This window comes from Stenotrophomonas sp. G4 (genome assembly GCF_003428825.1).
GTDB classification, from domain to species: domain Bacteria; phylum Pseudomonadota; class Gammaproteobacteria; order Xanthomonadales; family Xanthomonadaceae; genus Stenotrophomonas; species Stenotrophomonas indicatrix.
The window spans coordinates 2339311-2797784 of sequence record NZ_CP031741.1; the positions used below are offsets into that span (position 1 = coordinate 2339311).

A 458474-nucleotide genomic window follows, 5' to 3' on the forward strand; every position below is an offset into this window, starting at 1 on the left:
CTGGCAACCGCGCTGATCGGACAGCTGCTGGCGTGGCGCCGCAGCCGTGCAACGGCTTCGAGCTCATATGGAAGGACACCTTGATTGTTGACGCTGCGTCCACGCCGGCTTGATGCGGGTACTCACGCGTTCATGTTTACCGTTGTCGTGCCCCCCGCACGATGCGCTCCAATCAGTGAGGAAACGTCATGCAGCGCGATCAGAAAGACCTGCCCCATCCGGATGACGACACGGCTGCGGTGCCTGCTGCCAGCGCTGGACAGGCCAAGGCGCACAACAGTGCCAATCATGATCAGGCGTTGACGGAGACGTTCCCGGCCAGCGATCCGATCTCTCCCTTCGTCGCCGCCGCCACGCCGGATGAGCAGGCGCAACGGCTTGGCAAGCGCGTGACGCCCGCTCGGCAGGACAAGGGTGAGGGGGACGACGGAGCTGGCCAGTGATCGGGCCTGCGCTCCCGCCGAGGGGGTCGGGCAGCCCGCGCCCGTCAGGCGGCTCCGGCGCGCTGGTGCGTGGTGCCGAAGACGAACAGGCAGTGGAGGCCTGACACCTCGGAGCCCGCCATGGAACAGCCCACCGCCCTGCTCATCATCGATCTTTTCAGCCTGTTCGACTTTCCACAGGGGCGGCAACTGGCTCCGTACGCCGTACGTGCAGCCCAGCGCACCGCCCGCCTGCGTGCTGCATTCGACGCGCACCGCTGCCCGGTGATCTACGCCAATGACAATTTCGGCAACTGGCAGCGCGACTTCCCGCAGCTGGTCGAAGCCTGCCGGCAGAAGGGCGGCGCCTCGGCGCGGATCGTCGAGTACCTTGCCCCCAGCAAGGAACACTACTTCATCCTCAAGCCGAAGCACTCCGCCTTCCTCGCCACGCCACTGCCGGTGCTGCTGGCCAAGCTCGGCACCCGGCGGTTGGTGCTGGCCGGCATGGCACTGGACGCGTGCGTGCTGGCCACTGCCATCGATGCCAACTCGCGCGAGTACGCGACGGTGGTCGCCCGGGAAGCGGTCGCCGCCCTGCCGGAACGCCGCCAGCCGGCCCTGCAGACCCTACAGCGATCGGGCGCCGTCGAAGTACTCAGCAACCGCCAGATCATCGCTTCGCTGTCATCCACGCCCTCATGTCAACGCACGGGCCTGGCACCACCGCGCTGAACCGGGCCTCTCGCCAGCGTGCGCTTCTTCGCCGGCGGCCGCGGCGTCCCAGCGCGATAATCGACCTGGCATACCGGGCAGAAGAAGGTGCGCCGATGCGTGGTGCCCATGTAGACCTTGCTGACCGGACCACCACAACAGGGACAAGTCCGCCGGGTGTGCACCTGCCAGTGCTTCTTCAGCTCGAACCCGCGCTTCCACCTCAGGAAGTCGAAACTGTATTCGCGGGCCTGCTTGACCAGTTCGGCAAGCTTCCGCGGCGGCAGATCACCAACAGGGTTGGCCGGATGGACCCGGATGCGGAACAGCACCTCGTTCTTGATGATGTTGCCCACGCCGGAGAACAGCGTCTGGTCCAGCAGGGCATCGCAGACCAGGACATCGGGCATCGACTTCAGGCGACGGCGGGCAAGCCGGGGGTCCCACAGATCGCTCATCACGTCGGCGCGCCAGTCGTAGACCTCGTCCAACGGCTGATCGATCAGCTTCACCGAGCAGGTGTAGAAGTTCAGTTCGCCGTTGTCAAAGCGCAGCGATACCCGCGCTGGCGTCTCCTTGCGTTCGTCGATGCGCCAGCTGCCGAACATCATCAGGTGGATGCGCAGACTGACGTGGCTGAACTCCAGCAGGAAATGCTTGCCCCAGCTGCGCACGGCCCGCACCCGGCGTCCCTCCAGGCAGGCCAGGTCGAGCGTGCTGTTGCCACTGACGCCACGGACGGTCTTTCCCTTGAACCTGGCGGCGGCCTCGCGCAGCAGCACGATGGAAGGACCTTCAGGCATTGGCGTGCTCCAGCATCGACTGCAGTTGCAGTGCATTGGGCACAGCGTGGCCGTGCGCCGTGTTGTCAAGGATGATCCACGCCTCCCCCGCCTGGGCGGCCTCTACTGCGGCCGCCACCAGACTGCAGAGCTGCGGTTGCTGGTAGGCGCTGTAGTACATGCGCGGCTGCCCGTGCCACCGCCAGTAGCTCCAGTGTCTGGCTCCGCCCGGCTGATCAGCCCCTGCAACCCGGGCGGGATCGGCCGCGACCCGGGCAATGCCGTGGTCATCCAGCAGCGCGTCGGCCTTGTCGTCGAACCAACTCGGGTGGCGTGGTTCGCAGGCGACCCGCACGGCGCTGCGCCGGCGCAGCGCCCGGAAGAAGGCCGAGGCCGTGCGGCCATCGTAGGCCAGGCTCGGCGGCAGCTGCAGCAAGAGGGCGCCCAGCCGATCACCCAGATGCGCCGCCGCGTGCAGGAACGTGTCGAGCAACGGCGCAGCACCGCGCAGGCGCGCGTCATGGGAAATGGCCCGCGGCATCTTCACCGAGAAACGGAAACCGTGGGGCACGCTGGCCGCCCAGCGCGCATACGTGGCGGGCTGATGTGGCCTGTAGAACGACGAATTGATCTCCACGATCGGAAAGCGCGATGCATAGCGCTGCAGCGCACTGTCTCCCGCCGCGAACGCGTGGGCGATGTCCGTGGGCAGCGACCACCCTGCGCAGCCCACGGCGACCGGGTGGCCCGGTCGCGGATGACGGAGTTCACGTGCCATGGCGCTACGGTGGCGACAGGCCCGTAGCAACATGGTGAACGCACGTTGGCTGCAGCGTGAAGCCTGTGCCGCCGGGCGTGGCCGGCCTGCAGCCGGCCGGTTGCCGTGTATCGGCCATCGCTGCTCAGAGGCTGGCGTTGACCATGGCGCCTGCCCGTTGCTGTGGCATCGGCATGGAATGCCCGTCGCGCGGTGCAACGCGTTCGTGGGTGGCGGCCAGGACCTGGTTCACCCGATGGAGCATGCCACGGCCACCGGGCTCGATACCGATGATGTAGACGAAGCGGCCGTCACAGCGCGACTGCGCCGATTCAAGCCCCTCGGTTTCAGAAATCACGCGCTTCAGTGCCTTCTCCCAGGCCCTGCCGGGGGGCGATGCCAGTTCCACCACCACCGCGGTTTCCCCGCAGTCCAGCGGCATCACTTCCACGCGCAGAATGCGCGGCGCCCTGCTGGTCTCGGTGCTACCCATTTTCAGTCCTCCTCGGCCAATGACGGCGGAAGTATCCACGTCCGGCGCCAAGGCGCCGTCAAGAATGGATGGCCGTTGCGTGCAGGCACGGCGGGAGCCCCGGTGGCACGCCGTCCGGACCGGCGCGCCCCCTTGGCGGCAGGTACGAAACACGCCGCCGCAATCATGGGGTCAGCACGATCTTCCTGCATTCATCATCCTTCGCATCGAACATCGCATAGCCCTGTGCCGCGTCCGCCAGGCGCATCCGGTGGGAGATGATGTTGCCCGGGTCCAGCCTGCCCTCGACGATCGCGGTCAGCAGCTCCGGCATCAGCCCCTGGACGTGGGTCTGGCCCATCTTGAAGGTCAGGCCCTTGTCGAAAGCATCGCCCAGCAGGAAACCGTGGATGAAACCCGCATAGACGCCGGGAATGCTGACCACACCACCTCGGCGGGCGGCGGCGATGCACTGACGGATCGCGACCCCGCTGCTGCCTTCCAGTTTGACAGCGGTCAGCGCACTTTCCAGTGCGCTGCCTTCCGCTTCAAAGCCGACCGCTTCGATGCAGGCGTCCACGCCGCGGCCGCTGGTCTGACCGACGATGTAGTCGGCCGGATCATCCACCTTGCTGAAATCGATCGGTGTCACGCCGTAGGTGCGCTGAGCGAAGTCCAGGCGATAGGCAAGATGATCGACCATGAAGATCGTCCGGGCGCCCAGCAGGCGGCAGCACGCCGCGCTCATCAGGCCTACCGGGCCTGCGCCGAAGATCGCAACGGTCGAGCCAGGCTTCACCCCGGCATTGAGCGCCGCCTGGTAACCGGTTGGCAGGATGTCGGACAGGAACAGGACCTGCTCGTCGGCGACGCCATCGGGGATGCGCAGCGGGCCGACGTTGGCCTTGGGCACGCGCACGAACTCGGCCTGGCCACCGGCCACACCGCCGTACAGGTGGCTGTAGCCGAACAGCGCTGCCGGCGGCAGCATGCCCTTGGCGTTCATGGCCGCGCCTTTTCCAGGGTTGGTGGTCTCGCAGGCTGCGTACTCCGCCAGGCGGCAGTGGAAGCAGTCGCCACAGGCGATCACGAACGGGATGACCACCCTGTCGCCGGGGCGAACCTGGGTGACACCCGCGCCCACCTCTTCCACCACGCCCATGAACTCATGGCCGAGCACGTCTCCGCTGTGCAGGTCAGGGATCTTGCCTCGGTACAGATGCAGATCCGATCCACAGATGGCCGTGGCGGTCACCCGCAGAATGAGGTCGTCGTCGGCGGCGAGCACGGGGTCGGGAACGGTTTCCACGCGGACGTCCTTGCGGCCGTGATAGGTCAGTGCCTGCATCTTCTGTCTCCTGCCGTTGCGGAGCGTCCAGACTCACACGCGCCGCGCTCGCAGGCGGTGACTGTCCGGTGTGCGTCCTGTCCATATCAATGCAACACCACGTCAAGCGCCGGGCTCCTCACATCCATCAGGCAGATCGTTCACAGTCGTTTCGACGTCTTCCGCGCAGGCTCTCACGCGGCATGTAGGCAAGCGGAGCAAGGGCATGTGGAAACGCAATGGTCTGTCACTGGTGTTGCTGGCGCTCATGCTGCTGTTCCTGGGGGGACAGGTGGCTGCGGGACTGCAGGTCCACAACGAGGAACTGCAGCAGCATGGCAGGACGCCGCTGGATCTGTGGCAGTACCTGCACAGCGGTCACTTCATGAGCGCCACGTTCGAGAACTGGGAAAGCGAATTCCTGCAGATGGGCATGTACGTGCTGTTGACCGTCTCCCTGCGTCAACGGGGCTCTGCCGAGTCGCGCCCGTTTGACCCGGCACAGGAACAGGCGCGCGTGGAAGACGGCCCTACGCCCTGGCCGGTGCGACGTGGCGGAGTGTGGAAGGCGCTGTACGGCCACTCATTGGCCATCGCATTCGGGCTGATGTTCCTGCTCAGCTTCATCCTGCACGCCATCGGCAGCTGGCGCTCGCAGTGCGTTGAGCAGCAATTGCAGGGGCTGCCGGCACCGGGCTTCCTTGAGCATGTGCTGGGCAGCACGTTCTGGTTCGAGTCGATGCAGAACTGGCAGAGTGAATTCCTGGCCGTGCTGTCGCTGGTGGTACTGACCATCTTCCTGCGGCAGAAGGACTCGCCGCAGTCGAAACCGGTGCAGGCCCCGCACGCGCAGACCGGCGACTGAGCCGCGCGCAGGCAGCGATCAGCCGGTGCCGGTCAGCTGACAGACGGCAGGGGCGCTCTGCTGTTCCAGCGTCAGCCCGGCAAGATAGTCGGCGAAACCGCCGCGCGCCCGTCCCAGCAGGCGGGCGCTGGTGGTCACGACCGGGGCCCCGGCCCAGCGCACGCTGGCGCCCGCCGCCGACAGCCGACGTACCAGGTCCACGTCTTCGCCACAGCCCAGCGCGGCGAAACCGCCGACAGCACGGTAGGCCTGCGCCGAAACGCCCAGGTTGGCGCCGTGCACCCGCCCATGGCCATCGCCCCAGCGCTCGCTGCGCCGGAACAGCCTGCGCAGATGGCGGCTGCGGCGGCCGCTGGCGGCCACGTCCACTACGCCACAGAACGCATCACTGCGGGCATCCAGCTGCGCCGCAAGCCACTGCGGCGGCACGGTGCCGTCGGCATCGGTGCTTGCCAGCCACCGCGCTCCCTGCTGCAGCAGCCGCGCAGCTGCAGCAGCGCGGGCAGCGCCGACACAACGCGCCTGCAGCTCGATGGTTTCCACCTGCAGCTCCCTGCAGATGGCCGCCGTCGAATCACTGCAGGCATCCAGTGCCACTACGATGCGTACCTCGCATCCGTTCAGGCCAGGGTGCCGGGCCGCCTTCTGCAGTGAGCGCAGGCAGCGGCCGATCGTGGCGGCCTCGTCATGCGCGGGCACCAGCACGCCGATCATCGCAGCGCCTCTTCCCGGGCCAGCGACAGCGGCCGGCGCATCCAGCCCTGCAATACGAAATCAGCATCGCGATAGCAGAACGCTTCCTGCAGCCCCTGCCCAAGGTGCTGGTGAACCAGTGCCGTGGCGCTGGAGCGTCCGGGGAAGGCAGGCAGCCAGTGGCACGCAACAAGCAGGCCCTCATCCTTCAGCGCCGCGTGGATGCCGCTGCGCAGCGCGGGCAGTGCCTCCGGTGCAAGGTAATAGCCCATTTCACCGCAGACGATCAGGTCGAAGCGCCCAGCGGGCCATTGTTGCGGATGGCTGGCGCAGTGCACCTGGACATGCGGCAGGTGGGCCAGGTTGCGGCGCGCCTGGAACGTGGCACGGGGGCTGATGTCGGTGGCGAGCAGGCGTTCACAGCGAGGCGCCAGCGCCTCGGTCAGCACCCCGTTGGAGCAGCCCAGCTCCCAGCCGCGGTTGAACCTGGCACGCGGCAGGCTGGCAAGCAGCAACGCGCGTTTGCGTTCTTCGTACCACCGGCTGCGGTAGCCGAAGGGATCTTCAGCGGCATGCAGCTGGTCGAAATAGGGTTGCGCACTCATGCCAGGAATACCTCGTTTTTCCGGGAGAATCGGGCAAGGATGTGGGCTGGCAGGATCGGCTCCGCGCGCAGGCGGGGGACGCTCCCGATCTGGGTGCGGAAGCGGGCGATGGCCCGTGCCTTGCGATCAATGGCGTTGGAGATGTCCAGCACTTTCGGCGCCTCCCACGCCATGTGAGCATGCGCAGGCTCCAGCCAATGCCAGCCCCATACGGGATATTCCAGGCGCGCGCAGCCTGCCGCGTGAGCCGCACGACATGCGGCCCGGCCAGCGGCCTCGTGATCGGGGTGGCCATCGAACCGCCACGGCGCAAGCACCAGATCGTCGTCGCGCAGAGTGCGCTGCAACCAGCCTTCCAGTTCCTGTTCGTGTGCGCTTACGGCGCCATCGTCGATGCCGAGATGGCAGATCGCATCGGCGCCGATCGCCAGCTCGGCCAACGCCGCGCGCAGCTCTTCGCGGCGCGCGTTGCGAAGACGTTGGGGCGTCCACCAGCGCTCGTCCGGATAACAGGCCTCGCCATCGGTCACGGCAACGACCTGCACGGCCACACCACGCTCGACGGCACCACACAGCAGCCCCCCACACCCGAGGATCTCGTCGTCGGGATGGGGCGACACCACGACAATCCGGGCCGCATCCCCGCACAGGTCCGCCAGGCCGATGCTGGGCTGCTTCCACAGCCAGTCGCACTGCTGCCATGCGTGCTCGTCCGACCCGGTGCCGTGGATAGTGGCTACAGGCTCCACGGTCCCTCCTGGAGCGCCCGTTGTGCGCCCAGCCAGGCCCAGTCCTTGTCTGCATGGCTCTGCCGCAGGAAGACGGTCAGATCCGCCCATCGCTGCGCGTGCGTGGCCTCCATGCACATGGGCGCCGGGCCCAATGCACGGCCTGCAAGGTCAAGCACCTCGCTGGCGGCACGTTCCACGACGCTGCGGACACGGACGACGTCCTCGCGATGTGGCAGATCAGGTGCCTGGTCGATCTTCACTGCCAACTCGCGCAGCAGCGCCGCCGCCGGCGCCAATGCCAGGTCCACCTTGCCCAGCAGCCGCGCACGCAGGCCCTCGGCGCAGGCAGGTTGCATGCGTTCGGCCAATGCGGTTGCAGCCCCGAACCAGACGGCCGCGATGCCTGCACCACCATGCCAGAAGCCGGGCCGCTGCAGATAGGCATCGCGCCCCCCCACCGCCTGCGCCAGCGCAGTATTGAAACGGACGGTGGTGGAGCGGATTCCGGCCATGCCTGCTGCTGGCCACGGATCGTCGTCCAGCGACTGCCAGTCCGCAGCGGCAACGCTGTACAGCTGCGCTGCATCGGGCGAGCGAACCGTCACCAGGGCGGCATCGACGAACATGCTGCCCGAACACCACGGCTTGTCGCCATGCAGGCGGTTGAACGCATCGGCGCGCACGGTGCAGGCAGGGCCCTCGGCCGCCCACACCGCCCATAGCGTGCCGTCGGCCGGTGCCGGTGCACCCAGGTCGTGCAGGATGGCGGCGGCATCGTAGTGGGCTTCGAGAACCTTGGCCAGGCACAGATCCTCAGCGCCCAGCCGGGCCAGCGCGCGCCATCGCTGCAACGTGTTGCCGCCGCCGGGCTGTGGCAGCGCAGGTTGCATCAGCAGCGCGTGGCGCGCCCGGTCGGCGAGTGGAGGGGTGGAAACGGTATCGAGCATGTCAGGCCGAACGGAGGGGGCCTGCAGAACGTAGAGCGGAGGCGGTCACGTTGCTGTCTTCGGTGCGTGGCGAGCGCATGAAGCCGCTGCCCCTCCCCCACCGCCTTCTGTCATGCATATACAAAAAGGGCCGGTCGAGGCCTATTAAGTGCGGGGTGGATAAGGTCGTCAGCCTGATTCACCATTCTTGTATTCGACGCTTGTCGTCCGCACCCCCGGGAACATCCATGAAATCACTGCTTGTCGCCGCCACCCTCGCAGCCTCCACCCTTGCCTCGGGATGCAGCACCAGCGGATGGATCAGTGCCGCAGGCGAAGCAATGCAGGCAAGGGATGCCTATGACCGCCAGGCCCGGAACGAGCGCCTGAAACGCGCCAACGCGGCAGCGGCCCGCGTGCGCGACAACTGATGCGGGGACGGAACATGTCACGCTTCCCGTTTGACGCTGTCCTGTTCGACTGTGACGGCGTCCTGGTCGATTCCGAACCTCTGACCTCCCGCGTACTCGCGGAGATGCTGACCGAGCGCGGCTGGCCACTGACGGCCCGCCAGGCCGGTGCAGTGTTCCTCGGCAAGTCCGTGGCTGCCCAGGCCGACCTGATCGAGGCGCGCACGGGAAAGCCGTTTACGCCGGCGTGGCTGGATGAGTTCCGCGCACGCCGCAATATCGCGCTGGAGCGCGATCTGACTGCAATTCCTGGCGCGCCTGCAGCGGTGCGCGACATCCACGCTGCCACTGATGGGCGCATTGCGTGCGCATCCGGCGCGGACCTGCTGAAGGTGGAACTGCAACTGCGCAGGATCGGCCTGCATGAGGTCTTCGCAGGACGCATGTTCAGCGGCCAGGATCTACCGCAGACCAAGCCACACCCGGGTGTGTATCTGGCCGCCGCAGCGTCGCTGGGCGTTGATCCCACACGCTGTGCAGTCATCGAGGACACGGTGACCGGCACCACCGCAGGCGTTGCCGCCGGGGCCACCGTCTTCGGCTTCAGCCCGGGTGGGCCTTTCCACAGCTCGCCAGAGGCACTGCGCGCCGCTGGCGCCCAGGTGATCTTCGAATCCATGCAGCTGCTTCCCGCTCTGCTGGCGGGCCACAGCCCCCACGCCTTCGCTTGATGTGCCAGCGCGCCCCGCGTCAGGGTGCGACGCCGGCGCGAGCGGCATCCGGCCTGCGGCGGTAATGCAACGCAAACAGATACAACCCGGTGAACAGCTGCAGGAACAACGGCGGCAGCGGCGAGTAGGTCAGCCAGTCCGCTGGTTCGCCCTGCCCCATCCAGCGCGCCACGAAGTTGGCGATCACTGTCAGGGTGAAGACGATAGACGTCCAGCGGTGCACCGGACGCGTCCAGCTGCCGACCCTCACTGCCGCGTCCTCGCGGCAGTCTTCGCCGGGCGCTCGATCATCTTCCAGCCATTGCCGGACGGATCACGGAATCCGGCATCCACTGCACCATAGCGCTCCACCGGCTCCTGGGTGAATTCCACCCCACGTGCCAGCAGCCGTTCGTAGCTGGCGCGGCAATCGTCCACCGCCAGCACCAGCGGCGGCATCGCACCCTTGGCCACCATCTGCTGCAGGGTCAGCGCAGTGGCCGCATCGTGTACCGGCGGCCCCGGTTTGAACAGGCCGAGCTGGAAACCGCCCTCGCCGCCCGAATGCACCGTGAGCCAGCGATAGTCGCCGTTGCCGACATCGGTATGCACCTGGAAGCCGAGCGTGTTGACGTAGAAATCGAGTGCCACATCCTGGTCGTGCACATACAGGCCGACCACATTCACCATGCCAGTCATAGGATCCTCCCTCAGGTGCGATCTACGCTAACAAGGCCGGTGCGGCGGCGCTTCTCCAAAACTGCGATCTTCAGGTCCGGGCGCCGTGCGGCACGCGCATGGCACTCCGGCACCGGGCCCTGTGCCGGGGCATCGGTCCGCTCGCGGTCGCGGAGGGCACCGGGGCTGTCGCCGGTGATGTCACGAAAGATGCGGCCAAAGGTGCCGAGGCTGGTCCAGCCGGTCTGCAGTGCGATCTCGGTGATCGGCAGGTCGGTATCGCGCAGCAGGGCGACAGCGCGCTCGATGCGGCGGCTGAGCAGATAGCGGTGCGGCGGCACCCCGAAGGCGTCCTTGAAGGAGCGCGCGAAATGGGCCGCGGAAACCGCACTGATCCCGGCCAGCCGCGCCACTGGCCAGTCTTCATGGCTGGCCCGGTCCATGTGGTCTTTTGCCCGCAGCAGGCGGCGCAGCAGTTCCGGGCTCTGGGTCATGGCGTGGCCACCCTGCGCAGCAAGGGTCGTGCAGCATGCCGGGCCGCCGCTGCCTCGGTGCACAGCCACTCACGGAAGTGCGCGACTTTCGGGGCGTTGCTGCGTCCTGCCGGGCTGGCAAACCAGAAGCTGCGGCCATCGCTGGCCACGCCTTCGTGGGCTTGCACCAGGCGCCCCGCATCCAGCTCGGCCTTGAACAGGATCGGCGAGCCGATGGCAATGCCTTGGCCGGCGATCGCTGCGGCTACGTCCAGATGCTCGGCGGCGAAGTTGGTGGCGAAGCGCTCCGCCCCGGGTGCCGGTGTCTGCGCGAATGCCTGGAACCATAGCGCCCACCAGTCCGGACGCCCCAGCAATGGCACATCCGGCAGCCGCGCACCGCCCAGGCCGGTGGCGGCTTCAAGAAGCGCGGGCGCGCACAGTGGCGTGAACACGCTGGGGAACAGCTCCACCGCGTGCAGCCCCGGCCAGTCGCCGTGACCGTTGCGGATGGCCGCATCGAAGCGCCCGCCTGCCAGGTCCTGCGGCTCCGCCGACAGATCAAGCTCCAGCGCCTGTTGCGGATGACGGGCGCGGAAGCCACCCAGCCGCGGCGTCAGCCAACTGGTGCCCAACGTAGGCAGTGCGGTCAGGCGCAGGCGGGTGGCATCCATGTCGGCGGCACGCATGAAGCTGGCACGCAGGGCATCGAAGGCGCGGGTAGCCTCCTTTGCGACGCTGGCACCGGCCTCGGTCAGTTCGACGTGCTGGGCGTGGCGCAGGAACAGCCGTGCACCGGTCTGCTCTTCCAGGCGCCGGACGTGATAGCTGACCGATGCCGCCGTGGTGTCCAGTTCTTCCGCGGCCCGCGCAAAGCTGCCCAGCCGCGCCGCGGCCTCGAAGGCACGGATGGCAACGAGCGACGGCAGGTGGCGGTGGGCGACCATAAGTGTGGCTTAGCCTGAGCCTCGATATCCGCGTGGTCAATCCCCCGTGCGGCACCGAAGATGAGATCTCGGACAACGGGGATAAGACATGCAGCGACGTGGATTTCTGGGCGGCCTTGCCGCGTTGTACGGTGCCGGCGCCTTCGGGCTGTGCCTGCCGCTGGGCGCCAGCCCTGCCCATGCCGGCAGAGACCATGCCAATGACTGGCGTTGGCTGCAGGGCAACTGGAACGTGCGTCACCGCCGGCTGCAGGAACGCCTGGTGGCCGACCAGCGTTGGGTGGATTTCACTGGCACCAGTGCGGTCTGGCTGACCCTGGGCGGGCTGGGCACGATCGATGACAACCTGATGCAGCTGCCCGGTGGCGCCTACCGCGGCCTGGGTGTACGTGCCTTCGATCCGGCCTCCGCCACCTGGGCAATCTGGTGGCTGGATGGCCGCGCTCCCAGCCGCTTCGAAGCACCGGTGCGTGGCGGCTTCAGCGGTACAGGCGGCAGCTTCCGTGGCGCGGATTCCTTCAAGGGCCAGCCCATCCAGGTCTGGTTCCGCTGGCACGACATCCACGCTGCGCAGCCGTGGTGGGAGCAGGCCTTCTCCGCGGACAACGGCGTGCACTGGGAAGTGAACTGGCGCAACTGGTTCACCCGCACGGCAGCGATACCCTCGCCGTTGCCGCTGCAGTCGGATGCACCCCGCGACTTCGACTTCCTGGTCGGCCGTTGGAGCGTGCAGCATCAGCGACTGCGCGAACGCCTGTCTGGCAGCAACCGCTGGGACCACTTCGATGGCACGCTGCATAACTGGCCGGTGCTGGGCGGCTTCGGCAACGTTGGCGACAACGTCATGAACTTCCCCGCTGCGACCGTACGCGGCATGGGCATCCGCGCATGGGATGCCAGCAGTGGCCAGTGGTCGAGCTGGTGGTTGGATGGCCGCGATCCCACGCGGATCGGCGCACCGGTCCGCGGCGGTTTCGTCGATGGCGTCGGCACGTTCATGGGAGACGACCAGCTGCGGGGACAACCGATCAGAACGCGGGTGATCTGGTCGCGGATCACCCCGCGTTCCGCACGCTGGGAACAGGCGGCATCCGCAGACGGCGGAGCGACCTGGGAGACCAACTGGATCAGCGATTTCGAGCGGCAGGCATGAACGCGCTTGCCTCACTGGTCGCGCTTGCGGTCGCGGTCGCTGGACTGCCGGGGGGTGATGCCAGCCGGGAGGCGTTGGCACTGGACCCTCACGCAGAGCGTTTCGCACCAGGCATCGTGTCGACCCGATACAGCAAAATCCGCCTGACGCTGAGCCCCGATGGACGCACAGCGCTCTGGTTCAGCCGTGACCGGCCTGGCGGCGAAGGTGGCCATGACATCTGGGTTTCGCATCTGCAGCACGGCCAGTGGAGTCCCGCGCGCCCGGTTCCGTTCAACACACCCGGCCGCGATTTCGACCCTGCGTTCACCGCCGATGGCCGCTTCGTGCTGTTCTGCTCCGATCGCCCCGGTGGCCTGGGCGGCGATGACCTGTACAGGGTGCCCGTGCAGGGCCTGCAGTTCGGAGCCGTTGAGCATCTCGGGTCTGCCGTCAACAGTCCCGCCAACGAGTTTGCGCCGATGCTCGCACCCGACGGTGGCACCCTGCTGTTCTCCAGCGACCGAGCAGGTGGCGCCGGTGGCCACGATCTGTATGTCGCGCGGGTGGACGATGACCAACTGCAACCTGCGCGGCCGGTGGCAGGCGCGGTCAACACGGCCGCGCAGGAGTTCGACGCCACCTTCCTGGGCGATGGCCGGACCCTCGTTTTCGCACGTGCACAGGACTTCGGCAGTTCGCGGGTCGAGCAGTTCGCGGCACGCGCGTTCGGCGGCCGCTACGCGCCCGGCATGCGACTGCCCGCACCCGTCAACGACGGTGCGAGCGACAGCTATGGGGCCATGCTCGACTGGTCCCGCCCTGGCACGCTCACCTATTCAGCGCGTCGCGGCGATGGCGCCAGCCTGGACCTGTACCGGGTGAGCTATCGGCTGCCACCGTCCCTGTCGATTCCGGGGCCCCCGGTTCGTCGATAGAAAAAGAGCCCCCGAAGAGAGCATCCACATGCCTTCCGCACAACAGGTTGCCTGCCGCTGTGGCGAAGTGACGTTGAACCTGACCGGCACACCCATCGCCTGCGTCGACTGCTGCTGCAACAGCTGCCGCGCCGCAGGCCTGCGCCTGCAGCGCCTGCCCGGCGCCCAGCGGCTGCTCGGACCGCATGGGACTACCCGGTTCGTCATGTATCGCAAGGACCGGGTGGAGTTCCTGGCAGGAGTGGAGCGCCTGGCCGCGTTCCGCCTCTCTGCCGATGCCGGCACCCGTCGCGTGCTGGCCACCTGCTGCAGCACGCCACTGTTTCTTGAACTGACCGGCGGCCACTGGCTTAGCCTGTATGGCGGGCTGTGGCCGGAGGATGCCCGGCCGCCGCTGCAGATGCGCACCATGGTGGGCGATCTGCCCGATCCCTCCGTGCTGCCCGCCGATGTACCCAACCTCAAGCAACACTCGCTGCGCTTCTATGCCCGGTTGATGAAGGCCTGGATTGCGATGGGCCTGCGCAGCCCGGATATCCGCATTGAAGGAGAGGTCCATGGCTGAGCCAGACAAGATCGAGATCGAGAGCATCACCTCGCCGGGCAGGACCCAGAGGTAGGCCGGCGCCTGTCCAGGCCGGAGCAAGAACCAGCATGGCAGGACCTGCTTTGGCAAAGACACGCTCATTACAGGCGCGGCCCGCGCAGCACGTTCACATCGCGCCGCAGCCGCATCTACGATAGTGATGGCCATCCCATTCCACGCCGAGGGTCCATGCCCCACTCCCTCGCCCGCCCGCAGCGATGGCGCCGTCACGGCCGCAAGCTGCTGCCGTACCTGCTGGGCCTGTATCTGCTGTACCTGTTGGCGGGCAATGTTTTCCTCAATACGCCGCTGTTCGACCAGGTCACCAATCGCAAGCCGCACAAGTTCGTGATGACCACTGGCCCGGCGATCACGCTGCTGCCGGGGCATGTCATCGCCTGGAATGTGCAGATGCGCGGCCACGTCAATCACACGGTGTATGTGCTGCGCGCGGACCGCGCCAGTGCACGCTTGGCATTGCTGCCGCTGTTCCAGCGCGAGGTGCGCGTGCCGTCGCTGCACGCGACCGGGGTGGCCGCCGAGATCGCGCGCGTGGAGGAGGCCATTCCCTCGCCCCCGCGCGGCGATCGCGGCTGGACGTTGCGGTTCGATGCCATTCATAGCGAAACCATCCGCAGCGTCCGCGTGGGCAAGCTGCTGATCGTTGGCCAGGGCAGCGGCACGGTCGGTTTCGTGAAGCAGCTGCGTGGTGGCCCTTCCGAACTGCTGGACTCGGAGGTGGCGTTCGCTGATGCCGACGTCAGCCTTGACGGCACCCAGCTGCTCGGCGACATGCAGTTGAAGACGCAGTTCTCCTACCCACGGCATTACCGCGACCAGGCACCCGGGCTGGCAAAGCTGGGGCTGCTGCATGCCTTGCTGGAGGTGCAGGCACGCAGCCAGGGCCTGCGCCTGGATACGGACACGCAACGTCCTTCCATCGCCAGCGCCGCAGTGCCGGGGCAGCTGCAGGCCGCGATCACCCTGGACCAGGGCGCGCTTCAGCCCGGCAGCCATGCGGTCTGGCGGGTTCCCCTGCAGATGGGAGCTGGCGCCCCCGATCGCGGAACGCTGGCAGTGCAGCTGGACGCCGCCCGCGATATCCGCCTGCAGGCGCGGTTGCCGCAGCGCGAGGGCACAGGCGCTGCGCTGGACGCGGATCTGACCATCACCGGGCGGCACATTCCATTCGCCGAACCCAGCGAGATGCTGGGCCGTACCTCCGGAACGGTCAAGGGCGAATGGACCTTCACCTCGCTCAACTGGATTCCCGCACTGTTCGTGCAGAAACCCTGGTTCCAGCTGCAGGGCGGTGGCGTGCTGCGCGCCGACCTGCGCCTGCAGAACGGCGAGCTGGCCGCTGGCAGCAGCGTCGACATTCCTGCAGCGCGGGCGGTGGCCGAAGTGGCCGGCGTGCACATGCAGGGAACGGCCAGCGCCCATGGCCAACTGCAGGCCGGGACGCCGACGCACGCCGTACTGGCAGTGAAGCTTCCCACGTTCAATGCGCGTGCAGGCGGCGCCAAGGGTGCCACGCTGTTCGATGGGCGCGACCTGGCACTGACGCTCACCGGTGACGGTCGCCTGCGCGAGCTGCGCAAGGGTGTGCGCGCGCAGCTGCGCTTCGATGACGCAAGCATTCCAGACCTCACCGCCTACAACCGCTACCTGGGCAACGGCCAGGTGCGGCTGCTGGGAGGCGCTGGCCAGGTGAGCGGCGACGTTGAACTGGATACACAGGGCCGGGTTGGCAATGGCAGTGTCCGCCTGCGCAGCCAACGCGCACGCCTGCAGGTGGCCGGGCTTGGCCTGCAGGGCGACGCCCGCGTTGATGGCAGGCTGCGGCGTGGCGATTTCAGCCAGCGCCGCTTCGATCTGGGCGGTAGCGTGATCGAACTGCGCAACGTGCAGGTGGGTGAGCAGCAGCGTTCACAGCCGTGGTGGGGCCGGGTCACCATCGCCCGCGGTGACATCGATGCGCAGTCACCCTTCCAGGTGGACGCACGCGCGGATCTTGCCATGCGCGACGCGGGCCCGCTGCTGGCGCTGTTTGCCGAGCGCAGCGATTACCCGCGCTGGGCATTGTCGCTGCTCGACTCCGGCCAGGTGGATGCGCATACCCGCCTGCGCTGGCGCGCCGGGCATCTGGTACTGGATGGACTGCAGGCGGAGAACGAGCGCCTTTCGCTGCGTGCGCGGCTGGATCTGCTGGACCAGCGCAAGCGTGGCGACCTCTACCTTCGCTGGGGCCTGCTGGGTGCCGGCATCGAGCTGGATGGGCAGCGCCGGCAATGGCACCTGGCCGGCGCGCGGGAATGGTTTGACGGTCGGCCCGCTCTGCTGCCGGCCCCGGCACAGGCTGGCGTCGGCGGAACGGCCGACTGAGCCGCAGGTTGCATCCAGTTGCGACGCCTTTACGTACAACGCACTACCGCAGTTGGCGATAGTGCAGGAGGAAAGACACCGTGAATGTCCGCAGGCAAGCAGTTGGCCTTCTGGGCTGGGCCATCGTCACTTTTCTGGCGGCCGCACTGGGCGCGCGTGCCTCGATCTCGGCAGCGGATTTCTACGCCAGCCTGGCGCTGCCGGCATGGGCACCGCCGGCCAGCGTGTTCGGTCCGGTGTGGACGGTGCTGTACGCATTGATGGCGCTGGCGGCGTGGCTGGTGTGGCGCCAGGGCGGATGGCGCGCGGCCGCGCCTGCGCTGGCACTCTTTCTGCTGCAGCTGGCCCTCAACGTGCTGTGGAGCTGGCTGTTCTTCGGCTGGAAACAGGGTGCGTTGGCGTTCGCTGACATCGCACTGTTGCTGGCGCTGATCGTGGCCACGATCATCGCCTTCCATCGCGTGCGTCCGGCGGCGACATGGCTGCTGCTGCCTTACCTGGCATGGGTGACGTTCGCCTGCGCGCTCAACTACGCAGTGTGGCAGGCCAATCCGGCCGTGCTTTAGCCGGGCAATGCCTGAGGGCCTTGCGCTGCGGGCCGCCACTGGCGCAGCGCGCTGCCCCTGAAGGCCTGCTCACCGCAGCCGGTCGGGCAGCGCAGTACACGCGCGGCAGACGTGCTGACAAGCCCATCGCCCTCCTGCGCCTTGAATACGACCTCGCAGCACAGGCAACGCGCCACCAGCGAATACAGATGGACGATGCGGCCGCTGCCGGGATCCTGCAGTGCGTTGACATCCAGCAGGTCGAAACGGCCGTTTTCAGGCGCTGGGCGCGATGGGCGAAGCAGGGAAGACGATGGCTGCAGGTTCACGTCGATGCGTCACAGAAGGATGAGCGACGACTGTAGTAGGCGCGATGTGCAGCAAATGTGCACCGCACCCATCAGGTTGCAGCAGCGCCACCCAGCCGGTTGATCTGCGCACATTCCAGCACCGGCGGCGGCTCCGGCATCGTCGCCAGCACGATCATCGCGCGGCCGATGGCTTCGTTGCTGGTCACCAGTGAGGGCAGGACGCGGCCCGCCGCCGCCATCAGGGGACCGCCAAAGCGATACAGCGGCTTCAACGACGCATGACGGGTGCCGGTCCCCGCCACTGGGCGCACCCCGGCGGGACGCAGCATGACGGTGCGCACCGCGAGGTGCGCCAACGCGGCCTCGGTCTCGCCCTTGATGCGCAGGGGCATGATCCGGCTGTGGGCATTGGCATGGGCGCCGGAGACATACAGGAACCGGCCGTCCGGATTCGCCTCGGCCCATGCTGCAGCCACGGCGAGGGTGGCATCGAGCGTCACCTTCCGATACTCGTCCTCGGCGGTGCCGACCGGCGGTGCTCCGGCACAATAGAAACACGCATCGAATCCGGCCAGCTGCGGGCCCACACCACGGGCATGCTGGAAATCAGCCAGCACGATCTGCTCGATACGCGCGTCAAGGGGGGCCTTGCCGCGGACCAGGGCAGCGGTGCGTGCCACCTGCGGCGAAGCGAGGCAGGCACGGGCAACGCCCTGCCCGACCAGTCCGGTCGCGCCGGTCAGCAGAATCCGCAGCGGGCGTGCTTCGTACATGCGTTGACCTTGAAGAAGCTTAGAGTTTCACGAAGCGCTGGATCCGGCGGGCCAGCCAACCACTGAATACCAGCGGCGCATCCAGCGCGGAAACGCAGATGCAGGGTACGCCCGGCGCCGTTACCGGCTGGTGCTCGACCTCCTCGTCCAGGTCGGCAACATCGCCGGGCGCGAACAGACCCAGCGCATCATTGTAGGAACCCCGCAGGATCTGTGTCAGTTCGCTGCGTCCATGGCTGTGCATCGGCAGGCATTTGCCCGGCGCGATCTTCAGCATGATCAGCGACGGCATCTGCTCGGCACGGATGCAATGCACTCCCGGCGCCATCCAGCGCCAGTGCAGCCGGCCCAGCGAATCGCCGAAGTACGGATGCAGCGACGTCGGCAGATGGTCCGGATCCGCCTCGGGGCGTTCGCGCGGCATCGACCGTAGCGGGCCTGGCACCGCGTCGGCCTGGACCTCGACGAGCTGGGCAAGCATCGCTTCGCGCAGGCCCGCCCGCCGCGCCTCGTCCGCCACGGGCTGGGTCTGCTCCAGCAGTGCGGCTCCGATGGCCTCCGCTTCGCGCAGCCGCTGGCGGCAGTGCGGGCACTGCTCCAGATGGGTGCCGGCGACGATGCTCAACGGTGCCGGCAGAGCACCGGCGGCGTAGCTCATCAGCGTCGACTCATGCAGGTGGTGGTGCGGATTCATGGTGCACCCCCGACCTTGGACTGCAACTGCAGGAACGCTCGTCGCAGGTGTGATTTGACCGTGCCCAGCGGCATGCCCAGCGCCTGCGCGATCTCGCTGTGGCTCTTGGCCTCGAAGTAGGACATGCGAACCAGGCGCGCCTGCGTGGCCGGCAGTTCATTGATGCGCTGGCGCAGGCGGGCATGGTCGGCAAACTGCTCGGCGCTGCTGCGCTCGCCGACGTCGGCGGCAGCGGCGTCTTCCACCGCTTCCTGCACCTGCATCCAGCTGCGTTCGCGACGCACGCGGTCGATGTGCAGGTTGCGGCCGATGCGATACAACCAGGTGCTCAGCGCACCTTGGGCAGGATCGAACTCGGCCGCGCGCAGCCACAGGCGCAGCAGGCATTCCTGGGCCAGCTCCTCGGCCACCGCTGCGGGTGCCCCAAGGCCACGCAGATAAATGCACAGGCGCGGCATGAAATGGTCGTAGATGCGCATGAAGCAGTCACGATCGCGCAGCCGGGCGACGCCATCCATCTCGCCGTTCCAGTTCGTTGGCTCGTTGCTGGGCTGCTGTGAACTGGACACGATCCGCACGGTGTCGAAGGGATGGGAGGGACTGGCGGGAGGACGGTACATCGGCGGGGGCTGCCGTTGGGTGAAGAGGAGTCCTTCCCTCTACGCGCGACGGCGCCCGTTGGATGCACCCGGGATGGGTGCCAACGTGCATCCAGCCGGCGCCGTCGCGCGTACAGGCCCGCAAGCCTCCCATGGATCGCCCCGATGCGTCTTGCCTGGTTGCTGCTCTGCATGCCCTGCGCCGCTTCGGCCGCCCCTCTTCTGCGTTCGGAGGGCGTGGCCACCCTGGCCAACGGAGTCATTGCCTACCGCGAAGTGCATTGGCAGCGCGGCGCCGGCGATGGCAGCGAACGCTGGGTGGAATACCTTTGCCCTGCGGGCCAACCTTTCGCCCGCAAGCAGATGCCCGCCGCCACCCGGCCGCAGATGCGGGGCTATGTGCTGCAGGACGCCCGCAGCGGCCAAGCGGCCGATGTGAGGGTCGGCCCCGGCGTGGTCCGGGTCGACTGGAAGGAGGACACGTCCACGCCTTCCCGAACCAGGCAGCTGCCGCTGCCCCCGGATGCCGTGATCGACGCCGGCTTCGATGCCGCCGTGCGGGCCCACTGGCGCACGCTGCAGGGTGGAGCGTCGGTCAGCCTGCCTTTTCTGGTGCCCGGCCGGCAACGCTTCTACCCCGTGCAGGTGCAGTACCAGGGCCCGGTGCGCTGGCAGGGGCTTTCCGCCCATGCGGTGAATGTCCGCCTTGATACCTGGTTCGGCGCGGTGGCCCCACGTCTGTCGCTGGTCTACGCCGATGCTGATCGCCGCCTGCTCGAGTTCCGTGGTACCAGCAACCTGCGCGATGCACGTGGCGATTATCCGCAGGTGACCGTGCGCTTCGCCGCGCCCGCAACCGAGCAGCCGGAGCAGCGCTGGCGCACTGAGCTGCAGCGACCGCTGGTAGCGCGCTGTGGTGTTACGACCAGGTGAACATTCAGCCCGTTGCAATCCACTGCATCCAACCTGCACTGCAACGCGTAGAGGTAGGCAATCGACTCCCTCGGGCTTCCGTCCATGGCATCCGCAGCGCCTCCACTCCGCAGACGTTCGCGCCTGTTGCGCACCTTCCAGCGCTGGTTCGACACCGATGCCGGAAGCGAAGCGGCGATCGACGGCAGCCAGGGTGACCGCATCGACTGGCTGCGCGCCCTGCCCTTCGCGCTGCTGCACGTGGCCTGCCTCGGGGTGATCTGGGTGGGCGTGTCCTGGACAGCGGTTGCCGTCGCCGTGTTCCTGTACGCGATCAGGATGTTCGCCATCACCGCGTTCTATCACCGCTACTTCTCGCACCGGACGTTCGAGGCATCGCGCACCGTGCAGTTCGTGTTCGCGGTCATCGGCGCCGCCAGCGTGCAGCGTGGCCCGCTCTGGTGGGCAGCGCACCACCGCCACCACCACCGCCACGCCGATCAACCGCAGGACCCGCATTCCCCGCGCCAGGGCGGGTTCTGGCGCAGCCATATGGGTTGGTTCCTCACCCGTAGCGCCTTTGCCACCGATCTGCAGCGCATTCCCGATCTGGCCCGCTACCCCGAGCTGCGCTGGCTGGACCGGTTTGACACCGTGGTTCCGGTGTTGCTGGCCGCTGCGCTGTATGGTGTGGGTGCGGTGCTCGAGCGTGTGGCGCCAGGCCTGCATACCTCCGGCCCGCAGCTGCTGGTCTGGGGCTTCTTCATCTCCACCGTGGTGTTGTTCCACGCCACGGTCACCATCAACTCGCTGGCGCACCGATTCGGCCGGCGCCGCTTCGAGACCCGTGATGACAGCCGCAACAACCTCTGGCTGGCGCTGCTGACCTTCGGCGAAGGCTGGCACAACAACCATCACTTCTTTCCCGGCACCGCCCGCCAGGGCTTCCGCTGGTGGGAGATCGACATCAGCTGGTATGGCCTGCGCGCAATGGCTGCGCTCGGCCTGGTGAAGGGCCTCAAGCCGATCCCGGCCTGGGTACTGGCCAAGGCGAGGCACTGACATGCGTATCGCAGTCATCGGTTCCGGCATCGCGGGTCTGGCCAGCGCGTGGTGGCTGGACGGCGAGCATGACGTCACCCTGTTCGAGGCCAACGACTACCTGGGCGGCCACACCCACACCCACGAGGTGACGGTGGACGGCCGCAGGATGGCGGTCGACACCGGGTTCATCGTCTTCAATCCGCAGCATTACCCGCTGCTGTCGGCGTTGTTCGACGAACTTGGCGTGGACTCGCAGCCCACCACGATGAGTTTCTCGATGCACAGCGAGCGCAGCGGCGTGGAGTACAACGCCACATCGCTGGATGGCCTGTTCTGCCAGCGCCGCAACCTGCTCTCACCGCGTTTCTGGGGAATGCTGGCCGACCTGCGGCGCTTCTATCGCGACGCGCCCCTGCTGCTGGGCGAGGAGCACGGCCCCACGCTGGGCCAGTACCTGCACAGCCAGCGCTATGGCGAAGCGTTCGTGCAGGAGCATCTGCTTCCGATGGCCTCGGCGTTGTGGTCCTCGCCGACCGCGCAGGTGCTCGACTTCCCGGCGCGTTACCTGGTGCAGTTCATGGCCAACCACCAGATGCTGCAGATGACCGGGCGCGCGCCCTGGCGCGTGGTCAAGGGCGGCTCGGCGCGCTACGTGGACGCCCTGCGTGCGCGCTGGCGGGTGCATGAGCGGCTGGAATGCCCGGTGCATGCGGTCGAGCGCATGCCCTGGGGCGCACGCGTACACACCGCAACCGGCATTGAAGGCTTCGATGAAGTGATCCTGGCCTGCCATAGCGACCAGGCCCTTGCCCTGCTGGCCGACGCCGATCCGATCGAGCATGCGGTGCTCGGCGCGATCCGCTACCAGCCCAACGAGGCCGTGCTGCACACCGACGCCTCCGTGCTGCCCGCCAACCGCAAGGCGTGGGCGGCCTGGAACGCGCATGTACCGCGCGATCCCACCGCACCCTGCACGGTCAGCTACTGCATGAACCTGTTGCAGGGGCTGCCCGGTGAGACGCCGCTGGTGGTGACCCTCAACCGCAGCGAGGCCATCGATCCGGCCAAGGTGCTGCGCCGTCTGCATTACGCGCATCCGGTGCATGATCCGGCTGCGGTGGACGCGCAGCGGCGCTGGGCCGAACTGCAGGGCCGAAGGCACACCTGGTTTGCGGGTGCCTATTGGGGCTGGGGCTTCCATGAAGATGGAATCCGCAGTGCCCGCCGCGTAGTGGATGCGCTGCAGCTGCGCAATGCCGGCGCGCCGCCTCCCCTGCAGGTGGAGGTGGCCGCATGAGCGCCAGCGCCCTCTACTTCGGGCAGGTGGTGCACCGCCGGCACCATCCACATCCGCATGCCTTCCGCTACCCCATCGCGCAGCTGCTGCTGGACCTGGACGAGTTGGACCAGGTCTTTGCCGGGCGCTGGCTGTGGTCGGTCGGGCGCCGCAACCTGGCAGAGTTCCGCCGCAGCGACTATCTCGGCGATCCCAAGAAATCGCTTGCAGACGCCGTGCGTGACCATGCCGCGACCGTGCTGGGGCGGCGCCCGGACGGCCCGGTGCGGCTGTTGGCGCACCTGCGCTTCGGTGGCCACGTGTTCAATCCGGTCAGCTTCTATTACTGCTATCGGGCCGACGGCAGTACCCTGGACTGCATCGTCGCCGACATCACCAACACACCCTGGAAGGAACGGCACGCCTATGTGCTGCCTGTTGAAAGTGCACAGCCACAGGGGCGCGCCCTGCGCTGGCAGTTCGACAAAGCCTTCCACGTTTCCCCCTTCATGCCGATGGATTGCCGCTACGACTGGCGCTTCACCGCGCCCGGCGATGACCTGCGCGTACATATGCAGGTCTGGCGCGACGGTGTCCGACAGTTCGATGCCACCCAGGCCATGCAGCGACGCCCGCTCGATGGCCGCGGCCTGGCCCGGGTACTGGCGTTCTACCCGTTGATGACCGTGCAGGTGGTCGCCGCCATCCACTGGCAGGCACTGCGCCTATGGCTGAAGCGCAATCCCGTGCATGACCACCCCGCTCTTGCCGAGAAACCGCGATGAACGAGCTGAATCCTTCCGTTGCCCTGCCCCGCCCCGGCGCGGTGGACGTATTCCTGCGCCGGAGGCTGCTGGCGGTACTGGCGCCGCTGCGCGAAGGCGGGCTGCGGGTACGCGATCCCTTGGGCGAGGTCATCCTCGGTGATCATGCCGGCGCACTGCAGGCCACGGTGACCATCAGCGATATGGCGTTCTACCGCAAGGTGGCCGCGCAGGGCAGCGTCGGCGCGGGTGAGAGCTACATCCACGGCGATTGGCACTGCGATGACCTGGTGGCCCTGGTGCGGCTGCTGGTACGCAACCGCGACCTGCTGGATGGTATGGAACGCGGGCCGGCGCGGATCGGTGGCTGGCTGCTGCGCGGCTGGAACCGCCTGCGGCGCAACAGCCGCGAAGGCAGTCGCCGCAACATCGCCGCCCACTACGATCTGGGCAATGATTTCTTCGCGCTGTTCCTTTCGCCGGACCTGATGTACTCCTCGGCAGTGTTCAGCGCTGCCGGCGACTCGCTGGAAACCGCCTCGCGCCGCAAGCTGGACCGCATCTGCCAGCAGCTGCAGCTGCAGCCCGGTGATCGCGTCGTCGAGATCGGCACCGGCTGGGGCGGGTTCGCCCTGCATGCCGCTCAGCACTACGGCTGCCATGTGACCACCACCACCATCTCCGCCGAACAGCACGCGCTTGCCGCCCAGCGTGTGGCCGAGGCGGGCCTGCAGGAGCGCGTGACCCTGCTGATGCAGGACTACCGTGATCTGCAGGGCCAGTTCGACAAGCTGGTGTCGATCGAGATGATCGAGGCCATCGGTGCCGAGTATCTGGACACCTACATGGCCACCCTGCAGCGGCTGCTGAAGCCCGATGGCGTGGCCCTGCTGCAGGCCATCACCATCGAGGACCAGCGCTACGAGCAGGCGCGTCGCAGCGTGGACTACATCAAGCGCTTCGTGTTTCCCGGCAGCTTCATTCCCTCGATCAACGCCATCCTGGCCGCCAAGACCCGGGCCTGCGACCTGCAGCTGATCGCCCAGCAGGATTTCGGCCACTCCTATGCCCTCACCCTGCGCGCCTGGCGGCAGCGCTTCCTGGCGCAGTTGCCGGCGGTACGTGCGCAGGGTTTCGATGACCGCTTCTGCAGGCTGTGGGAGTTCTATCTGGCCTACTGCGAGGGTGGCTTCCTGGAGCGCTCGATCGGCGTGTCCCATCTGCTGCTGGCACGGCCGGGCTACCGTCCCGAAACGGACGTCCATGGCCAACGGGACGGCTGACATGCGCCGCACCTGGGTCAACGTGATCGGCAACCAGCTGGTATGGCTGTGCGCCGTTGCCGGTGCCGGCCGCGGCTGGCAATGGCCGGCCCTGCTGTCGGCCACGCTGTATGTAGGGAGCCAGTTGCTTGCCTCACCTCGGCCACGCCTGGAGCTGCGCCTGCTGTTGCTCGCGCTGGGGTGTGCCTGGCTGGTGGATGGCAGCGCTGCAGCCAGCGGTGCTGTGCAGTACGCCGCCGCACCGCTTGGATGGGTGCCGCCACCGTGGATTTTCGCCCTGTGGGCGGCCTTTGCGATGACGCTGACGGCGTCGATGGCGTTCCTGCAGCGGCACTGGCTGCTGCCGGTGGCCCTGGGCCTGCTGGCGCCGCTGGCGTATCTGTCCGCGGCGCGGGGTTTCCAGGCCGTACATTTCACCGCCCCGGCCTGGCTGGGCGTGGCAACGCTGGCGCTGGGCTGGTGCGTGGCGCTGTCGCTGCTGTGCGCCGTCGCCCGTCGCGGAACGCCCAGCAATCGTGACACCCCATTGATCGGAGCCGCCTGATGAACATTCTGTGGTGGGTACTGCTGTACGCCGTGCTGATCATGGCCTGGGGCTGGGCCTGGCAGCGCAGGCACCGCAACATCGGCATCGTCGATGTGCTGTGGGCAAAGGGCGTGGCGGCAGGCGCGCTGCTGCTTGCATGGCTGGGCGATGGCGCGCTGCAGCCACGCATCGCACTGGCGGTACTGGGTGGCCTGTGGGGAAGTCGTCTCGCCCTGCATCTATGGCGCCGCGTACGCAGCGAGGAAGAAGACGGTCGCTACCGCTATCTGCGCGAACACTGGCGCGGCCACCAGGGCAGGATCTTCGGCTTCTTCATGGCACAGGCGCTGCTGGTGGTGCTGTTTGCGCTGCCGTTCACGGCCGTGGCTGGCAATCCCCACAGCGACATGCCTGGCTGGATCGCAGCGGCGGTCGTCGTGTGGCTGCTCAGCGTGGGCGGCGAAGCACTGGCCGACCGTCAACTGGCGCGCTTCCGTGCCGACCCGGCGAACAGGGGCCGGACCTGCCGCCAAGGACTGTGGCGGTACACGCGCCATCCCAATTACTTCTTCGAGTGGCTGCACTGGTTCACCTATGTACTGCTGGCAGCCGGCTCACCCTTGTGGTGGCTGGCCTGGTCCGGGCCGGTGCTGATGTACGTGTTCCTGCGCTACCTCAGTGGCGTTCCCTTCACCGAGAAACAGGCGCTGCGCAGTCGAGGCGATGACTATCGCGACTACCAGCGCAGTACCCCGATGTTCTTCCCCTGGTTTCCGCGCAGCCCCAAGGAGTGATCCCGATGAACAGCACCCCGTCCCTTGCTCCGGTTGCCGATACGGAAGCCGGCCTTACCGGTTGGGCCGAGCGTGGCTGGCTGCCCGATGCGGCGCTGCGCGCGGGCATACGCCGCCTGTGTGCGCAACGCCTGGCCGAGGAGTCGAGCGGCAGCATGGAGGAGCAGGCGCAGCGCTTCAGCCGCCGTATCGCCGAGCTCGCTGGCAGCCCACTGGCACTGCACGTGGATGCGGCCAACCGCCAGCATTACGAGGTGCCTGCCGCCTTCTTCCAGGGCTGCCTGGGGCATCGCCTGAAGTACAGCAGCTGCTACTACCGCACCGGCAGCGAGACGCTGGACCAGGCCGAGGATGCGATGCTGGAGCTGTACGGGCAGCGCGCCGGATTGGCCGACGGCCAGGGCATTCTTGAGCTGGGCTGCGGCTGGGGCTCGCTGACGCTGTGGATGGCCGAGCGCTACCCGAACGCGCGCATCACCGCCGTGTCCAACTCGCACAGCCAGCGCAGCCATATCCTGGCGCAGTGCGAGGCGCGCGGGCTCGGCAACGTCGAGGTACTCACCCGGGACGTCAACCAGCTGGACCTGCCTGCCGCTGCATTTGATCGCTGCGTGTCGGTGGAGATGTTCGAGCACGTCCGCAACTACGACCGCCTGCTGGGCCGCATTGCCCGTTGGCTGAAGCCGGACGGTGCGCTGTTCGTGCACATTTTCGCCCATCGCACGCTGATGTATCCGTTCGAGACCGAGGGCGACGACAACTGGATGGGCCGGCATTTCTTCACCGGCGGCCTGATGCCGGCAGCGGACACGCTGCTGCACTTCCAGCGCGACCTGGTGCTGGACCAGCGCTGGCTGCTGGACGGCACGCACTACCAGCGCACGGCCAACCATTGGCTGGCCAACCAGGATGCCGCCCGTGAACAGCTGCTGCCGGTGCTGGCACAGACCTATGGCGACGAAGCGGCGGCACGCATCTGGTGGCAGCGCTGGCGCATGTTCTGGATGGCATGCGCCGAATTGTTCGGCTACGACGACGGCCAGCAATGGCTGGTCGCCCACTACCTGTTCCGCCCGCGTTGAAGGAGACCGCCCTCATGCGTATCGCATCGCTGTTCCCGCTGCTGGCCGTTGCCCTGTTCGGCGCAGGCTGCAGCAGCCACGACACCCGCCCCATCCCGCTGCCTCCGAAGGTGGACGTGCCGCGCTTCATGGGCGACTGGTACGTCATCGCCCATATTCCGTCCCGGCCCGAGCGCGAGGCCTTCGACGCGGTGGAAAGCTACGCGCTGCAGGCCGATGGCCGCATCCAGACCACTTTCACCTATCGCAAGGGCAGCTTCCAGTCGCCACAGAAGTCGATGCACCCGGTGGGCCGTGTGGAAAAACACGGCAATGGTGCGGTCTGGGGAATGCAGTTCATCTGGCCCATCCAGGCCGAATACCTGATTGCCTGGCTGGATGAGGGCTACACCCAGACCATCGTGGCTCGCAGCAAGCGTGACTACGTGTGGTACATGGCGCGCACGCCGCAGGTGAGCGAGGCGGACTACCAGCAGGCGGTCGCCCGCATCCAGGCAATGGGATACGACACCGGCAAGCTGCGCCGTGTGCCGCAGTCGGTGCGCTGACCCTGCGCGAAGCGATGCTGCAGAACAGAATGATGCAAGCGCCGAATCGGCCGTTGCCCCATGAATGGGGGAATATAGGGCTGCCCGCCCTTTCACGGATTATCAATCCTGCTTTATGTGATTAATATCACTTAAAGACATTTACTCCCATGCAATAAAGGCGGCGAAGATTCACCGGCCTCCGGCCACAGGGAGCATGCCATGCAGGATGTCTCGCCGCATCAGTGCAAGGTTGTATCCGAACGGAAATGGTCGCTCAGCACGTTCATGGAGTTCTATGAGCGCGTACTGAGCCAGCGCATTTTCGGTCCCTACGGAAAGCTGCTGGCCGAGGAGATCGCTGGCGACATCCGGGCCGGTTTCAACGCGTCCGACGTCCTGGAGGTCGCCTGCGGCACCGGGGTCATCACCGCAAACCTTTACCAGCACCTGAGCAGGCCGCTCGGCCTACGGCTGGTCGCCACCGATCTGTCGGCGATCGCTGTGAACGTGGCACGCAGCGTGCTGAGCGATGAGGTGCAGCGCAACGTGCCCCTCCTTGCCGATGTGGACATGGCGGAGCTGCCCTTCGCCGACGCCAGCTTCGACGTCATCGTCTGCGGGTTCGGCCTGATGTTCCCGCCGGACAAGGCGCGCGTCGCCCGTGAGTTCAGGCGTGTGCTCCGCCCTGGCGGACGGGTCTACGCCACGGCATTCCACTACAACCAGCTGTTCGAGCTGGCCCGCGAGCAGTCACGGCAGCACTTCGGCATGCCCTCGCGGCTGATGGATGCAGCCCTGAGCCTGACCGACCCGTCGCCCATCACACGCGCGTTCGCGATCGAAGGACTTTCCCCGCGCGAGGGCGAGATGGCTGAACTGCGGCCCCTCGCGTTTGCCATGGGCGACGCCGATGTGCGCGAGTTCCTGTTCAACGCCTGCATCCTTCTGGAGGAGTTCAACCAGTGCGACGCCCCCAGCAGGGAGCGCTATCTGGACGCGATGCTGGACGCCGTCCATGCAGCAGTGCCAGACCGGCGTTACCAGGTGGAAGCCTGGTTGTTGCGCGGCTGTGTCGATGCTGCACACACCCCTGCGCAGGCCGCCCTCCGGGCGCCGGATTTCTCACCCCTGCTGGCGTTCCACCTGCCGCTGCAGCAGGATGCGCGCGCGATGCGCGGCTTCGAAAGCGCTCGTGCACAGTTCCTCGCAGACCACCCCGATTATCCCCATGATCAGGTCGAGGCCATGCGCCAGCAGGAATATGCGCGGCTGGATGAGCAACAGGTGACCTATCTGGATCACGTGGGCGGAACATTGCCACCCGACAGCCTGCTTGAGCAGGATTACCAGGCACTCAAGCGGACGATTCTCGGCAATCCGCACAGCGGATCGAAAGCATCCCAGGACGCACTTCATGGGGCGTGTGGGCAGATCCACGCCTTCTTCGGAACCACGCCGGAGGAGTACGAGATACTGTTCACCGCCAATGCCAGCAGCGCAATCCGGTTGGTGGCCGAGTCATTCCCGTTCCAGGCCGGGTCGCAGGCACTGCTGACCAAGGACAATCACACCTCGGTACACGGCTTGCGCGAGTACGCCACGGCGAAGGGCGCACAGGTGAAGTACATTCCGCTGGATGACGAGCTGCTGTTGCATGAAGGGCTGATGTGGCGCGCGTTGCAGCGGCTGCAGCCCGGCGCGCCGCATCTGCTCGCTTTTCCCGCGCAATCCAATGCGACCGGCGCCCGGCACGATCTGGCCTGGATCGAGCGGGCCCAGGCGCATGGCGCGACGGTGCTGTGTGACGCGGCGGCCCTGGTGCCGCAATACCGGCTTGACTGCGGCCGTCATCACCCCGATTTTGTGGTGGCGTCGTTCTACAAGATCTTCGGTTATCCCACCGGCGCCGGTTGCCTGCTCGCCCGGCGGGCCGCACTCGACCTGCTGAAACCGCCGTCGTTTGCCGGTGGTGGCGTGTGCTACTACTCCGGGCCATGGTCACCCACCGATCGTCTGTTGTACCGCGATGCGGGCCAGCGATTCGAAGTCGGCACGCCCAACTACGCCGCCTTCCCCGCCATCGCCAGAGGCTTCGAATTCGTGGCCGCACTGGGCGGAGTGGAAGCGGTCGCGTTGCGCTCGCGTGCGTTGGCCGAGTGGCTGCAGGCGCAGCTGTCATCGCTTCGCCACCACATCGGCGGCGCGTTGCCGCTGTGCCAGATCTATGGCCCGCCCGCTGCGCAGCGGGGCGCGACGCTGATGCTGAACTTCTTCGACTGCTATGGCTCCATCCTGCCGCACGCCCGCATCAAGCGCGCCGCAGACCGGTTCGGCATCACCCTGCGCAATGGCTGCTTCTGCAACCTGGGCGCCGTCCAGCAGGCGACCTACGCTACCGCAGGCGCCGAGCACTGTGAACTGGACAAGACCGGGAAGATTCTCGACTGCACCACATTCGACGAGAAGATCCTGGAGAAGGGTGATTGCGGTGCGGTCAGGATTTCGTTCGGGCTGGGATCGAATTTCACCGATGCCTATCGCTTCCTGCTGTTCGCCACCTGCCTGCTGGACACAGATGCTTCAGGCCTGGAATGTGTGATGGAGCAATCATCGGCACCGGCTCCGGAACCCCGGGTTGCCAGCACTGTGCAGGCTTGAGTCGCTGCGGGGCCGTGCCCAGGCCGGACTGTCGCCGGCGCGGTGCCGACAGTCCAGCCACGGCCTGATCAACCGCACCTGGCCTGTGACGCGAGATGAATGGGGATCTGCCCGTCCGCTAGCCGCATGCAGGCTGCCTCCTCTATAGTCAGCCGAGCACGACAGGCGTGGTGCCTGTCCGGCAACTACAGGGAGTGGGTTCATGGGTCTGGTACAAGCGGTGAAGGGTGCAGTCGGCGGTGTGCTGGCCGACCAGTGGAAGGACTTCTACACCGTGCCGACCGGCCTGCCGTCCACGGCAGCCCTGTTCGCGGCGGTGCCGCAGGGCACCAATGCCGGGCGCGGTTCGAACACCAGCGGCTCCTCCAACATCATCAGCAACGGTTCGAAGATCGTCGTGCCCGAGGGCTACGGCCTGCTGCTGTTGCAGGATGGCGCGATCACTGCCTTCGTGGCCGAGCCGGGTGGCTACGAGTGGCGCTCGGACGATCTGAACTCGCAGTCGATCTTCGCCGGCGACGGCCTGGTCAGCACCTTCATCAAGCAGAGCTGGGAGCGCTTCAAGTTCGGCGGCCAGCCGGGCTCGCAGCAGGCCGCCTTCTTTGTTTCGCTGAAGGAACTGCCGGACAACCGCTTCGGCACCCAGTCGGAGATCTACTGGGACGACGGTTTCCTCAACACCCAGGTCGGCGCGGTCACCCGTGGTTCGTACACGCTGAAGATCGTCGACCCGATCCTGTTCGTGAAGAACTTCGTGCCGGCCAGCTACCTGCGGCCGGGCCAGGTGTTCGACTTCACCGACCTGGACAATGCCGCTGCCAGCCAGCTGTTCAATGAAGTGGTGGGTTCGCTGGCACCGGCGTTCAGCCTGTACACCAACGATCCGGGCAAGGGCAACCGCATCACCAAGCTGCAGCAGGATTCGCTGGGCTTTGCGCAGAGCCTGTCGGCCGCCGTCGAACAGGGCTACCAGTGGAAGTCCGATCGTGGCCTGGCCATCGTCAAGACCGCCATCGTCTCGATCGAATACGACGCCAACACCCGCGAGCTGCTGAAGACCGTGCAGCGCGCCGATGCGCTGTCCGGCTCGCGTGGCAATTCCAACCTGCAGGCCAGCGTCGCCCAGGGCATCCAGTCCGCCGGTGAGAACGGCGGTGCCGCCGGGCTTGTCGGCGTGGGCATGGCATCGGGCATGTTCGGCGCGGGCAACCTGCAGCAGCCGGCAACCCCGGCCGCCCCTGCCGCCGACGACCCGGTGGCCAAGCTGAAGAAGGCCAAGGAAATGCTCGACCTGGGCCTGATCACCCAGACCGACTACGACGCGCTGAAGGCCAAGGCGCTGGGACTGTAAGAAGACGCAGGACGCGCAACCACCATGTCCGATCCCAGAAACACGCCTCCGCCGCTGCCCGGTTCCGCTTCAGCACCCCCGCCCCTGCCGGCGGCGGTGCTGGACGGCCCCGGTTCGCCGCAGGATGTTCCTCCCCTGCCCGGCAGCTTCCCGCTGGATACCTCCAAGCTGCCTGAGGCCATCCGCAACGAAGTCGAGGCGCCCGACCCGGTCGCCATCGATACCGCTGCGGCCGAACTGAAAGACGGCCTCAACCGCTGCCCCAAGTGCGGCGCCACCGACATACGGCCCAAGCTGGGCACCGACATCCTGGTCTGCCTGTACTGCCGTCACCAATGGCATGGCGCGCGCGTGGAGGAGGAATTCGGGCTGGGCGAAGCCATCGACCAGCTGCGTGGCACCGTCATCGCATCGGGCGCACGCGATATCGACGCCGACACCTCGGCACTGATGACCTTCAAGTGCACCGGTTGCGGCGCCGAAGTCACGGTCAACACCGAAAGCACGATGACCGCACGCTGCCACTGGTGCCGGCATGTGTTCGGCGTGAACGAACAGATCGCCAACGGCGCGGTGCCCGACGCCGTGCTGCCGTTCCATATCAAGAAGGAGGATGCAGTCGCGCGCATCCGCCAGTTCGTCGACAAGCGCCGGATGTTCGCGCTCAAGGCGTTCAAGGAACAGTTCACCCCGGAGAACGTGGTGGGCGTGTACCTGCCCTACATGATCGTCGACGGCAATGTCAGCGCAGCGGTGGCTGGCAAGGGTGAGATCAAGACCCGCGAGTACACCCGTGGCACCGAGAAGAACAAGCAGACCTACTACGACGCGGACATCTACCAGGTGGAACGCCAGGTCGATTTCACCGTGGACGACCTGCCGCTGGAATCCTCTGCCGAGCGCGGCAACCTGGACACGAGCGCCAACACCAACAACATCATCAACACGATTCTGCCGTTCGACACCAAGAACGCGGTGAAGTGGAACGCCTCCTACCTGGCCGGGTTCACTTCGGAAAAGCGCAACCTGGACGTCGAGAAGCTGCGGCCGCGCCTGGAAGACCAGCTGCTGTCGATCGCCCGCGCGCAGGTGGAAGGCACGGTGCGCCGTTACGACCGTGGCGTGCGCTGGGAACAGGAGCAACTGGAAGTGCACGGCACCCGCTGGGTGGCCATGTACCTGCCGGTGTGGCTGTATTCGTACCACCAGCCCGGCAGGAACGGCGGCATGCTGCACTACATCGCGGTGAACGGCCGGACCGGTGAAACCATGGGCAGCGTGCCGGTGCAGCAGTGGAAGATGCTGCTGGCGGCGCTGACCGCAGGTACGATCATCGAAGCCCTCGCAATTGCCTTCCTGGTGGCCAGCACATGAGTGATGACAGTGGTCTTTGGTTGTTGGCCGCAGGCCCGGCCGGCGCAACTGCGCTGTACTGGGCGCTGTACCGCTTCTACCGCAATACCGACAAATCGCATTCGTTCGAGCACGAGACCGAGATCGATGCCAAGCCGGTGACCGGCTCGGATCGCCGGATCGATTCGATCTCGGGCACGCAGGAAAAGCGGATCCGCGGCGACAACGTGTATGAGTATCGAAAGCGGGTGGCGCGGGTGAGCAGCGGAGACGATTGAACGCTCCGCCAGCGCTTCGGGGCTGGGACCATCCCAGCCTTCGAAGCAGACCGGAACGTCAGGTGGCCGTACGTCCCGATGCCCCTGGATTCAGTCCGGCGCCAGCTCTCCGTTGATCTGCTGCATCACTGAGCGCTTGCCGTCACTGGCAGGCATCGCCCGCACCAGGTTGCGCAGCAGCCGCAGGTCCTGCTGCCGGCCAAGCTCGTCGCTGAGGCGATGCAGCGCCTTGTAACGATGCCCCGAGGCATGCAGCGACCTGCTGTGCGGCACGTGCAGCTGCAGGTCGCAGGCGATATCCAGTTGCATGCGCAGCCTGCGCACGCGTCGTCGCCAGCGGTGGACCGCCGCGGCACCGCCGTCGCGTTTCGCCCGTGCGGCAGCCTTGTCCACGCGGCGCCAGCTACGCTCGAGATTCTGGCGCAGCGGGCCACGCCGCAGCTGATGCCAGGATTGGACCGCCAACTGCTGCTGCACCGCTGCCAGGACACGCAGGCGGCGTGCAAACCCCGGGTCACGCTGCAGGGTCGCCTGCAGCAGCCCCTCACGACGCAGGACCAGCATCCGGATGACGCCGCTCCATCGAGGATCGGCAACCCGCTCCTGCAGTTGCCGGGCGACCTCGACCACCACATGCGCATCACGGAGGCGGGACAGGCCATCACCCAGGCGCTTCAATCCCAGGTCGGCAGCCTCGACGTCCAGCGCCGCGTGCTCCAGCAGCGCCAACAGGGACCGCAATCGGCGGATGGCCTTGCGCGCGGAATGGATGGCCGGGTGCGGGTCGGATGCCGACGACAGCGCCGCAGCGATCGCGGCACACTCATGCAGCGCTCTCTGGCGAAAGGCCTCGCCGGCTTCTGCTGCGGACATCGATGTTCCCTGCCGGGATGGGAGCCGCAGTGTAGCCTGCTCCCCGTCGGGAACCGGCACCACGCAGCCGTGACGCGGCGCTGCCTAGACTTGCGCCCCTTCGCCCGTGCTGATCCTGCCACGCTGGCGCAGCACCCCTCCTCCCGCTCGAGATCAACGTGACGTCCCTGCCCTCATTTGCCACCCGCGACAGCCGGGCCACCGACAGCGTCAACATGGCACTGGCCGCCGGGGCCATCGTCGGCACCTGGTTCTGGGACGTCCAGGCCGACCAGCTCACGGTCGATGAAGCCCTGGCCCGCGCCTTCGGCCTGGACCCGGCCATGGCACAGCGGAAGCTGCACCTGCAGGACGTGCTGGGCGCCGTGCATCCCGAAGACCTGCCTGCGCTGTCGGCGGCGATTGAGCAGACCGTGCAGACGGGCGGGCGCTTTGCCCACCAGTACCGCGCGCGCGCCACCGATGGCAGCTACCACTGGCTGGAGAGCATCGGCAGGGTCGATCTGGATGGGCAGGGCCGTGCGCTGGGTTTCCCGGGTGTGCTGATCGACATCGATGAACGCCTGCGCGTCGAGGCCGAGCGCGACCAGGCACAGGCGCTGCTGCGCTCGTTCGTGGAGGCGGCACCGGGCGTGATGTATGCCAAGGACCGGCAAGGCCGGCTGCTGATCGGCAACCACGGCACCACCGAGCTGATCGGCCTGCCGCCGGGGGAATATATCGGGCGCACCGATGCCGAGCTGTTGGGCGACCCCGCGCAGGCGGCGTCGGTGATGGCGACCGACGAGCGCATCATGTCCAGCGGCAACAGCGAGCAGCTGGAGGAGGAAGTGAGCTTCCCCGATGGTCGCCGGGCCTGGTGGCTGTCGACCAAATCGCCGCTGCGCGACGCCGATGGCGCCGTGATCGGCCTGGTCGGTACGTCGCTGGACATCACCGACCGCAAGGCCGCCGAAGCCGAGCGTCGTGATATCGAAGAACGTTACCGGCTGGCCGCACAGGCCACCAACGATGCCATCTGGGATTGGCGCATCGCCGATGGCCAGGTGATCTGGAACGAAGCGCTGGCCAGCCTGTTCGGCCACACGGAAAAGAACACGACCGCGCAATGGTGGCTGCAGCACATCCACCCCGATGACCGCGCGCGTATCGATCACGGCATCCACGCCGTGATTGACGGCCACGGCAGCGGCTGGACGGACGAGTACCGCTTCCAGCGTGCGGATGGCAGTTATGCGTCGGTGCTGGATCGCGGAACGGTCCTGCGCGACGCCGATGGCGCCCCGCTGCGGATGATCGGGGCCATGCTGGATCTCTCCGGTCGGAAGGCCGCCGAAGCGGCGCTGGCCGACAGCGAAGAACGCCTGCGGCTGGCCACCGAAGCAGGCGAGCAAGGGTTCTGGGACGTGGACATGGTGCAGGACGTGCTGATCTGGCCGGCGCGCACCAAGGCCATGTTCGGCATCTCCGCCGGTGCGCCGGTGACCATGGACGACTTCCGTGCCGGACTGCACCCGGACGATCGCGCGGCAACCCTGGCCGCGTTCGCCGCCGCCTGCGATCCCGAGCAACGCAAGACCTATGACGTGGAATACCGCACTGTCGGCAAGGAGGATGGCATCGTCCGCTGGGTCGCCGCCAAGGGCCGCGGCATCTTCGAGTTCGGCAGGTGCGTGCGCGTGCTGGGCGTGGCCATCGACATCACCGCAAGGAAGGCCGCCGATGCGCGCCTGCAGGAGCTGAACGGGCAGCTGGAGGCACGTGTGCGGGCCGAGGTCGCCGAGCGCCTGCGGGTGGAAGAGGCGCTTCGGCAGAGCCGCAAGATGGAGGCGGTCGGCCAGCTGACCGGTGGTATCGCCCATGACTTCAACAACATGCTGGCGACGGTGATCGGGCCGCTCGACCTGCTGGCGCTGCGCCTCGGCGACAGCGACGCGCGCGCCAGCCGCTACATTGAAATGGCCCTTGATGGCGCGCAGCGCGCCGCCCAGCTGACCCAGCGCCTGCTTGCGTTCTCGCGCCAGCAACCGCTGCAGCCGGTGGCGATGGATGCCAACCGCCTGGTGGCCGGCATGACCGACCTGCTGGGGCATTCCCTTGGCAGCAGCATCATCCTGGAAACCGCACTCGGCGCGGGCCTGTGGTGGACCCATGCCGACGCCAACCAGCTGGAGAACGTGGTCCTGAACCTGGCGGTCAACGCGCGCGATGCGATGCCCTCCGGCGGCCGATTGAAGATCGAGACCCGCAACCAGCGCGTCGACCTCGACACCGCATCGGCGCATGCGGGCGTGCCTGCAGGCGACTACGTCGTGATCGCGGTGACCGACGACGGCAACGGGATGACGCCGGAGGTGATGGCGCGCGCGTTCGATCCGTTCTTCACCACCAAGCAGGTCGGCCAGGGCACCGGGCTCGGGCTGTCGCAGGTGTATGGCTTCGTCCAGCAATCGGCCGGGCATGTGAAACTCGATTCCGCGCCCGGCAAAGGGACGCGGGTACAGGTCTACCTGCCGCGGCTGCTGGCCGACGTCGACATGCCCGCTGCCGCATCGGATGACGATGCGCCGGCCCTGCACGGTGGGCGCGAGCACATTCTCGTCGTGGACGATGATGCGGCCGTCCGCGCGTTCTCAGTCGATGCCCTCACTGAACTCGGCTATCGGGTACTGGCCGCAGATGGCGCCGCCAGCGCCTTGGCGCTGCTGCAGGCCCATCCAGAGGTCGCGCTGTTGTTTACCGACGTGGTGATGCCCGAGGTCAATGGACGGCAGCTGGCCGAGCAGGCACGCGCGCGCCATCCGCAGCTGAAGGTGCTGTTCGCCACCGGCAACAGCCGCAACGCGCTGGTCGACAACAACGTGCTGGATGCGCAGGTTCACCTGATCGGCAAACCGTTCACCATCGGCGAACTGGCCTCGCGGGTAAGGATCGCGCTGGCCGGCGATGGCTGAAGGCCGCCACGCAGGTTGCGCCGCAGCCGGCAGCGGATGAATGCGCGACCGGGTCATGCTTCACCGCACGCCTACCGCGGCACCGCCATGCTGTCCCGGCATTGAATCCGCCAGCCAGCCTGCCGCAGCCAGCGAGGAGCCACGATGAGCCCACCGTCACACCTTCCCCTTTCGCGCCGGGAACTGCTGAAGTTGAGCGCGGGGTCGGCCACCACCATGGCCCTGCCTGCTGTGGTCGCTGCGGCGGAGCCGGACCGGACAGGTGCACGGGCACCGGAACTGATGCAGGTGGACTTCGAGGTCAACGGAACAGCGCGATCGCTGCGGCTGGACACCCGCGTCACCCTGCTCGACGCCCTGCGTGAGCACCTGCATCTGACCGGCAGCAAGAAGGGCTGCGACCACGGCCAGTGCGGTGCCTGCACGGTGCTGGTGGACGGCCGGCGCATCAATGCATGCCTGACCCTGGCGGTGATGCACCAGGGCGCGAAGATCACCACCATCGAAGGCCTCGGCACGCCAGACCGGCTGCACGCGATGCAGGCGGCCTTCGTCAAGCATGACGGTTTCCAGTGCGGCTACTGCACCCCGGGGCAGATCTGCTCGGCCGTCGCCGTGCTGCAGGAAATCAAGGCCGGCATACCGAGCCACGTCAGCGCCGCGTTGGACGCGCCCAGCGCCTTCACCGCCGAAGAACTGCGCGAGCGCATGAGCGGCAACATCTGCCGGTGTGGCGCCTATTCCAACATCATCGAGGCCATCCAGGACGTCGGGGAGGCCAGCGCATGAGAGCTTTCAGCTACGAGCGCGCCCGCTCTCCCGCCGAGGCGGCAGCGGCAGCGGCGCGTACCCAGGGCGCTCGGTTCATTGCCGGCGGCACCAACCTGCTGGACCTGATGAAACTGGAGATCGAGACGCCCGCCCACCTGATCGACGTCAACGGGCTGGATCTGGACACCATCGAGCCCACCAGCGAGGGTGGCCTGCGCGTCGGCGCGCTGGTACGCAATACCGATCTGGCGGCCGACCGGCGCATCCGGCGCGACTATGCGGTGCTGACCCGCGCACTGGTGTCCGGCGCATCGGGTCAACTGCGCAACAAGGCCACCACCGCCGGCAACCTGCTGCAACGCACCCGCTGCCCCTATTTCTACGACACCGCACAGCCCTGCAACAAGCGGCTGCCCGGCAGTGGCTGCGGCGCGCGCGAAGGTTTCAGCCGGCAATTGGCCGTGATCGGCGCCAGCGAGCACTGCATCGCCACCCATCCCAGCGACATGGCGGTGGCGATGATGGCGCTGGATGCATCGGTGGAGACCGTCCGCGCCGACGGATCGCGCCGGAACATCGCGCTGGACGCCCTGTATCGCGCTCCTGGCCGTACGCCGCATATCGACACCGTGCTGGACAAGGGCGAGCTGATCGCCGCCGTGGTCCTGCCGCCGCCCCCGGGTGGCGTGCACGTGTACCGCAAGGTGCGCGACCGCGCATCGTATGCGTTCGCCCTGGTGTCGGTGGCGGCGATCCTGCGGCCCGATGGCAGCGGCCGGATCGCCCTTGGCGGTGTCGCGCACAAGCCGTGGCACAGCGCTGCGGCCGATGCGGCCCTGCCGCAGGGCGCCGCCGCCGTGATGTCGGTGCTGCTGCAGGGTGCTGCGCCCACCGCACAGAACGCCTTCAAACTGGCGCTGGCCGAACGCACATTGGCTTCCATCCTGCAGGACGTGAGGGCCGAGGCATGAAATTCGACACCCCCGCAAGCCGCAATCCGATCGATGCGCAGACCGTCATCGGCAAGCCGCACGATCGCATCGACGGCCCGTTGAAGGTCACCGGCAAGGCCACCTACGCACACGAATGGCATGACGCCACGCCTTCCGCCCCCGCCTATGGCGTCGTGGTCGGCGCGGGCATTGCCACCGGCACCGTGACCCGCATGGAGCTGGAGGCGGCGCGGCGCTCGCCCGGCGTTCTGGCCATCGTCACCGCCGACACCGCCGGGCCGCTGCATCCGGTCAAGCGCAACGCCGCGCCGCTGCTGGGTGGTCCGAAGGTGCACCACTATCACCAGGCGCTGGCGGTGGTGGTGGCCGAAACGTTCGAACAGGCCCGCGCTGCGGCCGGACAGATCCGCATCCGCTATGCCCCGCAGCGCGGTCACTTCGATCTGGCCGACGCCAAGCAGGCAGGCGCTTCCCTGCAGACGCCGGAGCCCGATGCGCGCGTCGGCGATTTCGAGAAGGCCTTCAGCCAGGCGGCGGTTACGCTCGATGCGACCTACCACACCCCGGACCAGTCGCACGCAATGATGGAGCCGCACGCGACGATGGCCGCCTGGGAAGGCGACCAGCTGACGGTGTGGACCTCCAACCAGATGATCGACTGGGGCCGCACCGATCTGGCCCGCACCCTGGGCATCGCCAAGGACAAGGTGCGGCTGGTGTCGCCCTACATCGGCGGCGGCTTTGGCGGAAAGCTGTTCCTGCGCTCCGATGCACTGCTGGCCGCGCTCGCCGCACGCGCTGCCAAGCGGCCGGTGAAAGTGGCCCTGCAGCGGCCGCTGATCGCCAACAACACCACGCACCGCCCGGCCACGCTGCAGCGCATCCGGCTGGGCGCAACGCCGGAAGGAAGCCTGACCGCCATCGGCCACGAATCATGGTCGGGCAACCTGCCAGGCGGCTCGCCGGAGGAAGCGGTGCAGCAGACGCGCTTGCTGTATGCGGGGCCCAACCGCTTGGCCGCATTGCGCCTGGCCACCCTCGACCTGCCCGAAGGCAATGCCATGCGCGCGCCGGGCGAAACGCCGGGATTGATGGCGCTGGAAATCGCCATGGACGAAATGGCGATCAAGCTCGGCCTGGATCCGATCGAATTCCGTATCCGCAACGACACCCAGGTCGACCCGTCCAATCCCGAGCGCCCCTTTTCACAGCGGCAGCTGGTGCAGTGCCTGCGCACGGGCGCCGAACGGTTCGGCTGGCAGCGGCGCAGCGCCACCCCGGGCGCCGTGCGCGATGGACGCTGGCTGGTCGGCATGGGCGTGGCCGCAGGCTTCCGCAACAACCTGGTGATGAAATCCGGCGCACGCGTCCGCCTGGCCGCTGATGGCCAGGTCACCGTGGAAACCGACATGACCGACATCGGCACCGGCAGCTACACCATCATCGGCCAGACGGCCGCGGAAATGCTCGGCGTTCCGTTGCAGCAGGTCACGGTCAAGCTGGGCGATTCCCGTTATCCCGTGGCTGCCGGCTCCGGTGGCCAATGGGGCGCCAACAGCTCCACCGCAGGCGTCTACGCCGCATGCATGGCGCTGCGTACGAAGGTCGCGCAGGCGCTGGGAATGGACCCGGCGGCAGCGCAGTTCGAAGCCGGCAAGGTGACGGCAGGGGGCCGCAGCCGCGCCCTTGCCGATGCCGCTCAGGCCGGCGAGCTGGTGGCCGAAGACAGCATCGAGTTCGACACGCTGCAGGAGAAGTACCAGCAGTCCACCTTCGCCGCGCATTTCGTCGAGGTGGGCGTGGATGTGGCCTCGGGCGAAAGCCGGATCCGCCGCATGCTGGCCGTGTGCGCAGCCGGCCGCATCCTCAACCCGAAGACCGCGCGCAGCCAGGTGATCGGCGCGATGACGATGGGCATCGGCGCAGCGCTGTCGGAGGAACTGGTGGTGGATCGGCGGCTGGGGTTCTTCGTCAATCATGACCTGGCCGGCTACGAAGTACCCGTACATGCGGACGTGCCGCACCAGGAAGTGGTGTTCCTCGATGAAAGCGATGCTGTGTCCTCGCCGATGAAGGCCAAGGGCGTTGGCGAACTGGGCCTGTGCGGCGTAAGCGCGGCAGTGGCCAATGCGGTGTACAACGCGACCGGAATCCGCGTGCGCGACTATCCACTGACCCTGGACAAGCTGCTCGCCGGCCTGCCGGACATCGCATGACCCGTGCGCTCCACCCTGCCCCGTTGGATCTGGACGGCGGCAACCCGCGCCCGGTGCTGCAGGCCGCCGCCGACGCGGCGCGTACCGGTCGCGCGGCTGCGTTGGCAGTGGTGCTGCAGACGGAAGGGTCCAGCTACAGCCGCGCGGGCACCTGTGCGCTGTTCGAACCGGGTCGACAGGTGGGCTGGCTGAGTGGCGGCTGTCTGGAACCGGAGCTGGCGCGACAGGCCGCCAACGCGGTGGATGCCGGGCGCATCGCATGGATGGAGATCGACAACCGCGACGACGCTGCGCTGTTCTCCGGCAATGCCACCGGATGCCGGGGTCGCCAGTGGCTGGCACTGCTTCCATTGCCGCAGCTCGGCGGCATCGAACAGCTTCTCGATGCCTGGCTGCAAGGGCCGCACACGCTGCACCTGGCACTGCAGGCTGATGGCCGGCTGGACGCCCGCTGCGCCGGCTTCACCTTCACCCGCACGGTGCCCCCGGCCGCCCCGCAGCCGCCGGACGGCAGCCACCGCTGGCGGCTGCAGTGGCACCGTTCGCCTGTCGTGCACGTGCACGGAGCAGGACCGGAGGCCGCGCTTCTGCTACCCCTGCTGGACCATCTGGGCTGGTGCGCGCATGTTGAAGAACCGCGACCGCGCTGGCGCGCGCAGCTGCCCCTTGCCGCCGGTTCGTACTGTTCTTCCGCTGCCGCCGGCGTGGCCGATGCCGCACTCGTGATGCATCACAATTTCGAGCTCGACCGTGACGCGCTCGAACGGCTGGCAGGCTCGCGCGTGCCTTTCATCGGGCTGTTGGGGCCACGTCGTCGCAGGGACGACCTTTTCAGCGTGCTGGATACCCACACGCGCCGCGCGCTGGAACCGCGCCTGCGCTCACCGATCGGCCTGCCACTGGGCGGTCGTGGTCCCGAAGCGATTGCCTTGAGCATCGCCGCGCAGCTGCAGGCATGGCGGCACGGAACGCCGCTGGCCACGCCATGACCGGACATGCGGCCGTGGTGCTCGCAGCCGGGCGCAGCCAGCGCCTGGGGCAGCCCAAGCAGCTGCTGCGCGCGGGCGGAGAGACGCTGTTGCGACGCAGCGTGCGGCTGGCACTGGAAACATCGCCGGACACGCTGGTGGTGGTACTGCCCCAGCACCCCCACTTCGAAGAAGAACTGCACGGTCTGCCGGCACAGCGGCTGCGCAATCCCCACCCTGGGTTGGGCATCGGCGGCAGTCTGTCGCTGGCCGCTACCCACGTGCACAGCGCCGCCAGGGTGCTGGTGATGATCTGCGATCAACCGACGCTGCGCGTGGAGCACCTGCGCGCGCTGCTGTGCGCGGCAGCCGCTGCACCATCCGGCTGCGCGGCCACGGTACTGGGCGACACCATCGGCGTGCCGGCGGTGGTGCCGGGCAGCTGGTTTGCCGGCACAGGACTGCAACCTGCAGACGGGGGATTTGGCCGGCGGCTGCGGCAGACCGAAGGCATTGCGCGCTGCTCCGGCGCCGGGCTGGAGTCCGATATCGATACCCCCGAGGACCTGCGCCGCGCGCGCGCGCTCGGCTGGCTGGATCCTGCGTCCGCCTGAGGGCGGTGGCGACAGTTGAACTGGCCCGACCGCGCTGCGCGGGCGCTCGGCATACACGCTGCGCGGACGCTCCGCCGCGCAGGATGGAGCGCCCGCTACCTGCCAGCATTCCCGCACATGGCCGCACCCTCAGGCTCCCGCCTTGTCATCTACGCCGCGCTGGCCGGCAACCTCGCCATCGCCGTTGCCAAGTTCATCGCCGCCGGCTTGTCCGGCAGTTCGGCGATGCTCAGCGAAGGCGTGCATTCGCTGGTCGATACCCTCAACGAGGTGCTGCTGTTGTACGGCCTGCGCCGTGCCGAAAAGGCCCCCGACACCCTGCACCCGTTCGGCTACGGCCGCGAGCTGTACTTCTGGAGCTTCATCGTCGCCCTGCTAGTCTTTGCCGCCGGCGCCGGGGTGTCGGCCTATGAGGGCATCCAGCACATCCGCCAGCCGGAACCGGCCACCAACCACGCCATCAGCTACAGCGTGCTGGGTATCTCCATCGTATTCGAAGGCGCCTCCTGGTGGGTTGCGCTGCGCGAGTTCCGGCGCAGCAAGGGCACCCTGGGCTATTTCGAGGCGTTCCGCCGCAGCAAGGACCCCTCCACCTTCACCGTGTTGCTGGAGGACAGTGCCGCCCTGCTCGGCCTCGGCTTTGCCCTGGTCGGGTTGCTGGCCGCGCAGCTGCTGGAAATGCCGGTACTGGATGGGGTCGCCTCGTTGTGCATTGCCGGGGTGCTGGCGCTGACCGCATTCCTGCTGGCGCGGGAAACCAAGGGCCTGCTGGTGGGCGAACCTGCGCACCCGGCCGTTGCCCAACGCATCATGGCGGTGGCCGTGACCGATCCGGACCTGCGCCGTGCCAATGGCGTGACCACCATGCAGATGGGCCCGGAACAGGTGGTGGCCATGCTCAGCGCCGAATTCGAGGACGACCGCACCACCCCGCAGATCGAAGCCTGCATCACCCGCATCGAGGGTGCGGTGAAGCAGGAGTTCCCGGAACTGGTGGCGCTGTTCGTGAAGCCACAGACGCCGGAAGTCTTCGCCAGGCGGCGCGCGGCGCTGGCTGACCCGGAGTGAATCGATGGCGGCGGCTTCACCCGCTGCACGCCACACTGAAGCAGGCTTGGGAAGCGAGCACTGCCGCAACATGATGGATTGGCTGCCGGATACCTGGATACCGATACCCCGCACCTTCTACCGGCGCCCGTCGACGGTGGTAGCACCGGACCTGCTCAACAAGCTGCTGGTGCGCAGCGACGGCCGTGCAGCGCGTATCGTCGAAGTCGAAGCCTACGCCGGCAGTGAGGATCCGGCTGCGCATTCGTATCGCGGCAGGACCGCACGCAACGCCAGCATGTTTGGCGAGGCCGGGCACCTGTATGTGTATTTCACCTACGGCATGCACTGGGGCAGCAATGTGGTCTGCGGCGAGGTCGGCGAGGGTGTTGCGGTACTGCTGCGCGCGGCAGAGCCAGTGGCCGGACAGGAACGGATGTACCCGCTGCGGCCAGCTGCCCGCCACGATCACGACCTCGCCAGCGGTCCCGGCAAACTGTCGCAGGCGTTCGGCCTGGACCGGCGCGTTGATGGCGCCGATCTGGTCACCGCCAGCCACGGCATCACCCTCGTCGATGACGGCACGCGGCCACCCGACGATCCGGTGGTGGGCCCACGCATCGGCATCACCCGGGCAGTGGATTTCCCTTGGCGCTGGCATGTTCGCGATCATCGTCACGTTTCAGTGCGCCCTGCCCGCGCCTCAACGCGAAGGAGCCCCCGATGACACCTCTCGACAAACCGCTGCGCCGTGAACTGACCATCGCCGGCCAGGCCTATACGCTGACCTTGGACCCGAGCGGACTGAAGCTGGTCGAGAAGGGACGGCGGAAGGGCCTGGAACTGCGCTGGGAAGACCTCGTCTCCGGTGACGCCGCGTTGGCCAGCGCCCTGCAGGCGTCCCTGCAACAGCCATGAGCCGGCGCATCACGACGGCATCACTCCCGTACGCAGGGCGCTAACAGACCGGGTATTAGCGTGGGCAGCCATGGATGAGGCCACCCGACTTCGCGAAATCGAACGGCTGGACGTGCTGGATACGCCGCCCGAGCCGGTGTTCGATGCCATCGTCGCCGCCGCGCGCGCCGCCACCGGCATGCCCATCGGCCTGGTCTCCATCGTTGCCGAGCACCGGCAATGGTTCAAATCCAGCATCGGCCTGGGCGATGCCAGCGAAACGCCGCGCTCCATCTCGTTCTGTACCTACGCCATCGAACAGGACGCGCTGCTGGAGATTCCGGATGCGCGGCAGGATCCGCGCTTCGCCCACAATCCGCTGGTCACCGCCGGGCCCAGGGTGCGCCACTATGCCGGCATCCCTCTGGCCACTGCCCATGGCGCGCGCATCGGCACGCTGTGCCTGCTCGACACCCTGCCTGGCGTGCTGTCACCGTCGCAACGTGAGCTGATGGTCCATCTTGGCCGGGTTACTACACAGGTGCTGGAGCAGCGCAGTGCGCTGTTGCGGCAGATCGAACAGGCACAGGCGCTGCATCGCGATCTCAAGCGCAGCGAGGACTTCCTGGAACGTACCAACACCGCCGCCAAGGTCGGCGGCTGGGAGCTGGAGCTGGCTACCCGCGAAGTACGCTGGACGCGCGAGACCAAGCAGATCCACGGCGTGCGTTCCAGCTACCAGCCGACATTCGAATCGGCCTTGTCGTTCTATCGTCCGGACAGCCGCAGCATCATCCAGGCGGCGGTGCAGCGCTGCACCGAACAGGGCACGCCGTGGGAAGTGCAGCTGCCGATGACCACCGCCGATGGCCGCAGCATCTGGACCCGCGTGGTGGGCACCCGGCAACAGGTGGAGGGCCTGCCACGGCTGGTCGGTGCCATCCAGGACATTACCGAAGAACGCGCGGTGGTGGACGCGCTGGAAGCCAGCGAAGTGCGTTATCGCCGCCTCTTCCACTACAGCCTGGGCCTGATCTGCACGCACACGCTGGATGGCACCGTGACATCGGTGAATCCGGCAGCCGTGCAGTCGCTGGGCTACCCGGAAAGCGAGATGGTTGGCCGCAGCCTGTGCGACCTGATGCCGCCGGAAAAGCGCGAGGCGTTCAAGGCCTACCTGCGGCGCATCGAAGCCAACCATACCGACGCAGGCGTGATCGAGCTGCTCGCCGCCGATGGCACCCGCCGCTACTGGGCCTACAACAACGTACTGGACACCGAGACCGATCCCCCGTTCGTGCTCGGCCACGCCCAGGACGTGACCGCGCTGCGCCTGCAGGAAGAGCGCCTGCGCGAACTGTCGCTGAAGGATCCGCTGACCCAGTGCCACAACCGCCGGTACCTGCATCGGCTCGACGAGGCCGCTTCACGGTCGTGGGCCTGCCTGGTGTTCGACCTGGATCACTTCAAACAGGTCAACGACACCCTGGGGCACCGTCGTGGCGACACGGTGCTGGTCGAGTTCGCCGACTTCCTGCGCGCGCCGCTGCAGGCCGATGAGGCGGCAGTGCGGTTGGGCGGCGACGAGTTCCTGGTGGCGCTGATCGAACCGGCGGCCGGGCGGCTGGCTGCGCTGGAAGCCTGGTACGCGGGCAACGCCGCGCGTGCTCCCACCGCGTTCTCGATGGGCGCCGCCGTCAACGTCCCCGGCGAACCCGTGGCGGAAACCATCCACAAGGCCGACAGCCGGCTGTATCGCACCCGGGCCCGGGTACGTCGCGAGATGCGTCCGCAGGGCAGCGCCGACTAGCGGGTAACGGTGACCCACGCAGGCGCATGATCGCTGGCCTTCTCCTGCAGCCGCACCCAACGATCGACACCGGCATCCTGAAGCCCTTTGGCAAGCACCGGGTTCAGCAGCAGATGATCGATGCGCAGGCCGCGATCGCGTTCGGCGTGCTGGCGGAAATAGTCCCAGAAGGTGTAGATGCGCTGGTCGCCGTGCACCGTGCGCAGGGCGTCGGTCCACCCTTGGGCCAGCAGCCGCTGGAAGGCATCGCGGACCTCCGGCTGCATGAGCGCATCGCGCCGCCACGAGGCCGGGTCGTACACATCCTCATCGTCTGGAATGACATTGAAATCCCCCAGCAGCAGTGCCGGGTGCGGAAGATCGACCAGGGTGCGCGCATGGCGGATCAACCGCTGCATCCATCGCAGCTTGTAGTCGAACTTCGGCCCCGGCTGGGGATTGCCGTTGGGCAGGTACAGCGCCGCAACCACAACGCCATGCACGGCAGCTTCCAGGTACCGGCTCTGCGTATCGGCCGGTTCGCCGGGCAGGCGGCGCCGGCTTTCGATCGGCATGGCATCGCGGGCCAGTATCGCCACCCCGTTCCAGCGCGCCTCACCCAGCCACAGTGCGCCATACCCTGCCCGCTCCAGCGCGTCGACCGGAAAAGCGGCATCGACCGCCTTCAGCTCCTGCAGTGCCACCACGTCGGGCGCTTCACGCTGCAACCAGGACAGCAGATGCGGCAAGCGCGTGCCGATGCCATTGACGTTGAACGTGGCAATGCGCAGTGTCTTGCGGCGAGCCATTGCGGAAGTACCCGAGCGGCGGGCCTGCAGTATCGGCGAGGCGGCATGCAGGCAGCGTGGAGGACGCCGCACGCACGATCACGGCGTTGCCGGGCCCGTCCCTGGCAGGAAGTTCGCCATCCGCTGCAGCTCGTCCTCCAGCGCATTGCTGAATGCCACGCCCCTTGGTGCCCTGCCGTCGACATAACCGAAGCTGGGCTGCAGCTGCCCATCCTTCGCCGCGACATTGGCCCAGCCGATCACCTGGTCGCGCCACAACAGCGGCAGCGCGTAGTAGCCGAAGCGACGCTTGGCCGCCGGGGTGTAGGCCTCGAACCGGTACACCCAGCCCCAGAGCAGTTCGAACCGTCGCCGATCCCAGGCCACCGGATCGAACGGCGCGAGCAGCCGCACCTGTTCATCGGTCTGGTAGCGCCGCGAACGGGGGTTCTCGTCGGCCGGCCAGTACCAGGTGGTTCCATCGATACTGCAGCCCGCCAGCTGCTCGCGCGCCAACCGCAGTGCCTGCTGGATCTCCACCGCCAGATGCGGTGCGCCATAGCCCAGCAGCCGCGCCAGATAGGTGAGGCTCGCCGAAGGCAGCGGCGCATACTTGCGTACCACCAGATCGATCAGTGCGGTGGCGCGCTGCAGGCGTGCAGCCTTGCCGCCATCGGCCGGTGCATGTGCCGCAACAGCATAGATTCGGGTACCGCTGTCACGACGATGGATGCGCAGCATGCCGCGATAGTGCATGCCATCCAGCAGGTGGGTGCTGGCATTGCTGGTGCCGCCCCAGTAGTTGGTCACCCGGCCATGCGCGAACGCCTGGTCGACTTCGCGCGGATGCACCGCACCCCGCTCCTGCACGAATGCCAGCACCTCGGCCGCCTTGCGCCGCGTGCTCGCGTCCCATGGCCTCCGGGACACCCGGGGATGCATCAGGGAGAGGTGTTCGCGCGGCAGGAAGCCGTAGTTGACGAGGAAGTCTTCCTCGATCGGCAGTCGGCTGTAGCGGCGCTCCAGATCCCCGGCCCGGTAGCCCTTCACCCGGTGCCGCAGGGTCAGGTCCTGGGCGCGTGCGGGCGCACGGATGGGGTCGGCCTGCACGAAGCCCAGCCGACGGATCGCCGTCAGCAGCGTGGTAGGCGTGAACAGCGTGCGGGCTACGGCGTAGCGGCGCAGATCATCGAGGGTCGGCGAGGTCGGCATGGGTCGATTGTAGGACTGCCGGCCGCCCCGCTGCAGGACGTCATCCGCGCAAGGCGCACCGGATCCGCCGGCCCGCCGCTTACAATCTCCCCAGCAGGCCACAGCCAAGGGAATCGCGTGCCACCGTTCAACCTGTTCCAGCGCCTGTCGCAGGCGCCGACCAACCCGCGCACCGACACTGCGCCGCGCACGTTCGACGTGGCCGAGCTGTACGAAGGGCCGGTGCGCCTGCAGGACGACGCAATCGCAGCGCCCGTGCGGCTGGACGAGAAACTGCGCCAGGCCTACTTCTGGATCGTCAACAACGCGATCATCAGCCCGCACTACGACATCGAGTACCACGAAGGCCCCTCCGCCTCGTTCGCGGTAGGTGACACACGGCGGCCGCTGACCCTGCCTTCGGCGCAGAGCTATTCCAGTTACGTGCTGCTGCCGCTGCTGACCTTCGCCACCCGCCGCAAATGCCTGTTCGTGGGTGGGCCGGGGCGCGGCAAGACCGCCAGCGCGATCCTGATGGGCGTCCTGGCCGGCTATCCGGTCCGCGAGGTGCGCCGGGCGATGCAGCACGGGCACCCGCAGATGACCATCGCCGATCTGCTCGGCAACCCCCTGCCCGCCGACCTGGTGGCCGCGCAGGACATGGCGGACATCCGCATTGCCTGGCGGTCGTGGCTGGGCATGCGGGTGAAGATCATCGACGAATACAACCGCATTCCCACCCGCACCCAGAGCGCGCTGCTGACGGTGATGGGCGACAACTACGCCGAGATCCTCAACCACGTCTACGAATGCCCGGAATCGGCGTGGTACCTGACCGCCAACGATGATCGCGGCGGCGGTACCTACCAGGTGATCGAAGCCCTGCGCGACCGCATCGACGTGGTGGTGCAGGCACTGGCATTCAACCCGCGGTTCCTGGAAGAGATGCTGCTGCGCATCGAGCAGGACATCCGCCCGGAAGAGGTCGTGCCGCGTGACATCATCTTCAGCGAGGCCGAGGGCGACCAGCTGCTGCAGGAGATCCGCGCGGTCGACGTACCGCAGGACGTGCGCCGCCGCATCGAATTCTTCAGCAGCCAGTTCGAGCTGATGGAAACCGCCGGCGCCCAGTTCGAGTACCTGACCAAGGACACCGTGCGCCTGGCCGGCACCGAATGGGCGCAGGCAACCGCTGCCGACAGCGGCCGCGATCGCATGAAGGACCTGGGTTGCCAGACCCGCAACGGCCTGTCGGTGCGCAACCTGATGACCCTGCTGATGTTCGCCAAGGCCATGGCGTACTTCCGCGGCAGCCCTGCCGTTGCCCTGGAGGATGTGCGCCAGGTACTGCCCTTCGTGCTGAACGACAAGCTGCAACCGGACCTTGATGCTCCCTTCTTCGCCCTGCCGGAGAATGCGCCCTATCGCAGCGATCGGCTCAGCTGGCTGCGCTGGCTGCTCGATGCCTCCAATGCCGAATATGACCGGCTGGATCTGGATCGCGACGATCCGGTGGGCGAGCTGTCGGCACAGTTCCAGCGGGGCCTGGATGGGATGACCGAGACGGAAACGCGCAAGCGCCTGACCCGCATCGAGCGTCTGGTGGAGGAACGGGTGAAGGGACGCAAGCTGTACGGCCATCTGTACGACGACCTGCTGAAGCTGAAGTACCTGCACCAGCGCTACACCAACTACCTGCATTGGCTGCGGGCACGCTGATCGTGGTTTCCGCCGTTCTCGCCGAGCTGCTGGCCGCGCGCCGTTCCGTGCTGAACCAGGCCGTGGCCGATGCCCGCCACCGCTGGCCCGGCCTGGACATGGCCGCCTTCAGCGCGTTCGTCACCCAGACCATCGACCCCCTCTGCCAGGCCATCCAGCGCCACCACCCGTCGGCAACGCAGAGCACGTGCGAGGCCGCCTTCGAGATCGGTCTGGAGCTGGTGGCGCAGGGCCATGCCGGCCCGAAGGCGCGTCTCCCGTGGGTCGAGCAGGCCTGGCGCTCGCTGGCCCCGGCCCTCGCCCCGTTGCTGGCCGACGCTCCGCGCGAGACCCTCGGCACCATCAGCAATGCGGTAGTGCGGCTGGGCGCCAGTCCGGACATTCGCGTCGCGCAATGGATCGATGCGATGGCCGCGCATGCAGGCGGGTGCACATCCTTGCCGGAACTGCGCGACATCGGGGCGCTCTGTGCCTGGCAGGCGGGGATGGTGCAGCTGCGCCGCCCTGCCCTTGCCCGTATCGATGCCCTGCCCGCGAATACGGTGGCCGCCGTGCTGGGCATCGATGCGGGTGATCTGGCCTCGGTCCGGGTCCAGCTTGAGCAGGACCGCTGGTGGAATCCGCGGCAGGGCAGCGTCGACCTGCGCGGGCATCGTGTCGGCGGCTTCAGCGGCCTGGACGGCGCGTTTCCGGCACCGCCACAGGTCCGTGCAGCGGCCGAGGGCTTCGTGGTCGAAAGCGCTGGCGGGTACTTCCTGCTGCTCGCCGATGCCTTCGGTGCCGTCCTGCTGCCTGCCAGCGCCGCCGAGTACGCAGCAGGCAGCAGCAGCGGACCGGCACCGGATGTGACCGCCCGCTTGGGCGTGCAGTGGATGGCGCCGGCGTTGTCCAAGGACGACCTGTGTGCGGTCTCCGGCGCGTCGGGCATCGCCCTGTTCTCGCCGTGGTCGCACCATGTGCACGTGTTGCCACCCCAATGACTGCCACGGTCGCTGATCCGCTGCAGCCCTGGCGCGAGGCCTGGCCACAGGCACTGGCCACATGGAGCCGTTTCACCCGGCTGCAGGACCCGAAGCTGTGCCATTCGCGCATGCAGGCGGCTGCCGAGGGCCTGACCGGCAGCTTCGCCGCCATCCGCCTCGCCGACCAGCGCATCGTCATCGACCTGGAAGAAGTACAGCGCCTGCAGCTGCAACCCTACGCGCTGGAGGTCCTTGCCCACGAGATCGGCCACCACGTGCTGGCGCCTGCCACCGCAAGCGACCATGCACGGCTGCTGGCGCGCATCCGCCGTGCGCTGCCGACGCTGGAAGCGCATGCACCGATGGTCGCCAACCTCTACACCGACCTGCTCATCAACGATCGCCTGCAGCGCCAGAGCGGGCTGCGCATGGATGCGATCTATCGACGCCTGGCCGCACAACCGGCGCAGGCCAGCTCGCCGGTCTGGCAGCTGTACATGGGCATCTACGAGGAACTGTGGCAGCAGCCGCGCGGCACGCTGGGCGGCTCGACCGACGACAGCGCACTGCAGGGCGATGCCTGGCTCGGTGCACGCGTCGTGCGCGTCTACGCCAGCGACTGGATGATCGGCGCTGGCCGCTTCGCCACGCTGCTGCTGCCCTGGCTGCTGGAATCACAGCAGGATGCGCGGGTGGATGCCCTGATGGATACCCGGCACGCCGGCCAGGGAAGCCAACCGGTCGGCCTTGGGCAACTGGAGGACGACGAGCTCGCGCCGGCGCCGCACCCCGCATCCGACCCACGCATCACCGGCGATGAGCGCGGCGGAGACCCACAGCAGAAGAGCGATCTGCCTGCGGATGCGCTCGCTGCGGACCCCGCGCACCCGCCGGGACAGATGCGGGAGCCGTTCGAGTACGGGCAGATCCTGCGCGCGGCCGGCCTGGACCTGGATGACCATCAGATCGCCGTGCGTTACTACCGCGAGCGCGCGCTGCCACACCTGATCCGCTACCCGTCGCGGCCGCAGCCGCAGGCCCTGGAGCCGCTGCCGGAGGGGCTGCAGCCCTGGGAAGCCGGCGATGCACTGGACGCAGTGGACTGGCTGCAATCGGTGCTGCAGTCCCCCCATGTGATTCCCGGGCTGACGACGGTACAGCGTGTACACGGGCTGGCACCCGGCCGTGAACCCGCTGCCGAACCGGTGGACCTGGATCTGTACGTTGACAGTTCCGGTTCGATGCCCAACCCGCAGGCATGGACCTCGTTCCTGACGCTGGCCGGCGCCATCATCGCGCTGTCGGCGCTGCGCGTGGGTGCACGCGTGCAGGCCACGCTGTGGAGCGGCACCGGGCAGCACCTGCACACCGACGGCTTCGTGCGTTCGGAAGACGACATCCTCAAGGTGCTTACCGGCTATTTCGGTGGCGCCACCGCGTTTCCGATCCACCGGTTGCGTGACACCTATGCCGAGCGTCCGCCGCATGCACGGGCGGTGCATATCCTGCACATCTCCGACGACGGCATCACCACGATGTTCGACAAGGATGAGCGCGGCAACAGCGGCTGGGACGTGGCCGCCAAAGCGCTGCGCGTGGCGGGCGGTGGCGGCACCATGGCGCTGAACCTGTTCAGCCCGCTGCCGTCCCGCATCGCCGATGCCGGCAACGCGGGATGGACCGGCGATCTGCTGCGCGCACGCGACGCGGGATGGAACATCCATGTGGTGCGCGACATGGCCGACCTGCTGCAGTTCGCGCGCGCCTTCAGCCAGCAGCACTACGGCCCTGGCGACATGCGGGTGCAGCGATGATCGTGCTCTGCCTTGCGCCCGCGCGCCTCAGACGATTGCCCTTCCACCCAGGTATTTGCCAAGTCTGGAACCTGACCATGCTCTCCGGCCCCTCCCTTGACGTTCTGCTGCGGCGCCTGCTGGACATGCCGCCCGATTTCCTCGAGCCACCGCGCCGCGCCGGCAGCGGTCGGCTCCATGTCGCGGCGGTGGTGGGCGATGTGTTTGCCGCACGCTCGCTGCACCTGCCCCCTGCACTGCGGGCAACGCTGTCGGGTGATCTGGCCGGCGTGGATGCAAACCAGCTCTCGCTTTCAGCGGTGACCGCATGGCTGATGGCAGATGCGTACTGGAATGCACTGGATATCGCCCCGGAGGCGTGGATGCCCCTGTTCGCCGAAGCAGTGCCGGCGCTGGCGGCCAGTACCAGCGCAGACCGGTTCGTGTTCGATCCAGAGCGCCGCGAAGAACTGGTGCGCACCGTGGTGGCCCGGCTGGGCCTGCTGCCGCAGGGTGAAACAGCGGCCCAGGCGACCGATCGCCTGGCCCGGGTCAGCGGCGTGGAACGGCAGCGCCTGCTCGATGCCAGCCGCGCCGCTGAAGCGCGCGCGCGTGCCATCCGCGAGGCCTTGGCGCGCAAGGCGGCCGAAGAGTCTGCGGACAAGTGGACCCGCGAGTGAGTCGCGAGCCGACCGATGCCGATCGCTATCCCACGCTGAGCGCGGCGGGCCTGGCGATGCTGCAGCAGATGCGCGAGCATCCGGCGGCGCCGATCTTCCGCAATGCCAGCGGCAACCGCCTGCTTGCCGATGAGGTGACGGCATTGCGTGGCTACGAACGGGAGATCGCCTGCGCGCGCTTCGAGTGGACGCCAGGTCAACCGCCACCGTGGCTGCAGGCGCATGTGACCGAGGTGTTTGCGCAGGTGCCGTATTACCGCGCGCAGGCGATGCCAGCCGCCTTCACCGACATTGCACCGGTCCACCGTGGCGACCTCGCAGCGGACATCGCCCGTTTCGTGCCGGACCCGGTACCGCTGGAGCGGATGATCAATTTCCGCACCACCGGCACCACCGGCCATCCACTGGTACTGCCATCGCACCCGGTGGTGGCGGCACGCTATCTGGCCCATCACAAGCGCGCCTTGCAGCGCTTCGGCATCACCCTGGCGCACGGCCGCGGCCAGATGGGGGTGATGCTGCTGGGCATGCAGCAGCGGTGCTTCACCTATGTTTCGGTGACACCGACGATGGACGAATCCGGCCTGGCCAAGATCAACCTGCATCCCGATGACTGGCGCCATCCTGAGGACCGCGCTCGCTACATCGACCAGATGCAGCCGGAGGTGATCGCCGGCGATCCGATTTCCTTCGCAGCGCTGCTGGAACTGCCCGTACGACACCGGCCGCAGGCGCTGCTGTCGGTATCGATGGCACTGTCTCCGGGCCTGCGCCAGGCCCTGGCCGCGCGCTTTGGCTGCGCGGTGCTCGATCTGTATTCGATGAACGAAGCGGGCCCGCTGGCCGTGCATGACGATGCTGCCGGCGGCCACGTACTGCTGCAGCCGCGCATGTATGTGGAAATTCTCGGGCCCGACGGGACGCCGTTGCCGCCCGGGGAGACCGGTGAGATCACGCTCAGCGGCGGATTCAACTTCTGCCTGCCGCTGCTGCGCTACCGCACCGGCGACCGCGGCGCGCTGGCCATGGCCGGCGATACGCCGATGATCGTCGGCCTGCAGGGGCGACGCCCGGTACGCTATCTGACCGCCGACCAGCAGTGGATCAACAACATCGACCTGACCCATGCGCTGGCTGCGCTGCCGTTGTCACGATACGTGGTGCATCAGCACAGCGATGGCCGCGTTGCATTGTCGTTGCCACCTGCAGAGCTGGGCTACTCCACCGAGGCGATCCGCTGCCTGCGCGCGGTGTTGCGAGGACAGCCGGTGGATGTCATTGCACTGCAGCGCGAAGACAAGGTCCTGCAGTACTCCAGCGACGTCGACGGGAGCACTTCGCCGCCCCCGTGATCGCCGTCGCTGCTGCGCATCTGCGAGCACACTTCGATCCCCGTGCACGTCAGCGTATCTGCCAAGCAGTCCGTGCGGGCGTATGCTGGCAGGCCCCGCCTGTGAGCGAGCTGTCATGCGTAGCCTGTACCCACCCGTCGAGCCCTACCTTGAGCACACCCTGCCGGTGAGCGAACTGCACACCCTGCATGTCGAGGAGTGCGGCACACCTGATGGCATTCCGGTGGTGTACCTGCATGGCGGCCCGGGCGCTGGCATCTCGCCTACCCACCGCCGCTTCTTCGATCCCCGGCGCTACCGCATCGTGCTGATCGATCAGCGCGGCAGCGGCCGCTCCACGCCCTTCGGCGAGCTTCGCGACAACACCACGCAGCATCTGGTGGCCGACATCGAGCAGGTCCGCCAACACCTGGGCATCGAGCGCTGGCTGGTCTACGGCGGCTCCTGGGGTTCGACCCTGTCGCTGGCCTATGCACAGGCGCATCCCGACCGCGCCACCGGGCTGATCGTGCGCGGCGTGTTCCTGGGGCGCGAGGAAGAGAACCGCTGGTTCGCCGAGCTCAACGGCGGTGCGCGCTGGATCTTCCCGGAGCGCTGGGATCGCTACCAGGCGCACATTCCGGAAAGCGAGCGCGGCAACATGCTCGACGCGTACTGGAAACGCCTGGACCACGCCGACGAAGCCATCCGCATCGCCGCGGCACAGGCGTGGCTGGGCTGGGAAGACAATGCCGCCACGCTGCTGCACGACGTCGATGCGGTGTCCGCTACCGATCCGCTCGATACACTGGCCAAGGCACGCATCGAGGCCCACTACTTCCGCCACAACACTTTCCTCGAGCACGGCCAGCTGCTGCGCCACATCGATCGCATCCGCCATCTGCCGGGGGTCATCGTGCAGGGGCGCTACGACATCATCTGTCCGCCGCGCAGTGCCTGGGACCTGGCACAGGCGTGGCCGGAAGCCCGGCTGGAGATGGTCATCGCCGGCCACAGTGCCAACGAAGCGGCCACGACCGATGCCCTGGTGCGGGCCACCGACGCTTTCGCGGACCGCAGCTGAACAAAAGGGGCCAACGGCCCCTTTTTCTATACCAAGGTATAGCCGGGCTAACCCACGGGCCTCTAGGCCTGCTGAATACGAGCGCGGACAATAGCGCCACTGGCCAGTGACTGGCCGCCCCACGCGGAGACGCAGATGGATCCCGACCCTGCCGGGCGCAACGCGCGCCCCTGCCTGCCTGCTTGTTCACTGCTGGCGACTGACGGCCGGTTCCTGTCCGTGTAAGCGATGGGAGCCCCGGGCAGCGCCTGCCCGGAGGAATCCCATGTCCTACAAGATTCTCTACATCACCGTCCGCCGCCTGATCGGCGAGCGCGATGTTTCCGGCCTGCGCAGCCTGCTGCTGCAGCACGGCCCTGTCCTGTTCGCCCGTTCGCTGGCCCTCGGCTCGCCACGGGTGGTGGCCGACGCACTGTCGCTGCTGCCGATCAGCGAGCGCATCAACGTGCTGCGCCACCTGCCCTACCCGCTGCGCGATGCGATGAAGCCGCTGTGCATCGGCGGCAGCCAACGCTTGCGCATGCAGCCCTGGTCGCCATCGGTGCTGGCCATGCGCCACGCCTGATACCCCCCCTTCCGCTCCACGCGCCGGCTGCGCCCGGCGCCGCTCCAAGAGGACCTTCCCATGAGCCTGCTCAACGCCTGGTTCAACGCCTTCCTGCGCAGCCGTCGCGCGGGCAACCTGTTCGGTCGTCGCGCGATGCCCGAAGCCGGGTACGGCCGTGGCAGCGCACAGGCCGCGCCCACCGCGCTCACTGCTGGACTGCTCGCGCTTGCACAGGGCAGCGAAGCCGATGCGCTGGCCACCCTGCAGTCACATGTCGACGGTCTCAGCCCGCACGAGGCCGAAGAGCGCCTGCTGCGCTTCGGCCCCAACGAGGTCGATCACGAGAAGCCGCTGCCGTGGTGGCGCCATCTGTGGCAGTGCTATCGCAACCCGTTCAACCTGCTGCTGACGGTGCTGGCGGCCGTGTCCTGGCTGACCGAAGACGCCAAGGCGACGGTGGTGATCGGTGCGATGGTGGTGCTGTCCACCCTGATCCGCTTCGTGCAGGAGGGGCGTTCCAACCGCGCTGCCGAACGGCTGAAGGCGCTGGTAAGCAACACCGCCCGCGTGCTGCGCCGCGCTGCAGGCACCGAGGCGGCGGAGGTGGCCGACCAGTATTTCGGCGCACAGCTGCACAGCCGTCGGCCGGCACGGCTGCTGGACCTGCCGATCCGCGCTCTGGTACCGGGTGACCATATCGTGCTGTCGGCCGGCGACATGATCCCGGCCGACTGCCGCGTGCTCGCCGCCAAGGACCTGTTTGTCGCACAGGCGGCGATGACCGGCGAATCGCTGCCGGTGGAGAAGTTCGTGCAGCCGGGCTCCGCCGACGCCGGCCTGATGGAACAGGCCAACCTGTTGTTCATGGGTACCAATGTGGTGTCCGGCACGGCAACAGCACTGGTGCTGGCCACCGGCAACGCCAGCTACTTCGGCACCCTCGCCCAGCGCAGCAGTGCCAGCGACCGCGCGCCGACAGCGTTCCAGGCCGGGGTCAACAGTGTCAGCTGGCTGCTGATCCGCTTTGCCCTGGTGATGGTGCCGTTCGTGCTGCTGGTCAATGGCTGGACCAAAGGCGACTGGACCGAAGCATTCCTGTTCGCGCTGTCGGTGGCGGTCGGCCTGACCCCGGAAATGCTGCCGATGATCGTCACCTCCACCCTGGCCAAGGGCGCGGTGCTGCTGTCGCGGCGCAAGGTGATCGTCAAGCGCCTGGACGCGATCCAGAACTTCGGTGCGATGGAAGTGCTGTGCACCGACAAGACCGGCACCCTCACCCAGGACAAGATCGCGCTGGAGCGGCACACCGATGTGTTCGGGCAGGATTCGGAGGATGTGCTGGCCTTCGCCTACCTCAACAGCCACTTCCAGACGGGCCTGATCAACCTGCTGGATCGTGCGGTGCTGGAGCATGTGGAGCTGCAGAGCTCGCTGCGCCTGTCACAGGACTACCGCAAGGTCGATGAGATTCCCTTCGACTTCGAGCGCCGTCGGATGTCGGTGGTGGTCTCCGAGCGCGAGGACCATCACGAATTGATCTGCAAGGGCGCGGTGGAGGAGATGCTCGCGGTGTGCAGCACCGTGCGCGAGAACGGCCGGGACATGCCGCTGGACGGGCAGCGCCTGGACCGGGTGCGGCAGACCACCGAGGAACTGAACGAACAGGGCCTGCGCGTGGTGGCGGTGGCGATGAAAGAAACCGCTGCCAACCAGACGGTCTACTCGCAGGCCGACGAGCGGGATCTGACCCTGGTCGGCTATGTGGCCTTCCTCGATCCGCCGAAGGAATCCGCTGCTCACGCACTGCAGGCACTGGCCGCGCATGGTGTGGAAGTGAAGGTGTTCACCGGCGACAACGAACTGGTCACCGCGCGGATCTGCGCCCAGGTCGGCCTGGACGCCGACACGATCGTGACCGGCCCGCAGATCGAGCGCATGGACGACGCTGCCGTGGCGCGTGCACTGCAGGAGCATCGCGTGTTCGCCCGCCTCACGCCCCTGCACAAGGAACGGCTGGTGCGCGCGCTGCGGGCGCAGGGCAAGGTGGTCGGCTTTCTCGGCGATGGCATCAACGATGCTCCCGCACTGCGCGCCGCCGATATCGGCATCAGCGTGGACAGCGCGGTGGACATCGCCAAGGAGGCCGCCGACATCATCCTGCTGGAGAAGAACCTGATGGTGCTGGAGGAAGGTGTCATCCAGGGGCGTCGCACCTTCAGCAACATGCTCAAGTACATCCGCATGACGGCCAGCTCCAACTTCGGCAACGTGTTCTCGGTGCTGGTAGCCTCGGCGTTCCTGCCTTTCCTGCCGATGCTGCCGCTGCAGCTGCTGGTGCAGAACCTGCTGTATGACATCTCGCAGATCGCCATTCCTTTCGACAACGTGGATGAGGAGCTGGTGCGCACGCCGCTGAGGTGGAACCCGACCGACATCGGCCGTTTCATGGTGTTCTTCGGGCCGATCAGCTCGATCTTCGACCTCAGCTGCTTCGCCCTGATGTGGTACGTTTTCGATGCGCGCACGCCGACCGACCAGGGCCTGTTCCAGTCCGGTTGGTTCGTGGTCGGGCTGCTGACCCAGACCCTGATCGTGCACATGATCCGCACGCCGAAGGTGCCGTTCCTGCAGAGCATCGCCGCGCCGCCGCTGTTGCTGATGACCGGGGCGATCATGGCCATCGGCGTGATCCTGCCGATGAGCCCGCTGGCCGGCTACTTCAAGCTGCAGGCACTGCCTGCCGGTTACTGGCCGTTCCTGGTGGCGATCCTGTTCGGCTATGCGGTGCTGACCACCGCGCTGAAGAAGCTCTACATCCGCCGCTACGGCTGGCAGTAAGCGCGCCGCCGCAGGGAGACGCATCATGGACTTCAACCCACACCTGCCCGCGTTCAACGCGGGCGCCACCCTCAGCTCGCTGATCAGCCTGTCCGTCGCCTTCGTGCTGGGTGCGCTGATCGGCCTGGAGCGGCAGTTCCGCCAGCGCACTGCCGGCCTGCGCACCAATACGCTGGTAGCGGTGGGTGCAGCGGTGTTCGTCGACCTGGCCGTGCGCTTCCACGACCTGTACGGCGGGCCGCCGTCGCCACTGCACGTGGTGGCCTACGTGATCTCCGGCGTCGGCTTCCTCGGTGCCGGCGCGATCATGAAGGATGGCGCCCAGGTGTCGGGCCTGAACACCGCCGCCACGCTGTGGGGTTCGGCGGCGGTCGGCGCCTGCGCCGGCATCAAGCTGCTGCCTGAAGCGGTACTGGCTGCAGTGTTCGTGCTGGCTGCCAATACCCTGCTGCGGCCGGTGGTGAACCGCATCCAGCGGCAACCGCTGCCGGAAGCCTTCAGCGAAGCCACCTACGCCATCAACGTGGTCTGCCAGCGTGAGCAGCAGGCCGAGGTGCTGGACCGGCTGCTGCTGTTGCTGGAGCAGGCGCAGTACCCGGTACGCGCGGTCGACCAGCGGCCGTTCGGCGAGCGCGATGTCGAGATCGAAGCGGTGCTGTACGCCACCACGGTCGATGGCGCAGAACTGGATGCGGTGCTGGCAACGCTGGCCGCCACCCCGGGCGTCCTGCAGGGATTCTGGAACGCCAGCCTGGAAGAGTAGTGCCGGCCGCTGGCCGGCAACCTCATGAACTCCGGACCCATCCTGCAGATGCCGGCCAGCGGCCGGCACTACCGTGCATCGCTCTGCGGCCTGCCGACCTTGCCCGGCGTCCACCGAGGGCGGCTTTGCTATCCTTTCCACCCACGCCAGGGAGCCATCCCGATGCCATCATTGTCGCCCCGCCGCCCACTGGTCGTGCTGGCCCTGATCATCGTGATGGCGGCCATCTTCCTGGTCGATACGGTTACCGACTACGCCGTTGCTGCCGCCTGCTTCTACGCGGCGGTGATCCTGGCAGCGTCGCGGCGGCTGCCCGCACGCGGGCTCATCGCCCTTGCGGCAGTCTGCATCGGCCTGACCGGCCTCAGCTTCTTCCTGACCCGCTTCGGCACCTACCGTATCGGCCTGGTCAATTCAGCGATCGGCATGCTGGTGATCGGCATCACCACCTACCTGGTATTGAAGATGGAAGCGGCCAAGGCCGCGGTGCAGGATGCACAGGCGCGACTGCTGCGGGTGGCCCGCGCCTCCACCGTCGGCGAGCTGACCACCTCCATCGCACATGAAGTGAACCAGCCGCTGGCGGCCATCGCCAGCAGCGCCGAAGCCAGCCAGCGCTGGTTGGCCCAGGAACCGCCGAACCTGGACAAGGCGCGCCAGACCATCGCCCGCATCGTCGCCGACGCCCATCGCGCCAGTGACGTGATTGCCCGCATCCGCGGCCTGACCCAAGGCGCCGCGCCAGAGCGCCAGGCCTTCGACCTCAACCTGGCCACCGAGGAAATGCTGGCACTCTCGCGCAGCGAACTGGAGCAGCATGATGTGACCGTGGCGCTGGTGCTGGGCAGCGACCTGCCACCCGCCCACGCCGATCGCGTGCAGGTGCAGCAGGTGATCGGCAACCTCATCCTCAACGCCGTCGATGCGATGTCGGACACGCCCGTAAGCGAGCGCAGGCTGTCCCTGCTGACAGCCTACGATGGCCGCGGCCACGTCAGCCTGAGCGTGCGTGATCGCGGTGTCGGCCTGCCCTCGGAGCACTCTGACCGCGTGTTCGATGCATTCTGGACCACCAAGGCGAACGGCCTCGGCCTGGGCCTCAGCCTGAGCCGCTCGATGATCGAGGCCAACGGCGGCCATATCCGCGCCGAACGACCGGCCGGTGGCGGCGCCTGCTTCATTTTCGAGCTGCCCACGGCCACGGAGGCTGCGCATGCGTAAACCCACCACAACACCTGTGGAACCGGCACCGATCGTCTACGTGATCGACGACGACGCCTCGGTGCGCGCCGCGCTGGAGGACCTGCTGGCCTCGATGGGCCTGCAGGTGCGGGCCTTCGCCTCCACCAGGGAATTTCTTGCCCACCCGAGGGACGATGCTCCCTCGTGTCTGGTGCTGGACGTGCGCATGCCCGGGCAGAGCGGGCTGGATTTCCATCGCAGCATGGCCAGCCACGATCTGCACCTGCCGGTGGTGTTCATCACCGGCCACGGCGACATCGCCATGGGCGTCAATGCGATCAAGGACGGCGCCATCGAATTCCTGACCAAGCCGTTCCGCGACCAGGAACTGCTGGACGCGATCCACAGGGGCATCGGGATCGATCGCCTGCAACGCCGCGAGGGTGACCTGCTGGCCGCATTGCAACAGCGCTGGGGCACGTTGAGCGCCGGCGAGCGCGAGGTGGTTGCCGGCGTGGTGCGCGGTCGCCTGAACAAGCAGATCGCCGCCGACCTGGGGGTCAGCGAGATCACCGTGAAGGTGCGACGCGCGCAGGTCATGCGCAAGATGAAAGCACGCACGCTGGTCGATCTGGTGCGCATGTACGACCGGCTGCAGGCCGCTGCGCCATGACCGCCTGTGTGGCCCTGCTGCGCGCGGTCAATGTCAGCGGCGCTGGCGCGAGCTGTTCATCCATTGCGGCGATGGCATGGCCGATTCACACCTGCGCGCACACGGTGGGCAAGCTGGCGATGATGGCCGCTGCCCTTCACTGAGCCGGGGCCGTTACCCGCGCGCCGCTGCGATGTTCCGTTTCAGCCGTGTATCGGCCAACCCCACCGCCAACAGCACGATGCTGGTCAGCCACCCTGCCGCCAGCAGGTGCATCCATGGCAGCGCGAAGCCGAGCACGACCAGAACCCCTGCCCCCACCAGGTGCGAGCGCGGCACGCGGCCGTAGACCGCCCGCTTGTACAGTGCGCTGCCCAGCAGGTAGATCAACGGCCCCGCTGCCAGCATCGCGGCATACGCCAGGGTCACCCTCGCCTCCGGTTCGTCCATCACCAGGTCGTTGCCGACGGCGGTGGCGATGATGCCGGCGATCAGCAGCGCGTGAACGTAGTGGAAGTAGGCGCCGATGCGGCCCGGGTCGTCGGAACGGGTGATGGTGTCGGTGGCGTCGCGGCTGGAGATGCCGAAGTACAGCCACCACATCGCGATCGTACCGGCAAAGGTCGCCAGCACCGCCGACACCACCGCGCCACTCCAGTGCTCCACCTCGCTCAGCACGCCGCCGGTTGCCAGCAACGTCTCACCCAATGCGACGATCACGAACAACTGGCAGCGCTCGGCCAGGTGCCCGCCTTCGATGGTCCACTCGCGGGTACGCGAACGGCCAAGGCCCGGAAACGCGAAGCCGAACATCGGCGAGATGTACTCGCAGGCGACCGCCACCGCCCACAGTGCCAGCCGCGCATTGCCCTCGACCGCCGCACCGGCCAGCCAGAAACAGGCCGAAACGCTGACCCAGGCCAGCATGCGCCTGAAGTTGGCGGCCAGCGGGTGCGAGCGCCCCACTTCCAGCAGGACAAACAGCGTCCGCCCTACCTGCATCGTGGCGTAGGCACCGGCGAACATCCAGGCGCGACCGGCAAAGGCTTCCGGGATGGACGAAGACATCAGCAACGCCAGCAGCATCGTGACGAACAACAGGCCACGGATACGCGGCGCCTCCGGGTCGAACCAGTTGCTGACCCAGCACGCGTACTGCCAGCCAAGCCAGACCGCAAACCACAGCACCAGCGTCTGCAGCACGCCCAGCAGGCCCAGGTGGTGCAGCAGGTGGTGGCTGAGCTGGGTGACCGCGAACACATAGACCAGGTCGAAGAACAGTTCTTCGTAGGTCACCCGTGCATGATGGCCGTCGCGACGACGCAGGGCAGGAAGACGGGGCATTGCCGGCATCACGGATCCTCGGTTCAGCGGCCCAGCCGCCAGAAGATGACACCGGCCACCAGCGCCGGCACGGCAAACACCAGCAGCAGGATCGGCAACTCCTCGCGCACCGTATAGCCTGCCCGGCTGACCCCCACCCACATGTTGGCCACCGATACCAGAAGCCAGGTGCCGATGAAGGCCAGCAGCGCCGTTGGCAGCTGCGAACCACCTGTGCTCCAGAGCCTGCCGAACAGCGCGAAGACACCCAGCAGCAGGAACCCGCCGACGATCACCAGAAGCACGTGCATGGTCACTCTCCCCGATGGCTGCCATGCAGCCTATCTGCGGCCAAGTGTGCGCTGCAGAGGGTGATCGTGGATTCACCTTCCGGGGACCGCGAACAATCCCGTCGTCGCTCATCCGATAGCAAATGCGAACAATTCCCATTACTATTGAATTCGGCACCGAGGGTGGGATACGGCCCTGCCCATACGGCTGCTGCATGAACCCCTCTGAAGGACCCCGCATGACCCGCATTGCCCTGCCCGCCGCCCTGCGCCTCCTGACACCTGCCCTACTTGCCGTCAGCCTGTGCGCCGTCCTTCCGGCGGCGGCGCAGCCCACCCCCACGGCGGTGGACGTCCATCTTCCGGTCGCCCCGCTGCAACAGTCACTCAATGCGGTGGCCAGGCAGAGCGGCATCCAGCTGCTGTTCGCTGCGGACAGCGTTGCCGGCCGCCAGGCGCCCGCCTTGGACGGCCGCTATGCCCCGCGCGAGGCACTGCAACGGCTGATTGCCGGCCAGGGCCTGAGCGTTGAGGAACGCTCGCCGGGCGTGTTCGTGATCCGCAGCGCGCTCGCTACGGCAGCTGCGGCGGCAAACACGGACCGCCCGCGCACTGCGCCAGCGCCGGCGCCGGCGCCGGCAGCCGCAACCTCGCTTGGCAGAGTGACTGTGTCGGCGTCCACCGCCCGCATGCCGCAGGGCGAGACCGCCATGCCAAACACCATCACCGTGCTCACCCGTGAGGACGTCCAGCAGCAGCTGGCATTGGGCTCGGATGTGTCACGCGTGCTGTCCTCGCAGATCCCGGCCTTCGCTCCGGCACGCGAGAAGATGTCCAACTATGGCGAAAGCATGCGCGGGCGCGGCATCCTGTACATGGTCGACGGCGTGCCGCAGTCAACCCCGTTGCGCGACGGCTCGCGTGATTCGCATACCATCGATGCGGCGATGATCGAACGCATCGAAGTGATCCACGGTGCCAACGCGTTGCAGGGCATCGGCGGCACCGGCGGCATCGTCAACATCATCACCCGCAGTGCGCCGAGCGAACCGGGTGCTTTCCTGCTGGACAGCAGCCTTTCGCTCACCGCCGCCTCGCCGCGCCGGCGCGATGATGACGGCCAGCGCGCTTCGGCACTGGTGGGCATCCGCGGCGAACAGTTCGACCTCGTGGCCGGACTTGCCCATGAACGGCAGGGCCTGTACTACGACGGCGATGGCCGTGCGATCGGCACCAACGCGCAGGGCGAACTGATGGATTCGACCTCGACCAACATCTTCGCCAAGCTTGGCTGGAACATCGCCGAAGGCCAGCGCGTGCAGTTGATGGCCAATCGCTACGAACTGCGTGGGCTGGACAATTACCTGCCTGTGGATGGCAACTTCCGCACCGGTCGTCCGGCCACGTCGGTGCCCGGCGATACGCCGCTCGATCCGCCGATGAACCGCTCGCGCTCGCTGACCCTGGACTACAGCAATGCCGATCTGTTCGGTGGCCAGTTCCTGGCGCAGGCCTTCGCGGTCGATTTCGAAGGGCGTTACGGCGCCAGCCAGTGGGACCCATGGGGCAACACGGGTGCCAACGCCGCCTGGGACCAGTCCCAGAATGAATCAGACAAACGCGGCTTCAAACTGACCCAGAGCTGGCGTCGCATCGGCGACACCTCGCTGGACGTGACCCTGGGCCTGGATGGCCTGCGCGACCGCACTCATCAGGTGCTGCTGGCCAGCGGCCTGAACTGGGTGCCGCTGACCACCTATCAAAGCCTGTCGCCGCTGTTGCAACTGCAGTGGTGGCCCACCGACCACGTCATGCTGTCCGCAGGCCTGCGTTACGAAAAGGGCGAGCTGGAGGTGGGCGACTACACCACCCTGCCCCGCTACGGCGCACGCAAGGTGGCCGGCGGCAAACCGACGATGAGCGAGACGCTGCCGAACTTCGGCGCGGTCTGGTACATCAATGACCGTCTCAATGCCTACGCGTCGTATTCGGAAGGCTACACCGTGGCCGATGTTGGCCGCGTGTTGCGCGCGATCAATCGCGATGGCCAGCGCGTGGACAACCTGGTGGACCTGTCGCCGGTGGTGACGGACAACCGCGAGATCGGGCTGGAGTATGACGACGGCCGCTTCAGCGGCGATATCGCGTACTACACCTCCGAATCCAAGCTGGGTTCGGTACTGGTCTATGACGCCGGCATCGATGCCTACAATGTGCAGCGCCAGGCCACGCGGGTGGAAGGCTTCGAGACCAACCTGCGCCTGCGCCTGGGTGACAGCCGCCTCGGCATGGGCTATGCCCGCGCCAATGGCCGCTATGACGCCGACCTGGATGGTCGTCTGGAAAGCGATCTGGCAGGCGTCAACATCGCCCCGAACCGTCTGACCGCGTTCTGGGAACAGGGCTGGACGTCGCAGCTCAGCACCCGTCTGCAGGCCAGCCATGCCTTCGATCGCGACTTCGACCTGCGCGGCGTGCCGGTGGCCAGCTTCAAGGGCTACACCACGGTCGACCTGGTCGCCCGCTATGCGCTGGGCAAGAGCAGTTTCACCCTGGGCGTGCAGAACCTCGCCAACAAGCAGTACATCACCTACTACTCGCAGACCACGCCATCCAACCCGAGCTATTTCGCCGGGCGTGGGCGAGTGCTTACGCTGGGATGGCAGTACCGCTACTGAGCTGCGGCGCCCTTATGGGTGCCATGAATTCTATGCGTGACGCGACGAAGGAGGCCCATGCTAGTTTCTGGGCCTCCTTCATCGGTGCCCTCCCATGCGCTTGCAGACCCTCGCCATCACGCTCGCTGCCCTGCTTCCCGCTGCGGCCTCTGCCGCCGGACCAGCGCTGCCGCAACTGCGTGCCTACACCGTTGATGCCTCCTGGCTGCAGCCGATGGCGCCGCTGCAGATTGCCGACCACACCTGGCAGATAGGCACCGAAGACCTGACCGCACTGCTGGTGCAGACGCCGCAGGGCGCGGTGCTGCTCGATGGCGGCATGCCGCAGATGGCCGACCACCTGCTGCGCAACATGAAAGCGCGCGGCGTTGCGCCGCAGGATCTGCGCCTGATCCTGCTCAGCCATGCCCACGCCGATCACGCCGGCCCGGTTGCTGCGCTCAAGCGCAGTACCGCTGCGCAGATCGTCGCAAATGCCGAATCTGCGGTGCTGCTGGCACGTGGCGGCAGCAACGACCTGCACTTCGGCGATGACATCACCTATCCGCCGGCAACGGCGGACAGGATCATCATGGATGGCGAGGTGGTCTCGCTCGGTGGCGTCGACTTCACCGCGCACTTCGTGCCCGGCCATACCCCGGGCAGCACCGCCTGGACCTGGACCGACACCCGGGGCGGCAAACCGGTGCGCATGGTCTACGCCGACAGTTTGAGTGCGCCGGGCTATCAGCTGCAGGCCAACCCGCGCTACCCGCACCTGATCGAGGACTATCGCCGCAGCTTCGCCACGGTGCGCGCCCTGCCCTGCGACGTCCTGCTGACCCCGCATCCCGGCGCCAGCGGCTGGAACTACGCAGCGGGCACATCGGCAGGAGCCAAGGCAATGACCTGCCAGGACTACGCCGACACGGCCGAACGCAATTTCGACGCGCAGTTGAAGAAGCAACGCTAAAAGCAGCGCTGATCAGGCGCGGCGGCGATCCGCCGCCGCGCCCGCTACACCTTGTCAGCCACCCTGCCCGTGCTGTGCGAAGGGCTGGGTGCTGCCATCGGCCAGCACCAGCTCCACGGTATACGGCTGCACATGGCCATCAGGCATTTCCATGCCCGGTGATCCAGCCGGCATTCCCGGCAGCACCAGGCCACGAGCCGTCGGCCTTTCCTTCAGCAGGCGCTTGATGTCGCTGGCCGGAATATGGCCTTCCACCACATAGCCACCGATCTCGGCGGTATGGCAGGACGCCTTGCCGGCCGGTACGCCGAGCCGTTGCTTGACCGGATGCATGTCATCGGTATCGCGTATCTCAACCGCAAAGCCGGCAGCCTTCAGGTGGTCGGCCCACACGCCACAGCAACCGCAACTGGCCGTCTTGTGCACGATGGCCAACGGAAACTCCCGGTCGATCGTCGCCCGGGCCGTCGCCTCGACCGCCGAGGCGGTTGCGGTTGCGGTTGCGGGCGAGGACACGGCCTCTTCGGAGGCACGCGCGCAGGCGGTGGCCAGCAGAACGGGGGTGAGCAACAGGCTCAGGGAAAGAATGCGGTTCATGGATCAGGATTTCCTTTGCAATCGCAGGCGCGAGCGCCTGCCATCCACGCGACGGATGCGCGTGGGTCAAGTAGATGAGGGGTACTGCAGGACGGCAGGTACGCAACCTGCGCGCAATCAGGCGATCGGTGGACGGATCAGGTGCGGCGGCGCCGGCGCTGGATGAGCCGTCTGCAGCGCGCCGCCGGGCGCTGCACGCAGTGGCCATGCAGCGAGGCTTGCCGCTGTCGGCAGCATGGCCACACTCGCCGGCACACACTCGCAACCCTCGCTGCTGCACGCGGCTGCGTTCCGTTCATCGCAGCAAGCGGGCGTGACAGAGATCGCAGCGTCGGCGATCTCGTGTGGGCCATCGCAATGACCATCGCCGGCCTGACCGTTGATGCCGCCCGAGGCAAGCGCCAGCGCCGGTGCATTGAGCACCAGGGTCAGGAGCAGCATCAGTCGCAGCAGCAGGCCGGATATATCCACGGGCTGATGATAGCCGACGCACGACGCGCCCGTCGCCGCTGCCTGGTGTCATCATGCATGACGTTCATTGGAGCCTTTCCATGCCTGCCCGCTTCGCCCCTGCAGCCCTCCTGCTGTCCGCGTTGCTTAGCCTTCCGGCCATGGCAGGCGAACGCCAATGGACCATGCAGTCCAGCGCCGATGATGACGACACCCATGAGCGCTGGAAGGTAAGCGGGACGCGGCTGCGAACGCTTCCCGCCTTCGACCGGCGTCAGCCTCGACTACAACGCCAAGGGCTGGACCCAGATGGTAACGGTGCTGCTGGATGGCAGCATCGTGCTGAACGACAACGGGCAATTGCAGGAACGGGGTTTCATGCGGACACGTCGACCTGCGCGCGCATCCGTACCGGAATGGATTTCGCTGCTGGTGTACCGCTGATCCGATCGTAGTAGTCCAGCGGCAGCAGGGGGTTCAGCTCCGGGTAGTAGCCCGCCAGCGCCCCGCGCGGCATTGGGTAGTCAAGCACGGTCAGGCCTTCGATTCGCCGCGTCACGCCGTCGTCGCTGATGGTTTCGAGGCTTACCAGGGCTTCCTTGCCGAGCCCGCGCGCCAGACGGTCCTCGATGTTCATGAACACCACCATGCGGTCGTTGTACACGCCCCGGTAGCGGTCGTTGTAGCTGTAGATGGTGGTGTTGTACTGGTCGTGCGAGCGCACCGTGGCCAGACGCAGCATCTCCGGGTCATCGACTACCGTGTTCACTTCCAGGCCCGGCATGACGAGGATGTTGGCCTTGCCGTTCGGCGTCGGCCACACGCGCCTGCGCGGCGGAATATCCAGGTGGAAACCGTGCAGTGCCTGGATGCGCTCGTTGAAGCCGGCATAGATGTCCGGGTAGACGGCGGCGATCAGGTCGCGGATCGGGCCGTAATCGTGCATGTACGCGGCCCAGTCCACCTTGCTGTCCGGCAAAGTTGCCATCGCCATCCGGCAGACGATCTCCACCTCCGGCAGCACGTGGTCGCTGGCCGGCTGCAGCACGCCGCGCGACGCCGTCACGTTGGACATCGCATCTTCGATGGTGACGAACTGCTCGCCCTTCGGCGTGCGGATCCACTCCGAGCGCGCCACCACCGGCAGGATCAGCGCGTCGCGACCGTGCACAAGATGCCCCCGGTTGAGCTTGGTGGCGATGCCCACAGTCAGTTCCAGTCTGCGCATGGCCTGGTAGGCCCGCTCGGTATCGGGCACGGCATGGATGAAGTTGCCGCCCATGCCGATGAACACCTTGGCGCTGCCATCGAGCATCGCCGCGATCGACTCGACCACATGGTGGCCGTGCTCGCGCGGCGGATCGAAACCAAACACCTGCTGCACGCGATCCAGGTAGCGCGCCGTCGGCTTCTCGTCGATGCCGACGGTGCGGTCGCCCTGCACGTTGGAATGGCCACGGATCGGACCGATACCCGCGCCCGGCTTGCCGAAATTACCGCGCAGCAACAACAGGTTGGCCACCTGCTGCAGCAGCCGCGACCCCTGCTGGTGCTGGGTCAGGCCCATGCCATAGCAGATGACCGTCGCCCGCGAGCGGATGTAGATCTCCGCGCAGCGCCGGATCTGTTCCCGCGCGATGCCCGACACCCGCACGATCTCGTCCCAGTCCTGCGCCAGCACGTCCTCGCGCAGCGCCTCCAGGCCAACGGTGTGTTCGGCCAGGAAGGCATGATCCAGCACCTGCTCACCCTGGGCCTCGCGCTCGAACATCACCTTCATCATGCCCTTGATCAGCGCAAGGTCGCCGCCGATGCGGACGTGCACGAACTCGCTGGTGATCTCGGTGGAACCGAACGTGGCCATCTGCACCACGTCCTGCGGTTCGGTGAAGCGGATCAGGGCACGCTCCGGCATCGGGTTGACCGCCACGATCGGCACACCGCGCTTGCGCGCTTCCACCAGGTTGCTCATCATCCGCGGCGAGTTGGTGCCGGTGTTCTGGCCCATCACGAAGATCGCCTCGGCGTGTTCGAAGTCGTCCAGCACGATGGTGCCCTTGCCCACGCCGATCGCCGGCGGCAAGCCGCGGCTGGTCGGCTCGTGGCACATGTTCGAGCAGTCCGGGAAGTTGTTGGTCCCGAACTCGCGCACGAAGATCGAATACAGGAACGCCGCCTCGTTGGGCGTGCGGCCGGAGGTGTAGAACTCGGCCTGGTCGGGGTTGTCCAGCGCCTGCAGATGACGACCGATGAGTGCAAACGCCTCGTCCCATTCGCAGGGCGCGTAGTGATCGGTGGCGGCGTCGTAGCGCATCGGCTCGGTCAGCCGGCCCTGCTGCTCCAACCAGTAATCGGTCTGCGCCATCAGCTCGGTGACGGTGTGCTGGGCGAACAGCTCACGGGTCACCCGGTGCTGGGTCGCTTCCCAGGCCAGGGCCTTGGCACCGTTCTCGCAGAATTCCAGCTTCTTGCGGTGGTCGGCATCGGGGAAGGCGCAGCTGGGGCATTTGAATCCGCCCGGCTGGTTCATCGCCAGCAGCGCCTTGGATCCTTTGCCGATCACGCTCTGCTGCAGCAGCACCTTGGCGGTCGCACCGGCGGCCCCCCAGCCGCCTGCCGGTTGGTTGTAAGGCTTGTAACGCGGCGGCTTCTGTTCGGACATGGTCGGGAACCTGCGTTGGTGGAGTGCCTGCCAGCAGAGCCGGGCCCGCGCCCGGCTGCCGTGGCCAGTCAAGCACACCGGCAACCCCAACGCCATGGCCCAGCCCGGGTACAGCAGGCTGCCATGGCAACGGTTACCCCCGCGTCTTCACTGGATGGCTGCGCTATCCTCCGGGCGTAGCCTGCCCTTCTGCTTTACCCAGGATGTGCCGCATGCCCGGATCCACGTTGCCTTCGCCCCCGCCCGCCGGCACGGCCCTGCGCACGCTGCAGCGCTGGCGCAGCACGGGGCAGGAGCAACGGGTCGATACGATCGCCGAAGAAGTACCGGTGGCGATGCGTTACAACGGCGCGGCCTTCGCGGTGATGATGGCCACGCCATGCGACCTGGAGGATTTCGCGCTGGGCTTCTCGCTCAGCGAAGGGTTGATCGAGCGTCCTGATCAGTTGCTGTCCCTCCAGGTGCAGCCACAACTGGAGGGCATCGAGCTGAATATGAGCGTGTCCACCGACGCCCCCGCCGCCGCACTGGATCCTGACAACGGGCGCCTGCTGCCGGGTCGCGGCGGCTGTGGGTTGTGCGGTGCACGCCAGCTGGAGGACGTGCTGCGTCCGCTGCCTCCGGTAAAGGACCGCCGCACGCATCAGACGGCTGCACTGCAGCGGGCATTGGCTGGGCTGGCCCTACGCCAGCCGATGAATGCAGCCAGTGGTTCGACCCATGCCGCGGCCTGGGCCGATGCCAGTGGCCGCATCGGCTGGGTGCGCGAAGACGTCGGCCGCCACAATGCGCTGGACAAGCTGATCGGTGCACTGCACCACAACGAACACAGCATCGATGGCGGCCTGCTGGTGGTATCCAGCCGTGCCAGCTACGAAATGGTCAGCAAGGCAGCGCGCGCCGGTGCCAGCGTACTGGCCGCCGTCTCGGCCCCCACTGCGCTGGCCATCGACCTGGCCCGCAGTGCCGGCCTGTGCCTGGTGGGCTTCGCCCGTGAAGAAGGCTTCAACGTGTATACCCACCCGGAGCGGCTGCAGGGGGATGGCCTGCACGGGCATCCGCCCGCCTGACGGGTGCCCTCAGCGTTCAGCACCGCCGCCGGCCAGCGCCGCCATCGACGCGCCCTGCCGCTGTGCGTGGCCCTGGCAGGCGCGATCCTGTTGCTGTCCGCCTCGCTGTACCTGCCGTTGAAGGAATCGCTGCTCTGGCACGGCGCTGCCACCGCCTGTGGTGGGGTGATGCTGGCCACCGCACATCTGCGCAACCGGCGGGCGCTGGGGGCTAGCCGCTCAGCTCGAACACAGCCGCCACCCAGTCGATGAACACCCGCAGCCGCGGCGATGGCGTGCGGTTGCGCAGATAGACCAGGCTGACCGGGCTCGGTGTGGGTGGCATCCCGGGCAACAGCTCCAGCAACTGCCCGCGCGCGATGTAAGGATCCATCCGGTAACGCGGTGCCTGGATGATGCCCAACCCGGCCAGCGCGGCACCGAGGAAGGCGTCGGCACCGGACACCCGCACGCGTGCCGGCAGCGGCACGTGGCGAACCTGCCCGCCCTGCTGGAACTCCAGCGGAATCAGCTGGCCGGTGGCGCTGGAACGGTAGCCGACCATCTGGTGTCCCGCCGCCAGCGACGCGATGCTTTCCGGCCGCCCGTGTGCCTGTACGTAAGCGGGCGACGCCACCGTGACCTCGCGCAGCAACGCCAGGCGCCGCGCGGCCAGATCGCTGTCGGCCAGTGTGCCCACGCGGATGGCCCCGTCCACCCCCTCGCGCAGCAGGTCGACATAGCGGTCGCCCTCGCTGACCTCCAGTTCGATGTCCGGGTACCACTGCAGGAAATCCGGCAGATGCGGAAACAACAGGTGGCGCCCCAGCGTACCGTGCACCTCGATGCGCAGCGGCCCGCGTGGCGGCACGTCACGGAACGCGGCTTCGGCATCGTCCATGTCCGCGATCAGGCGCAGACAGCGGCCGTAGAAGGCCTCGCCTTCCAGCGTCGGCACCACCACGCGCGTGGTCCGGTGCAGCAGACGCACACCCAGACGCTGCTCCAGTGCTTTGATCGCGTCGGTCACCGTGGCCCGCGGCAGCCCCAGGTCTTCGGCGGCACGGCTGAAGCTGCGGCGCTCGACGATCCGCACGAACGCACGCAGGGCGGTGAATCTGTCCATTGTTCGGGCAGCCGGATGATGTTTCCGGATTATCCATGATTATCCGCGACGGCGGAGAGACGAAGATGGCCGTGCGCCATGCCGGCGCGCCCTTCTGGAATCTGCCATGACCTCCTCTGCTTCCCGCTCTGTCGCCCTGGTCACCGGGGGCTCCCGTGGCATCGGCGCGGCCATCTCGCGCCGTCTGGCCGCCGACGGCCATGCCGTGGTGATCAACTATGCCGGGCGCCGTGATGAGGCCGAAGCACTGGCTGCCGAATTGACCGCCAGCGGAGGGCACGCCATCGCCCTGCAGGCCGATGTCGCCGACCCGCAGGCCGTGCACGCGCTGTTCGACGCCATCGAAGCACGCTTCGGTGGCATCGATGTGGTGGTCAACAGTGCCGGCGTGCTGCAATTGGCCGCCCTGGCCGACAGCGATGATGCCCTGTTCGACCGCGTGATCGGCATCAACCTCAAGGGTGCATTCAATGTGCTGCGCGAGGCCGCGCAGCGCGTCCGCGATGGTGGTCGCATCGTCACCCTGTCCACCAGCGTGGTTGGCATCAAGCTGGAAAACTACAGCGTGTATGCCGCCAGCAAGGCCGCGGTGGAGACCATGGGCGCGATTCTCAGCAAGGAACTGCGTGGGCGCGGCATCACCGTGAACGCGGTGGCGCCCGGGCCGACCGCCACCGATCTGTTCCTGGACGGGAAGTCGCCGGAACTGATCGATCGGCTGGCGAAGATGAATCCGTTGGAGCGGCTGGGTACGCCGGAAGACATCGCCGGCGCGGTGGCATTCCTGGCCGGTGCCGATGGCGGGTGGATCAATGGCCAGGTGCTGCGGGCCAATGGTGGGATGGTGTAGCAGCGTGCCAACCAAGGTTGGCATCTACCAGATCACGCCACATCGGTAGTCGCCCACCTTGGTGGGCGCGCGGCATGCCAACCAAGGTTGGCATCTACCAAGGGCGCTTCAATGCGGTGTGCACGGTTCCGGTAGAGACCAACCTTGGTTGGCGCCGCCCCTCAATCGCCGGGCATGGCCCGGCGCTACCGTGGGTGTCACCGGCTCATCGAATACGGTGCCTGCGCGCCCTGCCCCGGCCAGTCCTTGTTCGGTTCGGCCTGCATGGTGAAGTGCAGCTCGCCACCGGCCAGGATCTCATCATGGCGCAGGAACGTGCGCTGCAACGGCGTGCCGTTGAGGGTCACGCTGCCGACATAGGTGTGCTTGTCGTCCAGCCCTTCGGCCACGATGGTGAAGGTCTTGCCGTTGGGCAGCCGCATTGCGGTCTTCGGCAGGAACGGGCGGCCGAGGATGTACTCGCCCGAGCCCGGCGCTACCGGGTAGAAACCCAGCGCGGTGAACACGTACCACGCCGACATCTGGCCCACGTCATCATTGCCGGCCAGGCCATCGGGCCGATCGGCATACTGCGTGTCCATGATCTGCTTCAGGCGTGCCTGCGTGCGCCACGGCTGGCCGGCATGCGAGTACAGGTAGGCCACGTGGTGGCTGGGCTCGTTGCCATGCGCATACCAGCCGATCAGGCCGGTGATGTCTTCCATGTGCTCGAAGATGGCCGGATCGACCTTGGCGTTGAACACTTCATCCAGGCGCGCCAGCAGTCTGTCACTGCCACCATGCGCTGCGGCAAGGCCGGCCACATCCTGCGGCACGTACCATGAGTACTGCCACGCATTGCCTTCGGTGTAGTCGGTGCCGTAGCCACTGGCGCTGGGGTCGAATGGCGTACGGAAGCTGCCATCGCGCTTGCGCGCACGCATGAAGCCGGTGTCCTTGTCGAAGGCGTTGCGCCAGTTGCCCGCGCGCTTGTCGAAGGTTGCGGCCACATCGGTCTTGCCCATCGCCTGCGCCATGCGCGCGATGGTCCAGTCATCGAACGCGTATTCCAGCGTCTTGCTGGCTGCTTCGCCTTCCTCGTCGATCGGCACGTAGCCCAGCTCACGGTACTGGGCGATGCCATCGTAGGGGCCGTAGTTGGCGGTCTGCACCATCGCCTTCAGCGCCTTGTCCGCGTCGAAGCCGCGAATACCCTTCACGTAGGCATCGGCGATTACCGGCACCGCGTGGTAGCCGATCATGCACCAGTCTTCCAGGCCGTGGAACGACCACACAGGCAGCATGCCGTAAGGGCTGTGCTCGTGATGGGCCAGCATGGAATTGACGAAATCGCTGTTGCGCTTCTCCGGCTGCACCAGTGTCAGCAGCGGATGCAGCGCCCGGTAGGTATCCCACAGCGAGAACGTTGAATAATTCATGTAGCCCTTGGCCTGGTGCACGGCGTTGTCCGCACCGCGGTACTGGCCGTCGGCATCCATGAACAGCGTCGGCCCCAGCAGCGTGTGGTACAGCGCGGTGTATGCGCTGCGACGCGCGTGTTCCGGTGCATCGATATCCAGCACCGACAGCGCCTGCGTCCATTCCTGCCGCGCCTGCGCGCGCACACGGTCGAAATCGAAGTCGGCCACTTCCGCATCGAGGTTGGCGATGGCGCCCGCCTCGCTGACCGGCGAAATGGCCACCTTCACCACCAGCGGTGCATCCAGCTTGCCGAAGTCGAAGGTGCCCACCAGCTGCCGCCCCTCGATCTGCGCGCGCTGCGCCGGGTCCTTCTCGCCCGGGGGGGCGAAGCCCTTGTAGACGATGTCCTGTTCGGTGTTGTGCAGCGCGTGGCTGGCCAACGGTCGCGAGAAGCGCATCGCGAAATACAGCTGGCGGCCGGCGGCCCAGCCACGCGTCTCGCGGAAGCCGGTGATGGTGCCATCGCCACGCACGCGTACCCGCGACCACAGGATCTTGCCCGGGTAGTCATACATGCTGGTACGCATGTCCAGCAGCACCTTGGCTTCGCTGCCCTTCGGGAACGCATAGCGATGCACGCCCACGCGGGCGCTGGTGGTCAGCTCGGCGCGCACCTTGTAGTCGTCCAGGGTGACCGCGTAATAGCCCGGTTCGGCCTTCTCGTCATCGTGGCGGAAACGCGAGGCGTAACCGCTGCGTGGCTTTTCGGGGTCGCCGCGCTCCAGGCCAGGGTTGCCGGTGAACGGCATCAGCAGGATATCGCCCAGGTCGGAATGACCGGTGCCGGAAAAGTGCGTGTGCGAGAAACCGACGATGCTGCTGTCGTCGTAACGGTAGCCCGCCGCCCAGCCGTAGGCCTTCTCGCGCGGCTGGATGCGCGTGTCCGGGCTGAGCTGGACCATGCCGAACGGCACCGTCGCACCGGGGTAGGTGTGCCCCTCGCCGCCGGTGCCGATGAACGGATCGACCGAGGCATAGGCCTTCTCAGCGGCGGTCTTGGCCGGGGCGGCCACGGCCAGGCCGGAGGCGAACATCGCCGTAGCGGCGACAGCGATCAGGAGACGACGGTCCAGCGTGGGCATCGGCATTTGGATCGATTCAGGTGGTGGTCAGATCCTAGCACCGGGGTGGTGGTGTCGCATGCTGCAGTGCGGATGCCGCCTTCAACCCAGCATCTGCAGCGCTATGGATGGATCGACGCTGGCGTTGAAGGGATCCTGCCAAGGCTGGCAGTCCCATTTCGATGCAAACGCGCCAGCGGTTGTCGCACATGGGCACTACTGAACAAAATCTGCCCGTAACTGGAGACTTCCAGAGGCAGTGCCTGGTGGAACAGACCGGGGTTACGTGTGCAGCATGGCCACGCAGCGGGATGATCGCCGCCGGGATTGGAACCCCGCATCGCCCACCGCGTTGCCGGTGGCCACGTCCCTGAAGGAGGCATCGCATGCTGCATGACCCGCCCATCCTGACCCCGGAAATGGAATCCCTGCTCTTCCGCATCGAGCACGCACTGAACACCGCCGAGTGCCTGGCGGCAATGATCAGCGGGAACGCACCGGCCGAACCACAGGCCCATCCGCACACGGGCTACACCGTGCAGAAGATCACCGTCGCCATGATGGCGCTGAGCCAACATGGTCGACGACTGCTGCACGAACTGCGCGGGCCGCATGCGCCGGTGACGCTGCATTGATGAGGGCAGAGCCGAGCATCGGCTCGGCTCTGCAGCAACCGGTCAATCGGGCAGCGCGCTCTGTAATGTTGCAAGATCTGCAGCGTCAACCGGCCGCACCACGCGTGCCACTTCCTTACCGTCGCGCAACAGGATCACCGTTGGCCACAGCTTCACCTGGAACGAGCGACCTAGCGGCTTGCCCTTGCCGTCTTCGATCTTCCAGTGCGGCAGATCATGTGCCTCGACGAAGGCCTCCAGCGCCGGTTGCGCGGCCTGGCAGTGGCCGCACCACGGCGCACCGAATTCCAGCAACAGCCAACCGGCCTGCGCCTCGGCCTCCGCGCGGGCTGGCTCGGCTGCCACATGGTCACGCATGAAGGGCATGCCGGTTACGCCTGCAGCGTGCGCTGGATGTCTTCCAGCGGCGCGTTGGTAAGATCCTTGGCGATATCGGCCAGCAAGCGCGCCTGCGTCTCCTTATGCAGCAACGGACGGATGCGGCCCAGCGTGGTGGGATCGGCAATCAGCACCAGATGCGCGTAACGGCTGTTGAGCGCGTCTTCATTGAGCTGCTCGGCCACCTGCTTGGCGAAGGTCGCCTCGTTGAGCTGCGAGATCGACATGTCCTTGGGCACCGCGCCGGATGGCCCCTGACCGGACACACCCTGCTCGCTGATGTCCTGCAGGCGCAGCTCGCCTTCCTGTTTCAGGGTGAGCTTGTGCTCGTTGCCGACGTTGGTGAACACGCGGGCCGAGCCACCATCGGCGACGATAACCAGGGTGCCTTCGGGAATGCGACGGGTCATGCGTTACTCCTTGCGTTGGTTCGTGACCACCGTAAAAGCCGTGGCGTGAGCGAGGCGAGCACAACATGTTCATTCGATGTGCGTGGGTCATGTCATGAACAGGCGCCATGGAACACTGCGTTCGTATGGGCGCGATTCTCGGCACGCTCACACTGTAATCGTTATCATGAAGGCATGATCGACACGACCCACTGCACGTCAGCCGCTGTTGCTGGCCTGCGGGAAGCACTGCCGACCGGCGTTTCGCTTTCCATCATTGCCTCTCCCTCGCCTTTCCATCGCCTCGCGCTGGATCCCGGCGGATGACGCCAGCGGGCCCTGCCCCGCCTGTTGCCTGCGGCTGCCTCTACCGCGCGTGCACTGACACGTAATCGGACCCATTCAAGTGTTCTGCGTTCTGGCAGCGGGCAATGCGTGTTGCGTGCGCGGCGTTTCATCGCACACGCCTTTCGCCCCTTCCGGGCCTTCCATCCGATGCCCCTGCGCCTGCTGCGCCAGCATCGCCGTTTCCGACTTCCGGGACTTCCGTAGCGCCCATCCACATTTCTTTCCTACCAAGGAGTCCCCATGCAGGACAACTCCGATGCCCATGCCCATTTCGGCTGGTTCAAACGCCGCCGCCACCTGAAGGTCGACGAGATCACCGTTGTCGACAAGCCCATGCTCAAGCGCGCCGTAGGCGCCGCTGCACTGGGCAATGCGATGGAATGGTTCGACTTCGGTGTCTATGGCTATCTTGCCGTCACCATCGGCCAGGTATTCTTCCCGTCCAGCAACCCCACCGCGCAGGTGATTGCAGCGTTCGCCACGTTCACCGTGGCCTTCCTGGTACGCCCGCTGGGCGGCATGGTCTTCGGGCCCCTGGGCGACCGCTACGGGCGCCAGAAGGTACTGGCCTTCACCATGATCATGATGGCACTGGGTACGTTCGCCATCGGCCTGATTCCCTCCTACGAACGCATCGGCATCTGGGCGCCGGTGCTGTTGCTGCTCGCACGCGTGGTGCAGGGCTTTTCCACCGGCGGCGAGTACGGCGGCGCGGCGACGTTCATCGCCGAGTACTCCACCGACCGCAATCGCGGCCTGATGGGCAGCTGGCTGGAGTTCGGCACGCTGGGCGGCTATATCGCCGGTGCCGGTACGGTGACCGCACTGCACATGCTGTTGAGCAGCGGGCAGATGCTGGACTGGGGCTGGCGCATTCCGTTCCTGGTGGCCGGTCCACTCGGCCTGCTGGGCCTGTACATGCGCATGCGGCTGGAGGAAACGCCAGCGTTCCGCGCGTTCGCCGAAGAGGCCGAGAAGCGCGACCATGAGCGCCCCGGCCTGGTCGACCTGTTCCGCGTGCACGGCCGCCAGCTGATCGTCTGCATGGGCCTGGTGCTGGTGTTCAACGTGACCGACTACATGCTGCTGACCTACATGCCCAGCTACCTGAGCGTGACCATGGGATATGCCGAGAGCAAGGGCCTGCTGCTGATCATCATCGTGATGCTGGTGATGATGCCGTTGAACATCGTCGGCGGCCTTTTCAGCGACAAGCTGGGCCGGCGGCCGATGATCATCGGTGCCTGCATCGCGCTGCTGGTGCTGGCCGTGCCGAGCCTGCTGCTGGTGGGCAGCGGCAACGACGGACTGATCTTCCTTGGCCTGATGCTGCTGGGCCTGGCGCTGGTGTGCTTCACCAGTTCGATGCCGTCCACGCTGCCGGCGCTGTTCTATACGCCGGTGCGCTACAGCGCGCTGTCCATTGCGTTCAACGTGTCGGTGTCGCTGTTTGGTGGCACCACGCCGCTGGTGACCGCCTGGCTGGTGGAGCGTACCGGTGATCCGCTGGTGCCCGCGTACTACCTGATGGGCGCCGCTGTGATCGGCCTGATCACGATGATCTTCGTGAAGGAGACCGCCGGCCTGCCGCTGCGCGGTTCGCCGCCGGCCGTGGGCTGCGACAAGGAGGCGGCTGCGCTGTTGAAGAGTGATGCACCGGTCACGGTGGACCGCGCCCTGCCTCCGTTGCCCGACGTGGCGGAGCCGGAACCGGTGACCCCGGCCTGAGTCGGCTGAGGCAGCGCCAGCCATTGCCTGGCGCTGCCGTCTGCACGGTCCAACGCAGCGCGGAGGTTACCCAACGCAGTCGAGCATTGTTCGTCGCTGCGGCCAGGGCGGCGTGGTGGCGACGTGCACCCTGGCGTCATCGGCGCAGATCAACGCGCGGGTTTCCCGGCCAACGGCGTGCTGTCGGCATGCAGCTCGATCGCACACATGACGATCGGCTTTGCCCAGTCCGGCGTGTGCAGCAGCTCCACCACCGACACCGGATACTGCAGGCCGTGACGGTCAAGCGCCAGCACCGGCAAGGGCGCAACACGTCCGTGGCGATCGGCCGGCGCGCTGTTGTCGTAGACATGCAGTTCGGCCAGGTGCGGCATCAATGCCAACAGGTTTTCGCGCGCGGAATCGAAGCGTGCGCGGATCTTGTCCTGCGGGATGTCGTGGCCTCCAGCGGCAACACGGGCCGCTACGCGCGCCACGTGCAGTTCGACCGTGGCCAGCCCGCAGAACCAGATCGCCACGTGGTGCTGGTTGCAGGCCTCGCGCAACAAGCGCGGGATGGTATTGCCGCCCAGGGTGGTTTCAAAGGCGAAGTCGTTGCCGTCCGCGATCGCCTGGCGCAGCCGGCGCGCGCCTTCCTGCCAGGCTTCAGCGTTGGCCTCGGCAAGCGGCCAGCCGGCCTCCACCAGGCACCGGGTGAAACTGTCCGGGTTGTACCAGCTCAGTCCATCGGCCTCCAGCCAGGTACCGAGCAGCGAACTCTTGCCAGCGCCGTTGACGCCGGCCAACGCCAGGATCCGCCCCATGGTTCAGAGCGGGCGGCCGAGCGCGACCTTGTGGCCGCGGCGGATCGGCTTGCCCATCACCTTGCCCAGCCCTTGGCCCTGCTGCAACCCGGCCAGAGCCTGGTCGAACTCGCTGCGCAGGCGCGAGAGCACGTCGCTGCGCTCCTCGCTGTCGCTGCCGCTGGCCTTGGCCAACAGCTCCTGGTAGGTCTTGATGTCCACGATCACCGCCTCGGGGTGATTGTGGTTGGTGATGACCAGCGCCTGCTTCTCGCGCACGGTGCGCATCAGGCTGGGCCAGCCACGGGTCTTGACCGAGGACGCCGGGGCCTTGTCGAGGCCGGGCAGATCGAGCGGGAGGGTCATGGCAGGGCTCCAGCGGAAGGATATGGGCCCACTATACCCAATTTGGCCAAATTGGGGATAAATGCACTGTCTGCCGTACACCCCCGTTCTCGCGGATGCCGATCTACGGCTCTTCCAGCGCCTCGAAACGCTCGGCCAGGTAGTCGATCAACGCGCGTACCGCCGGCAGCAGGCCGCGCCGCGACGGGAACACGGCATGCACGATGCCATGCCTGGGCTGCCACTGCGGCAGGATCGGCACCAGCGCGCCGCTGGCCAGTTCGTCGGTGATCATCATCCGCGGCAGCATCAGCACCCCTACACCGGCCACTGCCGCGCTGCGCAGGGCGATCATGTCATCGCTGACCAGCCGCGGACGGTGGTGCACGCTGGCCTGCACCTGCTCCGGCCCGGCGTATTCCCAGGCATGCACCTGGGCGGGCGATGCCAGGTCCACGGTCGGCATCATCGCCAGATCAGCCGGCACTTTCGGCGTACCCATGCGCTTGAGCAAGGCCGGGCTGGCAGCAGTACACCAGATGCGGCGGGCCAGCACGCGCACCACCAGATCGCTGTCCTCCAGCGGTGGCGGGCGCACGCGGATGGCCACATCCACGCCCTCGCCCACCACGTCCACGCGCCGGTTGGTGGCATCCAGCTGCAGGGTCACCTGCGGATGCAGGGCCAGGAAGTCAGCCAGCATGGCGCCAACGCGCGCGTGCAGCAGTGCGATCGGACAGGCCAGCCGCAGGGTGCCGCGTGGCTCGGCACGCGACAGCGCGATGGCCTCCTCGGCCGCTTCGGCCTCCACCAGCATCGCCTTGCAGTGCCGGTAGTAGTCCTGGCCGATCTCGGTAACCGAGAAGCGGCGGGTGGAACGTTGGATCAGGCGGACACCCAGCCGTTCCTCCAGCAGGGCGATGCGGCGGCTGAGCTTGGACTTGGGCATCGCCAGTGCGCGCCCGGCCTGCGAGAAGCCGCCATGCTCGACCACCATGGCGAAGTAGAACAGGTCGTTCAGATCGCATCGGCGGATGTCGGCGATGAACACGGGACGATCTCCTGCGGCCCTTGCTGGGCCCGCATCGTTCACGAAACAGGACTATGACGGCAAATTCTGCCGACTACCGGGCCCATTGTCACGCCGATATCGTCTCCGCAACGAAAAACAGCGACCGGTTGCCCCGGTCAGGAGATCGCCATGAAGCGTGTCACCGGTACCTACAGCGCCCCCCGCCCGCACTGGGTGGGCGACGGCTTCCCCGCCCGCTCGATGTTTTCCTACAACACCCACGGCCAACACCTGAGCCCGTTCCTGCTGCTGGACTACGCCGGGCCGTACAGTTTTCCGCCCAGCGAGACCCCGCGCGGGGTCGGCCAGCATCCGCATCGCGGCTTCGAGACGGTCACCATCGTCTACGAAGGCGAAGTGGCCCATCGCGACTCGACGGGTGCCGGCGGCACCATCGGCCCGGGTGACGTGCAGTGGATGACCGCTGCCTCCGGCATCCTCCATGAGGAATTCCACACGCCGGAATTCAGCAAGCGCGGCGGCACCCTGGACATGGTGCAGCTGTGGGTCAACCTGCCGGCCAAGGACAAGATGGGCGCACCGGGCTACCAGACCCTGCTCGATGCGCAGATTCCTTCAGTGGCCTTGGCCGACGGTGCCGGCCGCGTACGCGTCATCGCCGGGACATTCGATGGCCATGCCGGCCCGGCCCGCACGCATACCCCGATGGACGTGTGGGACATCCGCCTGCTGCAGGGCCAGCACGCCGAGCTGCCGGTGGCCGACGGCCGCACCCTGGCGCTGGTGGTGTTGAAGGGCACGGTGCGGATCAACGGTGGCCAGGCAGTCGGCGAAGCACAGCTGGTGACCTTCGACCGCAGCGGCGAAGACGTGTTCATCGACGCCGACAGCGACGCCACGGTGCTGCTGCTCAGCGGCGAACCGATCGACGAGCCGGTGGTGGGCTATGGCCCGTTCGTGATGAACACCCAGGCCGAGATCAGCAAGGCCGTCAACGATTTCAACGGCGGCCGCTTCGGCCAGATCGCGCACTGATCCACTGCATTGCGGCGGGCAACCGCCCGCCGCATTCCGGGCCTTCGCCCCCCTCCCCAGGAGACTGACCATGAGTACCCCCGCCAACTTCAACGGCGCCCGCCCGGTGATCGACCCGGACAACGCCGCGATGCTGCTGATCGACCACCAGAGTGGCCTGTTCCAGACCATCGGTGACATGCCGTTCACTTCGGTACGCGCGCACGCCACCGCCCTGGCGAAGATGGCCACGCTGGCGAAGATGCCGGTGATCACCACCGCGTCGGTACCGCAGGGACCGAACGGCCCGCTGATCCCGGAGATCCATGACGCCGCACCGCATGCGCAATACGTAGCGCGCCGCGGCGAGATCAACGCCTGGGACAACCCCGAATTCGTCGCCGCGGTGAAGGCCACCGGCCGCAGCCAGCTGATCATTGCCGGCACCATCACCAGCGTCTGCATGGCCTTCCCTTCCATTGCCGCCGTCGCCGACGGCTACCAGGTGTTCGCGGTGGTCGATGCCTCCGGCACCTATTCGAAGATGGCCGAGGAAATCACCCTGGCGCGCGTGGTGCAGGCCGGTGTGGTGCCGATGGATACCGCTGCGGTCGCCTCGGAAATCCAGCGCACCTGGAACCGCGAGGACGCCCAGCAGTGGGCCGCGATCTACACGCAGATCTTCCCCAACTACCAGCTGCTGATCGAGAGCTACCAGAAAGCGCAGGACGTGCAGAAAAACCACGAGCAGCTGGATTCGCAGCGTAACTGAGCCGCTGCATCCGCGGCGATTTCCGACTGCCGGCACGCCGCCGGCACCACCGCAAGCCAACCCCGACCAGGACACCCCCCATGGCCAGTGAACCGATCCGTGACCCCGTCAGCGACCACCTGCTGACCCCGCAGAATTCCGCCTTCATCATCATCGACTACCAGCCGGTACAGGTGAACTCCATCGCCTCGATGGACCGCCAGCTGCTGGTCAACAACATCGTCGGCACTGCCAAGGCGGCGGTCGCCTACGGCCTGCCGATCGTGCATTCGACCGTGAACGTGCAGACCGGCCTGAACAAGCCGCCGATCGCGCAGCTGCGCAGGGTGCTGGGCGACTACCCGACCTACGACCGCACCACCATCAACTCCTGGGAAGATGTCGAGTTCCGCAAGGCGGTGGAGGCCACCGGCCGCAGGAAACTGATCATGACCGCGCTGTGGACCGAAGCCTGCCTGACCTTCCCCGCGCTGGATGCACTGAAGGAAGGCCATGAGGTCTACGTGGTGGTCGATGCAGTAGGCGGCACGTCGCTGGCCGCGCATGATGCCGCGCTGCGCCGCATCGAACAGGCCGGCGGCCAGTTGATCAGCGTGACGCAGCTGTTCTGCGAACTGCAGCGCGACTGGGTACGGGCGGAGACCGTGCCGGCCTTCATGAATCTCTTCATCGAAACCGGTGGCACGGCCGGCATCCAGTTCTCGTACGATCGTACCGAGTGATTCCTTGGCGGCTCCGGCTCCGGCTGGCGCCGCCTTTTCCTGCAACCGAGCATGGCTCGGCCCTACCACCGGGGATTCCCATGGCCTACGCACGCATTGTTTCGACCGCCGACAACTACCTGCACCACATCAGCAACGGCCACTTCGATGTCGCGGCCGATGAACCCGCTTCGCTCGGTGGCCAGGGCAAGGGTTTCGCCCCGTTCGACCTGTACCTGGCCTCGCTGGCCGCGTGTACCGCCATCACCCTGCGCATGTACGCCCAGCGCAAGGGCTGGGAGCTGGGCGAGTTCCACGCCGAGCTGCGTTCCGAACGTGATGCGGATGGACGCTTCCATGTACACCGCGTGCTGCATGCCACCGCCGAGCTGAGTGATGCGCAGTGGCAGCGGTTGCTGGACGTGGTGGAAAAGACCCCGGTGACACTGGTGATGCGCGAAGGTGCACGGATCACCAGCGAGCGCGGGGCTACTGCCTGATCGCCGCGTATGGCCCGGCGCTACCGGAGGAGCCTGGCGCCATCAGGTAACGCCGGGCCATGCCCGGCGGCCCTGGTTTCAACGCCGCGAATGCAGCACGGTGCGCTGGCGCATGGCGTTGAATTCCTGTTCGACCTGCTGGATGTCTTCGATCTGGAAGCCGGCGGCACCGAGCAGCTGATCGGCCGCGGCGGCAGCCAGCGGATCATCCTCGCGCTGGCGCCAGCAGCGTGCCGGCAGGAAATAGCCGACCTCGCTGCGCCCGCGCATGATGACCACCGGCCGCCCTGCATACAGCAGGAATTCGGCCAGATGCTGGCGCAACCCCTCCACCGAGACATAGGCCGGCCCGATGCCCAGTGCCTGCGCGGCGGGCTCGGAACTCTCGAACAGTTTGCGACGGCTCATCCACTCCTCCTTTGTGCAACGCGTGGTCTCCTTTCCTAGACGGGCGCATTGCCGCGCCCCCGCCACACGTGTCGTGACTGTGGTCACGCTGTCCGATCAGAAACCGGTATTGAACTCCAGCTGGAACACGTCGATCGACAACGGCGGGCCCGACACTTCCTTGGCCGCCATCCACTTGCCGCTGATCCAGCTGCGCGCGTCCAGCGCATAGGCGCCGCCGACGTAGTAACCGCGCGCATTGGTGCCGCCCAGGTGGAAGTTCGGATCGTTGTAGGCATCGGGCAGTGCATCGGCCTCGATCCGCTTGTAGCCCAGCAGGGCCTGCCACTGGCCCTTCTCCTTCAGCTCGGTGGCGCCGAAGGTGGCTTGCAGCATCCAGGCGGTGTCGCCGCTGCGGAAGGTGTCGATGCTGGCACTGCCACCGGCACCGTAGTTGTTGACGATGCCGTTGTTGGCCCGCGCGAACATGGCCTGCTTGTCATAGGCCAGGTTGCGGATGTAGTCCGCATCCAGGCGCATGCCGATCTCCTGCGCCAGCTGTGCATCCCAGCGCAGGTTGAAGGTCGCCAGGCGGAAGGCGGAAGCCAGGCCCACATACTGCGGCGTGGGCGTGTTGGCCGGATCCAACGGGTTGCGGGCGATGTCGCGGATCAGCATCAGGGTGTTGCCCTTCTGCATGAACGCCGGCCGCGACCAGTCGGTATCGCAACCGACCGCGCCGGCGTACAGCGCGCATGGAGACGACAGGTGACCACTGATGTTCTTGAAATCGTAGTAGCCCAGCGCCGCACGCAGGCTGTTGTCATCGTTGAAGCGCCAGCTCACCCCCACCTGCGCACCGGACAGCCACTTGTTCTCGTTGGGCGTCTTCACCCGGCTCTGGCTGGGCGCGCTGTCGGAGGTGTACTCCAACGGCACCACCGCCAGGTTGCCGAACAGGCCAACGTCCTCGGCGAGGTCGTAGCTGAGATTGGCCGCCAGGCCGTCGAAGTTCAGGTCGTTGGAGAACAGCGTGTCACTGGTCCAGAACGGATTGCCGAAGCGTCCGCCGCGCACCGTCACCCAGTCGGCCGGGCTGTAGGCCAGCCATGCCTGGTCCAGCCACACGTCCTTCTTGCCCAGGCCACCGCCAAGCTGTTCGGTGGTGGACACCGGCCCGTTGCTGCTGCCGCTGGCCAGGCGCACGCCTGCGGTGGTGTGCTGGCCGATCGTCGCTTCGATGCCCAGCCGTGCGCGGATGCGCCACAGATTGCGGCGATCCTGGCGGGTGTTGAGCAGCGGCGGCAGCTGCAGGTTGGTGTTGTTGTTGGTATCGAAGCCGTTGCCGGCGTTCACCGAGGCCCAGTTGGTCTCGATGTCGCTGTTGCGCTCGGAGTAGAAGCGCGATTCGCTGCGCACACGCATGTCACCGCTGACCTTGATGCGCTTGGTCCACTCGGCCACCTCGTTCGGCGCGGCCCAGCCCTCGGCTTTGGCCTGCACCATCACGTCCTGGCGTACCTCATCACGGATGCCATCGCGCACGCTCTGCGGCACGTACGGCACACGCACATCACCGGCTTCCAGCGCCACGCCGCCGCTGCTGGCTGTGCTGACCGCGGTGCCGCGTTGCGCAGCCGCCGCTTCTGCTTCGGCCTGCACCAGCAGGGCCTGGCCGTCTTCGGGCTTGAGCGCGCCGCTGGCGATCAGCCCCTTGATCAACTTGACCATGGTGGTTTCGGCAGCCATCGCACCGGCCGGCGCGGCCAGGCTGAGCAGTACGGCGCAGCACAGCAACGCCCGTCGGGCCGGCCGTGGGCGGCGGGATGCGGTTCGAGCGCGGTCGTGGTCGTTCATCACGGTTCTCATCGGAAGAAGGGAAATCACGGAAGTCATCGGTCACGCGCCGGGACGGCGCCCCTGGATCAGCACGCGCGCGGGAAAATCCAGCGACGCCGGTGGAATCTGGTCGACCTTGCCGATCTGTCGCAGTGCTTCAAGCACGGCCACGTCGGCCTCTTCGTTGCCGCTGCCGCGCACCAGCTCGACCTTCTCCAGCCGGCCATCGGGCGCCAGCCAGACATTCACCTGCAGCTGGAACGCCAGGCGCTTGACCCGCGCATCGCGCGAAATCGCTTGCTGCATCAGATAGCCCAGGTAGCGGCCATAGCTCGCGTTGCCGGCACCACCGCGGCCGACGCCGGACGAACCACCGCCGCTGCCCGACTGGATGCCGAAGTTGTCACCACCGGCCTGTGCATCGGCGTCCATGGTCACCGGGTCGGCGTTGTCCGGCGTCGGCGTCGGTTCTTCGGCCGGCGTTGGCTGCTCCAGCGGTTCCGGCTCGGTCACGGTCTCTTCCGGCGGCGTCTCCGGCTCAGGCGGCTTTTCCGGCGGTGGTGGTGGTGGTGGCGGCGGTGGCAACGCCAGCATGGGCGGTTGCGCCACCGGCCGGCGGGTGCTGGCGGTGTCCTTGAACAGCAGCCACCACACGGCAACACCCAGTACCAGCAGCGCCGCCAGCACCAGCGCGATCGTCACCAGCAACTGGCGTCCGCGCGTACCGGGCTCCTGCAGGGGTGGTCGATGACCGGCCATGCCTCAGCCCTGCGCCTTGCCGGTGACCAGGCCGACCTGGGCCAGCTCCAGCCGGCGCAGCAGATCCAGCACCTCGACCACGCGCGCGTACTGCACCTGCGCATCACCGCGCACGATCACCGGGAAATCCGGCGAGGTTGCCCGTTCGGTACGCAGGCGGTCCTCCAGCTCGGTCATCGTCACCGGGTAGGCATCCAGGAACACCTGGCCACTGGGGTCGATGGTGATCGCCTTGGTCTTGGGCTTCTCCAGTGCGGTGCTGTTGCTGGCCTTCGGCAGATTGACCTCGATGCCGGGAATGGAGGCGTTGCTGGTCAGGATGAAGATCACCAGCACCACCAGCAGCACGTCGACGAAGGGCGTCACGTTGATGCCCTTCTCGCGCTTCTTGATGCCGAACTTCGCCTTGTAGCCCATGGCCGGCCCCTCAGCCCTGGACCACGGCCGGGCCGCGCCCGTCCTGCTCTTCGGCCAGGCGGGCGGCGAACTCGTCGATGAACACCGCCATGTCGGCGCCGATCGCTTCGGCGCGTGCCCCCAGCCAGTTGTAGCCGAACAGCGCAGGAATCGCGACGCCCAGGCCGGCGGCGGTACACAGCAGCGCTGCCGCCATGCCCGGGGCCACCGAGTTGATGTCCACCGCACCGGCCATCGCCGCCACCACGAACACCAGCATGATGCCGATCACGGTGCCGAACAGACCGACATACGGTGCGCCCTCGATGGTGGTCGACAGCCAGTTCATGCGCCTCGCCATCGCTTCCTGTTCGCGCACCATCACCGCATCCATCGACGCGCGGATGGCGGCGATGGTGGCCGCACTCAGGTAGCCGGAGTTGCCATCGCGCTGATGACGCTGCTGCATCTCATCGATGGCCACCTGGTAGATGCGCCACAGCGAGCCGTCGTGCATCGCCGTCGGCACCTTGCCCTGCCGGTCCATCTCGGACAACGTGCGCAGCGGCACGCCGGAGAGCTTGCTGAAGCTCTCGGTGAATACCGCATTGGCCTTGCTGGTGCGGCCGAAATGACGGCTCTTGGCGATCATGATCGCCCAGGACAACAGCATCATCAGGCCGAGGATGGCGACCACCACCCAGGCGTCGAACGGCATCGCCTTGAGGATGAAGGCGAAGTGGCTCTGCCCGGCCGACTGCTCGTCGGCGCCGTAGCTGATCAGGCGCGAATCGGCGCCCTGCGCGGTGGCATCGGCCAGCAGCAGCGCCGCCGGGCGTGCTACGCGGGAGATGCGCAGTTCATCCAGCGCGCCATCGAAGTTGGCCAGCGGTTGCGCCGCACCCGGCGCATCGGCCCCCACCACCGCTGCGGTGGTCAGTGCCGGCACCTCACCACTGAGCTGGGCCACCACGCGACCGTTCAGATACAGCTGCAGCGACCCCTTCTCGGCGGTAAGCGCAACATGCGCCCACTGCCCTTCCGGAATCGGCTGCGCCGGCGTGCTGCGTTGACCGTTGAGCTGCACGAACGGCACCCGGTTGTCGATCCCCACCACCAGCTCGGCGCTGCCGTCGCGGCGCGCATAGATCGCCTGCGCGGTGGTCAGCGCGCCAGGTTTGATCCAGGCAGAAACGGTAAGCGGCGCACCCGCTTCCTGTGCCAGCGAAGCACTGGCCGGCAGCGGCAGTGGACCAGCGCCCAGCTGCACGCCACGCCCGATCACCGTGCTTTCCGCCGCAGGCACTACCGCACCGGCCGTGTTGCCGTAGGCCGTGGTATCACGCGCCGGCGCATTGGCTTCGGCAAAGTGGTAGACCAGCGTGTAGTCCGGATCGAACACCTGCTGGCCATTGCCGCTGGCCGGTGCCTTCGCATTGCCGTAGTACATCCAGATCGTCTGCGGCGCGCTGGCGGTCAGTGCCGGAACGTCCACCCAGACCAGGGCCAGGCCCAGGTTCGGGTCGAACTGCTCGATCTGATGGGCCAGCACGGTGCGACCGTCGGCAGAAACGAAACGCAGGTCGTTGCCACCCTCCTGGATGCCATCAAAACCGAAGTTGCCGGTATGCAGGCGCAGCAGCAGCGGCGTACGCCCGGGGGTGCCGGCCAACCCCTCGCCCTGTGGGCCGGCGTCGACGGTGATCGGCTTGCGGTACTTCCATTCGGCCTGCGACCAGTTGGCATCGGCCGCGGCCGCGGGCAGCGCGATCAGCGCAGCCAACAGCAGCAACATTCGGGAAAGCAGACGGTCCATGCAAAAGGTCTCCGGAGAACGCATCTCAAGGGAAGGGTCAGTAGCTGGTGCTGATGTTGAAATGCAGGCGCGGGTCGTCCTTGCGCGTGACCGGGCCATCGGCGTAGGGCCAGGCGTAGTCCAGGCGCACCTGCAGGTGTTCGCCCAGGCGCAGCTGCGCGCCCAGCCCGACCGACGCCAGGTTGTACTTGTCGCGCTGTTCCGGCAGCGGCTGACGCAGGCGCAGGTAGGCCGCGTCGGCGAAGCTGTACAGCCGCAGGTCGGTACCGCTCCACAGCGACCACGCCGGGGTGCGCCATTCCAGGTTGGCCAGGCCACCGTAGTCGCCGATCGCTTCGGCCGACAGGTAGCCGCGTACGGTGTACATGCCGCCGGCGGCGAACTGTTCGGCCGAGACCAGCGGCGCATCGGTCGCCTGCAGCGAGCCACGCGCATACCACTGCCACTCGTTGCCGAAGATGTGCGTGTTGGAGACATCGGCCTTGAACGCCACGAAACTCGGATCGGCCCAGTAGCGCTTCTGACCGAAATCGGTGGCGTTGCTGCCGTAACCGAACAGACGCCGGGTTCCCGCCACCAGCTGCGTGTTGATGCTCAGCTGATCGTGCTCGCCCTGGCGCACGCCGACGAAGGCCAGCGTGACCGGTGCGTACTTCAAGGGCGTCTTCAGGCTGTCCTTGCCCATCTGCGTGTCTTCTTCGGTGTCCTTGAAGTCCACGCCGAGGCTGAGCTGGCGCCACCAAGCGCTGCTGCCCGGCAGGCGGTAGTTGAGCTTGAGACCAATGGAATAACCGTTGCCGATCACGTTGGTGCCGGTGCCCGCGCCTGCGCCGCCTTGCCCTCCGGCATTGAGTACGCGGCTGTCGGACGTGTAGCCCGATGCTTCCAGGCTCCACGGCGTGCCCTCGAAGGGGACCGTGTAGGACGCGGAGAACACCTTGGCCTGGTCGGTGTCTTCCGGCGCGATGAACACGCCGATGCTCGCGCTGTGGCCGCGCCGCCACAGGTTGTCGTGGGCCAGCGAGGCACTCAGGCGCAGCTTCTCGGTATCGGCGCTGTGGTCGTTGTTGAGCGCCGCACTGGCACGCCAGGGCGACTTCTCTTCCACCCGCAGGTCCACATCCATGGTGCCCGGCACCTGGCCTTCGCGCACCAATGGCATCACCTGGCGGCGGCCCCCTTCGTTCAGCGCCGTCAGTTCCCTCTGTGCCTGGTCGAAATCGGGCACGCGCCCTTCAGCCAACGACGGCACCCGCTCGCGGATGCGCTCGGGTGAGTCATGGCGGGCACCGACCACGCGCAGCTGGCCAATGGGCGTCTGCTGCACCCTCAGCAGCACCACGCCCGCGTTTACCTGCTGCTCGGGCAGCTCCACATAGACCGATTGGTAGCCGGCCTGCTGGTACAGCGCGTTGACTGCATCGCGCGCCTTCTCGACATCGGCGAGCGTTTTGCCGGGGCCAAGGAATGGTTCGACCGCGCGTTCGATCTGGCGCGCATCGAGCACGGTGTTGCCGCGCACGATGTACTCGTTGATGTTCACCGTGGGCGCTGGCGCGGTGTCCTGCGCGAACGCTGGAGACGGCAGCGACGCCAGGGCCAGCAGCAAGGGATGCAGGCGCAGCGGAAGGCGAACGGCACGGCACGGAACGGGAGTCATCGAAGGCATCGCGTCGTATCGAAGGGAATGGCCAGGGAGCGGCGCGTGGGTCTACCAACAGGACGTGCAGGCCGCGTCAAAACCGCCAACAGTTTTGTGACACCTCTGTCATCTGTGGACGATGCCGAAGCACGCGCGGGCGGATACTTCGCCTGGCACACGTCTTCATTGCAAAGCGCTTGCTGCCCCGGGAGATTCAGGATGCACGCCACTCTGCTTACGCCAAGCCGCCCCGCCCTCTGCCTGACGTTGGTTCTGGCTCTGGCTTCGCCCTGGGCGCGGGCCGACCAGGCTGCCAAACAGGCAGATGCAGCGCCATGCATCGAAGTACAGGTCAATGGCGAGCGCATTCCCGCCTGGGACTGCCTGCAACGCAAGCTGGCGCCGGCAGCAGGCACGGCCACCCGCCCCAGCCTTTCCGAGGCCGAACGCCTGATGCGCAAGCCCGGCAACCAATTGCTGCAGTACAACCTGGAAGGCACGCGGCAACGCATGGGCGATGCGTTCGGGCGTTCGGTGGTGCCACAGCGCCTAGCGCACTGAGCCGTGTTCAGTGCCGCCCCACGGCGGCGGGAACGATGCCATCGGTAGGCATGGGCGGCAGTTCGGGCACGGGCAGCGAGCGCGGCTGTCCTGCCTGTTGCAGTTCAACCGCGTTCGCGCTGATTGCTGCCAGTACCGTGGATGGGCCGAGACGCTGGCCCGGTGCATAGGCCTGGGCAGGCGCCCCATCTACCGACAGCAGTGCCAACGGTGCCTGCTGCCCAGCCATTACACCCAGCACGGTCACGTCGGTCTGCACCGCACCGGGCGAGAGCAGCCGCACCAGCGGTACGCTCGCCCCGTCGTCGAACGCCGGGGCAGCGGGTACGGCGACCGGCACCGGGGCGGCGGCGACGCGAGCCGGCGCCATGAACAGGGCCATGCTCCAGTATCCCGCCACGGTCAGCAGCAGCACGGCCGCCAGCAGGGTCAACGTGCGATTGCGATCCCAACGCCTGCCGTCCATGTTCCGCACCTTCGCCAGGTTCCTGTGCGGCCACGCTAGCAGCTGACGCTGACGCTTTTGTTTCATCATCCGCGCCTACGCTGGCAGGTATCGGCAAGGACGGGAGGCGATGTCCGATGCAACGCAGGCCACGCGGTTTCACGCTGATCGAACTGATGGTGGTGCTGGTCATCATCGGCATCTGCACGGCCGGTATCGGCCTCGGTCTGGGTAGCCTGTTCGACCCTGCGCGGCAGCTACGGCAGGAATCGGAGCGGCTGGCGCAGCGCCTTCAGGTCGCTCGCGATGAAGCACGCATCGATGGTCGGCCGATCCGCTGGCAGGCCACTGCGGAGGGTTACCGTTTCAGCCGCCGCGACAGCCAGGGCTGGGTCGAGCTGCGGCGCGACGACCTGCTGCGGCCCCAGCAGTGGCAGACCCGTGGCATCACCGTGCAACCCACGGCTGCCATCGAGCTGAGCCCCGAATGGATTGGTGTGCCGTGGGAGCTGGCGTTGTCGCTGGACGGTCGTCGACTGCGTCTTCGTGATGATGGCAGTGGACAATTGCAGGTGCTGCAGTGAAGCGGACGCAACACGGATTCACGCTGATCGAGGTGCTGATCGCATTGGCCATCGTGGCCGTCGCATTGGCGGCGGTGATGCGCTCGGTGGCGGTGGCGACCGATGACCAGTCGCGCCTGCGGGACCGTCGGCTGGCCCTGTTGTGCGCGCAGGACCGCTGGCAGGAGCTGCGTCTGTCCGCACAGCCACCCCGCGATGCTCGCCTGCTGTGCCTGCAGGGGCGCACCCGCTTCCTGGTGCAGCAGCACCTGGGCACTGGCACCGACGGACAACCACAGCTGGAGTTGAGCGTGGTGGCCGAAGATGCGCCGAAACAATCGCTGGCGCGCCTGCAGCTGCCGTGGACGGCGGCGCCATGAAACGCGCGGCGGGTGGCTTCACCCTGATCGAGGTGATGATCGCCATCACCATCATGGGCGTGCTGGCGGTGATCTGCTGGCGCGCCCTGGACAGCGTGGCCAACACTGACCAGCGCCTGCGCCAGGCCGATGCCGAGACCAGCACGGCGATACAGGTACTGCAGCAGTTCCAGCGCGATATCGAGATGCGCGCTGACGATGCGCTGATGAACGGCGCGGTGCGACCGGCCGATCAACCCGCGCGGCTGCTGCCGCCGTCGTTGACCAGTGAGCGTCACCCCGATGGTGGCTTCACGCTGGAGATCACCCGCAGCGTCGGCAGTGATGGGCTGCAGTGGCAGCGCGTTCGCTGGTGGCGGCAGGGCAGCACGTTGTGGCGCGCCAGCGGTACGCCGTCGGATCGCTATCCGCTGCCGGCGCCCGAGCCGACCCGCGGGCTGCTGGTGGCGCGTGATGTGCAGCGCGTCGAGGTGCGGGCGTGGCAGCCGGGGGTGGGTTGGGCGATGCTGCCAGGCCAGGGGGAGGTTTTGCCGGCGACCGGTCTGGAGTTGCGGTTGGGATTGCGTGATGCGCGCGGGCCGTTGAGTTACCGGCGGGTGCTGGCGCTCTGAGGGGCATTCACGCATGGCGTGGATCTACCGCCGGGCCTGCTTCTGCTGCCAAGCCTGCTCTGGTGGGTGCCGACCGTTGGTCGGCACTGAAGCTGACCCAGCCATCCACGCATGGCGTGGATCTACTGAGAGGCATCCACGCGTGGCGTGGATCTACTGGACGACATTCACGCATGGCGTGGATCTACTGAGATGCGTCCACGCATGCCGTGGATCTATGGCCCGCCTGCCGCCGGGCGCTGTCCCGCGCCCGGCGGCGCCGTGTAGGTGGTCCTCACCGCTGATGGCTGCTCCCTGCCCTCGGTGCCGTCCTGGCTGGGGCCGCCACCGCTCCCTGGCAGCTGGCCCGATCCTGTGTGCTGCGCCCCGTGGGTGCGGACCTTGGTCCGCACCGTCCCTGCATCCACGCATGCCGTGGATCTACTGCACCTGCTGCTTGCCCGCGTCTGCGCGCGCCTGCGGAAACTGGAAGGCGCTGTTGACGTCGTAGCCCGTGGCGGCGGCCGTGTTTCCGCGCGTTGGTGGATCGATGCTGCTGCTGGCACTGCCGAAGCCCAGGATCTGCACGCTGATCACCGACGGCTGGTTGCGCCGCGCATCGTCCTGGCTCTTGCGCATCACGTCCTGTGCGGCCTGGCTGGCGCTGTTGGCCGCAGCGCTTGCCGACGCCAGCGCGTTGACGTTCACCGATGCCAGTACCGGCAGGCCCTTGCTGTCGCCCTGCACTTGGATATTGGCGGCGTTGAGCACCTGCAATGCCGCCAGGTTGATGTTGCCTGACACGCGGATACCCGCCTCGCCTGCATCAATGGTGCCCAGCGGCGCGATCAGGTCGACATCGCCCGGCGCCACTTCGGCGATCGGGTTCAGCGTTGCGATGCCGGCGCCGCTGGCCGGTGCCTGCGGCGACAGGATCACGTTGCCCCAGGTGTCATAGACCCGGCGCGGCGGGGTGTACAGCAGCGTGGTCTGCGAACCACGACCGGCATTGATGTCACCTTGCTCCGACCACGCCAGGATGTCACCGCCAAAGGTGGTCATCACCCGCGACAGGCCCAGCAGCACGCTGTCCTGGCTGAACAGACGGATGTCACCCTGCCCCTGGGTGACCAGGCCCGCACTTGCGGGAGGCACCACGCCCTGCACGCCGACCACGATCTGTCCGCCCGGTGCCATCAGTTCGATGTTGCCACCCGCTTCGGTGCGCACGCCGGAACTGCCGTACATCACGATATCGCCAGTGCGGTTGATGGTTGCGCCAGTCCCATCCTTGTCCGGCATCAGCGTGGCGATCGCCTCGCGCCCGCGCAGGTAGGAGCCGAAGCGTGGCCCTTCCGCATCGGTGTACTCACGTCCACCTTCGCGCAGCTCGGCGTAATAGATCTGGCGCAGGAAGATGCGCTGCTGCTCCTTCGGCAATGCGTCGAACACGGCCAGCGCCTCGGCGCCATCGGCAGCCAGAGCGAAGCGCTGCTGCAGCCACTGCTTCAGTTCCTTGTCATAGATCTTCACCGCCTTGCCGGGCTGCGATGCAAGCGATTGCGCGGAATCGGCAAGGTTGACTGGGTCCAGATAGCGGGCACGCAGGGCTGCGAAATCGATCTCCTGGTTGCCGGCCGTCAGCGCGATGCTGGCGCCGGGCCGGGTGTCACCCTGCACGATACCGCCGAGGCTGACGATGCTGCCCGCATCCTCCTGGCGCAGCTGGCGGCCGGCACTGATCTCGGTGTTGCCGGGGCCGGCGATGGTCGCGTCCAGATGCACGATGTCGCGGCCCGCCGCCGCCACCGTGATGTCGGTGGGCGCGGTGTTCAACGCGGTCATCGACACCCCGAGGATATCCCGGCCTGCCCGCAGTTGCACGGCGCCGGCGGCCTCGAACCAGTTCAGCTGCGTGCGCTGCCCCCCGTTGGGATTCAGCGTGCGCCGGGCGCCGGTGGCCAGACCGATGATGTCGCCCTGCACCGCGTAGAAACGGCTCGGCGCCAGGGCCGCAGACACGGTGGACAGCGGAGTATTCGGACCGAACGCGAACAGCGGAAGCGACGCGTCCGGCGATGCAATGTTGCCGTCGACCGACAGGTTGTGCCGCGAGCGGGTCACATTGCCGCTGGAATCCCGCTGCTCGGCCATGAATGCCGGATCGAAGGGTCCCGGCAGGCGCGCGTCGCTGGCGGAGCGCGCGATCTGGGTCGCACCACGCTGGGCGAAGACGCCGCCACCGGCCAGGACGTCCAGCCGTCCTGTCGCCGAGGGTGCCAGCAGGATCACATCCTGCGTCCCCAGCGTGGCGCTGATCCGGTCCAGCTTGATGTCGCCCTGCGCAGCAACGGCACTGAAGCGCGAAGGATAGAGCCAGTAATTCAGCAGATCATCGCCACCGCGCACAACAAGCTGGACCTGTTCGCGCCACAGATTGCTGCCCGTCACGTTTTCCGGCCCGGCGAGGCCCGGCGCGAGGTCACCACCGGCACTGAACAGATCCACGGCCGTGTTGGCGGTCCACAGGGAGAACCACGTGCTGCCTGCAGCGCGCGCGCCATCATCCTGCAACACCGCGCTGTAGTTGGCCAGCGGAACCCGGCCAGCATCGGCGACGCCGCCGAGCACCACATCGCCCCGTGCCTGCAGCTGCGCGGCGGCGTCGCCCAGCACCAGCACCGGCCCGCCCATCGCGCGGGCGGCGTCGGGCGCAAACAGGTCTGCCGCGCGCTGCTGACCCAGCGTCGCGTAGCTTTCCAGGGTGACGCCCATTGCACCGATGCGCCCCGCGTCGAGCTGCAGGCTGCCGCGCAGATTGCTGAAGGTACCGTTGAGGTCGAGATTCTGTCCCGCCCTGGAGGCATTGAGGCTGGAGAACGTCGCCCGCAGATTCGGATTCAGTGCGCCACCGATACGCAGTTGCAGGTCGCCGCCGCCGGTCAGGTGCAGCTGGCCATCGCTGACCCGGCCGGTCGATCCCACCGCCGCGATGATCGCACCCGAGCGCGGTGCGATCATCGAGCCCAGCGCATCACCTATCGCATCGCGCACGCCGGCGTCACGCCCGGCCTCCAGCGTCAGGTTGCCGCCACCCAATGTACCGAAGCCGGTGAAGCCGACCATCCGCGGAGAGGCGCCAGCGGCAGCGGACACGTTGGTGTAGGCGCCAAAGTTCACCCACCAGCTGGTCGGCACCGGCTCCACGCCGGTGGTGCTGCCGGTTCCCTGCCGCCACAGCCAATTGCCGACCGCGGCGCTGGAGTACAGCGCCCAGTCGCGCTCGCTGGTGCCCGACTCTGCGCGCCCGGTCCAGACGTCACCGACGATATCGCGCCCGGCTTCGACGCGCAGGTTGCCGCCATGATCGGGATACCAGGCCTGGTAGCCGGCCAACGCGGCATCATAGCTGCCCGGCACCAGGTTCGGACCCAGCAGTGCCGTGTTCCTGGGGGCTGCTGCGCGGGGCGAATTGAAGGCAGCGTCGCGGCCCTCGCCCAGCGTGGTGGGAGTGCCCGCCGTGTATACACCGAAGCCGGACTTCATCACGACATCATTGGCAGCGAGCAGTTCCAGGTCACCCTTGCCGGTGCGCAGCACGCTCCAGGCCGGCGTGCCCGCGCGCTTGCCGTAGGTGGTCACTTCGGTCTGCGTGCCACCGCCGGCGCAGTAGGTGGGTGCGGTGCTGCAGAACTCGTCTTCGGTCATGCCGAACATCGCCGCGAAGTCCTTCGCAGGGGTGCCCACGTAGGACTCGTCGCCCCAGTAGTCCAGCGAGCCCTGTGCGGCCACCTGGCGGGGTGCCGGGCCGCAGTAGTCGGCCGACATCGCGCAGAACTCGTCTTCGGTGAAGCCGAACATGTCGGCCAGCTCCGCGATCGGACGGCCCGCATAGGAGGTGTCGCCGATCCAGTCCAGCGATGCCTGCTCGGTCAACGCGCGATCGCCCACCCAGATGATTTCGGTCTTGACCGTACCGATCGAGCCCTGGTGGGTATCGGCCAGCACCACGCTGCCTTCGCTGCCCCAGCGTCGGCTGCGTGGATCGGCGGCACCGGCATCGGCACCGGCAACAACGGTCAGGTCCCAGGAGGTGGTGCCCTCGGCCAGCATCGGCGCCAGCGCCCAGTTGCGTCCCTGGTTGCCGTTGGCGTCGGCCGGCCGCAGATTCACCGGCGCGTCGCCGGCCAGCTCCACCTTGGTCAACGATGGGATGTACGCGCCCACCTTGAGCTCGACTTCCCGCGCCAGCCGCAGCGCAACCGGCAGCACCGCGCCGGCGGGCCACTCCTGTGCCGCCATCTGGACCGCGCTGCGCAGGCGGAAGCCGGCGCCCAGCCGCGCACCGGCCGCCAGCACCAGCGGCTCCTGCAGCACGGTGCCCGCCGCCAGCGTCTGCCCGGCGTCGGTGGTCACCGCCGCACCCAGCACCGTGCCCGCGGGCAGGCTCAGGGTCTGCGAGATCACCATCGGCGCGGGCAGCACGGTGCCGACCGGAAGCGTTGCCGATTCGACCGGCACGTCATAGTTCAGGCGGGTGCCGGCCTGGAACTCGGTGCCCGGCTGCAGCTTCACCCCGTCCACCGGCACCACCAGGCCGCCACCGAAGGGGGTGTGCCCCGCGCTGCCATTGCGACCCTCATACAGCTGCCAACCGCCCTCGTCCGGCGTGGACGGCGGCGGTGCGAAACCATCGTTGATGCTGCCATAGACGTTGATGTTGCCTTCGGCGCGCAGCACCAGCGAGGCCGACTCGCCGAAGCCACGCCGCGATGGATCGGCGCGGTTGGCATCGGGCCCGTAACGGTAGCCGGACAGATCGATGTCGCCGGCAATGGTCAGGTCGCCCTCCGGGTTGGCGTCGCTGCGACGCGCCACCACCTGTACGCCGGGACGAAGGCGGACATCGCCCAGCGCGGCCGTGCGCTGCTGCAGGTCCGGATTGGCCAGCGCGCCATCGATCCAGGCCACGCTGTGCGGATCGACCACCTGGTCCAGCCACTGCTGGGTGACCAGCTGCGAGCGGTTGCCGCGCACATCAGCAGTGGTGGCCAGGGGCGCATCGTCGTAGCGGCGGACACCATTGAGCTGGATGTTGGCCGCACCGTCGATGCGCAGGCCGTTGGCTGCGGCAATCGCCGCGTCGTTGCTGCCCAGCCGCGGCACATCGATCTTCAGCGTGCCGCGCGGCGTGCCATCGTTCTGGCCTTGACCATCACCGACGGCAACGTCGCTGCCGGTACGCAGGTCCAGCTGCGCCGCGCTGCCCAGGCCGACGGCACCTTCGGCGCTGCCCAGCGTGATCGTAGCCCGGTTGGGACTGTCGATGATCTTGCCATGGCTGTCCACGCGCAGGCCGGTGCCGTGCGCGTCCAGCGTGCCGTCCACCTGCAGCTGATCGCGGGCATACAGGCGGATGCTGCCGACCTGCTCGCCGCTGGCATCGATGCGGCCAGCCACGGTCAGGCTGCCCGCATCGACACTGATGTCGACCCGGCGCGCCTTCACTTCGTCGCCGATCCGCAGATCGCCTTCACCGATCCGGAAGCTGCGACCGCCGACGACGCCGCCGGCGGTCAATCGCTGGTTGAGGCCGGTGAAGTCCTGCAGCTGGCGTGCCCGCACCACCAGTTCGCCACCGTCGTAGGGCACCAGCGTGCCACCGGCATCGTAGCGACCACTGGCGGCACCCTGCAGAACACCGGCCAGATCGGCTTGACCGGCCATTGCGGTGACCGTCAGGCGCCCGCCGCGGTTGTTGCGGGCGGAAACATCGATGCGTGAGGCAGCATCGGCGCGGATGTCACCCGTGTAGGTGGACAGCAGGACATCGCCGCCCCAGCTGAACTTGTCCACGTCGTACAGCGAGACCTTGCGCCCGGCCAGATCCAGCGCGGCCCGGCTGCCAAGCGTGATGCCCTCGCGTGCGTTCGCCGACAGCCGTCCGGACGCCAGCGCGATCGTGCTGTCCAGCGTGATCCGGTTGGCGTCGATGCTCAGCTCACTGCCCAGTGCATCGCCACCCGCCTTGCCGACGCCCCCCTGCAGGCGGAAGTCGCCGCCGGTGTGCACGCGCAGCTGCGCGGAGGGATCGGCGGTCAACAGCGGTGTATCGATACCCAGGCTGCCTCCGCTGTACTGCCAGCCCTTGTCGGCCAGATAGTGGCCGCGCTGCTGGAACACGTCCAGCGTGCCCTGCGCGGAGAACGACAGCTGCTCGGAAGCACTCAGGTTCAGCGCACTGAATCCGAGTACCTGCCGGTTCGCAGGTACTTCAGAGCTGGGACGGCTGAATGGCGCCCGCCCCAGCTGCAGCTGACGGGTGAAGATGTCCAGCTGCCCGGCGCCGAGCCGGTCCACCATCGGATCGGCCGGCGGCACCGACGCGTCGCTGCCCGGCGCCTGGCTCGCCGCCAATGAGCCGTCCCAGACCAGCGTGTCCACCAGGATGCGCGCACGGTCGGTCGCCGCACCGTAGCCGCGGATGGCCTGCGCACCGAGGACAAGCGTCTGCAGGCCACTGCGGCCGGTGGCACTGTCGCGCGCGTCCAGCTCGACGTTGCCGAACACGTTGACAGAATCCCGCGCGACCAGGCTCAGCGTGTCCAGCGCCGGCGCGCCGGAGGCATCATTGCCGCGCAGAAGTTGCTGCAGCACGGACTGGTTCATGGTCATGCCACTGGGCAGCGCCTCTGCCGCAGCGGCCTGGGCGATCGCTTCGGCACTGCCGAGGTTCAGCGCCGCCATGCTCAGGCCCAGCTGGCGGGTGCCATAGCTGGCCGAGTCGCGCATCTGCAGCGTGCCATCGGTCGCTACCGCGATGCTGCCATCGGAAACCAGCAGCGTCTGGCCATCGCACGCCGTCTGGCACCCCCCGATGTCGATCGCTACCGGGCCGGCTTCCACGCCGGTGGTACCGGTGATCAGGTTCAGACGCTGGTTGGACACCGCCAGCAGGCCGCCGGAGACCTGGTAAGGCAGGGTCGCGCTGGCATTCGCGTTGGCGGATGCGAAGGGCAGTGTATCGAGGGTCGCACCGGCCTCGACCAGGACGCCGCTGCCACCGGAGGCCGCTGCCACCAGCACTTCCGGTGCGTTCAAGGTGACGCCGGAACGGATCGCCACGCTGCGCGCCTGGCCGGTCACCGCCACCTGCGAGGCCTCCTGGTTGAACTGCCCGCCGATCATCATCCGCGCCGGCAGGAAGGCATTGAGCGCGTCGTCGCTGAAGGTGGCACCGCGATCATGCGCCTGCGATTGCGCGCCGCCATCAACGATCTCCAGCGAACCGATCGCCGGGCTGGCCAACGTGGCTGACAACGTGCCGCCGCGCCCCTTGTCGGCGGCGGCGCCGAACCGCGCGGTGCCGGCGAAGCGGATGGCAGGCGTTGCTGCACGACCTGCGCCTTCACCCAGCGCAAGGGTCAACCCGAGCGCATCGATGGTCTGCCAGCCACGCGACTCGCCCCGTCGGTCGGCCACCGATTGCGCGAAGCTGTTGTAGGAAGTTTCGTTGTAGCCCGAGTGCCGGCGTACCACTGCGGCGGGGGTCAGCAGGATGTCGGTGAGCAACGGCGAGATTGCCGCGCCGAGCGCCGTTCGCTGCTGCCCGGACACACGCCAGGTGCCGGTGCCGGTCGCGATGGGTTGCACGATGCCCGAGGTGCCGGTGGCGCCCAGCTCCACCCGGAATGCACCGGGCTGCAGCGCATAGCTGGCCGGCATCAGCGTGTAGGTGCCTGCCGCCAGGCCAGGCACGCCCGCCGGCACGGTGATCTGCTGGCCCACCGCCGGTGTGGCGAATCCTTCCTCGCCGCTGGGGGCGAACGTCCCGGCGCGTCCCGGCACGATCGCGTACACCGGGTTGCCCGACGCACTGAATTCATAGCGCGGATTGGCGTCGGCCAACGCCGCGCGCAGCACGTCTACAGAGCCACTGCGCCCCGACACGAAGGCCGCACCAGTCAACTCACCACCGCCGGACATGTCCAGCAGTGCCCCCGGCGCCACCTCGATCTCGTTCGCCTTCAGGGTCACCCCCATCGAGGAGATGCCGGCCGGCGTCAGCGAACTCACGCTGCGCGTGCCGACCCGCCAGTCAACACCATCGACGGTGCCACCGTAGGGCAGCGACAGGCCGGCACCGCTGGTGGAGGTAACGCTCCCCGGCAGCAGTTCCACCCGGCTGCCGACGGTTCCGTTCTGGATCAGGCCGCCCAGCTGCAGCGAGCCCATCGGCGCCTGCACATTACCGCCCTGCTGCACTGTGGCGGCCACCAGGCGAAGCCTGCCCAGCGCCGATTCCGGCACCGGCTGCGTGCCTCCACCGATGCCGTGGATGCGCAGCACGGCGCCCGGATCGGCCCAGTTATCAGCGCTATCCACGGTCTGCGCCGAAGCGCCGGCCACCAGCGTGCCGACCGCCCCCGTGGTGGGGTACAGGCGGGCAGCGGTCACGTCCATCGAACCGGCCGTGATCAACGCGCTGGTGTTGCCACTGCTGGCAATGCCGTTGGTCAGGCGCACATCACTGCGGCTTTCCAGCGCCACGTGTTCGAACCCGGGCAGCCAGGTGACGTCGCGGATGTCGATCAGCTCGGCCTGCACCGCCAGCGCACGCTGGTCCGGCGCTGCCGAGGCACCTTCGGCCGTGACCAGCAGGTTCTCGCCCGGTATCTGGCGCCAGCGTGCCTGCGCCAGGCGGACGTAGGGCGCACCCAGTCGCAGCCCCGAGGACGGCCCGGCATCCACGGCCATGCCCAGGCTCGAAGTACCCTGGCCGTGGATGCGCAGGCTCTGGGCCAGGCGCAGGTCGACATCGCCGACCGCGCGGATGTCACCGAACACCGACAGGTTGTCGAAGCCGCCGGCCTGCAGCTGCTCGACCGACAACGCCGCGTGGCCATACTCCAATGCGGCCGGCAGTGGCTGCGCCGGTGCGTTGTGCTGGCTGAGGCTGATCGCACGCGCCCGCAGTACCTCCTCGCTGGCGCCACGTGCGTGAATGCTGCCGCCAAAGGCCAGGCCAAGCGTGCCACCGCGTGCGCCGGCACCACCGGCGGCCGCGTCCATCCCGCCGTCCAGGTACAGCGCATTGGCCGAGCGCAGCACGATCTGCCCGCCGTCGCTGTCCACGCGCACACGGCCCTGACCGTCGATGTCCAGTTCGGCCGACGCGCCCCGCGCCTGCAGGCGCGCACCGCGTTCGACCACCACGAAGGCTTCCGGTGGTCGATTGTCGACGAATGCTGTGGTCTCCCAGTCCAGCGCCCCGCCAATCTCGATGCGTCCACCCGCGCGCACCTGCCCGCGCAGGTGGCCGCCGGCATCGGGCAGCGAAATCACGTCTGCATCGGCATCCAGCAGCGCGCCTTCGGCGAAACGCCAGGTGCGTTCGGTGCGCTGCCCGGCGTACAGAGCGTTTTCCGGTCGCACATCGTCGATCAGGATGCGGCCGCCCTTGGCGCGCAGCGTGCCTTCAACATCGATGTTGCCTGCCCCAAGCAGCGAGATCGTCTGCCCTGGATCGACCGCCACCAGCGCATCCGTGCCGACCCGCAGGTCACCGCCCACGCTGTTGCGGTCCGAACGCAGGCTGATGCTCGCGCCCGCGCGCTGGCTGACGCGCCCACTCGACGGATCGGCGCTGTACAGCGGCGCATCCCACGCCGCCAGTGCGGACGCCCGATCGGTTGCCATCCGCGCGCCCTGGGTCAAGCGCAGGCCCGGCAGGACCGCGACCAGCCGGGCGCCATCGGCCACCTCCACGCCCTGGTGGCCATTGATGTCGTACTGCGCAAAGCCACTGCCGAACAGGCCGGGGTCCAGTCGCAGCGACGTGCCCGCCGGGTCCGGATCGCCCACCCGAACGTGGCCACCGGTTCCCAGCGAGAAGGAACCACTGCCCTGTCCTCGGCCACTGAACCGGCTCCCCTCGCCCAGCTGCACCCGGCCACTGCCGTCGGTCGCAACCGTGCTGCTGTTCGCCTGCAGGCTGACGCCACCCCCTTTGCCGATGCGGCCCTTGCCGCGCAGGTCCAACGCGGCGCCGGCCTCGACGTCAACCGTTGCCTCGGCGCCCACGACCACGTCATGACTGTTGCTCAGGCTCAGGCGGCCGCCATCCGTCCAGGCACCGCTGGCGTCGAGCGGCATCTCCAGTGACTCATTGCTCCATTCACCGGAGAGATCGATCCGCGTGCCGTCGGCAATGGCGGTGCGGGCGCGGCCATCGTGCAGCAGCGCCGTCGGCCGGCCCTGGACATCCAGCAGGTTGCCCGCCGACAGCTGGCCGCCGGCAATGCCGATGTCGCCTGCCAATTCCACCTCGCTGCCGGTCAGGTTGAGCTGTCCGCCTGCCTGCAGCCGAAGGCTGCCGTCGACGCGGATGCCATCGGCGGTCGCCAGGTCGATCCGTCCCCACTGCTGGGCACTCAGCGCTGCGATATCCAGCCACACCGTGTCACGCCGCTCCTCGTCGACCGGCGCCAGCAGCGACCACGCCGCCTTCGTCGGAGCCTTGTCATCCAGCCGCACCTCCGAGCCGAACACACCGCTGCGGCCCTGGCCGTCGTAGCGCCCCAGGTACAGCTGCGCATTACGCGCGGCCGCCGTCTGCGCCTGCGCATAACCCTCCAGCGCGGAATCCGGCCTGCGGTTCTGCTGCGCGCCCTGGAAGGCGGCAGTCTCAACCTGCCCATCCAGCACCGCGGTCGGTGCGGAGACGATCAGGCGGCCTGCGTCGCGGCCGACCGTATACCCGTTATCGACACGCTGCGCCGCGAATACGATCGGATCACGGAAGGTCTCGGTGACGCCCCAGCGCTCCTGCTTCACTTCATGGCCGCTGTACAGCCCATCGAACAGCATCTCCGCCGGCGCATCATCAAGGCGGTAGACCTGGCCATCGACGCCGCGCACCCAGCTCTGCCGGATCACGCCGCTCTGCACATCCAGACTGCCACCGGCAAGGTTGATGCGTGAGCCGCCATGCGTGACCACTTCCCTGCCGCCCAGCAGGACAGTGCCTCCCTGCGCGGCCCATTCGCCGATCGAGTGCCCTGGTTGTCGAGGTATCCGCCCACTTCCAGCAGGCCACCCGCCGCGTACCAGCGCTCCCCCTCGTAGCCCCCGGGACCGGCCGGAACGTGGACCAGCCTGCGGCGGTCGATCCAGACCTCGCTGCTGGTCAGCTTGCCGCTATCGCGGTTGTCCAGGGCATCGCGCAGTTCGTTGCCCTGCACCTTGACCTGGACATTGTTGCTCTCCATCGACACCTGTACGCCCACTGCGCCGGACACGTCCAAGCGTGCCGCGTCGTCTACGTAGCTGCGGGCTGCCGCATCGGCGATGATCTGGCCGCCCGTGGCAACCGTCAGCGAATCCGCACTGAAATGGATGTTGCCACCGGAGACGATCTCCACCCGCGACTGGTCCCGGCGATCATTGTGCTGGGACAGATTGTCGAAGGTTGCCGAGCGCGCACCGGCGCGGATCGCGTCCTGCTCCGCCGATTCCTTGATGAGGCTGTCGCGCTGCGTATCAAGCACCTTGGCCTTGCCGTCGTCCTCGATCAGCACCGCCGTAGTGGCTCCATCGGCAAGCGTGACGCTGCTGCCGGCATCACTGGCCGAAGCCAGAAGATGCACGGTGCCGCGCTGTGCAAGCGTGGTGCTGGCCACGGCCACGCCGGCCTGCTCGACGCTGCGCCCGGCCAGGGTCACGTCACCCTCGCGGGCGCGCAGCAGGCCGGTGTTGCGCACGCTGCCAGCCGTGCTGCCAGCGATGAAGCGCGGCGCGGTTTCATTGCCGCGGGTGGTGGAGCTGGTATTGGTCGCCGTACCCACGCCGCGCCGGATCACGAAACTGTCGCCGGCAGCGAGCTGCACCTGCCCTTGGCGCGCCTCGATCTGGCCGGCGTTCTCCACGCTGTGCCCGGCCAGCAGCACGTAGCCACCGCCGCGCGTCGCACTGGTCGGCTCATGGGTCGCGATGCGGGCGCCCTGCTCCACCATCACCTTGCCGAACGCATCGCTGAGCGCGCTGCTGCTGGCGTCGGGGCTGTACAGGCCGTTGTCGCGGAACTGCGCATCGCTGATCCGTGTTGCGGCCGCCAGCAGGTTGCGTACATTGACCTGGCTGTTGTTACCGAACACCACCCCGTTGCGGTTGGCCACGAACACCGTGCCGTTGGCGTTGAGCTGCCCCAGGATCTGGCTGGGCCGCGCAGCCGGGTCATTGACCCGGTTCAACACGGCCCAGTCCGGGTTCTGCAGGAAGTTCAGCGTGGTGTTGCCGCCGATGTTGAAGGTCTCCCAGTTCAGGATCGCCTTGTCCGCAGTCTGCTCGACCGTGACCTGTACCCGCCCGTCGCTGCCCTGCGACTGGATCGCCTCGCGCGCATTGAGCCAGCCACGGGTCAGCGGATTCTGGTCGACGCTCAGGCCATCCTTGCCGAGGCCATCGGCAACGATGAAGCCAGCCTCGCGGCGCGCCTGCCGCGCCTGCTCCTGCAGGCGCTGCTGCAGCGTGATCGCCTGCGCCGCGGTGCCGAGATTGTCGATCGACTGCTGCAGCTTCTGCCGTGCTGCGTCCTGCTGCTGGGCCGGCAACTGGAACTGGATCGGCACGCCGTTGGGCATGCGGCCACTCTGTGCCGCGCTGCCCTGGGCCGCGCCGCGGTCGGCGAACCAGCCCGGGCTGAAGGCCTGCTGCGCCTGGCTGGCCGGGGCCACCATGCTGCCCAGGGCGACCGCGATGGCCCACGCCATCGGATGATTGCGGCGCATCGACGCGGCCGGATGAACAGCGGACGGGAGCGGGTGCGACATCGGAACCTCATCAACCTGGTGGGCCGCGGCTGCGGCGACGATCGGGGAGGCACGCGCAACGCATGCCCTGCCCCTGATAGACGGTTCACGTGACACGAAGCCGACAGCGAGACACTGCGGCGGCAGCACCGTCGCGGAAATGGCGACGCCGGCCCAGCGGCCGGCGTCGGGTCAAACAGGATTCAACCGGTGCTGCGGATTACAGCGGACGGCCGATGCCAGCGCAGGTGCTGGGGTTGTTCAGGCCGGCAGTGCTGCTGGCCAGCACGAAACGGTTGCGGATCGCATCGCGCCAGGCCTTGGTCAGCGGGATGAAGCCGTGGTCGGTGATCGACTTCTCATACGCGACGGTGTAGGTCGCCGGATAGTGGCGGGCCAGGAAGCCGCGCAGGCTGGTGGCGACGCTCGAATCCTTGTAGCACTGGCCGATCACCAGGTTGGTGTAGCCGGCGATCGGATAGCCGGCCGACGGGTTGCCGAACACCGGCACCCAGTTGGCGGGGTTCTCGGCATCGGCGCCGGTCGGCGGAGCGACGGTGTCCAGGGTGGCCTGCACGCTCACCTGGTCCGGCGAGAAGCCCTTGACCTTTGCAACCTTGGTGGCATCGGTCAGGCTCGGGATCACGTCCGGACCCACATAGCCGATGCGGCCGGCCTGCGCGTACACGGCGTTGTACAGCGAGGTGCCACCGGTGGCCGGGGCGGCCACCAGGAATGCCGGCAGGTTGCCGTTGGCATCGCGCTTGTACAGGTCGGCGAAGGTCGACTTGATGGCGAACTTGCCGCCCACCAGGTTCGAGGTGGCAGCGTTCTCAGCCGCACAGGCCGCAGTCAGGAAGCGGCTGAACATTTCGCTGGTGCCGCTGCTTTCCGGGCGGTAGACCACCTGGATCGGGCCGCTGCGGTTGGCATCGATGGCCGACCAGTCGCTGATCGCACCCGAGAACACGCCGCATATCTGCGCCACGCTCAGGTCCACCGCCGAACCGGCCTTGTTGAACGGGATGGTGACCGAGGTGGCCACCGACGGCACCTGGATCAGCGCGCCGTAGCGGTTGGCATTGGTCGGCTGGTTGAAATTGGTGGTGTAGGTGTTCAGTTCGGTGCTGCTCAGCACCGAATCGCTGCCGGCGAAATGCACGGTGCCGGTGGTCGAGAACAGCGCCGAGTTGTTCTCCAGGAACGCCTTCTTGCCGGTGCCCGAACCGGTCACGGCGTAGCTGAAGTTGGCCGGCAGGATGCTGTCGGTCTGACCCTTATAGAGGTCGGCCGGCAGCGAAGCGCCACCACCGGTAACGGTCTGCGCCGAAGCGGCACCGGCAGTGGCGAGCAGCGCGGCAGCAACCAGCGCGGCCAGGGTCTTGTACTTGGTCATGATCTTCTCCTGAAGGGTTTACTGCGAAGGTGAAACACCAAGGGAGGAACGGTCACTACACGCCTGCTGCCGCCGAGGGCCTCCCAGCCCACTCTGCGGCGACAGGGACATGCTGGTCGCCGCCGATGACAGGCCGCTTAAGAAACCTGTGGAAGATCGAGAAAAGGTGTGGAGGATTGTGTGGAGAATCGAAGGCCTGCCGCGCTGCGCGCTCGCCGGGCATGGCCCGTCGCTACCCGTGATGCGCTTCGCGCATCACTGCACCAGCTGATTCATTTCCATGATCGGCATCAGCACGGCCAGCACGATGGTCAGCACCACGCCGCCCATCACCAGGATCATTGTTGGCTCCAGCAATGCGGTGAGTGCCATTGCACGGCGTTCAATCTCGCGCGAGATGGTCTGTGCAGCGCGGTCAAGCAACGGTGCCAATGATCCGGTCTTCTCGCCACTGGCCACCAGATGCACCAGGATCGGCGGATACACTTTCTGCACCTTCAGCGCAGCGCCAAGCGAAGTCCCTTCGCGCACGCGTGCGGCCACATCATCGGCACAGCGCGCCAGCAGCGCATTGCCCAGTGTCTGTCGTGCGGCGTCCAGTGCGCGCAGCAAGGGCACACCGGCATCAAGCAGGATCGCCAGTGTCGATGCGAAGCGTGCGCTGTTCACGCCCAGCACGAAGCGCCCCACCATCGGTACGCGCAGCAGCAGGGTGTCCCAGCGCAGGCGCAGCTCCGGCCGCCGCAGGGCCAGCCGCCAGCCCACCATCAGCGCGCCGATGCCCAATCCCGTCCATATGCCCCACGCGCGTACGAACGCGCTGGCCGCCAGCATCACCTGGGTCAGCATCGGCAGCGTCTGCCGCGCCTGCACGAACGCAGTCACTACCTGGGGAACCACGTAGCTGAGCAGGAAGATCACGATCGCCACCGACACCTGGCTGATCGCCGCCGGGTAGATGAACGCCGTCAGCACCTTCGCCTGCAGCGCGTTGCGCTCTTCGATGTAGTCGGCCAGGCGCTCCATCACCCGCGCCAGATCGCCGGAATCCTCGCCCGCGCCCACCAGGGCACGATAGATCGCGGGAAAGTCGCGCGGCCGCGCCGCCAGCGCCACGGTCAACCGTTGGCCGGCGCGCACATCGCCACGCACCGCAGTGAGTGCCTGTGCAACGTGCGGGCGTTCGGCCTGTTCGATCACCGCGCTCAACGCGCTTTCCAGCGGCAGGCTGGCGGCCAGCAGGCTGGCAAGTTGCCGCGTGGCCCAGGCCAGTTCGCTGGCCGATAGTCTGCGCATGCCCCAGCCACTGCCGGAATTTCGCGCGGCTGATACCTGTACCGGTGTCAGCCCACGCCCGCGCAGTTGCTGGCGCACGCCGCGCGCGTTGTCGGCGTCCAGCTGTCCCTTCTCGATGCGCCCCTGTGCGTTGGCGGCCTGGTAGTCGAACAGTGCCATGCGCGCCTCAGTCGTCGCCGGTCACGCGCAGGATCTCCTCCAGCGTGGTCATCCCGCTGTCGACCCAGCGCTGCCCGTCCTGGCGCAGGGTGCGCATGCCGGCGCGCCGCGCGGCCTCGCGCAGCGCGGGCTCGCCCTGCCCTTCATGGATCAGTGCCCGCACACGCTCATCCACCACGAACAGTTCGTGGATACCGGTGCGCCCACGGTAGCCGCTGTTCGCACAGGCGGGGCAGCCTACGGCCCGCCACACGGTGCGGCCCTCGGCATCCACTTCGGCACGCCGGCACTGCAGGCACAGCCTGCGCACCAGCCGCTGCGCCAGCACGCCACGCAACGATGAGGCCAGCAGGAAAGGTTCCACGCCCATGTCCGCCAGTCGGGTCACCGCCGAAATCGCATCGTTGGTATGCAGCGATGCCAGCACGCCGTGACCGGTCAGCGACGACTGCACCGCGATCTGCGCCGTTTCCAGGTCACGGATCTCACCGATCATGATGGTGTCCGGATCCTGGCGCAGGATCGCGCGCAATGCGGTGCCGAAACTCATGCCGATGCGCGCGTTGACCTGGATCTGGCCGATACCGGCAAAGTCGTATTCCACCGGGTCTTCCACCGTGAGGATGTTGCTGGTGCTGCTGTCGAGGTGCCCCAGTGCCGCATACAGCGATGTGGTCTTGCCACTGCCGGTGGGCCCAGTCACCAGCACGATGCCATGCGGCTGGCGGATCAACCCGGTGAAGGTGGCCAGCGTATCGTCGGCCATGCCGAGGCGTTGCAGCTGCAACCGCCCGGCATCCTTTTCCAGCAGGCGCAGCACCGCCCGTTCGCCGTGCCCGGTCGGCACGGTGGAGACGCGGATATCCAGCGGCCGGCCACCCACGCGGATCGCAATGCGCCCATCCTGCGGCAGGCGCTTCTCGGCGATATCCAGGTGGGCCATGATCTTGATGCGCGAGACCAGCGCCGCGTGCAACGCACGTCGTGGCTGCACCATGTCACGCAGGGTGCCATCGACGCGGTAGCGCACCACCGAATGGGTTTCGAAAGGTTCGATGTGCAGATCGCTTGCACCGTCACGCGCGGCCTGTGCCAGCAGGGCGTTGATCATGCGGATCACCGGCGCGTCGTCCTGTGCATCCAGCAGATCGGTCACCTCGGGCATGTCCTGCATCAGCCGGTCGAGATCGACTTCACTTTCGGCCGCGCCGACCAGTGCAGCGGCGTCGCCACCGTCACGATACTGCTCGCCCAACCGCTGCTGCCAGGCCGCCGCATCCAGCACCTGGAACGGCAGCGGCCCGTGCCGGCGGCGCAGTTCGGCCACCGCCCAGGCGGCGGTCTCGGCAGTTCCCAGCAGGACCGGCGCGCCGCCTGCTTCGGCCAGCATCACGCCGTGGCTGCGCACCCAGGCATACGGCAGCGCTGGCGGTGGCGTGGCCACGCTCATGGGCCGATGACCAGTTCCGGGGTGTAGCCCAGCCCGCGCAGCTGCTGCAGCGCCGGGTCGAGCGTGGCCGGGTCGCGTGCCACCCGCACCCGCAGTCGCTGTCCGGTTTCGCCCGGCGTGGTTTCGGCATAGGCCTGCAGGCCAAGCGCGCGCACCTGTGTCACGGCCTGCGTGGCACGCGCTGCATCCAGCCCCTGCGCGAACTGCACCACCTGCACAGTGCCCTCGCTGGCCGGATACAACGCCGCAAGGCTGCCGTTCTGCAGCGGCTGGCCCTGGCCATCACGTGCATTGCCCTGGCCCAGCACCGACAGATCCTGCGGCGGCAGCTGCGGTGCCGACAGTGCCGGCAACGCCCAGCTCTGTACCGGCTGTGCAGCGGCCTGGGCGTTGCGCATGTAGTCGTAGCGGTCGCGGGTCAGGCGCTGTCCGGCGGCCGGGTCGCGCACCACGTGCGGGCGCAGGAACACCATCAGGTTGGTCTTGGCCCGCTTGCGCGTGTCGCTGCGGAACAGCGCGCCCAGCAGAGGGATCTTTCCCAGCCCCGGAACAGCATCGCGGCCATGGCTGACGCTGTCTTCCAGCAGGCCGCCCAGCACCATGATCTGGCCGTCATCGAGCAGCACGCTGGTGTCAAGCGCCCGCTTGTTGGTGATGATGCCGGCGCTGCCCGAGCTCTGCGCATCGATGCTGCTGACTTCCTGGTAGATGTCCAGCTTCACCGTGCCGCCCTCGGAAATCTGCGGGCGCACCCGCAGCTTCAGGCCCACGTCCTCGCGTTCGATGGTCTGGAACGGGTTGTTGCTGCCACCACCACCATCGGTGACATAGCGGCCACTGACGAAGGGCACGGTCTGCCCGACCATGATGCTGGCCGCCTCGTTGTCCAGCGTCATCAGGTTCGGCGTGGAGAGGATGTTCGCGCCGCCTTTGCTCTGCAGGGCATTGGCCAGCGCCTTCATGTTTAGGATCTGGCCCACGCCCGGCAGGTTGATCGTGCCGTCGATCACGCCGATGTTCAGTCCGTCTTTCGGCAGCACGTCGAGCGTGGTGCGCACAGTGGTGTTCAGCCCACTGCCGCCGGTGGTGCCGCCGAAGTGGGTGCCACCGAAGGTGCGGCCGTTGCCCAGCATCCATTGCACGCCCAGTTCGGCGGCGTCGGTCTGGTTGACCTCCACGATCAGGCTCTCCACCAGCACCTGCGCGCGACGATGGTCCAGCTGGTCGATCACCCGCCGCAGGTTGCGGTACACCGGCTCCGGGGCAGAGATCAGCAAGGTGTTGGTGGCGATGTCGGCCTGCACCGAGATGCCGTTCTGGCTGAAGCCGGTGCTGCCGGCATCGATCGGATCACGACGGCCCGGGTCAAGCCGTGGCGATTCCAGCGCATTGCCCTTGCTCTTGCCCTGCGCAGGCTGCGCCGGGGTGCTGGCATTGCGGCTGGTTTCGCCCGGCAATGCAGTGATGCCGTCGCTGCTGCCCATTGCCGGCGCATCGCTCTGCCCTGCTACCACGCCCCGCAGCACCCCGGCCAGCTGGGTGGCCTGGGCATTGCGCAGGTACACCACATGCAGGTTGCCGGACTCGTCCTGGGCCTTGTCCAGCTTCTCCACCAGCTGCCGCGCCAGGCGCGTGCGGCCCGGGCTGCTGGAACGCAGCAGCACGCTGTTGCTGCGCGGGTCGGCCATCACCACTACCTTCTGCGCCGGCTCCTCGCCCTGCGCGTCCAGCAGCGGTGCGACCATCGCCGCCACGTCCACGGCAATGCCCTGCTGCAGCTTCACCACGTCGGTGTCCATGCCGGCCGGTGTATCCACGCTGGCGATGACCCGCGCGATGCGCTCCAGGTTGTCGGCGTAGTCGGTGATGACCAGCGTGTTGTTGCCGGGGTTGGCGGTGATCGGATTGTCCGCGGTGATCATCGGCCGCAGCACCGCCACCAGCGCCGCGGCACTCTCGTAGCGCAGGGCAAACGTGCGCGTGGCTATTTCGCCGCCCGCGCCACCGGCACCAACGCGGCCGCCCAGCAGCTTGGCATCGGCCTGCGGCACCACCCGGCTGACGCCCCCGCTTTCGACCACGGCAAAACCGCGCATGCGCAATGCACCCAGCAGCAGCTGGTAAGCCTGCACGCGGCTGACCGGCCCATCGGAGACCACGGTCATCTTGCCGCTCACCCGGGGGTCGACCAGGAACTGGCGGCCGGTGAAGCGTGCCGCCATGCGCAGCACCCCACCGATGTCGGTGTCCACCAGGTTCAGCTGCACCGGTTCGCCATTGGCGTCCTGCGCCTGCACCGGCGCCGGAAGATGGGCCAGGCCCACCACCAGTGCCAGTGCCGCGCTGCAGCCCAGGCTGCGCATCGACTTCATGGATGGCCACCGCCCTGGGCGGCCATCACGATGTTTCCGGAAATCCGTGCCGCCGGCATGTTCGCGTCCCCTGTGCGTTGCAGTTGCAGTTGCTGCAGTTCGATGGCCGGATCGGCCAGCAGCGGCAGCAGCCAGTTCCAGAGCGCATCGGCGGGCACACTGCGTACCTGCAGGTGCCAGCGCCCGTCGCGCGTTTCGATATGCAGGCTGCCGGCCAGGCCGGCAGCGGTGATCTGTTGGCGCAGGCCTGCAAGTGTCGGCCGCCGGCCTTGCGCCTGCTGCTGCTGTTCACGGGCGCGCAGCAGCGGTGCAAGTGCTGCCGCTTGCGCCTGCAGCCGTGGAAGCTCAGCCTGCCAATGGCTGCGCTGCTTGAGCAGCGGCTGCAGCCAGCCCAGCCACAGTGCGGACGCCGCTATCGCCGCAGCCATCAACAGCAGCATCGCGCGCTCGCGCGCCGCCAGCCGCTGCCAATGCTGCGCCAGTCCGCGCACGAAGCCCCCCGGCCGTAGTTCCGCTGTGGTCACGGCGCAGTCCCGCTGCTGATCCGCAAACGGCCACCGGCTTCGTGCGCAAGCTGCAGCCCTTGTGCCTGCATTGCCTGCTGCCAGCGCTCCAGCCGTTGCGCGTCCTCGGCCAAGGCCTGCGCGTCGGCGTCCAGTTCCATGTCCAGCTGGCCCGGTTGATAGCGCAGGCTGCGAACCTGACCAGCCAACTCAGGTATGGCCTGCAGCACGCCGGCTACCTGCTGCTGCACGGCAGGAAGTGCCCGCGGCGCTGCCGGCACCGCCAGTGCCCGCCGTGCCTGCACCACCGGATCGACCACATCGTGGATCTCGGGGAAGTGCGTGCTGAACTGCCGCGCCATGTCATGCTGCAGGGCTTCACCCTCGCTGTGCCAGCGCGACACCTGCAGTTGCAGGCCCAGCGCAGCCAGCACCGCGGCCGCCAGCGCAAGACCGATGGCCAGGCGTGGCGCACCTGCACCGGTAGCCGGCAACGGCAGTGACCAGCCAGGCAGCGGACCGCTGCACTGCACCGCCTGCGTCATCACGCTCGCCGGCAGATGCTCGGCCCACGCGGGCGGCACGGCATCGATCCACTGCACTGCCTGCACCCCGGCCTGCTGCAATCGCACGGCCAGCATCTGCATCACCGAGGCCAGGTCACGCCCACCGCACCACTGCACGAAGCCACGATCGCGGCCACAGCGGACCAGCACCTGCTCACCACACAGCTGCAGGGTGGCCTGGCCCACCGCCCACGGCAGCAGCAGCGGCGTTGGGTGCAGCGCCTGCAACTGCAGCCCGCACTCGTGCAACTGCTGCTGTACGCGCGCAATCGCCTGCAGGCCAAGCCACGCCACCGCCACCGTGCCATCGCCCGCCTGCGTGCCATGGCCCAGCGCCACCTCCTGCAGATCATCCAGCAGCATCGCTTCCACTTCACCCTGCAGGGCCGCCTGCAGGCGTCGCCCGGGCAGCGGCGGCAGCTGCAGCTCAAGCAGGATCAGGTCCTGCGGGTCAAGGCCCGCATGCACCCTCGCCTGCGCAAAGCGCTGGCCCAGCGTCGACAGAGGGTCGCTGCCCGTGGCCAGCACGCGGTCCTTGTGCAGCTGCGCCCACTCAACCGCGCTGTCACCATCCAATCGTTCCAACGCCGGCAGGCGCACTCTCAGCTGCAGGCTCATGCACCGATCCTTGTCCATACCCGTTGCACACGCACGCTGTCGTCGCGGTATTCGCGCCAGATCAATGCGCGGAAATCCACCGATGCACCGTCTGCCTGTACCTGGCCTACCGCCAGGAACCACTCGCTGTGGATACCCAGCGGCATCAGCGCCATCTGTTCGTTGCTCAGCTGCAGCCGGTTGGCGATGTCACCGCGGTTGAGCAGCCAGTGGCCACGATCGCGCTCGCCCAGCAGCGCCTGCAGGCGCCCGGCATCCACCCCCGGTGCAACCGCCTGCAGTACGGCGATGTCACCTGTATTGACGTTGACCAGGGTCTGCGCTGGCAGCACCACCGTACGCCGCGCCAGTGCCTGTATCGCCACCGGATCGGCGCCTGCCAGCACCTGCTCGATCAGCGACTCACGCGGCAACGGTGCACGCGCCTGCCGATCGCCATCGCGCAGGCGCGACTGGACCTGCGTTGCGGCGCTGGCACAGGCCGCGCGGGGCAGCCCCTGCCCCACACACAGCGAAGTGAACGCACGCAGTGCCTCTGCGGCAGGTTGGCCGTCAGCCAGCAGCGTGCGCAGGTTGAACCTCGACTGCGCGTCCACCAACTGCAGGTGCACCGGCAGTGGCGCCTGCAGCTGCACCGGCCGCGCCCAGCGCCCGTTGCCAACGGTAGTCAACTGCTCGCGCGCGTCGTCACGCAACTGCTGCGCCGCGCGTTCCAGCGTGGCGTCCACCGCCATGCGTACCTGCATGCGCAGCTGGTCGCTGCGTACCGCACGCAGCTGTGCCGACTGGCGGGACAGCAGCGCAGTGGCGATCACCGCCACCAGTGCCACCACCAGCATCGCCACGATCACCGCCATGCCCTGCTGGCGGGCAAACGCACCTGGAATGTTCCGGCGTGCCATTGTCCGGCCTCACAACTGCCAGGAGCCGATGTCCGCGTTGCCGGCCTCACCGCCGGGCTTGCTGTCTGCACCCAGCGAGAACACGTCGATATCGCCGTGGGTTCCGGGGTTCTGGTACTGGTAGGGGTGCCCCCACGGATCATCCGGCAGGCGGTCGAGGTACGGCGTGACCGGCATCGCGCCGCTGCCCTGCGGCGGTTTCAGCAGCGCCTGCAGCCCCTGCCCGGCACTGGGGTAACGCCCATTGTCCAGCCGGTACAGCTTCATGGCCTGCATCAGTGCGGCGATGTCCTGGCGTGCCGCCACCACGCGGGCCTGGTCGGGGCGATCCATCAACCGGGGCACGATCAGTGCAGCCAGAATGCCGATGATGACCACCACCACCATGATCTCGATCAGGCTGAAGCCCTGCTGCCGAGCCCTGCGACCACCCATCTGCGTTGCCATTGTTCCGCCCTCATCATCCTGGAAGAGACCGCCGCCCCATGGTCAGCGGCGCATGTGTCAGTACGATAAACATCCTGCGGAAATCGGCCGTTCCTGCAGCCGATCACCCACACCGCGCGTATTCCCCACGCAGGCAGCATCCAGCAGCGACGACGGAACGCGCGCAAGCGTTTCCTCAACGCAGTGCTGCAGCAGTGGCGCGGCACACGCCTGCAGCAGGCGCATGCACTGCAGGGGAGACCAGGCCATGCCATGATCGAAGCCGATGAATTGCCGGTACACCTGGTGATAGCGAAGATCGTCGTGCAGGCGCTGCACGCTGCCAGGGGCGCACAGCGCGATCAGCAGCACCGCACGTTGCACCATGCGCACCTCCGCGTTCTCCTGCGCAAGCGTGGCCAAGGCCGCTTCAGGCCACGGCTGCAGGCATGCGTCCAGCGCCTGCCGCAGCAGCATCAACGGATGGCCGCTGACATCCAGCGCTGACCACCTTGCCGCATCGGCCCAGGCATCGCTGGACAGCATCCACACCCACGGCTGCCCATAGCGCTGCACATTCACTGGGGCATGCCGCGCCTGCTCCAGCGACTGGCTCAGGTGGCGATCCAGCTCCAGCATGCTGATCCTGCGACTGTCGTTCATCGGCGTCGCCTGCGCTCCGCGACGCGGGAGCGTCGTACTCTGCAGAAGACGTCAGCAAGGCAACCGAAGCGACAGCACGAATGCGATGTTGAGCAGTGCGTGGCAGCATCGCGGGAATGTCACCGCAACGTCATCCGCCTGCAGGCTTGCAGGTCCAGGCGCGGCGCCTCTCCGCCACACCGCCGGGCCAGCACGGCAACGTCGCTGCGCTGCGCGAATGCCGCCAGCGCGTGCATCGCGTCCGCGTCATCCAGCAGCGCCGCCGTCGCCGCCTGCAGCAGTGGCAGCTGCCATCCCTCCATCTGTGCATCGCTGGCGGCCACGAACCAGTGCCACAACCGGTGGTAGCGCACGTGATCGTGAAGTGCCGCCAGACCCTCGATGCCGTGCATGGCCTTCAGCAACAAGGCACGTGCCAGTGCAGCGGCAGGCAGCATTCCCGATTCCGAAAGTGGCAGCGCCTGCCGCTGCAACCGCAGCAGCATCGCCAACGGATGGTCCTGTGGCTCGAACTCCAGCAGCACCGCCTGCTGCCGCCACTGCGGGTCGGACACCACGCATACCCACGGCGCGCCATAGCGGTGCACCATCAGCGGCCGCCGTTGGGTGGTTTCCAGCAGCGCCGACAGATTGCGGCGCAGATCCAACACACCGATGGTCTCGTTGCGCATCCTTGGCCTCTCCATGCATGCAGCGGGCGTGCGCGTCGCGCGCAGCCAGGGTCTTACCCCAAGACGGTAATTCCACCGGGAAAGCGACGCAGGCCGAGTGACAGCGTCTGCCCGAGCTGCTCCAGTGCGGCATCCGGATCATCAATGCGGAAGCGACCACTGACCGGCGCCCGCGCCAATGCGGATTCGCCCAGCAGCACCTTGCCGAGCCGGTAGCGGTTGATTTCGGTCACCACCTCACGCAGTGGCGCGCGGCGGAACACCAGCATGCCTTCGGTCCAGGCGCTGACTTCGGCCGCCACGGCTTCGGCCACCACGCCACTGAGGCGCTCGTCATACACCGTCTGCTGGCCGGCCTGCAGCTGCAGGCGACCTTGCGGATGCTCGATGCGCACGCTGCCGCGCAGGCAGGTCACGCGCACCTGGCCGTCGGTGTTGCGCACATCCAGGCGTGCTGCGCCCTCGTCGGCCACCAGGCAACCCGGCCCGGCGAACAGCGCCAGGCGCGCTCCCGCAGCGGCCTCGATCGCCGCCTGTCCCTGCACCAGCTCGAAGCCTTCACCCTGGGCATCACTGCGCCGGCGCAGGCTGCTCTGCGTATCCAGCTCGATCTTCAGGTGCGGCGTCGGCGCAATCTGCAGCCGCTCGCCGGTACCGGTATGGAAATCGGCGGTCATCGCCGTCACCGAAGGCCACAGGCCCAGTGGCGGGTGCAGCGCAGCCACCACGGCCAGGCCCGCCGGCGCTGCCACGGCCGCACCCAGGAATGCACGCCGGCTCCAGCGTTGTGCCGGGGTTGCAGGCTGCGGCTGGCGCGCAGCGGCAGGCAGCTGCTCACCGGCCAGGCGTACCTGTTCCCATTGCCGCTTCGCGCGCGCAAAGGCGTGCCGATGGCCGGGATCGGCCTCGCACCATTGGCGGAATTTCCTGGCATCGGCCGCAGTGGCTTCGCCCGAGGTCAACCGTACCACCCACGCGTGGGCCTGGCGCTCCACGGCGTCGAGCGGGCGGTGCGGTTGGTCGTCAGCGTCCATGAGGGCTCTTGCCGTCCTCGCACGTTGCGGGGTTCTGCTCGGCGTCAAAGTGTAGACGGATGCCGTGCCTCAGAACCGCACCTGCCGTCCCTGCCCGCTGCGTTCGGCCAGGTAATCCTGTGCGGCTTTCAGCTCACGCTGCACCAGCCGCAACGACACGCCCAGGTGCTCGGCCACATCGCGCTGCTGCAGGCCGTCCACGCGGATCGCCAGCAGTATCCGGCGGCGGCGCTCGGGCATCCGCTGCAGCAGGCCGACCATGTCTTCCAGCGCCATCTCCTGCTCGGCCGCCTGTGCCGGCCCCGGGCCGGGATCGGCCATGTCCATCAATGTATCCACTTCTTCCAGGCTCAGCAGGCGATGGTCGGCGCGCTGGCGGTCGATCACGGTGTTCATCGCCATGCGCAGCAGGTACGCCGCGGGGTTCTGTACCGGGTCCAGGCGATCGCGACGCGTGCTCAGGCGCATCCAGGTGTCCTGCAGCGCGTCGCCGGCCAGCTCTTCCGAGCCCAGCTTGCGCACCAGGCGGCGCTTCAGTTCGTCGTACGCGCCCAGCAGATGGTCCATCAGGTCCACCGCCCCAGCCGTGCTGTTGCTCATGTTCGATTCCTTGACGTCATGGTTGGGGCGGGCGCCGACCACAGTCGTGGCCCGCGCTGGAAGGACGAATCTGCAGGGTCACCGGCTGCGGCAGCGCGGCAGCATCGGCGTCCACCCGCAGCGACTGCATCGCCTGCAGAAGACGCGCATCGCGGCGGGGGCTGCCGCTGCCGGCAAGCAGTTCGGGTTCCTGCACCTGGCCGTCGTTGGCAATGCGGAAGCGCAGCGTCGCCGCATAGGCGCCCGGTGCAAGGTCAGGGTCGCCACAGAACGCAGTGCGCAGCCGTTGCTGCAGGTCGCCGAAGCGGCGACGCTGCCCGAGGTCGTTGGCCACACCGGTCGCAGAGGCCTCGGCAGCGGCGTGTGCGGCGCGGCGCAGGACCACGCGCTGCGCGCCGATCAGCTCGGCCTCGACACCCGTATCCTGCAGCACCACCTGCAGCGCCTGCAGTGGCGGCAGGCTGGCCTGCAGCGGATGGCTGCTGCGGCCCGTGCCGAGATCGCCGGGATACATCACCGACCAGCCACTGACGACGCTGAAGCGCTCGACCGCCTGTTCCAGCGGCTGCGCGGGAATGTCATAGGCGCGGATGTCGTCCTGTGCGGCGGCAGCGAAGGCGAACAGCAACCCGGCGGCGGCCGCCACCCTCCAACGTCTGATCGCATGCTGTCCATTCAGCCCCCTGACGTAGAACACATGACCCTCGGCAGCGACATCAGCTGCAGCGGCGAAGCGCGGTGCGACCAGGCGGGTCGACCTGCGCACGGCCGGCAAGCGGGTCAAACCGTAGCGGCGTCACGTGTCATTGCGATGACGGCGGCGCGCAGGGGACGCGCCGGGCCGTTCAGACCGGCAGTTCAGTGGTCTGCTTGATCCGCTGCATGGGGATTTCGGTCTTGGTGTTCTGCACCCCGGCGATCCGGTTGAGATGCTGTATCTGGAACTGCCGGTACGCATCAAGGTCGGCCACCGCCACCCGCAGCAGGAAGTCGCAGTCGCCCGCCATCAGATGGCATTCAAGCACTTCCGGGAAGGACTTGATGCTGTTGATGAAGTGGTTGGTGGTGTCTTCATCCTGGCCGCGCAGCCATACGCGGACGAACACCGTGAACCCACGCCCGATCCTCGCCGCGTTGAGCAGGGCCACGTAGCGATCGATGTAGCCGCCCTCTTCCAGCAGGCGGACCCGGCGCAGGCAGGCGGACGGCGACAGCCCCACCTGTCGCGAAAGCTCCAGGTTCTGCAGGCGACCATCGCGCTGCAGGGCGTCGAGGATGCGGCGATCCAGGTTGTCGAGCTGGTACTGCATGAAATTTCACCCATCAGGCCTATGGCCGCATGATATTCCACATTTCGTCGACTCAATGGCATCAACGCAACCCGATTTCGTGATCGGACCGTTAGCATGGGCCACCCCCACCCGTTGTTGATCCATGGACGCCCGAACCACCCTGCCCCTGCCTGATCCCGCGTGCGACACCGCACCGCGCGCCGAATTCCTGCGCGGCCTGCGCGCCGCCGTGCCGGTGATGATCGGCTTCATTCCTTTCGCCCTGGTGCTCGGTGCCCAGGCCGCCCAGAAGGGCCTGTCGGCGCTGGAAGTGCCGCTGATGACCGGCCTCAACTTTGCCGGTGGGTCTGAATTCGCCGCGGTCGAACTGTGGACTTCGCCGCCACACATCGCGCTGATCGTAGCGATCACCGCGCTGATCAACAGCCGCCACCTGTTGATGGGTGCCAGCCTGGCGCCGCTGCTGCAGCACCTGCCGCGCCGTCGCGTGCTGCCGGCGCTGTTCTTCATGTGCGATGAAAGCTGGGCACTGGGCGTGGCCGATGCGCGCCGTCGCGCACTGGGCTTCAGCCTGTCCTACTACCTCGGCGTGTCGGCCGGCCTGTACACCGTGTGGGTGCTGTGCACCGCACTGGGCGCGATCGTCGGCCCACTGCTCGGTGACATCCACGCCTACGGCTTCGACATGGCCTTCCCCGCCGTCTTCCTGGTGCTTCTGCGCGGCATGTGGCAAGGCATGCGCGCCGCGCGGCCATGGCTGGTCAGCCTGGTGGTGGCAGCGGGCACCTACCTGCTGGTGCCCGGCGCCTGGTACGTCGCCAGCGGCGCGCTGGCCGGTCTGGCCGCTGCGTGGCTGCTGGCCGAGGACGCCGCATGATCTTCAACGGCCTGATCCACTGGACCTCGGTGCTGACCATCATCCTGATGGCCGCCGCCACCTATCTCACCCGCATCATCGGTTTCCTCGCGCTGCGCAACCGCACCCTGAGCAAGCGCGCGGTGACGGTGATGGAAGCCGCCCCGGGCTGCGTGCTGATCTCGGTGATCGCCCCGGATTTCGTGGCCGACAAGCCGGCCGATCTGGCCGCACTGGCGATCACCTTGCTTGCGGCCACGCGGCTGTCGATGCTGCCGACGGTGCTGATCGGTGTGGTATCGGCGGGCGTGCTGCGGTATGTGATGGGGTGAGCGCCAGAGGACATTCGTCGTCTGTTTGCAATGGAGTCGTGGACGAAGCACACACCCGCTCAAATTGCGCGATTTGTTGTGCAGGTATCGCAACTCTAGGAGTTTGCAACGATTCCGATTGCCCAACTCTACGCGTGTCGCTATCGATGAGTGGCCGATGCAGGAGCTTGAGCTGGTCGGCCCCTTCAAATAGATATGCGGAGAATACCGATGCAGAATCTGCGAATGATCATGGCAGCGGTTGGAATTGCATTTGGCACAGCTGGATGCGGCCCAGTCGATTGGCAAGTCAGTGCATCCTGCGAAGAAACGAAGAAGTGTCGCATTGAGGGAAAGATCGGTGGAAAGATCGGAGGCGGCGAGCGCTCAGGCGTTCCATGGCACGAGCGTGTTCTGAGATTCTCTAGTTCCGAGATTCCCGATGCAGCACAATTCGATATTGACGTATCAGGCTCATCTGTCGCCTTTCCGGCCAATGGGCTAGTCACTCTTCTGCTGTTTGATAGTCGACTAGGCGCCGCTACCGCAGCCCGACAGTTCCACTGGCAAAGAAGTGGGAACTCACTGAGGTTGAGCAATCCCGATGAAGTGAATGCTTGGGCGGCCAGTGCAGCCGGGACGGCAGACGAGCTGAGATACGACCTTGCAACTTTCGACGTTGGCGCTGTTCCCGGGCCCAACACAATCGCAGCTTCATCACGATATCAGGGAGCAACCAAGGCGGCCTCGGTCTCCGACTTCCAAGTCTGTACAAAGTATCCCTCTCCCTATCAATGCGGAATGACTCCCTGATGCAAAAGCGCTGGCCTGGCTTCACCGCTGCCCGTCGGATGCTATCCGGTGGAGCCGGGCCGGCCGCTCTGGCTCTTTCAATCAGCGCCTGCCAGTCCGTCCACCTGCCGCAACGTGATCTCATAAGCGCAGATGGTGCCTTTGCAACTGTCCTATCGGGCAGAGGACATGGCTTGCAGGTCGGTACGCTATCGGTATTGCCGGGCTCGGAAAGCACAGCAAAAGTGGCGCGATCGTTGGATTGCGCGAACGGGCCGGTAGAAACCCATATAGGTTGGGTTGGGCAGGACCCCGTTTCAGATCAGCTTGCACGGATATGCACTGATGCTACACATGCCGTCCGGCTCGCACTTCAAACAGTGAGGCTGAACGATACACCGGTCCGCTACCAGGTCACGATCGTCAGCGACGGCGGCGGCATCTGGCAACAACCTGCCAGGCCAGTCCGACCAGAACTGGTGGTGGCGTTCTGGTTTCCCGCTGGCGACGACGCTGCTGCACTGCGTGCGCGCGTAATCTCCACCACCGCGCACGAGTTCCACCATATCGCCACCGCGATGGCAGGCCAGCGTCGATGGGGCGCGCACCGGGAACCGGAGGCCTACCTCGCCGGAGCATGTGCGCTGCTGGCGATTGAAGGTGAGCTTCGGCGCGAGCAGCTACCTGGCCGCCATGATCCCCGCGCTGACAGCCTGCTGCCGGCGGCTGCACAGCGCTCTGGAAATGCCGGCAACGCGATGGGCCAGTCGTTGCAGGCATTCTTCCGCGGGGATCGTATCCAACGCGATGACGAAGAAGGGCGCGCACTGCTACGGCACTGCCACCACACCATCGGGTTCCCCGCCATCGCCCACTAGCGCCGCCCCTCCCTGCGACAGCCGGTCGCAGCCCCCTCCGGGCACACGCTTGACCTATATCAATCCGCTCCACGCCACGGGCGCGTATCTCTATGCAGGAACCCAATACGCCGGCGTCTCCGGCATCCAAAGGACCTGCGATGAGCTACACCCCCGACAACGCCCAGCTGCTCAACGCCATGCAGAACGTGATGGTGATTTCCACCACCGACCTGCAGGGCAACATCACCTATGCCAACGACCTGTTCTGCACGCTCACCGGGTTCGCGCGCGAGGAACTGATCGGCCAGCCGCACAGCATCGTCCGCCATCCGGACGTACCCAAGGCCGTCTACAAGGACATGTGGGACACCATCAAGGCCGGCAAGACCTGGACCGGCATCGTGCCCAACCTTGGCAAGGGCGGCGTGCTCTACGTGGTCGACACCACCGTGCAGCCACTGTTCGACGCCGATGGCAACATCACCTCGTACATCAGCATCCGCCGCGTGGTGAACGACCTGATGCAGAACTACGACCTGGTCGAGTTCAGCAAGGAAAAGTTCGACGGCTTCTACGAGGCTGCGTGAACGCCATCCCCACACGCTGGCCCATCAGCCGGCTGCTGGTGGGTTTCGCCTCCGAGTCGGGCAACGCCCGCGCCCTGGCCCAACGCCTGGGTGCGGACCCGGAACTGCAGCCGCATGGACCGCAGGTCCTGCCGTTCAATGACATCGATGTGGCCGGCCTCGGCCACGGCGATGTGCTGCTGGCCATCTCCAGCTCGTTCGGCGACGGCGAGCCACCGGCCAATGGCGAGCGCTTCTTCGAGTCGCTGCGACAGGCGCCCGCCCTGCCCGGACTGCGCTACGCGGTGTTCGGCCTGGGGGATACCGGCTACCCCAGCTTCTGCGGTTTCACCAAGGCGCTGGATGCAGCGTTGAGTGATCGTCAGGCGCAGCCACTACTGCACCGTGTCGACGCCGACCTCGGCTACGAACAGTTCTTCCAGCAGTGGCGGCCGGTGCTGGGCCAGGTACTGGGCGGTGATACGAGCGCGGGCCGGGATCTGCGCCTGCAGGTGACGGCCTACGGCGAAGACAACGCGTTCGCCGCCCGCATTGTCGAACGGCGCAGACTGAATCACAGCACCCCCGCCGCCTGGCACCTGCAGCTGGACATCGCGGGCAGCGGCATGGCCTACCGGGCTGGCGACACCCTGCATCTGGTTCCGGAAAACGATCCTGCGTTGCTGCAGGCCCTGGCCAGCTGGTATGGCGATTCCAGCGCCGTCGACGCGCTGCGCGACCGCGAACTGCGCCTGCTCAGCAAGGGCGTACTGCGCGAACTGTCCAGGCTGGGGGGTAGCGACGCACTGAAAAGCCTGCTGAAGATCAGCCAGAAACGCGAACTGGACACCTACCTGCATGGCCTGGACCTGCTGGACGTGCTGCAGGACCACGCCACCCCGCAGTCGGTTCCGCTGGCGCGATTGCGCGAGCTGCTCTCACCCTGCCTGCCGCGCGCCTACTCGATTGCCTCGCATCCGCGCGATGACCAGCTGAGCCTGTGCGTGCGCGAAGTGCGCTACACCCTGCGTGGCCGCGAACGCTTCGGCACCGCCACCGGCAGCCTGCTGCACGGCGGCGACACGGCGCGTGTGTACTGCCGCTCCAATCCGGGCTTCCACCTGCCCGAAGGCGGCAACGCACCTCTGCTGCTGGTGGGCACCGGTACCGGCATCGCGCCGCTGATGGGCCTGATGCAGGAACTGCAGGCCACCGGCGATGCGCGGGAGGTCCATCTGGTGTTCGGCGAGAAGCACCGCGAGCATGACTTCCTGTACCGCGAGCAGTTGCAGGACTGGCAGGCGCGTGGCGTACTGGCCAGCCTGCACACCGCGTTCTCGCGCGATGCTGCGCAGAAGGTCTATGTGCAGCATGTGCTGAAGCAGCAGGCCACGCAGATGCGGGATGTGCTGGCCCGTGGCGGCCACATCTACCTGTGTGGCAACAAGAGCCACCTGGAAAGTGCGATGCGCGAAGCCATCGACGCGATCGGCGGCGAAGGCCATTGGGATGCCCTGCGCGGTGAGGGCCGCACCCACTGCGAGCTGTATTGAACCGTCCCTCGGGTAGAGCCGGCCGCTGGCCGGCTGCTGTTGGCGCTACGACGCTGCCGGCCAGCGGCCGGCACTACCCGCGTGGATACACGGCGCGCCAGGATATGGCCGGGCACGACCGCCGCGCGTCATCCGCCGACGATGCGCCCGTCCACTACACGCGCCACCTGCTGGCCGAACACTGCCACATCCTGATTTGAACCGTCCTTGGGTAGAGCCGGCCGCTGGCCGGCTGCTGTTGGCGCTACGACGCTGCCGGCCAGCGGCCGGCACTACCCGCGTGGATACACGGCGCGCCAGGATATGGCCCGGCACAAACGCCGCGCGTCATCCGCCGACGATGCGCCCGTCCACCACCCGCGCTATCTGCTGGCCGAACACCGCCACATCCCGATTTGAACCGTCCCTCGGGTAGAGCCGGCCGCTGGCCGGCTGCTGTTGGCGCTACGACGCTGCCGGCCAGTGGCCGGCACTACCCACGTGGATGCACAGCGTGCAAGTGTCCGCCGGGCATGGCCCGGCATGACCGCCACGCGTCATCCGCCGACGACGCGCCCATCCACCACGCGCGCCACCTGCTGGCCGAACACTGCCACATCCTGATTTGAACCGTCCTTGGGGTAGAGCCGGCCGCTGGCCGGCTGCTGTTGGCGCTACGACGCTGCCGGCCAGCGGCCGACACTACCCGCGTGGATGCACAGCGCGCCAGGATATGGCCGGGCACGACCGCCGCGCGTCATCCGCCGTCGATGCGCCCGTCCACCACGCGCGCTACCTGCTGGCCGAACACTGCCACATCCTGATTTGAACCGTCCTTGGGGTAGAGCCGGCCGCTGGCCGGCTGCTGTTGGCGCTACGACGCTGCCGGCCAGCGGCCGGCACTACCCACGTGGATGCACAGCGTGCAAGTGTCCGCCGGGCATGGCCCGGCACGACCGCCGCGCGTCATCCGCCGACGATGCGCCCGTCCACCACGCGCGCTACCTGCTGGCCGAACACCGCCACATCCTGCGGGTCGTGGCTGATCAGCAGCAGCGGAATACCGGTTTCATCCAGCACGGTTTCCAGTTCCTGGCGCAGGTGCTGGCGCAGGTCGTGGTCGAGCGCTGCGAACGGTTCGTCCAGCAGCAACGCCTGCGGCCGGGTCACCAGTGCACGCGCCAACGCCGTGCGCTGGCGCTGTCCGCCCGATACCTGCGACGGCAGCAGATCCGCCACGTGCTCGATCCGGAATGCCTGCAGCCACTGCTCCACTGCCTCGATACGGGTGCCGCGCGGTGGATTCAACCAGCCCCGCTGCAGCCCGAACGCCACGTTCTGGCGCACGCTCAGGTGCGGAAACAGCGCGTAGTCCTGGAACACGTAACCCAGGCGACGACGCTGCGGTGGCAGATCGACCCCCGCTCCCGCATCGAACAGTGTCTGCCCGTGCAGGCGCACATGCCCATGCTCCGGGCGCAGCAGACCGGCCACCGCTTTCAGCGTCAGGCTCTTGCCGGCACCGGAAGGCCCGAACAGCACCACCTGCCGCTGCGTGCACTGCAGTGCAACGTCCAGCTCGAACGTCTGGCCGGACGCCTGCAATCGCCGCCGCACCTGCAGGTCAAGCCACATCGCGCAGCTCCCGACGGCGCCCACCCACCAGCCGCGCGGCCAGCAGCAGGATCACGATGCACACCACCGACGTCAGGATCACCAGCGCATTGGCCTTGCCATCCTGCCCCGCCTGCACCGCTTCATAGATGGCGATCGACAAAGTCTGCGTGCGGCCCGGAATGCTGCCGGCCACCATCAGCGTGGCGCCGAACTCACCCATCGCCCGTGCGAACGCCAGCAGCAGGCCCGCCAGAATCCCGCGCCATGCCAGCGGCAGGGTGATGCGGAAGAACACCGCCGCTTCGGACACGCCCAGCGTGCGCGCGGCCTGCTCCAACTGACCGTCCACTTCCTCGAATGCAGCGCGTGCTGGCTTGAACACCAGCGGAAACGACGCCACCGCAGCAGCGATCACCGCCGCCTGCCAGGTAAACACCAGGTTGATGCCGAACCACGACTGCAACCAGGCGCCGATCGGGCCATTGCGCCCGATCAGCACCAGCAGGTAATAGCCCAGCACCGTCGGCGGCAGCACCATCGGCAGGGTCAGTATCGAATCCAGCAGTTCCCGACCGGGAAAGCGCCGTCGCGCCAGCAGCGCGCCAAGTGCCACGCCGGCAACAAGATTGATCGCCGTGGCCCAGCCGGCCACCTTCAACGACAATCCCAGTGCGCTCCAGTCCAGGTCCATCCGTCAGGGCTTGCCGAACCCGTGCTTGCGCAGGATCGCCTGGCCCTGCGCCGAGCGCACGAACGCCGCGAAGCGCCTGGCTTCCACCGGCTGCGTGCTGGCCTGCACCACCGCCAGCGGATAGGCGATGCGTCCGGCAACCGGAACCTCGAACGCGCGCCGCACGCGATCAGGCATTGCCTGCGCGTCGGTGGCGTAGACAAAGCCCGCATCCACCTCGCCCCGCGCAACGTAATCCAGCGACTGCCGCACGTTCTGCGTACTGATCACCTTGCCCTGGACGGCCGGCCACAGCTTGGCGGCCCGCAGCGCGCCCTGCGCGTAGCGGCCCACCGGCACGCTGTCCGGGTTGCCCACTGCGATGCGCTGCACGCCGGCACCCGCCAGATCGGCCAGTGCGCGCGGCGGCGCCTTCGCCTGCGGTGGCACGACCACCCACAACGCGTTCACCGCGAAGACCTCGCGCGTACCGGCCGCCAGCAGCTTCTGCTGCGCAGCCTGGTCCATCGTTGCTTCATCGGCCGAAGCGAACACATCCACCGGCGCGCCGCGCGCGATCTGCTGCAGCAGTACGCCGGAAGCGGCAAAGTTGAAATCGACCCTGCTGCCCGGGTTCGCCTTCTCATAGGCTGCGCCCAGCTCGCGGAAGCTCTCGGTAAGGCTGGATGCCGCCGACACGGTGAGGTTGCCAGCCCACGCAGGCAACGTGGCCAGCAGACCCAGAAACACCATTGCCCATCGCTTCATCGTCGGCTCCCTGGCCAGGTTCAATCGGGCTCGTTTTCATCGGCCACGGCCAGTGCCGCCAGCCGGTCGGGTTGCAGCAGCAGGATTTCGCGCTGCTTCACCGCAATCACGCCATCATCGCTCAACCGCCGCAGCACGCGACTGGCCGTCTCCGGCGCCATCCGCAGATAATTGGCGATCTCGGTGCGGGCCATGGTCAGGTTGAAGCGGGTCGCGGAAAAACCACGCCGCGCGTAACGCGCCGACATATCCAGCAGGAACGCTGCCATCCGCTCCTCGGTGCGGTGATTGGCCGCCAGCGTGGCGACCTTGCCGATCTCCGCGCTGAGCAGGCTGAACAGCTTGGCCTGCAGCCCTGGCATGCGGGTGGCCAGCAGGCTCAGCTTGGGAAACGAAATGCGGCACAGGTGCACCGTATCCAGTGCCACCGCATTGCAGGGGAAGCGCGAACCGTGAATCGCATTGAGCCCGATCACCTCGCCCGGCAGAGCAAAGCCCAGCACCTGCTCGTTGCCCTGGCTGTCGTCGACGAAGGTCTTGACCATGCCTGCGCGCACAGCGGCGATGGAATCGAAGGCCTCACCCGCACGGAAGATGTAATCACCCGCATGGAACGGCCCCACGTGGTCGACCAGCACATGCAGTTCGCCCAGCGCCGTCTTGTCATAGCCCTGCGACATGCATGCATCGGAGAAGGCACAGGTGCTGCAGAAATGCAGCGCGTCGCCATCATCGGCGGCGGCAGGATTCGGCGTGGTCCGGCCGGGCCGGGCCTGTGAGGGCGGAGTTGAAGACATCGGGACAGCACTCAAGCGATGGCGGCCGCCGGCCGGAAACATGCGGCCATCATACGCCACAGCAACCGCCCTTCCTCGGCCAGGCGAAGCACGCGGCCGTCCCAGCGCGCCCAGCCCCGCGCGAGCAGCGGTGCGAGTGCAGGCAGGGTCTCGGCAAAGCATTCATCGAACGGAACATCATTGCGCCATTCGAAGGCAGCAGCATCCAGCGCATGATCGCAGGCGATGCTCTGCGCGACCTCCGCAGCCAGCCGCTCCTCCTCCGACAGGATCAGGCCAGCGGCCACGCCCACATGCCCTGCCCGCAGGCGTGCCTGCCAGCGCTCCAGGTCATCCTCCGTCCGGCAGAACACCTCGCCAATCTGGCTGCACGCCGCCAGGCCGATGCCGATGAAATCGCTGCGATCGCGGCGGGGCACGCCTGCCAGATCGCAATGACGCTGGCCGTCACCCGGGCCGTTCGGGTCCGGCAGGTCCCCGCGTTGGTAATGGTCGCCGCCGATACCCACATAGCCTGCCTCGCGCAGCAATCGCCATGCCTGCAGCCAGCGTTCCGATGAGGGATGCTCTGGCAGCGCACACGGCGCCGGCAACAGCACGCGTTCGGGCGCATCTGCCAGCACGGTCTGCAGGCGCCCGATGAATCCGGCATCCTCCGCAGCGGGCACACGCAGCTGGTAGTAGCGGGCAGTGAAGCCGACGTCGCGCGCCTGCGCCAGCACTGCCGGGCCAGGCGCATCGGCGCGGTCGATCACGTTCAGTCGCGTGCAACCCACTGCACGTAGTTGTGCAGGCGACAAGCCGCTGCCGGCATCCAGCCGTGCCTCCACCTGCGGCCGGGCCACGGTGCGCAGGTACTGCGGCACCGCATCCAGCAGCTGCCCCAGCAGAACCGGCGGCAGTGCCTCGGCCAGACCCAGCTGCAGCACCATCGCCACTACCTCGCGGTCCTCGGCCAAGGCATCTGCCTGCAGGCGCAACGCGGCCAGCAATGTGTCGAGATAGCGTTCGGCCGGCACATCGGTCCCCATGCGCCCGGTCTGGAAGCCCAGCGTCAGGCCACGTGGAATCAGGTGCTCGTTGCTGGCCTGCACGGCAGTACGCCAGCCGCTTTCACCGAAGCCGGCACTGAAATGGCCGGCCGGTGGAAACAGCACATGGCGCGGCTGCCGCAGCAATGCGGCCTGCAGCGCTGTGTCCTCGCTCGCATCAACGTGGAAGCTCATGGCTGTCATCCTCGCGCGATCCTCTTCGCGTAGCCCTGATTGAAATCAAGCGTGACGTATTGCGCTGAGGTGCCGGCCAGCGGCCGGCACTGCCATTCACGTGCCGCGTGCCCGTTCCGCGGCAGCCGCATCGATGGCCTCCGGCAGATCGGTCTCCCGATCGATCTGCGGGAAGTGTCGACGCTCCATCCGGCGGATCGCGAAGTGCATCCACGCCAGGGCAGCGGACACCACCACGAACAGCAACATGAAGCAGCTGCTCCAGATGCCCAGGACATCGTTCAGCGCACCGAACACGATCGGCAGGATGAAGCCACCCAGGCCGCCAATCATGCCCACCACACCGCCCACCGCACCCACGTGCCTGGGGTAATACACCGGGATGTGCTTGTAGACCGCAGCCTTGCCCAGCGACATGAAGAAGCCCAGTACGAACACCAGCACGGTGAACATCACCACGCCGATGGCCAGGTGGAAGTGGATCGGGCCATGGATGCCCTTCACCACGTACTCGGTATCGGGGTAGGCCAGCAGGAAGGTGCAGATGGCCGACACACTGAATGTCCAGTACATCACCCGGCGAGCCCCCATCCTGTCGGACATCCAACCGCCCACCACGCGGAACAGGCTGGCCGGAATCGAATAGCAGGCTGCCAGCATGCCGGCGGTGCCGACGTCCATGCCGTACGCCCCCACCAGGTAATGCGGCAGCCACAACGCCAGTGCCACAAAACCACCAAACACGAAGAAGTAGTACAACGAGAACCGCCACACCTGCAGGTTCCTCAGCGGAGCCATCTGCTCGGAGAACGGCACCGGCTTCACCCCGTCACGGCGGCGCTGTTCCAGCGACGGGTCTTCCTTGCTGAACAGGAAGAACAGCACGGCGGTGACCGCCAGCGCGACCGCCCACACCTTGGCCACCATGGTCCAGCCCGCGGCCACCATCACCAAAGGCGCCAGCAGCTTGGTCACCGCCGAGCCGATGTTGCCGGCGCCGAAGATGCCCAGGGCGGTGCCCTGCCTGCTGGCCGGGAAGAACCTGGACACATAGGCCACGCCCACCGAAAAGTTGCCACCGGCAATACCCACGCACAGCGCGGCGAACAGGAACTGGGGGTAGGTGTGGGCATAGGTCAGCATCCAGGTAGCCACTGCGCCGCACAGCATCACCAGCACCATCACCTTGCGGCCGCCGAACTGGTCGGACCATATGCCGAGGAACACGCGGCTGACCGAGCCGGTCAGCACCGGGGTGGCGATCAGCAGGCCGAACTGGGTGTCGGTCAATCCCAGCTGCTCGCTGATCTGGATACCGATGATGGAAAAGATCATCCACACCGCAAAGCACACGGTGAAGGCGAATGTGCTCAGCCACAGCGCACGCTGCTGCTGCCCGGCACTGGCGGGGGCAAGGGCCTGGTTCATGCAATCTCCTTCCTCAAGAGTGGGTCAGCCGACCTCGGCTTCAGCTTCGATCTCATCCAGTCCGCGCACCGGGTAGCGCTCCTGCAGCTGCAGCAGGTACGCCTGCACCTCGCGTTGGCGCACCTGCAGCTCCAGGTAGTCCCGGATCTGTGGCAGCACTGCTGCAAACGGCAGCGGCTGCCCCTCCTCGCGCCCATCGATGCTGACCACGTGGTAGCCCCAGCGTGATTCCACCGGGAAGCCAGCCAGGCCCTCGCGCAGGCGGAACACCTGGCGATCGAACTCCGGCGTGGTCTGCCCACGCTGCAGCCAGCCCAGGTCACCGCCGTCACTGCTGGACGGGCAGCGCGAATGACGCAGGGCGAAGTCGGCGAACAGGTGCGGCGCTGCTTTCAGTTCATTGGCCAGACGCTCGCCCTCGGTGCGTGCGGCCAGCCGCCCGGCCACATCATCGGCCGGCGCGGCCAGCAGGATATGGCGCAGCCGTACCCGATCCGGTGAGCGGAATCGCTCCGGGTTCTGCTCGAAGTAGCGTTGGCAGTCCTCGTCGGTCGGCACGCGGTCTTCGATCGCGTCTTCCAGCAGTTGCTGGATCAGCACTTCCTCATCGCTGACCCGGCCGCCTGCCGGCGCCAGCAGGCCCAGGCGCTGCGCTTCCAACCGCAGCAGTTCACGCACCACCAGTGCGCGCGCCGCCTCGGCGCGCGACTGTTCCGGGCGCAGTGCCCGATGGTGCTGCATCTCGCGGGCGATGTCGGCCTCGCTTATCGCCGTGTCCTCCACGAACAACCGGCACGGTGCCGGTTGCCCGAGCGAGCGCGGCCCCTCCCCTGCCCCGTCATGCTGGTGCTGGTGGGCCTCGGCCGGGACCGTCTGGGCGGAATCGATCACGGTGATCGGCAGGAACTTCGGCAGGTTGCCCATGGCTTACTCCCGCGGTCCGTAGCGCAGCGCCGCCTGGCGACGGCGCACCACCTGGTACGGCCGCCACAGATAGCTGACCGGAATGCTCCACACATGCACCAGCCGGGTGAAGGGCGCGATCAGGAACAGGGTCAGGCCCAGGAAGATATGCATCTTGTAGACCCAGCTGACGCCCTCGATGTAGTCAGCAGCACCGGCACGGAAGGTCACGATGTGCTGCGCCCATTCGGCCAGCTGCACCATCACCCCACCGTCCAGATGCCCGGACGATATGCGGATGCTGTACAGGCCAAGACAGAGCTGGGCGAACAGCAGCACCAGCACCAGGGTGTCACCGAAGCTGCCGGTGGCGCGCACGCGGGCATTGGTCAGGCGACGCACCAGCAGGATGCTGATGCCGATGAAGCACAGCGCACCGAACACGCCGCCCACCACCATCGCCAGCATCTGCTTCTGCGAGGAGGTGATGAAGTGCTCATACACCGCGTGCGGGGTCAGCAGGCCGACCAGATGGCCGCCAAGGATGGCCAGGATACCGATGTGGAAGCAGTTGCTGCCGATCCGCATGCCCTTGTCCGACAGCATCTGGCTGGAACCGGTGCGCCAGGTGTACATGGCCTTGTCATAGCGCGCCCAGCTGCCGATCAGCAGCACCGCCACGGCAATGTACGGGTAGTACTGGAAGGCGAATTGATGCAGGTAGTAGTTCATGGCTGGACCTCACGATGCACAGGACGGGCCGGCGAGCGCGTCGGTGGCTTGCAGTCTTCAGCGGGCGCTTCGGCACCGAAACGCACCGCTTCCTCTTCCCACAACCGGTCCATCGCCTCGGCCGTATCGTCGCGGGGTTCCTCACTGGCGCGTTGCCGCAGCGCCTCCAGGTTGACCTTGCCGTCACCAGCTTCCACCAGGATCTCCAGCAGCGGCACGTGCGGCAGCTCACGCTCGGTGGCGCGCGCGGCCAGCATCCCGGCGATGTGGCCGATATGGTGCAGCCACTCGCGCGCTTCGGTCTCCGGCTGGTGGGCCAGGAACTCCAGCAGCAGCGGCAGGTAGTCCGGCAGCTCACGGGCATCCAGTTCGAAGCCGTTGCGGCGGTAGGTCTCCACCAGGTCCACCATGGCCTGGCCACGGTCACGCGATTCGCCGTGGATGTGTTCAAACAGCAGCAGGCTCATCGAGCGGCCGCGGTCGAAGGTCGCCAGCCAGGCGGCCTGCGCATCCAACGGATCGCTGTCCAGCAACTGCTGTACGAAACCACGCAACTGCCTGCGCCGCGCCGGTGTCAGTGCCGCCTCATCGCACGCCGCCAGCAGTTCCTCGCCGTGCTGCCACAGTTCGTCGCGGGGGTAGTCCAGCAGCACCCCCACCAGCTTCAGTACGCTCATCACACCACCTCCTTGCGGCGGTGGTTCGGGCCGTTGTTCACCACGAAGCTGGTGCTCTTGCGCTGCCCGAACAGGTCGGCCGGGCTGTCGCCGTTGCAGCCGTTGCCGAATGTGAAACCGCAGCCGCCGCGCTCGCCGAAGGCATCGTTGGCGTACTCGCGGTGTGCGGTCGGAATCACGAAACGGTCCTCGTAGTTGGCAATGGCCAGGTAGCGGTACATCTCTTCAACCTGGGCCACGGTCAGCCCGGTCTGGTCCAGCACCGCCGTGTCTTCCACGCCGTCCACGTTCTTGGCCCGGCGCCAGGCGCGCATCGCCATCAGGCGTTCCAGCGCACGCACCACCGGCGCCTCGTCACCGGCTGTCAGCATGTTGGCCAGGTAGCGCACCGGAATGCGCAGCGAGGCCACGTCCGGCAGCTCGCCACTCATGCCGATGCGGCCCCGCTCGGCCGCCGACTGGATCGGCGACAGCGGCGGTACGTACCAGACCATCGGCAGCGTGCGGTACTCCGGGTGCAGCGGCAGCGCCAGCTTCCAGTCGATCGCCAGCTTGTACACCGGCGACTGCTTGGCCGATTCCAGCCAGCTGTCCGGAATGCCTTCGGCGCGCGCAGCAGCAATCACCGCCGGATCATGCGGGTCCAGGAAAATATCCAGGTGGGCCTGGTACAGATCCTTTTCGGCAGCTACCGACGCGGCCTCGGCAATGCGGTCGGCGTCGTACAGCATCACGCCCAGGTAGCGGATGCGGCCGACACAGGTTTCCGAACATACCGTCGGCTCGCCCATCTCGATGCGCGGGTAGCAGAAGATGCACTTCTCCGACTTGCCGCTCTTCCAGTTGTAATAGATCTTCTTGTATGGGCACGCCGACACGCACATGCGCCAGCCGCGGCACTTGTCCTGGTCGATCAGCACGATGCCATCTTCCTCGCGCTTGTAGATCGCGCCCGACGGGCACGCCGACACGCACGCCGGGTTCAGGCAGTGCTCGCACAGGCGCGGCAGGTACATCATGAAGGTCTTTTCGAAGGCGCCGTAGATCTCCTTCTGCACTTCATTGAAGTTGTAGTCGCGCGAGCGCTTGCTGAATTCCGAGCCCAGGATCTCCTCCCAGTTCGGGCCCCATTCGATCTTCTGCATGCGCTCGCCACTGACCAGCGAGCGCGGCCTTGCGGTCGGCTGGTGCTGGCTGTCCTTGGCGGTGTGCAGGTTCTGGTAGTCGAAATCGAACGGCTCGTAGTAGTCGTCGATCTGCGGCAGGTCCGGGTTGGCGAAGATCTTGGCCAGCATCCGCCAGCGACCACCGGCGCGCGGCACCAGCTTGCCGCTGCCGGTGCGCACCCAGCCACCATTCCACTTCTCCTGGTTTTCCCATTCCTTCGGGTAGCCGATGCCCGGCTTGGTTTCCACGTTGTTGAACCAGGCGTACTCGACGCCCTCGCGCGAGGTCCACACGTTCTTGCAGGTGATCGAGCAGGTGTGGCAGCCGATGCACTTGTCCAGGTTCAATACCATCGCGATCTGTGCACGGACCTTCATCACACCACCTCCTTGCTGGCCGATGCCGAGGCACCAGCGGGCTGTTCATCGTCCAGCCAATCCACCTTGTCCATCTTGCGCACGATCACGAACTCGTCGCGATTGGTGCCGCAGGTGCCGTAGTAGTTGAAACCGTAGGCAAGCTGCGCGTAGCCACCGATCATGTGGGTCGGCTTGAGCACGATGCGGGTCACCGAGTTGTGGATGCCGCCGCGGGTGCCGGAAATCTCCGAACCCGGCACGTTGATGATGCGTTCCTGGGCGTGGTACATCATTGCCATGCCCGGCATCACCCGCTGGCTGACCACCGCTCGCGCGGCGATCGCACCGTTGACGTTGAACAGCTCGATCCAGTCGTTGTCGACGATGCCGGCACTGCGCGCATCGTCCTCGCTGAGCCACACGATCGGGCCACCGCGCGACAGCGTCTGCATGATCAGGTTGTCGCTGTAGGTGCTGTGGATGCCCCACTTCTGGTGCGGGGTGATCCAGTTCAGCACGATCTCCTTGTTGCCGTTCGAACGCTGGTTGAGCAGCGGCTCGATGGTGCGGGTATTGACCGGTGGCCGGTAGCTCATGAAGGCCTCGCCGAAGTCGATCATCCACTCGTGGTCCTGGTAGAACTGCTGGCGGCCGGTCACTGTGCGCCACGGAATCAACTCGTGCACATTGGTGTAACCCGCGTTGTAGCTGACGTTGTCGTCTTCCAGCCCGGACCAGATCGGCGAAGAGATGATCTTGCGCGGCTGCGCCTGGATGTCACGGAAGCGGATCGCCTCGTGCTCCTTGCCCACCGCAAGATGGGTGTGCTCGCGGCCGGTGAAGCCGCCCAGCGACTCCCACGCCTTCACTGCCACATGGCCATTGGTTTCCGGGGCTAGGTGCAGGATCACTTCGGCCGCATCGATCGCCGTCGAGATGGCCGGCCGGCCCTGGCTGACCCCCTCCTCGCGCACGGTATGGTTCAGCTTGCCGAGGAATTCCACCTCATGCTTCGTATCCCAGTTCATGCCCTTGCCGCCATTGCCGTGCTTGTCCAGCAACGGGCCCAGCGAGGTGAACTTGCGATACAGGTTCGGGTAATCGCGCTCCACCACCGTCATCGACGGCATGGTCTGGCCGGGGATGGCCTCACACTCGCCCTTCTTCCAGTCGGCCACGCCGAACGGCATGCCCAGCTCGTTGGGGGTGTCGTGCAGGGTCGGCACCAGCACCAGGTCCTTCTCCACGCCCAGCACGCCGGGCGCCATCTCGCTCACGGTGCGCGCCACCTCCTTGAAGATGTCCCAGTCACTGCGCGATTCCCACGCCGGGTCCACCGCCTTCGACAGCGGGTGGATGAACGGGTGCATGTCCGAGGTGTTGAGATCGTCCTTCTCGTACCAGGTGGCGGTGGGCAGCACGATGTCCGAGTACAGCGCGGTGGTGCACATGCGGAAGTCCAGCGTCACCAGCAGATCCAGCTTGCCTTCCGGCGCCTCGTCGCGCCACTTCACCTCCTCCGGCTTCACTGCGCCCATCTCGCCCAGGTCCTTGCCCTGCAGGCCGTGGCGGGTTCCCAGCAGGTGCCGCAGCATGTACTCATGGCCCTTGCCCGAAGAGCCCAGCAGGTTCGAGCGCCAGATGAACATCATCCGTGGGTGGTTCTGGCTGGCATCCGGGTCGGCGAAGGCGAAGTCCAGCGAACCGTCCTTGAACTTGCCCAGTGCGTAGTCGGCAGGTGCCACGCCCGCCGCTTCGGCTTCGCGCACCAGCTGCAGTGGGTTGCGGTCCAGCTGCGGCGCACTTGGCAGCCAGCCCATGCGCACCGCGCGCAGGTTCAGGTCGGCCAGGCTGCCGCTGTACTTGCTGGCGTCGGCCAGCGGTGACAGCAGTTCGTCCACCTGCAGCTTCTCGTAACGCCACTGCCCGGTGTTGAAATAGAAGAACGACGTACCGTTCATATGGCGTGGCGGCTTGCTCCAGTCCAGGCCGAACGCCAGCGGCTGCCAGCCGGTCTGCGGGCGCAGCTTTTCCTGGCCCACGTAGTGCGCCCAGCCGCCGCCGGTCTGGCCCACGCAACCGCACATGATCAGCATGTTGATCAGGCCGCGGTAGTTCATGTCATTGTGGAACCAGTGGTTCATGCCGGCACCGACGATGATCATCGAGCGGCCATGGGTCTTGTCGGCGGTACGCGCGAACTCGCGGGCGATCTCGATCACTTCCCCGCGCGACACGCCGGTGATGCGTTCCTGCCAGGCGGGCGTGCCCGGCACGTTCTCATCGAAGCTCCTGGCGACATTGGCGCCGCCGAAACCGCGGTCCACGCCGTACTGCGCAAGCAGCAGGTCATACACCGTCGCCACCAGCGTCTGGCTGCCATCATCCAGCGCCAGGCGGCGTACCGGAATGTTGCGATCCAGTACTTCCTCGGCCGGGGCGGCGGTCCAGCCGTCACTCTCGATGCCACCGAAATACGGGAAGCTGACCGCCTCGATGCCATCGTTGGCCTCGGACAGGCTCAGGCGCAGGCGCGTCTCCGCACCGTTGCTGGCCTTCTCCTCGATGTTCCAGCGCCCCTTCTCGCCCCAGCGGAAACCGATCGAACCGTTCGGCACCACGATCTGGCCACTGGTCTCGTCGTAAGCGAGGGTCTTCCAGTCCGGGTTGTTGGCTTCGCCCAACCCTCCCAGCTCACTGGCACGCAGGAAACGGCCGGCCACCAGGCGGCCATCGGCGCGGCGCTCCAGGCGCACCAGCATCGGCATGTCCGAGTACTGGCGGCAGTAGTCCTGGAAGTACTGCGACGGCGAATCCACATGGAACTCGCGCAGGATCACGTGGCCGAAGGCGAACGCCAACGCGGCGTCGGTGCCCTGCTTGGGGTGCAGCCAATGATCGGTCAGCTTGGCCAGCTCGGAATAGTCCGGGCAGATCGAGACCGTCTTGGTACCGTTGTAGCGGGCCTCGGTGAAGAAGTGCGCATCCGGCGTGCGCGTCTGCGGTACGTTCGAGCCCCAGGCGATGATGTAGCGGCTGTTGTACCAGTCGGCCGATTCGGGAACGTCGGTCTGCTCGCCCCAGATCTGCGGCGAGGCCGGCGGCAGATCGCAGTACCAGTCGTAGAAGGACAGGCAGGCGCCGCCCAGCAGCGACAGATAACGCGCGCCGGCGGCGTAGGACACCATCGACATCGCCGGAATCGGCGAGAAACCGACCACGCGGTCCGGCCCATACTGCTTCACCGTGTACAGATTGGAAGCTGCGATGATCTCGTTGGCTTCTTCCCAGTTCAGCCGCACGAAACCGCCCATGCCGCGCCGGGTCTTGTACGAGCGCGCCTTTTCCTTGTCCTCCACGATGCTGGCCCAGGCATCCACCGGCCCCTGGGTCCTGCGTGCTTCGCGCCACAGGCGCAGCAGCGTGCCGCGGATCAGCGGATACTTCAGGCGGTTGGCGCTGTACAGGTACCAGGAATAGCTGGCGCCACGCGGGCAGCCACGCGGCTCGTGGTTGGGCAGGTCCGGGCGCGTGCGCGGGTAGTCGGTCTGCTGGGTTTCCCAGGTAACCAATCCGTTCTTGACGTAGATCTTCCAGCTGCACGAACCGGTGCAGTTCACCCCGTGGGTGGAGCGCACGATCTTGTCGTACTGCCAGCGCTGCCGGTAGCTGTTCTCCCAGTCACGGCCTTCGCTCTTGGCAAACCCATGGCCATCGGCAAAGGGCTGGGGGTCACGCTTGAAGAACTGCAAGCGATCAAGAAAATAACTCATCGAGGGTCTCCCTTTGCGGACATCTGCATCGTGGCTGTGTGTGTCATCTGGCTGCGGTGCGTTTTCATGTCAGCAGGGCGTCTCAGCGCCGCGCCGGTAGTACCACCACCAGGTCACGGCCAGACAGGTGACGTAGAAAACGACGAACCCGTACAGCGCCATATCGGGGCTGCCGGTCAACGTGATCGAAGAGCCATAGCTCTTGGGAATGAAGAAGCCGCCGTAGGCACCGATCGCACCAGAGAAGCCCACCACCGCAGCCGACTCGATGCTGGCCTGGTGCGCCGACGCGGCCTTGCCTTCAGCGTTGGCCCCTGCCGACAGGCGCTCATGCAGCGTGCGGAAGATCACCGGGATCATGCGGAAGGTGGTGCCGTTGCCGATGCCACTGAGCACGAACAGCGCCATGAAGCTGAAGAGGAAGCCGTAGAAGTTGCCGCCCTGGCCGTCGCTGGGCAGGAAATGCAGCACGCCGAACACCGCTGCGATCATCAGCGCGAACACCCAGAACGTCAGCCGCGCACCACCCCAGCGGTCGGCCATGCTGCCGCCCACCGAGCGCATCAGCGCACCCAGCAACGGGCCGATGAAGGCGTAGGCCAGGGGGTTCACGGCGGGGAACTGGCTCTTCACCAGCATCGGGAAGCCAGCAGAGAAGCCGATGTAGGAACCGAAGGTGCCGATGTACAACCAGCACATCAGCCAGTTGTGCTTGCGGCGGAAGATCACCGCCTGCTCGGCGAACGAGGAGCGCGCGCTGGTCAGGTCATTCATGCCGAACCAGGCCGCCACGGCGCAGATCGCAATGGCCGGTACCCAGATGAAGCCGGCATTCTGCAGGTACAGCGGTGCACCGCCCTCCACCACCGGCTGCGGCGCACCACCGAGGGCACCGAATACGCCCACCGTGATCACCAGCGGAATCACCGCCTGGGCCACCGACACCCCGACATTGCCCAGGCCGGCATTCAGGCCCAGCGCCAGGCCCTGCTTCTGCTTGGGATAGAAGAAGGAGATGTTGGACATCGACGAGGAGAAGTTCGCCCCACCAAAGCCGCACAGGATCGCGATCACCACGAACACCCAGTACGGCGTGGCCGGGTTCTGCACCGCAAAGCCCAGCCAGACCGTCGGAGCCAGCAGCGACGCAGTGGACAGCGCCGTCCAGCGGCGACCGCCAAAGATCGGAATCACGAACGAATAGAAGATGCGCAGCGTCGCGCCGGACAGGCTGGGCAGTGCCACCAGCCAGAACAACTGATCGGTGCTGAAGCCGAAGCCGATCTTCGGCAGGCTGATGGTCACCGCCGAGAACAGTACCCAGACCGAGAAGGCCAGCAGCAGCGAGGGAATGGAGATGACCAGGTTGCGGGTGGCGACCCGCTTGCCGGTGCGCTCCCAATAGCCGGGATCTTCCGGCGTCCAGTCGCTGATGACGCGACCGGGACTGGCAGAGCTGCGGACAACAGGATCGCTACCGACGGTCATACATGGCTCCAAGGCTGTGGAATGACGTGGGTACTGCTTTCAAGTTGTAACCCGTCGTCATGCAGCCATTAGGCCGTGCAGCAGCAACGACGGGGTTGATCTGGATCAATCAGGGGCGGGTTTTCAGCCTGCCCCTGACAAATGTCAAACCGGTGACGCGGAACCGCGGCGGGTCACGCCACGCTGGCGCACGCTGTCGCGCACATCCACATCGAACTGCAGTTGCAGCGTGGTGCCGTCGTCCAGATACAGCGCAAAGGCCAGGCCATCGCGGCATGGCAGGCGCCCGGCCAGGTCCTCCACGGAAGACCGGGGCAATACCAGGCGGCAATCGGTGCCGCTGTCGAGCAGCACGGCCGATTCGCCACCATGCAGCGAAACGGCGGTACCCCAACCACCACTGCCGCCGAACCGGGTCAGGTTCTCCACCGTTTCACCGGCCAGCAGCCGGGCCAATTCGGCCTCGTCCAGGCGCAGACGCATTGTCTGTTGTTGCAACTGCACCTTCATGAGGCAACGTCCTCCCATTGGGTGGGGGTATTGCAGTTGATCAGGGCGCTTTCATCAGCGTGGGCCAGGCGCAGCGTCTGCGCGTCCAGCCGGTGTTGCAAGGCCTGCAGGGAACGCGGGCCGAGGGGATCGTGGATCATGTTTTCGAGGATCGTGCGACTTTCATTGTCCACATTAAACAGCATCGGAAGCGGATGCCCGTCAAAGATCGTGCAAGCGCTGCGATGCCCGTCACGCAATTGCTGCAGCAGATCCGGGGTCAAGCGGGGCGTATCCACCGGTACTACCCAAGCCGGGCCATCGGGCATCTGCATCGCCACGCTGAACAGGCCTCCGAGCGGCCCGCAACGCGTGATCTGGTCGGGTATGCCGCCGAAGGCAGGGTAGCGCCCGCTCACCCAGACCCGGTCTGCCCCGGCCAGCCGCAAGGTGCCGCGCATGTGCTCCAGCAGGGTGCGCCCCTGCCAGGGCAGCAATGCCTTGTCGCGGCCCATCCGGCTGGACAGGCCGCCGGCCAGAACGATGCCGGCAATGGGCGTTGTCACGCGGGAAACCCGACCACGCCATACGTGGCCGCTCCTGTCGGGCGCGAGGGGAAGGCGCCATCCACGCATGGAGCAACCGTGCAGGTACGCCTCAGTAGAGCCACGCCATGCGTGGCTGCTTCTGCCAAGCGCGAGGGGAAGGCGCCATCCACGCATGGCGTGGATCTACTGCCGTCAGTGGTGATCATGCGCCGGTTCACCGTCGGCGTGGCACAGCGTGCAGCCTTCGCTCCACTCGCTGTCGCCGTCCTCGTAATGTTCCTGCTTCCAGATCGGGCACTGGTGTTTCACCGCCTCGATCAACTGCCGGCACGCGCGGAACGCTTCATCACGGTGCGGGCTGCCCGCAGCCACCACCACCGCCACATCGCCAATGCCCAAGCGGCCCTTGGCATGCGCCACATACAGCTTCAGCTTCGGCCCGAACGTCGCCTCGATCTCCGCCGCCAAGCGCTGGATCTCGTTCAGCACCAGCGGTTCGAACAGGTCATAGGTGATGCCGGTCACCGGCCGCCCCACATTGAAGTCGCGCACCTTGCCGATGAACACATCGATGCCGCCGAATGCCGGGTCGGACACTGCCGCGATGCCTTCGACCGGGTCGATGGCGCGCTGCGCACGGTCCACCACCTTTGCCGTCACGTTGCTGCTCATGGCTCAGCCCCCGCTCACCGGCGGCAGGATCGCCACCTTGCCATCGGCAGGCAGCGCCTCGTGGTCACGCAGCACGCGCTGCTGGTCGGCAAAGGCCGAATAGTCCAGCAACCCGGCGCGGAAACCGGGAAAGCGCACCGGCAACAGCTCTCGTAGCGCCTGGCGCAGGTCGGCCACGGTGCCACCGGCCACCTCCAGCGCAATCTCGCGGCTGTCATCCAGATCGGAAAACGCACCGAACAACTGCAGATTCACCTGTTTCATCATGACTCCTGGGTTGCCAGCTGCAGCGGGTCCTGGTGGCCCCAGCCCTGCACGCGCACCGGTGTGCCGGCCGCGACGAGGTCCCCCTCGCCCTCCAGCACCACCCAGGCGTTGGCCTGCAGCATGGATTTCAAACGGAACGATTCCTGCCCGGACAGCACGCGCGCGCTCAAGCGCCCCTGCGCGTCCACGTCCACCCGCGCACGCGCGTGGAAGCGCAGGCCCGGCGGTTTGCGCACATCGGCCTGCAACGGCAGCTGCAGCAGCGGCTCTGCGGCCAGGCCCAGCAGGCGACGCAGCACCGGTTCAACGAAGAAACGCTGCCCCACCGCCGCCGACACCGGGTTGCCCGGCAGGCCGAAATACAGCGCGCCATCGGGCAGCACTGCAAACAGCAGCGGCTTGCCCGGGCGGATCGCCACCTTGTGGAACACGATGCGGGCGCCGCGGGCGCGCAGCGCATCGGGAATGAAGTCGTAGCGGCCGGCCGACACCGCGCCGGTGCTGATCAGCACCTTCGCACCCGCAGCCAGCGCGTCGTCCAGCACCGCATCGAAGGCAGCCACGTCATCGCCTACCGTGCCCTGCCACACCACCTCGGCACCGGCGGCCTGCAGGCGGCCGATCAGGTAGGGCCGGTTGCTGTCACGGATCTGTCCGGAGTCCAGCGCCTGCGCCGCTTCGGTCACCAGCTCCTTGCCAGTGGCAATGACCGCGACCTTCGGCCGTGCCACCACCGCCACCTCGGCCACGCCGATGGCGTGCAGCAGAGTGCGTGCATTGATGTCCAAGGCCTGCCCGGCCTGCAGCACGCGCTCGCCTTCTTCCACGTCCTGTCCGCGCAGGCGCACGTTCTGGCCAGGTTTCACCCCGCTCTTCAACGCAATGCGGGTCGGGCGACCCTGCTCGCTGGCAAGGATCTCCACGTTCTCGATCGGCACCACCGTATCCAGCCCAAACGGCATGCGCGCGCCAGTCATGATTTCCCAGGCGCCGTCGCCGCCCTCGGCACCGGCGTCGCCCGCCGCCTGCCAGCCCTGCACCACAAATTCGGTATCGCTTTCGAACGGCGTGCCATTGGCGCGCAGCGCGAAGCCGTCCATCGCCGAGTTGTCGAACGGCGGCAACGATTGCCCGCTGATGATGTCCGTGGCCAGGATGCGACCCGCAGCCTCATGCAATGCCAGCCGCTCGGCCGGCAGCGGTGCAGCCGCTTCCATCAGGTGCTGCAGCGCTTCGCTGTAGGCAATCATGCGTGGCCACCGCCATCGACCATCGCCAATGCGTGGCCCAGCACCGGCGCCAGAATGTCCAGGCACTGCGCGGCCGCACGCGGGCTGCCCGGCAGCGCAAACACCAGCATGTCATCCAGCTGCACCACCTCGGCCCGGCTCAGCCAGGCCATCGGCGTGTGCTGCGCACTCAACGCGCGCACCATCTGCGCCAAGCCGTGCACCGGTCGCGCATTCAACGAACGCAGCGCCTCCGGGGTCAGGTCACGCGGGCCAAGCCCGGTCCCGCCGGTACACAGGCACAGGTGTACGCCCTCGCCCGCCAGCGCACGCAGCCGGCCCGCCAGCGGCTCGATGCCATCGGGCAATACCTCGGCAGCCACCACCTCGCCACCGAGCGCCTGCAGCCCGCTCACCAGCTTCGGGCCGGACTCGTCGGCATAGCTACCCTCGCTGGCGCGATCACTCAGGGTGATCACCGCGCAGGCCGCGCCGTTCAGACCCTTCGGCGGGCGCGGCCTGAAGCGCGCGCGCTCGCCCTCGTCCATGCCGTCGGGATGCAGCCACAGGCCACGCTTGCCGCCCTCCTTGAACAACAGGCGGATGCCCTCGATGCGCAGCGCCGGCTCCACTGGCTTGCTCAGGTCGTACAGGGTCAGCAGTGCGGCGTTGACGCCGGCCAGTGCTTCCATCTCCACACCGGTGCGGGCCTCGCTGGCGCACTCGCACCACACGCGTATCGCCTGCCGCTCCGGCACCGGCGCGCAGTACACCTGCACCAGTTCCAGCGGCAACGGGTGGCACAGCGGCATCAGCATCGAGGCCATCTTGGCGCCCTGCAGCCCGGCAATCTCGGCCATCACCAGCGCATCGCCCTTGGGCAACCGGCGCTCGACAATCAGCGGGTAGGCCACTGGCCCGGCATGCAGCTCGCCCACCGCTACCGCGCGGCGGCGGGTAATACGCTTGTCGCGCACATCGGCCATGTGGAAGGCCGCAGTCAATTCACCACTCATCGTGTTCCTCATCCTCCAATCGAAGCCAGATGCGGGGTCAACCCGGTCTGGCCCTGGTGCAATCCGTGCCCGGCCGCTTTCAGGCCAAGCTGTGTGGTGATGCGTGCCAGCAGCGCGTCCTGGTCGTCGTCGCTCTGCAACAGCGGGCGCAGCGGCACGCCGAATTCGCCGAACAGGCACAGCCGCAGGTCACCCTTGGCGGTCACCCGCAGGCGGTTGCAGCCCTTGCAGAAGTCACGCGAGTACGGGGCGATGATGCCCACCGTGCCGCGATGCTGCGGGTGGCTGAACTCGCGTGCCGGGCCGGCATCGGCCGCGCGCGGGCGCTCGTGCCAGCCAGCGGCCAGCAGCTGCTCGATCACCACGTCGGCGCGCAGATGGTGGCGCTGGAAATAAGCTTCGTTGTCGCCGGTACGCATCAGTTCGATGAAGCGCACGCTGAAGGGACGGTCGCGCAGGAAGTCCATCCACTGCGGCAGCTCGTCGTCGTTCAGGCCGCGCAGCAGCACCGCGTTGAGCTTGATGGCCGGCAGGCCAAGTGCCTGCGCCATCTCCAGCCCCTGCTGGATTTCCGGCAGGCGGTCGTGGCCGGTGATGGTCCTGAAGCGCTCGCGCTGCAGGCTGTCCATGCTTACGTTCAGCGCGGTCAGGCCGGCGCGGTGCCAGCCCGGCAGGCGACGCGGCAGCAGCGTGCCGTTGGTAGTGATGGCCACCTTGCGGATGCCCGGCACGGCCGCCACCGTGGCGATGATCTCGTCCAGGTCCTTGCGCAGACTGGGCTCGCCACCGGTCAGGCGGATCTTGGTCATCCCCAGCATGGCAAAGGCGCGCACCAGGCGCGCGATCTCGTCCACCGCCAGGAAGCGCGGGCGGCCGTCGGCCCGGTAGCCATCGGGCAGGCAGTAGCTGCAACGGAAGTTGCAGGCCTCGGTCAACGACAGGCGCAGGTAAGGAAAGCTGCGCCCGAATCCGTCGGTGAGTTGGCTCATGGCTGGTCCACCTTGTTGTTCCACCGTCTTGCCTGTGCCCGGAACGGCCCGGATACCCTCGCCTGCTGAGACTGACGCCAGCCTACGCGGCAGGCATTGGCAGCGGGATGACTTAAATCAATCGCCGCCGGCCACGCCGCCCGGACGTTATGGCAGCATGCGGCTTTCCGTGCAGCGTGCGTGTGACAGCCATCATGATGATGAATGATTTCCAGCAATTGCTGCAGGCCGCCAGCGAACAGGCCGAACCGCAACGCCTGCTGTTCGTATTCGCCCGCGCCGACCTGCCCGAATCGCCCACCGACGACCAGCGCGACCGGCATGACCGGCGTGAGGGCGGCACCCTGTCGCCTGTGCTGTGCGTGGACAAGCTGCCGGCCGAGGTGCCGAGCTTCCAGGCACTGGCCAGCGAGTCCACCACCACCGGCGTGGAGTGGGACATGGTGTTCGTGGCGGCGATGGATGGGCGTGCAGGCTTCGCCCCCAGCACCGACGAGGCCACCCGCCCGCTGCGGCTGATGGTCAACGCCATCAACGACGGCCAGATCGGCCGCTTCGCCGCCTTCGACCGCAGCGGAGAGCCGATCCAGTTCTATTGAGCCACCAGCTGCAGGGTCAGGAAGAAGATCACCAGCACGGTGTTCAGCCCCCAGGCGACGGTCAGGCCGCGCGCGGCAACGCCCAGGTTCGGGGTGCGCGCGGTGGGCGCCGCGCGCCAGACTGCGGGGATGATCCAACCGGTATAGAGCAGCAGCACGGCGAACATCGCCAGCACCAGTGTGGTGCGCTGGTTGGCGAGGGCCCAGAGGGCAACGGCCCAGAGCATGTTGCTGGGGATGACCCCTTGCAGCCAGAAGACGTTCCAGAGGCGTGAACGGCCTTGGGTGTCGGGCGTGGGATGCAGAGACGCGGTAGCTGTCATAAGTCTCCTTTGTGTTTAGGAAACGTGCTGGGCAAGCCTGCGCTTGGTGGCGGGGAACGTCAAGGCGCGACGGAAACGGTAGCGCCGGGCCATGCCCGGAGGAGTGCATCAGAGCACCACACCACGTTGCTCGCCGGGCATGGTCCAGCGCTACCCATGGCTTGTCGCCATCAACCCGCTCACACATCCCGCGCATCCCCTACAACCACGACCCCTGTCGCAGATTGCCTGGTCGCGGTGGATCATCGCGGCAGCCAGCAGTGCCGGCACCTAACAGCGTGGTTCAATGCCGAAAGCGTCTCCAATCGTGAGCTGTTTGCAACTCTTCTGATTGGCATTGCACAGCGACGCGGGCTCAGATGGCGTGCCACCGAAAACGGGTGGCCGGGTTTCGAATCCCGTGTTGACCTTGAGTGATTGCGCTTGCCAGCCGGCGTCCACATTCCGTGGCGCCGGCTGGCAATCCGTCTGCCGGCTATGGCGGGCGGTGCGTGGGGGCGTTCGCGCCCGCCGGCTTGAGGTCAACCCGGATTCGAACCACGTACCGTCCGCCACCTCTGTGTGGCGGCTACCGATTGCCCCGCACGGAGCCTCGCCATGAACGGATCTGACCTTCCCCACCTGCACGCCTACCGTGACCCGGCCAATGCCGATGACCTGGCAGAGGCTGTGCCCTGCGCGGATGCGCATACCCTGATTGCCAACCTGAAGCGCATCGGCAAAGGCGCCGCCGCCGACGGGCAGCCCTGGCCGGAGCGGCACCAGTTGCCGGGGCGCTGCATGGCGCTGGCCGACGCCGATTGCGCATTGGCTGGCTTGCGGGTGGTTCAGGAGGTGCTGCTGGCAGCGGAGCGGACCCGGCAGAACGGCGAGCTCGAGGACTATGTGGGGGACCGGGTGATGGAAGGGCTGATGCTGGCGTGCCTGGCGTTGAGTGCGCAGGCTGTGGGGCGGTTGCAGGTGAGCGATCAGTAGCCGCTGAGAGCTGGGCCAGACACCACATTGGCGCCACACCCACCGCGCACCCGTTCCATTGCTCCGACTGCTGGCATGGCAGAAGATGCGTGCCGTGTGGGGCTGCGCGAAGGGGTGTTCAGCGCCTTCGCGCCGCCGCCCGGACGCTGGAGTTCCCCCCCTTCAACCAGGCACTACAGATGCACACTCCACGAACGGTCGTCACCACCCTCGCCCTTTGCCTGTTGCCCAGCCTTCCGGCTTGCGCAGAGCAAAGCACGCCCGCCGATGTGAAGGCGATCGAACAGGTGATCGAGTCCTTCCGCACCTCGCTGTTCAACAAGGACAAACCGACCTACATGAGCTTGTTCTTCTCGGACAGGCCTGAAGACATCGGCTGGCAGTTCGTGTCCGAGGACCGGCGATTGGCAGACATCCGCAGGGTCAAGCCCGATGCAATCAAGGCACGCAATATTCCGTCGAACAACTTCATCTCGCTCATCGATGAGGCAGTGGCCACGGCAGAGCCACGGGAGGAGAAGTTCTTCAACACCAAAATCGATACAGATGGCGATGTGGCATCGGTGTCGTTCGACTACAGCTTCCATGCCAACGGCGTGAAGGCAAACTGGGGCCGGGAAATGTGGCAGCTGGTCCGCACCGAGCGGGGCTGGAAGATCTTTTCAGTAATCTATTCGATACGTGACAAACGCAGTCCCGCAGAGAGCTGATGCTCCGCTTCAGCCAAGCAACGTCAGCCAGCCACCATCAACCACCACGCATAGCTGAATCCTGTCCACGCAACCGCGCCGCAAAATACCGCGTAGGCGATTGCCCCAGCGCTTTCTTGAACATCGTGATGAACGCCGTAACCGATTCATAGCCCAGGGTTTCAGAAACCCGCTGCACCGCCGCGCCGCCTGCAAGCTCGCGAATGGCAACCAGCAGATGCAGCTGCTGCCGCCAGCGCCCGAACGACAGTCCGGTTTCCCGATCAATCAGCCGCGTCAACGTACGCTCACCCAACGCCAGGCGTTTGGCCCATTCACTGATGGTGCTGCGATCGGCCGGATTGGCCGACAGCGCCGCAGCCAGCGCACGGATCTTGGGGTGGTCACTCACCGGCAGGTACAACCGCTCGGCCGGCATCTGCACCAGTTCGTCCAGCAGCACACGCGCCAGTCGATCGGTGTGCCCGCCGCGCTGGTAGTCCTGCGGTGCATCGGCCAGGTGCAGGATCATCTCGCGCACCATCGGCGAGATCGACAGCGTCACGCAATGCAGTGGCAGGTCGACAACGCCCGGCTCGACGAACAGATAGCACAGGCGGGCGTTGGCGGTGGCCCGGTTGCTGTGCGGCATGCTGCCGGGAATCCACACGCCGCACTGTGGCGGCACGATCCACAGCGCATTGGCCACTTCGCAGGTCACCGCGCCATGAAGTGCCAGGATCAGCTGTCCCTTGCGGTGGTCATGCACTGGAATCTCGGCATCGTGGTCGGCCACCTGCAGGCGGCTGGCCACTGCCGGCCGATCCGTCGCGTCCGGATCCAGATCAAAGCCAGGCAGTGAAATGCGAGTCATTCTCGATGACCGGATTCAGCGATAGGCTGACATTCTAGCGAAATTCGGCGACGGGGCTCGCTGAATACGATGGCGGCATGCAGATCCTCACCCCCACCCGCTCTTGGCTTTCGCTCCCCATCGAGTTGTTGACGTCGCCCGCATGGAAGGTCGACCGCGAAGCGATGCTGTTCTCGCTCAAATGCCTGCTCGCCGCGATCCTCGGGCTGTATGTCTCGCTACGCATCGGCCTGACCCGCCCGTTCTGGGTGATCGGCACCGTGTATCTGGTGTCGCAGCCGATGTCCGGCGCGACGCTCAGCCGTGGCCTGTTCCGGCTGTTGGGAACGGTCGGCGGTGCGGTTGCTACGGTGCTGCTGGTGCCCCGGTTCGCCAACGCGCCGCTGGTGTTGAGCGTGGTGCTGGCGGCCTGGATGGGCCTGTGCCTGTATTTGGCCATGCTCGACCGCACACCGCGTGCGTACGCCTTCCTGCTGGCCGGGTACACCACCAGCCTGATTGGTTTCCCGGCGGTGATGGCGCCCGATGACGTCTTCACCATCGCCGTCACCCGCGTGCAGGAAATCTCCATCGGCATTCTTGCGGCGACGCTGGTCCATGGCCTGCTGTGGCCACGCCGGGTCTCGCCGCGTGTGCACGCGCGCGTGGCATCGATCCTCGCCGATGCGGAGCGCTGGACGCGGGACATGCGCGCTGGCGCAAACGAAACGGTACTGGCTGCGGATCGCTCCAAGGTAGCCGCGGACCTCCTCGACCTGCACACGCTGTCCATCCACCTGCCGTTCGACAGTGTGCACGGCGTCGCCCAGGTGCAGATCCTGCGCGCACTGCATGACCGGATGCTCGATGTGCTGATGCTGTCCAGCGCCGTGGACGAATCACTGGCCCAGTTGCGCGCGCAGCCCGCTGGCACGGCGCACACCACATGGCAGGAATTGATGCGTGCAGATCTCTGCGCACGTCAGGCCGAACTCGATGCTGCGCATCACGACTGCCGGCTGCTGGAAGCGCAGCTGCACGCCGCCCGCCCGGACTGGCGCCGGCATGTGCCCGCGCACCTTGCCAGGAAGGCGAACGGTCATGTGCTGCATCGCGACCACCGGATCGCCCTGCGCAGCGCCTTGGGCGCCTTCGTCGGCATCCTACTGGCCTGCGCGCTGTGGATCGCTACTGCGTGGTCCGACGGTGCAACCGCCGTCTCCATCATCGGCACGGCCTGCGTGTTGTTCGGGACCACCGAGGCACCTGCCGGGCATGTCATGCGCTATCTGATCGGGTCGACCATCGGCGTGGTCATCGGGTTGTTCTACGCGCTGGTTATCTTTCCGGGTCTGTCCGATTTCGTCGGCCTGGCCATGGCACTGGCGCCGGCACTGCTGGTGTGTGGCTCGTTCCTCTCCCGCCCGCCGTTCATCATGGGCGCATTGGGGGTAGTGCTCACCTTCCCCCTCATCGCCGGGTTGGGCGCCACCAATGCCACCCACATCGCGGGCGCGCTCAACAGCAGCTTGGCGCTGTTCGTGGGCACGGCGGCGGCGCTGTGCAGCATGTCGCTGTTGCAGACGCTGGACAGCAATCGCAGCCGCGCGCGCCTGCAGGATGTCATCCGGCGGGACATCGCACGCCGCGCCGCCGGGCAGGTACGAAATGCCAGCGACTGGACAAGCCGCATGGTGGATCGGCTTGCGCTGCTTGCCCCTCGCCTGCGCGGCCATCCGGATGCAGCCCCCACGTTGCGGACGCTGTTTGCGGACATGCGCGCGGCCAGTGCCGTGGCCGAACTGCGCGTAATTGGCGGGGCGTTGAATGATCGCCGCAGCCACGACCGCCTGGCCCAGTTGCGTCACAGCGCGTCCGCCCACTTCCGTATCCGTACCTCCACATGCCGCACAGTGGATACGCCGCTGCTGGAATCACTCGAGCGCACACGCGAGGTGATCATCGCTGGCAACAACGGCGCATCCGAACGTGTTCTTCCGCTGCTCTGCGGCCTGCGCCGCGACCTGATTGCTCCGTTGATCGTACATGGGGACTGAGTCGATGTTCTCCGATATCTCCATTGACGGCGTCTTCGTTCCCGGCCTGCTGGCGGTGGCACTCATCGCGCTGGCGCTGTCGATGATGGCCTCGCGGCTGCTGGCAAGCCTCGGCCTGTACCGGCTGTTCGCCTATCGCCCGCTGGTGGGCCTTTCGCTGTTCGTGATCCTGGCGGAGCTGCTGATCCAGCTCGCGCCCCTGCTTGAGAAACTGAAATGAAGCACCTGTTGAGTGTCATTGGCCGCTGGAGCGCAACGCTCTGCCTGTTCGTCGTTGCCGTGATCGCGGCGCTGTCCCTGTGGAACCGCTACGAAGCGCAGCCGTGGACGCGCGACGGCCGCGTGCGCGCCGATGTGATCCGCGTGGCGTCGGACATGGGCGGGCTGGTCACCCAGGTGCTGGTGCAGGATAACCAGCGGGTGAAAGCCGGGCAGCTGTTGCTGGTGCTGGACCAGCCGCGCTACGCCGCCGCGCTGGACAAGGCCGATGCCGCAGTGAACAGCGCGCAGGCCACGCTTGCCCTTGCCCGCCGTGAATCGAAGCGGGACATCGCGCTGGGCAACCTGGTGGCTTCGGAAACGCGGGAGCGCAATGCCGCCAAGGTCGATACCGAAGTGGCCAGCCTTGCACAGGCCCGAGCGGAGCGGCGGGTGGCGCTGCTGAACGTGCAGCGCACCGAAGTGCGCGCCAGCGCCGACGGCATCGTCACCAACCTCGACCTGCACCCGGGCGATTTCCTGCAACCGGGTGCCCAGGCGCTGGCGCTGATCGACAGCGCCAGCCTCAGGGTCGAAGGCTATTTCGAAGAAACCAAGCTCAACTGCATCAACGAAGGCGATGCCGCTGTCGCCCGCCTGATGGGCGATGGCCGCGGCGTGCATGGGCATGTGGAGAGCATCGCCGCCGGCATTGCCGACGATCAGCGCGCGAGCACCCACAACCTGCTGCCATCGGTTGCGTCAACGTATACCTGGGTGCGGCTGGCGCAGCGGATACCGGTGCGCATCCACTTGGACGACGTGGCACCGGATACGCGCCTGATCGTCGGCAGAACCGCCAGCGTGACCATCACTCCGCGCACGCAGGGAGCCTGCAAGTGATCGGCACCGCATCACGCGTGGGTCTGCTCGCCTGTGCGCTGTCGCTGGCCGGCTGCGTGTCCGGCCCGGACTACACGCTACCGGCCAACGCGGTTGCCGCCGCGCCGGCAGCCCGCCGCGCATTCGTATCGAGCCACCAGGCGGCCTACGCACAGGCCGAGCTGCCGGACCGCTGGTGGCAGCTGTACGACGATCCACGACTCGATGCCTACGTCAGCGAAGCACTGCGGGCCAACACCGATCTGCGCGCGGCTGATGCCAACCTGCGCCGCGCCACGGCGATGGTGCTGCAGTACCGGGCTGAGGGCTCGGCAAGCACCGACGCAGATGCATCGGCCACGCTGGCCCATGCCGGGGGATATACCTCGCCCACCTCGCCACCGCAGGTGTATGCGCTCGGCATCCACCTGTCCTACCCACTGGATCTGGCAGGTGGCATCCGCCGCGGTATCGAAGCTGCCAGCGCCGATGCAGAGGCTGTCGCTGCAGCACGTGACCAGGTGCGGGTGGTGGTCGCCGCCGCTGTCACCCGCGCTTATGTCGGCATCTGTTCGAACAACCTCACCCTGGCGGCGACGCAGCGGGTGCTCGCTACGCAGCGCGCTACGTTGGACGCCACCACGCGCTTGGCGGCCGGCGGACGCGGAACCGAATTCGACGTCAGCCGGGCGCGCGCGGCGGCCAACCGCAGTGCGGCGGCGGTGCCGCATCTGGTTGCCGAACGGCAGGCGGCCCTGTTCGCGCTGGCGGCGCTGATGGGACGCGTACCAGCCGACTATCCGCAGGACGTCGCCAACTGCCAACAACCGCCGCGCCTGCAGCAACCGGTTCCGGTCGGCGACGGTGGCCAGCTGATCCAGCGCCGCCCGGATGTCCGCGCGGCCGAGCGCAGCCTGGCGGCGGCCACCGCGATGATCGGCGTGGAAACGGCAGCCCTGTACCCACAGGTGAGCATCGGCGCGTCCACCGGCACGGCAGGGTCATTCAAGCAGCTGCTGAGCAGCGACAGCCTCGGCGCGTCCTTCGGACCGCTGCTGTCGTGGTGCTGGCCGAACCGTCGCGCAACCCGGGCGCGGATCGATGCGGCCGGCGCCAACGCCGATGCCACGCTGGCATCGTTCGATGGCCTGGTGCTGGACGCGCTGCGGCAGACCGAAACCGTGCTGTCGGCCTACACACAGGAGATCGATCGCGAGCACAGCCTTTCCCTCGCCCGCGACGACGCGGCACATGCCAGCGATCAGGCTGGGCAGTTGTACCGGTTCGGCAGGATCGACTTCATCGACGTGCTGTCTGCCGAGGCCGCGCTGGCCGATGCAGAGTCCGCGCTGGCAGCATCGCGCGCGCAGCTGGGGGATCGTCAGGTGGATCTGTTCCTGGCGCTGGGTGGGGGCTGGGCGGCAGGCACAACGCCCGACGCGCTTGATCGCTGAACCGCGCTCAATCGTGAGCGGCTGGCCTGTGAAACCAGCCGCTCCCGCACTGCCATCGATGTTGCGGCCCTGGGCCTACTTCGGCATCAGCACCGAATCGACCACATGCACCACGCCGTTGGACTGCCTTACGTCGGCCGTGGTCACCGCAGACTTGCCACCTTTGGCGTCGACCACCCAGACCTTGCCATCTTGCAGCTTCACCGTCAGCGCTTCACCCTGCACCGTTTTCAGCGTGCTGCTGCCACCGTGGCTGCGCGCTGCTGCGGTCAGCTGGGTGGAGGTGTAGGTGCCCGGCACCACGTGATAAGTCAGGACCTGGGTCAGCTTGGCCTTGTTTTCCGGCTTCAGCAGCGTTTCCACGGTGCCTGCGGGCAGCTTGGCGAACGCCTGGTTGTCCGGAGCAAATACGGTGAACGGACCCTTGCCGCTGAGCGTGTCAACGAGCCCGGCCGCCTTCACCGCAGTCACCAAGGTGCTCAGGTTCTGGGCGGTGGAGGCGTTTTCGACAATGGTCTTGTTCGCGTACATCGGCACGCCACCCACCATCGGGTTGTCGGCGGCAAAGGCGGCCGGGGCAGTTGCGCAGGCAACCGCGACGGTGGCGGCAAGGGTCAGGCGCTGGATCTGGGTACGCATGTTCGTGTCCTCGTTGATAGCCCAACCGGGCTGGGAAATGCGCAGCGTTCGCTGCCGTCACTGCACCACCTTGCAGCCATGCGGGAATGCAGGGCATCCGTAGCAGCAGGGAAGAAGCGTTGCGTGCATGAGGGCATACGCCGCAAGCCGATGGCCGGATGCATCGCCTGGCGCTGGGGCAGTGAACGGTTCAACAAGGTGCGTGCCACGTCGCGAGGATGTTCACGGGATCGTGATGCGCTGAAGGGCGGAGAGTTGCCGCGATCAGGCCTCCAGGCGGAGGGCGGCGCTTCAGCTTTCGCCGCTGGCCCTGAGCTGGGCACTCAACAAACGCGTCAGGGTCCTGCGTGCCAACCAGCCCTGCAGCTGTTTGGCCTTGATGGTCTTGGCCATGAGGCAGGGCGCGCCTTCCACGGTGTGGTCGATGTGGTAGCACCGCGAGGCGCCACAGAGCTCGGCCTGGCTGGCGGTCACGATGACCACGGTCACCTCCAGGCTGGTGAAGGCGATATCCGCCTTGATGTCCGGGTTCTCAGTGCCGGCACGGTCGATGAGCGTGCGGAAGCGACCCAGGTCGCGTTCTCCGCCGCTGCTGAGGGGCCCCACGTTGGTGGCGCGCCGGATGTCCTCCTCCTCTCCGGGGACAGCGTTGTTCCAATGTTCGGTGCGCTCGGGAATGACCGCGCGGACGACCTTGCCTCCGGGCTCGATCAGATCGATGACCACATCCAGCAGATACACCGGCTCCAACCCAAGGTTGGTCACAAAACAGTGCGCATCCAGATGCTTGCCCGCACCGGAGGTGATCAGAATGGATGGCCGTTGCTGGCGGCGGTAGCTGCGCAGGAACACGCTCAGATAGACCACCCAGATCAGCGCCGTTACGCAGGTCATGGCAGCGGTGATCAGAGGTGCAAGGTGAAGCAGATTCTGGAGCATTCCCGATGGTGTCTCACGCAGCTTCGCTGGAGAGAACATCATCGCGATTGCATCGCTCGCGGGCCGTGAAGCCTGCCGTGGCGAAGACCGCACCTCTGCGCGGGCTTGGTCGACGCGTCCAACAGTCGTCGTCAGCGGGCAGAAGGACCTGACCGGCCCGGCTGCGCACCGCAGCGGCCGAGCAAAGGCCCGGCGCCGCAATGCGGTACTCGATCAGTTGGCCAGAGCGAAATCCAACCCCGCGCACACCGCCGCCACCTGGGCGTCGTTGCATTCCTGCGGATTGGTGCGCGGGCTGTCCGGGTACACCTCGGTGGTGGTGGCATACAGCGCATCGGTGAAGCCGGCACATGCACCAATGGAACGCGACTCACCCCACACCACGCCCAGCGACTGCAGCGGCATGCCCACCAGATTGCCTTCGGCGTCGGCCGGGGCAATGTGGGTGATCGGCGCCACGGCGGCGATCAGCGCCTTCTGGAATTCGTGCTGCGGGTCTTCGCTGTTGCCGATCACATAGAAGCCATCGGGAATGGTGTCGCGCTGGAAGGGCTTGCCATCGCGGGCGCAGCGGGCCGGGTCGAACTCGTGCAGATCGCTGTCGGTGGTCTCGTGCAGGTCCAGGTGCACCCGGATGTTGGCCTTGCGTTCGGCCACCCAGCGCATCAGCGAGGCGGCTTCCTCGATCAGGCCGGCGTCACGGAAGCTGCGGTTGGGATCGATGGCATTGGGGTTCCAGCGCTGGATGCGCTCGTAGCCCCACGGGCTGATGCACGGGGCCACGATCAGGTTGAAGCGGCCCAGGTAACGCTCGGCGTGCTGCTCCAGGAACTGCAGGGCGCCATGCACGCCGCTGGTTTCGTAGCCATGCACGCCGCCGGTGACCAGCGCGGTCGGCAGGGCCGGGTTCCAGTCGTGGTTCACCACCGCAAACAGCGGGTAGTGGTCCGGGGCGTAGTCCAGCTGGCCGTACTGCACCACGTCGAAGCGCTCGTCCAGCCGCTCCAGCGCGGTCACCACGTCTTCGTGGTAGCTGCGCTGCCGCTGCTGGCGGGCCCGCCATTGCGCGCGTTCGGCGTCGCCCCAGGGCTGTCCGGGGGTGCCGATCGGGTAAAACTGCGCAACGGTCATCTCAAGCTCCAGAAGTCGGGGTGCGGTGGTACAGCCGACCATTTTAAGCCTTGTGGCCCGATCGGTGCTGCCCCTCGCCCCCGCCTTCATACGGCCGGCCTCATCTGGTTGTAAAATCAACGGTTTTTGGCCCCCACCCCCTTGATGGCGAACGCAGCGCAGCCGGTCGTGGATGGACCGGACTTCCTCCGTCTGCTCGCCCGTCTCAGCGACGGCGCGATGCCGGCCTCCAGTCCCGCCCTGACCGATCGCCTCGGCCAGTGGGTGGACTGGAGCCGTGCCGTGGCCCTTGCCGGGGCGCTGGATGGCCGCCTGGCTGAACCGGCCGAGGCCGCCGAAGCGCTGGATGACCTGCTCGCCGATTGCGCCCAGACCGAAGCGAGCCTGTTGGCTTCGCTGAGCGAGGATGCCGAGGCCGAGCGCCTGCTGGACCTGGCCGAGGCCGCCGCCGCGCCGAACTTCGCTTCGTTGCGGCAGCGCTACCGGGTGCTGCAGCAGGCCATCCAGACCGCTACCGGCCGCCTGCGCGGCCGCCTGCGCGACCAGCTGGTGCATGCTTCACCGGAGCTGGCGCGGCTGGCCGAGGTCGATGCGGTGATGGAGCAGACCTTGAGCCCGCGCGAGCACAGCCTGCTTGCCACCGCCCCGGCGGTGCTGGGTGCCCGATTCGAACGCGTGCACGGCCAGCCCGGCTGGCGCGCGTCCTTCCGCCACGACATGCGCACGCTGCTGCTCGCCGAGCTGCAACTGCGCTTCCACCCGATCCAGGGGCTGCTTGCCGCCCTGCGCTCACACTGACCGGAACACCATGTCCAGAACTGTTTTCCACGTCCTTGTCTTCCTTGCTGGCCTGCTGGCCGTGTGCTGGATCGGCGTCGGCTATGTCTCGGTGCACCCGCTGGGTGCAGCCGTGGCAGCGATCATCGCAGCCTGCTACATCGCCGGTGGCGTGGAGCTGTACCGCTACCGGCAGGCCAGCAATGGCCTGCGCGCCGCACTGGCTGACCTTTCGCTGGCCAAGGAAAGCCTGGCACCGTGGCTGGAGCGTGTGCCGCTGGGCCTGCGCAATGCCGTGCGCCTGCGCGTGGAAGGCGAACGCACCGCCCTGCCCTCGCCGGTGCTGACGCCCTATCTGGTAGGCCTGCTGGTGCTGCTGGGCATGCTCGGCACGCTGCTGGGCATGATGGACACCCTGCGCGGCACCGGCCTGGCGCTGCAGAGCGCCACCGACATGGCGGCCATCCGCGGCTCGCTGGCCTCGCCGGTGCAGGGGCTGGCGGTGGCCTTCGGCACGTCCATCGCCGGCGTGGCCAGTTCGGCCATGCTGGGCCTGCTGTCGGCACTGCTGCGCCGCGACCGCCTGCAGGTGGTGCAGCAGCTGGACCGCGCCATCGCCACTGACCTGCATCCGTATTCGCAAGCCTGGCAGCGTGCCGAGTCGCTGCGCCTGCTGCAGTCGCAGTCTGCGGCGCTGCCTGCGCTGATCGATCGCCTGCAGGCGATGACCAGCACCTTCGAACAGCACAGCGCGGCCGCCAATGAGCGCCTGCTGGCCGGTCAGTCCGAGTTCCTGACGCAGAGCCAGGCGTTGCAGGAACGCCTGGCCACCTCGCTGCAGCAGTCGCTGCGCGAGGGGGCCGAAGCCAGTGCTGCGGCCATTGGTGGCGCGCTGCAACCGATGGCCGAAACCACCCTGGCCGGCCTGGCCAGCCACGGCCAGGCGCTGCATTCGCGTGTCGAACAGGCCGTGCAGCAGCAGTTGAATGGTCTGGCCGAGGGCTTCGAGCGCAGCCGCGTGGCGACCGAAGCGAGCTGGGCCAAGGTAGTGGCCGAACAGACCGGCGCGCAGCAGGCGCTGGTTGCCGAACTGCGCCAGCATCTGCAGTCCTTCAGCGAAGGCCAGAGCACGCAGGGTGAAGCCCTGGTGGCACGCATCGGCGAGCGCCTGCAGGCCGATGCCAGCAGCAACGCCGAGGCCTGGCGCGCTGCTGCCGAACAGCAGCATGCATTGAACAGTGAACTGGTCGAGCGCCAGCAGCAGGCGCTGCAGCGTGCCAGCAGCCACCTGGATGACCGTGCGCAGGCGCTGCTGCAGGCACTGGATGAGCGCCACGCCGCCGGCCAGTCGCTGCTGCAGGAACACGAGCAGCAGCGCCTGCAGGATTGGCAGGCCGCACAGGCCGCCACCGCCACGGCACATGCCGAACTGCAGGCGGGCCTGGATGCGCGCGAACAGCAGCGCCAGCTGCGTTGGGACGCGGTAAGTACCGAGCTGCAGCAGGCGCACGCGGCGTTGCAGGCCCAGCTGCTGGCAGGCGACGAGCAGCGCCTGCAGCGCTGGAGCGATGCGTTGCAGCGCGTTTCGACCGATCTGGCCGAGCGCCTGCAGGCCAATGGCCAGCGCCTTGCCGAACAGCAGCAGCAGGTCTGCGACACGTTGGCACAGACCGCGCAGCAGATCGGCGAGAACGGCCGTGCCCAGGCCAGCGCCACGCTGGCCGAAGTGTCCACCCTGCTGCAGACTGCGGCCGCAGCACCGAAGGCCGCCGCCGAGGTCATCAACGAACTGCGCAGCACCCTGTCCGAAAGCCTGGTGCGCGACAACAAGATGCTGGAAGAACGCGGCCACCTGCTGGCCACCGTGCAGACCCTGCTGGACGCGATCAACCACGCCTCGCACGAGCAGCGCACCGCTGTCGATGCACTGGTCGGAGGCTCGGCCGAACTGCTGGAACGCGTCGGTAACCGTTTCAGCGACCATATCGCGGCCGAGACCGGCAAGCTCGATGGCATCGCCACGTTGCTCAATGGCAGTGCCGGTGAAGTGGGCCAGCTGGCCGGCACCTTCGGGGCTGCCGTCGAGCAGTTCGGCACCGCGTCGGCAGAGCTCTCCGGGCGCCTGGAGCAGATTGGCGGTGCGCTGGACGCCTCGCTGGCGCGCAGCGATGAGCAGTTGGCGTACTACGTGGCGCAGGCGCGCGAGGTGGTCGACCTCAGCCTGCTGTCGCAGAAGCAGGTGATGGAAGAACTGCAGCAGCTGGCCGCGCGCCGCGGCAAGGCCGGCAGCGCATGAGCGACGAGCTGGAGGTCGACGGCGGCTCACACGCCCCGATCTGGGCGGCATTCGGCGATCTGATGTCGGTGCTGCTGGGCGCGTTCGTGCTGATCCTGGTCGGCGTGGTCGCCGTGCAGCTGGAGTTGTCGCAGCGCCTGGACCAGGAGGTCAAGCAGCGCCAGGCCGAAGCCAAGCGCTTGCAGACGCTGGAGCAGGCGCTGGCGGGCCCGCTCGCCGCCGGCCGGGTGACGCTGGTGAATGGCCGCATCGGCATCAGCGGCAGCGTGCTGTTCGCGCTGAACTCGGACCAGCTGCAGCCGGAAGGCCAGGAACTGCTGCGCAGCCTGGCCGCGCCGCTGGCGGCCTATCTCGGCACGCGCGAAGAGATCCTGATGGTCAGCGGTTTCACCGATGACGCACCGGTGCGGGAAGGCAACCGCCGCTTCACCGACAACTGGGAGCTGTCCGCACAGCGGTCGCTGACGGTGACCCGTACCCTGATCGCCGACGGCGTACCGGCCGATGCGGTGTTCGCCGCGGCATTCGGCAGCGAGCAGCCGGTCAGCTCCAATGCCAACGAAGATGGCCGCGCGCGCAACCGCCGCGTTGAGATCGCGCCGATTCCCAAGCCCAAGGCTGCTGCGCCGGGCGAGAAGAACGGCAATGGCAGCTGAGTCCTCGCCTTTGGAGGGATTGCGTGCCCTGGTGCGCGACCTCGACACCGGGTCGCGATCGCTGCTGCACTACCCGCAGGTGCCGATGCTGGACGACGTGCGCCGCGAGTGGTCCGAGCTGCGCAGCGAACTGCAGGTGCGCCGCTCGCTGCGCACCGAAGCCCCGGCGGATGGTGGCCCGCTGAACTCGGCGGTGCTGGTGCAGCGCATGCTGGACACGATGCAGGCGACCAGCCCCGGGTATCTGCGCCACTTCATCGACTATGTCGATACGCTGTCGTGGCTGCAGGCGTTGCAGGATGGTGCCGCCAGCGGCGGTGATGCAGCAAAACCCAAACGCACACGCAAGCCGCGCAACGCAGGTTGACGGATAACGGTAGTGCCGGCCGCTGGCCGGCAGCCTCATGAGCCCTCCGCGGCATCCCGCAGTTGCCGGCCAGCGGCCGCCACTACCCGCCCGTATGTCCGCAGATGAAGCTGCGGGCATTGCAGGATGCGACGCTAAAGTGCACACGCAGCAACGCGGGTTGACCGATACCGGTAGTGCCGGCCGCTGGCCGGCAGCCTCACGAACCCTCCGCAGCATCCCGCAGTTGCCGGCCAGCGGCCGGCACTACCCGCGCGTGATGTCCGCAGATGACCATGTCACCAGACAGTCATCTGTCCAGTGCACCCTATTCACGTTGATCGCGCGGCGCCCAAGGCGCCCGAGACCGCATCGCATGTCTGCCCTTTCATCTGCTCGAGCAGCTGCTGGCCACCGAAATCACCTGGCGCGACAACGGCTGGGCCAGCCTGCACGGCAAGTACACCGGCGAACGCTTCCAGGCCTGTACCGACCACAGGGGTTTTGGGGCTACACCGTGTTCGACCTGGCCGGTGGCTACGATCTGGGTCAGGTTGGCTTCGCCAGCAAGCTGGACTCGAGCGTGTTGGCACCCAGCGACCCACCGGGCAAGCTGCATGTGTTCCATGCGTCGGCACCCCGCCAGGTGTTCGGTACCATCGACGTCCGCTTCTGATCGCCGGCCGAGGAGTCCATTGATGTCCGTTACTGCCCTGCTGTTGGCTGCGCTTGCTGTCAGCGGCTACAACGCACCGCATGAAGCCACCGGCGCACCACCCCGCATCGTGCAGGTGGCCGGCTTTACCTACGTGGACAAGGGATTGGTCGCCGCCGGTCGTTTGCCGGCCGGCACCGTAGACTTCCTCGGCGATACGCTGGGTTCGTTCTCGTCATTGGCGGTGCAGCCGGGCACGTGGCGGCGTACCGCGCATGGCTATGAAGGGGTGGTGTGGACCCTGCCCGACCGCGGGCGCAACGATCCGGAAGCCGGCCTGTTCTACGACTACGCTGGCCGCCTGGAGCGCATGCAGCTGCGCATCGACTGGCCCGCGGACAAGCCAGAGAGCTTCGGCACGCTGACGATGAAGCCGGAAAAGGGGCTGGTGCTGAAGGACTACAACGGCCAGCCATTCACCGGTGCCGACCCAGGTGATCACACCATCATCCAGCGTGACGTGGTGCTGCCCTCACCCGCCGTGGGCGCGGGGGCCGGCAAGGTCGCACTTGATGCCGAATCGCTGCAGTTCGCGGCGGACGGCCACTTCTACATCGGCGACGAGTACACCGCCAACGTCTATTACTTCAACGCACAGGGCCAGCTGCAGGGCGTGATCGTGCCGCCGCAGGCGATCCAGCCACAACGTGATGGCAAGCCTGCCTTTGGATCGTTGGCCCCGCCGCAGACCGGGCGCCGCAACAACCAGGGCGTGGAAGGCATGGGCCTGTCGCCCGACGGCACACGGCTGTTCGTTGCCCTGCAGAGCGCGCTGATGCAGGACAGCGCGGCAGGCAATGCCGCCGGCCGCATCAACACCCGCGTGCTGGTCTACGACGTGTCCAGCAACCCGACGCCGACGCAACCGGTGGGCCACCATGTGATGATCCTGCCTGCCTACGCCCACGACGGCAAAGGCAAGCTCGACCGTACCGCTGCGCAGAGCGAACTGCGTGCACTGGACAACGAGCGTTTCCTGATGCTGGCGCGCGATGGCAATGGACTGGGCAAGGAGGGCAACGACCCGATCGTCTATAAGTCGGTGCTGCTGGTGAACGTTGGGCAGGCCTCCAATCTGGTGGACACGGCCTATGAGACCGGCACGGCATCGGTGCTGGCCGATCCGGCTGACGCCATGTTGAAAGCCGGCATCGTGCCCGCCAACGTCAAAGAGGTGCTGAATCTGCTCGACCGGCCGCAGCTGGCCCGGGCCGGGCTGGACCTGGACACAGGGCGTGGCCCTCACCCGGGATTGCTGTCGGAGAAGTGGGAAGCAATGGACGTGTTGCCGGCGCTTGATCCAGAGCACCCGAACGACGTACTGCTGCTGATCGGCAACGACAACGACTTCACCGCCCGCAACTGCCGCATGCAGGGCGAGCACTGCGACAGTGCGTACGACAACGACAACCGGGTGCTGGTGTATCGGCTCACCCTGCCGTAGTGCCGGCCGCTGGCCGGCAACCTCACAAACCCCGACCGGTGGTAGTGCCGGCCGCTGGCCGGCAACTTCATGAACCTCCGGACGCACCGCCTGGTTGCCGGCCAGCGGCCGGCACTACCAGATCGACCACGCATAGGGATACTGGCCAATCTCCTTGGCCAGGCCCGCCCGAATGGGATTTCCCAGGATATACAGGGCCTGGCGATGCAACGATTCCTCTGCCCTGACCGCATGATCGAAGTACCCGGACTGCCAGACCACGCCGCGACGACCGACCAGCCGATTCAAGGCCAACGCGCTGGATGACTTGAACCGACGGGCGATGCCCGACAGCTCCGACGCACGCAGTTGCAACATCCAATGCACATGATCCGGCATCACCACCCATGCCAGTGACTGGACCAGGCCTTGTCGCTCGAGGTCCTGAAACTGGCTGGATACACAGCCTGCGGTGGCGTCACATTCAAAGCGTCGGCGGCGCTGGCATGTTGTCGTGGTCAGCACATAGACCTGTCCGATGATGGAGCGCCGCCCGTGGCGCAGGAGATCGCTGCTCATGGCCCATCGTGGATCAGGCAGACATCGCTGGCTGTCGGGGAACAGCGCGAGATTCCATGAGGATGTTGCTGACAGTCTGCTGGGGTTGCCGGCCAGCGGCCGGCACTACCGGACAAGGAACTCCCCATGGTAGTGCCGGCCGCTGGCCGGCAACCCATGAACCCCGCCCGGCGGTGTGCCCGGCCCCGTCACCCGCGCAGCGTGGCGCCACCGTCCACATACAGGTCACTCATCGCCACGTGCCCGGCCTGCTCGGACAGCAGGAACATCACCGCCTGCGCGATGTCCTCCGGCGTGGCCAGCTTGCGCAAGGGGATGCCCGCCTTGTAGGTGGCCGGATTGCCGGCAATCACCCGTGCCGCGCCCTGCTCGTCTTCCCACATGCCGGTCTGCATCGGGGTCAGCGTGGAGCCCGGCGCAACGATGTTGCAGCGGATGCCCAGCGGCGCCAGCTCCAGGCCCAGGCAGCGGGTGAACATCGTCGCCGCCGCCTTCGAGGCGGCATAGGCGGCCATGCCATGCCGTGGCACGCCCGCCGCGTTGGAACTGACGGTCACGATGGCACCTTGCCGGCGCGGCGACATCACCCGTGCCAGTGCGCGGCCGACATGGAACACACCATCGGCATTGACCGCGAACACCCTGCGCCAATCCTCGTCACGGGTGTCCACGACCTCGCCGACATGCAGCACGCCCGCCACGCTGGCCGCCAACATGATCGGTCCCACCGTGGCTTCCACCTGGTTTACCAGCGCGTCCACGGCTGCGCCGTCGGTGACATCCAGTGCGAAAGCCTGCACGCGCCCATCGTCGGTCACCAGCGCAGGTCGCTCGCGATCGGTTGCCACGACCCGGCACCCTGCGTCCAGCAGTTGCCCGACCAGCGCCGCACCGATACCGCCCGCTGCGCCGGTCACCAGCGCCACATTTCCTTCAAAACCCGTCAGCTGCATGTTGCACTCTCCTGTTGCCTGTCCCACTGCTGCAGCCGCGCCGACAACCACGGTGCCAGCTGCGCCACCGCATCGCGCCCGGTCAGTTCGGCGTGCAGGAACGGCAGCTCGATGGCATCCACCTGCAGCGCATGTGCCTTCCACAGCGCGGACTGCAACTGCGGCCGTGCCTGATGATCGCGTCCGGCCCGCACATGCGCCAGCGTTCCGACGAAGGGTCGGTGCTGGTGTTCGCGGATCAGTCGATTGGTCCCGGTCACCGCCCGTACCACGCCGTCGAGCACCACCTCGGGCAGGCTGCCCAGCGCGCTGCCGCCGCGCCGCAGGAAGGCGAGGATGCGCTCGCGATCGTCCAGTTCCGGATGCGCGTCCGGGTCATGCCCGGCGATGGCCAACAGCGCCCGCAGCGCCGCGATCGGGTCGGGCTCCGGTTCGGCACGCCAGCATTCGCTGGGATAGGCATCGAGCAGCACCAGTTCGCCGACCTCGCGGCCGATGTCATGCAGGCGCACGGCCATCGCCTGCGCGAGGATGCCCCCCACCGACCAGCCGAGCAGATGGATCGGCCCCTGTGGCTGCAGCGTGATCACCCGCTGCACATAGTCATTGGCCATGGCCTCGATGCTGCCTGGCAGCGGTTGCGTGGCATCGAGCGCGGGTGACTGAAGCCCGTACACCGCGCGCGTTGGCTGCAGCGCCCGGGCCAGTGCGCGATAGTTCCAGGCAATGCCGCCTGCCGGGTGCAGCACGAACAGGGGGGCTGCGGTTGCCTCGTCGGATGCCGACAGCGCAATCACCGGCCCCAGCGCGTGATCGGCGCGTGCGGGCGGCTCGGCGATGCGTGCCGCCAGCGCGGCTACGGTCGGCTGCGCGAACAGCGCGCCCAGGCCCAGCTCGCAACGCCAGCGCTGCTCGATGGCCAACAGCAGGTGCACGGCAGACAGGGAGTCGCCACCGATGCTGAAGAAATCCACGTCGACGGCCACCGGCGATTCGCGCCCCAGCGCCTGCGCGAACAGCCCGGCCAGTTCCTGCTCCAGCGGCGTGCGCGGCGCCCGCCCCACAACGTCCTGCTGCGGCGGTTTCGGCAGCGCAGACCGGTCCAGCTTGCCATTGGCGGTCACCGGCCACTGATCCACGCCCACGAACGCAGACGGCACCATGTAGTCCGGCACCCGCGTCAGCAGATGGCTGCGCAGCGCCGCTGCATCGAGCAGCGCCGTCGGCACATAGGCGACCAGCCGCGCCTCGCCGGGTAGATCATCGCGCAACAGTACTTCCACCCGGTCCATTCCAGTCAGCTCGCGCAACGCTGCTTCAATCTCGCCAAGTTCGATGCGCAGGCCGCGCAGCTTTACCTGATGGTCGCTGCGCCCCAGGTACTCGACAGCACCGTCGCCCCGCCAGCGTGCCACGTCGCCGGTGCGGTAGATGCGCTCACCCGGCAGGAACGGATCCGCCAGGAAGCGCTCGGCCGTCAGGTCGTCGCGGCCGAGATAGCCGCGCGCCAACTGCACACCGCCGAGGTACAGGTCACCGGCCACGCCCACCGGCACGGGCTGCATCCGTGCGTCCAGCACATACAGGCGGGTGTTCCAGACCGGGAAACCGATCGGCACCGGGCGCGAGCGGTCATCGGCCGAGGCTGGCCACCAGCTCACATCCACTGCCGCTTCGGTCGGCCCATACAGGTTGTGCAGTTCGGCATGCACCTGCGCATGGAAGCGGTCGCGCAGCGCGGCATCCAGCGCCTCGCCACTGGTGAACACGCGCCGCAGCCGCAGGTCCTGTGAGGCCGGTGCAGCCAGGAACGCATCCAGCATCGACGGTACGAAATGTGCGGTGGTGACACCATGGACGCGGATCAACCGCGCCAGCTCGGTCGGGTCGCGGTGTGCGTCCGGCCCCGCCAACACCAGCGTCGCGCCACACAGCAGTGGCAGGAAGAATTCCCAGACCGATACGTCGAACGTTGCCGGGGTCTTCTGCAGAATCCGGTCGTCGGCACCCATGCCATAGTGCTCGCGCATCCACAGCAGGCGATTGACGATGGCGCGGTGTTCGATCACCACGCCCTTGGGCTCACCGGTCGAACCGGAGGTATAGATCACATAGGCCGCATCGCCACCCATCGGGCCCGGCCAGGGTGCGGCAAAGCTTACGTCGGTCCACTGCTCCGGTGGCAGCACCGGCACATCTGAAAGACGGGATTGCACGCTGGCCTCTGCCAGCACACAGACCGGCTGCGCCGACGCCAGGATGCGCGCCAGGCGCTCCGCGGGATGGGCAAGGTCCAGTGGCAGGTACGCGCCGCCTGCACGCAGTACCGCCAGCAACGCAATCACCAGTTCCAGCGAACGCGGCAGCGCCACGGCAACGACCGTGCCCGGGCCCACGCCCAGCGAGCGCAGCTGCGCGGCCAGGGCGAAGCTGCGGGCCTCCAGCGCAGCATGGTCCAGCGTCGTATCGCCGAACACCAGCGCCGCTGCCGACGGATCGCGGTCCATGCCCTGCTGCAGCAGTTCGACCAGGGTGGTGTCAGGCAGCGCATGCGTGGTGGCATTGAAACCATGCACGACCTGCTTCGATTCTTCCGGCGTGGCCAGTGGCACCGTCGCGATGTCTTCGGCCAGCAGCGCGGCCGACACGAAATGCAGCAGCCGCCGGGCATGCGCCTTCATGTCATCCAGCCCATACAGGGCCGGGTTTGCTTCAATCTCCAGATCCAGCAGGGTCTGTCCATCGCCACGGAAGCCCAGTGTCAGGTCGTCAACCGGGCCGGTGCTCAGCACTTCCAGTGAGGCCTGCACACCTGGCAGCGCCAGCGGCTTGTAGAACGGCTGTACGTTGATCAACGGCCCATGCAGACGGTGCTGTGCACCGACCAGGCCAAGGTCACGACGCAGCTGTTCGCCACGGTAGCGCCCATGCTTGCGGCTCTGGCTGAGCTGGCGCCCGATGCGCCGGCAGAATTCCTCGACGCCGCCCTCGCCGCCCGCTACCCGCAGCGGCAGCACGTTCATCACCATCGCAGGTACCCGCGCCGCCGCGTTGCCCAGCCGCGCCATGTACGGCACGCCGAGCACGACTTCCTCGGACGCGCTCATGCGACGCACATACTCGGCGGCCAACGCGGCAAGCACATCCGGCCACGGCTGCAGCCACGATGCCGAGACCTGCAGCAGGCGCTCGCGCAAGGCGGGGTCCACCGGCTGCACCCAGCGCAGTGCATCGTCACTGGCCGCGGCGGTGCCGGCCAGGCCGGTGGAGGCCGGGGCGCCCTGCAATGCCTGCAACCACCACTGCCGGTCGACGTCGCGGCGCGCATCACTGCGGTAGCTGGCATCATCGGCCAGCACGCCCGCCAACCCTGGCAGCGCACTACCGGTGCGGCCCGCATACAGGGCGCAGACGCGGTCAGTGAACAGCGCCATGCCATAGCCATCGGTGGCCAGGTGATGCACGCGCAGGTACCAGGCCCAGCGCTGGCCACCCAGGTCGAACAGCACCTGCTGGCTCAGCCGGTCGCGGGTCGGGTCGACCGCGCTGCAGCGGTCAGCCAGCATCGCCGCGCGCGCCATCTGCTGCGGATCATCGGCCGCGGCGACATCGCGCAGCTGCAGCAATGGCACCCGCGCGGACTCGTGCCATTGCACGGGCTGGCCGTCCTCGGCCTCGGCGAAACGCAACGCCAGCGCCTCGGCCTCGGCGGCGGCCTGATTGGCGGCAGCGATGAACGCCACCACATCCAGCGGACCCTCGATCCACACCGCGTGCGCGGTATTGAATGCAGGATTCTGCGGTGCCAGCCGCTGGGCAAACCACAGCCCTGCCTGCGCCTCGGTCAGCGGCAGCGGCGATCCGCTCATGCCGTCTGCGCGGCCTGCAGCTGCTGCACCACCGCCCACCACTGGCGCAGCGTGGTGTGCTCAGCCAGCTGCGCGAACTCCAGTGGCAGCCCGGTGTTGCCCCAGGCCAGCACCAGCCCCAGCATGCGCATCGAATCCAGATCCAGATCGATCAGGTTGTCATCATCGCCGACGTCCGCCGCGTGGCAGTCCAGCACGCGGGCGACGTCGGCGCGCATGCGCTCCAGGGTCAGGGCTTCGGTCGTCGCGCTCATCACATTGCCTCCAGCAGCTGGTCGGTGGTCATCGGTACGCCGCAGGTGCGGGCGATCCAGTGCAGCGCCTGGTCATGGTCGGCACGCGTGAAATCGGCCACGGCATCGGCAGCGATGAACGTCTCGATATCACGCTGGAACGCCTCCACCGCCGTCGCGGTGCATCCGATATGCGCGTAGACGCCGGTGATCAGCAGCTGGTCGCGGCCGCGCACGCGCATCAGTGTTTCCAGATTGCTGCGCTGGAACGCGCTGTAGCGGTGCTTGACCAGCACATGCTCGCCCGGCTGCGGCGCGAGTGCGTCGATGATCGGCTCGTGGTCGGCACGCCGGCCCATGCCCGGGCCCCACAGGTCTGCCTGCAGGCCGCGGTCGCGGCGGTCCTGGTCGCCGTGCTGGGCGGTGTAGAACACCGGAATGCCGTGCGTACGGCAATGTCCCAGCAGGCGCGCGATGTTGTCCACCGCCGGCTGCAGCGGCGCGTTGCCGGCGTCGAATGCGGCGAGGAAATAGCGCTGCATGTCGTGTACCAGCAAGGCAACACGATCACGCTGGGGGCGCCAGGCGCCTCGCGCCTGCGGCAGTTCCGCAGCGGTCGGCAGGGAGTACGGGGTAATGCGGGGCAGCGCCATCAGCGCGTTCCTCCTGTCTGTTGCAGATGACGCGCGCGCAGCTGCGCGCGCAGTTCGCGGCGGCTGATCTTGCCAACCGCCGTGGTGTCGAAACTGTCCACGAAAACAATCTGATCGGGCACCTTGAACGCGGCCAGGCCACGCCCGCGCATCCACGCCTTCAGCGCCGGCGCCTTGATGGCCTCGCCCTGCTGGATCACGAAGGCACAGCTGCGCTCGCCCAGGTAGTCGTCAGGAATGGAGACCACGGCGGCGTCGAATACGCTAGGATGGGCCAGCAGATGGTCTTCGATCTCCTCGGCGGAGATCTTCTCGCCCGCCCGGTTGATGTGGTCGCCGGCACGGCCCTGCACCACCAGATAGCCGCCGGGCAGCTGCTGCACGCGGTCGCCGGTGCGGTAGAAGCCGTCGTCGGTGAACGAACGCGCGTTGGCCGCCGCGTCATTGTGGTAACTGCGGATGGTGTACGGACCGCGCGTGAGCAGATGACCAACCTCGCCTTCGGCAACGGGCTGGTCGTGGTCGTCGACCACGCGCACTTCATCATCCTCGCTGATCGGCCTGCCCTGGCAAGCGACAATCAGCTCCTGCGGGTCATCCAGCCGGGTGTAGTTGACCAGGCCTTCGGCCATGCCGAACACCTGCTGCAACGTACAACCGAGGCCATCGATGACCCGCCGCGCGGCTTCCGGCACCAGCTTCGCTCCCCCGACCTGCAGCACCCGCAGGCTGGACAGATCGTGCCTGCTGGTCGCCGCCGCCTGCGCCCACAGCAGCGCCAAGGGCGGCACCAGACCACAGCAGGTCACCTTCTCGCGCGCGATCAACGGAAATGCCGCATCCGGGCCGGGGCCCGGGCTGAGTACCACGCGGGCGCCGGCGTACAGCGCACCGAAGAAACCCGGCGAACTCATCGGGAAATTGTGTGCTGCCGGCAGCGCAACCAGGTACACGCTGTCGCGGTCGATGCCACAGATTTCGTTGCTGGCGCGGAACGAGTAGATGTAATCGTCGTGCGTGCGCGGAATGAGCTTTGACAGCCCGGTGCTGCCGCCGGAGATCTGCAGGAACGCCACCGACTGCGGATCAGGATCGGCCGGCAGCTGGCTGCGATCACCCTGCAGCGATTCCAGCGCGACGAACTCGGCCGCATCGCCGTCGATCAGTACGTGGCGTACCGCCGGCACTTCCGCCTGCAGCGCGCGCGCCAGGCCACGATGGTCGAAGCCTTCATGGACATCGGTACTGATGTAGGCACTGGCCTCGGCCTTGCGCGCAAAGTGGGCCAGCTCGGTGATGCGATGTGCCGGCAGCGCGTACACCGGCACCAGCCCGGCGCGGAACAGGCCACAGATCGTTGCGATGAAACCGGCCGTATTGCCCAGCTGCACCAGCACGCGCTCGCCGGGTTGCAGGCCCAGCGCCAGCAGCCCGGCGCCGATGCGCCCGGCCTCATGCCAGAGCTGCGCATAGCTCAGGCGCACATCGCCAGCCACCACCGCGATGTCATCGGCATGGCGCTCGGCGCGTTCGCGCAGGAAACCCGGGAAGGTTTCGCCACGCCAATGACCTGCGGCCCGATAGCGCGCGACCAGCGCTTCAGGCCATTGCTGCTGCAGCGGCAGGCGCGAATCAACGGTGGACGGCGTCATGCGGATACCTCGATCAGGGACAGCGGGTCCTGCACACCCAATGCGTTGAGCAGGGCAGCAAACTTGGCGGCGGTTTCGGCCACTTCGGCCTCGGGCTGCGAGTCGGCGACGATGCCGGCGCCGGCATACAGGCGCAGCTGGGTGCCCTGCAGGCGCGCGCAGCGGATCGCCACATACCAGTCGCCGTCCCCCTGTGCATCCAGCCAGCCCACCGCGCCGGCATAGAAGCCGCGCGGCACCGGTTCCAGCGCACGGATGCGCTGCAGTGCCTGCAGCCGCGGGGTACCGCAGACGGCCGGGGTGGGATGCAGCTCGGCCAGCAGGGTCGCCGCCGACGTAGCAGCGTCCTTCAGCGTGGCGTGGATGCGCGTACCCAGATGCCACATGCTGGCGGTGGCGTGCAGCACCGGGCGCGGCTGCGCTTCGATGTGGCTGCACCAGGGCGAGAGGCCATCGACAATGGCGTCGACAACATGCCGGTGTTCGTCATGATCCTTCGCCGATGCCAGCAACGCCTGCGCGGCGCGCTCGTCCGCAACCGGATCGGCACTGCGCCTGGCCGAACCGGCCAGCGGATGCGACAGCACCTGCGCCCCGCGTTTGCGCAGCAGCAGCTCCGGTGTCGCCCCCACCAGCCATGCCGGCGCCTGGCCAACGTCCATCGGCAGCGGCACGGCGTAGGTCGCCACCGAAGGATCGGTGCCGAGGCGTGCCAGCAGCATTTCCGGTGACAGCGCCTGCTGCGTGTGCGCCAACAGGCTGCGCGCCAGTACCACCTTGTGCAGCTCCGGGTCCGGCGCGCGCATCGCGCTGACCGCGTCGGCCACGGCCGCTGCATACGCCTGCGCCGAGGGCTCGGCAGTCAGCGCTCCGGACAGCGCCGGCGCCGCCTGCGACTGCACGGGCAACGCCGGCAGCAGGCGCTCGGGCTGGTACAACGCATCATCGGCGCGCGGCTCGAACGGCACCGCGCCGACCAGCAGGCCCGGCCCACCGCGCTGCTGCGCGAAGAACGTCGCCACGCGCTCGGCCAGCGTGGCCAGCACACCGGTCGGCAAGGGGGCGCGGCAGCCGCGCGCGTGCATCTGCTGATCGGCCTGCCGCAGCAGGAACAGCGACGCTTCGGCGGTGGGCTCGGGCAGCATCGACGCAGCCTCCGGCCACGCGCCCTGCATCAGGGAATCGTTCATGGGGTCTCCTTCATCCGATACGCTGCTGCCAGCACGCACAGCACCAGCAGCAGCACGCCGACCAGCAGGTAAGGCAGGCTGGCGCCGCCGCGATACGACAGGGTGCCGAGCATCGGCCCGGCCACCATGCCCAGCCCCTGCGCCGCCGCGACGGTGCCGGCCGCCGCCCCCTGTTCGTGCGCCTGCACCGCATCGGCGGCCAACGCCTGGAACGAGGGGAACACGAAGCCCATGCCGAACGCTGCAAGCGCGTAGGCCGCCGGCAACTGCCAGGTCTGCTGCACCGCCGCCACCGACGCAAAGCCGATGCCTGCGATCAGTGCGCCGAGGATGATCCAGCGCCGGGGATGCACGTCCAGTTTCATCACCAGCCCCTGCGCGAGGATCAGGCCCACGCCGACTGCGGTCAGTGCGATGCCGGCCATGCGTGCACCTTCGGCTGCATCCAGGCCGAAGCGATCGATGGCGAAGAAGCCGACCGTGACCTGGGCGATGGTCACCGACACCATCGCCACGAACGCGGCCATCTGTGGCAGACGCAGCCGCCGGTCGAGGCGCGACAGCGGTACGCGGTTGCGGCTGTGTGCGGCTGCCACCGGCGGCGTGGCCGGCAGGCGCCAGGCCAGCAGGCCCAGCGCGAGCAGCGGCAACAGCGCAGCCACGTACAGCGCCAGCGGCAGGTTCTTGTAGGCAAGCCATCCGGCAGCAGCCGGACCCAGCACCATTCCCAGCGCGTTGGCGCTGCCAAGGCGGGCGAGGAATTTCGCACGTTGGCCGGTGGGTGCCTTGTCGGCGATCAGCGCGGCAGCGGTTGGCGGCACAGCCGCGTAGAACAGGCCGATCAGGCCCCGCGCACCGACCAGCACCAGCACCGAGACCAGCACCGGCGGTATTGTCTGCAGCGCGACATCGATGAACACCGCCAGCGCGATGTAGACCACGGTGTAGGCACTCATCGCCAGCATCAGCACGCGTTTGCGGCCGATGCGGTCGCTGAGCTGGCCCCAGGGGCGCGCGGCCAGCATCCACAACACACCCGCGGCCGTGACCGATAGACCGGCATGCCATTCGGACAGGCCCAGCAGGCGGACCACCGGGCCGATGACGGCGACGAAGGACATCATCGCCATGGTGCCGATCAGGGCAGCCAACACCAGCGCCGGCAAGCCGGGAACCACGGGACGTGCATGCATGGAACACCAACCGTAACCAAGGAGGGAACGCCGGGCGCATCCGCACCCCGCGCGACGTCGCCCTGTCAGGCGGCGACGCCATCCTTAAATGATAACGGCTCGCATTTGCATTTGATACCCATTCGCTTAACGGGCACGCACCTGCGGGTGCATCACTGCCCTGCGCGCACCGACAGCAGGCCGCGACGCTTGAACCACCACTCCAGCGGCAGGGTCACCAGCGGCGGAATCGCAGCCAGCAAGGCCAGCCCCGTTGCCCACCATGGCCAGCGCAGGCGCAGCGCCGCAAACAGAGTCACCGCCACGTAGACCAGGAACGCCACGCCATGCAGCGGCCCGAACAGCTTCACCAGCGCGACGTTGGCCTGCGGGCCGTACTTGAGCCACATGCCGGCCAGCAGACCGGCCCAGGTGATGGCCTCGATGAAGGCGACGACGGCGAAAAGGCGCCCGGTCGGGTGCAGCGGGTTACGGTGGGTCACGCAGGGCTCCAGCGCTGGATATCAAATGCGAATGATACGCAGATGCGAACATGCCGGATACCTGCGGCGTGTCCACCAAGGTGGACGCCTACCGAAGCATATCGGGCAGGACGTGCTCGCCGATCTCGCCCAGTACGTCGTCCACCGGCCGGCCGTTGTCCACCAGGTTGAACATCACATGCGCCACACCCTGCGCGTGTACGCGTTGCAGGTACGCGCGCAGGCCATCGCGGCCCACCTTCAGGCCCAGCGGCAGCGGCTCCGCCGGCGCAGTTGGATCGGCCTGCAGGTCCAGCAGCATCGACTGCACGAATGGCTTGGGCGCGCCGCCGCTCTGGGCCAGCGCCTGCTGCCACAGACCGATGCGCCCTTCCTGCGCGGTCTCTTCGCGGTGATAGGTCGCCCACCCTTCGGCCTCGCGTGCGATCCACTGCAGGCTCTGCCGCGCAGTACCGACCACCAGCATCGGAATGCGCCTTGCCGGCTTAGGAAGTACGTCGTATCCACCGGTTGCCTGCAACACCGGCGCGCGCTCGGAGGGTTCGGGGGACAGCGCCGCACGCAGCAGCGACCAGCGCTCGCGGAAGGTGCCCGCCCTGCCCTGCAGGTCCTCGCCGAAGGCCGCGAACTCTTCTGGTCGATCACCCGAGCCCAGCCCCAGCACGAAGCGTCCACCGCTGATCCGGTCCAGCGTCAGCGCCGATTTCGCCACCTGCAGCGGTTGCCGCAACGGCAGCACGATGGCCGCAGTGCCGATCACGATGCGTTCGGTCGCCGCGGCCAGCATGCCCAACCACAGGAACGGATCATCCAGCGCACTGGCGGTGGCATCCGGCCCCTGCGGCACCATCAGCGGCACATCGCGGGTCCACAACGCGGCAAAACCCAGATCGTCGGCCAGCCGCGCGACGCGGCACGCCTCCAGTGGATCGGCCAGGCCGCGTGCGGCCACCGGCGTCATCAGGCCAAGGCTCAAGCCCTGCTCTGGAAACAGACGTGCATGGGCAGGATTGAAATCAGTCATGCCGCCAGCTTAGCGTGGGGCATTGACGCCGTCCCACAACAGGAAGTACAGCGCATGCCCAGGATCCGTCCCGCCCACGTCGATGACCTGCCCGCGATCAGCGCGGTGTGCATGGCCGCCTTCACTGCAGCCGTTGCGCCCATCCTTACCGCCGAGGGCATCGCCACCTTCGGCAACGTGGCCGCAGCCAGCGCGTTCGCCGAGCGCCTGCAGGGTGACAACCACATCCTGGTGGCCGAACAGGAGGGCCGTGTGGCCGGCGTGGTGGAACTGAAGGCGGGCCAGCACCTGGCGATGCTGTTCGTCGCGCCGGAGCTGCAGGGGCAAGGCATCGGTCGTGCCCTGCTGCAGGCGGTGCTGCCGCAGGTACGCGGCCCGCAGATGACCGTGCGCGCCTCGCTCAACGCGGTGGCGGCCTACGAACACTATGGGTTCGTGCTGGATGGCGAGGTCGGCGAGTACCACGGCCTGATCTACCAGCCGCTGGTGCTGGCGGTGCCCGCTGCGGTGGCTGCGCCCCTTGGTCCGCACTGATACCCCGCCCACATGCCGCGCTGCGCGTGCGACATAAGCAAACTGCATCAGCCAGCACCCCGACCGTTCCTACAATGGCCCACCACCCTGTCCTTCGAGATGCTGCCGATGCGCGTCGCGCTTTCCCTGCTGCTGTTGGCCTCGGCCCTGAGCGCCTGCTCCCCCGCGTCCGCGCCGGTACCGACGGCGAAGGCGGCATCGACCGCCCCGGCCTCCGCCATCGCCTGGCGCCAGGGCGATGTGGATGATGCGTTCAACGAAGCCGCCGAGAGTGGCAAGCCGGTGCTGCTGTACTGGGGTGCGGTGTGGTGCCCGCCGTGCAACCAGCTCAAGGCGGGGCTGTTCAAGGATCCGGCCTTCATCGCACTGACCGGCAAATTCGTGCCGGTCTACCTCGACGGCGACGAAGAAGGCGCGCAGGCATGGGGCGAACGCTTCGGTGTGCGCGGCTATCCGACCCTGATCGTGCTCGACCCGCAACGCAACGAAATCACCCGCGTGGCCGGCGGCAACGACGCGGCCGAACTGACCCGGGCCCTGACCGTCGCCGCCAGCCGCCGCAGCGCTGTCGCCGAAACACTTGCGACCGCGCTGGCGACGCCTGCCACGCTCGGCGCCGAAGACTGGCAGGTACTGGGCGATTACGGCTGGGAGGTGGATGCCAACCGCCTGGCTGGCAAGCGCAGCGCCCAGGACGTGCTGCAGCAGCTGGCCAAGGCCGCACCCGAGCCTGCGCTGCAGCGTCGCTTCGCGCTGCTCGCGTTGGCTACCGCCGGGAAACCGACGGCAGCGCCCACCCAGGTACGCGAACTGTTGCAGGCGGTGCTGGCACAACCGGCGGAGGTACGTCGCAACCGCGAGCTGCTGGGGTATGCCGGCGCCGGGCTGGTCAAGCAGGCCAGCGCTGGTCCGGCCAGCAGCAATGCCCTCGGCCAGCAGTTGCTGGTCGCGCTGGAACGTGCCGACGCCGCGCGTGGTGATCGCGCAGACGATGCCTTGTCACGTGCGTTGACCGAGTTGGCGCTGGCGCGCCAGCAGCAGCCCGAAGGCGCGCTGCCGGCAGCACTGGTGCAGCGCGTGAAGCAGCGCGTGGCCGCCGCCGATGCCGCGGCTACCGATGCACACGCGCGCCAGGCCACCATCAGCAGCGCCGTCTACGCGCTGCGTCAGGTCGATGACGATGCGGGCGCCGAGGCCTTGCTGCTGGCAGAGCTGAAGCGCAGCGAGCAGCCTTATTACTACATGCCGGAACTGGCCGAGCTGGCCGAGCAGCGTGGTGATACCGCCGGCGCCCTGGAATGGCTGAAGCGTGCCTATGAAGGCGCGCAGGGCCCTGCCACGCGCGTGCAGTGGGGCGTGCTGTACGTGGAAGGCCTGCTACGGCTGGCGCCCGATGATGCACCGCGTATCGAGCAGGCCACCGAGGCCTTGATCGCCGAGCTGGACAAGCAGCCGTCCGGCTACCACCAGCGCACGCGCCAGCGCTTCGAACGGCTGGCCGGGCAACTGCAGGCGTGGAGCGCCAAGCACAAGGGTGCGGACACGCTGGCGCGGCTGCAGCAGCGGATGCAGGCGGCCTGTGGTGAGCAGGTTGATAGCGGTTGCAGGGAATGGTTGAGCTGACGCCAGACGCAGGATTCGACGGATACAGGTAGTGCCGGCCGCTGGCCGGCAGCCCCGACCATCACCCGCTGCCGGCCAGCGGCCGGCACTACCCTGCTGCTTCTGCTCTCGCCTTTGACGTCGCCTCCGCGCCGGCGCGTGGACCTGTCCTGCGTGGGCGGACCTGCATGGGCCCATCCGCCCACGCGATCCCGGGACAGTCAACGCGCCGACAGCGCCCTCTTTTCAACCACCCCGCTTGACCTCAACCAATGTTGAGGTGCGATAACAGTCTCCCCACGGCCATACCCCTGGCCTTCCCCACGGAGACTGTCTCGATGCCGTACTCGCTTCCCGCCCTCCCCTATGCCTACGACGCCCTCGAGCCGCACTTCGATGCGCGCACGATGGAGATCCATCACAGCAAGCATCACCAGGCCTACATCAACAACCTCAATGCCGCGCTGGAACAGGCGGCCCTGCCGGCACAGCCGGTGGAAATCCTGATCGCCGACCTCGACGCCCTGCCCGAATCGATCCGCGGTGCAGTGCGCAACAACGGCGGCGGCCACGCCAACCACAGCCTGTTCTGGACCGTGCTCAGCGCCAATGGCGGCACCGCCGATGACGAGCTTGCCGCGGCCATCGATCGCGACCTCGGTAGCTACGATGCCTTCAAGGAGGCGTTCAGCAAAGCGGCGCAGACCCGTTTCGGCAGCGGCTGGGCGTGGCTCACCGTCGATCACCAGGGCCGCCTGCAGGTCGAGAGCAGCGCCAACCAGGACAGCCCGCTGATGGGCGCGGCGGTGGGCGCCTCCGGCAACACCCCGATCCTTGCCCTGGATGTCTGGGAGCACGCCTACTACCTGCATTACCAGAACCGTCGCCCGGACTACATCGGCGCGTTCTTCAACCTCATCAACTGGGCCGAGGTCGGCCGACGCTACCGCCAGGCCAGGGCCGCATGAACGCGGACTCCGGTGCATACGCCGGGCCGTGGGCGGGGGTGTTCCCCGCTCCGGCACCGGTGCCATCGGTCAGTCTGCCGCCGCGTGCGCTGCGGCGGTTGCTCGGCCATTTCCCTACCGGCGTGGCGATCGTCTGCGCCCGCGACGCACAGGGAAAACCGCAGGGCCTGACCATCAACTCGTTCGTGCCGATCTCGCTGCAGCCGCCACTGGTGCTGTGGAACCTCGCCCTGCATGCGCAGAGCCTGTCCACGTTCCAGCGCGCCACCCGCTTTGCGATCAGCGTGCTCGGCGCTGGCCAGGAAGCCCTGGCGCGCCGGTTCGCCGATCCGCAGGTGCGCCATCGATTCACCGATGTGCCCTTGCTGGACGACGGCGAAGACACGCCACCGCGTATCGGCGGTGCCGTGATCCATCTCACCTGCACCCGCCACGCGCAGTGGCCGGTCGGCGATCACCTGTTGCTGGCCGGGCGCATTGTCGATGTGCAGGAAGCAGGCGGTGCACCACTGCTGTTCCATCGCGGCCGCTTCCAGGAGGGACCGGTCGAAACCCTGCTGGAGGTGCGCTGATGGACATCGAAACGCTGGAGAGGATGCTTGCCGCCGGCAAGGACAGCGCACTGCTGCGCTTCGGCCTCGGCAAGAGCTGGCTGGATGCCGGCGATCCGGTGCGCGCAGCCACCCATCTGGGCCGCTGCGTGGTGCTGGACCCGGACTATTCGGCGGCGTGGAAGCTGCTGGGCAAGGCCTGGCTGGCTGGTGGCCAGCCGCAGGCGGCGCGCGAAGCGTGGCAGCGCGGGCTCAGCGTAGCCGGCAGCAAGGGCGACCAGCAGGCCCGCAAGGAAATGCAGGTGTTCCTGCGCAGGCTCGATCGCGATTCACCTGCGCTGTTGGCGAAGGCCGGCTGAAGACTCAGCCGGCGTTGGCCGACGCCGGTGCCGGCATGATGTCCGGCATCGGCAGGCGGCGCGGCTTGCTCGGGAACGCGTGGCGCAGGATGCGCCAGACCACCTGGGTGAACTGCCGCGGCAGCGAGCCGTTGTTGTAGTGCTGGCCGTAGCGCCGGCAGATTTCCTTCACTTCCTTGGCGATGGCCGCATAGCGGTTGGCCGGAAGGTCCGGGTAGAAGTGGTGCTCGATCTGGTGGCTGAGGTTGCCCGACAGCACGTTGATCACGAAACCGCCGCTGATGTTGGACGAACCGCGCAGCTGGCGCAGGTACCAGTGGCCACGCGATTCATTGCGCAGGCATTCCTTCGGGAAGGTTTCCGATTCGGCGGTGAAGTGGCCGCAGAAGATGATCACGTAGGTCCAGATGTTGCGCAGGCCGTTGGCCACCATGTTGCCCAGCATCACCGGCAGGAAGAACGGACCGGCCAGCAGCGGGAAGAACACGTAGTCCTTCAGCACCTGGCGGATCATCTTGCGGGCCACCGGACGGGTCTGCAGCCACATCGCACGGCTGCTGATGCGGCCCTTGAACCAGCGCCCAAGGCGCAGGTCCTGCGCCGCCACGCCCCACTGGAACAGCAGCGCGAAGATCGGTGCGATGATCGGCTGCAGCAGGTAGAACGGCTTCCAGCGCTGTTCCGGGAAGATGCGCAGCAGGCCATAGCCGATGTCATCGTCCATGCCACGCACGTTGGTGTAGGTGTGGTGGCGGAAATTATGGGTCTTGCGCCAGTTGTCGGCGGTGGCAACGATGTCCCATTCGTAGGTGTTGCCGTTGAGCTTGGGATCGCCGGTCCAGTCGTACTGGCCGTGCATCACGTTGTGGCCCAGTTCCATGTTTTCCAGGATCTTGGCCAGCGCCAGCAGCAGCGTGCCGGCGATGCAGGCCGGCCACAGCAGCGGCGCCCAGAACAACGGAGAGAACGCGCCCAGGAACAGCAGGCTGCGGCCGAGCACGCCGGACCAGCGCACAGCCGCTGCGACGCGGCGGATGTAACGGGTGTCGGAGGCGCCGAGGCTGCCGATCACACGGTCGCGGATCGCATCGAGTTCCTCACCAAACGTCTGCATCTCGGCAGGGCTCAGGGCACGGTCGGTAGCGCGGGTCATGGCAGCGGAGTCCTCAGAGATCCAGGGTCAGGTCGGTGGTCGGCGCGCTCACGCAGATCCGCACCGGCACGGCCGTTTCGGACTGGGTATCGCCGGTGCGCAGGTGGCGGGTGGTGCCACTGACGCGTTCACAGGTACAGCTGTTGCAGATGCCCATGCGGCAGCCGTGCTTGGGCGCGATGCCCTGCGCCTCCAGGCTTTCCAGCAGCGAGCGGCCACGCGGCACGATCAGCCGCCGGCCGCTGCGGGCCAGGGTCAAGGCGACCTCACCCAGGCTGTCGGCATCACTGAGTGCCGCAGGCGGCGTAAAGGCTTCAGCCTGGAATCCGGCCACCTGCTGCGCCAGCCGCGTGCGCGCAGCGGCAACGAAGCCATCCGGGCCACAGGCCAGCACATGGCGTTGCGCCAGCGGGGTGTCGTCACCGGCAACGGCGAACGTGTGGCTGTCGATGCGCGCGGCCGGCACCTCGCCTTCGCGGGTGGTCAGCAGATGCACGCGCAGGTTCGGGTCCGCTGCGGCCAGCGCCTGCAGCTCATCACGGAACTGGAACGCCGCGGCGCTGCGCTCCCAGTAGAACAGGTCGACCGGCGCAGCCAGCGGGCGCTGGCAGGCGTCGCGCAGCAGGCTGCGCATGGGCGTGATGCCGCTGCCGGCGGCCAGTAGAAGCACCGGCGCTGCGGCGGGCATGTGGAAATCACCGAAGGCCGCATCCAGCCGGAACAGGTCGCCCGGCTTGGCATGCGCGACCAGATGCTGGCTGACCTTGCCGCCTTCCACCGCCTTGACGGTAATGGCCAGCTCACGACGGCCCAGGCGGGTCGGGCTGTAGCTGCGGCGCAATACACGCCCCTCAAGCTCGACGCCCAGGGTGACGTGCTGGCCGGCGCGCATCCCGGCCCAGTGCCGGTTGCAGCGCAGGACCAGCGTAGCGGCGCCCTCGCCGGCCGGCTCGCGCCGTACCAGGCGGGCCATCGGCTCACGCAGGGTCCACAACGGATTCAGCTGGCCCGCCCAGAAGTCGAACAGCGACGGCGACAGCCAGCGGTACGGGGAAAACAGGGAAGGACGGACGACAGCGCTCATGGATGCACTATACGGCCGCACACACAGCTGTGTATACATGTGTATATTGCACCGGATTGGGTATGATTCAGCCTTGCCCCTCCGGAAGTACCATGGCCGCCGCCACCGTTCTGTCTCCGCCTGAAGATGCCAGCAGCCCGGCCCGCCGTACGGTGAGCCGCGAAGATCTGCTGGCCGCCGCGTTGAAACTGATCGGCCCGCATCGCAGCCTCTCCACCCTCAGCCTGCGCGAAGTCGCACGCGAGGCGGGCATCGCACCCAACAGCTTCTACCGCCAGTTCCGCGACATGGACGAACTGGCCGTCGCCTTGATCGACGTGGCTGGGCGTTCGCTGCGCACCATCATCGGTGAAGCCCGCCAGCGCGCTACGTCCAGCGCCACCAGCGTGGTACGCGTGTCGGTGGAAACCTTCATGGAACAGCTGCGTGCCGACGACAAGCTGCTGCACGTACTGCTGCGCGAAGGCGCGGTCGGCTCGGACGATTTCAAGCACGCGGTCGAACGCGAACTGCACTACTTCGAAGAAGAACTGCAGCATGACCTGGTGCGCCTGGCCGCACTGGATGGCGCGGTGCTGTACAAGCCGGAACTGGTATCGATGGCGATCACCCGGCTGGTGTTTGCGATGGGCGCTTCGGCCATGGACCAGCCCCCTGAGAACGATCCGGAACTGGTCGAACAGATCTCCACGATGATCCGCATGATCATCGTCGGCGCGCGCACTCCCGCCGCCTTCCGCCGCGGCTGACCCCTTCCGGTGCATGACCACCGGCACAGTTGCGTGCGCATTGTGTAATGTTATAACACGTATGTTCGAGTAAAGGCCACGGTTCACGCACGCGCCGAGACCCTGATATAGCAATTGCTATGTTGATGACCATCTGCTTTCATGTGCGCCAGCCAGGTCGCCCTCGCCGCCCTCCCTCTCCAAGGACGACGCCCTCATGCGCATTGCTGCCTCCCTTCTCCGCCGGCTGCCGCTGGCTGCCGGTATTGCCGCCGCCCTGCCGGTGACCGCATTCGCCGCACCGCCTTCGCCTACCGAGCTGGACCGCGTGCAGGTGAAAGTCAGCACAGCCACCCGCAGCGAACGCCTGCTGTCGGACGTGCCGATCCGCACCGAGGTACTGCGCAAGGAGGACATCGCCCTGCGCGCGGCCACCGACTTCTCCCGCGCGGTCGAGCTGATCAACGGCCTGCGGGTGGAGAGCAACTGCCAGAACTGCAACACCAGCGAAGTGCAGCTGCTGGGCCTTCCCGGTGCCTACAACCAGCTGCTGTTCGATGGCATTCCACTGTTGTCCACGCTGGGCAGTGTGTATGGGCTGGAACAGATTCCCGCCGGCTTCGTCGACCGCATCGAAGTGGTCAAGGGTGGTGGTTCGTCGCTGTACGGGCCGGGCGCTGTAGCCGGTGTCATCAATCTGGTTCCGCCGCTGCCGGCGCGCAGCGGCGGCCATGTGCAGGCCGGCGTGGATGTTCTGAAGGGCACGCCGCAGAAGAACGCCGACGTGCGCCTGGATCTGGTCGCCAGCGAGGCCGACGCGGGACTGTCGGTGATCGCCCAGCGCAACTGGAACAGCGGCATCGACTACAACGGCGACGGCTATACCGAGATCACCCGCAAGAACCTCAAGGTCGGTGGCCTGCAGGCCTGGTATGCGCCCACTCCGGGCACGCGCCTGCGGTTGGACCTGCAGGTGACCGATGAGAGCCGTCGCGGTGGCAACCGCCTGGACCAGCCCGAACACCTGGCCAACATCGCCGAATCGCTGGACACGAACTACCGCCGCGGCAGCCTGTCATGGGACCAGGAGGTGAGCGGCGACGTCGACTTCCGCCTGGCCTATGCCTTCGCCGACATCGACCGCGACAGCTTCTATGGCGGACTCGGCGACATGGTCACCGATCCGTCCGCACCGGGCTACGATCCTTCGCAACTGGACCCGAACGTACCGGGCAGCGCCGCATCACGCTCATGGCGCCAGTACGGGCGCACCCACAACCCGCTGCACTACATCGACAGCCAGTTGAACTGGCGGCTGGGTGCACACACGCTGGCGTTCGGCGTTCAGTACAAGCATGAGGGCCTGCGTGATGACAATCGCGATGGTGCCGGCCAGCGCCTGGCCGTGCTCGAGGATGCAACCTTCCACAACCTCGGCGCGTTCGTGCAGGACGAATGGAGCGTGCGCGAGGACGTCGACCTGGTGCTGGGCGCGCGCGTGGACAAGAGTTCGGAACTGGACAGCGCCGTGTTCTCACCGCGTATCGCCCTGGCCTGGCAGGCCACGCCACGGCTGAAATGGCGAGCCGGCATCGCCACCGGCTTCCGTGCGCCGGAAATCTTCGTCGAGGATGTCCACGTCGATACCCTCGGCGGCGAGCAGGTGCGCGTGCGCAACACCCGTGGCCTGAAGGAGGAGCGCGCGCTGACCACCCTGTTCGGGTTCGACTGGCGCTCCGACCCGGCCGACCCGGTATGGACCTGGGATGCCACCGCGTCCTACGCACGCATCCGCGATACCTTCGCGCTGGGTGAGATCCAGCGCGGCGATGATGGCCAGCTGACGCAGCTGCGCTACAACGCCTCCGGCTCGAACGTGCTGGGCGTGGAAACCAACCTCGGCTGGCAGCCCTCCCCGCAGTGGCGGCTGACTGCCGGCGCATCGTGGTACCGCTCGCAGTTCCGCGAGCCACAGCGCATCTTCGATGACACCGCCGACGGCGGCGACACCGTCATCGACAGCCGCGACTATCTGAAAACCCCGCGCTGGACCGGCCTGGCCCAACTCAGCTGGATGCCGGCCGAGCCCTGGGAGACGTTCCTGGCGCTGCGCCACACCGGATCGATGCCGGTGCTCAACAACCGGCTGGGCGTGCTGCATCGCACCCGCGCCTTCCTGGTCACCGACCTCGGCGCGCGCTGGCATCGCCATCTGGGTGCCCAGGCACAGCAGGAAGTGTCGGTGGCGGCGGGGGTCAAGAACGTGTTCGACCAGCGGCAGAAGGATCTGGAAAGCGGCGCGCTGCGCGACAGCGATTACGTGTACGGTCCTCGCTTCGCCCGCTCGTGGTACGTCAACCTGCGCTATGCGTTCTAGCTGGCTGCCCGCGCTGCTGCTGGCACTGGCATGGCCGGCAGTGGCTGCCGACCTGCATGCGCAGGTCTCCGCCTCGCTGATGCGGCCTGAGCCACGTGCCCTGCGCCCGATGCAGTGGTCGCCACCGCCAACGCTGATCGCGCTGTACTTCGGCGCCGACTGGTGCGCGCCCTGCCACGCTTTCGTGCCGACCCTGCGCGGCGTGCGCGACGCGCTGCGCGAGGCCGGCGCCGATACCGAAGTGGTGTATGTCAGCCTGGATGAAAGCGAGGCGGCGTTGCGGCGCTACATGCACCTGCAGCAGATGCCGTGGCCGGTGCTTGACCCGCGTCGTGCGCAGCGCATGCCAGCGCTGCAGGCATTGGCGGGCCCGGCCCCGCCCAACCTGGTGCTGATCGATGCGCAGGGCACGGTGCTGGCCAATGGTTGGCAGGGGCGCCATTACCGCGGGCTGCAACCGGTACTGCAGGAATGGTGGAAGCGGGCATGTGCGCAACAGCAGGCGCACTGCCCCGATGACGGCGTTCAACTCCGGTAGCGCAGCGCCGGGCCATGCCCGGCGAATTGCGTGAAGCGGCAACGCGCCCGCCGCGCATGGCCCGGCGCTACCGTTCGGCGGAACCGCCCTCGGCCTTGCGCACGAATGCGTCGAACAGTGCCAGCGTCTGTTCGCTGACGTGGTGCTCGATGCCCTCGGCATCACGTCGCGCGGTATCCGGGTCCACGCCCAGCGCCAGCAGGAAGCGCTCCACGGTCTGGTGGCGCTGGCGGCTGGCATGGGCCAGCGCCTCGCCCTCCGGGGTCAGGAACACGCCGCGGTACGGGCGCTGCACCACCCAGCCATCGCGGGCCAGCCGGCGCAGCATCTTCGCCACGGTCGGCTGGGCCACACCGAGGCGGGTGGCGATGTCGACCTGGCGGGCCTCGCCGCCGTCGGCCAGCAGGTCGGAGATCAGCTCGACATAATCCTCCACCAGCTCCATCCGGTGTGCTTCGCGCACTTGCCGGAAGCTCTCGACCTGGCGCTCGGCCTCGATCAAGGGGGTGCTTTTCAGCGATGTCGAATCGTCCGTCTTGCCCACGCGTGTGCCTGTCCTGCAGTTGTCATCCGGGTGCGAACCTGAATTCTGGACCAGTGACGCAGTAAAGACGATTGTTTCACATTGCTATGCGATATAGCAGTGGCTATATTGGCAGCCATGAACACTGTCGCGCCCACCGACTCTCCGGCCTCCACCGCGGCCAGCCTGGGTGCGCTCAACGCGTCGATCGCCGTACCCGAAAAGGGCCACTGGTGGTTCCGGCTGCTGGCCTTCCTGGGCCCCGGCTACATGGTGTCGGTGGGTTACATGGATCCGGGCAACTGGGCGACCGATCTCGCAGGTGGCTCACGCTTCGGCTATCTGCTGCTGTCGGTCATCCTGATCTCCAACCTGATGGCGGTGATCCTGCAGGCGCTGTCGGCACGGCTGGGCATCGCCACCGGCATGGACCTGGCGCAGGCCTGCCGTGCGCGCTACCCCAAGCCGGTGAACCTGGCGCTGTGGGCGTTGTGCGAAGCGGCGATCATCGCCTGCGACCTGGCCGAAGTGATCGGCACGGCCATCGCGCTGAAACTGTTGTTCGATCTGCCGCTGCTGTGGGGCGCGGTGATCACCGCGCTGGACACGCTGCTGGTGCTGCTGTTGATGAACCGCGGTTTCCGCGCGCTGGAAGCCTTCGTGATCGCACTGCTGCTGGTGATCTTCGGCTGCTTCATGGTGCAGATCGCGCTGGCCGCGCCGCCGGTGATGCAGGTGCTGGGCGGTTTCATTCCGCGCGCGCAGGTGGTCACTGATCCGCACGCGCTGTACATCGCCATCGGCATCATCGGTGCCACGGTGATGCCGCACAACCTGTACCTGCATTCTTCCATCGTGCAGACCCGTGCCTATCCACGCACCGATGAAGGCCGTCGCAGCGCGCTGCGCTGGGCGGTGACCGACAGCACCTTTGCCTTGACCCTGGCGCTGTTCATCAATGCCAGCATCCTGATCCTGGCGGCGGCGGTATTCCATGCCAACGGCCGCTTCGACGTGGAAGACATCGAGCAGGCGCACCAGTTGCTGGCACCGATGCTGGGCGTCGGCCTGGCCTCGACATTGTTCGCAGTGGCACTGCTCGCCTCCGGCCTGAACTCCACCGTGACCGCGACACTGGCCGGGCAGATCGTGATGGAAGGGTTCCTGCGCCTGCGCCTGCCACCGTGGCTGCGGCGGCTGATCACCCGCGCGCTGGCGATCATTCCGGTGGTGGTGGTCATCATGCTGTTCGGCGACCAGGGCGCGGTGAAGCTGCTGGTGCTGAGCCAGGTGGTGCTGTCCATGCAGCTGCCGTTCGCGATCATCCCGCTGGTACGCATCGTGACCGACAAAGTGACGATGGGCGCGCTGGTGGCACCGCGCTGGCTGGGCGGCATTGCCTGGGTGATCGCGCTGGTGATCGTGGTGCTGAACGTGAAGCTGCTGGTGGATACGTTCGCAGCCGGTTGATCCGCGCGGAGGGAATCCGCCGGGCATGGCCCGGCGCTGCCGCTGGCGACCTGCAGTAGATCCACGCCATGCCTGGATGTGGCATTACGGCGCTACAGGAACTCCGCGATGGCCGCTTCGATCTGCTGCGGCGACTGGAAACCCGGCATGCGCATGCGCTCGTCACCGTCCAGGAACAGCGACAACGTGGGGGTCTGCCGCAGGCCCAGCTCGCGGAAGAACGCATCGCCCACCACCTCCAGCTGCACCCGCAGCAGGGTCGTGCCCTGCCCTGCAGTGCCGCTGGCCACCCGCTGCAGCGACATGTCCAGCATCCGGCAGCCCGGGCACTGGTCCTTGTGGAAGTCCACCAGCACGCGTGGATGGTCGGCCAGCAACTGCTGGAACTGCTCAGGCGTGGTGGCGTCGATGATCTGCATCGGTGGTACTCCAGTAGTGATCCAGGACCGCATCGGTCCAGGTATCGATGGCCGCGGCATGCCGCCGGCCATGTGGCATCTGTTCGATCTCCAGCGGCGGGTAGCCACTGTGGAAATAGCGGATCAGCCGGTGCACCGCACCGCAGTAGTACTCCTGCCCCCACTGCGTTTCACCGGTGCCGAACACCGCCACCTGCCGCGGCCGCTGGCCGCGCTCGGCGATGCCTGCCACCCAGGCCTTCATCTCCGATGGCGTGCGCCCGGCGTTGTCGGTCCAGCAGCCCAGCAGCACCAGGTCGGCCTCATCCACCGGCAACGGCGGGCCCTGGCGCAGGTCGTCGGCCTCCTGCCAGTGCACGGTGTGGCCTGCGGCCCGGCAACGCGCGGCGATGTGGCGGCCGAGCTCACGGGTGTTGCCGCTGAGCGACGCCACCACGATCAGGATGCGCAGCGCCGGGCCGCGCTCAGAGATCGTCGAAGCCGTTGTCGACGTTGGTCTTCTTGTAGCTTGCATTGCGCATCTCGAAGAAGTCGGTCTTGGTCTCGGTGAAGTTGTCGGCGTAGGCCTTGATCCACGGCATCACGTTGTCGGTGGTGTCGCTGTACAGGCGCTCGATGCCGAGCATGCCGGCCATCTTGTTGGCGCGGTACTTCACGTAGCGCACCATCTCGTCCACGTCGATGCCATCGATGCCATCGAGCACCTCCGCCGACCACTGGGTTTCCAGTTCAATGGCGTGTTCGAACGACTGGTGCACGTAGGCGGTCAGCTCGTTGGTCTGCAGTTCCGGGTTCTCGCCGATGATGGCGCGGATCAGCTCGCTGATGAACTTGGTGTGGGCCAGCTCATCACGGTTGATGAAGCTGATGATCTTGCCGGTGCCGTTCATGCGGTTCTGCCGCACCATGTTGTAGAAGTACGCGAAACCGGAATAGAAGTTGATGCCTTCCAGGATCGAGGACTGGATCAGCGACTTCAGCAGGGTTTCGGCGGTCTTCTCGCGCATGAAATCGTCATAGGCCCCCATGATCGGCGCGTTGCGCGTGATGATGGTGGGATGGGTGCGGGCGATCTCGAAGATGCGGTTCTGGTTGGGCAGGTCGGTGATCGAGGCCAGCACGTAGCTGTAGCTCTCGTTGTGGATCACCTCCTGCTGGCCGATGATCGCCGCGTTGGCGTGCGCGGCCGGATCGGTGATGTACTCGGCAACGTTGTAGATGAAGCGCGTCTGCGGCGAATCCAGCGTGGCCAGCAGGCCGATGATGGAATCGTAGGCGTTCTTCTCGCGCGCGTTGAGCTCGCCGTACTGGCGTGCATCCACCTTCATGTCCACTTCGTCGGGGATCCAGAAGTTGGTCGACAGCTCCTTGTAGGCGCGATAGAACGACGGGTACGGAATGTCGTTCCAGTTCAGGATGCCGCTGGTGCGGCCGTTGATGATGCCGGTGCTGCGGTTGGGGTGGCGCGGTTCGAGGATCTTGATGCGGTCCAGGGGTGTTGCCATGGTCTTCTGCCTTCGTTCTGCTGCTGACGGGTTGCCGGCCAGCGGCCGGCACTACCACCGAGGGGTCGGGCTGGTCAACTCGAGCACCACTCGCACTCGCTGATGTCGATGTCGTTGGAGCGCACGTAGTAGGTGGTCTTCAACCCTTCCCGCCAGGCGCTCAGGTGCAGCTCCAGCAGGGTGCTGGCGCGGATCGTGCTGGGCACGTACAGGTTGAAGCTGATCGACTGGTCCACATGGCGCTGGCGGCGTGCGTTCTGCCGCACGCTGGCGAACTGGTCGACCTTGTAGGCACCCTTCTCGTAATACGGCCAGGTGTCCAGCGACAGGCCAGGCGCGGCCACCGGCCGCCGGAAGTCCTTCTTTTCCTCGTAGTAGAACGCGCTGTAGATCGGATCGATCGACGCGGTGGAGCCGGCGATCTGCGCGGTGCTCATGTTCGGCGCCACCGCCAGCAGCCAGCCGTTGCGCAGGCCGTTGCTCGCTACCTCGCGCGCAAGACTGTCCCAGGCCGCGCCGCTGTAATCGCGGTCACGGAAATAGTTGCCGTTGTGCCAGTCGCTGCCGGCGAACATCGGATAGCTGCCCTTCTCCTTGGCCAGCTGCGCGCTGGCCTGGATGGTCAGGAAGTTGATGCGCTCGAACAGGCGATCGGACAGTTCCTCGGCCTCGGGCGATTCCCAATGGATCGCCTGCTGTGCCAGCAGGTGGTGCCAGCCGAACGTGCCCAGGCCGATGGCGCGGTACTTGCGGTTGGTGATGGTGGCCTGCGGCACCGGCAGCGCATTGAGATCGATCACGTTGTCGAGCATGCGTACCTGGATCGGAATCAACCGTTCCAGCACATCCTTGGCCAGCAGATCCTCGGGGGCGGTGATGGCACGGCCGAGGTTGATCGACGACAGGTTGCAGACCACGAAGTCGCCCGCGCGGCGGGTAGTGACGATCTGGTCGCCGCTGACGATCTCCTGGATCATCCGCGTCGGGCTCATGTTCTGCAGGATCTCGGTGCACAGGTTGCTGGAATAGACCATGCCCGCATGCTTGTTCGGGTTCTTCCGGTTCACTTCGTCGCGGTAGAACAGGAACGGGTTGCCGGTTTCCAGCTGGCTGAGCATGATCCGCTTGAACAGGTCGATCGCCTTCACCGTGCGACGGCTGATGCGTTCGTCGGCCACCAGCTCGGCGTAGCGGTCACGGAAGCTGCCCTGCCCTCGCTTCTCGTCGTAGAAGTCCTGCAGGTACCAGCCCTTGGCCTGCTTCACCTCGTGCGGATCGAACAGGTACCAGTCGGCACGGCGCTCGACGGCCTCCATGAACAGGTCCGGCACGCAGATGGCGGTGAACACATCATGCGCACGCAGGCGCTGGTCGCCGTTGTTCAGGCGCAGGTCCATGAACGCCTCGATGTCGCGGTGCCAGATGTCCAGGTAGACCGCCACTGCACCCTTGCGCTGGCCGAGCTGGTCGACCGACACCGCCGTGTTGTTGAGCTGCTTGATCCACGGCACCACGCCGCCGGACGAGTTGGGCACGCCGCGGATCGGCGCGCCACTGCTGCGCACGTACCCCAGGTACGCACCCACGCCCCCACCGTGCTTGGATACGCGGGCGATATCGGTGTTGGAGTCATAGATGCCCTGCAGGCTGTCGTCCACCGTGTCGATGAAGCAGCTCGACAGCTGGCCGCCGACCTTGCCGGCATTGGCCAGCGTCGGCGTGGCCACGGTCATGTACAGGTTGGACAACGCCCAGTACGCCTCGCCCACCAGCTGCATGCGGCGCACGCGGCCGCTCTCACCAGCCCCGCCCTCGTTCTGCATCAGGTACAGGGCAATGGTCAGCCAACGTTCCTGCGGCAGCTCATACACCTCGCGGCTGCGATCGGTAGCCAGATAGCGCGTGGCCAGCAGGTACAGCCCGTTGTAGGCGAACAGACGATCGCGCTCGGGGTCGATCATCTCGCCGGCCTGCTGCAGCTCTTCCTTCGAATAGCAGCGCAGGATGTCGTTGCTGTAGATGCCGCGGTCGGCCAGGCTTTCCTGCAGGCCCACGTAGGAACCGTACTTCAGGCTGACATCGTAGAAGCGGTTGCGGCTGGCGCGCTTGTACAGCCGGCGCAGGTACAGGCGTGCAGCGAACTGTTCCCACTGCGGCGCGACAAGGTCGACGCGTGATTCCGCTTCGCGGATCAGCAGGTCCACCAGATCATCGGCACTGATGCTGGGCTTGCGTTCGACCATCGCCAGCACCACGCGGCGATAGTCGGCCACATCCAGCTGCGGCAGCTCGGCGTGGATGGTATCGATGCTGCACAGCAGGCGCGCCGCATCGAACGGCAGGCGACGATTGCCGGCTTCCTTGGTGATCCAGGTCGGCACGCGCTCGCCGCTGGCGCGCATGGCGTCGCCGGCGCCGGCCAGGTCGGCCACGCGGAAGGTACTGTCGGTCATGGTGGTGGAACTCCAGGCTCGTGCGCGCGTCGGCGCCCGATGCCATGGCGGCCCTGCACGCGATACCGGCGCACGGGGCGAACGGGTGAAGTGCCAAGGGGCGGGAACACAGGTCGTCGGCATCTGCCTGCGCCTGCGGCCGGTATCCGGGCCGTGGGGGCGACCTGCGTCCGCACGGTGGCGGCCGCGTCGACACGGCAAGCCTTCAGGGGCGGGCCGCGGGACGTTTGCTGCATGTCCGGCGGCGGCGGCTGACCGGGAGTGACAGCCACAACATAGTGGGGATATTCCGAGCCGTCAACACAAGATGCGGTGATCGCGCGCCAACGCGACCATCGGTCGCAGGATGCCGTGTTGCACGTGCGCGGCCTTGTCGACGCCGGGCGCATCCCCAGTTCGGTACAACGTCAACTTTCATTGGAACACCGCCCATGCGCGCTGCCCTGTACTCCTCCTTCGGCGATCCAGCCCAGGTCCTCGCCATTGCCGATGCCCCCCTGCCCGAACCCGGTCCCGGCGAAGTACGCATCCGCACCGTGCTGGCCTCGATCCACAACCACGATCTGCTGACCGTGCGTGGCCTGTATGGCTACAAGCCGACGCTGCCGGCGATCGGCGGCAGCGAAGCACTGGGCGTGGTCGATGCGCTCGGCGAAGGCGTCGACGGCCTGCAGATCGGCCAGCGGGTTGCCGCCGCCTCGGTGCACGGCACCTGGGCCGAAGCGTTCATCGCACCGGCGCGGATGGTGATCCCGATGCCGGACGCGATCGCCGATGAAATGGCCGCACAGCTGATCGCCATGCCGCTGAGCGCGTTGATGCTGCTGGAATTCCTGCACGTCGAGCAGGGCCAGTGGATCGTGCAGAACACCGCCAACGGTGCCGTCGGCAAATCGCTGGCGATGCTCGCAAAGGCGCGCGGCGTGCACGTGGCCAACCTGGTGCGCAATGCCGAGGCCGTGGCGCAACTGCAGGCACTGGGCATCGATCACGTGTTCGATACCTCGGTGGACGGCTGGAAGGACCGCGTGCGCGAAGCCACCGGGCAAGCGCAGGCCGCTGCTGCAGTCGATTCCATCGGTGGCGACGCCAGCGGCGACCTGGTCGACCTGCTCGGCCACCACGGCACCCTGGTCTCTTTCGGTGTGATGAGCGGCGAACCAATGCGCATTCCCGCCGGCGGCCTGATCTACAAAGAAGCCACGGTGAAGGGCTTCTGGGGCAGCAAGGTCAGCCAGGCAATGGCGGTGGAAGACAAGCGGCGGTTGGTGGGTGAACTGCTGAAGCGTGCGGCCGGGGGTGAACTGACCCTGCCGGTGGCGCAGATCTTCGCATTGGACGACATCGCCCAGGCGGCAGAAGCCGGCGCCGGTTCGGGCCGCAATGGCAAGGTGCTGCTGCGCGCCTGAAGCGGTAGCGATGGAGTCTGCTGTGCTCTCACCGGCAGCAGCCAGTACATCCTGCGCGGGGCAGTTCGTTTCGCTGGGCGCGCGTTACCGGTTCTGATTGATCAGCAGGGGCGGCGGTGATGCGCCACCCCGCTCGCGTTGCCGGCCAGCGGCCGGCACTACAGGAGTGTGCGGACCAACGGTCCGCACCACCAATGGCAAGGGCCATGCCCGGCGTGGCTGCATCAACGGCTCAGGTGCAGGAACTGCAGGTGCCGTTCGTACTGGCTGATGATGTCGTTGATGATCTGCTTGCGGCTGTAGCCGACCAGGTCATAGTCCTGGCTGCCCTCGTACAGATGCACTTCGGCGCGGTAGTAGCGCTGGTTGCGCAGCTGCTGCGCGGCGAAGGACGGGGTCAGGTAGCCACTGAGGATCACCCGGTACTGGAAGTCCTGCTGCTCGCCGTGGTTGACCGACAGCTCCATGTCGCCTGCTTCGAACCGCGTCTGCACGTCCCAGCCCTGCTCGCGCAGCTGCTCGGCCACCGCCTCCATCGCCGGCTTCACCGTGTCATCCATGAAGCGGTACACCTGGTCGCGTACCGGGAAGTGCATGGCCTGGGTCAGGCGCTGGCGCCAGCCCTGGTGGTGGCGGTCATCGCCGATCAGCGGCGATGGCCTGAACTGCTGCGCGCGCTTGCGGTGCGACTCGTCACTGAAGGCGCGGGTCAGGCCCCACATCATCAACAGCAGCACCGCCGAGAACGGCAACGAGGCCAGCACCACCGCTGATTTCAGCGCATCGATGCTGCCGGCCAGCAGCAGGCCGGCGGTCAGCACCGCGATCACCGTGCCCCAGAACACGCGCAGCCAGCGCGGGCCATCGTCCTCCGGCGCACCACCATGCGAGGACAGCGTGGACAGCACCACCGCCCCGGAATCGGCCGACGTCACGAAGAAGATGAAGCTGACCAGCACGGTCACCCCGATCACCGCCTTGCTCCACGGGTAGCCATCCAGCAACGCATACAGCACCGTCGGTGGGTCATCCACCGCCAGCTGCGCCAACTGCTGCTGGCCATGGTGCAGCACCTGGTCCAGCGCACTGTTGCCGAAGATCGACAGCCACGCCAGGGTGAAGCCGAGCGGGATCAGCAATACGCCGAACACGAACTCGCGGATGGTGCGGCCGCGAGAGATGCGCGCGATGAACAGGCCGACGAACGGCGCCCAGCCGATCCACCAGGCCCAGTAGAACACCGTCCAGCCGCCCAGCCATTCCGGCCGGCCGCCATAGGCGTATACGTCGAAACTCTTGCCCACCACGCTGCCCAGGTAGTCACCCAGGTTCTGCATCAGCGTGCTGAGCAGGTACTGCGTGGGACCGGCGCACAGCATGAACAGCACCAGCGCAATCGCCAGCAGCATGTTGATGTTGGCCATCCAGCGCACGCCCTTCTCCACGCCGGACACGGCCACTGCGACCGCCGCGCCCATCATCGCCACCACCAGCAGGATCTGCACCATGTTCGAGTGCGGCACGTTGAACAGGTGCGACAGCCCAGCGTTGAGGTGCAGCACGCCGAAGCCCATGTCCGCACCGATGCCGAACACGGTGGCAACGATGCCCAGGGCATCGACGGTGTAGCCGATGGGGCCATTGATGCGCTTGCCGATCAGCGGATACAGCGCAGAGCGCAATGCCAAAGGCAGGTTGTGCCGGTAGGCGAAGTAGGCCATCGCCATCGCCGCCAGCGCGAATACGCCCCAGCCATGCAGGCCCCAGTGCAGGAACAGCAGCTGCATTGCCTGGCGCGCACCGGCCTCGCCCGCTGCGCCATCACCCTGTGGCGGCTGCAGGTAGTGGGTCAGTGGTTCGGAAACGCAGAAGAAGAACAGGGTTATGCTGATGCCTGCAGCGAACAGCATGCCGGCCCAGGAGAGGTAGCTGAACTCCGGTTCGTCATGGTCGGCACCGAGCTTGATGCCGCCGTACTTGGACAACGCCACGCCGACCACGAACACCAGGTACAGGGTCATCGCCAGCAGGTAGTACCAGCCGACATTGAGCGCAGCCCAGTCCTGCGCCTTGACCAGCAGGCGACCGGCGCCGAGCGGAAACAGGCTGACGAACAGTGCGAAGGCAACGACGACGATCGCCGCGAAGGCGAAGACGGGCCGCAGGGTTCGCACCGGCTGATGTTGAGGCTCCAGTGCTTCCATGGGCAGCCATCTCCGGATCGATCAAAGAGTAAGCCGACCGATTCTGGCTGAATCGCAGTGGACACAGGATGAAGTCGTGGCATCGCGCAAGCACGATCGGCTGGATTTCCGTGCTACGCGCGCGCCTGCAGACCTGCGGGCGTGCCGGGCGGCGTTGTCACTTTGGTCCGATCACGACGCGCCGCGTCCAGCGCCGACGATTCAACCCATCACATGCACGGCGCACAGCTTGTTGCCGTCGGGATCACGCAGGTAGGCCAGGTACAACTGGCGCCCGGCCTTCTGCCGCACGCCGGCCGGGTCTTCCACCGCGGTACCGCCGTGGGCGACCCCCGCTTCCTGCCAGGCATGCACCGCCTGCGGGTCTGCCAGCGCAAAGCCGATGGTGCCGCCGTTGGCGTGGCACGCCGCCTCGCCATCGATGGGCGGGATGACCATGAACATCCGTCCATCCTTGATATAGACCAGCTTGCCCTCGTCATCGAACACGCCTGCGCGACCGCCGATGGCAGTGAACAAGGCATCGTAGAAGCGGCGGGAAGCCGCCATGTCGTTGGTTCCGACGGTGACGTGACTGAACATGCGGGCACTGCGTTGCGGGAAAGCCCAAGTGTCGGCCACCCCACTGATCGCCGCAATCAAGCCGGGATCACGCCGTGCTGAGCAGCAGCACGGCCGCCGTGACCAGGACGATGCCGATCCAACCGATCGGGCGCAGGCGGTTGCCGAACAGCAGGCGACCGCAGGTGGCCGTACCGATCACGCCGATCGCGCCCCACATCGCATAGGCGGTGGCCAGGTCCATGTAGCGCACGGCCTGGCCCAGCAGGGCGAAGGCGATCCACACCAGCACCACCGCGCCGGCACCCCAACGCCAACGACGGAAGCCATCGGACTTGGCCACCATCATGTTGGCGGCCACATCGATCAGCGCCGAGCAGATCACGAAAAACAGGGCCATCATGTTCATCAGTGCGCCTCCCCGAGGGTGACACAGACGATGCCGACCACCGCCAGCACCAGGCCGGCCAGCTGCTGCAGCGACAGGCTCTCACCGAACACGCTGATGCCGACCACGGTCAGCAGGGTCAGGCCGAGGCCTTCCCACACCGCATAGGCCACGCCGACGGCGATGCAGCGCACCGACAGCGCCAGGAAGTAATAGGAAAGCGCCAGCGCGGCGGCCATCACCACATAGCCGGTCCAGCCGCCATCGCGGGCGGCATGGGCCATGAAGGACGTGCCGACCACTTCGGCGACGATCGCCACGGTCAGGCAGGCCCAGGCGACGTAGGCGCCACGGGCGGGAACAGGTCGGGACATGTGAAGCTCCTTGCGCAACGGGTACCGCGCCCCGTCGTCAGTAGATCCACGCCGTGCGTGGATGATCCGGAACGCCCCCGCAGACAGGGACGACGGCGGCCAGTATCATCGTCTTTTACGGTGGTATCAAAATGGATTCCATCGACATGAGCGATGGATCAATGCCCTATTCTCCCGAATCCCTGCAGGCCTTCGTCGAGGCCGCCGCGCTGGGCTCGTTCTCGGCGGCCGCCCGCCGGCTGCGCAAGACCCAGTCCACGGTCAGCACTGCCATTGCCCATCTGGAAGCGGACCTGGGCATGGTTCTGTTCGACCGCAGCGGCCGCTATCCGCAGCTGACCGACGCCGGCCGGCAGGTGCTGGGCCACGCGCAGGAAATCCTTGCCGCCGACGCGCGCCTGCAGCAACTGAGCGTGCGCCTGGCCGCACCCGTGGAGCCACGCCTGACCGTGGTGTTCTCCGATGTCTACCAGCTCGATCCGGCGCAACGTGTGCTGCAGCGGTTTGCCGAGGCATTTCCCGAGATCGAGCTGGAATGGCTGGATGCCGAGGGGCGCGACGTGCTGGAACTGGTGGATGCTGGCCGCGCCGGGCTGGGCCTGCTGCCGCGCCAGGCGCAGTACCCCGATGCGCTGGTGGCCCAGCCCCTGGCCCACCACAGCGAACTGGCGGTGTACGTGGCCAGCGATCATCCGCTTGCACAGGCGGGCGTGCGCGCAGCGGCGCAACTGGCCCGGCATCGGCAGGTGCGGCTGAGCGCGCTGGTCGACCACGCACCGCCGATCAGCGGGCCGGCATGGACCGCGTCGGACTACCTGATGGTGATGGAGATGGCCGAGGACGGCATCGGCTGGGCCGAGCTGCCGCGTGCGCTGGTGCAGCGCTACGACCGGGGCCGCCTGCTGGAACTGCGCGTGCCGGGCTGGCCGAGGCGCATCCACAGCGACCTGGTGTGGCGCCGCGATACGCCACCGGGGCCGGCAGCGCTGTGGTGGGCCGAGGCGTTGGGGTGAGCTAGTGCCGGCCGCTGGCCGGCATCCCCTTGCCCCGTGGTTGCCGGCCAGCGGCCGGCACTACCGATCAACGATGGGCGAGCGCGTAATCGAGCGCCGAGCACACCGCCGCCACCTGCGCGTCGTTGCACTGCTGCGGCGTCGCGCGGGGCTGTCCGGGTAGACCTCGGTGGTGGTGGTGTACTTCGCCCCGGTGATGCCGGCGCACAGGCCCAGCTGCACCAGCGCGTACTCGATCACACCATGCGCGACCACCGGCGAACCGATGATCTCGCCCTTGTCGTCGGCCGGTGCGATATGGGTCACCTTCTCCACTTCGGCGACCACGGCCTGCTGGAAGGCTGGCTGCGGATTGCCGCTGTCGTCCACCAGGTAGAAGCCATCGGGAATCAGGCCCGGTTCGAACGGCTTGCCATCGCGCGCGGCGAGTGCGGGACGGAACTCGCTCTCGTCGCTGTCGGTGGTTTCGTGCAGGTCGATGTGCAGCACGAACTGGCCCTTCAACGGTGCGATCAGTTCGATCAGCGCCGTCGATTCACGGGCCGGGCCGTCCGCGCGGAAATTGCGGTTCGGGTCGATCGCATCGAAGTTCCAACGGTTGATGCGCTCGAAGCCCCACGGATTCACGCACGGCGCGACCAGAAGGTTGGCCTTGCCGGCGTAGTGGGCGGCATGTTTTTCGAGGAACTCCAGCGCGCCCATTACGCCACTGGTCTCGTAGCCATGCACGCCGCCGGTCACCAGCGCGGCCGGCAACGCCGGGTTCCAGTCGTGGCTGCGCAGGGCGAACAGCGTGTAGGTCTCGCCTGCATAGTCGAGCTGGCCGTAGGCCACCTTGTCGAAGTGCCCGGCCAGTGCATCGATGCGCGGCAGCACCTCCTCGTCGTAACGGCGCAGGCGCTGCTGGCGCGCACGCCACTGCTCCCTTTCCGCAACGCCCCACGGCTGGCCAGGGGTACCGACGGGATAGAAAGCAGCAGTGGACATGGCAGTTCTCAGCGGGTCAGGAGGCAATCGGCCACTTTACCACCGGGCCAAAGCGCTGAACGGCGGACCGATTCCAATGGCGAATGGAATCAGCAATAATTCTCATTTACGACCTTCCGCGCCCTGCACCGATGCCCATTCCTGCCCCGCAACCGGCCCGCCTGCCCCTGGCTGCCGCCCTCGCCCTGTGCATGTTTCCAGCCGCCAGCGCGCTCGCGCAGGACAACGCCACCACGCTCGACAGCATCCAGGTGTCGGGCAGCTGGTTGGGCACCGGCCTGCACGACAGCGTCAAGAGCTTCGCTGGCGCGCGTACCGTGGTCGATCGCCAGCGCATCGAGGCCAGCGGCGCCGCCAGCCTGGGCGATGCCATGCGCCGCATTCCCGGCGTGCAGGTCACCGACAACTCCGGCACCGCTGGCAGCTCGGTCTCGCTCAACATCGGCGTGCGTGGCCTGACCGGTCGCTACTCCCCGCGCTCGACCGTCCTGCTGGACGGGGTACCGCTGGCGGTTGCGCCGTACGGCCAGCCACAGCTCTCCTTCGCCCCGGCCAGCCTGGCCAACATCGAGTCGATCGACGTGGTACGCGGCGGCGGTGCGGTGCGCTACGGGCCGCAGAATGTCGGCGGCATCATCAACTTCAGTACCCGCGCGATTCCGACCGAGGCTGGCCTGCATGGTGAGGCCGGCGTGCGCTACAGCGCTTACGACCACGGCGGCGGCGACAGCACCCAGTACAACGCGTTCCTCGGCGGCACCGCCGACAACGGCCTGGGCATGGCCCTGTTGTATTCGGGGCAGGACGGCCGCGGCTGGCGCCAGGGCAGCGATGACCGCTTCGATGATCTGGCGCTGAAGTTCGCCTATGCCATCGACGCACAGCAGGAACTGCGCGCCAAGCTGTCGTACTACGACGTGCGCTCCCTGACTCCGGGCGGCCTGACCCGTGCCCAGTACCAGGCCGATCCGTTCCAGAACACCCGCCCGTCCGACTTCTGGAAGGGCCATCGCACCGGCATCGACCTGGGCTACACCAACACGCTGTCGGAGAACAGCGAGTTCGAGGTGCTGGCGTATTACAACGAAAGCAACCGGGCCAGTTCGCTGATCAACGCGGCCAACACACAGATCACGGTGCAGCCGCGCGACTACCGTGTGCTCGGCATCGAGCCACGCTACACCCAGCGCCTGCACTGGGGCAGCAGCGTGCACGACATCACCGCCGGCTACCGCTTCCTGCGCGAGCGCGGCAACGACCGCAGCTACACCGTTACCCGCCGTACCGGTGCGACCGGCGCGGCCACCCGCTTCGACAACGCCACCGATGCGCACTCGTTCTACCTTGATGACCGCATCGCCATCGGTCGGTGGCGGATCACGCCCGGCGTGCGCATGGAGTGGATCGACATGGACCGCCGCCAGGCCAGCGGCGGCGCGACCTTCAGCAGCCGCAACGACAAGGCCCTGCCCTCGCTCAACGTCGCCTACCTGTTGACCCCGCAGCTGACCGTGTTCGGCAACTACACCACCTCGTTCGGGCCGGTGCAGAACATCCAGTTGAACTCGCAGAGCGCGACCAATCCGCTGAACCCGGAAATCGCCAGGACCACCGAGCTGGGCGCGCGTTGGCAGGATGGCGCGCTGCGTGCGGAAGTGACCGTGTTCAAGATGCGCTTCGACAACCAGATCCTGCAGGTGCCGGGCATCACCCCGCCCACCTTCCAGAACATCGGCGCCACCGACCACAAGGGCGTGGAAAGCGCGATCGAGTACCGCTTTGCCGAAAGCAGCGCGCTGGCCGGGCTGGAACTGTACGCGAACTACACCTGGACCAAGGCCATCCAGCAGTCCGGCGACAACCGCGGCCTGGATGTGCCGTTCTATGCGCGCGATACCGACAGCGTCGGCGCCCGTTATGCGCTGGCCGGCTGGACCTTCAACGTGTCCAGCACCCACCAGAGCGGCCAGTTCTCCGATGCCGCCAACACCTGGGAAGAAGCCGCCGATGCGCGCGTAGGCCGTGTACCCGGCGTACGCCTGTGGAACGCGCAGGCCGCCTGGCAGCTGCCCTGGCTGGCCGACAGCGAGGTCGCGGTGGGCGTGAACAACCTGGCCGACAAGCGCTGGTACACCCGCAACGTGGATGGCAACGCCGGGCGCATGGTGGCCGCGCCGCGCACGTTCTACGTGCAGGGCCGCTACCGCTTCTGAGCATGGCAACCGCCTGATGCGGTGACGGTAGCGCTCACGGTGGCGGCGTATCATGCCGCCACCATGTCCTCCACCGCTTCGCCATCGCGCCTGCATCTGGCCTTTCAGGGCCTGCGCCTGCGCCTGCGCGGCAGCGACCTGTGGTTCATCGCCCTGGCGCTGGTGGTCGGGCTGATCGCCGGCGGCCTGACCCTGTTGCAGGCTGGGCTGGCACGCACCCTGCAGACGGCGTTGTATGGGCTGGACGAGGGCATGCGCCTGAGCTCGCTGCCCGCTTTGACCTGGACTGCCCTGCTGGTGCTGCCGCTGGGTGGCCTGGTGGTGGGCCTGGTCAGCCTGGCTGCCACGCGCCTGAAACGCCCCCTGCTGGATGCCGTGGAAGCCAATGCACTGCATGGCGGCCGCATGTCGATGCGCGACAACCTGATCGTGTTGACCCAGACCCTGGTCTCCAATGGCTGCGGTGCTTCGGTCGGACTGGAGGCGTCGTATACGCAGATGGGCGCCGGCAGCGGTTCGCAGCTGGGGCGGGTGATGCGCCTGCGCCGCAACGACGTGCGCATCCTGGTCGGTGCTGGTGCCGCCGGTGCGATCGCCGCGGCCTTCGGTGCACCGCTGGCCGGGGCGTTCTACGCCTTCGAGATCGTCATCGGTGCCTATACGCCGGCGGCACTGGCGCCGGTTGCGGTGGCCGCGCTGGCCGGCGCCTTCGTTGCCGACCAGGCCGGCGTGGAGGCCTATCTGTTGCCGGCGGCATCGACCATCGACGTGCGCGCCGCCGACTATGCGATCTACGGCCTGCTCGGCTGCTGCTGTGCGATGGTCGGCATCGTGGTGATGCGCATGATCGCCTCCATCGAAGGCACGGTCAAGCGCAGCCCGCTGCCGTTGTGGGGGCGCCCGGTGGTGGGCGGCCTGCTGCTGATCCCGCTGGCCCTGGCCAGCCCGCAGGTACTGTCGTCCGGCCACGGAGCGCTGCACCTGGACCTGACCACCCATCTGCCGCTGATCTGGATCGGCGGGCTGCTGACGCTGAAATGCCTGGCCTCCGGCATTTCGCTGGGCTTCGGTTTCCGCGGCGGCCTGTTCTTCGCCTCGCTGTTCATGGGCACCCTGGTCGGCACGCTGTTTGCCGGGCTGCTGGCGATGGCCACCGGCGTCCCGGTGGTCGACGCCACCTCGGCAGCGCTGGCAGGCATGGCTGCACTGGCCGCGGCGGTGGTTGGCGCACCGATGACCATGGCCATGCTGGTGCTGGAAGGCACCCACGACTTCCTGCTGACCAGCGTGGTGATGAGCGCCGTGCTGGTGTCCAGCACCCTGGTGCGGCAGTGGTTCGGCTATTCCTTCTCGACCTGGCGCATGCACCTGCGCGGGGAAACCATCAAGAGCGCGCGTGACATCGGCTGGGTGCACAACCTCAATGCCGGGCGGATGATGCGCAAGGGCGTGGCCACCGCCCCGGCCGACCTCGATGCCGCCGCCTTCCGCCAGCGCTTCCCGCTGGGCTCGGGCAGCCGGGTGATCCTGATCGACAGTGAAGGCCACTACGCCGGCATCGTGCAAATTCCGCGCCTGTTCGGCGACGGCGTGAAGCCCGAGGACGTCGTGGGTACGTTCGCCGAGAACCGCGACGTGGCCCTTGCCGCCAGCGCGGACGTGGTGAGCGTGATGCAGCGGTTCGACCAGACCCAGGCCGACGAGCTGGCGGTGGTGGCCGATGATGGCCAGGTGCTGGGCGTGGTGTCTGAAGCATTCGTGCGCAAGCGCTATGCGGAGGAGCTGGACAAGCGCCAGCGCGAAATGATGGGCGAGCGCGTCGACGAGTAGATCCACGCCATGCATGGATGATGCCCCCTGCCCCTCCACGCGTGGCGTGGATCTGCTGTCACCTGCGGGAGGTAGACTGCGGCCATGCGCTTCATTGAAACCTTCCAGCCCGGGCCGTTCGCCGACACCGTGGTCAGCCTGCTGGCGGCGTTCGTGCTCGGCACCCTGATCGGTGCCGAACGCCAGTACCGGCAACGCACCGCTGGCCTGCGCACCAACGTGCTGGTGGCGGTCGGCGCTGCCGCCTTCGTTGACCTGGGCATGCGCATCGCCGGCAGCGCCGAGGCCGTGCGGGTCATCTCCTACGTCGTCTCGGGCGTCGGCTTCCTCGGCGCCGGCGTGATCATGAAGGAAGGCATGAACGTGCGCGGCCTGAACACCGCCGCGACGCTGTGGTGCTCGGCTGCCGTGGGCAGCTGCACCGGCGCGGACATGCTGGCCGAAGGCGTGCTGCTGACCGTACTGATCATCGCCGGCAACACCCTGCTGCGGCCACTGGTGAACGCGATCAACCGCATCCCGATCAACGAAGCCGCCAGCGAAGCGACCTACGAAGTGCGCCTGAGCGTGGATGCCGACGCGGTGCCGCGCGTGCGCGAGCGCCTGGTCGATGCGCTGGAAGCCGCGCAGTACCCCGTTGGCGACGTGCAACTGGTGGAGCACGCCGATGCCCCCACTGATGTGATCGCAGTGCTGGTCAGCACCGCGGTCAGCGCCGACGAACTGGACGTGGTGCTGGCGCGGATGGAACAGGTGCCGGGCGTGCTGCATGCCACCTGGGAAGTCAGCACCCGCGATTGAGCGGGTGTCGGCAGTTCATCCGCGCGCTACGCGCTGCTGCGCTCGCAGCAACCTGCGGAACGACACGCAGCGCCGAGCATCCTCGGCGTGTGGACAGGCGGCAGCCCGCCGCAGCCGATCCTGCGCCCGCTGCAATCTGCGGATCTGCTGCTGCAGCGCATCGGCCCGGGCCAGCAATGCCGTGCGATCCAGTGCAAGCCCTGCCCCCTGCGGCATCGCTGCGCCGATCTGCTGCAGCGACAGGCCTGCCGATTGCCCCAGGCCGATCAGTGCCAGCCGTTCCAGCACCTGCTCGTGGTACTGCCGGCGCAGGCCGCGACGCCCCAGCACCTGCAACAGGCCGAGCTGCTCGTAGTAGCGCAGCGTCGAGGCCGGTACGCCACTGCGGCGGACCACCTCACCGATATCCAGTTCCTGCATCGCGCTTGACCTCAAGTGGGCTTCAAGCGCCACCATGGTCGCACTCCCCGCGCAAGGCAAGCCCATGGACGATTCACTCCCGCTCGATCAGAACACGCTCTGGAACGGCGCCGCCGGCGAGAACTGGGTCGCGCAGCAGACCCTGCTGGACGGCCTGTTCCAACCGATGGCCGATGCCCTGCGCGACGAGCTGCCGGTTACCGTCACGGAACTGCTGGACGTGGGCTGCGGCACCGGCGCCAGTACGCTGAGCGCCGCCGCAGCACGCCCTGACGCCCATTGCACGGGCGTGGACATCTCCGCACCGATGCTTGACCTGGCCCGCCAGCGCGCCGCCGCGATCGGGCGCGGGATCGACTTCATCGTTGCCGATGCCCAGCGCCATCCCTTCGCAACGGCGCGCTACGATTGGATCCAGTCGCGCTTCGGGGTGATGTTCTTCGAGGGCACGCAGGCCGCCTTCGCCAACCTGCACCGTGCCGTCCGAACGGGCGCGGGCCTGCGCTGCATCGCCTGGCGCAGCGCGCAGGAGAATCCGTTCATGACCACCGCCGAGCGCGCCCTTGCAGACCAGCTGGTGCTGCCGGCGCGGGTACCCGGTGCACCGGGGCAGTTCGCTTTCGCCGATGGCGAACGGGTGCGCCGGCTGCTGCAGCGTGCCGGATGGCAGGACGTGGACATCGCGCCGCTGGACCTGACCTGTTTCCTCAGCCGTGATGCGCTGGCCAGCTACGTCGGCCAGCTCGGACCTGTGGGTCTGGCCCTGCGTGCGTTGCCGGCCGCACGCGCCGAAGCGCTGCTGCAGCAGGCGCTGACCGCGTTCGCACCGTTCATCGACGGTGACCGTGTGCGGGTGGAAACCGCCTGCTGGATGATCCGCGCCCGCGCATAGCAACAGAAGAGGGGACGGAGGGGATCAAGTCGTTCATGCCCCGGTTGCGCGGGAAACGACCTGATCCCCTCCGTCCCCTGTTTCTCTACAAGGCCTCGCCGGCATCGGCCAAGCGCGATTCGATGAGCGCGCACCACTGCTCGAGCATGTCGACCAGCATGTCCAGCTCGGCGTCGGCACGCTGCGCGCGGCCGCTGCGCAGGCACGCCTGTGCTTCCTGCAGCTGGGTGAGGAAGCCGGCAACGGTGTCGGCCTGCAGGATGAGGCCCGGCAGCCGGCGCCCGGGAATGCGCACGACCGCATGGTTGCCGAGCTGGCCATACACGCTGAGAGTGGCTTCCGTCTTCATGGACAGGGGCAGGAATCGGGCATTCATCAGGTGCACCAGGGAACAGACCTGCCCACCGGCAGGCGTGGAAAACGGGGGAGACGTTTCCACGTCCTGCCGGCAGAACAGGGGGGACTCGGGATGCCGGGGCACGCCCCGGCGCGGGGATTCAGTGTGATCGGGCCACGCCCGCGATCTGCACCCGGCGGTTGGGCGCCAGGCAGGCGATCAGCTCGCGGCGGTTGCGCTGGTCGCATTGCACCAGCGGTTCGGCCGCGCCCCGCCCTTCAGCGCTGATGCTCGCTGCGGATACGCCGCCCTGTACCAGCGCCATGCGCACCGCCTCGGCACGTCGCTGCGACAGCGTCTGGTTGTAGGCGGCGCTGCCGATGCGGTCGGTGTAGCCGACCACCTGGATCGACTGCACCTGGCTGGCCTCACGCACCTGCGCCAGTACACCCTGTACGGCCTGCTGGCCGCTGGCACTGAGCACGGCACTGTCGAAGCCGAACAGTGCATCGGCAGCCAGCCGCAGCGGCTGCTCGGGCAAGGGCGCCGGCGCCGGCGGTGGCGGCGGACGCGGCGGGTCGAGTACCGCAGCGCAGGATTCAGGCTTCCAGTACCCGCCCTGGGCGATGCCCTTGTTGTCGAAGCGCACCTGGAACTGGCAGGTGAAGTACTCCGCGCCCTGTGCGGTGCGGAAGTTGAACAGGTAGTTCCACTCGCGCACGCCCCACATGCCTTCATTGAAGTGCGGGGTGCCGAGCAGCGTGTACAGCTGGCGCTTGCTCATGCCCGGTGCGAACCGGCGCAGGTCGGCGATATCCGGATAGATGCCTTCCTTCAGCGATGCCTTGCTGGCCTCCGGGAAGGTGACGGCGGTGCTGTCGGCGGGGCCGTCGGCGGCCGGTGCGTGGCTGCGGCAGGCAACCAGCTGCCCCGCCACCAGGATCAGGCCCAGCGTGGCGGCGACGCGGCCAACGTGAGCGATGCGATGCGATTTCATGTCATTCCCCCTGTAGACGTTGCCCGCTGCACCGGGCCGCGAATGCGACCCGGCACGGGTGATCACCACTGGATGCCGGCACCGACGGCCACACCGGCCTCGCCGCGGCTGTTGGTGGAACCACTGAACTTGTAGATCCAGCGACCGCCCTCGGAGACACCGGAGATGCCCAGGGCCACGCCGGATTCGCCGTTGTAGCTGCCGGCGGCGATCGAGGCCATGTTGCGGCCAGCCTCGCTGGGCTGCGGCAGCGATGCGGTTGCCATCGCCGAGGCGATACCGGCCGAGGCGCGGTTGTCGGTCTTGCGCAGGTCGCGTTCGAAGCCGCCCATGCGCTCATCGGTGTAGGCCTTGGACCAGTCCAGGGTCTGCGCCATGCCCGACTTCAGCTGGTCGACGTTGACCGCGTCGGTACCGGCGGTGCCGGCAGCGACGTTGCGCACCGTGGTCGGGCCGCTGCTGGTGCTGCCCAGGGTCACGCTGTTGTAGTTGGTGGTGCCGTTGGTGGTGGTGTCATAGCGGATCGTGCCCTGCTGCGAGGCCTGCAGCTGGCGCACGTTGACCGCATCGGTCGCCTGCGAACCATCGGCCACGTTGACCACCTGGCGTTCGGCACCCGCTGCACCCACCGACACCGTATTGGCGCGGTTGGCGACCGAGCCCGCACCCAGCGCCACCGAGTTGTCTGCCTGCGCCTGCGCGCCGTTGCCCAATGCGGTCGAGTTGGCCCCGGCCGCAGTGGAGCCGGCACCGCCTGCGGCGGAGTTGGCGCCGGTGGCGGCCGGATCGGCCAGGTTGTTGCTGTTGTTGGCGCGGAAGCTGCCGGCAACGTTGGTGATGTTCTGGATCTTCTGGTCGGTGTAGGCCTTGGACTGGTCGATGGCGTAGTTCACGCCGTTCTTCAGCTGGCCGACGTTGGTCGCATCATGGTCATCGGAACCATCGGCCACGTGGGTGATCTTGCGCTCGCTGCCACTGCTGCCCACCGCCACCTCACCGGACGAGTTGCTGGCGCCGGCCTGGCCATAGGCACCGGTATAGCCGGTCTGCGCACCGACGCTGGCCACCGAACCGGCACCCAGCGCAACACTGTTGCCCGCGCTGGCAGTGGCACCGTTGCCGACCGCTACGCTGCCCGCACCGGCTGCACTGGCCTGCGGGCCGACCGCCAGTGCTTCGGCACCGGTGGCCGTGGCTGCGGCAGCCGTGGAGTTGACCGCCAGGTACGGGCTGCCGCCACCGTTGCTGATGCGCTGGTTGAGCACCCGCAGCGAACCGTCCACTGCAGAGAACGCAGCGGTGACGTTGCTGTAGTCGTTGCCGGTGATGGTGCCATCGGTGGCGATGGTGGAGATGTTGAAGGTCGGCGCGGTCCACAGCCCGGTGCTGCCGTTGTACACGGTGCTGCCACCGAAGTAGCTGGCCACCGTCTGGTGCGTGCTGAACAGCTGGTCGCCGGTGATGGCATCGCTGCTGCCCGCCAGAATGCTGCCGGCGGCCACGTTGGTGACTTTCACCGGTGCACCGCCGGTGCCGCTGAGGGTCACGGTATCGACCACGTTGCCACTCCCGTCCACGTCGTACTTCACGGCGCGTGCGTCCAGGTCATCGGTCTGCTCGGCCACATTGGCCAGCGAATTGCTGACCGCATCGAAAGCCGTGCCGACGTCGTTGTAGCTGCCCTGGCTGACCGTGCCATTGGCGGCGACGTTGTTGAGCGTGTAGGTCGGCGCGGTGACCACGCCACTGGCATCCACTGCAGCGCCGCCGCCGAGGTGGGTGGCCACCGTCTGGTTGGCCGCGAACAACTGTGCACCGTTGATCGCTTCGCTGCTGGCCGCGCTGATCTGGCCCGGGCCGAGGTTGCGCAGCGTGGTGGCGGTGCCGGCCTGGCCGAGCGTCGCACTTGCGTAGTTGACGCTGCCGTCGCCGTTGAGGTCGTAGCGCAGCGCGCCCTCTTCGGAGGCCTGCAGCTGACCCAGGTTGACCGCATCGGTGCTGGAGGTGCCGGCGGCGACGTTGGTGACCTGGCGTTCGGCGCCCGCGGCACCGATCGACACGCTGTTGGCACGGTCAGCCAGACTGCCGGCGCCGACCGCGATGCTGTTGGCGGCGGTTGCGCTGGCACCGGCACCGACGGCGATCGCTTCGGCGCCGCTGGCCACGGCGTCGGCACCGGTCGAATTCACCCGCAGGTACCGGGTGCCGGTGTTGCGGATGTCGTTGATCTGGGTGTTGAGGTTGACCAGCGAACCATCCACCGCATCGAAGGCGTCGGTGACGTTGTCATACAGCCCCGGGGCCACGGCGCCACCGGTGGAGATGGTGCTGATCTCGAACAGCGGTGCGGTGAACGTGCTGGTGAGCGGATCGAACGCTGCGCGTCCGCCGAAGAACTTTGCCATCGTGTCGTTGCTGGCGAACAGCTGCGCACCATTGACCGCCTCGCTGCTGGTGGCGTTGACCGCGCCGGCGGCCAGGTTGCCGATGGTGGTGGTGCCGGTGCCATTGCCGAGGGTCACACGGCGATAGTCGGGGTCGCCTGCACCATCCAGGTCATAGGTGACCGCCGCCGCGCCGACCGCGTCGATCTGGCTGATCGCACCCTTCAGCTGGGCCACGTTGACTGCATCGGTGTTGGCGCTGCCGGCCGCCAGGTTGGTGATCTGCCGTTCGCCACCGCCTGCGGTGCCCACCGACACTTCGCCCGCCGACACCTGTGCGGTGGTCAGGCCGTAAGCGCTGTAGCTGGCCTGTGCGCCGCGCAGTGCGGCCGAGCGATAGCCCAGCGCCACCGAGTTGGCCTGGTTGGAGGTGCTCTCTGCGCCGAGCAGGGTCTGCCCGTTGGCAGTGCCGCTGGCACTGTCGCCGACCACCACCGAGTGCCCCATGCGTGCTGCATAGTCGGCGGTGGGAACACCGGTCGGATCGCTCGGATCATTGGCACCCGCGCCGGGGAAGGCGACGTTGGCATCGACCTTCGGCAGCTCATGGCGGGCGTTGGCACCGATCACCACCTCCTTGGAGCCGTTGGCATAGGCGCCATCGCCCATCAGCACCTGGTAGTCCTGCGCTGCGTTTACCGCCCAGCAGGAGATGTCCGCCAGCGCGATGTCCAGGCACTTGGCCGCCCAGGCCGGCGAGTCCGTCGGCAGCAGCAGGCCGAGCAGGCCACCGGGATTGCCGTTGTTGATGTTGTAGATGTAGCTGTCGGAGGTGACGCCACCGATCAGGGTCAGGTGCGAGCTGCCACCGGTGACCGCGCCACCCAGTCCGTTGAGCGTGGTGCCGACCGGCGTTGCATTGACCACCGGCAGGCCGAGCACGTTGACCGTGGAATAGGTCTGCATGACGTTGGCGGTGCTGAGCTTGAGGTTGCCGTTGGACAGGTAGCCGGTGCCGCCGAACAGGCTGGCGGTGGTCGGGCCGAGCAGTTCGGTGACACCGCCCACCAGGCCACCGGTACCGATCACCAGGCCCGCGTTCGGGTCGGCAGCGGCGGGCGCCTTCGGGCTGGTCGGCGGAATGGCCGACGGCGAGGTCAGCCCGAGGCTGCCCAGGGTATTGCCGACCAGGCCACCGACGGCGCCGGTCAGGTTGCCGACGGTGCCGTTGAGGTCACCATTGAGCAGGCTGCCGACCGCGCTGCCAACGCCGTTGAGCGCAGTGCCGACGCCGTTGAGCAGGCCGCCCAGGCCAAGCGCGCTGTTCTGCGCGGCGACGGTTGCGGTGCTGGCCAGCTTGAGATTGCGATCGGCGACGATTTCCTCGCCGTCCTTGCCCTGCACCCGTACCTTGCCTGCCACGCCGGTATCGAACGCTGCGGTGATCGCGCGGTCATCGGTGTCACCCGGCAGCTCTTCCTTGGCCGGTAGTGTGACCGCTGCGGTGGCCCCGGCCTGGCCTTGGCCTTCAATGTGATTGCCGGCCACGACCAGCTGCGCATCGACCTTGCCATCCACGGCCGCCTTCAAGCCGGACGGCGTTACACCCGCTGCCGCGGCAACCTGGGTGCCGGCGTCAACGCTGGCAACCGGCTTGCCGGCGATGCCGGCATCGGCCTTTGCTGCCGCGTTGGCGGCCAGACCCAACGGCGCCTGTGCGGCCGGTGCGACGTTCGCCGCAAGCGCGGCATCGACACGGGTAGCGGCTGCAGTGCCAACACCTATGTTGGCGCGCACGTCTGCGCCCAGCGCCGGTGCAGGCACCTGGCGCGGCGCGGCGCCGGCCGCCAGCTTGACCTGCACGGTGGCCGGCAGCACGTCTCGCACCACCGGCAATGACGTTGTGCTCAGCTGCAGGCCGACGCGTGCGTTGGCACTGATCGCCGGGTTCGCCTGGGCCTGTCGTGCAGCTGCGGCCAGCGCCACTTCAGCATCGACCTTCACCGGCATCGGCTGGGTGTACTTGGCCGCCAGCGCCTGCAGGTCGCGCAGCGATTGATTGGCCTCTGTCGCCGCCGCAGGTCCGCTGGCCAGCACGCACAGCAGTGCCATGGCCAGGGTGCTGGGCACCAGAAGGCTGGCACGACGGTCGCGCGGTGCGGTACCACCGCCATCGCCGGTGGCCAGTTCCGAGGCCACAACCAGAGCATTGAGCTGGCGGTTCCATACACGCCGGTAGATGCGGTTCATGAGCATTTCCCCCGTAGGCGGACAACTTGAATGTCAGTGGACTTGCCGTTAGGCAGGTGACTGACATTTCGCGCCTTTCAGCGAGGGCTGCGCACTTCATTCCGGCAGGGCAATCGCGCATTCCGGCAAATCCACGGCCGGATTCGGCAGCCACATATGCAAATCCGGCAGGGAGGGCTGGCCGGGCTGCCGCCCGGCACCCGCAGAGGCAACGGCAACGGCAACAGCCGAAAGCAAAAGCGGGTTTCCTGCGGGATGGCGGGGTGGGTCCGGTTGCGGGGGACGCCGTAAACCCATCCTTGGGGGCTTGGCCGCGGCATCCATGCCGCGGACACCCCCGCAACCGGACCCACCCCGCCTTCGACAGTTTCCCGCGCACTTTAGATGTAGCGCCCGGCCAGGCCCGACCGGGGAAAGTCGGATCATCAATTTCGATTTAGATCGAAATAATCACTGAAAATCGAAGTTTCACTACGCTCAGGGTGAATGCATGACGCCCAATCCCACCGCCCTCGGGAAACTGTCAGGGGTGGGGCGGTGTGGGCTTGCAGGACCGTTGGCGCCATGGATGGCGCCATCGAGCCCCCATGGACGGGTTTACGGCGTGTCCTGCAAGCCCACACCGCCCCGCCAACCCACAGAAAACCCAGAGCCGGCTTTGGCTTTGGCTTTGGCTTTGGCTTCGGCGGGTGCCGGGCGGCAGCCCGGCCGATACCCCTCAGGCTGGCTGGCCGAGCTGTGCCGGTGCGCGCATCAACGTGTCACGCGGCAGTTCGCCGAACACTTTCCGGTAGTTGTCGGCAAAGCGGGAAAGATCCCACAGCCCGCAACTGAGGGCGATGGCCTTGACCGAGCGCCGGTTGGAATCGGCCATCGACAGGCTGCGGCAGGCCGCGCACAGCCGCAGCATCGACAGATAACGATTGGGCGAGGTGCCGAACAGATCCTCGAACGCATAGCGCAGGCCACGCTCGCTGACGCCGGCGGCGTCGCAGATTTCAGTCATGTAGATGTTGCGGCGCAGATTGAGGCGCATGAAGTTCTCCGCCCGCTGCGCGATCAGGTAATGCGTGCGGCGGGCGCGGCTGCAGCCGGGCCGGTCAGCGGGGCCGGCGCCGAGCAGCGCCTGGACATGCTCGTGCAGCAGGCGCTCGGTCTCTTCCGGCTGCAACCCACCCCCCTGCCCCAGCTGCGCGTGGAGTTGCCGGTAGTGGCGTACCAGCGGCACCGCACCATCGCCAAGGTTGAACAGTGAAAGCGCCTGCCCCGCCGGGGGCGTGCTGCGCAGGCTCAGCTCGATCAACTTGCGCTGCACGCGCGCAACCGGCACCAGCATCAACGTCATCTGGGTACCAGGGCTGAGGGTGAATTCACTGATGCCTTCAGGCATCACGGTCAAGGCCATGCCCGGCGTCAGCGGCACGCCATGGCACCAGCTCAATGCATCATCGGTGGTGTGCAGATAGCCGAGCATTGCCCAGTCGGGCGGCAGCATGAATCGGCCGCGGCAATGGAAACCACAGCTGATGCTGCAGAACAGGGCTTCCTCGTGAACGCGCGAAGCGAATGCCGCGCGCGGACCATTGCCATCCAACAACAACAGTTCCACGTCGCACACGCGGAGCACGCCGCTCAGCGTGGCCAGGTCGATCGACCTGAGATCGCCGTCGTCGCTGTCTTCCACCCCACCATCGACCATGACAGTGTCGTCCCCCGTTTGGTCTGCCACACGACCCCGCCCCCACTGCCTGACAAGGCGCACGCCGCTTCCAAGAGCATCGTCCATTGCCGTGATGGCCGCTGCAAAGCACGCGCCCACCCCTGAATTGCAAAACCTTGAATGCGAGTATGCCCGATAATCTTCAGTCGTAAACAGGACGTTTCGACGCTGTCGAATTATCAACCGCGTGAAGAAAGTGTTCGCATGAATGGCACGGTTTTCGCATGCGCGCAGAACGATCTCACATTATCTGCACGACCATGAATCGTTTTGTGCAGGAACGGATTTTGGTCACAGATCAGCATTGGAATATTCAGGAATTGATCGAATCTGCCGAATTTGCATATAGGTTCCGGTTGCAGGGAACCGCCATTCAGGCAAAGTCGGGATACGCGGTGATCGGGCGCGCAGGTGGCGGCCACACCCCAGGGGGACAGCATGAGCATGCACGTACGGGATACCGTTTCGGCCACCGGCATGGCGCCAAGTGGTCGTGGTTGCGCGGCCTCTGCCCTGCCCGGGAATGATCACCCTGCTTGAGCGCAGCGGGATTGCCCGCCGTGCCTCCTCCGCCAGGATGGCGGGGGCCTACGGACGGTCCCGGCGGAGCCGGGCCACCGGCCATGCAGGTTTACTGCAGCAACTGACAGGTACAGGGAGACAACCGTCATGAACGCATCGATCCGCAAGTTCCTGAAAGAAGAAGATGGCGTGACCGCGCTCGAATACGGGCTGCTGGCCGCCGTGATCGCCGGCATCCTGATCGTGGTGGGCAGAACCCAGATCACCGCGTTCTTCACCACGTTGTTCACCCGCCTGCAGGCCATTGCCACCGACGCCACCACCACCTAGGCAGCGCCCAGGGTGCAGCACCTGCGGTCGCTTCGATGGCGGCCGCGGTGGCTGATGAGGGGTTCTGCAACTGTCCAGTGACGGACAACGAGGGTGTGCGATGACACTGCTGGGATTGCTGGCCATGGGAGTGTGCCTGCGGATTGCGATCAGCGATCTGTATGCCCGCCGCGTGCCCAACACCTGGCTGCTGGCCGCGTGCGCGATCGCCGTGCCCCTGATCATCGCCGGCCAGTTCAATGCCACGCGCACGGCCTGGGCGCCACACCTGCTGGGCGCAGTCGTTGGCCTGCTGGCATTGCTGCCGTTCTATGCGGTGCGCTGGATGGGCGCCGGCGATGTGAAGTTCTTCGCCGTGCTCGGCCTGCTGCTGGGCTGGAAGGCATTGCTGCCGGTCTGGGTGCTGGCCAGCCTGGCCGCAGGCGCCCACGCCGTGCTGGTGCTGGCCGGTCGGCAGTTGGCCGGTCACCTGCCGCTGCGCCTGCAGATGCAGGTAAACCGCGCCAGCACGCACTTGAATGGCCACGCTGCCCTGCGCGAACTGCATGCCGCGCGCGAGGGGCGACAGGGCATTCCCTACGCAGCCTACCTGGCCTTCGCGGCGATCGGCTGGGTGTTGGCAACCACCTATGGAGGCGTCGCATGAAAGCGTTCGCGCGCCAACGCCAACGCGGCGTGGCCAGCATCGAATTCGCGTTGATGCTGCTGCTCGGCTTGGTACCGCTGCTGCTGCTCACCTTTTCCGGCGTGCTGATCATGGCCGCGCAGCAGACGCTGGCGACGGCGTCGGCCGAGGGCGCGCGTGCTTCGCTGCGCTTTGGCAACGCCGGCGAGCGGCGCACCGCCGCCTGCCTGGCGGCCCGCCGCTCCATGCAATGGCTGTTGCAGTTTTCCGGGCAGAACCCGGACTGCAGCGGCGGCGGCACCGGCGCCATCGTGGTCTCACCGCAGGCGCCCTGCGCCGGCCTGGCGACGGTGCAATGCATGACCGTGACGGTGAGCTACGACTATGCGTCCCATCCCTTCCTGCCCGGCACCGCTACGCTCTATGGCTGGGTGATGCAGGCCCCCATCCGCAGCGTCGCGGTCGCCCAGCTGGACCTCGGCAGCAACTGACGATCGGTACAGGAGACGATTTTCATGCTCAAGTTGACCCGCATCGCCGCCATCGCACTGATCGCGCTCGCCGTGCTGCTGGCCGTGGTCGCCTTCGTGATCGGGCGAAAGCCTGCGGCCTCGGCGGACAACCCGAGCACGATCGTGAAGGCCGATGCGCAGACCTTCAGTGTCGTTGAAGCCACCGCGCGGCTACCCGCCGGCGAGCCGATCAGCGCCAATGGCGTGCGGCTGACACAACGCACCGCAGAAGTGCCGGGGGCCGTTGCCGACCTGGCAGCGGCGGTCGGCAAGGTGCCGGTGCAGGACATCAGCGAAGGCAGCGCGATTGCTGCCAGCCTGCTGGCACAGGGCTTCTCGCTGCAGCTGCGGCCGGGTGAACGGGCATTGGCGGTGCCGGTCGATGAGCTGGTCGCGGCAGGCAACCGCATCCTGCCCGGTGATTTCGTCGACGTCTTCCTCAACCTGCGCAGCGCCGCTACCAGCTACAACGGCCAGCAGGACATCGCACAGACGCGGTTGCTGCTGTCACGCCTGCGCGTGCTCAGCTACGGACAGCAGGACATCGCGGCAGCCCCGACGAGCAGCCAGGGCCAGGCCCCGGCCACGGCAGGCAACGACTCACGTGCAGCCGATATCACCAGCGGTTCCAGCAGCGCCCCCAGCAACGCAAACGGTAGCGATGCCACGCAGCCGGCGCGCACCGCGGTGCTGGCGGTGCCGGTGGCCGACGCCAACCGCCTGCTGCTCGGCGCACAGCAGGGCAAGCTGTTCCTCGCCCTGCGCAATCCCGCCGATACCGGCCTGCCGGATGTGGCGCTGTTCCCACAGGCGCGCGGCGTGCTGGACCCGGTGCGCGGCCTGGACAACGAGCAGCAGCAGGCCCTGCAGCGACCGGAGAACAACGCCTACGCCGGCCTGGATGGCGATGCGCTGGCTGGCCGCGGCAGCAGCGTGCAGCGCAGCGTCCACGAAACGCCGGCGCGTGCACCGGTGCAGCGTCGCGCGACGCCGCGACCGGCGGGCATCGAAATCATCCGCGGCGACACTGCTGCCCCCCGTGGCTCCCTTTGACCCTTGCCGAGAGCGCACATGACTGAACGTCGCTACTGCCTACGCCCCACTGTCCGCCAGCGCTGGCTGGCCCTGCTGCTGGTGCTGCTGGCACCGGGTGCGAGCGTGGCTGCCGACGATCTGCTGCTGCAGACCCGCGAACAGCGGCCATGGACGCTGCCGGCCGACCTGGAACGGGTTGCCATCGCCGACCCCGGCGTAGCTGACATCGTGATGCTGCGCGGCGCGCGCCAGGCGCTGCTGGTAGGCAAGGCCCCCGGCACCACCACCCTGCTGCTGTGGCATCGCAAGCTGAGCGAGCCGCAACGCGTGCAGGTACGGGTGCAGAGTGCCGTGCAGGGCGCCGCCGATGCCGGCTCCAGCGGACTGGTGTTCACCCAGCAGGACCATCAGGGGCTGCTGCAGGGAAGCAGCGACAGCGTGCTGGCGCACATGCAGGCGCAGAAGACCGCGGTGATGGCGCTCGGCAAGGACGGCAGCCTGGCCGATGCCTCCACCATCAGCAGCGGTGGCGTGGTGCAGGTCGAGGTCAAGGTGGTCGAGTTCAACAAGACCGCGCTGAAGCAGATCGGCATCAGCTTCCAGAACCGAAACGGTGGTTTCGCCTATGGATTCGCGCGGCCGGGCGGGCAGCTGCCAGGCAACACCGGCATTCTGCCCGGCATGAAGGAAGGCGAGTCGAGCAACGAAAGCGAGTCACCGATCTCCTCGGCGTTCAGGCTGGTGTTCGGTTCGACCAAGGGCCTGTGGAACGCCGATGTCGACCTGCTGCAGGCCAACGGCATGGCGCGCGTGCTGGCCGAGCCCACCCTCGTTGCGCTGTCGGGGCAGAGTGCCAGCTTCCTGGCCGGTGGCGAACTGCCGATCCTGGAACCGCAGGGGCTTGGCACGACCACCGTCACCTACAAGCCCTTCGGCATCGGCCTCACCGTTACCCCCACCGTGCTCTCTCCGAACCGCATTGCGTTGAAGGTTGCCCCGGAAGCCAGCGATCTGGACTACACCAATTCAGTCGCGCTCAACGGCGTGCAGATCCCTTCGATCACCACCCGCCGCGCCGACACCACCGTCGAGCTTGGCGATGGTGAGAGTTTCGTCATCGGCGGCCTGGTCAGTTCCACCGTGGCCTCGACGGTCAACAAGATTCCGTTGCTCGGCGACCTGCCGATCATCGGTACGTTCTTCCGCAACTTCGACTACAAGCGCCAGGACAAGGAACTGGTGATCATCGTCACCCCGCGGTTGGTACAGCCGATTGCCCGCAACACCGAACTGCCGCTGCCCGGCGATCGTGAAGCCAAGCCGAACCTGCCCGAATGGGGCGCGTGGCTGCTTGGCCCGATCAGCCGCGACCCGGTGCCCGGTTTCTCGCGCTGACCCACATGACGTCTCCGGTACCACGCCAATGCCCTACGCCACTGCCCAGCCACTGCACCCGCAAGGACCACCGATGAACCTGGTCCTGTACGGGATCGACCGCGAACTGCTGCCGCGCCTGGCCGCCAAGCTGCCACCGGGCACGGCACTGCACTGGCAGGACAGTGGCGAACCGACCTCAGCGCAGGACCTGCAGCGTGGCCCGCAGAACCTGGTCCTGCTCGACTTCCGTCCAGAGCATGCTTCGGCATCGACAGTACTGGCCCTGCAGCTGCAGCAGACCCAACCCGAATTGACCCTGGTGGCGGTGGGCGCCACCAGCGCCGGCCAGGTGGAAGGCGTAGTGATGGCGCTGCGCGCCGGCCTGCGCGATGTCCTGGACCTGGACAGTGACAACACCGGCATCGAAGCCGCCCTGCGTCGCGCCCTCTCACCGCGCCCGGCCGCAAGCGCACAGCAGGCGCACAAGGCGCGCCTGATCGTGCTGCTGGGCGTGCGCGCTGGCGTGGGCACCAGCACGATGGCCGCGCATCTGTCGGTGCTCGCACAACAGACCCATGCCCTGGCCCAAGGCGATGCGGCTGTGCGCGATGGGCTGCTGATGGAGCTGGCGCAGCCGGCCGGCGACCTCGCCCTGTACCTCAACCTGGACAGCCGCTTCCACTACGAAGACGCGCTGCGCAATGCCAGCCGCATCGATGCCACCCTGGCCCGCACGGCGATGGCCCGGCACACCAGCGGGCTGGTCCTGCTCGACCGTGCCAGCGGCAGCGACGCCCTGCCGCCGTCCGATCCTGGTGCGCTGCTGCAACGACTGCGCGGCGTGTTTTCCAGCGTACTGTGCGATGCCGGTGGCTGCCCGCTGCGGCAGCTGCCGCCGCTGCTGCTGGACCAGGCTGATGAAATCTGGCTGGTGGCCGACGCATCGATCGCCACCCTGGTGTCGCTGGACCACGCCCTGAAGCACCTTTCCGGCCAGCGCGACCGCGAGAAGCGACTGCAGCTGGTGATCAACCGCCACGACGACAACAGTGGCATGAGCCCCGAACAGATCGCGCGCCGCTTCGAGCTGCCGCTGCTGGCCACCCTGCCCGAGCGGTCGCGGGTACGCGCCTCCGCCAGCCATGGCCATCTGCTGCTGCAGGATGCGCCGCGCGACCCGTACCTGCGTGCCCTCGCCCCGCTGGTGCAACGCCTGGATCCGGCTGCCTGCCCGGTCCAGGCGCACGGCCTGCGGGAAAGACTTGCCCTTGCCCTGGGTGGATCGCAATGGAAGACAAAGTGACCCCGTTCCCGCACGTTGTCGCCCGCAGCACGGTGCCGGAGCATGCACCGGGCAGCCTGCCGTTCGCACAGACCGAGCAGTACCAGAAGGTGCTGTCGGCCGCGCACGAGCATCTGCTCAACAGCATCGAAGACGAGCGCATCGACATCGATTCCTGGGCCCCCGACACCATCGCCCGCTGGGTGGAAGTGCAGACGGTCAGTTTTATCCAGGAATGGCGCATCCCCATCAACGAAGAAGAAATGCAGGTTGTGGCCGAAGGCCTGGTCAAGGAGCTGACCGGGTTCGGCCCGCTCGATGACCTGCTGCATGACCCCACCATCGAAGACATCCTGATCAATGGCTTCAAGGATGTGCATGTCTCCCAGGGCGGGCAGCTCAAACGCGCACCTCAGCGCTTCACTGATGACACCCACCTGCTGCGCATCCTGCGCCGCATCATCGCCCCGCTCGGCCGCCGCCTGGATGATTCCAATCCGATGGTCGATGCACGCCTGCCCAATGGTGGCCGCCTCAACGCGATCATCTCGCCACTGGCGGTGGACGGGCCGATGGTGTCCATCCGCAAGTTCCGCAAGGATCCGTTCACGCCCGACGAACTGCTGGCCAAGGGCACCTTCGATGCGCCGATGCAGGCGCTGCTGAAGGCGATGGTGCTGGGCCGCTGCAACATCCTGGTGTCAGGTGGCACCAGCTCGGGCAAGACCTCGCTGCTCAATGCGCTGGCCAGCTACGTGCCGGCCAACGAACGCGTCATCACCGTGGAAGACACCGCCGAGCTCTCGCTCAACCACCCGCATGTGGTGCGCCTGGAGAGCCGCATCGGTGGCGCCGAAGGCCAGGGCGCGGTCAGCATCCGCGACCTGGTGCGCAACAGCCTGCGCATGCGCCCGGACCGCATCGTGGTCGGCGAAGTGCGTGGCGCCGAGGTGCTGGAGATGCTGCAGGCGATGAACACCGGACATGACGGATCGATGGCCACCATCCACGCCAATTCGCCGCGCGACTGCCTGTACCGCATCGAGATGCTGGCCGGCTTCGCCGGCTTCCAGGGCAGCGAAGACAGCCTGCGCCGGCAGATCGCCAGTGCCATCGACTTCATCGTGCAGATCTCGCGCCTGGGCAGCGGCCGCCGGGTGCTGGTGTCCATCACTGAAATCACCGGCGTCAGCGACAACCTGATCACCACCCAGGAGATGTTCCGCCACGAAGTGCAGATCGATGGCAGCGGCAAGGAAATCGACCGTTGGATCGGCCTCGGCTTCCAGCCACATTCGCACAAGCTGGAGCCGTTCCGGCAGTTGCTGCGCGAATCCCTGTACGGAGACTTCTGAGCATGGGTACCGGCCTGCTGCTGGGTGTGCTGAGCATCGTGTCGGTGCTGCTGGCGCTGGCGGTGTGGCTGTGGGGGACGGCCGGCAGCCGAGAACAGCGCCAAGCTTCGCTGCAGCATGCCGAGCAGCAGCTGGCACGCGGCACCGGCGCTGCCGCCACGCCGGCCGATACGGCACGGCAGGCGCCGCTGCCTGCGCCAGATCGCCGCACCCTGCCCTGGAACGGGCTGCTGCAGCGTGCCGGCCTGGCACCGGGCTGGAAGCTGCCGCTGCTGATGCTGATGCCGGGAATCGCCCTGTCCGCGTTCGCGGTGTTGCGCCTGGGCACCTTCTGGATGTTCCCGTTGACCCTGCTGCTGTACGTGCTGGGCTGCTGGCTGTGGCTTATGCGCCGTATCGCCAAGCTGCAGGCGCAGCTGCTGCACCAGCTGCCGGACTTCCTCGACAACCTGGTGCGCCTTACCGCGCTCGGCAACAGCCTGCAGGCCGCCTTCCAGGTCGCGTCGACGCAGACCAACGCGCCGCTGCGCGGCCTGCTCGACACCACGGTGCGCTATGCACGTGGCGGCATGGACCTTGACCGTGCGCTCAACCTGGCCGCACAGCCCTACCGCATGGAGGTGCTGAAGGTGCTGGCGGTGGTGATGGGCGTGAGCGTGCGCATCGGTGGCCGTGCCGACCAGATCCTGCAGCGCATGGGCGACTTCATGCGTGACCTGGAACAGGCGCAGCAGGAACTGGCCGCAACCACTTCTGAAACCCGCATGTCGGCGTGGGTACTGGGCCTTCTGCCACCGGCCAGCGCCGTGCTGATGGCGATCTCCAGCCCCGAATTCTTCCAGCCGGTGCTGCACGACCCACTGGGCCACAAGATCCTGCTGATCGCGCTGGCGCTGGAGTTGACCGGCGCCTTCCTGCTGTACCGCCTGGCCAAATCACTATGAACATCCCCGTCCACGCAGGAGGCATCCAATGAGCGCCAGCATCTGGTTCGTGGCTGCCCTGCTGGTGTTGGCCGCCGGCGTGGCCCTGCTGGGACTTGGCAGCTGGGTGCGCAGCCATCGCGAGGATCGCAGCGAGGCCACGTTGAAAACAGCGCTACGTCCGCGCGAAAGCGAAGACACAGCGGCCGACGCACGCAAGGACTCACTCGGCTGGCTGGAGCAGTTCGGCCGCGGACTGAGTGGCGGACGCCTGGAAGCGGCGCTGCTGGCCGGTGAGGATCGCCTGCTGCTGGACCTGGCCGGCTGGAACACCCGCCGCGGCACCTCCATCTACCTCGGCCTGCGGCTGCTGCTGGCGGTGCTGGTACTGGGTATGGCGCTGACGCTGAGTGACGTCACGGGGTTGTCGAGGATCATGGTGGTGATCGGCGCGCTGGCTGCTGGCCTGCTGCTGCCGAAGTTCGCGCTCAGTGCGTGGGTCAAGCGGCGGCGACGCGCGGTGAACAATGAGCTGCCGCTGCTGATCGACCTGCTGCGCCTGCTGCAGGGCGTGGGCTACAGCATGGATCAGAGCCTGCAGACACTGGGCGACAAGCTGCGCGACGCACTGCCGGTGCTGGGTGGGGAAATCCAGGAAGCGAATGTGTCCTACACCCATGGGCGCACGCGCGCGCAGTCGCTGCGGCGGCTGAGCGATGTGTACGGAGATGACGATCTGTCCAGCCTTGTGCAGTTGATCCTGCAGGTGCACGCCCACGGCGGTGCCGTGCAGGAACCGCTGCGCCAGTTCAGCGTCCGCCTGCGCGAGCAGCGCCGCAACGCGCTGAAGGAAAAGGTCGGCAAGCTCTCGGTGAAGATGACCGTGGTGATGATGCTGACCCTGCTGCCGGCACTGATGCTGGTGCTGGCCGGACCGGCGCTGGTCGCGCTGGCCACTACCTTGTCGAAAATGGGATGACCTTCATGCCTGTCCTGCGCCCTGCCTGCCTGTTGCTTGCCCTGGTTGCCGCCGCTGCCGGCTGCAGCTCCACCACGCCGAAGTACCTGCGTGCGCCGAGCCTGGCCGAGCCGACGCCGGCCCCGCAGGACAGCCGCAACGCCTACCTGGAACTGATCCAGCGGATGCAGCAGCAGGGCGCCTGGTACGCGTCGCTGGCGCACGTGGATGCGTTCCGCCAACGCTACGGCGATACCCCGGCACTGCGCCTGCTGCAGGCCGACGCACTGCGCCATACCGGCCAGATCGATGCGGCGCTGGCGCTGTACCGCGAACTCGGCAATGGCCCGCAGGCCGCGGCCGCCGCACACGGCATGGGCCTGATCGCTGCCCTCCGCGACGACGACCAGGGCGGCGAACAGGCGCTGGCACGTGCCACCCAGCTGAGCCCGCTGAACACCGATTACCTCGGCGACCTGGGCTATGCACGGCTTCGTGCCGGCCGCTTCGAACAGGCACGAGAGCCACTGGCCAAGGCGCTGGAACTGTCGCCGGGCAATGCCAAGGCCACCGCCAATCTTGCCCTGTGGGCGCTGTTGCGTGGCGACACTGCCACCGTCGAACGGCTGGCCCAGCAGGCCAGCTTCAGCGAGGAGACCCGCCGCAGCGTGGAACAGCAGGCGCAGCAGATCCGCGCGCGGCTGCAGCAACGCCAGGCCGCTGCCACTGCTGCAGCGGCGGCAGCGGCACGGCCAGTTGCTTCGGTAGCTGCCACCCCCGCCAACGCAGGCCCACGCTTGGCCGCCGAACCGCGCCGCGATGGCCGCGACCAACGCGACCCACCACGACTGCCGCCCTCGATGCTGGAACGCTTCGGCTCCACCGACCATCCCACCGGGAACACGCCATGACCTCGACGCCGCTGATCCGCTGCCTGCTGCCGGTGCTTGCCGGCTTGTCTTTCGCTGCGGTTGTGCAGGCGCAGACGCCGCAGCAACCGTTGACCGGGCAGATGCTGGGTGGTGCCGCGCCCGCGCCGGCAGCCGCTCCCCTGCACAGCGGGCCGTTGGCTACCGTGGACGTATCGCCGCCACCAGCCGCAGCGCCCATCGCAGCCCCCGCAGCCCCCGCAGCCCCTGAAACCAGGCCTGATTTCGGCGGCACGCAGTTACAGCCCAACACCTCGCAGATCGGTGACACCACCCGCAGCCTGTTCCGCCTGCAAGCGTCCGGCGAGGTGGCCGGTGTTCGCCTGCCGATCCTCGGCGACCAGGCCACATCCAGCTACGCGCGTTACCTGAAGAGCTTCCAGTACGACATTCCGCAATTCTTCGAAACCGACGTCGCCAAGTCCGCAGGATCCTCCCGATCCGGACGCTGAGGCCCGCCATGAACCGAGCACGCCACATCAGCTTCAGTCGCCCGCGCGGCGGTATGTCGGTCACCATGATGCTGGTGATGATCGCGCTGCTGGCCATGCTCGGCCTGATCGAGATCGGCTTCCTGTTCTGGGCCAAGCGCGATGCGCAGAAGGTGGTCGATCTGGCTGCGCTGGCAGGCGCACAACGGCTGGACCTGTGCCGGCCCGACAACGCCGACAACAGCGCGGCCCGGCAGAACGCGCTCGCACAGAACACCTTCCCTGGGCAGGTGCAGATCCAGTGCGGCAACTGGAATGCCACCCGCGGAACGGCTGACCACTTCAGCCCAAGCGTGGACGCAGGCAATCCACGCAACGCGGTGCGGGTCATTGCCGAACGCGGCGTGCTGCCGTTCTTCGGCCAGAACAGCGGGCTGCCCACGTTGCGCGTGCAGGCGGTGGCCAAGCGTTCGGAACCCACCGCCGTGTTTGCAGTGGGTTCGCAGCTGCTGCGCACCAATGGCAACTCCCCCTTGATGGCGACCCTTCGGCTGGTCGGCCTGGACGTCACCAACGCAACAATTCTGTCCTACGACGGCCTGGCACAGGCCACCGTCACCCCGTCGGGGCTGCTGGCGGCACTGGGCATCCCGGTCACCGCCGACCTCAGCGTGGCCGACTTCAACCGGCTGCTGTCGGTCAACCGCATATCACTGGCACAGCTGGTCAATGCCACTGCCACGGTGGTGGGCCGCGAGACCGCCGTCGGCGTACAGCTGCAGGCGCTGTCCAACCTGGTCGGCACCCGGCTGGACATCAACCAGCTGAACATTCTGCTGGGCAGCCAGAACGGCGGCGGCGGCCTGTTCGCGCAGGTGATCTCACCGGACGGCACCATCGGCAGCGCGCTGGAATCGAAGGTTAACGTGCTGGATCTTGTCACCGCCGCGATCTCCATCGCCAACGATGGCAATGGCGTGCAGGTGCAGGGCCTGAACCTGCTGGGCATCGACGTCAAGGCCGGCGTGGTGGAACCGCCCTCGATCGCCATCGGTGGCGTCGGCGCACGCGCATACAACGCGCAGGTGCGGCTGATGGTGGACGTCGACAGCGACCGCCTGTTCGCGATTGGTCCGCTGCTGAACCTGCTCGGCACCCGCCTGCATCTGCCGCTCCACGTGGATGTGGCCAATGCGATGGGGACACTGACCAGCATCCAGTGCGGTGCGGCGCCGCCGACGGCCACCGTCCAGGTCGATTCCTCGGTACTGCGCGCCTGCGTCGGCAAGGTCAACGCGGCTGATCGCTTCTCCAAGAGCAACGTCTGCGACGCGACCCTGCAGAACGAGCAGTTGTTGAGGCTGCTGGGGCAGCCCCTGATCAACGACAAGGTCACCCTGCCGGCGCTGACCAGCACGCAGAGCCTGACCCTGGCCGCAGGCGAGACCGGCTCGACCCGGATCAACCCGTTGGCCGTCGGCACCGCCGTGTCGGACCTGGTCAACGAACTGCTGCGGGTGCTGTCAGGCATGCTCAGTTCACCCAAGCAGGGCATGAGCGCCAATGACACCGCCAAAGCTCTGGCAGACCGTTACCTGCAGGCGGCCTTCCCCAGCGGCGGGCGTTACAACGTGGACCAGGTGATTCCATTGCTGCGCGATGGCGATCCGTCACGCAACCTCGCACCGCTGGGCAACTGGACCGTTACCAAAGGCGTACCCAAGCCCTGCCTGCTTGGCCTGACCACCTGCTGGGAAGATGGCTCGGTGTGGACGGGCTATCGCACCACCGTGACCGGCCAGGGCCTGGGCCTGCTCGATGGCCTGCTCGGCTCGCTGGTCGGCGGCCTGCTGATCAACCGCTGCGACAGCCTGCTGGGCAACCTGATCGACTACAACGGCTGCGTGCGCAACAACCTGGCCTCCTACATCCAGACCGCCCCGGACGGATTCCTTGATGGCCAGAACGGCGGCGGCGTGACCACCCCCGGCAGCAACGTCACCTGCAGCGGGCTGCTGTGTGCGCTGCTGGACCCGGTGCTGGCGGCGCTCAAGCCCGTGCTCAACAGCGTCGGCACCCTGCTGACCAACACCCTGGCCAGCCTTCTCGGGCTGGAACTGGGCCGCACCGATGTCAGCATGCAGTCGATCCAGTGCAGCTCGGCGCAGCTGGTATTCTGACCCGCGCGGGCGCCGCTTGGCGGCGTCCGTGCCCATGCTAGACTCGCGGCGGGGAACCACTTTCAACTCAACCCACACTACATCCGTGGATGGTCTAGACATGCGAGAAACTTCAGGGGGCACCGTCTTCGCCCGGTATCGCCGCGGCGCAGCATTGCTGGCCGTGGCCATGATGGCGGTGGCGCCGTCGGCGCTGGCCGCACGTGGTGATCGCACTGCCGCGGTCGAACCGGCCAAGGGCGCACCGGTGGTACGCAACACCGTCGACGAACTCAAGCAGTTGATGGATGCGCAGCAGCTCACCGAGCTGCGTACCACTTACAACGGCAACTACGGTGCCAGCCTGCTGTTCAATGCCAATACCCTGACCTACTACGTGGCGCTGTTCCAGGAGAAGAACTTCTGGCGGGTGATCAAGACCGATGCCGTCGACAACGCCGAGCGTGTCTACCGCACCTTCGCCCAGCAGTCCGAACAGCTGGCGCAGGTCTACATCGACACCACCCGGCTGGAAGCCGGCAAGCGCTACACCGAGCGCCTGGTGGCCTACAACGAAGAACGCCTGCGCACCCTGCAGCAGGAAATGGAACAGCAGCAGGCGCAGTCGGTGCAGGTCAGCGCAGCGCTGCAGCAGGCACAGCAGCAGGCGGTCAGTCTGAGCACCGATGTGCAGAGCACCAACAGCCAGCTCGATGCGCTGCAGCGACGGATCCAGATCCTGCAGGCCGAACAGGGCAACCCGGAGCTGAGCCTGCCCAAGCCGGATGCGGCGACGGCACCGGCCGCCGCCAGCGACGGCCGCTGAGGTCTTCCGGGCCTGTAGACCAGAACGGCACCTTCGGGTGCCGTTTTTCGTTGTGCTCAACGACAGGCCTCGCGTACCGCGTCATCCAGCTGCCTGCGCTGCAGGTAGTCGAGCCTGCGCGGCCTGGCCAGCGTTGCCACCTGCCGCCGGCGCGCCCGCTCGCAGCCACGCGGGTCAGCCGTGATCGATATCAGCGCGCCCTGTGCGCGCCCGCGCCGTGGCGTCCGCCTGCTACCGCTGCGGGCAGGCTGCACGACTGCAGGTGTGGGCCCGCGTGCCTTCGACTCGGCACCGGGCACTTCCCAGCGCCACTCCGCGCGCCCCTGGCAGGGCGTCTGCTGGTAGACCGGATGCTCACCTCCGGTGCACTTGTACACGTTGGTCTGTGCCATCGCTACAGCAGCCAACAACAGTGTAGGCAGCACTCCCCATCCCGGCATCTTCATGACTGGCCCTCACGCGTCCGATGGCCATGGTTGCCATCAGCACCGGCCTGCCGCCAGAGCGAGTCGCGTCAGCGCGACGACCACGCCAATCCGGCACAGCCGTGCAATGCACATCGCCCATCGTGCGCTGTACTGCCGCAGGCGCCGGCCAACCCGCAGGCGTCTTCCCTCCCTTTCGCCAAGGAACCTGCAATGAGCAATTTCGTGACCGTCAATGATGGCGCCCGCATCTTCTACAAGGACTGGGGCACCGGCCAGCCTGTCGTATTCGCCCATGGCTGGCCACTGTCGTCCGATGCCTGGGACCCGCAGATGCTGTTCATGGGGCAGAACGGCTACCGCGTGATCGCCCATGATCGCCGCAGCCATGGCCGCTCCAGCCAGACCTGGGACGGCAACAACATGGACACCTACGCCGATGACCTTGCTGCCGTTCTGGATGCGCTGGACGTGAAGGACGCGATCCTGGTCGGCCATTCCACCGGCGGTGGCGAAGTGGCGCACTACATCGGCCGCCATGGCAGCAAGCGCGTGGCCAAGGTGGTGCTGGTCGGCGCGGTGCCGCCGCTGATGCTGAAGACCGAAGACAATCCGGCCGGCACCCCGCTGGAAGTGTTCGACGGCATCCGCAAGGGCACCGGTGGCGATCGTTCGCAGTTCTTCAAGGATCTGGCCACGCCGTTCTTCGGCGCCAATCGTGATGGCAACAGCGTCACCGAAGGCATGCGTGATTCGTTCTGGCTGCAGGGCATGCTGGGCGGCGTGAAAGGCCAGTACGACTGCATCCACGAATTCTCGGAGGTGGACTACACCGACGACCTGAAGAAGATCGACGTGCCGGCTCTGGTGGTGCATGGCGATGACGACCAGATCGTGCCCTTCGATGCTTCGGCCAAGCTGTCCTCGCAGATCATCCGCAACGCAGAACTGAAGGTGTACGCCGGTGCACCGCACGGCCTCACCCTGACCCATGCCGATCAGTTCAACGCCGACCTGCTGGCATTCGCACGCAGATGACGTATCGCGGCGGCGCCCGTGCGCCGCCGCTCCTGCCTTGGAGCCGGCCAGCGGCCAGCTTCCATCACGGGTCCATCAGATATCGCTGTGGTGATGTGGCGCCGCCGCCGGCAATGGATCATGGCCGCCAACGAAGTGACGCACCACCGGCGCGCGCTCGCCGCGATGCAGCGCGCGCAGCGCCTCCTGGATCGCCTTGTCGTCGGCGGTGATGCGTTCATGCTGGCGCAGGTGCTCCAACCACGATGCTGCGACGAAATACTCCAGATGGATGCCCGGGGTCGCCACATCCTCGACCACGCCCCAGACCACGGCGCCATCGCGTCGACGGATCGTTCCCAGCGTGCGCATCTGCGCCTGGAACGCGGCGCGGTCGGCGGCATCGATGCGATATTCGATGGTCACCAGCACCGGTCCGCGATCATTCGACACCGGCACCGACAGTTCCGGTGCGGGCCAGTGCCCGGCCGGGCTCAGGTTCAGATCTTCGGCGCCTGCAATGCGTACCCGCCACACCAGCAGGCCGCCGATGACCGCACCTGCAGCAGCCACCAGCAGTGCCAGCTCGGGCGATGTGCGCTGCGCCAGTGCACCCCAGCTCAGGCCACCGGCCGCCATGCCGGCAGAGAACACCATGATGTACAGGGCAAGCGCACGCGCCCTCACCCAGGCCGGCACCGCCGTCTGTGCTGCAATCTGCAGCGAAGACAGTACGGTGATCCAGGCAAAGCCATTGACCAGCATCACCAGCGGCAACACGTACCAGCTGCGGGTCAGCGCCAGGCCGGCCAGGCTTGCTGCCAGCGACAGGGTGGCCAGCAGCACCAGCAGGTCGCGATCAAGCCTGGCCCGCAGCTTCGGCAGCAGCAACGCACCACCTACCGCACCGATGCCGATGCAACCCAGCAGCACGCCGTACTGCCCCGCTCCGCCCTGCATCTGCCCGCGCACCACCACCGGCAGCATCGCGTTCATCGCCGCGGCGAAGAAGAAGAAGCCGGCCGATTTGATCAGTACCGCCTGCAGGCGACCGGCACGGCTGGCATAGCGCAGACCCGCCTTCAGGCCAGCGCCGAACCCTTCGGGCGGCAGGCTGGACGCCTTCGGATCACGCTTCCAGCCCCACACCACGAACAGCATGGCGGCAAAGGTGATGGCGTTGAACCCGAAGGCCCACACCGCACCCAGCTGGGCCACGATCACCCCGCCGATGGCCGGCCCGATGGAACGGGCAATGTTGATGCCGATGGAGTTGAGTGCCACGGCCGAGGCCAGCATCGGCTGCGGAACCAGCTCGGAGACGATCGCGGCCTGTGCCGGCATCGCCATCGCCGCACCGCAGCCCATGCAGAAGGTCAGCAGTACCAGCAGCTGCGGGGTCAGCAGGTCCAATGCCGTGAGCACGGCGGTCGCTGCCGCCACCAGCAGCATCCAGCCCTGGGTGAACAGCAGGTATTTGCGGCGGTCGACGATGTCGGCGAGGGTGCCGGCCGCCAGCGCCAGCAGCACGATCGGCACGGTGGTGGCCGACTGCACCAGCGCCACCATCAACGCCGAACCGGTGCGTTCGGCCATCACCCAGGCCGCAGCCACGTCGTTGACCCAGGTACCGATGTTGCTGGCCAGGATCGCCAGCCAGATCGAGCGGAACATGCGGATCTTCAGGGGGGACCAGGCACCTGCGGCCTGGGATGCGTGCTGTGACGCGGATGCGTTCACCATTGCCATGCTCCAACGATCGAGGCGAAAAACGTGTCCTGGCCGCCAGCCTGCTTCAGTGCAGGACCCGCGTCGACCCAGGCCAGCTGCAGCTGCCATTGCCAGTGGTCATTGACCTGCCAGCGGGTTTCGGATTTGTACTGGGTACCGATGCGGCGTGCGCCTCCGGCACTGCCGGGCAACGCTGCCAACGGTGCCGGCGTGGTATAGACCGCATCGGCGCGCCGATGCTTCCACGCCAGTTGCACACCCAGCTCGGTCGTCACCGCCTGATGCAGGCGCAGTGCCAGTGTCGGTTGCAGATCCATCAGGTTGGCCGGTGCCAACAGGCTGGCTTCGCTGAAATAGGCGGACTTGGGAAACAACGCATTGAACGTACCCAGCCGACCATCACCTGGTTCTGCGTCGCCGCTGGCAATGTCGGCCTTCAGGCCAAGCCGCGGTTGCAGCGGCAGCGCACTCCAGCGCCAACCGGTATCGGTGGCGAGGGTCCAGGCGCGGATGTCCAGATCGCCGGTCACAGCCCGCAGTTCACCGCCCTGCGCCACCATTTCGGTATTCCAGTCCAGCGCACCCGACTGGCCGAACCAGCGCGCGCCCAGGGTCTGCCGCCGCTCGGTGCCGCTGCCCGCGGCGAAGCGCGCGCCCTCGCGACGATAGTCGAGCAGGTAAAGGTCCCACTGGCTGATGCCCGCGCCCTTGGCCGTGGTCGCATACGCGCCGAGCAGGTGTGCACCGCGCTCACCGCGGTCATCGAAAGCACCCGGGCGGTTCTCGACCGGGCGCAGCGCCATCAGGTCCAGTGCGCCCAGCCTGCCCTGCCACCCCACCCGCGCACCATCGAAGGCCAAGCGGATGTTCGGCCCGTCGCGCACCGACAACAGGCGCGAGCTGCCATAGCCCGCTTCCTGCCGGCCCAGCTGCACGTGCATGCCAGCGCCGGCCCAGCGCCAGTACGCCTGCTGCACGTCCAGCGCGCCGCGATCGGTACGACCTGGGCCACCGGCCTTGCCGCGCTCGGCATGCGTACCCAGCTGCAGCTTCGCCTGCCAGTCACCTTGCGCGAAGGAGGCAGAAGCCAGCGCACGCAGCAGGCCGTAGCCATCGTCGCCAGCACCGACGCCAAACCGGGTCGGTGCGTAGTACATGCCACGCAGGCGCAGCGATGCATCCCACTGCAACTGGCCGTCGCCGACCGTGGTACAGGCGCCACCGTCGCAGGCCAGCGCCAACGACGGCAACACCAGCGATGCCAAGGTCAGAACGCGAAGCACGAACACCCCATCGCGCCCCAGAACGCGGTCAGGTCATCGGTTGGCGCCGGATGACGGACTGCGTGGCCATGCGCACCGTGGGTGCTGCAGGCCACACCATGGTGGTGATGACGGTGCGCCGCAGCCAATCCGGTCGCCGCTCCTCCGACGTGGTAACCACCGAAGCGGTTCACCGGCGACCAGTCCGGCATCGCCGGAGGCAGCTGCGGCGCCAACCCGGCGTAGTCGCCGTCGCCATGCACGATGCGGCCACCCACCACGGTCAGCAGGCTGGTGATGTCGGCGATCTGCTGCTCATCGACACGGAAGAAGTCGGCCGACAGCAGGATGAAGTCGGCCAGCTGGCCCACCTTCAGCGTGCCCTTCACCGCTTCGTCGCCGGAGAACCAGGCGCTGCCCTGTGTCCACAGGCGCAGGGCCTGCTCGCGCTCCAGCAGGTTCTCATCACCGTACAGGGCCAGGCCGCCGACGGTGCGTCCCGTCACCAGCCACGACAGCGCCACCCACGGGTTGTAGCTGGCCACGCGGGTAGCATCGGTGCCGGCGCCGACCGGCACGCCCTCGGCCAGCATCCGCTTCACCGGTGGCGTGTGCCGCGCCGCCTGCACGCCATAGCGCTGCACGAATGCCTCGCCCTGGTAGGCCATGCGGTGCTGCACGGCGATGCCGCCGTTGAGTGCGCGGATACGCTCGATGTTGCGCGGGATGATGGTCTCGGCATGGTCGATGAACCAGTGCAGGCCATCGAACGGCACCTCACGGTTGACCTGCTCGTAGACGTCGAGGATGCGGCTGATGCTTTCGTCGTAGGTCGCATGGATGCGGAACGGCCAGCGCTTCTCCACCAGCAGCTTCACCACATCGTGCAGCTCCGGCTCGAGTTCCGGTGGCAGTTCCGGGCGCGGCTCGTTGAACAGTTCAAAGTCGGCTGCAGAGAACACCAGCATCTCGCCGGCACCATTGTGGCGCAGCAGGTCATCGCCCTGGCGCGGTTGCAGCATCTCGCTCCAGCCGCGGAAATCGCTGACCTCGCTGCCCTTGTTCTGGGTGAACAGGTTGTAGGCAATGCGCACGGTCAGCTGATCATCGCGATGCAGCTGCTCGATGACCTGGTAGTCCTCGGGGTAGTTCTGGAAACCGCCTCCGGCGTCGATCACCGAGGTGATGCCCAGGCGGTTCAGCTCGCGCATGAAATGGCGGGTTGAATTGGCCTGGTACTCGACCGGCAGCTTCGGCCCCTTGGCCAGGGTCGCATACAGGATCAATGCATTCGGCTTGGCCAGCAGCAGGCCGGTCGGGTTGCCCAGCGAATCGCGCACGATCTGTCCGCCGGGCGGGTCCGGCGTTTCCTTGGTATAGCCACAGGCACGCAGCGCGGCGCGATTGAGCAGCGCGCGGTCGTACAGGTGCAGCAGGAACACCGGCGTATCCGGAGCGATGTCGTTCAGCTCCTGCAGGCTCGGCAGGCGCTTTTCGGTGAACTGGGTCGCGGTGAATCCACCGACCACACGCACCCACTGCGGCGCGGGCGTGCGGTCAACCTGCGCCTTCAGCATGGCCATCGCATCGGCCAGTGAACGCAGGCCATCCCAGCGCAGTTCCAGGTTGTAGTTCAGGCCACCGCGGATCAGGTGGGTGTGGCTGTCGTTGAGTCCGGGCACGATGCGCCGCCCCTGCGCATCGACGATCGTGGCTTCGCTGCCCCAACCGCGCATGATGTCCTCGTCGCTTCCCACGGCAACGATACGGCCGTTCTGCACGGCCAGTGCCTGCGCATGCGGCTGCTGCGGATCAAGCGTGGTGATGCGTGCGTTGCGGATGACCAGTGTGCTCATGCGACGCTCCTTGGAAGGGGATTGGATGGCCGCGGCGGTACCGCCAGCCAGGCCCAGCGCCAGCGCGGCACCGGTGGCCAGCACCACATTGCGGCGGCCAGGATCGAGAGGTTCGTTGTTCACGCGATGTCTCCAGAAAGAAGCAGACCATCCACCGCCCATGCACCGGGCCCGGCCAGGGCGATGGCCAGCAGTGCCAGCGTCCACAACAACGGATACTCGGCACCGCCGCGCATCCAGAACCACCCGTTGCGCAGCGCAAGCAGGGCGGTGAAGGCGATGAAGGCGGCGGCGACAAGCGCGGCGATCCGGGCCTGCCAGCCCAGCATCACAGCGCTACCGGCCACCACCTGCAGCAGCGCCAGCAGCAGTGGCAGCGGCGCCGACGACGGCAGACCGAAGCCACGCAGTTCGCCGGCAAAACCTGCCAGGCCCGGCCCGTTGAACCAGCCGAACAACTTGCCCAGCGCATGCGGCAGCAGGAATCCTCCCGCCGCCACACGCAGGATCAACAAGGCCAGGTCGAGACCATGGCCATCGCGCACGCTCAGTGCCCGCCTTCCTGCGCGCCGAACATGGTCTTGGCGTACTGGATGCCGACGCCATAGCCACCCGCATGGTCACGGGCGATGCCGGTGGTCAGGTCGTAGGTTTCAGAACGCGCCCAGTCGCGCTGCAGTTCCAGCAGGTACTGCACGCTGGTGATCGGCACGGCACCGGCCTGCACCATGCGGGCGATCGCACGTTCGTGCGCCTCTTCGCTCACATCGCCGCAGGCATCGGTGATCACGTAGACCTCAAACCCCTGCTCCAGCGCCGACAGCGCCGGGCCGACGATGCACACACTGGTCCACAAGCCGGCGAGCACCAGCCGACGCTTGCCGATGCGGTTCACCTCATCGATCACCGGCTGGTCTTCCCAGGTGTTCATCGACGTGCGATCGAACACCGCCTGGCCGGGGAAGATCACCGGCAGCTCCGGGAACATCGGGCCGGAGAACGACTTCTCGGCCACCGTGGTCAGCAGCACCGGCACCTTGAAGCCTTTGGCACCCTTGCTGATCAACGACACGTTGTTGCGCAGCGCGGAGATGTCGATGGTGTGGGTGGCAAATGCCATCTGCGACTGGTAGTCGATCAGTATCAGAGCGTGGTCGGCCGGTGACAGCAGTGCTTTGGCGGGGGTGGCGGTGGCGAGGCTCATGGGTGGACTCCGGTGGAGGAAACAACAGGGGGCTGGGAACGGGCCGCGCCATCGGCCAGATACTGGCCGGGACTGCAGCCGGTCTCGGCGCGGAAGCTGCGGACGAAGTGGCTCTGGTCGAAGAAGCCAAGATGCTGGGCTAGGCAGGTCATCGACTGCGCGGCCGTCGGCAGCAGCTGCGTGGCGCGTTCGATGCGCCGACGGCGCACGTAGCGCAGCGGGCTGGCGCCGGTGCCCATGCGGAACAACCGCACCAGATGGAATCGGCTTACGCAGGCAACGGCAGCCAGCTCTGTCACCCGCAGCGGTTGCGACAGGTGCTCGTCGATGTAGCGCAGCGCACGCTGCAGGGCAGCCGACTGGTGCGGTGCCAAGGTGGTTGCGGACAGGGCAGGAGGCTGGACGGTAGCCATGAAGGAGCGCCGCGACGGGAGCACCCATGGTGTGCCGCCGGCTGCGATCGCCCTACCCCCGTCGGTCGAGGCCGGCGCTCACCCATTCGGGGGAGGCCGGCGCTGCAGCAGGCGGCGGCCGAACAACCGCGCATCCAGCGAATACGCGCCCGGCCCCAGCATGAGCAGGGCCAACGGCAGCAGCAGCCAGGGCAGCGCCGCGCCCTGCCCGTACAACCCCGGCACCGCCAGCAGCACCGCCAGCGGGGTCAGCAGCCCGGGCAGCAGCAGGCCGATCGCCGCCAGGCACATCAGTCCCGGCGCACCGGCCGGGCTTCCGCCCGCCAACAGACCCCCTGCCACGCACAGGCGCAGCCACAGCAGTCCCAGTCCGGGGCCGCGGTCAGGGAACATCACATACAAGCGCTGCATCGCCGGGCTCCGTCATCCATCACGGCGTGATAGCGGACACCGAAGCGGTACGCCTACCCGAACGGGTCACCCCGGCCTGCCCCGCACCTGCCAGAATGACCGCATGCGTGGCCGCCCTTCCCCTTCCTGCGTCGCCTGCCGGCGCTGCTGTCGTGCCTGCTGTTGTTGACTGCCCTGCCCGCCTTCGCCGTGCAGCAACCCGCAGTGAGCGATGGCATGCCCGGCTATCAGCACACCGCCTGGCGCGTCGGCCAGGGCGCCCCGGGGGATATCTGGGATATCGTCCAGGACCACCAGGGCATGTTGTGGCTGGCGACGGGTTCGGGCTTGTACCGCTTCGACGGCCGGCGTTTCGAGCGACAGGCCGCACCGGCAGGCACCCGTTTTCCCTCCACCAACATGGTTACCCTCGGCCTCGATGGCGGCGATGGTGGCCTGTGGATCGGCTACTTCCAGGCAGGCATCAGCCAGTTCACGCAGGAACGCCTGCGCAGCTTCGGCCGCCCGCAGGGCGTGCCGGTGGGTGTGGTCCCGCGCTTCGCGCATGACCGCAACGGCCGCCTGTGGGCTGCCGTCAATGGCGGCCTGCGCTGGTTCGATGGACATCGCTGGCAGGAGCCGCCGGCTTCCTTCGGCCTGCCGCAGAGACGCGTGCAATGGGTGCTGCAGGACGGCCACGGCACATTCTGGGTGCTGGCGGACCTGCAGATATGGCGTCGCCCTCCTGGCGCGGCCCGCTTCGAAGCCACCGGCATCGCGGTCTCGCAGATGGCTTCGCTGGTGGAGAGCCCGCGCGGCGAAATCTGGCTGGCCGACCGCGTGCGCGGCACGTCGCCGCTGGCCAACGCGCATGGCCTGTTGCCCGCCGAGGAACGTGAAGCACGGCGGCTGCCCGGGCTGGTCGCCTCGCGCCTGCAGTTCACGGCCGACGGGGCCCTGTGGGCCACGCTCAGCCCGCACGGTGGCGTGGCCCGGGTCACCTTCGACGGCCAACAGGCTGTGCGCATGGAGCGCTTCGATGCCGCGCAGGGCCTGACCGCGACGTCGGCAGTGCCGGTCCTTGCCGATCGCGAAGGCAACATCTGGGTAGGCACCAACCTCGGCCTCAACCGCTTCCGCGCGCACAGTGTGCAGACCTTGGCCGTGGGCCCTACCGATCCGTACCGGTCATTGGTACGCGCCAGTGATGGCCGGGTGTATGGCTATGGCGAAGACCTGAAGCTTTTCGACCTGCGGCGTCCGCTGCTGGGCGGCAGCGCTGCGCAGCTGCAGGCCGCGGCACGGCAGGCACCCACTCCGGTGTGGCAGTTCGACTGGATCAATCTGGCGCGTACCGTCAGCGGCCACACCACCCTCATACCGCTGCCGGCACCGTTCACCGGGCAGCCACTGCACGCCCTGCTGTTTGCCGATGCGGACCAGGCCTGGGCCTGCGCCGGCGAGCGCGCGGTGCTGCACTACACGGACAACCGCTGGCGACGCGAAACCCGGCTTCCCGAGCAGGCCTGTTCGTCGCTGGCGCTTACCGATGACGGTGCGCTGCTGCTGGGCTACGCCGATGGCACCCTGCGCCGCCTGCACGGCGGCACGGTCAACACCTTCGGCGCCGCCGAAGGACTGTCGGTAGGCCCGGTAACCGCGTTGCTGCAGCACAAGGACCTGCTGCTGGTCGCCGGCGAGGCCGGCCTGGCCGCGCGTTCCGGCAACGGCCGCTTCCTGCCGGTGCGCACCGACATGGCCGGCGTACTGGAAGGCATCACCGGCATGGTCGCCGATGCGAACGGGCTGCTCTGGCTCAATGGCAGCCGCGGCCTGGTGCGGTTGCAGGTTGCCACCCTGCGCAGCGCGCTGCGCAACGACCAGGCGATAGCCCCCCGCCTGTTCGACGCGGTTGACGGCATGCCGGGCATCGCCCTGCAGAGCGGCCCCATCCCCACTGCGGTACTGGCGGCTGATGGCCTGCTGTGGCTTGCCACCAATCAAGGCCTGGCGTGGCTGGACACGCGGCAGTCGCACATCAACACCATGGCGCCTGGCGTGCGCATCGGTGACGTGCTGTATGGCAGTACCCAGGCCCCGTTGCAGGAGGGACTGCGCCTTCCGGCCGGCACTACCCAGCTGCAGATCGACTATGTCGCGCTGTCGCTGGCGCGGCCGGAGCGCAACCGCTACCGCTATCGACTGTCCGGCGTGGACGACGCTTGGCAGGAGGCCGGCGCGAGCACGCGCGCCTATTACACCAACCTCGCACCGGGCCATTACCGCTTCGAGGTGGAAGCAGCCAACGAAGATGGCATCTGGAGCAGCACGCCAGCCAGCCGCAGCTTCCACATCGCACCGACGTTCCTGCAGACCGCCTGGTTCAAACTGTTGTGCGCCTGCTTGGTGATGGCTGCGCTGGCGCTGGCCGTACGGGTGCGCAGCCGGCAGCTGGCGGCATTGTTCCGCGCCCGCCTGCAGGAACGCAACGGCGAGCGCGAGCGCATTGCGCGCGATCTGCACGACACCCTGCTGCAGGGCAGCCAGGGACTCATCCTGCGCCTGCACGCCATCAGCCAATCGGCACAGACACCAGAGCCGGTACGCACCCAGCTGGAGTCGGCGATGCTGCTGGCCGAGCGCAATCTGGCCGAAGGCCGTGAACGGGTCAACGCGCTGCGCGACGCACCGTTTGCCGGCCGCGATCTCGCCTCTGCGCTGGCCGACGTGCATGCCGAATATGCAGGCCAAGGCACCAATCCACTGCGCTTGACCATGGAAGGCACACCGCCGCCGCTGCAGGCCGAAGCCGCCGAGGAAGTGTTCCTGATCGGGCGTGAAGCGATCCGCAATGCGCTGCGGCATGCGCAGGCCAGTGCCATCGAAGTGGAGCTGTCCTACGGTGCCCGCGGCTTCCTGCTGCATGTGCGCGACGATGGCGTCGGCATCGCCAATGACAACGCCGGCGGCGGACACTGGGGCATGCAGGGCATGCGCGAGCGCGCACACCGGCTGGGTGCGGAGCTGCAGGTGTGGACTCGCCCCGGCCTGGGTACCGAAGTCGCGCTGTCCGTGCCGGCCCGTCGCTTGTATCACCGACATCCACCGCGCTGGCGCTGGCCCTGGAGCAGAACCGCCCATGACTGAATCCCTTCCTCCCATCGGCGTGCTGGTGGTTGATGACCATCCGCTGTTGCGCGATGGCCTGGCCGCACTGCTCGGCGCACATGCCGACCTGCGCCTGCTCGGCGAAGCCGCCGACGGCGAGGAAGCCCTTGCCCGCTACCAGCAGCTGCGCCCGGATGTGGTGCTGATGGACCTGCAGATGCCGCGCATGGATGGCGTGGAAGCAATCGTGCGGATCCGTGCGCTCGATCCCCGCGCGCGCATCATCGTGCTGACGACCTACCGCGGCGACGTACGCGCCGTGCGCGCACTGCAGGCCGGTGCCAGCGCCTACCTGCTGAAGGACATGCTGCGCCACGAACTGGTGGCCACCATCCGCACCGTGGCCAGTGGCCGCCGCGCACCGATACCGGCGGAAGTGGCGGCCAGCATCGCCGCGCACGTGGTGGAAGACCGGCTGTCGCCACGCGAAACCGAAGTGCTGCGCCACGTGGCTGGCGGCCTGTCGAACAAGCGCATCGGCGAACGCATGCAGATTTCCGAGCAGACGGTGAAGGCACACATGAAGAGCCTGATGGAAAAACTGGGCGTTGGCGACCGGACGCACGCGGTGACCCAGGCACTGCGTCGCGGAATCATCAGTCTGGATGACACCGGTCAGGAGTGAAGGGGTTTTGGCCGGGCTGCGCCCGGCACCCGCAGAGGCCGAAGCAACTGCAACAGCCGAAGCAACTGCAACAGCAAAAGCCTGCATTCCTTGGGATGGCGGGGAGGGGACAGATGGCGGGGGACGCTGCAAGTACGTCCATGTAAGCTCGGTCGCGCCATCCATGGCGCTCACGCCCCCGCCACCTGCCCCCTCCCCGCCTCCGACAATTTCCCGCGATCTGTCGGAATGTCATGGCCTGCTCTTGGTGGGTGTCGACCTTGGTCGACACCTAGATCCACGCCATGCGTGGATGCTCTTCAATTCAACGTCGAAATATCGGATTTACATCAATCTGGGGTCAGATCCGTTTTTCTGCGGAAAACGGATCCGACCCCATGAACCGTCCCGACAGATCGCGGAGACCTGTCGAAGGCGGGGCGGTGTCGGATCGCGGGCATCCGCGCCATGGATGGCGCGGCTGAGCCTACAAGGACGTACTTGCGGCGTCCCCGCAATCCGACACCGCCCCGCCCTCCCGCGGATGCCAGCTTCTGCTGTTGCTGCTGAGGTTGCCGGCCAGCGGCCGGCACTACCGCAGGTGCAGGGCGCAGCCCTGCCGAACCACCCTCAACGCAGACGGATCAGCAGGCTGCCACCGGCACAGATCGTCGCCAGCCACGCCACGCCGTGCCACCCCACTGCGCCAGCGCCATACTGCCCAAGGCACCGCCGCCGGCCATGCCGATGAACATGCCGGTGAACAGCAGTGCATTGAGGCGGCTGCGCGCCGGCGGCACCAGGCCGTAGACCAGCGTCTGGTGCGCAACCAGCGCCGATTGGAAACCGAAGTCGAACAGCAGTGCGCTGATCACCAGCAGCGGAAGCAGCGCCACGGCCGGCAGCCACGAATCGACCAGCAACAGCAACAGCAACAGCAACAGCAAAAGCCCGCATTCCTTGGGATGGCGGGGAGGGGACAGATGGCGGGGACGCTGCAAGTACGTCCATGTAAGCTCGGTCGCGCCATCCATGGCGCTCACGCCCCCGCCATCTGCCCCCTCCCCGCCTCCGACAATTTCCCGCGATCTGTCGGAATGTCATGGCCTGCTCTTGGTGGGTGTCGACCTTGGTCGACACGTAGATCCACGCCATGCGTGGATGCTCTTCGATCAATTGTCGAAATATTCGATTTCGATTGGATTTGATCCAAGCGAAGCACAGATGGACCAACAGACACCGGACAACTGTCGAAGGCGGGGCGGTGTCGGATTGCGGGGCATCCGCGCCATGGATGGCGCGGCTGAGCCTACAAGGACGTACTTGCGGCGTCCCCGCAATCCGACACCGCCCCGCCCCCACGGAATACCCGCTGTTGCTGTTGCTGTTGCGGTTGCCGGCCAGCGGCCGGCACTACAGCAGGTGCAGGGCACAGCCCTGCCGAACCACCCTCAACGCAGACGGATCAGCAGGCTGCCACCGGCACAGATCGTCGCCAGCCACGCCACGCCGTGCCACCCCCACTGCGCCAGCGCCATACTGCCCAAGGCACCGCCGCCGGCCATGCCGATGAACATGCCGGTGAACAGCAGTGCATTGAGGCGGCTGCGCGCCGGCGGCACCAGGCCGTAGACCAGCGTCTGGTGCGCAACCAGCGCCGATTGGAAACCGAAGTCGAACAGCAGTGCGCTGATCACCAGCAGCGGAAGCAGCGCCACGGCCGGCAGCCACGAATCGACCAGCAACAGCGCAAAGCCAACCAGAGCGACAGCAATCGCCAACCGCGCGACCGCAGGGCTGCCCAACCGGTCTGCAAAACGACCGGCAACCGGTGCCGCCAATGCACCCGCAGCACCGGCAATACCGAACGCACCTGCGACGGCACTGCCCAGGCCCAGCCGGGCGTGCAGCATCAGCGCCAGGGTCGACCAGAACGCACTGAAGCCCACCGCCAGCAGCGACTGGCTGGCCACGGCCCGGCGCAGCTGCGGCTGCTCGCGCCAGAGCGCCAGCAACGAACCCAGCAGCGCCGGATAACGCAGCGTACTGGTCGCAGCGAAGTGCGGCAGTGCGCGTGCCATCACCGCCCCCATCGCCAGCACCGAAAGCGCTGCCAGGCCGAACTGCACGCGCCAGCCCCAGGCTTCGGCCACCACGCCGCTGACCACGCGCGACAGCAGGATGCCCAGCAGCAGGCCGGTCATCACCCTGCCCACTACTTGCCCACGCTGCGCATCCGGTGCCAGCACCGCGGCGGCCGGCACGATGTCCTGCGCCAGCGTGGCCATCAGCCCCACCAGCAGGCTTGCAACAAGAAGCCCCGGCAACTGGCCGGCCAAGGCGGCCGCCCCGAGGGCCAACGCCAGCAGCACCGACTTCAGCAGGATCAGGTTGCGCCGGTCGAAGCGGTCGCCCAGTGGAGCCAGCAGCAGGATGCCCAGTGCATAACCCAGCTGGGTCAGGGTCGGCACCAGGCCCACGGCACGCTCGCCCGTAGCCAGATCCTGCGCGATCAGGCCCAGCATCGGCTGGCTGTAATAGAGCGAGGCCACCGAAAAGCCCGCGCCAGCGGCCATGGCCAGCACCAGGGATGGGGCCGGCGCAGCGCTGGGGGTAGAGACGATGGTTGAGAGCGAGGGAGTGGGCATGGGGGGTACCAGGGAGGGAATTGAAGCGTAGCGTGCCCGCATTCGCCAGACGTCTGTAGTAGGCTCAACCACATACTTTACATACGCCATTCGCATGAACGATCCTGCCTCGGGCGGCGACCGCCTGGACCTGCTGCGTACCTTCCTGCGCATCGTCGACAGCGGCAGCCTTTCTGCTGCCGCCGTGCAACTGGGCACGACCCAGCCCACCGTCAGCCGTCGGCTTCAAGCCCTGGAACGGCAGCTGGGCCTGCGCCTGCTGCAGCGGTCTACCCACGGCCTGCTGCTGACCGAGGAGGGCCAGCGCTGCCAACGACATGCGCAGCGGGTGGTGGACGAATGGGAAGCGTTGCAGGCCGAGTTGCATGGGCAGACACAGAGGCTCAGCGGCCGCCTGCGGGTGATGGTGCCGCATGCGTTCGGCCAGGCGCAGCTGCTGCCCACCATGCTCGACTTCTTGGCCCAGCATCCACAACTGAGCCTGGAGTGGATCCTCGAGGACCGCCGCCCGGACTTCATCGCCGAAGGCATCGACTGCGCGGTGCGGGTCGGCCCGGTCGATGAACCGCGCGTGGTCGCCCTGCCGCTGGCCGAAGTGCCGCGCATTGTAGTGGCCGCACCGTCACTGGCCCATGCGGAGTCGGTCACCACGCCCGAGCAGGCGCAGGCATTGCCGTGGATCTCGCTGGTCACCTACTACCGCGAACGTCTGCTGCTGCACGACGCGCGGGGCCGTGCGCACACGCTGTCGATCACGCCACGCCTGCTGAGCGACAACCTGTTCGTGGTGCAGCAGGCCGCACGTGCGGGATTGGGGGCCGCAGTGGTGTCGGCCTGGCTGGTAGCCGAGGACCTGGCCGAAGGTCGGTTGGTGCAGCTTTTGCCGGACTGGCAGGCACCACCACTGCCGGTGCATCTGGTGTTCCCGGCTGCGCGCCAGCAACCGTTGCGCCTGCGCGCCTTCATCGACGCGATGAAAACCACGCTGCCGCAGCTGCATGGGATGCGGCCGGCAGCAAAGTGACAGCCTGCCGGCGCATGAAGCTGCCGCCTAGTTCAGCCTTGCCTTGATCAGCGGTCGCAGCAGGTAGTTCAGCACACTGCGCTTGCCGGTCAGGATATCCACGTCGGCCACCATGCCGGGGATGATCGGCAGGACCTCGCCATGCCGCCGCAACTGGCTGCCGTCGGTGCGGATGAGCACCTGGTAGAAGGACTCCTTGCCGCGTGGCGTGTCCTCCTCGATCGTATCGGCGCTGATCTGCTCGACAGTGCCACTGAGCTCGCCATAGATGGTGTAGTCGTAGGCGGTGATCTTGACCTTCGCCTGCATGCCCGGGACCAGGAAGGCCACATCGCGCGGCTTGATGCGCGCCTCCACCAACAGCCGCTCCTCCACCGGAATCACCTCCATGATGGGCTCTCCCGGCGGGATGACGCCTCCGCGGGTGTTGATCAGCACCGTATTAACCCGCCCACGCACCGGGGACAGGATCTCGGTGCGCCGCAACTGGTCCTGGCGCTGGTGCACGATGGGCTCCAGCGACGACAGCTCCGCTTTCAGCTTGGACCTTTCGGTATAAGCATCCTGGAAGTAGGTGTTGCGCAGCTCACTGAGCTTGCCGGTGAGCGTAGCAATCTCCTGCGCAAGCTTGAGTTCCTCCATCTGGCTGACCGCGTTGCGTGCAACCAGCGGACGGACGATGCGTAGCTGGTCGCGGGCAATGGCCAGCTGCTGGCCGATGGCGGCCGAGCTCTGTTGCAGCGTGGCGCGACGCGACTGGAACAGCTCCTGTTCGGATCTTGCAAGCGCGCTGTCGCCTGGGATGTCAGCCGGAAACGCGATGGTCCCCTTGCCCAGCACCTCGGCCTCAAGGCGGGCGATGGCCGCGCGCAGCACCTGCGACTGATTGGCCGACTCTTCGTAATTGGTGCGGAAGTGGGTTTCTTCCAGCCGCACCAGCGGTTGTCCCACCACCACCAGATCGCCTTCCTTCACCAGCAAGCGATCGAGGATGCCGCCCTCAAGGCTCTGGATCTTCTGCATGCGGCTGAACGGCACGATACGTCCTTCGCCACGGGTGACCTGGTCCAGCTGGGCCAGCGCCGCCCACAGCACGGCGATCGCCACGGTCGCCAGCAGCACCCACAGCAGTGGCCGATACACCGGATGGGTGGCCGCCAGCAGCGGGTCGGCAAGGTCACGGCGCAGCCGTTGCGCGTTCTTCCCGTGATCAGCCATGGTGTCCTCCCGCGACGGCGGCGATCGGCTGAACCTGGTTGCCCTGCACTACCTGGTCCAACGGCCCGTCCATGACGATCCTGCCATCACGCATCACCACTGCCCGTTCCACCAGCGCCAGCATGCTGCGCTTGTGCGTGGTCAGCACCAGCGTGCGCTGACCAAGCCAGCGCTGCAGGAACTGCACGACGTGCGTTTCGCTTTGCTGGTCGAACGCGGCGGTGGGTTCGTCGAGCAACACGATGGGAGGGTCCTGCAGGATCACCCGGGCCAGGCCGATCGCCTGGCGCTGGCCGCCGGAGAGGCTGCCGTTGCCCAGCACCATCTGGTCAAGGCCCAACGGGTTGCCGCGCACGAACGGCCCGATGCCAACCGCGTCCAGCGCCTCGAGCAGCTCTTCGTCGCGCCAGGCAGCCCCCTCCAGATTGAGGTTTTCGCGCAACGTGCCATGGAACAGCGCCACATCCTGCGGCAGGTAGCCGATGTTGCGTGCACGGTCGCCCGGATCGATCTGAGACAACGCCACGTCATCGAGCAGCATCCGCCCCTGCTGCGGCGTGACCAGGCCCGACAACAGACGCAACAGGCTGGACTTGCCGGCGCCGTTTCCGCCGAGCAACGCCACCCGCTGCCCCGGCGCGATGGAGAGCCCGTGAACGTCCACCACCCAGGCCCCCTCGCCGAACGCCAGTCGCACCTCGTGCAACTGGTAGGCCCCCTGCAACCTTGGCTTGTGCACGAAGCGGGCACCCTGTGGCCGTTCCTGTTCAGCGCCCATCAACTGGTCCAGCCCCTCCATGGCCACCTTGGTGTGCTGCCAGCGGCCGAGCACGGCCGCCACCTGCGACAGCGGCGCGATGGCGCGCGAAGCCAGGATCGAGCATGCCACCAGTGCACCCACCGTCATCGCACCGTCGTTGATGCGGTATACGCCGAAGGCAACCACGCCCACATAGCACAGCTGCTGCACCACCGCAGCGCCATGACTGATGCTGGCCGTGAGCGTGCTGGACTTCAGCGCCGTACCGGCCAACTGTGCGGTGAGGGATTCCCAGTGCTTCAGGCTGCGGCCTTCCGCCCGCGTGGCCTTGACCGTCTCCAGGTGCTCGAAGGCCTCCAGCAGCACGCTGTTCTTCATCGCGCCCTCGCGCAGGTTCTGCCGGGAAAGTTCGCCAAGCCGCCGCTGCGCCAGCAAACCCGGCAACACCATCAGCACGCAGGCCACGATCGGCACCCAGACCACGTGGCCGCCGATCAGGGCGATCAGCAGCAGGAACACGAACACGAACGGCAGATCGCTCAGCAAGGCCGCCGTGGACGAGGTGAAGAAGTCGCGCACGCCCTCGAACTCGCGCACCTGGGTGCTGAACGCACCCATCGAAGCGGGCTTGGCAGCCACACGGGTACCCAGAACGCGGGCAAACAACAGCGTGCCCAGTTGCAGGTCCATGCGTTTGCCCAGCACATGCAGCAACTGGCCGCGCAGTACCCGCAGCACGCCTTCGATCACCACGGCCACGGCAACGCCACTGGCCAGCACCCACAGCGTGTCGAATGCTGCCACGGGTACCACGCGGTCGTAGACCTGCATGGCGAAAATGGCCGTGGCGATGGCCAGCAGGTTGGCGACGAACGCGGCAGCACCCACTTCCGCATAGGAGCGCCACAACTGCCGCAACGGGCCATAGAACCAGTGCTGGTCATCACCGGCGGCAAAACCGCCGACCCGTCCGTCGGAGCGGAAGCGCGGCTTGGCGAACACGGCCGTACCGCTGTAGAGCGATTGCAGCGCGGGCATTGCCATTGCCTGCGCACCGCCGTCGGCCTGTGGTACCTCCACTCGCGCCTGGCCGCCTTCCAGCGCAGTCAGCAGCACGGTGTTGCCGTTGTTCAACAGCAGCAGTGCCGGCAGCAGGTAATCGTCAATGTCGGCCAGGTCGAACGCCTCGACGCGGGCATTCAGATCGGCGCGACGCAGCGCACGCGGCACCCGCGGCAGCGGCAGGCGCCCCTGTTCCAGGGCAATGCCATCGACCAGTTCTGCGGCCGCCAGCGGTCGTCCGAGCCGCGCGCACAGCAGCAACAGGCCATCCTGTAGCGGGTCGCGTGGCAGGTTGCTGCTGCCACCAGCCACCTCAATGCGCGGCGTCTGCATGGGTCCTCCCTCCTAGCAGTTCGCCCAGCTGCCCGACCTGGGCCGCCGCGCGGTAATCGATGCGGACGCGCTCCATGCGCAGTGTGGCCAGCTGGCGTTCGGCTTCCATCCGCTCACGCTGCACGCTGAGCAGATCGATGATGTCGCGACGCCCGACCTGGAATTGATCGTGGTAAAGGGTTCCAACACGGCTGGACTCGTCCACCTGCTGCTGCAGTGCCTGCTCACGCAGCCCCAGCGCATCTGCGTTGTCGAACAACGTGCGCATCTTGCGGCGAAGGTCGCGACGGGTGGCATCGGCCGACCAGCGCGCCGCTTCCAGGCGCTGCCGCGCCGCCGCCGGCCGCTGGAAATTGCTGAATCCTCTCACCACGTCCATCCGCAGCCGCAGCGAGACCACCGAGTCGTTCTCCATCTGGCCGCCGATCTCCCTGCGCAGCGCCGACGCCTCGACGTTCAACTGCGGCTTCAGCGCGGCGCGCGATTCTGCCAGTTCCGCCTCGGCCGCGGCGGCGTCCTCGCTGGACTCGCGCAGCAGTGGCGCCGCATCGATCGCCGCTTCCAGTTCCTGCTGCCAGGGGCGAGCGCCTGCCGGCAGCACCGGCACCTGCAGCTGCCCCGGGGGCTGACCCAGCAGCAACGCCAGCTGGTTGTCGGCATCGCGCAGTGCGCCCTCTTCCAGCGCGAGCTGGTCCTGGCCACGCGCGAATTCCAGCTGGGCCCTGTCCAGCTCGGTGCGGTCAGCATAGCCGCTGCCGCTGCGATCCCGGGCCATGCCACGCACGCCCTCGATGCGCTGCAGGAAACCGCGCACCGCCGCTACCCGTTCACGTGCGACCAGGACGTCCAGATACGTTTCTATGATGTCCAGCGCCGCGTCGTCGCGGGCAACCTCCAGCGCCGCCAGATGGCGCCGCTCGGTGGCCGAAGCTGCAGCAACCTGGCTGCGGGTGCGTCCCCAATCGAACAGCATCTGCGACAGCGTCACGTCATACACCATTTCCGACATGTGCCCGGCCTGCGGGCCGCCCGACACCTGCAGGGCGGGAAAATAGCCGCCACGCGCGATCTTGACATCGGTCCCGGCACGCTCGGCCTCGCTCAGCGCTGCGCGAACCCTGGGATGGATCGCCAGCCCCACCTGTACTGCCTGCTCCACGCTCATTGCACAGGTTCCTGCGGGAACCCCCGCCAGCAGGAGGAGCGCGAACGCTCCTCCCACCCACCGCCTCCCACACCGGCGTTGCTGCATCAGGCCACCACCTGCACCGTGTTGTCTTCAACCAGCAGCGTCGTGCTGCCAAAGGTGTACACGTCGTAGGTAATGCCGTTGATGAGCTGTGTGGTACCGGTGTCCACTGCGCCGGCCACGTTCAGGGTGTCATTGCTCTCGCCGGTGATCTGCAGGGTGTTGTTGCCGTCGGTAATGGCGTCCACCTCTGCAGCCGTCAGGGTCAGCACGCTGCCCGGATCGCCCGTGCCCAGATCGATGCGCTCGATGTTGCTGAGCGTGCCGACGCCGACCGCGTTGTAGTCCAGGTCGATGCCGTTGGCCAGCAGCAGCGTATCGAACCCGTCGCCGCCGTCGATGCTGACGAAGTTGGTCGCGGTGATCTGGACCGTGTCATTGCCCGTGCCCGCCACTACCTGGTCACCGGTACCCACGTTGAAGACCAGGTCACTGCCGGCGCCGCCATTGATCTGCTCCGAACTGCCGTCCGCACCGGACAGCACATCGTCGCCGGAGGTGCCATTGACGTCGATTTCGCCGATGTTCAACGACAGCCCGTTCGGGCTCAGGGTGATGCCATAGGCGGCACTGTCGTTGCCATTGGTATCGGTGGACACCAGATTGAACGAAATCTGCGAGCCGAGGTTGAGGATGTCGGTGATGTTCAACCCAAGCTGGGTCAGCACGGTCGGGCTGAGCAGGTTCAACGAGAAGTTCCCGCTCGCGTCGGCCTGGATCGGCAGCAGCTCCACATTCAACGCTGGCGTGATCACGCGGATCACCACGCTGGAGTTGGGTTCGGTGGTTCCGCTGAAGCCGAACCGCGGGTTGAGCGGGTTGAGGCTGACATCAACACCGAAGTTGCCGATCGTGACCGGCTGCTCGATGCTGGTACCCACGCCGATGCTGGCGACATTGCTCGGGTTGCCGGCCGGATCGCGGCCAACCACGCCGACCTGGGCATTGAGCAGCTGGTCCCAACCGAAGTCGATGTCCAGGTCGGTGAGCAGATTGAGCGACGCCAATCCGCTGTTGTCGGCGGTGACCGTGGCGGTTGCGGTCACCCCGCCCACGTTCACGGTGACGGTCAGCTCGGTACCGGGCTCTGCGGAGATGGTCAGCAGGTTGCCCACCAGCGACAGCACCGGCGTGGCCGGCGGCACGGTGTCGATGGTGAACGCCACCGGCGTGGCGTCGGCACCGCCATTGATATCGGCGGTGATCGTCGATGCCCCTTGCGGGAACGGCCCTTGCCCGCCGGGCGGGGTCAGGGTCAGGGTCACCGTCCCGGCCGCGATATCACCGGCGGTCAGGGTGTGACTGACCTCGGCCTCGTAGCCGTTCTGGCCAGCGAACCTGACCGTCACGACCTGCCCGGCCTGCATCGTCGGGCGCACCGTGACATCCACCTGGATACCGTCGCCGATTTCAGCGGCGTTGATCCAGGTGTCGACGGACTCGGGCACGCTGATGACCGGCGGTGCGAGGTCCGGGGCATTGAGGGTTGCCGGACCACTGATGTTGCCGGCAGCATCCACCGCGACACCGACGATCAATTCGCCGGTGACCAGCGCTGGCGTGAACGGCAGGGTGAAGTTGCCGCTGCCGTCGACGTTCACCGTAACCGCGTTGGCAGTGTCGCCATTCACAACGATGCGTACCTGGCTGTTGGGTTCGGCGGTGCCGGTCAGCAGTGCGCCATCGGCACTGATGCTCAACAGCGGTGCCGTTGGCGCCACCGTGTCGACCGTGGTGCTGACCGGGCCGCTGGTATTACCGGCCGGATCCTGGGCCACTGCGTTGATCACCGTGCCATCGGCCAGCGGCGTGCCTGGCGTGAAGCTCCAGTTGCCACTGCCATCGGCAGTTGCCTGGCCGATCGGGTTGCCGCTGCCATCGGTGAGCAGCACCGTCGCACCGGCTTCAGCGGTACCACTGATGACCACGCCATTGCTGGGATTGATGGTCGGTGCCGCAGGTGCGAGCGCGTCAACGGTGACGCTGGCCGGGCCGCTGGTGTTGCCGGCCGGGTCTTGGGCCACCGCGTTGATCACCGTGCCATCGGCCAACGGCGTACCCGGCGTGAAGCTCCAGTTGCCCGTGCCATCGGCGACGGCCTGGCCGATCGGGTTGCCGCCGCCGTCGGTGAGGATCACGGTGGCACCCGCTTCAGCGGTACCGCTGATCACTGTGCCGTTGCTCGGGTCGATCACCGGCGTAGCGGGTGCCAGCGCGTCGACCGTGGTGCTGACCGGGCCGCTGGTATTACCAGCCGGATCCTGGGCCACCGCGTTGATCACCGTGCCATCGGCCAGCGGCGTGCCTGGGCTGAAGCTCCAGTTGCCGCTGCCGTCGGCCGTCACCTGGCCGATCGGGTTGCCGCCGCCGTCGGTCAGGATCACGGTGGCACCCGCTTCGGCGGTACCGCTGATCACCGCGCCGTTGCTCGGGTCGATCACCGGCGCGGCCGGCGCAACCGAATCCACCGTGGTGCTGACCGGGCCGCTGGTATTACCGGCCGGATCCTGGGCCACTGCGTTGATCACCGTGCCATCGGCCAGCGGTGCGCCTGGCGTGAAGCTCCAGTTGCCACTGCCATCGGCAGTTGCCTGGCCGATCGGGTTGCCGCTGCCATCGGTGAGCAGCACCGTCGCACCGGCTTCAGCGGTACCACTGATGACCACGCCATTGCTGGGATTGATGGTCGGTGCCGCAGGTGCGAGCGCGTCAACGGTGACGCTGGCCGGGCCGCTGGTGTTGCCGGCCGGGTCTTGGGCCACCGCGTTGATCACCGTGCCATCGGCCAACGGCGTACCCGGCGTGAAGCTCCAGTTGCCCGTGCCATCGGCGACGGCCTGGCCGATCGGGTTGCCGCCGCCGTCGGTCAGGATCACGGTGGCACCCGCTTCAGCGGTACCGCTGATCACTGTGCCGTTGCTCGGGTCGATCACCGGCGTAGCGGGTGCCAGCGCGTCGACCGTGGTGCTGACCGGGCCGCTGGTATTACCAGCCGGATCCTGGGCCACCGCGTTGATCACCGTGCCATCGGCCAGCGGTACTCCCGGGGTGAACGACCAGTTGCCGCTGCCGTCGGCCGTCACCTGGCCGATCGGGTTGCCGCCGCCGTCGGTCAGGATCACGGTGGCACCCGCTTCGGCGGTACCGCTGATCACCGCGCCGTTGCTCGGGTCGATCACCGGCGCGGCCGGCGCAACCGAATCCACCGTAGTGCTGACCGGGCCGCTGGTATTACCGGCCGGATCCTGGGCCACTGCGTTGATCACCGTGCCATCGGCCAGCGGTGCGCCTGGCGTGAAGCTCCAGTTGCCACTGCCATCGGCAGTTGCCTGGCCGATCGGGTTGCCGCTGCCATCGGTGAGCAGCACCGTCGCACCGGCTTCAGCGGTACCACTGATGACCACGCCATTGCTGGGATTGATGGTCGGTGCCGCAGGTGCGAGCGCGTCAACGGTGACGCTGGCCGGGCCGCTGGTGTTGCCGGCCGGGTCCTGGGCCACCGCGTTGATCACCGTGCCATCGGCCAACGGCGTACCCGGCGTGAAGCTCCAGTTGCCCGTGCCATCGGCGACGGCCTGGCCGATCGGGTTGCCGCCGCCGTCGGTGAGGATCACTGTGGCACCCGCTTCAGCGGTGCCGCTGATCTCCGCGCCGTTGCTCGGGTCGATCACCGGCGCGGCCGGAGCCAGACCATCGACCGTGATCACCGCCGGCGCACTGTCAGTGCCGCCGGGGCTGCGCGCCACCACGTTGACCACCGTGCCGTCCGGCAGCGGTACTCCCGGGGTGAACGACCAGTTGCCGCTGCCATCGGCGGTAACCTGCCCGATCGGATTGCCACCGCCATCAGTGATGATGATCGTATTGCCGGCGTCGGCCGTGCCACTGATGACCGCGCCATTGCTCGGATCGACCTGCGGGATCGACGGCAACGAAGCATCGACCGTAGTGCTGCCGGGAGGGCTGGTGTTGCCGGCTGCGTCGGTCGCGGTGGCGTTGACCACCGTGCCGTCGGCCAGCTGCGTGCCCGGCGTGAAACTCCAGTTGCCACTGCCGTCAGCGATGACCTGGCCGATCGGGTTGCCGCTGCCGTCGGTCAAGGTGACGCTGCTGTTCGCCTCCGCAGTGCCGGTGAGCACATTGCCGTTGGTCGGGTTGACCACCGGCGCGGCGGGCGGAAGGGAATCCACTGTAGCGCTGCCCGGCCCGCTGGTATTGCCGGCCGCATCGGTCGCGGTGGCGTTGACCACCGTGCCGTCGGCCAGCGGCGTGCCCGGCGTGAAACTCCAGTTGCCACTGCCATCGGCGGTGACCTGGCCAATCGGGTTGCCGCCGCCGTCTGTCAGGGTCACGGTTGCGCCGGCTTCGGCCGTACCGCTGATGGTCACGCCGTTGCTCGGATCAACCACCGGCGCGGCGGGTGCCAGCGCGTCCACCGTGGTGGCAGCCTGAGGGCCGGTATTGCCGGTGGGGTCGGTGGCCGTGGCGACGACCACGGTGCCATTGGCCAGCGGCGTGCCCGGCGCGAAGCTCCAGTTGCCGCTGCCGTCGGCCGTCACCTGGCCGATCGGATTGCCGCTGCCGTCGGTCAGGGTCACGGTACTGCCCGCTTCGGCAGTGCCGCTGATCGTAGTGCCATTGCTCGCGTTGAGCACCGGTGCCGCCGGCGCGCTGGCGTCGACCGTCACGGTTGCTGGCGGGCTGGTGTTGCCGGCCGCATCCTCGGCCACCACGTTCACCACGGTGCCATCGGCCAAGGGTGTGGAGGGGTGAACGACCAGTTGCCGCTGCCATCAGCGGTCACCTGCCCGATCGGGTTGCCGCTGCCGTCGGTCAGGGTCACGGTGCTGCCCGGTTCGGCGGTACCGCTCAGGCTGCTGCCGTTGCTCAGGTTGACGGTCGGCAAGGTCGGCGCCACCGCATCCACGGTAGCGCTGCCCGGCCCGCTGGTATTGCCAGCCGCATCGGTCGCGGTGGCGTTGACCACCGTGCCGTCGGCCAGCGGCGTGCCCGGCGTGAAACTCCAGTTGCCACTGCCATCGGCGGTGACCTGGCCAATCGGGTTGCCGCCGCCGTCTGTCAGGGTCACGGTTGCGCCGGCTTCGGCCGTACCGCTGATGGTCACGCCGTTGCTCGGATCAACCACCGGCGCGGCGGGTGCCAGCGCGTCCACCGTGGTGGCAGCCTGAGGGCCGGTATTGCCGGTGGGGTCGGTGGCCGTGGCGACGACCACGGTGCCATTGGCCAGCGGCGTGCCCGGCGCGAAGCTCCAGTTGCCGCTGCCGTCGGCCGTCACCTGGCCGATCGGATTGCCGCTGCCGTCGGTCAGGGTCACGGTACTGCCCGCTTCGGCAGTGCCGCTGATCGTAGTGCCATTGCTCGCGTTGAGCACCGGTGCCGCCGGCGCGCTGGCGTCGACCGTCACGGTTGCTGGCGGGCTGGTGTTGCCGGCCGCATCCTCGGCCACCACGTTCACCACGGTGCCATCGGCCAAGGGTGTGGAGGGGGTGAACGACCAGTTGCCGCTGCCATCAGCGGTCACCTGCCCGATCGGGTTGCCGCTGCCGTCGGTCAGGGTCACGGTGCTGCCCGGTTCGGCGGTACCGCTCAGGCTGCTGCCGTTGCTCAGGTTGACGGTCGGCAAGGTCGGCGCCACCGCATCCACGGTAGCGCTGCCCGGCCCGCTGGTATTGCCAGCCGCATCGGTCGCGGTGGCGTTGACCACCGTGCCGTCGGCCAGCGGCGTGCCCGGCGTGAAACTCCAGTTGCCACTGCCATCGGCGGTGACCTGGCCAATCGGGTTGCCGCCGCCGTCTGTCAGGGTCACGGTTGCGCCGGCTTCGGCCGTACCGCTGATGGTCACGCCGTTGCTCGGATCAACCACCGGCGCGGCGGGTGCCAGCGCGTCCACCGTGGTGGCAGCCTGAGGGCCGGTATTGCCGGTGGGGTCGGTGGCCGTGGCGACGACCACGGTGCCATTGGCCAGCGGCGTGCCCGGCGCGAAGCTCCAGTTGCCGCTGCCGTCGGCCGTCACCTGGCCGATCGGATTGCCGCTGCCGTCGGTCAGGGTCACGGTACTGCCCGCTTCGGCAGTGCCGCTGATCGTAGTGCCATTGCTCGCGTTGAGCACCGGTGCCGCCGGCGCGCTGGCGTCGACCGTCACGGTTGCTGGCGGGCTGGTGTTGCCGGCCGCATCCTCGGCCACCACGTTCACCACCGTGCCATCGGCCAACGGTGTGGAGGGGGTGAACGACCAGTTGCCGCTGCCATCAGCGGTCACCTGCCCGATCGGGTTGCCGCTGCCGTCGGTCAGGGTCACGGTGCTGCCCGGTTCGGCGGTACCGCTCAGACTGCTGCCGTTGCTCAGGTTGACGGTCGGCAAGGTCGGCGCCACCGCATCCACGGTAGCGCTGCCCGGCCCGCTGGTATTGCCGGCCGCATCGGTCGCGGTGGCGTTGACCACCGTGCCGTCGGCCAGCGGCGTGCCCGGCGTGAAGCTCCAGTTGCCATCGGCGTCGGCGATCGCCTCACCAATGGGATTGCCACTGCCGTCGGTCAGGGTCACGGTGCTGCCTGCCTCGGCAGTGCCACTGAGCTCGCTGCCATTGCTCGGGTCGACCACCGGCGCAGCGGGCGCCACGGCGTCCACGGTGATCGAGGCCACCGGACTGCTGTTGCCTGCGCTGTCCTGTGCAACCGCGTTCACAACCGTGCCATCGGCCAGCGGCGTGGACGGCGTGAAGCTCCAGTCGCCATTGGCATCGGCCACGGCCTGACCGATCGGATTTCCATCGCCGTCGGTCAGCACGATGGTCAGCCCGGCGCCGGCCGTACCGGAAATGACGCTGCCGTTGCTGGCGTCCAGCAGCGGGGCGTCCGGGTAGTCCGGCGCCTGCACCGAAACCGGCGGACTGCTGTTGCCGGCCGGGTCGGTAACCACCACGCTGACGGTTTCACCATTGGTCAGCGGTGGGTCCAGCGGAAGCGCGAACTGACCATCGCTGCCCACCACACCGGTGATGTCCGGTTGGCCATCGCCGTTGGTATCCACACCCACAGTCGCGCCGGGCTCGCCATTGCCACTGACGCTGCTGCCGTCGTCGGACACCACCACGTTGGTGGCAGCCGCAGGCGGCGTGGTATCCGGTGCGGTCACCTGCCCGGGTCCGCTCACGTTGCCAGCCGCATCGGCCAGGGTCACGGTGATCTGCTCGCCGTTGGTCAGCGGCGGCGATAGCGTGATGCTGAAGCGGCCATCGGCACCTACGGTGCCGGTCGTATCCGGTCGTCCGTCGCCGTTGCTGTCCACACGCACGGTGGTGCCCGCCTCACCGCGCCCGGTCAAGGTGCGGCCATCCGCACTGACTGCCAGTGCGGTCGGTGCCGAAGGTGCAGTGGTGTCCGGCGGCGGTGGCGCGGGCGGAGGAGGTGATGTTTCGCCGCCACCGCCGCCATCGCCGCCGCTGCTGGCCAGAGCGACCGCCGCACCCACCGCCGCAAGCCCGCCCAGGATCATCGCGCCACTGACACCGCCGCCCGTCGTGGCAGCGCCAGCAGCGGTCATCGAATCGAATCCGGCAAGGGTGTCCTGCGGCAGGTAGCTCGCGGCCAGCGGGCCGTCACTGGCTGCTGCTGGAAGGTCAACGGCGACGAGCTTTTCCTTGTCGACCAGGAACAGTTGGCTCGGGGCCTGGCCATCGACATAGAAATTTGCGATGCGCACGTTGTCGCCGTTCTTGAGCTGGACCACCAGATCCTGGCCATCCTTCACGTAGCCGGCCACCTGGTCCGGGTCGATGTCCAGTGCGACGTCACTGCTCTGTTGCAACACCACCACGTTGTTGGCAACAGTGGTGGCCGGGGTGGTGGCGGTGATGGTTTCACTGACCGGAACAACCTTGACGCGGATAGCCATGGGACGGTCCTCTGATCGATGGGGCCCCGCCATGCGCAGAACAACGACACGCACAGCGATGGCGCTGACACGGCAGTTCGATGAATGTCTGGACGAAGCCGCCCGCAGCCTGCGCAGAGCGCGACTGGTCGAACGGAACTTCAGGAAAGGCTGGGGTCCGGAGGCAGCAACGTGCGCGCCCGGCGAGGCCCCCAAGGTGGATTACGGTCTGGGCGCGTGGTCGAAATGCATGTACGACAATCCTCTTGTCTGGAATCACCGAAGCGCGTGTGTAAACGCGGTCAGGGCTGTCGGACGTCGACCATCATTTCCCCCGCCCGATGAAGTCGATTTACATGGGTGACAGGTGAACGCCGCATGGAAATTCCGTGTAAAGCGCGTGTATCCAGAGCACTTCACATCAGTTGTGTGAATTGCGTCACGCCTTGACTGAGCCCGCCAACGCAAGGTTGCTGCGCGGCCCGGTCGAAATTGCGCAGTGCACAAAAGAGGCGGGCATGCGCGCGTGCCTACACGCCGCATCCCGCCCCCACTGGAGTGCTGCCGGAAACCGGTTATGGCGCGGACGTGGCCGCTGATTCGGCGTTCCATGCAGCGACCCTGGCCTTGGTGTCGGCCAGCATCCTGTCCAGCGCTGCGCGATCGTACACATCACCGTGCAGGATCACGCTGTCGATCTTTTCGGTGGCAGCGATGTCCTGCAAAGGATTGGCCGTCAGCAGCACCAGATCGGCCGCCTTGCCCTTGGTGACGCCACCATAGCGCTGCATCTGGCCGAACCAGGCCGGGCCGGAGCGGGTGGCGGCCGACAGCGCCTGCGCTGCGCTCAGGCCCTCCTTCACGAACAGCTGCAGCTCCTGGTGCAGGCCGATGCCCGGGTAGTTGAACGAATTGAGGAAGCCGGCATCGGTACCGGCAATGATCGTCACTCCCGCTTCCTGCAGCAGCGGCAGCACCGCAGCCACCTGGTGGTACTGCGCATGGCGCGCCTCGATCTGGGCCGGGGTGGCCTTGGCCGCGCGCTCGATGCGCCAGGTATAGGTCGCGCGCAGGCCCGGGCCGATATAGGCCAGATACGGATCATCGGCGTGGTCGTTCTGGTCGAGGAAGTCGAGGATGCGGCCACCGTTGAGGGTCGGCGTCACGAATACGCCACGCTTGGCGAAATCACGGTAGGCATGCAGCGCGGTTTCGCGATCGAAGCTGGCGTCGAGCCGGCGGTTGGCTTCGGCTCGATCGATGCGCCCGGCGCCGAAATCGGCCGCGATCTGCGCCTCGTCCTTGCTGCCAGCCTTGAAGGCATAGTCCAGATGCTCGATCGAGGCCAGGCCCGCATCCACGGCCTGCTCCACCGTCAACGCCATCGGAATGTGGCCCGAGGCCTTGAGACCCGCCTTGCGCGCCGCGCTGGCCGAGTACAGGAACAGCTCCGGCGTCAGCGTGCTGTCGGTGATCTTCACGAAGTCGACCTTGTCGTGCTGCAGGCGCTCGATCGCCTTGTCCGCATCGGCCTTGCTGCCCACTTCGATGGTGCCCTTCCAGACCGGCTTGATGCCTTCGATTTTCGCACCGGAGGTCAGCAGGCGCGGACCGAACAGCGTGCCGTTGGCGATGTCGCCGCGCCACTGCAGTACCTGCTGCGGAAGATCACCTGAGCAATCGCGGATCGTGGTGATGCCATGAGCGATGTACAGCGGCAGCAGCGCCTTGTTCTCTTCCACCAGCGCCGGACCACCACCGAAGTGCACGTGCATGTCCCACAGGCCTGGAATCAGGTACTTGCCCTTGGCGTCGATCTGCCGGCTGGCGCTCCACTGGCTGCGTAGCTGCGCATCGGGACCGACCGCGACGATGTCCTCGCCACGGATGACCACGCTCTGCCCGGGCACGCTGCGTGCGTGCTCGACATCGACCACCGTGGCGTTGCGGATCAGCAGATCGGCGCGTTCGGCCGCAGAGGCCGACAGCGGTGCAACGGCAAGAAGGACGGCAAGGGACAACGGATGGGAACGGAACATGGACGGCATCCTGGTGGGCACGGCAGCTTGCGGGTGGAAGGGGCGGGTGTCAGCGCGTCGCGCCATGCTGGCGCAGCAGGGTTTCGATGTTGGTGTAGCCGCGTTGCTTGGCATGCGCCAGCGGCGTTACGCCGTCGCCATCGGCAAGCTCGGGGTTGGCGCCGGCGTCCAGCAGCAGCTGTACGATCTGCACGTGGCGCGGGCCGCCATCGCCAAGCAGGATCGCCTCCAGCAGTGCAGTCCAGTGCAGGCGGTTGACATGATCCACGGCCACGCCGGCGCGCAGCAGCGTACGCACGGTGGCGACGTGGCCGCGTTCGGCGGCAGGAATCAGCGCGGTACCGCCATAGCGGTTGGTGCTGCGCAGGTCTGCACCGTGGGCGAGCGTCAGCGCCAGGATCTCATCCAGGCCGCGCGCGCCGGCATACAGGTACGCGCTGTCCTGCAACGCGTCCTTGGCATTGACGTCGGCACCGGCCTCGATCAGTTCGCGCGCCACATCCACGTTGTTGCCGTGGGTGGCCAGCAGCAGGGCCGTGCGGCCCTGGCCGTCACGCGCCTCCAGATCGGCACCCGCATCCAGTGCCTCGCGCACGGCGCGGGCATCACCGCGGCTGGCGGCATCGCGCAGCTGCGCATCGGCGTCGCTTCGGGAAGTCGCCGTACACGCCGGGATGACCATGGCCAGCAGGCACAGCAGCAGCATGCGGGCCAATGACGAACGGCGCTGCCGGGAGCGAGGGTGGTGCATCGTGACTCTCCTCATGCGCAATGGCGCCGGCCATTGCCGGCCCCTACCCTGCATGGTAGAAGTCGGCACGGGTATCCAGAAGTGAAATGTTCAAATGCAAGACAGTGCCAAATCGAATAGGACAGTGTTCGAACTGGACCTGCTGCGGGCCCTGGTGATGGTCGCCGACTGTGGCAGCTTCACCACCGCGGCCACCCGCCTGCATTCAACCCAGTCCACGGTCAGCCAGAAGATCCGCCGCCTGGAGGAACTGGCCGGCCACCGCCTGCTTGAACGCGGCCACCGCGACGTGCATCCCACCGACGCCGGGCACACCCTGCTGGGCTATGCCCGGCGCATGCTGGATCTGAACGAGGAACTGGCCCAGGCCTTGGCCGGCGCCACCGTGGAGACCGCGGTGCGCATCGGTGTGCCGGAGGACTTCGTGAACCCGCAGACCACGCGCATGCTGGCCGCCTTCAGTCGCCGCCACCCGCAGGTCAAGCTGGAAATCAGCAGCGGCCTCAGCCGTGATCTGGCCCATGGCTTCGACCATGGCGAGCTGGACCTGGTGCTGGTCAAGCAGCGTCGCAACACCCGCCAGGCCGTGCACTGCCGGCGCGAACCGATGCATTGGATCGACAGCCTGCGCAGCAGCAGCCTGCAGCAGGACCCGCTGCCACTGGTCACCTTCCCGCCGCGCGGGCTGTACCGCGACGAGATGATCCAGGCCGTCGAGGCCTTGGGCCTGCGCTGGCGCATCGCGTTCACCAGTTCCTCGCTGAGCGGCATCCAGGGCGCGGTGGCCGACGGCATCGGCATCAGCCTGCTGCCACGGCGCGCGGTCAACCGCGAACACCGCATCATCGATGGGCAGCGCGACCTGCCCCTTGTCGACAACTACGAGATCGGCCTGCTGCATCGCGCCGATGCCGATGATGCGGTGCGTGCGCTGGCCAGCGAGTTGTGGCGCCAGGTGCAGCGCGAGCCGGAATAGTCGGCAGGGCTGCGCCCTGCACCGCATTGGTAGTGCCGGCCGCTGGCCGGCAACCTCAACGGCAGCAGCAACAGCAACAGCAGAAGCTGGCATTCCGTGGGACGGCGCTCTGTGATGCTGTTGGTAGGTGTCGACCTTGGTCGACAGGTGGATCCACGCCACGCGTGGATGCTTTTCGAGATATTCGATTTCCAATGGAGATTCATCCACGCATGGCGTGGATCTACTGGTTTCCGGGAAAACTGTCGAAGGCGGGGCGGTGTCGGATTGCGGGGCATCCGCGCCATGGATGGCGCGGCTGAGCCTTATCTGATTGGAATCTGGCAACGTAGGTGTCGAGAGCCGGCGTGGGCCGCCGTGTAAGCCTGGATCTCGACGATCGCCATGTAGCTTGGCGCCCACGCCGGAATCTCCCTTGATCCGCCCGAACAGTTGCTGGAGCTGACACTCGCAGTGATAAGACTGGGCAAGCGGGGGAGCTCTCGACCCTTCCAGACTATACGGAGTCCGGTGATGAACGGGATCGGGATTGATGTCAGCAAGCGCCGGCTCGACGTTGGCACGACAGACGGAAAGACCCTGCAGGTCAGCAATAGCCGCTCCGGCTTTGCTGAATTGGACCTCTGGCTGAGGAAACGCCCAGCCGTCCAGATCGTGCTGGAGGCCACTGGTGGCTACGAACAGCCTGTGCTGGACTTCCTGCACAACGCTGGTCATCCGGTGGTCCGCGCCAACGCGCTGCGGGCCCGAAGGCTGGCCCAGGGGATGGGGCAGATGGCCAAGACCGACCGCCTGGATGCCTATGCATTGGCGCAGATGGCGGCCTTGGTGAAACTGCCGTCCTATCAGCCATTGGAACCTTGGCAGCGGAAGATGCGGGAATTTGTGCGGGCACGTCGACAGGCGATGCACGCGCTGACCGTAGCGCGGCAGCAGCAGCAAATGGTGACTGATCGTGCATTGCGCCGACTGCTGCAGGCCAATATCACCCACCTGCAGACGATGGTTGAATGCTTGGGAAAACAGATTGCCGAGCAGGTTGCCCAGCAACCTCAACTGGCTGTCCTGAAGTCGATGAAAGGTGTTGGCCCGGGCCTGCAGGCCGTGTTGGCCAGCTATCTTCCCGAGCTGGGCAAGATCAGTGGCAAGGCCGTGGCCAGCCTGGTCGGTGTGGCACCCATGTCCCACGACAGCGGGACCATGCGTGGCAAACGAAGCATCCATGGCGGCAGGGCTGAGATCCGTCAGGTGCTCTACATGGCCAGCATGTCGGCCATGCGGCATGAACCTCGCCTGCGGGACTTTTACCAGTCGCTGCGAGCGCGGGGCAAGGAAGGCAAAGTGGCCATCGTGGCGGTGATGCGGAAGATGCTGGTGATTCTCAACGCCCGTATGCGTGACGCTCAAGGCGGACCGATCCCCGCCTGAGCGCACCAGAGGGCGTTGCTCCTGAGGCTGCCGGCCAGCGGCCGGCACTACCGTGCCCGTCTGCAGGAGGGGCCCAGGCTCCTCCTGCAACACAGTTGCTACAGGGGTGAGGGCGCTTTGCTTGCGAAGCACTGCTTCGCAAGCGCCCGAACGCACAGCCGCCAGCGGCTGGGCCGGGCCCCGGAGGGGTACTTGCGGCGTCCCCGCAATCCGACACCGCACCGCCCTACCTCAGAATGCCCCTGTTGCTTCGGCTGTTGCTGTTGAAGTAGCCGGCCAGCGGCCGGCACTACCAGGTGCTACCGGGCACGGCCCGGCCGCTACAGCCAACGGCCGTCGACCACCACGCGTCGCTCGGCCGGCACTGCGGCCACCGCCGCCGGGCCATGGTCGGCACGCACCGCCACGAAGGTAGCCGGACGACCTTCTGCAATGCCGTACTGCGGCAACCCGATCACCTCCGCCGCATGGGTGGTGACCATGTCCAGCGCCAGCATCAGGTCCCCATCGGTGTAGAAGCCCGACCGATAGCCCAGCAGCATCGCCCGCTGCAGCAGGTCGCCATTGCCATAGGGCCACCAGCAGTCGCGGATGTTGTCGTTGCCGGCAAACACGCGCACACCAGCGTCGTGCAGAGCACGCAGCGGCGGGAACGGATGGTCGCCCGGCGCATTGCTCATGATCGCTACGCCTGCGGCAGCCAAGGCCTCACCCACCTGCAGCGCCCGCGCCAACGGCACCTCGCCCAGCGCATAGGCGTGACTGACCGCCACCCTGCCCTGCAGGCCCGCCGCGCGTGTGCGCGCGGCGATCCGCAGCAGCTGCGCCAGCCCGGTCTCGCCCGGCTCGTGCAGATGGATGTCCAGACGCACGCCATAGCGCTCGGCCAGCCCGAACAACAGCGCAAGCTGGCCTTCGGCATCCCCGTCCAGCGTGCTCGGGTCGATGCCTCCAAGCACCTCCACCCCGGCAGCGATCGCCTGTTCCAGAATGGCCGCCGTACCCGGGCACGACATCACGCCGGCCTGTGGGAATGCCACCCACTGGATGCGCATGATGTCAGCACAACGCAGCGCCGCTTCACGCACCGCCTCCAGGTGACGCAGGCCGGTGCTGCCATCGATGTCGACGTGGCACCGCATCGCCACCGTACCGAATCCGCTGCACTGGCGGATCAGGGCCTCGGCACGATCGGCCATGGGTGCGGCGGTGGCAATCGCGGCCTTTTCCACCGCCAGACGCTCGCGCAGGCTGTTCACCGGCTGATGCGGATGCCAGCGGTCGCCGACGAAACTCTTGTCCAGGTGGATATGGCCGTCGACCAGTCCAGGCAGCACGGTAAAGCCGGTCAGATCGACGCTTTCGGCTCCCTGTACGGCTGCATCGTCGCCATTGATGCCGACAAACCGCCCATCACGGATGTGGAAATGCAGCGGGGCACCGTCGCGATCGACGCCACCATGGACGAACTGCAGGGTCATCAGGTTCTCCCGGAAAGCCAACACTGGCGCCATCCTGCCCGCCGCCGCGTCCATCGGCCAACGAAATATCTGCATGCCATGCATTCACCGGCACGATGAATCCCGTCCGCGCCCATGCACCGCAGGGACGCCGGATACACGCCTGAACGGGTAACATGGGCGCCTGTTTCCGCTGTGATGCCGCATGGGCCCGTCCGACCGCCACGATCGTCTTCGCCGCTGGCAGGCCGCGTCCCTGCTGGCCGCTGCCCCGATCGCCAGCCTGTCCGCCACCGATGCCAGCGCCAGCGCGCCCCTGCAGGCGCCGCCGGGCCAGCAGCGGATTGCCTCCGCCGCGCTGGTGGAGGTACTGCACCAGCGCGTGCTGGCCGGCCAGAGCGCCACCGCCACCCTGGAAAGCTGGTGCGCCGAGCACGGCCTGGCCGAGCAGGCCCGGGTCCGTGCCGTGCGTGTGCACGGCCAGGACAAGACCGCGCCGGCCGACGTGCTGCAGGCCCTGGGCGCCACTGCCTCCACGCCCCTGCGTTACCGGCGCGTGCAGCTGGCCTGCGGCAGCCGCGTGCTGTCCGAGGCCGACAACTGGTACCTGCCCGACCATCTCAGCCCGGCCATGAACCAGGTCCTGGACACGACCGACGAGCCGTTCGGCCGCGTGGTCGGTCCGCTCGGCTTCCAGCGCCAGACCGTGACCGACCAGACGTTCTGGCCGCCGCGCGGCGAGGGCGACCATGGTGTAATCCTGGAAGTGCGCGCGCTGCTGCGCGACCGCCAGCAGCAGCCTTTCAGCTATGTCATCGAGTCGTACTTGGTGCAGGCGCTGCCGTAACGTTTCATCCGCCCGGCATGTCCCGACCTACTGGGTGGTGATGCCGTTGGCAGCCGGATCTGTGGAGAATACGAAGCGTCCCGAATGCAGGTTCCGGCCCAGGGTGTACTCGGCCGTTGCGAATGCATAGACGGGAGGCGTGTTGCCCTTCCCGAAGGAGCGCGCCCAGCTGCTGAAACCGTCTTCGGTCCGGCTGCGGATCTCGCCCAGGCACAAGCTGTAGCCGCATGCGAACGAGACCACGTCCGTATTCCCGTCCAGCGCCGCAGTCACCGCTGACCTGTATAGCCCGGTCAGATCCTGTGCTTCCGGTTGGCGTGCGGCATCCTGCTCGAATTGGCTGACCGCCTGTGCGAATGACCTGTTGGAACCGACCACCGCATGGAATCTTTCAACGGACATCGCCCCCTCACTCAACAGGCTGCGCTCGCCGGTGAGGAACGTTCCTTCCGCTGGCTTGGCCGCCGCAGCAATGACTGCAGACCTGGGCGGAGCGGAAGCGGTGTGCAGGGATGTTGCAGCGGCGCGTATCGGTGTTGCTGCCTCGCCCCGGTCGGCAGGTGCCATCGTGGCGTCCTGGGCAGTGGCTTCCGGTGCTTCTTCCTTGCTGCTGCAGCCCGCAACTGCGAGCGCCACAACCATCAGATGACGAACGTCCATGCGTTGTTTCCTCCCTGCTGATTGGGGGAGCATGCCATTGCTTGGCACCGGAAGCGAAGTGCCACACAAAGACAGGCCCGGCAATGCCGGGCCTTTGCGCATTCCACCGGATCAACGGAACCGGTAATCCAGCTGCACCCAGAACTGACGGCCATACGGGTCGTAGTTGCCGACCGGATAGAACGGCCAACCGCCACCGTTCTTGTCTGCCGGCGGGCGGCTGTCGCGCAGGTTGTTGACGATCACGCCCACCGACAGGTTTTCGCCGAACTGGCGAAACACGCTGGCGTTGTAGGTCATGTACGGTGCGATGCGGCCACTGCCATCGGTCTTGGGCAGGGAGCCGAAACGGTTGCCATACAGCGTCGTGGTCCAGTCGCCCTGGTTCCAGGTGATGCTGCCATTGGCCTTGCTGCGCCACTGGTAGTCATCCAGCGAATTGCGGATGTCGCGCACTTCGTCATCGGCGAACTGCTTGTACTCATGCTCCAGCACCAGGGTGTAGGCCAGGCGCGTGGTGAAGCGGCCATAGCGGCCCGCATCGAAGCGCCAGTTGCCCTTCAGGTCGATGCCGCGCACCGACTCCGATGCCGCATTGATCGGGTTGATCAGTACGCGGGTTACCTGGTCCGGCTGCACGCTGGCAGTGGAGGGGTTGCGGATCACCCGCGACAGCGCGTCCTGGCACAGCGACGAGCTGATGTCGCGCGCTTCGCCGCCGAGGGTGCGGCCCAGCCGGCAATCGGCCTCATCACGCAGGATGCGGCTGGTGTCGAGGCTGGTCACTTCATTGTCGATGTGGATGTCGTAGTAGTCGGCGCTGAAATCCAGCCCGGACAGTGGCGACCAGACCACGCCGAAGCCATACGACTTGGCCGACTCCGGCTGCAGCTGCGGGTTGGCGCGGTTGCTGTAGTCGATCGACAGGCCGTTGTAGTCGCAGTTGTCATACGACTGGCCGGCGGTACGGCAGCGCCAGTAGTCGGTCATGCCGGGGTTGTAGCCTCGGGTCTCGGTGGCGAACACATAGTTCATGTCCGGCGCACGGAAGCTGGTGGCCGCGGTGCCGCGGATCAGCAGACTTTCGATCGGACGGAATTCGACACCGAAGCTCCAGGTCGCCTTGCCGATATGCTCGCCGCCGGCGCGGTACTGGTCGTAGCGACCTGCCAGGGTGGTGGTCAGCGACTGCAGCAACGGCAGCTGCAGTTCAACACCGGCCGCGTAGCGGTCACGTTCGCCACCGGCACCGATGCCGGCGCTGGTGTTCCAGAATTCGCCGGTGCCCAAGCGCGGGTCCGGGCGGTTGCGGTAGCCCTGGCTGCCCGCCTCGACCACTGCGGCCAATGCGGCATCGCCACCTGGCAACGCGAACAGGCGGCCATTGACCGTCGCGCTGAAGGTCTGCAGCCACGCGGCATTGCGGCTCTCCTGGTAGTCGGACAGGCGGCCGTACTCATCGGGCGTCAACGGCTGGAACAGGCGCGCAGGGTCTGGTGCATAGACCTCCACACCGTTGCGCACGCCCAGCTGCGGGCCCAGCAGGTACTCGTTGATGCCGGCCAGCAGCACCGGGCGGCGCGTGCGGTTCTCGTAGCGCGAGCGGCTGTAGACGGCCTCGTAGTCCCAGCCGCTGTCGCCGATCTGGCCCCGCGCACCGACGTTGAACGACCACGAGCTCTCCAGGAAGCGGTTGGCATTGCGCGGCAGGCCGCCGATTTCCTCCGGCGCGAAGCGGCGGTACCAGCTCTCCAGGTTGCCCGTGTTCTGGTTGTAGAAGTAGTTGCGTGACGAGGTCCAGGTGGGCGCACGGGTATTGTTGTTGATCCGTGCGCTGCCCAGCGCGACATCCGCAAACAGGTCGGTGGTGTCGTTGACGTGGAAGGTCAGCAGGCCGTAACCGTTGAGGTTGCGCTTCTCGGTCTGCACGGTCCAGTAACTGGCAGCGGCTTCGTTGCTGCCGCAGTACCAGCCCTGGCGCGGGTTGTTGGCGCGCAGCACGCTGCCACCGTAGATGGACGAAGCCGCATCGCAGCCGGCGGTGCCCGGATCGATGTTGCGACCGGTGGCTGCATTGCGACGATAGGCGACGGCCGTCGGCTGCGGCGCCTTGCCGGTGGGGTCATCGTCCAGCGAATCCATGAAATCGCGCTGGCGCGCGTGGATCGCCTTGCGCACGTCCAGTTCGAAGCCGAACAGGCCTTCCCAGCGTTCGCCCGAGCTGCCTCCCACAACCTGCACGCGCTGGTTGTCACCACCGCCCTGCTGGGTGCCGCCGGCACGCACGTTGACGTCCACGCCGTCGAAGCGGTCCTTGAGGATGATGTTGACCACACCGGCGATGGCGTCGGAGCCATACACCGCAGATGCCCCTGCGGCCAGCACCTCGATGCGCTCGATCAGCGCACTGGGGATGTTGGCCAGGTTGACCACGTTCACCGAGCCTTCGTAGGCCAGCGGATAGTCGGCCTGGCGGCGGCCGTTGACCAGCACCAGCGTACGGTTCGGGCCCAGGCCACGCAGGTTGATGGTGTTCGCCGCCGGGGTGAAGGTATTGCCGAAGTCCTCGCCCTGCACGTTGCCGGTGTTCTCGGTGAGCGCGCTCAACGCATCGAATGCATTGCGGTAGCCCTGCGCATCGATCTGCTCGCGGCTGATCACCGTAACCGGCGACGGTCCCTCGACGCTGGCACGCGGGATGCGCGAGCCGGTGACCTTCACTTCCTGCAATGAGGTGGGTGCGCTTTCCTGCGCGAAGGCCGGCGACGAGGCCAGCATCAGGGACGACAAGGCAAGCACCAGCGGACGCGGGCGCAGCGCCAGGTAAAAGGCGGACATGGGGTTCCTGGGGGAGTTGAACGGGTGGTCCGGGGCGAGGGCGACGGTGCGCGCATAACGATCCCGTAACGAAAGTGTCCTGAACGGATGGTTGCAACGGAAATGACCAGGCTTGATGGCGTTATGCCTGAACCGAATCAGACCGCAGACAGCGGCCGCATCACCTTTGCAACTTCTTTTATTGTTCCACTTCGCCGGCGTGGGTCATCGTCCTCCCCATGCACCTGTACTCCCCGACTCCCCTGCCTCCGCTGCGGCCCGTGCTGCGCCGCCATCTCCTGCTTCTCCAGCACGGCCCCGTCGTGCTCCGCCCTCTGCAGCGGTCGGACCTCGCGCTCTGGCGGCGCCACTATCAGCGGATCGAGCGCGCCTGCAACCTGCCTGCGCATTTCGATGCCGAAGCCAGCTTCCTCTGCGCGGTGCAGCGATCGCAGCTGCAGCACGACAACGATCGTCTGCTGCTGGGCAGCTTCGATGCCGCCGGTGAACTGCTGGACCAGGTGAGCCTGCACCTGCGCTGTTCGCATGCCCGCAGCGTTGAACTGCACTGGCTGCATGCAGCGGGCTGCCCCGAGCAGCGGCTGCTGCGCCCTGCGTTGCAGGCGCTGGGCACGTTCCTCTTCGAACAGGTGGGGATCCGTCGCCTGTACGTTCTGCTGCCGTGCGATGCAGGCAGCGGACTTGTCGCTACGCTGCAGTCGGTCGGCTTCGAGCACGAAGGTCTGCTGCGCGATCACCATCTGGATGTCGAGGGCTGGCAGGATCGCCAGCTCTACGCACTGACAGCCCCTGTCTGGCGGCAGCGGCAGCCAGCGCAGAACTAGCGCACGCGCTCCAGCGAAGCGTCCGCGCCGGTCAACACGCTGCAGGCATGGTCCTGCAGCTCCTCGGCGCTGGCATCGTTGTCGCTGCCGGGATCCAGCTGCGTGGCCAGCAGGATGAATCCCGGCGCGCCCTGCACGTCCGCCCGGCCTGCCACCAACAGGCTCCATTGGCCGACCGCCGCCACGCCACTGAGGTCGTAGGCAAGCAGATTGAGCGGATTGGCGGTCAGTTCTGCACCCGGCAGCACGCGCGCCTGGTAACGATGCCCCCGCAACAGTACCGGCAGCGGCGCCCACCTCTGGCCAAGCCCTGCAGTGTTCGCATCCAGCGCCTCCAGCACGTCCGCGCGCAGGCAGTCGACATGGATATGCAGCTGGTGCTGGGAGCGGCCGTGGGGTGAATTGAGCGCCAGGCTGGCGACCTCGCGCGGTAGCGTCTGGCCCAAGGCCTGCTCGGTAAGGCGGCGCGCCTTCCACGCCGCGGCGAAGTAGTTCGGTGCGCCGCGCCGGTACAGACCGGGGTTCTCGATGCCGCTCACCTTGTCGATCGGCATCAGCAGGAACTGGTAGTGGCCGTGCGCGTCCTTGACCAGTACATTGCGCCGGTCCGCCGCCGTCTCCACCTGCAGGCAGGCGCCGCGCGGAGCATCGGGGCCACGGCAGTCACGTTCGATCAACCGCCACAGCGCATCGGAGCGCGCAGGCGGCGCACTGGCGCAGCCGGCCAGAACAGACAGGGACAGTGAAAGACAGAACAACGGCAACAGGCGGGGCACGGTACTCACTTCGATGGCACGGCCAACGGCCGCGCCGCGCAGTGTAGCCTGCCCGCTCAGCCAGGCACCGCCTCCAGCGCTCCGGCCTCTGCCTTGTCCTCCACTTTGCCCGGCGTGTACTTGGTCGCGCCGAAGTACAACACGCGCCACTGGCTCAGGTTGCCGATGAACCAGTGCGCCACCGAGTCATGCCCGTAGCCATCAAAGAAGGTCTCCACTTCCGGCGGCAACAGCGTGGTGTTGTCCCAGGACTCCAGGGTCACCCGCTCGGCCATCGTCAGCGTCGCCCCCCGCTCGCGGCGCCGGCGCAGGCTCACGATCTTGCCGAGCATCGTATCGTTCTCCTTCTCCAGCCCGCGGCGCTGCTTGCGCACGGCCGAGAGCTCGTCGTCACGGGCCTTCAGCTCATCGGAAACCCGGTTCCATTCGGCAGTCTTGTCCGCATTGCCCTGGTCAGCCAGATGCAGGTTGTCATTGTCCCACGGCGACGGCAGCTGCGACTGGCGGCGTCGCAGGGTCCGCACCTGCTCGCGCAGCGCGTCTTCGCGTGCGGCCAGGCGCTGCATCGAGGGCAGCCTGTCGCCGCGCGCAACGCGTACGCGCATCCAGCGATACAGCAGTTCCATATGCGAAGCCTGCACGTCTTCCATGCGCCCGCGCTTGACGCGCACCGCCTGCAGGTAGGCGTTGAACACTGCCTGCAGCTCCGGATCCTGCTTGTCGAACTCGGCCTTCACCTGATCTTCCAGGCTGCTGACCGGGTTGAGCAGCACGCCACCGGCCTGCGCCATGTCGTACATCTCGTTCAGGGCAAAGCGCGCGATGCTGTTCCGGCGCCCCTGATGCTGGGGGTCATAGCCTCCCCCCACGTCCGAGTGCACCCCTGGGAACCAGATCTCCACCGTGTTGGCGGGGTACTGGGCGTGCTCGCGGGTTGAATCCAGGGGGAACTGACCGCGCAACTCGTGTGCAGCGGTCATGTGCACCGACTGTTCCACGATCTCCGGCACAGTCATCCCTTCGGCCCAGCCGGTATGCCCATTGCGGTAGTTCACTGCTGCCGCTGCCAGGCTGGGCCACACCGAGCACACCGTATCGAACACCCCCATGAACCCAATACGTAACGGGATGCGTTCCCGGTACAGCCAGGTGCCATCGGCCTGCCGCCGGCAGCGCGCGGCCAGATCACGGGCGAACCCGCGTGCAGAGGCCGCGCCGCGCGAAAAGCCCAGCACCGACACGCTGACCACCAGGATGCGCATCGGCTCGGGCTGGGTATCGATCAGCTCGTCCAGCGCCTGCAGTGCGAAGTCGATGCGCTCGCGCCCGCCCTTGCCGATCGACAGCCCGAGCAGGCCACCGCTGTCACCGACCTCCGGGCACGGCGTTCCCACGCCGGACAGATACTGGCGCTTGCTGTTGCGACGATCCCTTACATGCGCGTCGTACAGCCGGGCGATGTTGGAAAGCGCCCGCTCCCCTTCGCTCTTGGCCAGCTCCTCTTGGCGATTGTTGCCGGTGCCATCGAAGAACACGCTCAGGTGCAGACTTTGCGTACAGCCCGTGGTAGCCGCTTCCTTGTCCGGGACGGTCTTGCACATCGCCTCCTGGCGGCGGCGACGCTCGGCATCACTCAACGGACGCGTGCCCCGTGCCAACCGCGCCGTGCGTGCGGTGCCCTCGGCCCGGGCGATCGGATCGGGGGTGCCCGGTTCGAGATCGACCTGTCCGGGAATCGCGGTCGGATCAGTACTGGTCATGGTCCTTGTGCTCCTTCGGTACCGGCATGCGCCGCACATCCCACTTGTTCACTCCCTTGTCCAGCAGCTCGGCCTCGACGTGACCGTCTGGATAGAAGTGCAGCAGCAAGGTGGCCGGATTGGGCGGATAGGGCGTCTTCAGCGATACCACGGCTTCGCGCGGCACCCGGTGGCCTTCGCTCAGATAACGGTTGGTCGCCAGGTCATAGCGGTTGGCCTCGATCCAGCGCACGCGCACGCTGTCCGGTCCCTTGCCGCGCGGCGCGCGCGGCCCCATTCCGGAGCCACCGTTGGTGTACCCGTCCAGCCCGCCCAGAAACTGCTCATCGACCCGCACATCGGCGAGGTAGTACGGGCTGTAGTTGAACGCGAACAACGACAGGATCGGCGTCTTGCCTCGCGCCAGCGCCCGGCTGCAGCCGACGCCCGTCACCAGCAGCGCGATCACCGCCAGCGCGATCCACCAGAGGTACTTGTTGCTCATCATCACCGCCTCGCTCCGTTCAATCCCAGCTTTCTTCCAATGGCCAGACCTCGTCGCCGATGTCCGCCGCGCTGCGCCTCCCGCTGGCGAACTCCTGCAGGCGCAGTCGCCATGCCGGATCCTCGCCGAGATCCACACCGGCCAGCAGCGACCAGGTTGCCACCATCACCACACGACGGCTGTCTTCAATGCCGGCCGCAGCGGCCGTCGCCACCACGCGCCGGAAGAAGGTGTACCAGCGCGCGCGCGGCAATCGCGCCAACAATTCGGGGTCGGTCAGCTGGAAGTGGTCGATCAGGGTGTAGGGATAGCTGGCGTCGATCAGTCCGCGCCGCTGTGGCGCCGCCAGCACCCAGGGCGGGTCGTGCGGATCCAGCGCGGTGTCCTCAAGCTCCAGGTGCGCCCATTGCAGGTCATGCCGCAGGTACCACCAGCGCTCTCCCAGCGCCAGGAAGGAACGGCACTGTGGCGCATCGAGGACCTGCACCCACCAGGGCAGGACCCGGGCATCGAAGAAGCGCGCCAGGAACTCCTTGCCATTGGGGTAGCTGGCGTCCAGGCGCCGCTGCAGGCGCTGCAGCAGCGCGTCCGCGCTCAATGTCGTGTCGATCAGGCTCAGCAGGCCCGGCGAGCGTGCGTGCGCCGCCGCCCGCTGCAGGAAACGGTCGATATCCGTGTCACGCGGCAGCCGCGCAAGGAACACGCTGGCGTCGTCCGTGCCGTCGCCCAGCAGGCCATCAAACAAACGTAGCGGCGCCCACGGCAGCGTGCGCAGCAACTGCAATGGCTGATCGCACTGCGCACCATCCAGCAACACAAAACGGCCCATGTCCGCTTCCAGTGGCGGCAGCGCGAGGGGAGGAAAATCCCAGTCCCGGATCACGCCGGGCCGCCCTTCGGCGTCAACGGCGCCGCGCGTTGCGCCGCCAGCAGCAGGCACTCCTTGCACACCGACTGCGGGAACACCGGCAGCGGATAGCGGCTGCCACCGCCGGGCAGGAACGATTTTCGCCCTGCGTGCACGGTAATGCGTCCGGGTGCATTGAAGACGATGTTGCCGCCACTGATGGTGACGCTGGATCCCTCCGAGGTCGCCACATGGACAGTGCGGCCCGCCCCCAGTTCAACGCCGGCCTGGGCACTGGCGGCGCGCAGCGATTGCCGCGCCTGCAGGCTTGCCTGATCCTGCTGGGCCTGGATATCCAGCGCCTGCGTTGCGCTGGCCAGCGTCAACGTCGCCGTCGCGGTGTCCGTACCGGTCATGCTCGCAGCAAGCACACCGATCGCCTGCCGGCCGTGCCAGCGTGCGTGCCCCATCACCGTCGCATCGCTGTGCTGTCCGCTGCCCAGCAGCAACGTTTCACCCTGCGCCCAGTGCAGCCCCTGCCCGGCCACCAGCAGGGCGCCTGCAGGTGCGGAAAGTCCGAGCACTGCATCACCGCTATGCGGCACGCGTCGCTCGCCAGCCTCAGGGCTGCGTCGTGCCGCGTCGGCTTTGGCCTCCTCAGCGCCGCCGCCTGGCACCGTGCTGCGCAGGCTTGCCAACAACACCGGCAGTGGCGCATGCGCGCCGTCCAGCCGCGAGCGCTGCGGCGACTGCACGCCCAGCTGCGCAGCCGGCCCCACGGTCTGGTGGATTCCCGCTGCCCGGGCCTGGCCTTCGGCCAGCGTCACCAGCTGCTGCAGCAACGCCACCGATTGCGGCGCCGCACCCGCAGGCTCTTCATTGCGATGGGCGTAGGCATCCATCCACAGCCCGCGCTGCCCTCGGACACTGCCCCAGGCGTCGCTGCGCAGCTCGAAACCGATGCCGCGCAGACTGCCGCGATAGTTGTCCGCGCGGTGGCGCAGGTGACCGAGCGCCAAGGCGGTAGCCTGCTGGCTGCTGGCCAGCTGTGCACCCAGCTGCCGGTCGCTGTCGTCGAACATCAGCCGGTTCCAGCCCTCGCCCTGCCACTCGCGCGACTGCACGCCCCACAGCGCCCCGGCGTTCCGATGCGCCGCTTCGCCAGGCGCCGCCGCGTGCCAGGCAGGCGCTTGGCCGCCGCCCAGGTTGGCCTGCGCGCTGCCGCCGCCGTCCCGCGCCTGTGCATAGGCCGACGTGTCCTGTTCAGCGCCGGCTCCGGCCGGCGTTGGTGCGATCCCGGCCTCCCCGCGCCCGTTGTACAGCGCACCCATCACCAGCGGGCGATCAATATCGCCCTCGAGAAATCCGACCAGCACTTCCTGGCCGATGCGCGGAAGGAACTGACTGCCGACGCCGGGCCCGGCATAGCGCTGCGCCACGCGCAACCACGCGCTGCCGGTATCGCCCTGCTCGCCCTGGAAGTGGAAGCGCACCCGGACCCGCCCCAGCGCGTCGGCATGCAGATCGCCGCCGCTGCTCCGTTCACCCGCCACCACCACCGCGGTCTGATAGCCCGGTGCAAGCGGTCGCGGATTGCGTCGTGCACCGGTGCCATCGTCGAGAATCGGCCGCCACCGGCGGTTCCGCTCGAGGGCAATGAAATCCTGCGCGTACCCCTGCTTACGTGCCTGGTCAAGCAAGGTGCCGGACGCATCGAGCGCTGCGTCATCGGTTGCCAACCCGTGGCGCAGGTCCACCGGTAGATTGTTCACCCCCGCATGCTCGACCGCCACCAGCAGCAGCTCCTTCGGCAATGCTCCCGGGATGCCGGTCAGCACCCATGCCTGCCCCGCGTCGGCGCTGCGGACACTGCCGCGCCCGCGCCACTGCCGCGCCTGCCCCTCCAGCGCTTCCACCACCAGCCGTGCGTGGTGCTGCAGCTCGGCGGCATCGGCGAAGGCGTGTGCGCCCACCGGATCGTAGTCCTCCCTGCCGCCCTGCGAGGCGTCCTGTACCGGCAGCTGGCCGGCGAGCGAGCGTACGCTTCGGTAGTCGCTGCTGTGCAGCTGCACATGCGTACTCTGCAGGCGCAGCAGCTGCCCCAGCTGCTGCACGCCATCACGGCGCTCGGCGGCATCGGCGCGATGGAAGCGGACACCGCCTGCTTCCTGGGACGCAGCAGCTTCCGGCAACAGGGTGGAATCGGCGAACAGCAGCACGCCATGCCCTGCTGTTGCCTCCTCCGCCTCCTGCACGCACCAGCCCAGCCCTTCCTCGGCCAGCAACCGCTGCACGAAGGCCAGATCGGTTTCACGGTACTGCACGCAGTAGCTGCGGGGTCGTGAACCGGCGAGCATCCCGTCCACCTCATCGCTCCAGCGCCAATGGGCATGCTGCGGGTACATCTGGAACACCGCATCCACGATCTCGCGCACGCTCTGTTCCTGGAACACGCGGCTGCGTCGCGCCTGGCCAAGCCACCACGTCCAGTCACGCAGAGTTACCCGATAGCGCACCAGCCCGCCATCACTGCCTGCACACTGCGCGTCGGCAATGACGCCGTGGCGCATCCAGTCCTGGCCATCATCGAGCCGCGCATGCAGACAGGCAGGCTGGCCCGGCCACTCAGCCAGGGGCAGCGACGCATCCAGCGCGAGCACATCGATCTGCAGCTCCCGCCCTTGCGACAGGGCATCATGTCCCTGCCAATGGTCGACAACGACCGCCGGCATGCCGGGCAGGTCCAACCGATACAGGCGGCTGCCGGCATCAAGGCCTGCGGCGTGAACCAAGAGGTTGCGGATTGCTTCCATGGCGTTCCTACCGTTGCTGCCCCCCTGGCCGGAGAGCAGGTCCTTCCCCTGTAGGGCGACGGTAGCAGATGCAAAACCGCGGCGCACGCCCGCGCCGTCACACCGGATTAACTTCCCGGATCAATAGGTTCCGTAGGAGACTTCCACCACTGCGGGCTTGCCCTCGCCCTGTACCGGCTGCAGGATGAAGCGGTCCAGCGCGCTGCTGTCGTCGCCCAGCGACGTGCTGCGGAACTGCAGCCGATAGGTTGCCCCGGCCTGGACGCTGCCATCGGGCAGCAGCCGCGCATCAGCCGGCAGCAGCAGACCGCCCAGATCGCTGTAAGCCTCGGGAGCATCACTGAAACCGTAGTCGATGAGCTCATCGGTGCGACGCATTTCATAGACCCGCGTCTGCCACGGGCGCGCCGCGCTGCGGCCATTGCGCAGATCGGTCACCCACTGCTCCGGCAGCTGGTAGACCTTGCGCAGCGCCGTGTCGTCGAGCTCGGCACTGACCACCTGCAGGCAACACACCAGGCGCTTGCTCTCGCGGTCGTAGATCGAGAAGCGCGCGTCGCGGGCTGCGGGCGTTGGCAACAATGCGAACGGGACATCACGCAACGCTGGCTCGGCCCCATCACGGGAGCCCAGATTACGCCAGCCGCCGAAGGTCGGTTCGGCGGCCTGCGCGCCCGGCACAGCGAGGCACGCCGCCAGGGCCACGCTCCGGGCCGCGCGTCCGATCCAGTTCTGCATCTCGTTCATCCGTCAGTGGCGTCAGGCCAATCAGTTTTGTGAGAATGCCATGAAGGTGACACGGTTGCCATGCATCCCGCTGCCAAGGCCAATCCGGCTGATTCGTCTGCGCCAGCACAGCGGTGAACGCTTCACTGCCCTTCTTCGGCTGCCATGTAGGCAGTCTGGTGCCCAGTGAAGCGCACACCATCGAATCCGAAGCAGAACCGCCCCTCTTCGAACGCCCGGTACACCAGCAATGCACCGCTGACGCAGAACGTATCGCTTTCCGCCGACGTCTCCACCCTGCCGTACGTGCGCGCCTCATTCCTGTCCTCCAAGGGACCGGAGAACGCGTCGATCGGCAATGGATACACCGTCCCGTCGCGGCTGTCGATCAGAACGATGGAGCGCTGGAAGTACTCTTTGCGCTCATCCAGCTGGGCCAGGATGAAGTGCTTGTTGAAGTTCGGCGCCTGGGTGCGGATCGCCTGATCGATCTGCGCGCGATGCCCGGCGTCACAGAAGTCCACGGGGCTGTACTGGTAAGCGCATCCGGAGTGTGGGTAGCTCATCACAACGCCGGCATAGGGTGCATTACCGGCAGTTGCAGTTGCCGTGGCGGCTGATGCTGCGGCGGGAACCGGCGCAGCAGTTCCAACGGTCGGTGCAGCCGCTTCAGCAACGGCGCTGGCTGAGCCGGAGCCGGTACACGCTGCCAACAGGCTCATCATGCCCGCGCAGACGGCCATATGCACGTTCCAGACCATGTTCGGACGGCTCACTTCCGGCTCTCCGCAATTTCCATCAATAGCTCCCTCAACCCACGCGTCGAACCTGCATTGGCGCTGTTGGCGGCACCCTCATGGTAGGACAGGTTGCCATCGGACACGTTGTCCTTCTTGGTCTTGTAACCCTTGGGTGCAGCGATCGACGCCCATTCCTTTGCCGCCGCGTACTGTGCATCGTCCACGGTCCCGACTCCATCGCGCACGAAGCTCGCAAGAGCACCGCCACCGGCCTTCTCCAGCAGGTACTCGGCAAACACCCGCTCCTGCAGTTCCTCATCATATTTTTCAGCGCCGGTCAGGCCCATCGCGTCCTTGGCCGCGCGCAGCGTCTTGATGATGGTCTGGTACTTGCCGGTCGCGAACATGCGGTTCCGATCGGTACCATCCAACGCATCGGTCGCGAGGATCTGGTCGATGGTCTTGCCGGTCACCGTGCCCGCAGGAGCACGCACGAAGCTGAAACCAACCTTGTCACCCGGTACGTTCTTGGTACCGGTGTTGTACGACTCGTAGCCACCTTCACCGTGGGCAATGATGTCGCCAAGCCGGCGAATGAAGCCGCCGCCACTGACCTTGGTGCCCAGCCCCATGAAATTGCTGATCATCGCCAGTGGATGGAAATGGAACACCTCAAGCGAGGACGGGAAGTCCTTGACTCCCTTGAGTGCGTCCCACCATTGCAGGTTCCGGATGCGCACCTTTTCGCCGGCCCATTCATTGCCCTGCGCGCGCAGCATCAGGGTATCGAGCTCATCCCACTTCTGCATGCCGCCGCCCCACTCGCTCTCATAGCGCGCGATCAGCCTCTGCAGGTAACGGGCCAGCAATGGGTTCTGCTGCGCCTGCTTCAGCTCGGCCGGGGTCAGGTCGCCATCGTTGTTGGAGTCCAGCAGCTGGTAGATCTTGCGATGAAGCGAACTGCCCCTTACCCGGTCGGCACGCATCCTGTGCTCGGCCCGCTCGGCAGGCTGCGACCGGGCCATCTGGAACAACTTCCAGGCCATCAGATCCATCGGGGTCAGCTGTCCCTCTTCGACATACTCAAAACAAGGCCATGCCCAGGGAGACTCCCATCGAGTCGACGGGTGGTCCTTCTGACAGACCCAGCCGCTCGCCTGGTCGGTGGACACCCACCACCATCGGTTGCCCTTGCTGTCGGTGGCCACCGATTTGCCTTCCAGCGCGTCCAGCTCGACCCGAGCCATTACACGGGGCAGCTTGCTTGCAGCGGTCGTCAGATTGTCGGTCCGCAGGGGATAGGCATTCCACGCGGGCACATCGGCAGGCAGTGCGGTTCCCGCCGCGACCGTGGCCAGGCGCGCGCGCTCGACCCACAACTCGTCGGCAAGCTGGACCAGCACTTCACGATCAGGCCAGCCACCCCCCGTCTTCGCATCCTGCGTGCGCTCGCCTTTGCTGCTGATGTACCACCCGGTGAACTGTTCGCCTCCGGCGTATCGCCGGGTCTTCTCGTTGAACTTTCCCAGTGCCTTGCGTGACGCTTGTTTTGCGATGCACTTGTGCACCTTCACCCATGGCCCCTTCGGGCTGTCAGCGGCAATCACCACCATCGAGCCTGCCGCGAGCGTGGCATCGCTTGCCACCGGCGTGGCCAGCTTCACGCCGGCCTCCAGCACCAGCATGTTGCGTTCGTTCTCAGGCCGGGTGGCTGCATATGCACGGCAGCGTCCGATGAAACCGGGCACATCGCCGCCGCTGAACATCTCCAGGTGCAGCATGCTGCGCATTCCTGGCGAGGGCGATGCCCGCGCCACGCCAAAGGTCTGGTACTCGCCGATCTGGCCGATGATATCGCCAGCCTTCACCGGGAACGGCTTGTCCAGCACCACCACCTGATCCACCGGATCGGGCTTGTCGAATACAGCCTCCATGCGCGACAGGTAAACCCAGCCAGTCTCCGCCCCGGGCTTGACCTGCCCATCTACGGCTTCGGCAGCAATGATCTCGCCTTCGAGCAGCTCACCGATGTGGCCCCACACGCCCCTGCCCACCGCCTTCGTTTCGGTGAAGCGCACGCGTGCGCCCTGGGCCAGCATGCCGAGCAGTTTTCCGTTCGGCTCGGAACGGATGTTCAAACCCCTGCGTCCCTTGATGGCGGGTGCGACCGGCACGCTTGCCGCCGTCGACTTGGCATCATCGGAGGCCGGCACCGTCGCTGGCATCGATGCACCCGGTGTCGGCAGGCTACCGTAAGGTACCCGCTGTGGCGTGGCCTGCTCTGCGGCCGCCTCCAGCCCGAAACCACGTTGCTCGATGCTGGCCTGATCGCCCGCGCGCCCCTGGCCCCAACCGCCTCCCAGCGGCGACTCGCCCAGGCCGAAGCCGCGATCACTGGAGAACGGAGAACGCGGCAACGCGAACGGGTCAGCCGCCGGCTCCTCCGGCGGTGGCGGTGGCGGTGGTGGCGGTACCTTCTGCGTATCCTCGGCGGCAGAGGCGGTCACACGATAAGTGCTGTCGCCCTTCCAGTACTTCGCACGGGGAATCTTCTCGTCCTGTCGATACCCTCGCCAATCCATCAGATGCATGTACAGGCTGAAAAGGACCAGCGTTTCCGGCTTGCTCTCGGTCCGCTCCGGCGTGGGCTCGGCTTTGGGAACCTCGATCTTCGTGCCCTTCTTCGCGTTCTTGGCCGCCTCGGCCGCTGCTGCCTTCTGCGCCTCCTTGGCATCTGCTGCAGCCTTCCTGTCTTCGGCCTGCATCTTCACCGCGATCGTCGAACGCATCTGCGCTGCGCGGGTCTGCTCTTCAAGATCCGCCGCTTCACTCTCTGGCTGACACGCCTTGAGCTGGGTGCTCTCCGGCAGCACAAGTGTATGTCGCACCAGCGTGAAACCGGTGGAATACAGGGCCTTGAGCTGCTTTTCGCGGAACTGCACCGCTGGATAGGTTGAGTCAAGCTTGTAGGCCACCACTTCGCCGTCAGCAATACAGCGCACACCACTCTTCTCGCCGAGCTGCGTTGGCCCCTGCGCCAGCTCGCTCGCCGTCCCATCGCCGAAATGGATGCCACCGTGCCAGAGGCTGTTGCCACCCACCGGATAGAACCCGTCCTCCGCACCGCGCATCGCGTGCATGTACGCCGCGACACTCCGCGCCGCTTCGCCGTCCTTCAGCAGGAACGGATATCCGAACGCACCGGAAACGGCCTCGCTGCCGGGGAAATCGAAGGTCGATGGATCAACGGTCTTGTGCAGGCCAAGCTTCCCCGACTGGGCGAACGGGTGCACCTCGAAATGCAGGTGATTGCCCGAGCTCACGCCGCCCGTCATCCCGACCGGCCCCAACGGATCACCCTTCTTGACCTTGTCCCCCACCTTCAGCGGCGAAGCAGCCGACATGTGTGCATACATCGTGTGCACCACCTGTCCGCGGATCATGTGCTCGACGGCGATCGTGTTGCCGTAGCCATTCATCCAACCGGCATAGATCACATGTCCGTCGGCGGCGGCTGGAATCGGCGTGCCCGCAGGCGCGGCCCAGTCCTGTCCTTCGTGGCGCTTCACCGTGCCCAGCGTCGGATGCTTGCGGGCCTGCGACCAGTTGCTGCTTACGCGGAACGGCGGGCCAGGGTTATACGTCGGCATCGTGCTTCTCTATCCTTGATCAAGCCCAATCGGGCGTGCATATCAGCTGCGACTTCTGCGCGTTGTCACCCTGTGGGCCGAGCGTCGGCCTTGCGCCGCCCTGGCTGTGCCCATCATCGGGAAAATCGGACCCCAGCGACTTGCGTGCGCGTGCGCGCGCCTGGTCAAGCGGCAGATCGATCAGGATGCCGATGGGCGTGGGCGCGGTTCCCAGATGGGCGACCACCCTCTCCACCGGCAAGCCATGGAAATCAGCCTTGACGCAGAAGTACGCGATCCCGAACTCCTCATCGCGTTCGCATGGCTCCGGAGCGTGCCGGGCCAGGTAAGGATTGGCGGGCCGACCGGATTCAGCGCTGAGGTACCAGCCTTTCGGCTGGCAGTCGAGCAATCCGTCGAAGAGCGTTTCGGTGCTGTCCGGGTCACCCGGCAGGGACGCCTGCCCCTGCGCGGCGCGCGCGTCGGCCGCGACCTGCGCGTTGACGGCGGCCTGCGCCGAACGCGGGGCGTTCTCCTGCACGGCATCCTGAGGCGTCACGTTCCCGCACGCAGACAGTGGCAACAGCAGCGTCGCCAGCAGCAGTGGATGCAGCGCGACGTGCGGGTGACGGTAGAGCGGCTTGCTCTGATTCATGGTTCGATGCCTTGTCGAAGAATCCCAGGAGTGATATGGGGCACGCGCTGGATCACCCCGAGAATCCGGTCAGTCTCCAGCTCGATGTATCGCTCTGGCTCCAGTTCGGCAGTTCGGTCTTGAACTGGGCCGGACCCAGGAAGGATTTCGTTCCTGCGTGCACGGTGATCACGCCGGGGCATGCGAACGTGATGTTGCCGCCTTCAAGAGTGATGCTGGCGCCACCACTGGTTGCGACATGCACCACCTTGCCCGCCTCGACCTCGACCACACCCTGAGCACTGGCAGCCTGCAGCGCTTGCCGGGCCTGAACATGGATTGCATCGGCCTGCGCCTGCACATCCAGCTCGCCCACACCGGCAACGGCGGCCAGCGCGGTACCATCCGCGCCCGCCCCGGTAGAGGCGGTGGCCAGCATGCCCAGCGCCTGCGACGCATGAAGGCGCGCCTGCCCCATCACGGTCATGTCACTGTGGCCGCCACTGGACAACAGCAGCCCTTCGCCGCTGGACCACTGCAACGATTGTCCGGCGACCTGCACGACGCCATCCGGCGCGGCCATGCCCAGCAGGGGGTCCCCACTGTGCGGCACGCGCGTCTCACCGGGCGCGGGATCACGCTTGCTGGCTTGTTCCGTTGCCGGGTCGAATGCCTCGCCGGTCAAGGCCGTGCGGACGCTCTTGAGAATACCCGGCAGAGGAGACTGGTCGGTCATCAATGCCGAGCGCTGCTTGGCCTTGGCCCCCTCCTGCATCGCCAGCGGGCTGGTCACATGCGTACGCGCCGCCTGGGTGAAGCGCTCGCCCAGCGTCTGCAGCTGGGCCAGCAGCGCTGAAGGCTGCACCGCTTCGCCCGCAGGTGCGGAGGATTGATGTCCATAGGCGGTGAACCACGCGCCCGCCGCCGCGCGTACCGCGCCCCACGCATCGCTGCGCAGTTCGAAGCCGGTGCCACGCACGCTGCCGACGTAGTTGTCGGCCTGGTGCCGCAGATGGCCCAACGTCAGCTGTGACACCTGTTGGCTGCTGGCCAGCTGCGCGCGCAGCTGCTGGTCGGAATCATCGAACAGCAGCTGGTTGCTGCCTTCACCGCCATCCCATTCGCGCGAGCGGATACCCCATAGTGCACCGCCCTGCCGATGGGCCTGCTCCCCCGCGCCAGCGGCGTGCCACGCTGGCGCCTGGCCACCACTGAGATTGGCCTGCGCGCTGTTGCGTGCATCGCCGGCCTGGCCGTAGGCAGACACGTCGCCCTCGCTGCTGGCGCCGGCGGGCGTCGGCGCTACGCCGGCCTCGCCACGCCCGTTGTACAGCGTCCCCAGCACCAGCGGCCGATCGATGTCGCCGTCCAGGAACCCGACCAGCACCTCCTGACCGATGCGCGGCAGGAACTGGCTGCCGACGCCCGGGCCCGCGTAGCGCTGTGCCACGCGCAGCCAGGCACTGTCATTGGCACCCTCGCCCTGTCCCTGCTGGAAATGGAAGCGCACGCGCACGCGGCCGTGGCTGTCGGCATGCAGGTCCTTGCTGGCGCCGCCCTGCCCGGCCACCACCACTGCCGTCTGATAGCCCGGCACGGTCGGGCGGGGATTCAGGCGGGCGCCGGTGCCATCCAGCAGCTGCGGCCGCCATGGCGTGCTGCGCTCCACCGCTTCGAACCGGTTGCCATAGCCGACCGCGTCGGCCTGCTGCCACAGTGTCGCGTCCTCGCTTCCGCCAGGCGCGATGCCGAACGCATCCTCAAGGCTGCGCCGCAGATCGGTAGGCAGGTTGTTGATGCCAGCGTGGTCCACCGAAACCAGCAGCAGCTCCGGCGGAGTCGCCCCCGGAGCCTGCTGCAGCCGCAGCCAGCACCCTGATCGCAGGCCGCGCACGGTGCCGTGGCCGCGCCAGCGTCGGCTATGTGCTTCGCGCGCCTGCGCCAGCAGCCGGGCGTGGCGCGAAGCGGCGGCACCATCGCTGAAGGCATAGGCACCGACGGGGTCGAAATCCTCGCGCGCCGAGCCGCTGCCACCGCCGTCCATCGGCGACTGACCGGCCAGCGCACGGACCTGGCGATAGTCATCACTCTGCAGGCTGACCGCAGTACTGGAAAGGCTCCGGCACATGCCGATGGCCTGCACGCTGTCGCTGGCTTCGGTGGCATCGCTGCGATGGAAGCGCACGCCGGTGCCGGCACTGGTTGCATCCTCGGGCAGCGCAACGCTGTCGGCGAAGATCTCCATGACATTGCCGCAGGGCGCCTCTTCGTCGGCGTAAAGCCGCCAGCCCAGCCCCTCTTCGGCGAGCAGGCGCTGCAGGAAGTCCAGATCGCTTTCGCGATACTGCACGCAGTAACTGCGCACGCGCCCGCCAAGGAAGTCGTCGACGCCCTCGCCCCAGCGCCAGCGCGCGATGTCGCTGTGTGCCGCCAGGACTGCGTCGACGATGGCGCGGATGTTCTGCTCCTGGAACACACGGCTGTGGCGCGCATGCTGCAGCCACCAGGTCCACGACACCAGGTGCAGACGGTAGCGCACCAGCCCGCCATCACCCCCGATCCGCGCGGCATCGGCCACCAGGCCACTGCGCTGCGATTGGCCACCGTCAGCGAGCTGCGTGATCAGCGTTGCGCGTGTTGCAGGCACTGCGTCCAGTGCAGCGCCTGCGTCGGTGGAAAGCACGTCCACTTCGGTCCACGCGTGCTCGCCCAGGGCATCGCGTCCACGCCAGCGCTCCACGGTGCATGCCGCGAATGCCTCGGACTGCAAGCGATACAGACGCTGGGCATCGCCGAGGCCAGCGAGCTGCGTCATCAGGTTGTTCAGCTGATCCATGCCATATCCAGAGTGAAAGACGCCCAATTCACAGGCACCTTGCGTCGGTTTCCAGCCGCCAAATCTACCAGATCGGGATGTTCGTCAAAATGACGGCGCGACATGCGGCAATGAACTGTGGCATTTGTCACACAATCGGCGCCATATCGTATTCAGCCAGAGCGGGTGGTCATGATCCAGTAACTGCATTCACGTTCAACGGCTAGAATCGACCTCCAGTCCCCAACGAGACCTGCCATGCTGGATCAGGAAGCCCTGCTGGCCCCGATTTCGGACCACGCCCCGACCGGTGAAGACCTGTCGTTCTCGGCCGAGTTCGATCGGATCATTGAAAACCGTCGTGCCGACGACCCGACCCTGGACCAGGGTGCCTGGCAGACCGACATCAAGTACGCCGACTGGACCAGTGTGCTGCGTGATGCCACCGACCTGCTGCAGGCCCGCACCAAGGACCTGCGCCTGGCCGGCTGGCTCAGCGAAGCCGCCACCCAGCTGGAGGGATTCCAGGGCCTGGCGGCGGGCTACCGGGTCACCGCCGGCCTGTGCGACCGGTTCTGGGACGACGTCCACCCGCAGGCGCCGGACGGCGACTTCGAGGAGCGTATCGGCAACCTCAGCTGGCTGCTGACCAATTCACTGCAGTGGCTGCGCGCAGTACCGATCGTCGCCGCGCCGCAGGGCCGCTTCAGCCTGGCCGACTTCGAGCACGCCCATGCCCGCGCCAACAGTGGCGAGGATGATGACGGCCGGCCGGGCCTGGATATCCTCAATGCCGCCCGCCGCGATACCCAGCACGGGTTCTATCGCCAGTTGGCCGACGACCTGCCGGACTGCAGCCAGGCCCTGGCCGAGCTGCAGGCGGCGGTCGACAACCGGCTCGGCCTGGACGGCCCCAGCTTCAGCGCGGTTCGCGAGCAGCTCGAGCATCTGCAGCGTACCGTGCTGCGCTTCGCGCGCGAGGCAGGGGTACTGCTCGATGGTGAGACCGGGCCGGCAGAGGACACGCTCAGCGGCGCCGGCTTCGCCGAGGACGCACCCGCTTTCGATACCGCCCCGGCCACGTCCGTCCCCCGTGGTGCATCCGGTGCGCCAGGCTCGCGCAAGGCGGCCCTGCAGCAGCTGCGCCAGGTAGCGGAGTTCTTCCGTCGCACCGAGCCGCACAGCCCGGTGGCCTACCTGGCCGAAAAGGCCGCGCGCTGGGGCGAGATGCCGCTGCACGTCTGGCTCAAGCGGGTCATCAAGGACCACGGCACGCTGGAGCAGATGGAAGAGATGCTGGACGTCAATCCGGAAGACTGAGCATTTCCGGGCGCAGGACGGAGAGCGGGCATCGCCCGCTCTCCGCCGTACTTACTGGATCTTGAACTCGATACGACGGTTGCGTGCACGACCATCGTTGCTGGTGTTGTCCGCCACCGGCTCGTCAGGCCCCTTGCCCAGCACATCCATGTGGCTGCCCGGGATCCCCTTGGACATCATGTAGTTCTTCACCGCCAGCGCGCGCGCATGGCTCAGGGTCAGATTGGATTCGCGCTGACCGACATTGTCGGTATGGCCGATGATCAGGAAGCGGCTGTCCGGCATCTGCGCCATCTTGGCCACCATCTCATCAAGGATGCTCATGCCGAACGGCGTGAGGCGGGCGCTGCCACTCTGGAACTCGATGATGCGGTTGGCCAGGGTCTGGTCCAGCACGTTCTGCTGCGAACCCACCTTCAGTGCGTTGGTGACCGTATAGCTGGTGTTGCTGGCAAGGCTCAGGTCACTGGCGACCTGCTGGCGCAGGGCCTCGTTGCCGACCTCACCACTGATCTTCACTGCCTGGCCGTTCACTTCCAGCTTGCCCGGTGATACCCGTTTCAGGCCGGGATTGATCATGCCGGACACGTAATCGCCCCAGTTCGGCGGGGTGGCGATGGTCTCGACCTGGACGCGGTCTACCACACGGTCGGCACCGTAGACCGCGCGCAGGTTGTTGAGCAGCTTGGCCTTGGTCGCCTGGTCAGGCACCACGCCTTCGATCACCACCGGGCGTTCCGCGGTCGCCTGGGCTGCTGCCGGCGTGTTCTGCGCCGACAGGGGCGCGGCAGCCAGCAGCAGCGGCAGCACGAGAGAGAGAGAATTGCACAGGCGCATCGTCAGGTTCCCAGGAAAGTCTCGCCGAACAGCTTGCGTGCGGTGGCCAGGGCCAGGTCGTCACGATCAAGGAAGCTGCCGAAGCGGTTGAGGTTGTAGTCGCCGCGCATGTAGTCATCCACCCATTCGGAGTGCTGGATGCGGATCAGGAAGTCACCGGCCTCGGCCGGATCCAGCACCGCGCGCAGCACCTGGCGGTCGGCGCCGTTGAAGCCGACGATCATGCTCGGCGCGGCGTCATTGCGGATCAGCACGGCCAGTTCGAAGTCGCCGCGGGCGACGAAACTGGACAGCAGGTCGAGCCAGAACGCCGCCACCAGCGGGCGATAGGCCGGATCGCGCACCAGCGGGAACACCAGTGCCTTGTCGATGTTGACGTCACCGCCACTGAGCACCGGCTGCAACAGCAGGCCCAGTGCCGGCAGCACTTGGCGCAGTGCTACATCGCCGTGGCCGGAATCGCGCAGGCGCTGTTCGAGATCGGCCACCGTGGTGCTTTCCAGGAAATCCTGGAAGCTGCCGTTGTAATCACCGGGGTCGGTGCTGATGCTGAAACGGGCATCGGCCAGCTGCGCCAGTGCCTGTGCGGCGTCACTGTCCTGGTAGGCCTGGCGGGCCAGACGCGCCAGGCCTGACCATGCGTTGGACATCGCCAGCGGACTGCGCCCGATGAAGGGCAGCGGCTCCGGCGCATCCAGGCGCAGCGCCGACAACAGCGGGAAGCGTCGCTCGGACGCGTCGCGACTGGCCAGGAAGTGACCGCACAGCACCATCTTGCTGCGCGAACCGAGGAACGCGTAGTGGATTTCCGGCGCTTCGTCATAGCGCTGTTTCCAGTCAGGGCTCTGGCTCAGCAGTTCCAGACTCTCGCCGGCCCAGCGGTCCAGCCAGCCGAGCAACTGGTGGTTTTCGGCCGCGCGGACGAAATCGCCACGCGACGGCACCTTGCCGAAGTAAGACACCCCGGCGCTGACGACTCGGCTCATCGGGCACCTCCAGTGACCGGTGCCGGTGCCGGTGCCGGTGCTGCAGGCGCGGCTGCCGGTGCCGGAGCGACCGGCGTACCACCGGCCACACGTTCGGGCAGCTGCAGCCCCCGCTGCCAGTCGCCGCCGCCTTCGGCACCACCGCTGCCTGCACGGCGCACGATGCGCATTTCCACCGTCACCCCCACGCCATTGCCGTTCCAGGTGATGCGGCTGGAGTCGTCCAGGCGCTCGTACTCGCCTTCAGCCATCAAGCGGTTGAAGCCGTTGGCGCCAGGTGCACTGAACACCTCCACCGTGCGGCCATCGCCGGTCACCGCGGTGATTTTCACACCCGGTACCTGGCCGGCATTGGGGTACTGCATGGTGGTCCACTGCGGCGGCGTATTGCGGTAGCGCAGGACCTGGCCATCAATCTCGATGGTGTACTCCAGCGCTCCGGCCGCCGGCGCCGGCAGGATCTCGAAGATGGTGGTGTCCTGCGCCGCACCGGCCGCCGAACCACTCACCCAGTTGCCGTAATTTGCCACCAGTTCGGCCGACAGGTTCACCCCCTGCCCGGCCCAGCGGCGGGTCTCCAGCAACGGACCGCGCTGGATCACCAGGGTGCCCAACGCCTCCTTGTTGAAGGCGGCGATGCTGCCGTTGGCGCCGAAGATGCCGGCGATGTCGCTCGGTGCGGCGTCGACATCGGAGTTGAGGTTGAACGGGTACTGCTGGCCGATGCGCGCCTTGAACGGATCGTAGACCTGCGCCTTCCAGGTCTTGTTCACCTCGTCCTCGGTCGGTGCGATCAGCGTGCTGAAGGTCTGGGTCAGCGGCCGCAGCAGCAGCGGACGCAGTGCCTCGCGCTGCTTCTCGTCCAGCCCGGTCAGCACCTGCTCGTCCACCAGTGCAAGGCCTACGCTCAGTTCCGAACCCTCGTTGCTGAAGGTGTCCTGCATCAGCTTGCGGGTACCAACGCCGATTTCGCCCTGGCTCTTGATCGCGTTCAGGCGCGCACGCAGCTTGGCCAGTGTTTCGAAGTAAGCGGTGATGACCGCAGGCTGGTCACCGCGTTCGCTGGTCAGCCGCGCGATCCCCTCGAAGGCCTTGCCGATCGGGCCGACCGGCTGCGCCGCTGCCGCTGCTGCCGGGTCCTTGCGCAGGATGGTGCGCTGGAACCAGGCCACAAAACCCTTGCGCGCCTTGCTGGAGCGCGCCAGCGCCTGCGGGTTGTCCCACACGGTCTCCTCGTTGATGCGCTCCAGCAGCACGCGCAGCGGCGAGTTGCTGGCGTCGCCCAGCTTGTTGATGCGGCCGACAGCCTCATCGAAGGTACTGAACTCGGCCACGCTCAGGCCCTGCAGGAACTTGGTCCACTCGCGGGCGTAGTCGTTCTTGTACATGTTCACCAGCTCGCGCGAGACATGCTCCGGGCTGCCGGCCAGCGACAGGTCGCTCTGCTCGGTCGTACCCAGCACCCAGTCGGTGGTGCTCAGCTGGGTATTGGCGGCCTCCTTGATCGCATCCTGCACGTACTCTTCCCACGCCTTGCGCGAGAAGGCGCCGGAGATGGCGTAGTTGCCGTTGATCATCCGGCCATTGCGCTCGACACCGATCAGGTTGTCGACCGTAGTGGTGGTGAAGCGCGCACCGGCACGGGCCTTGATCTGCGCATACACGCGTTCCATCGCAGGCTGGCCCTTCATCACCTGGCCCAACGCCTGGCGCGTGTCGGAGACCAGGGTCACCTTGTTCTGTACCTGCGGCCAGCTCGGCTTGCCCGCCTGCGCCACGTAGAACGTCATCAGCTTCTCGGCCGCGCGGACCATTTCCTCGCGGCTCATCTGGCCGCGGTTGGCCTCCAGCCATGTACGCCAGAACAGGGTCAGCTGCTGTGACAGGTGCGCGCCTTCCACGTACTTGGGATTGCCCAGCATCAGGTAGGTCTTGAGCGCGTTGTAGGCATCGTTGGTGCTGGTCGGCGAGGCATTCTGGTACAGCACTTCGCTCTCGGCGGCAGTACTGTTGCCCTGCCCCAGCTTGTCGCGCTCGGCAACCACCTGGCCCAGGTAGTTCTCCAGGTTCGACACGGTGGGCGCCAGCATCACCTGCTGCATGCCGTGGTTGTACTCACGCAGCAGCTTCTCGCGGATCGCCGTGCCCTGGTAGAGGCCAAGATGGGTGGTGATGCCGCCTTCGCTCCCGTACCGGTCCAGCTGCTCCATGCGATCCTGCAGCAGCAGGAGCGCGTCGATGCGCGACTTCAGGTCCATGCGATCCTTCTGTACGCGCACGGCCTGGTCCAGGTCCTTGGTCGCATTGGCCACCAGCTGCGCATTGGTCGTATACGACCAGGTCCACAGGCCCAGCGCCAACGCCAGCACGCCCACGGCGCCGAGGAACACGCCATAGCGCAGGCGGTTCTGGTGGGGGCTGGAGTACTGCCGCACCAGTTCCTTGTCGGCAAAGATCACCTTGCGGAACAGGTCCTTGAGGAAGAACGCGGTATGGCCGGTCGGCGCCTCATCGACATTGGAGCCGCGCTCCAGGCTGAACTGGCGGCCGACGCGCTCGGAAGCATGGTGTACCGAGCGTCCTTCCTGCAGCGCGCTGGAGAAGTAGAAGCCGCGGAACACCGGCTTGAACTGGTACGGATTGTCTTCAAAGAGCGTGGCGATGAACGTGCGCAGCGCCGGCTTGATGCCGACGAACTCCAGCGGCAATGACAGCAGGCCCGGCGACACTTCACGGCCGCGCTGCATTGCCATGTGAGTCAGGCTCATCTCCTTGATGCCTTCGGCCAGCTCGTCGAAGTGGCTGTCGAAGGCAGCCAGCGCATCGCCCTGCTGCTGCACGTCGAACGGCAACGTCGCCCCCCACACATGCTCGCGTTCGCCCGGGTCGAGGTTGCGGAAGAACTCGCTGAAACCGGCAATCAGGTCGGCTTTGGTGAACAGCACGTACACCGGCGCGAACACTTCCAGGCGCTCGGTGATCTCCTGCACGCGCTGGCGCAGGTTCTTGGCCAGCTCGATCGCGAACTCCGGCTTGCTGCCCGAGAGCTCGGCCAGGCTGGCGGCGATGATCACGCCGTTGATCGGCGCGCGTGGGCGGTTCTTCTTCAGCAGACCGAGGAAGGTCAGCCATTCCATGCGGTCATCGACACTCACCGAGTAACGGCCGGCGGTATCGAGCACGATGCCGTTGGTGGTGAAGTACCAGTCACAGTTGCGGGTGCCGCCGATGCCCTGCACCACGTTGCCGCGGTTGTCCTCGAAAGGGAACTGCAGCCCGGAGTTGAGGATGGCCGTGCTCTTGCCCGCCGCGGGATTACCGATGATCACGTACCACGGCAGTTCGTAGAGCGCCGCGTTGCCTTTCAGCATGCCCATCCGGGAAGACTTGATCTGCTTGACCGCATCCAGCATGCGGGTCCGCAGCGCCTCGGTGTCGGCCCGCTGCGCCGGCTGCGACGAGGCCACCGCCTTGTCTGCCTCGTCCTTGACCATCGCCTCCACGCGCTTGGCCGCGCGACGGGCGAGAATCCGCTTGATGCCCCAGACCAGCAGCGCCAGCAGCAACAGGCCCGCCAGCACCACGGCCACCCAGATGCCTATCTGCCGCGCCTCGGCTTCACCGTAGTGGGCCAGCGCCGCGGCACCGACCAGGCCGATCACCATCCACAGACGGTAATCGCGCAGGTAGTAGCTGAAATTGCTCAAACTCATGCAGGGATCCAGGGGTCAGGTGGCCGACGGCACGTCGGCCGGCAGCGTCGGGGAAGGAAGAGGGTCGACCAGGCCGAACAAGCGCTGCTGGTTGTCGGCGACGCCGAGCAGCAATACCGGCTCGGCCTGGCGTTGAAGTTGTGCGTGGGCCAATGCCAGCTGGGCAACCGGGAGCACCGGCCCCAGTTCGCCGGCACTGACGGCCAGCGCCAGGCTCTGCGGACTGAAATCGAGATCGGGCGCCAATGTCGCGGCGATGGCTGCGGCATCGACCATCAGATCGCCGCGGTGATCGGCATCGTGCAGCACGAACTGCGGCTGCACCGGGTCCTGGCAAAGCGACGCGTGCCAATTCGTGGCCAACGACGCCAACTGACGGCGCTGCTCAGCCGGACGCTGGCCTTCGATCTGCTCGGCACGCACCAGCTGCGGGCGCCACAGGCGGCCAGCGCCCTCATGCGCCAGCGCCGGGCTGGACAACAGCACGCCGGCAGCGCCCTCACCCGGCACCCGGCCATCGGGATTCTGCGAAGTGGCCAGCACCCCGGACGCCTGCCAGGCCGCGACAACGGCGGAATCGATGGAGGATGAGGCCGCCAGTACCAGATGCCAGCGCGGCTGGTCCGTCGCCAGCGCATCGATCATCCGCTGCAGATGCGGCCATACCTCGCGCGCGCCATCGAGCATGGTGATGCGTACATCGAAGCGGCGTGCATCCAGGCCCGACCGGCGCGCCTGGTCCAGCAGCCATTCCTGCGCCCAGTGGCGCAACGGATCGGACCAGCTGCCGGACACCAGCAGTTCGATGGTGAGCACGTTCTCCACGCGCTGTTCGTCGCGACGACGCAGGCCGGCCACCACCACTTCTTCAGAGGCCACCACTTCCGGCAGCGTGGTGAACACCGTTTCCAGCAGTTCTTCCAGCACGGGGCGCAGAAGCGCCAGCGCGCGCCGCTCATGCGCCGCCGTATCGATGCCATCCTGCCGCACCTGCACCACCTCGAACTCATCCAGGTCCTTGGCCGCGCTCATCCGTACCGGCAGGTTGTAGTTGTCACGGAAGCGCCCATCCAGCGATGGGCGCGGCGGCACGGCAGCCATGGCCAGCAGTGACGGGGCATCCAGGTCGATGCCCAACCGCAGGGTGCCGGCGAGCAGCGCGACCGAAGGTGGGGCCACGGACGCCGGAATGCCCGCCTCATGGTTTGCACTTCCTGCCCTGCCGTCATCAGACGCGGCCCTGTCCAGCGCAGACGCTGCGCCACGTTGCAGCGCACCGCGCAGCATGAAACCGGCGCTGCTCAGCCCAACAGGCAGCAGGCCCAGGTAGGCCAGCATCTGCATGCCGGTCGGTACCGTGCCGCTGTTGCGCCAGTAGAGAATCGTTGCGCCCCAGGTAGCGATGAACACCATCACCACCGACGCTGCCTTGCCCAGCCATCCTGCCATCAGTTGCCCTGCTCCATGCCCTGCTCCCGTCGACCGCGCCGCTCAGCGCAGGCCGGTAGCGGCCTGCGACGCCACCAGTGTCGCACCGCAACCGGTGCGATCGCCGTCACGCGCCACCGGCTGGCCGTCGATCAAGACGGTCGCATCGCCGCTGACGATCATGGTCGCCCCATGCAGAGCGCACACCGCGCGGTCACCGACGCGCGCCACCGGCTTGCCATTGATGTCGGTCTCGCCGGTACCTGCCACCACGCTGCCACCGTGGCTGAGCTTGTCACCGACGACAATAAATGGTCGTGCCATCCATCATGCTCCTTGATCCTGTTTGACCTGGCGCTCCATCGCCTCCTGCTCCCCGGCGACCCAGTTCATCGCCCTAACGATACCAGTACCGCCCTGTGGTTATCACCCTTGGCGTGACAGCTCCTCGCGCTTGGCAGCACGCGCTGCGCGGCAGCGCGATGTCATTTCCACGTGAACGTAGTCCTTGATGCTGCGCCAGTTGCCGCCCCAGTCCAGCCCCGCCTGTTGGGCCAGCTCGCCGTACAGGAAGTAGCCCCGCTTGGTCCATTCGTCATTCATGTCCCACTGCAGCTTGCCATCACGGATCGGGGCGCTGTCCACGCCCAGGCCATACTGGTGGCAGCTCTGCCACGCACCGGCGCGGGTGGCCTTGCCGCCGGCCATCAACTCAGCCTGCCGCTCCGGACTGCGATAGCCCTCGATCAACACCATTTCGTACCCGTACTGGCGCCGCATCACCTCGTAAATGGCCAGCACACGCTGCTGCAGATCGGGATCGATCTGGTTCCACTTGCGGTCCGCCGTCACAATTTCAGGCCGCAGACGGCGCACCTCAGCGGTGGTGAATACCTCCGGCGGCGGCGGCGGTGGCGGCGCCAGGCGTTCGCCCCGCAACAACTGCGCCACCATCGAACTGGATTCGGCCAGATCATCGCCGCGAAAATCCTCCAGCACCACCGTCTGGCGTGTGACCAATATCACAGTTGGAGGAATCAGCAGGACGGCTGCAGCAATCGCCAGGATCGGCCAATGGCGTCGGATCGCGCCATGCGCCGCACCCGCCTCTTCACGAACCCCACTCCGCACCCGGGTAACGCCGTGACCGACCTTGTCGCCCATCCGCCCCGCCTTGCGGCGGAATCCGCCCAGCCGGCGCGCCAACGCCTGGCGCAACGCCTCGACCGTCTCGGGGAACAACAACACCCAGCACACAAGTGCCACAAGCAGCACGATGGCAATGGCGGCAACCACGATTGGCAACACTGGTCCTCCCTGACACGCGATCTGGTTGACGCCCCCCACCGCTTTCACTAAGAATGCGGAAATTCGCTTCGGCAGTGGTTGCCGACTCAAACCAAGGGCTGGAAGCACTTGAATAATGGCGGAATCAACCGGCCAAGTCTGCTCTCAGGGGGAGCGCAGAACAAAGGCCAGGCCCCCAATGCGGGCCGTATTCTGGCAGACATGGAGGGCCGGCAGGCAACCGCCTCACCCCGTGCTGCGCGCGTATCGTCTGGCGGCACCCGTCGCCTCGGGCTGTGGCTGGGCATCGGTGCCGCCGTGGTCGCCATTGCCGGGCTTGCGGCGTGGGGCCTGTCCGGCAGTGCCGGTTATCCCGAGCCCAGCGAGTATTCGCTGACCCCCGATCCGGATCCGGCTCAGGCAACAGGACACCCGGATGTTCCCGCCACGTCGTCGCGCGACGGTGCGGCCATGATCGTGGATGCGCCGCCTGCGGTGGGCGAGCCTGCGCTGCCTGCACCTGCAGAGAACGCAGCGCCCGCTCCGGCTGATGCAGCCGCCGCAACCGCAGCACCCGCCGCAGCAACAACGGGCACCGGTGCACGCAGCACGGCGACGGCATCACGCAGCGCGCGCGACGCGGCGCGGGCCGGCAGCCAGGGCAAGGGAGATGAAAACCTGCTCGGCACCCTGCTCGGCATCATCAAGGAAGAAGACAAGGCCAAGGCCAAGACGAAGGCCAACACCCAGCCGCAGAGCATGGACGACCTGATCGCGCAGATCGAAGCCGACCAGCGCAAGCGTGCCGAGGACGAGCGTGCCGCCTTCGAGCGCGTGGCCAGCAAGAAGTCCGCGTCGACCGAATCGAACATCCAGGCACAGCTGCGCAGCTGCCCCAGCCCGACCTCACTGAAGGGCGTGGATTGCCGCCGACGGATCTGCGCAGCGGTGAGCGGCAAGGATCCGGCCTGCCCGGCGATGTAGTCGGTTCAGTCGAGTCGAGCCATGCTCGACTCGGCAAGGTCATGCCATGAAGATCGCCCCGAGCAGTCTTGTCTACATTGCGTTGGTGCTTGGCTTGGCCTGTTCTGCCTCGCCTCGCACTCGGTCTACCACTACCTTGCGCAATTTTCCCGCTGGCAATCAAAGGCCAAGCGCTGGCTGGCGATCAGTCCGCTGCTGGGTTCCATGGCGCTGAACATCGTTACGTTGTATTACGTCACGACGCACTAGCTGGGCCATGGCTCCAGTTCCAGTTCCAGTTCCAGTTCCCATGGATTGGGTGTCAGGAGTTGCCGGATGTCCACGGCAGAAGCGCCAGCAGAACCATCGGCGCGAGTACGACCACTGCATTGAACAGTGCCGGCAGTAGCCAGCGAACCCATAGTCGTGGCGGCCGCACTTCGCCCCGCAACTGCGGCGTGTACGCGCTCGGGGGGAATGGCACCTTCATTGCCAAGGAATCCAGCTCATCGGACAGAGCATCGGGCCACGCAACACGAGGGGCACGACGCAGCAGCCAGAATCCTGCCAGCTCGAACCAGAACATGAGGCTGCCCAGAATCAGGATATGAAGCCAGCCGGAAAGCCCTCTGACGCGATGGTCACGATCAATCCAGGGATCAAACACGAGCCGCTCCAACTGCACCAAGCCTGCATCCACCCCAACCGATGGTGGAGCAGCAGCGGTCGCAGGGAGCGTGCTCGTGTCGCCGTTCATGTAGTGCCGAAGAAATTCCCAAAGCCCTTCGGGACCTGCGTCGTTGAGCAAGGGCTCCGACAGGGGCAGGAACTTGTCGATCTGGCGACTGCCCGGTGTCAACCCGACGACGGCGAGCACCTGAACTGGCGTGGACACATACTTGCCACGGACCATATCCCGTCTGCTGATGGGTACCACGGCATCGTAGTCCAGACTTATCCAACCCCTGTTTGTATCCAACCAGTAGTAGAACTTTCCAAGTCGGCGACTGAGTACCACCGGCGGCTCAGCAGGCTTGCGATACAGGTGACAGGCCGACGCCAGGCAACCGATCATGCCGGCAACAAACAGCGCGACCATCAGTATCAAATGTGGCCAGCCATGCGTCCAGCTTTTGATCGTCAGCGCCACATCCATCGCCATGCTGAACAGGGGTAGCAGTGCCATCAGTGCCAGGACAAATAGAAAGCCCCGATTCGAGGCTCGCTTCCAGGTTGCAAACACCAGGCAGTTCCCATCGATCCACTGAACCGCGCGACCAGGGTGCATGGATGCATGGCCTGGCAGGCTCGCCTTCGCCAGGAAATGCCCCCAGTGTCCATTCTGTTCTGGAAGCACCTTGAATCCGAGCATCTTCGTCACCGGCCACCAGCCCCACGTTCCTTCAACTGCTGCCGCACCTCGTCGTTGCGGGCCTTCGCTGTAGCTATCGAGTCCTTCCAGAAGCGCTCCATCTCCTCCGCGCGCCCTCCTGCATGATCGACCCGCCCGTACACAAGTGGGGCGCGGAGTGGCGGCGCACCAGCAGAAACCGCCGCCCTGCCCCCGACGATGGATGCCGGCCAGACGGGCTTCCGGCACAGCTTCATCGCCAGGAAGCGGAACAGCGCCCAGGGCAAGGTGAGCGGCATCGCGATCCACATCAGCCCTGAGCCGGCCGAAGACACATGAATGATGAGTGCATTGCGGAAGCTCGGTACTACCGAGGTATAGAGCTGCAACGGCGGGAACGGGAGCGCTGAACGCCCCTCTTCCATGAAGCGCCGGATCATTTCCCAGTGGGCGAGAACGATGGCGGGACTCGATCCGCAATCCGACCCTACTGCGAATGTGTGGACGACCTGATCGCCACGCATCACAAGGCCTCTGAGGTCGTAGGTGTAGCCCTCGCCGGGTCCCGTCGGCTTGTCCCTTCCGATGATGAAGTGGACATCCGACCAGGGCGCCGACACCACCTTGTTGCGCCCACCCGAGAAGACGTGGACCTGACGCGTAGTGCGATCAAAGCGGATGGGGTAGTACCTGTAACGCAGAACATCTCGTAAGAGCAGCTTCCAGAGAATGAACCCCAGGAACGCAATAACGAGGGTGATCAAGCCTGCGATTGCATACGCCTCACTCGATTCGAGCGGCCCAGCCCGATCAACCAGCGACGTAGTTGCGTGCAGCATCGCAATGACAAACAACAGCCCCAGCGTGATGAAGACGCTCGCCCCCATCAGCGCCCAACCCCGATACAAGAAATGGCGATCAACAAAATCGATGCAATCGTCATCAATGGCGATGATTCCTTTATCGATCGGCGCAAACGTGGATGAGTCGAAATTGCGCACATCGGCAGCCTTTTCGTACCCAGTAAGGGACGATTGTTGCGATACCGCTGGGCAAGCCAGCCAGCAAACTGGCTCATCGCCTATCTCCCATGTACATGAAGGCGAAGTCGCAGCTGGACGGCACCCGCTGCTCCCCTCTGTGTTGATCGACAATCATCCTGACGAGCGCTCGATCATGTAGATGATGCATCGGCCTGCTCCTGTGCCATGACGTCCGCCTCGACCAGACTAAATGGGTCATCCGCATCAACCGCACACTCTTCCTCTACCCACTGCGGCCAAACAGGCATGCGGCAGGATCGCAGGACCAGCCACCGGCAGAACACCAGGGGCAACAGCAGCGGCATCAGGATGAATCTGGCACTGAGCATGGCTGGCCCAAGGCTGGCCACCACAAACAGATAGCAGTTGCGCAATGAAGGCACCACGGACAGGTTCATCTGCCGACCGTCGATAGTGTCGACCACTTCCGCAGGACCGTCCTCCATGTAGCGACGAAGGAACTCCCAGATCGCCCGTATCTTCAGCTCGTCATCGAAGTAGTGGCCGACAGCGAAGGTCCGCTTGACGACGTGATCCTCAATGATGCTGCAACGCAGATCACACAGGAACTCCTCGCTGGTTCCTCGCCCGATGTAGAACACGGCCTCATCCCAGCGAACGGATACGGCCCCCTCCTTCCCGCCGGTAAAGAAGTAGACCGTGCGGTTACGCCGATTGAATCTCGTCGGGTACCAGACGTAGGTGAAGAACTCGTATCGAAGGGTGATTTGCCAGAACAGTACGGGGGCGCCGATCACGCACGCAGCCACCATCGCATACATCACCCAGTCCCAGCCGTCTCCCTCCAGGTTCGGGATGACCAGAGTGAAGAGAAGAAAGAAGCCGAGCAGGAACAGCCCCAACGTGCCAAGTAGAACCACGGTGCTCGACACCATGCCGCGCAGCCGGAAACGACGATCGATCAGATCGATATAGGTCGAGTTGAAGCGGACCAGGCAGGAGCGCTCGGCAGGCGCTACGGATTGCACTGCATGCACATCCAAACGCGACGCGCTTTCCTTTGCAGAGAGCGCACGCCCACGGGAAATTCCCGCATCCATCCGGTATACATCCGACCTCCTGTCACGTCACCTTGGGGAGGATGACATGGAATGTGATTGCTCGGGAGCTCAGAGCCGTCAGAGCGAGACATATGTCGCATCGCACCGCCGCTCGGTACGGATGCGCCGGCGGGGCGAGCCCGTTAGCATGCGACACTCGGTCAAAGGAATTTCCCATGCCTAGGCTTCTGCCCCCGACTGCGGGGCTCTTGGTCATCCTGCTGTTCGCTACGTCCACATACACCCTGGGGAAAGAACCGTCTCCCGAGGCAAAGCGTGGCTCCGGTGAAGCTACGCAGCAAAAGATCATATCGGACCTGGTGCCGATCAGGGGCGGCTCGTTCCTCATGGGCGATTTCGGCCCCGCGCACAACGAGGACAAGCTGCCCTACAGCGGAGCCATGAATGATGACGTCCTCCGCAAGATCACGCTGGACGATTTTTCGATCATGGCCCACAAAGTGTCGATTGAGGACTTTGATGCTTTCACAGACGCGACTGGTCGCCCGAGGGTGGGTACTTCGAAGATTGACGCGACGCTTTATCGCGCCGACTCCAAGGCCGCTGCCGGAGTGAGCTGGCAGGACGCTGTTGATTTCTGCGCCTGGGCTGGAAAGAAGGCAGGCCGGAAGCTGGTGCTACCCACGGAAGCGCAGTGGGAGTTCGCCGCACGCTCTGGCGGTAAAATGGTTATTTTTGCGACCGATACGGGCACCATTGATGACGGCCGGAACGTGGCAACTTATTCGCAGTACGATGACGGTGTCCGGGCCGCTTTAGGCAGGTTCCCTACGAATCCTGCTGGACTTTACGACATGACAGACCATGGCTTCGAATGGGTGCAGGATTGGTATGAGGAGAATTACTCCGGCGGTGACACTCGGAATCCTACAGGCCCCAAGAATGGCGCTGAGAGAGTCTTGCGCGGAAGCAGCAAACGCGGCGGCGATTCTCTCGTGCACACCTCAATGACTTTTGCACGTGATCACCGACCTCCGGAGCCGGAAAAAATTCTAAATTCCGATGGTGATGTGATTGATGCCAACCAGAACGCGAGTTATGGATTCCGTTGCGCGACTCAAAGATGAGAGTCGCGCACTCCCCAGGGCGTATAAGGCAGGCGGAGAAATCCACCGCCCTGCAGAAGCCTATGACGCTCAAGCAAGCATCGTTTGATCATCCCTGTCCAGCCATAGATCCGGCGGATCCATCATGGCGAAAGTGGGCGCCTCGGCGCCGTCCAAGGCGGCCAACTGCACTGGATCGTCGATGCTCATGATCTGAGCGACCTCATATCCCTTAGGGAATTCGTTGAGCAACTTTGAGCGCTTCTCAAGGAACGATTGCAGATAAGAATTCCCCACATCTCCGACCTTGTCGCGGGAGTGCTTGTTCATCGTCCCGAATACCTTGCCGCGCTCCTGGTTCGGGCTCTCGGCGCTGGGCTCCACGCCGGCCCAGGCCGCCGGCAACGGCAAGTGTCAGTGAGCCCTGCGTCATCCAGTTCAGCGCCGCGCCGCTGGCCAGGGTGGTGTGGGTGCCGCTCACCCAGACCTGGTCGGCCGGGGTCAGGCTCAGCACGCCGGCCACGCCACTGCCCAGCAGCACCGGCGGACTCCAGCCTGGCGCCTCGCCATCGCCGCCGGCGATGCTGCCCGCGGCACTGCCACTGTGGATGGCGCGCAGCACTTCCTGCAGTGCGGTCAGGGTCGTATCCACTGGCAGCGCGTTGATCCCTCAACCGTGTTGTTGGCCGCTGTCATGCCGGTGACGGTGATCGAGTTCTGGCGACGGCACGCTCTTTCGGTGTTGTTCCGGAGGCATGTGTGTAGGCTGGCGCTTGCGCGGGCCTGCACAGCCCCCCCCCCCCCCCCCGGGGGGACCCATTGATCGAAGCTCAGCGATTGGCAAGGCTGAAACAAGGGTTCACTCAAAGATTCGCCCAACGCTGCTAACTTCTGCAGACACAAAGAAGGAGCTGAATGTGTGTAGCTATCGACTGTGGCCCATTGGGATTCTCGCCCTCCTTCCCCTTGCCCCTAGCGCATGCGCTGGTAAACCCGCCAACAGCGCCCACCAAGCTCAAGAGCGCGAGCATGCAGGCGCAAGCCTGCAGGAGCAGGTCATCCGGGATCTGGTTCGAATGAAGGGTGGAACCTTTCTGATGGGTGACTTTGGTCCAGTACACCATGCCGATAAGCTTCCTTACAGCGGTGAAACCAACGACGATGTTCTTCGCAAGATCACGCTGAGTGACTTCTCGATAACTGCTCACAAGATATCGGTTGAACAGTACGATGCGTTCTCCGATAGCACCGGACAACCCCGGATCGGAACTTCCGAGATTGATGCAGGCCTCTATCGAAAGGACGTAAAGGCGTCAGCGGGGGTGAGCTGGACTCAGGCACAAGAATTCTGCGCTTGGCTGGGAAGCAAGACGGGGAAGCGAGCCGCACTTCCAACCGAGGCAGAATGGGAGTATGCCGCACGCTCAGGCGGGAAGATGGAAATTTATGCGACTGACAACGGTCGGATCGACGATGGTCGAAATGTGGCCAGCTTCGATCAGAACATGGATGGAAGTGGTGTCGCTCTGGGCAAGTATCCACCCAATTCCGCAGGACTCCACGACATCATCGATCACGGCCATGAATGGGTTCAGGACTGGTATGAAGCCAGCTATACGGGAAAGGATCTACGCGACCCGCAAGGTCCAAAGAGTGGGAGCGAGAAGGTCATTCGCAGCAGCACCAACCAAGGTGGAGATTCACTCGCGCTTGTGTCAATGACGTTCACGCGTGCGTCCCGCGCGCCTGATACGGCCGCGCGGCAGGATCCCAAAGGCAGGGACATTGATGCCAATCAGAACTATGGATATGGGTTCCGATGCGTAGTTCGCGATTGAGCATGGCCATCGGAGTGGACCGGCCAGACTTCCGCAGGTCCGTCCATGTAGCGACGAAGGAGTTCCGAGATCCCCGTATCTTCAGTACATCGTCGAAGTAGTGGCTAATAGCAAAGGTCCGCTTGACCACATGATCCTACAGCGCAGATCACGCAGGAACTCCTCGCTGGTTCCTCGCCCGATGTAGAACACGGTCTCATCCCAGCGGACGGATACGGCCCCTTCCTTCCCGCCGGCGAAGAAGTAGACCGTGCGGTTACGCCGATTGAATCTCGTCGGGCACCAGACGTAGGTGAAAAACTCGTATCGAAGGGTGATATGCCAGAACAGTGCGTGGGCGCCGATCACGCACGCAGCCACCATCGCATGCATCACCCAGTCCCAGACATCTCCCTCCAGGCTCGGGATGACCAGAGTGAAGAGATGAAAGAATCCGAGCAGGAACAGCCCCAACGTGCCAAGCAGAACCACGGCGGTCGATACCGTTCCGCGCAGCCGAAAACGACGATCGATCAGATCGATATAGGTCGAATTGAAGCCGACCAGTCAGGCGCGCTCGGCAGGCGTCACGGATTGGGGGTAAGAACATCGAAACGCGAGGCGTCCTCATGCAGAGAAAGCCCACGTCCCAAGGGAAATTCAGCTTCCAACCGGTAAACATCGAATCTCACTTCATTGCCCCCGGCGCGCATGACACGGGATCGACCTATTGAGTGGCTTCGTGGCGTCATCGCGAGGCCTGCTTGACTGCGCGCGACGCGCCCGGCATGGATGGCTGGCTGAAATCCACACTCAGCAAAGGTTATCCAGAACATCCTTAGCGCTTCCGTGCCGATTCCTCCTCCAAGCCAGCCATGGCTTCGCCATGGCTGGCATCTCAAGCGGTGATTGACGACTGCTGAAGCCGACTCCGAACCTCATCGTTGCGAGACTTCGCGGCCGCAATCGACTCCTTCCAAAAGCGCTCCATCTCATCAGCACGTCCCCCTGCGCGATTCACCCGCCCGTACACAACCGGTGCGCGGAGCGGGGGCATTCCGGAAGTGGTAGAGGATCCATGCCTGAGCACAGACGCAGGCCAGACCGGTTTCCGGCATAGCTTCATCGCCAAGAAGCGGAAGACCGCCCATGGCAAAGTGAGCGGCAGCGCGATCCACATCAGCCCCGAACCCGCGGAAGAGACATGGATGATGAAAGCATTTCTGAAGGTCGGCTCTACCGATGTGTACAACTGAAGCGGCGGAAACGGTAGTTCGGAGCGCCCTTCTTCCATGAAGCGCCTGATCATTTCCCAATGTGCGAGCGTGATGCCAGGATTGCTTCCGCTATCCGAGCCAATAGCGAAAGTGTGGACGACTTTGTCTCCATCCATGACCAGGCCCCGAAGGTCGTAAGTAACACCATCATTAGGCCCCGTGGGCTTGTCCGTCCCGATGATGAAGCGAACACCTGACCATGGCGCTGAAACGATGCCTCCCCTCCCCCCCGTGAAGATATGGATTTTCATCTCACGTCGATCGAATCGAATCGGGTAGTACTGGTATCGGAAGATATCTCTACCGAGAAGCATCCAATACGTAAAGACGACGAAACCGAGCAAGAGTACACCGAGCACACCGACCGTGACCGTCATCTCCGGACTTACGGACTTCCCTTCGGCATGCATCTCCAAGGTTGCATACACAATCGCCAGAACGAATGCGAAGACAAGACCGAGAACTACCCCGCCCCACATTGCGGCCCAGCCGCGATAAAGGAAATGACGGTCAACGTACTCAATACAATCGTCGTCGAGGTAAATGATGCCCTGATCCAGCGGCGCCATGGTTGATGAATCGAATTTACGAACGTCCGCGACGATCTCGTACTCCGTCAAACGACGGTTGTTGCGATACCGTTGCGCGAGCCAACCTGCGAACTGGCTCATCCGTCAAGCCCCAGAGGGAAGCATCGCATGGTACGCCTCGTCCTGTGCATCGACTGAGTCAAATGAGCCATGGTTATGAACACCAAAAGGTGTCATATCAAGCCATCGCTCGATCTTGTCATCTCGAATCAAATTAATAAGCCACTCGCCAAGCATGCTGATAAGCCCCAGAACCAGAAGCACAATGAATCCAACGCCAGCTGTCATCACGCCGGCCAACATTAAAATAGCGACAACAGCTCCGGATATCGCAGTCACGGTATAGAACGCAACCATCGGAACGTCATTTCGTTTGTAAGCATCATAAGCTTTCCATCCGTCAATCACTGCACCCAACAGACCTCCCACAGCCCCTAGCAGCTTTCCAAAGAACCCCACCATTCCCGCTCGTGTGGACACTTGCACCGCACCAAATCGAATCTCTGAGGATAGTGCTGTGCGCCCCCACATCGACTTTCCCAGAGCTAAACTAGTCAATTCAACGCTGGTCCCCGCAAATCCTGCAAGCGCAGCCCCCAGGTTCAGATGACGACGTCGGGCCGGACCTTCCTTTTCCTCATCCAACTTCCCGTATGAATCTGCAACGTTCCAAGCGTCCAAGATCAGCCCGACAACTCCCAAGCGCACGTCCAAGTTGACATGTGGGGCGGTGTACTGTGCAGCACGATTCCTTACCAGCGCCCTCACCTGCTCCTCGCTCATCAGCATATTTCCCATAGAGCCGGGCTGCCCGTTCCGGACCGCTGCCATCGCTTCCTTGTCCCAGAACACAGCCCACTCAAAGACCTTTCTGCCGCGCGCATTGCGATCGCCTGTCGCGACTCTTGCGCCACTCCGCTCACTGAGTTCCTGCCGAAGGTGTTGATCCACACGGGCCCTTAACTCCCGCTTGTTGACTCCCGCTTGTCCCTCGCTCAGTGCTTCCACCAGAAAGTGCGCCATCTCGCGCTCGGAGGCACGTATCCCGATCCTCTGGATACGCTTCCCTGAAAGGACTCCGAGCAGGCCAACCAGATTGTTCCTCGTCGCGGTAGAAATGGCGACGTTGATACCAGCCTTTGCGACCGTTGATCCCGCCTTGGTCAGAGCAGTCACAAACATCCCAGATGTTTTAAACACTAGACCTGCGGCCAGGCCCAGCCCGTGTTGCAGTTCGCGGGGCTTGTTAGCTCCCCGATCAAGAACATGAGCATAGGCCTTGAAGAGATTGGACCAGGCTCCGGGATTGTCTGCATTGCTCAAGAATGTCTTTGACTGCTTCTCGATCACCTCCGCCGCAATTTTGTCATTGAGGGTCAGGGCCCGAACCGTACAGTTCTTGATGTCCTGAAAACGTCCGGCGAGGTCCGCGAGAACCGCCGCCTGTACGCACTCGAATCCCACGACTCCCTCAAGCGAATTGTCGACGATCTCCGTCAATCTCATTGAACTGTATGACAGCTCGTCAATGTGATTGCATGCCAGCCACGTCCTGAAATCGTCACTCTTGTACCAGCGTACGAAGCTCTGGGCGATCGGGGTCAGGTGCGAAGATGTGTAGCGCTCCATTTCTGGCGACAGGCTCGTGTCGAACTGATCAAGCGCTTGCTGACTGTAGTCATCACGGTAACGGTCCCATGCTGAGTCTCTTGCCTTCTTGTCCTCTTCAGGCGTCAGTTCCTCACGCATCTTGGTGATTCCCGCCGCATACAACTCAATCGCGGCGCGTCCAGTGTATGCGCTTGCGCGTACCGAACTCAGCTTTTCTGCGGCAGCCTGATCCTCAATTGCCTGCCGGATGCCCCGGATTGCCACCGACGTTGCATGCTTCCACCCGCGATCACCTTCCTCTTCGAAGTCCCGGGTCTTCTGCCGAACAAGTGCGGAAAGCTCCTGCGTTATCCCCGCGGGATCGTTCAACGCCACCATCATCGGACGAACGGCCGGGGAGCTCTTCTGAAGCCACGCCTCCATTCCTGGCACATCTTGCTTGCACCTTGAAAAAGGCGCGAAGGAGAACGAAAAGCCGGGATTGGCATACACCTCAACGACATCGATGAGCTTCTCAACTGCACCATCCACGATCCGAGGCTTCCCAGGTTCAGCAGCCGGCGGCGGATTCGAGGGAAGCATAGGGATCTTCACCTCAGGCTCGGATTTCATCCTCTTGCCAAATTTGAACTCGCTGACCATGAGGGGGGCGTCAGTGGCACTTCCTACGTGATCCAGCGACTTTCCTTTGAGCCACGCCTGAACATCAATACAGCGCATATGCTTCTTGCGCTCACTCGACTTGCGGTTTCGCTCAATGATTTCCTTCGTCCACGGGGCCTCTGAGAAGCCAAACCAGACTTTTCCCGCGCGCTTGGGGTCTGGAATGGTAACGAAGCGAGCCACTTGCGAATCCGCCATTCGCGCACATGTAGGTTGAAATTCTTCCTGAGGCGGAGGGGCTGCATGCGGATCGAACTCGAGGAGATGGGAGTCGCTGGTGATCTGATAGCCCTTCCATTCGCCACGAATCTCATTGAATACATAGAGATAGCCTTGGCGAGCAAGGCGTAGCGTGTAGTGTGCCTCACTGCCCGGAAGGGCAACACTGGCCACATCCTTTCCAAAACCCCCTCCCAGCTTGGGCCCTTGCCACATTTCTTTGACGTCGGAACGGCAAATGGCGTACCTGATCGGAAGAATCGGCAAGCCGACCTGATCGCAGACATCACACTTTTTCGCGGGGTCACACGACTGTGTCGGCTTCTTATCCATGCTGCCAAGCTCCTTGTTCTTCCTGCTCCGATGTAGGTTCATCCGCCTCTTCGCCGGAGGGGTCACTGACGGCGCTACGGAACGCGCCAGGCTCTAGGCGGGCAATCCGAAGAGCCTCTTGATACCGATGTGTATTGTGAACTTCGGGTGATTGATACAGCGAGGCGAATGCATAGGATTCCTTGTCGTCTGGATCCGTCAACCCGCACTCGCCAGCCCTATCCAGTTCATCAAAGATGCGTCTCGACAGCGTGGTGTCATCGATACACCTGCCCTCCAGACGCAACCTGTCGATCACCTTATTGACAGATGCCAATGAAGCGATCGCGTACAGCTGATCAGACGTGAGGTGCATGCCATCCAGGTCACGTCCTGTACTTTCGTACGTCTCCCAACTCATCCCCTGGCCCACGGGGACAGTCCAGGAATTGATGGGGCCAAGCAACGCGTTCAACTGCGATGGCAAGAGAATCCACTTCAGCGCGCTCCAGACACGAGGATCGTAGTATCTGAACAGCATCTTCTCACCTTCGGCTTTTCTCACCATCATACGGGCCAGATGATTTCGGACTTGGTGGCTTCCGGCGGCACATTTCAACAGAGCCGAGAAGGGGGATCGGCTATGATCGCGCGCGTACTGCACTGTTTCATCAAGTGCTGCCAGGCGCGCATCTGGCGCCATTTCTCCGAGTTTGAGGAGATAAGGAAGCAGATGCTGCTGCCCGACGAGTTCCTTTGGAACGATGGGTTCGCATGGCCACAGCAAGGCAATGCGCCGATCCATCTGGAGCGGATTGATCAATGCGTACTGATGTGCTTCGAACAGCCGATGATCGAGTTGCATCTGTCAGGCTCCTAGTGGAACCAAGCCAGCGCCGGACTTCTCAGCAGCGCGCACTCGGTACTCACATGCGTTATGTGAACTAGAGGGCATCCTCGCCTCCCCCGCCAGACTCGCCGGCCCCACCCATTCCCGCTGGCTCGCCTTGAACTCCACTTTCCCCGGCGCGCCCAGCTCGATGTTGTCGCCTTCGATCCTGATATAGGCTCCGGCCGCGGTCGCCAGCAGGTGCTTGCTCGGTGCCGACAGCTGCACGTCCGCTTCGGTACTGGCGATACGCACCTGGGTCTTGGCCGCCACGATCGCCTGGTTCTTGTGCGCGCGTGCACTCACCTTGCCCTGCGCTGCGTGCAGCGCGATGCCGCGTTCCTGGTTCGGGCTCTCGGCGCTGGGCTGCACGCCGGCGGTGTACAGCACCAGGCCGCCGGCCACGGCCAGTGTCAACGAGCCCTGCGTCATCCAGTTCAGCGCCACGCCGCTGGCCAGGGTGGTGTGGGTGCCGCTCACCCAGACCTGGTCGGCCGGGGTCAGGCTCAGCACACCGGCCACGCCACTGCCCAGCAGCACCGGCGCACTCCAGCCGGGCGCTTCGCCATCGCCGCCGGCGATGCTGCCCGCGGCACTGCCGCTGTGGGTGGCGCGCAGCGCCTCCTGCAGTTCGGTCAGGGTGGTATACGCCGGCAGCTCGGTCGGGTCACTGGGTAGCTGCGCCTGCTGGTTGGCTGCGGACTCGGCCAGCTGCTGCAGCAGCTGCTGGCTTTCCTGCAGCTGGCCCAGTGCCTGCGGCGCGGCCAGCTGCGGCGTGCCCTGCTCGGTGGTGAGCAGCAGGCCGCGGCCGGCGCGCAGTGCCCCCTGCGCCTGCGTGGCCAGCTCCACGCCGAAGCCGCGCTCGCCTTCGCGCACGTTGTCCTGGCCGCCCTTGAGGTGGCCCAACGTCAGCGTGGTCTCGTGCTGGGTGGTGGACAGCTGCGCGCGGCCCTGCCCGGGCGTGTCGTCGAACCGCAGCTGCTGGTAACCGCCGGTACCGCCCTGGCTGTCGGCCAGCGCCTGGCTCTTGAAGCCGGTGTACACCGCCGCGTGGTCGTTGCCCTCGAACCAGGCCGCCGCGTTGCCGGTGGCGTTGGCGCCGCCGCCGTTGATCTGGTTGTGCTGCGCATCCTGCTGGCCACGGCCGTTGTAGACCGCACCGACCACCACCGGCCGGTCGATGTCGCCTTCCAGGAACGCCACCAGCACTTCCTGCCCGCGCCGAGGCAGCACCACGCCGCCCCAGTTGTCGCCGGCCCAGGGCGTCATCACCCGCACCCAGGTCCAGGCGCCGCCGTTGGCCGGGGCATTGTCGTCACCACCGGGATGGGCCAGGCCACTGCTGGCGTTGCCGCCACGCTGCCACGGGAACTGCACCTTGATGCGGTGGTCGCGGTCGGACAGCAATGGATCGCCGTCGCTGACCACGATCGCGCTGAGTGTGCCGGTGATGGTCGGCCGCGGATGCAGGTGCACGCCGTGGCCGTCCTCGGTCTGCGGCCGGTAGGTCACCTCGGACGGGATGGCCACGAAACGGTTGTCGTAGAACGCGGTGGACACCTCGCCGGGCGCATCGCCGTAGGCCAGCCCGGACAGCGCGCCAGGCAGCGCCGGTGCGGCCACGCTGGCCGGTCCCAGGGTCTGCTCCAGCGCATCGAATACGTCGGCATCCAGGTTGTTGCGGGCCTGGTGCCGCACCGACAGGCACAGGAACTGTGCGTCCTCGCCCACCTGCGGATGCTGCGACAGGGCGAAGCGTGCGCCCGGGGCCAGTGCCCGCCACTGGCCGGCACCCTCGATGGTGTGCGCGCGCACGCGCAGCGCATCCAGGTGCTGCTGCGCGCGGCGCTGGCCGCGGGCATTGTCCTGCCAGCCATACGGGCCACAGGTATCGCGGTCGACGATGCCCAGATCGTTGCCCTGCCCGGCCTCGGCGCTGGCCTGGCGGCGCTCCAGGGTGCGGTAATCCCAGGTGGCGCGCTCGACCTTGCCCGGCCGCCAGCGGTGCGCGGTGGACCACTGCTGCACGCTGTCGCTGCGCTCGCTCTCGTCGCGGCGATGGAAGCGCACGCTGCCCAGGTCGGCGGTGTCATGGCTGTGGTCGGCCAGCACCAGCGTGTGCGTGCCGAAGTCCGCGCCGCCGGGCTCGCCGGCATGCTCGAACCAGTAATAGATGCCTTCCTCGGCCAGCAGGCGCTGGACGAAGGCCAGGTCGCTTTCCTGGTACTGGGTGGTCAGGCTGCGCCGCGCGTACTGGCTGGCGTCCGCCAGCGACCAGCGCCAGGCCGGTGCCAGCGTGCCGTAGTCGGCGAAGAGGTCCTCGACGATCTCGACCACGCTCTTGTCGTGGAAGACGTAGCTGTCCACCCGCTGCGACAGGAATGCCAGCCACGGCTGCAGGCGCAGCCGGTAGCGGGCCAGGCCGCCGTTGCTGCCCAGCCGCTCGGCGGCGGTGATGCGCCCATGCAGCGGGCGCACGCTGCCGTCGGCCTGTTGCAGCTGCAGCAGCGCGCCCTGCCCGATCAGCGGCGCCAGCGCCAGGCCGGCGTCCAGCGACAGGGCGGTGATCGTCCACTGGAAACCGATGCCGTCGATCTGCTCGACGCCATCAAGGGTTTCGGCCACCAGCACATCGCTCCCCAGCGACGTGTGCAGCCGCAGGAAGCGCTGAGCGTGCGACGGGCCAGCCAGTGCCGCCCGCAGGTTGTTTACCAGTTCCATGGTGGTTCCCCGACGTCCCGAACTTCAAGGTGGTCTGCATGCGACGTGCGCATCGGTGTACTCCGCTTCCCGCTTCCACGAGGCCTGTGCCCCTGCGGGGGCGACAGGCTCGCACGGCCATCAGGCGGCCTGGACAATCTCTTCCAGCTGCAGGCGCACGCCCTCGCTGATCTTCAGGCGGTAATCGCGGCCGCCGGCAGTGATCTGCAGTTCGCGCGCGTTGCTCACCAGCTGTGGCTTGCCGACCACCGGGGCATCCATGTGGATGCGCCAGGAACCGCGGCTGATCTGCGCGGCGATGTTGCGGGCATCCTGGCGAGCGGCCGGCGCGGCGGTGTCCAGCAGCTCGATCACGTGCTCAGGGCGCAGCCGGTTCCAGGCACGCACACGGTCCAGTTCACGACCCAGGCCCAGTTCCAGGCTGTCGCAGTGGTTGAGGGCGGCTTCGCGGTCAAATCCATAGAATTCCATAGCGTTCTCCATTTGCTCAGTGTCAGGACACTTTGTATTTGAAGTCACCCTTCTTGCCAGCGGTGACCTTGATGGCGTTGATCCGGTTCCCCTCGGCCATTGCCGCCAGCACGCTCTCGGCGATTTCCGGCAGCAGGGTTCCGTTGAGGATGTGGTCAACGTTGCGCGCACCCGAGTCCACTTCGGTGCAACGTGCAAGCACGGCCTCCACCAGGCTGTCGTCCCAGCTGAAGGTGGCCTTGTGATTGGCAATGACGCGGTCGCGGATGCGGCCGAGCTTGAGCGTGATGATCTGCGCCAGCACGTCATCGTTGATCGGGTAGTACGGCACCACCTTCAGGCGCCCCAGGAAGGCCGGCTTGAAGGTGCGCATGAGCACCGGGCGCAACGCCTCCGACAGCGCTTCCGCATCCGGGATCTCTTCGGCCGGCTTGTTCAGGCAGGCCTGCATGATCTGCGAGGAACCGATGTTGGAGGTGAGGATGATGAGGGTGTTGCGGAAGTCGATCTCACGGCCTTCCGCATCGTCCATCATGCCCTTGTCGAACACCTGGAAGAACATCTCCAGTACGTCCGGATGGGCCTTCTCGACTTCGTCCAGCAACACCACGCTGTAGGGATTGCGGCGCACGGCCTCGGTCAGCACGCCGCCTTCGCCGTAGCCGACGTAACCCGGCGGCGAGCCCTTCAGGCCGGACACGCTGTGCGCTTCCTGGTACTCGCTCATGTTGATGGTGACCAGCTTGCGCTCGCCGCCATACAGGATGTCGGCCAGCGCCAGCGCGGTCTCGGTCTTGCCGACACCCGAGGGGCCGACGAACATGAACACGCCGCGCGGCTTGTTCGGATCCTCCAGCTTGGCGGTGGCGGTGCGCACGCGCTGGGCGATCGCATCCAGCGCATGGTCCTGGCCGATCACGCGCTCGACCAGCAGGTTGCCGAGCGTGCGCACGGTGCGGATCTCGTCCTTGACCATGCGGCCCAGCGGCACGCCGGTCCAGGCCGAGACGATCTCGGCTACCACGGTGCCATCAACCTGCAGCGGCACCATCGGGGTCTCGCCCTGCAGCTCGCGCAGTTCGGCCTGCAACCGCGCCAGTTCAGCCTGCTGCGGCGAGAGTTCCGGCTTTGCCTTGCCACGCTTGGCGGCCGGCTTGGCCACGGCGACATCGCCGTCCCCCTCGTCACCGGTCGGCTCGGGGTCGCTCGCCGCAGCCTCGCCCTGCTCCATCTGCTGGCGCAATGCGGCGATCCTGCCGGCCAGCTCACGTTCGCGCCCCAGGCGCTCTTCGTTGCTGGCCAGCACGGCCTGCGCTTCGGCCTGCTGCGCGTGCAGTTCCGCCAGGCGTTCGCCGTGGTGGTCGCTGCCGCCGGCGGTCTCGCGCTGCAGTGCGCCGATCTCGGCCTGCAGGCGGTCCAGGTGTTTGCGGGTGTCTTCAATGATGGCCGGCGTGGCGCTCTGCCCCAACGCGACCTTGGCGCAGGCGGTATCGAGCACGCTGACCGCCTTGTCCGGCAGCTGGCGACCGCTGATGTAGCGGTGCGACAGGCGCACCGCCTCGGTCACGGCCTCGTCCAGGACGCGGATGTTGAAGTGCGACTCCATCAGCCCGACCATGCCACGCAGCATGGCCGCGGCCAATGCCTCGCTTGGCTCCTCGACCTTCACCACCTGGAAGCGACGGGCCAGTGCGGCGTCCTTCTCGAAGTACTTCTTGTACTCGCTCCAGGTCGTGGCGGCGATGGTACGCAGTTCACCACGGGCCAGAGCGGGCTTCAGCAGGTTGGCCGCGTCGTTCTGGCCGGCGGTACCGCCGGCACCGATCATGGTGTGCGCTTCGTCGATGAACAGGATGATCGGATGCGGGCTCTTCTTGACCTCGTCGATCACATTCTTCAGGCGGTTCTCGAACTCGCCCTTTACGCTGGCGCCGGCCTGCAGCAGGCCCATGTCCAGGGTATGCAGCTCCACGCCCTGCAGCACATCGGGCACATCCTTGTCGGCGATGCGACGGGCCAGGCCCTCGACCACTGCGGTCTTGCCGACGCCGGCTTCGCCGGTGAGGATCGGGTTGTTCTGGCGACGGCGCATCAGGATGTCGATCACCTGGCGGATCTCGCCATCGCGGCCGATGACCGGGTCGATCCTGCCCTCGCGTGCACGCTGGGTCAGGTTGGTGGTGAACTGATCCAGCGCCGGCGTCTTCGACAGACCGCCCTTGGCCTCGCCCGGCACTGCGTCGGCGCCCTCGCCGGCCTCGTCGCCTGCGGACGCATCGGCGAAACGCAGGGTCTGCACCGCTTCCTGCGAACCCTCGGTGAGCTTGGCGAAGTCGTGCTTGAGCTCATCGCGCTTGAAACGCACGAACAGCTTCGAGCCGCGGTAGGCCAGCTGGGCCAGATCCGGTTCGGTCAGCAGCGCCAGCAGCAGGTGACCACTGCGGATGCGGGTGGTTTCCGAGTCCAGCGAGGCAATCAGCCAAGCGTGCTCGAACAGTTTGGGAATGTGCTGGGAGAACACCGGCGTGCGGCTGTTGCCGGTCTTGAACTGGCTGATCTCGTCATTGAGATCGCGCTCCAGCGATTCGGGCAGGATGCCGCTGCGGCGCGCGATCAACACGAAATCGCTCTGCGGCTGCTCCAGCAGCGCCAGGAACAGATGTTCCAGGTCGACCTCGTAATTGCCGCGCGCCATGCACAGGTTCGCAGCCCGTTCGGCCGCCTGGCGGCAGGTGTCGTCCAGCTTGCTGATCAGGGTTTTGAGGTTGATGCTCATGCGGAAACGCGCACTCCTTGCTGGAACCGTTCGGGAGCCGATGGCAGCAACACCACCGGCACAGTGTCATTGCAGCGTGTGGATGCCATAGGTGGTGTCCTCACGCGGGGTGGATTGGGGCGCGGTGCACAGGTAGCTGTCCCAGCCCAGGCGGACACCGCCGCCCGCACCGAGTGAACTGCCCTGCACATCCTCGCCACGCAGGACCAGGCGTACTTCGTATTCGAGGATGCCGCCGGTCAGCAGCGACAACCACTTGGAGAGCGCTTCGGCGGCACTGCCCCCTGGCAGGAATGCATCGAACTGGTCGCGGCGCAGGGGGCCGATGCGCAGCCGCAAGCGCAGGTCGCGCTGCCATACACGATCACCGGCCAGCGCGCTGGCACCCAGCACGGCATTGGCTTGGCCCAGCCGCGTCGCCTGGCCGGACGGAACCCGGTACCACGCGCCCACGAACTGCTCCAGGTGCAACGGCACCTGGAAGTAATCCGACAGCACGCGCTGCATCAGTGCCGCCGACACCGGCCGCTGCCGAACCGCACCGGCGTAATAGGCCACGGCCTGGTCGAAGATCTCGCCTTCACCTTCATGCAGCCGGTCGCGCAGCTCGCTCATGCCCATGCCAAGCAGCGACAGCACCAGCGGCAGGAAACGCTCGCGCCGATCCAGCTCGTACTGCAATGCAAGGCGATGTTTCTTCCATGCGGCGTAGTGCAGCGATACCGCGCGGGTGGAGAAGATGTCCAGGAACGCGCGCGCCGTGCGGTCGCGCTGGTAAAGCTCACGCAGCTGCAGCGTCTCGGTGTAGTGCAGCGGCAAGGCACCGGCAGTACCGAGCAGGCCCATGAACTGCGGTGTCAGGTGGACCTCGGCCAGTTCCTCGCCGTGCAGGGCCTGCTCGATGGCCTCACGGTCCTGCAGCCACTCACCCTTGAGCGAATACACCCCTGCCTCGGCCGACAACTCGGTGGCCGGGAACCCGAGCGACAGCGAGTTGCGGAACCGCACGCGCATCGGCACCGCCTGGCCGGGCTTGACGCCCTGTCGCTGGAACACCTGCTCAAGCAACCGGACCGCCTGGAAGAACTGGAAGCGGTGCGGTTCGGTGAGCAGCTGCTGGGCTACGCCAGGATCGATTCGCCGCTGCGCGCTGGGCATCGGACGATCTCCTCCCCGCTGTCGCCGGAAACCAGCACCAGTCGGGTAAAGCTGTTGGCATGCACGTAGAGTGCGAAGAAGTGGTCCATCACCTGGGCGAAGGCAGCCACACCGGTACCCACGAAATGGGCTTCATTGATGGTCAGGCGGATCTCCAGGCCGCGAACCACCGAGGCGAACTGGCGGCCATGCATCCAGGTGGTCACGGGCGTCTGCTGCAGCTCGAGGATGCCATCGATCTGGCGCGCCGAGACGTTGCTGCCAGACAGGTCGTAGAGGCGCAGCATCTCCTTCAGTGCGGGCAGGCCACTGGCGGTCAGCGAAAGCTGATTCAACGACAGATGCGAGATCAGCCGCCACTGGGCATTGCGGCCGTGGCGGAAGCGCAGGGGCTTGGTCGGCTTGCGAAGCAGGCTGATCGCCTTGGCCGGGCTGCCACCCTCGATGTTCAGGTCGCCGCCGGCCACGCCGAAGGCGAGCTGGTTGGGCAGGTCCCGGTTGCTGCAGGTCAGTTCCAGGCTGACCGTATCGGTCTGCGGCAGCACCGGATTGAACGACAGGTCGACGAAGCTGATCTCGGTCTCGAAACCCGGGCTCTGCCGCGCAATGTCTTCGTCACGACGCGCCACCCAGTACTGGCCGGTGCGCTCGGGGTCTTCACCGTGGTGCAGCGAATAGAAGGGGCGGAAGGCCTGGATCAGCTCACCCTGCGGTGTCTGCCGGATGCGATGCACAGAATCGATTGAATGCACTTCATAGGCGAACGCGCGACGTGCATCGGCCAGCACCGGATAGTTCACCGTACGATGGGTGACACGGATCGGCTCGCCACTGGTGCGGAACAGGTTGACGATCGGCGTACAACCCAACCGCACGTTGTGAACGCCCAGTTCGTCCAGCACCATCATGTTGCCGCGATCCTGGCCCTGCGCCTGCAGCACCAGATGCAGGGTGAAACGGCGGCTGGCACCGGCGGTTACCGACGGCAGGTGCAGGTCGACGAAGCCGAACTTTTCCGGATAGGCGAACAGCTCGGTCAACAGGCGGTAGGCAGGATGCGAGCGCGCCGGGAAATCGATCAGCGCTTCGTCATCGGCGAACCCGACCGCGCTCAGCGGCACCTTGTCCAAGCGCCGCCAGCGACCGTCACCATCGGACTCGACATACGCCGCTTTCACGCCCAGCAGCAGGGCATCGCGCAGGGCCGCGCGCACTGAAGGCTCGCCGTCGAGGAACAGCCGCAGATGGTCGGTGCCCAACTGGTGGAAGCCCAGCTGGTCGGAGAGCAGCTGGAATCCCATCGAGATCTGGCCGCCGGTCCCTGCCGGCAGCGTCGTGGCCATCGGCGCATCCGCGACGCCGCGGTACACCACCTGCTGCACGCCGACAGGCGCCAGCACGACATCGTAGGCAGTGCGGAAGTCGCACGGCACGCCGCGCACAGGGCGGCTCTGCAGCGCAGTGCCGCGCGGCACCCGCACCGGCGCGCTCAGCTTGGATGCCACGCCATCCAGATCGAAATGGGCAATCGAACAGGACGGAAATGGCCGCAGGTAATGCGGATACAGCACATCCAGCAGCGCGTCGGTGAACTCAGGATAGTCGTCTTCGATGCGCTTGGACACGCGCGCGCTGAGCAGCGCGAAGGCTTCGATCAGGCGCTCGACATGCGGGTCCTGGCTCCCTTCGGCGGAGAGCTGCAGGCGACCGGCGATCTTCGGATAGCGTTCGGCGAACTCGCGCCCGTAACGGCGCAGGTAGCCCAGCTCGCGTTCGTAGTAAGGCAGCAGGTCCTGCATCAGGCGCCCTGCGTGCGACGTGCGCGGGTGACCTGGTACTGCAGGGTCGAGGGCTGCAGCATCGCGTCGAAGCTGACCGGCTCACGCGCCGGCTCCAGGTCGAGCAGCGCATGGATGGTGAAATGCAGGCCGCCGGCGAACTGGTTGCCGGCGTCCAGATGTACGTTGACGTTGCGCAGGCGCCGCTCATGGCGGGCCACGGCCTGTTCCAGCGAGCGGCAGATGGCAGCGCGGTCGTAGGCATTGGCCAGGCTCATCGCAGAGAAGTCGGCCAACCCGTAGGTCAGCAGCGATTGCCGGCAATTGGGGAATTCCTTCATGTCACCTTCCTGGAACGCGGCGCGCGAGTTCAGCAACCCCTCCAGGTCACGTGCGATGGATTCCTTGTACTGCTCAAGCGATACGGACTTGAATACCTGCCCGGCCCCTGGCTGCTTGGGGGCGTCGTCGAACAGTTTTTCCAGCAGGCTGGGTTCGAGTCCCTTCATTGATCTTCCACTCAGGTTCGGCATCCGTGCGGGCGGCAGCGGTGCAGCAAAGGCAGGGCCGTTCCTGGCCCCGCCCGGCGATCAGACTGCGATGGCGCACGAGGCGCCATCGCAGTGACACAACATCACACGGTGTAGTTCGGGATGTTCTTGGTTGCGCTCCACTGCGCCACGGTCTTGCCACCAACTCCGCCTTCCGGCTTCTGCTGCTGGTAAGTCCACTTGATGGCGCCGAAGCTCAACTGAACAACTTCCTGCGGCATGCCTTCCTTGTCCACCGTGGTGGTGACGCGGTGGACCAGCACGTTCAGCAGCTCGACCGTGTAGTAATTGATCGCGTTGCCGTCCTTGTCGGCGCGCATGAACTGGATCTGCGCCTTCGGGAAGGTGGTGCCGTTGGAGGCAGCCTGGTTGAGGGCCGTGGAGGCGAGGTCGATCGACTTGGTGATTTCGATCGGGGACAGGTTCACGCGGGCAGCGGTGGTGCCGCCGGAGGTCGACGCGGTGGCCGAACGCGGCTGCAACAGATCCTGCGAGAACGACTGGATTTCAATCCAGTCCTTGTGCTTGTCGTCGTGCGACTCGCCCTTGATGGTGTCAATCGAGAGGAAAGCGTGCTGCATATCTGGTCTCCTAAATTCCGTTCTTCCGTGAGATTTGATGTGCCAGGCGCGGGCCTGGCGGTTAAGGGGGGCTACGCCCTCTTGAAATAAGCGTCACTGCAATCCGGGGAGCGGACTCCCCTGGACGCTTCAGTTACAGCAAATCGTTTACGACTTTTTTGCGGACGCCGGCAGTTCGGCGACCAGACGCAACGAAACAGACAGCTCATCGAGCTGGAAATGCGGCCTGATGAAGGCCACCGCGCGGTAGACACCGGGCTTGCCCGGCACCTCCGAAACCTGCACAGAAGCTTCACGCAGCGGGAATTGCGCCTTGGCTTCCTGCGAAGCGTTGTCGTCCAGCAACACGTACTGGGCAATCCAACGGTTGAGGAATTCCTCGACGTTGCCCGCCGAAGCGAAGCTGCCGATCTTCTCGCGCATCATCGCCTTGAGGTAATGGGCGATACGCGAGACCGCGAAGATGTACTGCAGCTGGGCAGACAGGATCGCGTTGGCATTGGCCGAATCGGTGTTGTACTTCTTCGGCTTCTGTGCCGACTGTGCGCCAAAGAATGCGGCATAGTCGGTATTCTTGCAGTGCACCAGCGGCATGAAGCCGAGGTCACTGAGTTCCTTCTCACGACGGTCGGTGATGGCCACCTCGGTGGGGCACTTCAGCGCCACTTCGCCGTCGTCGGTACGGAAGGTGTGAGTCGGCAGATCCTCGACCAGACCGCCGCCTTCCACGCCACGGATGGCCGCGCACCAGCCGAAGCTTTCGAACGCCTGGGTCAGCCGCGCACCCATCGCATAGGCGGTGTTGCACCACAGGAATTTGCTGTGGTCGGCCGCTTCGATCTCTTCGACGAAGTTGAAACCTTCGACGGTGGTGCCGTCCTTGGGGTTGTACGGCAGGCGCCCCAGGAAGCGTGGCATGGTCAGGCCAACGTAGCGGCTGTCCTCACTCTCGCGGAACGACTTCCACTTGGCGTATTCGACCGTATCGAAGACCTTGGCCAGATCGCGCGGCTTGCCGAGGTCGGTGAACGTCTCCAGGCCGAACATGCCTTCGCTTGCAGCGGAGATGAACGGTGCATGGGCCGCGGCAGCGACGTGCGACATCTGCTCGATGAAGTACATGTCCTCCGGCTGGCGACCGAGGAAATAGTCACCGATCAGGGCGCCGAACGGCGCACCACCGAAGGTGCCGAATTCCTCTTCATAGACCTTCTTGAACAGCGCGCTCTGGTCGAAGTCGATGGCCGACTTGAAATCCTTGACCAGATCCTTCTGCGGCGAATTGAAGACCTTGATCTTCATGTTCGGGCCGGTGGAGGTCTGCTGGCACAGGTAGTGCAGCCCGCGCCAGCTGCCTTCCAGCTTCTGGAACGCCTCTGCATGCATGACCGCGCTGAGCTGCTCGGAAATGATCCGGTCGATCTCGGCGATGCGGGCATCAAGGGTCAGGTTGAGGTTGTCGGAGACCACCACGGTACCGTCCAGGACTTCCTTCGCCAGTTCGGCGATGATGTCCTTGGCACGATCGTGCTCGGTCTGCGACTTGGCGACCTTGCTCTTCTCGACGATCTGGTCGAGCAGGCCCACCTCTTCGGCGACGGCGGCCTGGGGGGCCAGTTGGCTGGCTTCGGCTGACATCGATCAGTCCTCCTTGGTCACGCCGAGCTTCTTGAGCTGCTCGGTGTTGTTGAGCACATCGGTCAACAGATCTTCCAGCTTCTCGTTGCCCGCCAGCTTGTTGCGAAGATCGGCCAGCTTGGTGCGCGACTCAAGCAGGCGCCGCAGCGGCTCGATCTGCTGCACCACCGCCTCGGGGCGGAAGTCGTCCATGGAGTTGAACTTCAACTCGACGCCAAACTCGCCGCCATCGTCGCTGATCTTGTTCGGCACGCGATAGACCGCACGAGGCGCCACGCCTTCCATCACTTCGTCGAAGTTGTCCAGATCGACGTTGACGAACTTGCGATCCTTGACCTTCGGCAGCGGCTGCTCCGGATTTCCACTGAAATCGCCCATCACGCCCACCACGAACGGCAATTCCTTCTGCTCGATCGCGTCACCCTTCTCCACATCGTAGGTGAGCTGGACGCGCGGCGGGCGGATCTTCTGCAGCCGCTTCTGGATGCTTTCCTTCTTGGCCATGAGTGTCTCCTGACTGGGGCCGGTTCCGGATCAGTTGCCGATGTTCTGGAACGGATCGGCGTTGTTCGATCGGGCAGCGGGCTTGGCCGGCTGGGCGGCGGGCTGCGCGGCAGGCTGGGCTGCGGCGCGGCTGCCACGGCTGCGGGTGCGCGGGGCCTTGGGCTTGGGAGTGGGATCGAGAATGGCATCACCCATGGTGTTGCGCAGGGTGGTGGCCAGGGTCTGCGCTTCCTTGCGTGCGGTATCCGAAGCCAGTGCACCGCGCCCCTGCAGACGGGTCAGCGACTGGTTGGCCACACGGAAGCCGGCCACGGTGATCACGCCATCGGCAACGAGATCATTCGGATCACGTTGGAGCACTTCCTCGGCAGCCACGATCGCGCGGGCATACTGGCCCTGGTCGAACTGCAGCTGTGCGATGCGCACCCACGGTTCCTTGCGCGTCGGGTCGGCCTTGGCCGCCTGTTCGAACGCACTGATCGCTGCATCGGCACCGCCAGTGGTGACCTGCGCTTCGGCTTCGCTCAGCGTCGTTTCGAACGGCACGACCTCGGCCTTCTTCGGCGCCGATGAGCAGGCCGCAAGGCCCGACAGCAACATCAGTGCGAACATCGGCCGGTACACAGCCTTCCCCATTGCCTTCACTTCCATAGTGATCCCTCGTCGAAATTGGTTCCTCAAGGAAACAGAATCTCCGCCGCTACAACGCACGGGATTCCTGCCCCTGTCCGGCGGCAGTGTACATTCGCGAATACGCGTCGGTATAGTGGATTTCGTCAAGAAAACGGCGAATCTGATAGACACAATCTTCACATCCCAATGTGATACCCGCGAGCAGAAAACACTCATACGCTCAATTTTCGCCCCGCCCTCGAGCCGACCGACCGCACATGAATGCGCAACTCTTCTCATTCCAACGCGTGATATCCGTCACGATTTTGTCTCTGATCATGACCATGTCCCTGGCAGGTTGCGCCAGCGACAGCAAGCTGGGCAAGGCAATGGACAAGACTCTCCAGGCAGTGGGCATCCGCGAGGACAAGCCCGAAGCGCCTCCCGTCATTCCGCTGCGCCTGTATGCCGGCAGCAACCTCAACGCCGGCAACGACAAACGCGCCACGGCTGCCGTGGTCAAGATCTACCATCTGCGCAGCCTGCAACGCTTCGAGCAGGCGCCCTTCAATGCATTCCTCGACCAGGCCGGCGAGCAGGCTGCACTCGGCGCGGACCTGCTTTCGGTCAACGAAGTGGTACTGACCCCCGGTGCCCGCCAGGAATTGTCCGAACAGCTGAGTGAAGGAAGTGCAGTGCTCGGCGTTGTCGCCCTGTTCCGCGCGCCGGCCGAGAACCGCTGGCGGCTCGCGTTCGATACCAAGGGCAAGACGCTGCCACAGGATGGTGTCACCATCGGCGTCCACGCCTGCGCGTTGACCAGCGACAGCAAAGCGCTGTTGACACGCATTTCCGGTGATCCGGGCAGTCTTGCATCCATTCGTTGTGCGGGTTCGAAGTAGTATCGCGCCGGAATTCTGGCACTGGATTTCATCGATGCGATAGTATCCCCCGGTGCAGCGATCGCCCGATGCATTTGAATGTGCGATGCGAATCACACTTTCACATTACTGAAACGGCTTGCGCCGCTGCGATCGCGAGGAGCGCGGAACGGCCTCCAACAGCGACTTTTTCAAGCTATTTCCAAGGATAGAACGTGGCTTATGTAAGCAGGATGTCGAAGGTTCTCTGGGGGGAAGGCCTGTTCCTGCGTCCCCAGCACTTCCAGCGTCAGGACGCCTATCACGAAGCACGGCTGCAGGATCTCTCTCAGACCCTGCACCCCTACGCATGGGGCGCACGCCGGGTGCGTTTCGATCCCCATGCACTGTCTGGTGGCACGCTGCGCCCGCTCGACCTGTCGGCCGTGTTCCCCGACGGCGAGAGCTATGACGCGCCCGCACACGACAGCCTCCCCGATGCCGTTTCGCTGCAGGAGCTGCCGCCGGGCGTCCAGTCCACACTGGTCTACCTGGCACTGCCGCTGCTGCGTGATGATGGCGCCAACTGCGCCGACGCTGAAGGCACGGTACTGGCGCGCTATCGTCAGGCCAACCGCGACACCCAGGACCTGTTCACCGATGCCGTCGAAGCCGAGCTCGCGTTCCTCAGCAAGGCAGTGAAGCTGCTTACCGACGACCAGCCGCGCGATGCCTACGCCACGGTGCCGATCGCGCGCGTACGACGCACCTCCAGCGGTGGCTTCGAACTGGACGATGAGTACATTCCACCATGCGCCCAGTTGCAGGCATCGCCGTTCCTGCATCGCGAGCTGCGCGCGGTGCTCGATGCGCTGCAGGCCAAAGTGGATGCGTTGTACGGGCTGCACCGGCAGACCTCGCAGAACATCATCGAATTCCGTTCTGGCGACATCGCCTCGTTCTGGCTGCTGCACACGATCAACAGCTCCTTCAGTGCGCTGGCCCATCTGCTGCACCATCCGCAGCTGCACCCCGAGCGCCTGCACCAGGAGCTGCTGCGCATGGCTGGCGCGCTGCTGACCTTCTCCAACGCCTACCAGCTGGGCGACCTGCCGGTGTATCGCCACGATCAACCGGAAGCCTCGTTCCGCAAGCTGCTGGAGATCGTACGCGCCCTGCTGGATACCGTGATCTCCACGCGCTATTTCAAGATCGCGCTGAACGAGATCAAGCCGTCCTACCACCTCGGCCGGCTCGATTCGCAGCGCATCGACGGCAATGCCTCGTTCTACCTGTCCGTGTCCGCGTCGCTGCCGGCGCAGGAGCTGATCCAGAGCGTACCGGTGCGTTTCAAGGTCGGCGCGCCGGACGACGTGGAAAAGTGCGTACTGTCCGCGTTGCCCGGCGTGAAGCTGACCCACGCCGCGCAGGTGCCGGCAGCAATCCCGGTGCGTCCTGGCAGCCATTACTTCGAGCTCGACGCGCGTGGTGCGCTGTATGAACGCATGCTCAAGGCGCAGTCGGTGATGATCTACGTGCCGGCCGGCATTGCCGAACTGAAGATGGAACTTGTGGCGGTGACCTCATGATGAACTCTCCCCTGCCCCCGACCCCGGGCCCGATGCCGTCGCTGACCGCCAACGGCGCGATGGTCAACCCGACGCCGCAGGCGGCCAATCCGCAGAGCCTGCAGGACCTGATGTCCGACGGCTTCTACCTGCTGCTGCTGCTCAAGCGCGGCCAGTTGCCGCACGATGCCGAGAGCTTCGTGCAGACGGTGCAGAAGTTCCTTGATGGCGTGGAACGCAATGCGATGCGCCTGGGCGTGGCCTCGGAAGACGTCTACGCGGCCAAGTACGCGTTCTGCGCTGCGGTGGACGAGGCGATCCTGTCGCAGCCTTCACCGCTGCACGAAACCTGGGAACGCAACCCGCTGCAGCTGCGCCTGTTCGGCGAGCATCTGGCCGGCGAACACTTCTTCGACCGCCTGGAAGAACTCCGCCGCCAGGGCGCCGCGCGCCTGCCCTCGCTGGAGGTCTACCACTACTGCCTGTTGATGGGCTTCGAAGGCAAGTACCGGCTGGAAGGCACCGAGAAGCTGGGCTACCTGACCGCCCGCCTGGGCGATGAGATCGTCTACCTGAAGGGCAAGCGCCATGGGTTCGCACCGCACGCACTGCCGCCGGACAACGTGCGCCACAGCCTGCGCCGGGTGGTGCCGTTGTGGCTGCCGGCGGTAGTGGTGGGCTGCTTCGGCATCGTGGCCTTCTTCGGCGTGCGGACCTACCTCGGCCACGAAACACGCCAACAGCTGGCCGCCTACAACGACGTGGTGCAGATGCCCGAGCGCACCGCCCACATCACGATCACCCTGCCATGAGCCTGATGATATGGACATCCCAAGCTCCTCACTGCTCGCATCCCTCGCTTCGCTGTCCCATCGCGAACGCCTGATCCAGCTGAAGGGGCCTGATGACGGCCTGGTGGTCGAGCGCTTCGAAGGCATCGAATCGGTCTGCGGCGACAACCGCCTGCAGATCGACTGCCTGTCCACCGACGCGTTCCTGGACCTGGAGCCGTGGCTGGAACAACCGTTGACCCTGCAGCTGCGCCAGGCCGACGGCTCACTGCGGCAATGGCACGGGCTGTGCACCGAGGCCGCGCAGTTGGGCAGCGATGGCGGCCTGGCCCGCTACCGGCTGATCCTCGAGCCGTGGACGGCGCTGCTGCGCCTGCGCCGCAATGCGGTGATCTTCCAGGATCTGGATACCCGCGCCATCTGCGAACAGATCTTCGCCGACTACCCGCAGGCGGTGTTCCGCTTTGACGTGCAGGCCGATCTGCCGGCACGCGCGATCACCACCCAGTACCGCGAAACCGACTGGGCCTTCGTCACCCGCCTGCTGGCCGAGGCCGGCCTGGCCTGGCGCATCGAGCAGGCACAGGGCGATGAGGCCGGGCATACCCTGGTGGTGTTCGAGCCGGGGGCCGAGCTGCCCGACGCAGGCCGCGTGCGCTTCCACCGCGCCGACATGGCCGAGGCCAGCGATGGCATCACCGCCTTCGCCGAGCGCCAGCAGCTGGTGCCCAACGCCAGCACCGTGGCCAGCTGGCACAGCGAGCAGGTCGGTGCCGTGGCCGCGCAGTCCAGCGCCGAGGCCGGCAGCCTGCCCGCCCTGGAAGTCTACGTGCAGCCGCGCGCCGGCCGTTTCGCCCAGCCGGGCTGGGCCGACGCCGAAGCACAGGCACGGCTGGACGCGCTGCGCGTGGGCCAGGTGCTCTACAGCGGCGGCGGCAGCGAGCGCCAGCTCGGTGCCGGCAACACCTTCACCCTGGCCCAGCACCCGCAGCACGAAGGCCAGGCCTTCCAGCTGCTGGCAGTACAGCATGTGGCCCTGAACAACCTGGACCAGGGCATCGCCGAGCTGCTGGGCAGCACCGGGCTGGAGCGCGGCGCCTACCGCAACCGGTTCCTGGCCACCGGCGCCGGCGTGCCGCTGCGTGCCCTGCCGCAGGACCGGCCAACCCTGCACGGTCCGCAGACCGCGCGCGTGGTCGGCATCGCCGACACCGCGGTGACGCCCAACCGCGAGCACCAGGTGCGCATCCAGTTCGGCTGGCAGCGTGGCAGCAAGCCCAACCCCGGCGGCCTGACCGATACCGGCAGCGCCCAGCACGGCCATGCCCCCGGCGACCACACCAGCGGCAGCTGGGTGCCGGTGGCCGAATGGGTGGCCGGCCCGAACTGGGGTACCGCCTTCCTGCCGCGCGTGGGCAGCGAAGTCCTGGTGGAGTTCCTGCACGGCGACATCGACCAGCCGCGCATCACCGGCCAGTTGTACAACGGCGAGGTCGCCCCGCCCTTCGGCGGCGGCATCGACGAGAACGCCCGCCACCCCGGCGTGCTCAGCGGCCTGCATACCCAGGCCCATGACGGCAGCGGCACGCAGCAATGGGTGATCGACGACACGCCCGGGCAGCTGCGCACCCGCCTGCACAGCTCGCTGGCCGACAGCCGCCTGGAGCTGGGCTACCTGATCGCGCACCAGGACACCGCCCGCGGCGCGCTGCGCGGCGAAGGTTTCGAACTGGCCACCCAGGGCTGGGGCAACGTGCATGCCGGCGAAGGCCTGCTGCTGTCGGCCAGCCTGCAGGCGCGCGCGGCGTCCACGGTGATGGACAACGCCAGCGTGGTGGCGCAGTTGAAAGGCGCCGAGCGCAGCCTGGAACAGATGCAGCAGACCCTGGCCCAGCAGCAGGTGCCGGGGCTGGCCGAGTACCAGCGCACCAAGCAGCTGCGCGAGCAGATCGACCCACAGGCGCAAGGCCGCTTCCAGGGCGAGGTGAACGGGCAGAGTGCGATGAAACCCGGCAGCGATGGCCGCAGCCCCGGTGATCAGCCGGTGGAACGGCTGGGCAAACCGCTGCTGCTGGCCGAGGCGCCGCACCATGTGGTCTGGACCACGCCGGCCAGCGCGGTGGCCTACGCCGGGCAGAACCTGCAGATGACGGTGCAGCAGGACCTGCACGTCAGCGCCGGTGAGACCATTGCGACCGTGTCCGGCGAGCATGTCTCGCTGTTCGCGCAGAGCGGTCCGCTGCGGGTGATCGCCGCCAACGGCCCGGTCAGCCTGCAGGCCAACGACGGCGAACTGGAGCTGCTGAGCGATCAGGCGCTGACCATCACCGCCACTGACGACCGCATCGACGTGCTGGCGCAGACCAAGGTAGTGCTGCAGGCCGGCAGCAGCGCGATCACGCTGGAGGGCGGCAACATCACCTTCAGCTGCCCGGGCGAGTTCAAGGTGAAGGCGGGAGAGCATCCGTTCATGGGGGGAGAGAGCTTCGCCCCGTTCATTCCTCCGCTTCCTGGAGGACTCCAGAGCATTCCCGACTGGATCGCATTGGACTATCGCGACGTGGAGACGCTGCAAGCCATGGCAGGCACCCCTTATGAAATTCACTTCAAGAACGGCTCAGTCATCAAGGGAAAGCTGGACGATGCCGGCAAGGCCCATCACGAGCCCATCCCGAAGCAGGAAGTGGAAAAGGTCGTCTACGAACCTCGCCAACCTGATCCGGAAGACAAGTGGCCCGACCTGGAGCTGATCGCCAATCCCCAACAGGATCCTCGCCATGGGTGATCCACGCGCCGATCTCCCCAACCAGGCAGCCCCCGTTTCACTCCAGCAGCTTCGCGAAGCCCTTGCATTCATCAGCGAGCAGTACAAGAGCGCTGTCGATGGCGGCAAGAATGTCTTCGTATGGCTGTGGGAGTCGATCCAAGGTGACTTCAACCAGGAGCGCACCACCGGGCAGATCGTGTTCGACACTGCCATTTCCATGATTCCCGGTGTAGACCAGGTCTGCGATGTCCGCGACATCATTGCCAACTGCAAAGAGATCAACGAGGACAAGAGCAACTCCTGGGCATGGATCGGACTGGTCCTGACCCTCATCGGCCTGATCCCTACCCTCGGCTCCCTGCTGAAGGGTGTACTGAAGATCTTCTTCCTCTTCGTCCGCCGCCTCGGCCTGAACCACCTTGTGCGTGCTGTCGATGAGGCCATGAGTTGGGTCATCACCCTTCTGCGCCGGCGTGAAGTTGCCAAGTACTGGAAAGCCATGCGCTGGGATCGCGTGTTCCATGAGCTGGCGAAGCAGACCCGCATCGTGCGTGGCTTGGTGACCAAGGCAGAGCTGTTGAAGGCCTTTGATCGTGCAGTGCTGCTGATGCGCAACCTCTTGGGCAAGGTTGCTGACATTCCGCTGGTGGGCAGTCGTGCGCAGGCAACGATCGACCTCGTCGTTGGCATCCGCAAGATCGCCGACAACTACATCGGTGAGGTTCTCGCGCCCGTACAGCGAATCCTTGACACGATCATCAAGCGCCTCGAATTCGAAGACATGGTGCAGCGCCGTGGCATCGTCAACGCGGGCAACTTCCACTTCACCGGTACGCTACCCGAGGCACATGCGGTGACGTTGATGAAGCGGATCGATCCGTCGCCGTCGTGGCTTGGCAAGGGAAAGCCGACAAAGAATATCCCGCTGGAGGTTTCCGACTATCGTTCGCGTGTCGATGCAATGGCAGCAAAGGGCTTCCCAAAATTGACCGATGGCCAGATCGAGAGCTTCGCCAAAGGCATGCGCGCCGATACGATCAAGGGGCCCGCCAAGCTGTATCGAGTGGTCTCACCGGCGAACTTCAGCGCAGGCGCGGACTGGGTTAGCGAGGAGGTCTTCAATACGATCATGAAGTCAGCCAACCCGAGGGCCACATGGCGAAAGTACCTGGCAGTCTGGCCTGACTGGAACCCCAACGGACAATTCGTGATCTATGAACTCAAGGCAGGCGAAGAGTTGAAGGTATGGCGTGGCCCAGCCTCTGCGCAGACAAAAGACACTCTGTCGGGCCATTACCTCGAAGGAGGCTACGAACAGATCAAGTTCGATGCTGCCTTTGAATACGATGCCGTCGGCACCCCAGGAAAGAGAACTCTGGCCGACAGCTCGGAGTACTACGCGGTCAATGAAACGAACGGTGCCATGACCAAGAGCAGCATGACCTATGACAAGTGGAAGCTGCTGCCCCCGCATGAGCAGGTGAAGTACGTCAGTCTCCGGACCGAGATCAATAATCCTCGCATTCTTGGCCCCCTCGACACAGGTTGGGGGACCACCGATTTTGGCACTCAATTGAACGATGTGAAGCTGGGCCTGCCAAACATCTCTGGTCAGAAACTGAACCGCTGAATATGAAAATCCAATACCTTGAACTGAATCCTTGGCACAAGCGGCAAGCCGCCCTCATCCATCATTTCACCTCGATGGAGTACCTGAAGGCCCTGCTGCCGCAGATCGACAGCCTTCTGGCCCTGACCGACCAGATCCTCGATGAGCGCTCGCATCTGGATACGGCAGGAAGAGCCTTGGCTGGCTGGAGCTCCCAAAATACGGCATCGCACTTTTCCACCTATGCCTACCCTGCACTGATGGAATTTCGAGAGGCTGTTGTCGAGAGCATCGCCCTGCGTTCAATTGAGCGCTACCGCCGGGCCGGCGAGCACCAATGCTCTCGTATGCTGGAGGAGTACGCCTACCAGATGGCATGGGCGACGCCGGAGCAGGAAGCATTGTTCCGCGAAACTGCAGAAAAAGTATTCAGGTATGCCCGCGAACTCTCCGGGCTAGTCGCACGCCCGCCCGTCAAGAATGATTTTTCATTCTGGCTGCTCTGGAACAAGGGCGTGATCAGCTCGCATCGAATTCCAAAATTCCGCATCCGCACCGACATTGTCGTGCGAACCAATCAAGTTCCGCCGCGCACTGGCATCTACGTCGCGAAAGACGATCCCATGGCCTCTCTTCAGTTTGCATGGACAGGGGGATACGGAGAATTGTGCCCGGCCATGGCCCTCAATGATGTTGGACGAGCAGTTCTGAAGCACATCGGTCGCGAGGGACTGTGGGGAGATACCGAGGCCCTGTATCGCTTCCTCGATGCAAACCGGCACATGGACCCCTATGGTTGGTCCGACACCCAAGCCGATGTTGCCGAGGTGGCACCGTCAGTGATCGCCGGTTCCTCCTTCGATCTGCAGGATTGCGAGTGGCATTTCGTCGAACCCGTCCCCGATGAGTTCGAGGACATCGACGGCAGCTACATTGGCACGGGTCGACAGGATCGTCGACCGGATCGAGTCGCGGCTGGCAAACCGGTACCTGTGGCGGGCTGGTGGTACACGCCTGCCCAGGGCAGCCGACGTTACTTCAAACAAGGCGATGTCTTCCCCACGATCAACAGCGACTGGGGCGATACCTTCTGGATCTGGGCCCAGGATCAGACGCCGCCGACGATGGGCTGAAGCACACCTCATCCCCCACCCTGCTCTTTCTGGAGCTGCCCGATCAGAAGCATGCCGCCCCCTATGGAACTGAATCCGTGGCACAAGCGCCAGGCCGCCCTCATCCATCATTTCACCTCGATGGAATACCTGAAGGCCTTGTTGCCGCAGATTGACAGCCTTCTGGCCCTGACCGACCAGATGCTCGATGAGCGCTCGCATCTGGATGCGGCAGGCAGAGCATTGGCCGGCTGGAGCTCCCAAAATACGGCATCGCACTTCTCGACGTACGCCTACCCTGCACTGATGGAATTTCGTCAAGGCATCGTCAAGGACATAGCGCTGCGCTCAATCGAGCAGTATAGCGTTGCCGGCGAGCGCCAATGCGCTCGTATGCTGGAGGAGTACGCCTACCAGATGGCATGGGCGACGCCGGAGCAGGAAGCATTGTTCCGCGAAACTGCAGAAAGAGTATTCAGGTATGCCCGCGAACTCTCCGGGCTAGTCGCACGCCCGCCCGTCAAGAATGATTTTTCGTTCTGGCTGCTCTGGAACAAGGGCGTGATCAGCTCGCATCGAATTCCAAAATTCCGCATCCGCACCGACATTGTCGTGCGAACCAATCAAGTTCCGCCGCGCACTGGAATCTACGTCGCAAAAGACGACCCTATGGCGTCACTTCAGTTTGCATGGACCGGTGGACACGGAGAGCTATGCCCAGCCATGACCCTCAATGACGTTGGAAGAGCGGCTCTGAAGGAGGTTGGACGCGACGGACTGTGGGGAGATACCGAAGCGCTGTATCGCTTCCTTGATGCAAACCGGCATCTGGATCCTTATGGTTGGTCCAACGTCCAGGTCGATATGGCGAAGCTGGCACCATCACAGATTGCCGGTGCGTCCTTCGATCTGCAGGATTGCGAGTGGCATTTCGTCGAACCCGTCCCCGATGAGTTCGAGGACATCGACGGCAGCTACATTGGCACGGGTCGACAGGATCGTCGACCGGATCGAGTCGCGGCTGGCAAACCGGTACCTGTGGCGGGCTGGTGGTACACGCCTGCCCAGGGCAGCCGGCGCTACTTCAAACAAGGTGATGTCTTCCCCACGATCAACGGCGACTGGGGCGATACCTTCTGGATCTGGGCCCAGGACCAGACGCCGCCGACGATGGGCTGAAGCACACCTCATCCCCCACCCTGCTCTTTCTGGAGCTGCCCGATGCGAAGTACGCCCCCCTGTATGGAATTGATGCCCTGGCACAAGTGGACGGAAACGCCCCGAGCGCGGAGATCGCGCTGCTGACTAACGTCCTGACATCCGCTTCTGAAGTGAGACCCCGCATGCAGCTTGAAAGTCCTGATTGGAAGAAGTGGATGGCCCGCAGGGTCAGTGAGGATGGCTTCGAACACCGACGAGAGCCCAATCAGCGCTACGGCACCTATCTTGCTCAGTTCAAGGACACTGTGAGCGGTATTGCCATGGTTACCTTGGATCTGCCAAAACATGCTGCGAAGGCAAGAAAGTCCGGCCTGATGATGTCCACACAGCAACGTCTTTGGGACACGCTGGACTTCATGAGCCTGCAGTACTCAGCAGGTGCGCCAATTGACCAGCTTGCTGAGATCTGGCCATACGCTATGCAATGGGCAGAAGAGTATGGATCCTTTGACAAAGCTTATGATGACTCGCCTGAGAACACTTCAGGTGAGCGTATTCCCCACGCCCCCCTGGTCAGCGAAAGCTACTGGATCGTTGCCCTGCGGATGGTGTGCTTTGGAATTCTTACAGGCAATGCCAACGACCTGCCGCGTGTGATGGCATTCCTGGACTACGTCAACGCCGAACTAGGCATCCACGACGGCCTGCTGGAACGATTGGTCGCGCCGTGGGCTCCAGGTAGACCCATCCCCGATACGGCAACCCGCCATCTGCCCTACCGCAAGCTGTTCAAAGTCTTCGATGCCACGCCCGACAAGCGCCCGGCGCTGATGGCGCCCTACCTGGACGAGTGGTACCACGCCAGCCGACGTGAACCCTACATCGACCAGCACGGAGAAGGCGATATCTCCTTCTACGGGTATTGGTCCTGGGAGGCCGCAGCGACCACCATCGTTCTCGGCATCGACGATTCAAGCTATCGCGACATGGCGTTCTATCCCAAGGATCTTGCTGACTACGCCCGACAAGCTACATCAGCGACAGCCGACGAAACGCGCATCAGCCGTGTTGCCGCTGGCGAACTGTGCCCCCAGGATGGCTGGTGGTACACCCCTGCCCAGGGCAGCCGACGTTACTTCAAACAAGGTGATGTCTTCCCCACAATCAACAGCGACTGGGGCGATACCTTCTGGATCTGGGCCCAGGATCAGACGCCGCCGACGATGGGCTGAAGCACACCTCATCCCCCACCCTGCTCTTTCTGGAGCTGCCCGATCAGAAGCATGCCGCCCCCTATGGAACTGAATCCGTGGCACAAGCGCCAGGCCGCCCTCATCCATCATTTCACCTCGATGGATTACCTGAAGGCCCTGCTGCCGCAGATTGACAGCCTTCTGGCCCTGACCGACCAGATGCTCGATGAGCGCTCGCATCTGGATGCGGCAGGCAGAGCATTGGCCGGCTGGAGCTCCCAAAATACGGCATCGCACTTCTCGACGTACGCCTACCCTGCACTGATGGAATTTCGTCAAGGCATCGTCAAGGACATAGCGCTGCGCTCAATCGAGCAGTATAGCGTTGCCGGCGAGCACCAATGCGCTCGTATGCTGGAGGAGTACGCCTACCAGATGGTCTGGGCGACGCCGGAGCAGGAATCCGTCTTCCGCGAAGCTACAGAAAGAGTGTTCAATTATGCTCGTCAACTCTCGCGAATCGTTGCTCGTCCGTCGACCATGGACGATTATATTCACTGGTTTCTCTGGAACGAGGGCGTCATAGACACGCATCGAGTTCCAATATTCCGCATCCGCACCGACATTGTCGTGCGAACCAATCAAGTTCCGCCGCGCACTGGAATCTACGTCGCAAAAGACGACCCTATGGCGTCACTTCAGTTTGCATGGACCGGTGGACACGGAGAGCTATGCTGCTGCTTTCGCGCAGCGAGCAGACAGTGCAGGCGCAGGGCGACGAAGAGCCGCTGGATCAGATTACGCTGCGTGCGGAACTGTTCCGGCGCGCCGATGAGGCGACCCCATGGGCGTCGCGCTGGAGCGTGGACGATCCGGTCCAATGCGAAGGCCTGGACCTGGACGCCGGCTATTTCCTGGATCAGGTAGCCGCAACCGACCTGGACAACGATGGCCGCGCCGAGTTGACGTTGGCCAGCCACAGTTTCTGTGGCGGCGGGGTGGACCCGCAGCAACTGCGCATCGGCCTTCGCCAGGGCGAGCAGTACTACGAAGTGCGTGGCGAGTCGCTGGTGCAAGTGGAGGGCGACGAACCCTTCGGTGGCGAGCGCCAGGACGATCCCGCATTGGCATCGGCTGCGCCAGCGCTGCGCGCGCACGTGGACAGGGTCTGGGAGGCGATCAAGCGCGGCCACGCCGGCGCGCCGTGAACACCGTGTCTTGATCCAACGCATGCCGCCAGTTCAGAGGCGGTGCTATGGTGGCGCCATCACGCCCCCTGGAGCCTTCCCGATGATCCGACTCGCCCCTGCCCGCCTTGCCCTCGCCGCCCTCGCGCCCCCCCTGCTGCTGGCCGCCTGTGTCAGCACGCCAGGCCCGCAGGTAAAGGGTACCGGCCACTGCGATGCCAGCCAGCTGGGCTGGGCCATCGGCCAGCCCGCCAACGAGCCGAACATCCGCCGCCTGTCCAGCGAAAGCGGCGCCGGCATGGTCAACCCCATCGGCCCGGCCACCATCACCACCAAGGACATCCGCCAGGACCGCCTGCGCGTGTTCGTGGACAAGGACAACGTCATCACTGCCACCCGCTGCGAGTAAGCGCGTCACGGGCGTTGCTCAGAGCCGGGCATGCGCCCGGCTCCATGGTTCAGGGCTCGGTGTAGGCCGAGCACTCCGGCAGCGGCCGGTCCGGTTGGTACGCCCCTGACGTGAAGCGGAAGGTACGCGTGTAGCTGCATTGCGCATCCTGTTCGGTGCGCAGGTCCTTCTTCGTCAACCGCCCTTTGGCCAGCGAGTCTCTCTGCGGTGATGCCCCGGCCGGATAGTTGGTGGCCCCGGTCTGGTAGCGCAGTACGGGCATGTCCTGCGCTTCGGTTGCCAGCGCAAGTTCCGCATCGAAGCTGTACTCGTCATGGCAGGCGCCGGCACGCTGATCAAAATCGCGCTCGCTGAAACAGGCCCGGATCATCTTGTTGGCCGACCACGCAACGGACAGCACGTCGGCGTCCACCTGGATGCCATCGTCGAGATGACGGATGCGCGCCAGGTGCAGGGTCGATGCGCTGGCACCGCCGCCGGAATACATCGCACGGGCCTCCACCAGACCGCCGACAAGCACGTTCTGCAATGCGGCCTGTTGTGGATCGGCCACGGCCTGGGCTGCCCCGGCGCCGGGAGCCAGGCGCACGATGAAGGGCCAGACCCGCAGGTCGCCATCGTCAACCACGTCGATGGGCACGTAGCGCATCTGCGGCTCGCCTTCAGCATCCGCGCGCTCGGCAACTTCCAGCGAGGCCGGCTGGCCTTCACCCGCTGAAGGCAGGGCCTGCACGCACCACTGGCCATCAGCAGTGCAGTAGCGCTCCGGGCCGTCCGGTCCCTGCCCTCCCTGCAGCAATAGCGCTTCAAGTCGGTTGCCTGCGGCATCGTATTGAACGGGTGCGGCAGCCTCCGCAAGCAGCGGAGCGGACAGCAGCAGCGTGCTCAGCACGGTGCGAATAGTCGTTCTCTGCATCGCAATTCCTGCGCATCGGTGCGTGCCTAGGGAACCCGGATGATAACGCAGAGAAGAACGGGCTCCCCGAATCAATTTCCGATCACGTCGCGAGCAATGCAGGGAGCCATCAAGAGAGCGAAATCCAAGGCTATCCGCTGATGCTACGCAGAATCGCGGGAGGAGCAAAACCATCATCGGCCATGGACTGCAGGTCGCCGTCATTCCAACGCGACTGTTGGATCCACTCCAAGGCCTTCGCCACAAAATCATCAAAAGTACGTGCGAGAAGATATTTCGTATCTTCGTCGGCGCCAAATGAAATCATCTGGCCCTCAGCCCCTCCCGCATCCGGATCGAAGTCCAGGCCCATATGATTTCCACCACCATCATGCGTGAGCGGTATCCAGCGCGCATTCGAGTACATGGGCTTCACCACCCCAGGAGGGCTAGCCCCATGAACTCAGCGCAGTCTTCGTTCATCCCGTCAGCCTCGATCTCCCGCCATCCCTGCCAATGTCGCTGGATCTCCGCTATCGAGAGCATCTGATTTCCGAAAAGAAGCCCTAACCCATCCTGTCCGTCGTGAATCATCAGCATCTGCTTCAGCAGATCTGGCAGAACAACTCCCAGCTTGGTCTCCAGTCCAATCAATTCACTTTCGGAAGCTCCTGGCCGTAGCTGCATCTCATCCAGACAGTTCTTCTCGAAAAGCGACGCTTTGATGGAAACCCATATTTCATTTGCGCTCTGCATCGATCCTGTATCCGTCTAAGGCAAGGGCTCAGGCTAGTGCCAAGGCGATGAGCCTGGAATACAAAGAATCCGAATTTTCGACGAGTTCACCATCAATGCCCGTCGCAGCCGCAGCTGCCCCAGCCTCTCGCCTTCGACGTCTGGCCGATACCGGGGTTGAAGGTATTGCTCGGGTCCAGCGTGCGGTAGAAGCCGGCCAGCGCCGGCTTGGCCGGATACAGGTGGCCGACGTTGTGCTCGGCCGGGTATTCCGCGCCGCGCTGGTCCAGCAACGCCCACATCGCATGCTCGATGGCCATCGGGTCCTCACCCTTGCGCGCGATGTAGTCCTGGTGGAACACATGGCACAGGAAATGGCCGTAGTACAGCTTGTGCAGCAGGCGCCCATCGATATCGGCCGGCAGCTGCTCGAACCAGTCGGCGTCGTCCCGGCGCAGGGCAATGTCCAACGCCACGATGTCCTGCACCTGGTCGCGATGCACTTCGCGGTAGCGCACCGCCGCACCGGCCACCGCGAAACGATGCAGGAAGGCCTTGCGTCCTTCGTCCGCCGTGCAATGGAAGTAGCCGCCTTCGTGGTCGTTGAAGAAGCCGCGCAGCCAGGCCTCGGTGGCAGCCGCATCCTGTGCGGAAACCTTCAGCAGCAGATGATGCTCGTAACGCTGGCGGAACTCGCCCATGCGCTTGGGCAGGTGCGAGGGCAACAGGCCGGTCAGCGCCTGCATCACGCGGTCGGTGACACCGCGCAGGCCCAGCCGTTCGAACCAGCCATCAACCCGGCTCTTCAGTGCGAATGCGGCCGGAACGCGCGCGGTACCGAGCGTGTCGATCAGCAGGAAACTGTCCTTGCCGTAGCGCTCGCCGATGTCATACGCATCACGGTGGATGTACTCGCCGGCGATGGGCAGGCGCTCGAAGCCGGTCAGCAGCTGGCGGCGGATCGCGGTGAGGCTGTCGGTGCGGTTGCTGCCGATATAGAAGAGCTCGGCGGCCTCCTTCTCGAAGGTGTCCAGGCGCACGGCGAACACCGCCAGCTTGCCGGCAGATCCGGCAGCCTCGAAATGGCGGCTGGGGTCGGCGTTGAAGCGTGCCGGGGTATCGGCATCGACCTTGCGCACTTCCTCGGCGTAGCGCGGATCGGAGGCGGCGCGGCCATCACCGTCGCTGACATCGGCAGCGCTGTAGTCACCGCTCTGCAGGCGTTGCAGGATCTGCTCGGGCGTATCGCCCAGCGCGATGCCCAGATGGTTGACCAGCTGCAGCTCCCCCCGCACATCGACCTGCGCATACAGCGCCAGTTCGGTATAGGCCGGGCCACGGCGCACCAGCGCGCCACCGGAGTTGTTGCAGATGCCGCCCAGCACCGAGGCGCCGATGCACGACGAGCCGATCACCGAGTGCGGTTCGCGGCCCAGCGGCGCCAGCGTCTGCTCCAGCCGGTCCAGCGTCGCGCCGGGCAGGCACAGCACCTGGCGGCCTTCGTTCAACAGCTGGATGCCGGTCAGGCGCAGGGTGCTGACCAGCACGATCGGCCGGCCGTAGTCATCGCCGTCCGGGGTCGAGCCACCGGTCAGGCCGGTATTGGCCGCCTGCAGGATGATCGCGGCCCCGCCCTGCACCGCGGCCTGCAGCACGTTCCACAATTGCAGCAGCGTGCCCGGGCGCACCACCGCCAGTACCGGGCCGTCACCGAAGCGGTAGCCGCGACGGAAGCGACGGGTGGCCTTGTCGCCGGTCAGTACGTGGCGGTCCCCCACCGCGGCACGCAACTGTTCCAGCACCTTGTTGCGATCAGTCATGGCAGGCGCACCAGCGAATCACGGCCGATGTCGGCGATGCGGTGCGCGCCGGTCAGGGTCATCGCCACGCGCATTTCCTTTGCGATCAGGTCCAGCAGGTTGGCCACGCCGGCCTCGCCCTGCGCGGCAAGAGCGTAGACGAACGCGCGGCCCAGCAGCACGGTGTCGGCGCCCAGCGCCAGCATGCGCACCACGTCCAGGCCGGTGCGGATGCCCGAATCGGCGAGGATCTTCAGGTCACCCTGTACGGCGTCGGCGATGGCCGGCAACGCCCGTGCGGTGGACAGCACGCCATCGAGCTGGCGGCCGCCATGGTTGGAGACCACGATGCCATCGGCGCCGAACGCGACCGCATCACGCGCATCGTCCGGGTCGAGGATGCCCTTGATCACCATCGGGCCTTTCCAGAACTCACGGATCCACTCCAGGTCCTTCCACGAAATGGACGGATCGAAGTTGCTGCCCAGCCAGCCGATGTAGTCCTCCAGGCCGGTCGGGTTGCCACGGTAGGTGGAGATGTTGCCGAGGTCATGCGGGCGTCCGCGCAGGCCTACGTCCCACGCCCAGCACGGATGGGTGATGGCCTGGCCGATGCGGCGCATTGCAGCGTTCGGACCACTCATGCCGGAGTGTGCATCGCGATAGCGCGCGCCCGGCACCGGCATGTCGACAGTGAATACCAGGGTGGTTACACCGGCCGCCTGCGCGCGCTCCAGCGCATTGCGCATGAAACCGCGATCGCGCAGCACGTACAGCTGGAACCACATCGGGCGCTGGATCGCCGGGGCGACTTCTTCGATCGGGCACACCGACACCGTGGACAGCGTGAACGGAATGCCGCGGCTGTCGGCTGCACGCGCGGCCTGCACTTCGCCGCGACGGGCATACATGCCGGTCAGGCCGACCGGTGCCAGTGCCACCGGCATCGCCAGTTTCTCGCCGAACAGCTCGGTTTCCAGGCTCAGGTCGGACATGTTGCGCAGGACGCGCTGGCGCAGCGCGATGTCGGACAGATCGGATACGTTGCGCTTCAGCGTGTGCTCGGCGTACGCGCCACCATCGATGTAGTGGAACAGGAACGGCGGCAGCCGGCGTTGCGCTGCGGCACGGTAATCGGTGGAGGCGGAGATGATCATGGGGTCAACCGTGTGGGGAAGGTAGACGCGAAGCCCGTGCACGCCGGGCTTCGTTGTCATCGAGGGTGCGAAGCGTGGTGTGCACGAACTCGAGGTGGGCATGCGCGGCGGCGCGCGCACGTTCGGGGTCGCCGGCCAGCACCGCATCCATCATTTCGCGATGCTGGTCGGACAGCGGCGAGAAGGTCCTGGCCGAGGTGTAGAGCTTTTCGCGACTCTGCGAGATATTGGTCTGCAGCAGTTCGAACAGGCCGCGCATCACCTGCAGCAATACCAGGTTGTGCGAGGCCTCGGCGATGGACAGGTGGAAGGCCGCATCGGCCTGCGCCTCACCGGCGGGGTCGTCCTTGCCATGTGCATCCATCATGGTCTGGAACGCCTGGGCGATGCGCGCGCGGTCCTCGTCGGTGGCGCGCAGCGCGGCGTGCCAGGCCGTGGCGCCTTCCAGCGCGTGGCGGATTTCCAGCACATCGAAGCGGTATTCCGGGTCCCCCTGGAACAGCGGCAGGTACGGCACCAGCGGTTCATCCAGCGCCTGCCGCGCACGTGCGGCGGGCTCGCTCACGTAAGTGCCACCGCCTACCCGCGCGGTCAGCAGACCATGGCTGGACAACTGCGCGATGGCCTCGCGCAGCGCGGTGCGCGAGACCCCCAGCTGAACGGCCAGCGTGCGCTCGGCCGGCAGCCTGTCGCCCGGCTGCAACTGCTGTTCCTGCACCAGCGCACGCAGCTGCGCGGCCACCTTGTCCGAAACCCGTTGTGTGCTCATGGCGCCATTGTGGCCCGAAGCACGCCGCTGTTGGTCGGCCTGTACTGCATGGCTCAGGGAATCATCCAGGTCAACCAGTAGGCCTGGGCCAAGGTGATCAGGCCGACCATCGTGGTGAAGATCAGGCTGTGCTTGACGGTGAAGCGGAACAGGTCCGACTCCTTGCCGGCCAGGCCCACCGCCGCGCAGGCAATGGCTATGGACTGCGGCGAGATCATCTTGCCGGTGACACCGCCGGTGGTGTTGGCCGCTACCAGCAGCACGTCGGACACGCCGATCTGCTGCGCGGTGGTCGCCTGCAGCGCCGAGAACAGTGCATTGGACGAGGTATCCGAACCGGTCAGGAACACGCCCAGCCAGCCCAGGAACGGCGAGAAGAACGGGAACGCCTTGCCGGTGTGCGCCAGTGCCAGCGCCAGCGTTGCCGACAGCCCCGAATAGTTGGCGATGAAGGCGAACGCCAGCACCATGCCGATCGAAAAGATCGGCATGCGCAGTTCGCGCACGGTTTCAGCGAAGGTCTGCAGCGCCGAGCGCGCCGGCATGCGCAGGGCGATGATCGCAATGATTGCGGCAAGGATGATCGAGGTACCCGTGGCCGAGAACCAGTCGAACTTGTACACCGCCTCATAGCTCAGCGGCGCATCGACGATCGGCGGCATCTTCTGCACCATCTGGTCCAGGCCCGGCACCGGAATCTTCAGCACCCAGCCTTCAAGCGGGCCACCGGCTGCGAACAGCGACTTGAACGGCTTGATGCTCCACACGGTGACCATCGCAGTGAGGATCAGGAACGGCGACCACGCCTTGGCGATCTGGCCGACGCTGTGGCGCGGCGCCTCCATTGCCTGTGCGGCCGCCTCAGCACTGGTTTCGGTATCGAAGCGGAAGATCCGTACCGGCTTCCAGCGGCGCAGGAACAGGGTCAGGCAGACCAGCGACGCCAGCGAGGCGGTGATGTCCGGCAATTCCGGGCCGATGAAGTTGGAGGTCAGGTACTGGGCGATGGCGAACGAACCGCCTGCCACCAGCACCGCCGGCCAGGTTTCCTTGATGCCGCGCCAGCCGTCCATGATCGCCATGATCCAGAACAGCACGATGACAGTCAGGAACGGCAGCTGGCGGCCGGCCATCTGGCCGATCTCGAAGGCATCCAGGCCGGTCACCTGCCCCGCCACGATGATCGGGATGCCCATCGCGCCGAACGCCACCGGCGCGGTGTTGACGATCAGGCACAGGCCGGCCGCATACAGCGGCTTGAAGCCCAGCCCGACCAGCAGCGCGGCGGTGATCGCCACCGGCGCACCGAACCCGGCTGCACCTTCCAGGAAGGCGCCGAAGGCAAAGCCGACCATCAGCATCTGCAATCGCTGGTCCTCGGTGACCGACAGGATCGAGGCACGGATGATGTCGAACTGGCCGGTCTTGACCGAAACCTTGTACAGGAACACCGCGCCGATGATGATCCAGGCGATCGGCCACAGGCCATAGACGAAGCCGAAGCCGGCCGCGCCCAGCGCCTGCGCCACCGGCATGCGATAGAACAGCAGCGCCACGGCAAGGGCGATGGCCACCGTGATGGTGCCGGCGATCCAACCCTTCATGCGCAGCACGGCCAGCGCGATGAAGAAGAAGGCGATCGGCAGCAGCGCGATCAGGCTCGACAACCACAGATTGCCGGCGGGGTCGTACACGTGTTGCCAGGGCTGCATAGGGCTCTCGACAGGGGGCAGGTTCACCACCGCATCGGGTGGGTCGTAGTGATTGACCTTGCTATTGGTCGTACCATTAACAAAGTGAGCGCGTCACTTGACTGAAATTGAAACGATTATCGTCAAGACGGCCTATTAGACCATAGGGTTACATGAATTATTGGTAGGACCATTTGGTCGATTGAGGTCAAGCTAAAGCGCAATCACTCTGGTTCTCCGCCCAGTGATGGCACACCAATCACAGTCGCGCCCCCCTCAAAGACCTCAATGCGGCGACAGGCAGCTGATTGCATGGCTGCTTTATGCTCGTACGAACCGGATCAACCACGCAGGGTTGGATGCTCTCATCGCCAATCCGCGCACACATCCGTATGAAGGCGATTCCATGTCCTTGCCAGGCTGGAAACAGTTGGGTTCAGCCTTTGTCACTCGGTCAGGTGCCCCGTTGCCGCTTTCTCTGTTGGTGCAGATGACCCGGAAAATCACGAGGAATTGAGCAGTCTGATCTGCTTCTATGTTGAGGTGGGAGTCGCAGATCTTGATGGCGCTCGTACGGATTCTCCAGCTCAGATGCTGGCCCGGGCACTGGCAATTCAGCAGGAAACTGCGCCAATTCAGAGGTAAAAGGCAGAGTTGCGCACATTTGACGCGATTAACCCTTGCGGGCGCAAACGACCCTCGACATTCTTCCTTCGAAATCCCCTACCGGAGTTTCATTCCTGATGGCCATACCTCGCAGAGCCGGTGCCGTGCTTGCCCGGCAACGCGATGCACTGCTGTTCGAGATCATCCGACAGGAGCCGGCAGGCTCACCACTACATCCGTTCGAACTTGGACATTTTCGTTTCACCTACGGGTCTAGCAGGATAGATACGACGGAGTCGCAGCGCTTGGCCCATATGGTCCACCTCTCGCTTCAGGATCTGAGTGATGGCCTTCTTTCTATCGCAGAAGGTGCAAAGGGGTTCCTGATGATGGCCGTTGCGTCATCCTTCGAACTGGACGTACGCCGTCGACGCGATAAGGTGGACCTTTCTGCTGGTTCTTCCTGCGTGGAAGACATCCCGTTGGGGGAGCTGCTCAACACCGTGGCTACAACAACCAGCGAGCATCTGGCGCAACAGTCTTGCCCGGTCCCCGCCCCACCAATCCTGCGGGATCTCGAGCAGAGCATACTAAAGTTAAAATCCGTGGCCCATGCGCGCCGCGCAAGCTAGAGCTTCTTCTCCACCCGCCGTATCAACGCCAGCACCAGCACGCACAGCACGCTGACACCGAGCGCGATCACGTACTTGCCGATGCCCACGGCAATACCGATGGCCGCGGCCATCACCAGCGAACTGGCCGTGGTGAGCCCGCTGACCTGGTCTTCGCGATTGCCGCGCAGGATGGTGCCGGCGGCAACGAAGCCCACGCAGGCCACCACCGCTTCGATCAATCGCACCGGGTCGACCTGCAGCAGATCGCGGTAGCGTTCCTGCTGGAAGTGTTCGGCCACCGAATCACCGAGGCCGACGATCAGCGCAGCGGCACCGGCAATCAGCATGTGCGTGCGCAGGCCGGCAGCGTGCTTGCCCATCTCACGTTCAACGCCCAGCACGCCGCCAAAAACCATGGCGGCGGCCACGCGCAGCAGAATGGACATGTCCTGGGTAAGTTCCATGGGGAGGCTCCGGAAGTTTCCCGGAGCGTTGCCCGGCGGCCGTGGGACGGGGGTGAAGGCGATGGAACGCGCTCTTCACCGGGCGATGCCGCCTTGTTCCATGCAACGGCAGTTGCCGGCCAGCGGCCGGCACTACTGCGCCAGATAACCACCGTCGATGGCGTAGTAGGCACCCGTCGCGAACGAGGCATCGTCGCTGGCCAGCCAGGCGACCAGCGCGGCCACTTCCTGCGGCGTTCCCAAGCGCTTGAGTGCATGCCGGCCCTCCAGGGTGGCACGCACGTTGGCGTCCATCTTTTCCAGCAACGGCGTGTTGATGAAGCCCGGGCCCACCGCATTGATGCGGATGCCATCGGCAGCGTGCTCCCATGCAGCCGTCTGGGTCAGGCCGACCACGCCGTGCTTGGCCGCCGCGTAGGCGGTCGAACCGGCATACCCGACCTGGCCCAGGATGGAGGCCATGTTGATGATGCTTCCGCCGCTGCCCGCCGTGCGCATCGCCTGGATCTGCGCCCGCTGGCACAGGAACACGCTGGTCAGGTTCACATCGACCACGCGCTTCCAGCCATCGATGGGATAGTCGCCGCTGCTTGCCGCTGGCCCGCCGATGCCAGCGTTATTCACTGCAACATGCACGCCGCCCAGTTCCTTCACCGTGCGCTGCACCGCCGCTTCCACCGCCGCCTCGTCGGTGACATCCAACGCGACACCGATGGCCTCGGCACCCTGGTTGCGCAGCGTGGCCACCGTGGCATCCACCGCATCCTGCTTCAGGTCCCACACCGAAATGCGCGCACCCGATGCAGCGAGCGTTTCCGCTACCGCCAGGCCGATACCGGATACACCGCCGGTGACGATCGCGGTTTTTCCGTTGAGTCGGTAATCAATCATCTGTGGTCTCCATCTGTTGGGAAATCGATGCGGACAGAACCGTCCGACCTCACCGACACTACGCCCTTCTTCGTGACGAAAGCGCTGCATGCGTGATACTTGCGCGCATGCCCGCTACCTGAGCTTCCATGCGTACAGCCTGCGTTCCACTTTCTGCCGATGCCGAACGGCGGCTGGATACCGATTCCTGCCTGCCTGGCGATCTGTACGAAGTGATGCTCAGCGATGCCACGGTCGATCTGCTGTTCGACAGCGGCTTCCTCACTACCCTCAATACGCGGTTCGGCCTGCTCTTTGACCACTACGAAGACGAATCGATCACCCGTCCCGAGCAGTTACAGTACGCACGCGCATTGCTGCGCGGTCTTCAACTTGGCCGTAAATGCCAATCGATTGACCCGTTGGATATCGCATTCGGGCTGGCATTGGAGAAAATGACAGGAATCTATTTCCAACTCTGAAAGCGCAGGACCGATCCGCGCTGCAGGTGCACGATGGAACGTGCGGGCACATCGTCGCCGGCACCCATCATCCATGGTTGAGCGCCGAGCGATGTCCCGATATTTCACGTTTGCCGATTACCGCCGTTTTGGCCAGCGACACGGCTATGACTACCGTGCCGATCCAGGCCACCTGCGCGAAGAACAGTGGGCCGGTCACGGCGACCTGCACGAACAGACCCTGCGCGGCGGCATGAGCCTGCTCGCATCGGATGTGCACAACCGCATCGCCTACACCGCCACAGCGCACGAACGGCCCGGCCTGGTCATCCGCGTGATGCTGCAGGGCCAGGTCGACGTGCAGGTTCCCAACCGCAGTGACTTCAGCCTGCGCGCAGGCACCGCCGTGACCACCAGCCACCGCGACCATGTGGCAATGGTCGGCGTCCATCCCGGCAATATGCGCCTGCGTGGCATCAGCCTGATGGTGCCAGCCGATCTGGACCCGGACCTGCTGCGGCAACCGCAATTGCAGCGGGCATTGGGTTCACACATGGAATGCAGGCACTGGGCGATTCCGCACGCGATGCTGCGGCCTCTCGCGCAGCTGTTCGACAGCCCCTGGCAGGACGGCCTGGACGCGCTGTGGCGCGAGGGCATTGCCCTGCAATTGCTGTCCACGGGCCTGCAGGCCGATGATCTGCACGCCGAAGGTGCGCGTGCGCTGCGCAGTGGCCAGCGGGCGCGGCTGGAACGCGTACGGACGTTCCTGCACGACGACCCTGGCCATGCGCACAGCCTGCTGGAACTTGCCCAACTGGCCTGCATGAGCCCCAGCGCACTGCGCCGGCACTTCGTCCAGGCGTATGGCTGCTCGGTGTTCGACTACCTGCACGAACAACGCATGCGACATGCCGAGCAGGGCCTTCGCGAATCCGGCTGGAGCGTGGAACAGGCGGCGGCGGAAACCGGCTATCGGCATCCCAGCAACTTCGCTGCCGCATTCCGCAAGCGCTTCGGGCTGGTGCCCAGCCGCTGGCGCACCGGCCCTTCGAAGGTTGGTTGAAGCGCATCTGCCCGGGCAGGTGTCGACCTTGGTCGACACGCTTTCGCGCCACCGCGTTGCCGGCCAGCGGCCGGCACTACCCCGTCAGTTCTTCAGGCGATCTGTTCCGGTAGGTGTCGACCTTGGTCGACACGCTTTCGCACCACCGCGTTGCCGGCCAGCGACCGGCACTACCGCATCGGTCCTGCAGGCGATCTGTTCCGGTAGCTGTCGACCTTGGTCGACACGCTTTCGCACCATCGCGTTGCCGGCCAGCGGCCGGCACTACCCCATCTGTCCCGGTAGGTGTCGACCTTGGTCGACACGCTTTCGCACCACCGCGTTGCCGGCCAGCGGCCGGCACTACCCCGTCGGTCCTGCAGGCGATCTGTTCCGGTAGCTGTCGACCTTGGTCGACACGCTTTCGCACCATCGCGTTGCCGGCCAGCGGCCGGCACTACCCCGTCGGTCCTGCAGGCGATCTGTCCCGGTAGGTGTCGACCTTGGTCGACACGCTTTCGCACCACCGCGTTGCCGGCCAGCGGCCGGCACTACCCCGTCGGTCCTGCAGGCGATCTGTCCCGGTAGGTGTCGACCTTGGTCGACACGCTTTCGCACCACCGCGTTGCCGGCCAGCGGCCGGCACTACCCCGTCGGTCCTGCAGGCGATCTGTTCCGGTAGGTGTCGACCTTGGTCGACACGCTTTCGCACCACCGCGTTGCCGGCCAGCGGCCGGCACTACCACACCCGGCGCTACCGACATCGCGCGACCGGGGTAGCGCCGGGCCGTGCCCGGCGTCATCCCCTCCGTCTCAGTACACCGGCAGTTCGATGTAACTGGCCTGCGCGGCGCTGTGCCATACCCGCTGCGTGGCCTTCTGGTAGTCACCCGGCTTGGCCAGGTAGATGTTCGGCACGTAGGTCTGTGGGTTGCGGTCGTACAGCGGGAACAGGCTGGACTGCACCTGCACCATCACCCGGTGGCCCTTCTGGAAGGTGTGGTTGGCATTGGGCAGGTCGAAACGGTACGGCAGCACCTGGTTGGCCGCCAGCGCCTTGGGGTCGCTGAAGCTCTCGCGGTAGCGGCCACGGAAGATCGCCAGCGACACCGGCAGCTCATAGCCGCCCATCTCCGGTGTCGATGCTTCCTGGTCGGGATACACGTCGATCAGCTTCACTACCCAGTCGCTGTCGGTGCCACTGGTGGACGCCTGCAGGTTCACCACCGGCGTCCCTCCGATGCGCAGCGGTGCGGTCAACGGCTCAGTGATGAAGGTCAGCACGTCGGGGCGGCCATCGACGAAGCGCTGATCCTTGACCAGCCAGGTGGTCCACATGTCGCGGTCGCCAAAGCGCACCGGACGCGGTACGAATGGCACCGGCTTGGACGGATCGGACACGTATTCCTCGAAGTCGCCCTCGCCTGCCGCCGGCGCCTGGAACGCCAGCTTGCCTCCGGCACGCAGGTACAGCGGCTTGCTGTTTGCCGCGCACGCCTTCTCGCAGCTGCGCGGCCAGCCCTGCAGGCGGTCCCAGTGGTTTTCACCGGTGTTGTAGACCAGCACTGGTGGCGTATCGGCCTTCGGCGCGCCATCCACCAGGTACTGGTCGAAAAACGGCTTGAGCACGTCGCGACGGAACTGCAGCGCGGTATCGCCATCGAATTTCAGCGCCCCAAGCTGGCTGCCGTCATAGTTCACCTGGCTGTGCCGCCACGGGCCCATCACCAGGTAGTTGTGGGTGTTGCCGGTATCGCGCCCTTCCATCGCCTGGTAGGCGTGGTTGGCACCCCACATGTCTTCCTGGTCCCACAGGCCCTGCAGCCACATGGTCGGCACCTTCAGCGGCGTCTTCGCCATCACCGCATCCAGCGCCTGGCCCCGCCAGAACGCATCGTAAGCGGGGTGCTGTACCAGCTTTTTCCACCAGGTCAGCTGGTCCACGCCGGTGAAGCGGGCGTAGTCACCGGCCGAGCCGATGCGCAGGAAAGTGCTGTAATCGTCGTAGCCCAGCGACGGCAGCGGCGTGCCCTTGCCCCGCTTCTCGGTCTGCATCGCGAAGTAGTTGAAATTGACCTGGCGGAAGGCGCCGTAGTTGAGCCAGTCGTCACCCATCCAGCCATCGACCATCGGGCTCTGCGGCGCGGCCACCTTCAGTGCAGGGTGCGGATCGGTCAGCGCCATCACCACGGTGAAGCCTTCGTACGACGAGCCGAGCATGCCGACCTTGCCGTTGGTCTCCGGCACATGCTTGACCAGCCAATCGATGGTGTCCCACGCATCGGTGGAATGATCGACCTTGGTACCGTTCAGTGGCCCACGCAGCGGCCGGGTCATCACGTAATCGCCTTCGGAGCCGTACTTGCCACGGATGTCCTGGAACACGCGGATGTAGCCGCCATCGACGAACACTTCATCGCCCTGCGGCAGCAGATCGCGCATACGCGGCGAATCGCTGCGGCTGGCGCGGCCGGCGGCGTCGTACGGTGTGCGGGTCAGCAGGATCGGTGCATTGCGGGCGCCCTTGGGCACCACGATCACCGTGTACAGCTTGGTGCCATCACGCATCGGCACCATCACCACGCGCTTGTCATAGTCGCGGCCCACATCGGGGGCGACGAAGGGTTTTCCGCTGATGTCCGGGGTCATCGGCGGCGTGTCGGCGGCCAGCACGGCGCTGGACAGGCTCAGGGCTACGGCAACAGCAACGGCACGCACACGCATGGACATCACCTCCCGGCAGGAAAGGCCCCAGCCTACTCCCACAGCCCCCGGCAAAGCGTGTGCCGGCTTTGCATTCTGCGGCGTTTACAGGCAGGACTGATGGCACATGTGCGGTCTGCTGGCGCTGCGCTCGCCGGGCATGGCCCGGCGCTACCGTGGTTGGCCGTGAACGGGTAGCGCCGGGCCATGCGCGCGGATCCATCACGCCACCGGCACTTCATGCAGGGCCAGCCAGCGCCAGTGCCCTCCTTCCTGCCGCAGCACTGCCAGCGATTCCCGCCACGCGGTTTCTCCCGCACCCACGGCATGTCCCTCGCGATAACGCAGCACCGCCAGCGGCGACGACGCTTCCACCGCCTGCACGGCCTCGATGGCGATCCGCAGTCCCGGCCGGGCGCCGTGTCCGCCCACGAACAGCGCCTGCACGGCGGCGCGGTCCAACCTGCGACCGGAGATGCCGACCATGCTGAAGTCCGCGCAGAAATGTTCCATCAGATCAGCCAGTGCATCGGCCTCGATCTCTGCGCGGAACCAGGCCTGCAGCGTGTCGTGCAGCAGGTGGATTTCGTGTTCGGCGGTCATGTCCATCAAGCAGTCTCCGGAGTGGAAAGGGAATGCAGCTGCGACCGGCGCAGCAGCGCCAGCGGCAACAGGGTGAGTACGGCCGCCAGGCCCAGCGCCACGCCGGTGGCATGCGCCGGCCACCACTGCATGGCCAAGGCCAGCAGCAGAGCAATGGCGGCGGTGCCCAGGCAGAAGCTGAGCTGGCGGTTGAGGTTCCACAGTGCACTGGCATCGCCCAGCGCCTCGGCGTCCACACCATTGAACGGCAGCGTCTGCGCGGTGCTGCTGCACAGGCTGCCGCCAGCGCCCATCAGGGCGAACAGCATGGCGGCCAGCGCGAAGGGGGGCTGCGATTGCAGCGCCATCAGCAGCAGACCGCTGGCCTGCAGGACCATGCCCAGCCGCAGCACCGCGCCCGGCCCGAAGCGCGCCAGCAATCGCCGGCTGCCGGTGATTGCCAGTGCCGAGGCCAGCGCCCACGGCAACATCAAGGCGCCGATCTGCGCGGCGCTGTAACCGGCGTGGTTCAACTGCAGGGTACTGGCCAGCTGGCTGCCGATGAACACACCCGGCACCGCCAGATAGACCAGCATCGCCATGCGCAGGCCTCGATGGGACAGCAGCGACCAGCGCAGCAGCGGCTGCGGCTGCCGGCGTGCATTACGCAGGTGGGCGACGGCCAGCACTGCTGCCAGCAGCAGCAACCCTGCGCCGGCGAAGCGATGGCCGGGCTCACCCAGCCACGTCAATGCCAGCAGCAGCGCGCCCAGCGCAGACATCGCGGTGGCCAGTGCATAGCCCTGAAGGCGTGGCGCACTGCGCAGGCCATCGGCCGGCATCCACGCCAGCACAAGGGCGATCGCCAGCACTGCCAGCGGCAGGCTGGCCCACAGCACGCCGCGCCAGGACAGCCACTGCACCAGCAGGCCGCCAAGAGCCGGTGCAAGTGCCGGCACCAGCAACGCCACCAGCAGGATGCGCCGGGTCAGCGCACCGCGTTGCTCAGGCGTGCACTGCCGGTACGCCGCCGCCTGCGCCACCGGAATCAGCAGCCCGCCAGCCAACCCCTGCAGCAGCCGCCAGCCCAGCAGCCAGCCGATGGACGACGCGGCGCCGGCCAGGCCCGCAGCCACTGCGAACAGCAACAAGGCAGCCAGCAGCAGGCGACGCTCGCCGCAGCGCGCGGCCAGCCACGGGGCCAGCGGAATCACCACGCTCAGGCCCAGCATGTAGGCCGTGCCCACCCAGGCCAGCGTGCCGATGTCCGCATGCAGCTCGGCCGCCAGCGCCGGGTAGGCCACGGTGGCGATGAACATGTTGACCAGGTCCAGGGCGAATACCAGCAGGAAGATCGCCTCATGGCGCAGGCGTGGGGAAGGCATCAGCAGGCTCCAGCAGCGAAGGCGACAGCATCGCGGACCAGCGTTGTTGGAAAAACACGACGGCAGCTGCAACACTGTCAAACCTGTTTTGACAATCAGCCACCATGGTCAGCCTCGATCGCTTCGATATCTTCCGTGCCGTGGTCGAGGCCGGCAGCCTGACCGCCGCCGCCGAGCGCCTGGGCCTGAGCCGGGCCGTGGTCAGCTTCAACCTGAAGCGGCTGGAGCAGGAGCTGGGGGTAACCCTGCTGCTGCGCAGTACCCGCCACCTGGCGCTGACCGAGGCCGGCGAACAGTTCCTGCAGCACTGCGTGCAGGCACTGGATGCCGCGCAGGCCGCCATCGATGCCGCGCGCCGCGACCAGCACCAGCTGCAGGGCGTACTGCGCCTGACCACCACCCCGGAGTACGCGCAGCTGCGGCTGATTCCAGCACTGGAAGCCTTCCGCGCGCAGCATCCAGCGCTGGTGCTGCATCTATCGACCTCGCCGGCACCGGCCGACCTGATTCCCGAGCGCTTCGACCTGGCGATCCGCCTCGGCCGCCTGCCCGATTCGCAACTGCATGCCACCGAGCTGGAACGTCACCCGTTGTGCGCGGTCGCCGCTCCGGCACTGCTGGCGCGCCTGGGGTCCGCCGAGGCGGTGGATGATCCGGTACTGCTGGGCACCCTGCCTCGCCTCGGCTATCCGCGCCTGGCCGATGTGCCAGTGGTCGCGCCGGATGGCAGCGATGCATTGTTCGCCACCAACCCTGGCAACGCGGTGATACGCGTGGATGGGGCCAGCAGCCTGCGCGCGTTCGCCGTGGCCGGTGCAGGAGTGACCGTGCTGCCACGCTGGCTGATCGAGGAAGATCTCGCCCACGACCGCCTGCGGCCGGTGCTGCGCCAGCATCGTTTCCCGCAGCAGAGCGTGTACGCGGTGTACCCGCACAGCAGCCAGCCCTCGCCGAAGGTGCGGCAGCTGATCGATTTCCTGCGCGGGTGGTTTGGTGACGACGCCAGCTGAATCCTTCGCCCGCCGGGCATGGCCCGGCGCTACCGGGATGCCCGTAATCGGGTGGCGCCGGGCCATGCCCGGCCAGCGCAGCGGCACCCCGTAAACAGACACGGCCCCTTGCGGGGCCGTGTCTTCAACCATCAGTACCGCAGCGGATCAGCGCAGCACCTGCTCCACCAGCTGCACGTCCACCGTCTGCAGCGGCTCGGCGGCGTTGCGCGACAACTGCACCTGGTAGGTGCCGCCGGCGATCTTCCACTGGCGTGCCTGCGCATCGTAATGGGCCAGGGTCTTCGGCTCGGCTTCGATGCGGATGCGGCGCTGTTCGCCCGGCTGCAGCTCGACCTTGTCGTAGCCGATCAGGCGGATCGGCGTGGCGCTGTCGGCCGGCAGCTTCAGGTACAGCTGGGCGACGTCGGCACCGGCACGCTTGCCGGTGTTGCGGATGTCGACGCTGGCAACCAGGCGCGAACCCTCCACGCTCACCTTCAGGTTTTCATAGGCGAACGAGGTGTAGGACAGGCCGTGGCCGAAGGCGAAGGTCGGGGTCAGGCCCTTGGCCGCCATCCACTTGTAGCCGACGTTGGCGCCTTCGATATCGAAATCGAACACATCGCCGAACGGCTTGGCCGGCTTGAAGCCAAGGCCATCGATGTGCGGGCGCGGCAACTGCGATTCGTCCACCACCCAGGTCACCGGCAGGCGGCCGGACGGATTGGCCTGGCCGGTCAGCAGTGCGGCAATGCCTTCACCGCCACGGATACCCGGGTACCAGGCCTGCAGCACCGCCGGCACCTGCGCCAGCCACGGCGTACGCACCGGGCCGTTGGTTTCCAGCACCAGCACGGTCTTCGGGTTGGCCTTGGCCACCGCCGAAATCAACGCATCCTGGTTGTCCGGCAGCTGCATGTCCGGCAGGTCCACCGATTCGGCCGCCCACTGGGTGGCGAACACGATGGCCACATCCGCCTGTGCAGCAGCCTTGGCCGCAGCGGCGGCATTGGTGCCGTCCACATAGGTGATGGTGGCGTCCGGACGCGCGGCACGCAGCGATTCCAACGGCGAGGACGGATGGAAGATCACCGGGCCCGGCCAGGTGGTCGGCAGCACGCCCGGCACCGCGTTGGTGCCCTTGGCCGTGACGCCCACCATCGACGAACCACCGCCACCGATCACGCCCTTGTCGGCATGGCCACCGATGATGACGATGCGCTTGGCGCTGTCGGCCAGCGGCAGCAGGCTGCCTTCATTGCGCAGCAGCACGCTGCCTTCTTCCACCGTGCGCTGGGCCACGGCGAAACCGGCTTCAGCGTCGACCTTCTGGTGCTGCGGCGGGTTGTCGAAGTTGCCGTGCAGGAACATCGTGCGCAGGATGCGCGCGACCATGTCGTTCAGGCGCGCCTGCGGTACCACGCCGCCGTGCACGGCCAGGCGCAGCGGCTCATCGAAGAACACCGCCGCATCGAACACTTCACCGGCGGACTGCTGGTCCAGGCCGGCCAGCGCCGCCTTCGAACCGCTGTGCACGCCGCCCCAGTCGGACATCACGAAACCGGGGAATTTCCACTCCTGCTTCAGCACCTGGTTCATCAGGTAGCCGTTTTCGCAGCCGTAGGTACCGTTGATCTTGTTGTACGAGCACATCGCCACGCCCGGGCGGCCAGCTTCCAGCGCGATCTCGAACGCCAGCAGATCCGACTCGTGCATGGCCTGCTCGCCAATGCGCACGTCGTGGAAGTTGCGGCGGGTCTCCATGTCGTTCAGCGCGAAGTGCTTCATCGAGGAGATCACGTGCTGGCTCTGCACGCCCTGGATCACTGCGCCGACCATCGAACCGGCCAGCAGCGGGTCTTCACCGGCGTATTCGAAGTTGCGGCCGTTACGCGGGTCACGCTGCAGGTTGACGCTGCCGGACAGCAGGATGTTGAAGCGCTGCTGCCAGGCTTCGCGGCCCATCGTCGCGCCACCGGCAAAGGCAACACCGCGGTTCCAGGTGGACGCCGTGGACGGGCCCGACGGCATGGCGGTGGCGAAATCACCCGGGCGGATGCCACCGGGATTGGTCACGCCCACGCCGGCGTCGGCCGACTGCTGCGACGGAATGCCCAAGCGGGCTACGCCCGGCACGAAACCGGCCGAACCCACTGCACCTTCCGGCAGCTTGCCACCGTCCTTGCCCAGCCCGAAGTAGCTGTGCAGCATCTGGAACTTCTCGTCCTCGGTCATCGCCTTCAGCAGCAGCGCAGCGCGCGCATCGGCGGTGAGCGTGGTATCCATCCACGGCTGCTCGCCGCCCTTGTCAGCCGCATAGGCCAGGGTCAGCAGGGTTGCACGCAGCGCGCTGCCTTCAACCTTGAACGGCGCACTGCTGGCGGCCTGGAAGCCATCGCTGAAATAGCTGGCATCGGCCTCCAGGGCCACGCGTGCCGGATCGAAGCCGGCCGCTTTGGCCGATTCACCGGCCACCGCGCCGAGCAGCACCGCCGGCGCGCCCAGTCGCGAACGCGACACCAGTGCCGGCAACTGCGAAGCACCGGCGCCAGCGTCGGTGTACACCGCCACTGCATGGCGGCCGTCATCCAGGCGCAGGTAGTTCAGGCCCGGCTGGTCGGGGCCGGATTCGGCGGCGATCGGCAGCCGGGTCAACACGGCCTGGCCGTGCTGGGTCTGGCCGTCATCCTTGCCGGCGGCGATGAAGCGGTACTGGTAGCCCAGGCCATCGGCCAGCAGCTGCAGCGGATCGACCTGGCCGATGCCGCGCTGTACCTGGCGAACGCTGACCGCATCCACCTGCAGGGTCTTCAACTGGGCAGCCAGGGCCGGCATCGCGTCCGCGGTCGGCGCCTGTTCCAGCGTCAGCACGGTGAAGGCGGCGGAGTCGGCCCAGGCCGGGGTGGCCAGTGCGGCAGACAGGGCCAGGGACAGGGCGAGCGGCTTTGTAAACGTTTTCATCGGCGGGCGTAATTCCGTTGCCAAGGCAATCGGTCCAGGGAAAGTGCCGCCGAAGGGTGCAGCGTCATGCCGCGCATGCGTTGCCGGGCAACGCCTTGCAGGCCAGAGGACGGGCCGGTCTGCGCGCGGGACCCTCCTCCCGTGCGTGACAACCTGCCTGTCCGGGCCGCGCAGGGCGACCCATCATGTGAAGAGTGTGCGAGGGCGTTCATCGCTGTCAACAGGACCTAAGTCACAGGCGCGTTGTGCGGACTGGTTATCAGCCCATCACCGGCGGTCATCAACGGGCTGCACGGCACTGCCGATAATGGTTCTCCCCGGCGACGAATCGAGCCCATGACCGTACATCGCGACTTCGACCATCTCTGGCGCGACCGCTGTGACACCTCCAGCCAGCGCAGCCCGCGCGTGCTGATCCGGGTGTTCGTCGCCCCCGGCGAACTGGAACGCAGCGTGGCCTTCTACGAGCAGCTGCAGGGCGTGGTCGCCGATGCCGGCTTTCCGTTTCCCGATGCGGGCCTGCGGCTGGCGATGGTCGGTGCGTTCCTGCTGATCGAAGGCTGCGACGAGGCGCTGGCGCCGTTCACGTCAACCACGGGCACGTTGCTGGTCGACGACGTTCGGCCTTATCACGACAAGCTGGTGGCCGCCGGCGCCGAGATCATCTTTCCGCTGCAGGTAGTACCGACCGGTGCGGCGTTCAATGCGGTGCATCCCGATGGCACCGTGGTCGAGTACGTGCACCACCGGCCGGACCCGCAGGGGCGGTGAGGTGGCGGCCGGGCTGCGCCCGGCACCCGCAGAGGCAACGGCAACTGCAACAGCAACAGCCGAAGCAAAAGCTGGGCTCCTGTTGGTAGGCGGGGCAGGTCCGGTTGCGGGGGACGGCGCAAGTACGTCCATGTAGCCTCGATCGCCGCTTGCTCGTGTGCGCTGTCCTGCGCACACGGCAAGACCGGGGTTGGGCATCCTGCCCAACCCGCCCGAGGCATGCCTCGGGCCCATGGCGCTCACGCCCCCGCAACCGGCCCCACCCCGCCTTCGACAGATTTCCGGCGCGCAGTAGATCCACGCCATGCGTGGATGTTTTTCCCATGAACTTTTGCGGCATACGTCATCCACGCATGGCGTGGATCTACAATTCCTCCATGTCCTCCCCCGCTCTACCCTGGAATGGCACCCTGCTGCTGGATGCACACGTGGCCGTGCTGCAGGGCCACGCCGGTGACAGCGCCGCGCATGCGCACTACGCCCATCAGCTGCTGCTGAGCGAGGGCGACCCTTGGCAGGTCGAGATCGATGGCGTGCAGCAGCAGGGCCAACGGCTGTGGCTGCGCTCCTTCCAATCGCACGCGATCCTGTCGGCGCCCGCTGACGGCTGCACGGTGTTCCTCGAACCGGCACATGCCGACCTCGAACAGATCCAGCAGCATCTGCAGTCGTTGCCTGGCAATGCCGCGCAGCTGCACGAGTGGCTGCCGCGACTGAGCCGCCCGCAGCCCCTGGACCGCCGGGTGCAGGCGGCGCTGGCCCGCGTCACCCAGCACCTGCCCGGCCCGGTGCCGGCCGCCGATATCGCCAAGGCCGCGCATCTGTCGACCAGCCAGCTGCATCGGCGCTTCCAGTCCGAGCTGGCAGTGACCCTGCGCGGCTGGGTGCTGTGGCAACGGCTGCGCAGTGCGCTGGCGCATCATCTGCGCGGGCACAGCCTGACCGACAGCGCGCATGCCGCCGGTTTCGCCGATCTTCCCCACCTCTCGCGCAGCCTGCGCCGCATGTTCGGCATCGGTGCCGCGCAACTGCAGGGCCTGCAGCTGCACGCGGCCTGACGCATCGATCACCCGCGCCTGCGCAGTCCTTCCGGAAGTTCCGGCACCTCGCCATGGGGCAGCGCGCGGAAGGGGGCCAGCAGTTGTGCGGAATACGCCTGCGGATAGTCCGGCTGGCTGCCGATGCCCAGATCGCGCTGCCGCAACCGATAGCCCGGTGCATCAAACGCGGTCCCCAGCAGGTGGTCCCACACGGTGAAGAACAAACCGAAATTGACATCACCTGCAGTGCCATAGCGGATGTGGTGGAAGCGGTGCAGCGGTGCCCATGCCATCACCCGGCCCAACACACCCGGGCGCATGTCCACGTTGGAATGCTGCAGCAGCAGCTGGATCGCGATGGCGAACGCCAGCACCGCGGCCACCGGCATCGGCATGCCCAACAGCAGCAGCGGCAGTACGCCGCCCACCGCTTCGGCGGCCTGGTGCAGTGGGTGTTTCATCAACCCATTGAAGCCATACATGCGGGTCACGCTGTGATGCACCGCATGCAGCCGCCACAACCAGCCGATGCGATGGCTGGCGTAGTGCACCAGGGTGATGCCAAGGTCAGCCGCGATGATCGCCACCAGCACCTGCAGCGCGAATGGCCACTGCGCCGGCCAGACGTGCCAGGGCACGATTGCCGCCAGCATCGGCACCGTGGCGATCGACAGCAGGTTCAGGCTTTCATTGACCAGCGCATGCAGGACGTCGCGCAGGCGGTCACCCTGGTCGAGGTTGAACGCCGGATCGTACGGCCACAGCCGTTCGGCAGCGAACGACACCGCGATGGCCACAGCCAGCAAGGCAAGCAGCCACAGCGGGTCACCGTGGGAGTGGCCAACCCAGGCGATGGCAGCGGCAACAAAACCCAGCAGGAACAACGGGGCATACAGGCGGAGCATCCAGTGCTTCATGGGTGGCTCTGAACAGTGAGGGGCCTGCATGCTGGCGCGGCATGCGGGCTGCAGGCTTGAACAAACAGCGCAACCCCGCGTCCGCTCACGTTGAATGCCCACCTTGGTGGGCGATCCACGTCTGGCGTGGATCTACTGCGCGAAGGCCGGCTTTCCCGCATCCAGGCCCCGTTCGCCAGTAGATCCACGCCATGCGTGGATGCTTTGCCTCCTTCAGCAAGCTGAAACCCCGCCCTCCGATTTCATTAGTAATATTACTCACAAGCCGAGTAGCATGTCCGGTCTCAGCCCCTGATATCGGCCTGTCGATACTCGCTCCATGCCTGCCGTTTCCGCCCACTTCTGCCGCTTCCCGCCAGCCCGGCGCCTCCCCGGAGGACCGGCTGATGGGCGCCGTCGTCGCCCTCGACCGCCTGCTGGACGGCCGCCAGGTCTGGCGCGGGCCGGCACGCCAGGGGCAGGCCAGCGACCATCTGGCCAGTGGCCACCCGGCGCTGGACGCGCGCCTGCCCGGCGGTGGCTGGCCAGCCAGCGGGCTGTGCGAAGTACTGCAGGCCGCACCCGGAGTCGGTGAACTGGCCCTGGTCTGGCCGGCGCTGGCAAAGCTGAGCCAGCACCCACGGCCGATCGTGCTGGTCGCCCCACCCTATCGCCCGCACGCCCCGGCATGGGCCGCCGCCGGGCTCGATCTGGCCCAGCTGCAGATCATCCACGCCGCACCGAAGCAGGCGCTGTGGGCGGCCGAGCAGTGCCTGCGCTCTGCCGCCTGCGCCGCCGTGCTGTGCTGGCCGCAGCAGGCCGACGATCGTGCCCTGCGCCGCCTGCAGGTTGCCGCCGACAGCGGCCAGTGTCTGGGTTTCGTGTTCCGCGAGGCCCGCGCCGCCCGCAACCCCTCCCCGGCCAGCCTGCGCCTGCAGCTCGACCATGGCCAGGTGCGGGTGCTGAAGTGCCGCGGCGGGCTGCCACCAGCGCAGCCGTTGCCGCTGGCCATCGCCCACTGAGGCCGCGCCATGCACTGGGCCTGCCTGTTGTTGCCGCAGCTGGCGCTGGACAGCGTGCTGCGCCTGCAGCCCGATCCACAGCGGCCACTGGTACTGCTGCAGGGGCCGGCGCAGCGTCGTGTGCTGCGTGCGGTCAGCCCTGCCGCGCGGGCAGCGGGGCTGCGCCCGGGCATGCTGCTGTCGGCCGCGCAGGTGCTGGTGCAGGACCTGCAGCTGCACGACTACGATCCCAGCGCCGAACAGCACACCCGGCAGTTGCTGGCCAGTTGGCTGTATGCCACCAGTTCGCTGGTCAGCCTTGATTTTCCGCATGCGCTGGTGCTGGAGATCGGTGCCAGCCGTGCCCTGTTCGGCGATTGGCTGACGATCGAACAACGCCTGCGCAACGGCCTGCACGACCTGGGCTTCCGCCATCGCCTGGTCGCTGCCCCCAACCCGCATGCCGCGCGCGTGCTGGCCAATGTGCACGATGGCCTTGGCATCGATGCGCAGCAGCTGCCCGCCGCACTGGCACAGCTGCCGCTGGCGCGTAGTGGCCTGCCCGTTGATGCAGTGACCGTGCTGGCACGCTCCGGCCTGCGCACGCTGGGGGCGGCCTTCGACCTGCCGCGCGAAAGCCTGGCCCGCCGCTTCGCCCCCGAGGTACTGCAGCAGCTGGATGCCGTGCGCGGTTTGGGCAACGCGCCGCTGCGCTATTACCAGCCGCCGGACCGGTTCGATGCCCGCATCGAATTCGAATACGAGATCGAATCCAGCCAGGCCCTGCTGTTCCCGCTGCGCCGCCTGCTGCTGGACCTGGCCGCATTCCTGTGTTCGCGCGATGGCGGCGTGCAGCGCTTCGACCTGCATTTCGAGCACGACCTGCTGCCGGCCAGCGTGCTGACCGTCGGCCTGCTGGCCCCCGAACGCGATGCGGCGCTGCTGTTCGAGATCGCACGCAACCGCATGGAAGCCTTCGCCCTGCCCGCCGGCAGCCGTGCGCTGCGCCTGAAGGCCGAGCAGCTGCCGCCGTTCGTACCGGCCGCACGTGACCTGTTCGATACCCGCCCGGCGCAGGCGATGCCATGGACCCAGCTGCGCGAGCGCCTGCGTGCCCGCCTCGGCGATGACGCCGTGCAGCCACTGGCCGTGCAGGCCGACCACCGCCCCGAACGCGCCAGTGGCACCCAGCCACCGGCCAAGCCACCCGCTTGGTGGCCGCTGCGCCCCGGCTGGCTGCTGGAGACGCCACAGCCGCTGCGCGATCCGCGCCTGCGCATCGTCGCCGGGCCGGAACGGATCGAATCAGGCTGGTGGGACCAGGCCGATGCACGCCGCGACTATTACGTGGTGGAAACCGCGCAGGGCCAGCGGGGCTGGGCCTTCCGCACGCGCAATGATCCGCATGCGCCGTGGATGCTGCACGGCTGGTTCGGTTGAGCCCCATGCACACCGATCTGCCCGGATACGCCGAACTGCACTGCCTGTCGGCCTTCAGCTTCCAGCGTGGCGCATCCACCGCCGAGGAACTGTTCGCACGCGCCGCCGGCCAGGGTTACCGCGCGTTGGCCATCACCGACGAATGCTCGCTGGCTGGCATCGTGCGCGCATGGCAGGCGGCGAAGACACACGGCGTGGCGCTGATCGTCGGTGCCGAGTTCCAGGTTGAAGACGGGCCCAAGCTGGCCCTGCTGTGCACCAACCAGGCCGCTTACGCCGGGCTGTGCCAGCTGATCACCACCTGCCGCCGGCGGGCAGCCAAGGGCGGATACCGCTGCCTGCGCGAGGATCTGCTGGGACTGCCCGAGGGCCTGCTGTGCCTGTGGCTGGACCGGCAACCGGCGGCCACCGAACTGGAACTGCTGCGCCGTTGTTTTCCGCAGCGCCTGTGGCTGGCGGTGGAGCTGCATCACGAACACGATGATACGCGCCGGCTGCAGCAGCTGCAGGCTTTCGGCGAGCGCCACCAGTTGCCGCTGGTCGCCAGTGGCGACGTGCACATGCACGTGCGCCGGCGTCGTGCCCTGCAGGACACGCTGACCGCGATCCGCCACCGCTGCAGCGTGGCCGAGGCTGGCTGGCGCCTGTTTGCCAACGGCGAGCGTCATCTGCGCCCACGCACTGCACTGGCCCAGCTGTATCCGCCCGAGCTGCTGGCAGAAACCCTGCGCATCGCCGAACGCTGCCACTTCTCCCTGGACCAGCTGAAATACACCTACCCGCGCGAACTGGTGCCCGAAGGCCACGACCCGGACAGTTGGCTGCGCGCCCTGGTCGAGAAGAATATTCCCTGGCGCTGGCCGGAGGGCATCAAGGAAGCCCAGCGCAAACAGATCGAACACGAGCTGGACCTGATCGCAAAGAAGAACTACGCCTCCTATTTTCTCACCGTACAGGACATCGTGCGCTTCGCCCGCGAGCAGAACATTCTTTGCCAGGGCCGTGGCTCGGCCGCCAATTCAACGGTGTGTTTCGTGCTGGGTGTAACCGAGATCGACCCGGCGCGCAGCAACCTGCTGTTCGAGCGCTTCATCTCCGCCGAGCGTGATGAACCACCGGACATCGACATCGACTTCGAGCACGAGCGCCGCGAGGAAGTGCTGCAGTACGTGTTCAACCGCTATGGCCGCGAGCGTGCCGCGCTGACGGCGGTGGCGATCAGCTACCGTGGCCGCAGCGCGATCCGCGATGTCGCCCGCGCGCTGGGCCTACCGATGGACCAGGTCAACGAGCTGGGCGCGGCGATGGACCATTGGGGCGGCAACATTCCGTTGCCGGAAACCCTGCGCGAGCGCGGCTTCGACCCGGAAACACCGTTGATGCGCCGGTTGCTGGCATTGACCGCCGAGCTGATCGATTTTCCGCGCCATCTGTCGCAGCATCCGGGCGGCTTCGTGATTTCCGAACACCCGCTGTCGACGCTGGTGCCGGTGGAGAACGCGGCGATGGCCGACCGCACCGTCATCCAGTGGGACAAGGACGACCTGGATGCCACCGGCCTGATGAAGGTCGACTGCCTGGCACTGGGCATGCTCACCGCCATCCGCAAATGCCTGGCGATGCTGCAGCAGCACGGCCTGCACGAAGGACGCATGGATGCGATCCCGCCCAAGGACACAAAGACCTTCGACATGATCTGCGCCGCCGATACCATCGGCGTGTTCCAGATCGAGTCGCGCGCGCAGATGGCGATGCTGCCACGCATGCAGCCGCGTAATTTCTATGACCTTGTGATCGAGGTGGCGATCGTGCGCCCTGGCCCGATCCAGGGTGACATGGTCCATCCCTACCTGGAACGTCGGCGGATCCTGCGCGAACAAGGCCCCGATGCGTTGAACGATCCGGACAACCCGCTGTATCCAGCGCGACTGGAACGCGTGTTCGCGCGTACTCTGGGCGTGCCCTTGTTCCAGGAGCAGGTGATGCAGCTGGCGGTAGATGCGGCCAACTACACCGCCGGCGAAGCCGATGCGCTGCGCCGTTCGATGGCCGCCTGGAAGCGTCGTGGCGGCCTGGAACCGCACCGCGAAAAGCTGCTGACGGGCATGTTGAAGAACGGCTTCAGCCGCGAATATGGCGAGCACCTGTTCGAGCAGATCAAGGGCTTTGGTGATTACGGTTTCCCGGAGAGCCATGCGGCCAGCTTTGCCCTGCTCACCTACAACAGCTGCTGGCTGAAGTGCCACCACCCGGCTGCATTCACCGCCAGCCTGATCAACAGCCAGCCGCTGGGCTTCTACAGCCCCGACCAGCTGCTGCAGGATGCGCGCCGGCATGGCATCACGGTACTGCCGGTGGACGTGCGCTACAGCGACTGGGACTGCACGCTGGATTTCAGCAAGGGCGCGGCGGCAATCCGGCTCGGCCTGCGCCTGGTCGATGGCTGCAGCGAACCGGCCGCGCAGGCCATCATGCGCGAACGCGCACGGCGCCCCTTCGACGATGTCGGCGATCTCTGCCAGCGCACCGCACTGGATCGCCGCCAGCAGGGCCTGCTCGCCGATGCCGGCGCCCTGCGCGGCCTCAGCGGCCATCGCCACCGCGCACGCTGGGATATCTCCGGCGTGGAGAACCGCCTGCCGTTGTTCGACCAGGCCCGCGCCACCGCCGAAGCACGCGTGGCCTTGCCCCTGCCCAGCGCTTGGGAAGACATGCAGGCCGATTACCGCAGCACCGGTACCACCCTCGGCCGCCATCCGATGTCGTTCCTGCGTGCGCAGCTGCGAACCCGTGGCTGCCTGGATGCCGCGCAGCTGGCCAGCCATGGTCATGGCCGGCACGTACGCATCGCCGGCCTGGTACGCATGCGCCAGCGCCCGCAGACCGCCAGTGGTGTCACCTTCCTTACCCTGGAAGATGAAACCGGCATGGTCAACGCCGTGGTCTGGCGCCATCTGGCCGACCGCCAGCACCACATCCTGGTAGACGCTCAGCTGATGCAGATCGACGGCCGGTTGGAACGCGTGGATGGCGTGCAGCATGTGATCGTGCAGCGCATGCACTGCCTGGACGAACTGCTGCAGGGACTGCGCAGCCACAGCCGCGACTTCCGTTGACGATACACACCGTCACACACCGGACTGGCCACGGCCGACCGGATTCCGCTATCGTCGGACACGTCCAAGGAAGGAATACACAATGGCTCGTGCCCTGACCCTGACCACCCTGGTGGTCGCCATGCTCGCGTTGCTCGTTTCCGGCTGGACAGCCTGGAATCTGCATCGCAGCCAGTCACCACACCGCGTGATCGAAGCGCGCGGCCTGATCATCCACGATGCCAGCGGCCAGCCGCGGGTGATCCTTGGCGCCCCGGTTCCCGACCCCCTCAGCCGGGGCCGCCCGCAGGGGCCGCGTGCCACCGCCCTGTCCGGCCTGATCCTGCTCGGCCCCGATGGCTCCGAGCGCGGCGGCTACGGCACCAGCGACCGGGGTGGCGAAGCCCTGCTGACCCTTGACGATGCCACCGGCACCACCGAAGTCTTCAAGGTGGTCGCCAACCCGGACCGCGGCGCCAGCCTGATGGTCAAGCACCAGAACAACACCGGCGCCATGCTGAGTTCTTGGCAGGGCAAGCCGGAGCTGGTGTTCCTCGACGACAGCGGCCAGTCCTACTACGTGCGCCCCGGCGCCAGCGCTGCGCCCTGAGCGCGCACGCTCAGCGCATCACCGCCGCCAGGTCATCGGCCAACCGACGTTGCTGCGGCGGGCCGAGTGCCGCACAGGTGATGCGCAACCCATGCGCCGGTGCAGACACCGCAAAGACTTCACCCCCACGCACATGCCAGCCACGCCCCGCCAGTGCCAGCACCTGCGGCGTGCTGTCGGCCGGCAGTGGCAGCCACAGATTCAAGCCTTCCATCGGCATCGGTGTCGGCAGCCCGCGCGCCTGCAGCAGGGCCTGCAGACCCTGCAGCCGCTGCTGGTAGCGCTCACCGGCGGCAGCCACCTTCGCCCGTTGCTGCGCCGACTCCAATACCGAACTGGCTGCATCCTGCAGCAGATGGCTGACCCAGCCGGTGCCCGCCGCCAGGCGCAGGCGCAGGCGCACCGCGGTCTGCCCATCGCAGGCCAACCAGGCCACGCGCAGGTCCGGGCCCAATGCCTTGGACAACGAACGCAGCAGCGCCCAACGCCGACCGTCCATCGGCAGCACCGAGTGATAGCTCTGCTGCGAGAGCAGCGCGTAGTGATCGTCGATCAGCACCGCCACCTGCGGATAGCCGGCCAGCAACTGGCGTAGCGCACGCGCACGCTTCGCATCCAGGCTGGCACCGGTGGGATTGTGCGCGCGTGGGGTCAGCAGCACCGCGCGTGCACCCGCATCCAACGCCTGCCGTAGTGATTCCACCTGCATGCCGTGCGTATCCACCGCCACCGGCAACGGCACGTGTCCAGCCGCACCGAGGACATTGAGGCTGCCCAGGAAACAGGGATCCTCCACCGCGATGCGGTCCCCCGGCAGCAGCCACGCCGACAGCAGGCGCTCGATGCCATCGACCGCGCCGTGGCTCAGTTCCAGCGCATAGCCCGGCGGGCAATCGGCATCCAGCGAGGCCCGTGCCAGGCGTTGCATGCGTGGATCAACCGTCTCCACCCCATACAGGCGCGAGGACGTCGCAGCCACGCGCAGGCTGGGCAGGCAGCGCGGATCCGGATTGCCGCCGGCCAGATCGTGCAGGGCCAATCCCGGTGCACTGCCCTCGCGCGCCATCGTCGCCGGCAGGCCGCGCACCACAGTGCCGCGACGTCCCGCCGTACTGGCCAGGCCCGCCGCGTCCAGCCGCTTGTAGGCAGCGGCTACGGTATTGCGGTTGACCCCCAGTCGATCGGCCAGATCCCGCACCGGCGGCAGCACGCTGCCGGCCGCCAGATGGCCGCTACCGATGCCCTCGCGGATGCTGTCGAAGATCGCTTCGGCGCTGTTCCCGGTGATTTTCATTTTGTCCTATGCCAAACTATCTCTTGTCCTGTGCCAGTGTATCCCACCCTGGCCTCCCCGCACCGGAGGTGCCCGATGTCCCTCGCCCCCGCCGACTGGCCCGTCGCCCAGTCCGTCGAACAGATCGCCGCCAACCTCACCACCGTGCGCCAGCGCATCGCCAGCGCTTGTGCCCGCGCCGGTCGTGATCCGGCCAGCGTGCGCCTGCTGCCGGTCAGCAAGACCGTCGATGAAGCACGCATCCGCATGGCCGTGGCCGCCGGCTGCCACGAGCTGGGGGAAAACAAGGTGCAGGAAGCGCAGCACAAGGCCGAAGCAATGGTCGACCTTGACGTGCACTGGTCGGTCATTGGCCACCTGCAGACCAACAAGGCCCGCTACGTTGCACGCTTCGCCAGCGAGTTCCAGGCGCTGGACAGTCTGCGCGTGGCCGAAGCACTGCAACAGCGGTTGCTGCTGGAGGACCGCGCGCTGGATGTGTTCGTACAGGTCAACACCTCGGCCGAGCCCAGCAAATACGGCCTGGAGCCGGCGGCGGTGGCCGACTTCGTGCAGCAGCTGCCCGCCTTCGACCGCCTGCGCGTGCGTGGCCTGATGACCCTCGCCATCTTCACCCCCGAGGTGGAACGCGTACGCGCCTGCTTCGTGCGCCTGCGCGAGCTGCGCGACCAGCTGCAGCAGACGGCGCCGGCGGGCCTGGACCTGTCGCAGCTGTCGATGGGCATGTCCGGTGATTTTGAAGTCGCCATCGAGGAAGGTGCCACCGTCGTCCGCGTTGGCCAGGCGATCTTCGGTGCACGCTCCACGCCCGACAGCTTCTACTGGCCCACCCCGGGAGCACCGGCATGAAGCGCGCCGTTGCCCTGCAGCACGTGGCCTTTGAAGATCTCGGCACCCTGCATCCGCTGCTGCTCGCACAGGGATGGCAGGTCAAGGTCGTGCAGGCAGGCGTGGATACACTCGATGCTGCCGAAGATGCCGATCTGCTGGTGGTGCTGGGTGGCCCGATCAGCGTCAACGATGGAGCGGCCTACCCGTTCCTCGCCGACAGCATCGCGTTGCTGCAGCGTCGCCTGCAGCAACAGCGGCCGACGCTTGGCATCTGCCTGGGCGCCCAGTTGATGGCGCGCGCACTGCATGCTGTCGTTGCTCCCACCGGCGGCAAGGAAATTGGTTTCGCACCGCTGCTGCTCACCGATGAAGGCCAGCGCTCGCCTTTGCAGGCATTACAGGGCATCCCGGTGCTGCACTGGCATGGTGAAGCCTTCGAACTGCCGGAGGGCGCACGCCGCCTCGCCAGTACGCCCGCCTGTCGCCACCAGGCCTTCGCCATCGGCCACCATGCCCTCGCCCTGCAATGCCATCCCGAACTGGATGCGCGCCAGTTCGAGCGCTGGCTGATCGGCCACGCGCTGGAACTGGCCGCGGCCGGCATCGATCCCATCGACCTGCGCGCGCAGGCCCGCCGCTACGGCGGGCCTCTCGCCGCTGCGGCGACCGCGATGTTCCAACAGTGGCTGCACAACCTGCCGGAGACCCGCCCATGCACTACCGCCTGACCATCCAGCACAACGGCATCCATTGGGGCCATTTCGACTGTGACGGTCCCAATGCGCTGCAACGCATCGATGCCATCGCCGCACGCCTGCCCGCCGCCGAAGGCTTCACCCTGCAAAGGCAGAAGGGCATCGGCGAGGAACGCATCCTCTCCAGCACTGCCGATGGCCTGCGCGTGCTGGCTGCGCAGATCCAGTACCGCGATTTCTGACCCTGCAGGGGCGAAGCCTCCATCGCCGCAGTGCGCTGGCGGAGGCGCCGCAGGAACGGGTAGTACCGGTGGAGTACTACCTACGCTAAGCGCTGTAGGCCTCTGCCTCGATCTCGAACAGCATTCCGTCCAACGCCAGCCGCGGCACCGGAATCAACGTGCAGGTCGGCGCTGCGCGATTGGCCCAACGTCGCCGCACCTGGCGGGCGATGATGCCCAGGCGATCCTCGTCGTGGTCGACCACCAGGATCCGCAGTCGTGCAACATCGGCCAGATCCGCATGCGCCGACCGCAGCGCGGTCTGCAGATTGTCCAGTGCCTGCGACACCTGCTCCTCGAAGCTCGGCGACAGGCTTCCCTGGTCGTCCTCGCCTCCCTGTCCGGCGATATGGATAACACGCGCTGGCAGTCGCACCACCGCCACATGCGAGTATCCGTTGGCACTGGGATCGTGCAGGCCGGGCGGATCGAACAGATCCAGCAGGCCATGGCTGAAGTCCGGGGTGGTCAGCAGGTTCATACCGCATGCCTCGTGGGGAATGCGATGCAGTCTGCGACCTCAACTGCTGTTGAGGTCAAACCAATTGCATGCAACAGAGCGGTCCAACGCACGCAACGATCGGCAGGATCAGGTCCACGCCGGATCCGCGGTGAAATCGATCGTCAGCCAGAACGTGCTGCTTCGCGCATCCAACCGCACTGCTATCTCATCGCGCATCGCATCCACCTCACCCACCGTGCCCAGCGGCGTCGACGGCGACGTCAGGATGTGGATCTCGATGAAGCGCATCCGCCCCATCTTCGCTACATGGCTGGTGAAGCCGGCATAGCCATGCTCGGCCACGAATGCCTGCATCACCTGCTGCACGCGCTCGTCCAGGTCATCGGGCGCCACCTGCAGCACTTCACGCATGGCCTTCCACGCACTGCGCGCCGGCACCGGCAACACCGCCAGGCTGATCAACGCCAGTACGATCGAATCCAGATAGGGCACCCAGTGGTGCCACTGGCCACCATGCAGCACCAGCGCCAGGATGAAGGCCAGCACCACCGCCAGGCTCATCAAGCCCCCCAGCAGCCAGCCACGTACATCCAGCCACAGCAATGCCGACTGCAGCCTGCGGGCACGCTGGGCCACGAACGCGGCCATGCCCAGGTTGCTGGCACTCAGCAGCGCCGCCCACCACAGCGCCGGCCCGAACTTCACTTCGTGCCCGCCGGTGGTCAAGCCGATCACCGCGTTGGCCAGTGCGTAGACGCAGGCCAGCGACAGGATCACTCCGCCCAGCGCCTCGACCATCGGCTCCAGGTGCCAATAACCGTACTGGAAGCGCGGGCTGTGCTCCCGCGCCACCAGCCGCAGCACCGACAACGACACCAGGGTCAGGGCTACGTCGACCAGGCTGTAGATGCCGTCGAACAGGATGGCCTGCGATCCCACCAGCAGGCCACCGATGAAGCCAACCGCGCTGACCGCCACGGTGACCCCGATCGAGAGCTTCAGGATGCGTTGCTCGCGCGCGGTATCCATCGTCCGCCGAAAGGCCGACCGTACCGGCTCAGGCCTTCAGCACCTCCACCTTGTAGGACGGCACGTCGCCATCGCGCTCGATGATAAGGCCATGGACGTCCGACTCGAAGCCCGGGAAGCGCGCGTTCTGCTCGCGGGCGATGCGCAGCGACTGGATGATCGGTTCGTCGCGGTCGCCGAAGCGCTCGCCCGGCATGATCGTCGGGATGCCCGGCGGATACGGCACCAGCATCGTCGCAGCGATGCGGCCGCTGATCTGCTCGATGTCGACCCGCTCGATCTCGCCCTTCACCAGGTGGTTGTAGGCATCGGCCGGGGTCATCACCGGCGTCGGCAGGTCCACGTACATCTCACGCATCACCTTGGCCACGGCGAACTCCTGGTTGAACGCATGCAATGCGTCGCACAGGTCACGCAGGCCCCAGCCGGCATAGGCATGGGGATAGTCGGCGGCCAGCGACGGCAGCGCCTGGGTCAGCGGCGCGTTGCGGTCGTACAGTTCCTTGAACGCCATCAGCTCGGTAACCAGCGTGCTCCACTTGCCCTTGGTGATGCCCATCGAGAACAGGAACAGCACCGAATACAGGTTGGTCTTCTCCACGGTGATGCCGCGGCCCCACAGGAACTTGCTCAGCACCGCAGCCGGGATGCCCAGCTTGCCCATGCTGCCGTCCATCGACAGGCCCGGCGTCAACAGGGTCACCTTGATCGGATCGATCAGCACATAGTCATCGACCAGGTTCTCGAACCCGTGCCAATGCGCATCGGGCTGCAGGTACCACTCCTCGCGCTTGGCGACCAGCGGCGCTGGTGTATCGCCCTTGTCCAGGCTGCGCTCGACCTTGGTCGGTTGCCACACGCTGAACCACCAGTCGTCGCGGCCCAGATCGTCGCGTACATGCAGCATCGCCCGGCGGAAGGCGATCGCCTCGTCATGCATTTCCTGCACCAGCGAACGCCCAGCATCCCCTTCCATCATCTTCGAGGCAACATCACACGCCGCGATCACGCCGTAATGCGGGCTGGTCGAGGTATGCATCATGAACGATTCGTTGAAGCGTTCGGCGTCCAGGTCGCGGCTGGCCGAATTGCGCACGTGGATCATCGAGGCCTGCGAGAACGCGGCCAACAGCTTGTGCGTGGAATGGGTGGTGAAGATGATCGCATCCTGCTCGCGCGGCTTGCCCTTGGCCATGCCGTAGTGGTTCTCGTAGAACGGATGGAACGCGGCATAGGCGTACCAGGCCTCATCGAAATGCAGGAAGTCGACCGCGCTGCCGATCTCCTCGGCGATTTTCTCGGCGTTGTAGCACAGGCCGTCGTAGGTCGAGTTGGTCACCACCGCGATACGCGGCTTGGAACCGGCCTGGTAGGCCTGGCTGGCCAGCGGATTGGCCGCGATGCTCTGCTGCAGGGCTTCGGGGGTGAACTGGTCCAGGCTGATCGGGCCGATGATGCCATGTGCATTGCGGCTGGGCGTGAAGTACACCGGCACCGCGCCGGTCATGATCAGCGAATGCAGCAGCGACTTGTGGCAGTTGCGGTCGACGAACACCACGTCGCCGCGGGCCACGGTGCCATGCCACACGATCTTGTTGGCCGTCGACGTACCGTTGGTGACGAAGAAGGTGTGGTCGGCGCCGAAGTTGCGCGCGGCCTCGTCCTCGGCCTCCTTGATCGGGCCGGTGTGGTCCAGCAGCGAGCCCAGCTCCGGCACCGAAATCGACAGATCGCTGCGCAGCGTGTTCTCACCATAGAACTGGTGGAAGGCGCGCCCGACCGGTGACTTGGTGAACGCCACGCCGCCGGCATGGCCCGGCGTATGCCAGGAATAGTTCGACTCGGCCGCGTGGTGGATCAGCGCCTTGAAGAACGGTGGCAGCAGGTTCTGCATGTAGTCTTCGGCCGCACGCATCACCTGGCGCGAGATGAAGCTCTTGGTGTCTTCGAACAGGAAGATGAAGCCGTGGATGTACTTGAGCAGCTTGCTCGGCACCTTCTCGATGGTGCGGCGCTCGCCGTACAGGAACACCGGCAGGTTGGCGCGGCGCGCACTCTGCTCGCGAAGGAAGGCGGTCAGGCGCTGGAACTCGCCATCGACCTCCTCGCTGCCGTCGATCGAGATCAGCACCGCCGAAGCGGCCACATAGGTACGGGCGCCGGCACGGGCATCGTCCAGGTTCAGGCCGCACAGCACGCGCTGGTCATTGCTGCGCAGCTCTTCCACCAGCGCACGGATGAGGATGCCGCCGATGCGCGGTGAGTCGTAGTCACCGTCAATGACGATGACCGGATAATCCAGGGACTTGAAATACACGTTGATTCTCCTTGTCTGACTCAGGAACGCTGGGCGCCGGACGAAATTGCCGCCGCCTCGCGGGAACGCTGCCGCTGCTGGCGACGCTCCTCGCTGAAGAAGGGATAGAACACGGTGATGAACAGCACGAACAGGAAGGCGTACTGCACGATCGTTCCCGACGAGCCGTAGATCGCCCACAGGCAGTACACGACCGTCAGGCTGGTCAGGGTCCAGAACGCACCGGTATGCACCAGCGTGTGCGACCGCTCCACCACGAAGTAACAGGCCACGCATGAATAGATGTACGGCAGCAGCGTCAGCACGACCGCCGCCGAAGTGATCACGTCGAACTGGGCCGAGGCGGTCTTCGAGGTGGAGGTCACCAGCACCGCCAGGGTCATCAGCACGGCCACGATCAGCACGCCCTTGACCGGCACGTCGTCCTTGTTGGTCTTGCTGAAGATGCTCGGGAACAGGCCATCATCGGAGGCCGCCTTGGCGCTCTGCGCGGTCAGCAGGATCCAGCCGCCCAGCGAACCTGCGGCGCCGATGAAGGCGCACAGGCTGACCAGCGCACCACCCCAGCCACCGACGGCCTTGGCCGCCGCCAGTGCGAACGGCGCGTCAGACACCTGCAGCTCGCTGTTGGGCACCATGCCCATGATCACCGACGAGCTGGCGATGTAGGCGATGGCGGCCAGGAACACACCGGCCAGGGTGGCGCGGGCCACGTTCTTCTCCGGGTTTTCAACCACGCCGGCCGTGACCGAGGCCGACTCGACGCCGATGAAGGCCCACAGGGTCAGCGCCGCCGCACTGGAGATGGCACCGAAGTTCGACTCGCCGGAGACGTTGTAGGCGCCCTTGAAGATGTCGGCATCGAAGAAGAACCAGCCGAAGATGGCGATACCCAGGATCGGCACCAGCGCGAAACTGGTGGTGACCGTCTGCACGCGGCTGACGAATGCCGGGCCGATCACGTTGGCAAAGCTCAGCGCCCACACCAGGATCAGCACCGCGATGCAACGCACCAGCGGCTCGGACAGGATCGGGAAGAAGTAGCTGAAGTAGCCCACCGCCGCGATGGGAATGGCGACGTTGCCAATCCAGTTGGCGAACCAGTAGATGGTATTGGTCTGAAAGCCCATGTACGGGCCGAACCAATCGCGCGCATACGCATACGGGCCGCCCGCTTTGGGCGCCAGCTTGCCGAGCTTGGCGAACACGAAGGCCAGCAGCAGCGCACCGGCCGTGGTGATCAGCCACCCCCATATCGAGGCGGTACCGATCTTGGCCAGGCTGGAGGGCAGCAGGAACACCCCTGAGCCCATCATGTTGCCGGCGACGAGGAAGGTGGCTCCGACCACCCCGATTTTCTTTGCTTCTGCCATGACGATCTCCTGAACCTGGCATGGGCCCGGTGAATCCGGGCGTGGGGAATGGCTGCGCTGGCGTACTGCCGCTGGCGCTTACTTGATGAAGTTGTATTGCAGGCTGCCCTGCACCCGGACCGTGTCGCCGCGCGCTCCGCTCTGCTGCTGCAGGCGGCCGTACAGCAGTTCCATGCCCATCGTCCACGACGGTGCCGGGCTCCAGATCAGGTTGAACACGCCATAGCGGCTTTGCCGGAATGCATCGCTCGGCAGTGCCGCATTGCGTTCAAGTGTCAGCTGGCCGTAGATCAGGTTCGAGCGCCACAGATCAGACCAGTAATGCGTGTAGCCGACGAAGCCACCGTGCAGATCCAGCGCATCGAGGCGCCCATCGGCACCTACCACGGCGTCAAGACCGGAACCGGTGAGATCGGCGGTATAGCGGCTCAGGCCGCGACCACCCAGCGCGCCGAACAGCAACAGATCGCGTTCCCCCACCGAGGCAGAGCCACTGAGCTGCGCGCCACCGGCAAAGACGCGGTCACGGCGGGCATCGCCGTCGTAGGCCAGATTGCGCGCCACGACGCCAAGTTGCAGGTGGCCCCAGTCACGCTCCGTGCGCGCGATGGCACTCACATCCGGCAGTCGATTGACCGCCGCCATGGCATCGCTGGCGCCGGACAGCTCGGTGTCCGGGTCTTCGGCGGCCAGGGTCAGGGTGTTGCCCTTGCCCAGTGCAAAGCTGTGATGGATGCCCGCCACCAGCAGGTAGCCGGCGCCGCCGGGTCCAGCAAAATCCAGTGTGTCGGGCAGGCTGTCCGGGTCCATGAAGCTGGAATAGCCGTAGCCCGCATAGGTGTTGCCAAGCTGGCCATAGGCGTGGCGCAGGCGGAACTCGTAGCCGTCACTGCTGCCGAAGAAGTCGTTCTCCAGATAGAAGCGCAGGTTGCCATGGGTGGTCGGCCGCCGCGCCTCGAAACTGAAACGCGTCTGCTTGGCATGGAGGTTGAAGTTCGACACGTCGCGATGATTGCCGCCCACCGGCATCGACGAGGGAATGAACTGATCCTCGTCCCCGGCGCCGCGCGAATCCGCAATCGCATCGAGCTTGGCGTAGCCACCGATGCGGATCACGGTGTCGGTGCCGGGAATGGCGAAGAAGCCTTTCAGGTCCGGATCGGTCGGACCGGCGGCGCTGTCCGGGCGCGAGGCCGCCGTTGACGGATCGGCCACCGATTCACGCTGCGGCAGCACGGTCGGCGCCACGCCCGGAACCTGGGTCGGGTGCAGCACGTCGTTGTTCGGCACCACTACAGTTGCCTGCGCCCCGGAAGGCTTCGCCGGCAACGCTGCAACGGGCGCCGCAGCCGCTTGCTCCCCACGTCGTTCAAGCTGGTCCAGACGCTGCTGCATGCCCTGCAGCGTCTGCCGCATCGCATCGATTTCCCGACGCAACGCCTGCGCATCATCCTGTGCGTGCAACGGCATCGCTGTCATCGCCGCCAGACACCCCATACTCAGTACCGCCAAGCGCATTGCATCCTCCCCGGACTGGAACTTCCGCTGCCTGGCCGAGCAGCGCGCGTGCGCCGCCACGGCCTCAACGAGCCATTGCTGGAAATGCGGGTACTGCGTCTACGAGCGGCACCAGCCTGCGCGATGCAGGCAACAGGGCGATGACACCGCCCCAGCTGCCCAGACAGCGCCGGAGTCGCTTGCACTGCGGCAGCGCCGCCGAAGGGGGGGCGACCGCAGCGGACTGGGTAACAAGCGCTGGGTGAGAACGTCGTGAATGGCAATGCGCGCATACCCTCTCGAGGGCATGACGTGTGCGGCATCCATAGCGCAGTGACGCTGTATTCCATGCGCCAAGGCTAGTTCTACTGTCGTTTTTGGCCTTGATTGGGATCAAGGCGAATTGCTTGATGTCAGTCACGATTCAGACGTGACATCTGTTCGTGAGGTGCGCAGCCCTCTTCGCCAGGACTGTCGCAGAAAGCAACAGGCCCACATGTCGCCATGTGGGCCTGTCACTCGGTTCAGCAGCCGGGCGCCTCAGCGTGGGCCGAGTACCGCCTGCAGATCGTTGCCCTGCGGAAGGCCGGCACGTCGCTGCACCTGGCCCTGCGCATCCTGGAACAGGATGCCGGGCGTACCCTGGAAGCCCATCTCCACCATCAGCACCTGGTTGGCATCCAGTTTGGCTGCGATGTCCCGGCTGATGCTGGGCAGCGGCTTGATGCCACCGCGATCGAACTGATGCTCGTTCTCCAGCAGTGCCGCACTGGGATCACGCGCGGCCATGATCGCCGCTGCCTTGGCCGGACTGTCTTCGCGGATCACGCCGACCATGATGTGGCGCAACTGCACCTTTCCTGCGTCCACCCAGGGCCGTGCCGCCTCCCAGAACTTGTGGCAGTAAGGACAGTTGGCATCACTGAAGGTGTACACCACGCGCGGCGCATCGGCCTTGCCATCGCGTACCCAGGCACTGGCCTCCAGCTTGCTCCACATCTTGGCTGACATCGGCGCGGCCACCAGTTTCTCCAGCGTCTCGGCTGCAACTTCGTTGCCCTCGGCGTCGAACAGGCTGCCCACCAGTACATGCTTGCCATCGGCGGTCACGTAAGCCGCCGCCGGCTGCTGGCCACCAACCATGCCGGCAAAGCCGCGCAGGCCGCCCGGCGCGTCGAATTCGGAGACCACCTCGAAGCCATGCTTCTCGATGCCCTTCAGGACAGCTGGCAACTCACCCTTCCTGGCGGCTGCCGTTGCCGAAGCCGTTGCCGGTGCAGCGGCACCCTTGCCCGGTGGGGTCTGTGCCTGGCTGCAGGCAGCCAGCGCCAGCATGGCCGGCAGCATCAGCGTATGCGCGATGCGCGGGGAAATCGACAACATGGAAACTCCGTAGTGGGATGCCAGCGCAGGCTACCGCAGCCGGCGCAGTTTGTGTTCAAGACCGGCCTGGGTCAGTTCGCCGAGATGCAGTTCCTGCAACCGCCCCTGCGCGTCGAAGAAGAGCGTGGAGGGGAAAGCCCGGACGTCCAGCGAGGTAGAGGCAGCCGATGACTCATCCAGCAGGACGTTGCCCAGCGAGATGTGTTCAGCGGCTAGAAAGGTCTGGACCTCGGCAAGGGTCTCGCCCTGGTTGAGGAAGACGAACTGGATACCGGCATGCTTCTGCTGGGCCGTCGCCAGTACCGGCATCTCCCGGCGACACGGGCCGCACCAGCTGGCCCACAGATTCAGCACCAGCGGCCTGCCGTGAAACTGCTGCAGGTCAATCGCCCTGCCCTGCAGGTCGACCACCTGCAGTGTCGGCAGGGGCATCTGCTTTGCCTGCCAGTACGAGAGCCCCAGGCTTGCACCGCCCCACAGCAGCAGCCCGGCCAGCGCACCTGCCAGCACCGGCGCCCTCAACGAGCGATGCCTGCGCAGTCGCCACAGCGCCCAGGCAAATCCAGCGCCAATCACAACGGGCAGGTGATACCCACCATCGGCAATCTGCAGCACGCTCCAGGGAGCTTCACGATAGAGGCTGAAATGCGCGGCAACAAAGGACAGCCGGCCACACAGCAGGCCAACCAGCAGCATGTCCAGCACCATCCCGGCTGCAGGTGGCCGAGCCTGGCCAGGCTCAGCACGCGACCAGGCCCGCGCGATGGCCATCGCCAGCAACAGGAAGATCAGGATCAACACCACCGGCATCGGCACCGGCCCAACACTCGACATCAGCTCACCCGCTCTCGCCCGCATGGACCCTCATGGTCAAAGCGTCGTGCCCGCGATGCAAGCACGACGCCCCCAACAGCGTTCATCAGGCGGCGTTGCGCCCCAGCTGCGTGACCGGCGGGGCGCGCAGCCCCCGCAGGCTGCCGGCCACGGCGGGCGTCAGCGGACGATCGCGGCGTTTGTTGCAGACCTGCCGACGATAGTTGGCAGGTGTCATGCCAACGATGCGCAGGAACAGCCGGCGGAATGCGCTCTGATCGGCGTAACCCACACCCCAGGCAACTTCATCGATGCTGGCGCCCTGCTGCAGCAACGTCTGCGCCTTGGCCACGCGCAGTCGCTGGCAGTACTCGATGGGCCGCAGCCCGGTCGCCTTCAGGAAGCGACGTTGCAGGGTGCGCGGCTCCAGGCCGGAGATCTCACAGATCGCCCCGAGCGTCGCCCCTCGTGCAGCTGTGGTATGCAGCCAGCGCTGCGCCTTCAGCACGTCACGGTCGCCATGGGCGAAGTTGGCACTGAACCGCTCGAGATCCTGCTGGATCCCCACTGGCACCACTATCCCCAACTGCTGTGCCACCGCACTGGCTACGCCCTGGCCGTGCAGCCGGTACAGCAGGCGCAGACCGAGGAAACGCCAGGCCTGGGCCCCGCCCACGGTGAGCAGATCGCCATCATCGACGAGCGCCCGCTCACTGGGTGCCCAGCCGCCGACCTGCACCTGCAGCGCCGGATGGCGGTTGAGGTCAGGGCCGGACACCGTACGCCCGGTCAGCAGACCGGCCCGTGCCAGCACACTGACCCCGTCTCCTGCGGCGGCCAGCAGGCTGCCGCCGTCGTAGTGGGCCCGCAACCAGTCCAGCAGGACATCCTCGGCGCGCAGCGACGCGCCGCAACTGACCTGGCCCGGCAAGGCGATCACCGCGGGAATTGCCGCGTCCAGCATCTCGGCGCCGGCAATGCGATGCACGCCGGTATTGCTGGCAGGCACAATCCAGCGGGTGACCAGTACCCGTTTGCAGGGCCGCCGCTGCTGCTGGGCCAGACGATTGGCGACGTGCGCCATTTCGGCAAGCACCGATGCAGCCGACGGGTCGCCTCCGGGGTATTCAACCACCGCAACCTCGACGAATCCTTCGTTGCTGATTCCCTCCACTCCCCACCTCCTCTTCCGGTTCAGGCCGTCGAGCGGCCGGTTCAGGCGCAGGGTAGGAACTGCTTTGCCCCGGGGGCTATGAAGAAAGTTGCAAAGTGTGCTGAATGGGCAATGTGACCCGTGCCTTGACTCTGGACCAGAGTCCAGGGATGACTATGCACGGCAGGCCCAGAGGAGTCCGCCGTGAACATTGGTCAGCTGGCACGCCAGGCCGGCGTCCCCATCGACACCGTCCGCTACTACGAGCGTCAGCAGCTTCTGCCCAAGGCGGCACGCTCACCCGGTGGCTACCGCATCTTCGGTGAGCAGGATCTGCGACGCCTGCGCTTCATCCGCCGGGCAAAGGCGCTGGGCTTCAGCCTTGACGAGATCGGTGAACTGCTTTCCCTCAGCGATCATCCTCCGCAGGACATGGGCAGCGTGCGTGACACCGCGCGGATACGACTGCAGGACATCGAACTGCGGATGGCCGAACTGCAGCGCATGCATGGCGCCCTCTCGCAACTGGTCGATGCCTGCCCCGGACATGGCGCGCTCGACCAGTGCCCGATCCTGGCCGCGCTGGCTGGGGAAGATCGCTGAGCGCCTGGCGTCTGCGTCGACACCTGTGCTGCCCGGCACGCGAAAACCGCATCCACGCCATCGCGCGTTGCGTGTAGAAAAGTGCAACAAAGCGCTTGCCAACCCCCGGGGGCACAGCTATTATTTCGCTCCTCAGCGACGTGGGGCCATAGCTCAGCTGGGAGAGCGCCTGCATGGCATGCAGGAGGTCAGCGGTTCGATCCCGCTTGGCTCCACCATACTTTCGGCATTAGGCCGTCGAAAGGTCGCAAAGAACATTGATGAGATCTGCGTCCCCATCGTCTAGAGGCCTAGGACATCACCCTTTCACGGTGGCGACCGGGGTTCGAATCCCCGTGGGGACGCCACTCATCATGAACAACGAGGACCCGGCCGATAACCGGGTCTTTTTTGTTCACCGCCCACCGGCATTCAGGTTGTGGCGTCGGAGCGCTCCTGCCCTTGTGGCGATGAACGATTCGATGAAAAGCTTCAAAAAAAGCTTCCACAAATGTGAACAGGCCGGTATGATAGGCGGCTCGGTAACACGGGGCCATAGCTCAGCTGGGAGAGCGCCTGCATGGCATGCAGGAGGTCAGCGGTTCGATCCCGCTTGGCTCCACCACTTTCGACATTAGGCCGTCGAAAGTTCTACAACTTGAAGTTCTTCGTGCGTCCCCATCGTCTAGAGGCCTAGGACATCACCCTTTCACGGTGGCGACCGGGGTTCGAATCCCCGTGGGGACGCCAGTTTCAAAGAGGACCCTGCTCCCAGCAGGAATCCTGGTTTCATGGGGCCATAGCTCAGCTGGGAGAGCGCCTGCATGGCATGCAGGAGGTCAGCGGTTCGATCCCGCTTGGCTCCACCACTTTCGGCATTAGGCCGTCGAAAGTTCCACAACTTGAAGTTTTTCGTGCGTCCCCATCGTCTAGAGGCCTAGGACATCACCCTTTCACGGTGGCGACCGGGGTTCGAATCCCCGTGGGGACGCCAATCTTTGAAACCCCGGCTTCGGCCGGGGTTTTTCTTTGCCTGCGATTCCCTGGTGACCGCACTTCAGAACCGGCGATACATGCCGATCGACGCTGGCGCGGTCGGCGCAAAGCCAAACTGCGCATACAGCCGATGCGCCTGGCCATCGGCCAGCAGACTCACATACGCCGACGGCGGCAGGTTGCCCTGCATCCAGTCGCTCAGACGCTGCATCACCGCCTTGCCCAGACCCTGCCCCTGCAGGCGCGGCAGCACGGCGATATCGCAGACCTGCAGGTGGCAACCACCATCGCCGACGATCCGGCCCATCGCTACCAGCTCGTTACCCTGGTAGGCACAGACTCCGAAGATGGTATTGGGCAGCGCCCGTGTCGCCGCCTCTACTGTCTTGGCACTGAGGCCGGCCAGTGCGCGCAGTTGGCAATAGTCCTCGACCGTCGGCACCGCCTGACGGAACTGGATCGTCTCTGGATCAATCATGCAGCGTCTCCTGTAAGGTCGAGCTATCCTGCCGCATCCACGTCGCAGCTGCTGCGACCCCTCTTCCGGCAGAGTCCCATGTGCTATTCCGCCCTGATCCGCGCCGACTACGCCAAGCTGGTGCGCGAGTTCGGCGCCGTCCTCTCCCTGGAGGAGTTCGCCGAACTCTATGCGCATGATCCCGGCAAGAAACGACCGAAAACGCCGAAAGCGATGGACGACGGATTTGCCGGGGCGCGCACCGAACTGGGCCGCGACATCGTGGCGAAGATCCAGCAATGGCATGCACAGGAGCGGCAGCAGCTGCAGGCCGAGCTGGAGCGGCAGCTTGAGCGTCGCGACATCGCCAATGCAACCCTGGCCACCCGCCCCACGCAGAAAGCACGCAATGACCTGCGCGTTGCCGGCAACCGCATCGAACGGGCGCAGGCGCGACTGGACGACCTGCACCGGGAACAGCTGCTGCCACGCGACAACCGTATTTTTCCTGGCACCTACGCGCCGGTGATGGTCAGCGAGAATGGCCGGCGCGTGATCAAGCCGATGCGCTATCAATGCCGGCTTCCGGACAAGCCCGCGCGCAACGATGTCCTCTACCCCGGCACCTACAATGCGCGGCGGGACAGCCTGGAAGGCTATTGGCGCGGGGCCTTCGGACTGCGCCACGGCGTGGTGGTGGTACAGGCCTTCTACGAGCACGTCCCTCGCCACGCCATTGCCGGCCGCACCCTGCACAACGACGAGCAGGAACAGGACGTGGTGCTGGAGTTCCGCCCTGATCCGCCGCGCGACTTGTTGCTGGCCTGCCTGTGGGCGGAATGGGAGGGCCCGGAAGGACGCCTGCTGTCGTTCGCCACCATCACCGATGGACCGCCAATCGATGTCGCCGCTGCCGGCCATGACCGGGGTGTACTGCCGATCCGCGCCGAGCATCTGGGCGCATGGCTCAACCCGGACCCGGACAACCTGGCAGCGCAGTACGCCATCCTCGACGACCGCGAGGAGATCCGTTATGTCTACGAAGAAGCCGCCTGAGCGGTCGGATCAGGCGTTGGCGCTGGAACGCCCCACTGCGCTGACCAATGCCTTGGTCAGCTCCGCCGACAGATAGGGCTTGATCAACAGCACACCCGATCGCATCGCGACCGGCAGTTGTTCGGCGGTCATGCCGGTGGCGAGCACGAACGGCACCCCGCGCGCGGCCAGCGCCGCAGCGACCGGTTCACTGGTCTCGTTGTGGGCCAACCGGTAATCCAGCAGGGCCACGTCAGGGCTGGCCTCTTCCAGCAGGCGCAGTGCCTCGGCAACGGACGCGGCAAGACCAACGACCAGAGCACCGGAATGCACCAGCTGCATCTGCAGCAGCGCCGCACTCATCTCGTCGTTCTCCACTACCAGCACCCGCAGGTCCTGCAACGCTGACATAGGCTATCGCTCCGTGCCTGTTAAGCCTTGCCAGTATAGACAGCAGTGGGCCGATCCCGACAATTTGAAGCCATTTCAGCCCCGTTCGCCCGCACCTCTATGAACGCCTGCCCGGCTCGGGTACACTAGCCCGCTGCTGCCGGTGTGGCGGAATGGTATACGCAGCTGACTCAAAATCAGCCGGGGGTGACCCCATGAAGGTTCGAGTCCTTTCACCGGCACCACAAAGCCCTGCAACGCGAGGCTTCCAGAGAGAATGGCGTAATGGAGTCGTGAATCAGCCGACTCCAGCCAATTCTCCTCCTCACTTCCCCTCTCGATCGTCCTGTCACCGCCGCAGTTGCTGCAGCGCCACCCTCCCGTTGGGACGCAGATATACGTCGATTACTGCGGCGCCCAACGTTCTGCTGGCACCGCCGAGAGCAACCGTGTTGTTCGTACTGTAGTCAACCAACGTCGTGCCGTCCGCGCCGGTGTTTTCGGATTGATCGTCGATTTTCATATCAGCCAGTTCGCTTGTAGCGACCGACACGGCCATACCGTCCGCCCCCGTGTCCACCAGGAAACGGAGGGGGGGCGAATGATTGATCGTGCCTTCGGCATATATTCGATGGTCCTTGCCCAGCTCGAACGGGACCGCGATGGTCTCCGCGGAGATGGCAGGAGCCCCACAAAGGGCAGTCACCGCGAGAAGGGTAAGTAACCGGATACGGCAGATCCTGGACATTGGCAGCTTCCGTTGGGCAAGGCATGGGTCCATGCTCCGCCTTGGATGCGCCATCGGCCAAATGGTTCAATGCGAAGCCTGGCTTGGCTGTGATCGCGAGCCGGCGCATAACGCAAAACTCCAGCATCAAGGAAGTTGTAGACTTCGACTCCATGGAAAACGGGCGTTAAGGATTCGAGCATGGCCGACACCGGATTGTTCCTCCTCAGCGATGTTTTCGGGCAGGAAGACGACAGCGGCCGTCTGCTGCAGGTAACCCAGGTGGTGTGTCGTTGTCTGGAATGCTCATGCCGGTTCACCGGGCGGCCCAACGAAGGCCTGATCGATCTCCCCGGTGGCGCAATTCTCAGTTGCCCCAAGTGCCCCAATCGGCAGGCTATCAGCCTGGCCAGATTCGCAGACTTTCTGCAGAAGAACATTTGACGCTCGGGCGTCCAGCGCATTGGCCGTTCCTGGTTGATCAAGCGGCGATTGCACAAGGGTCGACCAGCGCCCTCAGCCCGTCCATTTAGGCAGAATCCATAGCGCTTCAGCTCCAAGACTCTTGCTGAATCCGCACTCTCGTCACAAGATCAACCCGCTCCACCCTGCAGCATGCTTTGACTCTTCGGTACACGGCCATGCCAGACACAGGTCTTTTCTACGTTCTGAACATCGACCCGATGCGCGATCAGCAGGGGAATATCCAAAGCGTCATCGCCATCAGCGTCCGGTGTAACAGTTGCCAGCACGTCACTCACTCGACAGGCCCCGACCTCCAATCCATACCGGGCGGTACGCTGCTCGCTTGTGCCCAATGCGGAGGGCGCCAAGCTGTCAGCAACGCCCGCTTGGTCGAGTGCGATCACACCTTGGCCGCCAGAGCGGGCTCATGAATCAGTCCGGTGCCTGGGTAGGCCCTTCCCAGCCATCAAGGTACCTGGGTAGATCGTCGAGAATGTCGACCACGCATCGCCGATAGGGACATGGTGACTGAGCAGAGACGGGCGATCCCGGAGTTTGCTGCCGTTCCAGAGCAAGCCACCGCGGCGTTGGCCGGGTCGGCGCCCTACACCACCCGCAGCGCCGGGGCATTCAGGCCATGGCCATGCCCTGCTCCAGCCCCCGCGTGCACGCGGAACCCTGCCACCGTCTGCAGCAGCTGCGAAGACTGCTCTTCCATGCTGCGCGCGGCCGCTGAGGCCTCTTCCACCAGCGCTGCATTCTGCTGCGTGCCCTGATCGATCAGATCCACCGCGTGGTTCATCTGCTGGATGTCATCGCTCTGCTGCTGCGCAGCCGCGCTGATCTCGGTCATCAGGTCGCTGACGCGACGCACGTCGACCACGATCTCGTCCATCGTCCGCCCGGCGCTCTCGACCTGCGCCGTTCCGGTACCGACGTTGGCAACCGACGCATCGATCAGCTGCTTGATTTCCTTTGCGGCACCGGCCGAGCGCTGCGAGAGCTCGCGGATCTCGGTAGCGACCACGGCGAAACCACGGCCATGCTCACCGGCGCGCGCCGCTTCCACCGCCGCGTTCAACGCCAGGATGTTGGTCTGGAAGGCAATGCCATCGATCACACCGATGATGTTGACGATGCGACGCGAGGACGCGTTGATCACCGCCATCGTCGAGACCACATCATGCACCACCTGGCCACCGCGTGCGGCCACATCGGCGGCGCCGCCCGCCAGTTGGCTGGCCTGGCGCGCGTTGTTCGCGGTGCGCTGCACGGTCTCGGCCAGCCCCTTCATCGACACCGCGGTTTCTTCAAGAGAGGCAGCCTGCTGTTCGGTACGCTGGGAAAGGTCGTTGTTGCCTTGGGCGATCTCGCTCGCACCCATCGCAATGGTATCTGCGGCGAATTTGATCTGACCGATGATCGCGGCCATCGCTTCGACCAGCGCGTTGACGCCACCGCAGAGCTCAGCGATCGGGCCCGTCTTGTCGGCCATGCCGATGCTCCGGGTCAGGTCGCCCTCCTTTGCCGACGCCACCACTTCGCGCGTCTGCGCTACGGCGCGCTGCATGGCCTGGCTCTCATGCACCTGTGCGGTGATGTCGGTGGCGTACTTGACGACCTTGAACGGTCGCCCGCTGGCATCGAGAATCGGGTTGTACGACGCCTGGATCCACACTTCGCGGCCACCTTTACCCAGCCGCCGGTACTGGCCGGCGTCGTACTCGCCGGAGCCGAGCTTTTCCCAGAATCGCCGGTACTCGTCGCTGGCCCGGTAATCAGGCTCGACGAACAGCGAATGATGCTGCCCACGCACTTCTTCCAGCGTATAGCCGGTGGCGGCGAGGAAGTTCGCATTGGCCGCCAGGATGCGGCCATCCATGCTGAATTCGATGACTGCCTGCGATTTGTCGATGGCCGCCAGCTGCCCCGCCGATTCGGCCGCCTGCTGCTTCTGCGCGGTGATGTCGGTGGCGAACTTGACCACCTTGTACGGCCGACCGTGCTGATCAAGCACCGGGTTGTAGGAGGCCTGGATCCAGATTTCGCGCCCCCCCTTGCCGAAGCGTCGATACTGCCCTGCATCGAACTCACCGCGGCCCAGCCGCGCCCAGAAGTCGCTGTATCCGGTACTGCGCGCATGCTCGGGGTCGACGAACAGGGAGTGATGCCTGCCCTGGATTTCATCCAGGCGATATCCCACTGCCTGCAGGAAGTTGTCATTGGCCTGCAGGATCGTGCCGTCGAGGGCGAACTCGATGACTGCCTGCACCCGATGCAGTGCGGCAACCTGGGCCTCAAGCTCGACGTGCCGCCGATGTTGTTCGGCCACCTCCGCAGCACGGCGCTGCATGCCCAACATCCCCCGCAGCGCGCGCAGGGGAGACCAACGGGTGAGCACTTCGACCGGCGCCTGAGCACCTTCCATGGAGCCTGTGATAAGCATCGTCTGATCCTCGGTGTCCGGGTAGCGGTTGCGACCCGCCGGGCGGGATGCCCGGCGGCAACTTCGATTGCCTGGGACGTGCAGACGCCGAGCGGCGTCACTCGAGCGACTGGCAGAAAACAGTACGGCAGCTGCGATCGTCATCAAACAGCGGCGAGGCACACGGCACGGGCCGCCCATCGGAGGCAGCCTCGGGTCCGGCGGCGGGAGCCTGCAGCGGGCTCCAGGAAAGGTAACGGCGCGACGGCCAACAACTTTAGGGGGCCAGCCCCTGGTCGGCAGCGCGCCGCAGAATCCAGCGCAGCAGCATCGTTGCCAGCACCGCCGGCAGGTAGCCGAGACTGCCGCAGACGACCAGCAGGGACGGCCCCGCCAGCGGCCCGCCGCCGCCCAGGATCCAGCTGCGGGTGGCAAGGATGTACAGCGCGAACGGCAACAGCAGCAACGGTGCCAGCCGCAACAGCTGCCACCGCCACCTCCCCGGCCCGATCCAGCCTGCCAGGGCCCCCAGCACGGCACCTGCAGCTGCGATGGTGGCGATTTCATCCATGACGCGCTTCCGGAAGTCTTCCAGCCACCATTCTGGACCAGCGCCGACGGAAAGGGGATGCGGCAGGCACACAGAAGGTTGCAATGACCATCGGGACATCCCATGCCTGCGCGCTGCCGGCAGCATGCGCCCACTGACTGGACTTTCCCTGGGACGCAACATGCTTCGACGCTTGAGCGCCATCATCATCCTCAGCCTGTGCAGTGCCGGGGCATTGGCCAGCGACGCGGGCTTCCGCCCCAGCTTCCATCCCGACCAGCTGAAGGGGCCACCGGCCGGTCGCCGCAACGAAGTACTTGTGCTTGGTACAGCACATCTGTCGGAACTGCCAAAGACCTTCGAGCCGGCCATGCTGGAACCGTTGCTGCAGCGCCTGGCACGTTGGCGCCCGGAGGCGATTGCCACCGAAAACCTGTCCGGGCTGCAGTGCGACTTCATGCGTCGCAATCCCGGCCGCTATGCCGAAAGTGCCGAAACCTACTGCTTCGACACCGACGCGGCCCGCGCCGCCACCGGCCTTGACGTACCCAACGCCACCGTCGAGATGGGGCGCCTGCTGTCGGCATGGCCGGCACGCCCGACAGCCGCGCAGCGTCGGCACCTGGCCGCGGTGTTCCTGGCCGCTGGCGAGCGCGGATCGGCGCAGGTGCAATGGCTGCGCCTGCCTGTGCAGGAGCGTATTGCCGGCGACGGGCTGGATGCTGCGCTGGTCGAGATTCTCGACAAGAGCCTGACCCGTCGCAATGAAACCAACCTGGTGGCGGCCATTCTCGCCGCCCGGCTGGGGCTGGAACGCCTGTGGGCGGTGGACGACCACACCGCCGATTCGCCCACCCCACCCGAACACGAAAAGGCGGCAGGCGAAGCGCTCATGAAGGCGTGGGACAACCCGCAGGCAAACGCACGGCGGGACGCCGACGAGCCGCTGTATGCCAACATCGGCAAGCTGGATGGCGTGCTGGACCTGTACCGCGCCTACAACCGCCCCGGCGTCGGCATGCAGGCCTACCAGGCCGACTTCGGTGCTGCACTGGTCGAACCCTCACCGCAGGGCTTTGGCCGCAACTATGTGGGCTACTGGGAAACCCGCAACCTGCGCATGATCGCCAACATCCGCGAAGTGCTGGGCCAGCGGCCGGGAACGCGCCTGCTGGCCATCGTTGGCGCTTCGCACAAAGGCTACTACGAGGCCTACCTCAACATGATGCACGACGTGCAGCTGGTGGATGCCGAAGAGGTGCTGCGCTGAGGCCCTGCGGCGCGCGCCTACAATGCTGCGTTTCCTGCACGGGAGTTCCAGCATGCTCAAGGTCATCGCCGAGGACTACATACATCCTGAAGCGGTCGAAATCGTCCTGCCGCTATACCGCGAGCTGGTTGCCTGCACGCGGAGCGAACCGCTGTGCATCGCCCACGACCTGTTCGTCGACCAGAAGGATCCCGGCCACTTCATATTCATTGAACAATGGCCGGATCGCGCAGCGCTGGATACCCACTGCGCAACCGAGCACTTCCGCCGCCTGGTCCCCTTGATCGATGCGCACCAGCGCAGTCCGGGCACGTTCCTACTGATGGATCCGGCTGCGCTGTAGCCGTCCGCCGCCTGCCTGCGCTGCGTGCAGATCAAGGGCGTTGCCGCGCATCACGACGCGCAGCGCGCCAGAGCACCAGGCTGGTGGCGACGATGCAGCCCAGGGTGACCAGCAGCATCAGCGCCACGCCCCACTGCACCACGGGGACCAGCATCCGGGCCTGCTGGTCGTTGCGCAGCTGCTCCAGCCGGAGCCAGCCGGAGAGAGCCAGGGACCAGCCGACAACGGCCGGCGCATAAGCACGGACTGCACTCAGGTTCCAGGACGTCATGTTGTTTTCCTGCGAAGGTGGGGCGTTGGCGCAGTATTCGCCGCGCCCCTCTCACAGGCTGAGATCAGCCATCGCTGAGGTCGCCTCCGTCCGCCGGCGAGCTAGCGGGCAGTTCACCGGTTTCGCCCTGCACCTGCACATTGTTGCGACCCATCGCCTTGGCCCGGTAGCACTGGGCATCGGCGGCGGCGACGGCCTGGTCCACGCTCATGCCGGCGGCAAGCGGTGCGATGCCGATGCTGGCGCCGATCCGCAGCTGGTGCTGGTCCCAGGGAATGGACAGGTTGGCCAGGGTATGCAGCAGCTCGCCGCCAATGCGCGCCGCTCGCCGCGGGCTGCACCCGGACAGGATCACCGCGAATTCGTCACCGCCCAGGCGCGCCACCACATCCGAGTCGCGTACACCATGGCGCAATACGCTGGCCACGGCCCACAGCACGGCGTCGCCGGCCAGATGACCAAAGGTATCGTTGACCGGCTTGAACCGGTCCAGATCGATGTACATCAGTGACGCCGCCTGCCCGGTCCGTTCAACCCGGGTGATCGCCTGCTGCAGATGCACTTCGAAGCCGCGGCGATTGCCCAGTTCGGTCAGCGGGTCCATCTCCGCCAGGTGCCGTGCCTCGCGCTCGCGTGCACGCTGCTGGGTGTCATCGCGCAGGACCCACACCGCACCACGCACCTGGCCCTCGTCGTCGCGAAGCCAGGCCCGGGTCAGGTCGACCGGCACCACGGCGGTGCCCATCTGCAGCAGCAGATCGGCATGCAGATCCACGGCGTTGCTTTCAGGATCCAGCAGCACGCTGACGTCGAGCTGCGATTGCGGTGCGTATTCGGTGGTCAACGACAGCACGTCCTGCACGAGATGCCCGGCCAGCGACAGCGCTCCATCGCCGGCAAGCATTCGCACGGCGGCCGCGTTGGCATATTCGATGCGGCCATCCAGGGCCACGCTGAGTACCAGATCGGCAACCGCATCCAGGGTGATGCGGCTGCGCTGCTCGCTTTCGAACAGGCGCTGCTCGCTGCTGCGCTGGGCGCTGACATCCTGGATCTGCGACACGAAATGCAACGGTTCACCGCGCTCATTGCGTACCAGCGATACCGACAGCCGTGCCCAGATGGTGTTGCCCTCACGGCCCAGGTAGCGCTTCTCAAGGTGATAGTGCGTGCGTCGCCCCGCCAGCAGATCCTGCACCAGGGCCAGGTCGGTCTGCAGATCGGCCGGATGGGTCAACCGCTGGAAATCGACCTGCAGCAGTTCCTCCCGCGTGTAGCCGAGAATGCGGCACAGCGCATCGTTGACATCCAGCCAGCGCCCTTCCAGCGACACCAGCGCCATGCCCAGTGCCGCCGAGGTGAACGCACCGGCGAACTTTTCCGCCGCAAGACGAGCCTCGGCGCGCGCCTGCAGGATCTCGGTGATGTCGATGGCCATGCCGACATAGCCGATGCGCTCGCCATCGGCGCCATCCATGCGGCTGATTGACAGGCGTACCTGCCGACGCTGGCCATCCTTGCGCAGGAAGGTCCATTGCCGCGAGAACGTCTTGCCCTGTGCCTGCGCCGTCAACGCCTGGAAAACAGTCGGTGCTTTGCCATCGGCATCGACCAGCGGCGCCAGATAGGCAGCCATTTCCGCACGATCATGGAAGATACCGGGATCGCAGTGTCCCAGCACCTCCTCGGCGCGGTAGCCGAGCAGGCGCTCAGCGCCGGTATTGAACAGGGTGATGATGCCGGCGGTGTCGGTGGCGATCACCGCCACTTCGTCGGAGGCGTCGACCACCGCCTGCAGGCGCTGCCGCATCTCTGCCGCATCCTGGCGCGCCTGCTGCAGTTCGGTGACGTCGGCGTGCGCACCGGCCATCCACAGCGGCCGACCCTGCCCGTCCCACTCGAATACCCGCCCGCGATCGTGGATCCAGATCCACTGGCCGTTCTTGTGACGCATCCGCAGCAGGCAGGCGTAGTTTTCGGCGCGGCCGTCGAAGTGCTCCTGCAGGGCCGCATCGGACAGCGCCAGATCATCCGGATGGACCAGCGCGATGAAGGTCTTCTGGCAGATCGGTTCAAGTTCGCCCAACCGGTAGCCGACGATCTCGGCCCACCGTTCATTGACCCGCATCTGTCCGCTCTGGACGTTCCATTCCCAGGTGCCAGCCGCAGTGCCCTCGATGATCATCGCCAGGCGACGGCGCTGTTCGGCCAGTTCCTGCAGCCGGCGCTCCAGCAGTGCGTTGCCGCTGTTGCCCTGATCGGCCATCAGCCGCCTCCCCCGCCGACGCAGCTGCCCGCAGGCCGTGGCAAGGAGCCACAGCGGTCTCGGAACAGGGCGGATGGTGCTGACGGCATGGCCTCCCCAGCGACAGCAGGGGCCCAGGCGCCCCTTCCGGCGCAAGTGTGCGCATTGCCGGGGAACATCGACAAGTCCCCCGCCCGGATCGCGCCGGGAGGGGGACGGCGGACTCAGCTGCGCTTGGCCCGGGCGAACGCCTCGGCCAGGGCATTGTTGGCTGGCGGCGCGGCCTGTGCCGGGCGTCCGCCATTGCCCGGGTTGCGCCCCTGGCCACGTCCCTGCCCGGGGTTGCCGGCGTCGCGGCGCGGCGCCTGCCCCTGGCTGCGTTCGTCACGGCTGCCCGGGCGGCTGGTGGCCTGGCCGGGCGTGTCGTCCAGACGCCGGGTCAGGGCAATGCGCTTGCGCGGCACGTCCACCTCCAGCACCTTCACCTTGACGATGTCGCCGGCCTTGACCACGTCACGCGGATCCTTCACGTAGGTATCAGACAGCGCCGAGATGTGGATCAGGCCGTCCTGGTGCACGCCGATATCGACGAACGCACCGAACGCGGCCACGTTGCTGACCACGCCTTCCAGCACCATGCCCTCGCGCAGGTCCTTGATGTCCTCCACGCCATCGGCGAACCGGGCCGCCTTGAATTCCGGGCGCGGATCGCGGCCCGGCTTTTCCAGCTCCTTGAGGATGTCGCGCACGGTCGGCACACCGAATGTCTCGTCGGTGAACTGCTCGGCCTTCAAGCCGCGCAGGAAACTGCCGTCGCCGATCAGCGCCTTGATCGGGCGCGCGGTGCTGGCGACGATGCGCTCGACCACTGGATAGGCTTCCGGATGCACCGACGATGCATCCAACGGCTCATCGCCATCGGCGATACGCAGGAAGCCTGCGCATTGCTCGAACGTCTTCTCGCCCAGCCGCGGCACCTTCAGCAGGTCCTTGCGACGCTTGAACGGACCGTTGTCATCGCGGTGGCGCACGATGTTCTCGGCTACCGTCGGCGTCAGGCCCGAAACCCGCGACAGCAATGCAGCCGACGCCGTGTTGACGTACACGCCGACGGCATTCACGCAGTCCTCCACGCGCGCATCCAGCGCACGCGCCAGGCGGTACTGATCCACGTCGTGCTGGTACTGCCCCACGCCGATCGCCTTCGGCTCGATCTTCACCAGTTCGGCAAGCGGGTCCTGCAGGCGACGCGCGATCGATACCGCACCACGAATCGACACGTCCAAGTCCGGGAATTCCCTGGCCGCCGTTTCCGACGCCGAATACACCGACGCCCCGGCTTCACTGACCACGATCTTCTGCGGCGCGTTGTCACCCAGCGCCTTGATGGCTTCACCGGCCAGCTTGTCGGTCTCGCGGCTGGCGGTGCCGTTGCCGATCGCGATCAGCTGCACGTTGTGCTTGGCACACAGCTGCTTGATCGTCTGCAGCGACTGCTCCCACTGTCGGCGGGGCTCGTGCGGGTAGATGGTGTCGGTGGCGACCAGCTTGCCGGTGGCGTCGACCACGGCAATCTTGCAGCCGGTGCGGATGCCCGGGTCCAGGCCCAGCACGCTTTTCGGGCCGGCCGGTGCAGCCAGCAGCAGATCCTTGAGGTTGTCACCGAATACCGCGATGGCTTCGGCCTCGGCTTTCTCACGGGCCTGGTTGAACAGGTCCAGCAGCAGGTGCATGTGCAGCTTGGCCCGCCAGGTCAGGCGGCAGGCGTCCAGCAGCCAGCGATCAGCGGGGCGCCCCGCATCGCGGATACCGGCGTTGTGCGCCACGCGCCCTTCGGCGTACTGATGTCCGGCCTCGGCATCCTTGCCTGGGTCCAGCTCCAGGAACAGGATCTCCTCGCGGCGCGCACGGAACAACGCCAGCAACCGGTGCGAGGGAATCTTCGCCAACGACTCGGCGTGCTCGAAATAATCGCGGTACTTGGCGCCCTCGGTTTCCTTGCCCTCGGCAACGCGGGCACGGATCACGCCCTGCTCGCTCAACCAGCTGCGCAGCTCGCCAACCAGCGTGGCGTCCTCGCCCCAGCGCTCCATCAGGATCGCGCGGGCCCCTTCCAGCGCGGCCTTGGTATCGGCCACGCCCTTGTCGGCATCCACGAACGTGGCGGCAAAGACCTGCGGGTCCTGTGTCGGGTCGCCCAACAGGCCGTCGGCCAACGGCTCCAGTCCTGCTTCGCGGGCGATCTGCGCGCGGGTGCGACGCTTGGGCTTGTACGGCAGGTACAGATCTTCCAGCCGGCTCTTGGTATCGGCGGCGAGGATCTCGTTGCGCAGTTCATCGCTGAGCTTGCCCTGCTCGCCGATGCTGGCCAGCACCGCCGCACGGCGGTCTTCCAGTTCGCGCAGGTAGGTCAGGCGGGTTTCCAGGTTGCGCAGCTGGGTGTCGTCCAGGCCGCCGGTCACTTCCTTGCGGTAACGGGCGATGAACGGAACGCTGGCGCCTTCATCGAGCAGGCCGACGGCGGCGCTGACCTGGGCGGTCTGGGCACCGATTTCATCGGCGATGGTCTGGGCGATCTGCTGGGCGAGCTGGCGCTGGGCGTGCTTGGCGTCGTGCATTGTTTCCGGCCTGGGCCGCATTGCGGGAAAGGCCCATTCTTGCAATGCGCGGGCGGCAGGGACAAGGCGTTGACAGCGCGGCGGTTCAGGCGGTGGGTCCGGATCGGACGCCGGCATCCTGGCAAAGGGGGCTCGGACTGGCCCCGGGCTGGGATGCCGGCGCGGACGCGCGATGGTGGAGCGCGTCCTGCCGCGTACTGCGAAGGTCAGCGGTAGTGGCGGGCGGCACGCTGCATGACGATGTCGTCACGCAGGCTCTCCAGCGCCATCAGGCGGACCTTGCCGACACCCTGCAGTTCCATGAACCGCTCCGTGTAGAACTCCGGCCCCAGCGCGGTATCGGCGCGGGATTTGCTGAAGCCGTAGGGCACCACGCCCTTCTCGCCATCCTTGCTACCACCGACATAAAGAACGATTGCCATGTGATGTCTTCCTCCAAATTGCTACTGCGTACTGCACACGATGAGCGGTACTTGTTGGCTCATCGGGATAGAGCTTACCGCGACCAAGCTGACTGGAACGTCACGAAGACTAATGACGATCAGTTGCATGCAGATGACTGCGGGATAGCAGCAGAATGCTTACGGATCTTTAACTTCCGAATAACGAATGGAAGGGTTTTCAGCCAACGGCGCAGCCCCTCGTGGGTGGGTGTGGTTGGTCGCGGAATGCAAAAGCCGCAGGTGGGTCGGCCGGGTTGGGTTCCGCGGGGGACGCCGTGAATCCGTCCCTGGAGGCTTGGCCGCGGCATCCATGCCGCGGACACCCCCGCGAACCCAACCCGACCGCCCTCTGACAGATTTCTGCGGTCTGCCACCCACGGAAAAGAAAAAGAAGATCAAAAGCAAAAGCGGCCTGGCCGGCCGTTTCCTGTAGAGCCGAGCCCATGCTCGGCTCTATACGAGCAAGCGCAGCGCGCGACCCGCTCTTGCTGTTCTCTTTCTTCTCCGTGGCTGGATGCGCGCGGAAGCTGTCAGGGGTCGGGCGGGGTGGGTTCGCGGGACCGTTGGCGCCATGGATGGCGCCATCGAGCCCCAGGGACGGGTTTACGGCGTGTCCCGCGAACCCACCCCGCCCGGCCCAATCACATGAATCGCATTTCGCGACCCACCCACGAGGGGCTGCGCCGTTGGCTGGAATCTACGGCCACCAGCCGTGCCCGAACCGCGCGTAATGATCGGCCGCACGCTCGAACGGATTACGCGCACTGACACCACCACACAGCAGATACACCGGTAGGTACAGCGGCCCCAGCACCAGATACTGGTACACATGCGCACGCTCATGGTCATCCAGCCGGATCAACGGCTCCACGCCCCACCCCGCCTGATGCGCGTAGGTACGGCAGCACATGCCCAGATCGTGGCCGGTGTGCAGGATCACGTTGCCCAAGGTGATCGCTCCGCCCGGGCCCCAGGGCCAGTGATCGAAAACCACCGCGCAATCACGACCGCTCCAGCGCATCTTCGCACCACCCAGCAACCCGGCCAGACCGCCAAGCAGGCCGATCAGGGTATTGGGCACGGTCCACAGCGCGCCCAGCACCTGCAGCGCGCGCAGCCAGATCGGCCAGGGCCGGGACGCGGTGTTCAATCCGCCTCGTTGGGGATCAGCAGCCACAGCAGCAGGTAGACCAGGATGCCGGGGAAGGCGGCCGACGCCAGCGAGACCACCACGTACAGCACCCGCACCAGGGTCGGGTTCCAGCCGAAACGATGGGCGATGCCGCCCATCACCCCGGCAATCATGCGGTCGTTCAGCGAGCGCGACAGGGTGCGCGGCACAGCGTTCATGGCGAGGTCTCCCGGCTGACTGGCTGCGGCCACTGTAGCGCCTGCCGTGTCTACGGCGTGCGTTGGCGCAACGCCTGCAGGCGGGCGCCGAACCACGCCGCGGAGGTCTGTTCGGGCTGGCCGGGGCAGCGGATCCGGTACGCCTTGCCACTCATGCTGCTCTGGCTCGCCGCACGTTCGATGAACTGCTCGGCAGTGTCGACCATGTCCTTCTTCAGCAGGTAGTCGTACTTGCGCTGCAGGTGGGAACGTGCATCGGCCGGACCGTACCAGCTGCCATTGCGCTGGAACTGGCATTGGGAGCCATCCAGGCTTCCGATCAACTGCGCGATCTCGCGGCGCGCATCGGCGCTCGGTGCAGCGCCGGCAACACCTGGCACCAGGGCCAGAGCTAGCGCGAGCAGAGGGGAGTACTTCATGCTGTGCGTTCCTTCAACCAATTGTCGATGGTCGCCGGCACTTCGCGCTGCGCGCGGCCGGAGACGTAGATGCCGATGTGCCCACCGCGGAAACTGGATTCGGTGTAGTCCTGCGTGCCCAGCCGGCCACGCATCGCGCGCGATGCATCCGGTGGCACCAGATGATCCTGTTCGGCGTAGATGTTCAGCACCGGCAGGGTCACCTGCGACAGATCCACCGCCTCTTCGCCGATGCGCACGGTGCCGTTGACCAGGCCGTTGCCCTGGTAGAACTGCTTGATGAACTCGCGGAAGGCTTCACCCGCGAGGTCCGGCGAGTCGAAGATCCACTTTTCCATGCGCAGGAAATCCTCCAGCGCGGCCTTGTCATCGAGGATGTCGAGCAGGCCCACGTACTTCTGCACGTTCAGGCGGAATGGCTTGAGCATCAGGTAGCTGGCATTCATCAGATCGGCCGGGATGTTGCCCAGCGTATCCACCAGCAGATCCACATCCACCTGCTGTGCCCAGTGCGACAGCATGTTGTCGGCGGTCTGGAAGTCGACCGGGGTGACCATGGTGATCAGGTTGCCCAGCTTCTGCCGCCGCAGTGCGGCGTAGCACAGGGCGAACACGCCGCCCTGGCAGATGCCGAGCATGTTGACCGTTCCACCACAGCGCGCGCGCAGCGCATCCACCGCGCCATCGATGTAGCGCAGCAGATAGTCCTCAAGCGTCTGGTAGCGTTCGGAACGATCCGGATAACCCCAGTCCAGCACATAGACGTCCTGGCCCAATGCCAGCAGCTTCTGCACCAGCGACCGATCGGCCTGCAGGTCCACCATGTACGGGCGGTTGACCAGTGCGTACACGATCAGCAGCGGTGTGCGCCGCACCGGCGCGTTCTCGCCGACGAAGCGATACAGCACCACTTTGCCATCGCGCCAGACTTCTTCGCGGGCGGTGGCGCCATAGTCGACATCCTCCACCTGCGGCAACAGCTTCAACCCTTCCATCAGCTTGCGCTGCATGGCCAAGGTCTCCTGCATCAGGTCATCGGCGTTGAAGCCCAGCGGTCCTTTCATGGCTTACGACTTCCGCGTGGTCGCGCGGGTGGTGGCCTTCTTCGCTGGCGCTTTCTTCGCAGCAGCTTTCTTCGCAGCAGCCTTCTTCGCTGCAGGCTTGCGCGCGACGGGCTTGACCTTGGCAGGCGCTGGCTGGGCAACCGGATCGACGGCATCGGTACCGGCAAGCGCCGCCACCTGTGCCTGCACCCGGCGCAGGCTGCGCTCGAGCTCGGCAATGCGACGGTGGGCGGCATCCATCTCGCTGCGGGTGGGCAGGCCGATGCGTTCACTCATCTGTTCAACCTCGCGCTGCAGGCCTGCGCGCAGGCGCATCTGTGCGTTGCCCAGCGAGGCATACACCTGCTGGAACGGCTCGGACATGGCGACCTTGGCGTAGGCCTCCTCGGCCACTTCGATCCACAGATCGAACATCGCCCGGGCGCTGGTCAGCTGGCTGCCGGGCTGCTCGTGTTCGGCCAGGCGCCGCTCGAACAGGTCGAACGCCTCTTCCAGTGCCTGTTTGATCTGCTCGACATAGGCCTGCGAATGCTGCTGGTACTCCTCCTGCGCGCGCAGCAGGGCCTGCCACCGCGCGTGGTGCTCGCGGCCGGGCCCGAACGCCGGGCTCTGCAGCCAAGGGCCAGCCAGCGTCTGCAACTGCTGGAACCATGCCGTGAACTCGGGCGGCGCAGCGTCCACATGGGTGCTGCCGCGGGCCCCCTGCAGCATCCACTGCAGCATGCCGTCGCCCTGCCCCTTCACCGCTTCACGCCAGGCCTGGGCGACCTCGGCACTGCTGGCATCGCGGCCGGCAAAGCGTGCAGCGACTTCCTGCATGGTGCCGTACCAGCTGCCAGCCTGTTCGCGGAAGCGCCGCACCGCCTCTTCCGGCGCGGCAGCACCGGTCCCGGGCAGCAGTTGACCCCACCAGTCGAACAGGCGCTTCCAGTTGCCCGGGTCATCACCAGCGGGCGTTCCCGGCACGGCGGCATGGCGCAGGGCATCCCCCCAGGCGCCGAAGTACTGGCGGGCCAGGGTCTCGAAATCGCTGCTGCCGGGGTCGTTGGCCGAGCTGGTCATCGCGCTCCTCCGCAGGGCTGGGTCATGGCTTGGGAATGCGCAGGGTCTTGCTGATCATCAGCGACCCGGACAGCGCGAACAGCAGCACCAGCGGATGCAGCTGCCAGGGACCGATCTGCCACTGGCCCAGCCACAGGTCGCGGCCGATGGCATCGGTGCCGGCGGCGATCGCCAGCACGATCACCAGCGCCAGGCTGGTGGGAATCGGTGTTCCCTCGAAGTACTTCACCTTGCCTTCGTCACCGCTCATCGCCTCGGCGGTCACGTTGTATCGGGCCAGGCGGCTGACGCCGCAGCAGACGAAGTAGCTCAACACCAGCCAGTCCCAGCCCCCCTGCATGCCACAGGCATAGGCCAGCGCTGCGGGTGCGACCCCGAAGGAGATGACGTCCGACAGCGAGTCGAGCTCGCGGCCCAGGGTCGAACTGGATTTGCGCCAGCGCGCGATGCGGCCGTCCAGCGCGTCGAAAATGAAAGCCAGCGGGATCAGCGCCATGCCGAACAGCAGGTAGCCGCGCTCGCCATCCTGCAGGAAACGCATCGCGGCAAACACCGCGCCGGTGCCGCAGAAAGCGTTGGCCAAGGTGAACCAGTCCGCCAGATGGAACTCGCGCAGCATCGAGAAGTGACGTTTCATGAAGTCTCACGGGGCATCAAGGCTCACAGGGTACCGCGAGCGCCGCTACCGGCAACAGCGTGGCCTGCCCACGGCCTTCACCCGTCACTCACCGATCCTCACCGGCGGCGAATTTTTCGCCACCCATCTTGACAGCCTAGGGGGGTGGCGTCTGTCAGGGCTTATCCACAAAGTTGCCCACGCGTAATCCACACCCCCTGTGGACAACTGGTTCTCACTGACTGCGACGCTGGACATTTCCTCATCACCTGAAGCCGGGGTCCCCCTACTTCCCAAGCCCATCGGCTGGCGCTATGGTCTGCGGCGGACCCGCCGCCGCCACGTCCGACTCCTTACCGACGGACGATGTTGGTGCTGGATGCACGCACCCTGGCCGCGCAGTTGCGGCAGCCCCATGGCGAGGCCGCGCTGGCCGTGGGCGAATCGATGAACCGCAGCAACGGCGCCCTCAACCAGGCAGCGATCGCATTGCTGGCCGTCGCTGCCGGAGAACAGGTCCTGGAGATCGGCCCAGGTAACGCCGCCTTCGCGCCATTGCTGCTGCAGGCCAGCGGCAGTCGCTACCTGGGCGTTGAGCTGTCCGCTTCCATGGTCGACGCCGGCAACCGGCAGCTTGCCGCCAGAGGACTGGCCGGGCGAGCCGCGTTGTGCGAGGGCGATGCCCATGCCCTGCCCTTGGCTGATGCCTGCGTCGACGCTGCGCTGGCGGTCAACACCCTGTACTTCTGGCCGCACCTGGCTCCGGTACTGGATGAACTGGCGCGCGTGCTGCATCGCGGCGGCCGGCTATGCCTGGCCTTCGGCGATGCCGGATTCATGCGCACCCTGCCCTTTGCCGAGGACTTTGAGCTGCATGAGCTGGATGCGGTGGAGCTGGCGCTGCGGGTGTCCGGTTTCACCGTCACGGCGTGGCGCTCGCATCGCGAATGCAAGGCCGGCAATGACGGCCACCAGCGGGAAAAGCACTTCCATCTGCTGCTGGCGCAGCGGCGCTGAAGCTCTCCCCGCCGGGCATGGCCCGGCGCTACCGAGGCTGCGCCGGATGGGTAGCGCCGGGCCATGCCCGGCGAGCGCAGCGGCCTCCGGAATGCCTCACAGCCGGCTGAAGGACCAGCTCTGCATGCGCCCATCCCGGTAAGGCATCACTCCGTGGAACGGGCGCGGATCGGCATCGAACACCAGCGGCAGGAAGTTGCGGTCGCCCTCCCACATCGGCAGCTGGTCGAGCTTGTCCACGTCCACCCACTCCAGGGTGCCTTCGTGATTGCCGCCGTGCGGGGCACCCTCGAAGCTGTCGATGACGAACACGAAACCGAACCAGTCCTCACCATGCTTGCCGAAACCCGGCCAGCTGATGGTGCCGCGCAGGCGCATGGCCGTGCAGTCGATGCCGGCTTCCTCGGCGATTTCGCGGCGCATGCCGGCGGCAACGTCCTCGGTCGGCTCGACCTTGCCGCCCAGGCCGTTGTACTTGCCCAGGTGGTGGTCGCCCGGCCGGGTATTGCGGTGGATCATCAGCACCTGGCGGCGATCGGGCGAGAGCACATAGCCCAGGGTGGCGACGATCGGGGTATACGGCATGTGCGAATCCGGCGGCGGGTCAGCCGTGGATTATGGCCGATCAACGCACCAGCGACAGGCGACGGTCGCCGGCACCGGCAGTGATGCCGTCGGGATCACGGCGCAGGGTAGCCACGCCATGGCCGCGTTCGGCCAGGTATTCCAGCCATTTGCCGAGGAAGGTGTTCATCCGCATGCGATGGCTGATCAGCTCGGCCGGCGGTGGGTACAGGCCCATCGTGTCCTGCCAGCGGCGGCCGACGTAGCAGTGGGTGGTCTCGGCCTGGCGCGCGTCCCGGTACAGGCGGACGAAGGCCGATGGGTCCGGTTCGCCGGTCACCGGGTCGGCCAGGTCATAGGTCAGGCGCAGCTCCACCGTGTAGCGGTGGCATTCGATCACGTCCAGGCGCACGTCCAGGCCATCACCCACCGAAGAGACGTAGCTTCCCGCCACCAGCTCGGCCGGCGCGAACAGGCGCACCAGGTGACGATAGTTCTCTGCGTAGAGCCCCATGAGCCAGCTCAGCCGGCTCAGGCGGGGAATGCGCTCGGTACGGGGCAATGCTCGGGCCATGGGTTGATCCTACACGTTGGCCCTTCAACGTGGGGACAGATCGGTCCCGGCCAAAGGGGCCCCGTATCGACCAACGCTCGATACCCACCGCGCAGGTGGGCCACGACCGTTGGTCGTGGCGCCCCGTCAATACAGTTCGCGCTGCAGCCCCAGCGTGCCGAGCACCTTGCTGGAGATCTCCTCGATCGAGGTGTGGGTGGTGCTGAGGGTCGGGATGCGTTCCATCTGGAACATGACCTCCGCTGCGGCCACCTCGCGCTTGCAGGTGTCCAGGTTGGCGTAGCGCGAATTGGGCCGGCGCTCCTGGCGGATCTGCTGCAGGCGGTCCGGGTCGATGGTCAGGCCGAACAGCTTGCGCCGGTAGTTGCGCAGCCGGGGCGGCAGGCGGTCGCTCTCCAGATCCTCGTCGGTCAACGGGTAGTTGGCCGCGCGCACCCCGTAATGCAGGGCCAGGTAGATGCAGGTAGGCGTCTTGCCCGCCCGCGACACCGCCACCAGGATCACGTCGGCGTCGTCGTAATTCACCGCGATGCCATCATCGTGGGTCAGCGCGAAGTTCATCGCGTTGATGCGCCGGTGGTAGGTATCGAAGTCGACCATGCCGTGGGCCTGGCCGACCCGGTTCAGGCGCGAGCTGGACAGTTCGCGCTCCAGCGGCTCGATGAACGGGGCGAACACATCCAGCATCAGCGCCCCGCTTTCGGCCAGGATCAGGCTCAGGCTCTGGTCCACACAGGAGTTCACCACGATCGGCCGGACCTGGTAGCGCTCCCCCGCCGCCTGGATCCGGGCACAGGCTTCGCGGGCTTTTTCGGGGTCATCGACAAATGACATCCGGTCGGTAATGAAGCTGAACCCGGAGAACTGGGTCAACAGGCTATGCCCAATGGTTTCAGCGGTGATACCGGTTCCATCGGAAACGTAGAACACCGGACGGATGGTCGACATGCGCGCATTTACCCCCTACGAAGCCTAAAAGGGCCGCCAACACAAGCTTGTGCCGACGGTGGTCTGCCCGGCATCATATCGACTTCTTCCTACGGACGCGGCCATTCAGCCCGCCTCGGGCGATGGCCAAACGGAGCATCGCGCTTGAACGAGAACATCCTGTGGTTGCACGAACTGCGTCTGGCCGACCTGGCCCGCGTGGGCGGCAAGAATTCCTCGCTGGGCGAGATGATCGGCAATCTGGCCGGTCTGGGCGTCTCCGTTCCTGGAGGTTATGCGACCACGTCTGAAGCCTTCAAGGACTTCATCGCGCACAACGACCTGTCCAAGCGCATCTTCGACAAGCTGGCCACGCTGGACGTCGAGGACGTCAATGCGCTGACCGCAGCCGGCAAGGAAATCCGCGGCTGGGTGATCGATGCACCGCTGCAGCCGCAGCTGGACCAGGACATCCGCAGCGCCTACGCCAAGCTGAGCGCCGACAACGGCGGCGGCGACGTGGCCGTGGCCGTGCGTTCCTCGGCCACCGCCGAAGATCTGCCCGACGCCTCCTTCGCCGGCCAGCAGGAAACCTTCCTCAACGTCACCGGTGCCGACGATGTCGTGCACAAGGTCAAGGAAGTGTTCGCCTCGCTGTACAACGACCGTGCCATCGCCTACCGCGTGCACCACGGCTTCAAGCACGAAGACGTGTTCCTGTCGGCGGGCGTGCAGCTGATGGTGCGTTCGGGCGTGGGCGCGTCCGGCGTGCTGTTCACCCTGGACACCGAATCCGGCTTCCGCGACGTGGTGTTCGTCACCTCCTCGTTCGGCCTGGGCGAAATGGTCGTGCAGGGCGCGGTCAACCCCGACGAGTTCTACGTCTACAAGCCCACCCTGCAGGCCGGCAAGCCGGCGATCCTGCGCCGCTCGCTCGGCAGCAAGGCGATCCGCATGGTGTACTCGGATGTCCCCGGAGAGCGCGTCAGGATCGAGGACACCCCGGCCGAACTGCGCAGCACCTTCTCGATCAACGATGAAGACGTAGCCGAACTGTCGCGCCAGGCGCTGACCATCGAAAAGCACTACGGCCGCCCGATGGACATCGAGTGGGCCAAGGACGGTGTCAGCGGCAAGCTGTTCATCGTGCAGGCGCGCCCGGAGACCGTGAAGTCGCGCAGCCATGCCACCCAGATCGAGCGTTTCGCGCTGACCGAAAAGGGCGGCAACGTTCTCGCCGAAGGCCGCGCCGTGGGCGCCAAGATCGGTGCCGGCGTGGCGCGCGTGGTGAAGACGCTGGAAGACATGAACCGCGTGCAGCCGGGCGACGTGCTGATCGCCGACATGACCGATCCCGATTGGGAGCCGGTGATGAAGCGTGCATCGGCAATCGTCACCAACCGCGGCGGCCGTACCTGCCACGCGGCGATCATCGCGCGCGAGCTGGGCGTGCCGGCCGTGGTCGGTTCGGGCAACGCCACCAAGGTCATCGAGGATGGCCAGCTGGTCACCGTCAGCTGCGCTGAAGGCGATACCGGCTTCATCTACGAAGGCAAGCTCGGCTTCGAACGCACCACCACCGATCTGGGCAACATGCCGCCGGCACCGTTGAAGATCATGATGAACGTGGCCAACCCGGAACGCGCCTTCGATTTCGGCCAGCTGCCGAACGCGGGCATCGGCCTGGCGCGTCTGGAAATGATCATCGCCAGCCACATCGGCATCCACCCCAACGCGCTGCTGGAATACGACCGCCAGGATGCGGCGACGAAGAAGAAGATCGACGAGAAGATCGCCGGTTATTCCGACCCGGTCGGCTTCTACGTGGACCGTCTGGCTGAAGGCATCGCCACCCTGACCGCCTCGGTCGCGCCGAACCCGGTGATCGTGCGCCTGTCGGACTTCAAGTCCAACGAGTACGCCAACCTGATCGGCGGCAGCAACTACGAGCCGCACGAAGAGAACCCGATGATCGGCTTCCGCGGCGCCAGCCGTTACGTCGATCCGAGCTTCTCGGCCGCCTTCGCGCTGGAGTGCAAGGCCGTGCTGCGCGTGCGCAACGAGATGGGCCTGGACAACCTGTGGGTCATGATCCCGTTCGTGCGCACCCTGGAAGAAGGCCGCAAGGTGGTCGAGGTGCTGGCCCAGAACGGCCTGAAGCAGGGCGAGAACGGCCTGAAGATCATCATGATGTGCGAAGTGCCGTCCAACGCACTGCTCGCCGATGAGTTCCTGGAGATCTTCGACGGCTTCTCGATCGGTTCCAACGACCTGACCCAGCTGACCCTCGGCCTGGACCGCGATTCGTCGATCGTGGCGCACCTGTTCGATGAGCGGAACCCGGCGGTGAAGAAGCTGCTGTCGATGGCGATCAAGTCGGCACGGGCCAAGGGCAAGTACGTCGGCATCTGCGGCCAGGGCCCGTCCGATCATCCGGATCTGGCCGAATGGCTGATGCAGGAAGGCATCGAGTCGGTGTCGTTGAATCCGGACACCGTGGTCGATACCTGGTTGCGCCTGGCCAAGTTGAAGGCCAAGGGTTGACATGTGACGGCTGACGTCGCTTTCATCGACGCCTGCCCATACTGAAGCTGCACGCAAGCCCCGCCTCTGCGGGGCTTGCTGTTTCTGGCGTCCGCGTACGCCATGTTCCCGTCGCACCTGTTCCCGTTGCAAAGGAGTCCGCATGATCGCCGCTGCCCCACCCTCCCCCGCCACGACGTCCTGGTTCCGCTCACTCGACTGGGAACGCCTGCTGGAGACCTACGGCGTGCCGTTGCTGGCCGCGATCGTGGTGCTGCTGGTCGGCATGTGGCTGGCACGACGGCTGTCCAATGCCATGCCGCGCGCCACCTCGCGCATGGGCGTGGACCCGATGCTGGGCAGCTTCCTGCGCAACGTGGTCTACGCGGCCTCGCTGGTGATCGTGGTGATCCTGGCCATCGGTACGCTGGGCGTGCAGATCACTCCGCTGCTGGCCGTGCTCGGTACCGCCGGCCTCGCCGTTGGCCTGGCGCTGAAGGATTCGCTGTCGAACATTGCTTCGGGCGTGATGCTGGTGACCCTGCGTCCGTTCCGCGTGGGTGATGTGGTGACCATCGCCGGGCAGACCGGCACGGTTCGCGAGGTACGCATTTTCCAGACCGTGATCACCGGCGCGGACAACCAGCACACCACCATTCCGAACACGCTGATCACCGCCGCACCGATCATCAACCTCACCGCAGAGCCCACCCGCCGCGTCGAGCTGGTGGTGGGCATCGGTTACGAAGACAACATCCAGTTGGCGCGTGATACCGCACTGGCCCTGATGAAGGCCGACCCGCGCGTGCTGCAGACGCCGGCGCCGGACGTGGTGGTGTACGAGCTGGGTGCGCACGCGATCAATCTGGGCATCCGCTGCTACGTGAAGTCGGCCGATCACTTCGGCACCAAGGTCACCCTGCTCGAACAGATCAAGCTGGGCTACGACAAGGCCGGCATCAACATCCCGTATCCGCAGCAGGACATGCACCTGTACCTGCATGGCAAGGACGGTGGCGTGGTCGAGGCCGACGCACTGGTGCGTGACAAGCCCTGATCCGTCCCGGGGATGCCGGCCAACGGCCGGCACTACCCACCCCGCGCACCCGGGTAGTGCCGGCCGCTGGCCGGCAGCCTCCGGGATCAAACCGCGACGCTTTCTTCCAGCACCGGATAGTCGGTGAATCCCACCGCGCCACCACCGAAGTACGTCGCGCGATCGGGCGAATTCAACACCGCGCCGCTGCGCAGGCGCTCGGGCAGATCGGGATTGGCGATGAACGGCCGACCAAAGCCGATCAGGTCAGCCCAGCCCTCCACAAGCGCCTGCGCGGCACGCTCGGCGGTGTACTTGCCGGCGTAGATCAACGTGCCCGGATAGATCATCCGCAGCGCCTGCTTGAACGCGACCGGCATCAACGGGGCATCGTCCCAGTCGGCCTCGGCGATGTGCAGGTACCCCACACCCAGCTCGCCCAGCAGGTGCGCGGCAGCCAGATAGGTCGCCTGCGGCGTGTCATCCACCGCCCCCTGCAGCGTGGTCAGCGGCGCCAGACGCACGCCGACCCGCTCGCCGCCAGCGACATCAACCACCGCCTGCACCACCTCGCGCAGGAAGCGCAGGCGATTGCGCAGCGCGCCACCATAGCCGTCGGTACGCTGGTTGGCCTGCGAGTCGATGAACTGGTTGATCAGGTAGCCGTTCGCGCCGTGCAGTTCGACGCCATCGAAGCCGGCAGCCAAGGCATTGCGCGTGGCCTGTGCATAGTCGGCCACGATGCCCGGAATCTCGTCCTCGCCCAGTGCGCGCGGCATCGAGTGCTGGATCATTTCGCCCACGCCGGATTCCGGACCGGCGCCGGTCGGGTCAACGAAGACCTTCACACCTTCGGCCAGCAGTGCCGAAGAAGAGACCGGCGCCGCGCCGTCCGGTTGCAGGGCCACATGGGAGACACGGCCAACATGCCAGAGCTGGGCGTAGATGCGCCCACCGGCTGCGTGCACGGCATCGGTGACCCTGCGCCAGCCCTGAACCTGTTCGTCGCTGTGGATGCCCGGGGTCCAAGCATAGCCCTGGCCCTGCGGACTGATCTGGGTGCCCTCGCTGACGATCAGCCCGGCACCAGCGCGCTGGGCGTAGTACTCGGCCATCTGCGCGGTGGCAACATTGCCGGCCGCCGCACGCGAGCGGGTCATCGGCGGCATCACGATACGGTTGGGCAGCGTCAGCGCGCCCAGGCGGTGGGGGTGAACAACATGGCGGCACTCTCTTGCGGGGATTGCCGGCAAGGATGGGGATGGCGCTGCGCGCGCAACAGGCGCGTCCGCGCAAAACAGTTGTGCCTGGCAGGCAAGGGTCAGAGCCCTCCCTGCGGCGGTCGGGGTCGGATCCCTTTCCGCAGGAAAGGGCTCCGACCCCATCGTTACAACGTCGGCTCGATCAACGCCCCGCCGTGGGCGACACGGTCATAGCAGGCGCGCACGACATCTTCGCCGTACTTCAACTCCAGCCGGCGCACGATGAAATGGCCGCGGGCCATGTCCTGGTAGTAGTCGGTGAACATGGTGTTGAGCGTCGCGCCGGCCGCCGCACCGACGATTGGTACCGCCTGCGCGGCAAACTTCTCGGTGACCACCACGCCGAAACGGGCGGCGACCTTTTCCACCAGCTTGGCCAGCAGCTTGCCGGCTTCCTTCGGCGCCACGCCCAGGGTCAGGTCACGCCCGGTCACCACGCGCCCGGCCAGTTCGGCCGAGAGGTGGCGCATGACATCGGTGGTGAAGCCACGGGCGAGGTAGTAGCCGGTCTCGCTGGCATCGTCGCGCGGCGAATTGCCGCCCAGTGCGAACACCTCCAGGCAGGCCTGGCGGGTGCTTGACTGCGATAGATCGAAGCCTTCACTGCGGGCGACGTCGGCTACCGCGCGCATCATGATCGTGGTCGACACCGGCAGCTCGATGAACAGCGCAGCGAAACCGAACGCCCCACCCACCGCACCGGACGTCGCCGCCGCCAGCTTGTGCCAACGCGTCGAGGCGCCCTTGCCCGGGGTGTTGCCCATGCTCCAAAGCGCGGCCTGCACGGATCTGGACAACGCCGCCTGCACCGCACCGTGGATGCGGTTGGACACCGAGGTGGGAAGTGCCTTCACCGCGAACTCCAGCGGCGTCCCGACCAGGTTGGCCATGCGCGCGGTGATCGTGGGGGCTTCCAGCAGCGCGACCGCCCGCTGCAGGTCAGACCAGTCACCAGCGTCGTGGGCGATATCGCGGGGCAGCAGGATGGGCTCGTTCATGCGGCCGATCTTAGCGCCATGGAGTTGAACGCAGGGTGGTGCCGGCCGCTGCACGACAACCCTGCACCGCCGCTGGGGATCAGGCGATTGCCGGCCAGCGGCCGGCAGTGCCCCTCACGGGGTCGGCAGCCCCGACAGCGCGCCCATGAACTGGCGGTAATGGCGCAGTTCGTTGATCGAATCGTGCACATCGCTCAGTGCGGTGTGGCTGCTGGTCTTGCCCACGCCCGCAGCCACGCTTGGCGCCCAGCGCTTGGCCAGTTCCTTCACCGTGGACACGTCCAGGTTGCGGTAATGGAAGTATTTCTCCAGCCGCGGCATCTGCCGGTGCAGGAAGCGGCGGTCCTGGCAGATCGAATTGCCCGACATCGGTGACACGCCGGCTGGAATCCACTGCGCCAGGAAGGCCACGGTCTGCGCTTCGGCCTGGCCAAGCGTGGTGGTGCTGTCGATGACGCGCTGCCACAGGCCCGAACGACGATGCTGGTTGCGGTTCCACTCGTCCATCGCTTCCAGCGTTTCCAGCGGATGGTGGATGGCGAACTCCGGGCCCTCGGCCAGCACGTTGAGCTGGGCATCGGTGACCACGGTGGCGATCTCGATGATCGAATCGTTGTCGGTATCCAACCCGGTCATTTCCAGGTCGATCCAGATCAGCCGTTCGTTGGCCGCGCCGTTCTCTGCCATCGTGTCGCCTCGTTGCTGGGCAGGCACGAGGCCGGCCGGTAAAGGGAAGTGGCGGCCATCATACCCTTTCGCCACTCAGCCCTCGCCAGCGTGGTCCTCCAGCAGCAGCGGCGGCTTGCCACGCTTGGCCCTGAAATAATTGGTCAGGCGGTTGCCCGCTTCCTTGGCCAGCACACCGGCATGGACCTCGACCCGATGATTGTGGCGGGCATCACCGACCAGATCGAACACGCTGCCGCAGGCGCCGGTCTTGGGGTCGCTGGCGCCATAGACCAGGCGCGCCACGCGTGCGTGCACGATCGCCATCGCGCACATCGCGCACGGCTCCAGGGTGACATACAGGGTGCTGCCGATCAGGCGGTGATTGGCCAGCATCCGCCCGCCCTCGCGCATGGCCACGATCTCGGCATGCGCGCTGGGGTCGTGCGAGGCGATGTTGAGGTTCCAGCCCTCGCCCAGCAGCTGGCCGTCGGCTCCCACCAGCACCGCGCCGACCGGAATCTCGTCAAACTCGCGTTGCGCACGTTCGGCCAATGCCAATGCGTGGCGCATCCAGCTCTCGTCGACATCGTGCACCGGCACGCCCAAGGTATCAGTCATGGCGTTTCTCGGATTCAAGGAATGAGCGCGCGCGTAGTGTAGCGCAGGCCTTTTGCTGGTTCCGCCGCCTGGATGCGCCGTGCTGCGCCGGGCCAACGCTGCAGCAGCGTTGCCGGGCCGTGGCTGCCAGCCTGGAGCAGGGACGGAAGATCACGCTGGCCTGCACCGGCAATGGCGAAGTCATCGGCTTTCCGGCAGTGTCCGGCAGCAGCGTGCAGTAATGCGCCGCAACAGTGATGCCCAAAGCCCCGCTTCGGCGGGGCTTTCTGTCTGCGGGTGTCACACCGGTACAATCCAGGTATTCCGAAGCACCTTGGCCGATTCCATGACCACCCTGCGCCCCTCCCGCGCCTCTGATGGCGAGGCTCTCGTCGATCTCTGGCGTCGGGCCGTCGATGCCACCCATGACTTCCTCAGTACCGAAGACCGCCAGGCAATCGATACTGAGGTTGCCGGTTTCCTGCCGCAGGCTTCGATGGTCGTGGCCGTTGGCGACCAGGACCAGCCACAGGGCTTCATGCTGATCGAGGGCTCGCACATGGAAGCGTTGTTCATCGATCCGGACGTGCGCGGAACCGGCATCGGCCGCCAGTTGCTGCTGCATGCGCTGGCCCTGCATCCGCAACTGACCACCGACGTCAACGCGCAGAATGCGCAGGCCGTGGGCTTCTATCGGCGCATGGGTTTCGCCGAAACAGGCCACTCACCAATGGACTCGCAGGGCCGTCCGTATCCACTCATCCATCTGCGCCATCAAGGCTGACCAGCGTCCAGCGCGCCGGCCTTACTCCGATCAGCCAACCGCCTCGAACGCCGACGAGTACCGCACCTCGCCCTGCGCCATCGGTGGCTGCAGGCACAAGGCCTGGAAATACTCCGCCGGCACGCCCGGCAACAGCAGGTCCGGCACGGCACGAAAGCCAAAACGCCCGTAAAAGCCCGGCTCGCCCAACAGTACGCATCCGCGCGCCCCCTGCGCGCGCAACGCCTCGATCGCGGCCTGCACCAAGGCGGTTCCCACGCCACGCCCCTGCCGTTCCGGCAGCACCGAAACCGGGCCCAGCCCGAACCAGCCCTCGCTGCCGTCCTGTACGTCGACCGGAGACAACGCGACATGACCGATCAGCTGGCCCGCATCCTCTGCCACCAGCGAGATGCTCAGCTCGCCACGCTCACGCAATGCGTCGACGATGTGATGCTCGGTGTGGCTGCCATGCCTCGCCGTGGCGAAGGCTGCGCGGGTCAGCGCGTGCACGCCGGAGATGTCGCGTGGCATTTCACTGCGAATGGTGTAGATCAAAGGGCACCTCGCTCAATGCAGCGCATCCAGGCCATGTGCAGGACCACATTCGGCAGGCACCAGCAGGCCACGGACGGCGCTACGTTAGCCAGCGGCCTGCGCCAGGTCAACGCCCGGCAATGAAGCTGGGCGATAATCAAGCCTCCCACTGCTGGACACATACATGGACTGGGTTGCACAGGCACGCGCATTGGCCACCGAAGCCCACGCCAGTCAACGGGACAAAGCTGGCCGACCCTATATCGAGCATGTGGCGCGGGTTGCAGCGGCGATCCACGACGATGACGCAGCCAAGGCTGCAGCCTGGCTGCATGATGTGGTCGAAGACTGCCCGCAGTTCGCCGACCGGGTACGGGATTTCCCGCAGCCGATCCACGATGCGGTCACCCTGCTCAGCCGCCAGAGCGCGCCGGATGCTGCGCACTACTACGCAAACATCCGCCAGCATCCACTGGCGCTGAAAGTCAAACTGGCCGATATCGCCGACAACGCCGATCCACAGCGTCTGCGGCTGCTTGATCCCGAATTGGCCGGGCGTCTGCAGGAAAAATACAGCGCCGCGCTGGCAGAGCTGGGCGAACGCCGGTCGCCACAGAAGACGGGGTCTCCCGCCTCACCGCGACAGCGCCTGCAGCAGATGATGGAAGCCGCCCGCACACTGGAACAGTTGGTACGTGCGACCACCGGCCGGAGCAGCACCGACTGCGACCTGCCCGCCCACCAAGCTGCCTTGATCAAGGCACGCGATCTTGTATTCGCCGAACTGGAAGCACAGATGGAACCGGAGGCATTCATGATCTGGCGCACCATGCATTCGCGGACCTGAACGGACCTGGAGAGCGGTCGTCGCGGTTTGCCAAACGCTGATTCTTGGCAGCGGGCGCTGATCCCTGCTGCAATGCAACAGTAGAATGGGACGCTTCCCCGCCCCTTTGCCCCCGCATGAGCCCCAATTCCCCCCTGGCCGCTCGGCTGACGCCGCGCCAGCGCAGCCTGATCATCCTCGCCCTCTCATTGGGCGGTTTTGCGATCGGCACCAGCGAGTTCGCCAGCATGGGCCTGATGCTGGAGATCAGCCGTGGCCTTTCCATCAGCGAAACACAGGTCGGCCACCTGATCAGCGCTTACGCCATCGGCGTGGTGGTGGGCGCACCGATTCTGGCCTTCGTCGGCGCCAGCTTCCCGCGCCGCAGGCTGCTGCTGGCGCTGATGGGCTTCTATGCGGTCGGCAATCTGGCCAGTGCATTGGCACCGAACTACGGCACGATGCTGATGGCGCGCTTCGTCGCTGGCCTGCCGCATGGCGCCTACTTCGGCGTGGCGATGCTGGTGGCAGCTGCGATCAGCCCGGCCGGCCAGCGCGGCCAGGCGATGTCGCGCGTGCTGTTGGGGCTGTCGGTGGCGATCCTGATCGGTAATCCGCTGACCACCTGGCTGGGCCAGCAGCTGAGCTGGCGCACCGCCTTCGCCCTGGTCAGCGTGCTGGCCATCGCCACGGTGGCGATGATCGCGCGCTTCCTGCTGCCCGATCCGGACGAGGTGCGGACCTCGCCGATGCGCGAACTGCGCGCGTTCAACACCACCCAGGTGTGGCTGGCGCTGTCGATCGGCGCGGTGGGCTTTGCCGGCATGTTCTGCGTGTTCACCTACCTGGCACCGACCTTGGTGCAGGTGACCGGCGTGGCCGAGTCGTGGATGCCGCTGGCGGTGGGCGTGTTCGGCATCGGCGCGATCATCGGCAACATCGCAGGCGGCTGGCTGGTCGACAAGTTCCACTTCAAGGCCGCTGCGGTGGTGCTGGGGTGGTCGATCGTGATGCTGCTGCTGTACCCGCTGGCTGCCCAATCGGTGTGGACCATCGGCCCGATGATCATCACCGTGGGTACGATGGGCGCCCTGGCTGCCGTGTTGCAGACGCGCCTGATGGACGTGGCGGGTGAAGCGCAGACCTTGGCCGCTGCCTCAAACCACGCGGCGTTCAACACCGCCAATGCGCTCGGCCCTTGGCTGGGCGGCATGGCGATCAGCGCCGGCTTCAGCCCGGCCAGCACCGGCTACGTAGGTGCGGCGACGGCGGTCGGCGGCCTGCTGCTGTGGTGCCTGTCGGTGATGCTGGAGAAGCGCAGGGTTGCCATCGCTGGCAGCCGCTGAACTGCGCACGGTTCGTCAGCCGTCGCCCAGGCGACGGTGTTGCTCTTGAGGCAACAGGCAGCACCGCGCTGGCACCGGCTGCACGCCGAACCTACCGCAGGCAATAGCTGAAGCGTTCGCCCAGTGCCATGGCCTCATCCTGGCGCTGCGCCCGTTCAAGCACATCGACGATCTGCTGGAAGCGCGCCCCCAGCGCCTCCCTGGAAACCTGATGGCCGCTCCAGGTCAGCTGCAGCGGGCGCTCGACGCTGGCACTCAGCAGATCCCATAGGGCGTCGAGATTGTTCCCATAACCGCGCTCGACACCCAGCGCGAACGCCAGCGTCTCGTGGAATGCCCGCTCGCTGTGGATTCGGTTGCCGTCCAGCTCGATGTCCATTGCGGGCTACTCCGTTGCCAGCGGTGAGGGAAACGCCAGCCTGCATGCCATCCCAGCCGCATGCGCAGGCCTGGAGCGTAGCACCGCACCTCGTTGACTTCGCCACCGCGCCGGCCTGACAGCCTCATCACAGTGGGAAAACGAGGATGGAGACACCTGCCTGCAACCGAGAACACCATGCCGGACACCGGCCACTTCGCCATCCACGCCTTCGAGGCCGCGTTCACTATTTCCGGCGACGTGGAGCGCATTATTTCGCTCACCGTATCATGCCGTCATTGTGCGGAGATCACCTGCGCCCAGGATGCAAACCTGTTGCACCTGCCGGGCGGTACGCTGTTCCGTTGTGATGCCTGTGGCTGCCACCAGGCCATCAGCAATGCGCGCCTTTCGGACTGGCAACTGCCGCCCCTGCTCGGCGTATGAGGACGTACCATGCCGTTGACTGAAGAACAGTTCACCATCCTGCGCGCGATTGCCGATGCGCGCCCTGTAGGAAGCGATGCGGCGACGTGGGCCGTGAAGGAAGGCCTGGCGGTGCAGGCGGAAGATGCGGATATCGACCTGACCCCACGTGGGCGCGACATGCTGGCCTCCCAACCGGCGCGCTGACCTGCAGCCCGCACGTGCCGTGGTGAGCTCATCAAGGCATCTGCGCGCTGGCGGTGCGACGAACACACGGCGTAGATCTGCGTTGTTGCAGAGTTGCGCACGCCAGCTCCCAAGCGCGATACAGCCCTCATGCACCGCCAGCTTTCCCCCACCTGCCATGATGCGATTGCCTTGCGGGCCGGCGCGCTGGGCAGCGTGCTGGTCGTGGCGTTGTTCAAGGCCTTTGCGCTGTCCGCCGCTGCGGCAGGCTCGATGATGACGGTGGCGCTGTGGTTGCTGGGATGCGGTCTGCTGGCAGCGTGGGCCCTGGCGGCCTGCCTGACCTGCCTGGCCTTGAGCCGGCGCGTGTTCGTGTTGATGCTCGCGCTTTCGACGGTGTTCCTGATCTGTATTGGCTGATGACAGCCCGGCAATCCTCAAGTATCTCCACAATTGTTACTCAATAACAAGTGGCGCCAGTCCGATTGCGCGTGCGCCAGGTCACGGATTGAATTCGATGGCCAGACCGGCCCTCTCGAGATCCCCCATGCGCATCCTGCAACCCCTGCTCCGCTTCGCCCTCTGTGTCCTTGCATTCACCTCGATCAGCGCCTGCGCCACCTATGATGATTCGGCCATGCACGCTGCCTGCCAGGAGTCGCCGCATGTGAAGGACCTGCCACCTGAGGTTGCCGCCCGCGAAAGCCGCTGCAGCAAGGGCGTCGAAGTCTGGTCGAGCGAGCGCAAAGGCAGTGACCAGCCGCTGGACCTGAGCGGCAAGAAAAAGGGTCTCTGAAAGACGGCGGCGCAGCCCTGCGCGGGCTGCGCCTGACCTCAGGCGGGGCAGCCCGCGGATGATGCCCTGGCGCGGCTGGGCGCCTCGATGCTGATGGCGCCGCTGGTGGCCGCCTACGAACGGGCGCTGCGCGTCCCGTCCCGCGGCGGCGATCCGCAGCAGGCGATGCTGCCGCCGATCGTGCGCGGCGCCACCGGCGTGCGGGTGGCACTGGCCGACACGCCCTGCACGGATCCGTCCGCCCGTCCATAACGCAATCGAGGGATGGGCGCCGACCATTGCAAATGCTAATCTTTCTCATTTGCAATCAAATCGGATACCCCCATGCCCCACGTTCTGCCCTGCCATGGCATTCTGTGCCTGGCGACGACACTGGCCCTGGCTGCCCCGGGATACGCCGCCGACGCCCCGCCCAGCCGCGTACAGGAGCTGGACAAGGTGGAGGTGCGTGGCCGCGCACAGACGCTGTACCGTGTGGATGACGCCGCCGTCGGCACACGCACCGATACGCCGCTGGAACTGGTACCGCAGTCCATCCAGGTGCTGCCGCGCGAACTGATCGACGACCAGGCCGCACGCCAGGTGACCGACCTGTACCGCAGCATCAGCGGCATCAGTTTCTTCAGCTATGCGGGCGTGACCCTGCGTGGGTTCCGCCAGGAAAACGTGCTCTATGACGGCCTGCGCGGAGACCCGTATGCGGGCTTCGCGGTGCCCCAGCTGTTCAACATCGAGCGGGTGGAGGTGCTGAAGGGGCCGGCCGGCGCACTGTATGGCGGTGGTGATGCCGGCGGCGTCATCAATTATGTGACCCGCAAACCCCGGGCCACGGCTGAGCGCCGCATCGAAGTCCAGCTGGGCAACGAGGATTTCCGCGCCGGCTCGGTCGAGGCCACCGGCCCCCTGGATGCGGCCGGCCGCGTGCGCTACCGCGCCGGTCTGTACGGCGACGCCGAGCAGGGCGTGCGCTGGAACACAGACAGCGAAAGCGTGATCGGCGATGCATCGTTGGCCTTCGATGTGGGCGATAGCGGCGAGCTGACCCTGCAGTTCACCGACATCACCCAGAACCTGGGCGGCAACCGCCTGCGTGGTGTACCGGTGAATGACGCAGGTACGTTCCTGACCGACCGCCGCTGGAACCACAACGAGGCCAGCGACTTCCTCGACATGCGCGCCAAGGTCGCGCTGGCGCAGTATCGCTTCACGCCGGCCTCGAATCTGGATGTGGATTTCGCCGCGCGCTGGTTCACCAACAACGAGCATCAGATGTATCACGAGCCGATGGGGCTGATCGACCGCGATCGCGATGGCGTGGCCGAGTGGATGACGCGCCAGCTGCGCAATCAGATCCGCGACAACGAGGCGTTTACCGTCAACGGGAATGCCGTGTGGCGGGTCAGTACCGGCCGCATCGAGCATAAAGTGCTGTTCGGCGCTGACGTGTACCAGCTCGACGCCGACTTCACCGCACAGACCGCCAACAGCGCCGATCTCGCGCGCGGCGCCGGCCCGGTGCGTGGCATCGACCTGTTCAATCCAGTGTATGGCGCCAGCACCTGGCACGACTACGCTCTGGCTACCCTGCCCTGGCGCAGCACCTCGACGCGCAGCACACGCTACGGCGGCTACCTGCAGGACGAACTTGCGCTGGGCACGCGCTGGCATGTGCTGGCCGGCCTGCGCTGGGATGGCTTCAAGGACGAGGATCGCCTCGGCGGCAGCAGCGTGGATGGTCACGACCTCAGCTGGCGGCTGGGCAGCACTTTCACCGTGCGCGACGGGTTGAACCTGTATGCGAACGTGGCCAGTGGATTCGTGCCACAGAGCGCGGCCAACCAGGACCGTGCTGCCGGCGGCCCGTTCGACGCCGAACGCAGCAGGCAGTGGGAGGTGGGCATGAAGTCGCTGCTGGCCGAGCGTGTGACCCTGAACATGGCGGCCTACCGCATCGATCGCAGCAACATCGTGCAGGCCACCGGCGAAGTGATCGCAGGCGTGAACCAACTCGCCGCTCTGGGCCTGGTGCGCAGCACCGGCATGGAACTCGATCTGCTGGCCGACGTGACCGATCGCTGGGTGGTGAACCTCACCTACGCGTACAACGACGCACGGGTGAAGGATGCCGGCCCGAACGGCATCACCAATGCCTCCGGAGACCGCTTCGCCAATGCACCGCGCAACACGCTCGGCCTGTGGACGCGTTACGACCTGCCTGCACTGAACTCGGCCATCGGTTTCGGTGCCGACCATGTCGGCGAGCGCATCAGCCTGGACGGGCAGAACGTGAAGGCCTACACCGTGTTCGACATGAGCTGGAAGACTACGTGGAAGCAGTGGCAGTTCCAGGCCAACGTCAAGAACGTGTTTGACAAGGTGTATGCCGCCAGCGGGTTCATCGAGCGCAATGGCCATTTCCCGGGCGAGCCGCGCCGGGTTTACGTGCAGGCGGCCTACAGCTTCTGAGCCGGGCAGTCCCGTGCCCACCGGCCTCACCTGCCGGCACGACGTTCCTGATGCGAGGCAGCAGGACTGCAATCCACTGCAATTGCGTTATTCTTGCGCGCAGTCAGCCACGCTCGCAGGCGGCCATCAGCCGCGATTGCAGCACAGCATCAGCGTTGCGGACCAGCACACGATTCACCATGGATGTTCCAACGCAATCACAGGGGAAAATGGATGAAGAAGTTCCTGTTCGCAGCGATCATCGCTGTGTCGCTGGTGGGTTGCACCACCAATCCGCCGCTTAATTTCTCGGTCCCGAACGTCGGGGTCAGCAGCAAGAAGATTGACGGCGAGCTGAAATCACTGACGGTCACGCTGGCACGTCCGGATGAGGCCAAGGGCAAGATTCCCGCACAGGCCCAGCACGAAGTGCCGCAGATGTGGCAGAACGCGCTGACCGAAGCGCTGAACAAGATGGCCGTGTTCCGTGACGACGCGCCAATCAAGTTGAGCCTGTCGGTGAAGATCCTGGCCATCGATATCCCGAACTTCGGTGCTTCGATGACCACCAAGACGATCGCCCGCTACGAACTGATTGACCGCGCAACCGGTGGTATCGTCTATACCCAGGATGTCAGCGCCTCCGGTGAAGTTCCGTTCAACTACGCTTTCGCCGGTGTGATCCGCGCCCGTGAGTCGATCAGCCGGTCGGCACAGAACAACATCGCCCAGTTCCTGCAGGCCCTGGAAACTGTGGATGTGTCCAAGCCGATGTTCCCGAACAAGCAGGAAGCGCCGTGAAGCGCGTGCTGCTGTCCGCATCGGTTGCCGCGATGCTGACGGCCTGCGCGCCCAACGTGCGCACCGACAGCTATTCCATCGGCGCGGTGGGACAGGTCAACCGTACCGTCAGCGGTACGGTCATCAGCGTGCGTGCGGTCAGTATTGACGGTTCACAGGGAGGTGGCGCCGTTGCTGGGGCTGCCGCCGGCGGCGTGGCCGGCTCCACCATCGGTGGCAGCGATCAGGCTGCGGCCATCGGTGCCATCGGTGGCCTGGTGGTGGGTGCCATCGCCGGTGCGGCTTCCGAACGCGCGCTTTCGCAGGCCAAGGGCCTTGAGTACGTGGTGCAGACGGAGAACGGCAATCTGATGACTGTCGTGCAGGGACCCGATCCGGTGTTCAGTACCGGCATGCGGGTCCTGGTGCTGTATGGATCGCCGTCACGGATCATTGCCGATCCACGGCAGGCGAAAGCAGCGCCGTAATCCTCTACGATGCCCCTTTCCAGAAGGGGCATCGTTGTATCCCGGGTTTTGTCCTCAGGTCACCCGCATCGGCAGGGTCCGCGCATGCCGAGGCATCGATCTCCCGCCGCTTCCGCTGTGCTATCGCCTGCCGCTCTCAAGGTTCACCGCTTCAGCTGCTGCAGCGACTGGGCTAGCGGCGACTGGACTGCAACAGCAGCGGCCATTGCAAGGCCCCCAGTGGTGAACTGTCAGCATCCGTTGCTGATGGCATGAGCGCGACAACAGCTGTGGGGCATGCGACGCCTCTCGCAATCCTTCGTGTTGACACCGCCGTCCACGCTGCCCCAGTCATCACGCAATCGAATCATGGAACAAGGCAGCGGCCGACCTGCAACGACAGCGCCTCGCACGCATCGAACAGGCCATCGACCAGCGCCGCCGACGGATAGCTGCCCGGATCGTCATTCTCCCTTGCCACATGCGCGGCATGCAGCAGTGCGCTGAGGGCGGTGATACCGGATGCGCTGCGCGTGGCCAGCGCCAGATCGAAGGCACGCCCGGGCGTTAACCGGGTCTCGGCCCACGGCTCGCCGTCGGCACGACGCTGTTTGCCGTGGCGATCCAGGAAGGTGAGGAACGCAGAGCGCGGAATGGACTCTGCGGCCTCGCAGAGCGCGTCCTCCATCTTTTCAGCCAGCGCATCGGGAAGATCGCGCACGGCATCGCCGAGCAGTGCATGCAGGCGGGGATAGTCGGGAAGCAGGTCGGGCATGGCAGCAACCTCACAGATGAGGCCACCTGCAGACGCAAGGTGGCGGACGGTGCGGGTTGGCGTGCCGGATACATTGTCCAATGCCGGCGGATCGAAAGATCCCCACGCACCGTCCGCCATGGACTGGCAGGCGGTGCATTGTCGTGATTGCAATAAGAGCTGCAACCACGACTCGACGGACAACGTATGTTCGGGACGCCAATCCCGGCCAGGGCGGGTGCCTTGGCGAGGTCATCGTTTGCCCTTCACTTCGTGGCGAAAAGAGGCAGATGCGGCATTCCGCGCAGCTCGCGACAGGGCGCCGCAATTGAAACTCCAAGCTGTGACCACCTTCACTCGGCGCTGCTGGCCTGCGCCCCCTGCGCTGCTGCCGATCGCAGCCAAGACCCTCAGCACGCCTGCCGGTCGCGTCACACGCAGCGGTTCGCGACCGGCACGACCGCCTATTCAGCCAAATCGACCTGAACCGGCGCATCATGGCCCTTGGTCTGCAACGGAAGCGAACCATGGGACGGAACTGGATTGTGATGGGGGACCCGACCTCAAGCGGTGGCCGGGTGATCACGGCCTCAACTGAAACCGACATCGGCGGCATCGGCGTCGCGCGGGTCAGCGACAAAGCGACCTGCCCTACCCTGCATAAAGGCGTCTTTCCGATTGTCGAAGGCGATGCCACCTTGATGGTGGATGGCCAGCCGGTGGCGCTGCATGGCAGCGCGCTGGCCTGCGGCTGCCGGGTGTTGTCCAGCCAGCAGGCCGTGGTACACGTCACGGGTGGAGGCGGTGGCGGGGGCGGTGCTGGCAAGGCAGCAGCGGTGGCAAGCGCGGCCGCACAGCTCGCCCGCAAACTGCCCGCCGCGTACGACCAGGCCGTCCGTTTCCTCGGTGTGCAGGGCGCACCGTTGGCCGAGGTGCCGTACACGTTGCATCTGGCCGACGGCCAGACCCTTTCCGGCACCACCAATGCGCAGGGCGAGACGGCGCGGGTATCGACCGCCCAGAGCCAGGCCATCGTGCGTGCCGAACTGCGCCCGCCGACCCAGCCGACCGGCTGCTGTGCGCGCACGGCACCGGCCAGCACCGACGAGTCGGAAGTGTTTGACGTGGATGGTGTGGTGACCACCGCCGAGGGCATGGGCACCTCCGTGGTGCCGGTGCGTGCGCCTGGCCACGAACGCGCCATGACTGCGGGCGAGATCGAGATGGCGCGCCTGGTGTTCGGCGATGCGGTCGACTACAGCACCGTGAAGGTCCACAACCACGGCTACTGGATGTTCTTCGGTTTCCAGGACAAGGACACTGCCGTGACGCCCAACGGGCAGATGTATTTCCCCAAGGGTATCTACCGTGAGGATTACTCGCTCGATACCGTGAGATTCCAAGCGTTCTTCATCCATGAGATGGTCCACGTCTGGCAGTATCAGCTTGGCTACAACGTCAAGCTGGTGCGGGCACCTCGGCCGAACATGAGCTATGACTACGTGCTTGACGAGACGCGGCTGCTGCACGACTACAACATGGAGGCCCAGGGTGACATTCTGTCGGACTACTTCCTCGTCACGTTCCGTGGCTCACAGTCGAGCATGAACAACACCCGTTATCGCGCGACAGCTGGCATCGGCGCACAACTGGAGCGCGCGCTCTCCCAGTTCCTGGCCGACCGCAGCAGCGAGGACAACCTGCCGAGGACGACCCGATGATGCGACTACAACTGCCGGTGGCTCTGCTGGGGCTGCTCCTGCCGATGATGGCGAGCTGCTCGTCGCCAGCCGGTCGCTACCAGCAGGCGACGATACAGGGCCGTGATGGCGTGCCCTGCTTCGGCGTGCCCGATACCCATGAAACGCGCGTCAACGCTCCCCTTGTCACCGGCGTGTCCGTGATGGAAGTGGGCACCGGTGGCACCCCGCTATGGGAACACGATTTTCTGCGCGAGGGCACAACCGAACCCGCGCTGCCCCCCAGCCAATGCCTCACCTACGGCGAGGGCACGGCCTCCGCCCCCGCGCTGCGGCCGGGCAAGCGCTACCAGGTGGAGATATGGGGGCGCACACCTGGCACGCCGGGCAAGAAGGATGAAGCACAGGCGCGTGTGTTCAGTGCCTGCTTCCATATGGTGGACGTGGCCGGCAAAAGCATGAAACCCGTCATATCGGACTGCGCGACCGCACTCTCGGCTGGACCGCCACCCGTGCGCGAAGACGGCACGTAGCAGATGCGTCTTCGAGGTGACCCGTTGATGCGACGGACGGTGGCCTTGGTGATCCTGCTGCTGCCGATGATGGCCGAGGGTTCGCAGCCACATGGGACCTATCAGCGCGCCAAGATCCAGGCGCACGATGGCGTACCGTGTTTTGGCGTGCCTGACACGCGTGAGACACGTGCTGCCCCGCCGATCATCGCGGGCGTGACGGTGGCGGAAGTGGGCATGGGACATCAGCCTGTCTGGCAGCGCATCTTTCTGCGCGAAGGTTCTACCGAGCCTGCGCTCCCTCCAGATCAGTGCTTGGCGTACGGCGCGGGTGAGGCAGCCGCCCCAACGCTTGGCGTGGGCAAGCGCTACCAGGTGGTTCTCTCGGGATATACACCGGGCACGCCAGGCAGGGAGGGCGAAGCGCAGAAGCGCGTCTTCAACGCCTGCTTCCATGTCGAGGAAGTCGCCGGCAAGGGCGTGGTGGAACCTGTCGTATCCGATTGCGCAACGGCGCCCTCTTCCGCACCACCGCCCGTGCTGCCAGCCGGCAAGTAGCGGATGCCTCTACGAGGATGGCCCGTTGCTGAGGCCGTCGGTGACCCTGCTGGTCGTGCTGCTGCCAATGATGGCCAATGGTTCACAGCCACGTGGAACCGGTCAACGCGCCACGATCCAGGACCACGATGACGTACCGTGTTTTTCGGCGTAGAACTGGATTGCAGGTCTTGAGGGTGCGCTTGATGAGCCGGCAATCGAGCACGGCTTGCAAATCAGTAGGAACACGCTGGACGAACGACCAGCAGCCGGTGGATGACCGGCTCAAATGATGAGGGATGCGCATGCGAGTGTTTCCTCTGCATGCTTCCCGCTTTCCAATCCAACCGCATCGATGATTTCAATTTAAAATCAACGCGTTAGGGTCTTTTGGCGGAGAGAGTGGGATTCGAACCCACGGAAGGTTTGACCCTTCGCCGGTTTTCAAGACCGGTGCCTTAAACCGCTCGGCCATCTCTCCGTATCGGCCCAGCCTGCTGGCCGGGCACGCATTCTCGCACGGCCGGGCGATTTGCCCAAGACCGTTGTTCCGTCGTGGGTGAGCCTCAGCCCGCATCCACCGCCAGCGCACCCAGCGCGCTGGCCTTGATGCGCTCCTTGGCCTTCTCGCAGGCGCCACCGCAATCCAGGCGCGAGGCCTCCAGCTGCGGCGGCAGGTGCTCGGCCAGGAAGTCGATGAATACCCGCACCGCCGGCAGCAGGCCGCGACGCGAGGCGAACACGGCATGGCACACGCCCTGCGGCAGCGACCAGTCCGGCAGCACCACTTCCAGCTCGCCGTTGCGCACGGCATCGGCGCAGACGGTTTCCGGCAGCATGGTGATGCCGAAGCCGTCCTTCACCATGCTCTGCAGCAGCGGGAAGTCGAAACCGGCCACGCGCGGCTGCAGGTCCACCCGGCGCACCGCGCCTTCCGGTCCGTGCAGTTCCCAGCGCTGGCGCGCTTCGTCTTCGCTGATGCTGAGGGTTACGTGGTTGGCCAGCTCTTCCGGGTCCTTCGGGCGACCGGCGCGGTCCAGGTATTTCGGGCTGGCCACCAGCAGCTCCTGCACCTGGCCGAAGCTGCGCATCACCAGGCTGCCGTCGTCATCCAAGCGCGAGCGCACGCGCAAGGCCACGTCGTAACCTTCGTTGATGATGTCCACGCGGCGGTTGCTGATGTTCAGCTGCAGCCGCACCTTCGGGTACTGCTCGAGGAACTTGGGCAGCAGCTTGGGCAGCTGCATCTGCGCCAGCGACACCGGCACGCTGGCGCGTACCAGGCCGCGCGGCTCGGCGCTGAGGCGGTCCACCACCTCGCGGGCGGCCTGCGCCTCGGCCAGCATGGTCTGGGCGTGGCGGTGCACGCTGGTGCCGACATCGGTAACCGCAAAGCGGCGCGTGGAACGCTGCAGCAGGCGCACGCCCAGGTCGGTTTCCAGCTGGCTGATACGGCGGCTCAGGCGCGACTTGGGAATGCCCAGTGCGCGCTCGGCGGCGGCGAAACCGCCGTGGTCGACCACCATGGCGAAGTAGTACAGATCATTCAGGTCATGCATACCCGAGTTCCATTGATAGAACAATACGTGGCATTCAACCACCTTTATCCCGTCGATGCAACAACCTATTGTTCTCTCCGTCGGCGGCAAAGCCCGCCACCTCTCCCGAACATAGGTACTGCCATGAAGCTTCTGCACATCGACGCCAGCGTGCTTGGCGACAACTCCGTCTCCCGCCACCTGACCGCCGCCGTGGTGGCCCAGTTCAAGCAGCAGATCGACGGCCTGCAGGTTGATTATCGCGATCTTGACGCCAATCCGGTACCGCATCTGCGCAGCGGCTCGCTGGCCAGGACAGACCCGGCCGAAGCGGCCGATGCTGAACAGGTGCTCGAGCAGTTCCTGGCCGCAGACATCGTGGTGATCGGCGCGCCGATGTACAACTTCAGCGTGCCCTCCACGCTGAAGGCCTGGATCGACCGCGTGGCCGTGGCCGGGCGCACCTTCAAGTACACCGAGAACGGCCCGGTGGGCCTGGCCGGTGGCAAGCGGGTGATCGTGGTCAGCAGCCGTGGCGGCATCTACACCGATTCGCCGGCGGATTTCCAGGAGCCCTTCCTGCGCCAGACGTTCGCCTTCTGGGGCATCAACGACATCGAGTTCGTGCGTGCCGAGGGCATTGCCTATTCGCCGCAGCATCGTGAAGACGCCATTGCCGGTGCGCTGGCATCGTTGCCATCGCATGAGCCGGCAGAAGTGGCAGCGGCGTAACGCGTTCCAGCGTTCGGCGCCTCTCTCCCTCGTCTGGGCGCTGAACGCGGGCCGGGATTCCCTCCCCCATCCCGGCCCACCCTGGCGGCCCTGCTTTTGCGGGGCCGTTTTTTTTTGCCACCATGGGGCGATGGACTACATCGTGACGGCTGCGCACCGCAGCGAATTTCCGCACCCGATCACCCTGCACCGTGGGCAGGCACTGGTGGTGGGCGCGCGATATGAAGGGCCCGAGGGTTGGGAGGACTGGTTCCTGTGCGAAGCCGAAGGACAGCAGCCGGGTTTCGTGCCGGCGCCGGTGATCGGGCACGATGCGCAGGGTGGCGCGTTTGCCACGGAGGATTACTGCGCGCGGGAGCTGGATGTAGACCCGGGCCAGCAGTTGCGCGGCGTGCGCACCCTCAATGGGTGGGCGTGGTGTGTGCCGGCAGCTGGCGAGGCCGGTTGGGTGCCGCTGGAGAAGCTGCGCGTAGCAGGTTGATGGATTGCGTCATCCACGCATGGCGTGGATCTACGGCAAAGCCCAAGCCCCCGGTACGTGGATGCCGCACCGCGTCGGTAGACCCACGCCATGCGTGGATGCGGTGCCGACATGGCCGGCACCCATCAGAAGGCCGCCGGGCATGGCCCGGCGCTACCGGCTGATCAGCCGATGGTTTCGATGCCGCCCATGTACGGGCGCAGGACTTCAGGCACGGTGATGCTGCCGTCGGCGTTCTGGTAGTTCTCCATCACCGCGATCATCGCGCGGCCGACGGCCACGCCCGAGCCGTTCAGGGTGTGCGCCAGCTCCGGCTTGCCGGTGGCCGGGTTGCGCCAGCGGGCCTGCATGCGGCGCGCCTGGAAGTCACCACAGTTCGAGCACGAGGAAATCTCGCGGTAGGTCTCCTGCGACGGCAGCCAGACTTCCAGGTCGTAGGTCTTGATGGCCGAGAAGCCCATGTCGCCGGTGCACAGCAGCACCTTGCGGTACGGCAGGCCCAGCTTCTCCAGCACCACTTCGGCGCAGCGGGTCATGCGCTGGTGCTCGGCGTCGCTGTCTTCCGGGCGGCAGATCGAAACCAGCTCGACCTTCTCGAACTGATGCTGGCGGATCATGCCGCGCACATCGCGGCCACCGCTGCCGGCTTCGGAACGGAAGCACAGCGAGTGGGCGGTCATGCGCAGGGGCAGGCGCTCGGCGTCGAGGATCTCGTCGCGGGCGATGTTGGTCAGCGAGATTTCCGAGGTCGAGATGAGGTAACGCTTCTGCTCACCCAGCTGGGTGATGAACATGTCCTCTTCGAACTTGGGCAGCTGGCCGGTGCCGTACAGGCTGTCGGCGTTGACGATCACCGGCACGTTGGTTTCCTGGTACTCGTGCTCGCCGCTGTGCAGGTCGAGCATGAACTGGGCCAGGGCGCGATGCAGGCGGGCGATCGGGCCACGCAGCACGGTGAAGCGCGAACCGGACAGCTTGGCGGCGGTCTCGCCGTCCAGCCACTTGTTGCGTGCGCCCAGTTCGACGTGGTCGAGCACCTTGAAATCGAACTGGCGCGGGGTACCCCAGCGCGACTGCTCGACGTTCTCGCTCTCGTCGGCGCCGGCCGGCACGTCATCGGCGGGAATGTTCGGGATGCCCATGGAGATCGTGTCGATCTTCTCGCGCAGCTCGTCCAGGGCCACTTCCGAGGCCTTCAGCTCATCGGCGAATGCGGCAACCTCGGCCATGATGGCCGAAACGTCCTCGCCCTTGGCCTTGGCCTGGCCGATGGCCTTGGAACGGCTGTTGCGCAGGCTCTGCAGCTCCTGGGTACGCACCTGGATGCGCTTGCGATCGGCCTCCAGTGACTCCAGGGCAGACACGTCGAGCTCGAAGCCGCGGCTGGTGCGCAGGCGTTCGGCGAGGTCGGCGGGCTGGTGGCGGAGCAGGGCTGGATCAAGCATGGCAGGCGTCGTGGTGGGTAACAGGAACGGGATTATCGCCTGTTATACGGAATTCTGCCGCCCGGTTCATTCCGGCCGTGGCAGAATCGAGGCATTCCGTACTGGTCTGGTCCATGTCTGCTCCCCGTCCGTCGCCTGCCAAGTCGTTCACCGTGCATATCCCGCGCAACGCCCTGAAGATCGCCGGCATCGCTTTCGGCGTGGGCATCCTGCTGTTCGTACTGGTCTGGCTGACCGGACGCGACAAGGAATTCTTCCGTGCCGACCCGGCCGCGCAGACGCCGCAGGAAACCGCCCAGGTGGAACCGCTGCCCGAACCCTTGGCCGCAGCGGCCGGTTCCAGCGACATGCCAGACGCCAAGCCGGCCCCGGTGCCGGACGAAGAAGATGCGCCGAAGCTGGTGGAAACCGCCCCGCCCCGCCACCGGCCACGGTTGAACCCGCTCCGGCCGCCCCGGGCACTGCGGCACCGGCAACCGCCAACGCGCAGCCGATGCCGATTGCCGGCCAGTCGCCGCCACCGGCCTACCCCGCCGCCGCCCTGCGACGCGGCGAGGCGGGCAGCGTGGTGGTGCGGGTAGAGGTGGACGCCACCGGCTACCCGAACAACGTGACGGTGGTCCAGCGCAGCGGTTCCCGCGAGCTGGACCGTGCAGCGACCGACGCGGTGCGTCGCTGGCGCTTCAGCCCGGCAGTCAGCAATGGCCAGCCGGTACCCGGCAGCATTGAAGTGCCGTTCGACTTCAAGCCGCAGTAACTGAACGCTTCCCCGCAGAAAAGCTGAACCCTGCAGGTCGCGTTGACGCAATCCTGACACGCTGCGACGCCGCCTCGGGCAACACTCTGGGCGTCGTTACTGACGTGAGGAGTTTGCGATGACTGCCACCACCCACGAGAACCTTCATTCGCCGCAACTGCAGCAGGACGGCGCGCTCGAGCCGCGCACCGCCTCCCCTTGGCTTTGGCTGGCCCTGATCGTGGCAATGTTCGCCGCGGCACTGGTCTGGCTGCGATTCTCCAGCCATGACGACGTTGCGCCTGCCCCGGTAAGCGAGCGCATGCTGCCGGCCACGGAAACCCCGGTTGCCACCACGCCCGCCCCGGCTGCGCGACAGGCCGTGCCCGCGCAGAGCGAGCGCAAGGCAGCCCCGGCCGTACGCAACCGTGAGGCGCGTCCGCTGGCCAGCAACAGCAAGCCCAGTTATCCGGCTGCTGCGCTGCGCAGTGGCGTGCAGGGCAGCGTGGTTGCCAGCTTGAATGTGGATACGCGTGGCAACGTGACCGACGCTGCGATCGTGTCGCGCAGTGGTGAGCGCAGCCGCGACCTGGACCGTGCTGTGCTGAACACGGTGCAGGGCTGGAAGTTCGAGCCGGCCATGCACCAGGGCCGCGCGGTGGCCAGCGTGGTACGCGTGCCGGTGGATTTCCGTACCGACCAGCGTTGATCACCGGCTGACGCCTGAAATGAAAACGGAGGCCTCGGCCTCCGTTTTTTTTGCGCGTGCATTGGGATTCCGGCGGCATGGCCCGGCGCTACCGGAACAGGCGCCGAAGGGTAGCGCCGGGCCATGCCCGGCGAGCGCAGCGGCGCCGGGACTACCTCAGGCCAGGTTGAAGCCGGCGCTGCGTGCGAGGCCGTCGAAATCCGGGAAGGACGTTGCGACATTGGCGATGTCGTTGATGCGCACTTCACCATCGCTGATCTGGCCGGCAATGGCGAAGGCCATTGCGATGCGATGATCACCGTGGCTTTCAATGGTGCCACTGCCCAGCGATACGCCGCCGTGCAGGGTGGCACCATCTTCGGTTTCGTCCACCTGCATGCCCAGCGCGCGCAGGCCGGTCGCCATCGCGGCCAGGCGATCGGATTCCTTCACCCGCAGTTCGGCGGCGCCGGTCACCACGGTCTGGCCTTCGGCAGCAGCAGCGGCCACGAACAATGCCGGGAACTCGTCGATCATGTCCGGCACCAGCTCCTCGGGAATGCGCGCACCCTTCAGCGGCGCGTAGCGCACCAGCAGATCGGCCACCGGTTCGCCGCCCTGCTCTGCCGGGTTCTGTTCGGTGATGTCCGCGCCCATCAGGCGCAGCGCGTGCAGCAGGCCGGTGCGGCGCGGATTGAGGCCGACCTGCTTCAGGCGCAGTTCGGAGCCGGGAATGATGCTGGCTGCGACCAGGAAAAACGCGGCCGAAGAGAAGTCCGCCGGCACCACGATATCGGTCGCGCGCAGGCGCTGGCCACCACGCAGGCGGGCCTTGCCCGGCGAGAACGCGATGTCCACGCCGAACGCGGACAGCATGCGCTCGGTGTAGTCGCGGGTCGGGTGCGGTTCGGTCACGCTGGTTTCGCCGTGCGCGTACAGGCCGGCCAGCAGCATGGCGGACTTGATCTGCGCACTGGCCACCGGCGAGGCAAAGTCGATGCCGTGCAGCGTCTGCCCGCCATGCACGTGCAGCGGCGGCGTGCCGTCTTCCTCGGTGTCGATCTTCGCGCCCATCTGCGACAGCGGACCGGTGACGCGGCGCATCGGACGGCCGGACAGCGATTCGTCGCCGACCAGCGTGCAGTCGAATGCCTGAGCGGCCAGCAGGCCGGCCAGCAGGCGCATGCCGGTGCCGGCATTGCCACAGTCGAGCGGTGCGCTGGGTGCCTGCAGGCCATCGATGCCGACGCCGTGCACGACGCGCTGCGACGCACTGGGGGTTTCGATGCGCACGCCCAGCTGGCTGAAGATGCGCGCGGTGGCGCGGGTGTCTTCGCCTTCCAGGAAGCCTTCGATATGCGAGGTGCCATCGGCCAGCGCGGCGAACATCACCGAGCGGTGCGAGACCGACTTGTCGCCGGGAATGGTCAGGCTGCCCTGCAGGGGCTGGCCCTTGCGGGCGATCCAGTGCTGCGCGTTGCTCATCGTTGAATGGTTCCGTAAACGCCGGCTCGCCGGCGGTGCATCAGGGGCGGCGGCCGCAGCCGCCGCAGCAGGGATCAGGGCACGGCTACCGGATAGGAGCCAAGCACCTTGATCTGCGCCGAGTGCGCTTCCAGTTCGGCAAGTGCGGCCTGCATCGGCGCGTCGTCGATGTGACCGGCCAGGTCGATGAAGAAGCCGTATTCCCACTTGCCATGGTGCGAGGGACGCGATTCGATGCGGTTCATGCTGATGCCATGGCGCGCGAACGGGCTGAGCACATCGAACAGCGCGCCGGGCTTGTCATGGATGAACACCAGCACCGAAGTGCGGTCATGGCCGGAGGTCGGGAAGATGTTGCGACCCACCACCAGGAAACGGGTGGTGTTGTCGGCATCGTTCTGGATCGGCTTGGTGACGACCTTCTTCAGGCCGTACACATGGCCGGCGCTCTCGCCGCCGATGGCCGCTGCATCGTCGGCGTTGCGCGCACGGCGCGCGCCTTCGGCGTTGCTGGCCACCGGGATCTTCTCGGCCTTGGGCAGGTTGGCGCGCATCCATGCCGAGGTCTGCATGAACGACTGCGGATGGCCGTAGACGCGCTCGATGTCCTCGATGCGGCCACTGCGCGACATCAGGTACTGCTGTACGCGCAGTTCCACTTCGCCGCAGATCTTCAGGTTGGAAGTGAGGAACATGTCCAGGGTGATCTGGATGGTGCCCTGCCCCGAGTTTTCCACCGGCACCACGCCGAAATCGGCGTTGCCCGCTTCCACTTCCTGGAACACTTCTTCGATGCTGGCCATCGGCAGGCCCAGCGCCGAGCGGCCGAAGTGCTTGAGCACGGCCTGCTGGCTGAAGGTACCTTCCGGGCCGAGGTAGCCGATCTTCAACGGCTCCTGCTGGGCCAGGCAGGCCGACATGATTTCGCGGTAGACGTGCACCAGCAGCTCATCGCTGAGCGGGCCTTCGTTGCGATCCACCACCATGCGCAGCACCTGCGCCTCGCGCTCGGGGCGGTAGTAATCGACGGCGGCGGCGAGCTTGCCCTTGGCCTTGCCGACCTGGTGGGCGAACTGTGCGCGCTCGGCAATCAGGCTCTGGATGTCACGGTCGATCTGGTCGATCTTCGAACGCACATCGGCCAGTGCCAGTGGCGCCAGGGTCGGCACCGCGGTTGCCTTCGACTTGCCCTTGGGCTTGGAAGTGGCGCTGTCCTTGGCCGGCTCGGCCTTCTTCGACGCCTTCTTGCTGGGTTTGCTTGCCATCGGAATTCCTTGTTGCGGGGCGCGCACCCGACGATGCGCGCCGTTCATTGCTCAGCCGTGACGCTGCTGGAAATCGGCCATGAAGGCGACCAGCGCCTCGGCCCCGGCCAGCGGCATGGCGTTGTAAAGCGAGGCGCGGATGCCGCCGACCACCTTGTGACCCTTCAGCGCCAGCAGGCCGGCGGCCTTGGCATCGGCGACGAAACGGGCATCCAGGTCGGTGTTGGGCAGGAAGAACGGGATGTTCATCCGCGAGCGCGCCGAATGGGCGACCTCGTTGCGATAGAAGCCGCCGGAGGCATCGATGGCGCCGTACACCAGCGCGGCCTTGGCGGCGTTGCGCTTGGCGAACTCGACCACGCCACCTTCGGCCAGCATCCACTTGAACACCAGACCGGCCAGGTACCAGTTCCAGGTGGGCGGGGTGTTGAGCATGGAATCGCGGGCGACGTGCGAGCGGTAATCGAAGATGTCCGCGCGTGGCTGGCCACTACGCTCCAGCAGGTCGCGACGGATGATCATCACCGCGATGCCGACCGGGCCCAGGTTCTTCTGCGCACCGGCATAGATGACACCGTAGCGGCGCACATCCAGCGGCTCGCTGGCGATGGACGAACTGAAGTCGGCCACCAGCGGCACGTTGCCGGTCTCGGGAACATCACGGAACTCGACGCCGTGGATGGTCTCGTTGGCAGTGATGTGCACGTAGGCGGCATCGGGAGAGAGCTGCCAACCGGCGCGCTCGGGCAGCTGGCGATACCCTTCGGCCTCGCTGCTGGCGGCGATGTTGACGTCCACGTAGGGGCTGGCCTGCTTGACTGCGGTCTTGCCCCAGTGGCCGGTGACCACGTAGTCGGCACGCTGGCCGGGGCTGGCGAAGTTGAGCGGGATCAACGCCTGCTGGGTGGTGGCGCCACCGGGCAGGAACAGCACCGCATAGTCCTCGGGAATGTCGAGCAGGCGACGCAGGTCGGCCTCGGCCTCGGCGGCCACGGACATGAACTCCGGACCGCGATGGCTCATTTCCACGATGGAGGCACCGCTACCGTGCCAGTCCAGCATTTCCGCCTGCGCCTGGCGCAGGACCGATTCCGGCAACGTTGCAGGGCCGGCACTGAAGTTGAACGCGCGCGTCATGGCACACCTGTGGGGCAAGACCCCTAGTATGCCGCACTGCACCAGCCTTGCGGCCTTGTGGCGCAAGGGAAATTTGGTTGCATCCGTATCCATTGCCACGGCGGCACTGGTAGTGCCGGCCGCTGGCCGGCAACTGCAATCACCTTGGTTCACCGATGTTGCCGGCCAGCGGCCGGCACTACCCAAAGCGGGTTGGTCCGGCCGGTAGCCCCGGGCCATGCCCGGCGGAACGAATTCAGCGCGCGCCGAACCAGAGCAGCAGGCTGAGCACGGCTGCCAGCAGCAACGCACTGCCCAGCAGCCACGGCCAGCGCCGCACCCGACGCGGGGCGACCGGCACCACCGGTGCCTGTTCGGCTTCGTCGCTGCCTTCGTCATCGGCCAGTGGCGGTCGCCGGCGCGGGTCGTGCGGCACTTCCAGCACGAACCGGTGCTGGCCGTCGAACACGACCTGGTCGCCGGCCTGCAGCCAACAGTGGCGCACGGCAACGCCGTTGACCCGGGTGCCATCGGCACTGCCCAGATCGCGCAACAGTACCCGCTCGCCATGGACTTCCACCCGCGCGTGCTGTTCGGCGAAGGCAGGCTCATCGATCTCGATGTCGACATCGCTGCCACGGCCGATCACCCGCGCGCGCGACAGGGGGTAGCTGCGGCCGTGGTGCAGGCCGCCCACACCACGCAGCAGGCGCGGCTCGTCACCGCTGCCATCGACGCTGGCTGCCGGCGCCGGTGCCTGCAGCAGGGTATCGACCTCGCCCTGCAGGACCATTTCCACGCCATCGACGTAGACCGCGTCGCCCGCCCTCAGCAGGGCCATGCGCCGCACCGGGCGACCATTCACATGGATCCCACGGATACCGTTGCCGACCTGCAGCCAGAGGCCGCGGTCGTCCATGCAGAACTGCGCAAGCAGCAGCGCGCCGTTGCCGGCATCACCGAGGCGCACGCTGCCGTTTGCCTGGCGCACGATGCGCTGCACCCCGGGCCGCAGCGGCTGGTCGGGCTGTTGTTGTTGACTGAAGTGAACTAGCAGGTTCTGCACGCGGCGCAGACTAGCAGGTTGGCCGCCCACGAAGAAGAACCTGCGATGAGCGCTTGGCGTGGGCGCCGTCGATGCGCACAATGCTCGCCCTCTCAATTGATCCCCGCCCTGCGCCAGGAGCCCGCATGTCCACCATCGATGTCCGCCACGCCCACGCCCTGCCCGACACCCAGGCACGTGAAGCGATCGAGCAGGTTGCCGCCAAGCTGGGCGAACGCTTCGGCCTGAAGTCGTCGTGGGCCGCCGACGTGCTGAATTTCTCCGGCAGTGGCGTGGACGGTGCGATCGAACTGCAGCCGGGCGCGGTGCGGGTCACGGCCAAGCTGGGCTTCCTGCTGTCGGCAATGAAGGGCATGGTGGAAAGCGAGATCCAGCGCGTGTTGAAGGAAAAGCTGGGCTGAACCTGCGCTGCGGCCATCACGGCCCAGCAACGGCGCGCCGCGCTACTCTCGGGGATAGGCCCAACTCCCACGGGGAATGCAATGAACCGTTACGAGAATGACGATCGCCGCGACGACGATGCCGGCTTCGGCGACCAGGCAGAGCGCTTTTCGCGCAAGCTGAGCGATTCGGCACAGCAGGTCTGGCTGGCCGGTCTGGGCGCCCTCGGGCGCGCGCAGGCAGAGGGAGGCCGTTTCTTCGATGGCCTGGTGAAGGAAGGCGAAGCCTGGGAAGCCCGCCGCCGTGAACGCAGCGGCGAGCAGGAACCGGGCTGGCGCGACAACGTCGAGCACTCGCTGGACGAAGCCCGTGAGAAGGCATCCGGAACCTGGGACAAGGTCAACAAGGCCTTCGATGACCAGGTGCAGGGCGTACTCAAGCGACTGCACGTGCCGACCGCCGATCAGGTCACCGCGCTGGAAGCCCGCATCGATGCCCTGAGCGCACGCCTGGCCAAGCTCGAACACCGCGCCTCCACCGACGTGGATGCCCCCTCGCCGGGCAGCCACCAGTCGCCGGGCAGCACGCCCTGAACCGCCTTTGTTGCAACGCAATAAATTTTCGTTGACAATCGCGTAGAACCCGCCAATCGCTTCGGCTGCCGTTTGTTCCCTCCCCTCACGGCTTCAGGATTGGCGGGTTTCTTCGTGTCTGGCGCATGCAGATCTGCGGGCTGCATCACGGTTGTTGTCGGGAACACCCTGACGCAATCAACCGGTCGGCCCTTTACACTGTGGGCTTCCGTTTTCGCCCCTTCCGTCGTCGCCCTGCATGCTTCCCTGGATTCTGGCCCTGCTGTCGGCCCTGCTTACCTGCACCCTGGCCACCGTGTACCTGTGGTGGTTCAAGCGTCGACGTACCGAAATGCAACTGGGCCTGCAGGCCCTGGCGGGCATGCACTGGCGTGAGTTTTCCACGCTGATCAAGCGCATGCTGCGCGAGCAGCGCGGCCTGCGTGAACTGCAGGATCCGAGCGAGGAAAGCCGCGAGCCGAGCAGCGATTTCCTGCTCAGCGATGGCCCGAACACCTGGCGGGTGTCGTGCAAGCATGGCCTGGCCTATCGCATCGGCACCGCTGCGGTGAACGAACTGGGTGCTGCCGCGCGACTGGCAGGCGCCAAGGGCGGCATGCTGATCACCGAAGGCCGGGTTGAACGCGATGGCCTGGGCGCGGCGGAAAAGCAGGCAGTGGAAGTAATCGATGGTCCGCGCCTGTGGCCACTGCTGCAGCCCTACCTGCCGGCCGATGTTGAGACCCGCGTGCGCGCGATCGCCCGCCATGAGGCGCTGCGCCGCATCGCCATTGCCGCACTGGCCTCAGTGACGCTGGGCCTGCTGGTCGGGCTTGGCCTGCAGGGCCTGCGCCCGGAACAGGCGGACCCGATCCCGGCACCGGCCGCTGCACCTGTCGCGCCGCCGGCTGCACCTCCTGTGCTGACGCCCGCCGCGCCGGACAGCGCCGCGAATGCGCCCGCTCCCATGGTCGCCGCAGCCGCGCCGCAGAATGGCGACGACACACGCAGCAATCCCAACCCGGACGCTGCCACGCTGGACCGCTACCAGGCTGAACTGGCCCGCGCGCTGGCCGGGCAATCCGGCATCGCCAGCGGTGTCTGGCTGACCCGACAGACGCTGGCGATCAACCGCACCGGCGAACTGGAAACCGTGTGGCCGCGTGTGTGCCAGGAAGTGCTGCGCTACCCCGCCCTGCGCAACGTGCGCGTGCAGCTCAACGCCCGCCCCGGCGTGGATGAGCCGGTGCGCTGGCGGCAGTGCGCGACGTATTGATGGGCTGCCGGGTGTAGCGCCGGGCGCGTGCCCGGTCGCCGTATCGTCAGCCCCGTGACGTCAGGTGCGCGATGTAACTGGAGCGCGACTCGCCGGCCGCCTTGGCCTGCGCATCCAGGCGAGCAAGGACACGGCGCGGCAAGCTGATGTTGACGCGCTCAATGGTGTCATCCAGCAACGATGGATCGATGCAGATGTAAGCGAGGATCCACCCTGCTGCAGCTCCGGCCTCGGCTACCACCTTCTGTGGCGATGAAGGGCGTGGAATCGAGCGGCCGGCATCCAGCGCGGCGTCGATCCATGCCAGTGCCGCCTCTTCGGCAGACGTCAATGCATCGTCGAGTGTGTCGGCAGCCGAGAAGCAGCCAGGCAGGTCCGGCACGATCACGCTCCACGCGGTGCGTTCATCACCGGCCTCGATCAAGACTGGATATCGCATGAGGGCCTCCTCGCCGCTATCGCGCCCCGGGTGCGAAACGGGCGACCAGGTCCCAGGCATCGCCCAGGAACATCTGTCGTACGCGGGTGATCGGCTGTTCGCCGCGCCAGGTCAGGCGCTCGATCACCAGGCAGGCGGTACCGGGCTTCACGTCCAGCAGCTTGGCGGTAGGCGCATCGGCGCCCCAGGCGCTGATGCGATGCTGGGCGCGCGTCCACGACACGTTCTGCAGCAGCCAGCTGCCCGGCGCGGTGGTGCTGAAATCCACCTCCAGCACCTCGGGCACGCCGACCGGGCTGATCAGGCGATGCTCCAGCGCCAGCGGCCGGCCATCGGCCAGATGCAGGCAGCGCATCGCCAGCAACTGCTCACTGCCGGCCAGTTCCACTTCGCCGGCATTGGCTGCCTCGGCCAGGCGCAGTTCACGCTGCAGCAGCCGGTAGCCGTACTGATGTCCGCGCGATCCGACCTCCATTGCGATGTCCGGGATCTCCAGCGCCACCTGCTCCAGATGCGGTGGCTGCCGAGCCACGAAGGAGCCCGCTCGGCGGCGGCGCTCGATCATGCCGCTCTCGGCCAGCGCGGTCAGCACCTTGTTCACCGTCATCCGCGAGCACCCGTACTGCTCCATCAGCTCGTGCTCGTACGGAATGCGGAAGCCCGGCGCCCACTCTCCGCTGAGGATGCGGCTTTCCAGGTCGCTGCGGATGCGCTGGTTGAGCGTGGCGGACTTGCTGGCCTTCACGTGGTGGAGTCTCGATGGTCGGAGGCGATCAGCCCAGCACGCCACGCAGGGCAGCGGCGAAGGCGCTGGTGATGGCCTCGCGCTGCAGGTGGCGGCCGTCGGCCACGCACTGGCGGCCATGGCGCCAGACCGATCGCAGCGCGCCATTACGTGCGGCGAACACCCAGCTGTCAAGCCATGCGTCACCGTGTCGCGCCTGCAACGCGGGGTGCGCGGCATCCAGTTCAACCATGTCTGCGCTGGCACCCACCTGCAGGCCGGCGGCCACACCGAGCGCCTGGGCACCGCCCTGCAGCGCACCCTCGAACAGGAAGCGCCCGGTGCTGCGGCCGGCATCCGGGGCCAACACGTTGCGACCCCGCAGGGCCAGCCGCTGGCCGTATTCCAGCAGGCGCAGCTCTTCTGTGGCATCGATCAGCACGTTGGAATCGGAGCCGACACCGAAGCGCCCGCCCTCGCGCGCGAAGGCCTGCATCGGGAACAGGCCGTCGCCCAAATTCGCCTCGGTGATCGGGCACAGCCCGGCCACGGCCTTGCTGGCGACCATCTGCGAGCGCTCGTCGTCGGTGATGTGGGTGGCGTGCACCAGGCACCAGCGCGCATCGACCGGGGCATGCTCGTACAGCCACTGCACCGGTCGCCGGCCACTCCATGCCAGGCAGGCCTCGACCTCGCGTACCTGCTCGGCAATATGGATGTGTATCGGGCCATCGGTCAGCGGCAGCAGTGCGCTCAGCTCGTCGCCGGTCACCGCGCGCAGGCTGTGCGGGGCGATGCCCAGCACCGCATCGGGCAGCGTGGCCAGCGCGGTGCGGGCGCCATCAAGCAGCTGCGCGAACCCGTCTACGTCATGGATGAGGCGGCGCTGTGCCGGGTTCGGCGGCGCGCCACCGAAATCGGCGTGGGCGTAGAACACTGGCAGCAGGGTCAGGCCGATGCCGGCCTGCGCGGCCGCAGCAGCGATCTGCACACTCATCTCGGCGCGATCGGCGTAGGGGCGGCCATCGGCATCGTGGTGCAGGTAGTGGAATTCGCCGACACGGGTGAAGCCGCTTTCCAGCATTTCCATGTAGGCCTGGGCGGCGATGGCCTGCACTGCATCCGGGCGCAGATGGGCCAGGAAGCGGTACATCAGTTCGCGCCAGCTCCAGAAACTGTCGCCGTCGCCGCCACCGATCTCGGTCAGGCCGGCCATGCCGCGCTGGAAGGCGTGGCTGTGCAGGTTCGGCAGGCCCGGCACCAGGATGCCCACGCGGGTATCACCCTGCTGCGCAGCCTGCCCACGCGTGACCGCGGCGATGCGCCCGTCCTGCACCTGCAGGCGGACGTCGGCGGCCCAGCCGTCGTCCAGCAGGGCATGGGCGGCATGGAAGGAGTGCGCGGGACGCGAATCGGACATGGCTGGACAACCCGAATTGGACGCCTATATTGTATAGACATATAAGCACAGCTGCGTTGTGGATGCCATGCACGTCGATACCCTCTGGTCCAACGTCCACCTGATGACCCTCGATGGCGAGGGCCTGGGTGTCCTGCGCGATGCCGTACTGGCCGCCACCGATGGCCGCATCGTGCACGTCGGCCCCGCCGGCAGCGATGCCCATCTGCAGCCGACCACCCGCATCGACGGCGAAGGCCGATGGATCTCGCCTGGTCTGATCGATTGCCACACCCACCTGGTCTACGCCGGCAACCGCGCCAACGAATTCGAGCAGCGCCTGCAGGGCGTGAGCTATGCCGAGATCGCCCGTGCTGGTGGCGGTATCGTCTCTACGGTGCGCGCCACCCGTGCTGCCTCGCCAGAGCAGTTGGCACGCGAGAGCCGGCCGCGCCTGCTGGCGATGCGCGCCGAAGGCGTAACCACCATCGAGATCAAGTCCGGCTACGGCCTGACCCTGCAGGACGAGCGCAAGCAGTTGCAGGTGGCACGAGCGCTGGGCGAGGAATGCCGGGTGAACGTGGTGCCGACCTTCCTCGGTGCGCACGCGGTGCCGCCCGGTCGCGAGGCGCAGGAATACACCGATGAGGTGTGCGAGGTGATGATTCCGGCCATCGCTGCAGAAGGCCTGGCCGAGGCCGTGGACATCTTCTGCGAGAACATCGCGTTCTCGCCGGCGCAGGCCCGCCAGGTATTCGACGCTGCGCGTGCGCATGGTCTGGCGATCAAGATCCACGCCGAACAACTGAGCAACCAGCATGGCGCCGAACTGGCGGCCGGTTTCGGTGCGCTGTCGGCCGACCATATCGAACATCTGGACGACGCCGGCATCGCCGCGATGGCCGCCGCCGGTACCGTCGCCGTGCTGCTGCCGGGCGCGTTCTACTTCACCCGCGATACCACCCTGCCGCCGATCGCCGCGCTGCGTGCGGCCGGCGTGCCGCTGGCACTGGCCACCGACAGCAACCCCGGCACCTCGCCGCTGACCAGCCCGCTGCTGGCAATGAACATGGGCGCCACCCTGTTCCGCCTGACCGTGGACGAGTGCATCGCCGGCTTCACCCGTGAAGCGGCGCGTGCGCTGGGCCATGGCGAGCGCATCGGCCGCCTGGCCGTCGGCATGGACTGCGACCTGGCGATCTGGGACATCGACGCCCCCGCCGACCTGGTCTATCGCATTGGATTCAACCCGCTGCACGCGCGCGTGATGCGCGGACAGCCCGACCTGCCTGCCTCCTGGAGCAACACATGAGCAACACCCTGGTTCTTCGCCCCGGTCATGTCACCCTCGCCCAGTGGCGGCAGGCGTATCGCGGTGCGCCGCTGTCGCTTGACCCGGCCGCGTTGCCGGCGGTGCGCGCCAGTGCCGCAACGGTGGCTGCCATCGTTTCCAAGGGCGCACCGGTGTATGGCATCAACACCGGTTTCGGCAAGCTGGCCAGCGTGCGCATCGAGCGCGAGGACCTGGCCACCCTGCAGCGGAACATCGTGCTCTCGCATGCCGCAGGCGTGGGCGAGCCGATGCCGGCCAATGTGGTGCGGCTGATGATGGCGTTGAAGCTGGTCAGCCTGGCCCAGGGTGCTTCCGGCGTGCGCGAGGAAACGCTGCTGCTGCTGGAAGCAATGCTGGTGAAGGGCGTGCTGCCGGTGGTGCCGGCGCAGGGCTCGGTCGGTGCCTCTGGCGACCTGGCACCGCTCTCGCATCTGGCCAGCGTGATGATCGGCGTCGGCGAGGCCTTCGTCGGCGATGAACGCCTGCCCGCCGTGGACGCACTGGCTCGCGCCGGCCTGCAGCCGGTGGAGCTGGGCGCGAAGGAAGGCCTGGCCCTGCTCAACGGCACCCAGTTCTCCACCGCGTACGCACTGGCCGGCCTGTTTGAGATCGAAACCGTGTTCCAGGCCGCACTGGTCACCGGCGCGCTGTCGGTGGAAGCGGCCAAGGGCTCGGATACGCCGTTCGATCCGCGTATCCATGCGCTGCGTGGCCAGCGTGGGCAGATCGCCACCGCCGCCACCCTGCGCACGCTGATGCAGGATTCGGGCATCCGCGAATCGCACCGTGACAACGACGTGCGCGTGCAGGACCCGTACTGCCTGCGCTGCCAGCCGCAGGTGATGGGCGCGGCGCTGGACATCCTGCGCCAAGCTGCGACCACGCTGGAAATCGAAGCCAACGGCGTGTCCGACAACCCGCTGGTGTTCACCGACACCGGTGAGGCGCTGTCCGGCGGCAACTTCCACGCCGAGCCGGTGGCCTTCGCCGCCGACATGCTGGCGATGGCTGTGTGCGAAATCGGTTCGATCAGCGAGCGCCGCTTGGCGATGCTGGTCGACCCTGCGCTGTCCGGTCTGCCGGCCTTCCTGACCCCGCGCCCGGGTTTGAACTCCGGCTTCATGATTCCGCAGGTGACCGCCGCTGCGCTGGTCTCGGAAAACAAGCAGCGCGCCTACCCCGCCAGCGTCGATTCGATTCCTACTTCAGCCAACCAGGAAGACCACGTGTCGATGGCCGCGCACGGTGCACGCCGCCTGATGCAGATGGCCGAGAACGCGGCCAACGTGATCGGCATCGAGCTGCTGGCCGCTGCGCAGGGCTGCGACTTCCATGCGCCGCTGCGCTCCAGCAAGGCACTGGAAAGCGTGCGCGCCACGCTGCGTGCACAGGTGCCGATGCTGCAGGACGATCGCTATTTCCACCCGGACATGGTGATCGCAACCGATCTGGTCCGCAGCGGCGCATTGGCCAAGGGTCTGGCCGAGCTGTTGCCCACGGTGGAACCGCAGGCATGAACGGCCATCCCGAATGGCTGACCGTGCACGAAGGCGATGCGCCGCTGATCGTCAGCTTCCCGCACACCGGCAGCGAGCTGCCGCATGACCTGATCGGCGATTTCCACTCGCCGTGGCTGGCGCGCCGCGATGCCGACTGGTGGGTGCATGAGCTGTACGACTTCGCACGCGGCATGGGCGCGACCACCGTGCGCTCGGCAATCTCGCGTTCGGTGATCGACCTCAACCGCAACCCCAGCGGCGTGTCGCTGTACCCGGGGCAGAACACCACCGGCCTGTGCCCGCTGACCACCTTCGACAACCAGCCGCTGTACCACGCCGGTCGCGAGCCGGATGACGCCGAGATTGCCCGGCGCCGCGACACGTATTTCGCGCCGTACCACAACGCACTGGCCACGCAGATCGCACGCCTGCGTGCACGCCACGGCACCGTGGTGGTGTACGACGCGCATTCGATCCGTTCGCACATCCCGCACCTGTTCGAGGGCGAGTTGCCGCAGTTCAATCTCGGCACCGCCGGGCCGTCCGGTGCACCGGACACCTCCTGCGACAACGCGCTGAGCGATGTGGTGGAAAACCTGCTGGCGCTCAGCGGCATGAGCCAGGTGCGCAACGGCCGCTTCAAGGGCGGCTGGATCACCCGCCACTACAGCAGCATTGCCGGTGGTGTGCACAGCCTGCAGATGGAACTGGCCTGCCGCGGCTACATGCACGAACCACTACCCGACCAGGTGGACGAGCACAGCTGGCCCACCCCGCTCGACCCCGAACACGCCGCACCGCTGCGCCACACCCTGGCGCAGGTGCTCAATGCCTGCCTTGAATTCGCTACGAACCGGAGCGCCGCATGACCCGCAACGACCCGTCCCGCACCATTGCCGCACCGACCGGCACCACGCTCACCGCCAAGAGCTGGCTCACCGAAGCGCCGCTGCGCATGCTGATGAACAACCTGCACCCGGACGTGGCCGAGCGGCCGCAGGAGCTGGTGGTGTACGGCGGCATCGGCCGTGCCGCACGCGATTGGGAGAGCTTCGACGCCATCGTCGAAACCCTCAAGCGCCTGGACGATGACCAGACGCTGCTGGTGCAGTCGGGCAAGCCGGTGGGCGTGTTCCGCACCCATGCCGATGCACCGCGCGTGCTGATCGCCAACTCCAACCTGGTGCCGCGCTGGGCCAACTGGGATCACTTCAACGAGCTGGATAAGAAAGGTTTGGCGATGTATGGGCAGATGACCGCCGGCAGCTGGATCTACATCGGCGCACAGGGCATCGTCCAGGGCACCTACGAAACCTTCGTGGAAATGGGCCGCCAGCATTACAACGGCAGCCTGGCCGGCAAGTGGCTGTTCACCGGCGGGCTGGGCGGCATGGGTGGCGCGCAGCCGCTGGCCGCGGTGATGGCCGGCGCCTCCTGCCTGGCGGTGGAATGCCGCAAGAGCAGCATCGAGATGCGCCTGCGCACCGGCTACCTGGATACCTGGACCGACGATCTGGATGAGGCCCTGCGCCTGATCGAAGAATCGTGCACCGCCAAGAAGCCGCTGTCGGTGGGCCTGCTCGGTAACGTTGCCGACGTGCTGGACGAACTGCTGGTCCGCGGCGTGAAGCCGGACCTGCTGACCGACCAGACCTCCGCCCACGACCCGGTGAACGGTTACCTGCCGCAGAGCTGGACGGTGGAAGAATGGGATGCCAAGCGCGTGACCGCCCCGAAGGAAGTGGAAAAGGCCGCGCGTGCGTCGATGGCCAACCACATCCGCGCCATGCTCGGTTTCCACTCGCTGGGCGTGCCTACCGTGGATTACGGCAACAACCTGCGGCAGCTGGCGCTGGAAGAAGGTGTCGAGGGTGCGTTCGATTTCCCGGGTTTCGTGCCGGCCTACATCCGGCCACTGTTCTGCCGTGGCATCGGCCCGTTCCGTTGGGCGGCGCTGAGCGGCGACCCGGAAGACATCGCCAAGACCGATGCCAAGGTGAAGGAGCTGATTCCGGACAACCCGCACCTGCACCGCTGGCTGGACATGGCCGCCGAGAAGATCAAGTTCCAGGGCCTGCCGGCGCGCATCTGCTGGGTCGGCCTGGGCGATCGTGATCGACTGGGCCTGGCCTTCAACGAGATGGTGGCCAACGGTGAACTGAAGGCGCCGGTGGTGATCGGTCGCGACCATCTGGACAGCGGCAGCGTGGCCTCGCCGAACCGCGAAACCGAAGCGATGGCCGACGGCTCCGATGCTGTGTCCGACTGGCCGCTGCTGAATGCCCTGCTCAACACCGCCAGTGGCGCGACGTGGGTGTCGCTGCACCATGGCGGCGGCGTGGGTATGGGCTTCTCGCAGCACGCCGGCATGGTGATCGTCTGCGATGGCACTGAAGCGGCGGCCAAGCGCATTGCACGCGTGCTGTGGAACGACCCGGCCACCGGCGTGATGCGCCATGCCGATGCGGGCTATGGGATCGCGATTGATTGCGCGAAGGAGAAGGGTCTGGATCTGCCGGGAATCCTCGGCTGACCCAGCACCCGGGTAGTGCCGGCCGCTGGCCGGTTCTTCCTGATGGCCATCGCTCTGGTGGATGCCGACCTTGGTCGGCACAACCCTCCTGGCTTGACCCTATTCCCCCGCGGTGACCAAGATGCGCCATCGCCGCTGACGGATCACCGCGATGTACCGCACGCTCGCTGCTGCATTGCTCTGCGCCCTGTTTGCCACCCCGTTCGCCTCGGCGCGTGACGTCCCTACCGACCCTTCTTCCCGGCTCGACGCCCAATTGCAGAGCAACCGCGAACGCTACGGCATCGCCGGCCAGGCGGTACTGGTCGCACACAACGGCAACGTGCTGTACGAGGGCGCCAGTGGTGAACGCGACCCGGCTACCCACGCGCCCGCCACCGTCGATTCCATCTTCGCTGCTCAGTCGATGGCCAAGCTCCTGACCAGCACGCTGGTGATGCAGCTGGTGGACCAGGGCAAGGTGGATCTGGATGCCCCCGCCAGTCGTTATGTGCCGGACCTGCCGACCGCGTGGCAGGCCATCCACGTGCGTGACTTCCTCAACCACAGCTCTGGCATCGGCGAATACTACGACCGCGTGGACAACCGCTGGGTGAGCAAAGGCTACCCGGGCGTGGCACCCGATCCTGCTGCTGCGTTGAAGGTGGCCGGTTCGGCGCCGCTGCAGTTCAGAACCGGCAGCCGCGTGCAGTACACGCAGGCCAACTACCTGGTGCTGACTGCGTTGCTGGAGGCGCAGTACCGCAAGCCCTATCCGGTCATTGCACGCGAACGCATCCTGCGGCCGCTGAAAATGACCAGCACCTCGTGGGGAGCAGCCAGCGTGCCGGCACAGCGCGCGGCAGTGCCGTACATCGGCAAGGACGGCCAGCTGCAGCCGGCCAATGAAGATCCATGGCCGCACTACGGCTGGGGCCACGCCGATCTGCAGACCACCGTGGGCGACATGAACCGTTTCCTGCAGGCACTGGCGACCGGCAAGCTGGTGCGCACGGCCACGCTGGAAGCGCTGTGGCAGCCCCAGGTACTGACCGGCGGTGGCAGCAACTTCTTCTCCACCGGCTGGGATACGACCCGCAGCGATGGCTACACACAGGTCGGCCACGATGGTGGCACCCGCGTGCGCGCGCGGCTGGCCTACAAGGGCACGCTGGCCAGCGGCTACTGGGTGTTCGTGTACCTGACCAATGGCAGCGCCCGCAATGCCTGGTCAAGCACGCTGGTGGAAAGCACGATGGCAGTGGCTGCGCCAGGCGAGTTTCCGCATGCAGCACTATCCGAACGTTTGATCGGCTATGCCTTGACCGGCGACAGCAGCAGTGAGAGCAGCCTGCGTGCGTGGCTGAGCGAAAACAGTGGCATTGCATCCGACGAACTGGAGCGGGCCATCAATGCAACCGGCTACGCGATCCGCAACAATCTGGGCAACCGGCCCGCGCTGAAGGTCTTCGCCCTCAATACGGCCCTGTATCCCACCTCGGCCAATGCCTGGGACAGTCTTGCCGAATGCCATGCTGCGCTCGGTAACGCTGAGATGGCCAAAACGCTATACGCCAAATCGAAAGCACTGGTGAAATCCGCTTTGTAGAGTCGAGCCTCTTCTACTGGAATTTGCTGTGGGACACACCGGAAAACCAATCGGAAGGCTCGACTGAACAATGGCGAGCACGTCGGAGAAAAATGCATGGGACGCAGGCGCAACAGTCTTCTGGATGTCATGGCCACATGGCCGTGGTACATCAACGCAGCGGTGGGCGGGCTCGGCTTCGCCACTCTGCGCTGGTTGTTACCGGCGTGGCGCCAACCTGTCACTGCCCCCACTGGCGACATCCTCCTTCAGGTTCTTGCCCAACCGGTATTTGCCTGGGCCTGGTTGGCGATCTGCATGCTTGCCACCTTGCTTTCCTTGGCTGGCGCCTATAAGCGACGCCAGCTGCTGGATACCCGAACCGGGTTGGAAAGCCTGGCCACGACGGGCTGGCGAAACTTCGAGCTTCTTGTCGGCGAAGCCTTCCGGCGCCAAGGCTATGCAGTCGAAGAAACCGGACTGGGCGGCGCGGACGGTGGCATCGACCTGATCCTGCGACGCAACGGCAAGCGCACGCTGGTGCAATGCAAGCAATGGCGACGGCAGCAGGTGGGCGTGGCGGTCGTGCGCGAGATGTACGGGCTGCTCGCGCACCACAAGGCGGACGCGGCAATGGTTGTCAGCTCGGGCAAGTTCAGCCGTGATGCCCAAGCCTTCGTGGCGGGCAAACCCGTCGCATTGGTGCCCGGCGCCGAGCTACTGCGGATGATCCGCGAAGTGCAGACTCGGCCGATCACCGAACCGTTGGAACGGCTGGAGCCGACCCTGGCAACGCCCACGCAAGCCGCAACTGCCGCGACCTGCCGGAAGTGCGCTGCGCCGCTGGTTGAGCGCAAGAACCGGACTACTGGCGAGTTGTTCCTGGGATGTAGCCGATTCCCGGCCTGCCGGGGGTGACGTACCGCACTCGACCTGTTAACTTGCGGGCCTGTTTTTTGGTTTACAGACTGTCCGCATGCCCTTCCTGCCGTATCGCCCCGCCCCCTCCTTGCTGTCACTGGCCATCCTGCCTGGCCTTTCCACCACCGCCCACGCCGCCCCACAGGCCACCACGCTGGACGCGGTGCAGGTCACTGCCGCCGATGCCAGCGCGCAGGCGCGCGAGGCGCTGAAGCGCGTGCCGGGCGCCAGCAACGTGATCGACGTGGCCAAGGCGGACAGCCGCCTGTCCAGCAGCGCCGACGTGTTGGCCTACCAGCCCGGCATCAGCGCGCAGTCGCCGGGCAACGAAGGCACCAAGGTGTCGATCCGCGGCTCGGGCATCAACCGCGGCCCAGGTGCACACGCTTCCGGCATCGCGGTGTCGATCGACGGCCTTCCACTGACCGGCCCGGGCGGCACACCTTACGAACTGCTGGAACCGTTGTGGCTGTCGCGCGTGGAAGTGCTGCGCGGTGCCAACGGCTTCGAACGCGGGGCGCTGGCACTGGGCGGAGCCATCGACTACATCAGCCGCAGCGGTCGCGACTCGGCTGGCGTGCAGCTGCACTACGAAGCCGGCAGCCGCGGCTATCAGAAGCGCGGGATCAGCTGGGGCGGCGTCAGCGGCGATGTCGATTACTTCCTGGCCTATACCGATATCGAATTCGATGGCTACCAGCGCCATGCGGCCGGCGATGGCAAGGGCGCGATGGCCAACATCGGCTGGCAGATCACCCCCGATCTGCAGACCCGCTTCTTCGTGCGCTACCGCGAAACAAACCACGAGACACCCGGGCGCCTGACCCGCGAGCAGATCCGCAATGATCCGCGCGCGGCGAACGCGGCCAACCTGGCCATCGATGCGCGCCGCCCGCAGCCAGGCAGCACCTGGGTGGGCAATCTCACCACCCTGCAGATCGACGAGGATTCCTCGCTGCAGGCGGGGCTGGTCTATCACAAATACCCGATGGACTTGAACGAGAGCCTGTACCGCCAGCAGCTGGACTACGCCAATCTCAATGCCACGCTGGACTACCGTCGCCGGCATACGCTGTTCGGCCTGGACAGCGAAACCACCATCGGCCTGCGCGTAACCCACGACCTGGATGCCGATGTGCGTGAGTCGCTGCGCTTTGCCAGCAACGGCTATGCCGCCGGTACCCGCACGCGCGATTTCCGCCACCACGGCACCGACAGCACGCTGCACATCGGCAACAGCCTGGCCGTGAATGATCGCCTGCGTGTACAGACCGGTTTTTCACTGATCAACACCCGCCGCGATGTGCAGGTCACCTGGCCGAGCAGCGGCGGCCGCCTGCGCGACCACGACTGGGATTACGCGCCGCGGCTGGGCTTCACCTGGCAGCAGACGCCGCAGACGCAGTGGTTCGGCAACCTCAGCCGTTCGGTGGAAGCGCCGCACCCGTGGTCGATGATCTGGGGCTCGAACCAGTATTTCGGCGCGGGCAATGGTCCGTCCACCGGCCGCCAGCGCGCGCCGGTGCCGATGCAGAACCAGACCGCCACCACGCTGGAACTCGGCGCACGCGGCGAAGCGGCGCTCGGTCGTTGGGAATTGACCGGCTACTACGCGCACGTGAACCACGAGCTGCTGAGCGTGGAACTACAGCCGGTGCCGAACCTGTTCATCGCTGAGAACAACGCCAGCCCCACCGTGCACCGTGGCATCGAGGTCGGTCTGGACAGCACCTTGTGGCAGGCTGCACCGGGCCGTCTGTCGTTGCGCCAGGCGTACACCTTCAGCGATTTCCGCTATCGCCATGACACGCGCTTCGGCAGCAACCGCCTGCCCGGCCTGCCGCGCCACGCCTATCAGGCCGAACTGCGCTTCGACCACGCCTCGGGCCTGTATGCCGCACTGAACACCGAGTACGCCTCACGCATCGCGGTGGACTACGCCAACAGCTATTGGGCGGACGGCCACGTCATCTTCGGTAGTCGCATCGGTTACGACGCACCGGGCGGCCGCTGGCAGCTGTGGGCGGAGATGTGCAACATCGCCGACCGCCATTACGCCGCCACCGTCACCCCCGGTTACAACGATGCCGGCAAGGACGTGGCGCGCTCGACGCCCGGCGAAGGCCGCGGCGTGTATGCGGGCCTGCGCTGGCGCTTCGACTGATTCACAACTCGAGCGCCGGGGATGGCCCGGCACTGCTGGGATCACGCAATGCGCCAGATGCTACGGCCGCTCGACATCGAAACCGGCTTGCGTCCGTCCTTCATGCTGCCGCCTTGGTCACCGCCTCGATGCGATGGCCATCAGGATCGATCAGGAACGCGGCGTAGTAGTGGTCGCCGTAGTCCGGACGCAGGCCGGCAGGCCCGTTGTCCTGGCCTCCGGTGGCCACGCCGGTGCGATGGAACGCATCGACGGCCTCGCGTGTGGGCGCTGCCAACGCCAGGTGGAAACCCGGTCCCGGCGCAGCCGCGTCATTGCGCAGCTTCAGGCACAACAGGTCTTCATCCTCGACCAGGCCATAGCCGATCGCAGTGTCGTCTTCGAAAACGCGGCGGTAACCGAGTGCTGCAAGAACGGCATCGTAAAAGCGACCTGCACGCTCGAGATCGCGGACACCCAACGAGAGGTGGTGCAGCATGCAGACATCCTTGCCAAGCACGCGCGGGCTGCGCTGGCCGGATTCTACCCTGCCGTGGAGGCGCGTCTACAGGCTGCGCCCGGCCGCATGTCTGGCGGCATCGGTGCCACCGCGCCTGAGCGGATGTGCCTGCATGTTCTGCGAACAATCGGCGCAACGCTCAAGCCGGCGGTGCAGCCGCCTTCAACAACTGCGCAGCCACCTGGTCGAACGGGGCGATGTCCTGCAGTGCGCGGCTCATCGCCACTGCCCCTTCCACACTGGCAATCACCAGGCTGGCCAGGCCGGTCGCCTGGGCAGGCGCGTGCCCATCGGCGACGAACGCTTCAGCCAGGTGCCCCTGCCAGCGGGCAAACACCTCGGCGGCCGCCGCACGTGGCTGGCTTGGCAGGGCCTCCACCGGCTCCTCGACGGCCGCTGCCAGCACCGGGCAGCCGGCACGAAAACCGGTGCGCAGCAGGCGCTCGCGCCACAGCGCCAGGAACTGCTGCAACCCCTGCACCGCGCCGCCCTTCAGCAGTTCGATCAGCAGCGCCTCCACCTTGTCGCCGGCCATCGTGGTGGCCCGTGCCAACAATTCCTGCTTGCCGCCCGGGAAGTGGTGATACGTGGACCCGAGCGGCGCATCAGCCAGTTTGGTCACTTCGCGGATGCTGGTCGCGTTGAGGCCCACCCGCGCGAGCATCTGCGCTGCGGCATCGATCACACGCTGGGGGGCATCGGATGATCGCGGGCTCACGGCCGGCTCCTTGCTAAGACAGTCGTCATAGACTAGCGTTTCGGCCGCTCTATAACAGTCGTCATAACCATGAATCTCTGGTTCCGCCTGCTCTACCTGCTGCTGTGCAGCCTGTTCCGGCCGACGCTGGAGGCCCCGTTCGGCGTCTCCCGCCTGCAGTTCCGGGTGCTGCCCAACGACCTGGACAGCAACCTGCACATGACCAACGGCCGCTACTGGAACATCTTCGACCTGGGCCGGCTGGACCTGATCCTGCGCATGGGCCTGGGCAAGGTGGCGCTGCGTGAGAAGTGGGCGCCGATCGTTGGCGCCGGCACCATCCAGTTCCGGCGCGAGCTGAAGCCGTTCCAGCGTTTCACCTTGGAAACGCGTCTGGCCGGCTGGGTGGGTACGCGCGTAATCATGGAGCAGCGTGTACTGGTCGGCCCGGATCAGAAAATCGCTACCCGTGCGCTGCTGGTGACCGGCATCTACGACCGTCGTGCGCGGCAGTTCGTCGGCATGCCGCAGATGATGGAATCGATCGGCGAGGTTGCTCCGCCCTCGCCAGCCCTGAGTGCGGCAGCCGACGCTCTGCTGGCTGCCGATCTGGCGTTGAAGCAGGACCAAGATTGACCCCTGCCGCGCAGATCAGGGGGGCAGACACCTCCACCATCATGGGGGTCACGAAGGTGATCTGCGTGCGGCCACCCACATGCAGCACATACTCGAAGGTCTGCCGCATCTGGCTGTACGCGCCACCTTCGGGCGCACCATAGTTGGAGTTGGCGCCGACGCTCACGGTGTGCCGACCGGGCGTCAGTGGCTTGAGCATCAGCCAGTACCCGTCGGCCGCAGCCAATCTCGAGTCGTCGTCATCCGGATCCATGCGGAAGCAACCTTCGCTCTTCACCCGGTGCAGGCGCATGTCACCCAACGGCTGCCCGTCCAGCAGCACCACAGCGCTGACAAGATGGTCGTTGTTGATGGCCGCGCCGGCCTGCAGCCGATAGGGTAGTGCCGGCCGCTGGCCGGCAATCCGTTCGGCATGCAGATCGAGGTTGCCGGCCAGCGGCCGGCACTACCCCAATCTCAGCGCTTGGGCGCGTTCGCCTGCGCGCGCTTGATCGCCGTTTCGGCCAACGGTGCCATCAGCGCATAGCCCTTTGCCGTCGGATGCACGCCATCGGTTGCCAACTGCGCATCCAGTCCGCCGGCACGGTTGGCCATGGGCGTGTAGTAGTCCAGATAGACCAGCCCGCGCGCATCGGCCTGCCGCTTCAACGCAGCATTCAATGCACGCACCTTGGGTGCAGGTGCCATGCCCGGCATCCACGGGTACTCGCTGACCGGCAACACCGACGCCAGCACCACCGCAATGCCATGCGCTTTGGCCAGATCCAGCATGGCCTGCAGATTGTCCTCGATCATCGCCTGCGTCGACGGGCCGGTGTTCCCGGCGATGTCATTGGTGCCGGCCAGGATCACCACCACATCCGGGCGCAGCGCCAGCACATCCTGCGAAAAGCGTACCAGCATCTGTGCGGTGGTCTGCCCGCTGATACCGCGATTGAGGTAACCCTTGCCGGGGAAGAAGGTGCTGCTGCCTTCCTTGCCCCAGCCTTCGGTGATCGAATCGCCGAAGAACACCACGCGTGACTGGCCGGCCCGTGGCGCGGGCAAAGCAGCATTGGCTGCGCGGTACTTCTGCAGCTGCGGCCAATCGGACAGACGCTGCTGCATGAAGCGCACTTCATCTGGCCGAACCTCCTCCACTGGCTTGGTCAGCAATGGATTGCTGGCCGCCTGCACCAACACGGGCGTGGCCAGCCCCGCCATGAGCGATCCGGCCAGCAGCCAGGCCGGTGAAGTCCTCCTGCGCATGAGCATCCTCCGTCGTCGACCCGCGCAGTCTAGCGCAGCCGGCCAATGGTCATTCTTCCGCTGCAGCCGACCTTGCCGCCACACCCGTCACCTTCGCCGGCATCCACATGCCCGGCGTCCAGCCACTGGCCTGCAGGATCGCCTTCGGGTTGTCCTGCTGGATCAGCGCACGCACGGCATCGCGCTTGTTGCCGGCCTGCAGGTAATACGCCTTGGCAATGCGGTAGCCCACCCAGTAACCCAGATCGTAGGGCTCCTGCGAACCCGGCGTGTAGTTGTACAGCCAAGGCGTCAGATCGGTGCTGTCCAGGTCCAGCGCGAACGCACTTTCGATATGCACTTCCCTGCCCCGCGTCCAGCCGGCATGCCGGCCATTGCCAACGTTGCCGGAAATCAGCTCGGCGATGAACTCGGCGATCCCCTCGCCCAGCGACTCGCGCAGCACCGTCGCCCGCGGGTCGCCTGCTTCGTACTCGCTCACGCCGGTCTGCTGGATATGCACGTACTCATGCGCGATCACGTGCACGAAGCGGTCCTGCGCGTTGGCGTTCATGAAATCGGCCGCGCACAGCGCTTCCAGGCCGATCACCACGCCGTCGGGGTACGTCATGCCTACCGGCTTGCCGCGGCCCACCACGATCGCCACCGGCGGAAACTTCGCCTGCGGATAGATCGCCTGCAGATTGGCGAACACCTGCACCAGTCGCTGCCGCACTGCCGGCAGCTCCGCCAGGCAGGCCCGTCCATTGGCGTACAGCGCAGGGTCGCGGGTCATCGCTTCGGCCATGCGCTGGGCGGTCACCCGGCGCAGCTTGGCGAACTGGGCCAGGCTCGGCGTGCCCTGCGCCAGGTACTGCTCAAGCTGGGCCACGCTGGGCTTGCCGCCAGCGGCCTCGTACAGCGCGTAGAAACGGGTGGCATCGGCGGTCAGGATTTCCGGTCCCGGCGCGGCCGCCTGGGTGGCGCCGATCACCCCGCCGAGGGCCAGGGCAAGCAGGCAGCGCAATGACACGAACATGGCTCCGTCCTTGGTGGAGTGCACGCGAAGCGCGCAATCTACCACCGCGTCGGCGCATGCGCTGCCGTATCGTGCAACGCGCTCTGCGGCTGTGCCAGACTCGTGCCGACCGGCTGCAAGGGAAGCGAGGGGAATACAGGATGATGATCGTTCCAGCGTACTGGGCCGAAGCCCGCCTGCAGGACAGGTACAAGGGACGCCCGCTGGTGGTACGCCGGTTCGGCTGGTCCGACGACGACCAGGATGCCGCGCAGGCCCATGCCGATGCACGTGCGCGCGAAGCGCTCGATGCCGTCCTCAGCGGCCAGGCCGTTCCGCGTCGCGAGCGACGAACCAACTACGGCGTGGAAGGCATCCCCATCCGCGAGCAGATCGTGCAGCGCAGCGATGACGTCATCGTTACCCGCAACAGCTACGGCGCGCTGTGCCTGAACACCCCGGACGTACTGTTTGCGGATATCGACCACGTGTCCACTCCGTCAGGCTGCGCACTGCCGCTGCTCGGAGCGCTGGGGCTGCTGGCGGCTGGTGCGCTGATCGGCGGTGCGCTGGGCAACGTCAACATCGGCCTGGGGGCCGGCGGCATTGCGATGGTGGCGGTCAACCAGATCCTGTCGTGGCGGCGCAAGCGACGGCTGGCCCGGTCCGGCGGCGTCGAAGGCATTGCACTGCAGCGCGTGCAGGCGTTCGTCGAGCACCACCCGGACTGGCACCTGCGCGCTTACCGCACCCCGGCCGGGCTGCGCATACTGGCGATGCATGCCACGTTCGAACCACAGGATGCGCAGGTGCATGCCTTCTTCAAGGCATTGGGCACCGACACGATGTATGCACGCATGTGCACGCTGCAGCATTGCTTCCGTGCGCGGCTGACACCCAAACCGTGGCGGCTTGGCATCATCGCGCACATCCGTCCGCCGGTGGCGGCCTGGTCGGCCGAGCAGGCCAGCAATCCCGACCGCCTGGCGTGGATCGCCGAGTACGAAAGGGAAAGCGTCGGCTTCGCTGCATGCGCGTATGTCCGCAGTTTCGGCGATGAGCGCCGCGTGCATGCCAAGGCCGAACGCGTGCGCGACCTGCATGATCGGATGTCGCGTGCGCTGGAGAACCTGCCGCTGGGCTGAGTGCCGTCGTGCTCAGCGGCCGCCCTGCACGAAGGGTTGGCCCGCCAGCGTGGTTCCCACCTGCAGAGCGACCTGCTGCCCATCCTTTGCGAAGGTGCTGCTGCAGTTGCTGCGGCCCTTCTGGCAGCCCACTTCCGGGAAGCCGTCCAACACTTCGGGTGCATCGCGTGGCGGGCTCGCCTGCCATCCTGCGGCATCAAGCAGGCGCTTGGCCTTGCTGTACGGCATGCCGGCAGTGATACCCAACGCCGCCAGCTCAGCCGGCAGCGGTTGGGCGGAGGCAATGCCCGGGGCAACGGAAATCGACAGCGATACGGCGAGGATGAAGGCCTTCATGGAGCGAACCCGTAGCGGACATCAGATGCGCAGCGTACCGCAGCTTTGTGGCCGATCCATGCCTGCATCACAGATGGTTACGCAACACCCACAGGGGATACCTGGACAGGACAGCTGAAACAGAAAGGCCGCCCGGAGGGCGGCCTTGCCGGATTACTTCGCGTTCTTCACGTAAGTGTCGAACCAATTCAGCATTTCCGACACCAGCTGCTCGTTCGATTCCAGCGCGGTGTACCAGTGCGGCTCGTTGGGCAGCATCACCAGGCGGGTGGTACCACCATTGCCGCGGATCGCCTGGTACAGCTTGCGCGACTGGAACGGCTCGGTGCCCGGGTTGGCGTCGTCCTCGCCGTGGACCAGCAGCAGCGGCAGCTTGATCTTGTCGGCGTAGAAGAAGGGCGAGGCCTTCAGGTACACATCCTGCGCCTGCCATACCGAGCGACGCTCGTTCTGGAAGCCGAACGGGGTGAAGGTCTTGTTGTACGAGCCACTGGTCGCCACGCCGGCCTTGAACAGGTTGGTGTGGGCGATCAGGTTGGCGGTCATCAGGCCACCATGGCTGTGGCCGGTCACGCCGATACGGTTGCGGTCAACCACACCCAGCTCCACGGCCTTGTCCACCGCCGCCTTGGCGTCGGCTTCCAACTGCTCCAGGTAGGTGTCGTAGGCGTTCTTCGGGTCGCCCACGATCGGGAACGAGGCGTTGTCGATGATCGCGTAGCCGGCCAGCAGCATCAGCCGGTACGGCTGCAGACGGGTGAACGTCTGCTGCGAACCGGAGACCTGGCCGGCCTGCGCGGCATTGGCGAAGTCGGCCGGGTAGGCGTACAGGATCGCCGGCACACGCTGGCCTTCCTTGTAGCCCGGCGGCGTGTACAGGGTGAACGACAGGTCCACGCCATCGGCGCGCTTGTAGGTCACCAGGCGCTTCTGGATCTGCCGCACTTCCGGGGTCGGGTCGACCAGCTTGGTCAACGCAGCAGGCTTGGACTGGAACTGTGCCTCGCCGGCCTTGGCATCGTTGATGCGCTCACCGAGCAGACGCACGAATGCGTTCGGCGGGTCCATCACCGACTGGTGCCAGGTCAGGAAGCGACCCGGTGTATTGCTGAACCCCAGGAACTGCTCGTACGCATCGGCATCACTGCGGAACAGGCGTTCGCTCTTCAACGTAGTCAGATCGAGCGCATCCAGGAACGGACGGTCGCCCTGCGGCGACGCTCCCTGCCCGCGCAGGAACACGGTGTTGCCCTCCTGGCGCACCACCGGCGCGCCGCTGGGCAGGCGCTTGAACACCAGGTTGCCCGGGTTGCCGTACAGCTCATCGCTGGACATGTCCCACAGCAGGCGACCTTCCTTCTTCGGCTGGTCCACATCGACGATGCGGGCCTGCATCCAGTGGCGGTTCTCGTCGTTCTCGAACTGGAACGACACGGCCGGGTCGGCCGACCACGCAAAGCCCTCGAAGCGCTGTGCAGTGCGGGCGATTTCCACCGGCTTGCTGGTGAACGGGGCCTTCAGCATCAGCACGCGATCGCGATGCGGCACGCTCACCTTCCAGTCGCCCTTGTCCAGCGCTTCGGCATAGACCAGGGTGGCCGGATCGGTGGAGCGCCAGTCGTAACCCCGCGGGCCTTCCGGCACGCCGTGTACCGGCACGCGATCGGCCAGCGGCAGGCTGGCCAAAACCGTATTGCGGCCATTGGCCAGGTCCAGGACCGCCACATCATTGGCGAAGCGCTGGTAGGTCACCGCGTGCGAGAACGGCGCCTTCAGGGTTTCGGTCAGCACATGCACGCCATCGGGTGCGGCGTTGACGTCGTTGTACAGCGCGGGCTGCCCAACGGGGCGCACGCTGCCGGAAGCGGCATCGACCACCGCCAGCTGCGAGGCACCGTAATAGGCGAACAGCTTTTCATCGTGCACGCTGGTCAGCGTGTCACGCGCTTCATAGGTGCTGCTCTCGCCACTGCTGCCCAGCGACTCCTGCGCGTCCGGACCGGTGGGCGTACCGCCGTTGGACGGCGCCGGCCCCTGGTTGGCCGGCACCAGCTTCACCAGCAGGTTCTGGCTGCCGCCCAGCCACTGCACCGTGCTGCCGAAGATGGGGTTCAACTGCACGTTCGGCACCTGCTTTACCTGGCCGGTGGCGGCGTCGCCCACCCACAGCTGCACGCTGGTATCGACGGCATTCTGGAAGGCGAAACGACTGCCATCGGCCGACCACTGTGCGCCACCTGCGCACCCCTGCGGCAGGTTCACCTTGGTGCTCTTGCCGCTGACGATCTCGACCAGGGTGAAGTCGGCCACACAGGCCGGAATGCCATAGCCGCCGGGGGTGTCGTGGCGGCTGCGGTTCTTCGGTTCCAGGCGCACGCCAGCCAGCTTCAGGTACGGCTGGGCGACGCGGGTGATGGACGGATAGGTCTGGGCGGTGGTCAGCAGCAGGCGCTGGCCGCTGGGGTCGATGTTCGGTGCCGGCGGCGGCGGCGCCTTGAGCACCTTGAGCAGGTGTTCCGGGGGCTTGGCGTAGTCGGCGAAGGCCGGGCCGGCGGCCAGCAGGCCGAGCGTGGCAACGGCAACGGCCGCCGCCAGAGAGGTACGACGGATGAGCATCCTTTTCCCCTGGAGTGTGAGTTGGGTACCCGCACGGCGGGCATGGGCCGAATCTAACACCCCCCGCCCACCGGGAAATGGGCCGGAAGGGCTAGTCGCCCCATCCTGCAAAGCGTGGCCCTGCCTGACCCGGCCCCTCTCTGGATGCCCCTCGCCTACTGCCGCGCGTGCAACTCCCAGGTGGACAGATAATCGGGATCGATCACCGTCACCCCGCTGGACCGCAACTGGTACTCGCCCGGCGCGGCCGGCAGGTACTGGTCCAGCATGGGCGGCAGGTAGCGCTCATGGCCGTCATCGCCATCGGCCAGCACCAGTCCTTCTTCGGCACTGACTCTCAGCACGGTGCCGGCAAACTGCTCCAGCCCCTGCACCTGGCCATCGCCACCAAAACGGGTAACGCCCACCAGCACCAGCTTGCCAATCATCTGCGCGGCCTTGGCATCATCCAGATCCAGGGGGGGCGGGGCTCCTCTCGATTCGTTGCTCATCGTGCACCTCGGAAGCCTGCGTGGACATCGTGGACGAGATGCGCGCCCAGTGCTGCGGACCAGACAGCGGCGTGGGGCGACTCGCATGCATGTTGAGGCTCTGCGCACTGCGGGATGCAGAGCCAACCATCGTGCTCAACTCACGGAAGAATTCTGTCTGAGGCTGCATGAACCGCAGCAACGTCTGCAGCATGTCTGCCAACACCAGTGCACGCTGCCTGCGCGACAGGCCGGTTGCTGATGCGATCGGTATACGCGTGAACAGGTCTGTGCATCGCGGGCCTCCTTGCCGGGGGAGTGGCCGTGCAGGCCACGTTCAACGCTGCGCAATCTGCAGGAAACGAACTGGCGGTGTCGATCGCGGAAGCGCGGCGGGCCTGCAACCCAAGGCCACGCTCGCCCTTGATCGTCTACACGGTTGAATGCTGCCACCGGCCGCGGAACGACGAAGTGAAGAAGACTCCAAGGCTTGCGGGACGACTGATCGCCGCCGGGGACAGTCCCCGCGCAGGCAACAGAACTTGAGCCGCACAACGGCCGATGCAGGAATGCCTGGGCAGTCCTGCCATCGTCAACCGGCGCATCGGCCACGCTAGAATGCCCTCATGCGTACCGTCCATGCCCTCCGCTACATCACCCCCTTGCGGGAAGGTGGCTCACTGCCTGCCGTGGTCGAGACCGACGACGACGGTATGGCAGTGCTCAAGTTCCGTGGCGCCGGCCAAGGGCCCAAGGCACTGATCGCCGAGCTGATCGCAGGCGAGATGGCACGCGCGGTGGGCCTGCCGATTCCGGAGATCCTGTTCGTCGAGCTGGACAGCGAGTTCGCCCGCACCGAGCCGGACCCGGAGATCCAGGACCTGATCCGCGCCAGCGAAGGCCTGAACCTGGGCCTGGATTACCTGCCCGGCGCGATCAACTACGATCCGGCGGCGATGCCGGTGGACGCCGACCTGGCCTCGCGCATCGTCTGGTTCGATGCATTCACCAGCAACGTCGATCGCACCACGCGCAATCCGAACCTGATGGTCTGGCACCGCAAGCTGTATCTGATCGACCACGGTGCGGCGATGTACTTCCATCACGACTGGGCCAACGCCGGCGATGCCTGCGAGAAGCCCTTCGTACTCATCCGTGACCATGTGCTGCTGTCATTCGCCAGCCGCATCGCCGAGGTGGATGCCGAGCTGGCTGCGCGCCTGCCTGATGCGGAGATCGAGCGCATCGTCGGCCTGGTGCCGGACAGCTGGCTGGTCGATGAGCCGGCCTTCGACAGCCCCCAGGCTTACCGGCAGGGCTACATCAACTACCTGAAGCATCGCCTGAAGGTGCGTGCGGTGTTCGTGCAGGAGGCCATCCGTGCCCACGCTGCACACGTATGACTATGCCGTCATCCGCGTGGTGCCGCGGGTGGAACGCGAGGAGTTCATCAACGTCGGGGTGATCGTGTCCTGCCCGGGTGCACGTCACCTGGAAGCGGCAATCGAGATCGATGCCGCGCGCCTGCACGCCTTCGCGCCGGCGCTGGATATTGAAGCGCTGCAGCCGTGGCTGGATGCCATCGTGGCGATCTGCCGGGGCGATGCCGGCGCCGGCCCGATCGCGCAGCTGCCTGCGCGCGCACGCTTCCATTTCCTGACCGCCAAGCGCAGCTCGGTGGTGCAGATGTCCAGCACACACGTAGGCCGCACGGCGGACCCGGCGGGCGTGGTCGAACACCTGATGGCAAGGATGGTTCGGGTACCTGCCTAGCGCACTACTTGCCACCGCCCCAGCGTGCAGTCATTTCGCTGCGGATCGGCGTGCGCTCGGTGTTGCTGTCCGTTGCCGTGAAGCGCATCGCCTTGACCGCATTCAACGCCCAGCCACTGAAGGCCGTCGACGGCTTGGCCTCCACCACCTTTACGTCATACGTGCGGCCACGCTTGTTGACCGAATAGGCCACGGTCACCCCCTCCGCAAACGGCACACGGCCGGGGTCGACATTGAGTTGTGGGCGGAAGGTGCCCTCCACCGGCTTCCAGTACGTCAGCGCTTCGGCCTGCGGCAGCTGCAGCGGCTCGGGAGATGCGGCGGCGGCGACCTGGCTCAGTGCCAGGGCAAGCGTGATGGCAGCAACACGGAGCAGCATCGGAGGCATGGTTGTCATTCCTTGTACGCCAGTGGTTGGTTTCAAGCGTACGCCATCAGGGGCCTTTGCGGTTCACCGCAACGGTTACCGTGAAGTAGGGAATCGCGCTCCACTGCGTGCGCGGATTCTGCTGTCGGTCGTTGCTGCCGGCGCCGTGCATCACAGGGGCACGCGGCGGGCGATGTAGTTGATCACATTGCCTATTGCATCCGGATCGACGTTGGCCAGGCCGATCAGTACATATCCCTGCTCAGGCATCACCACAATGGCGCTGTTCGAGCCGGGCGCCCCGCCCTCATGGCCGAACTGGCGCTGCCTGCCCTCGCCCTGCACCATGAACCCGTAGCCGTACCAGCCCTTGTTGTTCTGCGGACGCGTGGCCTGCTGTAGCCACGCCGGCGAAACCAGGGTGCCGGCACGCAGGGCCTCGGCGAACTTCAACAGGTCACCCACGGTGCTGTAACCGCCGCCGGCGGCAGTCCCGCGCCATGGCAGGGATCTGGTTTCGCTGAGCCACTCTCCTTTCACCCGGGTATAGCCGGGTGCACGATGTGGAACGTGTACCGATTCCGGCTCGAAGCCGGTTGCCGTCATGCCCGCTGCGCGGAGGATATGGTCGTTGACATAGCGGTAGTACGTCTGCCCGGACACCACCTCGATGATACGACCGAGCACAATGAAACCGTAGTTGGAGTAGCCGTCCTGGCTGCCTGCGGCAAACTGCGGGCGATCCCTGGCGAAGTGCTGCACATAATCGTCGTGCGTTCTCAAAGGCGCCGCGTAGTGCTCGAAATCATCACCGAAGAAATCACCGAGCCCACTGGTATGGTTGAGCAGTTGCCGGATCGTCACCGTACCTGCCACCCCTTCGTTGGGATAGTCCGGCAGGCGCTTGCCGATGGTGTCATCCAGGGCAAGACGGCCGGCCTCAGCCAGTTGCAGGATCCCCACTGCGGTGAACATCTTGTTGGAAGAGGCAAGGCGGAACTGCGTCTGCGCATCGACGGGCACGCGCTGCTCGCGGTTGGCGAGCCCTCCCTGCCACTGCATCAGCACCTTGCCATCGTGCGCGACCAGCACGGCGCCAGAGAGCGCGTCGGCCGCCTGCAGCGCGTTGAGCCGTGCCGTGGTTTCGCCCAGAAGTGCCGGCAGTTCCATGCGTGCGGGCTGGAACTGTGGCGGCGTCGGCACACCTTCCAACTGGAACAGCTTCAGGTGGCATGGAGCGGCAGGGTCCATTTCCGCAGTCAACAGCATCGCCCGTTCACTGTTCTCGCCCAGCACCAGCACTTCGACCTTCTCCGGCGTGCTCGAGCGGACGTCGAGGACCTTCACCGGCCCACTGGACGCACGGAACTCCAGGTAATCCTGCGGGCCGCTGCCCGCCTTCTTTGCGTACCTGTCGGCGAACGCCTGCAATCCATCGAGGCTGCCCGCATTGAAGGCAGCCAACCATTCATCCACGGCATCCTGCGCGCGTGGACCGCTCGATCCGGCAGGTGCTTCGGCCGCACCAACACTGGATGACAATGCCGGCAGCAAGGCGAAAGCCAACAGCAAGGCACGTTGACGGTACACAGGCATGGCGAATCCTTCGCAGGCAGAACGTAGCGCCATCCTAGAGGACAATCGCACAGAGTCCATGCACTGCAGCCGCACTCACACCCTTGGGCTATTCCGGCAACGCATACGCCATCACGTAATCCCCGGCCGGCGTCTCCATGAAGTGGTGCCCGCCAGCCATGATGACCACGTACTGCCGCCCGCCCTGCTCGTACACCATCGGGTTGGCCTGGCCACCTGCTGGCAGCTTGGTGTGCCACAGCTCCTTGCCGGTCTTCAGGTCGATGGCACGCAGCAGGTCGTCGGTCGCTGCGGCGATGAAGATCAGGCCGCTGGCGGTCACCACCGAACCGCCATTGTTCGGCGTGCCGATTTCAATGGGCAGGCCGGAGCGGATGCCGAAGGGGCCGTTGCCACGTGCGCTGCCGAACGGCCGGTCCCACAGCAGCTTGCCGCTGCGCAGGTCGATCGCACGGATACCGCCATAGGGCGGCTGCTTGCACAGCAGGCCGGTGAACGGCAGCCGCCAACCGGCGTTGACGTCGATGCCATAGGGCGTGCCGACCTGCGGATCCCCTGCCCCTTCGGCACCGCCCTTGTCGGCGCGCATCTGCTCACGCGGCAGCCAGCCCTTGCGGTCGGCTTCGGCGCGCGGCACCAGCCGGTTGTAGTTGGGCATGTCGTTGTAGTTGGCCACGATCACGCCACGCCGCGTATCGATGGCCACGCTGCCCCAGTCAGAGCCACCGTTGTAGCCGGGGTACTCGATGGAGTGGTGATCGCTGCTGGGCGGTGTGTAGAACCCTTCGTAATGTGCCTTGCGGAACTGGATTCGGCAGACCAGCTGGTCGATGGGGGTGATACCCCACATGTCACGCTCGGTCAGCGCGTCGTCGCGCCGCAGCGTGTGGTATAGCGAGAACAGCTGGGTGGCGGCGCGCTGCTCGGGCTCCACGCCGCCCTGTGGCACCTTGCGCTCTTCGGCCGGGGTCAGCAGCTGGCCGTTGCGACGGTCGAGGATGTATATGTCGCCCTGCTTGGTGGGCAGCAGGATCGCCGGCACCTTGCCCGATGCCGTCGGGTAGTCGATCAGGCTGGCCTGCGAACCCAGGTCGTAGTCCCAGACGTCCTTGCGCACCGCCTGGAAATGCCAGACCGGCTTGCCGGTAGCCACATCGATGGCGACCAGCGAGGTCGCGTACCTGTTCTGGTTTTCGGTGCGCGAGCCACTCCAGTAGTCGCCTGCGGAATTGCCCATCGGCAGGTACACCAGGCCCAGTGCTTCATCGCCGGTAGCGGTGGTCCACATGTTCGGTGTGCCACGTGTGTAGGTCTGCTCGCGCGGTGGCAGGCCGCTGCGCTCGGGCTGGTCCATGTCCCACGCCCAGCGCAGCTTGCCGCTGATCGCGTCGTAGGCCTGGATGACGCCGGAGGGCGCGTCGCGGCGCTGGCCGTCCAGTACCTGGTGGCCGGTAACGATGACACCGCGGACGATTGCCGGCGGCGAGGTGATCGATACGTAACCCGGCGGCACCTCGCCCATGCCCAGGGTGATGTCGACCTGGCCGTTGTTGCCGAAATTCGCGCAGGGGCGACCGCTGTCGGCGTCCACCGCGATCAGGCGGCCGTCCAGCGTGCCTTCGATGATGCGTGCGCTGCAGGCTGAGCGGCTCCCTGGCGCCGCGCTCTGGTGGGTGCGGGTCGGCGGCGGCGCGGGCAGCGCGAGATCGGCGGCCACGTCAGCCAGTGCAGCATCGGCGATGTTCGGCGCGCTGGGTACCTCGTAATAGGACACGCCCCGGCAGGCGGCCGTATACGGGATCGATGCATCCTTCACCTTCGGATCGAAACGCCATAGTTCCTTGCCGCTGCCGGCATCGAGGGCGATCAACTGATTGCGTGCGGTGCACAGGTACAACCGATCACCGATCTTCAGTGGCGTGGTTTCCGCACCCCAGCGCTTCTTCGGCAGGTCGCCCGTGCGGAACTGCCACGCCAGTTGCAGGGTTCCCACGTTTTCCGGGGTGACCTGCTGCAGGGGCGAATAGCGGGTGGCGGCATTGCTGCGCCCCCATGCCGGCCAGTCGCCTTCTGCTGGCTGGTCGGCAGGCTGCAGGCCGGTGGTGTCACGGGTGGAATCAAGCCCGGTGCTGACCGCCGGCTCCGGGAACGGCTGATGCCCGTCGACCACGCCATGCGGAGTGAACGCGAGGCCGAAGGCGGCCACGAAGACCAGCATCAGTACAGCGGCCACGCTGCGCGACAGGCGCTTGGGTACCGGCGCCTGCAGGGTCGGCGCCAGCAATGCCAGGACGATGCCCAGCGCGGTCACCAGGCCCAGCCGTGGTACCCAGCGCCAGTAATCGCTGCCCGATTCCCACCAGGTCCACAGCAGGCTGCCGATGAACACCAGTGCATACAGCAGCGCACCGCTACGCCGATTGCCCCACAACAGGATGCCGCAGACCAGCAGGCCGAGGCCGGCGATGGCGTAGTACCAGGAACCACCGAGGCTGAGCAGCCACGCACCAAGTCCGCCGATGACCAGGCCGAGCACGATCAGCAACAGGGCCAGCACGGTAACGAGAGGATGGCGGGGCGGAGGCGCGGAAGCAGACTGCGGCGTGGCGGACATCGTCGATCTCCGGGGGCAGCATGCGCCCTTATGCCACCGTCACCGTGAAGTGCGTGCGTATTTTCGCCCGCAGACACGACGACGCCGGCACAAGGCCGGCGTCGTCGGGTACCTCAGCGTCGCGGCAGGATCACTCCTGCGCGGCATCCTCGCTGCTGGCGGCAGCCGGTGCGCCGTCGGTCGTGGCCGGGGCGGCGGCGACCACCTCGTCCTCGTCCTCGTCGATCGAGGCATCCATACGCTCCACCGCCTGCAGCTTCTCGTCCTTGGACAGGCGGATCAGGGTCACGCCCTGGGTGTTGCGGCCGACGCGGCTGATTTCCGAGCCACGGGTACGCACCAGGGTGCCGCCGTCGGAGATCAGCAGGACTTCATCGTCGGTACCCATCAGCACCGCGGCAACCAGCTTGCCATTGCGCTCGGTGGTCTGGATGCCGATGACGCCCTGCGTGCCACGCCCCTTGCGCGGATAGTCCGGCAGCGGGGTGCGCTTGCCGTAGCCGTTTTCGGTGGCGGTGAGGATGTAACGCAGGTTGGCGTCGTCGGCACCTTCGATCAGCGCATCGCCCGTGGCGATGGCCTCCTCGACACCGTTGTCGTCCTCGTTCTCGTCCTCGATGCCGCCAGCACTCTCGGCCACGATCAGGCTGACCACTTCCTCGCCGGCCGGCATCCTGATGCCGCGCACGCCGGTAGCGGTACGCCCCATCGAGCGGACCTTGTCTTCACCGAAGCGCACGGTCTTGCCGTTGGAGGCGAACAGCAGGATGTCACGCTCGCCATCGGTCAGGCCGACGCCGACCAGGGCATCGCCCTCGTCGAGGTTGATCGCGATCTTGCCACGGGCCAGACGGAAGGCGAACTCGCCCAGCGGGGTCTTCTTGACCGTACCGTTCTTGGTGGCGAAGAACACGAACTGGCCATCAGCGTACTCGCGCACCGGCAGCACGGCCTGCACGCGTTCGCCCGGCTCCAGCGGGATCCAGTTGATGATCGGACGACCGCGGGCATTGGAACCGGCTTCAGGCAGCTGGTACACCGGCAGCCAGAACACCTTGCCCGAACTGGTGAAGGTCAGCAGCGTGTCGTGCGTGTTGACCAGCCACAGCTGCTCGATGAAATCCTCTTCCTTGGTCGACGCTGCACTGCGGCCACGGCCGCCTCGACGCTGGGCGCGATAGGCGCTGACCGGTTGGCGCTTCACGTAACCGGCATGCGACAGGGTGACCACCACGTCTTCCGGGGCGATCAGGTCGAGGATGTCCAGGTCTTCTTCGCTGTGGCGGATCTCGGTACGGCGCTCGTCACCGAACTCGGCCCGCACGTTGATCAGCTCTTCGCGGATCACCTGCAGCAGGCGATCGGGATCTTCCAGGATATGGATGAGCCCGGCGATCACTTCCAGCAGCTGCTTGTATTCCTCGGTCAGGCGGTCCTGCTCCAGCCCGGTCAGGCGGTGCAGGCGCATTTCCAGGATCTGGGTCGCCTGGATCTCGGTCAGCTGGTAGCCGCCTTCGATCAGGCCCACGCCCTTGGGCAGGTCATCGGGACGAGAGGCTTCGGCACCGGCGGCGCCGAGCATCGAACCGACCAGGCCCGGTTCCCACAGGCGCGCAAGCATGCGCTCGCGTGCCTCGGTGGGGTTCGGCGAGGTCTTGATCAGTTCGATCATCTCGTCGATGTTGGCCAGCGCAACGGTCAGGCCTTCCAGCACGTGGGCACGGGCGCGCGCCTTGCGCAGTTCGAACACGGTGCGGCGGGTGACCACTTCGCGACGGTGGCGGACGAAGGCCTCCAGCATCTGCTTGAGGTTCATCAACTGCGGGCGGCCGTCGACCAGCGCCACCATGTTGATGCCGAACACCGACTCCATCTGGGTCTGCTGGTAGAGGTTGTTGAGCACAACCTCGGCCGACTCGCCGCGCTTGATTTCGATGTAGATGCGCATGCCGTCCTTGTCGGACTCATCGCGCAGCTCGCTGATGCCTTCGATCTTCTTTTCCTTGACCAGCTCGGCGATCTTCTCGATCAGACGCGCCTTGTTCACCTGGTAAGGAATTTCAGTGACGATGATCGATTCGCGGCCGTTGTCGGCCACTTCGACATCCGCCTTGGCACGGATGCGCACGCGGCCACGGCCGGTGCGGTAACCGGCGATGATGCCGGCGGTGCCGTTGATGATGCCCGCAGTCGGGAAATCCGGGCCCGGGATGAACTCCATCAGGCCGTCGATATCGATTTCCGGATTGTCGATCAGCGCGATGCAGGCATTGATCGATTCGGTGAGGTTGTGCGGCGGAATGTTGGTCGCCATGCCCACCGCGATACCGGCCGAACCATTGACCAGCAGGTTCGGGAACCGGGTCGGCATGACCGTCGGCTCCAGTTCCTTTTCGTCGTAGTTGGGCTGGAAATCGACGGTTTCCTTGTCGATGTCTGCCATCAGCTCATGCGCGAGCCGCGACATGCGCGCCTCGGTGTATCGCATCGCCGCGGCGGAGTCGCCGTCGACCGAACCGAAGTTACCCTGGCCATCGACCAGCATGTAGCGCAGCGAGAACGGCTGTGCCAATCGCACCAGCGTGTCGTACACCGACTGGTCGCCATGCGGGTGGTACTTACCGATGACGTCACCGACGATACGTGCCGACTTGAAGTAGGGCTTGTTGCTGTGCGCGTTGAGTTCATTCATCGCAAACAGCACACGACGATGCACCGGCTTGAGGCCATCGCGCGCATCTGGCAGCGCGCGCCCCACGATCACGCTCATGGCGTAATCGAGGTAGCTCTTGCGCATCTCGTCTTCCAGGTTGACCTGGATGATTTCCTTGGCGGTTTCTGCCATTCGGGTTCCGTTGTCTGGTAGCGGTCCAGTCCGGCGCATCCACCCGGGGGTGGTCGTGCCGGAACCTCGATTCAACCGCTGGATTCTACCACACGGGGCCGTTTTCCGCCTGCCTTTACGGTGATTTTACCGGCACAAATCAGGAACTTAGGGGGTGGCCGGCCAGTGGCCGGCACTACCGGACGCTGGCCGGGGCCCTTTCCAGCGGAAAGGTAGCCGCCCCTGCCCACGTCAGCCGCCAAAGGCGGCGCGCATGTTCTCCGCGGTCGGGTTCAGGATCACCCCCCGCTCGGTCACGATGGCATCGATCAGCTCGCCCGGGGTGACATCGAACACCGGGTTCCAGGCGGCGATGCCCTCGGCCACGGTGCGGGTGCCGCCCACGCCGTACAGTTCGCCCGGGTCGCGCTGCTCGATCTCGATCTGGCTGCCGTCCACGGTATCCATGTCCACCGTCGAGGACGGCGCCACGACCATGAACTTCACCCCGTGGTGGCGGGCCGCGATGGCCAGCTGATAGGTGCCGATCTTGTTGGCGGTATCGCCATTGGCGCAGATGCGGTCGGCGCCCACGATCACCCACTGCACCGCACCGGTCTTCATCAGGTGCGAGGCGGCCGAGTCGGCGATCAGCGTCGCGTCGATGCCATCCTGCTGCAGCTCCCACACAGTCAGGCGCGCTCCCTGCAACCACGGCCGGGTCTCACCTGCGAACACACGGGCGATACGGTCCTGGGCCTTGCCGGCGCGGATCACGCCCAGCGCGGTACCGAAGCCGGCGGTGGCCAGCGAACCGGTATTGCAATGGGTCAACACACCGCTACCGGCCTCGATCAGGCCGGCACCGAGTGCGCCCATATGGCGGTTGGCGGCCAGATCCTCTTCGGCGATCGCTTGTGCTTCCGCCTCAAGCAACGTCTTCCAGTCGGCACCGGCAGCGCTCAGGCAACGTCGCATGCGTGCCAGCGCCCACGCCAGGTTGACCGCGGTCGGGCGCGAGGCATTCAGCCGCTGCAGCGCTGGTTCCAGCTGCTGCAGGGCATGCGCGCCGTCGGCGGCCTGCACATCGCGTGCGGCCAGCACCACACCCCAGGCGGCGGCGATGCCGATGGCCGGCGCGCCGCGCACGGTCAGAGCGTGGATGGCGGCGGCCACTTCATCACTGTCATGGCAGGCCACATGCTCGACCACGAACGGCAGCTTGCGCTGGTCGAGCAGTTGCAGGGCATCGCCGGTCCACAGGATCGGGCGGATGTGGTCGTAGCGGGCGTAGTCGAGGTCGGTGGCGGTATTCATGGTCCCATTGTAGGGCCACGCCACGCACGGATGGACCCCGCCCGGGGTCAGTTCACCGAGAATTCGGCGCGGCAGCCGCCATCGACCCAGATGCCGTTGCGGTTCCAGCCCCAGGTGCTGCCTTCCTCGCACGGGGTGCTGGAAAGCTGGTTGGAGAGGGTGGCGCTGGTGGAGATGCTGGCGCCACAGAAGCGGCGCTTCTTGGACTTGGATTCGCAGGTCAGCCTGCGCGGCACGTCGACGAAACGACCCTGCTCGTCGGCCACCTCGAAGTCACCCTGGCAGCCTCGGGTGGTCCAGACCTCATTGCGCTTGTAGCCCCAGCCCTGCCCTTCCCGGCACGGCAGTACCGACAGCTGCCGCAGCAACCGTACCGGCGCACCGTCCAGGCGTACCGGGCAGCTCTGCGGGCGGCCGTTGGACTCACAGCGCACTACCCGCCGCACCAGGCGCTTGCGGCCCTCGCTCGGCGGCGCTGCAGCATTTTCTGCCGGGCGCGCACGGAACTCGGCACGGCAGCCCAGGGTCACCCACACGCCACTGCGGTCGGTGCCCCACTCGCTGCCACGGATGCAGCTGTTGCTGGACAACTGGCGGATCAGGTCGACGCCGTTGCTGACATCGATGTCGCAGTGAACCCAGCCCATGTCGCGGGATTCGCAGGTCACCACTTCGCTGTCATAGCCAGGCGCCTGCGCCGATGCGGTCGACGGAAGCAGGCCACTCCATATCGCCACGGAGTACATCGGTGCCGCTACGACCGCAAACCACTTGACCAAAGCCTTCCCCATGAATGGATGAACCACGACGCAAGTGTGCGGCATCGGCTGTGATAAGAGCATCATCGTGCTTGCTGAATCAAGCGCGCACACGCGTGTTTTCGTTCAGCCTGCCAGGTGCAGGGGAAATCGGCTCATGCGTGGGCGAAATCGAATGCAAGCACGTCGGCGATGCGCGGTGTGCGGTGCATCGCCATCAGCAGGCGATCAATGCCTACGGCAACACCGGCACAGGCGGGCATTGCAGGAAGTGCCTGCAGCAACGCTTCATCCAGCGCGGGCTGCACCTGCCCCCGTGCATGGCGGCGCTGCAGGTCATGCTGGAAACGCGCGCGCTGTTCAGCCGCATCGTTCAGTT

410 protein-coding genes, 8 tRNA genes and 6 pseudogenes (2 of these 424 only partly in view) are annotated in these 458474 nt (G+C 66.5%); 191 read left to right on the forward strand and 233 right to left on the reverse strand.

Features of this window, described 5'->3' with window-relative positions:
- The 3 genes from D0Y85_RS10880 to D0Y85_RS10890 all read left to right on the forward strand — a co-directional run.
- On the forward strand, window positions 1-84 hold the 3' portion of the coding sequence (locus D0Y85_RS10880; RefSeq protein WP_117310465.1) for a hypothetical protein. 204 nt of this gene lie to the left of the window's left edge; only the last 84 of its 288 coding nucleotides appear in the window; the start codon falls outside the window, past its left edge; its stop codon occupies window positions 82-84.
- A 104-nt stretch (window positions 85-188) separates the two neighbouring features.
- Entirely contained in the window at window positions 189-443 is a 255-nt protein-coding gene (locus tag D0Y85_RS10885) for a hypothetical protein (protein WP_093818383.1), read from the forward strand.
- Window positions 444-563: 120 nt separating this feature from the next.
- A complete protein-coding gene (locus D0Y85_RS10890) occupies window positions 564-1157 on the forward strand; it encodes an isochorismatase family cysteine hydrolase (protein WP_117310466.1) in 594 nt (197 codons plus the stop codon).
- Here D0Y85_RS10890 and D0Y85_RS10895 read toward each other — a convergent pair.
- From D0Y85_RS10895 to D0Y85_RS10910, 4 genes are all read right to left on the reverse strand, one after another.
- The gene (locus D0Y85_RS10895; protein WP_117310467.1) at window positions 1127-1939 is read right to left on the reverse strand and encodes a DNA-formamidopyrimidine glycosylase family protein; all 813 of its coding nucleotides are present in this window, start codon (window positions 1937-1939) and stop codon (window positions 1127-1129) included. The two genes, D0Y85_RS10890 and D0Y85_RS10895, sit on opposite strands and share 31 nt — an antisense overlap.
- Window positions 1932-2696: a DUF72 domain-containing protein gene (locus D0Y85_RS10900; RefSeq protein WP_117310468.1), complete on the reverse strand. Its 765-nt coding sequence runs from the start codon at window positions 2694-2696 to the stop codon at window positions 1932-1934. The genes D0Y85_RS10895 and D0Y85_RS10900 overlap by 8 nt, the downstream gene beginning before the upstream one ends.
- A gap of 124 nt (window positions 2697-2820) precedes the next feature.
- Window positions 2821-3168: a hypothetical protein gene (locus tag D0Y85_RS10905; protein WP_117310469.1), complete on the reverse strand. Its 348-nt coding sequence runs from the start codon at window positions 3166-3168 to the stop codon at window positions 2821-2823.
- Window positions 3169-3331: 163 nt separating this feature from the next.
- The gene (locus D0Y85_RS10910) at window positions 3332-4495 is read right to left on the reverse strand and encodes a zinc-dependent alcohol dehydrogenase (RefSeq protein WP_117310470.1); all 1164 of its coding nucleotides are present in this window, start codon (window positions 4493-4495) and stop codon (window positions 3332-3334) included.
- A gap of 205 nt (window positions 4496-4700) precedes the next feature.
- Here D0Y85_RS10910 and D0Y85_RS10915 point away from each other — a divergent pair, with 205 nt between their 5' ends.
- A complete protein-coding gene (locus D0Y85_RS10915; protein WP_117310471.1) occupies window positions 4701-5339 on the forward strand; it encodes a DUF6766 family protein in 639 nt (212 codons plus the stop codon).
- A gap of 18 nt (window positions 5340-5357) precedes the next feature.
- Here the strand turns inward: D0Y85_RS10915 and D0Y85_RS10920 are convergent, their stop codons facing one another.
- The 4 genes from D0Y85_RS10920 to D0Y85_RS10935 are packed head-to-tail and all read right to left on the reverse strand — an operon-like array spanning window position 5358 to window position 8315.
- Window positions 5358-6053 carry a glycosyltransferase gene (locus D0Y85_RS10920; RefSeq protein WP_117310472.1) on the reverse strand — a complete coding sequence of 232 codons (696 nt, stop codon included), beginning with the start codon at window positions 6051-6053 and terminating at the stop codon, window positions 5358-5360.
- Window positions 6050-6637 carry a class I SAM-dependent methyltransferase gene (locus tag D0Y85_RS10925; protein ID WP_032974693.1) on the reverse strand — a complete coding sequence of 196 codons (588 nt, stop codon included), beginning with the start codon at window positions 6635-6637 and terminating at the stop codon, window positions 6050-6052. Before D0Y85_RS10925 ends, D0Y85_RS10920 begins: the two co-directional genes overlap by 4 nt.
- A complete protein-coding gene (locus D0Y85_RS10930) occupies window positions 6634-7386 on the reverse strand; it encodes a PIG-L family deacetylase (protein ID WP_240329198.1) in 753 nt (250 codons plus the stop codon). Before D0Y85_RS10930 ends, D0Y85_RS10925 begins: the two co-directional genes overlap by 4 nt.
- Window positions 7374-8315: an acyl-CoA dehydrogenase gene (locus D0Y85_RS10935; protein ID WP_117310474.1), complete on the reverse strand. Its 942-nt coding sequence runs from the start codon at window positions 8313-8315 to the stop codon at window positions 7374-7376. The genes D0Y85_RS10930 and D0Y85_RS10935 overlap by 13 nt, the downstream gene beginning before the upstream one ends.
- 227 nt (window positions 8316-8542) lie before the next feature.
- Between D0Y85_RS10935 and D0Y85_RS10940 the strand changes: the two genes are divergently transcribed.
- A complete protein-coding gene (locus tag D0Y85_RS10940) occupies window positions 8543-8725 on the forward strand; it encodes a hypothetical protein (protein ID WP_117310475.1) in 183 nt (60 codons plus the stop codon).
- 14 nt (window positions 8726-8739) lie between these two features.
- Complete coding sequence (locus tag D0Y85_RS10945) at window positions 8740-9435, forward strand: HAD family phosphatase (protein WP_117310476.1); 696 nt, start codon at window positions 8740-8742, stop codon at window positions 9433-9435.
- Window positions 9436-9454: 19 nt separating this feature from the next.
- On the opposite strand, the gene D0Y85_RS10950 is transcribed toward D0Y85_RS10945, so the two are convergent.
- From D0Y85_RS10950 to D0Y85_RS10965, 4 genes are read right to left on the reverse strand one after another with little or no spacing between them, the layout of a single operon-like run.
- Window positions 9455-9685: a hypothetical protein gene (locus tag D0Y85_RS10950; protein ID WP_117310477.1), complete on the reverse strand. Its 231-nt coding sequence runs from the start codon at window positions 9683-9685 to the stop codon at window positions 9455-9457.
- Window positions 9682-10113, reverse strand: a complete 432-nt coding sequence (locus tag D0Y85_RS10955; protein ID WP_117310478.1) for a VOC family protein — start codon at window positions 10111-10113, stop codon at window positions 9682-9684. Before D0Y85_RS10955 ends, D0Y85_RS10950 begins: the two co-directional genes overlap by 4 nt.
- Window positions 10114-10124: 11 nt before the next feature.
- Complete coding sequence (locus D0Y85_RS10960) at window positions 10125-10586, reverse strand: helix-turn-helix transcriptional regulator (RefSeq protein ID WP_117310479.1); 462 nt, start codon at window positions 10584-10586, stop codon at window positions 10125-10127.
- Entirely contained in the window at window positions 10583-11512 is a 930-nt protein-coding gene (locus D0Y85_RS10965) for a LysR substrate-binding domain-containing protein (protein ID WP_117310480.1), read from the reverse strand. The genes D0Y85_RS10960 and D0Y85_RS10965 overlap by 4 nt, the downstream gene beginning before the upstream one ends.
- A gap of 88 nt (window positions 11513-11600) precedes the next feature.
- Here D0Y85_RS10965 and D0Y85_RS10970 point away from each other — a divergent pair, with 88 nt between their 5' ends.
- From D0Y85_RS10970 to D0Y85_RS10990, 5 genes are all read left to right on the forward strand, one after another.
- Window positions 11601-12665 carry a twin-arginine translocation signal domain-containing protein gene (locus D0Y85_RS10970; RefSeq protein ID WP_117310481.1) on the forward strand — a complete coding sequence of 355 codons (1065 nt, stop codon included), beginning with the start codon at window positions 11601-11603 and terminating at the stop codon, window positions 12663-12665.
- Window positions 12662-13582 carry a PD40 domain-containing protein gene (locus tag D0Y85_RS10975; protein ID WP_117310482.1) on the forward strand — a complete coding sequence of 307 codons (921 nt, stop codon included), beginning with the start codon at window positions 12662-12664 and terminating at the stop codon, window positions 13580-13582. The genes D0Y85_RS10970 and D0Y85_RS10975 overlap by 4 nt, the downstream gene beginning before the upstream one ends.
- 28 nt (window positions 13583-13610) lie before the next feature.
- A complete protein-coding gene (locus D0Y85_RS10980; protein WP_117310483.1) occupies window positions 13611-14147 on the forward strand; it encodes a hypothetical protein in 537 nt (178 codons plus the stop codon).
- A gap of 210 nt (window positions 14148-14357) precedes the next feature.
- A complete protein-coding gene (locus tag D0Y85_RS10985) occupies window positions 14358-16553 on the forward strand; it encodes a hypothetical protein (protein WP_117310484.1) in 2196 nt (731 codons plus the stop codon).
- 80 nt (window positions 16554-16633) lie between these two features.
- Window positions 16634-17119 (forward strand): TspO/MBR family protein, encoded by a 486-nt coding sequence (locus D0Y85_RS10990; protein WP_117310485.1) that lies wholly within the window; start codon window positions 16634-16636, stop codon window positions 17117-17119.
- Here D0Y85_RS10990 and D0Y85_RS10995 read toward each other — a convergent pair.
- The 4 genes from D0Y85_RS10995 to D0Y85_RS11010 form a co-directional block, all read right to left on the reverse strand.
- Window positions 17116-17427 carry a hypothetical protein gene (locus tag D0Y85_RS10995; protein WP_032974675.1) on the reverse strand — a complete coding sequence of 104 codons (312 nt, stop codon included), beginning with the start codon at window positions 17425-17427 and terminating at the stop codon, window positions 17116-17118. The genes D0Y85_RS10990 and D0Y85_RS10995 overlap by 4 nt on opposite strands.
- Window positions 17428-17498: 71 nt before the next feature.
- The gene (locus D0Y85_RS11000; RefSeq protein WP_117310486.1) at window positions 17499-18182 is read right to left on the reverse strand and encodes an NAD(P)H-binding protein; all 684 of its coding nucleotides are present in this window, start codon (window positions 18180-18182) and stop codon (window positions 17499-17501) included.
- A 19-nt stretch (window positions 18183-18201) separates the two neighbouring features.
- Window positions 18202-18876 (reverse strand): ChrR family anti-sigma-E factor, encoded by a 675-nt coding sequence (locus tag D0Y85_RS11005; protein ID WP_025874475.1) that lies wholly within the window; start codon window positions 18874-18876, stop codon window positions 18202-18204.
- Window positions 18873-19496, reverse strand: coding sequence for a sigma-70 family RNA polymerase sigma factor (locus tag D0Y85_RS11010; RefSeq protein WP_117310487.1), 624 nt, complete (start codon window positions 19494-19496; stop codon window positions 18873-18875). Before D0Y85_RS11010 ends, D0Y85_RS11005 begins: the two co-directional genes overlap by 4 nt.
- A 144-nt stretch (window positions 19497-19640) precedes the next feature.
- Between D0Y85_RS11010 and D0Y85_RS11015 the strand changes: the two genes are divergently transcribed.
- The 13 genes from D0Y85_RS11015 to D0Y85_RS11075 all read left to right on the forward strand — a co-directional run bounded on the left by D0Y85_RS11015 (window position 19641) and on the right by D0Y85_RS11075 (window position 33326).
- Window positions 19641-20408 (forward strand): hypothetical protein, encoded by a 768-nt coding sequence (locus tag D0Y85_RS11015; protein ID WP_117310488.1) that lies wholly within the window; start codon window positions 19641-19643, stop codon window positions 20406-20408.
- 84 nt (window positions 20409-20492) lie between these two features.
- A complete protein-coding gene (locus tag D0Y85_RS11020) occupies window positions 20493-21449 on the forward strand; it encodes an acyl-CoA desaturase (RefSeq protein WP_025874472.1) in 957 nt (318 codons plus the stop codon).
- Between the two features lies 1 nt (window position 21450).
- Window positions 21451-22728 carry an FAD-dependent oxidoreductase gene (locus tag D0Y85_RS11025; RefSeq protein WP_117310489.1) on the forward strand — a complete coding sequence of 426 codons (1278 nt, stop codon included), beginning with the start codon at window positions 21451-21453 and terminating at the stop codon, window positions 22726-22728.
- Entirely contained in the window at window positions 22725-23492 is a 768-nt protein-coding gene (locus D0Y85_RS11030; protein WP_117310490.1) for a DUF1365 domain-containing protein, read from the forward strand. Before D0Y85_RS11025 ends, D0Y85_RS11030 begins: the two co-directional genes overlap by 4 nt.
- On the forward strand, window positions 23489-24754 hold the full coding sequence (locus D0Y85_RS11035; protein ID WP_117310491.1) for a cyclopropane-fatty-acyl-phospholipid synthase family protein: 1266 nt from the start codon (window positions 23489-23491) through the stop codon (window positions 24752-24754). Before D0Y85_RS11030 ends, D0Y85_RS11035 begins: the two co-directional genes overlap by 4 nt.
- A gap of 1 nt (window position 24755) precedes the next feature.
- Window positions 24756-25298 (forward strand): DUF2878 domain-containing protein, encoded by a 543-nt coding sequence (locus D0Y85_RS11040; RefSeq protein ID WP_117311913.1) that lies wholly within the window; start codon window positions 24756-24758, stop codon window positions 25296-25298.
- Window positions 25295-26074 (forward strand): DUF1295 domain-containing protein, encoded by a 780-nt coding sequence (locus tag D0Y85_RS11045; protein WP_117310492.1) that lies wholly within the window; start codon window positions 25295-25297, stop codon window positions 26072-26074. The genes D0Y85_RS11040 and D0Y85_RS11045 overlap by 4 nt, the downstream gene beginning before the upstream one ends.
- 5 nt (window positions 26075-26079) lie before the next feature.
- Window positions 26080-27156, forward strand: coding sequence for a class I SAM-dependent methyltransferase (locus tag D0Y85_RS11050; RefSeq protein WP_117310493.1), 1077 nt, complete (start codon window positions 26080-26082; stop codon window positions 27154-27156).
- Window positions 27157-27170: 14 nt separating this feature from the next.
- Window positions 27171-27704 carry a lipocalin family protein gene (locus D0Y85_RS11055; RefSeq protein WP_032974662.1) on the forward strand — a complete coding sequence of 178 codons (534 nt, stop codon included), beginning with the start codon at window positions 27171-27173 and terminating at the stop codon, window positions 27702-27704.
- A 201-nt stretch (window positions 27705-27905) separates the two neighbouring features.
- Complete coding sequence (locus tag D0Y85_RS11060) at window positions 27906-30344, forward strand: aminotransferase class V-fold PLP-dependent enzyme (RefSeq protein WP_117310494.1); 2439 nt, start codon at window positions 27906-27908, stop codon at window positions 30342-30344.
- Between the two features lie 202 nt (window positions 30345-30546).
- A complete protein-coding gene (locus tag D0Y85_RS11065; protein ID WP_100436355.1) occupies window positions 30547-31695 on the forward strand; it encodes an SPFH domain-containing protein in 1149 nt (382 codons plus the stop codon).
- 24 nt (window positions 31696-31719) lie between these two features.
- Entirely contained in the window at window positions 31720-33069 is a 1350-nt protein-coding gene (locus D0Y85_RS11070; RefSeq protein WP_117310495.1) for a TFIIB-type zinc ribbon-containing protein, read from the forward strand.
- On the forward strand, window positions 33066-33326 hold the full coding sequence (locus D0Y85_RS11075) for a hypothetical protein (RefSeq protein ID WP_117310496.1): 261 nt from the start codon (window positions 33066-33068) through the stop codon (window positions 33324-33326). Before D0Y85_RS11070 ends, D0Y85_RS11075 begins: the two co-directional genes overlap by 4 nt.
- 90 nt (window positions 33327-33416) lie before the next feature.
- Here the strand turns inward: D0Y85_RS11075 and D0Y85_RS11080 are convergent, their stop codons facing one another.
- Complete coding sequence (locus tag D0Y85_RS11080; RefSeq protein WP_117310497.1) at window positions 33417-34199, reverse strand: CHAD domain-containing protein; 783 nt, start codon at window positions 34197-34199, stop codon at window positions 33417-33419.
- A gap of 158 nt (window positions 34200-34357) precedes the next feature.
- On the opposite strand from D0Y85_RS11080, the gene D0Y85_RS11085 reads away from it, so the two are divergent.
- From D0Y85_RS11085 to D0Y85_RS11130, 10 genes are all read left to right on the forward strand, one after another.
- A complete protein-coding gene (locus D0Y85_RS11085; protein WP_240329202.1) occupies window positions 34358-37153 on the forward strand; it encodes a PAS domain-containing sensor histidine kinase in 2796 nt (931 codons plus the stop codon).
- 144 nt (window positions 37154-37297) lie between these two features.
- A complete protein-coding gene (paoA, locus tag D0Y85_RS11090; RefSeq protein ID WP_032974655.1) occupies window positions 37298-37942 on the forward strand; it encodes an aldehyde dehydrogenase iron-sulfur subunit PaoA in 645 nt (214 codons plus the stop codon).
- Window positions 37939-38895 carry a xanthine dehydrogenase family protein subunit M gene (locus tag D0Y85_RS11095; RefSeq protein WP_100436358.1) on the forward strand — a complete coding sequence of 319 codons (957 nt, stop codon included), beginning with the start codon at window positions 37939-37941 and terminating at the stop codon, window positions 38893-38895. Before paoA ends, D0Y85_RS11095 begins: the two co-directional genes overlap by 4 nt.
- Window positions 38892-41093 carry an aldehyde oxidoreductase molybdenum-binding subunit PaoC gene (paoC, locus tag D0Y85_RS11100; RefSeq protein ID WP_117310498.1) on the forward strand — a complete coding sequence of 734 codons (2202 nt, stop codon included), beginning with the start codon at window positions 38892-38894 and terminating at the stop codon, window positions 41091-41093. Before D0Y85_RS11095 ends, paoC begins: the two co-directional genes overlap by 4 nt.
- Window positions 41090-42082 (forward strand): XdhC/CoxI family protein, encoded by a 993-nt coding sequence (locus tag D0Y85_RS11105; protein WP_117310499.1) that lies wholly within the window; start codon window positions 41090-41092, stop codon window positions 42080-42082. The genes paoC and D0Y85_RS11105 overlap by 4 nt, the downstream gene beginning before the upstream one ends.
- Window positions 42079-42675, forward strand: coding sequence for an NTP transferase domain-containing protein (locus D0Y85_RS11110; protein ID WP_117311915.1), 597 nt, complete (start codon window positions 42079-42081; stop codon window positions 42673-42675). The genes D0Y85_RS11105 and D0Y85_RS11110 overlap by 4 nt, the downstream gene beginning before the upstream one ends.
- 117 nt (window positions 42676-42792) lie before the next feature.
- Window positions 42793-43743, forward strand: a complete 951-nt coding sequence (locus D0Y85_RS11115; RefSeq protein WP_117310500.1) for a cation diffusion facilitator family transporter — start codon at window positions 42793-42795, stop codon at window positions 43741-43743.
- A gap of 70 nt (window positions 43744-43813) precedes the next feature.
- Window positions 43814-44449, forward strand: a complete 636-nt coding sequence (locus tag D0Y85_RS11120; protein ID WP_033831185.1) for a DNA-3-methyladenine glycosylase — start codon at window positions 43814-43816, stop codon at window positions 44447-44449.
- On the forward strand, window positions 44446-44640 hold the full coding sequence (locus D0Y85_RS11125; protein WP_025874451.1) for a hypothetical protein: 195 nt from the start codon (window positions 44446-44448) through the stop codon (window positions 44638-44640). The genes D0Y85_RS11120 and D0Y85_RS11125 overlap by 4 nt, the downstream gene beginning before the upstream one ends.
- Before the next feature lie 70 nt (window positions 44641-44710).
- Entirely contained in the window at window positions 44711-46429 is a 1719-nt protein-coding gene (locus tag D0Y85_RS11130; RefSeq protein ID WP_117310501.1) for a PAS domain S-box protein, read from the forward strand.
- On the opposite strand, the gene xth is transcribed toward D0Y85_RS11130, so the two are convergent.
- Both xth and D0Y85_RS11140 read right to left on the reverse strand, forming a co-directional pair.
- A complete protein-coding gene (gene xth / locus D0Y85_RS11135) occupies window positions 46426-47217 on the reverse strand; it encodes an exodeoxyribonuclease III (RefSeq protein WP_117310502.1) in 792 nt (263 codons plus the stop codon). The genes D0Y85_RS11130 and xth overlap by 4 nt on opposite strands.
- A gap of 78 nt (window positions 47218-47295) precedes the next feature.
- Window positions 47296-48408 carry a crosslink repair DNA glycosylase YcaQ family protein gene (locus D0Y85_RS11140; protein WP_117310503.1) on the reverse strand — a complete coding sequence of 371 codons (1113 nt, stop codon included), beginning with the start codon at window positions 48406-48408 and terminating at the stop codon, window positions 47296-47298.
- Between the two features lie 117 nt (window positions 48409-48525).
- Between D0Y85_RS11140 and D0Y85_RS11145 the strand changes: the two genes are divergently transcribed.
- The 12 genes from D0Y85_RS11145 to D0Y85_RS20985 all read left to right on the forward strand — a co-directional run bounded on the left by D0Y85_RS11145 (window position 48526) and on the right by D0Y85_RS20985 (window position 62102).
- A complete protein-coding gene (locus tag D0Y85_RS11145) occupies window positions 48526-50106 on the forward strand; it encodes an AAA family ATPase (RefSeq protein WP_117310504.1) in 1581 nt (526 codons plus the stop codon).
- A 2-nt stretch (window positions 50107-50108) separates the two neighbouring features.
- Window positions 50109-51086 carry a hypothetical protein gene (locus tag D0Y85_RS11150; RefSeq protein WP_162887654.1) on the forward strand — a complete coding sequence of 326 codons (978 nt, stop codon included), beginning with the start codon at window positions 50109-50111 and terminating at the stop codon, window positions 51084-51086.
- Complete coding sequence (locus D0Y85_RS11155) at window positions 51083-52882, forward strand: VWA domain-containing protein (RefSeq protein ID WP_117310506.1); 1800 nt, start codon at window positions 51083-51085, stop codon at window positions 52880-52882. The genes D0Y85_RS11150 and D0Y85_RS11155 overlap by 4 nt, the downstream gene beginning before the upstream one ends.
- Before the next feature lie 77 nt (window positions 52883-52959).
- Window positions 52960-53541 carry a hypothetical protein gene (locus tag D0Y85_RS11160; RefSeq protein ID WP_032974634.1) on the forward strand — a complete coding sequence of 194 codons (582 nt, stop codon included), beginning with the start codon at window positions 52960-52962 and terminating at the stop codon, window positions 53539-53541.
- The gene (locus D0Y85_RS11165) at window positions 53538-54893 is read left to right on the forward strand and encodes an AMP-binding protein (RefSeq protein WP_205420701.1); all 1356 of its coding nucleotides are present in this window, start codon (window positions 53538-53540) and stop codon (window positions 54891-54893) included. Before D0Y85_RS11160 ends, D0Y85_RS11165 begins: the two co-directional genes overlap by 4 nt.
- Window positions 54894-55008: 115 nt before the next feature.
- Window positions 55009-55956 carry a prolyl aminopeptidase gene (gene pip / locus D0Y85_RS11170; RefSeq protein ID WP_117310507.1) on the forward strand — a complete coding sequence of 316 codons (948 nt, stop codon included), beginning with the start codon at window positions 55009-55011 and terminating at the stop codon, window positions 55954-55956.
- 265 nt (window positions 55957-56221) lie between these two features.
- Window positions 56222-56521, forward strand: a complete 300-nt coding sequence (locus D0Y85_RS11175; protein ID WP_032974628.1) for a hypothetical protein — start codon at window positions 56222-56224, stop codon at window positions 56519-56521.
- A 60-nt stretch (window positions 56522-56581) separates the two neighbouring features.
- Window positions 56582-59341 (forward strand): magnesium-translocating P-type ATPase, encoded by a 2760-nt coding sequence (gene mgtA, locus D0Y85_RS11180; protein ID WP_117310508.1) that lies wholly within the window; start codon window positions 56582-56584, stop codon window positions 59339-59341.
- Window positions 59342-59366: 25 nt separating this feature from the next.
- Window positions 59367-60104 (forward strand): MgtC/SapB family protein, encoded by a 738-nt coding sequence (locus D0Y85_RS11185; protein ID WP_059064285.1) that lies wholly within the window; start codon window positions 59367-59369, stop codon window positions 60102-60104.
- 162 nt (window positions 60105-60266) lie between these two features.
- The gene (locus tag D0Y85_RS11190; RefSeq protein ID WP_117310509.1) at window positions 60267-61325 is read left to right on the forward strand and encodes an ATP-binding protein; all 1059 of its coding nucleotides are present in this window, start codon (window positions 60267-60269) and stop codon (window positions 61323-61325) included.
- Window positions 61318-61959 (forward strand): response regulator transcription factor, encoded by a 642-nt coding sequence (locus D0Y85_RS11195; protein ID WP_117310510.1) that lies wholly within the window; start codon window positions 61318-61320, stop codon window positions 61957-61959. The genes D0Y85_RS11190 and D0Y85_RS11195 overlap by 8 nt, the downstream gene beginning before the upstream one ends.
- Window positions 61960-61967: 8 nt before the next feature.
- The gene (locus tag D0Y85_RS20985; RefSeq protein ID WP_275897125.1) at window positions 61968-62102 is read left to right on the forward strand and encodes a hypothetical protein; all 135 of its coding nucleotides are present in this window, start codon (window positions 61968-61970) and stop codon (window positions 62100-62102) included.
- 10 nt (window positions 62103-62112) lie between these two features.
- On the opposite strand, the gene D0Y85_RS11200 is transcribed toward D0Y85_RS20985, so the two are convergent.
- Window positions 62113-63282, reverse strand: coding sequence for a low temperature requirement protein A (locus D0Y85_RS11200; protein ID WP_240329204.1), 1170 nt, complete (start codon window positions 63280-63282; stop codon window positions 62113-62115).
- A 23-nt stretch (window positions 63283-63305) separates the two neighbouring features.
- Window positions 63306-63572: a hypothetical protein gene (locus D0Y85_RS11205; protein ID WP_117310512.1), complete on the reverse strand. Its 267-nt coding sequence runs from the start codon at window positions 63570-63572 to the stop codon at window positions 63306-63308.
- A 218-nt stretch (window positions 63573-63790) separates the two neighbouring features.
- Here D0Y85_RS11205 and D0Y85_RS11210 point away from each other — a divergent pair, with 218 nt between their 5' ends.
- Both D0Y85_RS11210 and blaL1 read left to right on the forward strand, forming a co-directional pair.
- A complete protein-coding gene (locus D0Y85_RS11210) occupies window positions 63791-66229 on the forward strand; it encodes a TonB-dependent receptor (RefSeq protein WP_117310513.1) in 2439 nt (812 codons plus the stop codon).
- A 94-nt stretch (window positions 66230-66323) separates the two neighbouring features.
- Complete coding sequence (gene blaL1, locus D0Y85_RS11215) at window positions 66324-67181, forward strand: L1 family subclass B3 metallo-beta-lactamase (protein WP_117310514.1); 858 nt, start codon at window positions 66324-66326, stop codon at window positions 67179-67181.
- Between the two features lie 54 nt (window positions 67182-67235).
- On the opposite strand, the gene D0Y85_RS11220 is transcribed toward blaL1, so the two are convergent.
- The 3 genes from D0Y85_RS11220 to D0Y85_RS11230 form a co-directional block, all read right to left on the reverse strand.
- Window positions 67236-67778: a DUF411 domain-containing protein gene (locus D0Y85_RS11220; RefSeq protein ID WP_117310515.1), complete on the reverse strand. Its 543-nt coding sequence runs from the start codon at window positions 67776-67778 to the stop codon at window positions 67236-67238.
- Between the two features lie 117 nt (window positions 67779-67895).
- A complete protein-coding gene (locus tag D0Y85_RS11225; protein WP_162887656.1) occupies window positions 67896-68219 on the reverse strand; it encodes a hypothetical protein in 324 nt (107 codons plus the stop codon).
- A gap of 385 nt (window positions 68220-68604) precedes the next feature.
- The gene (locus D0Y85_RS11230) at window positions 68605-70890 is read right to left on the reverse strand and encodes an FdhF/YdeP family oxidoreductase (protein WP_117310517.1); all 2286 of its coding nucleotides are present in this window, start codon (window positions 70888-70890) and stop codon (window positions 68605-68607) included.
- Window positions 70891-71102: 212 nt separating this feature from the next.
- Here D0Y85_RS11230 and fdhD point away from each other — a divergent pair, with 212 nt between their 5' ends.
- Both fdhD and D0Y85_RS11240 read left to right on the forward strand, forming a co-directional pair.
- On the forward strand, window positions 71103-71960 hold the full coding sequence (gene fdhD, locus D0Y85_RS11235) for a formate dehydrogenase accessory sulfurtransferase FdhD (RefSeq protein ID WP_117310518.1): 858 nt from the start codon (window positions 71103-71105) through the stop codon (window positions 71958-71960).
- An 18-nt stretch (window positions 71961-71978) separates the two neighbouring features.
- A pseudogene (locus D0Y85_RS11240) lies at window positions 71979-72212 on the forward strand (MerC family mercury resistance protein); the annotation flags it as partial.
- Here the strand turns inward: D0Y85_RS11240 and D0Y85_RS11245 are convergent.
- Window positions 72172-73065 (reverse strand): LysR family transcriptional regulator, encoded by an 894-nt coding sequence (locus D0Y85_RS11245; protein WP_117310520.1) that lies wholly within the window; start codon window positions 73063-73065, stop codon window positions 72172-72174. The pseudogene D0Y85_RS11240 and the gene D0Y85_RS11245 overlap by 41 nt on opposite strands.
- 106 nt (window positions 73066-73171) lie before the next feature.
- On the opposite strand from D0Y85_RS11245, the gene D0Y85_RS11250 reads away from it, so the two are divergent.
- Window positions 73172-73915, forward strand: a complete 744-nt coding sequence (locus tag D0Y85_RS11250) for an SDR family oxidoreductase (RefSeq protein ID WP_117310521.1) — start codon at window positions 73172-73174, stop codon at window positions 73913-73915.
- Window positions 73916-74112: 197 nt separating this feature from the next.
- Here the strand turns inward: D0Y85_RS11250 and D0Y85_RS11255 are convergent, their stop codons facing one another.
- Window positions 74113-76464 (reverse strand): GH92 family glycosyl hydrolase, encoded by a 2352-nt coding sequence (locus D0Y85_RS11255; protein WP_117310522.1) that lies wholly within the window; start codon window positions 76462-76464, stop codon window positions 74113-74115.
- Between the two features lie 359 nt (window positions 76465-76823).
- Between D0Y85_RS11255 and D0Y85_RS11260 the strand changes: the two genes are divergently transcribed.
- A complete protein-coding gene (locus D0Y85_RS11260; protein WP_117310523.1) occupies window positions 76824-77072 on the forward strand; it encodes a hypothetical protein in 249 nt (82 codons plus the stop codon).
- 42 nt (window positions 77073-77114) lie between these two features.
- Here the strand turns inward: D0Y85_RS11260 and D0Y85_RS11265 are convergent, their stop codons facing one another.
- Together D0Y85_RS11265 and D0Y85_RS11270 are read right to left on the reverse strand one after the other, a co-directional pair.
- The gene (locus tag D0Y85_RS11265) at window positions 77115-77438 is read right to left on the reverse strand and encodes a thioredoxin family protein (RefSeq protein ID WP_117310524.1); all 324 of its coding nucleotides are present in this window, start codon (window positions 77436-77438) and stop codon (window positions 77115-77117) included.
- A 5-nt stretch (window positions 77439-77443) separates the two neighbouring features.
- Window positions 77444-77860: a host attachment family protein gene (locus D0Y85_RS11270; protein ID WP_117310525.1), complete on the reverse strand. Its 417-nt coding sequence runs from the start codon at window positions 77858-77860 to the stop codon at window positions 77444-77446.
- Window positions 77861-78427: 567 nt separating this feature from the next.
- Here D0Y85_RS11270 and proP point away from each other — a divergent pair.
- Entirely contained in the window at window positions 78428-79915 is a 1488-nt protein-coding gene (gene proP, locus D0Y85_RS11275) for a glycine betaine/L-proline transporter ProP (RefSeq protein ID WP_117310526.1), read from the forward strand.
- 149 nt (window positions 79916-80064) lie between these two features.
- Here the strand turns inward: proP and D0Y85_RS11280 are convergent, their stop codons facing one another.
- The 3 genes from D0Y85_RS11280 to D0Y85_RS11290 all read right to left on the reverse strand — a co-directional run bounded on the left by D0Y85_RS11280 (window position 80065) and on the right by D0Y85_RS11290 (window position 82093).
- Window positions 80065-80718 (reverse strand): hypothetical protein, encoded by a 654-nt coding sequence (locus D0Y85_RS11280; RefSeq protein ID WP_117310527.1) that lies wholly within the window; start codon window positions 80716-80718, stop codon window positions 80065-80067.
- Between the two features lie 3 nt (window positions 80719-80721).
- Complete coding sequence (locus D0Y85_RS11285) at window positions 80722-81063, reverse strand: type II toxin-antitoxin system prevent-host-death family antitoxin (RefSeq protein WP_117310528.1); 342 nt, start codon at window positions 81061-81063, stop codon at window positions 80722-80724.
- A gap of 103 nt (window positions 81064-81166) precedes the next feature.
- On the reverse strand, window positions 81167-82093 hold the full coding sequence (locus D0Y85_RS11290) for a LysR family transcriptional regulator (RefSeq protein ID WP_025874390.1): 927 nt from the start codon (window positions 82091-82093) through the stop codon (window positions 81167-81169).
- Window positions 82094-82243: 150 nt separating this feature from the next.
- Here D0Y85_RS11290 and D0Y85_RS11295 point away from each other — a divergent pair, with 150 nt between their 5' ends.
- The 4 genes from D0Y85_RS11295 (at window position 82244) to D0Y85_RS11310 (ending at window position 85062) form a co-directional block, all read left to right on the forward strand.
- Window positions 82244-83110, forward strand: a complete 867-nt coding sequence (locus tag D0Y85_RS11295; protein WP_117310529.1) for a pirin family protein — start codon at window positions 82244-82246, stop codon at window positions 83108-83110.
- Window positions 83111-83180: 70 nt separating this feature from the next.
- Window positions 83181-83861, forward strand: coding sequence for a hydrolase (locus D0Y85_RS11300; RefSeq protein ID WP_117310530.1), 681 nt, complete (start codon window positions 83181-83183; stop codon window positions 83859-83861).
- A gap of 80 nt (window positions 83862-83941) precedes the next feature.
- The gene (locus D0Y85_RS11305; protein WP_117310531.1) at window positions 83942-84583 is read left to right on the forward strand and encodes a hydrolase; all 642 of its coding nucleotides are present in this window, start codon (window positions 83942-83944) and stop codon (window positions 84581-84583) included.
- An 80-nt stretch (window positions 84584-84663) separates the two neighbouring features.
- Window positions 84664-85062 (forward strand): OsmC family protein, encoded by a 399-nt coding sequence (locus tag D0Y85_RS11310; RefSeq protein ID WP_117310532.1) that lies wholly within the window; start codon window positions 84664-84666, stop codon window positions 85060-85062.
- Window positions 85063-85140: 78 nt separating this feature from the next.
- On the opposite strand, the gene D0Y85_RS11315 is transcribed toward D0Y85_RS11310, so the two are convergent.
- The 6 genes from D0Y85_RS11315 to D0Y85_RS11340 all read right to left on the reverse strand — a co-directional run bounded on the left by D0Y85_RS11315 (window position 85141) and on the right by D0Y85_RS11340 (window position 91919).
- Window positions 85141-85470, reverse strand: coding sequence for a hypothetical protein (locus D0Y85_RS11315; protein WP_117310533.1), 330 nt, complete (start codon window positions 85468-85470; stop codon window positions 85141-85143).
- Window positions 85471-85566: 96 nt separating this feature from the next.
- Window positions 85567-87306, reverse strand: coding sequence for a putative porin (locus D0Y85_RS11320; protein WP_117310534.1), 1740 nt, complete (start codon window positions 87304-87306; stop codon window positions 85567-85569).
- Window positions 87307-87348: 42 nt separating this feature from the next.
- Window positions 87349-88047, reverse strand: a complete 699-nt coding sequence (locus tag D0Y85_RS11325; RefSeq protein ID WP_117310535.1) for a TonB family protein — start codon at window positions 88045-88047, stop codon at window positions 87349-87351.
- A 3-nt stretch (window positions 88048-88050) separates the two neighbouring features.
- The gene (locus tag D0Y85_RS11330) at window positions 88051-88464 is read right to left on the reverse strand and encodes a biopolymer transporter ExbD (protein ID WP_025874382.1); all 414 of its coding nucleotides are present in this window, start codon (window positions 88462-88464) and stop codon (window positions 88051-88053) included.
- 10 nt (window positions 88465-88474) lie between these two features.
- On the reverse strand, window positions 88475-90259 hold the full coding sequence (locus D0Y85_RS11335; RefSeq protein WP_117310536.1) for a MotA/TolQ/ExbB proton channel family protein: 1785 nt from the start codon (window positions 90257-90259) through the stop codon (window positions 88475-88477).
- A 37-nt stretch (window positions 90260-90296) separates the two neighbouring features.
- On the reverse strand, window positions 90297-91919 hold the full coding sequence (locus D0Y85_RS11340) for a ShlB/FhaC/HecB family hemolysin secretion/activation protein (protein ID WP_117310537.1): 1623 nt from the start codon (window positions 91917-91919) through the stop codon (window positions 90297-90299).
- Between the two features lie 201 nt (window positions 91920-92120).
- Between D0Y85_RS11340 and D0Y85_RS11345 the strand changes: the two genes are divergently transcribed.
- Window positions 92121-92462, forward strand: a complete 342-nt coding sequence (locus tag D0Y85_RS11345) for a hypothetical protein (RefSeq protein WP_117310538.1) — start codon at window positions 92121-92123, stop codon at window positions 92460-92462.
- A gap of 7 nt (window positions 92463-92469) precedes the next feature.
- Here D0Y85_RS11345 and D0Y85_RS11350 read toward each other — a convergent pair whose 3' ends face one another.
- Window positions 92470-92928, reverse strand: coding sequence for a general secretion pathway protein (locus tag D0Y85_RS11350; RefSeq protein WP_117310539.1), 459 nt, complete (start codon window positions 92926-92928; stop codon window positions 92470-92472).
- Window positions 92929-93044: 116 nt separating this feature from the next.
- On the opposite strand from D0Y85_RS11350, the gene gspH reads away from it, so the two are divergent.
- From gspH to D0Y85_RS11365, 3 genes are read left to right on the forward strand one after another with little or no spacing between them, the layout of a single operon-like run.
- On the forward strand, window positions 93045-93491 hold the full coding sequence (gene gspH / locus D0Y85_RS11355) for a type II secretion system minor pseudopilin GspH (protein ID WP_117310540.1): 447 nt from the start codon (window positions 93045-93047) through the stop codon (window positions 93489-93491).
- Window positions 93488-93850 (forward strand): type II secretion system minor pseudopilin GspI, encoded by a 363-nt coding sequence (gene gspI / locus D0Y85_RS11360; RefSeq protein WP_117310541.1) that lies wholly within the window; start codon window positions 93488-93490, stop codon window positions 93848-93850. Before gspH ends, gspI begins: the two co-directional genes overlap by 4 nt.
- A complete protein-coding gene (locus tag D0Y85_RS11365) occupies window positions 93847-94461 on the forward strand; it encodes a prepilin-type N-terminal cleavage/methylation domain-containing protein (RefSeq protein ID WP_117311917.1) in 615 nt (204 codons plus the stop codon). The genes gspI and D0Y85_RS11365 overlap by 4 nt, the downstream gene beginning before the upstream one ends.
- A gap of 420 nt (window positions 94462-94881) precedes the next feature.
- On the opposite strand, the pseudogene D0Y85_RS11370 reads toward D0Y85_RS11365, so the two are convergent.
- The 15 genes and pseudogenes from D0Y85_RS11370 to D0Y85_RS11440 all read right to left on the reverse strand — a co-directional run bounded on the left by D0Y85_RS11370 (window position 94882) and on the right by D0Y85_RS11440 (window position 121215).
- Window positions 94882-107270 (reverse strand): annotated as a pseudogene (locus D0Y85_RS11370) (filamentous haemagglutinin family protein).
- A gap of 199 nt (window positions 107271-107469) precedes the next feature.
- Window positions 107470-108645, reverse strand: a complete 1176-nt coding sequence (locus tag D0Y85_RS11375) for a substrate-binding domain-containing protein (protein WP_117310542.1) — start codon at window positions 108643-108645, stop codon at window positions 107470-107472.
- A 255-nt stretch (window positions 108646-108900) separates the two neighbouring features.
- Window positions 108901-110100: a type II secretion system inner membrane protein GspF gene (gene gspF, locus D0Y85_RS11380; protein WP_117310543.1), complete on the reverse strand. Its 1200-nt coding sequence runs from the start codon at window positions 110098-110100 to the stop codon at window positions 108901-108903.
- A 7-nt stretch (window positions 110101-110107) separates the two neighbouring features.
- Complete coding sequence (gspE, locus tag D0Y85_RS11385; protein ID WP_117310544.1) at window positions 110108-111550, reverse strand: type II secretion system ATPase GspE; 1443 nt, start codon at window positions 111548-111550, stop codon at window positions 110108-110110.
- Window positions 111547-113922: a type II secretion system secretin GspD gene (gene gspD, locus D0Y85_RS11390; protein WP_117310545.1), complete on the reverse strand. Its 2376-nt coding sequence runs from the start codon at window positions 113920-113922 to the stop codon at window positions 111547-111549. Before gspD ends, gspE begins: the two co-directional genes overlap by 4 nt.
- Window positions 113919-114446 carry a type II secretion system protein GspM gene (gene gspM / locus D0Y85_RS11395; protein WP_117310546.1) on the reverse strand — a complete coding sequence of 176 codons (528 nt, stop codon included), beginning with the start codon at window positions 114444-114446 and terminating at the stop codon, window positions 113919-113921. Before gspM ends, gspD begins: the two co-directional genes overlap by 4 nt.
- Window positions 114443-115609 (reverse strand): type II secretion system protein GspL, encoded by a 1167-nt coding sequence (gspL, locus tag D0Y85_RS11400; RefSeq protein ID WP_117310547.1) that lies wholly within the window; start codon window positions 115607-115609, stop codon window positions 114443-114445. Before gspL ends, gspM begins: the two co-directional genes overlap by 4 nt.
- Window positions 115606-116466, reverse strand: a complete 861-nt coding sequence (gspK, locus tag D0Y85_RS11405) for a type II secretion system minor pseudopilin GspK (protein ID WP_117311918.1) — start codon at window positions 116464-116466, stop codon at window positions 115606-115608. Before gspK ends, gspL begins: the two co-directional genes overlap by 4 nt.
- Before the next feature lie 54 nt (window positions 116467-116520).
- Complete coding sequence (gspG, locus tag D0Y85_RS11410) at window positions 116521-116958, reverse strand: type II secretion system major pseudopilin GspG (RefSeq protein ID WP_025874367.1); 438 nt, start codon at window positions 116956-116958, stop codon at window positions 116521-116523.
- Between the two features lie 57 nt (window positions 116959-117015).
- Entirely contained in the window at window positions 117016-117600 is a 585-nt protein-coding gene (locus tag D0Y85_RS11415; RefSeq protein WP_117310548.1) for a hypothetical protein, read from the reverse strand.
- A 119-nt stretch (window positions 117601-117719) separates the two neighbouring features.
- Window positions 117720-118271: a hypothetical protein gene (locus D0Y85_RS11420; protein WP_117310549.1), complete on the reverse strand. Its 552-nt coding sequence runs from the start codon at window positions 118269-118271 to the stop codon at window positions 117720-117722.
- 53 nt (window positions 118272-118324) lie between these two features.
- Window positions 118325-119305, reverse strand: a complete 981-nt coding sequence (locus tag D0Y85_RS11425; protein WP_117310550.1) for a DUF4880 domain-containing protein — start codon at window positions 119303-119305, stop codon at window positions 118325-118327.
- A gap of 69 nt (window positions 119306-119374) precedes the next feature.
- Window positions 119375-119905 carry a sigma-70 family RNA polymerase sigma factor gene (locus D0Y85_RS11430; RefSeq protein WP_025874363.1) on the reverse strand — a complete coding sequence of 177 codons (531 nt, stop codon included), beginning with the start codon at window positions 119903-119905 and terminating at the stop codon, window positions 119375-119377.
- Window positions 119906-119921: 16 nt separating this feature from the next.
- Window positions 119922-120602: an STN domain-containing protein gene (locus D0Y85_RS11435; protein WP_117311919.1), complete on the reverse strand. Its 681-nt coding sequence runs from the start codon at window positions 120600-120602 to the stop codon at window positions 119922-119924.
- 148 nt (window positions 120603-120750) lie between these two features.
- Window positions 120751-121215 carry an Lrp/AsnC family transcriptional regulator gene (locus tag D0Y85_RS11440; protein ID WP_025874361.1) on the reverse strand — a complete coding sequence of 155 codons (465 nt, stop codon included), beginning with the start codon at window positions 121213-121215 and terminating at the stop codon, window positions 120751-120753.
- Between the two features lie 124 nt (window positions 121216-121339).
- Between D0Y85_RS11440 and D0Y85_RS11445 the strand changes: the two genes are divergently transcribed.
- The 5 genes from D0Y85_RS11445 (at window position 121340) to D0Y85_RS11465 (ending at window position 126135) form a co-directional block, all read left to right on the forward strand.
- The gene (locus tag D0Y85_RS11445) at window positions 121340-122074 is read left to right on the forward strand and encodes an AzlC family ABC transporter permease (protein WP_117310551.1); all 735 of its coding nucleotides are present in this window, start codon (window positions 121340-121342) and stop codon (window positions 122072-122074) included.
- On the forward strand, window positions 122071-122385 hold the full coding sequence (locus D0Y85_RS11450; RefSeq protein ID WP_033831264.1) for an AzlD family protein: 315 nt from the start codon (window positions 122071-122073) through the stop codon (window positions 122383-122385). Before D0Y85_RS11445 ends, D0Y85_RS11450 begins: the two co-directional genes overlap by 4 nt.
- A gap of 965 nt (window positions 122386-123350) precedes the next feature.
- Window positions 123351-124034: a hypothetical protein gene (locus tag D0Y85_RS20755; protein ID WP_205420702.1), complete on the forward strand. Its 684-nt coding sequence runs from the start codon at window positions 123351-123353 to the stop codon at window positions 124032-124034.
- A 140-nt stretch (window positions 124035-124174) separates the two neighbouring features.
- Complete coding sequence (locus D0Y85_RS11460) at window positions 124175-124603, forward strand: PAS domain-containing protein (protein WP_117310553.1); 429 nt, start codon at window positions 124175-124177, stop codon at window positions 124601-124603.
- Window positions 124600-126135, forward strand: coding sequence for a sulfite reductase flavoprotein subunit alpha (locus D0Y85_RS11465; RefSeq protein WP_117310554.1), 1536 nt, complete (start codon window positions 124600-124602; stop codon window positions 126133-126135). Before D0Y85_RS11460 ends, D0Y85_RS11465 begins: the two co-directional genes overlap by 4 nt.
- Before the next feature lie 945 nt (window positions 126136-127080).
- Here the strand turns inward: D0Y85_RS11465 and D0Y85_RS11470 are convergent.
- The 19 genes from D0Y85_RS11470 to moaA all read right to left on the reverse strand — a co-directional run bounded on the left by D0Y85_RS11470 (window position 127081) and on the right by moaA (window position 146929).
- Entirely contained in the window at window positions 127081-127749 is a 669-nt protein-coding gene (locus D0Y85_RS11470) for an ATP-binding cassette domain-containing protein (protein WP_117310555.1), read from the reverse strand.
- A complete protein-coding gene (modB, locus tag D0Y85_RS11475; protein ID WP_025874355.1) occupies window positions 127739-128422 on the reverse strand; it encodes a molybdate ABC transporter permease subunit in 684 nt (227 codons plus the stop codon). The genes D0Y85_RS11470 and modB overlap by 11 nt, the downstream gene beginning before the upstream one ends.
- A 3-nt stretch (window positions 128423-128425) precedes the next feature.
- Window positions 128426-129169: a molybdate ABC transporter substrate-binding protein gene (gene modA, locus D0Y85_RS11480; protein ID WP_117310556.1), complete on the reverse strand. Its 744-nt coding sequence runs from the start codon at window positions 129167-129169 to the stop codon at window positions 128426-128428.
- Window positions 129170-129189: 20 nt separating this feature from the next.
- The gene (locus D0Y85_RS11485) at window positions 129190-129966 is read right to left on the reverse strand and encodes a helix-turn-helix domain-containing protein (protein WP_033831271.1); all 777 of its coding nucleotides are present in this window, start codon (window positions 129964-129966) and stop codon (window positions 129190-129192) included.
- 11 nt (window positions 129967-129977) lie between these two features.
- The gene (locus D0Y85_RS11490) at window positions 129978-131192 is read right to left on the reverse strand and encodes a coproporphyrinogen III oxidase (RefSeq protein WP_117310557.1); all 1215 of its coding nucleotides are present in this window, start codon (window positions 131190-131192) and stop codon (window positions 129978-129980) included.
- A gap of 96 nt (window positions 131193-131288) precedes the next feature.
- Window positions 131289-132620: a nitrate/nitrite transporter gene (locus D0Y85_RS11495; protein ID WP_025874351.1), complete on the reverse strand. Its 1332-nt coding sequence runs from the start codon at window positions 132618-132620 to the stop codon at window positions 131289-131291.
- A gap of 24 nt (window positions 132621-132644) precedes the next feature.
- Window positions 132645-133544, reverse strand: coding sequence for a peptidylprolyl isomerase (locus D0Y85_RS11500; protein WP_117310558.1), 900 nt, complete (start codon window positions 133542-133544; stop codon window positions 132645-132647).
- Window positions 133545-133547: 3 nt separating this feature from the next.
- Window positions 133548-134255, reverse strand: coding sequence for a respiratory nitrate reductase subunit gamma (gene narI, locus D0Y85_RS11505; RefSeq protein WP_025874349.1), 708 nt, complete (start codon window positions 134253-134255; stop codon window positions 133548-133550).
- A complete protein-coding gene (gene narJ / locus D0Y85_RS11510) occupies window positions 134252-134932 on the reverse strand; it encodes a nitrate reductase molybdenum cofactor assembly chaperone (RefSeq protein ID WP_025874348.1) in 681 nt (226 codons plus the stop codon). The genes narI and narJ overlap by 4 nt, the downstream gene beginning before the upstream one ends.
- Window positions 134932-136476 (reverse strand): nitrate reductase subunit beta, encoded by a 1545-nt coding sequence (gene narH / locus D0Y85_RS11515; RefSeq protein ID WP_117310559.1) that lies wholly within the window; start codon window positions 136474-136476, stop codon window positions 134932-134934. Before narH ends, narJ begins: the two co-directional genes overlap by 1 nt.
- Window positions 136476-140231, reverse strand: coding sequence for a nitrate reductase subunit alpha (locus tag D0Y85_RS11520; protein WP_117310560.1), 3756 nt, complete (start codon window positions 140229-140231; stop codon window positions 136476-136478). Before D0Y85_RS11520 ends, narH begins: the two co-directional genes overlap by 1 nt.
- Before the next feature lie 69 nt (window positions 140232-140300).
- Window positions 140301-141719 (reverse strand): NarK family nitrate/nitrite MFS transporter, encoded by a 1419-nt coding sequence (locus tag D0Y85_RS11525; protein WP_117310561.1) that lies wholly within the window; start codon window positions 141717-141719, stop codon window positions 140301-140303.
- 144 nt (window positions 141720-141863) lie between these two features.
- Complete coding sequence (locus D0Y85_RS11530; protein ID WP_025874344.1) at window positions 141864-142229, reverse strand: hypothetical protein; 366 nt, start codon at window positions 142227-142229, stop codon at window positions 141864-141866.
- A complete protein-coding gene (locus D0Y85_RS11535; protein ID WP_229291386.1) occupies window positions 142226-142723 on the reverse strand; it encodes a molybdenum cofactor guanylyltransferase in 498 nt (165 codons plus the stop codon). The genes D0Y85_RS11530 and D0Y85_RS11535 overlap by 4 nt, the downstream gene beginning before the upstream one ends.
- Before the next feature lie 225 nt (window positions 142724-142948).
- Window positions 142949-143428 (reverse strand): molybdenum cofactor biosynthesis protein MoaE, encoded by a 480-nt coding sequence (locus D0Y85_RS11540; protein WP_025874342.1) that lies wholly within the window; start codon window positions 143426-143428, stop codon window positions 142949-142951.
- A gap of 3 nt (window positions 143429-143431) precedes the next feature.
- Window positions 143432-143692 (reverse strand): MoaD/ThiS family protein, encoded by a 261-nt coding sequence (locus tag D0Y85_RS11545; RefSeq protein ID WP_025874341.1) that lies wholly within the window; start codon window positions 143690-143692, stop codon window positions 143432-143434.
- Window positions 143692-144945 carry a gephyrin-like molybdotransferase Glp gene (gene glp, locus D0Y85_RS11550; protein ID WP_025874340.1) on the reverse strand — a complete coding sequence of 418 codons (1254 nt, stop codon included), beginning with the start codon at window positions 144943-144945 and terminating at the stop codon, window positions 143692-143694. Before glp ends, D0Y85_RS11545 begins: the two co-directional genes overlap by 1 nt.
- A complete protein-coding gene (moaCB, locus tag D0Y85_RS11555) occupies window positions 144942-145940 on the reverse strand; it encodes a bifunctional molybdenum cofactor biosynthesis protein MoaC/MoaB (protein ID WP_117310563.1) in 999 nt (332 codons plus the stop codon). Before moaCB ends, glp begins: the two co-directional genes overlap by 4 nt.
- 8 nt (window positions 145941-145948) lie before the next feature.
- On the reverse strand, window positions 145949-146929 hold the full coding sequence (gene moaA, locus D0Y85_RS11560) for a GTP 3',8-cyclase MoaA (protein WP_117310564.1): 981 nt from the start codon (window positions 146927-146929) through the stop codon (window positions 145949-145951).
- A gap of 194 nt (window positions 146930-147123) precedes the next feature.
- Here moaA and D0Y85_RS11565 point away from each other — a divergent pair, with 194 nt between their 5' ends.
- On the forward strand, window positions 147124-147528 hold the full coding sequence (locus tag D0Y85_RS11565; RefSeq protein ID WP_025874337.1) for a hypothetical protein: 405 nt from the start codon (window positions 147124-147126) through the stop codon (window positions 147526-147528).
- On the opposite strand, the gene D0Y85_RS11570 is transcribed toward D0Y85_RS11565, so the two are convergent.
- Complete coding sequence (locus tag D0Y85_RS11570) at window positions 147522-147851, reverse strand: hypothetical protein (RefSeq protein ID WP_059064365.1); 330 nt, start codon at window positions 147849-147851, stop codon at window positions 147522-147524. The genes D0Y85_RS11565 and D0Y85_RS11570 overlap by 7 nt on opposite strands.
- Before the next feature lie 597 nt (window positions 147852-148448).
- Here D0Y85_RS11570 and D0Y85_RS11575 point away from each other — a divergent pair.
- On the forward strand, window positions 148449-148826 hold the full coding sequence (locus D0Y85_RS11575; RefSeq protein ID WP_117310565.1) for a hypothetical protein: 378 nt from the start codon (window positions 148449-148451) through the stop codon (window positions 148824-148826).
- A gap of 179 nt (window positions 148827-149005) precedes the next feature.
- Window positions 149006-149536 (forward strand): nuclear transport factor 2 family protein, encoded by a 531-nt coding sequence (locus D0Y85_RS11580; protein ID WP_117310566.1) that lies wholly within the window; start codon window positions 149006-149008, stop codon window positions 149534-149536.
- Window positions 149537-149573: 37 nt separating this feature from the next.
- Here the strand turns inward: D0Y85_RS11580 and D0Y85_RS11585 are convergent, their stop codons facing one another.
- A complete protein-coding gene (locus tag D0Y85_RS11585) occupies window positions 149574-150389 on the reverse strand; it encodes a helix-turn-helix transcriptional regulator (RefSeq protein ID WP_117310567.1) in 816 nt (271 codons plus the stop codon).
- Window positions 150390-150553: 164 nt separating this feature from the next.
- Between D0Y85_RS11585 and D0Y85_RS11590 the strand changes: the two genes are divergently transcribed.
- Genes D0Y85_RS11590 through D0Y85_RS11605 form a run of 4 tightly spaced genes read left to right on the forward strand, consistent with a single transcriptional unit; the run spans window position 150554 to window position 154959 of the window.
- Window positions 150554-152425 carry an FUSC family protein gene (locus tag D0Y85_RS11590; protein ID WP_117310568.1) on the forward strand — a complete coding sequence of 624 codons (1872 nt, stop codon included), beginning with the start codon at window positions 150554-150556 and terminating at the stop codon, window positions 152423-152425.
- 4 nt (window positions 152426-152429) lie between these two features.
- Window positions 152430-152645 carry a DUF1656 domain-containing protein gene (locus D0Y85_RS11595; protein ID WP_025874327.1) on the forward strand — a complete coding sequence of 72 codons (216 nt, stop codon included), beginning with the start codon at window positions 152430-152432 and terminating at the stop codon, window positions 152643-152645.
- Window positions 152642-153526 (forward strand): biotin/lipoyl-binding protein, encoded by an 885-nt coding sequence (locus D0Y85_RS11600; RefSeq protein WP_117310569.1) that lies wholly within the window; start codon window positions 152642-152644, stop codon window positions 153524-153526. Before D0Y85_RS11595 ends, D0Y85_RS11600 begins: the two co-directional genes overlap by 4 nt.
- Entirely contained in the window at window positions 153523-154959 is a 1437-nt protein-coding gene (locus tag D0Y85_RS11605) for an efflux transporter outer membrane subunit (protein WP_240329209.1), read from the forward strand. The genes D0Y85_RS11600 and D0Y85_RS11605 overlap by 4 nt, the downstream gene beginning before the upstream one ends.
- A 75-nt stretch (window positions 154960-155034) precedes the next feature.
- On the opposite strand, the gene D0Y85_RS11610 is transcribed toward D0Y85_RS11605, so the two are convergent.
- The 3 genes from D0Y85_RS11610 to D0Y85_RS11620 form a co-directional block, all read right to left on the reverse strand.
- Entirely contained in the window at window positions 155035-155598 is a 564-nt protein-coding gene (locus D0Y85_RS11610; protein WP_025874323.1) for a fasciclin domain-containing protein, read from the reverse strand.
- 291 nt (window positions 155599-155889) lie between these two features.
- On the reverse strand, window positions 155890-156537 hold the full coding sequence (locus tag D0Y85_RS11615; RefSeq protein ID WP_162887658.1) for a hypothetical protein: 648 nt from the start codon (window positions 156535-156537) through the stop codon (window positions 155890-155892).
- 213 nt (window positions 156538-156750) lie between these two features.
- On the reverse strand, window positions 156751-157668 hold the full coding sequence (locus D0Y85_RS11620) for a M14 family metallocarboxypeptidase (RefSeq protein ID WP_117310570.1): 918 nt from the start codon (window positions 157666-157668) through the stop codon (window positions 156751-156753).
- A 144-nt stretch (window positions 157669-157812) separates the two neighbouring features.
- On the opposite strand from D0Y85_RS11620, the gene D0Y85_RS11625 reads away from it, so the two are divergent.
- From D0Y85_RS11625 to D0Y85_RS11650, 6 genes are all read left to right on the forward strand, one after another.
- Window positions 157813-158466 carry a DUF3348 family protein gene (locus D0Y85_RS11625; RefSeq protein ID WP_117310571.1) on the forward strand — a complete coding sequence of 218 codons (654 nt, stop codon included), beginning with the start codon at window positions 157813-157815 and terminating at the stop codon, window positions 158464-158466.
- Window positions 158467-158476: 10 nt separating this feature from the next.
- Window positions 158477-160741: a DUF802 domain-containing protein gene (locus D0Y85_RS11630; protein WP_117310572.1), complete on the forward strand. Its 2265-nt coding sequence runs from the start codon at window positions 158477-158479 to the stop codon at window positions 160739-160741.
- Window positions 160738-161397, forward strand: coding sequence for an OmpA family protein (locus D0Y85_RS11635; RefSeq protein ID WP_117310573.1), 660 nt, complete (start codon window positions 160738-160740; stop codon window positions 161395-161397). The genes D0Y85_RS11630 and D0Y85_RS11635 overlap by 4 nt, the downstream gene beginning before the upstream one ends.
- Window positions 161387-161764 (forward strand): DUF2894 domain-containing protein, encoded by a 378-nt coding sequence (locus tag D0Y85_RS11640; protein WP_033831301.1) that lies wholly within the window; start codon window positions 161387-161389, stop codon window positions 161762-161764. The genes D0Y85_RS11635 and D0Y85_RS11640 overlap by 11 nt, the downstream gene beginning before the upstream one ends.
- Before the next feature lie 496 nt (window positions 161765-162260).
- The gene (locus D0Y85_RS20890; protein ID WP_229289859.1) at window positions 162261-162419 is read left to right on the forward strand and encodes a hypothetical protein; all 159 of its coding nucleotides are present in this window, start codon (window positions 162261-162263) and stop codon (window positions 162417-162419) included.
- Window positions 162420-162441: 22 nt separating this feature from the next.
- A complete protein-coding gene (locus D0Y85_RS11650) occupies window positions 162442-163902 on the forward strand; it encodes an esterase-like activity of phytase family protein (protein ID WP_117310574.1) in 1461 nt (486 codons plus the stop codon).
- 114 nt (window positions 163903-164016) lie between these two features.
- Here the strand turns inward: D0Y85_RS11650 and D0Y85_RS11655 are convergent, their stop codons facing one another.
- The 10 genes from D0Y85_RS11655 to D0Y85_RS11700 form a co-directional block, all read right to left on the reverse strand.
- Window positions 164017-164460 (reverse strand): transposase, encoded by a 444-nt coding sequence (locus D0Y85_RS11655; protein ID WP_117310575.1) that lies wholly within the window; start codon window positions 164458-164460, stop codon window positions 164017-164019.
- A gap of 188 nt (window positions 164461-164648) precedes the next feature.
- Window positions 164649-165413, reverse strand: a complete 765-nt coding sequence (locus tag D0Y85_RS11660) for a 2,3-dihydro-2,3-dihydroxybenzoate dehydrogenase (RefSeq protein WP_117310576.1) — start codon at window positions 165411-165413, stop codon at window positions 164649-164651.
- Window positions 165404-169282: a non-ribosomal peptide synthetase gene (locus D0Y85_RS11665; protein ID WP_117310577.1), complete on the reverse strand. Its 3879-nt coding sequence runs from the start codon at window positions 169280-169282 to the stop codon at window positions 165404-165406. The genes D0Y85_RS11660 and D0Y85_RS11665 overlap by 10 nt, the downstream gene beginning before the upstream one ends.
- A complete protein-coding gene (locus D0Y85_RS11670) occupies window positions 169279-169536 on the reverse strand; it encodes a phosphopantetheine-binding protein (RefSeq protein ID WP_117310578.1) in 258 nt (85 codons plus the stop codon). The genes D0Y85_RS11665 and D0Y85_RS11670 overlap by 4 nt, the downstream gene beginning before the upstream one ends.
- On the reverse strand, window positions 169536-170168 hold the full coding sequence (locus tag D0Y85_RS11675) for an isochorismatase family protein (protein WP_117310579.1): 633 nt from the start codon (window positions 170166-170168) through the stop codon (window positions 169536-169538). The genes D0Y85_RS11670 and D0Y85_RS11675 overlap by 1 nt, the downstream gene beginning before the upstream one ends.
- The gene (locus D0Y85_RS11680; RefSeq protein ID WP_117310580.1) at window positions 170168-171820 is read right to left on the reverse strand and encodes an AMP-binding protein; all 1653 of its coding nucleotides are present in this window, start codon (window positions 171818-171820) and stop codon (window positions 170168-170170) included. Before D0Y85_RS11680 ends, D0Y85_RS11675 begins: the two co-directional genes overlap by 1 nt.
- A complete protein-coding gene (locus tag D0Y85_RS11685) occupies window positions 171817-173010 on the reverse strand; it encodes an isochorismate synthase (RefSeq protein ID WP_117310581.1) in 1194 nt (397 codons plus the stop codon). The genes D0Y85_RS11680 and D0Y85_RS11685 overlap by 4 nt, the downstream gene beginning before the upstream one ends.
- A complete protein-coding gene (locus tag D0Y85_RS11690) occupies window positions 173007-174203 on the reverse strand; it encodes an MFS transporter (protein WP_117310582.1) in 1197 nt (398 codons plus the stop codon). Before D0Y85_RS11690 ends, D0Y85_RS11685 begins: the two co-directional genes overlap by 4 nt.
- Before the next feature lie 152 nt (window positions 174204-174355).
- Entirely contained in the window at window positions 174356-174685 is a 330-nt protein-coding gene (locus D0Y85_RS11695; protein WP_223485807.1) for a DUF3817 domain-containing protein, read from the reverse strand.
- An 88-nt stretch (window positions 174686-174773) separates the two neighbouring features.
- On the reverse strand, window positions 174774-175709 hold the full coding sequence (locus D0Y85_RS11700; protein ID WP_117310583.1) for a TIGR03571 family LLM class oxidoreductase: 936 nt from the start codon (window positions 175707-175709) through the stop codon (window positions 174774-174776).
- A 54-nt stretch (window positions 175710-175763) separates the two neighbouring features.
- Here D0Y85_RS11700 and D0Y85_RS11705 point away from each other — a divergent pair, with 54 nt between their 5' ends.
- The 5 genes from D0Y85_RS11705 (at window position 175764) to D0Y85_RS11725 (ending at window position 179723) form a co-directional block, all read left to right on the forward strand.
- The gene (locus D0Y85_RS11705) at window positions 175764-176243 is read left to right on the forward strand and encodes a GNAT family N-acetyltransferase (protein WP_117310584.1); all 480 of its coding nucleotides are present in this window, start codon (window positions 175764-175766) and stop codon (window positions 176241-176243) included.
- A 99-nt stretch (window positions 176244-176342) separates the two neighbouring features.
- On the forward strand, window positions 176343-177866 hold the full coding sequence (locus D0Y85_RS11710) for a thioredoxin family protein (protein WP_117310585.1): 1524 nt from the start codon (window positions 176343-176345) through the stop codon (window positions 177864-177866).
- Window positions 177867-178183: 317 nt separating this feature from the next.
- Window positions 178184-178813: a superoxide dismutase gene (locus tag D0Y85_RS11715; protein WP_117310586.1), complete on the forward strand. Its 630-nt coding sequence runs from the start codon at window positions 178184-178186 to the stop codon at window positions 178811-178813.
- Entirely contained in the window at window positions 178810-179385 is a 576-nt protein-coding gene (locus D0Y85_RS11720; RefSeq protein WP_117310587.1) for a flavin reductase family protein, read from the forward strand. Before D0Y85_RS11715 ends, D0Y85_RS11720 begins: the two co-directional genes overlap by 4 nt.
- Window positions 179385-179723 (forward strand): tetratricopeptide repeat protein, encoded by a 339-nt coding sequence (locus D0Y85_RS11725; RefSeq protein WP_033831318.1) that lies wholly within the window; start codon window positions 179385-179387, stop codon window positions 179721-179723. The genes D0Y85_RS11720 and D0Y85_RS11725 overlap by 1 nt, the downstream gene beginning before the upstream one ends.
- Window positions 179724-179727: 4 nt before the next feature.
- On the opposite strand, the gene D0Y85_RS11730 is transcribed toward D0Y85_RS11725, so the two are convergent.
- On the reverse strand, window positions 179728-180876 hold the full coding sequence (locus D0Y85_RS11730; protein WP_025878576.1) for an acyl-CoA desaturase: 1149 nt from the start codon (window positions 180874-180876) through the stop codon (window positions 179728-179730).
- Between the two features lie 13 nt (window positions 180877-180889).
- The gene (locus D0Y85_RS11735) at window positions 180890-181960 is read right to left on the reverse strand and encodes a ferredoxin reductase (protein ID WP_240329210.1); all 1071 of its coding nucleotides are present in this window, start codon (window positions 181958-181960) and stop codon (window positions 180890-180892) included.
- 92 nt (window positions 181961-182052) lie between these two features.
- Between D0Y85_RS11735 and fabR the strand changes: the two genes are divergently transcribed.
- The 3 genes from fabR to D0Y85_RS11750 all read left to right on the forward strand — a co-directional run bounded on the left by fabR (window position 182053) and on the right by D0Y85_RS11750 (window position 185603).
- Window positions 182053-182709, forward strand: coding sequence for an HTH-type transcriptional repressor FabR (fabR, locus tag D0Y85_RS11740; RefSeq protein ID WP_025878574.1), 657 nt, complete (start codon window positions 182053-182055; stop codon window positions 182707-182709).
- Between the two features lie 196 nt (window positions 182710-182905).
- Complete coding sequence (locus D0Y85_RS11745) at window positions 182906-185065, forward strand: TonB-dependent receptor (protein WP_117310589.1); 2160 nt, start codon at window positions 182906-182908, stop codon at window positions 185063-185065.
- A complete protein-coding gene (locus D0Y85_RS11750; protein WP_117310590.1) occupies window positions 185055-185603 on the forward strand; it encodes a thioredoxin-like domain-containing protein in 549 nt (182 codons plus the stop codon). Before D0Y85_RS11745 ends, D0Y85_RS11750 begins: the two co-directional genes overlap by 11 nt.
- A gap of 67 nt (window positions 185604-185670) precedes the next feature.
- On the opposite strand, the gene mntR is transcribed toward D0Y85_RS11750, so the two are convergent.
- Window positions 185671-186147 (reverse strand): manganese-binding transcriptional regulator MntR, encoded by a 477-nt coding sequence (gene mntR / locus D0Y85_RS11755; RefSeq protein WP_025878571.1) that lies wholly within the window; start codon window positions 186145-186147, stop codon window positions 185671-185673.
- Window positions 186148-186264: 117 nt separating this feature from the next.
- On the opposite strand from mntR, the gene D0Y85_RS11760 reads away from it, so the two are divergent.
- Window positions 186265-187596 carry an Nramp family divalent metal transporter gene (locus D0Y85_RS11760; RefSeq protein ID WP_025878570.1) on the forward strand — a complete coding sequence of 444 codons (1332 nt, stop codon included), beginning with the start codon at window positions 186265-186267 and terminating at the stop codon, window positions 187594-187596.
- A gap of 92 nt (window positions 187597-187688) precedes the next feature.
- Here the strand turns inward: D0Y85_RS11760 and D0Y85_RS11765 are convergent, their stop codons facing one another.
- From D0Y85_RS11765 to D0Y85_RS11780, 4 genes are all read right to left on the reverse strand, one after another.
- The gene (locus D0Y85_RS11765) at window positions 187689-188015 is read right to left on the reverse strand and encodes a thioredoxin family protein (protein WP_117310591.1); all 327 of its coding nucleotides are present in this window, start codon (window positions 188013-188015) and stop codon (window positions 187689-187691) included.
- On the reverse strand, window positions 187987-188466 hold the full coding sequence (locus D0Y85_RS11770) for a flavodoxin (RefSeq protein WP_227416502.1): 480 nt from the start codon (window positions 188464-188466) through the stop codon (window positions 187987-187989). The genes D0Y85_RS11765 and D0Y85_RS11770 overlap by 29 nt, the downstream gene beginning before the upstream one ends.
- A gap of 13 nt (window positions 188467-188479) precedes the next feature.
- Window positions 188480-189520 (reverse strand): ribonucleotide-diphosphate reductase subunit beta, encoded by a 1041-nt coding sequence (locus tag D0Y85_RS11775; protein ID WP_117310593.1) that lies wholly within the window; start codon window positions 189518-189520, stop codon window positions 188480-188482.
- A 74-nt stretch (window positions 189521-189594) separates the two neighbouring features.
- Window positions 189595-191922, reverse strand: coding sequence for a ribonucleoside-diphosphate reductase subunit alpha (locus D0Y85_RS11780; protein WP_240329385.1), 2328 nt, complete (start codon window positions 191920-191922; stop codon window positions 189595-189597).
- A gap of 482 nt (window positions 191923-192404) precedes the next feature.
- Here D0Y85_RS11780 and D0Y85_RS11785 point away from each other — a divergent pair, with 482 nt between their 5' ends.
- Window positions 192405-193382, forward strand: coding sequence for a zinc-binding dehydrogenase (locus D0Y85_RS11785; RefSeq protein WP_117310595.1), 978 nt, complete (start codon window positions 192405-192407; stop codon window positions 193380-193382).
- 224 nt (window positions 193383-193606) lie between these two features.
- Here the strand turns inward: D0Y85_RS11785 and betT are convergent, their stop codons facing one another.
- The 4 genes from betT to D0Y85_RS11805 all read right to left on the reverse strand — a co-directional run bounded on the left by betT (window position 193607) and on the right by D0Y85_RS11805 (window position 196909).
- Window positions 193607-195586: a choline BCCT transporter BetT gene (betT, locus tag D0Y85_RS11790; RefSeq protein ID WP_117310596.1), complete on the reverse strand. Its 1980-nt coding sequence runs from the start codon at window positions 195584-195586 to the stop codon at window positions 193607-193609.
- Window positions 195587-195787: 201 nt separating this feature from the next.
- Window positions 195788-196168, reverse strand: a complete 381-nt coding sequence (locus D0Y85_RS11795; RefSeq protein ID WP_117310597.1) for a VOC family protein — start codon at window positions 196166-196168, stop codon at window positions 195788-195790.
- Between the two features lie 67 nt (window positions 196169-196235).
- Complete coding sequence (locus D0Y85_RS11800) at window positions 196236-196556, reverse strand: multidrug efflux SMR transporter (protein WP_117310598.1); 321 nt, start codon at window positions 196554-196556, stop codon at window positions 196236-196238.
- Window positions 196556-196909 (reverse strand): SMR family transporter, encoded by a 354-nt coding sequence (locus D0Y85_RS11805; RefSeq protein ID WP_117310599.1) that lies wholly within the window; start codon window positions 196907-196909, stop codon window positions 196556-196558. The genes D0Y85_RS11800 and D0Y85_RS11805 overlap by 1 nt, the downstream gene beginning before the upstream one ends.
- A 161-nt stretch (window positions 196910-197070) precedes the next feature.
- Here D0Y85_RS11805 and D0Y85_RS11810 point away from each other — a divergent pair, with 161 nt between their 5' ends.
- Window positions 197071-197922, forward strand: coding sequence for a LysR family transcriptional regulator (locus tag D0Y85_RS11810; protein ID WP_100552745.1), 852 nt, complete (start codon window positions 197071-197073; stop codon window positions 197920-197922).
- Window positions 197923-197989: 67 nt separating this feature from the next.
- Here the strand turns inward: D0Y85_RS11810 and D0Y85_RS11815 are convergent.
- Window positions 197990-198909 (reverse strand): annotated as a pseudogene (locus D0Y85_RS11815) (M14 family metallocarboxypeptidase).
- A 131-nt stretch (window positions 198910-199040) separates the two neighbouring features.
- On the opposite strand from D0Y85_RS11815, the gene D0Y85_RS11820 reads away from it, so the two are divergent.
- The 3 genes from D0Y85_RS11820 to D0Y85_RS11830 all read left to right on the forward strand — a co-directional run bounded on the left by D0Y85_RS11820 (window position 199041) and on the right by D0Y85_RS11830 (window position 203753).
- Window positions 199041-201122, forward strand: coding sequence for a TonB-dependent siderophore receptor (locus D0Y85_RS11820; protein WP_117310600.1), 2082 nt, complete (start codon window positions 199041-199043; stop codon window positions 201120-201122).
- A 63-nt stretch (window positions 201123-201185) separates the two neighbouring features.
- On the forward strand, window positions 201186-202952 hold the full coding sequence (locus tag D0Y85_RS11825) for a chloride channel protein (protein WP_240329221.1): 1767 nt from the start codon (window positions 201186-201188) through the stop codon (window positions 202950-202952).
- A gap of 84 nt (window positions 202953-203036) precedes the next feature.
- On the forward strand, window positions 203037-203753 hold the full coding sequence (locus D0Y85_RS11830; protein WP_025878554.1) for an MgtC/SapB family protein: 717 nt from the start codon (window positions 203037-203039) through the stop codon (window positions 203751-203753).
- A gap of 15 nt (window positions 203754-203768) precedes the next feature.
- Here the strand turns inward: D0Y85_RS11830 and D0Y85_RS11835 are convergent, their stop codons facing one another.
- Window positions 203769-204173, reverse strand: a complete 405-nt coding sequence (locus D0Y85_RS11835) for a MerR family transcriptional regulator (protein WP_032975300.1) — start codon at window positions 204171-204173, stop codon at window positions 203769-203771.
- Window positions 204174-204237: 64 nt separating this feature from the next.
- Between D0Y85_RS11835 and D0Y85_RS11840 the strand changes: the two genes are divergently transcribed.
- Window positions 204238-205065 (forward strand): class I SAM-dependent methyltransferase, encoded by an 828-nt coding sequence (locus D0Y85_RS11840; RefSeq protein ID WP_117310602.1) that lies wholly within the window; start codon window positions 204238-204240, stop codon window positions 205063-205065.
- 85 nt (window positions 205066-205150) lie between these two features.
- On the opposite strand, the gene D0Y85_RS11845 is transcribed toward D0Y85_RS11840, so the two are convergent.
- From D0Y85_RS11845 to D0Y85_RS11860, 4 genes are all read right to left on the reverse strand, one after another.
- Complete coding sequence (locus D0Y85_RS11845) at window positions 205151-205441, reverse strand: hypothetical protein (protein ID WP_205420703.1); 291 nt, start codon at window positions 205439-205441, stop codon at window positions 205151-205153.
- A gap of 121 nt (window positions 205442-205562) precedes the next feature.
- Window positions 205563-206399 carry an OmpA family protein gene (locus D0Y85_RS11850; protein ID WP_117310603.1) on the reverse strand — a complete coding sequence of 279 codons (837 nt, stop codon included), beginning with the start codon at window positions 206397-206399 and terminating at the stop codon, window positions 205563-205565.
- Between the two features lie 62 nt (window positions 206400-206461).
- Window positions 206462-211033, reverse strand: coding sequence for a YadA-like family protein (locus tag D0Y85_RS11855; protein ID WP_117310604.1), 4572 nt, complete (start codon window positions 211031-211033; stop codon window positions 206462-206464).
- Window positions 211034-211751: 718 nt separating this feature from the next.
- Window positions 211752-212732 (reverse strand): helix-turn-helix domain-containing protein, encoded by a 981-nt coding sequence (locus tag D0Y85_RS11860; protein ID WP_117310605.1) that lies wholly within the window; start codon window positions 212730-212732, stop codon window positions 211752-211754.
- Between the two features lie 281 nt (window positions 212733-213013).
- Between D0Y85_RS11860 and D0Y85_RS20570 the strand changes: the two genes are divergently transcribed.
- The 14 genes from D0Y85_RS20570 to D0Y85_RS11925 all read left to right on the forward strand — a co-directional run bounded on the left by D0Y85_RS20570 (window position 213014) and on the right by D0Y85_RS11925 (window position 226017).
- A complete protein-coding gene (locus tag D0Y85_RS20570) occupies window positions 213014-213280 on the forward strand; it encodes a hypothetical protein (protein WP_162887659.1) in 267 nt (88 codons plus the stop codon).
- 142 nt (window positions 213281-213422) lie between these two features.
- Window positions 213423-213605, forward strand: coding sequence for a Flp family type IVb pilin (locus D0Y85_RS11865; protein WP_025878547.1), 183 nt, complete (start codon window positions 213423-213425; stop codon window positions 213603-213605).
- Window positions 213606-213705: 100 nt separating this feature from the next.
- A complete protein-coding gene (locus tag D0Y85_RS11870; RefSeq protein WP_032975294.1) occupies window positions 213706-214251 on the forward strand; it encodes an A24 family peptidase in 546 nt (181 codons plus the stop codon).
- Entirely contained in the window at window positions 214248-214721 is a 474-nt protein-coding gene (locus D0Y85_RS11875; RefSeq protein ID WP_025878545.1) for a TadE/TadG family type IV pilus assembly protein, read from the forward strand. The genes D0Y85_RS11870 and D0Y85_RS11875 overlap by 4 nt, the downstream gene beginning before the upstream one ends.
- A gap of 24 nt (window positions 214722-214745) precedes the next feature.
- Window positions 214746-215795 (forward strand): Flp pilus assembly protein CpaB, encoded by a 1050-nt coding sequence (cpaB, locus tag D0Y85_RS11880; RefSeq protein ID WP_117310606.1) that lies wholly within the window; start codon window positions 214746-214748, stop codon window positions 215793-215795.
- 18 nt (window positions 215796-215813) lie between these two features.
- Window positions 215814-217172, forward strand: coding sequence for a type II and III secretion system protein family protein (locus D0Y85_RS11885; protein WP_117310607.1), 1359 nt, complete (start codon window positions 215814-215816; stop codon window positions 217170-217172).
- A 28-nt stretch (window positions 217173-217200) separates the two neighbouring features.
- Window positions 217201-218457, forward strand: a complete 1257-nt coding sequence (locus D0Y85_RS11890; protein WP_117310608.1) for a fimbrial protein — start codon at window positions 217201-217203, stop codon at window positions 218455-218457.
- Window positions 218442-219791 (forward strand): CpaF family protein, encoded by a 1350-nt coding sequence (locus D0Y85_RS11895; protein WP_025878541.1) that lies wholly within the window; start codon window positions 218442-218444, stop codon window positions 219789-219791. Before D0Y85_RS11890 ends, D0Y85_RS11895 begins: the two co-directional genes overlap by 16 nt.
- 2 nt (window positions 219792-219793) lie before the next feature.
- Window positions 219794-220735: a type II secretion system F family protein gene (locus tag D0Y85_RS11900; protein ID WP_117310609.1), complete on the forward strand. Its 942-nt coding sequence runs from the start codon at window positions 219794-219796 to the stop codon at window positions 220733-220735.
- A 28-nt stretch (window positions 220736-220763) separates the two neighbouring features.
- The gene (locus tag D0Y85_RS11905; RefSeq protein ID WP_117310610.1) at window positions 220764-221693 is read left to right on the forward strand and encodes a type II secretion system F family protein; all 930 of its coding nucleotides are present in this window, start codon (window positions 220764-220766) and stop codon (window positions 221691-221693) included.
- Between the two features lie 5 nt (window positions 221694-221698).
- Complete coding sequence (locus tag D0Y85_RS11910) at window positions 221699-222583, forward strand: Flp pilus assembly protein TadD (RefSeq protein ID WP_117311922.1); 885 nt, start codon at window positions 221699-221701, stop codon at window positions 222581-222583.
- The gene (locus tag D0Y85_RS11915; protein WP_117310611.1) at window positions 222580-223053 is read left to right on the forward strand and encodes a DUF3613 domain-containing protein; all 474 of its coding nucleotides are present in this window, start codon (window positions 222580-222582) and stop codon (window positions 223051-223053) included. The genes D0Y85_RS11910 and D0Y85_RS11915 overlap by 4 nt, the downstream gene beginning before the upstream one ends.
- An 8-nt stretch (window positions 223054-223061) precedes the next feature.
- Window positions 223062-225212 carry a TadG family pilus assembly protein gene (locus D0Y85_RS11920; protein ID WP_117310612.1) on the forward strand — a complete coding sequence of 717 codons (2151 nt, stop codon included), beginning with the start codon at window positions 223062-223064 and terminating at the stop codon, window positions 225210-225212.
- Window positions 225213-225312: 100 nt separating this feature from the next.
- The gene (locus tag D0Y85_RS11925; RefSeq protein ID WP_117310613.1) at window positions 225313-226017 is read left to right on the forward strand and encodes a DUF2968 domain-containing protein; all 705 of its coding nucleotides are present in this window, start codon (window positions 225313-225315) and stop codon (window positions 226015-226017) included.
- A gap of 56 nt (window positions 226018-226073) precedes the next feature.
- Here D0Y85_RS11925 and D0Y85_RS11930 read toward each other — a convergent pair whose 3' ends face one another.
- Window positions 226074-226457, reverse strand: coding sequence for a hypothetical protein (locus tag D0Y85_RS11930; protein WP_117311923.1), 384 nt, complete (start codon window positions 226455-226457; stop codon window positions 226074-226076).
- A gap of 198 nt (window positions 226458-226655) precedes the next feature.
- Between D0Y85_RS11930 and D0Y85_RS11935 the strand changes: the two genes are divergently transcribed.
- The gene (locus tag D0Y85_RS11935) at window positions 226656-227480 is read left to right on the forward strand and encodes an alpha/beta hydrolase (RefSeq protein WP_117310614.1); all 825 of its coding nucleotides are present in this window, start codon (window positions 226656-226658) and stop codon (window positions 227478-227480) included.
- 75 nt (window positions 227481-227555) lie between these two features.
- On the opposite strand, the gene D0Y85_RS11940 is transcribed toward D0Y85_RS11935, so the two are convergent.
- The 7 genes from D0Y85_RS11940 to D0Y85_RS11970 all read right to left on the reverse strand — a co-directional run bounded on the left by D0Y85_RS11940 (window position 227556) and on the right by D0Y85_RS11970 (window position 234336).
- Window positions 227556-229202 (reverse strand): MFS transporter, encoded by a 1647-nt coding sequence (locus D0Y85_RS11940; protein ID WP_117310615.1) that lies wholly within the window; start codon window positions 229200-229202, stop codon window positions 227556-227558.
- Window positions 229196-230479, reverse strand: coding sequence for an alginate export family protein (locus D0Y85_RS11945; RefSeq protein WP_117310616.1), 1284 nt, complete (start codon window positions 230477-230479; stop codon window positions 229196-229198). Before D0Y85_RS11945 ends, D0Y85_RS11940 begins: the two co-directional genes overlap by 7 nt.
- Window positions 230458-232308 (reverse strand): amidohydrolase, encoded by a 1851-nt coding sequence (locus D0Y85_RS11950; protein WP_205420759.1) that lies wholly within the window; start codon window positions 232306-232308, stop codon window positions 230458-230460. The genes D0Y85_RS11945 and D0Y85_RS11950 overlap by 22 nt, the downstream gene beginning before the upstream one ends.
- Window positions 232309-232427: 119 nt before the next feature.
- Window positions 232428-232853: a DoxX family membrane protein gene (locus D0Y85_RS11955; RefSeq protein WP_025878529.1), complete on the reverse strand. Its 426-nt coding sequence runs from the start codon at window positions 232851-232853 to the stop codon at window positions 232428-232430.
- Window positions 232854-232855: 2 nt separating this feature from the next.
- A complete protein-coding gene (locus tag D0Y85_RS11960) occupies window positions 232856-233512 on the reverse strand; it encodes a hydrolase (RefSeq protein WP_117310618.1) in 657 nt (218 codons plus the stop codon).
- Window positions 233509-233925: an AraC family transcriptional regulator gene (locus D0Y85_RS11965; RefSeq protein WP_025878527.1), complete on the reverse strand. Its 417-nt coding sequence runs from the start codon at window positions 233923-233925 to the stop codon at window positions 233509-233511. Before D0Y85_RS11965 ends, D0Y85_RS11960 begins: the two co-directional genes overlap by 4 nt.
- A gap of 78 nt (window positions 233926-234003) precedes the next feature.
- Complete coding sequence (locus tag D0Y85_RS11970) at window positions 234004-234336, reverse strand: hypothetical protein (protein ID WP_088100172.1); 333 nt, start codon at window positions 234334-234336, stop codon at window positions 234004-234006.
- A 165-nt stretch (window positions 234337-234501) separates the two neighbouring features.
- On the opposite strand from D0Y85_RS11970, the gene D0Y85_RS11975 reads away from it, so the two are divergent.
- Window positions 234502-237462, forward strand: a complete 2961-nt coding sequence (locus D0Y85_RS11975) for a sensor histidine kinase (RefSeq protein ID WP_240329224.1) — start codon at window positions 234502-234504, stop codon at window positions 237460-237462.
- Window positions 237455-238108: a response regulator transcription factor gene (locus tag D0Y85_RS11980; RefSeq protein ID WP_117310620.1), complete on the forward strand. Its 654-nt coding sequence runs from the start codon at window positions 237455-237457 to the stop codon at window positions 238106-238108. The genes D0Y85_RS11975 and D0Y85_RS11980 overlap by 8 nt, the downstream gene beginning before the upstream one ends.
- A gap of 609 nt (window positions 238109-238717) precedes the next feature.
- On the opposite strand, the pseudogene D0Y85_RS11990 reads toward D0Y85_RS11980, so the two are convergent.
- Together D0Y85_RS11990 and D0Y85_RS11995 are read right to left on the reverse strand one after the other, a co-directional pair.
- A pseudogene (locus D0Y85_RS11990) lies at window positions 238718-239013 on the reverse strand (MFS transporter); the annotation flags it as partial.
- A gap of 525 nt (window positions 239014-239538) precedes the next feature.
- A complete protein-coding gene (locus tag D0Y85_RS11995) occupies window positions 239539-240735 on the reverse strand; it encodes an MFS transporter (protein ID WP_117310622.1) in 1197 nt (398 codons plus the stop codon).
- A 94-nt stretch (window positions 240736-240829) separates the two neighbouring features.
- On the opposite strand from D0Y85_RS11995, the gene D0Y85_RS12000 reads away from it, so the two are divergent.
- Window positions 240830-241759 (forward strand): LysR family transcriptional regulator, encoded by a 930-nt coding sequence (locus D0Y85_RS12000; protein ID WP_117310623.1) that lies wholly within the window; start codon window positions 240830-240832, stop codon window positions 241757-241759.
- A 27-nt stretch (window positions 241760-241786) separates the two neighbouring features.
- Here the strand turns inward: D0Y85_RS12000 and D0Y85_RS12005 are convergent, their stop codons facing one another.
- From D0Y85_RS12005 to D0Y85_RS12030, 7 genes are all read right to left on the reverse strand, one after another.
- On the reverse strand, window positions 241787-242977 hold the full coding sequence (locus tag D0Y85_RS12005; protein ID WP_117310624.1) for an HlyD family efflux transporter periplasmic adaptor subunit: 1191 nt from the start codon (window positions 242975-242977) through the stop codon (window positions 241787-241789).
- Window positions 242970-245132 (reverse strand): type I secretion system permease/ATPase, encoded by a 2163-nt coding sequence (locus D0Y85_RS12010; protein WP_117310625.1) that lies wholly within the window; start codon window positions 245130-245132, stop codon window positions 242970-242972. The genes D0Y85_RS12005 and D0Y85_RS12010 overlap by 8 nt, the downstream gene beginning before the upstream one ends.
- Entirely contained in the window at window positions 245113-246297 is a 1185-nt protein-coding gene (locus D0Y85_RS12015; protein ID WP_205420704.1) for a TolC family protein, read from the reverse strand. Before D0Y85_RS12015 ends, D0Y85_RS12010 begins: the two co-directional genes overlap by 20 nt.
- An 86-nt stretch (window positions 246298-246383) precedes the next feature.
- Window positions 246384-251138, reverse strand: coding sequence for an Ig-like domain-containing protein (locus D0Y85_RS20760; protein WP_240329228.1), 4755 nt, complete (start codon window positions 251136-251138; stop codon window positions 246384-246386).
- A complete protein-coding gene (locus tag D0Y85_RS20765; protein ID WP_205420705.1) occupies window positions 251117-254296 on the reverse strand; it encodes an Ig-like domain-containing protein in 3180 nt (1059 codons plus the stop codon). Before D0Y85_RS20765 ends, D0Y85_RS20760 begins: the two co-directional genes overlap by 22 nt.
- A 554-nt stretch (window positions 254297-254850) precedes the next feature.
- Window positions 254851-256314, reverse strand: a complete 1464-nt coding sequence (locus D0Y85_RS12025; RefSeq protein WP_117310627.1) for an amidohydrolase family protein — start codon at window positions 256312-256314, stop codon at window positions 254851-254853.
- A gap of 49 nt (window positions 256315-256363) precedes the next feature.
- Window positions 256364-257065, reverse strand: coding sequence for an ankyrin repeat domain-containing protein (locus D0Y85_RS12030; protein ID WP_117310628.1), 702 nt, complete (start codon window positions 257063-257065; stop codon window positions 256364-256366).
- Window positions 257066-257159: 94 nt separating this feature from the next.
- On the opposite strand from D0Y85_RS12030, the gene D0Y85_RS12035 reads away from it, so the two are divergent.
- Both D0Y85_RS12035 and D0Y85_RS12040 read left to right on the forward strand, forming a co-directional pair.
- Window positions 257160-258041 (forward strand): LysR substrate-binding domain-containing protein, encoded by an 882-nt coding sequence (locus D0Y85_RS12035; RefSeq protein ID WP_032975274.1) that lies wholly within the window; start codon window positions 257160-257162, stop codon window positions 258039-258041.
- Between the two features lie 513 nt (window positions 258042-258554).
- Window positions 258555-259469 carry an IS110 family transposase gene (locus tag D0Y85_RS12040; protein ID WP_117310629.1) on the forward strand — a complete coding sequence of 305 codons (915 nt, stop codon included), beginning with the start codon at window positions 258555-258557 and terminating at the stop codon, window positions 259467-259469.
- Window positions 259470-259789: 320 nt separating this feature from the next.
- On the opposite strand, the gene D0Y85_RS12045 is transcribed toward D0Y85_RS12040, so the two are convergent.
- Window positions 259790-260950: an amidohydrolase family protein gene (locus D0Y85_RS12045; RefSeq protein ID WP_117310630.1), complete on the reverse strand. Its 1161-nt coding sequence runs from the start codon at window positions 260948-260950 to the stop codon at window positions 259790-259792.
- A 184-nt stretch (window positions 260951-261134) separates the two neighbouring features.
- Between D0Y85_RS12045 and D0Y85_RS12050 the strand changes: the two genes are divergently transcribed.
- The gene (locus D0Y85_RS12050) at window positions 261135-261776 is read left to right on the forward strand and encodes a hypothetical protein (protein WP_059064427.1); all 642 of its coding nucleotides are present in this window, start codon (window positions 261135-261137) and stop codon (window positions 261774-261776) included.
- A gap of 27 nt (window positions 261777-261803) precedes the next feature.
- Here D0Y85_RS12050 and D0Y85_RS12055 read toward each other — a convergent pair whose 3' ends face one another.
- Window positions 261804-262538 carry a hypothetical protein gene (locus D0Y85_RS12055; RefSeq protein ID WP_240329230.1) on the reverse strand — a complete coding sequence of 245 codons (735 nt, stop codon included), beginning with the start codon at window positions 262536-262538 and terminating at the stop codon, window positions 261804-261806.
- Window positions 262539-262547: 9 nt separating this feature from the next.
- Window positions 262548-265274, reverse strand: coding sequence for a TonB-dependent receptor (locus tag D0Y85_RS12060; protein WP_117310632.1), 2727 nt, complete (start codon window positions 265272-265274; stop codon window positions 262548-262550).
- 302 nt (window positions 265275-265576) lie between these two features.
- Here D0Y85_RS12060 and D0Y85_RS12065 point away from each other — a divergent pair, with 302 nt between their 5' ends.
- On the forward strand, window positions 265577-266098 hold the full coding sequence (locus tag D0Y85_RS12065) for a GNAT family protein (RefSeq protein WP_229289896.1): 522 nt from the start codon (window positions 265577-265579) through the stop codon (window positions 266096-266098).
- On the opposite strand, the gene D0Y85_RS12070 is transcribed toward D0Y85_RS12065, so the two are convergent.
- From D0Y85_RS12070 to D0Y85_RS12115, 10 genes are all read right to left on the reverse strand, one after another.
- Entirely contained in the window at window positions 266095-266874 is a 780-nt protein-coding gene (locus D0Y85_RS12070; protein WP_117310634.1) for a CDP-diacylglycerol diphosphatase, read from the reverse strand. The genes D0Y85_RS12065 and D0Y85_RS12070 overlap by 4 nt on opposite strands.
- A 56-nt stretch (window positions 266875-266930) precedes the next feature.
- Window positions 266931-268634 carry a DUF2235 domain-containing protein gene (locus D0Y85_RS12075; RefSeq protein ID WP_162887661.1) on the reverse strand — a complete coding sequence of 568 codons (1704 nt, stop codon included), beginning with the start codon at window positions 268632-268634 and terminating at the stop codon, window positions 266931-266933.
- The gene (locus tag D0Y85_RS12080; RefSeq protein ID WP_162887662.1) at window positions 268621-269118 is read right to left on the reverse strand and encodes a hypothetical protein; all 498 of its coding nucleotides are present in this window, start codon (window positions 269116-269118) and stop codon (window positions 268621-268623) included. Before D0Y85_RS12080 ends, D0Y85_RS12075 begins: the two co-directional genes overlap by 14 nt.
- Before the next feature lie 19 nt (window positions 269119-269137).
- On the reverse strand, window positions 269138-269947 hold the full coding sequence (locus tag D0Y85_RS12085; RefSeq protein ID WP_117310637.1) for a DUF4123 domain-containing protein: 810 nt from the start codon (window positions 269945-269947) through the stop codon (window positions 269138-269140).
- Window positions 269948-269997: 50 nt separating this feature from the next.
- A complete protein-coding gene (gene tssI, locus D0Y85_RS12090; protein WP_117310638.1) occupies window positions 269998-272778 on the reverse strand; it encodes a type VI secretion system tip protein TssI/VgrG in 2781 nt (926 codons plus the stop codon).
- 120 nt (window positions 272779-272898) lie between these two features.
- On the reverse strand, window positions 272899-273516 hold the full coding sequence (locus D0Y85_RS12095) for a decarboxylase (RefSeq protein WP_117311924.1): 618 nt from the start codon (window positions 273514-273516) through the stop codon (window positions 272899-272901).
- Between the two features lie 131 nt (window positions 273517-273647).
- Complete coding sequence (locus D0Y85_RS12100; RefSeq protein WP_205420706.1) at window positions 273648-274280, reverse strand: hypothetical protein; 633 nt, start codon at window positions 274278-274280, stop codon at window positions 273648-273650.
- Window positions 274277-277894, reverse strand: coding sequence for a M23 family metallopeptidase (locus D0Y85_RS12105; protein WP_117310640.1), 3618 nt, complete (start codon window positions 277892-277894; stop codon window positions 274277-274279). The genes D0Y85_RS12100 and D0Y85_RS12105 overlap by 4 nt, the downstream gene beginning before the upstream one ends.
- Window positions 277895-277913: 19 nt before the next feature.
- The gene (locus tag D0Y85_RS12110) at window positions 277914-278528 is read right to left on the reverse strand and encodes a hypothetical protein (RefSeq protein ID WP_117310641.1); all 615 of its coding nucleotides are present in this window, start codon (window positions 278526-278528) and stop codon (window positions 277914-277916) included.
- A gap of 52 nt (window positions 278529-278580) precedes the next feature.
- Entirely contained in the window at window positions 278581-281343 is a 2763-nt protein-coding gene (locus tag D0Y85_RS12115) for a type VI secretion system Vgr family protein (RefSeq protein WP_240329231.1), read from the reverse strand.
- A gap of 237 nt (window positions 281344-281580) precedes the next feature.
- Between D0Y85_RS12115 and tssA the strand changes: the two genes are divergently transcribed.
- Window positions 281581-282642, forward strand: coding sequence for a type VI secretion system protein TssA (gene tssA / locus D0Y85_RS12120; RefSeq protein ID WP_117310642.1), 1062 nt, complete (start codon window positions 281581-281583; stop codon window positions 282640-282642).
- Between the two features lie 51 nt (window positions 282643-282693).
- Here the strand turns inward: tssA and D0Y85_RS12125 are convergent, their stop codons facing one another.
- The 6 genes from D0Y85_RS12125 to D0Y85_RS12150 all read right to left on the reverse strand — a co-directional run bounded on the left by D0Y85_RS12125 (window position 282694) and on the right by D0Y85_RS12150 (window position 290914).
- A complete protein-coding gene (locus D0Y85_RS12125) occupies window positions 282694-283479 on the reverse strand; it encodes an OmpA family protein (RefSeq protein WP_205420707.1) in 786 nt (261 codons plus the stop codon).
- A gap of 2 nt (window positions 283480-283481) precedes the next feature.
- A complete protein-coding gene (gene tagF, locus D0Y85_RS12130; RefSeq protein WP_117310644.1) occupies window positions 283482-284465 on the reverse strand; it encodes a type VI secretion system-associated protein TagF in 984 nt (327 codons plus the stop codon).
- Entirely contained in the window at window positions 284462-288178 is a 3717-nt protein-coding gene (gene tssM, locus D0Y85_RS12135; RefSeq protein WP_117310645.1) for a type VI secretion system membrane subunit TssM, read from the reverse strand. Before tssM ends, tagF begins: the two co-directional genes overlap by 4 nt.
- 15 nt (window positions 288179-288193) lie before the next feature.
- Window positions 288194-289627: a hypothetical protein gene (locus D0Y85_RS12140; protein WP_117310646.1), complete on the reverse strand. Its 1434-nt coding sequence runs from the start codon at window positions 289625-289627 to the stop codon at window positions 288194-288196.
- 42 nt (window positions 289628-289669) lie between these two features.
- Window positions 289670-289930, reverse strand: a complete 261-nt coding sequence (locus D0Y85_RS12145; RefSeq protein WP_117310647.1) for a PAAR domain-containing protein — start codon at window positions 289928-289930, stop codon at window positions 289670-289672.
- A gap of 102 nt (window positions 289931-290032) precedes the next feature.
- A complete protein-coding gene (locus D0Y85_RS12150) occupies window positions 290033-290914 on the reverse strand; it encodes a M15 family metallopeptidase (protein ID WP_240329232.1) in 882 nt (293 codons plus the stop codon).
- 201 nt (window positions 290915-291115) lie between these two features.
- Between D0Y85_RS12150 and D0Y85_RS12155 the strand changes: the two genes are divergently transcribed.
- A complete protein-coding gene (locus tag D0Y85_RS12155) occupies window positions 291116-291877 on the forward strand; it encodes a hypothetical protein (protein WP_117310649.1) in 762 nt (253 codons plus the stop codon).
- Window positions 291878-291898: 21 nt separating this feature from the next.
- Window positions 291899-292126, forward strand: coding sequence for a hypothetical protein (locus tag D0Y85_RS20575; RefSeq protein WP_162887663.1), 228 nt, complete (start codon window positions 291899-291901; stop codon window positions 292124-292126).
- Between the two features lie 52 nt (window positions 292127-292178).
- Here D0Y85_RS20575 and D0Y85_RS12160 read toward each other — a convergent pair whose 3' ends face one another.
- The 3 genes from D0Y85_RS12160 to D0Y85_RS12170 form a co-directional block, all read right to left on the reverse strand.
- Window positions 292179-293237 (reverse strand): hypothetical protein, encoded by a 1059-nt coding sequence (locus D0Y85_RS12160; RefSeq protein ID WP_117310650.1) that lies wholly within the window; start codon window positions 293235-293237, stop codon window positions 292179-292181.
- On the reverse strand, window positions 293234-294208 hold the full coding sequence (locus D0Y85_RS12165) for a DUF6708 domain-containing protein (protein ID WP_117310651.1): 975 nt from the start codon (window positions 294206-294208) through the stop codon (window positions 293234-293236). The genes D0Y85_RS12160 and D0Y85_RS12165 overlap by 4 nt, the downstream gene beginning before the upstream one ends.
- Before the next feature lie 173 nt (window positions 294209-294381).
- A complete protein-coding gene (locus D0Y85_RS12170; RefSeq protein ID WP_162887664.1) occupies window positions 294382-295311 on the reverse strand; it encodes a DUF6708 domain-containing protein in 930 nt (309 codons plus the stop codon).
- A 176-nt stretch (window positions 295312-295487) separates the two neighbouring features.
- On the opposite strand from D0Y85_RS12170, the gene D0Y85_RS12175 reads away from it, so the two are divergent.
- On the forward strand, window positions 295488-296399 hold the full coding sequence (locus tag D0Y85_RS12175) for an SUMF1/EgtB/PvdO family nonheme iron enzyme (RefSeq protein WP_162887665.1): 912 nt from the start codon (window positions 295488-295490) through the stop codon (window positions 296397-296399).
- A gap of 69 nt (window positions 296400-296468) precedes the next feature.
- Here D0Y85_RS12175 and D0Y85_RS20580 read toward each other — a convergent pair whose 3' ends face one another.
- Together D0Y85_RS20580 and D0Y85_RS21030 are read right to left on the reverse strand one after the other, a co-directional pair.
- Window positions 296469-296708 carry a hypothetical protein gene (locus tag D0Y85_RS20580; protein ID WP_162887581.1) on the reverse strand — a complete coding sequence of 80 codons (240 nt, stop codon included), beginning with the start codon at window positions 296706-296708 and terminating at the stop codon, window positions 296469-296471.
- Window positions 296644-297030 carry a DUF2345 domain-containing protein gene (locus D0Y85_RS21030; protein ID WP_343202871.1) on the reverse strand — a complete coding sequence of 129 codons (387 nt, stop codon included), beginning with the start codon at window positions 297028-297030 and terminating at the stop codon, window positions 296644-296646. The genes D0Y85_RS20580 and D0Y85_RS21030 overlap by 65 nt, the downstream gene beginning before the upstream one ends.
- Before the next feature lie 445 nt (window positions 297031-297475).
- On the opposite strand from D0Y85_RS21030, the gene D0Y85_RS12185 reads away from it, so the two are divergent.
- Window positions 297476-298216 carry an SUMF1/EgtB/PvdO family nonheme iron enzyme gene (locus tag D0Y85_RS12185; RefSeq protein WP_240329233.1) on the forward strand — a complete coding sequence of 247 codons (741 nt, stop codon included), beginning with the start codon at window positions 297476-297478 and terminating at the stop codon, window positions 298214-298216.
- An 81-nt stretch (window positions 298217-298297) separates the two neighbouring features.
- On the opposite strand, the gene D0Y85_RS12190 is transcribed toward D0Y85_RS12185, so the two are convergent.
- The 14 genes from D0Y85_RS12190 to D0Y85_RS12255 form a co-directional block, all read right to left on the reverse strand.
- Complete coding sequence (locus D0Y85_RS12190) at window positions 298298-298687, reverse strand: hypothetical protein (RefSeq protein ID WP_117310655.1); 390 nt, start codon at window positions 298685-298687, stop codon at window positions 298298-298300.
- A gap of 406 nt (window positions 298688-299093) precedes the next feature.
- A complete protein-coding gene (locus D0Y85_RS12195; RefSeq protein WP_117310656.1) occupies window positions 299094-300143 on the reverse strand; it encodes a DUF6708 domain-containing protein in 1050 nt (349 codons plus the stop codon).
- 3 nt (window positions 300144-300146) lie between these two features.
- Window positions 300147-302888 carry a T6SS effector BTH_I2691 family protein gene (locus D0Y85_RS12200; protein WP_162887666.1) on the reverse strand — a complete coding sequence of 914 codons (2742 nt, stop codon included), beginning with the start codon at window positions 302886-302888 and terminating at the stop codon, window positions 300147-300149.
- A complete protein-coding gene (locus tag D0Y85_RS12205) occupies window positions 302881-303732 on the reverse strand; it encodes a DUF4123 domain-containing protein (RefSeq protein ID WP_117310658.1) in 852 nt (283 codons plus the stop codon). The genes D0Y85_RS12200 and D0Y85_RS12205 overlap by 8 nt, the downstream gene beginning before the upstream one ends.
- Before the next feature lie 3 nt (window positions 303733-303735).
- The gene (gene tssI / locus D0Y85_RS12210; RefSeq protein WP_117310659.1) at window positions 303736-306477 is read right to left on the reverse strand and encodes a type VI secretion system Vgr family protein; all 2742 of its coding nucleotides are present in this window, start codon (window positions 306475-306477) and stop codon (window positions 303736-303738) included.
- A gap of 120 nt (window positions 306478-306597) precedes the next feature.
- Window positions 306598-306948 carry a hypothetical protein gene (locus D0Y85_RS12215; protein WP_117310660.1) on the reverse strand — a complete coding sequence of 117 codons (351 nt, stop codon included), beginning with the start codon at window positions 306946-306948 and terminating at the stop codon, window positions 306598-306600.
- A 22-nt stretch (window positions 306949-306970) separates the two neighbouring features.
- Entirely contained in the window at window positions 306971-309724 is a 2754-nt protein-coding gene (gene tssH, locus D0Y85_RS12220) for a type VI secretion system ATPase TssH (RefSeq protein ID WP_117310661.1), read from the reverse strand.
- A 66-nt stretch (window positions 309725-309790) separates the two neighbouring features.
- The gene (gene tssG / locus D0Y85_RS12225) at window positions 309791-310882 is read right to left on the reverse strand and encodes a type VI secretion system baseplate subunit TssG (RefSeq protein WP_117310662.1); all 1092 of its coding nucleotides are present in this window, start codon (window positions 310880-310882) and stop codon (window positions 309791-309793) included.
- Window positions 310846-312681, reverse strand: coding sequence for a type VI secretion system baseplate subunit TssF (gene tssF, locus D0Y85_RS12230; protein ID WP_117310663.1), 1836 nt, complete (start codon window positions 312679-312681; stop codon window positions 310846-310848). Before tssF ends, tssG begins: the two co-directional genes overlap by 37 nt.
- A complete protein-coding gene (gene tssE, locus D0Y85_RS12235; RefSeq protein WP_117310664.1) occupies window positions 312681-313169 on the reverse strand; it encodes a type VI secretion system baseplate subunit TssE in 489 nt (162 codons plus the stop codon). The genes tssF and tssE overlap by 1 nt, the downstream gene beginning before the upstream one ends.
- 125 nt (window positions 313170-313294) lie before the next feature.
- Window positions 313295-313792 (reverse strand): type VI secretion system tube protein Hcp, encoded by a 498-nt coding sequence (locus D0Y85_RS12240; RefSeq protein WP_006465355.1) that lies wholly within the window; start codon window positions 313790-313792, stop codon window positions 313295-313297.
- 147 nt (window positions 313793-313939) lie between these two features.
- On the reverse strand, window positions 313940-315430 hold the full coding sequence (gene tssC / locus D0Y85_RS12245; protein ID WP_117310665.1) for a type VI secretion system contractile sheath large subunit: 1491 nt from the start codon (window positions 315428-315430) through the stop codon (window positions 313940-313942).
- Window positions 315431-315433: 3 nt separating this feature from the next.
- Window positions 315434-315934 carry a type VI secretion system contractile sheath small subunit gene (gene tssB, locus D0Y85_RS12250; RefSeq protein ID WP_117310666.1) on the reverse strand — a complete coding sequence of 167 codons (501 nt, stop codon included), beginning with the start codon at window positions 315932-315934 and terminating at the stop codon, window positions 315434-315436.
- A 30-nt stretch (window positions 315935-315964) separates the two neighbouring features.
- Window positions 315965-316570, reverse strand: coding sequence for a tetratricopeptide repeat protein (locus D0Y85_RS12255; protein WP_240329234.1), 606 nt, complete (start codon window positions 316568-316570; stop codon window positions 315965-315967).
- A gap of 254 nt (window positions 316571-316824) precedes the next feature.
- Between D0Y85_RS12255 and tssJ the strand changes: the two genes are divergently transcribed.
- The 10 genes from tssJ (at window position 316825) to D0Y85_RS12310 (ending at window position 329203) form a co-directional block, all read left to right on the forward strand.
- Window positions 316825-317448 carry a type VI secretion system lipoprotein TssJ gene (gene tssJ, locus D0Y85_RS12260; RefSeq protein WP_275897126.1) on the forward strand — a complete coding sequence of 208 codons (624 nt, stop codon included), beginning with the start codon at window positions 316825-316827 and terminating at the stop codon, window positions 317446-317448.
- A 212-nt stretch (window positions 317449-317660) separates the two neighbouring features.
- The gene (tssK, locus tag D0Y85_RS12265) at window positions 317661-318995 is read left to right on the forward strand and encodes a type VI secretion system baseplate subunit TssK (RefSeq protein ID WP_117310668.1); all 1335 of its coding nucleotides are present in this window, start codon (window positions 317661-317663) and stop codon (window positions 318993-318995) included.
- A complete protein-coding gene (icmH, locus tag D0Y85_RS12270) occupies window positions 318992-319786 on the forward strand; it encodes a type IVB secretion system protein IcmH/DotU (RefSeq protein ID WP_205420709.1) in 795 nt (264 codons plus the stop codon). Before tssK ends, icmH begins: the two co-directional genes overlap by 4 nt.
- Window positions 319787-319796: 10 nt before the next feature.
- A complete protein-coding gene (locus tag D0Y85_RS12275) occupies window positions 319797-322550 on the forward strand; it encodes a type VI secretion system Vgr family protein (RefSeq protein ID WP_240329236.1) in 2754 nt (917 codons plus the stop codon).
- On the forward strand, window positions 322543-324162 hold the full coding sequence (locus D0Y85_RS12280; RefSeq protein WP_117310670.1) for a hypothetical protein: 1620 nt from the start codon (window positions 322543-322545) through the stop codon (window positions 324160-324162). Before D0Y85_RS12275 ends, D0Y85_RS12280 begins: the two co-directional genes overlap by 8 nt.
- 2 nt (window positions 324163-324164) lie before the next feature.
- Window positions 324165-325274 carry a hypothetical protein gene (locus D0Y85_RS12285; RefSeq protein ID WP_117310671.1) on the forward strand — a complete coding sequence of 370 codons (1110 nt, stop codon included), beginning with the start codon at window positions 324165-324167 and terminating at the stop codon, window positions 325272-325274.
- A 63-nt stretch (window positions 325275-325337) separates the two neighbouring features.
- The gene (locus D0Y85_RS12290) at window positions 325338-326432 is read left to right on the forward strand and encodes a hypothetical protein (protein WP_117310672.1); all 1095 of its coding nucleotides are present in this window, start codon (window positions 325338-325340) and stop codon (window positions 326430-326432) included.
- Between the two features lie 164 nt (window positions 326433-326596).
- A complete protein-coding gene (locus D0Y85_RS12295) occupies window positions 326597-327646 on the forward strand; it encodes a PoNe immunity protein domain-containing protein (RefSeq protein ID WP_117311927.1) in 1050 nt (349 codons plus the stop codon).
- Window positions 327647-328338: 692 nt separating this feature from the next.
- Entirely contained in the window at window positions 328339-328815 is a 477-nt protein-coding gene (locus D0Y85_RS12305) for a hypothetical protein (protein ID WP_162887667.1), read from the forward strand.
- An 82-nt stretch (window positions 328816-328897) separates the two neighbouring features.
- Window positions 328898-329203 (forward strand): hypothetical protein, encoded by a 306-nt coding sequence (locus D0Y85_RS12310; RefSeq protein ID WP_117310674.1) that lies wholly within the window; start codon window positions 328898-328900, stop codon window positions 329201-329203.
- A 49-nt stretch (window positions 329204-329252) separates the two neighbouring features.
- Here D0Y85_RS12310 and D0Y85_RS12315 read toward each other — a convergent pair whose 3' ends face one another.
- From D0Y85_RS12315 to lldP, 7 genes are all read right to left on the reverse strand, one after another.
- The gene (locus D0Y85_RS12315; RefSeq protein ID WP_117310675.1) at window positions 329253-330119 is read right to left on the reverse strand and encodes a hypothetical protein; all 867 of its coding nucleotides are present in this window, start codon (window positions 330117-330119) and stop codon (window positions 329253-329255) included.
- A 130-nt stretch (window positions 330120-330249) separates the two neighbouring features.
- Entirely contained in the window at window positions 330250-330525 is a 276-nt protein-coding gene (locus tag D0Y85_RS20990; protein ID WP_275897127.1) for an SMI1/KNR4 family protein, read from the reverse strand.
- Window positions 330526-330530: 5 nt separating this feature from the next.
- Entirely contained in the window at window positions 330531-330854 is a 324-nt protein-coding gene (locus D0Y85_RS20995) for an SMI1/KNR4 family protein (protein WP_275897128.1), read from the reverse strand.
- Window positions 330855-330946: 92 nt separating this feature from the next.
- Window positions 330947-332653, reverse strand: a complete 1707-nt coding sequence (gene dld / locus D0Y85_RS12325; protein WP_117310676.1) for a D-lactate dehydrogenase — start codon at window positions 332651-332653, stop codon at window positions 330947-330949.
- The gene (gene lldD / locus D0Y85_RS12330; protein ID WP_117310677.1) at window positions 332650-333789 is read right to left on the reverse strand and encodes an FMN-dependent L-lactate dehydrogenase LldD; all 1140 of its coding nucleotides are present in this window, start codon (window positions 333787-333789) and stop codon (window positions 332650-332652) included. Before lldD ends, dld begins: the two co-directional genes overlap by 4 nt.
- Window positions 333790-333793: 4 nt before the next feature.
- Window positions 333794-334558, reverse strand: coding sequence for a transcriptional regulator LldR (lldR, locus tag D0Y85_RS12335; protein WP_032975263.1), 765 nt, complete (start codon window positions 334556-334558; stop codon window positions 333794-333796).
- A 53-nt stretch (window positions 334559-334611) separates the two neighbouring features.
- Window positions 334612-336270 (reverse strand): L-lactate permease, encoded by a 1659-nt coding sequence (gene lldP / locus D0Y85_RS12340; protein ID WP_025878506.1) that lies wholly within the window; start codon window positions 336268-336270, stop codon window positions 334612-334614.
- 722 nt (window positions 336271-336992) lie between these two features.
- Here lldP and D0Y85_RS12345 point away from each other — a divergent pair.
- Window positions 336993-337487 carry a hypothetical protein gene (locus D0Y85_RS12345; protein ID WP_117310678.1) on the forward strand — a complete coding sequence of 165 codons (495 nt, stop codon included), beginning with the start codon at window positions 336993-336995 and terminating at the stop codon, window positions 337485-337487.
- Here D0Y85_RS12345 and D0Y85_RS12350 read toward each other — a convergent pair.
- Together D0Y85_RS12350 and D0Y85_RS12355 are read right to left on the reverse strand one after the other, a co-directional pair.
- Entirely contained in the window at window positions 337484-337933 is a 450-nt protein-coding gene (locus D0Y85_RS12350) for an MgtC/SapB family protein (protein ID WP_032975262.1), read from the reverse strand. The two genes, D0Y85_RS12345 and D0Y85_RS12350, sit on opposite strands and share 4 nt — an antisense overlap.
- Before the next feature lie 132 nt (window positions 337934-338065).
- Window positions 338066-338824: an SDR family NAD(P)-dependent oxidoreductase gene (locus D0Y85_RS12355; protein ID WP_117310679.1), complete on the reverse strand. Its 759-nt coding sequence runs from the start codon at window positions 338822-338824 to the stop codon at window positions 338066-338068.
- Window positions 338825-338952: 128 nt separating this feature from the next.
- Here D0Y85_RS12355 and D0Y85_RS12360 point away from each other — a divergent pair, with 128 nt between their 5' ends.
- Entirely contained in the window at window positions 338953-339285 is a 333-nt protein-coding gene (locus D0Y85_RS12360; protein ID WP_162887668.1) for a hypothetical protein, read from the forward strand.
- Between the two features lie 91 nt (window positions 339286-339376).
- Window positions 339377-340330: an AraC family transcriptional regulator gene (locus D0Y85_RS12365; protein ID WP_117310681.1), complete on the forward strand. Its 954-nt coding sequence runs from the start codon at window positions 339377-339379 to the stop codon at window positions 340328-340330.
- Between the two features lie 792 nt (window positions 340331-341122).
- Here the strand turns inward: D0Y85_RS12365 and D0Y85_RS12370 are convergent.
- The 3 genes from D0Y85_RS12370 to D0Y85_RS12380 all read right to left on the reverse strand — a co-directional run bounded on the left by D0Y85_RS12370 (window position 341123) and on the right by D0Y85_RS12380 (window position 344979).
- Window positions 341123-343033, reverse strand: coding sequence for a CocE/NonD family hydrolase (locus D0Y85_RS12370; RefSeq protein WP_117311928.1), 1911 nt, complete (start codon window positions 343031-343033; stop codon window positions 341123-341125).
- Between the two features lie 201 nt (window positions 343034-343234).
- Window positions 343235-343621 carry a DUF4440 domain-containing protein gene (locus D0Y85_RS12375; RefSeq protein ID WP_117310682.1) on the reverse strand — a complete coding sequence of 129 codons (387 nt, stop codon included), beginning with the start codon at window positions 343619-343621 and terminating at the stop codon, window positions 343235-343237.
- Entirely contained in the window at window positions 343621-344979 is a 1359-nt protein-coding gene (locus D0Y85_RS12380; protein WP_117310683.1) for an MFS transporter, read from the reverse strand. The genes D0Y85_RS12375 and D0Y85_RS12380 overlap by 1 nt, the downstream gene beginning before the upstream one ends.
- A 104-nt stretch (window positions 344980-345083) precedes the next feature.
- Between D0Y85_RS12380 and D0Y85_RS12385 the strand changes: the two genes are divergently transcribed.
- A complete protein-coding gene (locus D0Y85_RS12385; RefSeq protein WP_117310684.1) occupies window positions 345084-345989 on the forward strand; it encodes a LysR family transcriptional regulator in 906 nt (301 codons plus the stop codon).
- A gap of 147 nt (window positions 345990-346136) precedes the next feature.
- Here the strand turns inward: D0Y85_RS12385 and D0Y85_RS12390 are convergent, their stop codons facing one another.
- Entirely contained in the window at window positions 346137-348932 is a 2796-nt protein-coding gene (locus D0Y85_RS12390) for a glycoside hydrolase family 3 C-terminal domain-containing protein (protein ID WP_117310685.1), read from the reverse strand.
- A gap of 336 nt (window positions 348933-349268) precedes the next feature.
- Between D0Y85_RS12390 and D0Y85_RS12395 the strand changes: the two genes are divergently transcribed.
- Window positions 349269-349703 carry a glyoxalase/bleomycin resistance/dioxygenase family protein gene (locus D0Y85_RS12395; protein WP_025878496.1) on the forward strand — a complete coding sequence of 145 codons (435 nt, stop codon included), beginning with the start codon at window positions 349269-349271 and terminating at the stop codon, window positions 349701-349703.
- 353 nt (window positions 349704-350056) lie between these two features.
- Window positions 350057-350761, forward strand: coding sequence for an AraC family transcriptional regulator (locus D0Y85_RS12400; protein ID WP_117310686.1), 705 nt, complete (start codon window positions 350057-350059; stop codon window positions 350759-350761).
- An 8-nt stretch (window positions 350762-350769) separates the two neighbouring features.
- On the opposite strand, the gene D0Y85_RS12405 is transcribed toward D0Y85_RS12400, so the two are convergent.
- The gene (locus tag D0Y85_RS12405) at window positions 350770-351648 is read right to left on the reverse strand and encodes a sterol desaturase family protein (RefSeq protein WP_240329240.1); all 879 of its coding nucleotides are present in this window, start codon (window positions 351646-351648) and stop codon (window positions 350770-350772) included.
- A gap of 398 nt (window positions 351649-352046) precedes the next feature.
- Here D0Y85_RS12405 and imuA point away from each other — a divergent pair, with 398 nt between their 5' ends.
- The 4 genes from imuA (at window position 352047) to D0Y85_RS12425 (ending at window position 357785) form a co-directional block, all read left to right on the forward strand.
- Complete coding sequence (imuA, locus tag D0Y85_RS12410) at window positions 352047-352661, forward strand: translesion DNA synthesis-associated protein ImuA (RefSeq protein WP_025879221.1); 615 nt, start codon at window positions 352047-352049, stop codon at window positions 352659-352661.
- Between the two features lie 9 nt (window positions 352662-352670).
- Window positions 352671-354080: a DNA polymerase Y family protein gene (locus tag D0Y85_RS12415; protein ID WP_117310688.1), complete on the forward strand. Its 1410-nt coding sequence runs from the start codon at window positions 352671-352673 to the stop codon at window positions 354078-354080.
- Between the two features lie 5 nt (window positions 354081-354085).
- On the forward strand, window positions 354086-357196 hold the full coding sequence (locus tag D0Y85_RS12420) for an error-prone DNA polymerase (RefSeq protein ID WP_117310689.1): 3111 nt from the start codon (window positions 354086-354088) through the stop codon (window positions 357194-357196).
- A gap of 82 nt (window positions 357197-357278) precedes the next feature.
- A complete protein-coding gene (locus D0Y85_RS12425; protein ID WP_025879224.1) occupies window positions 357279-357785 on the forward strand; it encodes a hypothetical protein in 507 nt (168 codons plus the stop codon).
- A 10-nt stretch (window positions 357786-357795) separates the two neighbouring features.
- Here D0Y85_RS12425 and ptsJ read toward each other — a convergent pair whose 3' ends face one another.
- Window positions 357796-359079: a transcriptional regulator PtsJ gene (gene ptsJ, locus D0Y85_RS12430; RefSeq protein ID WP_117310690.1), complete on the reverse strand. Its 1284-nt coding sequence runs from the start codon at window positions 359077-359079 to the stop codon at window positions 357796-357798.
- A gap of 75 nt (window positions 359080-359154) precedes the next feature.
- On the opposite strand from ptsJ, the gene D0Y85_RS12435 reads away from it, so the two are divergent.
- The 3 genes from D0Y85_RS12435 to D0Y85_RS12445 are packed head-to-tail and all read left to right on the forward strand — an operon-like array spanning window position 359155 to window position 360847.
- Window positions 359155-359928, forward strand: coding sequence for a YggS family pyridoxal phosphate-dependent enzyme (locus tag D0Y85_RS12435; protein WP_117310691.1), 774 nt, complete (start codon window positions 359155-359157; stop codon window positions 359926-359928).
- The gene (locus tag D0Y85_RS12440; RefSeq protein WP_117310692.1) at window positions 359925-360638 is read left to right on the forward strand and encodes a glutamine amidotransferase; all 714 of its coding nucleotides are present in this window, start codon (window positions 359925-359927) and stop codon (window positions 360636-360638) included. Before D0Y85_RS12435 ends, D0Y85_RS12440 begins: the two co-directional genes overlap by 4 nt.
- Window positions 360623-360847, forward strand: a complete 225-nt coding sequence (locus D0Y85_RS12445) for a hypothetical protein (RefSeq protein ID WP_093819170.1) — start codon at window positions 360623-360625, stop codon at window positions 360845-360847. The genes D0Y85_RS12440 and D0Y85_RS12445 overlap by 16 nt, the downstream gene beginning before the upstream one ends.
- 85 nt (window positions 360848-360932) lie before the next feature.
- Here D0Y85_RS12445 and D0Y85_RS12450 read toward each other — a convergent pair whose 3' ends face one another.
- The 8 genes from D0Y85_RS12450 to D0Y85_RS12485 all read right to left on the reverse strand — a co-directional run bounded on the left by D0Y85_RS12450 (window position 360933) and on the right by D0Y85_RS12485 (window position 370935).
- The gene (locus D0Y85_RS12450; RefSeq protein ID WP_025879232.1) at window positions 360933-361367 is read right to left on the reverse strand and encodes a RidA family protein; all 435 of its coding nucleotides are present in this window, start codon (window positions 361365-361367) and stop codon (window positions 360933-360935) included.
- A gap of 108 nt (window positions 361368-361475) precedes the next feature.
- Window positions 361476-362378 (reverse strand): cation diffusion facilitator family transporter, encoded by a 903-nt coding sequence (locus tag D0Y85_RS12455; RefSeq protein WP_117310693.1) that lies wholly within the window; start codon window positions 362376-362378, stop codon window positions 361476-361478.
- 28 nt (window positions 362379-362406) lie between these two features.
- A complete protein-coding gene (locus tag D0Y85_RS12460) occupies window positions 362407-364695 on the reverse strand; it encodes an Orn/Lys/Arg decarboxylase N-terminal domain-containing protein (protein WP_025879234.1) in 2289 nt (762 codons plus the stop codon).
- Window positions 364696-364715: 20 nt separating this feature from the next.
- Window positions 364716-366068, reverse strand: a complete 1353-nt coding sequence (adiC, locus tag D0Y85_RS12465; protein ID WP_117310694.1) for an arginine/agmatine antiporter — start codon at window positions 366066-366068, stop codon at window positions 364716-364718.
- Window positions 366069-366146: 78 nt separating this feature from the next.
- Window positions 366147-367586 carry a DcaP family trimeric outer membrane transporter gene (locus D0Y85_RS12470; RefSeq protein ID WP_117310695.1) on the reverse strand — a complete coding sequence of 480 codons (1440 nt, stop codon included), beginning with the start codon at window positions 367584-367586 and terminating at the stop codon, window positions 366147-366149.
- A 519-nt stretch (window positions 367587-368105) separates the two neighbouring features.
- Window positions 368106-368948, reverse strand: a complete 843-nt coding sequence (gene dsbG, locus D0Y85_RS12475; protein WP_032975238.1) for a thiol:disulfide interchange protein DsbG — start codon at window positions 368946-368948, stop codon at window positions 368106-368108.
- A gap of 30 nt (window positions 368949-368978) precedes the next feature.
- Window positions 368979-369782 carry a TlpA disulfide reductase family protein gene (locus D0Y85_RS12480; RefSeq protein ID WP_117310696.1) on the reverse strand — a complete coding sequence of 268 codons (804 nt, stop codon included), beginning with the start codon at window positions 369780-369782 and terminating at the stop codon, window positions 368979-368981.
- Between the two features lie 85 nt (window positions 369783-369867).
- The gene (locus tag D0Y85_RS12485) at window positions 369868-370935 is read right to left on the reverse strand and encodes a helix-turn-helix domain-containing protein (RefSeq protein WP_117310697.1); all 1068 of its coding nucleotides are present in this window, start codon (window positions 370933-370935) and stop codon (window positions 369868-369870) included.
- 183 nt (window positions 370936-371118) lie between these two features.
- Here D0Y85_RS12485 and D0Y85_RS12490 point away from each other — a divergent pair, with 183 nt between their 5' ends.
- The 7 genes from D0Y85_RS12490 (at window position 371119) to D0Y85_RS12520 (ending at window position 372490) form a co-directional block, all read left to right on the forward strand.
- Window positions 371119-371517, forward strand: a complete 399-nt coding sequence (locus D0Y85_RS12490; RefSeq protein WP_117310698.1) for a heavy metal-responsive transcriptional regulator — start codon at window positions 371119-371121, stop codon at window positions 371515-371517.
- A gap of 142 nt (window positions 371518-371659) precedes the next feature.
- Window positions 371660-371735 (forward strand) — tRNA-Ala (locus D0Y85_RS12495).
- Between the two features lie 53 nt (window positions 371736-371788).
- Window positions 371789-371864, forward strand: a tRNA-Glu gene (locus tag D0Y85_RS12500).
- A 181-nt stretch (window positions 371865-372045) separates the two neighbouring features.
- Window positions 372046-372121, forward strand: a tRNA-Ala gene (locus tag D0Y85_RS12505).
- 49 nt (window positions 372122-372170) lie between these two features.
- Window positions 372171-372246 (forward strand) — tRNA-Glu (locus tag D0Y85_RS12510).
- A 43-nt stretch (window positions 372247-372289) separates the two neighbouring features.
- Window positions 372290-372365: transfer RNA gene (locus tag D0Y85_RS12515), tRNA-Ala, on the forward strand.
- A gap of 49 nt (window positions 372366-372414) precedes the next feature.
- Window positions 372415-372490, forward strand: a tRNA-Glu gene (locus D0Y85_RS12520).
- Between the two features lie 63 nt (window positions 372491-372553).
- On the opposite strand, the gene D0Y85_RS12525 is transcribed toward D0Y85_RS12520, so the two are convergent.
- Window positions 372554-372970 (reverse strand): GNAT family N-acetyltransferase, encoded by a 417-nt coding sequence (locus tag D0Y85_RS12525; RefSeq protein ID WP_117310699.1) that lies wholly within the window; start codon window positions 372968-372970, stop codon window positions 372554-372556.
- A 78-nt stretch (window positions 372971-373048) separates the two neighbouring features.
- Here D0Y85_RS12525 and D0Y85_RS12530 point away from each other — a divergent pair, with 78 nt between their 5' ends.
- The gene (locus D0Y85_RS12530) at window positions 373049-374005 is read left to right on the forward strand and encodes an SOS response-associated peptidase family protein (RefSeq protein ID WP_117310700.1); all 957 of its coding nucleotides are present in this window, start codon (window positions 373049-373051) and stop codon (window positions 374003-374005) included.
- 9 nt (window positions 374006-374014) lie between these two features.
- Here the strand turns inward: D0Y85_RS12530 and D0Y85_RS12535 are convergent, their stop codons facing one another.
- Window positions 374015-374395 (reverse strand): response regulator, encoded by a 381-nt coding sequence (locus D0Y85_RS12535; protein ID WP_117310701.1) that lies wholly within the window; start codon window positions 374393-374395, stop codon window positions 374015-374017.
- 138 nt (window positions 374396-374533) lie between these two features.
- On the opposite strand from D0Y85_RS12535, the gene D0Y85_RS12540 reads away from it, so the two are divergent.
- Window positions 374534-374619 (forward strand) — tRNA-Leu (locus tag D0Y85_RS12540).
- 104 nt (window positions 374620-374723) lie between these two features.
- Here the strand turns inward: D0Y85_RS12540 and D0Y85_RS12545 are convergent.
- Window positions 374724-375122, reverse strand: coding sequence for an aspartyl protease family protein (locus tag D0Y85_RS12545; RefSeq protein WP_117310702.1), 399 nt, complete (start codon window positions 375120-375122; stop codon window positions 374724-374726).
- Window positions 375123-375302: 180 nt separating this feature from the next.
- On the opposite strand from D0Y85_RS12545, the gene D0Y85_RS12550 reads away from it, so the two are divergent.
- Window positions 375303-375545, forward strand: a complete 243-nt coding sequence (locus tag D0Y85_RS12550; protein WP_117310703.1) for a hypothetical protein — start codon at window positions 375303-375305, stop codon at window positions 375543-375545.
- A gap of 149 nt (window positions 375546-375694) precedes the next feature.
- On the opposite strand, the gene D0Y85_RS20770 is transcribed toward D0Y85_RS12550, so the two are convergent.
- From D0Y85_RS20770 to D0Y85_RS12565, 3 genes are all read right to left on the reverse strand, one after another.
- On the reverse strand, window positions 375695-375970 hold the full coding sequence (locus D0Y85_RS20770) for a hypothetical protein (protein WP_205420710.1): 276 nt from the start codon (window positions 375968-375970) through the stop codon (window positions 375695-375697).
- A 200-nt stretch (window positions 375971-376170) separates the two neighbouring features.
- Window positions 376171-378012 carry a methyl-accepting chemotaxis protein gene (locus tag D0Y85_RS12560; RefSeq protein WP_117310704.1) on the reverse strand — a complete coding sequence of 614 codons (1842 nt, stop codon included), beginning with the start codon at window positions 378010-378012 and terminating at the stop codon, window positions 376171-376173.
- Between the two features lie 256 nt (window positions 378013-378268).
- On the reverse strand, window positions 378269-378562 hold the full coding sequence (locus D0Y85_RS12565; protein WP_117310705.1) for a hypothetical protein: 294 nt from the start codon (window positions 378560-378562) through the stop codon (window positions 378269-378271).
- A gap of 160 nt (window positions 378563-378722) precedes the next feature.
- On the opposite strand from D0Y85_RS12565, the gene D0Y85_RS12570 reads away from it, so the two are divergent.
- A complete protein-coding gene (locus tag D0Y85_RS12570) occupies window positions 378723-379811 on the forward strand; it encodes a DUF5694 domain-containing protein (RefSeq protein ID WP_117310706.1) in 1089 nt (362 codons plus the stop codon).
- Between the two features lie 52 nt (window positions 379812-379863).
- Window positions 379864-380154 (forward strand): putative quinol monooxygenase, encoded by a 291-nt coding sequence (locus tag D0Y85_RS12575; protein ID WP_117311930.1) that lies wholly within the window; start codon window positions 379864-379866, stop codon window positions 380152-380154.
- A gap of 31 nt (window positions 380155-380185) precedes the next feature.
- Here the strand turns inward: D0Y85_RS12575 and D0Y85_RS12580 are convergent, their stop codons facing one another.
- The 10 genes from D0Y85_RS12580 to D0Y85_RS12625 all read right to left on the reverse strand — a co-directional run bounded on the left by D0Y85_RS12580 (window position 380186) and on the right by D0Y85_RS12625 (window position 390263).
- On the reverse strand, window positions 380186-380425 hold the full coding sequence (locus D0Y85_RS12580; protein WP_100436483.1) for a hypothetical protein: 240 nt from the start codon (window positions 380423-380425) through the stop codon (window positions 380186-380188).
- A 64-nt stretch (window positions 380426-380489) separates the two neighbouring features.
- Window positions 380490-382691, reverse strand: coding sequence for a PAS domain S-box protein (locus tag D0Y85_RS12585; protein ID WP_117310707.1), 2202 nt, complete (start codon window positions 382689-382691; stop codon window positions 380490-380492).
- A 203-nt stretch (window positions 382692-382894) separates the two neighbouring features.
- Window positions 382895-385288, reverse strand: a complete 2394-nt coding sequence (locus D0Y85_RS12590) for a Tex family protein (RefSeq protein ID WP_117310708.1) — start codon at window positions 385286-385288, stop codon at window positions 382895-382897.
- Window positions 385289-385494: 206 nt separating this feature from the next.
- Window positions 385495-385710: a hypothetical protein gene (locus D0Y85_RS12595; protein WP_025879252.1), complete on the reverse strand. Its 216-nt coding sequence runs from the start codon at window positions 385708-385710 to the stop codon at window positions 385495-385497.
- A gap of 718 nt (window positions 385711-386428) precedes the next feature.
- Window positions 386429-386881, reverse strand: coding sequence for a hypothetical protein (locus tag D0Y85_RS12600; protein WP_025879253.1), 453 nt, complete (start codon window positions 386879-386881; stop codon window positions 386429-386431).
- Window positions 386878-387081, reverse strand: a complete 204-nt coding sequence (locus D0Y85_RS12605; protein ID WP_025879254.1) for a PspC domain-containing protein — start codon at window positions 387079-387081, stop codon at window positions 386878-386880. The genes D0Y85_RS12600 and D0Y85_RS12605 overlap by 4 nt, the downstream gene beginning before the upstream one ends.
- Before the next feature lie 50 nt (window positions 387082-387131).
- The gene (locus D0Y85_RS12610) at window positions 387132-387500 is read right to left on the reverse strand and encodes a YfeK family protein (protein ID WP_117310709.1); all 369 of its coding nucleotides are present in this window, start codon (window positions 387498-387500) and stop codon (window positions 387132-387134) included.
- Complete coding sequence (locus D0Y85_RS12615) at window positions 387497-388564, reverse strand: class III poly(R)-hydroxyalkanoic acid synthase subunit PhaC (protein WP_117310710.1); 1068 nt, start codon at window positions 388562-388564, stop codon at window positions 387497-387499. The genes D0Y85_RS12610 and D0Y85_RS12615 overlap by 4 nt, the downstream gene beginning before the upstream one ends.
- 3 nt (window positions 388565-388567) lie before the next feature.
- Window positions 388568-389626, reverse strand: coding sequence for a class III poly(R)-hydroxyalkanoic acid synthase subunit PhaE (gene phaE, locus D0Y85_RS12620; RefSeq protein ID WP_117310711.1), 1059 nt, complete (start codon window positions 389624-389626; stop codon window positions 388568-388570).
- Window positions 389627-389648: 22 nt separating this feature from the next.
- A complete protein-coding gene (locus D0Y85_RS12625; protein WP_049467510.1) occupies window positions 389649-390263 on the reverse strand; it encodes a phosphatidylcholine/phosphatidylserine synthase in 615 nt (204 codons plus the stop codon).
- Window positions 390264-390608: 345 nt separating this feature from the next.
- Here D0Y85_RS12625 and D0Y85_RS12630 point away from each other — a divergent pair, with 345 nt between their 5' ends.
- On the forward strand, window positions 390609-391259 hold the full coding sequence (locus tag D0Y85_RS12630; protein WP_117310712.1) for a class I SAM-dependent methyltransferase: 651 nt from the start codon (window positions 390609-390611) through the stop codon (window positions 391257-391259).
- 96 nt (window positions 391260-391355) lie between these two features.
- On the opposite strand, the gene D0Y85_RS12635 is transcribed toward D0Y85_RS12630, so the two are convergent.
- From D0Y85_RS12635 to D0Y85_RS12645, 3 genes are all read right to left on the reverse strand, one after another.
- A complete protein-coding gene (locus D0Y85_RS12635) occupies window positions 391356-391844 on the reverse strand; it encodes an 8-oxo-dGTP diphosphatase (RefSeq protein ID WP_093819148.1) in 489 nt (162 codons plus the stop codon).
- 40 nt (window positions 391845-391884) lie between these two features.
- Window positions 391885-392397: a DUF1249 domain-containing protein gene (locus tag D0Y85_RS12640; protein ID WP_117310713.1), complete on the reverse strand. Its 513-nt coding sequence runs from the start codon at window positions 392395-392397 to the stop codon at window positions 391885-391887.
- Between the two features lie 126 nt (window positions 392398-392523).
- Entirely contained in the window at window positions 392524-393345 is an 822-nt protein-coding gene (locus D0Y85_RS12645) for a pyruvate, water dikinase regulatory protein (protein ID WP_025879262.1), read from the reverse strand.
- A 144-nt stretch (window positions 393346-393489) separates the two neighbouring features.
- Between D0Y85_RS12645 and ppsA the strand changes: the two genes are divergently transcribed.
- Entirely contained in the window at window positions 393490-395868 is a 2379-nt protein-coding gene (ppsA, locus tag D0Y85_RS12650) for a phosphoenolpyruvate synthase (RefSeq protein ID WP_093819147.1), read from the forward strand.
- A gap of 142 nt (window positions 395869-396010) precedes the next feature.
- On the forward strand, window positions 396011-396904 hold the full coding sequence (locus tag D0Y85_RS12655) for a mechanosensitive ion channel domain-containing protein (protein WP_025879264.1): 894 nt from the start codon (window positions 396011-396013) through the stop codon (window positions 396902-396904).
- Between the two features lie 86 nt (window positions 396905-396990).
- Here the strand turns inward: D0Y85_RS12655 and D0Y85_RS12660 are convergent, their stop codons facing one another.
- The 4 genes from D0Y85_RS12660 to tadA form a co-directional block, all read right to left on the reverse strand.
- Window positions 396991-398052 carry an alkene reductase gene (locus D0Y85_RS12660; protein ID WP_240329241.1) on the reverse strand — a complete coding sequence of 354 codons (1062 nt, stop codon included), beginning with the start codon at window positions 398050-398052 and terminating at the stop codon, window positions 396991-396993.
- A 218-nt stretch (window positions 398053-398270) separates the two neighbouring features.
- Window positions 398271-399143 (reverse strand): EcsC family protein, encoded by an 873-nt coding sequence (locus tag D0Y85_RS12665; protein WP_117310714.1) that lies wholly within the window; start codon window positions 399141-399143, stop codon window positions 398271-398273.
- Window positions 399144-399257: 114 nt separating this feature from the next.
- Window positions 399258-399830: an oligoribonuclease gene (gene orn, locus D0Y85_RS12670; protein WP_117310715.1), complete on the reverse strand. Its 573-nt coding sequence runs from the start codon at window positions 399828-399830 to the stop codon at window positions 399258-399260.
- A 75-nt stretch (window positions 399831-399905) separates the two neighbouring features.
- Window positions 399906-400430 carry a tRNA adenosine(34) deaminase TadA gene (gene tadA, locus D0Y85_RS12675; protein ID WP_099820643.1) on the reverse strand — a complete coding sequence of 175 codons (525 nt, stop codon included), beginning with the start codon at window positions 400428-400430 and terminating at the stop codon, window positions 399906-399908.
- Window positions 400431-400755: 325 nt separating this feature from the next.
- On the opposite strand from tadA, the gene D0Y85_RS12680 reads away from it, so the two are divergent.
- Entirely contained in the window at window positions 400756-401193 is a 438-nt protein-coding gene (locus D0Y85_RS12680; protein ID WP_117310716.1) for an acetyltransferase, read from the forward strand.
- Between the two features lie 30 nt (window positions 401194-401223).
- Here the strand turns inward: D0Y85_RS12680 and D0Y85_RS12685 are convergent, their stop codons facing one another.
- A complete protein-coding gene (locus D0Y85_RS12685; protein ID WP_117310717.1) occupies window positions 401224-401730 on the reverse strand; it encodes an N-acetyltransferase in 507 nt (168 codons plus the stop codon).
- A 163-nt stretch (window positions 401731-401893) separates the two neighbouring features.
- Here D0Y85_RS12685 and D0Y85_RS12690 point away from each other — a divergent pair, with 163 nt between their 5' ends.
- Together D0Y85_RS12690 and D0Y85_RS12695 are read left to right on the forward strand one after the other, a co-directional pair.
- Entirely contained in the window at window positions 401894-402556 is a 663-nt protein-coding gene (locus tag D0Y85_RS12690; protein WP_117310718.1) for an HD domain-containing protein, read from the forward strand.
- Window positions 402557-402672: 116 nt separating this feature from the next.
- Complete coding sequence (locus D0Y85_RS12695) at window positions 402673-403881, forward strand: MFS transporter (RefSeq protein ID WP_117310719.1); 1209 nt, start codon at window positions 402673-402675, stop codon at window positions 403879-403881.
- Window positions 403882-403972: 91 nt separating this feature from the next.
- On the opposite strand, the gene D0Y85_RS12700 is transcribed toward D0Y85_RS12695, so the two are convergent.
- Window positions 403973-404260, reverse strand: coding sequence for a barstar family protein (locus tag D0Y85_RS12700; protein ID WP_117310720.1), 288 nt, complete (start codon window positions 404258-404260; stop codon window positions 403973-403975).
- Between the two features lie 177 nt (window positions 404261-404437).
- Between D0Y85_RS12700 and D0Y85_RS12705 the strand changes: the two genes are divergently transcribed.
- The 8 genes from D0Y85_RS12705 (at window position 404438) to D0Y85_RS12730 (ending at window position 409360) form a co-directional block, all read left to right on the forward strand.
- Window positions 404438-404686, forward strand: coding sequence for a hypothetical protein (locus tag D0Y85_RS12705; RefSeq protein ID WP_117310721.1), 249 nt, complete (start codon window positions 404438-404440; stop codon window positions 404684-404686).
- A 9-nt stretch (window positions 404687-404695) separates the two neighbouring features.
- Complete coding sequence (locus tag D0Y85_RS20585) at window positions 404696-404872, forward strand: hypothetical protein (RefSeq protein ID WP_162887669.1); 177 nt, start codon at window positions 404696-404698, stop codon at window positions 404870-404872.
- 129 nt (window positions 404873-405001) lie between these two features.
- Window positions 405002-405271, forward strand: a complete 270-nt coding sequence (locus tag D0Y85_RS12710; protein ID WP_117310722.1) for a hypothetical protein — start codon at window positions 405002-405004, stop codon at window positions 405269-405271.
- 127 nt (window positions 405272-405398) lie between these two features.
- A complete protein-coding gene (locus D0Y85_RS12715) occupies window positions 405399-405647 on the forward strand; it encodes a hypothetical protein (protein ID WP_117310723.1) in 249 nt (82 codons plus the stop codon).
- Between the two features lie 93 nt (window positions 405648-405740).
- Window positions 405741-405899: a hypothetical protein gene (locus tag D0Y85_RS20590; protein ID WP_205420711.1), complete on the forward strand. Its 159-nt coding sequence runs from the start codon at window positions 405741-405743 to the stop codon at window positions 405897-405899.
- Window positions 405900-405971: 72 nt separating this feature from the next.
- On the forward strand, window positions 405972-408113 hold the full coding sequence (locus tag D0Y85_RS12720; RefSeq protein WP_117310724.1) for a TonB-dependent siderophore receptor: 2142 nt from the start codon (window positions 405972-405974) through the stop codon (window positions 408111-408113).
- 213 nt (window positions 408114-408326) lie between these two features.
- Entirely contained in the window at window positions 408327-408893 is a 567-nt protein-coding gene (locus D0Y85_RS12725; RefSeq protein ID WP_117310725.1) for a UDP-N-acetylglucosamine acyltransferase, read from the forward strand.
- Window positions 408890-409360: a hypothetical protein gene (locus D0Y85_RS12730; protein ID WP_117310726.1), complete on the forward strand. Its 471-nt coding sequence runs from the start codon at window positions 408890-408892 to the stop codon at window positions 409358-409360. The genes D0Y85_RS12725 and D0Y85_RS12730 overlap by 4 nt, the downstream gene beginning before the upstream one ends.
- Window positions 409361-409706: 346 nt before the next feature.
- Here the strand turns inward: D0Y85_RS12730 and D0Y85_RS12735 are convergent, their stop codons facing one another.
- Window positions 409707-410114 (reverse strand): hypothetical protein, encoded by a 408-nt coding sequence (locus D0Y85_RS12735; protein ID WP_117310727.1) that lies wholly within the window; start codon window positions 410112-410114, stop codon window positions 409707-409709.
- A 476-nt stretch (window positions 410115-410590) separates the two neighbouring features.
- Between D0Y85_RS12735 and D0Y85_RS12740 the strand changes: the two genes are divergently transcribed.
- The 3 genes from D0Y85_RS12740 to D0Y85_RS12750 are packed head-to-tail and all read left to right on the forward strand — an operon-like array spanning window position 410591 to window position 412863.
- Window positions 410591-411814, forward strand: coding sequence for a PAAR domain-containing protein (locus tag D0Y85_RS12740; protein WP_240329242.1), 1224 nt, complete (start codon window positions 410591-410593; stop codon window positions 411812-411814).
- A complete protein-coding gene (locus tag D0Y85_RS12745; protein WP_117310729.1) occupies window positions 411811-412326 on the forward strand; it encodes a hypothetical protein in 516 nt (171 codons plus the stop codon). The genes D0Y85_RS12740 and D0Y85_RS12745 overlap by 4 nt, the downstream gene beginning before the upstream one ends.
- 45 nt (window positions 412327-412371) lie before the next feature.
- Window positions 412372-412863: a hypothetical protein gene (locus tag D0Y85_RS12750; protein WP_117310730.1), complete on the forward strand. Its 492-nt coding sequence runs from the start codon at window positions 412372-412374 to the stop codon at window positions 412861-412863.
- 166 nt (window positions 412864-413029) lie between these two features.
- Here the strand turns inward: D0Y85_RS12750 and D0Y85_RS12755 are convergent.
- The 3 genes and pseudogenes from D0Y85_RS12755 to D0Y85_RS12765 all read right to left on the reverse strand — a co-directional run.
- Window positions 413030-413149, reverse strand: a pseudogene (locus D0Y85_RS12755) (DUF6538 domain-containing protein); the annotation flags it as partial.
- An 84-nt stretch (window positions 413150-413233) separates the two neighbouring features.
- Window positions 413234-413323: transfer RNA gene (locus D0Y85_RS12760), tRNA-Ser, on the reverse strand.
- An 85-nt stretch (window positions 413324-413408) separates the two neighbouring features.
- A complete protein-coding gene (locus D0Y85_RS12765) occupies window positions 413409-414401 on the reverse strand; it encodes a LysR family transcriptional regulator (RefSeq protein ID WP_025878750.1) in 993 nt (330 codons plus the stop codon).
- 123 nt (window positions 414402-414524) lie between these two features.
- Between D0Y85_RS12765 and D0Y85_RS12770 the strand changes: the two genes are divergently transcribed.
- Complete coding sequence (locus D0Y85_RS12770) at window positions 414525-415112, forward strand: NAD(P)H-dependent oxidoreductase (protein WP_117310731.1); 588 nt, start codon at window positions 414525-414527, stop codon at window positions 415110-415112.
- A 130-nt stretch (window positions 415113-415242) separates the two neighbouring features.
- On the forward strand, window positions 415243-415593 hold the full coding sequence (locus D0Y85_RS12775) for a ligand-binding protein SH3 (protein WP_117310732.1): 351 nt from the start codon (window positions 415243-415245) through the stop codon (window positions 415591-415593).
- Window positions 415594-415757: 164 nt separating this feature from the next.
- Here the strand turns inward: D0Y85_RS12775 and serS are convergent, their stop codons facing one another.
- Window positions 415758-417038 (reverse strand): serine--tRNA ligase, encoded by a 1281-nt coding sequence (gene serS / locus D0Y85_RS12780; protein ID WP_117310733.1) that lies wholly within the window; start codon window positions 417036-417038, stop codon window positions 415758-415760.
- Between the two features lie 113 nt (window positions 417039-417151).
- On the opposite strand from serS, the pseudogene D0Y85_RS12785 reads away from it, so the two are divergent.
- Together D0Y85_RS12785 and D0Y85_RS12790 are read left to right on the forward strand one after the other, a co-directional pair.
- A pseudogene (locus D0Y85_RS12785) lies at window positions 417152-417795 on the forward strand (TonB family protein).
- A 118-nt stretch (window positions 417796-417913) separates the two neighbouring features.
- The gene (locus D0Y85_RS12790) at window positions 417914-418483 is read left to right on the forward strand and encodes an energy transducer TonB (RefSeq protein ID WP_117310734.1); all 570 of its coding nucleotides are present in this window, start codon (window positions 417914-417916) and stop codon (window positions 418481-418483) included.
- Window positions 418484-418639: 156 nt separating this feature from the next.
- Here the strand turns inward: D0Y85_RS12790 and aroA are convergent, their stop codons facing one another.
- The 4 genes from aroA to D0Y85_RS12810 form a co-directional block, all read right to left on the reverse strand.
- Window positions 418640-419947, reverse strand: a complete 1308-nt coding sequence (gene aroA / locus D0Y85_RS12795) for a 3-phosphoshikimate 1-carboxyvinyltransferase (RefSeq protein WP_117310735.1) — start codon at window positions 419945-419947, stop codon at window positions 418640-418642.
- A gap of 74 nt (window positions 419948-420021) precedes the next feature.
- Window positions 420022-421212, reverse strand: coding sequence for a prephenate dehydratase (gene pheA / locus D0Y85_RS12800; protein WP_025878757.1), 1191 nt, complete (start codon window positions 421210-421212; stop codon window positions 420022-420024).
- A 51-nt stretch (window positions 421213-421263) separates the two neighbouring features.
- A complete protein-coding gene (gene serC, locus D0Y85_RS12805) occupies window positions 421264-422349 on the reverse strand; it encodes a 3-phosphoserine/phosphohydroxythreonine transaminase (RefSeq protein ID WP_025878758.1) in 1086 nt (361 codons plus the stop codon).
- 235 nt (window positions 422350-422584) lie between these two features.
- Complete coding sequence (locus D0Y85_RS12810; protein WP_117310736.1) at window positions 422585-423394, reverse strand: FHA domain-containing protein; 810 nt, start codon at window positions 423392-423394, stop codon at window positions 422585-422587.
- A 125-nt stretch (window positions 423395-423519) separates the two neighbouring features.
- Between D0Y85_RS12810 and D0Y85_RS12815 the strand changes: the two genes are divergently transcribed.
- From D0Y85_RS12815 to D0Y85_RS12825, 3 genes are all read left to right on the forward strand, one after another.
- On the forward strand, window positions 423520-423795 hold the full coding sequence (locus D0Y85_RS12815) for a polyhydroxyalkanoic acid system family protein (RefSeq protein WP_117310737.1): 276 nt from the start codon (window positions 423520-423522) through the stop codon (window positions 423793-423795).
- A gap of 81 nt (window positions 423796-423876) precedes the next feature.
- Complete coding sequence (locus tag D0Y85_RS12820) at window positions 423877-424368, forward strand: phasin family protein (RefSeq protein ID WP_117310738.1); 492 nt, start codon at window positions 423877-423879, stop codon at window positions 424366-424368.
- Window positions 424369-424606: 238 nt separating this feature from the next.
- The gene (locus tag D0Y85_RS12825; protein WP_117310739.1) at window positions 424607-425623 is read left to right on the forward strand and encodes a restriction endonuclease; all 1017 of its coding nucleotides are present in this window, start codon (window positions 424607-424609) and stop codon (window positions 425621-425623) included.
- Between the two features lie 46 nt (window positions 425624-425669).
- Here D0Y85_RS12825 and D0Y85_RS12830 read toward each other — a convergent pair whose 3' ends face one another.
- The 3 genes from D0Y85_RS12830 to D0Y85_RS12840 are packed head-to-tail and all read right to left on the reverse strand — an operon-like array spanning window position 425670 to window position 428206.
- Window positions 425670-426062 carry a type II toxin-antitoxin system HicB family antitoxin gene (locus D0Y85_RS12830; protein WP_117310740.1) on the reverse strand — a complete coding sequence of 131 codons (393 nt, stop codon included), beginning with the start codon at window positions 426060-426062 and terminating at the stop codon, window positions 425670-425672.
- 16 nt (window positions 426063-426078) lie between these two features.
- Window positions 426079-426807 (reverse strand): histidine utilization repressor, encoded by a 729-nt coding sequence (hutC, locus tag D0Y85_RS12835; RefSeq protein WP_059064582.1) that lies wholly within the window; start codon window positions 426805-426807, stop codon window positions 426079-426081.
- Between the two features lie 28 nt (window positions 426808-426835).
- Entirely contained in the window at window positions 426836-428206 is a 1371-nt protein-coding gene (locus D0Y85_RS12840) for a formimidoylglutamate deiminase (RefSeq protein ID WP_117310741.1), read from the reverse strand.
- A 67-nt stretch (window positions 428207-428273) separates the two neighbouring features.
- Between D0Y85_RS12840 and hutI the strand changes: the two genes are divergently transcribed.
- From hutI to D0Y85_RS12875, 7 genes are all read left to right on the forward strand, one after another.
- Complete coding sequence (gene hutI, locus D0Y85_RS12845) at window positions 428274-429497, forward strand: imidazolonepropionase (RefSeq protein ID WP_117311932.1); 1224 nt, start codon at window positions 428274-428276, stop codon at window positions 429495-429497.
- Window positions 429494-431035, forward strand: a complete 1542-nt coding sequence (gene hutH / locus D0Y85_RS12850; protein ID WP_117310742.1) for a histidine ammonia-lyase — start codon at window positions 429494-429496, stop codon at window positions 431033-431035. Before hutI ends, hutH begins: the two co-directional genes overlap by 4 nt.
- The gene (hutG, locus tag D0Y85_RS12855) at window positions 431032-431886 is read left to right on the forward strand and encodes an N-formylglutamate deformylase (RefSeq protein WP_117310743.1); all 855 of its coding nucleotides are present in this window, start codon (window positions 431032-431034) and stop codon (window positions 431884-431886) included. The genes hutH and hutG overlap by 4 nt, the downstream gene beginning before the upstream one ends.
- Window positions 431883-433550 (forward strand): urocanate hydratase, encoded by a 1668-nt coding sequence (gene hutU / locus D0Y85_RS12860; protein ID WP_117310744.1) that lies wholly within the window; start codon window positions 431883-431885, stop codon window positions 433548-433550. The genes hutG and hutU overlap by 4 nt, the downstream gene beginning before the upstream one ends.
- Before the next feature lie 151 nt (window positions 433551-433701).
- Window positions 433702-435138, forward strand: a complete 1437-nt coding sequence (locus D0Y85_RS12865) for a serine hydrolase domain-containing protein (RefSeq protein WP_117310745.1) — start codon at window positions 433702-433704, stop codon at window positions 435136-435138.
- Window positions 435139-435234: 96 nt separating this feature from the next.
- Window positions 435235-436035 (forward strand): restriction endonuclease, encoded by an 801-nt coding sequence (locus D0Y85_RS12870; RefSeq protein WP_080148479.1) that lies wholly within the window; start codon window positions 435235-435237, stop codon window positions 436033-436035.
- Between the two features lie 58 nt (window positions 436036-436093).
- The gene (locus D0Y85_RS12875; RefSeq protein WP_117310746.1) at window positions 436094-438202 is read left to right on the forward strand and encodes a TonB-dependent receptor; all 2109 of its coding nucleotides are present in this window, start codon (window positions 436094-436096) and stop codon (window positions 438200-438202) included.
- Between the two features lie 100 nt (window positions 438203-438302).
- Here the strand turns inward: D0Y85_RS12875 and D0Y85_RS12880 are convergent, their stop codons facing one another.
- Window positions 438303-438680 (reverse strand): VOC family protein, encoded by a 378-nt coding sequence (locus D0Y85_RS12880; RefSeq protein ID WP_117310747.1) that lies wholly within the window; start codon window positions 438678-438680, stop codon window positions 438303-438305.
- 160 nt (window positions 438681-438840) lie between these two features.
- A complete protein-coding gene (locus D0Y85_RS12885; protein ID WP_032976272.1) occupies window positions 438841-439419 on the reverse strand; it encodes a TetR/AcrR family transcriptional regulator in 579 nt (192 codons plus the stop codon).
- A gap of 69 nt (window positions 439420-439488) precedes the next feature.
- Between D0Y85_RS12885 and D0Y85_RS12890 the strand changes: the two genes are divergently transcribed.
- Window positions 439489-440034, forward strand: a complete 546-nt coding sequence (locus tag D0Y85_RS12890) for a thioesterase family protein (protein ID WP_117310748.1) — start codon at window positions 439489-439491, stop codon at window positions 440032-440034.
- 456 nt (window positions 440035-440490) lie between these two features.
- Here D0Y85_RS12890 and D0Y85_RS12900 read toward each other — a convergent pair whose 3' ends face one another.
- Window positions 440491-441237 carry an SGNH/GDSL hydrolase family protein gene (locus D0Y85_RS12900; protein WP_229291391.1) on the reverse strand — a complete coding sequence of 249 codons (747 nt, stop codon included), beginning with the start codon at window positions 441235-441237 and terminating at the stop codon, window positions 440491-440493.
- A gap of 94 nt (window positions 441238-441331) precedes the next feature.
- A complete protein-coding gene (locus tag D0Y85_RS12905; RefSeq protein WP_117310750.1) occupies window positions 441332-442300 on the reverse strand; it encodes a DUF2268 domain-containing putative Zn-dependent protease in 969 nt (322 codons plus the stop codon).
- A 140-nt stretch (window positions 442301-442440) separates the two neighbouring features.
- Between D0Y85_RS12905 and D0Y85_RS12910 the strand changes: the two genes are divergently transcribed.
- Entirely contained in the window at window positions 442441-443424 is a 984-nt protein-coding gene (locus D0Y85_RS12910) for a hypothetical protein (protein WP_117310751.1), read from the forward strand.
- 12 nt (window positions 443425-443436) lie between these two features.
- Here the strand turns inward: D0Y85_RS12910 and D0Y85_RS12915 are convergent, their stop codons facing one another.
- The 3 genes from D0Y85_RS12915 to D0Y85_RS12925 form a co-directional block, all read right to left on the reverse strand.
- Window positions 443437-443760 carry a hypothetical protein gene (locus tag D0Y85_RS12915; RefSeq protein WP_117310752.1) on the reverse strand — a complete coding sequence of 108 codons (324 nt, stop codon included), beginning with the start codon at window positions 443758-443760 and terminating at the stop codon, window positions 443437-443439.
- A gap of 153 nt (window positions 443761-443913) precedes the next feature.
- A complete protein-coding gene (locus D0Y85_RS12920) occupies window positions 443914-446376 on the reverse strand; it encodes a prolyl oligopeptidase family serine peptidase (protein WP_117310753.1) in 2463 nt (820 codons plus the stop codon).
- A gap of 155 nt (window positions 446377-446531) precedes the next feature.
- The gene (locus tag D0Y85_RS12925) at window positions 446532-446867 is read right to left on the reverse strand and encodes a hypothetical protein (RefSeq protein ID WP_117310754.1); all 336 of its coding nucleotides are present in this window, start codon (window positions 446865-446867) and stop codon (window positions 446532-446534) included.
- 605 nt (window positions 446868-447472) lie between these two features.
- Between D0Y85_RS12925 and D0Y85_RS12930 the strand changes: the two genes are divergently transcribed.
- Complete coding sequence (locus tag D0Y85_RS12930) at window positions 447473-448249, forward strand: HipA family kinase (protein WP_032976287.1); 777 nt, start codon at window positions 447473-447475, stop codon at window positions 448247-448249.
- Window positions 448227-448619 (forward strand): DUF3037 domain-containing protein, encoded by a 393-nt coding sequence (locus D0Y85_RS12935; RefSeq protein ID WP_117310755.1) that lies wholly within the window; start codon window positions 448227-448229, stop codon window positions 448617-448619. Before D0Y85_RS12930 ends, D0Y85_RS12935 begins: the two co-directional genes overlap by 23 nt.
- Window positions 448620-448623: 4 nt before the next feature.
- Here D0Y85_RS12935 and D0Y85_RS12940 read toward each other — a convergent pair whose 3' ends face one another.
- The 7 genes from D0Y85_RS12940 to epmA form a co-directional block, all read right to left on the reverse strand.
- Window positions 448624-449007, reverse strand: coding sequence for an energy transducer TonB (locus D0Y85_RS12940; protein ID WP_162887671.1), 384 nt, complete (start codon window positions 449005-449007; stop codon window positions 448624-448626).
- Between the two features lie 150 nt (window positions 449008-449157).
- Entirely contained in the window at window positions 449158-450642 is a 1485-nt protein-coding gene (locus tag D0Y85_RS12945) for a serine hydrolase domain-containing protein (protein WP_240329243.1), read from the reverse strand.
- A gap of 28 nt (window positions 450643-450670) precedes the next feature.
- Complete coding sequence (locus tag D0Y85_RS12950; RefSeq protein WP_117310758.1) at window positions 450671-453196, reverse strand: membrane-bound PQQ-dependent dehydrogenase, glucose/quinate/shikimate family; 2526 nt, start codon at window positions 453194-453196, stop codon at window positions 450671-450673.
- 130 nt (window positions 453197-453326) lie between these two features.
- Window positions 453327-456041 carry a DNA gyrase subunit A gene (gene gyrA / locus D0Y85_RS12955; RefSeq protein WP_117310759.1) on the reverse strand — a complete coding sequence of 905 codons (2715 nt, stop codon included), beginning with the start codon at window positions 456039-456041 and terminating at the stop codon, window positions 453327-453329.
- A 231-nt stretch (window positions 456042-456272) separates the two neighbouring features.
- On the reverse strand, window positions 456273-457337 hold the full coding sequence (gene mtnA, locus D0Y85_RS12960; RefSeq protein WP_117310760.1) for an S-methyl-5-thioribose-1-phosphate isomerase: 1065 nt from the start codon (window positions 457335-457337) through the stop codon (window positions 456273-456275).
- Between the two features lie 47 nt (window positions 457338-457384).
- Window positions 457385-458116: a DUF3011 domain-containing protein gene (locus D0Y85_RS12965; protein ID WP_117311933.1), complete on the reverse strand. Its 732-nt coding sequence runs from the start codon at window positions 458114-458116 to the stop codon at window positions 457385-457387.
- 134 nt (window positions 458117-458250) lie between these two features.
- Window positions 458251-458474: the 3' end of an EF-P lysine aminoacylase EpmA gene (epmA, locus tag D0Y85_RS12970; protein WP_117310761.1), read on the reverse strand. Its footprint extends 733 nt past the window's final position; the window shows 224 of its 957 coding nt (coding positions 734-957); the start codon falls outside the window, past its right edge — the gene reads right to left on this strand; its stop codon occupies window positions 458251-458253.

Coding starts and splice junctions, on each gene's coding strand:
- D0Y85_RS12740 (WP_240329242.1), top strand. CDS start 410,591: ATGGCCCTTGGTCTGCAACGGAAGCGAACCATGGGACGGAACTGGATT.
- D0Y85_RS11670 (WP_117310578.1), bottom strand. CDS start 169,536: ATGAGCGCGACGACCGAAGCCCTGACCCTGGAGCGCATGCGCGCCGAC.
- D0Y85_RS11340 (WP_117310537.1), bottom strand. CDS start 91,919: ATGACTCCCGTTCCGTGCCGTGCCGTTCGCCTTCCGCTGCGCCTGCAT.
- D0Y85_RS11175 (WP_032974628.1), top strand. CDS start 56,222: ATGTCCTACAAGATTCTCTACATCACCGTCCGCCGCCTGATCGGCGAG.
- xth (WP_117310502.1), bottom strand. CDS start 47,217: ATGGCTCGCCGCAAGACACTGCGCATTGCCACGTTCAACGTCAATGGC.
- D0Y85_RS11070 (WP_117310495.1), top strand. CDS start 31,720: ATGTCCGATCCCAGAAACACGCCTCCGCCGCTGCCCGGTTCCGCTTCA.
- D0Y85_RS11185 (WP_059064285.1), top strand. CDS start 59,367: ATGGACTTCAACCCACACCTGCCCGCGTTCAACGCGGGCGCCACCCTC.
- D0Y85_RS12655 (WP_025879264.1), top strand. CDS start 396,011: ATGATCGCCGCTGCCCCACCCTCCCCCGCCACGACGTCCTGGTTCCGC.
- D0Y85_RS11040 (WP_117311913.1), top strand. CDS start 24,756: ATGCGCCGCACCTGGGTCAACGTGATCGGCAACCAGCTGGTATGGCTG.
- D0Y85_RS10925 (WP_032974693.1), bottom strand. CDS start 6,637: ATGAGTGCGCAACCCTATTTCGACCAGCTGCATGCCGCTGAAGATCCC.
- D0Y85_RS10955 (WP_117310478.1), bottom strand. CDS start 10,113: ATGACTGGCATGGTGAATGTGGTCGGCCTGTATGTGCACGACCAGGAT.
- D0Y85_RS11915 (WP_117310611.1), top strand. CDS start 222,580: ATGACCTCGACGCCGCTGATCCGCTGCCTGCTGCCGGTGCTTGCCGGC.
- gspE (WP_117310544.1), bottom strand. CDS start 111,550: ATGAGCGTGGCCACGCCACCGCCAGCGCTGCCGTATGCCTGGGTGCGC.
- D0Y85_RS12115 (WP_240329231.1), bottom strand. CDS start 281,343: ATGGATCAGCTGAACAACCTGATGACGCAGCTCGCTGGCCTCGGCGAT.
- D0Y85_RS11865 (WP_025878547.1), top strand. CDS start 213,423: ATGAACGCATCGATCCGCAAGTTCCTGAAAGAAGAAGATGGCGTGACC.
- D0Y85_RS12440 (WP_117310692.1), top strand. CDS start 359,925: ATGAAGCGCGCCGTTGCCCTGCAGCACGTGGCCTTTGAAGATCTCGGC.
- D0Y85_RS12470 (WP_117310695.1), bottom strand. CDS start 367,586: ATGCGCTTGGCGGTACTGAGTATGGGGTGTCTGGCGGCGATGACAGCG.
- D0Y85_RS11855 (WP_117310604.1), bottom strand. CDS start 211,033: ATGAACCGCATCTACCGGCGTGTATGGAACCGCCAGCTCAATGCTCTG.
- D0Y85_RS11765 (WP_117310591.1), bottom strand. CDS start 188,015: ATGCAGATCATCGACGCCACCACGCCTGAGCAGTTCCAGCAGTTGCTG.
- D0Y85_RS12705 (WP_117310721.1), top strand. CDS start 404,438: ATGCCGGACACCGGCCACTTCGCCATCCACGCCTTCGAGGCCGCGTTC.
- D0Y85_RS11840 (WP_117310602.1), top strand. CDS start 204,238: ATGGACGATTCACTCCCGCTCGATCAGAACACGCTCTGGAACGGCGCC.
- D0Y85_RS11500 (WP_117310558.1), bottom strand. CDS start 133,544: ATGGGCAACCTGCCGAAGTTCCTGCCGATCACCGTGATCGATTCCGCC.
- D0Y85_RS11530 (WP_025874344.1), bottom strand. CDS start 142,229: ATGAAGGTGCAGTTGCAACAACAGACAATGCGTCTGCGCCTGGACGAG.
- D0Y85_RS11685 (WP_117310581.1), bottom strand. CDS start 173,010: ATGAACGATTCCCTGATGCAGGGCGCGTGGCCGGAGGCTGCGTCGATG.
- tagF (WP_117310644.1), bottom strand. CDS start 284,465: ATGAGCCGAGTCGTCAGCGCCGGGGTGTCTTACTTCGGCAAGGTGCCG.
- tssH (WP_117310661.1), bottom strand. CDS start 309,724: ATGAGCATCAACCTCAAAACCCTGATCAGCAAGCTGGACGACACCTGC.
- D0Y85_RS12015 (WP_205420704.1), bottom strand. CDS start 246,297: ATGAGCGTGGAGCAGGCAGTACAGGTGGGGCTGGCGATCCATCCCAGG.
- D0Y85_RS11625 (WP_117310571.1), top strand. CDS start 157,813: ATGGCGAACGCAGCGCAGCCGGTCGTGGATGGACCGGACTTCCTCCGT.
- D0Y85_RS12630 (WP_117310712.1), top strand. CDS start 390,609: ATGTTGGTGCTGGATGCACGCACCCTGGCCGCGCAGTTGCGGCAGCCC.
- D0Y85_RS11545 (WP_025874341.1), bottom strand. CDS start 143,692: ATGAAACAGGTGAATCTGCAGTTGTTCGGTGCGTTTTCCGATCTGGAT.
- D0Y85_RS11375 (WP_117310542.1), bottom strand. CDS start 108,645: ATGACCAAGTACAAGACCCTGGCCGCGCTGGTTGCTGCCGCGCTGCTC.
- D0Y85_RS12775 (WP_117310732.1), top strand. CDS start 415,243: ATGGACTACATCGTGACGGCTGCGCACCGCAGCGAATTTCCGCACCCG.
- D0Y85_RS11010 (WP_117310487.1), bottom strand. CDS start 19,496: ATGTACCGTCCTCCCGCCAGTCCCTCCCATCCCTTCGACACCGTGCGG.
- gspL (WP_117310547.1), bottom strand. CDS start 115,609: ATGAGCCTGCAGCTGAGAGTGCGCCTGCCGGCGTTGGAACGATTGGAT.
- D0Y85_RS11190 (WP_117310509.1), top strand. CDS start 60,267: ATGCCATCATTGTCGCCCCGCCGCCCACTGGTCGTGCTGGCCCTGATC.
- D0Y85_RS11800 (WP_117310598.1), bottom strand. CDS start 196,556: ATGAACATGATGGCCCTGTTTTTCGTGATCTGCTCGGCGCTGATCGAT.
- D0Y85_RS11495 (WP_025874351.1), bottom strand. CDS start 132,620: ATGAACCAGGCCCTTGCCCCCGCCAGTGCCGGGCAGCAGCAGCGTGCG.
- D0Y85_RS11020 (WP_025874472.1), top strand. CDS start 20,493: ATGGCATCCGCAGCGCCTCCACTCCGCAGACGTTCGCGCCTGTTGCGC.
- D0Y85_RS20585 (WP_162887669.1), top strand. CDS start 404,696: ATGCCGTTGACTGAAGAACAGTTCACCATCCTGCGCGCGATTGCCGAT.
- D0Y85_RS10890 (WP_117310466.1), top strand. CDS start 564: ATGGAACAGCCCACCGCCCTGCTCATCATCGATCTTTTCAGCCTGTTC.
- D0Y85_RS12525 (WP_117310699.1), bottom strand. CDS start 372,970: ATGATTGATCCAGAGACGATCCAGTTCCGTCAGGCGGTGCCGACGGTC.
- D0Y85_RS11250 (WP_117310521.1), top strand. CDS start 73,172: ATGACCTCCTCTGCTTCCCGCTCTGTCGCCCTGGTCACCGGGGGCTCC.
- D0Y85_RS11620 (WP_117310570.1), bottom strand. CDS start 157,668: ATGACCGTTGCGCAGTTTTACCCGATCGGCACCCCCGGACAGCCCTGG.
- D0Y85_RS11130 (WP_117310501.1), top strand. CDS start 44,711: ATGGATGAGGCCACCCGACTTCGCGAAATCGAACGGCTGGACGTGCTG.
- serC (WP_025878758.1), bottom strand. CDS start 422,349: ATGACGCGCGCGTTCAACTTCAGTGCCGGCCCTGCAACGTTGCCGGAA.
- D0Y85_RS11075 (WP_117310496.1), top strand. CDS start 33,066: ATGAGTGATGACAGTGGTCTTTGGTTGTTGGCCGCAGGCCCGGCCGGC.
- D0Y85_RS12355 (WP_117310679.1), bottom strand. CDS start 338,824: ATGATTGATTACCGACTCAACGGAAAAACCGCGATCGTCACCGGCGGT.
- D0Y85_RS11925 (WP_117310613.1), top strand. CDS start 225,313: ATGCGAGAAACTTCAGGGGGCACCGTCTTCGCCCGGTATCGCCGCGGC.
- D0Y85_RS11615 (WP_162887658.1), bottom strand. CDS start 156,537: ATGCTCCAGAATCTGCTTCACCTTGCACCTCTGATCACCGCTGCCATG.
- D0Y85_RS12305 (WP_162887667.1), top strand. CDS start 328,339: ATGCTGCTGCTTTCGCGCAGCGAGCAGACAGTGCAGGCGCAGGGCGAC.
- D0Y85_RS12940 (WP_162887671.1), bottom strand. CDS start 449,007: ATGCCTCCGATGCTGCTCCGTGTTGCTGCCATCACGCTTGCCCTGGCA.
- D0Y85_RS12945 (WP_240329243.1), bottom strand. CDS start 450,642: ATGGACTCTGTGCGATTGTCCTCTAGGATGGCGCTACGTTCTGCCTGC.
- D0Y85_RS11775 (WP_117310593.1), bottom strand. CDS start 189,520: ATGGCAACACCCCTGGACCGCATCAAGATCCTCGAACCGCGCCACCCC.
- D0Y85_RS11055 (WP_032974662.1), top strand. CDS start 27,171: ATGCGTATCGCATCGCTGTTCCCGCTGCTGGCCGTTGCCCTGTTCGGC.
- hutU (WP_117310744.1), top strand. CDS start 431,883: ATGACCCGCAACGACCCGTCCCGCACCATTGCCGCACCGACCGGCACC.
- D0Y85_RS11585 (WP_117310567.1), bottom strand. CDS start 150,389: ATGACTCGCATTTCACTGCCTGGCTTTGATCTGGATCCGGACGCGACG.
- D0Y85_RS11035 (WP_117310491.1), top strand. CDS start 23,489: ATGAACGAGCTGAATCCTTCCGTTGCCCTGCCCCGCCCCGGCGCGGTG.
- mgtA (WP_117310508.1), top strand. CDS start 56,582: ATGAGCCTGCTCAACGCCTGGTTCAACGCCTTCCTGCGCAGCCGTCGC.
- D0Y85_RS12110 (WP_117310641.1), bottom strand. CDS start 278,528: ATGAATCAGAGCAAGCCGCTCTACCGTCACCCGCACGTCGCGCTGCAT.
- D0Y85_RS11490 (WP_117310557.1), bottom strand. CDS start 131,192: ATGAGCTTCCACGTTGATGCGAGCGAGGACACAGCGCTGCAGGCCGCA.
- D0Y85_RS11105 (WP_117310499.1), top strand. CDS start 41,090: ATGACCCGTGCGCTCCACCCTGCCCCGTTGGATCTGGACGGCGGCAAC.
- D0Y85_RS12005 (WP_117310624.1), bottom strand. CDS start 242,977: ATGGCTGATCACGGGAAGAACGCGCAACGGCTGCGCCGTGACCTTGCC.
- D0Y85_RS11715 (WP_117310586.1), top strand. CDS start 178,184: ATGCCGTACTCGCTTCCCGCCCTCCCCTATGCCTACGACGCCCTCGAG.
- D0Y85_RS11220 (WP_117310515.1), bottom strand. CDS start 67,778: ATGAACCGCATTCTTTCCCTGAGCCTGTTGCTCACCCCCGTTCTGCTG.
- gspD (WP_117310545.1), bottom strand. CDS start 113,922: ATGAAGTCGATGCGCAGCCTGGGCTGCAGCGCGGCACTGGCACTGGTG.
- D0Y85_RS11575 (WP_117310565.1), top strand. CDS start 148,449: ATGAACGGATCTGACCTTCCCCACCTGCACGCCTACCGTGACCCGGCC.
- D0Y85_RS12690 (WP_117310718.1), top strand. CDS start 401,894: ATGGACTGGGTTGCACAGGCACGCGCATTGGCCACCGAAGCCCACGCC.
- D0Y85_RS12360 (WP_162887668.1), top strand. CDS start 338,953: ATGCGTACAGCCTGCGTTCCACTTTCTGCCGATGCCGAACGGCGGCTG.
- D0Y85_RS12175 (WP_162887665.1), top strand. CDS start 295,488: ATGCCTAGGCTTCTGCCCCCGACTGCGGGGCTCTTGGTCATCCTGCTG.
- D0Y85_RS11630 (WP_117310572.1), top strand. CDS start 158,477: ATGTCCAGAACTGTTTTCCACGTCCTTGTCTTCCTTGCTGGCCTGCTG.
- D0Y85_RS10945 (WP_117310476.1), top strand. CDS start 8,740: ATGTCACGCTTCCCGTTTGACGCTGTCCTGTTCGACTGTGACGGCGTC.
- D0Y85_RS12205 (WP_117310658.1), bottom strand. CDS start 303,732: ATGCAACTCGATCATCGGCTGTTCGAAGCACATCAGTACGCATTGATC.
- D0Y85_RS11965 (WP_025878527.1), bottom strand. CDS start 233,925: ATGGCTACCGTCCAGCCTCCTGCCCTGTCCGCAACCACCTTGGCACCG.
- D0Y85_RS11930 (WP_117311923.1), bottom strand. CDS start 226,457: ATGCCGGGATGGGGAGTGCTGCCTACACTGTTGTTGGCTGCTGTAGCG.
- D0Y85_RS11025 (WP_117310489.1), top strand. CDS start 21,451: ATGCGTATCGCAGTCATCGGTTCCGGCATCGCGGGTCTGGCCAGCGCG.
- D0Y85_RS11940 (WP_117310615.1), bottom strand. CDS start 229,202: ATGGTGAACGCATCCGCGTCACAGCACGCATCCCAGGCCGCAGGTGCC.
- D0Y85_RS11700 (WP_117310583.1), bottom strand. CDS start 175,709: ATGACTGATTTCAATCCTGCCCATGCACGTCTGTTTCCAGAGCAGGGC.
- D0Y85_RS11265 (WP_117310524.1), bottom strand. CDS start 77,438: ATGCCCTTCATGCGTGACCATGTGGCAGCCGAGCCAGCCCGCGCGGAG.
- hutI (WP_117311932.1), top strand. CDS start 428,274: ATGCACGTCGATACCCTCTGGTCCAACGTCCACCTGATGACCCTCGAT.
- D0Y85_RS11895 (WP_025878541.1), top strand. CDS start 218,442: ATGGAAGACAAAGTGACCCCGTTCCCGCACGTTGTCGCCCGCAGCACG.
- D0Y85_RS11270 (WP_117310525.1), bottom strand. CDS start 77,860: ATGACCCGTCGCATTCCCGAAGGCACCCTGGTTATCGTCGCCGATGGT.
- D0Y85_RS12000 (WP_117310623.1), top strand. CDS start 240,830: ATGAACGATCCTGCCTCGGGCGGCGACCGCCTGGACCTGCTGCGTACC.
- D0Y85_RS11875 (WP_025878545.1), top strand. CDS start 214,248: ATGAAAGCGTTCGCGCGCCAACGCCAACGCGGCGTGGCCAGCATCGAA.
- D0Y85_RS12285 (WP_117310671.1), top strand. CDS start 324,165: ATGAAAATCCAATACCTTGAACTGAATCCTTGGCACAAGCGGCAAGCC.
- tssF (WP_117310663.1), bottom strand. CDS start 312,681: ATGCAGGACCTGCTGCCTTACTACGAACGCGAGCTGGGCTACCTGCGC.
- D0Y85_RS20990 (WP_275897127.1), bottom strand. CDS start 330,525: ATGTACTCGAATGCGCGCTGGATACCGCTCACGCATGATGGTGGTGGA.
- D0Y85_RS11825 (WP_240329221.1), top strand. CDS start 201,186: ATGTCCTCCACCGCTTCGCCATCGCGCCTGCATCTGGCCTTTCAGGGC.
- betT (WP_117310596.1), bottom strand. CDS start 195,586: ATGGAAGCACTGGAGCCTCAACATCAGCCGGTGCGAACCCTGCGGCCC.
- D0Y85_RS12395 (WP_025878496.1), top strand. CDS start 349,269: ATGACCGTACATCGCGACTTCGACCATCTCTGGCGCGACCGCTGTGAC.
- paoC (WP_117310498.1), top strand. CDS start 38,892: ATGAAATTCGACACCCCCGCAAGCCGCAATCCGATCGATGCGCAGACC.
- D0Y85_RS12125 (WP_205420707.1), bottom strand. CDS start 283,479: ATGCGCCTGTGCAATTCTCTCTCTCTCGTGCTGCCGCTGCTGCTGGCT.
- D0Y85_RS11660 (WP_117310576.1), bottom strand. CDS start 165,413: ATGCAGCTGACGGGTTTTGAAGGAAATGTGGCGCTGGTGACCGGCGCA.
- D0Y85_RS12385 (WP_117310684.1), top strand. CDS start 345,084: ATGGTCAGCCTCGATCGCTTCGATATCTTCCGTGCCGTGGTCGAGGCC.
- D0Y85_RS11980 (WP_117310620.1), top strand. CDS start 237,455: ATGACTGAATCCCTTCCTCCCATCGGCGTGCTGGTGGTTGATGACCAT.
- D0Y85_RS11760 (WP_025878570.1), top strand. CDS start 186,265: ATGAACACTGTCGCGCCCACCGACTCTCCGGCCTCCACCGCGGCCAGC.
- D0Y85_RS12345 (WP_117310678.1), top strand. CDS start 336,993: ATGGCCATACCTCGCAGAGCCGGTGCCGTGCTTGCCCGGCAACGCGAT.
- D0Y85_RS12185 (WP_240329233.1), top strand. CDS start 297,476: ATGGGTGACTTTGGTCCAGTACACCATGCCGATAAGCTTCCTTACAGC.
- D0Y85_RS12865 (WP_117310745.1), top strand. CDS start 433,702: ATGTACCGCACGCTCGCTGCTGCATTGCTCTGCGCCCTGTTTGCCACC.
- D0Y85_RS12405 (WP_240329240.1), bottom strand. CDS start 351,648: ATGCTCCGCCTGTATGCCCCGTTGTTCCTGCTGGGTTTTGTTGCCGCT.
- D0Y85_RS12045 (WP_117310630.1), bottom strand. CDS start 260,950: ATGACCCTGCAGTTCGTCCATGGTGGCGTCGATCGCGACGGTGCCCCG.
- D0Y85_RS11350 (WP_117310539.1), bottom strand. CDS start 92,928: ATGGACGGCAGGCGTTGGGATCGCAATCGCACGTTGACCCTGCTGGCG.
- D0Y85_RS12390 (WP_117310685.1), bottom strand. CDS start 348,932: ATGAAAACGTTTACAAAGCCGCTCGCCCTGTCCCTGGCCCTGTCTGCC.
- D0Y85_RS12890 (WP_117310748.1), top strand. CDS start 439,489: ATGAATCTCTGGTTCCGCCTGCTCTACCTGCTGCTGTGCAGCCTGTTC.
- D0Y85_RS12050 (WP_059064427.1), top strand. CDS start 261,135: ATGGGCCCGTCCGACCGCCACGATCGTCTTCGCCGCTGGCAGGCCGCG.
- D0Y85_RS11260 (WP_117310523.1), top strand. CDS start 76,824: ATGCTGCATGACCCGCCCATCCTGACCCCGGAAATGGAATCCCTGCTC.
- D0Y85_RS11080 (WP_117310497.1), bottom strand. CDS start 34,199: ATGTCCGCAGCAGAAGCCGGCGAGGCCTTTCGCCAGAGAGCGCTGCAT.
- D0Y85_RS12350 (WP_032975262.1), bottom strand. CDS start 337,933: ATGGAACTTACCCAGGACATGTCCATTCTGCTGCGCGTGGCCGCCGCC.
- D0Y85_RS12595 (WP_025879252.1), bottom strand. CDS start 385,710: ATGGCAATCGTTCTTTATGTCGGTGGTAGCAAGGATGGCGAGAAGGGC.
- moaCB (WP_117310563.1), bottom strand. CDS start 145,940: ATGAGTGGTGAATTGACTGCGGCCTTCCACATGGCCGATGTGCGCGAC.
- D0Y85_RS11635 (WP_117310573.1), top strand. CDS start 160,738: ATGAGCGACGAGCTGGAGGTCGACGGCGGCTCACACGCCCCGATCTGG.
- D0Y85_RS11690 (WP_117310582.1), bottom strand. CDS start 174,203: ATGCATGCACGTCCCGTGGTTCCCGGCTTGCCGGCGCTGGTGTTGGCT.
- modB (WP_025874355.1), bottom strand. CDS start 128,422: ATGGACCTGGACTGGAGCGCACTGGGATTGTCGTTGAAGGTGGCCGGC.
- gspG (WP_025874367.1), bottom strand. CDS start 116,958: ATGGCAACGCAGATGGGTGGTCGCAGGGCTCGGCAGCAGGGCTTCAGC.
- D0Y85_RS12545 (WP_117310702.1), bottom strand. CDS start 375,122: ATGTCCAGGATCTGCCGTATCCGGTTACTTACCCTTCTCGCGGTGACT.
- D0Y85_RS11230 (WP_117310517.1), bottom strand. CDS start 70,890: ATGTCCGAACAGAAGCCGCCGCGTTACAAGCCTTACAACCAACCGGCA.
- ptsJ (WP_117310690.1), bottom strand. CDS start 359,079: ATGAAAATCACCGGGAACAGCGCCGAAGCGATCTTCGACAGCATCCGC.
- tssI (WP_117310638.1), bottom strand. CDS start 272,778: ATGGAAGCAATCCGCAACCTCTTGGTTCACGCCGCAGGCCTTGATGCC.
- D0Y85_RS12315 (WP_117310675.1), bottom strand. CDS start 330,119: ATGCAGAGAACGACTATTCGCACCGTGCTGAGCACGCTGCTGCTGTCC.
- D0Y85_RS11885 (WP_117310607.1), top strand. CDS start 215,814: ATGACTGAACGTCGCTACTGCCTACGCCCCACTGTCCGCCAGCGCTGG.
- D0Y85_RS12565 (WP_117310705.1), bottom strand. CDS start 378,562: ATGGATGAAATCGCCACCATCGCAGCTGCAGGTGCCGTGCTGGGGGCC.
- cpaB (WP_117310606.1), top strand. CDS start 214,746: ATGCTCAAGTTGACCCGCATCGCCGCCATCGCACTGATCGCGCTCGCC.
- D0Y85_RS10985 (WP_117310484.1), top strand. CDS start 14,358: ATGCCCCACTCCCTCGCCCGCCCGCAGCGATGGCGCCGTCACGGCCGC.
- D0Y85_RS12480 (WP_117310696.1), bottom strand. CDS start 369,782: ATGTCGAGTGTTGGGCCGGTGCCGATGCCGGTGGTGTTGATCCTGATC.
- D0Y85_RS12550 (WP_117310703.1), top strand. CDS start 375,303: ATGGCCGACACCGGATTGTTCCTCCTCAGCGATGTTTTCGGGCAGGAA.
- tssC (WP_117310665.1), bottom strand. CDS start 315,430: ATGTCAGCCGAAGCCAGCCAACTGGCCCCCCAGGCCGCCGTCGCCGAA.
- D0Y85_RS11565 (WP_025874337.1), top strand. CDS start 147,124: ATGATGATGAATGATTTCCAGCAATTGCTGCAGGCCGCCAGCGAACAG.
- D0Y85_RS10900 (WP_117310468.1), bottom strand. CDS start 2,696: ATGGCACGTGAACTCCGTCATCCGCGACCGGGCCACCCGGTCGCCGTG.
- gspH (WP_117310540.1), top strand. CDS start 93,045: ATGCAACGCAGGCCACGCGGTTTCACGCTGATCGAACTGATGGTGGTG.
- D0Y85_RS11850 (WP_117310603.1), bottom strand. CDS start 206,399: ATGAAATCGCATCGCATCGCTCACGTTGGCCGCGTCGCCGCCACGCTG.
- D0Y85_RS11485 (WP_033831271.1), bottom strand. CDS start 129,966: ATGTCTTCAACTCCGCCCTCACAGGCCCGGCCCGGCCGGACCACGCCG.
- D0Y85_RS20590 (WP_205420711.1), top strand. CDS start 405,741: ATGGCGCCGCTGGTGGCCGCCTACGAACGGGCGCTGCGCGTCCCGTCC.
- D0Y85_RS11905 (WP_117310610.1), top strand. CDS start 220,764: ATGAGCGCCAGCATCTGGTTCGTGGCTGCCCTGCTGGTGTTGGCCGCC.
- D0Y85_RS11195 (WP_117310510.1), top strand. CDS start 61,318: ATGCGTAAACCCACCACAACACCTGTGGAACCGGCACCGATCGTCTAC.
- D0Y85_RS12255 (WP_240329234.1), bottom strand. CDS start 316,570: ATGGGGAAGGCTGTGTACCGGCCGATGTTCGCACTGATGTTGCTGTCG.
- D0Y85_RS12560 (WP_117310704.1), bottom strand. CDS start 378,012: ATGCTTATCACAGGCTCCATGGAAGGTGCTCAGGCGCCGGTCGAAGTG.
- D0Y85_RS11310 (WP_117310532.1), top strand. CDS start 84,664: ATGGCCTACGCACGCATTGTTTCGACCGCCGACAACTACCTGCACCAC.
- D0Y85_RS12380 (WP_117310683.1), bottom strand. CDS start 344,979: ATGCCTTCCCCACGCCTGCGCCATGAGGCGATCTTCCTGCTGGTATTC.
- D0Y85_RS11520 (WP_117310560.1), bottom strand. CDS start 140,231: ATGAGTTATTTTCTTGATCGCTTGCAGTTCTTCAAGCGTGACCCCCAG.
- D0Y85_RS11005 (WP_025874475.1), bottom strand. CDS start 18,876: ATGAATCCGCACCACCACCTGCATGAGTCGACGCTGATGAGCTACGCC.
- D0Y85_RS12720 (WP_117310724.1), top strand. CDS start 405,972: ATGCCCCACGTTCTGCCCTGCCATGGCATTCTGTGCCTGGCGACGACA.
- D0Y85_RS20765 (WP_205420705.1), bottom strand. CDS start 254,296: ATGGCTATCCGCGTCAAGGTTGTTCCGGTCAGTGAAACCATCACCGCC.
- D0Y85_RS11640 (WP_033831301.1), top strand. CDS start 161,387: ATGGCAGCTGAGTCCTCGCCTTTGGAGGGATTGCGTGCCCTGGTGCGC.
- D0Y85_RS12700 (WP_117310720.1), bottom strand. CDS start 404,260: ATGGACATCGAGCTGGACGGCAACCGAATCCACAGCGAGCGGGCATTC.
- D0Y85_RS12715 (WP_117310723.1), top strand. CDS start 405,399: ATGCGCATCCTGCAACCCCTGCTCCGCTTCGCCCTCTGTGTCCTTGCA.
- D0Y85_RS12580 (WP_100436483.1), bottom strand. CDS start 380,425: ATGACGTCCTGGAACCTGAGTGCAGTCCGTGCTTATGCGCCGGCCGTT.
- D0Y85_RS11210 (WP_117310513.1), top strand. CDS start 63,791: ATGACCCGCATTGCCCTGCCCGCCGCCCTGCGCCTCCTGACACCTGCC.
- narJ (WP_025874348.1), bottom strand. CDS start 134,932: ATGAGCGTACTGAAGCTGGTGGGGGTGCTGCTGGACTACCCCCGCGAC.
- D0Y85_RS12445 (WP_093819170.1), top strand. CDS start 360,623: ATGCACTACCGCCTGACCATCCAGCACAACGGCATCCATTGGGGCCAT.
- D0Y85_RS11820 (WP_117310600.1), top strand. CDS start 199,041: ATGCCCATTCCTGCCCCGCAACCGGCCCGCCTGCCCCTGGCTGCCGCC.
- D0Y85_RS11060 (WP_117310494.1), top strand. CDS start 27,906: ATGCAGGATGTCTCGCCGCATCAGTGCAAGGTTGTATCCGAACGGAAA.
- D0Y85_RS11300 (WP_117310530.1), top strand. CDS start 83,181: ATGAGTACCCCCGCCAACTTCAACGGCGCCCGCCCGGTGATCGACCCG.
- D0Y85_RS11890 (WP_117310608.1), top strand. CDS start 217,201: ATGCCCTACGCCACTGCCCAGCCACTGCACCCGCAAGGACCACCGATG.
- moaA (WP_117310564.1), bottom strand. CDS start 146,929: ATGAGCCAACTCACCGACGGATTCGGGCGCAGCTTTCCTTACCTGCGC.
- gyrA (WP_117310759.1), bottom strand. CDS start 456,041: ATGGCAGAAACCGCCAAGGAAATCATCCAGGTCAACCTGGAAGACGAG.
- D0Y85_RS11460 (WP_117310553.1), top strand. CDS start 124,175: ATGAGCTACACCCCCGACAACGCCCAGCTGCTCAACGCCATGCAGAAC.
- D0Y85_RS11095 (WP_100436358.1), top strand. CDS start 37,939: ATGAGAGCTTTCAGCTACGAGCGCGCCCGCTCTCCCGCCGAGGCGGCA.
- hutH (WP_117310742.1), top strand. CDS start 429,494: ATGAGCAACACCCTGGTTCTTCGCCCCGGTCATGTCACCCTCGCCCAG.
- D0Y85_RS20575 (WP_162887663.1), top strand. CDS start 291,899: ATGCTCGACTCGGCAAGGTCATGCCATGAAGATCGCCCCGAGCAGTCT.
- D0Y85_RS11795 (WP_117310597.1), bottom strand. CDS start 196,168: ATGTTCAGTCACGTCACCGTCGGAACCAACGACATGGCGGCTTCCCGC.
- D0Y85_RS12880 (WP_117310747.1), bottom strand. CDS start 438,680: ATGCTGCACCACCTCTCGTTGGGTGTCCGCGATCTCGAGCGTGCAGGT.
- D0Y85_RS11430 (WP_025874363.1), bottom strand. CDS start 119,905: ATGAGCAACAGCACGGCTGGGGCGGTGGACCTGATGGACCATCTGCTG.
- D0Y85_RS11725 (WP_033831318.1), top strand. CDS start 179,385: ATGGACATCGAAACGCTGGAGAGGATGCTTGCCGCCGGCAAGGACAGC.
- D0Y85_RS12075 (WP_162887661.1), bottom strand. CDS start 268,634: ATGACCAGTACTGATCCGACCGCGATTCCCGGACAGGTCGATCTCGAA.
- lldR (WP_032975263.1), bottom strand. CDS start 334,558: ATGAGCACACAACGGGTTTCGGACAAGGTGGCCGCGCAGCTGCGTGCG.
- D0Y85_RS12610 (WP_117310709.1), bottom strand. CDS start 387,500: ATGAAGTACTCCCCTCTGCTCGCGCTAGCTCTGGCCCTGGTGCCAGGT.
- D0Y85_RS20995 (WP_275897128.1), bottom strand. CDS start 330,854: ATGCAGAGCGCAAATGAAATATGGGTTTCCATCAAAGCGTCGCTTTTC.
- hutG (WP_117310743.1), top strand. CDS start 431,032: ATGAACGGCCATCCCGAATGGCTGACCGTGCACGAAGGCGATGCGCCG.
- D0Y85_RS11325 (WP_117310535.1), bottom strand. CDS start 88,047: ATGGCCGGTCATCGACCACCCCTGCAGGAGCCCGGTACGCGCGGACGC.
- D0Y85_RS11285 (WP_117310528.1), bottom strand. CDS start 81,063: ATGACCCTCCCGCTCGATCTGCCCGGCCTCGACAAGGCCCCGGCGTCC.
- D0Y85_RS10920 (WP_117310472.1), bottom strand. CDS start 6,053: ATGATCGGCGTGCTGGTGCCCGCGCATGACGAGGCCGCCACGATCGGC.
- D0Y85_RS12640 (WP_117310713.1), bottom strand. CDS start 392,397: ATGGCCCGAGCATTGCCCCGTACCGAGCGCATTCCCCGCCTGAGCCGG.
- D0Y85_RS11935 (WP_117310614.1), top strand. CDS start 226,656: ATGAGCAATTTCGTGACCGTCAATGATGGCGCCCGCATCTTCTACAAG.
- D0Y85_RS12870 (WP_080148479.1), top strand. CDS start 435,235: ATGGGACGCAGGCGCAACAGTCTTCTGGATGTCATGGCCACATGGCCG.
- D0Y85_RS11415 (WP_117310548.1), bottom strand. CDS start 117,600: ATGAACGACAGTCGCAGGATCAGCATGCTGGAGCTGGATCGCCACCTG.
- dsbG (WP_032975238.1), bottom strand. CDS start 368,948: ATGTTGTCGATTTCCCCGCGCATCGCGCATACGCTGATGCTGCCGGCC.
- D0Y85_RS11050 (WP_117310493.1), top strand. CDS start 26,080: ATGAACAGCACCCCGTCCCTTGCTCCGGTTGCCGATACGGAAGCCGGC.
- D0Y85_RS12925 (WP_117310754.1), bottom strand. CDS start 446,867: ATGAGCAACGAATCGAGAGGAGCCCCGCCCCCCCTGGATCTGGATGAT.
- D0Y85_RS12420 (WP_117310689.1), top strand. CDS start 354,086: ATGCACACCGATCTGCCCGGATACGCCGAACTGCACTGCCTGTCGGCC.
- D0Y85_RS12170 (WP_162887664.1), bottom strand. CDS start 295,311: ATGGATGCGGGAATTTCCCGTGGGCGTGCGCTCTCTGCAAAGGAAAGC.
- D0Y85_RS12695 (WP_117310719.1), top strand. CDS start 402,673: ATGAGCCCCAATTCCCCCCTGGCCGCTCGGCTGACGCCGCGCCAGCGC.
- D0Y85_RS11745 (WP_117310589.1), top strand. CDS start 182,906: ATGCGCATTGCTGCCTCCCTTCTCCGCCGGCTGCCGCTGGCTGCCGGT.
- lldD (WP_117310677.1), bottom strand. CDS start 333,789: ATGATCATCTCCGCCTCCACCGATTACCGTGCCGCAGCGCAACGCCGG.
- aroA (WP_117310735.1), bottom strand. CDS start 419,947: ATGAGCAACGCGCAGCACTGGATCGCCCGCAAGGGCCAGCCCCTGCAG.
- pip (WP_117310507.1), top strand. CDS start 55,009: ATGCGTAGCCTGTACCCACCCGTCGAGCCCTACCTTGAGCACACCCTG.
- D0Y85_RS11580 (WP_117310566.1), top strand. CDS start 149,006: ATGCACACTCCACGAACGGTCGTCACCACCCTCGCCCTTTGCCTGTTG.
- D0Y85_RS12820 (WP_117310738.1), top strand. CDS start 423,877: ATGAACCGTTACGAGAATGACGATCGCCGCGACGACGATGCCGGCTTC.
- tssK (WP_117310668.1), top strand. CDS start 317,661: ATGTCGAAGGTTCTCTGGGGGGAAGGCCTGTTCCTGCGTCCCCAGCAC.
- D0Y85_RS11705 (WP_117310584.1), top strand. CDS start 175,764: ATGCCCAGGATCCGTCCCGCCCACGTCGATGACCTGCCCGCGATCAGC.
- D0Y85_RS12085 (WP_117310637.1), bottom strand. CDS start 269,947: ATGGGCCGTTTTGTGTTGCTGGATGGTGCGCAGTGCGATCAGCCATTG.
- D0Y85_RS12280 (WP_117310670.1), top strand. CDS start 322,543: ATGGGTGATCCACGCGCCGATCTCCCCAACCAGGCAGCCCCCGTTTCA.
- D0Y85_RS11710 (WP_117310585.1), top strand. CDS start 176,343: ATGCTGCCGATGCGCGTCGCGCTTTCCCTGCTGCTGTTGGCCTCGGCC.
- D0Y85_RS12060 (WP_117310632.1), bottom strand. CDS start 265,274: ATGTCCGCCTTTTACCTGGCGCTGCGCCCGCGTCCGCTGGTGCTTGCC.
- modA (WP_117310556.1), bottom strand. CDS start 129,169: ATGAAGCGATGGGCAATGGTGTTTCTGGGTCTGCTGGCCACGTTGCCT.
- D0Y85_RS12905 (WP_117310750.1), bottom strand. CDS start 442,300: ATGTTCGTGTCATTGCGCTGCCTGCTTGCCCTGGCCCTCGGCGGGGTG.
- D0Y85_RS11650 (WP_117310574.1), top strand. CDS start 162,442: ATGTCCGTTACTGCCCTGCTGTTGGCTGCGCTTGCTGTCAGCGGCTAC.
- D0Y85_RS12830 (WP_117310740.1), bottom strand. CDS start 426,062: ATGCGATATCCAGTCTTGATCGAGGCCGGTGATGAACGCACCGCGTGG.
- D0Y85_RS12770 (WP_117310731.1), top strand. CDS start 414,525: ATGAAGCTTCTGCACATCGACGCCAGCGTGCTTGGCGACAACTCCGTC.
- D0Y85_RS12025 (WP_117310627.1), bottom strand. CDS start 256,314: ATGTTCCGTTCCCATCCGTTGTCCCTTGCCGTCCTTCTTGCCGTTGCA.
- D0Y85_RS10965 (WP_117310480.1), bottom strand. CDS start 11,512: ATGGTCGCCCACCGCCACCTGCCGTCGCTCGTTGCCATCCGTGCCTTC.
- tssJ (WP_275897126.1), top strand. CDS start 316,825: ATGAATGCGCAACTCTTCTCATTCCAACGCGTGATATCCGTCACGATT.
- D0Y85_RS12735 (WP_117310727.1), bottom strand. CDS start 410,114: ATGCCCGACCTGCTTCCCGACTATCCCCGCCTGCATGCACTGCTCGGC.
- D0Y85_RS11610 (WP_025874323.1), bottom strand. CDS start 155,598: ATGCGTACCCAGATCCAGCGCCTGACCCTTGCCGCCACCGTCGCGGTT.
- D0Y85_RS11205 (WP_117310512.1), bottom strand. CDS start 63,572: ATGCACGTGCTTCTGGTGATCGTCGGCGGGTTCCTGCTGCTGGGTGTC.
- D0Y85_RS11155 (WP_117310506.1), top strand. CDS start 51,083: ATGACTGCCACGGTCGCTGATCCGCTGCAGCCCTGGCGCGAGGCCTGG.
- D0Y85_RS12920 (WP_117310753.1), bottom strand. CDS start 446,376: ATGCTCATCCGTCGTACCTCTCTGGCGGCGGCCGTTGCCGTTGCCACG.
- D0Y85_RS11960 (WP_117310618.1), bottom strand. CDS start 233,512: ATGAGCCTCGCCACCGCCACCCCCGCCAAAGCACTGCTGTCACCGGCC.
- D0Y85_RS12435 (WP_117310691.1), top strand. CDS start 359,155: ATGTCCCTCGCCCCCGCCGACTGGCCCGTCGCCCAGTCCGTCGAACAG.
- D0Y85_RS11570 (WP_059064365.1), bottom strand. CDS start 147,851: ATGACAGCTACCGCGTCTCTGCATCCCACGCCCGACACCCAAGGCCGT.
- D0Y85_RS11535 (WP_229291386.1), bottom strand. CDS start 142,723: ATGGGCCGCGACAAGGCATTGCTGCCCTGGCAGGGGCGCACCCTGCTG.
- D0Y85_RS12615 (WP_117310710.1), bottom strand. CDS start 388,564: ATGAAAGGACCGCTGGGCTTCAACGCCGATGACCTGATGCAGGAGACC.
- gspK (WP_117311918.1), bottom strand. CDS start 116,466: ATGGCGGTGATCGTGGCGATGCTGGTGGTGGCACTGGTGGCGGTGATC.
- D0Y85_RS11780 (WP_240329385.1), bottom strand. CDS start 191,922: ATGCGCGCCAGCGGCGAGCGCGTGCCGACCTGGATCACCAAGGAAGCC.
- D0Y85_RS12140 (WP_117310646.1), bottom strand. CDS start 289,627: ATGGCAGGATGGCTGGGCAAGGCAGCGTCGGTGGTGATGGTGTTCATC.
- D0Y85_RS11420 (WP_117310549.1), bottom strand. CDS start 118,271: ATGCGCAACGAGACCATCGGTGTGTTGGATCTGCGCCGCAATCTGTCG.
- D0Y85_RS11245 (WP_117310520.1), bottom strand. CDS start 73,065: ATGGACAGATTCACCGCCCTGCGTGCGTTCGTGCGGATCGTCGAGCGC.
- D0Y85_RS12450 (WP_025879232.1), bottom strand. CDS start 361,367: ATGAACCTGCTGACCACCCCGGACTTCAGCCATGGCCTGCTGGATCTG.
- D0Y85_RS12765 (WP_025878750.1), bottom strand. CDS start 414,401: ATGCATGACCTGAATGATCTGTACTACTTCGCCATGGTGGTCGACCAC.
- D0Y85_RS11720 (WP_117310587.1), top strand. CDS start 178,810: ATGAACGCGGACTCCGGTGCATACGCCGGGCCGTGGGCGGGGGTGTTC.
- D0Y85_RS11315 (WP_117310533.1), bottom strand. CDS start 85,470: ATGAGCCGTCGCAAACTGTTCGAGAGTTCCGAGCCCGCCGCGCAGGCA.
- D0Y85_RS10885 (WP_093818383.1), top strand. CDS start 189: ATGCAGCGCGATCAGAAAGACCTGCCCCATCCGGATGACGACACGGCT.
- D0Y85_RS12095 (WP_117311924.1), bottom strand. CDS start 273,516: ATGCAGAACTGGATCGGACGCGCGGCCCGGAGCGTGGCCCTGGCGGCG.
- D0Y85_RS11225 (WP_162887656.1), bottom strand. CDS start 68,219: ATGCTGCTCCTGACCCTGGTGCTCAATGCACCGGCGCTGGCGCTTGCC.
- D0Y85_RS12660 (WP_240329241.1), bottom strand. CDS start 398,052: ATGCCGCCGATGACCCGCTCGCGTGCGGCGGCCGGCAATGTTGCCACC.
- D0Y85_RS12875 (WP_117310746.1), top strand. CDS start 436,094: ATGCCCTTCCTGCCGTATCGCCCCGCCCCCTCCTTGCTGTCACTGGCC.
- adiC (WP_117310694.1), bottom strand. CDS start 366,068: ATGGCAGAAGCAAAGAAAATCGGGGTGGTCGGAGCCACCTTCCTCGTC.
- icmH (WP_205420709.1), top strand. CDS start 318,992: ATGATGAACTCTCCCCTGCCCCCGACCCCGGGCCCGATGCCGTCGCTG.
- D0Y85_RS12605 (WP_025879254.1), bottom strand. CDS start 387,081: ATGAACGCTGTGCCGCGCACCCTGTCGCGCTCGCTGAACGACCGCATG.
- narI (WP_025874349.1), bottom strand. CDS start 134,255: ATGAACTACTACCTGCATCAATTCGCCTTCCAGTACTACCCGTACATT.
- D0Y85_RS11525 (WP_117310561.1), bottom strand. CDS start 141,719: ATGACCGTCGGTAGCGATCCTGTTGTCCGCAGCTCTGCCAGTCCCGGT.
- D0Y85_RS11735 (WP_240329210.1), bottom strand. CDS start 181,960: ATGAGCGCTGTCGTCCGTCCTTCCCTGTTTTCCCCGTACCGCTGGCTG.
- D0Y85_RS12825 (WP_117310739.1), top strand. CDS start 424,607: ATGCTTCCCTGGATTCTGGCCCTGCTGTCGGCCCTGCTTACCTGCACC.
- D0Y85_RS11365 (WP_117311917.1), top strand. CDS start 93,847: ATGAAACGCGCGGCGGGTGGCTTCACCCTGATCGAGGTGATGATCGCC.
- D0Y85_RS12570 (WP_117310706.1), top strand. CDS start 378,723: ATGCTTCGACGCTTGAGCGCCATCATCATCCTCAGCCTGTGCAGTGCC.
- D0Y85_RS12200 (WP_162887666.1), bottom strand. CDS start 302,888: ATGGATAAGAAGCCGACACAGTCGTGTGACCCCGCGAAAAAGTGTGAT.
- D0Y85_RS11000 (WP_117310486.1), bottom strand. CDS start 18,182: ATGTACGAAGCACGCCCGCTGCGGATTCTGCTGACCGGCGCGACCGGA.
- narH (WP_117310559.1), bottom strand. CDS start 136,476: ATGAAGGTCCGTGCACAGATCGCGATGGTATTGAACCTGGACAAGTGC.
- D0Y85_RS11995 (WP_117310622.1), bottom strand. CDS start 240,735: ATGCCCACTCCCTCGCTCTCAACCATCGTCTCTACCCCCAGCGCTGCG.
- D0Y85_RS11655 (WP_117310575.1), bottom strand. CDS start 164,460: ATGAGCAGCGATCTCCTGCGCCACGGGCGGCGCTCCATCATCGGACAG.
- D0Y85_RS11830 (WP_025878554.1), top strand. CDS start 203,037: ATGCGCTTCATTGAAACCTTCCAGCCCGGGCCGTTCGCCGACACCGTG.
- D0Y85_RS11950 (WP_205420759.1), bottom strand. CDS start 232,308: ATGAGCACACTGGTCATCCGCAACGCACGCATCACCACGCTTGATCCG.
- D0Y85_RS12415 (WP_117310688.1), top strand. CDS start 352,671: ATGCACTGGGCCTGCCTGTTGTTGCCGCAGCTGGCGCTGGACAGCGTG.
- D0Y85_RS11450 (WP_033831264.1), top strand. CDS start 122,071: ATGATCTTCAACGGCCTGATCCACTGGACCTCGGTGCTGACCATCATC.
- D0Y85_RS12645 (WP_025879262.1), bottom strand. CDS start 393,345: ATGTCGACCATCCGTCCGGTGTTCTACGTTTCCGATGGAACCGGTATC.
- tssG (WP_117310662.1), bottom strand. CDS start 310,882: ATGCCCAGCGCGCAGCGGCGAATCGATCCTGGCGTAGCCCAGCAGCTG.
- D0Y85_RS12930 (WP_032976287.1), top strand. CDS start 447,473: ATGCGTACCGTCCATGCCCTCCGCTACATCACCCCCTTGCGGGAAGGT.
- D0Y85_RS12290 (WP_117310672.1), top strand. CDS start 325,338: ATGGAACTGAATCCGTGGCACAAGCGCCAGGCCGCCCTCATCCATCAT.
- D0Y85_RS12455 (WP_117310693.1), bottom strand. CDS start 362,378: ATGGATACCGCGCGCGAGCAACGCATCCTGAAGCTCTCGATCGGGGTC.
- D0Y85_RS12950 (WP_117310758.1), bottom strand. CDS start 453,196: ATGTCCGCCACGCCGCAGTCTGCTTCCGCGCCTCCGCCCCGCCATCCT.
- D0Y85_RS20570 (WP_162887659.1), top strand. CDS start 213,014: ATGAATCGTTTTGTGCAGGAACGGATTTTGGTCACAGATCAGCATTGG.
- glp (WP_025874340.1), bottom strand. CDS start 144,945: ATGATTGCCTACAGCGAAGCGCTGCAGCACCTGATGGAAGCGGCTGCA.
- D0Y85_RS11445 (WP_117310551.1), top strand. CDS start 121,340: ATGGACGCCCGAACCACCCTGCCCCTGCCTGATCCCGCGTGCGACACC.
- gspF (WP_117310543.1), bottom strand. CDS start 110,100: ATGGCACTGTTCGACTACCAGGCCGCCAACGCACAGGGGCGCATCGAG.
- D0Y85_RS12425 (WP_025879224.1), top strand. CDS start 357,279: ATGGCTCGTGCCCTGACCCTGACCACCCTGGTGGTCGCCATGCTCGCG.
- D0Y85_RS11470 (WP_117310555.1), bottom strand. CDS start 127,749: ATGTGGCTTGACCTGCAGGTGCGGCGGCGATTGCAGGCGTCCGGCCAG.
- D0Y85_RS12725 (WP_117310725.1), top strand. CDS start 408,327: ATGAAGAAGTTCCTGTTCGCAGCGATCATCGCTGTGTCGCTGGTGGGT.
- D0Y85_RS12590 (WP_117310708.1), bottom strand. CDS start 385,288: ATGCACGACGCCAAGCACGCCCAGCGCCAGCTCGCCCAGCAGATCGCC.
- D0Y85_RS11680 (WP_117310580.1), bottom strand. CDS start 171,820: ATGACGCCGTCCACCGTTGATTCGCGCCTGCCGCTGCAGCAGCAATGG.
- D0Y85_RS12040 (WP_117310629.1), top strand. CDS start 258,555: ATGAACGGGATCGGGATTGATGTCAGCAAGCGCCGGCTCGACGTTGGC.
- D0Y85_RS11750 (WP_117310590.1), top strand. CDS start 185,055: ATGCGTTCTAGCTGGCTGCCCGCGCTGCTGCTGGCACTGGCATGGCCG.
- D0Y85_RS11540 (WP_025874342.1), bottom strand. CDS start 143,428: ATGAGCAGCAACGTGACGGCAAAGGTGGTGGACCGTGCGCAGCGCGCC.
- D0Y85_RS12900 (WP_229291391.1), bottom strand. CDS start 441,237: ATGGCGGGGCTGGCCACGCCCGTGTTGGTGCAGGCGGCCAGCAATCCA.
- D0Y85_RS11335 (WP_117310536.1), bottom strand. CDS start 90,259: ATGGACCGTCTGCTTTCCCGAATGTTGCTGCTGTTGGCTGCGCTGATC.
- D0Y85_RS12310 (WP_117310674.1), top strand. CDS start 328,898: ATGATCCGACTCGCCCCTGCCCGCCTTGCCCTCGCCGCCCTCGCGCCC.
- D0Y85_RS10905 (WP_117310469.1), bottom strand. CDS start 3,168: ATGGGTAGCACCGAGACCAGCAGGGCGCCGCGCATTCTGCGCGTGGAA.
- D0Y85_RS11595 (WP_025874327.1), top strand. CDS start 152,430: ATGTTCTCCGATATCTCCATTGACGGCGTCTTCGTTCCCGGCCTGCTG.
- D0Y85_RS12295 (WP_117311927.1), top strand. CDS start 326,597: ATGCAGCTTGAAAGTCCTGATTGGAAGAAGTGGATGGCCCGCAGGGTC.
- D0Y85_RS11870 (WP_032975294.1), top strand. CDS start 213,706: ATGACACTGCTGGGATTGCTGGCCATGGGAGTGTGCCTGCGGATTGCG.
- D0Y85_RS10970 (WP_117310481.1), top strand. CDS start 11,601: ATGCAGCGACGTGGATTTCTGGGCGGCCTTGCCGCGTTGTACGGTGCC.
- dld (WP_117310676.1), bottom strand. CDS start 332,653: ATGACTGATCGCAACAAGGTGCTGGAACAGTTGCGTGCCGCGGTGGGG.
- D0Y85_RS11860 (WP_117310605.1), bottom strand. CDS start 212,732: ATGGTCGATGGTGGGGTGGAAGACAGCGACGACGGCGATCTCAGGTCG.
- D0Y85_RS11125 (WP_025874451.1), top strand. CDS start 44,446: ATGACACCTCTCGACAAACCGCTGCGCCGTGAACTGACCATCGCCGGC.
- imuA (WP_025879221.1), top strand. CDS start 352,047: ATGGGCGCCGTCGTCGCCCTCGACCGCCTGCTGGACGGCCGCCAGGTC.
- D0Y85_RS12145 (WP_117310647.1), bottom strand. CDS start 289,930: ATGGCACGACCATTTATTGTCGTCGGTGACAAGCTCAGCCACGGTGGC.
- D0Y85_RS12665 (WP_117310714.1), bottom strand. CDS start 399,143: ATGAACGAGCCCATCCTGCTGCCCCGCGATATCGCCCACGACGCTGGT.
- tssB (WP_117310666.1), bottom strand. CDS start 315,934: ATGGCCAAGAAGGAAAGCATCCAGAAGCGGCTGCAGAAGATCCGCCCG.
- pheA (WP_025878757.1), bottom strand. CDS start 421,212: ATGGCAAGCAAACCCAGCAAGAAGGCGTCGAAGAAGGCCGAGCCGGCC.
- D0Y85_RS11160 (WP_032974634.1), top strand. CDS start 52,960: ATGCTCTCCGGCCCCTCCCTTGACGTTCTGCTGCGGCGCCTGCTGGAC.
- D0Y85_RS10980 (WP_117310483.1), top strand. CDS start 13,611: ATGCCTTCCGCACAACAGGTTGCCTGCCGCTGTGGCGAAGTGACGTTG.
- D0Y85_RS12840 (WP_117310741.1), bottom strand. CDS start 428,206: ATGTCCGATTCGCGTCCCGCGCACTCCTTCCATGCCGCCCATGCCCTG.
- D0Y85_RS12155 (WP_117310649.1), top strand. CDS start 291,116: ATGGAGGGCCGGCAGGCAACCGCCTCACCCCGTGCTGCGCGCGTATCG.
- D0Y85_RS11665 (WP_117310577.1), bottom strand. CDS start 169,282: ATGAGCGGATCGCCGCTGCCGCTGACCGAGGCGCAGGCAGGGCTGTGG.
- D0Y85_RS12575 (WP_117311930.1), top strand. CDS start 379,864: ATGCTCAAGGTCATCGCCGAGGACTACATACATCCTGAAGCGGTCGAA.
- D0Y85_RS11600 (WP_117310569.1), top strand. CDS start 152,642: ATGAAGCACCTGTTGAGTGTCATTGGCCGCTGGAGCGCAACGCTCTGC.
- D0Y85_RS11065 (WP_100436355.1), top strand. CDS start 30,547: ATGGGTCTGGTACAAGCGGTGAAGGGTGCAGTCGGCGGTGTGCTGGCC.
- D0Y85_RS12680 (WP_117310716.1), top strand. CDS start 400,756: ATGACCACCCTGCGCCCCTCCCGCGCCTCTGATGGCGAGGCTCTCGTC.
- tssI (WP_117310659.1), bottom strand. CDS start 306,477: ATGGAACTGGTAAACAACCTGCGGGCGGCACTGGCTGGCCCGTCGCAC.
- fabR (WP_025878574.1), top strand. CDS start 182,053: ATGGCCGCCGCCACCGTTCTGTCTCCGCCTGAAGATGCCAGCAGCCCG.
- orn (WP_117310715.1), bottom strand. CDS start 399,830: ATGGCAGAGAACGGCGCGGCCAACGAACGGCTGATCTGGATCGACCTG.
- D0Y85_RS11835 (WP_032975300.1), bottom strand. CDS start 204,173: ATGCAGGAACTGGATATCGGTGAGGTGGTCCGCCGCAGTGGCGTACCG.
- D0Y85_RS12215 (WP_117310660.1), bottom strand. CDS start 306,948: ATGGAATTCTATGGATTTGACCGCGAAGCCGCCCTCAACCACTGCGAC.
- D0Y85_RS11140 (WP_117310503.1), bottom strand. CDS start 48,408: ATGCCGACCTCGCCGACCCTCGATGATCTGCGCCGCTACGCCGTAGCC.
- D0Y85_RS11200 (WP_240329204.1), bottom strand. CDS start 63,282: ATGCCCCGTCTTCCTGCCCTGCGTCGTCGCGACGGCCATCATGCACGG.
- D0Y85_RS12815 (WP_117310737.1), top strand. CDS start 423,520: ATGTCCACCATCGATGTCCGCCACGCCCACGCCCTGCCCGACACCCAG.
- D0Y85_RS11015 (WP_117310488.1), top strand. CDS start 19,641: ATGCGTCTTGCCTGGTTGCTGCTCTGCATGCCCTGCGCCGCTTCGGCC.
- D0Y85_RS10910 (WP_117310470.1), bottom strand. CDS start 4,495: ATGCAGGCACTGACCTATCACGGCCGCAAGGACGTCCGCGTGGAAACC.
- tadA (WP_099820643.1), bottom strand. CDS start 400,430: ATGACTGATACCTTGGGCGTGCCGGTGCACGATGTCGACGAGAGCTGG.
- D0Y85_RS12625 (WP_049467510.1), bottom strand. CDS start 390,263: ATGAAACGTCACTTCTCGATGCTGCGCGAGTTCCATCTGGCGGACTGG.
- D0Y85_RS12745 (WP_117310729.1), top strand. CDS start 411,811: ATGATGCGACTACAACTGCCGGTGGCTCTGCTGGGGCTGCTCCTGCCG.
- D0Y85_RS12365 (WP_117310681.1), top strand. CDS start 339,377: ATGTCCCGATATTTCACGTTTGCCGATTACCGCCGTTTTGGCCAGCGA.
- D0Y85_RS12585 (WP_117310707.1), bottom strand. CDS start 382,691: ATGGCCGATCAGGGCAACAGCGGCAACGCACTGCTGGAGCGCCGGCTG.
- D0Y85_RS11590 (WP_117310568.1), top strand. CDS start 150,554: ATGCTGTTCTCGCTCAAATGCCTGCTCGCCGCGATCCTCGGGCTGTAT.
- D0Y85_RS12010 (WP_117310625.1), bottom strand. CDS start 245,132: ATGCAGACGCCGCGCATTGAGGTGGCTGGTGGCAGCAGCAACCTGCCA.
- phaE (WP_117310711.1), bottom strand. CDS start 389,626: ATGACCAGCTCGGCCAACGACCCCGGCAGCAGCGATTTCGAGACCCTG.
- lldP (WP_025878506.1), bottom strand. CDS start 336,270: ATGCAGCCCTGGCAACACGTGTACGACCCCGCCGGCAATCTGTGGTTG.
- D0Y85_RS12035 (WP_032975274.1), top strand. CDS start 257,160: ATGCAAGACAGTGCCAAATCGAATAGGACAGTGTTCGAACTGGACCTG.
- tssM (WP_117310645.1), bottom strand. CDS start 288,178: ATGAGTTTGAGCAATTTCAGCTACTACCTGCGCGATTACCGTCTGTGG.
- D0Y85_RS11845 (WP_205420703.1), bottom strand. CDS start 205,441: ATGAATGCCCGATTCCTGCCCCTGTCCATGAAGACGGAAGCCACTCTC.
- paoA (WP_032974655.1), top strand. CDS start 37,298: ATGAGCCCACCGTCACACCTTCCCCTTTCGCGCCGGGAACTGCTGAAG.
- D0Y85_RS11900 (WP_117310609.1), top strand. CDS start 219,794: ATGGGTACCGGCCTGCTGCTGGGTGTGCTGAGCATCGTGTCGGTGCTG.
- D0Y85_RS11920 (WP_117310612.1), top strand. CDS start 223,062: ATGAACCGAGCACGCCACATCAGCTTCAGTCGCCCGCGCGGCGGTATG.
- serS (WP_117310733.1), bottom strand. CDS start 417,038: ATGCTTGATCCAGCCCTGCTCCGCCACCAGCCCGCCGACCTCGCCGAA.
- D0Y85_RS11785 (WP_117310595.1), top strand. CDS start 192,405: ATGCGCGCTGCCCTGTACTCCTCCTTCGGCGATCCAGCCCAGGTCCTC.
- D0Y85_RS12030 (WP_117310628.1), bottom strand. CDS start 257,065: ATGCACCACCCTCGCTCCCGGCAGCGCCGTTCGTCATTGGCCCGCATG.
- D0Y85_RS12105 (WP_117310640.1), bottom strand. CDS start 277,894: ATGCCGACGTATAACCCTGGCCCGCCGTTCCGCGTAAGCAGCAACTGG.
- mtnA (WP_117310760.1), bottom strand. CDS start 457,337: ATGAATACCGCCACCGACCTCGACTACGCCCGCTACGACCACATCCGC.
- D0Y85_RS12535 (WP_117310701.1), bottom strand. CDS start 374,395: ATGTCAGCGTTGCAGGACCTGCGGGTGCTGGTAGTGGAGAACGACGAG.
- D0Y85_RS12635 (WP_093819148.1), bottom strand. CDS start 391,844: ATGCCGTATACCCCGATCGTCGCCACCCTGGGCTATGTGCTCTCGCCC.
- tssA (WP_117310642.1), top strand. CDS start 281,581: ATGCTGGATCAGGAAGCCCTGCTGGCCCCGATTTCGGACCACGCCCCG.
- D0Y85_RS12400 (WP_117310686.1), top strand. CDS start 350,057: ATGGCGTGGATCTACAATTCCTCCATGTCCTCCCCCGCTCTACCCTGG.
- D0Y85_RS11805 (WP_117310599.1), bottom strand. CDS start 196,909: ATGTCCCGACCTGTTCCCGCCCGTGGCGCCTACGTCGCCTGGGCCTGC.
- fdhD (WP_117310518.1), top strand. CDS start 71,103: ATGCCCGGATCCACGTTGCCTTCGCCCCCGCCCGCCGGCACGGCCCTG.
- D0Y85_RS10975 (WP_117310482.1), top strand. CDS start 12,662: ATGAACGCGCTTGCCTCACTGGTCGCGCTTGCGGTCGCGGTCGCTGGA.
- proP (WP_117310526.1), top strand. CDS start 78,428: ATGCAGGACAACTCCGATGCCCATGCCCATTTCGGCTGGTTCAAACGC.
- D0Y85_RS11115 (WP_117310500.1), top strand. CDS start 42,793: ATGGCCGCACCCTCAGGCTCCCGCCTTGTCATCTACGCCGCGCTGGCC.
- D0Y85_RS12710 (WP_117310722.1), top strand. CDS start 405,002: ATGCACCGCCAGCTTTCCCCCACCTGCCATGATGCGATTGCCTTGCGG.
- D0Y85_RS11810 (WP_100552745.1), top strand. CDS start 197,071: ATGCCCTATTCTCCCGAATCCCTGCAGGCCTTCGTCGAGGCCGCCGCG.
- D0Y85_RS11305 (WP_117310531.1), top strand. CDS start 83,942: ATGGCCAGTGAACCGATCCGTGACCCCGTCAGCGACCACCTGCTGACC.
- D0Y85_RS12915 (WP_117310752.1), bottom strand. CDS start 443,760: ATGAAGGCCTTCATCCTCGCCGTATCGCTGTCGATTTCCGTTGCCCCG.
- D0Y85_RS10895 (WP_117310467.1), bottom strand. CDS start 1,939: ATGCCTGAAGGTCCTTCCATCGTGCTGCTGCGCGAGGCCGCCGCCAGG.
- D0Y85_RS10960 (WP_117310479.1), bottom strand. CDS start 10,586: ATGACCCAGAGCCCGGAACTGCTGCGCCGCCTGCTGCGGGCAAAAGAC.
- tssE (WP_117310664.1), bottom strand. CDS start 313,169: ATGAAGGGACTCGAACCCAGCCTGCTGGAAAAACTGTTCGACGACGCC.
- D0Y85_RS11440 (WP_025874361.1), bottom strand. CDS start 121,215: ATGCAGTACCAGCTCGACAACCTGGATCGCCGCATCCTCGACGCCCTG.
- D0Y85_RS12790 (WP_117310734.1), top strand. CDS start 417,914: ATGACTGCCACCACCCACGAGAACCTTCATTCGCCGCAACTGCAGCAG.
- D0Y85_RS11120 (WP_033831185.1), top strand. CDS start 43,814: ATGATGGATTGGCTGCCGGATACCTGGATACCGATACCCCGCACCTTC.
- D0Y85_RS11330 (WP_025874382.1), bottom strand. CDS start 88,464: ATGGGCTACAAGGCGAAGTTCGGCATCAAGAAGCGCGAGAAGGGCATC.
- D0Y85_RS11280 (WP_117310527.1), bottom strand. CDS start 80,718: ATGGGGCGGATCCTGGCGTTGGCCGGCGTCAACGGCGCTGGCAAGAGT.
- D0Y85_RS11425 (WP_117310550.1), bottom strand. CDS start 119,305: ATGGACGCTGACGACCAACCGCACCGCCCGCTCGACGCCGTGGAGCGC.
- D0Y85_RS12240 (WP_006465355.1), bottom strand. CDS start 313,792: ATGCAGCACGCTTTCCTCTCGATTGACACCATCAAGGGCGAGTCGCAC.
- D0Y85_RS11730 (WP_025878576.1), bottom strand. CDS start 180,876: ATGACCCGCGCTACCGACCGTGCCCTGAGCCCTGCCGAGATGCAGACG.
- D0Y85_RS20580 (WP_162887581.1), bottom strand. CDS start 296,708: ATGAACAAGCACTCCCGCGACAAGGTCGGAGATGTGGGGAATTCTTAT.
- D0Y85_RS10915 (WP_117310471.1), top strand. CDS start 4,701: ATGTGGAAACGCAATGGTCTGTCACTGGTGTTGCTGGCGCTCATGCTG.
- D0Y85_RS11675 (WP_117310579.1), bottom strand. CDS start 170,168: ATGGCGCTGCCCCGCATTACCCCGTACTCCCTGCCGACCGCTGCGGAA.
- D0Y85_RS11110 (WP_117311915.1), top strand. CDS start 42,079: ATGACCGGACATGCGGCCGTGGTGCTCGCAGCCGGGCGCAGCCAGCGC.
- D0Y85_RS11295 (WP_117310529.1), top strand. CDS start 82,244: ATGAAGCGTGTCACCGGTACCTACAGCGCCCCCCGCCCGCACTGGGTG.
- D0Y85_RS12910 (WP_117310751.1), top strand. CDS start 442,441: ATGATGATCGTTCCAGCGTACTGGGCCGAAGCCCGCCTGCAGGACAGG.
- D0Y85_RS11320 (WP_117310534.1), bottom strand. CDS start 87,306: ATGAACGACCACGACCGCGCTCGAACCGCATCCCGCCGCCCACGGCCG.
- D0Y85_RS10940 (WP_117310475.1), top strand. CDS start 8,543: ATGAAATCACTGCTTGTCGCCGCCACCCTCGCAGCCTCCACCCTTGCC.
- D0Y85_RS11910 (WP_117311922.1), top strand. CDS start 221,699: ATGCCTGTCCTGCGCCCTGCCTGCCTGTTGCTTGCCCTGGTTGCCGCC.
- D0Y85_RS12195 (WP_117310656.1), bottom strand. CDS start 300,143: ATGAGCCAGTTCGCAGGTTGGCTCGCGCAACGGTATCGCAACAACCGT.
- D0Y85_RS12080 (WP_162887662.1), bottom strand. CDS start 269,118: ATGAGCAACAAGTACCTCTGGTGGATCGCGCTGGCGGTGATCGCGCTG.
- D0Y85_RS12375 (WP_117310682.1), bottom strand. CDS start 343,621: ATGGACATGACCGCCGAACACGAAATCCACCTGCTGCACGACACGCTG.
- blaL1 (WP_117310514.1), top strand. CDS start 66,324: ATGCGCTTGCAGACCCTCGCCATCACGCTCGCTGCCCTGCTTCCCGCT.
- D0Y85_RS11255 (WP_117310522.1), bottom strand. CDS start 76,464: ATGCCGATGCCCACGCTGGACCGTCGTCTCCTGATCGCTGTCGCCGCT.
- D0Y85_RS12275 (WP_240329236.1), top strand. CDS start 319,797: ATGGACATCCCAAGCTCCTCACTGCTCGCATCCCTCGCTTCGCTGTCC.
- D0Y85_RS11030 (WP_117310490.1), top strand. CDS start 22,725: ATGAGCGCCAGCGCCCTCTACTTCGGGCAGGTGGTGCACCGCCGGCAC.
- D0Y85_RS12530 (WP_117310700.1), top strand. CDS start 373,049: ATGTGCTATTCCGCCCTGATCCGCGCCGACTACGCCAAGCTGGTGCGC.
- D0Y85_RS10935 (WP_117310474.1), bottom strand. CDS start 8,315: ATGCTCGATACCGTTTCCACCCCTCCACTCGCCGACCGGGCGCGCCAC.
- D0Y85_RS11970 (WP_088100172.1), bottom strand. CDS start 234,336: ATGCAGCGCTTGTATGTGATGTTCCCTGACCGCGGCCCCGGACTGGGA.
- D0Y85_RS12055 (WP_240329230.1), bottom strand. CDS start 262,538: ATGCGCAAAGGCCCGGCATTGCCGGGCCTGTCTTTGTGTGGCACTTCG.
- D0Y85_RS11345 (WP_117310538.1), top strand. CDS start 92,121: ATGCACGCCACTCTGCTTACGCCAAGCCGCCCCGCCCTCTGCCTGACG.
- D0Y85_RS12370 (WP_117311928.1), bottom strand. CDS start 343,033: ATGCGTGTGCGTGCCGTTGCTGTTGCCGTAGCCCTGAGCCTGTCCAGC.